This window comes from Rhodococcus sp. ACPA4 (assembly GCF_002300185.1).
GTDB classification, from domain to species: domain Bacteria; phylum Actinomycetota; class Actinomycetes; order Mycobacteriales; family Mycobacteriaceae; genus Rhodococcus_F; species Rhodococcus_F globerula.
In genome coordinates this window covers 1,973,697-2,435,069 of sequence record NZ_NSDY01000001.1, presented here as the reverse complement: position 1 = coordinate 2,435,069, position 461,373 = coordinate 1,973,697, and the positions used below count along the sequence as shown (strand labels likewise).

Sequence of the window (461,373 nt, the reverse complement as noted above, 5' to 3'; positions counted from 1 at the left end):
ACAGTCAGGACGCCGTCAAGGAATTCCGCCCGTACTTCGACAATGCGCCGGTGTACGGTCACGGACCGTCGCTCGAAGAGTTCACCGAGCAGACGCCGCTGACAGTCGGTTCGCCGGAGCAGGTCATCGAGAAGACCCTCGCGTTCGCGGATTTCTTCGGCGACTACCAGCGCCAGCTGTTCCTCATGGATCACGCGGGTCTTCCGCTGAAGACGGTGCTCGAGCAGCTCGATCTTCTCGGCGAGGAAGTTGTACCGGTTCTGCGTCGTGAATTCGCGGCCCGTCGTCCGGCGCATGTCCCGGACAACCCGCCCACCCACGCGTCGATGAAGGCCGCGCGTGACACAAGTGCGGTCTCGGCATAGTTCTGGGCACCCTGACGCAACCCGAGGCAGGATGAAGAGATGAGCAACCTCGACATGCATCCCGTAGAGCAGGAATGTGAAGGCAAACCTGACAACAGCGAGATTCAGATCCTCACCCCGCGGGATGTTCCGCTCGGTGGCCCACGGGCAATGCGGGTGCGGCGCACATTGCCGCAGCGTGATCGTTCGCTGATCGGGGCGTGGTGCTTCGCCGATCACTACGGGCCGGACGACGTCGGCTCGGGGCCCGGCATGCATGTGCCGCCGCATCCACACACCGGTTTGCAGACGGTCAGTTGGCTGTTCACCGGAGAGATCGAGCATCGCGACAGCATCGGTTCCCATGCGATGGTGCGGCCAGGTGAACTTAACTTGATGACGGCCGGTAGCGGGATCGCGCATTCGGAGGTCTCGACGCCGAACACGAAGGTTCTGCACGGCATGCAGCTGTGGGTGGCGCTCCCGGACGCGGCTCGCGATACCGCCCCCGCGTTTGTTCACTACCGACCGGAACCGGTGACCATTGGGGGCGCCAGGCTCAGCGTGTTCCTCGGCTCGTTGGCCGGCGAGAAATCGCCGGTATCCACCTTCACCGAATTGCTCGGTGCCGAGATAGTTCTCGATCCGGGCGCTGACATTGCGCTCGACGTCGATCGTTCGCACGAACACGGTGTGATCGTCGACAAAGGATCGGTAGTGCTGCGTGGCACCACCGTCGGCTGGGCCGAGTTGGGTTATCAAGCACCGGGTTTCGGGAAGCTGACATTACGCAACCCGGGTTCCGAACCAGCTCGGGTCCTGCTGCTCGGCGGCAAGCCGTTGGGCGAGCAGGTCATCATGTGGTGGAACTTCATGGGCCGCACGCACGAAGAGATCGTCGAGTATCGACGCAAGTGGCAGGCCGAACTGGCCTCTGGATTCGACGGCAGCGTCCCTGATCAACGTTTCGGCGTAGTGCCGGGATACGACGGTCCGGCGCTCCCGGCACCCGAGTTGCCGAACAGTACGTTGCGGCCCCGAGGTTAGCCGCGGCTCTTGCTGCTACCGGCCGCAAGCGTCGTGTCGATCAGGCCTGTTCGATGTCCTGATGGGCCTTGGCGAGCATGATGTAACCGGCGCCGTTGGCGCTGATCCCGGCCTTTTCGCCTTCGGAGAGTTCACGTTTGACCTTGGCCGGTACGCCGGCGACCAGTGATCCGGGCGGGATCTGCATCCCCTGCGAGACGACGGCGCCGGCCGCGATCAGCGATCCCGAACCGATGTGTGCGCCGTTGAGCACCACTGCGCCCATGCCGACCAACACGTCGTCTTCGACGGTGCACCCGTGCAACACCGCGTTGTGGCCGACCGAGATTCGCTCGCCCAGAACCGCGGGGAACGTCGGGTCTGCATGCACCGTGCAGTTGTCCTGGATGTTGGTGTCCGCGCCGATGAAGATCGATTCCGCGTCGCCGCGAATGACCGCGCCGTACCAGATGCTGGCGCCGGCAGCGATGGTCACTGCGCCGACAACGGTGGCATTGGGTGCGATGAACGCGCTCTCGTCGATCTGCGGGGTGCGTCCGAGAACAGTGGCGATGATCGGGTTGGTCATGGTTCTCCTGTGCGTTGGAATGAACGTGCTCTGACGGTACCTGGACTATTTCGGGGTGGGCTTTCGATTCATGACAACGGTGCCGATGCCCGCCACGACCACAAGTCCGATGGCAACCAGGGTCATGGAGTCGAGTGTCTGTCCGATGATGACTACGCCGGCCAACGCTGCTGCTGCCGGTTCGAGCGCAATGAGGACGGCAAAGACCTTCTTGACCAAGGATCGCAGCGCCCACATTTCCAGGCTGTACGGAATGACGGACGAGAGGATGGCTACCGCCGCGCCGGCGGCAAGCATCTTCGGATCGAGCAGTTCTGAACCTCCGGAGACCACACCGAACGGCAGGGTGAGGACGGCCGCCACAATCGTGGCACCGGCCAGACCGTCGGCACTCGGAAGTGTTGCGGCGAGGTGTGAACCGGCGATGATGTATCCCGCCCAGGCTGCGGCCGCAACGAGTGCGTAGATCACGCCGACGACGTCGAGTCCCGATTCCCCGTGATCACCCAATCCGAGGAGAAGTACTCCGCCGAAGGCAAGCAGCACCCAGGCACCGTCGGCCCAGCGCTTCGACAGCACCGCGGCAAGTGTGAGTGGCCCGAGAAATTCGATGGTGACGGCCGTTCCGATGGGCACCGTGTCGAGGGCCATGTAGAAGGCCCCGTTCATGACGGCCAGAGAAACGCCGAGCGCAAATATGCCCTTGCGCTGCCGGTTCGACCACCTGCTCCATCGTGGGCGGACGATGACTCCGAGGATGATCGCGGCGATCGTCAGCCGAAGCGTCGTGGCACCGGCCGGCCCGATCTGCGAGAACAGGGTCGTCGCGAATGCCGCTCCGAACTGGAGCGACAGTATCGAGGTGAGGACTGCGCCGACCGGCAGTAGCTGACTGCCGGCCTTCATTCTCCGGTGAACTCAGGACTTCGACGCTCGAGCATCGCGGCGACGGCTTCGTGGTGATCGCGAGTGTGATGGGCGATCGACTGCATGGCGGCCGAGAGTTCGAGCAAACTCTCGAGGCTTTGGTGCTGGCCCTCGCGGAGCAGTTTCTTGGTCATGCGGAGCACCTGCGGGGGATTGGCGGCTACTCGCGCTGCCAAAGCGTGCGCTGCGGAAAGCAATTCTTCGGGCTCGGTGACCTGCGAGACCAGACCCCAGTCGAGTGCCTTGGTCGCGTCGATCGGTTCGCCGGTGAACGCCATCTCGGCGGCGCGGGCGTTGCCGATCGCGCGGGGGAGCAGCCACGCTCCGCCGTCGCCCGGGATGAGTCCCACCTTGACGAAGCTCTCGGCGAAGACCGCCGCCGTCGACCCGATGCGGAGGTCACACATGAGTGAGAGGTCGCAGCCCGCTCCGATGGCAGGGCCGTTGACGGCTGCGACGGTCGGCACCTCACACGTGTACAGCGCGAGCGGGATGCGTTGGATGCCGTGCCGGTAGCCCTGGCGGATCTCGCCGGGAGCACCACCGAACATGCCCTCTTTGTCCCGCATGTGTTTGACGTTGCCGCCGGAGGAGAAGGCCGACCCTGCTCCGGTGAGGATGACCGCGCGCACGCTCTGATCTCGGTTGACCGCGGTGACCGCGTCTTCGAGGGCTTCGATCACGTCTATCTCGGAGATGGCGTTGCGGGTGTCCGGGCGATTGAGGGTCCACGTGACCACATCGCCGGTTCGCGAGATCAGTACGGCGTCGCTCATGGGTGCTCCTGGTAGTCGATGGCAGTTGAGCTCAGTCTCTCACCACGAGATTTCTGAATAACAATCATTCGTGCTTGATTTTTATGACTACGAGTGTGATGCTGATCGCATGGCCGAACTTCAGACGTTCATCGATGACTTGCGGGCCGAAGGCGAGAGCCTTGACGCCCTGGTTGCGGATCTGCCCGAGGCGAAGTGGGCGACAATGACGCCCGCGGAAGGGTGGACCATCGCGCATCAGATCGGGCACCTGCACTGGACGGACAGTGCTGCGATCCTGGCTGTCACCGACCCGGACGGGTTCGCGGAGCAGTTGAAGGCGGCGTTCGTGAATCCGGCCGGGTTTGTCGACGACGGTGCTGCCGAGCAGGCTGCCCGCCCGCCCGGGGAGTTGCTCGCCGATTGGCGGGCGGGGCGCATTGCTCTCGTCGAGGCGCTCACCGCTGCCCCGGCCGGCACCAAGTTCCCCTGGTACGGCCCGCCCATGGGCGGTGTCTCCATGGCAACCGCGCGATTGATGGAGACGTGGGCGCACGGGCAGGACGTCGCCGACACACTCGGCGTCGAACGCGCTCCGACGGCGCGCATCAAGAACATCGCTCATCTGGGTGTGCGGACGCGGAACTTTGCGTACTCGGTCAACGAGAAGACGCCGCCCGCCGACGATTTCCGGGTGGAGTTGACGGCGCCGGACGGTTCGCTCTGGACCTGGGGGCCGGAAGATGCGCCGCAGAAGGTGACCGGGCCCGCGTTGGACTTCTGTTTGCTGGTCACTCAGCGCGCCAATCGCGCCGATCTCGATCTGGTCGCCGTGGGTGCCGACGCGGACGAGTGGCTCGGGTTTGCGCAGGCATTTGCCGGTCCCAGCGGCGAGGGACGAGCCGCCATCGGATCCAGCGGCGAAGGACGAGAAGTGAAGGTGGGCAAATGAGTTCGGTACGGATCGGTAACTGCTCCGGGTTCTACGGCGACCGTGTCTCGGCGATGCGTGAGATGCTCGAGGGCGGCGAACTCGACTACCTGACCGGCGACTATCTGGCCGAACTGACGATGCTGATCCTCGGCCGGGACCGGATGAAGGACCCGTCGCTCGGCTACGCGAAGACGTTCCTGCGTCAGGTCGAGGACACCCTCGGCCTCGCGCTCGACAAGGGCGTGAAGATCGTTGCGAATGCCGGCGGCCTCAACCCGGCCGGACTGGCGGACGCGCTGCGCGAGGTCAACACCAAGCTGGGGTTGAACGCGAGGATCGCCCACGTCGAGGGTGACGATCTGGTCTCTCGGGCACACGAACTCGGACTCGGCTCCCCGCTGACGGCCAATGCGTACCTCGGCGCCTGGGGCATAGTCGAAGCCTTGTCGGCCGACGCCGATGTCGTGGTCACCGGTCGTGTCACCGATGCGTCGGTGATCGTCGGTCCCGCCGCTCATCACTTCGCTTGGAAGCGAGATGATTTCGATCAATTGGCCGGTGCTGTCGCGGCGGGCCACGTCATCGAGTGCGGAACCCAGGCCACCGGCGGCAACTATGCGTTCTTCACCGAGATTCCCAATCTGGGCCGTCCTGGCTTCCCGATCGCCGAGATCAACGCGGACGGATCCTCGGTCATCACCAAGCATTCCGGAACGGACGGCGAGGTGAGCGTCGGCACGGTGACGGCGCAGCTGTTGTACGAGATCACGGGCGGACGCTACGCAGGCCCGGACGTGACCACCCGCATCGACAACGCGGTGCTCACCCAGGAAGGCCCGGATCGGGTGCTGATCAGCGGCGTCACGGGCGAGGCTCCGCCGCAGCAGTACAAGGTCTCACTCAACACGCTGGCCGGGTTCCGCAACGAGGCCACCTTCATCCTCACGGGTCTCGACATCGAGGCCAAGGCCGATCTGGCGAGGACTCAACTCGAATCCTGGCTGACGAAGAAGCCCGCCGAACTGGTCTGGACTCTCGCTCGCACGGATCACCCGGATTCCGACACCGAGGAAACCGCGAGTGCGTTGCTGCGCTGCGTGGTTCGCGATTCCGACCCCAAGGTCATCGGTCGCCCCTTCTCCGCGGTTGCGGTGGAAATGGCACTCGCCAGTTACCCCGGCTTCTCGCTGACCGCGCCGCCGAGCAACGGACAACCGTACGGAGTGTTCACCCCCGGCTACGTCGACGCGGGATCGGTGCCTCACGTGGCCGTACTGCCTGACGGCACGCGGGTGGACATCGCTCCGTCGACGCTGACGCAGGACCTCGAACCTGTCGACGAACCTGAGCGTCCGGAGCCGTTGCCGCCACAGTCTTCGCTCTCGGTGCCGCTCGGCACGATCGCCGGTGCCCGTAGTGGCGACAAGGGTGGAAACGCCAACGTCGGCGTCTGGGTTCGCACGGACGATCAGTGGAAGTGGTTGGTGCACACTCTGTCCGTCGAGAAACTCAAGGAACTACTGCCCGAGGCGGCGGAGCTTACCGTCACTCGCTACCAGCTTCCGCACCTTCGTGCCGTCAACTTCGTGATCGAGGGAATCCTCGGTCAGGGTGTTGCCTCGCAGGCGCGGTTCGATCCGCAGGCCAAGGGAATTGGTGAATGGCTGCGCTCGCGCCACATCGACATCCCGATTTCGCTACTCCCCACAACTGACGAGAAAGAGGATTCACGGTGACCGTGTGGACCACACCGGAAAGGCTTGCGCTTCGCGAGACCGTACGCGGATTCGTGAACCAGGAGATTCTGCCGCACCTGACGCAGTGGGAGCGTGACGGCGAGATTCCCCGCGAATTGCACCGCAAGGCAGGCGCTCTCGGGCTCCTTGGGGCCAGTGCGCCCGAATCGGCCGGTGGTGAGGGCGGCGACGCCGTCGACTCCATCGTGATCTGTGAGGAGATGCATCAGGCAGGTGCGTCGGGCGGGCTGTTCGCTTCGCTGTTCACCTGCGGCATCGCGGTGCCGCACCTGATTGCGGCCGGCGACGAGGCGCAGATCGAGAAGTGGGTCAAGCCGACCCTGCACGGCGACAAGATCGGCTCGCTCGCCATCACCGAGCCCGGCGGAGGCAGCGACGTCGGGCACCTGACAACCACAGCCAAGCGCGACGGCGATCATTACGTCGTGAACGGCGCCAAGACGTTCATCACCTCCGGCGTTCGAGCGGACTTCGTCGTCACCGCAGTGCGCACCGGTGGCCCCGGCGCGGGTGGTGTCTCACTGCTCGTGATCGAGAAGGGCACACCGGGATTCACCGTCTCGCGCAAACTCGAGAAGATGGGCTGGCGCGCGTCGGATACAGCGGAACTGTCCTTTGTCGACGCCCGGGTTCCGGTGGAGAATCTGGTCGGCGCAGAGAACAGCGGCTTCGCGCAGATCGCGCAGGCATTTGTCTCCGAGCGGGTCGCGCTCGCCGCGCAGGCGTATGCCAGTGCAGAGCGTTGCCTGGAGCTGACCCTCGAATGGTGCCGCGCCCGCGAGACTTTCGGTCGCCCCCTGATCAGCCGGCAGGCCGTGCAGAACACCGTCACCGAGATGGCCCGCAAGATCGACGTCGCCAAGGTGTACACGCACTCGGTGATCGAACGGCACATGGCCGGTGACGGCGATCTGATCGCCGAGGTGTGCTTCGCCAAGAACACGGCAGTCGAGACGGGCGAATGGGTTGCGAACCAAGCCGTTCAGCTGTTCGGCGGCCTCGGATACATGCAGGAAAGTGAAGTGGAGAGGCAGTACCGGGACATGCGAATTCTGGGAATCGGTGGCGGAACCACCGAAATCCTCACCGGCCTCGCGGCCAAGCGATTGGGGTATCAGTCATGAGTGTCATCCGGTCAACACTGGACACCAATTCCGAGGTGTACCAGACCGCAACATCGACCATGAACACCAAGCTCGCCGAGATCGAGGTCGAGCACGCCAAGGCGCTGGCCGGTGGCGGCGAGAAGTACACCGAGCGGCACCACAAGCGGGGAAAGCTTCTGGCGCGCGAGCGGATCGAACTCCTGCTCGATCAGGATTCGCCGTTCCTCGAGCTGTGTCCCCTCGCTGCGTGGGGGAGTGACTTCCCGGTCGGCGCCAGCACCGTGGTCGGTATCGGCGTCGTCGAAGGCGTCGAATGCCTGATCGTTGCCAACGATCCCACCGTGCGCGGCGGCACCAGCAATCCGTGGACGCTGCGTAAGGGATTCCGCGCCAACGACATCGCCATGCAGAACCGCCTCCCGGTGATCTCCCTCGTCGAGTCCGGTGGCGCAGACTTGCCGACGCAGAAGGAGGTGTTCATCCCGGGCGGGCGTATGTTCCGTGACCTTACACAGCTCTCCGCCGCCGGTATCCCCACCATTGCACTGGTCTTCGGTAACTCGACTGCCGGCGGCGCGTACATCCCGGGCATGTCCGACCACGTCGTGATGATCAAGGAACGCTCCAAGGTGTTCCTCGCAGGCCCGCCGTTGGTCAAGATGGCCACCGGTGAGGAATCCGACGACGAGGCACTCGGCGGCGCCGAAATGCACGCCCGCAAGTCGGGACTGGCCGACTACTTCGCAGCCGACGAGCAGGACGCGATCCGCATCGGGCGCTCGATCGTCAAGCGACTCAACTGGACCAAGAAGGGGCCGGCGCCCCGAGCAGAGATCATCGAACCGCTCGAGGATCCGGAAGAGTTGCTCGGCATCGTTCCGGCCGACCTGAAGATCCCCTTCGATCCGCGCGAGGTCATCGCCCGTATCGTCGACGGTTCCGACTTCGACGAGTTCAAGCCGCTCTACGGTTCCTCCCTCGTGACCGGCTGGGCCGAGCTCAACGGTTACCCGATCGGCATCCTGGCCAACGCCCGTGGAGTTCTCTTCAGCGAAGAGTCCCAGAAGGCCACGCAGTTCATCCAGCTTGCCAACCGCTCCAACACGCCGTTGCTGTTCCTGCACAACACCACCGGCTACATGGTGGGTAAGGAATACGAGGAGGGCGGAATGATCAAGCACGGATCGATGATGATCAATGCAGTAGCCAACTCCAAGGTTCCGCACATCTCCATCCTGCTCGGAGCGTCGTACGGCGCCGGTCACTACGGCATGTGCGGACGGGCATTCGATCCGAGATTCCTCTTTGCCTGGCCCAGTTCCAAGTCCGCCGTCATGGGCGGTGCGCAGCTTGCCGGCGTCATCTCCATCGTGGGACGCGCTGCTGCCGAGGCACGCGGCCAGGTCTTCGACGAGCAGGCCGATGCCGGCATGCGAGCGATGATCGAGAACCAGATCGAGGCCGAGTCACTTCCGATGTTCTTGTCCGGGCGTCTCTATGACGACGGCGTCATCGATCCCCGAGACACCCGCACCGTGGTGGGAATGTGCCTGTCGGCCATTGCCACCGCCCCGATCGAAGGCACCGAGAACTTCGGCGTCTTCCGTATGTGAGGCACGCCGTGACAATCACTTCAGTACTGGTCGCCAATCGTGGCGAAATCGCCCGCCGTGTCTTCGCAACCTGTCGGAAGAACGGAATCGGGACGGTCGCGGTCTTTTCCGACGCGGATGCCGACAGCCCGCACGTCGCCGAAGCCGACGCCTCGGTTCGCCTGCCGGGTAACACGCCTGCCGAGACATACCTGCGGGGCGAGCTCATCATCGCCGCCGCCAAGGCTTCGGGCGCCGACGCGATTCACCCCGGCTACGGATTCCTCTCCGAGAACGCGGAGTTCGCGCGCAGTGTCATCGATGCCGGACTGACGTGGATCGGTCCGCCCGTCGAATCCATCGAGCTCATGGGATCGAAGGTCGAGTCCAAGAAGATCATGGACGCGGCCGGAGTTCCGGTGCTGTCCGAACTCGATCCCGCTGCGGTGACCGACGCTCATTTGCCAGTGCTGATCAAGGCGTCGGCGGGCGGCGGCGGACGCGGAATGCGTGTCGTTCGTGAATTGTCGGCGCTGGAAGGCGAACTGGAAGCGGCGCGGCGTGAGGCGCAGTCCGCCTTCGGTGACCCGACTGTCTTCTGCGAGCGCTACCTCGAGACCGGTCGGCACATCGAGGTTCAGGTCATGGCCGACCGCCACGGTGGGGTGTGGGCGGTGGGGGAGCGCGAGTGCTCGATCCAGCGTCGGCATCAGAAGGTGGTCGAAGAGGCACCGTCGCCGCTCGTGCAACGCATCCCCGCCATGCGCGACAAGCTGTTCGACGCTTCACGGCTCGCAGCCAACGCCATCGGTTACGAAGGCGCAGGAACCGTTGAATTCCTGGCTGACGAAAAGGGCGACTTCTTCTTCCTGGAAATGAACACGCGTTTGCAGGTGGAGCATCCCGTCACCGAGTGCACCACCGGACTCGATCTGGTGGAACTGCAATTGCAGGTCGCTTCAGGTGAAGTACTTCCGGACGAGCAGCCGGAGATCCGTGGGCATTCGATCGAGGTGCGCCTGTACGCCGAGGACCCCGCCAAGAACTGGCAGCCGCAGAGTGGAACCGTTCACCACATCGAGTTGCCCGGTGACCCGCAAGAATTCAGTGTTCTGCGTGAGCAGGGCGTTCGCCTCGACTCCGGCGTCGTCGACGGCAGTGTTGTCGGCGTCCACTACGACCCGATGTTGGCCAAGGTCATCTCGTACGCGCCGACGCGGAACGCAGCTGCCCGGCTGCTCGCGTCGACGCTGGCGCGCACCAGGATTCACGGTCTGCGGACCAACCGCGATCTGCTCGTCAATGTCCTGGCTCACCCGGCCTTCATTGCCGGGGATACCGATACGGCGTTCTTCGAGACCCATGACCTCGAGAAGTTGTCAACGCCTCTGGCCGACACCGACGCCGAAAGGCTTTCGGCGCTGGCGGCGGCACTTGCCGATGCCGCGCACAACCGGGCGTCGGCGCGCGTCATCGGCCGCTTGCCCAGCGGGTGGCGCAACCTCCCGTCACAGCCGCAGAGCAAGAGTTACTCCACTGCGTCGGGCGACTACGACGTCCGCTACTCCCTGAGCCGAAGCGGCGTGCTGAGTGCAGAAGGGTTCGACGGCGTGAGCCTGGTATCGGCAACTGCGACCCGGGTAGTGCTCGAGCAGAGCGGAGTTCGGCGTTCGTTCGACGTGGCGGCCTACGGGAGTGAGATTTTTGTCGACTCCTCGCTCGGACCCGTCGCGTTGACGGCAGCACCGCGCTTCGTCGATCCGTCGGCGGAAGTCGCCGCCGGTTCGTTGCTCGCTCCGATGCCGGGATCAGTTATTCGCCTCGGCGCAGCACTCGGTGACACAGTCACTGCCGGCCAGCCGATTCTGTGGCTAGAGGCCATGAAGATGGAACACACCGTCACCGCGCCGACAGCCGGTGTCCTGGTAGAACTTCCGGTCGCCGTCGGCCAGCAGGTCGAGGTCGGATCGGTACTCGCACGTGTGGAAGAACCCGCTACAGAAGAGGACGCATGATGAGTTTCATCGAAACCGAAGAGCAGAAGGAACTGCGGGCATCCGTTTCCAAACTGGGTGAGCGCTTCAACTATGTCGACTACGTGCTGCCCAAGGCGCGCAAGGGTGAGCCGCTCACCGAATTGTGGAACGAGGCGGGCAAACTCGGGTTCCTGGGCGTCAACCTGCCCGAGGAATACGGCGGCGGCGGTGCCGGCATCTACGAACTCGCGCTGGTGCAGGAGGAATTGGCGGCGCAGGGTGCCGGTCTGCTCCTGGTTGTCGTCTCGCCGGCCATCTGCGGCACCATCATCGGCAAGTACGGCACTGCGGAGCAGAAGCAGCAGTGGCTGCCCAGCCTCGCCGACGGCTCCAAGATCATGGCGTTCGGAATCACCGAGGCCGACGCGGGTTCGAACTCACACCAGATCACGACGACGGCACGCAGGGATGGCGAAGACTGGATCCTGAGCGGCAACAAGATCTACATCTCGGGCGTCGATCAAGCTGACGCAGTGCTCATCGTCGCGCGCACCGAGGACTCCAAGACCGGCAAGCTCAAGCCCGCTCTGTTCATCGTCCCCACGGATTCTCCCGGATTCGTGAAGACACAGATGGAGATGGATATCATCGAGCCGGACCACCAGTTCATCTTGTTCCTCGACGATGTACGGCTGCCGGCCGACGCTCTGGTCGGCGAAGCCGATGCCGCCCTGATGCAGTTGTTCGCCGGTCTCAACCCCGAGCGCATCCTGGGTGCGTCGATGGCCATCGGAATGGGCCGTTACGCCCTGAACGCCGCGGTGAAGTTCGCCAACGAGCGCACGGTGTGGAAGACGCCGATCGGTGCCCACCAAGGTATTTCGCATCCCCTCGCGCAGGTGAAGATCGAACTCGAGCTCGCCAAGCTGATGATGCAGAAGGCCGCGGTCCTCTACGACAGTGGTGACGATTTCGGTGCTGCCGAAGCCGCGAACATGGCGAAGTACGCGGCTGCCGAGGCCAGCATCAAGGCACTCGATCAGGCGATCCAGACGCACGGCGGGGCGGGTCTGACGAAGGAATACGGACTGGCCGCCATGCTCGGCGCGGCTCGTATCGCCCGTGTCGCGCCGGTGAGCCGCGAGATGATCCTCAACTTCGTCTCGCAGCATTCTCTCGGTCTGCCTCGGTCTTACTAGACGGTCTCACTGGAAAGGGCGAAGCATGACGGACGAGGACAAGCCATACGTACGGTACGAAGTATCCGGTGGTGCGGCCACGATCACTCTCGACTCACCACACAACCGCAACGCGATTTCGACGCGGTTGGTCACGGAGTTGCAGGCTGGACTGACGTCGGCGGCCGCTGATCCGGCAGTTCGAGCAGTGGTGCTCACCCACACCGGTGGAACATTCTGTGCGGGAGCCGATCTCAGTGAAGCATCCGGGTCGTCCGTATCTCCGGAGGAGGCAGTCAAAGAGCGTGGGCGGGGGATGCTGACGCTCTTGCGCAGCATTCTCGAGCTGCCCAAGCCCGTGATCGGGCGCATCGACGGTCACGTCCGGGCCGGGGGTATGGGTCTTGTCGGGGCGTGCGACATCGTCGTCGCCGGACCGGCGAGCACCTTCGCGGTGACGGAATCACGATTGGGGTTGGCCGCGTCCATCATCTCGCTCACTGTTCTGCCGAGGCTCGATCAGCGATCTGCGAGCCGGTACCTGCTCACCGGAGAGAAGTTCGGACCGAACGAGGCCCACGCTATCGGGCTGGTGACGGAAGCGTCGCAGGGAACCGCCGAGTCGATCACTGAACTCTTGGTCACATTGCGTCAGTGCTCGCCACAGGGGCTGGCCGAATCGAAATGGCTCACGACCAGGCAGGTCCTGGCCGGATTCGACCGAGACGGCGAGGAGATGATCGCGCAGTCGGCGCGGCTGTTTTCCTCTGACGAGGCTCGTGAGGGCATGATGTCTTTCTTGCAGAAGCGTCCAGCAGCCTGGGCACAACAGAACGCACAGTAGAAGGGATGGCGGCGCGATGACTCGAGAACCCAAGCAGGACCGAAGTCGAGTCACGCGCTCCCACCTGCTCGAAGTGACGGTGGAGTGTCTCGCCGAACTCGGATGGGGTGCAACGACGATGAGTGTCGTCGCGCAGCGGGCCGGGGTATCCCGTGGTGCCATGCAGCACCACTTCCCGACGCGTGAGGACCTGATCACCGCGGCACTCGAGGTGATGTTCGACGCCCGAATGGATCAGGCACGCAAAGAGTCCACCGACCTTCCCGCGGGTGCCGGTCGAACCGAGGCGATCATCTCCCGATTGGTCGAGTACTACACCGGCACTCTGTTCAAGGCAGCACTTCAGGTGTGGACAGCGGCAGCTTCCGACCCGGACTTGCGAGCGCGAGTGTTGCCACTCGAGGAACGGTTCGGGCGCATCGCGCACCGCATGGCCGTCGAGAGTCTTGGCGCCGACGACGCAGATCCGACGACGCACCGTCTGGTGCAGGCGACGCTCGACCTTGCCCGAGGGCTGGGGTTGGCAGATGTCTTGACCGACGACTCGCGTCGACGGTCCGAGGTGGTCAGAACGTGGGCGGCGCAACTCGACTCGACTCTCGTGCGTGTGTCAGCGCCGGTGTCGTGATCGCGCAGCTCTGATCCCGGAAGTACAGTCACCTGCATGCCGCGCCGCAGAGCCCTGTCCTTCAGTACCCCGTTGGTGGTCGCTGCTGCGGTGCTGGTGTCGGTTACCGGCTGTGGGGCCGACGACGGCACAGCGGAACAGTCCACAGGTTCAGCGCCCACCGCCCAGTCAGCAACCGATCCCGGTCCGATGTTCGCAGAATGCGGATCGGTGACGGATGAGGAGGTGGTCGCGGCTTTCGGGCTCGCGTTCACCGATGTCACCAGAAACGGTGTCGGCTGTGAATGGACGGTTGCCGGTTCGTTGGGACCAAGCGTCGCGTTCTCCTGGTACCGCGGCAGCCCGATCGGCCGCGAGCGCGCCGGTTCCGACCTTCTCGGTCGACCTGCCGCCGACATCACGATCGAGGGCCACTCCGGTTTCATCGCGTCGCGAGAAGGCGTTCTGTGCGAGTTGGGTATTTCGTTCGGGGGCGATTTTGTCCATTGGTCGGTGAACTACGGCTCCGCGAACTCCGGGCTTGTCGCCCCGCCTGCCGATCCGTGTGTTGTCGGGAAGAGCCTGATGGAACTCACTGTCTCGAGGGCACAGTGAGTCGCGCACGGGCGGCGGCGCTTGGCGCGTCGTTGATCCTGCTGACGGGGTGCGGTTCGACAGTGACGGGAACGCCGCTGGCCGAGGGCGGCTATCAGGGCAGTGGCAGCGAGAAGTTCGCCAACATCCTGCAGGAATGTGAAGCGGTGTCCGACCCGCAGATCGCGGCGGCAATCGGCGCCGACGTCGCCCGTGGTTTCTACGGGGCAATCTGTCGGTGGGACGGGGTTGGCGGCGCAGGTCCGGTCCATGTCACGTTCAACTGGTTCGAGACCGGCACCACCGATCACGAGGTCGCCGCATTCGAGCATCTCGGATATGTGGTCGAGAAGATCACCGTCAAGGGCAGTGACGCCTACCTCGTGCGGCAACCGGCGGATCCACAAAGCTGTGGCATCACCGCCGGCGCTCCGGCCGGGGGAGTGTTCGGTTGGTGGGTGCGCCAGCCGGCCGGCGGCATGGATGCGTGCGCGGGAGTCACTAAACTTGGAGAACTGACGCTCAACGTCAGTATTTGAACCTGCTGTCGAACCTGGTCGTTGCTGTGAGTTCCGTATCACTTCAGGCTCATTTTGACCACATAGCACGCTGGCAGGTATCGTTATGGGTCGTGTCCGGCATGCCCGGGCCGATCTGTGTGCCTAGCTAGGTATTGCCGTGCGCACGTTCGAGCAGTTACTGCTTCAGAACGAGCATCCGGCTGCCTGTGTGGGGGTATGCGACACGCCCGACCTCGGGTGCAGAGCGAGGCGCATTTGCGCAGCGCAGCAGTATCAGAGGTGGGTGAGGAGCAGCAGCTATCTTGCTCCAACTGCTAGATCCCTAATTTCAGAACAGCCAAGGTTGCTTCGAGCAGTCTGTTCCGACGTAGAAAGCCGGTAAATGCCAACCATCAACCAGCTGGTCCGCAAGGGTCGCCGCGACAAGACCGCCAAGGTCAAGACGGCAGCCCTCAAGGGCAGCCCGCAGCGTCGTGGCGTGTGCACTCGCGTGTACACCACCACCCCCAAGAAGCCGAACTCCGCTCTCCGTAAGGTCGCTCGCGTTCGCCTGACGACTTCGGTCGAGGTCACTGCGTACATCCCCGGTGAAGGCCACAACCTTCAGGAGCACTCCATGGTGCTCGTCCGTGGCGGTCGTGTGAAGGACCTCCCGGGTGTCCGTTACAAGATCATCCGCGGCTCCCTCGACACCCAGGGTGTCAAGGGTCGCAAGCAGGCACGCAGCCGCTACGGCGCCAAGAAGGAGAAGAGCTAATGCCACGTAAGGGCCCCGCTCCGAAGCGCCCGCTCATCAACGACCCGGTTTACGGTTCCCCGTTGGTGACGCAGCTCGTCAACAAGATCCTGCTGGACGGCAAGAAGTCCACCGCAGAGCGAATCGTGTACCAGGCTCTCGAGCAGGCACGCGAGAAGACCGGCACCGATCCGGTCGTCACGCTCAAGCGCGCCCTGGACAACGTCAAGCCTGCACTCGAGGTTCGTAGCCGCCGCGTTGGTGGCGCTACCTACCAGGTGCCGGTCGAGGTTCGTCCCGGTCGTTCCACCACGCTGGCACTGCGCTGGCTGGTCACCTTCTCGCGTGCACGTCGTGAGAAGACCATGGTCGAGCGTCTCGCCAACGAGCTCCTCGATGCCAGCAATGGCCTCGGTGCAGCTGTGAAGCGTCGCGAAGACACTCACAAGATGGCCGAAGCCAACAAGGCATTCGCCCACTACCGCTGGTGATGTAAGCGTCGGAGCAACTGCCATCGGGTGGGTGCTCCGACGCTGTCGCCGTTGGCGACCTGATCACATCGGCCGGTTAATTCCGGACAGAGGTGGTCGGGTTGCCGCGGCAGAGACATAATTGAAAGACCATGGCCTTGACGGTGGAACACACCGGATACGGCCGACACCCGAAAAACCAAGCAACGAGCGGGGAAGAAACCTGTGGCACAGGAAGTGCTGACTGACCTGAACAAGGTCCGCAACATCGGCATCATGGCGCACATCGATGCCGGCAAAACCACCACCACCGAGCGCATCCTGTTCTACACCGGTGTCAATTACAAGATCGGTGAGACGCACGACGGTGCGTCGACGACGGACTGGATGGAGCAGGAGAAGGAACGCGGCATCACGATCACGTCTGCCGCCGTGACTTGCTTCTGGAACAACAACCAGATCAACATCATCGATACCCCCGGCCACGTCGACTTCACGGTCGAGGTGGAGCGGTCGCTGCGCGTGCTCGACGGCGCAGTTGCTGTGTTCGACGGTAAAGAGGGTGTCGAGCCGCAGTCCGAGCAGGTGTGGCGTCAGGCTGCCAAGTACGACGTTCCGCGTATCTGCTTCGTCAACAAGATGGACAAGATGGGCGCGGATTTCTACTTCACCGTGCAGACCATCATCGACCGTCTCGGCGCGAAGCCGCTCGTTCTCCAGCTGCCCATCGGCGCTGAGGACGACTTCGACGGCGTCGTCGACCTGGTCGAGATGCGTGCCATCACGTGGCGCGGCGTAGTTCCGACCGGTGCACTGCCGACCATCGAAGAGATCCCCGCGGATCTCGTCGAGAAGGCTGCAGAGTACCGCGAGAAGCTGCTCGAAACCGTTGCCGAGTCCGACGAAGCTCTCATGGAGAAGTACTTCGGCGGCGAAGAGCTCACGGTCGAGGAAATCAAGGGCGCCATCCGCAAGATGACGGTCGCTTCCGAGCTGTACCCGGTTATCTGTGGCTCCGCGTTCAAGAACAAGGGCGTTCAGCCCATGCTCGACGCAGTCATCGACTACCTGCCCAACCCGCTGGATATCGGCGAGGTTGTCGGCCACAAGCTCAATGACGAAGAAGTAGAGATCACTCGCAAGCCGAGCAAGGAAGAGCCGTTCTCGGCTCTCGCCTTCAAGATCGCTGCTCACCCGTTCTTCGGCAAGCTGACCTTCGTCCGCGTGTACTCGGGTCGTATCGATCCGGGCGCACAGGTGCTCAACGCAACCAAGGGCAAGAAGGAGCGCATCGGAAAGCTCTTCCAGATGCACGCCAACAAGGAGAACCCGGTAGAAGAGGCCGTAGCCGGCCACATCTACGCGATGATCGGCCTCAAGGACACCACCACCGGTGACACCTTGTGCGATCAGGCGAACCCCATCGTCCTCGAGTCGATGTCGTTCCCCGCACCGGTCATCCAGGTCTCCATCGAGCCCAAGACCAAGTCCGACCAGGAAAAGCTGGGCGTCGCGATCCAGAAGCTCGCCGAAGAGGATCCGACCTTCTCGGTCGAACTCGACGACGAGACCGGTCAGACCGTCATCGGCGGCATGGGCGAGCTCCACCTCGACATCCTCGTCGACCGCATGCGTCGCGAGTTCAAGGTCGAGGCCAACGTCGGCAAGCCGCAGGTTGCGTACCGCGAGACCATCACCAAGACGGTCGAGAAGCACGACTACACCCACAAGAAGCAGACGGGTGGCTCGGGCCAGTTCGCAAAGGTCATCATCGCTCTGGAGCCTTTCGTGGGCGAAGACGGTGCTACCTACGCATTCGAGAACAAGGTCTCCGGCGGACGTATCCCGCGCGAGTACATCCCCTCCGTGGATGCAGGCGCACAGGACGCGATGCAGTACGGTGTTCTCGCCGGCTACCCGCTCGTGAACCTGAAGCTGTCGCTGCTCGATGGTGCTTACCACGACGTCGACTCCTCGGAAATGGCGTTCAAGGTTGCCGGTTCGCAGGCGCTGAAGGAAGCCGCCCGCAAGGCCGGCCCCGTCATTCTCGAACCCCTTATGGCTGTCGAGGTCACAACGCCCGAGGAGTACATGGGCGACGTGATCGGCGATATCAACTCCCGCCGTGGCCAGATTCAGGCCATGGAGGAACGCAGTGGTGCCCGTGTCGTGAAGGCGCTGGTTCCGCTCTCGGAGATGTTCGGTTACATCGGTGACCTGCGGTCCAGGACCCAGGGCCGGGCGAACTTCTCCATGGTGTTCGATTCCTACGCAGAGGTTCCCGCGAACGTCTCGAAGGAAATCATCGCCAAGGCGACGGGCGAGTAAGTAGTAAGTACTGCGAGCTCCCCAGCCCGCGCCGGTAAGTAACCTCGGTTGCTTTCGGCACGAAGCACGACCAAGTAATAACCAACCGCACTGCTGCATACGGCAAGCAATTATCAGTCCAGGAGGACAAAAGTGGCGAAGGCGAAGTTCGAGCGGACGAAGCCGCACGTGAACATCGGCACCATCGGTCACGTCGACCACGGCAAGACCACGACGACGGCGGCCATCACCAAGGTGCTTGCGGATGCTTTCCCCGACCTGAACGAGGCTTCGGCCTTCGATCAGATCGACAAGGCTCCCGAGGAAAAGGCTCGTGGCATCACGATCAACATCTCGCATGTTGAGTACCAGACGGACAAGCGCCACTACGCGCACGTCGATGCACCGGGTCACGCCGACTACATCAAGAACATGATCACCGGCGCGGCTCAGATGGACGGCGCTATCCTCGTCGTTGCAGCCACCGATGGCCCGATGCCCCAGACGCGCGAGCATGTCCTGCTCGCTCGCCAGGTTGGCGTTCCGTACATCCTCGTCGCCCTGAACAAGGCCGACATGGTTGACGACGAAGAGATCCTCGAGCTCGTCGAGATGGAGGTCCGCGAACTGCTGGCCGCTCAGGAATTCGACGAGGACGCCCCGGTCATCCCGATCTCGGCACTCAAGGCACTTGAGGGCGACGAGAAGTGGACCCAGTCCATCCTCGACCTCATGGCTGCAGTCGACGAGTCCATCCCGACTCCGGTTCGTGAGACCGAGAAGCCCTTCCTCATGCCTGTCGAGGATGTCTTCACGATCACCGGCCGTGGCACCGTTGTCACCGGTCGTATCGAGCGTGGCGTTGTCAACGTGAACGAGGAGGTGGAGATCGTCGGCATCAAGGAGACCTCCACCAAGACCACCGTCACGGGCATCGAAATGTTCCGCAAGCTGCTCGACTCGGGCCAGGCCGGCGACAACGTCGGACTGCTCGTTCGTGGCATCAAGCGCGAAGATGTCGAGCGTGGACAGGTTGTCGTCAAGCCGGGCACCACGACTCCCCACACGGAGTTCGAGGGCCAGGCATACATCCTGTCGAAGGACGAGGGCGGCCGCCACACCCCGTTCTTCAACAACTACCGCCCGCAGTTCTACTTCCGTACCACGGACGTTACGGGCGTCGTGACGCTGCCTGAGGGCACCGAGATGGTCATGCCCGGTGACAACACCGAGATGTCCGTCAAGCTCATCCAGCCTGTCGCCATGGACGAGGGCCTGCGCTTCGCAATTCGCGAAGGCGGCCGTACGGTCGGCGCCGGCAAGGTTTCCAAGATCATCAAGTGAGACTCTTGTCTTGCTAGTTGATTCATAGCTCCGCACAGAAAGGCGCTCATTCCCTTCGGGGAGTGAGCGCCTTTCTTGTTGTTGTACTTGATTTCCGATGGTGCGGTTCCGGTCGGGAAACCCGAGCCAGACCTACTGCGCGGCGTCCACTCGATCTAGGTGCAGTAGTACCTGCACCGCAACATCAGAACCGTCGAGGTTGCGGCGCGTTGTCGACGCGATGTCCTCGGCGCGGGTGGTGAAGTCGACGACGTTGATTCCGGGATCGGCGTTGACCACTACGGAGAGTGTCGGGAGCCCACGGTCTACGGTGGCTCGTCCCTTAGCGGCACGGACACCGGGCAAATGTGCGAGTTCAGCTGCAACACCATCGGCGATCGGACCGAGATCAACACTGATTTCGGTGCCGGACTGTGCATGTCGGAGTGTTATTGCTCGGGCGCGGCGCAGCCGAAGATTGAGGAATAGCAAGCCGAATCCGGCAACAACGCAGAAGACAAAAGTTCCGGTAAGAACCCAGTGCCACCACGGTTGCTCGGGAATTCCGAGGAGCGTCGGTCGATCCAGCCGTGACACCCACGTCCGGATCAGACGGACGCCGGCATCCCAGGCGATGACGTACGCACCGGCGACGACGAGAGCAATGCCGATGATCAGCACAACGATTCGATCGAGCGCGGCTATGTAGCGGTTCACGATTCGACCTTCTGCTTTGCTGCGATTTCTCGGGCGAGAACGGTCAGACGGACGGGGCGCTGTAGGACGTCGAGGTGCGGTTGAACTGCTGTTTCGACGGCCGTGATCAGTGCGTCGCGATCCCCGCCGACGGTATCGATATGGACCTTGGCGTGTTTGCGGTCGACGGTGGTGTGGGCGCGTTCGACGCCGGGCACCGTTGCGGCTTGTCCGCTGCACATGCGGGCAATGTCGGTCGGGCGCATCCAGACGGTACCGGCATTCGGGTTCCCTAGTGGCACATGGGTTTTAGCACGTCGCTTCATCGCCGTCATGATCAGGACGACCCCGGCGACGACTGCTGCGATTGCCGTCGGTAGTAGCCACGTCTGCCAGTGCAATCGTGATGCCCATTCAACGGAGTTCGCGATCCACGGCGCAGATTCGAAGGTGCCGCGATTGATGAACCATTCACGCGAGACCACAAAAGCAAGCGCGAGTAGTCCGAACGCGATCACTACTGCCGATACCGCTGCGGCGGGTGCAGCGGCAGGCGTTCGAGGGGGAGTCCACTGCGAAACCGGTTGCTCGGCAGTGTCTTCGGGAATGCTGATGCCCGGTACGGCCCCGTCATCGGGGACCGTGGTTGCCGCGATCAGAACGTTCATTTCGTGCAGCGGGTAGCCGGTGAGGGATTCGACACTCGTGGCGACCTCGTTGTGCACGCGACCTGTCAGTTCGACAACAGAGCACGGCCAGTTGACCGCAAGAAAGAGATTGACGGATACGGCGTCGGACCCCATCGCGATGTCTGCCCGCGGCAGTTCCCGTCCGGTCAACTTGCTGAGTCCGCCGGTTTGCCGGACAACTCCGGGGACCGTGATCGCGGCGGCTGTGGCGATTTTCGACATCGCGCGGTCCTTGATGACCAGTACGCCGCGAAGGCCGGGGTCAACGGGGTCCGGTGTTGATGTGCCCGCCGTGGGGGTGGGTGTGGTGGACTCAGCCACGGCCACGGCTTCGGAGGATGGCGCCGAGGTCGAGGTGACCGTCGCGATGCGCGCCGATCGCCATACCGGCTGCTCCGAGTAGGACGGCAAAAAGGAATCCGCTGAACCCGCCCAGAATTCCGGCGAGGGCGAGGAGCAGACCGACCAGCAGGCCGACTGTCGTGCTGTTCACATCAGTTCCTTTCTTCGATGAGGGGTGCGAGCTGATCGTCAGGGTGGCTGACGTCGCCGACGGTGACGGTGATCGGTACGTCGACGACCTGCCCGACCGCGTCGCGGACGTGTTGAGCGACAGTCACGACGTTTGCCGGGTAAGCGACGGATATGTGTACGTTGCAACCGTTTTCGTCGATGACCACGCCGGTGACGCGCTTGCCCGGGAGGTAGGTTCCGACTTCGCCGAACTCGCCGCCGTGCAGTGCGGCGACACCGTGAACCGCCAGCGCGGCGTCGGCGACGGTTTCGGCTGCCAAACCGAGATCGATCCGTTCGGGACCGCTCACTGAACTCTCGGCTTCGCTTCCGCTTCGGTGCCCGGGTTCTCGGATTCGCCGAAGAGCATGACGTCGAAGACGGTGATGTTGACTTCGGTGACTTCGAGGCCGGTCATTCTTTCGACGGCCGCGATGACGTTGCGCCTGATTCCGAGCGCCAATTCGTGGAGGGCGACGCCGTATTCGGCGACGATTCCGATGTCGATCGCGGCCTGCTTCTCGCCGACCTCGACGGCCACGCCCTGCGCGTGATTGACGCGTGCACCAGGGATGCGGTCGCGGAGTGCGCCGACGGCGCGTGCGGTACCGCCGCCGACGTCGTACACGCCGTTGATCTCGCGGGTGGCTATGCCGGCGATCTTGGCGACCACGGCGTCCGCAATGATCGTTTTGCCCTGCGTGCTGTGGAGCGCGGCGCCGCCGTCCGCGCCGAACTGGACGCTGCTGCTTCCACTGGAATCGCTGGTCATGCGGTGCTCCCTGCTCGAGTTTCAGTGTGTGCGTCTCACCTGTCATTAACTCTAGTGACAACCGCTGCTTCCCAGCGGGTGCACCACACCTACGTCCGAATTTGGTATGACAGAGTCTGACGTGAATACGTGACGGCTCTCATAGTGGGCGCCGATAGTGACGCAAGATCAGACGGGTGGGTGTGTGGTGGCACGGATAGTGATCGTGGGCGCAGGTTTGTCGGGGCTACGAGCCGCGGAGGAGCTGCGGCGCGCCGGTTTCGAGGGCGAGATAGTCCTAGCGGGCGGTGAGGCGCATCTGCCGTACGACCGTCCGCCGCTGTCGAAGGAAGTCATCCGCGGAGACAAGGACGAGACGACTCTGCGTCCGGCGGAGTTCTTCACCGAGAACGCGATCGACCTGAAGCTCGGTTCACCAGCACTCTCGGTGGATACCGCATCCAAGACCGTCGCGTTTGCCGACGGTTCGGAGCTGACGTACGACGATCTGATCATCGCCACGGGACTGACCCCAAGGCGCATCGGCGGTCTGCCTGAGCTTTCAGGCGTGCACGTCCTGCGTTCCATCGAGGAAGCACTCGCTCTGCGCGCGGACCTTGCGCCGGGCAAGCGAGCGCTGATCGTCGGTGCCGGCTTCATCGGCTGTGAATTGGCGTCGAGCATGAAGTCGCACGGAGTTGACGTCGTTCTGCTCGAACCGCAACCGACACCGCTTGCATCGGTACTCGGCACGACGGTCGGTGCTCTGGTGGAGCGACTGCACCGAGACGCGGGCATCGACGTCCGGGTTGGCGTCGGGCTCGAGACTCTGTCCGGCGACGGCGTCGTCGACACCGCTGTTCTCGGTGACGGTTCCGAAATTGCCGTCGACGTGGTCGCCATCGGCGTCGGATCATTGCCGGTGACGGATTGGCTTGCAGATTCCGGGATCGAACTCGGCAACGGAGTGCTGTGCGACGCGGTGGGCCGGACAAGTGTCGAGAACGTGTGGGCGATCGGTGACGTGGCCGCATGGACGATCGGGGAAGCGCGCAAGCGCGTCGAACACTGGAGCAACGCCGGGGATCAGGCAAAGATTCTTGCCGGGGCGTTGACCGGTACCGGTGACGCGAATGCGCCCGCGCAGGTTCCGTATTTCTGGAGCGATCAATACGACGTGAAGATTCAGGCGCTGGGAACGGTGTCGTCCACTGATCAGGTGCATATCGTCAAGGACGACGGCCGCAAGTTTGTCGCCTACTACGAGCGTGACGGAGTGTTGGCAGCAGTAGTTGGCTGTGGCAGTCCTGCGGCTGTGATGAAGATGCGCGCGAAGATCGCTGCGGGTACTCCGATCGCCGAAGTGCTGGAAGCCGCAGCAGTGTGAGTTGCCCCAGCAGTGTGAGTTGATGGACAGGCGGGCGAGCTGATGCGGCTCGGTCGGGTTCGGGACGCTAGATTTGTTCGGTGATCGTTGCGCTCATCGACTCGGGTCTAGGTTTGCTCCCGACTTCCGCTTGGCTTCGCCGCCTGCGTCCCGAATTGGATCTGGTGTTGTCCCTGGATCCTGACGGCGCACCATGGGGGCCGAAGCCTGCGCCGTGGGTGATCGACCGGGTGCTCGGTGCTGCGGCGCGAAGTCTCGACCGGGGCGCGGAGGTCATCGTGCTGCCATGCAATACGGCGAGTGTGACGGCGCTCGAGCATGTCCGCGAGCTGGTCGGGCCTGGTATTCCCGTAATCGGGACGGTACCGGCAATCAAACCAGCGGCTGCCGTGTGTGAGTCGGTGGCGATCTGGGCTACGGCGGCAACCACGGCCAGCCGCTATCAAGCAGATCTGATCGCGGAATTCGCGGATGGAACCGAGGTAGTCGGCGTCGCGTGCCACGGCCTCGCCGACGCCATCGACCGAGGCGACCGAGCGGGCGCCTTGGCCGCGATCAGCGACGCCGCGGCCCGGACACCAGACGGTGTGCAAGGTGTTGTTCTAGGCTGCACCCATTACCCGTTGTTGCGGGACGAGATTGTTGCCGCGCTGCCCGAAGGAGTCTTGCTCTTCGACAGCGCCGAGGCCGTCGCAAGGCAGACACTGCGCCGTATCGACGCAGCTGAGATTGACACTTCAGTTGGTTCCGGGACGGTCGAGGTGTTCGTGAGCGGACGCCCAGGCAGCCTTCCGTCCAGCGCCGAAGCATTCGACGCCGGACGGTTGTTGGGAGCAATCAGGGCCTGAGCCCGTCAGTGCGCGGCCACTCCGTGGTCACTGCTCTAATGGGCGGCCACTCCGTGGTCGCCGTGATGCATTCTGGCGGCCATCATCGGCATCGCACTCACTGCCACCACTACGGTGAGGACTCCGACAACCCAGGCTGTCCAGGCTGCGCCTTCGAGGGCGTGGAAGTTCATGACCCAGGGGGAGATGAACATCAGAACGCCGAAGACACCCATCGCGTAGTCGGCGACGGCCATGTCCGGTCGTGCCATGTGAGCCAGGCCGGCGAGTGCAACGAGCACACCCAGGACGATCAGTGACCACATAGCCCGGTCGTTGGTGGTCAACCAGATCGGCGACAGTGCGGCAAAGACACCGAGAACCACGGCTACGGCATCCTGCATTCGATTCCACGACTTCATGGCGAAACCTCCTCGAGCGAAAAGATTCTTTCACTCTCGAGTAGACGCCTTCCTGAGGTCGAGTTCAACTCTCCGACAATTGCATTCGGGTTGCAGTTACCCGCAGGCATGGCCGGTTTGTATCAAGATTTGTGATCAGAGGTGCGGGCCGCGACCAGGCCGCGCGGGGCGGTGGCTGCGATGTGGCCGGAGAGCGCCATCAGCGTGAGTGTGGTGAAGGCCAGTGCGGTTGTGAGCATGGTTTCAGTGTTGCCGACCAGGCTGTGCCTATCTGGGGCGTTCGATGTGAGGACGCTGTGAGTTGTGAGATCGTGTCGGCATGGGTGATCTGAGTGCTCGTGTGGTGTGCGAGGCGTTGGCCGACCTGTCCGATCCGAAGGATGCTGTTCACCTTCAGCGGTTCTTCAAGACCGGGCCGGGGGAGTACGGCGAAGGCGACGTCTTCATCGGCGTTCGGGTGCCCAAGACACGGACTGTGGTCAAGCGGTTCGGCGGTCTCGAGTTGAGCGAAGTGCGTGTGCTGCTCGACAGCGAAGTTCACGAGTATCGTCTCGCCGGCCTGTTGATTCTGGTGGCGCAGTTCGAAAAGGCAAGCAGGCAGAGGTCTTTCGACGCCGAAGCTCGACGCACGATCGCCGAGTTCTACCTCGACGCGGTGGAGCGTGGGCGGGTGAACAACTGGGACCTGGTCGATTCGTCGGCCGGTCAGATTCTCGGCGGATGGTTGTTCGATCGGAACCGAAGCTTGGTGTTCGAGCTCTCGGATTCGGGCGACCTGTGGCGTCGGCGAGTGGCGCTGTTGACCACGTACGGCTTCATCACGCGGGGCGACGCGTCGACAACTCTCGAGCTCGCGGCGTCCGTCCTCGACGATCGTCGTGATCTGACGCAGAAAGCGATGGGCTGGATGCTGCGTGAGGTGGGCAAACGCGTCGACCGGGGTTTGTTGACCGGGTTCCTGGAGTTGCATGCGCACGACATGGGTCGTACCGCATTGAGCTATGCGTGTGAGCACCTCAGTGCGGAGGAGCGGACGCATTTTCGGTCGCTCCGTGCGCCGGTGTGAGACTTTGCCGTAACGGTCTGTGACACGATCGAGAGGTGCAGGCCTCCTCAGCTCGACTAGTTACAGCGACAACGATCGCGTCGATGCTCGCGGCAGCATGCGTGGTGCTGGCATATCTGGTGTACGTCGTGCGAGCCGTCGAACCTGTCGATTTCCTCGTCTATCGCTACGCTGTCGAGAAGTTTGCGAGTGGCGGTGACATCTATTCCGGGAACTTGTTCGGTCCGATGATCGAGTCCGAGGGAATGCCGTTCACCTACACGCCGTTTGCAGTGTTGTTGTTGTGGCCGACAGCGTTTTTCGACTGGTGGACTGCGTACCTTCTGTGGTCGCTTCTGTGCATTCTGCTGGTGGCGTGGATGGTTGTGCGCTTCACTCCGAGGTGGGTTCGCTTGCGGCCGTTGGTGATGGCGGCACTTCTGATCGGGGTGTCGGTAACACCGACGGTCAGCGCGCACATCTCGTTCGGTCAGGTAAATCTACTGTTGATGGCACTGGTGCTGTTCGACATCACCCGAGATGACAATTCGATTCTCGGCCGGTACTTCCCGCGTGGACTGTTGATCGGCGTTGCGACCGCGATCAAGCTGACTCCGGGGTTGTTCATCGTCTACTTCGTGGTGACACGGCAATGGCGACTGGCGATCTGGAGTTCGGTGGGTGCGGCAGCTGCCACTGTTGCTGCCGCACTGGTCGATCCGGCGCTGAGCAGAACCTTCTGGACCGAAGTCGTGTGGAGTTTGAGTGGCCGCGTGGATCTTACGGGCGAGGCGATTGCCAGTTCGGGTAACGGCTCGCTGCAGGGCACTCTGGCTGCGCTGGGTTCTTGGACGGATGCGGTGGTGATGCCGTTGATCGTGCTGGTCGGCGCAGTGGCACTGTGGATCGCGAGGCGGATATACCTCGACGGCCGTAGCGTCGACGCGGCACTGGTGATCGGGTTGAGCGCGCCGATTCTGTCGCCGATCAGCTGGATTCATCACTGGGTGTACCTGATCCCGGCGGCGGTCACGATCCTGTTCCGGCTGCGTTCGCGTCGTGGTGTCGCGGGTTTTGTTGCAGCTCTGGTGGTGGTCTATTGCGGACCGAGTATGGGGCAGCAGTTGATGGACGCGTCGGTGCTGCTCGTGCCGGTCGGTGCGATCTTGCGGGAGGGTTTCATCTTGGTCAGCGCCGCGGCAATTGTTGCTTTGTGGCAGATGCGGCCACGCCCGGACACTGTGTTCGGGGAGAATTCGGTGTTCGGGGAAAACGGTTCGGCCCCCGAATCCGAAGGGACTCAGGGGCCGAACAGTATCGAAGAATCCGGTGTCAGAACTCGATCTTGAGGCTGTCGGAGACAGGCTTTGCCTGGCATCCGAGAATATACCCGTTTGCGATGTCCTCGGCGTCGAGGATCTCGGAGTTGTCCATCTGCACTTCGCCTTCGGTGACGGTGCAGGCGCAGGAGCCGCATTCACCTTCCTGGCAGGAGTACGGCACGTCGAGGCCCTTGGCGAGCATGATGTCGACGAGGGTCTGCTTGCGGGGCCAGACGAGGGTATGGGTTTCGCCGTCCAGTTCGACCTCGACTGTGGCGGCGTCGGCTGCTTCCTCGTCGGTGACCTCGGCGAGCTCCACGTCCTTGAACGGGTCGCCGGCGAGTGAATTGAAGACCTCGGCGTGGACCTGTGTGCGGGGCATGCCGGCTTCGGCGAGTGCGTTGTGCACGGCGTCCATGAAGGGGCCGGGGCCACACATGAAGGCTTCGTAGGCGACAAACGGCTTGGCCAGCGTTGCCAGCTGCGATACGACCGGGAGTCCCTGGACCGATTCGATCCAGTGGATGACGGTCAGGCGACCGGCGTACTTCGTTGCGAGTTCGCGAAGCTCTGCACCGAAGATGACGGACTTCTCGTCACGGTTGGCGTACACGAGGACAACGTTGCCGCTGCCCTGGGTGAGAGCGGACTTGAGGATCGAGATCACCGGAGTGATGCCGCTGCCCGCGCCGAAGAGCAGGAAATCGTGATCGAGCGACTTGGGGGTGAACACACCGGACGGCGGCAGCACTTCGATGGTGTCGCCGACCTGAACCTTGTCGCACAGCCAATTGGAACCATAGCCGTCGATGGTTCGCTTGACGGTCACCTTGGGGGCGTCGTCGGTGAACGGTGAACTGGCCAGGGAGTAGCACCGCGCAACGGAACCGGTTTGGTCGCTGGGGATGCGCAGAGTGAGGAACTGCCCGGGCTTGTAGTCGAACTTGCCCTTCAGGTCCTCGGGGATCTCGAATACCAGCGACCGGGCGTCCGAAGTCTCTTCCACGACTCCGGACACGGTGAGTACCGCCGATCGCGAGCTGTGCGGTACCTCGACTGTCGTCATCGCGAAGCAAGTCCTCTCGTGAAGCTGGGTAATGCGCAGGTCAGTGAAATGCTGCAGGTAGAACATGTTCTAGTTCAATGCTAGCAGTGATGAAAAGCTACTGGGGATCCTAGTCGCGCGGCAAAACGTTCCCGATCAGCGGGAATCAGACCGATCGTGATGGGGGCGCCTGGCGGGCCGGGGCGGTCACAACCTGCCCGAATGGGCGGTTCGGGGGCGGCGTCCGGGCGGTAATCGCAGCGAACTGTGGGTTCGGGCTGTCGGCCGGTCCACAGTGGAGTGCAGATGAGATGCCGATCACAAACAAGCGGCTTTCACTCACTCCCACCGTCACAGTCACGCATTCGCGAGGAGCAAAGAAGATGGCAATCGAGCTCAATCAGATCTGGGACTTCCCGATCAAGGAATTTCATCCGTTCCCCCGCGCACTCATGGGTGTGGGTGCTCACGACATCATCGGCGTCGAAGCCAAGAACCTCGGGTTCAAGCGCACCTTGTTGATGACGACGGGTCTGCGCGGCTCGGGAATCATCGAAGAACTGATCGGCAAGATCGAGTACCAGGGCGTCGAGGTGGTTCTCTACGACAAGGTGGAGTCCAACCCCAAGGACTACAACGTCATGGAGGCCGCGGCGCTCTACCAGAAGGAGAAGTGCGACTCGATCATCTCGATCGGTGGTGGATCGAGCCACGACGCCGCCAAGGGTGCCCGCGTCGTGATCGCGCACGACGGTCGCAACATCAACGAGTTCGAGGGATTTGCCAAGTCCACGAACAAGGAGAACCCTCCGCACATCGCTGTATCCACCACAGCCGGTACGGGTTCCGAGACGTCATGGGCGTACGTCATCACCGACACGTCTGACATGAACAACCCGCACAAGTGGGTGGGCTTCGACGAGGCGACCATCGTGACCCTCGCGGTCGACGACCCGCTGCTCTACTACACCTGCCCTCAGCACTTCACCGCGTACTGCGGCTTCGACGTACTGGCCCACGGCAGTGAGCCTTTCGTGTCTCGCCTGGATTTTGCGCCGTCGCTCGGCAACGCGATCTACTCGGTCGAGTTGGTCGCGAAGAACCTGCGCGAGGCTGTCTTCGAGCCGCGGAACCTCAAGGCCCGCGAGGGAATGATGAACGCGCAGTACATTGCCGGCCAGGCCTTCAACTCCGGCGGACTCGGAATCGTCCACTCGATCTCCCACGCGGTGAGCGCTTTCTTCGACAGCCACCACGGTCTGAACAACGCCATCGCGCTGCCTCGGGTGTGGGAGTACAACCTGCCCTCGCGCTACGAGCGTTACGCCCAGTTGGCCGGCGCTCTCGGTGTCGACACCCGCAACCTCACGACGGTGCAGGCCGCCGACGCTGCCGTCGAGGCAGCGATCCGTCTGGCCAAGGATGTCGGTATCCCTGACAACTTCGGTCAGGTGCGCACCGATTCGTACGCGAAGAACCAGATGAACACCAAGAAGTACGAAGGTCGTGGTGATGTCATCAAGGGTGACGAGAAGACTGTGCGCGCCATCTCCGAGCACATTCAGGACGACTGGTGCACCCCGGGCAACCCCCGCGAGGTCACCGTGGAGTCGATGATCCCGGTTGTCGATCACGCGATCAACAAGTCCTACTTCTAACGGGCCTTCGGCCCCGTGCGCCTTTCTGGTAGCCCGCGCTACCGGAAAGGCGCACGAGGGGCTTGCCCCCCATTGAAAGGTGTTCCATGTCCAATCGCACTTTCTCCACCGGCGTCGAAGTGAAAGATGCGCTGCGCGAGCAGGACTACATCGCGGACGACGAGTTTGCGGTGGTAGTTCACCTTGCGACGGCGTTGGGGCGTCCACTCCTGCTCGAAGGACCGGCCGGGGTCGGCAAGACGGAACTCGCGAAATCGCTGGCCGCGATCGGTGGACGAAAGCTCGTGCGATTGCAGTGCTACGAGGGTTTGGATGACAATCGGGCGCTCTACGAATGGGACTACGCAAAGCAACTCCTGCACGTGCAGATGCTCCGTGACCGGATCAGCGATCAGGTGGCCGAGTTCGACAGCGTCGCTGACGCGTCGAAGTTTCTGGCAGATCAGGATTTCGGTTTGTATTCCGAGAATTTTCTGTCGGTCCGGCCATTGCTCGAGGCGATATTGTCACCGGAACCGGTCGTGCTTCTGGTCGATGAAGTGGACCGCACCGAGGAGTCAATGGAGGCGCTTCTCCTGGAAATTCTGGCCGAGCAGCAGATCACGATTCCCGAGGTCGGTACATTCGTGGCCCGGTCGCAGCCCTGGGTCATCTTGACGTCCAACGATACTCGTGAACTCTCGCCGGCGCTCAAGCGTCGGTGCCTGCACTACCATCTCGGCTACCCGACGTCCGAGCGCGAGCGTGAAATCGTCACCGCCCGTGCGCCGGAGGTTGATCAAGCCACCGCCTCCGAAGTAGTCGAACTGGCTCGAATCCTGCGTGACCTTCCGCTGCGCAAGAGCCCGTCGATCTCCGAGGTGATCGATGCGGCAAGGGCGGCAACGGTTCTCGCAGCCAGCGGCCTGGGGGCGTCGTCGGACGCCACGGTGCGCGACATCTTGCTGGCAGCGCTACTCAAGTACTCGTCGGATGTGACGCTCGCGAAGGAACGATTCGACGGGACAGCGCTGGAGTCGCCGTCGCGCAATGGCGGGGAGTCAGTCGAACGTGCCACTGTCGCAAGCAAGCCCGCGAACACGACGACAGCGGTGTTCCGGGGGACCGGCGGGCGGGATTCGCATCAACAAGGGGTCCGCGGTGGCAGCGGACTCCGCTCGTCGCGATGACAATACTCAGCGCTGCCGAAAAGCCGTCGTTTGTCCTCGACGTGGTGTCGGCGAGCTTCGGCCGATTGCTGAGGGCGGCCGGAGTATCGGCGTCGCCCGCTGAGGTCATCGAGGTCCGGCGGGTGTTGGCGATGGTCGGGGCATCGGATCGTGATGTCTTGCGTGCCTGCCTGCGGTCGGTGTGCGCCAAGTACTCTCATGAGCAACCGGGCTTCGATCGGGCATTCGACGCGTTGTTCCGTCCGATTCGAGACGGCAAGACGGCAGATCGCATTGCGTCCAGAGCGGAAGTGGCCGACGGTCTGCCGACCGCACTCGGTATCGACGAGGATCAGGAAGTCGGCCGCTACGCGGAGTACAACGAGCGTGCCGCCGAGGTGGGTGACTACTTCGATACTCCGGAGGCGGAGAAGGGATTCAACCCGCACAAGGACGACGACGATGTGTCGATGACGTCAAGTGATGCTGAACTGTCGGTGGATACCGGTTCCGAAACGGGGCGACGGGGGGTCAGCTACACCGTGGACGTGGACAGAGCGTCGTCGGCCGTAGTCGGTGATCTCAGTACGAGTGTTGCTGCCGCTGTGGTGGGTTCGTTGTCTTGGGACGATCCGACGTCCATTCTCGCGTGGCTCGACACGTACGATCCCAGCAAGGCCTATGCGGACGTCTCCGATGACGGACCGCTGACGCAGGCGCAGCTGAACCGCCTGGTCGAAGCTGTCGAAGCGTTTGTCCAGGCGCTCTCCGCCGCGGCTCTCGCGGAGTCCGCTCCCGATGCCCCTGACAGTGAGGCGGCCGCAGGCCCCTCACATAACGACGTCGAACTTGCGTGCCACGAAGTGTTGCGCCGGATGCGAGGCCCCTCGAGACCGCGACCGCGCGAACGCTCCCGTGGGCGTTTGGACATGCGGCGGACGGTACGGTCGAGTTTGCGGACTGACGGCATTCCCTTCCATCTGGTGGTGAAAGCTCCTCGCCCCGATCGGGTTCGGTTGTTGCTGATCGCCGACGTCTCGCTGTCGGTCCGGCCCGTCACCGCATTCACCTTGAGGCTGGCCCAGGCGATGCACCGGCGCGCCGACCGCTGTGAGGTGCTGGCCTTTGTCGATCGACCCGTCGACGTCACGGACACCCTGCTCGCCAGCAGTGGTGACGGCGCTCTGGCAGCGGTCCTGGCGCATCCAGGTCTGGACCTGGAAGCCAGCAGTGATTACGGGCGAGTGCTCACCGAATTGCTGGACGAGCACGGCAACGCCTTGAACTCACGAACGTCCGTCATCATCGTCGGTGACGGGCGGTGCAACGGATTACCTCCGCAGGTGGAGAAGCTCGAGGAACTACGACGCAAGGTTCATCGATTGGCCTGGATCACGCCGGAACCACAGCGATATTGGAACCAGGCGTCGTGTGCGATGCCGGAGTACTCGAAGATCTGTGACGAGGTGGTGGTGGCTCGCGATGCCGCGCAGATGATGGCCAAAGCGGCGGAACTGGGTCACGCACTTCGCTGAGGTGTGAAAAGCAATCCGAGAGTAGTGATGTACTGATATCCATGACGGTGACGAAGGCCGAGAAGTCGGCGCTGCGCTGGAAACCGATACTGCTGCTGACGGTAGTCGGTGCGGTCTGCGGCCTTGTTGCTCTGGGAGTCTTCCAGTGGTGGTGGCAATCGTTGGCATCGCCGCACATCCTCACTGGCGGCGCATACTTCGATCCCGAGCCTGGTTTCACCGGAGCCAGCTTTATGGACCTGTTCCCCGCAGAGCCTGCGCCGTGGTTGTATTCCGGATTGGTCCTCGGACCGACCGTGGTCGGCTTGCTCGCCGGCATCGTGTTCGTGCTGTTCGGCGGGCGGGATCGTCGTCGTCAGGAGTAAGGGCCTCCGTGGACGCGCGGCCGAGGCATAAAGACAGTACCTACCCGATCGGGTAGGTATTCACCTCTCCTTGGGCGGGTGTGTGTCCGTCGATGCCCGCGTAGTCTCGGAACCGGCGCTTGTTAAGTGGATCACAGACTCGGCGCCGGGCGAGAGGAGAGTGGGAGCCGTGTCGGTGGATGTTCCGGATGCCGTTGACGCAGGTGAACGCCGCCGTGACGCAGGTGAACACCGCCATGACGCAGGTGAACGCCGCCGTGGCACCGCTGCCAGATTGGTGAAGTTCCATGCTCCGGAAATTGTGTTCGGCATCGGTTCCCTGGTCGAGGCCGCTCACGCAACTCTCCGATTCGGCGGTTTTCGCCCCTTTCTCGTCACCGACCCCGGCCTGGTCGAATCGGGATGGGTCAGTGAACTCGAGGCGCACTTGGCGGAGCAGGGGCTGCTGCCGACGGTCTGGGCTGGACTGACTCCCAACCCCAAGGACTACGAGATTGCGGCCGGCTTCGAGGTGTACCAGGAGGGCGAGTGCGACGTCATCATCGCGCTCGGCGGTGGGTCTGTCATCGATGCGGCAAAGGGCGTCGCGGTTCTGGCCGCAAACGGCGGAAACATTCTCGACTACGAGGGGGTCGATCAGGCGACCAAGCCGATTCCGCCCCTGGTGATGGTCCCGACCACGTCGGGTACCGGAGCAGATGTTTCCCAGTTCTGCATAGTCACGGACACCGCTCGGGGTACGAAGATCACGATCATCGGACGAGCGTTGGTTCCCGATGTCACCGTCATCGATCCACGGTTGCTCACAACGATGCCCGAGTGGCTCAATGCGGCAACCGGATTGGATGCGTTGACGCACGGTATCGAGGCTTTCGTATCGCTTGCCCACAATCCGCTCACTGATCATCACGCACTCCGAGCGGTCGGCTTGGTCACCGAGAACCTGGTGCGCACAATTCATGAGCCGATGGAAATGGAAGCGCGATCCGTCATGGCTCAGGCGAGTCTCGAAGCCGGTCTTGCCTTCACCAACGCGATTCTTGGCGCGGCTCATGCGATGAGTCATCAAGTCGGAGGCATGCTGGATCTCCCACATGGCGTCATCAACGGGATATTGCTTCCGCACGTCATTCGTTTCAATTCCACGACCGACGCGGCGCCGTTCGTGGCAATTGCTGCGGCGCTGAACCTTCCGGAGCAACGTGGCAGTGCACAAGAAGCCGCGTTGGCGGTGGCGGATCGCGTCGAGCGGCTTGCCCGAGAGGTCGGTGTCCCGAAGGGTTTGGCGGAGTTGGGTGTTCGGGAGCAGGACTTGAGCCGCCTGGCAAGTTTTGCACTGCGTGATGCGTGCATGTCCACCAATCCGCGTGAAGCCACTCAGGAACAGATGGTGGCCTTGTTCCGGAGCGCGCTGTGAATCGGGCGAGATCATGACCGCAGACCTGTCGAGGCTCACCGGATTACGTTCGGGGAAGAGCACTTTCTATCCGCAGTACCGCGGCGCGGCTGAACGACTCGAGCGCGTCGTGCATGCATTGGAGTTGATTTCGCGGGCGCTGGTGAGAACAGTCGACGGCCCGGAGACGTTGGTCTGTGCTGTTGCCGAGGCCGCGCGTGCACATTTGAGTGCGCAGTGGGTGGTCTTTGCGCTCGCCGACGGCACCTTGCCTGACGCGGGGCCGCGACGGTTGGTTCTCGGACCGGACGCGACTCCATTCCTGGTCGACAACGTCGAGGGTCCACCGCTGCCGGACGACGTCGTGGATTGTCTCAACGACATTCGGTGCGGCAGTATCGAATCGAATTCCGTGGTCGATCCGCACTACGCATTTGTGCCGATCGTGCTCGGGGGTGGTGTGGTCGGCGCCTTTGCGGCCTGGACTCCCCAGAATCGCACGCTCGATTCCACCGACGGCGCAGTTCTCAGCATCTTGGCCAGTCAAACGGCTGTTGCGCTGCAGAATTCGGCTCTGTATCAGCGCGGACAACTCTTGTTGTCGCGTGCCGAAGAGGCATTTGCCGAGGCCAATCGAACTGCCGCCGATCTGGCGGTGCGAAACAGTGAGCTGGAATCGACGCAACGTCAACTCGGGGTGGCGCACCGGCACCAGGTCGTCGACGACGAACGCCATCGCATCGCCCGCGAACTCCACGACAGCGTGACCCAGGCGGTGCTGTCAGCGGGTATGCAGATCGAAGTGTGCCGCAGTGACATTCCCGACGCCGAGCGAAGTGAAAGACTGGATCTGGCAAAGGATCTGACGAGGCGGGCCGTGGAGCAACTGCGCTCGGCGATCTACGCGCTCAACCACTCGTCGGATGAAGGCCGGACCTCGCTACCGGAGATGCTCGAGCAACTCAGCGTGGTCCACATGCCCGACGAGTTGGCCGTAAGTCTTCGTGTCGGCGGCACACCGGCCGAGCTTCCCGGTGAAACCGAACATGCATTGCTGCGGATCGCGGGTGAAGCACTCTTCAATGCGGCTGTTCATGCTCACGCCACTCGGGCGGTTCTCCGGTTGACGTATCGCACGGATACCGTCGTCTTGTCCATCTCGGACGACGGTGACGGAGACCCCGCGCGGATGCGATTGATCCTCAAACTTGCGGCGAGCAACGATCTCGACGGGCGGCACAGGGGCTTGGCCAACATGCAGTCCCGGGCACGCGAATTGGGTGGCACGCTCGATGTTCGTCGCGCGAGGATCGGGGGAGTCCAAGTGTTGGTTCGGGTGCCGCTCGCCGACAAGCCTGACAGTGATACTGAGACCGGCGCCGAAGATACCTGTCCCGCAACCGAGATCGAGGAATGATGACCACAGCACGCCCCGTCTCCGCCGGCCCCGTCGGGCACAGAGATCCTGTCCGGCCCACCGAGAGTCGCGAGGTTGGTATCGTGCTCGTCGACGACCACGCGATACTGCGGCAAGGACTGCGGTCGGTGCTCGAGAGGGAAAACGATCTGCGCATTGTCGGCGAGGCATCGTCATTGCCGGAGGCATTGTCGGTTGTCGATCGGGTGAGCCCCGACATCGTCCTCATGGACCTCAAACTCTCGGCGAGTTCGGACTACGAGGGATTGACGCTGTGCTCGCAGTTGTCCGTGGCGCATCCGAAACTCGGATTACTGGTTCTCACCACATTTCTCGACGACCAACTGGTGGTTCGCGCTGTGCACGCCGGGGCGCGTGGATACGTTGTCAAAGACGTCGACACCACCGAACTGGTCCGGGCAATCCGGGCGGTATCTCGCGGCGAGAGTGCATTCGACTCGCGTAGTGCTTCCGCTGTGGTGCGCTCGTTGAACGGCCAGTCCACAACCAAGGACCGGTTGACGGATCGCGAACTCGAGGTCCTGCGGCTGCTCGCAAATGGATTGTCCAACATCAGGATCGGTGAGAGATTATTCATCTCGCCGACGACGGTGAAGTTTCATGTCAGCAATATCATGCGCAAACTCGAGGTGAGTCGGCGTGCCGAGGCAGTCTACGCGGCCAGCAAACAGGGATTGATCTAGACGCGTGTTGCTCGCCAGTCGGCCAGCATCCGCGGCATCTCCGCGGCCATGAAGTCGAAGAAATCGCGAAGGTCGGCCATCCGGTCGCCGCCACGTGTGCCTTCGCCAAGGACGCGAATGCCCTCTGCTGCTACCTCCGATACCTGGTACAGCGCAGACTGTTTGGTGACAAACGCGTCGGCCCACAGGTCTACACTGACGCGGTAGTGCTGACGCCTTGATCCCGGAACGGCGTCGCGTTCGATCAGGCTGACCTGTAGCAGGTATCGCACCGCGCCGGAAATGGCTGCCGCGCTCACGCCGAGCGCCTCACCGAGATCGCCGGGAGTCGACGACGGCTGATTGCTGGTCATCAAAGCCGCCCAGACGCGTGCCGGCATGGGCGGGAAGCCCATGTCGATCAGCACCAGCGAGAGGCGCTCGACCAACTGCCGGCTCTTGTCGGGATGGTCGGGCGGTTCATGTCGGGCGGTCATGTCGGTCATCGAGGAGTGTCCGATCTTTACGTTTTTCTATCTTCACACATTTGTGAAATCAGCGTACGGTCGAATTCATGGGTGCCGCAGTTTCGGTGAAAGACCTGGTCAAGACGTTCGGACCAACCCGAGCGTTGGACGGTTTGGATCTCGAGGTTTCCGAAGGCGAGATTCACGGATTTCTCGGGCCGAACGGTTCAGGCAAGTCGACCACCATTCGGGTACTGCTCGGCCTGCTGCGTTCGGATTCCGGCGAAGCAACGGTCCTCGGCGGCGATCCGTGGCGTGATTCCGTCGCCCTGCATCGGCGTCTGGCATACGTGCCGGGCGAGGTGAATCTGTGGCCGAATTTGACCGGAGGTGAGGCCATCGACCTACTCGCCGGCCTGCGAGGCGGGATCGATGTGTCTACGCGCGCAGAGTTACTCGATCGTTTCGAACTCGATCCCAGAAAGAAGGCGAGAACATACTCGAAAGGCAATCGGCAGAAAGTGGCACTCGTTGCCGCGTTCGCTTCGGACGTCGAACTTTATGTTCTCGACGAACCGACGTCCGGTCTCGACCCGTTGATGGAGGCGGTTTTCCAGGACTGCGTTCACGAGTTGGCCCATGCCGGGAAGACGGTTTTGCTGTCGAGTCACATTCTGGCAGAGGTGGAAGCGCTGTGCGATCGTGTCAGCATCATCCGTGACGGGCAAACGGTGGAGTCCGGAACGCTATCGGAACTGCGGCATCTGACCCGTACATCGGTATCGGTCACGACGCGCACACCGGTCGCCGGACTCGACGCCTTCGAGGGCACGTACGACGTGCTCGTCGATGGTGATCACGCGAAGTGTGAGGTCGACAGTGTTCGGCTCGGCGCACTGATGGAACACCTTGTCGGCTTCGGGATCGTGGCGCTGACGTCCACACCGCCAACTCTCGAAGAACTGTTCCTTCGTCATTACGGGGACGAACGAGCGAAGGAGAGTTCGGAGCATCTGCGAGCGGAATCGGGGGCGTGGCCGTGACTGCCACGACCAGCCCGGTCGACGTTCACCAAGGTATCCAGTTCACCGGTACATCACGGTTGGTTCGGCTTGCCTTGCGACGCGATCGAATTCAGCTCCCGGTGTGGCTGATTTCGCTGACCGTGTTTCTGATATTTGTCGCTGCCAGCGTGGGTGGACTGTACAGCACTCCGGAGGAATTGCGTTCCGTTGCAGTCGGATCCGCAGTCTCACCAGTGGCGTTGGCCACCAACGGCATCGTGTCGGGATACTCCGAGGGCGCGATTGTTGCCAGCCAGGGCGTTCTGGTGTTTGCGTTGGCAGCGGCATTGATGAGCACGCTGGCGGTGGTGCGCCACACTCGGCAGAACGAGGAGACCGGGCGCGCCGAGATGATCGGTGCGGCGGTTGTCGGTAGGCGTGCGCTACTGACGTCGGCACTTGTTGTCACGATCGGTGCGAATATCGTTCTGGCTCTTGCCAGTGCAATCGGTCTGGTGGCCATCGGGCTTCCGGCGGACGGCTCGCTGGCGCTGGGAGCGGCGATCGGCGGCACCGGTATCGCGTTTGCCGGCGTTGCAGCGGTGGCGGCTCAAATCACCGACGGCGCGCGCACCGCCAACGGTATCGCGGGCGCGGCCATCGGAATTGCGTTCATGCTACGGGCGATCGGCGACGTCGACAGCACCGTTGTCGACGACGGCACCCGCGTGGTCAGTGGGTGGATGTCGTGGCTCTCGCCGATCGGGTGGGCGCAGCAGATACGACCGTACGACGACGACGCCTGGTGGATACTGCTGCTGCTCTTCGGTTTTGCCGTAGTTCACATCGGGATTGCCTTTGTGCTCATCGGTCATCGTGACCAGGGAGCGGGACTGGTCCAGCCGAGGCCGGGGCCACCGGTTGCGGCGCGCTGGTTGCCGTCGGCGTGGGGTCTGGCCTGGCGCATGCAGAGAGTGACGATGTTCTGGTGGCTATTCTCCGTAGTCATTCTCGGATTCTCGTACGGGGCCGTCGGAAACGAGATCGACCAGTTGGTGGGTTCGTCGCAGCAGACTGCTGACCTTTTCGAGCAGCTCGGTGGGGGATCAGCCGCATTGGTCGATTCCTACCTGGCGACCGCGTTGGGTTTCCTGTCGATAGTCATTGCGGCATATGCGGTTCAGAGCATTCTCCGCATGCATGGCGAAGAATCCTCGGGAAGGTTGGAACCGCTGTTGTCCACGGCACTTCCGCGCTGGAAGTGGATGCTTTCGCACGTAAGCACCGTTGTCGGCGGGGTGGTGCTCGCGCACATTCTTGCGGGAGTGTTCACCGGGTTCGCGTTCGGTCTGGTTACCGACGATATCGCGGGCAACACTGTGCGGATGGCAGGCGCGGCGCTGGCCTATCTGCCGGCAGTGCTGGTCGTTCTTGCAGTCGTGGCTTTGGTTTTCGGACTGTTTCCGGCGATTGCGTCGTCGCTGTCCTGGGGTATTTTTGCGGCCTGCATCGTTCTCGGGCAATTCGGCGTGCTGTTCAAGCTTCCCCAAGTAGTCCTGGACCTTTCACCGTTCACTCACGTTCCCACCGCACCCGCCGAAGCCGTGACCGCTTTGCCGCTGGTTGTGTTGACCGCTCTGGCACTAGCTCTCGGTGCGTCGGCGATTGCTGCGTTTGCACGCCGAGACATCCGAATGTAGCGGCTCGGTCACGATGTCGGTCGACAGTGGAGATACGCGTCTGTGACAACCTGGAACATGCGATTACCCTGCGCATCAACCAATTCGGCGGTTGTAGTCACCAGTCCACGCGAGCGCTTGTCGAGTACTACGTCGTCAACGGTGAGCGTGCCGCTCAAGGTGTCGCCGGGACGGAGTGGGCGCAGGAACTGTACGTCGCGCATGGACTTGCCGGCAATGACGTTCCATCGGTCGTAAATGCTTGCGACCACAAGTTTCTGACAAATTGCCAAAGTGTGTACTCCGCTGCCGATCAAGCCGCCGAACACGCCGGATTCGGCGGCCTCTTTGTCGGTGTGGAACCACTGAGGGTCCCATTGCGTCGCAAAGTCGACAATTTCCTGCTCCGAGACCGTGTATGAACTCAACTCCATGATCTGGCCGATCCGAAGATCTTCGGCGTAGACCGAGCGATGGTGAAGGGCGGCAGAATCGTTCATGTTCTTCTGGATCTCCTGCGGGTAGGCCTGTACTCGGAACATACGCCACCTACCGAGCCACTAGAATCGGCAGATGGTCAACGACAAGCACCTCGATCCAAACGCACTGGTAGGGGAGTGGAACTTCGAACGAAGGATCGTCGACCGCCGTGCAGAAGTCACAAAACGCGTCACAGGAACAACCACCATCGAAGATGCCGGTGACGGCCGACTGCGCTGGTACGAAAGCGGGACATTGTTCGACGGCGACCTGGAGTTGCCGGTTTTCCGCACTCTGTTCATCGAGCAGCATGACGGCGAGTGGGCAGTCACCTTCGAGGACGGTCGAGAGTTTCACGACTGGGCACCGGGAGACGACGTCGAGCATCTGTGCGGCGCAGATACATACCGGGGCCGCATCGACATCGATGTCGAGGAAGCCACAACTGATTCGCAGGCTGCGTGGTCGGTCGAGTGGACGGTGACCGGGCCGAGCAAGGACTACACGATGACGACGCACCTCGCGAGATCGTCGTAAATGACGCGCGACGCACGCATGGCGGCTGTAGATTCCGGGTCATGACTGAACCGGTGAAAGGCCCAGCGTCGTATTTTCCGTCGATCGAGAAGAAATACGGACGACCGATCAGCGAGTGGCAGGAGCTGATTCGCAGTTCCGACCTGACAAAGCACATGGAACTGGTCACCTGGCTGAAGTCCGAGCACGGGCTGGGGCACGGACATGCCAATGCTCTAGTGGCGCATACCCTGAAGGAAGATGCCGGCTAGCACTTACCGCGCATCGAGTATCAGCCATCCACCGTGATGTTCGAACACCTCGAACGCCGCGCCGGTTTTCTCGCCAACGGCGCGCAGTGATTCGAGGTCGAAGGTCCGGATGTGCCCGTGGCATGCAGTTGCCTCGTCCTCGAACGGGACGGCGATGACAACACGCTCTCGGGCGATCCGCAGGGCCTGCGCGATCACCTTCTCTCCCACGGCATTGTCGACATGTTCGAGCAGATGAATTGCCGTGACGGTATCCGCACTCTTGTCGGGTGTTGGTACCTCACCGGCGTCGCAGATCAGTGTGTTGATCGTGATACCCAGTTCTGGGGCAACCGCGTCGAGCAGGATCATGGTTCCGGGCAGGATATCCGTCGCAGTGACGTCCATTCCGGCGCCGGCGAGGCGCAACGGCAGGAATCCGAAACACGACCCGAGGTCGAGGACGGAGCCGCGCACGAGTTCGTGTGCTTTCTCGTGGATGGGCGCAAAATCGGCGCTGCCGTCCAGGAGTTCGCGCAGTGAGTTCCGGTAGTAGGTGGTCCATGATTCGAGGGCTCCGTCGACGGTGGAGCGAACCAGTCCCACCATCGTGAGTTCGAATTCGTCCTGCCCGAAGTCGGCGTCCTGGATCGAGGCGGTCACGCCAGCGACGAGCCGTTCGCTGAGGTCGTCCGCAGTCAGGGAATGCCGCACCAGCAGCGTGCCGTCACTGCGATCGAGAGTGAGGGGACCTGACGCCACCCGCTCGACCGTGACGTGGCCGAACGACCATCGCCCGGGTGTCGAGGGCGCAAGTGAATCCATGACCGGTGCGGCGGGTGCTGACATGGTGGGCCTTCCTAGATGCTGATACCGGTGCGCAAGGACTGTGTTCCGGTTCGCAGAAGTTCGGGTAGTTCAAGTGCGTCGTTGGTGAGCCACTGTTCGTAGGCGGCCATCGCGACACCGAGCAGAAGGTAGCCCACAGTCCGCGGACCGTGATCGGTCGGTTCGAGGTTCATTCGCTTGGCAGCGTACTCGGCGACAACCTGGCGCCAGCCTTCGTACATCACCACCGAGTATGCCTGAAGCGTGGGCACGGTGAGGATGAGTTCCATCCGGTTACGGTGCACAGCAGTCTCTTCCGGGGGAAACGTGTTGAACGTCAGTAGTGCGGATTCGAGGGCGTCGACAAGCGGCATGTCCTCGGGCAGCGAATTGAAGTGTTCACGCATCTGAGCCAGATGACCGTCGAAGTCGCCCCATGGCACAGCGTTCTTGGACGGAAAGTAGCGGAAGAACGTCCGGCGAGCGATTCCGGCGGCGTCGGCGATCTGATCGACACTGACCTCGTTGAAGCCGAGCGTGGAAAAGAGTTCGATGCCGACCGTGCTGATTCCCTCCCTGGTAGTGGAGGGGCGACGACCTATCCGAGCGGACGGGTTTTTGCGGCTTCGCATACTTTTTCTGCTCCCAGTCTGTCATTCTGCACTCGATGCCATTACAGTGGTGAACCGAGTCACAGTGAAGTCCCACTCGTGACCACAGATTCAGGAGGAATCCATGTCCGATCGTGACAATAAGGCACTCGACAACGACCTCATCGAAGAATCGCTGGTCGAAGAGGTTTCGATCGACGGCATGTGCGGCGTGTACTGACCGTGCCTGCTTTGAATCTCGATGCGGGGTGGAAACTCCACCCGCAGGTAGCGCTTCGCCCCGAACCTTTCGGGGCGTTGCTCTACCACTTCGGAACGCGCAAGCTCTCGTTCCTGAAGAACACGACCATCGTTGCGGTGGTCAAGGCGTTGCCAGACCATCCTGATGTCCGGTCCGCACTACGTGCGCAAGGCATCGAAGATGACGCGGCTCCCCAATATGCCCGCGCGCTGAGCACTCTCGCCGACTCGCACATGATTGTGCCTGTCTGAGTCGCTCGCTCGCTCCCACGTGCGGAACAGCCCTCTGCACGTTCGCCCGCTTCATTTCTTTGCGAGGACACAGCCATGACCTCAGTTCTTGAACATCCCTCCACACCGGCACCGGTGGGTCGCCTCGTCGATCAGTTCGAACTCGGACTCGACGCCCCCATCTGCCTGACGTGGGAACTTACCTACGCCTGCAACCTGTCCTGCGTGCACTGCCTGTCGTCGTCGGGTCGCCGCGACCCCAACGAGCTGAGCACCGAGCAGTGCAAGGCCATCATCGACGAGCTGCAGCGTATGCAGGTTTTCTACGTCAACATCGGTGGCGGTGAGCCGACCGTGCGTTCCGATTTCTGGGAGCTCGTCGACTACGCGACGGACCACCAGGTCGGCGTGAAGTTCTCCACCAACGGCGTGAAGATCGACAAGAAGGTTGCTGCGCGCCTTGCGGCCAGTGACTACGTCGACGTGCAGATTTCCATCGACGGCGCCACCGCTGAGGTCAATGATGCTGTGCGCGGGCCTGGTTCGTTCGCGATGGCCGAGCGTGCGCTTGCCAACCTGAAGGAAGCCGGCTTCAAGGACGCCAAGATCTCCGTAGTCGTCACGCGGCACAACGTCAGCCAGCTCGACGAGTTCAAGGCTCTCGCGGACAAGTACGACGCGACCCTGCGCATCACTCGCCTGCGTCCTTCGGGCCGCGGCGCCGACGTGTGGGATGATCTGCATCCGCGTCCCGAACAGCAGCGTGAGCTCTACAACTGGCTGGTCGCCAACGGTGAGGGCGTCCTGACGGGCGACTCCTTCTTCCATCTCTCTGCGTTCGGCGATGCACTGCCCGGTTTGAACCTGTGCGGCGCGGGCCGAGTTGTGTGCCTGATCGACCCGGTCGGCGACGTCTACGCATGCCCGTTCGCGATTCACGATCAGTTCCTCGCCGGCAACATCGTGAAAGACGGTGGCTTCCAGCATGTCTGGCAGCACTCGGACCTGTTCCAGGAACTGCGTTCGCCGCAGACCGGTGGCGCGTGCAGCAAGTGCAACCACTACGACTCCTGCCGCGGCGGCTGCATGGCAGCCAAGTTCTTCACCGGCCTGCCGATGGACGGACCCGATCCCGAATGCGTCATCGGAAACGGTGAAATGGCGTTGGCCGGCGCGGGAGAGATCCCCAAGTCCAGCGTCGACCACTCACGATCCGGTCAACGTAAGACCCCGCGCGCATCGGTGCCCTTGACACTGATGATGCGTCCCCCCGCCAAGATTTGTGACGAAAACCCGCTAGCGGGAATGTAAGTAGCTTTCCGGGCTACTTGCGATACGAGAGGTTTGATTGATGGCAAAGAACGCATTCTTCGAGACCGTCGCTGAAGCACAGCGACGTGCGCAGAAGAGGCTGCCCAAGTCCGTGTATGCGGCGCTGGTGGCCGGATCCGAAAAGGGTCTGACCGTCGACGACAATGTCGCGGCATACAGCGAACTGGGTTTCGCTCCGCATGCGGCCGGATTGCCGAACGAGCGGAACATGGCCACCACCATTATGGGGCAGGACATTTCGCTTCCGGTGATGATCTCGCCGACCGGTGTGCAGGCAGTGCACCCCGACGGTGAGGTGGCGGTTGCACGGGCCGCTGCGGCGCGGGGAACGGCCATCGGCCTGAGTTCTTTTGCCAGCAAGTCCATCGAAGAGGTCGCTGCGGCCAACCCGCAGGTGTTCTTCCAGATGTACTGGGTCGGTAGCCGCGACGTGCTCCTACAGCGTATGGAGCGCGCTCGCGCTGCCGGCGCCAAGGGCCTGATCATCACCACCGACTGGTCCTTCTCGTACGGCCGTGACTGGGGCAGCCCGTCCATCCCCGAAAAGATGGACCTCAAAGCCATGTTCCAGTTCGCGCCCGAAGGCATCATGCGCCCGAAGTGGTTGTTGGAGTTCGCCAAGACCGGCAAGATCCCGGATCTGACAACACCCAACCTCGCGGCTCCCGGCCAGCCGGCACCGACGTTCTTCGGCGCGTACGGCGAGTGGATGCAGACTCCGCTTCCGACGTGGGAAGACATCGCCTGGCTGCGTGAGCAGTGGGGTGGCCCGTTCATGCTCAAGGGCATCATGCGTATCGACGACGCCAAGCGTGCAGTCGACGCCGGTGTCTCCGCGATCTCCGTCTCCAACCACGGTGGCAACAACCTCGACGGCACCCCGGCGCCGATCCGTGTGCTCCCGGGTATCGCCGAAGCTGTTGGCGATCAGGTGGAAGTTGTTCTCGACGGCGGCATCCGACGCGGCGGCGATGTCGTCAAGGCTCTTGCGCTCGGCGCCAAGGCAGTCATGCTCGGCCGCGCGTACCTGTGGGGCCTCTCGGCAAACGGCCAGGCCGGTGTCGAGAACGTACTCGACCTCATGCGTATGGGCATCGACTCGGGCCTCATGGGTCTCGGCCATTCGTCCATCACCGAGCTCAGCAAGGATGACCTGGTCATTCCGGAAGGCTTCACCCGCACGCTGGGCGCGAGCTGAACCTCTGGCTCTGATCGAGCTGTGAGTTGAGCCTTCACGAACACACAACCCTGGCCGGACACCATGTCCGGTCCAGGGTTGTTTTCGGTCCGCACGAGACCAATCTTGCTGTGGGAAGAGTTTTCTCGGATCGGCACCGCGCGTACTACCAGCGCCGCGCCGAGGGCGGAGCCGGGATCGTAGTCACCGAAACGGCGTCGGTTCTGGAGAACGACTGGCCATACGAGCGTGCGCCGCTGGCATCTCGGTGTGGGCCGGGTTGGCGAGCGATCTCATCGGCATGCGCGCCGCACGGCACCCTGGTCCTCGCGAGCCTGGGGCACACCGGGATGCAGGGATCGAGCGCCTACTCGCAGTCGGTTCTGTGGGGGCCGTCGAGGGTCGCTGATCCGGTGACACGCGAGTTGCCGATGATGATGGAACAGAACGACATCGATGCTGTGGTCGAGGGTTTCCGTACATCGGCAGCGCTTGCGGTGAACTCCGGGATGGACGGCATCGAGATAGATGCCGGCCCGCGAAGCATTCTGCGGCAGTTCCTTTCGGGGTTGACCAATACGCGCGCAGACAGGTACGGACGTGATCGGCTGACGCTGCTGCGGGAAGTCCTGCACGCAGTTCGCGGCTCTGTCAGTGCGAACCGTGTGGTTTCCCTGCGGTTGTCGTGCGACGAGCAGGCGCCGTGGGCGGGTGTCACACCAGAGCTCGCGGTCGGGTATGCCAGTGAACTCGAGCGGTATCTCGATCTGCTGGTTGTGGTGCGCGGCGGTCTCTACTCGACCGCGGGGTATCGTCCGGACTTTCACGCAGAACCGAACTTCAATCGTGAACTGTGCCGAACCGTCAAGGCCGCAGTTTCGATTCCGGTTGTGTTGCAGGGGAGCGTCGTCGACATCGCGGACGCCCATGACGCGCTCGAGCATGTGGATTTTGTGGAAATGACCCGAGCGCAGATCGCCGACCCGGACCTGGTGGTGAAGTCAGCCCGCGGAGATCAGCCGCGTCCGTGCGTTCTGTGCAATCAAACGTGCCTCGTGCGCGATCCGCGTAATCCTGTGGTGACGTGCGTCGGAAATCCGAGTGCCGGATTCGAGACCATAGATCCTGATGAGCGCGAGCAGGATTCGATTACCGGCCCGGTGCTGGTAGTCGGGGGCGGACCTGCGGGATTGGAAGCTGCACGAATCCTGGCCGGGCGCGGCGCGGCCGTCACCGTTGCAGAACAATCGTCACGGTTCGGCGGGATGATTCGAACCTTTGCGCAGGGGAAGGGGCGCAGTCGATTTTCCTTGCTTGCGCAGTGGCTCGAAGACGAATGCCGTCGCAGCGGCGTCACCATGCTGACCGAGTACACAGTCAGCTCGCCGGAGATCGACGACGCACGAGGCCGTGGTGGCGTGGTGATCGCGTCGGGCAGTATTCCCAGGCCGCCGACGTACTCCGTGGACACATCCGTGCTCTGGATGGACGCGGCGCAGGCGCAGAGGCTTGGCGGCGATTCGATCAAAGGCCCTGTTGTTCTTGTGGATCCGTTGGGTGGGCCGATAGGTGTTGCAGTTGCAGAGGAATTGGCACTGTGCGGACTCGAGGTCTCGATCGTCACACCTGACACAATCGTCGGTTCCCGGTTGGGAATGAGCGGCGACCTTGTCGGCGCGAACACCAGACTTCAGCAGGCTGGCGTGAACCGTATCTGCTCCTCGCGGGTACGTACGGTTGTCGACGGCTGTGTGCACGTCGAGAACGTCTACACGGATGTTGCTGCAGGAATCCGGTGCGCGACCGTGATCGACTGCTCGCCTCGATTGCCTGACAGCTCCCTGCGCTATTTGGCAGGTACCGGTGTCGGCGACACGATTGCTCCGAGAACTGTTCTCGAATCCATCCACGAAGGGCGCCGCGCAGGGTTTACTACTGGAACAGGTTTCAATTCCGTGGAGAGGATCGATTCATGACCCAGGTACGTTCACTCGAAGGCCGTGTTGCATTCATTACCGGCGCGGCGCGTGGTCAGGGCCGCTCACACGCAATTCGCTTGGCCAGGGAGGGCGCGTCGATCATTGCGATCGACGTCTGCAGTGCTGTTGCCGAGCACAACACCTACGACGCAGCGACCCCGGAAGACTTCACTGAGACCGTCCGCCTGGTCGAGGCCGAGGGTGGCAAGATCCTCGCGCGTGAGGCTGACGTTCGAGACAGTGCCGCGCTCGCTGCTGTGGTGAAGGACGGTGTCGAGCAGTTCGGTCGACTCGACATCGTGGTGGCCAATGCGGGCGTCTGCAACTGGAATCGATTCTGGGAGATGTCGGACGAGCAGTGGGAAACCCTCATCGACATCAACCTCACCGGTGTGTGGAAAACGCTCAAAGCGGCCGTGCCGTCCATCATCGAGGGTGGGCGTGGTGGTTCGATCGTCGTGATCAGTTCGGTCGCCGGACTGAAGGCGATGCCCGGTCAGGCGCACTACGGAAGCGCAAAGTTCGGTTTGGTCGGTCTCACTCAGGCGGCGGCAAAGGAACTGGGGGAGTACAGGATTCGCGTCAACTCCATCCATCCGTACGGGGTCAATACCCCGATGGGTGTTGATCAGGGCGCTCTCGCCGTGTTCCAGAACTACCCGCAATACCTCCCGAACTTCACCCCCATTCTCACGGAGACGGCTTTTGCCGAGCCCGACGAGATCTCCGATACCGTCGTGTGGTTGGCCGGTGACGGTTCACGCACCGTGACGGCAAGCCACATCGCTCTTGATCAAGGTAACTCCAAGGTCTGATGACGCCATATCCTCGCCTCTTCGAGCCAATGCGCCTGCGCGATTTCACCCTGCGTAACCGGGTGGTGTTCTCTGCGCACCTGACCAACTATGCAGAGAACGGGTTGCCGACGGCGCAGCATGCCGCGTATTACGAGGCGAGGGCGCGAGGTGGCGCCGGCTTGATCATCAGTGAGGAACATTCGACTCATCCGTCGGATCGACCGTACGAGAAGATGATCGCCGGATACAGGCCCGAGGTGGTCGAGGGCTATCGCCGGATCACCGATGCCGTGCATGCGCACGGGTCGGTGATCCTCGCTCAGATCAATCACAATGGAGGACAGGGCGCCGGAACGTATTCGAGGCTCCCGCTCTGGGCGCCCAGTGCTATAGCCGATCCACTGTTCCGGGAAGTCCCCAAAGCTGTTGACGACGGCGATATCGCGGAGATCCTCGACGGTTTTTCGCTGGTCGCGCGCAACTGTATCTCCGGCGGGTTCGACGGCGTGGAATTGCAGGCGTCGCAGTCGTCGATTGTCCGAGCATTTCTGGCGCGGTCGACAAACCAGCGAACGGATCGGTACGGCGGTGCTACTGAGAACCGTGCCCAGTTCCTCCTGGAAGTGTTGCGAGTTCTTCGCCGCGCCATCGGCCCTGATCGAATTCTCGGAGTTCGTCTGAGCGGTTACGAAGGAACCAGCGGTGGTATCGAGTTGCCTGACGCGGTCCTGACTGCGCAGCTGGTGGAAGCCGACGGTCAGGTCGACTACATCAACACCGCTATCGGCATGGCCACAGAGACTTTGCATTTGATCGAGGCATCGATGGCGGTGCCGAAAGGTTACGCGAACTTCATTCCATCGGCGATCAAGGAAGTGGTGTCACTTCCCGTGATCGGTGTCGGCCGATTCAAGTCACCGGAACAGGCTGAGCAGGCGTTGGACGAAGGTCTGTGCGATCTAGTGGGGGTAGTGCGTGGTCAGATCGCAGACCCGGATTTTGTGAACAAGGCACGCGCGGGCAAGCCCTCGCAGGTGCGAACCTGCCTGTCCTGCAACCAGGAATGCGTCGGACGGATGGGGCTCAACCGTTGGTTGGGTTGCACGGAGAACCCGCGGGCCGGACGAGAGTCCGTTGCTTTGCCCCGGCCGCGGTTGCAGGGCCGCAGCGTAGTTGTTGTCGGCGGCGGGCCGGCTGGTCTGCAGGCAGCGGCTACCGCCGCGCAGCGTGGGCATCGGGTGACGCTGTTCGAGCGCGACGCCGTTCTTGGTGGGCAGATCCGTACTGCCTGCGTGATGCCTGCTCGCCGGGAACTGGGTGATCTGATCCGAAACCTCGAATCCGAATGCCGCAGAGACGGAGTCGCCATCGAACTCGATACTGAAGTGACAGCGGAGAGGCTGATCGAGTTGGCCCCGGATGTGGTGGTGGTGGCGACGGGAGCAAAGCCGGTGCGCCCGGTGTGGGCGGGCGACCTGCGCAGAGTTGTGGGTGTTCGCGACGTGCTCGACGGGAAGGTGCTGCCGAGCGGTTCCGTATTGGTGTTTGACGAACTGGGATTCCACCAGGGCGCGTCGGTGGCGGAGTTCCTCGCAGATCGCGGGTGCGCCGTCACGATCGCCACCAACGGGATGGTTGTGGCCCAAGATTTGAGTATCACTTTGGATTTCGAAGGCTGGAACCGTCGGGCGCATGAGAAGTCGATAGTTCAGCGTACGGATCTGATGGTGACCGCGGTGCACGGCGAAGGTCCAGTGAGTGTCGAACTGGTGCACCATCCGACAGGAGTGTCCGAGTCTATTGCTGCGGACTGGGTGGTGTTTGCGACGCAGCAGGAGCCGGTGGATGAACTGTGGAATGCGCTGCATGGCAGTTCCTTCGAGGTCTACCGAATTGGTGATGCTCTGTCGCCGAGGCGTTCGCACAGTGCCGTCATTGAAGGTCACAGGGTTGCAGTGAGCCTCTAATCGCACGCAGGCGTGTGCACCGGGGCGTGTTTGATCCCCGGTGCACATGGTGGTTGCTCAGGCTGCTGTTGGTGGTGTGTTCCCGGGAACGGGAACTTGGTACGGATCCACGGACATCGGTGGATAGAACCGGGTTTTTCGGTCGTCTCCGATGTCGACTCGCCACTCGGTGTGATGCATCATCCGATGGTGGTGACCGCATAACAAGATCAAATTATCGAGATCCGTGGGGCCGTCATCGAGCCAGTGGATCAGATGGTGGGCGTCGCACCAGCCCGGTGGAGTGCCGCAACCGGGGAAGGCGCATCCGCCGTCTCGCACCGTCAGGGCCCGCCGCTGCGGGACGCTGGCAAGGCGTGCCTTCATGCCGTGATTGAGCGGAACACCGTTGCTATCGAGAAGGATTCGGGTGACCTCGCAGTCGCAGGCCAGCATGCGGGCGGTGTCGAGGCTGATGGGGCCGGCCCAGTTGGTGATCGCGTACCCGAGTTCCTCGGTGGAAGGCAACATGTCTTTGAGGGCCTGAAGATCGGTCATGTCTTTTGCGGTGGCGGTGATCGTCAGGTGGGGTTTCACGCCGCCTTCGACGGGACCGAGACCCGCGGCTTCGTAGCGGCGCAGCATTTCACAGAACCCATCGGCGCGTCGAAGTGCCGGGGTGCGTTCGTCTTTCACACCGTTCTTCTCCGGCGTGGGCGCCGAGAGGGCAGACAGTAATGCGATGAGACGGGCACCGTTGACGGCGTCGAGGTCACCTTTCACGCAAACTCGCCCGTACAGTCCGCGGGAGGCGTAGAACTCGTTGAGCTCGGAGTCTTCACCGGCCGGCACTCCGTCGGTGCGGTTGCCGTACTGCTTCTGGATCCGCCGGATCGCGGCGCGGACGGAATCGCAGTCGGTGACCTTTTTCGAGGCGAGGGTGAGGAGGATGTCGCGGGCTTTCTCGACGTCGGCGAGGTTCATGTTCTTGGGCGGGTGCTGGCAGAAGTGGGCGACCTGACGCGCTTTCAACGCGTCGATATCACCGTCGTGAAAGGATTGTCCGACAACAGGTTCGAGCATGAACAACCGCGCCAGGCCCACCAACTGGCTGCATTCACCGATCTCGAGGTTGGTGGACAGGTGCAGCCACTGTGCGATAGCGCGGAATCCTTTGCCGCCGAGGGTGTCGCGGGTGAACATTTCCGTGATCATCACAACCATGCGGGACTGCATCTCGTGTCGGGCGCGAGCGAGGTCGAGTACCTCGGTCTTGAGGCCCTCGCCGTCGTATTGCCACGCTTCCCGACTGTCCATGGGCCAATTCTAATCGAACAGGATTTCGATTCCTAGGGACATATCGGACATTCCCGTCAATATTCTCTCGAGACATGTTGACTTGCAATAATATTCGATACATTGATACAAATCGGCCATGTGCGCTGCCCACGCTCGAACGGCCGACGAATATGATCTCATCATGACCGAAACCCGTGAACTGTCCGCTATCCCGAGCCCAGGGCTCGAGGGGTCTGCGCACACCGTCGTGGTTCCGGTCGGTTCTTTCGAGCAGCATGGCCCGCACTTGCCGCTGGACACCGATACCCGAATTGCGAGAGCGGTGTCGAACGAGCTTCCCGGCGCCGTGGTTGCCCCGGCCCTCGAGTACGGAGCGAGCGGGGAGCACGAGGGTTTTGCCGGGACGATTTCCATCGGCGCCGAGGTCATGGAAATGGTGGTTGTCGAGTACGGACGGTCGGCATTCCGGTGGGCGAAGCGGGTGCTGTTCGTCAACGGTCATGGTGGAAACGGTCCGGCGTTGGCAAAGGCTGTGGCGCTGTTGCGATACGAAGGCCGGGATGCAGCTTGGGTGCCTTGTGCGGTTCCGGGGGCGGACGCCCATGCGGGCAAGACAGAAACCAGCCTCTTACTGCACCTTTCGCCGGAATGTGTGGATATGAACCTGGCGGAGGTAGGAAATATTTCTCCTATCTCAGACCTGATGCCAGGATTGCGTTCGGGCGGTATGGTCGCTGTGTCGGATAACGGTGTTCTGGGTGATCCAGTTCAGGCAAGTGCCGTGGACGGCGCGCACATTTTCGACGAGTTGGTGCAACGTGTGACGGATGGACTGGCCCGGTGGAGTCCGGGCCCGGATGGGAGGCTTCGGTGATGGTTGTTACCGATGGGGGGCGGGCGATCTACCCGAACCGATTCGCGGTGTTTTCCCTGACGATCGCCTGATGCGACCCGCACGACTCCCCGACGGCTTCGGCATTCGGTTGGATCCCAAAGTTCGCACGTACTCGGGTGGCCGCGTGCTCATCGGCGGTTCGCCGACGCGCATGCTCAAACTGGCTCCGACAGCAGCGGCGATGATCGGCGACGGCTTCCTCGAGGTTGTCGACCACCAGAGCGCCGCGGTGGCGCGCCATTTGCTCGATTCGGGCGTCGCGAATCCTCGGCCCATGTCGACGCCGTCGGCGGCTGACGTCACTGTCGTGATTCCGGTCAAGGACAACGTTGCCGGCATCGAGCGGTTGTTGCCGGTGCTCAAGGATCTGGCGGTGATCGTTGTCGACGACGGGTCCGACGTTCCTCTCGATCCGCGGCGGGACTACCCGGGTACGGGAACTGTCACTGTTGTCCGGCACGAGTACGCGCGTGGTCCCTCGTCGGCCCGTAATACGGGATTGCGTTCGGCACAAACATGTTTCGTGGCGTTCCTCGACTCCGACGTCATTCCGCGAGCAGGCTGGCTCGAGCTGATGCTAGGGCACTTCAGTGATCCTGGTGTGGCGCTGGTAGCGCCGCGAATTGTGGCCCTCGATCCTTACGGGACGTCACTGGCTCGGTATGAAAGTATGCGTTCCTCCCTGGATCTCGGGCGGAAGGAAGCCGCCGTCAAGTCCGGCAGTCCGGTGTCGTACGTACCCAGTGCGGCCATGATCGTGCGGCGCGACGTGGCTCTGGACTGCGAGGGATTCGACGAAAACCTCGAGGTGGCCGAGGACGTCGATTTCTGTTGGCGCCTGCAGTCAGCCGGTTGGCGACTGCGCTACGAACCGGTTGCCAATGTCGCCCATGACCATCGGGTTCAGTTCGGCAAATGGTTCAGCAGACGAGCTTTCTACGGAACCGGCGCTGCGCCGTTGGCTGCACGCCATCCGGGTTCGGTGCCGCCCATGGCGATGTCGGTCTCGACGCTGTTCGCGTGTGTTGCGGCAGCAACGCTCACCAAGTCGGGGTTGGCCGGAGCGCTCGGCGCTTTGCTGTTCACCGTGTTCCGGTTGCGGAAGATGTTCACTGGTCTGACGCAGCCGACGCGCATCGCGGCGATTCTCACTGCCCAAGGATTTGTGGGCGGGTTCTGGCAATTGGCGTCGGCGATGTGCCGTCACTATTGGCCGGTGACGCTGTTGGCGGTGATCAGCTCACGCAAGATCCGGCGATTGGCGATTGCCGCGGCCGTCAGTGAAGGGCTGGTGGACTGGTATCGGCACCGCGAGTCAGGTGGTTTGGGTCCGGTTCGGTACGTGTTGTTCAAACGGGCCGACGACGTCGCGTACGGATTCGGCCTGTGGCGTGGTGCGATCGAGGCGCGCGACCTGGCGGCATTGAAGCCCCGAATCACCAAGTGAGCGTTCCGGATCGCGCAGACTTCGTGGTGGTCGGTGGCGGCACCACGGGCTGTGTGGTCGCGGCGAGACTCAGCGAGGACCCGGCCGCGCAGGTGCTTCTTCTCGAGGCAGGAAGTGGATATCGTTCGACGGTTGATCTTCCGGGTGTCCTCGATGATCCGTATTTGCTCCCGGTGGGACCGGCTAGTGAACACACCTGGACGTATCCGGTCGAATTGACGCCAAGTCGACGTGCCACCGTCTCGCGTGGGCGAACTCTCGGTGGGAGCGGCGCGGTAAATGGTGCGTACTTCGCGAGGGCCACGCGCACAGATTTTGACCTCTGGCCCGATTCCTGGAGTTACGAGAAGGTGCTGCCGTACTTCCGGAAGTCGGAGACCGATCACGATTTCGGCGGGCCGTATCACGGTGACAATGGTCCAATTCCGGTGCGTCGGCGCCAAGTCGACGACATGCATCCATTCAGCAGTCGGTTCCATGACGCGGCACTTGCAGCGGGTTTCCCCGAGGACGCCGACAAGAATGCGCCGGATTCGAACGGCGTCGGCCCGGTCCCGTTGAATATCTCGGACCACCGTCGTATCAGTAGTGCGGTCGGCTACCTGTTGCCGGCGATGGGGCGTCGTAATCTCACCGTCGATGTCGGTGTCACCGTGCTGCGGATCGTGTTCTCCGGGACGCGGGCGGTGGGCGTCGATGTCCTCGACGGCACAGCGTTGCGGCGCATCCGCGGGCGCCACATCGTGGTGTGCTCCGGCGCGGTTGCCACGCCGCTCCTGCTCCTCAATTCCGGCGTCGGATCGGCTGATCAGCTTGTGGCTCATGATGTTCCGGTGGTGGTCGACCTTCCGGGCGTGGGGCAGGGTTTTGTCGATCACCCGGAAGTGCTGCTGCCTTACCGGTATTCGGTTCCGGAGGCATTGCGGCCGCAGACCCCGGTGCTGGAAATGGCTCTGAACGACGCGGACCTCGAAATACGTCCGTACACAGCGTCGTTCACAGATTTGGTACCCGGAATTCCACAGATGGATCATGGGATCGGAGTGGTGCTGATGGCTCCGCGCAGCCGCGGAACCGTCGAGCTCGATCCGAAGGCGCCCGGTGGATCGCCGCGGATTCGATACAACTACGTCGACTCAGCGCACGATCGTCGAGTCCTCCGGCGGGGAATGCAGATCGCGGAGGACCTGCTCGAAACCATTGCGAAGACCGGGATGATCCGGCGGCCCGAGATCGAATATTCGGACGAGTGGATCGAATCGCGGTTGGGCACGTCGCTGCACATGTCGGGAAGTTGCGTCATGGGTTCGGAGTTCGATCCGGATGCGGTTGTCAACGATCGATGCAGTGTCCTCGGCGTCGAGGCACTCAGTATTGTCGACACATCGATCATGCCGGTGATTCCCACTCGCGGTCCCCATGCAACTGCGGTGATGCTGGCTGAACGAGCAAGTGAACTGGTGCGTGACGCTGCGCGGGCGTGAAGAGCAACCGACCATCTTCACCATTGTGATGTGATCGGCACTACAGTGGCAGGGGAGCGGAGGAACGCAGAATATGGCACGTGAACAGGCTGTGTACGGCAACCCGTGGGTAGCAGTGCGGCCCGGAGATGACGTAGCGGTGCTGGCACGTCGACTGTCGAGTGCCCATCAATCCTTTATCGACGCCCACGACGGGGCTGCAATAGCGGACGATTCGCGCGTGCGGTCCGTTGTGCTCGAATCCTGGATGCGTAGTCGAAACAAGGGCGTCGATCCTGACGTCGTCGGTGCTCCGGAGATGCTCGAGGGGCTGGATCTCGAGAGTTATCGCTCGTCCCATCCCATGTCTCTCATCCGGCCGGTGGTTCGAAAACTGCTGGTAGAGGATGCAGCGGATACAGGCCTGCTGATCGCGATCAGCGACGCACACGGTCGGTTGCTCTGGGTGGAGGGCGACAGTGCCGCCAAGGACCGGGCACTGTCGATGAATTTTGTCGAAGGCGCCGACTGGAGTGAAGACCGCGTCGGCACCAATGCTCCGGGGACGGCACTCGCGCTCGATCATTCGGTGCAGATTTTCGGTTCGGAGCATTTCAACCGCACCGTGCACGACTGGAGTTGTTCGGCCGCGCCTGTCCACGATCCCACCACCGGACAGATTCTCGGCGCCATCGACATCACCGGTGGACCTCGGGTTGCCGTCCCGGAAGTGTTGTCGTTGATTCGTGCAACGGTGGCCGCCGCCGAATCGGAACTGCGGTTCCACCTGCTCAACTCGCCGATTCCGCTCACTGCCTCAGCTCCGAGGCTGGAGACGTTCGGCGGCGGACGGCCGACTCTCGTACGTGGCGGTGAGCGAATTCCGGTCTCACAACGTCACGCCGAGATCCTGCTTCTGCTCGCGGAACATCCGGAAGGGCTCAGCGCCGATCACCTTGCGGTTCTCCTCGACGAAGGTGAATTGGACGGTGTCACTGTTCGCGCCGAGATGTCTCGCCTTCGTAAGGTTTTCGGCGCCGATCGGTTGGCGTCGAGGCCCTATCGCATCATTACCGAGTTCGCCACCGACGTCGACGACGTCCGCAAGGCTCTGGATCGCGGTGACGCAGCGACGGCCTTGCGCTTGTATTCCGGCCCGGTCCTGAGTGGATCCACCGCTCCGGGCATCGACGCAATCCGGGACGAACTGCGCACTCGGGTTCAGGCCGCGCTTCTTCGCGGCGGCGACGCCAACCTTCTCGCCAAGTGGACCACGTCGGTCCATGGCCGGGAGGATTCGGTCGTCTGGGAGGCGTATCTGTCGACACTCGACCCGAAATCTGCACTGTATTCGCAGGTCAAGGCAAAAATTGATCTTCTGGACCGGCAACTCGGCCTCTGAGGAACGGGCGCGTTGCACCGACGCAACGTAGTTGCAACGTTGCAACTCCTAGTGTTGTGAATCACACCCCACCGGGGGTGGGACTGCAGTCACCGATCTCGGGACTGTGCCCAGGAAGATCACGTTTACATAGGAGCTTGCAATGACCGTGTACGCCCGCCCAGGTACCGCCGACGCGATCATGTCCTTCCAGTCTCGATACGACAACTGGATCGGCAACGAATGGGTTGCTCCGGTCAAGGGTCAGTACTTCGAGAATCCGACGCCGGTGACCGGACAGAACTTCTGCGACGTGGCACGTTCCACCGCGGAAGACATCGAGCTCGCTCTCGACGCAGCACACGCGGCGGCACCGGCCTGGGGCAAGACCTCTGTTGCCGAGCGCGCAATCATCTTGAACAAGATCGCCGATCGTATGGAGGAGAACCTCGAATCCATCGCGCTTGCCGAGTCCTGGGACAACGGCAAGCCGATTCGTGAAACCCTCAACGCGGACATCCCGCTTGCCATCGACCACTTCCGCTACTTCGCGGGAGCGATTCGCGCACAGGAAGGTTCGCTCTCGGAGATCAACTCCGACACCGTGGCGTACCACTTCCACGAGCCGCTCGGTGTAGTCGGTCAGATCATTCCGTGGAACTTCCCGATCCTCATGGCCGTGTGGAAGCTGGCTCCCGCACTTGCGGCCGGAAATGCCATCGTCCTCAAGCCTGCCGAGCAGACGCCCGTCTCGATCCTGCACCTCATCGGCATCATCGGTGACCTGCTGCCTGCCGGTGTTCTCAACATCGTCAACGGATTCGGCGTCGAGGCCGGCAAGCCGCTCGCATCGAGCCCGCGCATCAAGAAGATCGCGTTTACCGGTGAAACCACCACCGGACGCCTGATCATGCAGTACGCGTCGCAGAACCTGATCCCGGTCACCCTCGAACTCGGTGGCAAGAGCCCCAACATCTTCTTCTCCGACGTGCTCGCCGCTAACGACGACTACCAGGACAAGGCGCTCGAAGGCTTCACGATGTTCGCGCTCAACCAGGGCGAGGTCTGCACGTGCCCGTCGCGTTCGTTGATCCAGGAAGATATTTTCGACGACTTCCTCGCAATGGCTGCAATCCGCACCAAGGCTGTGCGCCAAGGTGATCCGCTCGATACCGACACCATGATCGGCGCGCAGGCCAGCAACGATCAGCTCGAGAAGATCCTGTCCTACATCGAGATCGGCAAGGCCGAAGGCGCCAAGGTCATCACCGGCGGCGAGCGGGCTCAACTGGGCGGCGACCTCTCCGGCGGCTACTACGTGCAGCCGACGGTCTTCACCGGCAACAACAAGATGCGCATCTTCCAGGAAGAGATCTTCGGCCCGGTCGTATCCGTCACGTCCTTCAAGGATTACGACGAGGCCATCGAACTTGCCAACGACACTCTCTACGGTCTCGGCGCCGGCGTCTGGTCGCGTGATGGTGGAGTTGCCTACCGTGCGGGCCGTGACATCCAGGCCGGCCGAGTGTGGACCAACACGTACCACCAGTACCCGGCACATGCCGCCTTCGGTGGATACAAGCAGTCCGGTATCGGTCGCGAGAACCACCTGATGATGCTCTCGCACTACCAGCAGACCAAGAACCTCCTGGTCAGCTACGCGCAGAAGGCTCAGGGATTCTTCTGATCCTCGCTTCGCGCACCAGGTAAAGACAACACGAGAATACGAACACACGGAGGCTGGAATGGACGCTACTGATGTCACCGCAACTGATGACACGGCAGGCGTCGTTCCACCCCGTCTCGTGACTACCGCTGGGGCGGCTGATCTTCTGCGCCGCCTCAGCGGAAACCACGGCGAACTGATGATGCACCAATCCGGTGGATGCTGCGACGGCAGCGCACCGATGTGTTATCCCGCAGGCGAGTTCATCGTCGGTGACCGTGACGTACTGCTCGGCGTCATCGATCTGCGGCTTGGGGTCGGTGAGGTTCCGGTCGACCTGCCCGCGGGTACGGATGCCGTTCAGGTCTGGATTTCCGGATCCCAATTCGAAGCGTGGAAGCATACCCAGCTGGTTCTGGACGTTGTGCCCGGTCGTGGCAGCGGTTTCAGTCTGGAGTCTCCTGAAGGGTTCCGATTCCTCAGTCGAGCACGGGCTTTCACGCAGCAAGAGAACGATGCGCTCAACTCGTCCGCGATCTTGGTCGGCGCGCAGTGGGAGGCCGGGGTGCGTCCCCTTCCGCCAACAGTTCCTCAGGTTGTCGCCGAAGCGGTGGACGCTTGCCCAGTTCCGGGCATGGCCGGCCGAGCCTGAGCGTTTTACAGTCCCGTCATCGCCGCGGCGATTGCCAGTTACTTCTCACCCATACTGTTGAGCCACGCGGCGCCGGGCACTGGCGTCGTTGAATTCTTGACCGATTCAGAGGATGGACATGTCTCTTTCCGAGCACGTGCCGGACAAGTCGACGGGCGCGCACCACGACGGCGCCGATTTTCATGCAGAAGACAATTCGTATCTCGAAAAACGAACACTCCGCAAAGGCACGGCAGGATGGGTGCTGCTGGCCGGATTGGGAGTCAGCTATGTGATTTCCGGCGACTATGCCGGATGGAACAACGGACTGGCCGAGGGCGGATTCGGTGGTCTGTTGATTGCTGCCGTCGTCATCGCCGGAATGTACTTGGCGATGGTGCTGGGCATGGCCGAGATGTCGTCGGCTCTCCCGGCTGCTGGTGGCGGGTACACGTTCGCCCGTCGTGCGTTGGGCCCGTGGGGTGGATTTGCCACCGGCACTGCAATTCTCATCGAGTATTCCATCGCACCGGCCGCCATTGCGACGTTCATCGGAGCGTACGTCGAATCGCTCAATCTGTTCGGAATCACCGACGGTTGGTGGGTCTACCTCGCGGTGTACGCGATCTTCATCGGCATTCACCTCACCGGTGCCGGTGAGGCGCTCAAGGCGATGTTCGTGATTACCGCCATTGCTCTCGTCGGCCTTGTCGTCTTTGCGGTTTCCGCTGTGGGACTGTTCGATTCGTCGAATCTCACCGACATCGCCGTCGATACTTCCGCGGCCGGGTCGTCGTCGTTCCTGCCCTTCGGTTTGATCGGAATCTGGGCAGCAGTTCCCTTCGCGATCTGGTTCTTCCTTGCGGTGGAAGGTGTTCCGCTCGCAGCGGAGGAAGCGCGCGAGCCGGAGAAGAACGTCCCGCGCGGCATCATCATCAGCATGCTGATCCTGATCGTCACGGGCGCAGCCGTTCTCTTCCTGGCGACGGGCGCATTGGGTGCCGACGCGTTGTCCACGTCCGGAAACCCGCTGGTCGAAGCGCTCGGTGACAGTGGCGCCGCCAAGGTTGTCAACTACATCGGGCTCGCCGGCCTGGTCGCGAGTTTCTTCTCGATCATGTACGCGTACTCCCGTCAGACCTTTGCGCTCTCGCGTGCCGGATACCTGCCCAAGAACCTGTCGGTGACAAACAAACGCAAGGCCCCGACACTTGCGCTCGTAGTCCCCGGAGTCATCGGGTTTGCCCTGTCGCTCACCGGAGAAGGCGCGATGCTGCTGAACATGGCGGTGTTCGGCGCGGCTGTCAGCTACGTGCTGATGATGGTGAGCCACATCGTGCTTCGCAAGCGGGAGCCGAACATGCCCCGTCCGTATCGGACTCCCGGCGGAATTGCCACCACTTCATTTGCTCTTGTCGTCGCAGCGATATCCGTGGTCGCCACGTTCCTGGTCGATCCGATCGCAGCACTTCTCACGCTCGTCGCGTTCGGTGTTCTCATGGCCTATTTTGGTCTCTACAGTCGACATCATCTTGTTGCCAACTCGCCGGACGAGGAGTTTGCTGTACTTGCACAGGCGGAAGAAGAACTGGAATGAGCATGTACCACCAACAGGTTTCGGGCACGACTTACTCGTTCGAGAGTCTCGTCGACCTCATGGCCAAGGCGACACCACTTCGATCAGGTGACGAACTGGCCGGTTGCGCGGCGCACTCCGACGCGGAACGCGCTGCTGCCCAGTGGGTTCTGGCAGATCTTCCGTTGAAAGTATTTCTGGAAGATCTCCTGGTTCCGTACGAGGACGACGAGGTCACTCGGCTCATCATCGACAGTCACAACCGTCTGGCGTTCCAACCGATCGCGCACCTGACCGTCGGCGGCTTGCGGGACTGGCTCCTCGAGACTGCGTCGGCGCCAGGTGCCGCGGCACAACTTGCGGCGGTGAGTCCTGGCTTGACCCCGGAGATGGTAGCGGCGGTCAGCAAGATCATGCGTAATCAGGATCTGATTGCGGTCGCGAAGGCGATCAACGTCACCGCAGGCTTCCGGACCACCATCGGTCTTGCTGGTCGGCTGAGCACCCGGCTACAACCCAACCATCCCACCGACGACCCGCGGGGAATCGCCGCGGCCACGCTCGACGGTCTCCTCCTGGGTTGCGGCGACGCCGTCATCGGGATCAACCCGGCAACGGACTCTCCGCAGGCCACATCGGATCTGTTGCACCTCCTCGACGACATCCGGCAGCGATTCGAGATTCCGACACAATCCTGCGTGCTCTCCCACGTGACCACGACGATCGGACTGATCGAATCCGGTGTACCGGTCGATCTCGTCTTCCAGTCGATTGCCGGCACCGAAGGCGCCAATTCCGGCTTCGGAGTGAATATTCCGCTGCTCCGAGAAGGTAACGAAGCCGGTCGGTCCTTGAACCGGGGGACTGTCGGGAACAACGTCATGTATCTCGAGACCGGGCAGGGTTCGGCGCTCAGTTCCGGCGCTCACCTCGGAACCGGCGGCGCTCCCGTCGATCAACAAACTCTCGAAACGCGCGCGTACGCGGTGGCACGCGACCTCGAACCACTCCTGGTCAACACCGTCGTCGGATTCATCGGGCCCGAGTACCTGTACGACGGTAAACAGATCATCCGAGCGGGCCTCGAAGATCATTTCTGCGGCAAGTTGCTCGGACTGCCGATGGGCGTGGACGTGTGTTACACCAACCACGCCGAGGCCGACCAGGATGACATGGACAACCTGTTGACCCTGCTCGGCGTGGCGGGTGCGGCATTTGTGATCGCGGTTCCCGGGGCGGACGACGTGATGCTCGGGTATCAGAGTCTGGCATTCCACGACGCGTTGTACGTGCGCCGGGTGTTGGGGCTGCAACCCGCCCCGGAGTTCGAGGCATGGCTGCACGGATTGGGGATGACGGACGGAGATGGACGATTACTGCCCGTAGACGCCTCCCTCTCGCCGCTGCGAGCCCTGACGGTGAACCGATGAGCGACGACGCGGCACCGGTTGTCGATTTCTGGAGTCCGCTCCGTTCGACAACACAGTCTCGAATCGGGTTGGGCCGCACCGGAGATTCGTTGCCCACCACGCGAGTGCTCGAGTTCAAAGCCGCTCACGCTGCCGCGCGGGATGCCGTTCACGTACCGCTCGATTCGGAGATTCTCGCTCGGAGGGTCGAAGCCGTCGGAATCGGAGCGCCCGTGGTGGTGACCAGCGGCGCGTCCACCCGGAGCGAGTACTTACGCCGACCCGATTTGGGACGCCGGCCGGCTGATCTGCGTGCGATCGAAACGTCGGACCAGGACATTGGATTCATTCTCGCGGACGGACTTTCACCGCGCGCCCTCATGGATCACGGTGAGCAGTTGCTCGCGGCGCTTGTTGCCGTGCTGGGAACGACGTATTCGATTGCGCCGCCCGTCATCGCGACCAATGCGAGGGTTGCGTTGGGTGATCACATCGCGGCGGCGATGGGTGTGCAGACTGCGGTGGTCCTGATCGGCGAACGGCCCGGACTCTCGGTTGCCGACAGCGTCGGGATCTATCTGACCCATCTTCCTCGAATCGGACGCACTGACGCGGACAGAAACTGCATCTCCAATATCCATCCACCGGAAGGTCTGGGCTACGAGCAGGCAGCCCGCGTTGTCGCGGGTTTGGTGGCCGGTGCCCGGAAGCTGGGGCGTTCCGGTGTAGACCTCAAAGACACGTCGCGGGCAGACCAGTTGGCATCGGGTGAGGTGCTGACCCTCGAGTAGTGCCCAGAACAGTGCTCAGATGAAGAGCACTCGATATCTGATGCTTCCCTGAACCTTCCCCACCAGATTGCCGGCGTGGACGAACCACCTACCGCGAGGCATCGGGCAGATCCGTTGGGGTACAAGTGGGTTGAAGAGAAACAGTGCAAGCAGGGTCGCGGCGACGATACGAGGAGCAGTCCGGCGCTGACCGTGTTGGCGGAACCGTGAGTACAACTGCGCCGTGGCGATTCCGTAGGCGCGGGTTTGATTCCACGTTCCGCTATACGTGTCACGAAGACGGTAGGCAACCACGGCATCGGGTGCGTGTGCCAGCGTCATGCCGGCCAACTGCAGGCGCCAGCAAAGGTCGATATCCTCACCGGAATTGACGTATCGGAGATCAAATCCGTCGACCTTGTCGAATGCTGTGCGCCAGATGCCGAAGGTGCAGGTAATGCCGTAGGGGAGGAAATCCTCACTGCCGAACTGCGTTCCGGTGAAAGTGCGCCACGTGGCAACCTCGCTCGAGTTGATCGACGCGGTTTCCACCACTCCGCCAACGGCATCCGAGTTTTCGGCGGCGCGGACGATCGCACTGAGCCACGACGGGTGGACGCGATCGTCTGCGTCACAGAATGCGATGAAATCGCCACTGGATGCGGCAACCCCGACGTTGCGTGCGTAGCCGCCGCCCCGTCCGGCCGACGCATCCACCAGGCGGAGGGAAAGGGCATCGGTAGACGGATGGGTCGCGATGTACGCGGCGAGTCCGTCGGTGGAACCGTTGTCGGCAACGACGACTTCGAGTGCTCCCTCGTAATCCTGCGAGGAAAGCGCGGTCAGCTGTTCGCCGATGTGGTCCATGGCGTTATACGCAGGGATTACCACGGACACAAGGTGCGGTTTCACGCGCCAAAGATACCGTATGCCTGGTAAAGCCGCTGCGTCGGATTTGCCGCTGGTCGCAGGTAGCAGCGCTGGTGTGGCCGCTCCTGTGATGTGATTGCTGTCGAGCCCGTCAGGGCTTGCGATTCTGTTTCGGTATGTCGCACCAGTGTGAGAGCCGCCAAGGCGGCACGTGATGAGGAGAGAACGATGGCCTTTGCCGGCAACGTGGACGAATTGGCGCTGCTTCAGTCGGTGCGGCTCAAGGAACGCGTCGGATCGGGTGTTCTTGCCGAGCACCTGGGAGTGAGTGCGGCATCCGGACAGGCCGCGTACGACGCCCTGGTCGAACAGGGTAAGGCTGTGGAGAGCGACAATGAGATCAGTCTGACGGACAAGGGTCTCGCCGAGCTGAACGATCAGCTCGATGCCGAGCGCGTGTCCATCGACGAGGATTCGATTCTCGAGGTCCTCGAAGCCTTCTTGCCGTTGGACGAGGAATTCTCAGCTCTCCTCGCCAGTGCTGACGCCGCGTCGCTGGCAGAGCTGGATCGCCGCGCGTCCAACGTGTTCGACGATCTGTCCGCGTTTGTTCCGCGCCTGTCGCGGTATCAGGACTTGTTCTCCGACGCGCTTGCGAAAGTTCAAGCGGGGGAGTCGAAGTGGATTGCGGAACAGGGAATCGACTCGTATGCCACGGTGTGGGTGGAGATCCGCCAGGAGTTGTGCGAGGCGGCTGGCAAGTCGGAAAACTGAGCGTAGTTTCTCGCAGTTGGCCGTCCGTCTCCCCCGGGAGTCGGACGGCCTTCGTCGTGTCACAGCGAAGTGAAACTCGTTACTTCAGGAAATGAAGCGTGATGCGCATCACCCCCCACCCCCTTTCGGGGGTAGTGCGGGGGTGAGCCGGATCACTACCTTTCCTCTTATCGACGGTGATGCCCACAGGGCAACACCACCGGACCACGGAGGAATCGAGTGACCACAGTCTCTCCAGCAGGGGGATCGAGTGCCGCAGGCACTGCGGCAGCCCCCGCGAAGACAACGAGTGTGCGGCGAGTTGCCATCGCCAGTTGTATCGGCACGACCATTGAGTTCTACGACTTCTTCATCTACGGAACCGCTGCGGCGCTTGTCTTTCCGACGGTCTTCTTTCCGGCGCTCGGGGCCACTGCCGGCACAGTGGCGTCGTTCGCGACCTTTGCCGTTGCCTTCATCGCACGGCCGGTCGGCGCAATGTTGTTCGGGCACTTCGGAGATCGCATCGGTCGCAAGAAGACACTGATCTCTACTCTGTTGCTGATGGGTATTTCGACGCTGCTCATCGGTTTGCTGCCAGGCGCCGACACAATCGGTGTCGCAGCTCCGATCATCTTGGTGCTCCTGCGATTCGGTCAAGGATTTGCAGTCGGTGGTGAATGGGCGGGCGCAACCCTGCTTACCGCGGAATATGCCCCGCCCGGCAAACGCGGCCTCTACGCCATGTTCCCGCAACTCGGCCCGGCCATCGCTTTTGTTCTCTCGAGTAGCACGTTCCTCATCACCGGCGCAGTTCTCGGCGACACCAACCAGGCATTCCTCGATTACGGCTGGCGAATCCCGTTCCTGTTCTCCATCGTGCTCGTCGGTATCGGCCTCTACATGCGCCTCGCTATCGAAGAAACTCCGGTCTTCAAGGCGGAGCAAGCTGATCGCGTTGCCGCGGAGAAGAACGAAGCACCTCGCACCCTCCCGTTCCTGGACGCCTGGCGTTTCCAGACCAAGGAAATTCTGCTCTCGGCCGGCGCGCTGGCCTGCCTGTTTGCCTTCTTCTACATGGGTACGGCATTCCTCACGAGCTACGGCACCAAGACGCTCGGATTCTCCCGCCCGTTCGTCCTGTCCGTCGGTATTGCGTCCGCCTTTGTCTTCGGCGCCGCGATCATCGTCTCCGCGCTGTACTCGGACCGGATCGGCCGTCGCAAGGTCATCATGATCTCGTGTGGTCTGGCTGTGGTGTGGGCACTTATTCTGTTCCCGCTCCTCGACACCGGAACGCCGATCGCGTTCATCCTCGGAATGTTCGGCACTCTGATGATCTTCGGAATCGCCTACGGCCCGTGTGGCGCACTGCTTCCGGAAATGTTCCAGACCCGTTACCGCTACACCGGTGCCGGCCTCGGCTACAACCTCGCCGGAGTGCTCGGTGGCGCAGTGCCGCCGCTGATCGCCGCCCCGCTGGCCTCGGCCTACGGGAGCATGGCCATCGGAATCATGCTCGCAATCCTCGGTGTGGTGAGTCTCGTCTGCACCTGGGCGCTCGTCGAGACCAAGGACCACGCACTGTAAGGACAGTTGTCGGGCGGGGTGTCCGGACTTCAGACAGTTACGGACACCCCGCACCGGGAAGTATGTCGTGCATCACACCGAATCGAGTAAATTCGTAGATGAGAGGGTCCGCTGCGGCGGCCCCTCTCATAGGTGCCTGAACAGGTAACCGGAGAGGACAGAACACATGAGTACGCCGCTGCCCAGCTATACGTCCGGAGTATGGGACGGTCCGATGCTGGGCGACACCATCGGAGACAATCTCGATCGCACGGTTGCCGCGCACGGCGACCGTGATGCGTTGATCGACCATGCCAGCGGTCGACGATGGACGTACCGGGAGTTCGCCGAGCAGGTGAACGGGCTCGCTGCCGGACTTCTTTCCCGTGGTGTGGGGAAGGGCGATCGGGTGGGGATGTGGGCTCCCAACTGTCCGGAATGGACGTTCACGCAGTATGCGACTGCAAAGATCGGCGCGATCCTGGTCAACATCAATCCGGCCTACCGCTCGCACGAGTTGCAGTACGTGCTCGAGCAGGCCGGAATCTCGACACTGGTGTCTGCGGCCAGTTTCAAAACGTCGGACTACGCGTCGATGATCGAGACGGTGCGGCCGCAGTGCCCTGATCTGACGTCGGTGATCCTGCTCGGTTCACCCGAGTGGGACGGCGTGCTGGCGGACGGGTTGGCGGCGCAGGCAAGCGATCCGGCTCCTCTCGCCGCTGCGCAGGCTGCGTTGTCTGCGGACGATGCGATCAACATCCAATACACCTCGGGCACTACCGGTTTCCCGAAGGGTGCGACGCTCAGTCATCACAACATTCTCAACAACGGCTACTTCGTCGGCGAGTTGTGCCACTACACCGAAATCGACCGCGTGTGCATTCCGGTGCCGTTCTATCACTGCTTCGGCATGGTGATGGGCAACCTTGCGTGCACCAGTCACGGTGCCGCGATGGTTATTCCGGGTCCGGCCTTCGATCCGCGTGCGGCACTCGAGGCTGTGCAAGCGGAGAACTGCACGTCCCTCTACGGTGTGCCGACGATGTTCATCGCAGAGTTGGCGTTGCCGGAGTTCGATACATTCGACCTGTCGAGCCTGCGAACCGGAATCATGGCCGGCTCACCCTGCCCGGTCGAGGTGATGAAGCAGGTCATCGATCGCATGGGGATGGCCGAGGTATCCATCTGCTACGGCATGACAGAGACGTCTCCCGTGTCACTCCAGACCCGCTCGGACGATTCGATCGCGCAGCGCACCGAAACGGTCGGACGCGTCGGGCCGCACCTCGAGATCAAGATCGTGGACCCGGCAACAGGATTGACGGTGCCGCGCGGAGAACCTGGCGAGCTGTGCACGCGTGGATACTCGGTCATGCTCGGCTACTGGGAGAACGCGGAGAAGACCGCGGAGGCGATCGACGCTGCCCGGTGGATGCATACCGGCGACATCGGTGTCATGGACGAGGCCGGGTACGTCGCGATCACCGGACGGATCAAGGACATGGTCATCCGCGGCGGCGAAAACGTCTACCCCCGCGAGATCGAGGAGTTCCTCTACACCCACCCCGACATCCTCGACGCGCAGGTGATCGGCGTGCCCGACGCCAAGTACGGCGAGGAGTTGATGGTGTGGATTCAGATGCGCGAGGGCGCACGCGAACTGGACGCCGACGCCGTACGTGCCTACTGCACAGGTAAATTGGCGCACTACAAGATTCCGCGGTACGTGCATGTCGTCGACGAATTCCCCATGACCGTCACCGGAAAGGTGCGCAAGATCGCGATGCGCGAACAGGCGATGGAACTGATCGGGCAGGGCTGAGTCGTGTTCGATTCTTCAGGAACTCGCGATCCGGTTCGGCCCGAGATCGCGCTTTCCTGGAAACGCTCGCGGCTCAGCGGAGTCGACCCGTCCGCGGCAATCGCAGTGGATACCGCCGACCAGGACGCCGAGAGCCGGTTGCTGCGCGCGGCTACTCCGGTGCTCGACGAAGTTGCCCAGCAGCTCGCGGGCACCGGATTCTGTGTCCTGCTGGCAGATCGGGAGTGCCGCGTTGTCGCGTCGGTGTACTCGGACCGTCTGGTCGAGCGGACAATCGAGCGTTTGGGTGTAGTCAACGGTTCACGATTCGGTGAAGAACATGCCGGCACCAACGCCCTCGGGACGCCGCTCGAGGTGGGGAGAGCCGTGGTGATCCACGGCGAGGAGCATTTCCTCGACAGCCTCAAAGGTCTCAGTTGCTACGGACAGCCGATTCTGCACCCGGTGACTCGCCGGGTCGAAGGCATTCTCGACATGACCGGTATTGTCTCGCAAGCTAACCCGCTGTTCGCGCCGTTCCTTGCGCGGGCAGCGGCGGACATCGAGAAGCGACTACTCGAGGGATCGAAAGCGTCGGAGCAGCGGTTGGTCGACGCATTCCAGAGAGTGTCGCATCAGCGCAACATTGCCGTCGCGGCCATCGGCGACGACATTTTGCTGAGCAACCGAACGGCGTTGGATCTGCTGGACACCGCAGACCACGTATCGCTCCGGTCTTTGATCGCCGACCTCAACCCGGACCAATCGAGATTGGTAACAGTCGAATTGGCGTCCGGTGCACTCGCGCGAGTTCAAGCCGACAGAATTTCCGGCGCCGACGGTGGAGCGCTTTTCCTGGTCGAACCACTCCAGCGTGAGCGGGCGCCAATTCGTCGAACGCACGAGCGGACTCCGTCTCCGGGGGAACGACTGCGCCGCGATCTGATGCGGGCGCGGGCGTCGTCGTCCGCAGTTGCCATCTCGGGTGAAGCAGGTTCCGGTCGAACTTCGGCAGCATCGGACGTGGTCGGGAGCGTCGACGCCAGTTGGCACGATGCCACGCGAATCGCCTTCGACGGCCGTGAGCAATGGGTCACCGATCTCGTGCGAGCTGCCCGAAGGCGCTCGGGTGTTGTCGTGATCGAACAGGTGCAGCTGCTTCCCGATTCGGTGTTGCCCATGATCGCGGACTTGATCGACGCCAGCGCTGAGGGGCCGAGGATCGTTATGACCAGTGGAGCAGTAGCAGACCTACCGCCGACCATCGCGGCGTTGCTCTCGCGTTGCGCTTCCAGAGTTGTCATCGCCCCACTGCGCGAGCGGCAAGCCGAGATTGCCGAGTTGGCGCAGGCGATGCTGGAAGGGATCTCGCCCGAGCTGAGGTTGACCGCCAGTGCTGCCGAGGCGCTCACAGCGGCCAGTTGGCCGGGCAATCTCGCCGAATTGAGAGTTGTGCTGCATCGCGCCGCGGGCGATCGCGTGAGCAATCGCATCGACGTCACCGACCTGCCTGAGGACTATCGCACGACCACCAAGGTGTCGCGGTTGGCAGGACGGGAGAAAGCGGAGCGTCAGGCGATCATCGGAGCGTTGAAAGACTGCGGCGGCAACAAGGTTCACGCGTCGGCGCAGCTCGGTATCAGCCGAAGCACCCTGTACACGCGGATGCGGGCACTCGACATCACTGTCTAAGTTGCTGTCCGAACTCAGTTGTACAAAGTTCGGACAGTTAGCACCCGCGGAAGCGCGGAAGTATGGCGTGCATCACATTCGCACCTCACTACTTCAGGGAGTTTCCGATGACGGCAGTAGCCGAGCACACCATCAGTTCCGCGGTACAGGGATTCCTGAACGGACCGAAAAAGCTATACATAGGCGGCGAATTCGTCGACGCGGCCTCCGGCAAGACCTTCTCGACGTACAACCCGGCTGACGGGCAGAAGCTCACCGACGTGGCGCACGGCCAGGCCGAAGACATCGACCGCGCAGTACGCGCTGCCCGCACAGCTTTCGAAGACGGACCGTGGTCGCGCATGAAGGCAAACGAGCGCGAGCGGATGATCTGGCGCGTCGGCGACATCCTCAGTGCCCGCGCCGAAGAGTTCGGTCAGCTCGAAGCTCTCGACAACGGCAAGTCCGTCGCCATCGCCACAGCAGTCGACGTGGCCTGGGCCGCAGACGTTTTCCGCTACTACGCGGGATGGGCCACAAAGATCGAAGGCAGCACGGTCAACGTGTCCATGCCCTTCTCTCCCGGCGGCGAGTTCCACGCATACACACTGCGTGAGGCGATCGGCGTCTGTGGTCTGATCGTGCCGTGGAACTTCCCGCTGCTCATGTCGTCGTGGAAGCTCGCCCCAGCACTTGCCGCCGGCAACACCGTGATCCTCAAGCCCGCTGAGCAGACCCCGCTCACCGCACTGCTTCTCGCGGAGGTCTTCGAAGAAGCCGGCTTCCCGCCCGGTGTCGTCAACATCGTTCCAGGCTTCGGCGATGCAGGTGCTGCACTGTCCGGCCACGACGACGTGGACAAGGTCGCGTTCACCGGTTCCACCGAGGTGGGTAAGAAGATCGTCGACGCCGCCAAGGGCAACCTGAAGAAGGTCACGCTCGAGCTCGGTGGCAAGAGCCCCAATATCGTGTTCGCCGACGCGGATTTCGATGCAGCGGTCGAGGGTTCGCTCAACGCCTGGTTGTTCAACCACGGTCAGTGCTGCGTCGCCGGAACCCGGCTGTACGTCGAGGACTCCATCTTCGAGAAGTTCACCGAAGCCGTCGCGCACGCTGCGAGCCAGGTCAAGATCGGTCCGGGCCTCGATCCCACCACCCAGCTCGGACCGCTGGTGTCGCAGGAGCAGTTCGACAAGGTCACCGGATACCTTCGCGAAGGAATCGCCGACGGCGCACGCGCACTCACCGGCGGCAACCGCTGGGGCGATCAGGGCTACTTCGTCGAGCCGACTGTCTTCGTCGACGTCAAGCCCGAATTCTCCATCGTTCAGGAGGAGATCTTCGGACCCGTCGTGGCAGCGCTGCCGTTCAACGCGGACGACGGACCGATCACTGCCGCAAACGATTCCATCTACGGCCTGGCCGCCGGCATCTGGACCCGGGACATTTCCAAGGCCCATCGCACAGCCAAGCGTCTCAAGGCCGGCTCGGTGTGGATCAACCAGTACAACGGCTTCGACACCGCGATGCCTTTCGGCGGATACAAGCAGTCCGGCTGGGGCCGCGAACTCGGCGCATCCGCCATCGACCTCTACACCCAGACCAAGGCCGTCAACATCGCCCTCTGACCGACCCCATCGCACATTCTCTCGTCCGACAATCAAGGAGATCACCAGTGAAGACCAAAGCTGCTGTACTGCTCGAGCCCGGAAAGCCTTTCGAGATCATGGAACTCGACCTCGACGGCCCGGGCGTGGGTGAGGTACTGATCAAGTACACCGCTGCCGGACTGTGCCATTCGGATCTGCACCTGACCGATGGTGATCTCCCGCCGCGTTACCCGATTGTCGGTGGGCACGAAGGCTCGGGCATCATCGAAGAGGTCGGACCCGGCGTCACGAAGGTCAAGCCGGGCGATCACGTCGTGTGTAGCTTCATCCCGAACTGCGGTACGTGCCGCTACTGCTCGACCGGTCGTCAGAACCTGTGTGACATGGGCGCCACCATCCTCGAAGGTTCCATGCCGGACGGGTCCTTCCGGTTCCATGGCAACGGCCTGGACTTCGGCGGAATGTGCATGCTCGGAACATTTTCCGAGCGGGCCACCATCTCGCAGCACTCGGTCGTCAAGATCGACGACTGGCTTCCCTTGGAGACCGCAGTGGTCGTCGGTTGCGGTGTGCCGTCTGGCTGGGGAACCGCCGTCAACGCCGGTAACCTCCGCGCCGGTGACACCGCGGTGATCTACGGCATCGGTGGCCTCGGTATCAACGCGGTCCAGGGCGCCGTTTCGGCCGGCTGCAAGTACGTCGTTGTGGTCGATCCGGTTGCGCTCAAGCGGGAGACCGCACTGAAATTCGGTGCAACCCATGCCTTTGCGGACGCCGAGAGCGCTGCCGTCAAGGTCAACGAATTGACGTGGGGCCAGGGCGCAGACGCCGCACTGATCCTGGTCGGCACCGTCGACGAGGACGTCGTCAGTGCAGCGACGGCCGTAATCGGCAAGGGCGGCACCGTGGTGATCACGGGACTCGCCGATCCTGCCAAGCTGACCGTTCACGTGTCGGGTACCGACCTGACGCTGAACCAGAAGACGATCAAGGGCACGCTGTTCGGATCCATGAATCCGCAGTACGACATCGTGCGCCTGCTGCGTCTCTACGATGCGGGTCAGCTCAAGCTCGACGAACTGATCACCAACACGTACAGCCTCGAAGACGTCAACCAGGGCTACCAGGATCTGCGTGACGGTAAGAACATCCGTGGCGTGATCATTCACGACAAGTAGGACATCTGCTGTGCGCCTTTGTTAACCGCGCGCGGTTAATAAAGGCGCACAGCGGTTTTTGCTTTTTTCAGGATCTGCATCAGCTTCAACAATGCCGAGAATTTCGCGAACACCGTCCGCCCGACTACCGAGCCGAACGCTGCGGAGTCCGTTGCGTCGAGGGCATCGAGTAGATCGCGGAAGCTCTGGACCTGTTGCGCCATAACGTCGATGTCCACGTGTGTGGCTGTGTCCGGTTCGCGTAACGCCAGCAGGTATTGCGGCGCGGTCACCAACGCGACAGCCGGAATCTTGCGCTCGAACAGCGGTTCACCCTCACCGAAATGAATGACGGGGCCGGGGGCGACGATTCGACGGTCGCCGCTACCGATGTCGCGCCACAGCGGTGCGACGATATCGTGGACTTCCCGGCTCGTCGCGTAGAGAAGTTCCGGTTCCGGGGTCGCGTCCAACGTATAGGTGCCGAGTGTGGTGTCCTCGGTGTCGCCGAGAGCGCCCAGATGCTCGATTGCTATCCCGGCCACCGCACGCGCCTGGCCCGCTTCGCCTTTCCACATGTCGGGGTGGGCCTCCAGCCACGTCGACGTTGCCTGTCCGTGTTCGGACACCGCGGGAATACGCAGGTGACCGGTGGTCAGAACAAACACGTACGACCGTCGATGCGGTTGCGCAACAGCATGGCGAGCCAACTCCATCATGCCGAGGTGGCCGTTCTCCTCGACCCCGTTCGTCCCGTCGCTGTGTGTGATGACCAGAATCGTTTCCGATGGTGAAGTGCCGGGGGAGACGGCCCAGACGGTGTCGGTTGTTGTTCCGGGATGCAAGGTTGCGTCCAATACGAGAGTCGCCTGCTGACCGGAATGGGCGGCAGCAATTACCTGTGCGCCCTCGTCACCCGCCACCCACACTGCCGGAATATCGTGATACGGCTGGGTGAACGGAAGATACTGTCCCAGAGCGTTGTCCGGCGCAATGCCACGCCACACCGCGATCACGCCGAGGACACCGGATTTGCGGGCCTTCTCGAGTTTCGGCCCCAACAGCGTCGCGGAGAGCACCGGATTGCGCAGGGTCTCGTCCGTCACCATCGGTCCCCACTCACTCACCAGCAGCGAGCGCGGGAGGTCGACGTGGGGAACCTCGATCACAGCGATAGCACCTTTGGCCTTCGACCACGAGGGGCGCTTGGCATTCAGGTAGACCAGACGTGCGGTGATCCCAGCCGGTCCGGTGAGTCCGGAGTAGGGGAATGCGGACGAGACTCGCACCGGTCCGGTCGGCAGTTCGATGCGCAGTCCGTCGGCACGCTGAGGTAGATCCCAACGCTCGAAGGTGTGCGAATCACGGTATACCTCGAGCCCGAGATCCACGAATTCGCGGGCGACTTCCTCGACCACCGCATGATGCGCGTCAGTGCCGGTCAATCGAGGTCCCAGGGCGTCGAGGCGTTGTTGCCCGGACTGAAGTAGGTCGCGGTCGACGCTCTGGCCGTGGGTCATGCGGATGCCTTTCGTGGGGGCTTCTTGGCAAATATCTAGTGCCATAACGCGAATCGGACCGTACCGTATGACGTGGCACCGAGAGTCCACGGCGAGAGAGGCTTACGTTGGCTACCTATTTGTACAGGCTTGGGAAGTTTGCATTCCGTCACAAGTACCTTGTGTTGGCAACGTGGGTGATCGTCATCGCGATTGTCGGCGGCGCGATCGGCGCTACCAGCCCGACGTTCTCGAAAGAATTCAATCTTCCCGGCACGGATTCCCAGCGTGCCACCGAGCTGATGAACGAGAATTTTGCGGCTGCGGCGGAGCAACAAAGTAAGGCATCCACCAGCATTCTTGTCGCGGCCGACGACGGACTTGCTGCGCACAGTGATCAGATCGACCAATTGATCGCGCAGGCAAAGACTCTCCCGGACATCGTTGATCCCGAAACGATCGTCAATCCGGTCGCCCTCGCGGCGGCTGAACCGGCGCTTGCCAGTGCCGTACTGGGCGACGACGGCAAGGTGGGGTTGATCCAGCTCAACCAGTCGATCCGCATCGAGGATCAGACGCAGGCCAACAAGACGGCTTTCCTCGATCTGATGGCCAAGTTCCGTACCGGCGGTTTGCAAGTCGAGGGCACCGGTTCGTTGATGCAGGTCCAGACTGCTGGCGGATTGTCGGAGATGCTTGGCTTCGCGGTGGCGTTCATCGTCATGATCGTGGCCTTCGGTGCACTGATCGCGGCGTTCATTCCGCTGTTCACCGCGATACTCGGCATCGCACTCGCAACGCTGACCGTGACGCTCGGGGCGGGATTCTTCGACATCAACGAGGGTGTCACGGGCATCGTGACGATGATCGGCATTGCCGTCTCGATCGACTACGCGCTGTTCATCGTCTCGCGGTACCGCAGTGAACTCAATCTGGGTGGTAGTAGGGAGGCAGCAGTCGGTCGTGCGGTGGGCACAGCCGGCTCGTCCGTCGTTTTTGCCGGCCTGACCGTTGTGGTTGCCTTGGCAGCGCTGGCCGTGGTGGGTGTACCGATGATCACCCAGATGGGAATCTCGGCTGCGATCGCCGTGATTATCGCGGTGTTGGGCGCGATCACGTTGATCCCGGCTGTTCTCGGGGTGTTCGGCCGCTTTGCCTTCTCGCCGCGCATCCCCGGCCTGCGTCACGGTGACGAGCCCGAATCGATGGAATCGAACGGGCACCGGTGGGCGAAGGTGGTCACCAAGTACCCGTGGCCTATCGCCGGCATTGCGTTGGTTCTGCTGGTGATCGCCGCGATTCCGATGACAAAACTCGAGCTCGGGCTTTCCTTCACTCAGGACGAGGAGCAACCGGCACTCGCGCTGATGCAGCGAGGTTTCGGTGAGGGTGTCAACGGCAAGTTGTTCGTTGTGCTCGACTCTCCCGAGGGGACAGACATCACGCCCGTCGCAGCCAAGACGATTGCGTACATCAAGGGTCTGGACAACGTCGCCACGCCGGATCTCCTGATGTGGACCGGCAACGGCCCGGACGCGGCCAACCCAACCGTTGGGGCAAACTCCGCCCTGATCGCCGTAACTCCGCAGCTATCGCCGAGCGGTCCCGAAACACACGAGTTGATGGATCAGATCCGCGAATACGGGTCGACGGTGAAAGCCGAGGGCGCTGAACTTGGCGTCGCGGGTCAGACGGCGATTGTTGCCGACATGTCGTCGAAACTCAGTTCCGCCCTCATTCCGTATCTGATTGTGGTCGTCGGGCTGGCGTTCATCATCATGATGGTCGTCTTCCGTTCGATCCTGGTTCCGCTGACTGCAACTCTCGGATTCCTGTTCTCCATCTGCGCCACGTTCGGTGCCACGGTGGCGATCTTCCAAGAGGGCGCATTCGGGTTGATCCAGCACACCCAACCGATCATCTCCTTCCTGCCGATCTTCATGATCGGTGTGGTCTTCGGTCTGGCAATGGATTACCAGGTATTCCTCGTGACTCGAATGCGCGAGGAATACGTGCACGGGTTGTCGGCAAAGGACGCCATCATCTCGGGGTACACCCACGGTGCGCGAGTGGTCGCGTCAGCGGCGATCATCATGATCTCGGTGTTCGGCGCGTTCATGTTGTCGTCGGAAACCACCAGCAAGATGATGGGCTTCGGACTTGCTGCTGCAGTCTTCTTCGACGCCTTCATCATTCGCATGATCGTGATTCCCGCGGTCATGTCGATTCTCGGAGACTCGGCGTGGAAGCTGCCGGCCTGGCTCGACAAGATCCTGCCCAACGTCGATATCGAGGGCGAAGCGATCCGGCTCATCCCGATCGAACAGGATCCAGACGCAGATCCGGTGCCTGTCGGGGTGTAATGACTTCTCCAATGGAAACCATCCGGTTGGTAACAAAAGTCGGTGCCGCCGCGACAGGTCCGGGGAGAGGCAACGCCTGCCTGGCGTGCCCTGAGGAAACTGCGAGGGCTGGTGGCCGACAAGAATTCCGGTTCCGATCGGACCGAAAAGTGGACGGTCGCGCTCACGGTGGTCTCGTTGATGGCCGGCGGCATCGTCTTTGCCGGAGTAGTCGATCGATGGAGCGGTTCGGACTCCGGTGAACTGACTGCGTCGTCCGTCGGAACGACGCAGTCGACCGAGGAGACGCAGGCCGAGGAGAATTCGGAGTACACCTACGTAACACCAACGGTGGTGTACCCGACGAGTATCCCGGGATGCACCAGCGTCGAGTCGCCTGGCGACGGCTTGTCATCGATCTCGTACTGGTCGACCGGGGCACAAACCTACGACGATCCACGGTTCCCGTGGTTCTCCGCGCCCAAGGCAACGGTGATGTCCGAAGCCGTCCAGCGGTCGCTGCCGGCTGTCGCCGAGATCGAGTTCGCAAGCCCGGAACGATCGTTGAACTTCGGGCCCCTCCACGTTCCGTCGGAGTCGTCCGAACTGCCAGAGGGGTTCTCACTCGAGGAGATGGCGGATACGACGGCATCCGCGACGCTGGTACGGGACGGAAAGGCCGGAGCACTCGACATCCGGGTGACGTCCCATACGGGCCCGGTTCCCCCGTGTATTGCCGGCTCGCTCGTCGAGCGCCGCACCCTCGCTGACGGTTCTGTCGTGGACGCGCAGGACACGTGGAGCGAAACCAACGGCGTTCGCACCCTGTCGCGTTCAGCGCTTCTGTACGGCGCGGATAAAACATTCATCCAGGCGAGCGCGACCGACGCGGTCTATGCCGGTAGCCCCGGGGTCGAGATCAGTGGAGTCGTTCCGTTGACCGTCGAAGAACTGATCGCTTTGGTCAGCCTTCCGCAACTGCGCATTACGGCGCCGGTTCCACCCGGTACGGCACCTATCCAGCCCGGTTGCCAAGGATCGACACTCGACCCGTCCGGGCGGAAGCTGGATCGTGGCACCGTCGACGAGCTGGGAAGAGCTCTCCAATCAGGTTGGCGTGCGGCACCTCCCGGAATGCCAGTTCTCGAACCTGCGCTCGGGAGATTGGTTCTGGCCGAGAGCGACACCACGACCGCCTGTCAGGATCTTGTAGCGCGATCGGGCGGCAACGAGTCGGATCTGACTATTTCGATCACCAGCGGGCAGCCACTTCCCAAGGCGCCGAACAAGTACGACCCTTCGTACGACGGGCATCCGAAATCGGTGGTGACCGCCGAGGACGGCGCTGTGATCGTGCGCGACGAGCGTCATTACTCGGTCATGCCGATGGGGAATGGTGAAGGCACTCGCGAGGCAACGAGTGAACAGAGTCGGTCGGTAACGCTGACACAGCCCAATGGAACGCGGGTGTCGGTTCGTTCGTCGGCGGCGTCGCCGAACATGCCGATGACATACGAGCAATTGGAATTTCTCGCAACGATCGACGGGCTGGAGATTCGATGACCGAGCGGTTCTCTCCACGGGCACGTCTGGGCATCGCGGCACTTGCCGCGATAGTCACCGTTACCGCAGCAGTGGTCACCGTGATCGATGCCGGGAATCGTGCCCATTCCGTTGACGTCGGGGCGCCGCTGTGGGCCGTCGACGCCGCCGAGGTTCTCGGACGGGAGTTCGCGGTCTTTCGCAGCCCGCTCGGCGGAACCGAATTCAACATGGAGATGGGCGGATTCATCGACGCGGGCTCGATAGTGGTGACAATGGCAGGTATGCCGGACCGGCAGTCCTACTCCCTCGACGACGCGGAACTCGTTGCGCTCGATGCCGAAGACGGCTCGGTGCGCTGGCGCGCGTCGGCCGTCGATATCGGCGGGTGTTCTCCGGCATTGCTGGACGGTTCGCTGCTGTGCTACTCCGGGCCGTATGTCACTGCCTCCGCGTACTCGGTTTTCGACATCGAGAGCGGCGAGCGTCGAGACGTTGTCACGCCGTGGTCACCGATCATCGCGGTTGTCTCGGGCGATGCCGTCCTGGCCCTCGAGGGTGATATCGAGAGCAACGACGTTCGTGTCCACAGTGGAAGCGTCGACGATCCGGAAGCCAACTGGTCCAAGGCATTCGACGTCGGCGGATCGTGGGAATCCGGTTACGTCGAGCCGGTGATGTCGGTGCGCGGCGATCTGGGCCTGATTTCCCTCGACGAGACTCTGGGTTTCGATCCGGAGACCGGCGATCAACGGTGGTTGTACGGCTACACCACGTGCTCGACCACGCACACATCCTCTGACGGTGTCACTTTGGTTTTAGAACGTGATTGCCAGAACGATGGGCAAGCGACAAGAGCGTACGCAATTGATCAGTACGGGCACGAATTTGCCAGGGCGGATTTCGTGTCTTCCGGATCGGGATCGTATTTCAGTTTGCGTTACAGCCGTGACCAACCTGCCGGGGATTCGACTCCGATCATTCTGGGGGACAGCGGCTTCGACAGAAAGACCGGAGAGAAGCTGTGGACCAACCAGGAGGTGCTCGGTTCTGCGCAATCCTTGGCGGTGATCGGAGATGTGGTTGCTGTGACGAGCGCCGACGGTACGATCCGGTTCGTTGATCTGTCCAACGGGGAGGTCCTGTGGGATACCCGTACCGAACGTACCGGCGAGATTCTGTGGGACGGTGATCTCGTCGTAGACGAAGGAATTGTGTACGGAGTGAATCCTCGAACAGGTCAGCGCACCTGGGAGGTTCGCGTGGAACCGGATGGAGACGATGGTGTTGGCACCTGGGTGCAACCGCGCGAGTTGTGGGGAGGAGAGCGGGTGCTGTTGCGCTCGAGTGAGGACCGCATCACTGCGTTGAAGCGCTCGTAAGTGCACCGGCCTGCGGCGCCGGGATGCTCTTTCCGGTGAAGGGATCAATCTCCTCGAGCGGTGGAATTCCTGGCGGCGCTCACACCGGTGACGGTTGATTGCGACAAGATAACTACAAGGTGTCCGGCGGGGTGGAAATCGAACTTCTTCAGTGCTCCATGGCATCGTCAATGTGGATTGCTGATGAGTCGCCACGTGTAGTGTGCTGTGTGTCGGTCGCATCTGGCGGCCGTGTATTTCAGGTTGCATCTCGGACAATAATTTGGACAACAGGCGACTGTTACCTGTAACTGTGGTTATTGTTCGACTGGGCGGAGATTTTTCGGCCGCACGCATGCACGACATGTGAGAGGGGCTGTCATGGGACAGATCATCGGAACCATTATTTTCGGTGCAGTAATCGGAATCCTTGCGCGCCTGGTGCTGCCAGGTAAGCAGCAGTACGGGATGATCATCACCATCGTCCTCGGTGTCGCCGGTGCATTGATCGGATACTGGGTGTGGGGCGCCATCTCGGACAAGGGTGATACCGGCGGAATCGACTGGATTCGCTGGATCATCAGCATCGCGGCAGCTGCAGTTCTGTCCCTCGGCTACAGCGCCGTGACGGGCAAGAAATAGGCATATCGCTTGGTCTGAAAAGTGCGCCCTCCCCATAGAGGAGGGCGCACTTTTGCCTGGGCAGAAATCTGTCTAGGCAGTGATCAGAGCCCGCGTTGTAGACGCAGGGCATTGAGAAACTGAGTCGGCAGTTCGAGTTCGACGCTCTCGTCGTCGGGATGAGGGAGAGCTTTGATCTTGGCGAACTCGTCGTTGAGTCGCTCCATCTTGACGTCCAGACGGTGTGCGGCGGCTGCGGCTTCGGTGAGCTCGTCGAGCAGTTCGGCCGGCACGTCCCGGTTGTACTTGTAGTAGATCTTGTGCTCGAGACTGGCCCAGAAATCCATTGCGATGGTACGGATCTGGAGTTCGATCGGCACGTAAGAGACGCGGTCGCTCATGAAGACGGGCACTTCGACTATGAGGTGCAGACTCTTGTAGCCGTTGGGCTTGGGGTTCGCGATGTAGTCCTCGCGCTCGATCACCCGCAGATCCGACTGGCTGGTGAGCATTTCGGCGATCCGATAGGTGTCGGAAATGAAGCTGCAGGTAATGCGCACGCCGGCGATGTCGAAGATGTTCTTCGAGATGTCCTCGATGGTGATCGGAATGCCGAGTCGCTCGGCCTTGCGCATGATGCTCTCCGGTGTCTTCACCCGAGATGCGACGTGTTCGATCGGACTGTACTGATTGATGTGGGTGAACTCGTCCTTGAGGATATTCACCTTGGTCATCAGTTCGGCGATACCGAATTGGTACAGCATCATGAATCGGGAGAACTCGGTTCGCAGTTCGGCGAAATCTGTTCGACTGATTCCACTACTGTCTTCCACGTTCGGCACGGCACCCTCATCTGTTAGCTGGTGCAACCAGTCTGCCACTGATTTTGCGGTGTCCGGTTCAGGGTGTGCGTAGTGCGGCGAGCGTCATAGCGCGCAGGACGCGGCGCGTTCGGGCAGGCGACGCCGGGTTGGCGCTGTGCGGAGTTGAGTTGATCAGGCCGAATGTGGCGTGGGCCTTGATTCGCGCGTCCGCTTCGTCGAGCGTCGGATCGAGCTGTTCGAGGACTCCTACCCACAGTTCCACGTATTTGCGCTGCGTCTGGCGGACTTGCCGTCGCGCGTCGGCCGGCAGGCTTTCGAGGTCGCGATCCTGGATGCGGATCAGGTCCGGTTCACCGAGTGCGAAGTCGAGATGGAACTCGACGAGGGCGTCGAGCGCTGACGTCGGGGAGTCGGCTGTCTCGGTTGCGGCCGAGCCGCCCTCGTACAGCCGGGTGCTGATCCCGACGAGCAGTTCGACCAGGACGGCATCCTTGTTGGGGAAGTGTCGGTAGACGGCAGGTCCGCTGATTCCGGCGGCGGCGCCGAGATCTTCGAGTCGAACGCTCACGAATCCACGTTCGGCGATCAGGCGTGCGGCGGCGCCGAGGAGTTGACGTCTGCGATCCGCCTTCATCTGATCGCGCCGGGTCGGAGCCGTTACCTGCTCAGAGGGCATTCTTTTGATCTTTCTTCGCGTGTGACCTGGACAACTCAGTTAATCATAGTTAATCTAGTTTCAGTTATCGAGCATTAACTCATGGCGAAGGCGGCGGGATGACTCCCAGTGGAATCACGCAAGGGTCGGGATACCGATCCGATCACACCGTTCTGGTGGATGAACTGAAGAAGAAACTGGCTCAAGCCGCCCTCGGCGGCAACCAGAAATCGAGGGATCGGCACGTCAGTCGAGGGAAACTGCTTCCCAGAGATCGGGTGGATTCACTGCTCGACCCGGGCAGTCCCTTCCTGGAGCTGTCCCCGCTGGCCGCAAACGGCCTGTACGACGACGAGTGCCCCGGTGCCGGCGTGATCACGGGAATCGGCCGGGTGTCGGGGCGCGAATGTGTCATCGTGGCCAACGACGCAACGGTCAAGGGTGGCACGTACTACCCGATGACGGTGAAGAAGCATCTGCGCGCGCAGGAAGTGGCGTTGCAGAACAACCTTCCTTGCATCTACCTGGTCGACTCCGGCGGCGCCTTCCTGCCGCGTCAGGACGAAGTCTTTCCGGACCGTGAACACTTCGGCCGGATCTTCTACAACCAGGCGACTATGAGCGCCAAGGGGATTCCCCAGATCGCTGCAGTTCTCGGTTCGTGCACCGCCGGCGGCGCCTACGTACCGGCAATGAGCGACGAGGCAGTCATCGTTCGTAATCAGGGCACCATCTTCCTCGGCGGACCGCCGCTGGTGAAGGCTGCGACCGGCGAGATCGTGACAGCCGAGGAGCTTGGCGGCGGCGACCTGCACTCCAAGGTTTCGGGCGTCACCGACCATCTTGCCGAGGACGACCGCGACGCACTTCGGATCGTGCGCAACATCATTGCCACACTTGGCCCCCGCTCCGAGCGCCCCTGGGACGTGATCTCGACAGTTCCGCCCGTCGCCGACCAGAGCGAACTCTACGACGTCGTCCCGACTGATCCCCGTACGCCGTACGACGTTCACGAGGTGATCACCAAGCTCGTTGACGGTGGCGCGTTCCAGGAGTTCAAGGCTGAATACGGCAAGACGCTGGTTACCGGGTTCGCCCACATCGAGGGCCACCCGGTTGGAATCATCGCCAACAACGGCGTGCTCTTCGGTGAATCAGCCATGAAGGGCGCACATTTCATCGAACTGTGCGACAAGCGCAGTGTTCCGCTGTTGTTCCTGCAGAACATCGCCGGCTTCATGGTGGGACGCGATTACGAGGCCGGCGGCATCGCCAAGCACGGCGCCAAGATGGTCACGGCCGTCGCGTGTGCGCGGGTTCCGAAGCTGACGGTGGTCATCGGTGGTTCGTACGGCGCGGGCAACTACTCCATGTGTGGACGCGCGTATTCGCCTCGGTTCCTGTGGATGTGGCCCAACGCGCGCATCTCGGTCATGGGCGGCGAGCAGGCCGCGTCGGTGCTCTCGACGGTTCGCAGCGAACAGCTCGACAGTGCGGGTAACCCGTGGTCGGCTGACGACGAAGAAGCGTTCAAGGCGCCGATCCGTGAGCAGTACGAGGCGCAGGGTAATCCGTACTACTCCACTGCTCGACTCTGGGACGACGGCGTGATCGACCCGGCAGATACCAGAACTGTTCTCGGCCTGGCTCTCTCGGTGTGTGCAAACGCGCCGATCGAGCCGGTCTCCTACGGCGTCTTCAGGATGTGAGAGAGATGACTGAGCTTCGCACCATAGATACCGTCCTCGTTGCCAACCGTGGTGAGATCGCTGTTCGTGTGATTCGCACGTTGCGCGAGTTGGGAATTCGCAGCGTTGCCGTCTACAGCGACGCCGACGCCAATGCGCGCCACGTCCGAGAAGCCGATACTGCCGTCAACATCGGGCCTGCTCCGGCGCGCGAGAGCTACCTCGTCATCGACAAGGTGATCGACGCCGCCAAGGCCACCGGTGCCCAGGGTATTCACCCGGGTTACGGCTTCCTGTCGGAGAATTCGGCTTTCTCGGCAGCCTGCGCCGCGGCCGGGATCGCGTTCCTCGGGCCAAACGAGCGTGCCATCGAGGTGATGGGCGACAAGATCACCGCAAAGAACGCGGTGGCGGCATTCGACGTCCCGGTGGTTCCGGGTATCGCTCGCCCGAATCTGACCGACGAAGAACTGATCGCGGCAGCTGAGGACATCGGTTACCCGGTACTCGTCAAGCCTTCGGCAGGCGGCGGCGGTAAGGGTATGCGGTTGGTCGAAGATCCGGCCAATCTGGCGGAAGCGCTGCGCAGCGCTCGCCGCGAGGCCGCGTCGTCGTTCGGTGACGACACGCTGTTCCTCGAACGATTTGTCCTGCGGCCCCGGCACATCGAGGTCCAGGTTCTCGCCGATCAGCACGGCAACGTCGTTCACCTCGGTGAGCGTGAGTGCAGCCTGCAACGGCGTCACCAGAAGGTCATCGAAGAGGCGCCGTCACCCCTGCTGGATCAGGTGACGCGCGACCGCATCGGCGCAGCAGCCTGCAATACCGCTCGCAGCGTCGACTACACCGGTGCCGGCACCGTCGAGTTCATCGTTTCGGCCGACAAGCCGGACGAGTTCTTCTTCATGGAGATGAACACCCGACTGCAGGTCGAGCACCCGGTCACCGAAATGGTCACCGGACTCGACCTGGTCGAGTGGCAGGTACGCGTCGCGGCCGGGGAGAAGCTGGCTTTCGAGCAGAGCGACATCACATTGACCGGGCACGCCATCGAAGCCCGCGTGTACGCCGAAGATCCGGGTCGCGGATTCCTGCCGACCGGTGGCAGCGTCGTCGGTCTCGTCGAGCCGTCGGGATCGGGCGTACGCGTCGATTCGGGCCTGCTCGAGGGAACCGTCGTCGGCAGCGACTACGACCCGATGCTCAGCAAGGTCATCGCACACGCTTCCGACCGCGCCGGTGCTTTGCGCAAGCTCGATCGTGCGCTCGGCGACACCGCGGTTCTCGGCGTGGTCACCAACATCGAATTTGCACGCTTCCTCCTTGCCGATCCGGATGTGATCGCGGGCAACCTCGACACCGGCCTGCTCGATCGTCGGGTTGAAGACTTTGTCGCGGCAGACGCCACGGACGAGGTCCTCATTGCCGCTGCGGCCTATCGCTGGCTGGCACGGTGGACGACTGCAGCATCGGTAGACCCTTGGGACGTTCCCAGCGGATGGCGCGTGGGGACTCCGGCTCCGACCAGCATCCGCCTGTCGGCCGGAACCCGGATTGCGCATGTGTCGATAGTCGGGACTCCCACAGACGCAAAGGTCGAGGTCGAAGGTTCGCAGCCGCAGGCTTTCAGTGCCGGCTTGACGGGATCGGAACTGGCTGTGGTGATCGACGGGCGTCGGCGCACGTTTGTCGTGGCCGAGACCGAGGGTGGGCTGTGGCTGGCCGGCGGCGGAACCTGGCATGTCCGCGAAGTTGCCGAGGTCAGCGTTCGAGGCGACGACGCGCACGCCGGTGATGCCGAAATCGCAAGTCCGATGCCGGGTGCGGTGATCGCGGTCAACGTCGAGAACGGCGCAGCCGTGTCGGCGGGGCAGTCACTGGTGGTCGTCGAGGCCATGAAGATGGAGCACTCGCTGACCTCGCCGATCGACGGAACCGTGGAAGTGCTTGTCCGTCAGGGCGATCAGGTGATGGTGGATCAGATTCTGGCCCGCGTCGTACCCACCGCCGAAGCAGACACTGCAGAAGAAGACACCGAGAACACGACTCAGAAGGAAGAAGCCTGATGTCCGATTACCTTGCCACCGGAGCGCTTCCGGACGAGTACCAGCAGTTGGCCAAGACCGTTGCGGACTTCGCCAAGACAGTTGTGGCGCCGGTTGCCGCCGAGCACGACGCCAATCACACCTTCCCGTACGAGGTTGTTGCCGGGATGGCGGAGATGGGCCTGTTCGGTCTGCCGTTCCCCGAGGAGTACGGCGGAATGGGCGGCGACTACTTTGCCCTGTGCCTCGCGCTCGAGGAATTGGGCAAGGTGGATCAGAGTGTCGCGATCACTCTCGAAGCCGGAGTGTCCCTCGGCGCCATGCCGATCTACCGATTTGGCAACGACGCGCAGAAGGAAGAGTGGCTGCCGCAGCTCACCAGCGGAAAGTCGCTTGCCGCCTTCGGATTGACCGAGCCTGGCGCCGGTAGCGACGCCGGTGGAACCAAGACCACCGCCAAGTTCGACAGCGGCGAGTGGATCATCAACGGCAACAAGCAGTTCATCACCAACTCGGGCACCGACATCACGAAGCTCGTGACGGTCACCGCGGTTACGGGTGTCAAGGACGGCGGCAAGAAGGAAATCTCGACGATTCTCGTGCCGACCACGACGCCGGGATTCACGGCTGAGCCTGCTTACAACAAGGTCGGCTGGAATGCCTCCGACACCCACCCGCTCACGTTCGCGGATGTCCGTGTCCCCGAAGAGAACCTGCTCGGTGAGCGTGGCCGCGGCTACGCGAACTTCCTGCGCATTCTCGACGAAGGTCGCATCGCCATTTCGGCGTTGAGCGTCGGTGCCGCCCAGGGTTGCGTCGACGAGTCGATCAAGTACGCGAAGGAACGCGAGGCATTCGGACGCCCCATCGGTCAGAACCAGGCCATCGCGTTCAAGATCGCGCGCATGGAAGCTCGCGCCCACGTGGCCCGCACCGCGTACTACGACGCGGCCGCACTGATGCTGTCCGGCAAGCCGTTCAAGAAGCAGGCATCCATCGCCAAGCTCATCTCCTCCGAAGCTGCCATGGACAACGCCCGCGACGCCACCCAGATCCACGGCGGATACGGATTCATGAACGAATACGCAGTCGCGCGGCACTACCGTGACAGTAAGATTCTGGAGATCGGCGAAGGCACTACCGAGGTGCAGTTGATGCTCATCGCACGTGAGGCGGGGTTGTGACGAACTCTCAGATGAACAACGCAGAGACCAAGAAGATCACTCAGCGCGGACTCTGGTTCGAGGAGTTCGAACTTGGCGCAATCTACGAACACCGCCCAGGCCGCACGGTCACCGAGGCCGACAACGTACTGTTCACGACGTTGACAATGAACACGCAGGCACTGCATCTCGACGCCGCGTACAGCGAGGACACACAGTTCGGTGTGCGCCTGGTCAATTCGATGTTCACGCTGTCGACGATCGTGGGACTTTCGGTTGCACAATTGACGCAGGGAACCATCGTGGCAAATCTCGGGTTCTCGGACATCAGTTTCCCGAAGCCGCTCTTCCACGGCGATACCCTGTATGCGGAGACGTTGATCGCCGACAAGCGTGAATCGAAGAGCCGCCCGGGTGAAGGCATCGTGACGTTGGTCCACACCGGTCGTAATCAGCACGGCGACGTCGTGGCCGTGGCAACTCGTAAAACGTTGGTGCAGTTGAGGCCGCAAGGAGAATCGTCGTGACGTGGATTCCGCCGGGGCCGGCGTGGTTGTTCTGCCCGGCAGATCGCCCGGAGCGCTATGCAAAAGCTGCGGCGGCAGCCGACGTTGTCATTCTCGACCTCGAGGACGGCGTTGCCGCTGACGACAAGGAGGCAGCGCGCACCGCGCTGATCGACACACCGCTCGACCCGGAACGCACGGTGGTGCGCGTCAATCCCGTCGGCACTCGCGAGCACGAACTCGACCTGCTTGCCCTCGACGGCACGCATTACACGCGTTTGATGCTCTCCAAGTGCGAATCGGCCGACGACGTTCTCTCGCTGGCCCCCGCCGAGGTCGTTGCGTTGGTCGAGTCGCCGCTCGGCGCACTGGCCGTGCAGGAAATCGCTCTGGCGGCCAACACCATCGGCGTGATGTGGGGCGCTGAGGACCTGATCGCCGGTCTCGGAGGCAATGCCAGTCGTCATCAGGACGGTTCGTACCGCGACGTTGCGAGGCACGTTCGCTCGAATACCTTGCTGGCAGCGAAGAGCTACGGCCGACTGGCTGTCGATTCCGTGTACCTCGACATCAAGGACCTGGTCGGACTTGGCGTCGAATCCGCCGACGCCGTTGCCGTCGGGTTCGACGTCAAGGTTGCGATTCACCCCAGCCAGGTTGATGTCATCCGCGCAGCGTTCGCGCCGTCGGAGTCGGAAATCGACTGGGCACAAAGGGTTCTTGCGGCAGTGGCCCATGAACGTGGTGTGTTTGCCTTCGAAGGCAAGATGGTGGACGCGCCCGTTCTGCGTCACGCCGAGAAACTGCTGCATCGCGCCGGTATCCTCCCCGAGTAAGGAGAACAACGCATGAGCAAAGTTGTGAGTTCGGCACTCGACGCGGTTGCCGACATCGCCAGCGGGTCCACTCTGGCCGTCGGTGGGTTCGGACTGTGCGGAATTCCCGACGCCTTGATCGCGGCTATCGCCGAGGGTACCGCCACCGATCTGGAAGTGTTCTCCAACAACTGTGGTGTCGACGATTACGGTCTCGGAATTCTCCTGAGTGCTCATCGCATTGCCCGGGTGACGGCGTCGTACGTGGGGGAGAACAAAGAGTTTGCACGCCAGTACCTTTCGGGTGAGCTCGAAGTGGAGCTGACGCCGCAGGGGACTCTGGCAGAGCGTCTGCGTGCGGGCGGCGCCGGCATCCCGGCGTTCTACACGCCGGCCGGCGTGGGCACGCCCATCGAAGAGGGCGGGTTGCCCTGGCGTTACAACTCCGACGGATCCATTGCCGTCGCTTCTCCGCCCAAGGCGACCGCCGTTTTCGGGGATCGCCGCTATGTGTTGGAAGAATCGATTACCGCGGATTTTGCATTGGTGCATGCCGACTACGGCGATACCGAAGGCAACCTCGTCTTCAACAAGACCGCGATGAACTTCAATCCTCTTGCCGCAATGGCTGGTCGGATCACCATCGCACAGGTGGAACATCTGGTCGAGCCCGGCGAAATCGACCCGGCACACGTTCACCTTCCCGGTGTGTTCGTCCAGCGGGTCGTACATACGGGTGTGCAAGACAAGAGGATCGAGAAGCGAACCGTCTCAGGAGGCACCAAGTGACCAGTTCGGAGGAAACTCGTGTCGGTTGGACTCGCCACGAGATGGCCGCACGTGCGGCTGCGGAGATGCGGCCGGGCGAATACGTCAATTTGGGAATCGGACTGCCGACACTGATCCCGAGCTATCTTCCTGAGGGCGTGAGGGTCGTACTGCACAGCGAGAACGGCATCCTTGGCACCGGGCCGTACCCGACCGAGGATCAGGTCGACGCCGACCTCATCAACGCGGGCAAGGAAACCGTCACCGTCAATCCAGGCGCCGCGTTCTTCGACTCTGCACTGTCCTTCGGCATGATTCGTGGCGGCCACATCGATACTGCCGTTCTCGGTGGCATGCAGGTGTCGAGTACCGGTGATCTCGCCAACTGGATGGTGCCCGGCAAGATGGTCAAGGGCATGGGCGGCGCGATGGATCTTGTCCACGGCGCTCGCCGCGTGATCGTGGTGATGGAGCATACCGACCGGGAGGGAAACCCGAAGATCCTCGAGCGGTGCACTTTGCCGTTGACGGGCCAAGGTGTGGTACATCGCATCATCACCGATCTGGCCGTGCTGGATGTCACACCGGAGGGCATTGCGCTGGTGGAGCTGGCACCGGGCGTCAGCGCTGAGTATCTGCAGAATGTGACGGGCGTTACGCTCGTGTGAATGAGTTGTGAGGTACGGAGAAACGCGTCGGCGCATAGTCGGCGCGTTTCTTCGTGAGTAGGACCCGACCGAAGTCCGAACCGGCTGACGGCGGTCGATTTGTCTGGATAAAAAGGCCCGTGAACAGCGCGATTCCTCGCGAATTGCCGAGCCTGTACATTTATCGGGCGGTTACGCGGGGATTCGCGCGCGCGATAGGCCCGTGCGCGGAACTGCTTCGATCGTGCCCGTCGGAACGGTAGTGAGGGAGGGGGTTGTCCGCTGCGATTGTCGGATCCTGAGACGAGCCTTCGCGGTGGGCGAATTGTGGCTTGTTGCTGTAACGAACCTTCACTTCAAACTCGATATGTCTGGGTGTGGCTTTGTCATGCCTGCGGCCCATCGGAGATGATGGATCGTTCTGGCTCATTGAGGGTAGATGAGATCGGTACAAGTTGTGGCGGCGAGATGTGCGTCACAGCGTGTGCGTAATGGTGTGGAAGAGAGGCTGTGGGCGTGAAGTCGCTGGGAAACGGAAAACTGGAGAGCGGTAAGTCGGAGGTCGGCAGCTCGCCGGAAGAAGTTCAGCGATCTGGCGCATTCCCACTCTCGGCCGCACAGCTCGGTATGTGGTTCGCGCAGCACCTCGATCCCAGCGTCCCCGTCAACATCGCGCAGTACGTCGAACTTCGTGGCGCGTTGCAGCTGAACGTGCTCCGGGCGGCGTGCGCCGACGCCGGCCGCGAAATCGGTTCGGCCTTCGTTCGGATCATCGAAGTCGATGCACAGCCTTTCCAGATCATCGACGACACCCTTGACGACTCGGTCGGCTATGTCGACGTCCGCAGTGAGGCCGACCCCCACGACGCGGCAATGCGGTGGATGCGCGCAGACCGAAGCCGTCCCGTGGACATGCTCGAAGACCGGTTGATCTCGGCAACCATCCTGCGCCTCGAACAGGACCGCTACTACTGGTACACCCGGGTCCATCACACGATCCTCGACGGTTTCGGCGCGTCCACATTTGTCACTCGAGTCGCCGAGTTGTACTCGGCCCGCGTCGAAGGCCGTGAGCCCACGCCCAACGAGGCATCCGACCTGCGCGACGTGTACGAGGTCGACAACACCTACCGCAATTCCCATCGGTTCGACACCGACCGCACTTTCTGGGCCGAGAAGATCGCCGACCTCGACGAGATTTCGAGCCTGGCCGGTCGCAGCGCCCCGCCGACGCCGGTCAGCCGCATCAACAGTGCGGCGCTGTCCAACCATGTGGAAGCGTTGCTCGCGCGATTCCTCGAACGCGTCGAGAAGACGACGGTCGCCGGCACTGTGGTCGCAGCGTTTGCCGCGTACCTGGCCCAGATGACCGGAAGCGAGGACGTGTCGCTGTCGCTGCCCGTCTCGGGCCGCACCACGGCAGTGCTCCGCCGATCCGGCGGAATGGTGTCCAACGTGGTGCCATTGCGCTTGAGGATCACCTCGACGACAACCGTCCAGGAACTTCTCGACGCTGTTGGCAGTGAGATGTCGGGCGCCCTGCGCCATCAGCGATACCGGCACGAAGACATGGTCCGCGACGGTGACGGACCAGGTCAGGGCGGATTCTTCGGCCCGTGGATCAACATCATGATGTTCTCCACCGAACTTGCCTTCGGGCCACTGGTCGGTGAATTACACATCCTGTCAACGGGTTTGATCGAAGACCTCGGTGTCAACCTGTACCAGAGCGTCGGCGACACCCGGACGCACATCGACTTCGAGTCGAATCCCAACCTCTATTCGGCGTCGGTCGCCGAGCGTAACCACTCGCGCTTTGTCGAGTTCCTCGAAAAGTTCATCTCCGCCGAAACATCTCGCCGAGTGTGGGACCTGCCCATTGCGTCCGAAGAGGAGCGCAAGAAAGTCGCGCTCTGGAATCGCACCGGGTACCACGTACTTTCGCAGTCCATCACCGAGCCGTTCGAGCGTCAGGTCGATCGAACCCCGGACGCCACCGCGCTGATCTTCGAGGGGAGCTCACTCACCTACGCGGAGTTCGACGCGAAGGTCAACGGCCTCGCTCGCAAGCTCATCGACATGGGTGTTGGTCCGGAATCCCTTGTGGGATTGGCTATTCGGCGTTCCCTCGACCTCATGGTCGGACTGTATGCGATTGCAAAGGCCGGCGGCGCTTGGGTGCCGGTCGATCCAGACCATCCGGCAGATCGAACGGCGTACATCCTCGATTCCGCACGGCCGGTGTGTGTTCTGACCACCGCTCGGGATCAGGTGGACCTGCCGCTCGGAACCCGAGTTCTCGAAATCGACCAACTCGACGACGCGGAACTCGACACCAGTCCAGTCACGGATTCGGATCGGGTGTCGCCCCTGCGGTATTCGAATACGGCCTATGTCATCTACACGTCGGGTTCGACCGGTCGCCCGAAGGGCGTTGCGGTCACACATGCGGCGATCAACAACCAGCTCCAGTGGATGAACTCCGAGTACCACCTCGGCGCATCGGACGTATACCTGCAGAAGACAGCTACTACGTTCGACGTGTCTCTGTGGGGATTCTTCATGCCATTGCGGGTCGGTGCGACCCTCGTGGTCGCGACCCCCGACGGCCATCGTGACCCGATGTACGTGGCTGCCAAGATTGCCGAGCATCGTGTCACCGTCACGGACTTCGTCCCGTCGATGCTCACCTTGTTCACCGCGAATGCCCCTGCCGGGTCATGTGATTCACTGCGCCACGTCTTTGTCATCGGTGAGGCATTGCCGCCCGAGACGGCTACGGCCTTCCGTGAACTGTGCAGCGCGGATCTGCACAACCTGTACGGCCCCACCGAAGCTGCGGTCTCGGTAACCTACTACGAGGCGCGCAGGTCCGACACTACGTCGGTCCCGATCGGCTTGCCGCAGTGGAATACTCAGGCCTACGTGCTCGATTCGCACCTCCGCGCAACGCCGATCGGCCAGCCGGGCGAGCTGTACCTCGCCGGAGTGCAGTTGGCCCGCGGATACGTCGGTCGACCTGACCTCAGCTCCGATCGTTTTGTGGCAAACCCCTACGGTCCCGCCGGGGAACGGATGTACCGAACCGGCGACCTCGTGCGTCGACGTGACGACGGAAACCTCGACTACATCGGACGCACCGACTTCCAGGTGAAGTTCCGCGGCCAGCGCATCGAGCTCGGCGAGATCGAGACCGTGCTGCTCGCGCATCCCGACGTCTCGCAGGCCGTCGTGTTGGTGGTGCAGACACCGACCGGCGACCAGTTGGTCGGCTACATCGTGCCGGGTCCTGGCCGTTCCGTTGATTCGGCTGCTTTGAGCGAATTTGCGGGTCGAAGCCTGCCTTCGTACATGGTTCCGGCTGCACTGATGGTCTTGGAAGCGTTGCCGCTCAACACCAGTGGCAAGCTTGATCGCGCAGCGCTCCCGGAACCTGTCTTCGCCAGCGCCAAGCAGTACCGGGAACCGCGCACCGATACCGAGCGAGTTGTCGCCGACGTCTTTGCCGACGTCCTCGGTGTGGAGCAAGTCGGTCTCGACGACGATTTCTTCGAGCTCGGTGGAAACTCCTTGGTGGCAACACAAGTGGTCACCAGAGTGGGCTCCGCGATGGGTGTCCAACTCGGTGTGCGCGAGCTCTTCGAATCGACCACAGTGGCGACGCTTGCCGCGCGGGCCGAATTGCTGGCGGGAAATGTTCGGCCGCTGGCGCCACTCGTCGCAAAGCCGCGTCCCGACGTCATTCCGGTGTCCTTGGCGCAGCAGCGAATGTGGTTCCTCAACAAGCTCGACCCGTCGACGCCGGTTTACAACCTTCCGTTCACGGTGCGATTGACCGGCGCTGTCGATCCCGCGGCCTTGCACGCCTCGGTGATGGATCTTCTCGAGCGGCACGAGTCGCTCCGCACGCTCTATCCCGACACCGACGGCACCGCGCAGCAGGTGATTCTGCCGATCGACCAGGTGTCCATCGATCTCACTCCGCGGCGAATCTCCAAGCGTGAGGTGCAGGCCGCCGCTGTCGAGATCGCCGGACGCGGATTCGACGTGGCAACCGAGATCCAGTTGCGCGTCACGTTGTTCGAGGTCACAGCCACCGATTTTGTCCTTGTCATGGTGTTGCACCACATCGCAGCAGACGGCTTGTCGTTCCGTCCGCTGGCCCGTGATCTCCTGGTCGCGTACTCCGCACGTAGCGAGCACACCGCACCGGCCTGGACGCCGCTGCCCGTGCAGTACGCGGATTATGCGCTCTGGCAACGCGCCGCCCTGGGATCCGAAGATGATCCTTCGTCGGAGTCTGCACGTCAGATCGCCTTCTGGCGTGAGTCACTCGCTGGGCTTCCCGACCAGCTGGATCTGCCGACCGACCGCCCCCGCCCGGCCGTTGCCTCCAATCGCGGTGCCAAGCACCACTTCCACATCAGTGAGCGCACGACGCGCAAATTGAACGCGTTGGCACGTTCGAAGAACGCGTCGCTCTTCATGGTCCTGCAAACGGCGTATGCGGCGCTGCTCAGCCGACTCAGCGGTACCTCGGATATTGCCGTCGGCGCTCCCGTCGGCGGTCGAAGCGACGAAGCGCTGAGCGATGTCATCGGTATGTTCGTGAATACCTTGGTGTTGCGGACCGAGGTAGACGCAGGCGAAACGTTCGAAGACTTGCTTGCCCGGGTGCGCGAGTCGGGACTGAGCGCCTACGGACACGCGGACGTGCCGTTCGAGCGTCTTGTCGAGGTCCTGAATCCGGCGCGGTCCCAGTCGCGTCATCCGTTGTTCCAGGTCGCGTTGACCGCCGAGATCAGTGGACGTCGCCAGTTGCAGTTCTCGGGGATCACTGCGGTCGCCACCGAACTGGAAGTTCCGGTCGCCAAGTTCGATCTCGAGCTGATGGTGTCGGAAAATCCTGAAGGAAGCGATGATTCAGATGTCCTGGACGCTACCTTCACCTATGCCACGGATCTGTTCGATGCATCGACCGTAGCTACGTTCGCCACTCGCTTCGTCCGGATTCTCGACGCGGTCACGGCTCGGCCGGCGACCACGGTCGGAGATCTCGAACTGCTCTCGCCGACTGAATTCGTCGACCTCACTTATGTCGCGTCCGACGACGCGATGCCGCGAGCGAGCCTGGCCGACATCCTCACTGCAGGTACGGCTGATCCGGAATCGGTCGCAGTGCGATTCGAGGGACGTTCGGTTACCTACCGTGAGCTCGACGAGCAGTCGTCACGGTTGGCCCGGGCGCTCATTGCACGTGATATCGGTCCGGAAACCACTGTTGCGCTGGCATTTCCACGGTCTTATGACATGGTTCGCGCGGTGTGGGCAGTGGCAAAGACCGGCGCCGCCTACGTTCCGGTAGATCCGAACTACCCGGACGACCGTGTTCGCCACATGCTGTCGGATTCCGCGGCACGAATCGGTTTGACGTCATCGGAGTTCCTGGGACAGCTGCCTGCCGCCACCGAATGGTGGGCACTGGACGATCCGTCCACCGTGAACCTCGTCGACGCCCAATCGGGTGCCACGGTCGTCGATTCCGAACGAACCACGCCGCTGCGCGACGAACATGTTGCGTACCTGATCTACACCTCCGGTTCTACCGGAAAGCCCAAGGGTGTCAGCGTTACCCACGGCGGGCTCCGTGGTGTTCGTGATGCCGCGCAGCGTCGGTACGGGGTCGACGAGGAGTCCCGGTTCCTGCACATCTGTTCACCGAGTTTCGATCCGTCGGTTCTCGAATGGATGGTGGCATTCTCCGCCGGCGCCACCCTTGTCATCGTTCCACCGGCGATCATCGGTGGCCCCGAACTGACCACACTGTTGCGCGACGAGCATGTCACCCACGCGATCATCACGCCCGCAGTGCTCGGCACGATGGACGCAGCCGAGCTGCCGGAGTTGGCCGTAGTCTCTGTCGGCGGCGACGTGACCACACCGGAACTGCTGGCAACGTGGGCACCGGGACGCGAGTACTTCAACGGTTACGGTCCTACCGAAACCACCATCATTTCGTCGTACGGGCACCTCACGGCAGGTCTGCCAATCGACATCGGCCGCCCCGTCGAGGGAATGTCGGCGCTTGTCCTCGATGAGCGACTTCACCCCGTCCCGGTCGGCACCAGGGGTGAACTCTATTTTGCGGGTGCGGCATTGGCCCGTGGGTACCACGATCGCTACGCGCTGACATCGGAGCGGTTTGTCGCCAACCCGTACTCGTCGGACGGCTCCCGGATGTACCGCACCGGCGACGTCGTGCGGTGGACCGGCACTTCTCGCGAGGGTGAGCAGGGCGTCCTGGAGTACATGGGCCGCAGCGACTTCCAGGTCAAGGTGCGTGGTTTCCGCATCGAACTCGGCGAGATCGACGCCGCGCTGACAGCACACGAGGACGTTCGTTTCGCCGTGACTCTGGGCCGTGAAGGCATCGCGGGAGTCATGGCCCTGGTCTCTTATGTCCAACTCGAAGGCGATGCGAGTTTCGACGCCGAACGCCTCGCGGGTTTTGTCGGTGAATCCCTGCCGAGTTACATGGTTCCGTCGGTCATCATGGCCTTGGACGAGGTTCCGCTGACTCCGGTCGGAAAGCTCGACCGGGACGCGCTGCCGGAGCCGGTGTTCGAGGTGCGTGAATTCCGCGCGCCCACAACGCCGGTCGAGGAAATCGTCGCACAGATCATTGCCGATGTTCTCGGGGTGGAACGAGTCGGACTCGATGACGACTTCTTTGCTCTCGGTGGCAACTCGCTCGTCGCCACGCAGGTCACCTCGCGCTTGGGCGCTGCACTCGACACCACGGTGCCGGTCCGCACATTGTTCGACGTGTCGAGCGTCGAGGCACTCGCCGCACGGGTGGAGACACACGCGGGCAGCGGTGGGCGCACCGCACTCGTCGCGCAGCCGCGTCCGAGCAGCATTCCGTTGTCGCTCGCCCAGCAGCGCATGTGGTTCCTCAACCGCTACGACACGGCGTCTGCGGCGTACAACATCACCTTCGCGCTTCACTTGAGTGGAAATCTCGACGTCGCCGCGATGGAAGCAGCGTTCGAGGACGTGCTGGCTCGGCACGAGGTTCTTCGCACGGTGTACCCGGATGCCGAATCCGGTCCGGTGCAGTCGATTCTCGACGTCGACAATGTGTTCCAGGGTCTCGATGTGGTGTCCGTCGACACCGGTGAACTCGACGACGCCATTGCCGCAGTCGGTTCGACAGCACTCGACATCACCGTTGACGTGCCGATCCGCGTGCGTCTGTTGACGTTGAGTGACACCGAGCACGTGCTGGCGATCATGGTTCACCACATTGCCGCAGACGGGTGGTCGATGGCGCCGCTGGGCCGCGACCTGATGATTGCGTACTCGGCTCGCAAGGACGGGATTGTTCCTCAGTGGCAACCGCTTTCGGTGCAGTACGCCGACTACGCGCTGTGGCAGCGTGCGGTCCTGGGTTCCGAAGACGACGCATCGTCACTGATGTCCCAGCAGATCTCGTTCTGGAGCGAGACGCTCGCGGGTCTGCCTGACCGGATCGAACTGCCCGCCGACCGGGCTCGACCCGATGTGGCGTCGATGCGCGGCGAACGATTCGCCTTCGACATCGCGCCCGAGTTGCATGTTCGCCTCGATTCACTTGCACGGGAGCACAATGCAACGCTGTTCATGGCGCTGCATGCCGCACTTGCGCTGCTGCTCGCCCGCCTGAGTGGGACATCGGACATCTCGGTGGGTACTCCGGTCGCCGGCCGCGGCGAGGCAGCGCTCGACGATCTGGTCGGCATGTTCGTCAACACTCTGGTCCTGCGCACCGAGGTCGACACGTCGGCTCCGTTCACGGAACTGCTTGCGGCGTCGAGCGATGCCGCGCTCAGCGCATTTGCCCATGCGGACGTCCCGTTCGAGCGGTTGGTCGACGTCCTGGCTCCCGCCAGGTCCCAGGCCAGGCATCCGCTCTTCCAGGTTGTTCTCTCGTTGCAGAATCTGGCGCAGACCGAGCTGGAACTTCCCGGCCTGGCAGTCAAGGCTGCCGAGATCGACACGACAACAGCGAAGTTCGATCTCGAACTGTCGGTATCCGAGTCCATCGGAGTGCACGGCGAACTTCAGGGAATAGCCGCGGAGTTCACCTACGCTGCTGATTTGTTCGACAGCGGCACCGTCGAGGGCTTTGCTCGCCGACTGGTGCGCATTCTGGAATCCGTGGTCGCTGCCCCCGCAGTCGCTGTGGGCGACATCAATATTCTCGAGTCTTCTGAGCGGCTCGAGCTGACCGATGTGCGCGGCGCACAGGGTATTTCGGGAACACTGGCCGGAATTCTCACCGATGCCGCAGCCGTGAACCCGGACGCGCAAGCTATCAGTTACGCCGGTGAAACGATCACCTACCGTGAGCTCGACGAGCGCTCGTCCCAGGTGGCTCGTGTCTTGATCGGCCGCGGTGTCGGCGCCGAAGATCGAGTGGCCATTGCCATTCCGCGATCGGCAGATTCCGTGCTCGCGCTGTGGGCGGTAGCCAAGACCGGCGCCGCCTTTGTGCCGGTAGACCCCACCTACCCGGTTGATCGCATCACGCACATGGTCTCGGATTCCGGTGCCACAGTCGGTCTCACGACGGAAGAGTTCGTGTCAGCGCTTCCCGCCGGATCCAACTGGATCACGCTCGAAGACGCTGTCATGGCCGCGGAGTCCGGCGCACCGATTCGCGCCGAGGAGCTGCGGGGCGTCGTCCGCGCGGAAAACGCGGCATACGTCATCTACACCTCCGGTACCACCGGGCTGCCCAAGGGCGTTGTCGTCGACAACGCCGGAGTGGCGAATTTCTGTGCCGTACAGGTCGAACGTTACGAGTTGACCGCAGACGCACGGACCTTGCACTTCGCGTCTCCGAGCTTCGACGCGTCGGTGTTGGAACTGCTCATGGCATTTGGCGCCGCATCGACCATGGTGATCGCGCCGACCACCGTCTACGGCGGCGCCGAACTGGCAGAAATCCTGAACTCCGAGGCTGTGACGCACGCCTTCATCACGCCCGCCGCTTTGGCGTCGGTGGACCCGGCCGGCCTCGACGCCCTTCGCGTTGTTGTCGTCGGTGGCGAGGCAAGCCCGCGCGCTCTGGTCGCCAAGTGGGCCGTACCGCTGCCGGACGGCTCCGTACGCGGCTTCTTCAACGCATACGGTCCCACCGAATCCACAGTTGCCAGCAATATCAGTGACACGCTGACCGCATTCGACCGGATGAACATCGGTGGACCGGTTCGCGGAATGTCCGCTCGCATCCTCGACGACCGGATGCAGCCGGTCCCGGTCGGTGTTGCAGGAGAGCTCTACGTGTCGGGCATCCAGGTCGCCAGGGGATACCTGGGTCAGCCCGCTCTGACGGCAAGTCGATTTGTTGCCGACCCGTTCGGCGACGCCGGTGATCGGCTGTACCGCACCGGCGACGTCGTCCGCTGGATCGACGGCCGCACAGTGGAGTACGTGGGCCGCAGCGACTTCCAGGTGAAGATTCGTGGATTCCGCATCGAGCTGGGCGAGATCGAAGCAGCACTGTCTCGTTGCGAGGGAGTTGCACAGGCTGTTGCAGTAGTCCACACCGACGAAGAATTCGGTGATCGACTTGTCGGTTACGTGGTTCCCGATGCCGGGGCTGCCATTGAACCTGCCGCAGTGATCGATTCCGTCTCGAAATTCCTCACCGGGTACATGGTTCCCGACACAGTCCTGGTGCTCGATTCCATTCCGTTGACCACGGCAGGCAAGACCGACACCAAGGCGCTCCCGGCGCCGGCCTTCGCGGCCAAGGCGTATGTCGCGCCGGTCACCGCAGCTGAATCGATCGTGGCCCAGGTGTTCTCCGAGGTATTGGGTGTTTCGCCGGTCGGCCGTGACGACGACTTCTTCAACCTCGGCGGCAACTCTCTGATTGCAACTCGGGTTGCCGCAAGGCTGGGCGAGGCCCTCGACACCACGGTACCGGTGCGGGCGCTGTTCGAGGCGTCGACCGTACAAGCCCTTTCTGCTCGGCTCGAAGTCCATGCAGGCTCCGGCGCGGTTGCGCCGCTCGTTCCGCAGACCCGGCCGGAGCGGATCCCGTTGTCGCTTGCGCAGCAACGCATGTGGTTCCTGAACCGTCTCGAACCGGAATCCGCGGTCAACAACATTCCCGTCGCGATTCGTATCGACGGCGATCTGGACGTGGTGGCGCTGAGCGCCGCTCTGCTCGATGTGATCGATCGGCACGAGGTACTGCGGACCGTCTACCCGGACATCGACGGCGTCGGATATCAGGAGATCCTGCCGATTGCCGACGTTGCACTCGACTTGGTACCCCAGCCGTTGACGGCTGCCGAATTGCCTACTGCCGTGACGACGTCCGCGATGGCGGGTTTCGATGTGACAGCAGATATTCCGTTGCGGGCAGCGCTGTATCGCGTCGACGAGGCTGATTACGTACTTCTGTTCGTCGTCCACCACATCTCCACCGACGGCTTCTCCATGGGACCTCTCACCCGTGACGTCATGGTCGCTTACGAGGCACGCACTCGCGGCGGCGCTCCCTCGTGGACACCGCTGCCGGTCCAGTACGCGGACTACACGCTGTGGCAGCGCGACGTACTCGGTTCCGAAGACGATCCGCAGTCCACGATGGCACGCCAGATCGAATTCTGGACCGCTACGCTCGCCGATGCTCCGGTACAGCTCGAACTACCCACGGATCGTCCACGACCGGCGCAGGCCTCGGGTCGAGGACATGCGTATACCTTCGACATCGACGCGGCGACTCATCGCGGAATGTCCGAGCTGGGCCGTGCAAACGGCGCATCGTTGTTCATGGTCGTGCACGCGGTATTCGCGTCGCTCTTCGCTCGATTGGCGGCTACGGACGACGTCACGATCGGTACTCCGGTCGCCGGTCGCGGAGACGCCGCGCTCGACGATGTTGTCGGTATGTTCGTCAACACCCTCGTGCTTCGCACCGAGGTCGGTTCCGGCGTTGCATTCGAGGACTTCCTGGCTCAGGTGCGCGGTACCGATCTGGCCGCATTCGCGCACGCGGATGTGCCCTTCGAGCGGTTGGTCGAGGTGCTCGATCCCGAGCGGTCGAGGTCACGTAATCCGTTGTTTCAGGTGATGTTGGCTTTCCAGAACCTGGATCGTGTCGACTTCACGCTGGGCGGGCTCGAGGTCACGACCTTCGAACCGGAGTCGGAGAGCGCAAAATTCGACTTGTCGATTACGGTCACCGAACCGGTCGGCGCGACGATTGGCGATGCCGGGCTGCACGTGCAGATGGTCTACGCGACTGACCTGTTCGATGAAGCCACGATTGCCGCGACAGCGACACAGTTCGTCACATTGGCACAGGCGCTTGTTGCCGATCCGAGTCTGGTGCCGAGCGATGTCGACATTGTCGACGACGTGGAACGCAGCGTGCTGTCAGATGTGTCGGCCGGGTTGACGGTGCCGACGGACAACAAGACCTTGGTCGATGTACTCGATCGGGGAGTGGCGGGTTCATCGACTGACCTTGCAGTAGTCAGCGGCGATCTCACTCTCACCTACGCCGAATTCGATGCGCGCGTAAACCGTTTGGCGCGTCAACTGATTGATGTCGGCGTCGGCCCCGATTCGCGAGTCGCGCTCGTGATGCGCCGCTCGATCCATCAGGTGATCGGCGTGTACGCGGTACTCCGTGCCGGTGCGGCCTATGTTCCCGTTGATCCCGAGCAGCCGGCCGAACGCAATCAGTACATCGTGGAGTCGGCAGCGCCGGTCTGCGTGCTGACCACGGATTCCGAACGCGGTGACGTCCCCGCAGGGTGGCCGGTACTTGGTATCGACACCCTTGACCTGCAGAGTTACTCGCCGGCGCAGATCCGTGACGACGAGCGCCGTGCCCCGCTGCGCCCGGACAACATGGCATACGTGCTGTTCACGTCCGGATCGACGGGACGTCCGAAGGGCGTCGGAGTCACACACGCGGCCGTTGTCAACCAGTTGTCGTGGATGCAGGCCACTTACGGCCTTACTCCTTCAGACGTGGTGCTGTACAAGACACCCGCAACCTTCGACGCTTCGGTGTGGGAGCTGTTCTGGCCCTTGATGGTCGGTGCTCGAATGGTGATTGCGGAGGCCGGCGGTCACCGTGATCCCGCATACCTGAGCAGTATCATTGCAGGTGAATCAGTGACGGTGGCTCAGTTCGTGCCATCGGTGCTTGCAGCAATGGCCGACGAGTTCGAGACTGCGGCGCCCACTTCCTTGCGTGCGACGTTTGCGGGCGGCGAGCAGTTGAACAGCGCTCTCGCGGCCCGCTTCCGCGCGCTGACCGGTAGTGATGTCCACAACCTGTACGGACCGACCGAAACGACGATCCAGGTCACGAGCCATCGCAGTTCGGATCTCGACGGCGATGTTGTGCCCCTCGGTGGCCCGGCGTGGAACACCGGATTGTGGGTGCTCGACTCCAGAATGCTTCAAGTACCACTCGGTGTTACCGGTGAGTTGTACGTATCCGGCTCTCAGTTGGCCCGGGGATACTTCGGTGACGTCGTTCGCACTGCGGAGCGCTTTGTTGCGCATCCGTTCTCGGAAGCCGGCGAGCGCCTGTACCGGACCGGTGACCTCGTCCGCTGGACGCGCTCGGGTTCACTCGAATTTGTCGGACGTTCCGACTTCCAGGTGAAATTGCGTGGCCAGAGAATCGAACTCGGTGAGATCGAAACACTGCTCGCGGCACAAGACGTTGTGTCCCTGGCTGCGGTCGCGGTCATCGAGGACACGCTGGTCGCGTATGTGGAGCCGGCCAGCGGTGCCGTGATCGATGAGACGGAACTGCGCCGGCGCCTCGCCGACTCTTTGCCCGGCTACATGGTTCCGGCAGTCTTCATGGTGCTGGGCGCCCTGCCGCTCAACGCCAACGGCAAGGTGGATCGGCGAGCATTGCCGGTGCCCGCGTTCGAGGCAGCAGTGTTCCGGGCTCCGGTCAGTTCTGTGGAACAGGCTGTGGCGCAGGTATTCTCCGATGTTCTAGGAATCGAACAGGTCGGCCTGGATGACGATTTCTTTGCGCTCGGCGGTAACTCGCTGATCGCGACACGGGTGATGTCTCGTCTGGGGCAGGCGCTCGAAACCAAGATTCCGGTCCGGGTGCTGTTCGACGCGTCGACAGTGGAAGAACTTGCCGCGCGCATCGAAACACACGTCGGTGGCGACGGCACACGAGCATTGACCGCGCAGGTGCGTCCGGCGCAGGTGCCGTTGTCGCTGGCGCAGCAGCGTATGTGGTTCCTCAACCGCTTCGATACCGCGTCGGCCGTCAACAACATTCCTGTTGCAGTGCGTCTCACCGGCAACCTGGATTCAGGTGCGCTTCACTCGGCGATTACCGATGTCATTGCGCGTCATGAGGTTCTGCGTACGCTGTATCCGGAAACCGACGGTGTCGGCTACCAGGAGATCCTCTCGCCGGAGGATGCCTCGATCGAATTCGAGACCGTACGCATTGCCGAGGGCGACCTTCAAGCGGAGCTCTATGCATTCTTCGTCGAGGGATTCGACGTCACTGTCGAGGTTCCGTTGCGGGCCAGGCTCTTCCAGCTCGCCGACAACGAATTCGTGTTGTCCTTCGTGGTGCATCACATCTCCACCGACGGTTTCTCGATGGGCCCGTTGACCCGCGATGTGATGACCGCGTACTACGCGCGCTCACAGGGACAGACCCCGACGTGGGCTCCGCTGCCGGTGCAGTACGCCGACTACGCGTTGTGGCAGCGCGAGGTCCTCGGCTCCGAGGACGAGCCGACGTCCGTCATCGCGCAGCAGATCAACTATTGGTCCGACGCCCTGGCTGATCTGCCCGAGCAATTGGACCTGCCGAGTGATCGCACCCGCCCCGAGATCGCAACGGGACAAGGAGCGAACCACGCCTTTGTAATCGACCCGCAGTTGTGGGCCGATGTGGAAGCAACAGGTCAGGCGGCGGGCGCAACTCCGTTCATGGTCGTCCACTCGGCACTGGCCGTGCTACTGGCACGGTTGTCCGCGACAACCGACATCGCAATCGGCGCTCCTGTCGCAGGTCGCGGTGAAGCGCAGCTCGACGATCTGATCGGCATGTTCGTCAACACTTTGGTGCTGCGCACCGAGGTTGATCCGTCGATGTCGTTCGCGGATCTGTTGGCTTCTGCGCGTGAGGTTGATCTGCAGGCGTTTGCGCATGCCGATGTTCCGTTCGAGCGGATCGTCGAAGCGCTCGATCCGGTGCGCTCGCAGGCACACCACCCGCTGTTCCAGGTGGCATTGACCTTCCAGAACCTTGGCGAGAGTGCTCTCGAACTGCCCGGACTCACCGCCGCTGCTGTGGAATTCGACGCAGCACTGGCCAAGTTCGATCTGCAGTTCACTCTTGAAGACGCTGCTGACGCCGGTATGTCCGGCACCCTGACTTACGCGACGGACCTGTTCGACGCGTCGACAGCGGCCGAGTTCGCTGATCGATTCGTGTCCGTCCTCCGTGGCGTTGTCGCGGACCCGACTGCCGCCGTGGGCGACGTGGATGTTCTGACTTCAGGTGAGTTGGATCGTGTTCTGGCGTGGAGTGACAATGGTATCGACAGCGGTGTGGAGTCGACGTTGCCGGCGTGGTTCGATCGTGCTGCTGCGGAGTTCGGTGATCGGATCGCGGTGCGGTTCGGTGATGAGTCGTTGACGTATGCGGAGCTGTCGGTTCGGTCGAATCGGTTGGCGCGCAGGTTGATTGCGTTGGGCTGTGGTCCGGAGACGTTGGTGGCGGTGGCGTTGCCGCGGTCGGCTGATCTTGTGGTGGCGTTGTTGGCGGTAGTGCAGTCCGGTGCGGGGTATCTGCCGGTGGATCCGTCGTATCCGAGTGACCGTATCGAGTTCATGCTCGCCGATGCTGCTCCGGTGTGCGCGATTTCGTGGTCCGGGCGTGAGTTGGTGTTGCCTGCTGGTCTGCCGGTGGTCGATATCGACGCGGTGGATCTGACCGAGTTCGATGGTTCGGTGGTGGCGGATGCTGATCGTGTGTCGCCGTTGCGTATCTCGAATGTTGCGTATGTGATTTACACGTCGGGTTCGACGGGTCGCCCGAAGGGTGTGCAGGTTCCGCACATCACGGTGGCGAAGTTGTTTGCGAATACCGAGAGTGTGTACGGGTTCGACGAGTCGGATGTGTGGACGATGTTCCACAGTTATGCGTTCGACTTCTCGGTGTGGGAGTTGTGGGGTCCGTTGCTCTACGGCGGCACGTTGGTGGTTGTGGATTATGTGACGTCGCGGTCGCCGGAGCAGTTCCTGGAGTTGCTTGCTGCTGAGCGGGTGACGGTGCTCAATCAGACGCCGTCGGCGTTCTATCAGTTAGCCGAGGCTGACCGGTTGGCGTCGGAATCCGGACAGGCCGCCGAGTTGTCGTTGCGGTGGGTTGTTTTCGGTGGCGAGGCGCTCGAGCTTCGACGCTTGTCGGACTGGTACGGCCGCCGCGGTGACAGCGCGCCGACGTTGGTGAACATGTACGGCATCACGGAGACGACGGTGCATGTGAGCCATCGCGTGCTGGACGCTGCGATGGCGGCGGATGCGTCGGCGAGTGTGGTGGGTCAGGCTATTTCGGGTCTGCAGGTGTTTGTGCTGGATACGCGTTTGGCTCCGGTGCCCGTCGGTGTTGCGGGTGAGATGTATGTCTCGGGTGTGCAGTTGGCTCGCGGTTATCTGGGTCAGCAGGGGTTGACGTCGACTCGGTTTGTGGCGAGTCCTTTTGCTGCTGGTGAGGTGTTGTACCGCACGGGTGACGTGGCTTCGTGGAACAGCGCTGGTGATCTGGAGTATCTGGGTCGCGCTGATGATCAGGTGAAGATCCGTGGTTTCCGGATCGAGATCGGTGAGATCGAGTCTGCGGTGTTGGCGGCTGTGTCGGTGGCGCAGACGGCGGTGGTTGTTCGTGAGGATTCTCCGGGTGATCAGCGGTTGGTGGCGTATGTGGTTCCGGCTGCGGGTGTGAGCGTTTCGGTCGACGATCTTCGGGTGTCGGTGGGTTCGTTGTTGCCGGAGTACATGGTGCCGTCGGCGTTTGTGGTGTTGGATGCGATTCCGTTGACGGTGAACGGGAAGTTGGATCGTCGGGCGTTGCCGGCTCCGTCGTTGCAGGTTGCGGTGTTCCGGGCTCCGACGTCGGTGGTGGAAGAGGTTGTGGCGCAGACGTTTGCGGACGTTCTGGGCATTGCGCGTGTCGGTTTGGATGACGATTTCTTTGCGCTCGGCGGTAATTCGCTGATCGCGACGCAGGTGACGTCGCGGTTGGGTCAGGCGCTGGATGCTGCGGTGTCGGTGCGGGAGTTGTTCGAGGCGTCGACGGTGGAGGGTTTGGCCGCTCGCCTCGGTTCTCATGTCGGTGGTGGTTCGCGTGCGGCGCTGACTGCGCAGGATCGTCCGGCGCAGGTACCGCTGTCGTTTGCGCAGCAGCGCATGTGGTTCTTGAATCAATTGGACCGCGAGTCGGCAGCCAACAACATTCCGATGGCGATCACGCTTACCGGCGAGTTGGATGAGGCGGCGTTGTACGACGCTGTCATGGACGTAGTGAAGCGTCACGAGGTCCTGCGCACGGTCTACCCCGAGGTCGACGGAATCGGCTACCAACGGATCCTGCCCGCGGCGGCAGTTCCGGTGAATCTGGCTCCCGTTCAACTCGAAGCATCCGACATCGTCGCGGCGGTGACGGAGTTCGTCTCATCAGGTTTTGACGTCACGGCTGAGGTTCCATTGCGGGCCAAGCTCTTCCAGCTTGCCGAGGACTCGTTTGTACTGGCGATAGTGATTCACCACATCTCCACCGACGGTTTCTCGATGGGCCCGTTGATCCGCGACGTGATGACCGCGTACTACGCCCGCTCACAGGGTCAGACCCCGACGTGGGCGCCGTTGCCGGTGCAGTATGCCGACTACGCGTTGTGGCAGCGTGGTGTTCTCGGTTCCGAGAGTGACGCGGAATCCGTACTCGCAGAGCAGATCGGCTACTGGGCTAAGGCTCTCGACGGAGTTCCAGACCAGATCACCTTGCCCAGTGACCGCGCGCGTCCAGCCGTGTTCACCGGCCGGGGAGCCACCTACAGCTTCCCGATTTCCGCGGATGTTCACCGCGGACTGGCCGCTGTGGGTCGCGAGCACCAGGCATCGCTGTTCATGGTGATGCACTCGGCGTTGGCAACACTTCTTGCCCGGTTGTCCGGCACCACCGACATCGCAGTCGGTACCCCGGTGGCCGGTCGCGGCGAAGCCGAACTCGACGAACTGATCGGCATGTTCGTCAACACGCTCGTGCTGCGCACCGAGGTCGATCCGGGGATGCGTTTCCTCGATCTGCTTACGTCGGCGCGTGAGAGTGATCTCGCGGCTTTCGCTCACGCAGACGTGCCGTTCGAGCGACTGGTCGAGGTTCTCGATCCGGTGCGTTCGCAAGCGCACAACCCGTTGTTCCAGGTTGCCTTGGCATTCCAGAACCTGGGGCAGAATCACCTGACGCTGCCAGGACTCGATATCACCGAATTCGATATCGCGGAAACCGTAGCGAAGTTCGACCTTCAGTTGACCCTGGTGGAAGCTGCCGATGGTCACGGAATGACTGCGACCTTCACGTATGCGACGGATCTCTTCGACGAGGGGACAGTTGTCTCCTTCGCCGAGCGGTTGACTCGGATTGTCGAAGCCGTCGCCGTGGATGCGACGCAGGCTGTCGGCGACATCAACATCCTCGAAGCGCCTGAGCGCATCGAATTGACCAGTCGCCGAGCGTCCTCGGGCATCGAGCCGAAGCCGTTGGCCGACATCCTGGCCGAGACCGCGTTGCAGTATCCCTCCAACGAAGCTCTCCGCTACCAGGATCGGTCGATGACCTACGCCGAGGTCGACGAGTGGTCGTCGCGCCTCGCCCGTGTCCTGATCGCTCGCGGTCTGGGCGCCGAAGATCTGGTCGCAGTGTCGATTCCGCGTTCCATCGAATCGGTCCTGCTGGTGTGGGCGGTATCCAAGACTGGCGCCGCGGTTGTTCCCATCGATCCGCACTACCCGGCTGACCGCATCGCGCATATGGTCTCCGACTCGGGCGTCTCGGTCGGTCTGACTCTCGAAGCTGAACTCGCAGCACTTACCGACACCGTGGAGTGGCTCGCGATCGACAGTGATGCTTGCGCGGAACTGATGGCAGCGCAGGATAAGTCACCGATTCGTGAAGATGAACGTGTGCGCCCCGTCCTTCCGGCGCATCCCGCCTGGGTAATCTACACATCAGGCACAACGGGCTTGCCCAAGGGTGTTGTTGCTACCGGTGCGGGCCTCGCGAGCTTCAGTGCAACGCAGGCACAGCACTACCTGGTGACGCCGAACTCCCGCACGCTGCACTTCGCGTCGCCGAGTTTCGACGCGTCGATGCTCGAACTGTTCCTGGCTGTCGCGACAGGCGCTGCCATGGTGATCGTCCCGACGTCGATCTTCGGCGGCGACGAGTTGACTGCGCTGTTCAAGTCCGAACGCGTCACACACGCCTTCATCACGCCCGCGGCGTTGGCTTCCATGGATCCGTCGGGCCTGAACGATCTCGAGGTGGTTGGTGTCGGCGGCGAGGCGTACTCGCCGGAGCTGATGGCCAAGTGGGCGGATCAGCCGAACCGTCGACGTACGTTCCTCAATGTCTACGGTCCCACCGAGACCACTATCGTCACCAACGTCAGTGTGCCGCTGATGCCGGGCGACCGGATGACCATCGGCGGAACCATCGGCGACATGGCCGCGTTTGTTCTCGACACGCGTCTGCAGCCCGTTCCGGTCGGCGTTGCCGGTGAGCTGTACCTGTCGGGTCCCCAGGTCACCCGCGGATACCATCGCCGCCCGGGATTGAGCGCGGATCGCTTTGTTGCCAACCCGCACGGCCTGCCCGGTGAGCGCATGTACCGCACCGGTGACGTTGTGCGTTGGACTGACCAATATCAGGTTGAGTATGTGGGCCGCAACGACTTCCAGGTGAAGATCCGTGGCTTCCGTATCGAGCTCGGTGAGATCGACGCGGCACTGACGGCACATTCGGACGTCGAGTTCGCTGCGACGATGGGCACCACGCTGGCGTCCGGTGCTCCGGCACTGGTGTCGTACGTGTTTGTCGGCAAGGATTCTGCTGTCAGCTCGGCGGATCTGAGTGAGTTCGTCTCACGCACTCTGCCGGCGCACATGGTGCCTGCGTCGATCATGGTTCTGACCGACATGCCGCTGACCCCGGCCGGCAAGCTGGACCGAAAGGCTCTGCCGGAGCCGGTATTCGAGGTCAAGGAGTTCCGCGCTCCCACCACCGAGATGGAACGCATCCTCAGCGAGGTCTTTGCCGACGTTCTCGGCCTCGATCAGATCGGTACCGACGATTCGTTCTTCGCTCAGGGCGGAGACTCGATCATGTCGATCCAGTTGGTGTCCCGCGCCAAGGCCCGAGGTGTTCTCTTCACGCCCAAGGACGTGTTCGAGAACAAGACTGTGGCAGAGTTGGCCGAGGTCGCCGTCTTCGGCTCCGATGCCGACGCGATCACTGTTCTCGCCGAGATCGAAGGCGGCGGCATCGGTTGGATGCCGCTCACTCCGATCAAGCGCTTCATGTTCGAACGGCCCGGCAGCTACCAGCGGTTCAACCAGCTGTTGACGTTGGAATTGCCGCTGGGAATCGACAGGACCGGTGTTGTCGAAACGTTGACTGCGGTCATCGATCACCACGACATGTTCCGTTCGCGTCTGGTCGATGATCAGCGTGGTCCGGGCATGGCTGTGTCCGCGCCCGGAACCGTCGACGTGGATGGTTTGGTGCGCCGGGTGCAGGTGGACCCCGCGATTGCGGATACAGAGCTGACGGCCATCGCGTCGGGCGCTCTCGACGACGCTCTCGGCCGGTTGGATCCGGCCGCTGGTGTCATGGCTCAGTTCGTGTGGATCGACTTCGGTGACACGCGTACCGGCCGATTGATCGTGGCTGCGCATCACCTGATCGTCGACGGCGTCTCCTGGCGAATTATCGTGCCGGACTTGATTTCCGCGTGGGCCCAGCGCAGTGGCGGAAGTGTGCCCGTGCTCGAACCGACGGGCACGTCCATGCGTACCTGGGCGCACTCGCTGGCTGCGGAATCACGATCCGACAAGCGACTGGCAGAACTGCCACGTTGGCGTAAGACGCTGTCGACTCCGGACCCCATTCTCGGTTCGCGTGCGTTCGACCCCTCCGTCGACGTTGCGGCAACAGTCGAGCGTGTGCGCGTCGAGGTGCCCACAGACGTCACCGAGACGCTGCTGACCACCCTGCCCGAGATGTTCCGCGGCGGAGCCAACGACGGTTTGCTGGCCGGACTAGCTTTGGCACTGGTGCGCTGGCGGCGTGACCGGGGCATCGACACCGAAGCGGCACTGCTCCAGCTCGAGGGCCACGGCCGCGAAGAGGGCGTCGTCCCGGGTGCCGATCTTTCGCGCACCGTCGGCTGGTTCACGGCGGCCTTCCCCGTCGCCCTCGACCTTGCCGGTATCGACATCGACGACGCCTTCGGCGCCGGAGTTGCTGCGGGAGCGGCGATCAAGGCAGTCAAGGAGCAGTTGCTCGCCGCTCCCGACAAGGGTGTCGGCTATGGACTGCTGCGGTACGTCAACGACGACACCCGCACCGAGCTGTCGGAGCTGAGCAGCGGGCAGGTCAGCTTCAACTACCTGGGCCGCATTGTGGCGGAGGATATTCCGGCTGCAGCGCAAGGCCTCGGATGGATTCCGGCACGCGACTTCTCCGATGTCGCTGCGCCGGAAGACCCGGACATGCCGGCCAACAAGGTTGTCGACATCAATGCCATCGTCAACGACGGCCCTGACGGCGCGGTGCTCGAAGCATCGTTTGCCTTCCCGAACGGATTGCTGAGCGCCACCGAGGTGCAAGCCCTGGCCGACCTGTGGGTCGGAGCACTCACAGCGCTGGCGCAGCACGCACAGGCCGTCGGCGCAGGCGGACTCACGCCGTCGGACGTGCCGCTGGTAACGCTGACCCAGCAGGATCTCGACGGGTTCGAGCAGCGTTTCCCGGCGGTGCAGGACGTCTGGCCGCTGGCTCCGCTGCAGTCGGGTCTGCTGTTCCACGCTGTCATGGCCGAGTCGACCGTCGACCTGTACTCCGTGCAGATGGTTCTCTCGCTGTCCGGCCGCGTCGACGCGGATCGCCTCCACGCCGCAGCACAGGCCATCATCGATCGTCACCCGAACCTGCGCACCGCATTTGTGGTCGACGGAACGGGTACGCCGGTCCAGGTAGTTCTCGGTGACATCGACGTGCCGTGGCGCGAACTGGATCTCACCACAATCGCTGACAGCGAAGAACGACGCCGCGAGTTGGATCGGATTCTTGCCGAGGACCAGGCCACGCACTTCGACATGTCGAACCCGCCGTTGATCAAGTTCACGCTGATCAAGATCGCGGCGAGCGAATACCGCCTTGTTGTGGCAAACCACCACATCATCCTCGACGGCTGGTCCATGCCGCTGCTGCTCCAGACGCTCCTCGGCCACTACGCCATGCGTGGGAACATTCCCGCTCAGACGCGGTCACTGAGCTACCGGAACTACCTCGCGTGGCTGGTCCAGCAGGATCGCAGTGTGTCCATGGATGCCTGGGCGAAAGCGCTGGGCGGCGTCGAAGAGCCGACGTTGCTGGCTCCCACCGTCGTTGGTCAGGAATTCAGTGCGCTGTCGCAGAAGTTGCAGATCTCGCTCAGCGAATCGGTGACCGCGACATTGACCGGTTTGGCATCGAGGACCGGCGTTACCGCCAACACGATCGTCCAGGCTGCCTGGGCAATTCTGCTGGGACGCATGACCGGTCGCCAGGACATCGTCTTCGGTGCCACGGTCTCCGGCCGTCCGCCACAACTCGACAGCGTCGAGAAGATGGTGGGCCTGTTCATCAACACGCTGCCCGTGCGTGTCCAACTGGATCTGGCCGAGTCCGTCGAGGCATTGCTCTCCCGGGTTCAGATCGAACAGGCGGGATTGCTCGATCACCATTACCTCGGCCTGACCGACGTGCAGAGCGCCGCGGGCGTCGGCGGACTCTTCGACACTCTGGTGATCTTCGAGTCCTACCCGGTCGACCGTGACGGTCTTGCAGCGCAAGCAGAGTTCTTGGACGGCATGGTGATCGACGACGTCGCCTCCGACGATTCCACGAACTACCCGCTCACCCTGCTGATCGGTCTCGACGACCAACTGCACTTGACGCTTCGTTACCTACCCGACTTCTTCGACGAGTCGTACGCGCAGGCCCTGCTGGGTCGCCTCGAGAGTCTGCTGACAGAAATCGGTGAAACTCCGTCTACTGCAGTCGGTGACATCGAGATCATGACCGCGCCTGAGCGTGCTTTGGTGCTCGAAACCTGGAACGACACGTCTCGTCCGGTTGTGGGTGGGTTGTTGTTGGATGGTTTTGATTCTGTGGTGGCGGTTTCTTCGGGTTCGCGGGCGGTGGTGTTCGGGGATGAGGTGCTCTCGTATGGGGAGTTCGATGAGAGGGTCAATAGGCTTGCGCGTTATTTGATTGGTTTGGGTGTTGGGCCGGAGTCGTTGGTGGGGTTGGCTGTTCGGCGGTCGGTTGATTTGTTGGTTGGGTTGTATGCGATTGTGCGTGCGGGTGGGGCGTGGGTGCCGTTGGATCCTGATGCTCCGTCCTCGCGTAATGAGTATGTGTTGGATTCGGCTGATCCGGTGTGTGTGGTGTCGACGGAGCGTGATGGTTTCACGGCGTCGGGTCGTCGGGTTGTGTGTGTGGATGTTGTTGATGTGTCTGGTTTTTCGGGTGCGCGGGTTTCTGATGTGGATCGTCTTTCGCCGTTGCGGGCGTCGAATACGGCGTATGTGATTTTCACGTCGGGGTCGACGGGTCGGCCGAAGGGTGTGGCGGTCTCGCATGCGGCGATTGTGAATCAGCTCGAGTTCATGCAGGGTGAGTATGTTTTGTCGGCTGCTGATGTGTATTTGCAGAAGACGGCGACGACGTTCGATGTGTCGTTGTGGGGTTTTTTCATGCCGTTGCGGGTGGGTGCGGTGTTGGTGTTGGCGTCGGCTGATGGTCATCGGGATCCGGGGTATTTGGCGTCGGTGATTGACGAGCAGGGTGTGTCGGTGACGGATTTTGTTCCGACGATGTTGTCGACGTTTTCGTCGTTGGTGGATCCGGGGTTGTTGGGTTCGTTGCGTGATGTGTTGGTGATCGGTGAGGCGTTGCCGGTGGAGGCGGTGCGTGAGTTCGGGTTGGTGTCGTCGGCGCGGTTGCATAATTTGTATGGTCCGACTGAGGCTGCGGTGTCGTTTACGTTTGCGGATGTGACGGCTGCTGGGTCGGGGTCGGTGGTGTCGATTGGTGTGCCGGAGTGGAATTGCCGGGTGTTTGTGTTGGATTCGCGCCTTCGGCCGGTTGCGGTGGGTGTTGCGGGTGAGTTGTATTTGTCGGGTGTGCAGTTGGCTCGGGGGTATGTGGGTCGTCCGGATTTGAGTGCGGATCGGTTTGTGGCGTCGCCGTTCGGTGTGGGTGGGGAGCGGATGTATCGGACGGGTGACCTTGTGAGGTGGTCGTCTGAGGGGGATCTGGAGTACATCGGTCGTACTGATTTTCAGGTGAAGTTTCGTGGTCAGCGGATCGAGTTGGGGGAGATCGAGGCGGCGTTGGTGTCGCATGGGTCGGTGTTGTCGGCTGCGGTGGTGGTGCGTGGGTCGGTGATGGGTGATCAGTTGGTGGGGTATGTGGTGCCGGCGGTGGGGTCGGTTGTGGATGTGTCGGTGTTGCGGGGGTTTGTGGGGGAGCGGGTTCCGGGTTATATGGTTCCGGCTGCTGTGGTGGTGTTGGATGCGTTCCCACTTAATTCGTCGGGGAAGTTGGATCGGGCGTTGTTGCCGGAGCCGGTGTTCGAGGCTCGGGTGTTTCGGGCTCCGGTGTCGTCGGTGGAGTTGGTGGTGGCGTCGGCGTTTGTGGGTGTGTTGGGTGTTGATCGGGTGGGGTTGGATGATGATTTCTTCGAGTTGGGTGGCAACTCCCTCATCGCGACTCGGGTTGTCATGCGCATCGCCGAAGAACTCGAGACGGCCGTACCGGTTCGCCTTCTGTTCGAAGCGTCCACCGTTCAGGAACTCGCCGCACGTCTCGAATCGCACGTCGGCGAAGGAAGCCGCCTTGCGCTGACAGCTCAGGATCGTCCGGAAGAGATTCCGCTTTCTCTTGCGCAGCAACGTATGTGGTTCCTCAACCGGTTCGACGGCTCCGCCGGTGCCTACAACATGCCGTTTGCTCTGCGACTGAGCGGCGAACTCGATCTGAGGGCGATGCGTGCGGCTATCGGCGACGTCGTTGCCCGTCACGAAACCCTGCGCACTGTGTATCCGGAAACCGATTCGGGACCGGTCCAGGTCATCGAACCGGTAGGACATACGCCGGTGCAATTGGACGTCGAAAGCGTCACGGAAGCCGAGATTGTCGGCAAGCTGGTCGAATTGGCGTCGACGAGGTTCGACGTGACGGCCGAAATCCCGCTGCGGATTCGGTTGTTCCAGGTAGCCGAGAACGAGTACGTTCTCGCCGTCGTGGTGCACCACATCGCCGCGGACGGCTCCTCGACTACTCCGTTCGCCCGCGACCTCGTCATGGCCTACGCGGCACGGGCGCAGGGAACGGCGCCGGGTTGGGCTCCGCTGGACGTGCAGTACGCCGATTACAGCCTGTGGCAGCGCGAGGTGCTGGGCAGCGAGGACGACCCGGAATCCGTGTCGTCCGAACAGATCGCCTACTGGAGCCAGGCTTTGGCCGGGCTGCCGGACCAGCTGGACCTGCCGACGGACCGTCTGCGTCCCGCCGCGCAGTCGTACCGCGGTGGCTACCTTCAGTTCGAGATCGACGCAGCAGTGCATCAGGGTCTGTCGGCGCTGGCCCGTGAGCACGGCACCACCTTGTTCATGGTCACGCACGCGGCGTTTGCGGTCCTGCTGGCGCGCTTGTCCGGTACCGACGACATCGCGGTGGGCACCCCGATCGCCGGTCGTGGTGAGCGTGCGCTCGACGATCTGATCGGCATGTTCGTCAATACCCTGGTATTCCGGACACACGTCGACGGCGCAGACAGCTTCACGGAACTGCTTGCCCGCGTGCGAGAGAACGATCTGCAGGCATTCGCGCATGCCGACGTTCCGTTCGAGCGACTGGTCGAGGTTCTCAACCCCGCGCGTTCGACTGCTCGTCACCCGCTCTACCAGGTGGGATTCCTCTTCCAGAACATGGAACAGGCAAGCCTGGAACTGCCTGGTCTCGCAGTGAAGGGCCTGGAGATCGACAACGGTGTTGCCCAGTTCGATCTGCAGTTGATCGTCGGTGACAACTACGACGAGCGTGGTGTTGCCTCGGGCATCTCGGCCGTATTCAGCTACGCGCACGACCTTTTCGACGAGTCGACAGTCCAGTCCTTTGCTGATCGGTTCAACACCGTTCTGGCTGCGGTTGTTGCCGATCCGTCGGTCGTGGTCGGCGACATCGACGTGCTCGATCCGCATGAGTCGAATCAGGTTCTGCAGGAATGGAATGCAACGGAGCATGTACTCGACTCCGACGCGACACTGGTCGACCTGTTCGATCAGCAGGTTGCCGCGCACGGTGATTCCGTCGCGTTGGTCCATGGACTCGAATCGCTGACGTATGCCGAGTTCGACAACAAGGTCAACCGACTCGCCCGTCACCTGATCGGAATGGGAGTCGGTCCGGAGTCGTTGGTGGCGTTGGGAATGCGACGCTCCATCGACCTGGTGATCGGCATGTACGCCGTTGCCAAGGCAGGCGGCGGTTACGTCCCGATCGATCCGGATCATCCGGCCGATCGCACCGGGTACGTCCTCGAGATGGCCGCGCCGGTGTGCGTGCTCAGCACCGAGAACGACGCGCCGTCGCTCGTGGGGATCGACAACGTTCTGGTCATCGACACCCTCGATCTGTCGGGCGTCTCCGGAGCGCCTGTACACGGCGACGAGCGGATCGCACCGCTTCGTTCGGCGAATACCGCGTACGTGATCTTCACGTCGGGATCGACCGGCAAGCCGAAGGGTGTGGCGCTGTCCCACGCCGCGATCGTCAATCAGCTTCTGTGGAAGCGTGATCGCTACGGTCTCGACCAGACCGACGCAATGTTGCTCAAGACCGCAGCAACATTCGACCTCTCGGTCTGGGAGTTCTGGTCCGCCTTGACATCCGGGTCCCGCCTGGTCATCGCCGACCCGGACGGCCACAAGGACGCCGAGTACATGCTGGCGCTCATCGCCCAGGAGAAGGTGACGACGCTGCACGCGGTGCCGTCCATGCTCTCGATGCTGACGGCCGCGGCAGACGGCACTCTTCCGCAGTCGCTCGAGCGTGTCCTTGCCATCGGTGAGGCCTTGCCCGCGGCAACGGCGGCAGAGTTCCGCAAGGTGTCCGATGCGGCACTGGTCAATCTGTACGGTCCGACTGAGGCTGCGGTGTCAGTGACGGCGCACGATGTGGACGAGAGCGACACCTCGTCGGTCTCGATCGGTGCCCCGGAATGGAATACGCAGGTCTACGTGCTCGACGAGCGACTGCATCCGGTCCCGGTCGGAGTCACCGGTGAGCTGTACCTGGCCGGAACCCAGTTGGCTCGCGGTTATCACGGCCGCGCCGACCTGACGTCGGAACGCTTTGTCGCCAACACCTTCGGAGAACCGGGCTCACGTCTGTACCGCACCGGCGACCTCGTTGTCTGGCGCAGTGGCGGTGAACTCGAGTACGTCGATCGTGCCGACTTCCAGGTGAAGATCCGTGGCTACCGCATCGAACTCGGTGAGATCGAAGCTGTTATCAGAGCTGCTGAGTCCGTGGACGCCGCGGTTGTCGTCGCGAAAACCGATCCGCGACTGGGGGATCGACTGGTCGGTTACCTCGTTCCGCAGGCCGGGGCCACCGTCGACGTCGACAGTGTGAAGGCGGAACTCGTCCGCGAGTTGCCGAGTTACATGGTGCCGTCGGCGTTGATGGTGCTGAGCGAATTGCCGCTCAACATCAACGGCAAGATCGATCGAAAGGCGCTGCCGGAACCCGAATTCGAGGCAACGGAATTCCGTGCCCCGAGCAACCCGGTCGAGGAGATCGTGGCGTCGGTGTTTGCCGAAGTCCTTGGCGTTCCACGAGTCGGGTTGGACGACGACTTCTTCGATCTCGGTGGAAACTCGCTGATCGCCACGCAGGTTGTCGCACGGTTGGGTCAGGCGCTTGATGCCCAGATCCCGGTGCGGATCATCTTCGAAGCGTCGACTGTCGGACTGCTGGCGTCGCGGGTGCTCGAACATGCCGGTTCCGGTTCGCGGGCACAGTTGGTGGCGCAGGAACGGCCGTCGCAGATTCCGTTGTCGCTCGCTCAGCAGCGGATGTGGGTTCTCAACCAGATCGACCGCAGGTCTGCCGCGTACAACATCCCGGTCGCGATCCGGATGTCCGGCGATCTCGACGTCGCAGCATTGCAGTCGGCCGTCTCCGACCTTGTTGCTCGCCACGAGATCCTGCGGACGTTCTATCCCGATCTCGGGGACGGCCCGACGCAGTCGATTCAGTCCAAGTCGGCAGCCGTTGTCGACATGGCCGTGCTGTATGTCGGCGAAGACACGATTGGGGCCGAGGTCGCGAAGGTCGTCGGTCAGGGCTTCGACGTCACTGCCGGTGTTCCGCTGCGCGTTCGCCTGTTCCAGATCACGCCCACCGAGCATGTCCTGATCGTTGTGGTCCACCACATCAGCGGCGACGCATTCTCGATGGCTCCGATGATCAGGGACACGATGATCGCGTACACGGCGCGTACCGGGGGAGCGGCACCCGAATGGGCTCCGCTCGAAGTCCAGTACGCGGACTACACGTTGTGGCAGCGCGACGTTCTGGGTTCCGAGGACGATCCGGATAGCGAGCTGTCGACGCAGCTTGCCTACTGGACGCAGGAACTCGCCGGCGTTCCCGAACTTCTGGAACTGCCGACGGACCGTCCTCGTCCGCCGACGCAGTCGATGAAGGGTGCGGACTTCCTGTTCACGCTCGGCGCGGACTCCACGCGTCGAATCGCGGAAATCGCGCGCGAGCAGAACTCGACCGTGTTCATGGTCGTGCACGCCGCGTTCTCGGTGCTGCTGTCCAAGCTCAGTGGCTCGAACGACATCGCGATCGGTACCCCGGTGGCGGGCCGCGGCGAGCGAGTCCTGGACGATCTGGTCGGTATGTTCGTCAACACGCTGGTGTTGCGCACGCAGGTGAAACCGGCAACCACGTTTGTCGACCTACTGCAGCAGGTGAAGGAGAAGGACCTCGCGGCGTTCGGAAATGCAGACGTGCCGTTCGAGCGTCTGGTCGAGCAGGTCGGGCGTGAGCGCTCACAGGCGTACTCACCGCTGTTCCAGGTGATGCTCACGTTCCAGAACATGGCACTTGGCACGTTTGCGCTGCCAGGGCTCGAACTGTCGGCGGTGGATGACGGATTCGACTCGGCGATGTTCGACCTGCAGCTCACCGGTATCGAGGAGTTCGACGAGCGCGGTGCGCTGTCCGATATCCGGATGCGGTTCACCTACGCAACCGATCTGTACGACGCCGCGACCATGGAACTGTTCGCAGCCAGGTTGCGGGCCGTGGTCGACGCCGTTGCCGCAGATCCGACGGTGGTTCTGCGGACCATCGACATCGTGACGGACTTCGAACGCGCGCTGATCGAGGCAGCCGAGCCGAAGACTGTCGCCGATCTTCCGGACCTCGCAGCAGCGGCCGCCGCAGCAGATCCGACGGCGGTTGCCTTCACACACGGCGACACCGTGGTGACCTTCACACAGCTGGCCGAGAAGTTGGCGCTGATGAGAGCGACGATGGGTGCCGCGCTGGGTGCGGATGCCTTGATCTCCGTGTCTCTGACCGGCCTGGTTCCGGGAATTCTCCCGGCGCTCGGTGCTGACGGAATTGCCTCGTTGGTGAGCTCGTTGATTGCGGATGCGCAGGCGAGCGCGGAAAAGGGTGACCGTATCGACGGGTAATATGCAGTATTTGCCCAGTGGGCGGCATCGGGACGGCACACACTGTGCCTTACCGGTGCCGCCGTGTGTTGTCAGTTCGTGCTGTTGTCGGCTCGTGCGCAGTCAGTTGGAGGAAGCCTAGATGTCCGTCGGAATACCTGGACCACAGTCGCTGACGATCGAGGATCTCCCGAGACTGATCGCAGCGGTTGCCGAGGTGGAACCGGGCCGGCGCGCACTTGCCCACGGCGATACGGATATCAGCTACGAACGTCTACACAGCGAGCTCACAACCCTCGACGCAGCGATGGGCGGCGCGTTGGGGGCCGACGCGCTCGTCCCTGTTGTCATCTCCACCGTGTTACCTGAGCTGATCGCATCCCAGGACGGCGGACTCGGCGGCGTCGTGGACGCGTTGATCGCCGACGCCACGTCTGTGGTTGCCGTCGACGAGCCGACCGTTGTCGAGACAACCCTGGTGAGTCTGTTCGACGAGCAGGTGTCGCGAACCCCCGATGCGATTGCACTCAGGTTCGGCGACACGTCGCTGACGTATGCCGAATTCGACGGCCGCGCCAATCAGCTCGCCCGCGAACTGGTCCGACGTGGGGTCGGGCCGGACACACTGGTCGGTCTCGGTATCCGGCGGTCCGTGGAACTGCTTGTGGCGATGTACGCGATCGTGAAGGCGGGCGGCGCGTACGTACCGCTCGATCCCGATCATCCAGCCGAACGCGTGGCCTACGTCCTCGATGTCGCGGCGCCGGTCCTGGTGCTGACGGTGTCCACTGACGAGCTGACCCTCCCGGATGGTGTTTCCGTCCTCGAGATGGACACGACCGATGTGTCGGTTCATTCCGCCGAGCCGCTCGCCGATACCGACCGGCGCTCACCGCTGCGCGCTGACAACCTCGCGTACGTCATCTTCACCTCCGGCTCGACCGGGCGTCCCAAGGGCGTCGGGGTTGCCCACGGTGCGATCGTCGCCAACCTCGTGTGGCGCCAGGACGAGTACGCCTTCACCGCCGCGGATGTAATCTTTCAGAAGACACCCTTCACGTTCGACGTGTCGGTGTGGGAGTTCTTCTGGCCGTTGCAGATCGGTGCATCGCTTGTCATCGCGGAGCCGGACGGACATCGTGATCCCGCGTATGTCGCCCGCACCATGATCGAGTACGGCGTCACGGTCGTTCACTTCGTGCCGTCGATGCTGGCCGTTTTTGTCGCCGAACCCACGGTTTCCGAGATCACCACTCTCCGTTACGTTTTTGCATCCGGTGAAGCGCTTCCGGCGCAGACGGCGGCGCGTCTGCGCGACGTCAGTTCGGCTGCGCTGCACAATCTTTACGGTCCGACCGAAGCTGCCGTCGACGTCACCTACTACGCCACCGGTGAACAGGACGAGGTGTCCGTTCCGATCGGCCGCGCGGTAGCCGGCACCGAACTGCTGGTGCTCGACGACGCTTTGCGAGCCGTTCCTCCCGGAGTTCCCGGTGAGTTGTACCTTGCCGGCGTCCAATTGGCGCGCGGCTACGTCGCCCGTCCTGATCTCTCGGCCGATCGGTTTGTTGCGCATCCCACCGAGGCCGGTGCTCGTATGTACCGGACCGGCGACCTCGTTCGTTGGCGCGGGCTTGGTGCTCAGCGACTCCTCGAGTACATCGGCCGCACCGACTTTCAGGTGAAACTGCGCGGGCTGCGCATCGAACTCGGCGAGATCGAATCCGCACTTCTCGACAACGCTGCAATCGCGCAGGCGGCTGTTCTCGTCCATTCCGACGCGACTCTTGGTGACAACCTCGTGGCGTACGTGGTTCCTGCGCTAGGTGTTTTACTCGACACCGACGCTCTTGCAGATGAATTGGGCGGGCGCCTACCGGACTACATGGTGCCGTCGCTGTTTGTCGAACTCGACGCATTTCCACTCAACGCCAGCGGCAAGCTGGACCGCAAGGCTCTGCCTGCGCCCGAGTTCACAGCGCAGGTTGTCGAATACCGCGCACCGAGCACCCCGGTCGAGAAGACGTTGGTCGCGATCTTTGCCGACTTGCTCGGCCGCGACGATCTCGGCATCGACGACGGATTCTTCGACCTCGGTGGTAACTCGCTCCTCGCAACCCGGGTCGTGGCACGCGCCAACGCCGAACTCGGCGTGGAACTCGACATGCGAGCTTTCTTCGATGCTCCGACCGTATCCGAATTAGCCTCTCTGGTAGTAGATTCGGCCGGAAGTGGTACCAGGGATCCGCTGGTTGCTCGAGAGCGTCCGGCACAGATACCGCTGTCGTTGGCGCAGCAGCGCATGTGGTTCCTCAACCGGTTCGATTCCGCGTCGGCCGTCGATCACATTCCAGTGGCACTCCGGCTGACCGGCGCCCTCGACGTCGAGGCACTACGCGCCGCGATCACCGATCTGGTCGAGCGCCATGAGAGCCTGCGCACCGTCTATCCCGAAATCGACGGCGTCGGATACCAGCAGGTTCTCGCCGCGTCGGACGTCGTGCTGGACCTGACCCCGGTTGTGGTCACGGAATCCGACCTGATCGACCGTGTCACTGCTGTTGTCACCGAGGGCTTCGACGTCACGACGCAGGTTCCGTTGCGGGCCCGCCTGTTCCACGTCGCAGACTCGGAATACGTCCTCGTCTTTGTGGTTCACCACATCAGCGGCGACGGTTTCTCGATGGGGCCGATGGTCCGCGACGTTGTGAGTGCCTACGCAGCTCGATCGCAGGGTTCAGCGCCCGATTTTGCTCCTTTGGGGGTCCAGTACGCGGACTTCACGCTGTGGCAGCGGTCCGTTCTCGGTGACGAGAGCGACCCGGAATCGTTGATTTCGCGGCAGATCGACTACTGGACGCATCAGTTGGCAGGGATGCCGGAACTGCTCGAACTTCCGACAGATCGCCCGCGCCCTGCTGTGGCAACCAACCGTGGTGCGTCGCACCAGTTCTCGATCGAGAAGAACTTGCTCGTCCGGCTCGAATCGTTGGCGCAGCAACACAAGGCTTCGGTCTTCATGGTGCTGCACAGTGCCATTGCCGTCCTGCTTGCCCGGTTGTCCGCTACATCGGATATCGCGATCGGTACGCCGGTCGCAGGTCGTGGCGATCGCGCTCTCGACGATGTGATCGGAATGTTCGTCAACACTCTGGTCCTGCGCACCGAGATCGACTCCGCGAGTTCGTTCGTGGACGTGCTGAAAGCCGCTCGCGCGACCGATCTTGATGCCTTCGGCCATACGGACGTTCCGTTCGAGCGCCTTGTCGAGGTCCTTGATCCCGCCCGCTCACAGGCGCACAACCCGCTCTTCCAGGTCATGCTGGCGTTTCAGAACCTCGGCCAGAGTGAACACGGCGCTACCGATATCGGCGGGTTGACGGTCACGGGCGTCGAACTCGAATCCGCGGTGGCCAAGTTCGACCTCCAGTTCACCGTCTGGGAAGACCCCGAGCACGGCGGGCTGTCGATCATGATCGATTACGCCACAGATCTTTTCGATCCGTCGGCCATCGATTCTGTTGCCTCACGTTTGGCGGCGCTCCTCGGCGTCGTCGCGGAAGATCCGGCCATCGTGGTCGGTGACATCGACCTGCTCACCGTCGACGAGCGCGAATTGGTGATCGGCACCTGGAATGCGACCGGCCACGAGGTGCCGGAGAAGACACTGGTCGACATGTTTGTCGAACAAGCGCATCGGACTCCGGACGCCACGGCACTCGTCTACGAGGACGAGCTGCTGACCTATCGCGATTTCTCGGCGCGTGTGCATCGACTCGCCCGGATGCTGGTGACGATGGGCGTCGGACCTGACACCTTGGTGGGCTTGGCAATCAGGCGGTCCATCGACTTGGTTGTCGCGATGTACGCGGTGATCGAAGCAGGCGGGGCCTATCTGCCGGTCGATCCCGATCAGCCCGCCGATCGCAACGAGTACGTTCTGGGGACGGCCGGACCGGTGTGCGTGCTGACCACCGATCGTGACGGTTTCACAGCGGGCACCACGGTTGTCTCGTTGGATTCGCTGGATACTTCCCAGTTCTCGGACGCAGCGCTTGTCGATACCGATCGGCTGGCGCCGCTGCGGCCGGACAACACGGCGTACGTGATCTTTACGTCCGGTTCGACCGGTAAGCCGAAGGGTGTTGCGGTATCGCATCGGGCGATCGTGAATCGCCTGGTGTGGATGCAGGCCGAGTACGGACTGGCCGGTGATGACGTGGTGTTGCAGAAGACGCCGTTCACGTTCGACGTGTCGGTGTGGGAGTTCTTCTGGCCGTTGCAGGTTGGTGCCCGGTTGGCTGTTGCCGAGCCGGACGGACACCGCGACCCCGCCTACCTCGCGTCCGCCATTTCGGAGTACGGCGTCACCACCGCTCACTTTGTTCCGTCGATGCTCGACGTGTTTGTCGGCGAACCCTCAGTGGCGGCGTGTACTTCTTTGACCCGGGTGTTCGCCTCCGGTGAGGCGTTGACACCACAGGTGGCGTCAACGCTGCGGACGGTTCTTCCCGCTGCGCGCTTGCATAACCTGTACGGTCCGACCGAGGCCGCGGTCGACGTGACGTACCACGAGGTCACCGAATCCGACGTCGCAAGTGTGCCGATCGGTGTGCCGGTGTGGAACACCCGGGCGCTGGTGCTCGACTCGCGGTTGCATCCGGTGCCGGTCGGAGTTGCGGGGGAGTTGTACCTCGCCGGTGTCCAGCTTGCACGCGGCTACCTGGCGCGGCCCGATCTGAGCGCCGATCGGTTTGTTGCGGATCCGTTCTCCGGTAACGGGCAGCGGCTTTATCGCACGGGTGACCTGGTGCGGTGGAACAGTTTTGGTGAGATTGAGTACATCGGTCGAACGGATTTCCAGGTCAAGCTGCGCGGACTGCGCATCGAACTCGGTGAAATCGAATCGGCTCTACGCGATCACCCCGCGGTATCCGCGGCGGTAGTACTGGTTCGCAGCGACCAGTTGGTGGCGTATCTGACGCCGGCAGCGGGCGTCAGCCTCGACTGGGACGATATCGCCGATGCGTTGTCGCAGCGGTTGCCCGCATACATGATTCCGGCCTCTCATGTGGTGCTCGACAGCTTCCCACTGGGCTCCTCGGGCAAGCTCGATCGTGCGCAGTTGCCGGATCCAGTGGCTCGTAGTGCCGAGTTCCAGGCGCCGGTCACGGGTGCCGAAATTGCTGTGGCTCAGGTCTTCTCGGACCTTCTGGCAGTCGAGAAGGTGGGATTGGGTGACAATTTCTTTGCCTTGGGGGGTAACTCCCTCATGGCAACTCAGGTTGTTGCGCGGCTGGGACAGAGGCTCGACACCACTGTCGGTGTGCGGACCCTGTTCGACGCACCGACCGTCGGGGCACTTGCTGCCCGTATCGATTCGGGAACCACCACGGCAGCGCGGCCTCCGCTCACCGCGCAGGTCCGGTCGGAGCGTGTGCCGCTCTCGCTCGCGCAGCAACGCATGTGGTTCCTGAACCGCTTCGAACCGGGATCGAATGTCGACAACATCCCAGCCGCACTTCGGCTGACCGGGACACTCGATGTCGACGCGCTCCAGGACGCTCTCGACGATCTGGTGCGTCGTCACGAGAGCTTGCGAACTATTTACCCCGAGATCGACGGCGTCGGTTACCAGCAGGTTCTCGAACCCGCTCGTCTGATCAATCTTGCGCCGATCGACGTGGATGCCGATGATGTGGTGGCTCAGGTCGCCGCTGTGGTGGCGCCCGGGTTCGACGTGACCACCGAAGTGCCCATTCGAGTTTCGCTCTTGCGGATCACCGATTCCGAGTTCGTTCTCGTATTTGTCGTCCATCACATCAGTGGTGACGGATTCTCGATGCTTCCGTTGGTTCGGGACGTCGTCGCGGCATACGGTGCGCGATCGGCCGGAGCGGCGCCGCAGTGGGAACCACTTCCGGTGCAGTTTGCCGATTTTGCTTTGTGGCAACGCGAAGTCCTGGGCAGCGAGAGCGATCCGGACTCGGTGATTTCCGGGCAGTTCGACTATTGGCGAACACAATTGGCCGGTGTTCCGGATCAACTCGAGTTGCCGACGGATCGGCCGCGGCCCCGAATTGCAACTAATCAGGGCGCCTACCACGACTTCTCGATTGATGCGGATCTGCTCGAGCGCTTGAACGCGGTCGCCCGGGCATCGAACGCCTCGCTGTTCATGGTTGTGCATTCTGCGCTTGCGTTGCTGCTCGCAAAGCTGTCGAGTTCCACCGACATCGTGATCGGCACTCCCGTTGCCGGACGCGGTGAGCAAGTGCTCGACAACGTCATCGGAATGTTCGTCAACACGTTGGTACTGCGAACCGATATCGATCCGGCGTCGACGGTCGCCGACCTGATCCACCGCGCCCGTGAAACCGATCTCGGCGCATTCGATCACGCGGACGTCCCGTTCGAGAGCCTTGTCGAGATCATCAACCCCGAACGGTCACAGGCCCGGAACCCGCTGTTCCAGGTCATGCTGACGATGCAGAACATTGGCGGCTCGAGTCCGGAGTCGGCAGCGATGAACGGTGTTGCGGTGTCCGCCGTGGACATCGAATCGCCCGTCGCAAAGTTCGATCTCCAGCTGACGGTGAGTGAATCGCCACAGGGCGGCCTTCTTGCGCAGTTCAACTATGCAACAGGCCTTTTCGACGCAGCAACCGTGGAACTGTTTGCGCAGCGTTACGTCACGATTCTGCGTGCCCTGGCGGATGATACTTCTGCTGTCATCGGCGACATCGACGTATCGAGTGCCGACGAGCGTCGGCGAGTGCTCGTCGAATGGAACTCGACCGAGCGTCGTGTTCCCGACTCCACCCTGGTAGATCTCTTCGACGCCCAGGTGTCGGCAACACCGGATGCGCCGGCACTCACCTTCGACGCTACGACGCTGACATACGCGGAATTCGACGCCCGGATCAATCGTCTTGCACGCCATTTGATCTCGATCGGTGTCGGTCCCGATGCCATGGTGGGATTGTCGATGCGACGATCGCTCGACCTGCTTGTCGCGATGTACGCGATAGTGAAGGCAGGCGGCGCGTACGTTCCGATCGATCCGGATCAGCCGACCGAACGTAACGAGTACGTTCTTTCGACCGCGGCTCCGATCTGTGTCCTCACGACCTCGCTGGACCAATTCGAGACGTCAGTCTGCCCGGTTGTTCAGGTCGACACGATCGACCTGTCCGCTCACTCGGACGCTGCGATCTCCGATGCCGATCGCCTGGCACCGCTGCGGCCGGACAACACGGCGTACGTGATCTTTACTTCCGGTTCGACCGGTAAGCCGAAGGGTGTTGCGGTTTCGCATCGGGCGATCGTGAATCGTCTGGTGTGGATGCAGGCCGAGTACGGGCTGACCGGCGATGATGTGGTGTTGCAGAAGACGCCTTTCACGTTCGACGTGTCGGTGTGGGAGTTCTTCTGGCCGTTGCAGGTTGGCGCTCGGTTGATCGTTGCTGCAGTGGACGGACACCGGGAACCGGCATACCTCGCAGCTGCTATCGCGGAACACGGCGTCACCACTGTCCACTTCGTGCCCTCGATGCTCGAACTGTTTGTCGCAGAACCCGCAGTTCGCGGAGCGGATGCTCTGCGTCGGGTATTCGCCTCGGGCGAAGCACTGCCGCCGCAGGTTGCGCAGGAACTGTGCACACTCCTTCCGCAGGCTCGACTGCACAATCTGTACGGGCCTACCGAAGCGGCAGTCGATGTCACGTTCCACGAGGTCACGCCATCGGATTCCGAGATCGTCCCGATCGGATCGCCGGTCTGGAACACCCGTGTCCTGGTGTTGGATTCGCGTCTGCGCCCGGTGCCGGTGGGTGTCTCGGGTGAGCTGTACCTGGCGGGTGTCCAGTTGGCGCGCGGTTACGTCGGTCGGCCGGACCTCACGGCAGATCGTTTTGTCGCAGATCCGTACGGGCCTTCCGGCAGCCGCCTGTATCGCACGGGGGATTTGGTGCGGTGGAAACGGTCGAGCGGAGCGAGGGGGGATGATTCCAGCGTTGGTGGTCTCGAATACATCGGGCGGACCGACTTCCAGGTCAAACTTCGCGGATTGCGGATCGAACTGGGCGAGATCGAGGCAGCATTGCGCGATCAGCCGTCCGTTGCGTCGGCTGCGGTGGCAGTGCGCAACGAACAATTGGTTGCCTACGTTGTGGGATACGCCGGCGCGGTAGTGGACTGGGCATCGGTCGAGGCAGCACTGGCCGCACGACTGCCCGGCTACATGGTCCCGACGGCGCACGTTGTGCTCGAGGCATTCCCGCTGGGCACGTCCGGCAAGCTGGATCGAAAGCAGTTGCCCGATCCTGTTGCTCAGATCGCTGCCTTCCGTGAGCCACGGAGCGTGGCGGAGCTTGCGGTCGCGCGGATTTTCTCCGACCTGCTCGGCATCGAGCAGGTTGGCCTCGACGATGATTTCTTCTCGCTCGGCGGCAACTCGCTCATCGCGACTCAGGTCGTTGCGCGACTCGGCGAGGCGCTCGACACGACGGTTCCTGTTCGCCTGCTGTTCGACGCGTCCAGTGTGGAATCCTTTGCCTCGCTTATCGACTCGCAATCCGGTAAGGGCGCCCGCCCGCCGCTGGTGGCGCAGGAACGACCGGATCGTGTTCCGTTGTCGATTGCGCAGCAACGCATGTGGTTCCTCAACCGGTTCGACGCGTCCTCGGGTGTGGACAACATCCCGGTGGCCATCAGGCTGACCGGAGAGCTGGACATTGCGGCGATGCAGGCTGCGCTGGTGGACGTGTTCGAACGTCATGAGATTCTGCGAACGGTGTATCCCGAGATCGACGGCGTCGGTTATCAGCAACTGGTGGATGTGGACCGGATGGTTCCGGATCTGACGCCGGTTCGCATTCACGAATCCGTGGTTATCGATCGAGTTGCAGGCGTGATCCTTCCCGGATTCGACGTCACTCACGAGGCGTCGGTTCGAGCGCGATTGTTCGATTTGAGCCAGTCCGAGTACGTCCTCGTTTTTGTGATCCATCACATCAGCGGTGACGGCTTCTCGATGGGCCCGCTGATCCGCGACTTCGTCTCCGCGTATGTTGCACGGTCGCAAGGGCAGTCGCCGCAGTGGCAACCATTGCCGGTGCAGTACGCCGACTTTGCGTTGTGGCAGCGGCAGATCCTCGGCAGCGAGGACGATCCCGAATCGGTTATCTCCGAGCAGGTCACGTACTGGCAGGAACGCTTGGCCGGCATTCCGGACCAGTTGGATCTGCCGACGGATCGTCCGCGGCCGCGCATCGAATCGCACCGCGGAGCCGGATACGATTTCTCGATCGATGCCGAGCTCCGGGCGGGTCTCGATCGAGTGGCCCGTGAGGTCAATGCATCGCTCTTCATGGTGGTGCACAGCGCCCTGGCGGTCGTGCTCGCGAGGTTGTCCGGGACATCGGACATCGTGATCGGTACCCCGGCCGCCGGCCGTGGTGAACGTGCTCTCGACGATCTGATCGGTATGTTCGTCAATACCCTGGTGCTTCGCGCCGAGGTCGACCCCGAATCGTCGTTCGCAGACTTGGTCAGACATGTCCGGGAATCGGATCTCGGCGCGTTCTCGCACGCGGACGTCCCCTTCGAACGGCTCGTCGAGATTCTCAACCCCGAGCGATCTCAGGCCAGGCATGCGTTGTTCCAGGTCGGTCTGGCGTTCCAGAACCTGCAGCGATCGGTTCTGCAGTTGCAGGATCTGGACGTTGCCGACTTCGCGTTGCCGGACCTGCTGGCAAAGGTCGACCTGCAACTGACCTTGATCGAGTCCGAGTCGTCAGGCAACGGAGGACTGACTGCCCAGTTCACATACGCGACCGACCTGTTCGACGAGTCGACAATCGCATCCCTCGCGAACCGATTCCTCCGCGTTCTTAATGCTGCAGTAGTCGACTCGGCGCAGGTGGTCGGCGACATCGATATCATCGAAACATCCGAACACGCACAGATTCTCGACTGGTCACGGGGCAGTGACGAGGACCGGCTCGACGCGTCACCGATGACGTTGTTCGCGCAGTACGTCGACACCGATCCGTCGGCGTGCGCAGTGGTCGCCGGTGACGTCGAATTGTCCTACGGGGACCTCGATGCACTGTCCTCGGTCGCGGCCGCTCAACTCGTCGTCGCCGGCGTCCGTCCGGACGACGTTGTCGGCTTGATCCTGCCGAGGTCCTGGCAGTGGGTCGTAGCGATGGTGGCTGTGTGGAAAGCCGGTGCCGGCTATCTTCCGATCGACCCTGCTCTTCCGGAAGAACGGGTGAGCGCACTGCTCACCGATATCGCGGCACGGTGTGTGGTGGCGATCGAGACGCCCGACCTCGATCTCCCAGTGGTGCTGATCGGTGACGAGCACGTGGTCGCTGCCGACGCACCGGGTTGGGTCGATCGTTGGCGTGAGGACGGCGCGGATGCCCGAGTCGGCTACGTCATTTCGACGTCCGGTTCGACCGGGCGACCGAAGCCGACCGTCGTTCCGATGGCAGGTATAGCGAATACCGTTGCGTGGTATAACTCTTCGCTGCCAGCACGCGCCGGGGTTGCAGTGGCGTCGTCACCGAGTTTCGACCTCACGCAGAAGAACGTGTGGGGACCACTGACGAGTGGTGGAAGTGTGCACCTCGCACCCGCCGGCTTCGACCCGAGTGAGATCCTTCGTGTCATCGCAGACGAGCGAGTCACGACGGCAAACATGTCACCCAGTGCTTTCGACGCTCTGATCGATTCCGACGAAGACGACGTGCTGGCAACCCTCGAGGTGGTGTTCCTCGGCGGAGAGCCGATACAGATCAGCCGTCTGGGGCACCTGCTTTCGCGCGGAGTTCGAATCGTGAACAGCTACGGTCCCACCGAAGCGTCGGATGTGGTGTCGTTCCAACAGGCGACGGCAGCGGACACGCTTGGTGTTCCGATCGGCTCATCGGTGCCGAACATCGATCTCTATGTGCTGGATTCACGGTTGGGTCTCGTTCCGTCCGGAGTTGTCGGCGAGCTGTACGTCGGTGGTATCGGAGTCGGCCGTGGTTACGGCAACCGGTACGACCTGACGGCAGAACGGTTTGTTGCCAACCCCTTCGGGGCGGCCGGCGAGCGCATGTATCGAACCGGCGACCTCGTGCGCCGCAACACGGCCGGTGAGCTCGAGTACATCGGGCGCACGGACTTCCAGGTCAAGATCCGCGGTTTACGCATCGAGCTCGGTGAGATCGAATCTGCCTTGAACGCTGTGGATTCCGTCGGGACCGCCGTCGTCACAGTCCACGCTGATTCGGCGGTGGGCGACCGGTTGGTTGCCTATGTCGTTGGCGTCCCAGGCGCTGTGATCGTTCCGGAAATCCTGCGGGACGCTGTAGCGCAGCGTCTACCGGAGTACATGGTTCCGTCGGCGTTCATCGTCCTGGACTCGGTGCCGCTCAACGCGAACGGAAAGATCGACCGTCGGAGCCTGCCCGACCCGGTGTTCGACACGGCGCAGTACCGCGAACCGCTCACCGTTGTCGAGAAGGCAGTTGCAGTTGTTTTTGCCGATCTTCTCGGCGTAGACCGAGTCGGACTCGACGACGATTTCTTTGCACTCGGCGGAAACTCGCTAATCGCGACGCGGCTCGCGGCCCGTCTCGGTCAGGCGCTCGATACCACCGTTCCGGTTCGGATGCTGTTCGACGCCACGACAGTTGAAGCACTGGCCCTGGCCATTGCGGCATCGGTAGGGTCGGGTCGACGAAAGTCGCTCGAAGCCGCCGAACGCCCGGACCGGTTGCCACTGTCACTGGCGCAGCAGCGGATGTGGCTTGTCAACCAGATGGACACGGCCGCAGGGACGTACAACATTCCGATGGCGCTGCGGTTGACCGGCGACCTCGACGTCGACGCATTGCGGGCAGCTCTGCGCGATGTCACCGATCGGCACGAGTCGCTCCGGACGTTCTATCCGGCAGACGACAACGGACCAACACAACGGATTCTCGACGTCGACGAGGCGCCGCAGTGCGCCGTCGTTGCCGTTGCGGACGCATCCGAGTTGTACTCGCGCGTCGCCGCTGTGATGTCGACGGGCTTCGACGTCTCCACAGAAGTACCTGTGCGGATGGAACTTCTGCACTGCGGGACCGGCGAGTACGTCTTTGCGCTTGTTGCACACCACATTGCCGCCGACGGTGAGTCGATGGCGCCGTTGGCGCGCGACATGATGATCGCGTACGAAGCCCGGACCAGAGGCAGCATTCCCGGATGGAGTCCGTTGACCGTGCAGTACGCGGACTTCGCGCTGTGGCAGCGTGACGTCGTGGGCACGGCCGACGAGGTCGGTAGTGTCGCTGCCGCTCAACTCGAGTACTGGCGGGGCAAGCTTGCTTCGCTTCCCGCGATGGCCGGACTTCCGACGGATCGCCCACGTCCGAGTGCGGTGTCACCGGCAGCGGGTGCCGTCGAGTTCACCGTGAGTGAGCAGATCCACGCCCGGTTGGTAGAGATCGCCCGCGAACGGAATGCGACTGCCTTCATGGCAGTGCACGCCGCACTGGCCGTATTGGTTGCTCGCGTCGGGGCAACCAATGACTTTGCGATCGGTACCGCCGTAGGTGGGCGAGGGGAGCGTGCGCTCGACGATCTGGTCGGAATGTTCGTGAACACGCTCGCCTTGCGGACTCAGGTAGATACTGCAGCAAGTTTCGACGATCTGGTAGTTGCCGTGCGCGACGTGGATCTGGAGGCCTTCGGGAAGTCCGACCTCCCGTTCGAAGAAGTGGCCGAAGCGCTGGGTGCCTCGGCCGACGGACTCTTCCAGATCATCTTGTCGCTGGAACCCGCTGGCGGAGCCGAGTTCTCGCTGCCGGACTTGACGATCAGCGGAGTCGATTCACCTGTGGCGACCACGAAGTTCGACATGCAACTGACGCTCAGTAGCGCCGCGGACGGATACGGACTCTCCGGCGTCTGGATCTACTCGACTGATCTGTTCGACCAGGGAACCGTCGAATCGTTCGTGGAGCGGTTTGTTCGCGTACTCGAACAGGTCACCGACAACCCATCGAGGCCGGTCGGCGACATCGAATTGCTCACCGCAGCAGAGAAAGACGAGGCTCTCGGCGCTGCAGTTCAGTCCAGCGCTCCGAGTGGATCGAGCGCGGCCCTCCTGCCCCAACTGCTGGCGTCGACAGTCGAGGCTGACCCCGAAGCTCCCGCCGTTGTGGTCGGCGACGAGGAAATCGACTATGCCGCAGTCGATTCACGTTCCTCGCAGCTTGCGCGTCTGCTCATCGACGGTGGCGTCGGTCCAGGAGACTTCGTGAGCCTCTCCGGCGTATCGGGAGCAGGCGAAGTAGTGGCGTGCTGGGCAATTGTCAAGACCGGGGCAGCGATTGCAGTCGGGCAGGCCGGAGAGATTCCGGACTCTGTCGTGACGATCACGCCGGAAACACTCGACGCTGCGGTCGCACAACCCGCGCGTGCGATCAATTACACCGACCGCATTCGCCCGCTCACCGCGGACGACGCCGCATTCCAGGTGTTCGGAGACGGAGCCTGGGAGCAGACGTACGGGGAACTCACCGCAACCCTGTCGACCTGGAGCGAGAAGTACGCGGTTGATGTCGAGTCGCGAGTGCTGCAGACCGGCTCGATCGACGCGAGCGGACGGGTGCCCGCGATTCTGCTCGCTGCATCGGCGGGTGCTGCGTGGGTGGTGGCAGGTAGTGACATCGAATCGCTCGACGACCTGCTGGCCGACGAGTGGGTGACACACGCGGTGCTGTCGGTGGATGACGCTGCAAGCATCGATCGCAGCGAACTGCCGGATCTCGAACACGTCCTCGAGGAGCACAGCCCGCGCTCGTGGTGACCTCACGTACCGCGAGTGGTGGAACTCATATCCACTCGCGGTACGCGGCGCTCGGCAACTCCGCGGCTGTAACAATGGCACTCGGTTGCCGATGCATTGTGGGGAGCCGCAACGGGCGAGATGACCGTGAAAACAAGTATTACGCGAAGGTGAGTTGTCTGATGGCGCAAGGGGCCGACGTACATGCTGATCGATCATCGGACGTGATCGCATGAGCGCGGACGATCTGACCCCCGCAAAGACACGCGGAAGCCGCAAACCCCGTCCCACCCGTACTCGCCGCGTTCGAGTGCCCTTGCTGCCGCAGCTACTGGCGGCTGCCGTCGATATCGACCCAGGCGCCGTCGCCATCCGCTTCGACGGTCGTTCCGTCACCTACGCCGAGCTGGATGCCGCGTCGTCGCAGCTGGCGCGTCTCCTCATTGCTCACGGAGTGGGACCGGAAGATCGGGTAGCGATCTCCATCCCACGCTCCGTCGAGTCGGTGTGCGCACTGTGGGCCGTCGCGAAGACCGGGGCCGCATTTGTACCGGTTGATCCCAACTACCCGGCCGACCGCGCCTTGCACATGCTTGTCGATTCCGGCGTCTCGATCGGCTTGACGGTAGGCGCTGTCGCCGACGGACTGCCGGCGAGTCTTCAGTGGTGGGAACTCGACAACGCCGAGTTCCTGGCAAAGGCGGCCGAACTTCCTGCCGAACCGGTGTCGTACACCGAACGTGTCGGAACTTTGCGTGCGGAGCATCCCGCCTACGTGATCTACACCTCGGGTTCGACCGGTCGACCCAAGGGCGTTGTCGTCACGCATGGAGGCATTGCGAACCTGTGTGCCGAGCAGATCGAGCGCTACGGTCTCACTTCTGCATCCCGAACCCTGCACTTTGCATCGCCCAGCTTCGATGCCTCCGTTCTGGAATTGCTCCTCGCATTCGGCACCGGTTCCACGATGGTGATCGCACGCCCCGATGTGTACGGCGGCGACGAGCTCGCCGAACTGCTCACCGAAGAAAAGATCACCCACGCGTTCATGACTCCTGCTGCACTGGGATCGCTCTCTGCGGAGGGTGATTTCGACACGCTCGACGTTGTTGTCGTGGGCGGCGAAGCATGTTCGCCCGCACTGGTGACTCAGTGGGCGCCCGGACGAAAATTCTTCAACGCGTACGGCCCCACCGAAACCACCGTCGTCGCATCGATTGCCGAACTGACGGTCGACAGTCCGGTCACGATCGGCGGCCCGGTGCGCGGCGTCGGACTCTACGTTCTCGACTCCCGCCTGCAGCCGGTGGCGACCGGCACTGCCGGCGAATTGTATGTTTCCGGAACACATCTCGCCCGTGGGTACAACCAGCTTCCCGCGACAACCGCAGCAAGTTTTGTGGCAAACCCGTTCGCGGACACGGGCGAACGTCTGTACCGCACCGGCGACACCGTTCGCTGGATCAAGGCCGGCGACGACCAACGCAGTCTCGAATACCTCGGCCGCGGTGACTCTCAGGTCAAGATTCGCGGATTCCGCATCGAACTCGGTGAGATCGACGCAGTTCTCGCCGCGGTGCCCGGCGTCGAATTTGTGGCGACACTTCCTCGGAGTGGGCCGACGGGTGAACCAGCATTGGTGTCGTATGTAAAGGCCGGAAACACGCTCGACGCTGAGGCATTGACAGTCCACGCACGCGGCGCACTGCCTCGGCACATGGTCCCGGCCGCAATGGTGATGCTCGAAGATATTCCGCTGACCCCGGTCGGCAAGCTCGACGTCGACGCATTGCCGGCGCCCACATTCGAATCGCGCTCGTACCAAGCGCCATCCACGCCTGCCCAGAAGCTTGTGGCCGACGCGATTGCCGATCTGCTCGGCCTCGAACAGGTCGGCGCTTCGGATGATTTCTTCGAATTGGGTGGCAACTCCCTGATCGCCGCCAAGCTGGCCGGTCGTCTGGGCGCAGCGTTCGATACCCGCGTTCAGGTGAAGACTCTGTTCGAAGCGTCTACCGTCGAAGCGCTCGCCGCTCGCATCGAAGCCGAGACGGAAACGATCGGGCATGTGGCCTTGGCGCCGATGGTTCGTCCTGATCGTGTGCCATTGTCTCTTGCACAACAGCGCATGTGGTTCCTGAGTCGGTTCGACGCGGAATCTGCAGTGAACAATATTCCGATCGTTTTGCGACTGTCTGGTGAACTGGACGTGAGTGCGCTTGCGCGCGCTGTTGAGGATGTTGTCGCTCGGCACGAGGTGCTGCGGACTGTGTATCCGGAGTTCGGTGGTATCGGCTATCAGGACGTTCTCGAAGTGTCCACGGCAGATATCGATCTGGATCCTCGGGATCTCGACGAGTCGGAGTTGCTTGCAGCTTTGGCGCCGCTGGTGACCGTTGGGTTCGACGTTTCCGTTGCCGTCCCACTTCGGGTTCGCCTGTTCCGTACCAGCCCAAGTGAATTCGTTCTCGCAATGGTGGTTCACCATATCTCTGCCGACGGTGTTTCGGTGGGTCCTCTGGTGCGTGATGTTGCATTGGCCTATCTTGCCCGGGCGCAGGGCGGCGCGCCGGCGTGGTCGCCGCTTGCGGTGCAATACGCAGATTTTGCGTTGTGGCAGCATGAGGTTTTGGGGGTCGATTCTGATCCGGCGTCGTTGATGTCGGAGCAATTGCGTTATTGGAGTGAGAATCTCGCGGGGTTGCCGGAGAAGATCGATCTGCCGTTCGATCGGAAGCGCCCGGCGGTTGCGTCGACGCGTGGCGCGGTGCATCGTTTCGATATCGACGGTGAGTTGCACAGGGCTCTGGAGCAATTGGCGTTGGATCGTGGTGTTTCGCTGTTCATGGTTGTGCATGCGGCCCTTGCGGTGCTGCTTGCGCGGATGGCGTCGACTGACGACGTGGTTATCGGTTCGCCGATTTCCGGTCGGGGGGAACCTGCGCTCGATGATCTGATCGGGATGTTTGTCAATACGCTGGTGTTGCGCACGCCGGTGACGTCGAACGTATCGTTTGCCGATCTTCTCGATCAGGTTCGTGAAACCGATTTGGGTGCATTTGCCAATGCGGACTTGCCTTTCGAGCGTTTGGTGGAGGTTCTCGATCCGGCCCGTTCGCAGGCGCATCATCCGTTGTTCCAGGTTGCGTTGTTCTTCCAGAACATGGCAGGTGACGCTCTGGAGTTGCCTGACCTGCGAGTCTCGGAGTTCGATGCGGGAATCGATATCGCAAAATTCGACCTTCAGCTGACGGCATCGCCGGTTGAAGACGAGGCCGGCGTCGGTACCGGCATGGTGATGTCGTGGCTCTACGCCACAGATCTTTTCGACGCCGCTACTGTTGGCGGGCTAGCCGAGCGCCTGACCGTCATTCTCCGTGCGATGGTCACGAATCCGGGAACTGCTGTCGGTGACGTGGAACTGTTGTCCACCAAGGAAATACAGAACACCATCGAATACTTCAACGACACGTCTCGTCCGGTTGTGGGTGGGTTGTTGTTGGATGGTTTTGATTCTGTGGTGGGGGTTTCTTCGGGTTCGCGTGCGGTGGTGTGTGGGGATGAGGTGCTTTCGTATGGGGAGTTCGATGAGAGGGTTAATAGGTTTGCGCGTTATTTGATCGGTTTGGGTGTTGGGCCGGAGTCGTTGGTGGGGTTGGCTGTTCGGCGGTCGGTTGATTTGTTGGTTGGTTTGTATGCGATTGTGCGTGCGGGTGGGGCGTGGGTGCCGTTGGATCCTGATGCTCCGTCCTCGCGTAATGAGTATGTGTTGGATTCGGCTGATCCGGTGTGTGTGGTGTCGACGGAGCGTGATGGTTTCACGGCGTCGGGTCGTCGGGTTGTGTGTGTCGATGTTGTTGATGTGTCTGGTTTTTCGGGTGCGCGGGTTTCTGATGTGGATCGGTTGTCGCCGTTGCGGGCGTCGAATACGGCGTATGTGATTTTCACGTCGGGGTCGACGGGTCGGCCGAAGGGTGTGGCGGTCTCGCATGCGGCGATTGTGAATCAGCTCGAGTTCATGCAGGGCGAGTATGTTTTGTCGGCTGCGGATGTGTATTTGCAGAAGACGGCGACGACGTTCGATGTGTCGTTGTGGGGTTTTTTCATGCCGTTGCGGGTGGGTGCGGTGTTGGTGTTGGCGTCGGCTGATGGTCATCGGGATCCGGGGTATTTGGCGTCGGTGATTGACGAGCAGGGTGTGTCGGTGACGGATTTTGTTCCGACGATGTTGTCGACGTTTTCGTCGTTGGTGGATCCGGGGTTGTTGGGTTCGTTGCGTGATGTGTTGGTGATCGGTGAGGCGTTGCCGGTGGAGGCGGTGCGTGAGTTCGGGTTGGTGTCGTCGGCGCGGTTGCATAATTTGTATGGTCCGACTGAGGCTGCGGTGTCGTTTACGTTTGCGGATGTGACGGCTGCTGGGTCGGGGTCGGTGGTGTCGATTGGTGTGCCGGAGTGGAATTGCCGGGTGTTTGTGTTGGATTCGCGCCTTCGGCCGGTTGCGGTGGGTGTTGCGGGTGAGTTGTATTTGTCGGGTGTGCAGTTGGCTCGGGGGTATGTGGGTCGTCCGGATTTGAGTGCGGATCGGTTTGTGGCGTCGCCGTTCGGTGTGGGTGGGGAGCGGATGTATCGGACGGGTGACCTTGTGAGGTGGTCGTCTGAGGGGGATCTGGAGTACATCGGTCGTACTGATTTTCAGGTGAAGTTTCGTGGTCAGCGGATCGAGTTGGGGGAGATCGAGGCGGCGTTGGTGTCGCATGGGTCGGTGTTGTCGGCTGCGGTGGTGGTGCGTGGGTCGGTGATGGGTGATCAGTTGGTGGGGTATGTGGTGCCGGCGGTGGGGTCGGTTGTGGATGTGTCGGTGTTGCGGGGGTTTGTGGGGGAGCGGGTTCCGGGTTATATGGTTCCGGCTGCTGTGGTGGTGTTGGATGCGTTTCCACTTAATTCGTCGGGGAAGTTGGATCGGGCGTTGTTGCCGGAGCCGGTGTTCGAGGCTCGGGTGTTTCGGGCTCCGGTGTCGTCGGTGGAGTTGGTGGTGGCGTCGGCGTTTGTGGGTGTGTTGGGTGTTGATCGGGTGGGGTTGGATGATGATTTCTTCGAGTTGGGTGGCAACTCCCTCATCGCGATGAAGTTGGCGTCCGAACTGAGTGCATCTGTTGGTGCCGACGTCCCCGTGCGCATGCTGTTCGGTGCATCGACAGTTGAATCCCTCTCTGCCCGAATCGAAGACACACTTCGTGGCAGCGCGCCGTCGTCGAGTCAGGCGCTCGATGTTCTATTGCCGATCCGGGAAGCTGGATCGTCGGTACCGGTATTCTTCATCCACCCGATGAGCGGGCTGGCATGGAAAGCCTCCGGCCTGGTTCCTCACCTCGACGCACGGACGCCGCTCTACGGTCTGCAGGCACCGGTGATGACGGAATCGTGGCCTCTGCCCACGTCGGTCGACGCATTAGCCGAGCGGTACGTTCGCGAGATGCTGAGTGTGAATCCGAGCGGCCCGTTCCACATCGTCGGCTACTCGCTCGGCGGGTTCATCGGACACGCGTGTGCAGTTCTATTGCGCTCGAAGGGGTTCGACGTGAAGCTGGCAATGATCGATCCTCGCGGCACTACCGAAGTCGGGGAAAACCAGGCCCGGGACAACGTCTCCGAACTGGCCGCGGGATGGGGGGTCGACGTCGGGGACACCCTGGATCTCAGTGCGTTGGGTCGGGAAGAGATCCTCGCTCTCGGTCGGTCACTCGATTCCCTGTCGTTCCTCTCCGACGATCAACTCGGGTCTCTGTACGATTTTGCGATCTCAGCGGCCTCGATGATCGACGGATACGAGCCGAGCGTCTTCGACGGTGACGCTGTACTTCTCAGCGCCACCGTGGGAGTCGGTTCGACAATCGAACTTGCCGAGGCCTGGAAGCCCTATGTCAACGGAACTTTGACTGAGACAACAGTCGAGAGTTCGCATCACTCGATGATGGAAACCGATCAGCTCGAGCTGATCGGTCCACGATTGGCGGCGTTCTTCAGGAGCTGATCGGAGCGTTAAGAGGACGTCGGCACAAATCTGAACGAGAAGCCGACGTTCTGCGTGTTTGTCGGGTCAGGTCCCGGGCCAGGTTGGGCAATAACCGACGTCGGTATCTGCCTGGCATTTTGGGTCAGAGGTGGCGCTTCCTGCCAAAAAGGCTGGGCAGCTTGGAGTTCCAGCGCAATCTGAATGAGACCGGCTTCGTCCCACATGCGACCACCGAGTTGGACTCCGAACGGAAGTCCGGTCTCCTTCGACCTTCCGGCCGGCGTAGTGACAACCGGAGCGCCTGTGTAGTTGGCCCAGGCGACGTCGGCGGTGACTCCGTCGAACAGTGCGATGCCTGCGACCTCAGAACGCTTACTGCCGTCCACACTGGCGCCTGGTACGAGAATGGCGTCGAGATTCTGCTCGGAGAGCATGCGGTTGTAGTCGTGTTGGTAGCGAAGCCTGTTGTGCGCCAACGTCATGTAGTCGGCGACTGGAACCGCCATCGATGCAAGGGCCTGCCCGACGAAGAGTGCTCGCTCCGGTTTGTACAGTCCGATCCGGTCGGAGAACTGCTGGTGATAATGGCCGGCCTCGGCCATATCTCCGGTCAGTAGTCCTGTCGGATAGGTCGGCATCGTCACGTCGACTAGGGTGCCCCCGAGTGCGACGACGGTGTCGGTGAACGCGGCGAACAGTGTGCCCAACGACGCCGGCAATTTGTCGACACCTTTACGGGGGATGCCGAATCGGCGGCCGGCGAGCGGTGACTGTCCACCCTGAGCTGCCAAGGGGTACCCGTCAGCCGGAACCGGGGGACCGGCAGACGTAGTTGGATCGTTGACGTCGACGCCGGCCATGTAACTGAGCAGCAAGGACGCATCGGCCGCACTTCGGGCCATAGGGCCGGTATGGTCACGCGTCCAGTTGAGGGGGATCGTTCCGTACGTGCTGCAACGTCCGAAAGTCGGCTTGACAGAGGTGATTCCCGTTGCGCTTGCCGGCAAGCGGAGCGATCCGCCAGTGTCGGTTCCAGTTGCCAGCGGACTGAAGCGGGCGGCCAGGACTGCAGCACTGCCGCCCGACGACCCACCCGGTGAGAACTCGGCATTCCAGGGGTTGCCCACTTGTGCCGTCGCCACACCGATGGCGAACTCGTCGCAGTGCGCGTGACCCATCAACACCATGCCCGCGTCACTCAGGCGGCGCCATACGGTCGAGTCACCCGCGGCGATGTTCCCTTCGAGGACGCGACTCGAGGCTGTGACCGGTAATCCCGATACCGCAAACATATCTTTCAGAGCGATCGGCAACCCACAGACCAGTGGTGGCGCTTCACCATCGCTCGTCCGCCCTGCGGTCGAGAGTCGTTGCGCTGCCTTCTCGGCGGCAGCGTACGCGACCTCCGGATAGATCCGGATCCATGAACCGATTCCACCGTCGTACTCGTGACTGCGTGTCAAGCACGCGTCGAGTAGCTCGCGTGGATGAAGGATGCCTTCCTGGAGCAGACTCGCGGCTTCGGTAGCGCTGAGCAGTGCAGGGTCGGTCGCGTCAATTGTGCTCGGGGCCGGCAATTGACTGTGTCGAGACGCCGAACGAATCGGCGTGGCTGCTGCAGGTTGTACGGCAGCGCCAACTGCAGTGGCACCGGCTACTCCGAGTGCAGTTGCGGCGCCGAGGAAACCACGTCGGGAAATGCCTGTGTTCACAAGAGATGCCTTCGAAAGTGTTGCTGGGGATGATCAGGAGATTTTGTCAGGTCAGGTAAGCGGAACCGCACCTGACGACAAAGGCCACCTGCTCGGACACTCCACAACGGGAGTGTCGCGAGCAGGTGGCCTTCGAGGTGAATCAGGGGCAAATCAGATTCCGAGCGAACCGGCGATGAACGGCCACGACTTGTGGAGATCGTCCTGCCAGTAACCCCACGAGTGGGTGCCCGTCGGGCGGAAGTCGACCACGGCGGGAATGTTCAGCTCGTACAGGCGCTTGGCCATGTTGGAGGTGCACAGGTTGGTAGCAGCTTCGATGACGCCGCCGACGATGATCTGGTTCTCCAGGTTTGCGCGTCCGTCATTCATGCGAGGGTTGAGGCTCGTGTCGTTCGGGAAGCCGGGAAGACCGTTGCCGGTGCTCATGTAGATCGGAGTTCCGCGGAGTTTTTCGGCGTTGACCAGCGGATCGTGATCGCGCCAGCCCTGACCGTCGAGCGGACCCCACATGTTGGTGACGTCGTCGACTCCACCGATCCATTCGGTGGTGATCCTGACGAACTGCTGGCCGAGCGGGTCACTGGTCTGAGCGCAGCCACTGTACGCGGCAACCGAGTTGTACAGTCCGGGATGCTCGATAGCGAGGTTCAGAACAGACGTACCGGACATCGAGATGGCGGACAATGCCTGCTCCCCGTTGCTGCCCAGTTCCTTGTTCAGGAGTGGCGGCAGTTCCTCGCCGAGGAAGGTCGACCACTTGTTGCGCCCGGCCTTCGGGTCGTCCTGCTCCCAATCGGTGTAGTAGGAGAGGCGTCCGCCCACCGGCGTCGCGACATTGACGTTCTTGTCGCTGAAGAAGTCGACGACGTCGGTCTGACGCTGCCAGGTCGCGGAGTCTTCGCCACCGCCTGCGCCGTTCAAGAGGTAGAGAATAGGACGTGGTTCGGAATTATCGGCCGGGGTGATGACCTGAATGGGCACCATCTTGTCCATCGACGCAGCGTAGACATTGACGACGAGTTGCCGATCATTGATCTTCTGCACGGACTTGACGTACGAACCGTTCGCGGCCACGTCGGATGCGGAATTGCCCGAGTTGTCGGGAGCGGCTTGTGCAATACCGGCGGTGAACAATGAGCAGGCGATTGCCAGAACTCCGACATGTGTGGCGCGACGCCAGGCTGGTTTCGTGTTTCGCGTCAAGACTTCTTACCTCTCGGTTGAAACGGTTCTCGGAAAAGCGGCGGTCTTTGCTTCCCGATTGGATATGTCGACCCGACGGTCGGATACGTTACGGGACGCCCCCGACTCGGTAGATCGATTTTCATTCAGGCGTTAGTCCGATGCAGCCCGACGGTATCCCTGAATTGCCGGATATATGAATATTGCGATCATTCCGAAGGACCAGGCAAATGTTTTGAGCACAGGTTCGAGAACTGGCCCACCAAGCGACATTCCTCGCATCGCTTCCACTGCTACCGACATCGGTTGTGCTGCGATCACCGGTTGCAACCAGACGGGATACGCCATTGTGGGGACAAAACCACTGTTGAAGAACATCAGCAGTGTGCAAACGATGGAGACGATCTCGACGAGTGGAAGATTGTCCGACACTGTAGCGAGAGCCGTCACCATCACGGCAAATCCGATACCGAAGACAATCGGCAGAAGGAGCATTCCGATCGCGGCAACTGGGCCTTGGTTGAATCGGAAACCGGCGATGAAACCGACTCCGATGATCACGATCGTCGTCACGAGGACACGGATGGCCTCGGCGATCATTCGCCCGACCAACCCCGACGCACGGTGGGCCGGCAGCGTCCAGAAGCGGCTGAGTAGTCCGCTGGTCTTCTCGGTCCGTAGCCCGACAGCACTGGCAATGGAACCGAACATCGCGCCGACCAGAATGATCAGCGGAACAGTTCCGTAGATACTCGGCTGACCGGTGGCCGCGCTGATCGAGTTTCCGAGGACAACTCGGAACATGATGAGCGTCAAGGCCGGGTACAACAACGCTTGGATAGCGGTGGATGGATCCCGCGCCCAACTGACGAGCAGCCGCCGAGCTTGAATCAGGCTGTGAGTCCACAGAGCCTTCGCGGAGTTTTCCGGCAACGCGGCGTTGGGTTCCGGAAAGTTCAGCGTGCGACCGCGTCGTGGCTCGCTCTGGTCGAGTTTGCTCCTGTCGGTACTTGTCATCATGCCCGCCTTGTACTTGCCCAGTAGGCAAGGGGAGCGCAGACGACCAGCAGTCCCAACGACCACATCACAACCGGGAACATCGTGTGCGACGTGACGCCGCCGTGCGCGAGATCGCGCATCGCGAAGGAGAATTGTGAGACTGGCTGATTGCGCACGAAGGGGCGGATCCACTCGGGAAAGCCCGTCTCAGGAGCGAACCCACACGAGAGCATGCCCAGGATCAGCTGGGGAAGGGTAAGGGCCTGGCTGGTTGCCTGCGGACTCTTCGAGAGTGAGCCGATAGCGTCGGCGCCCAGTGACAAGCAGGTGCTGAACACCAAAGCCAAGCCGCAGAAGAGCGCTGCCTGGCCAAACCCTTCGGTGAATCGAAAACCGATCGCATGTCCGTAGACGAGTGCGGCCGTCAACGACACCACGGAACGGACGAATCCGCTGCTCATCCGGGACAGCAAGGGGACCGGTCCGTACACCGGCATGGTCTGCATGCGCGAGCTGAATCCGGTGATCTTCTCTTTTGCCGACATCTGCGCGGCCGAAATCGACGTGAAGGCCATCGCCTGCAACACGATGATCGGCATCAGGAACTGCGCGTAGTCGATGCCTTGGAGCTGCATCACGAACTTCAACGGCAGGTAGAAACCCACAGTGAAGATCAGTGGAGCGATGACGGCGATAACCAACTCGTAGCGTCGAACCATCGCCCGCAACGTGCGACCCGTGAGAACCCACCACTGCATGAGCGCCGACGGATTCGGGCGACGGTGACGTCCCACTCGCGTGGCAGCCGGAACCGAGATCTCACGGCGACCGGTCTTCTGCAGCGTCAGGTTCGGGGTTTGGTACTTGGTCGTAGTGGTCATGCAGGCTCACCGGCCTTGCCGGGTTCGGCAGCCTGAGGGCGTCCGGTCAACGAGAGGAAAACATCGTCGAGTGACGGGCGCCGCAGCGCGATGTCGGCAAGAGGAATTCTTGCGTGATCGAGGCGGCGCAATGCTTCGGCAAGCGTCGCGGAACCGCGCGGTGCCGGGATTGCGATCTTTCCGTTGTCCTTGGCGATATCGAAACGGAAGTCCGGCGGAAGTAGGTTGCCCAGAGCGTTGGCCGCGGGGCCGAGCAACTCGGCGGACAGTGGAACGATCTCGCAGAAGCTCGCTCCCGTACGGGCCTTGAGCTGATCTGCGGTTCCCTCGGCGATAACCGAGCCCTTGTCGATCACGATGATGTTGTCGCTGAGAAGGTCGGCTTCCTCGAGGTACTGCGTAGTCAGCAGAACCGTGATGCCTTGTTCCTTCAGCGTTTGAACGAGATTCCACACGCTCTGACGGCTGCGTGGATCCAATCCGGTGGTCGGTTCGTCGAGGAATACGACCTCGGGACGAACGACGAGCCCGCAGGCGATGTCGATGCGACGACGCATACCGCCCGAGTAGTTGGCCACCGTGCGAGCGCCGGCCTCGACCAGGTCGAACTCCTCCAGGAGGTCAGCGGCCCGCTGCTTCGCCGACGCACGATCCAGGCCCATCAACTGTGCAAACAGTTCGATGTTCTCGCGGCCGGTCAGTGCATTGTCGAGTGCCGCGAACTGCCCCGTCATCATGATCGAACGACGAACTTCCGGGGCATTTCGTACCGCGTCGTATCCGGCGATCATCGCGCGTCCGCTGTCGGGACGGATCAGGGTCGACAGCACCTTGACCGTGGTGGTCTTGCCTGCACCGTTGGGTCCGAGAATGCCGAGAACCGATCCTTTGGGGGCCTGGAAGTTGATACCGCGCAGAGCGTGGACATCTTTGAAGGACTTGTGAACGTCCTCCACGACTACAGCCGCGTCCGTGGGAAAGGGCATCAATTCTCCGCTGTCTACATGGATGTGGTGGGGCTACCTTGGGTGGCCTGGTTGTGCCGATCCGGCTTGTGGTGAGGCCGGAGGGCGCAGCCGCGGATGACCCACACGGATTGCGGGAACCTTGGTTGTCTATCTCCGAACGCACTGAGCATGTTACCGGAGGTGACACGTGCAACTTTGGCCTCAGACGGGGTGATTCGGTCGCTTTGCCTGGATAAGGCAAGCAAGCACGCAGTTGGGCCAGGACTAATTTGTGTGCCATCGCACACTCGGTTGCTCCGTGTCGGATACCTGACCGCATCGGTCGAATATCGTGCGTGGTGATAGCGTGCCGTCCATGGGCGTCCAGTTGTCGGTTGTTGTTCCGGTGTACAACGAAAAAGAATATCTTTCGGAATGCCTGGAATCCTTGTTGGAACAAGGCGACGATATTTCCGAGATAGTGGTTGTGGACAACAACTCGACCGACGGAACAGCTGAGATAATCAAAGAATTCGAACGGCGCTCGCCGAAGATTCGCTATTTAGTGGAAACTCGGCAAGGTGTTGTTTTTGCCCGAAATCTGGGATTCAATTCAGTGCAGGGAGAATTGATCGGCAGAGTGGATGCCGATACCCGGGTACTACCTGGCTGGGCTCGCGAAATACATGATCTGTTCACGGATCGGGAATTCGATGCCGTCACCGGATTCTCGTTGTTCTACGAATCGCCGTTCGCAACCGCGCAGCGCAACGCAGTTGCAAAGCAGGACAATCTCGGAAATCTCGGTGGCCTCAAAGATGCGCCTTCCCTGACCGGGTCGAATATGGCGATCAGAAAATCTGCTTGGCTGTCCGTGCAGGGATCGGTCAGTGATCGCAAGGATTTCCACGAAGACGTCGATCTGTCGTACTGCCTTCTCGGAAATGGCATGAAAATAGTCCAGAACCTTGCCATGCGAGCAGAAGTGTCCGGGCGCCGCGGGGAAACCGGTCCGATCGAGTTTCTGTCCTACAACAAAGCGTCGATCGCAACACTGAAACACCACGGCGCAATGAACCGTCGACTTCGCTTCATGATTTTCCGTAGTTCGATACTTCACACAGTTCTGTGGCCCGCATATCGCATGTACGACAAGAACACCGACGCAATGTCCGTGAAGCGACTGTTCTTCAGACCCGCCGCCCGTCAGATGCCGGTCGAGGCCTGAAGGAAGCTGATCCCTACGGTAGAGGGCGGTCGACACCGAGCGCGTCGTACAACTTTTTGATCCCACTGAAGTCCTGCACGAGTAAGCCGGATTCGGGAGAGTGCTCGACGTCGTCGATCATCCGGTGACCGCCGGCGATGCCCTCGGTATCCATGATCGCCCGCCACGCGCCGAAATCATTGCCGGCAAATGCTGCCATCGCGTCAGCCGCGCCGTCGACGAACCGTCGACGCTCATCCGAGTCGAGAGTGTCGAACACCGACACGGCCAGAGCGTCGGCGATCGACGCATGACAAAGTTCGTCGCGATTGTGAAGTCGGACCGTCGCACGATTGACCGGCTGAATGTCCTCACCGTCGATGATCACGTCCAGGTACGAGCTGATCGAGATCTCGGCGACGGTCATATATGCCAGTGCGACCACTGCGTGGGAACGCTCATCGGAGCATTCCGACAGTGCTTGCGCGCGAGCACGCACAGTCAGAACGTCCGGGAGAGACTTCGTCGGCAGCGGCCATCCCCGTCCGCGACGGGTCGAGGAACTCGCGTTCAGATGCATCAGCGTGTGGTATTGCTCGTCGACCATGGCCTGATTGACAGCGACCGCGACGGAATCGGCGAACCCGACATCGAACGCGTCCACCGCGAGTAGCTCGAACCCGGGATTCACCACGCACCGCTCGATATCCATGACGTTCTTGTTGAAGGCAATCCAGGCCCACGCGCGGAGCCGTTCTTGCTGCTGCGGCGCGAGTGCCATGTACACAGGGTGCTGGGCAAACGGCAGCAACGAGTCCGGATAGTCAAGTTTTGTGTGGTCGAAGAGATCGTCCAGATCAGGTTCGGGCTTCTTGACGGCGGCGCGACGAGGCCAGTTCTCGGCAAGTCGGCGCACGATTGCGCTCTCGACGGGATCCTCGGCTTCGAAGCCGGGAAGCGCAGGTGGTGCCACTCGATTGTGCATTGGTCCCTCCTACTCTCGGTTGCGCTCGGCTTCGTGGGAGCCGAGGTCCTCGAAGAGCGTCGTGGCGACCTCGTTCAGTTCCTCCGACTGATTACCCAGCGCACCGGCCGCCGACGCTACGAGATCCGAAAAGTCGTCGAAATTTCCTGTTGCCGCCTCCAACCGGGCAGCCGCAGCAGTCAACGCTTTGCGCGCAGTCGCGGCATAGGGATTGCCCGATTGAACATCCCAGTACACCTCGGGCTCGCCCGTGACGATTCGGGCAAGCAATGCGGAGAGTGTTCGATGGGGCGGCGGTCCGACATCGAGGGCGAGCTCCGGTGCCACGTCGAGTTCCGTCAACGCCAGACCGAAAGCCAACACCGAAGCATGGGTCAGGGCCTGGGTGGCAGCGGCCAGCCGATCATGGCGGTCCGGATCCATGACAGGCGTCGACGCACCCCATGATCTGACCTCGTCGAGGAATTCGCGACACCGGGGGCCGTCGACGTAGGGAACCGCGATGACAGCACGGCCACGCGGGCCGAGGGAAGGCCGGAACATCGGGTTGAGTCCGAGGAATTCACCGGCGCGACCGGATTCCTCGACGGCAACGGCAATGCGGGATTTGACCGACAAGGTGTCGACGATCAGCGTGTCGGCGCGTGCGGCACGCGTCAGTGTCGGCAATGCTGCGAGTGCGGTTTGCTCGGCTACGGCCAGGACAATCAGTTCCGCCTGCGCGAGTGCGCCCCGTACCGGTCCGTCGGGGCAGGAGATGTCGCCGACGAGATCGCTGCCGCGCGTCCGGTCCAGAACCGTCACGGATCTGCCGTCGTCGCGCAGGAGATCGACGAACATGGATCCCACCGCGCCGGCGCCACCCACTACGATCACATCACCCTGCGCCGGCATCGTGGGCTACCTTCCTATGCCCTTCTGGTGGCTCGGAGCTACATCGAGTGCGCGGAGCATCGTCGACGCCTTGACGGTTGTCTCGTCGAATTCCTCCTCCGCGTCCGACAGCGCGGTGATAGCGCCGCCGATACCGAAGCTCACTCCGGAAGACGTCGAAACCAGGGAGCGGATAACGATCGACAGATCGGCAGCGCCGCCGAGCGCAAAGTACCCGATCGAGCCGGAATACACTCCGCGAGGACCTGATTCGAGTCGGTCGATGATTTCCATCGTGCGCACTTTGGGTGCGCCCGTCATCGATCCGCCGGGAAACGCCGCTCGAACGCAGTCGACCGCTGACGAGTCGCCGCGCAACATTCCGCGCACCGTCGAGACCATCTGGTGAACGGATGAATACGATTCGATCCCGAATAAACGTGGCACGTGGACGCTTCCCGGGACGCAGACTTTCGCCAGGTCGTTTCGGGTGAGATCAACGATCATCAGATTCTCTGCTCGGTCCTTCTCACTGTCGAGGAGGTCTTGCCGCAGTGCCGCGTCCCGCGCCCGAGTGACGCCACGGGGGCGAGTGCCTTTGATCGGTTTGCTCTCCACCTTGCCGTTGGAATCGACTCGTAGGAATCGTTCCGGTGACGCTGAGATGACCGCAATTCCGGTGAAATCGAGCAGTGCGCTGTAGGGAGTGGGGTTGATTGCGCGCAGATACTCGAATGTGCGCAGGGAATCGATTGCCCCGTCGACAGCGGCCATATTGGTCAGGCACACCTCGTACGATTCACCGACGCGGATCTGTTCGAGCGCGTCCTCGATCAACGACAGGTACCGAGCCCGGTCGTGACGCAAACGTGCTTGTGCCCAAACGGTTTCGCTGATCAGGGGCACCGGAATTCGCTCCTCGTCAGCGGCGCCGACTGCGGCAAGGACGTTGACGGCATGCGCGAGCCAATCGTCACGATCGTCTGCCTGCTGTGTTTCACGTACCGGGGTTTCACGTAGTCGCAATACATGGGTTCGGCCGGCGGTGTGATCGATGACAATCGCACGATCCGCGAAAACCATTGCCGCGTCGGGCGCCTCGGACGAGTGAGCACGGTGACCACCGGTCTGCGCCTTCAATTCGTATCCGAGGTAGCCGACATATCCGAGGTTGAAGTCCAGTTCCGGATCTGCGGGAATGTAGCGCGTCGCGAGTTGTCCGTCGAGATAGTCGAAAAACGGGACGTGAATGTGCTCGTCAGGCAGCCCCTTTCGCGTCACGGTGAGAACTCCGGCGTCTACGTCATAGGTGATGAACTCCGCCAACGGACCGGAAGAGTCGCCCATGATCGTGAACCGCGCATCGGGTTCCGACGTGGCTGCTCGATCGAGCCAGTACGGGTTTGGTCCGTCGGCAAAGAGAGCGGCGTATGCGGCGGACGGATCCACGGCAAAATCGAGCCGCACCTTGTCGACCTGGTACGACGACGCCGGCCGCAAACTTGGTGCCCGGGGAGTCGGATCCGGGCGCATCACGGACTCGAGAGTTCGGCCGACCGACAGATCGCGGAAGTTCGTGAGCAGTTCCACTCCGAATTCGGTGCTGATCGACTCGGGATGGAACTGAACTCCCCACATCGGCTTCGTCCGATGCCGCACTCCCATGATCACGCCATCCGGCGTCCATGCCGTCCGAACGAACTCGTCGGGAAGTTTCTCGACGGCCAGTGAGTGGTAGCGGACTGCACGGAACGGAGAGGGCAGGCCGGCAAATACTCCGGACCCGTCGTGGTCGACAAGAGAAATCCGCCCGTGCATGGGTGCCGGCGCGAGTACGACATCTGCGCCGAACAGCTGACACAGTCCTTGATGTCCGAGGCACACACCGAGTAGGGGGAGCGGACCTTCGTCGATGAACCTGCGGCTGATCCCGAAATCCCGTTCCCGATCCGGTCGACCCGGCCCGGGGGAGATCACCACGTTGTCGAACTCGGCGAGATCGAGGGATTCCCACTCGGCGTCGTTGGTCACCACAGTGGGCACGACGCCGTTGACCTTGGTCAAGAGGGTGAAAAGGTTGTACGTGAACGAGTCGTAATTGTCCACGAGGAGCGTGCGGGAACTCATCTCGTTAATCCTGATCTCGGGCCGACTGATTCCCTCACATTTTCCACGTTGGCTTCCGGCCCGTCGATCACCAGGTCCTCGAGGCGGCATGTTTCCGCGATCAGGAGCTCGTAAAGGGAGCTGAAGAACTCAGGTGACAGGTTGTGCTGGCGGGCGAATTGACGCGCGCGTTCCTGCACGACATGTACGCGAGACGGCTGCATCATCGGAACGTGACTGGTCCGCTTCCACTCGCCGATCTGCAGGCATAACAGGAGTCGTTCACGCACGGTCTCGAGCAGGGTGGCGTCGATGGCGTCGAGTTGGCGCCGGAATTTCTCCAGGTCGTCGCCGGGATTACGGTCGTGGGTCTGCGCGATCTCCCCGTGCGCGTCGGTGCCGGTCGAGTGCTGGAAGTCTGCCACGGTGCCTCCTGCTGCTGCGCTGTCGGAGGCGACGCCTACCCGTGACCGACGCGTTCAGCTGGCGCCGGCCACCGGTACCCCGACCGATCATCGCCGTTCGGGAAGGTGTTCCACCAATCCGGCGACTCGAAACCCTGGACATTCGTTCCTGCGAAGGCCACTTCTCGGTGTCGTGGACGACGTCGATGATCGTGAATCGTCCTGTTGCCCAAATATATTCGTACTAGTTGTTACTTCTTTGTCACCCAGGTGGTGATTTCGGCGCGGACGACTTCCTGGCCGGCGCGATCGACGATCGTGATCGGCACGACCAACTCGGTGCCGGCGGCGATGGCGCTGAAATCCGGCATGGGTGAAAGTTGTGCCACGGCGCGCAGGCTGGTTTCGGCCTTGGCCAGGTACTCGACGTTCATCGATTTCGGAATCCACCGGTGGGTGCCGGGAACGGTAGCTTCGCACAACATCCCCATTGCGACCTCGGCGAGGTTGCAGGCCGCTATCGCGTGGAAAGTGCCGAGATGGTTGTGTACGCCCCACCACTTCGGGGCGCGCACCTCGCACAGGCCTGGTTCCAAGGTTGTGACGCGGGGGAGAATGGACGCGAAGTAGGGAACGCGCACCGACATGGCAAGTGAGAAGACTGCCTGACCGAAGGTGTTGTCCGGAAGCTTCTGCCAGGCGCGATAGGTGGGAGTCGCGGTACTCGTACTCGAAGTCATGACACGATCTTACTTGGGAGTAAGATCGTTGTCGCCCACATCACGATCAGAACGTGAGCACCCGGAGTTGAGTAATTCGGACGCCTACGGCATACTAGTCGGGTTGCCTTGTCTGGGACTGGGTCGCTTGCGGCCAAGAGCAGTCAAGGGTGAAGACGTCACGAACAGCGTGTTGGGGTAACCCGCCGATGATCGTGGCCAAGTAAGACGAGATGTAAAGCAAGACGGAAGCAGTACCTACTTTGTGTTCGACTTCGAACACGTCCGGTACACATCACGCGCCAGATGGTCGAAAGATCATCGGCGCAGGATGAGTGAGAGAGCGACACGCCCGACCGCGTGTACCGGAGAACAATGACAAACGAACAGCGGCAGCGGATCTGGATGCGTCCCGATCGCTTAAGTGTTCGTCGTGTCATCGTCCAGGCAAGGACTGTGCAGACGAGGTAGCTCGAGCCTGACCAGGTGGGCTACGAAACGCGGCAAGAAAAGGACACTAAGCGTGGCGGGACAAAAGATCCGCATCAGGCTCAAGGCCTACGACCACGAGGCGATCGACGCGTCAGCGCGCAAGATCGTCGAGACGGTAACCCGTACGGGTGCCCGCGTCGTTGGACCTGTGCCGTTGCCGACCGAGAAGAACGTATATTGCGTCATCCGCTCGCCGCACAAGTACAAGGACTCGCGCGAGCACTTCGAGATGCGTACTCACAAGCGGCTGATCGACATTCTCGACCCGACGCCGAAGACGGTTGACGCGCTCATGCGCATCGACCTTCCGGCCAGTGTCGACGTGAACATTCAGTGACGGCGGAGACAAAAACAATGACTGATACCAAGATCAAGGGAATCCTGGGCACCAAGCTCGGCATGACCCAGGTCTTCGACGAGAACAACCGGGTTGTCCCGGTCACCGTCGTCAAGGCTGGGCCGAACGTCGTAACCCAGATTCGTACCGAAGAGCGTGACGGCTACACGGCTGTTCAGCTCGCGTTCGGCGCAATCGACCCGCGCAAGGTGAACAAGCCGGTTTCCGGTCAGTTCGCCAAGGCTGGTGTGACCCCGCGTCGCCACGTCGTCGAGTTCCGCGTTGCGGATGCCTCCGACTACGAGGTCGGCCAGGAACTCACCGCTGAGGTCTTCGAGGACGGCGCATTCGTCGACGTCACCGGAACCAGCAAGGGTAAGGGATTCGCCGGAACCATGAAGCGTCACGGCTTCAAGGGACAGGGTGCATCGCACGGTACCCAGGCCGTTCACCGTCGCCCCGGCTCCATCGGCGGCTGTGCAACTCCCGGCCGCGTGTTCAAGGGCATGCGCATGTCCGGACGCATGGGTAGCGACCGCATCACGACGCAGAACCTCTCGGTCCACAAGGTGGATGCCGAGAACGGCCTGCTGCTGATCAAGGGTGCGATCCCCGGCCGCAAGGGCGGCCTCGTGATCGTCAAGAGTGCAGTGAAGGGTGGTGCACGAGCATGACCAGCACCGAGACCAAGTTGACCCTGGACGTCAAGGTCGCCGGCGGCAAGACCAACGGCACCGTCGATCTCCCCGCTGAGATCTTCGACGCTCCGGCCAACATCGCGCTTCTGCATCAGGTTGTCGTCGCGCAGCTCGCCGCTGCTCGTCAGGGAACCCACTCCACCAAGACCCGCGGTGAAGTCCGCGGCGGTGGCAAGAAGCCGTACCGCCAGAAGGGCACCGGCCGCGCACGCCAGGGCTCGACTCGCGCACCTCAGTTCGTCGGTGGCGGAACCGTTCACGGCCCGCAGCCGCGTGACTACAGCCAGCGCACCCCCAAGAAGATGAAGGCAGCCGCTCTCCGCGGAGCCCTCTCTGACCGCGCACGCAACGAGCGCATCCACGTCATCACCGAACTGGTTGCAGGGCAGACGCCTTCGACCAAGAACGCAATCGCGTTCCTCGGCGAGATCTCGGATCGCAAGAAGCTGCTGCTCGTCGTGGGTCGCCAGGATGTAGCCGCTTGGAAGAGCGTGCAGAACCTGGAAGGCGTGCATCCCATTGCACCCGACCAGCTCAACACCTACGACGTGCTCAATGCGGATGACGTCGTGTTCAGCGTCGAGGCGCTCAACGCGTTCATCCACGGGCCCGCCGAGACCGCCCAGGAAGAGAACAAGGAGGAGGCCAAGTGACGACCATCGCTGACCCCCGCGACATCCTGCTGGCACCGGTCATCTCCGAGAAGTCCTACGGACTTATCGAGGAAGGCACCTACACCTTCCTGGTGCACCCGGACTCGAACAAGACGCAGATCAAGATTGCCGTCGAGAAGGTCTTCGGTGTCACTGTGACCAGCGTCAACACCGCCAACCGTCAGGGCAAGCGTAAGCGGACGAAGTTCGGTTACGGAAAGCGCAAGAACACCAAGCGCGCTCTCGTGACTCTCGCCGCCGACAGCAAGCCCATCGAGATCTTCGGAGGACCGGTCGCGTAAGCGCCGGGACTTGACGAGACATAGAGGACGAGAAGACTCATGGCAATCCGTAAGTACAAGCCGACAACACCGGGCCGTCGTGGCTCGAGCGTCTCGGACTTCGCCGAGATCACTCGGTCGACCCCCGAGAAGTCGCTGGTTCGCCCGCTGCACGGCCGTGGTGGCCGTAACGCACACGGTCGTATCACCACCCGTCACAAGGGCGGCGGGCACAAGCGCGCCTACCGACTGATCGATTTCCGTCGCAACGACAAGGACGGAATCCCGGCCAAGGTCGCTCACATCGAGTACGACCCCAACCGCACAGCAAACATCGCACTCCTGCATTACGCAGACGGTGAGAAGCGCTACATCATCGCCCCCAAGGGCCTGGTGCAGGGTTCACCGATCGAGTCCGGTGCAGGCGCCGACATCAAGCCGGGCAACAACCTGCCGCTGCGCAACATCCCGACAGGTACCACCATCCACGGTGTGGAACTGCGTCCCGGCGGCGGAGCCAAGATGGCCCGTTCCGCAGGTGCCAGCATCCAGCTCCTCGGTAAGGAAGGCTCCTACGCCACGCTGCGTATGCCGTCCGGTGAAATCCGTCGCGTCGACGTGCGCTGCCGCGCATCCGTCGGCGAGGTCGGCAACGCCGAGCAGTCGAACATCAACTGGGGCAAGGCCGGCCGTATGCGTTGGAAGGGCAAGCGCCCGACCGTTCGTGGTGTCGTGATGAACCCGGTCGACCACCCGCATGGTGGCGGCGAGGGCAAGACCTCCGGTGGTCGCCACCCGGTCAGCCCGTGGGGTAAGCCGGAAGGCCGTACCCGCAAGAACAAGGCAAGCGACAAGATGATTGTTCGTCGCCGCCGTACCGGCAAGAACAAGCGCTAGGAGGGAGTGAAGGATGCCACGCAGCCTTAAGAAGGGCCCGTTCGTCGATGACCACCTCCTCGCGAAGGTGGATGTACAGAACGAAAAGGGAACCAAGCAGGTCATCAAGACCTGGTCCCGTCGTTCGACCATCATCCCGGACTTCATCGGCCACACGTTTGCGGTTCACGACGGCCGTAAGCATGTCCCCGTGTTCGTTTCCGACTCCATGGTCGGACACAAGCTCGGAGAGTTTGCACCGACCCGTACGTTCAAGGGTCACATCAAGGATGATCGGAAGGCGAAGAGGCGATGAGCAACACCGAAACCGCCAACCCGACTGCCAAGGCAGTAGCGCGCCACGTGCGCGTTACACCGATGAAGGCACGTCGTGTTGTGGACCTGGTCCGCGGGCGCTCGGTTGAAGACGCCCTGAACATTCTGAAGTTCGCGCCGCAGGCAGCGAGCGAGCCGGTCGCCAAGGTGATCGCCTCCGCAGCAGCCAACGCCGAGAACAACCTCGACCTCGACCCGAGCACGCTTGTCGTTGCGACGGCGTTCGTGGACGAGGGCGCGACCCTCAAGCGGTTCCAGCCGCGTGCACAGGGACGTGCGTTCCGTATTCGCAAGCGCACCAGTCACATCACCGTGATCGTGGAGAGCCTGCCGAAGTCCGGAACATCGACCCGTAATCGCCGGAAGGGAAGTGCTCAGTAGTGGGCCAGAAAATCAACCCGCACGGCTTCCGTCTCGGCATCACCACCGACTGGAAGTCTCGCTGGTACGCAGACAAGCAGTACGCGGAGTACGTCAAGGAAGACGTCGCGATCCGTAAGCTCCTCGCCACCGGCATGGAGCGCGCGGGAATCGCGAAGGTCGAGATCGAGCGCACCCGTGACCGTGTTCGCGTGGACATCCACACGGCACGTCCGGGCATCGTCATCGGCCGCCGCGGCGCCGAAGCCGATCGCATCCGTTCCGAGCTCGAGAAGCTGACCGGCAAGCAGGTTCAGCTGAACATCCTCGAGGTCAAGAACGCAGAAGCTGAAGCGCAGCTCGTCGCACAGGGTGTGGCCGAGCAGCTCTCGAACCGCGTTGCTTTCCGTCGTGCAATGCGCAAGGCCATTCAGTCGGCCATGCGTCAGCCGAACGTCAAGGGAATTCGCGTTCAGTGCTCCGGTCGTCTCGGCGGCGCCGAGATGTCCCGGTCGGAGTTCTACCGCGAAGGCCGTGTGCCGCTGCACACGCTTCGTGCGGACATCGACTACGGCCTCTACGAGGCCAAGACCACCTTCGGTCGCATCGGCGTCAAGGTCTGGATCTACAAGGGCGACATCGTTGGCGGCAAGCGTGAGCTCGCAGCCACCGCCGCCGCTCCGGCCGGGGATCGCCCGCGCCGCGAGCGTCCGAGCCGTCCCCGTCGTTCCGGCGCAACCGGCACCACCGCGACTAGCACCGAGGCCGGCCGCGCAGCGACCGCAACCGCCGATGCTCCCGCAACTGATCAGAATCAGGAGGGCTGACGCATGTTGATCCCTAGGCGGGTCAAGCACCGCAAGCAGCACCACCCGAGCCGTTCGGGTGCCGCCAAGGGCGGTACCCAGGTGACATTCGGTGACTACGGCATCCAGGCTCTCGAGCCTGCCTACATCACCAACCGGCAGATCGAGTCCGCTCGTATCGCCATGACTCGGCACATCAAGCGTGGCGGCAAGATCTGGATCAACATCTTCCCGGATCGCCCCCTCACGAAGAAGCCGGCCGAAACCCGAATGGGTTCCGGTAAGGGTTCGCCCGAGTGGTGGATTGCCAACGTCAAGCCCGGACGCGTTCTGTTCGAGATGACATACCCCAACGAGGAGATCGCTCGTGAGGCCCTGCGCCGCGCGATGCACAAGCTCCCGTGCAAGTGCCGGATCGTGACCAGAGAGGAGCAGTTCTGATGGCTACTGGAACCCCAGCAGCAGAGCTCCGCGAGCTCAGTGAAGACGAGCTGGTCACCCGGCTCCGCGAAGCGAAGGAAGAACTTTTCAACCTTCGTTTCCAGATGGCCACAGGCCAGATGGACAACAACCGACGACTGCGCACCGTTCGTCACGAGATCGCGCGCATCTACACCGTCCTGCGTGAGCGTGAGCTCGGACTCGCTGTGGGTCCGGATGCAGGTGACGCGGCATGAGTGAGGAAAAAGCAGTGAGCACAGAAGAGCGCGCGAGCCGTAAGGTCCGTGTCGGATACGTAGTTTCCGACAAGATGGAAAAGACGATCGTGGTCGAGCTCGAAGACCGCGTCAAGCACAAGCTCTACGGCAAGATCATCCGCCGTACGACCAAGGTGAAGGCGCATGACGAGAACGGCGTTGCCGGCGTCGGCGACCGCGTTCAGCTGATGGAAACCCGTCCGCTGTCCGCGACGAAGCACTGGCGTCTGGTCGAGGTCCTCGAAAAGGCCAAGTAAGCCTGATCGTGATCTCGAGCTGATCGAGCACAACCGAATGGCCCGCTTCCCGTTGGGGGAGTGGGCCATTCGGCTTTCGGTCAGGAATGCAGATGGTGGGCAAGGTGCGCTGATTTGGTAATCGGTGAACCCTTCCCTACAATAGAACGGTTGCCTGTGGCAGAGGTGTGTCTTCACGTGCGCAGCTCGACCGGTGCTTGCAGTGATCGCCTTCATCGATGAACTTCGGTGGGGCAGCAGCTCAGACACGACGCAGGTGGCAACAATGACCGCGCGCACCGGGTCGGTAATCCGTTGCGCACGAAATTCCAGGTCTAGGGAGATCAAGTGATTCAGCAGGAGTCGCGAGTTCGCGTCGCTGATAACACGGGTGCCAAGGAAATCCTTTGCATCCGCGTTCTCGGCGGTTCGTCACGTCGCTACGCCGGGATCGGTGACGTCATCGTCGCCACCGTCAAGGACGCAATCCCCGGTGGAAACATCAAGAAGGGTGAGGTCGTCAAGGCCGTCATCGTTCGCACGACCAAGGAGCGCCGTCGTCCGGACGGTTCCTACATCAAGTTCGACGAGAACGCAGCAGTGCTCATCAAGGCTGACAGCGATCCCCGTGGAACCCGCATCTTCGGACCCGTCGGCCGTGAGCTGCGCGAGAAGAAGTTCATGAAGATCGTTTCGCTCGCCCCGGAGGTGCTGTGATGAAGGTGCACAAGGGTGACACCGTTCTGGTCATCGCCGGTAAGGACAAGGGCGCGAAGGGCAAGGTCATTCAGGCTTTCCCCGCGACCGACAAGGTCCTCGTCGAAGGCGTGAACCGAATCAAGAAGCACACCGCGGTTTCCGCGAACGAGCGCGGAGCATCCTCCGGCGGCATCGTCACGCAGGAAGCTCCGATCCACGTATCCAACGTTGCAGTCGTCGACTCGGACGGAAACCCCACTCGCGTGGGCTACCGCACCGATGAAGAGACCGGCAAGCGCGTTCGGGTTTCCCGGAAGAACGGGAAGGACATCTGACATGACCTCCACCGAAAACAAGGTCCAGCCGCGCCTCAAGGCACGCTACCGCGCTGAGATCAAGGACGCGCTCAACAGCGAGTTCGACTACGCCAACGTCATGCAGATCCCCGGTGTTGTCAAGGTTGTCGTCAACATGGGCGTCGGCGACGCTGCCCGTGACGCCAAGCTGATCAACGGCGCTGTCCACGACTTGTCTCTCATCACGGGCCAGAAGCCCGAGATCCGTAAGGCACGTAAGTCCATCGCGCAGTTCAAGCTTCGCGAAGGCATGCCCATCGGCGCACGCGTCACCCTCCGTGGCGACCGTATGTGGGAGTTCCTGGACCGCCTCGTGTCTGTCGCGCTGCCCCGTATCCGCGACTTCCGCGGTCTCTCGGGCAACCAGTTCGACGGCAACGGCAACTACACGTTCGGCCTCAACGAGCAGTCGATGTTCCATGAGATCGACGTGGACAAGATCGATCGCCCCCGCGGTATGGACATCACCGTCGTGACCACCGCAACCAACAACGAAGAAGGCCGTGCACTGCTCAAGCACCTCGGCTTCCCGTTCAAGGAGAACTGAGCGCATGGCTAAGAAGGCATTGGTCAACAAGGCCAACAAGAAGCCCAAGTTCGCGGTTCGCGCCTACACCCGCTGCCAGCGCTGCGGTCGCCCGCACGCTGTGTTCCGCAAGTTCGGCCTGTGCCGAATCTGCTTGCGCGAGATGGCACACGCCGGCGAGCTTCCCGGAGTTCGCAAGAGCTCCTGGTGATCTGAGACCTTTTCGGTCTTGTCACTTCACGCTTGTGAATGGGCGTGGGTTCCTTCGGGAATCCACGCCCATTCGGCATTTATCGGGTATTTCCCAGATATGGGGACGCGCTGTTTGGACAGGACGGCCAAAGTTCCCTACACTAGAGCGGTTGCCGTGGCTGACGCATGCGTTCAGCTCGGTGCGGTAACTTACGCCGTCTGACATAAGTCGGACGGCCCAGCCGAATTGCTGGAGGCCCACGACCGGACTCGTCCGGTGTTGCATGGGAACCACAGCGAGAAAGGTGTCGAGGTCGACCTATGACCATGACTGACCCCATCGCAGACTTCTTGACGCGTCTGCGCAACGCCAACACGGCGTACCACGATGAGGTGAAGCTTCCCCACTCGAAGATCAAGGCGAACATTGCCGAGATCCTCAAGCGCGAGGGCTACATCTCCGACTTCCGTACCGAAGACGCCGAGGTCGGCAAGACCCTCGTCGTCGATCTGAAGTACGGCCCCAGCCGCGAGCGTAGCCTCGCCGGCGTGCGTCGCGTTTCCAAGCCCGGTCTCCGGGTTTACGCGAAGTCCACCAACCTGCCCAAGGTCCTCGGAGGCCTCGGCGTGGCGATCATCTCCACGTCGTCCGGTCTGCTCACCGATCGCCAGGCGGCCAATCAAGGAGTAGGCGGGGAAGTCCTCGCCTACGTCTGGTAGAGGGAGGCCACCACAATGTCGCGTATTGGAAAGATTCCGGTCAACGTCCCCGCGGGCGTCGACGTTACGATCGCCGGCCAGGACGTCACGGTCAAGGGGCCCAAGGGCACCCTGGCACTGACGATCGCCGAGCCCATCGAGATCGCCAAGGCTGAGGACGGCTCCCTGAGCGTCACTCGCCCCGACGACGAGCGTCGCAGCCGTGCGCTGCACGGTCTGTCGCGGACCTTGGTTGCGAACATCATCACCGGTGTCACCGAGGGTTACACCAAGAAGATGGAAATCCACGGTGTCGGTTACCGCGTGGCGCTGAAGGGCAAGGACCTCGAGTTCGCGCTCGGCTTCAGCCACCCGGTCCCGATCGAGGCTCCCGAAGGCATCACCTTCGTCGTCGAGTCGCCCACCCGGTTCTCGGTGTCAGGCATCGACAAGCAGAAGGTCGGGCAGATCTCGGCCAACATCCGTCGTCTCCGTCGTCCGGACCCGTACAAGGGTAAGGGCGTGCGTTACGAGGGTGAGCAGATCCGCCGCAAGGTCGGAAAGACGGGTAAGTGATATGAGCCAGACTGCAAACCAGAAAGCCAAGCGGATTCCGCTCGGCAAGGATGCGTCCACGAAGCGTCGTCTCTCGAAGACACGTCGTCACTTCCGTCTCCGCAAGAAGGTCTCCGGCACGCCCGAGCGTCCCCGCTTGGTCGTCAACCGGTCCTCACGCCACATCCACGTCCAGCTCGTGGACGACCTGGCCGGCCACACTCTGGCTGCTGCGTCGACCATCGAAGCCGACGTGCGCGTGGCCGAAGGCGACAAGAAGGCTGCGAGCGCGAAGGTCGGTCAGCTGATCGCCGAGCGCGCAAAGGCTGCCGGCGTGGAAGCAGTGGTCTTCGACCACGGCGGACACGGCTACCACGGTCGCATCGCGGCCTTGGCAGACGCAGCTCGCGAAGGCGGGTTGAAGTTCTGATGACCAACATTTTCAACGGAAGGACAGCCTGATGCCGGGACGTCAAAGGCGTGACGGCGGAAGCGGACCCGCCGGACAGAATGGCCCCAACAGCGGCGACAACAGCAACGCTCGTGGGGACAACCGTGGTGGCGGCCGTGACCGTCGCGACGGTGGCCGTGGCGGAAACGCTGCGGAGAAGTCACAGTTCATCGAGCGCGTTGTCACGATCAACCGCGTCTCCAAGGTCGTCAAGGGTGGTCGTCGCTTCAGCTTCACCGCTCTCGTGATCGTCGGAGACGGCAACGGACTGGTCGGCGTCGGCTACGGCAAGGCCAAGGAAGTTCCCGCGGCCATCCAGAAGGGTGTCGAGGAGGCTCGCAAGAGCTTCTTCCGCGTCCCGATGATCGGCAACACCATCACTCACCCCGTTCAGGGTGAGGCTGCTGCCGGCATCGTCATGCTTCGCCCGGCAAGCCCCGGTACCGGTGTTATCGCCGGTGGCGCGGTGCGTGCCGTGCTGGAGTGCGCTGGTATCGCGGACATCCTGTCGAAGTCGCTCGGTAGCGACAACGCCATCAACGTCGTGCACGCGACCGTTGCCGCGCTCAAGGGTCTGCAGCGTCCCGAGGAAGTTGCGGCTCGCCGCGGCCTCACCCTCGAAGAGGTTGCACCCGCCGGCATGCTGCGCGCACGCGCACAGGCTGCTGGGAGTGTGAAGTAATGGCAGATCTCAAGGTCACTCAGATCAAGAGCATCATCGGGACCAAGCAGAACCAGAAGGATTCTCTGCGCACGCTCGGTCTCAAGGGCATCCGTCAGACCGTTGTTCGTGAGGACAACGCACAGAACCGCGGTCTGATCAACGTGGTGCGCCACCTCGTAACAGTTGAGGAGGTCTAACCATGACCATCAAACTGCACCACCTGCGCCCCGCTCCCGGATCCAAGTCCAACAAGATTCGTGTTGGACGCGGCGAGGGCGGCAAGCGTGGTAAGACCGCAGGTCGCGGTACCAAGGGCACCAAGGCACGTAACACCGTGCGCGTGGGCTTCGAGGGTGGACAGATGCCGCTTCACATGCGTCTGCCCAAGCTCAAGGGCTTCAAGAACCCCTTCCGCACCGAGTACCAGGTCGTCAATGTCGGCGACATCGCCCGTCTGTTCCCCGAAGGTGGAGCAATCTCGGTCGAGGATCTCGTTGCCAAGGGCGCAGTCCGCAAGAACCAGCTCGTCAAGGTTCTGGGCGACGGCGAACTGACTGTTGCCGTTCAGGTGACCGTCGACAAGTTCACCGGTTCCGCCAAGGAAAAGATTGCTGCTGCCGGTGGTTCCGCCACCGAGCTGTGAGTAATCACGCGTAGCTAGTCCGATGGCCGCAGCGCAGCATTTGCTGTGCTGCGGCCATCGGCGTCTGTGCTGTTCGTCCCGAAAGTGTGGCCCCGTCGACCGGGTCAGGCACACTGGTTGTATCTTCGGCTTACCCGAGTTTCGTGGTCGGCTCGTTTAGTTCCCATAAATTGACTGTTAGAGTTCTGAAGTTCGGCAGGTCAAAAGATCTGCCCCCAACCGTCGTGCCAGGAGGATCTTTGCTTTCCGCCTTCGTTTCGGCCCTCAGGACACCCGACCTGAGGCGGAAGATCCTATTCACCCTCGGCCTGGTAGCCCTCTACCGGGTCGGCGCAGTGCTTCCGTCACCTGGTGTCGACTACGCCAGAGTGCGTGAGTGCATCGACATAGCTAACTCTGGTGACTCGGCGGGCATCTACTCGCTGATCAACTTGTTCTCCGGTGGTGCGCTACTCCAGTTGTCGGTGTTTGCGATCGGCATCATGCCGTACATCACCGCCAGCATTATCGTTCAGCTGCTGACCGTGGTCATCCCGAAGTTCGAGGAGCTTCGCAAGGAGGGCCAGTCGGGTCAGGCCAAGATGACGCAGTACACGCGCTATCTCTCCATCGCTTTGGCTGTGCTTCAGTCGACGGGCATCGTTGCGCTCGCAGCTAGGGGACAGCTACTGCAAGGCTGTGACGACATCATCGCCGACAAGTCGATCTTCGGCTTGATCATTCTTGTCCTGGTCATGACGGCCGGCGCCGCACTCGTCATGTGGTTCGGTGAGCTCATCACCGAACGGGGCGTCGGTAACGGCATGTCGCTCCTCATCTTCGCCGGTATCGCCTCGCGTATCCCCTCCGAAGGCAAGGCCATTCTGGACAGCCGTGGTGGCCTCGTCTTTGCACTCGTCTGCTTTGCAGCTCTCTTGATCATTGCCGGCGTCGTCTTCGTCGAGCAGGGCCAGCGTCGAATTCCCGTCCAGTACGCCAAGCGCATGGTGGGACGCAAGATGTACGGCGGCTCGTCGACGTACCTGCCGCTCAAGGTCAACCAGGCCGGTGTCATCCCGGTGATCTTCGCGTCGTCGCTGCTGTACCTGCCCAACCTGATTGCGCAGCTCACGTCGGCCAGCACTGCGGTCGACCCCAGTTGGTGGCAGCGAATCATCAACACCTACTTGGTCAATCCCGCCAACCCGGTGTACATCCTGATCTACTTCGGTCTTATCGTGTTCTTCACGTACTTCTACGTCGCGATCACCTTCAATCCAGAAGAGCGCGCCGACGAGATGAAGAAGTTCGGTGGATTCATTCCAGGTATTCGTCCCGGTCAGCCGACCGCGGACTATCTCAACTACGTGCTGAGTCGCATCACCCTTCCGGGTGCGATCTACCTTGGCACCATTGCTGTTCTGCCCAATCTGTTCCTCGACATCGGGAATGGCGGCGGCGCGCAGAACCTGCCGTTCGGTGGCACCGCGGTGCTGATCATGGTCAGCGTCGGTCTGGACACCGTGAAGCAGATCGAGAGTCAGCTAATGCAGCGCAACTATGAAGGGTTCCTCAAGTGAGACTTGTCCTCCTTGGTCCTCCCGGTGCCGGCAAGGGCACCCAGGCCGCGATCCTGTCCGAGAAGTTCGGTGTTCCCCATATCTCGACGGGTGACCTCTTCCGAGCCAACATCGGTCAGTCCACCCCGCTCGGCGTGGAAGCGAAGAAGTTCATCGACGCCGGTGAGCTTGTTCCCAGCTCGATCACCAATGACATGGTGAAGGCACGCGTTGCCGAGCCGGACGCCGCCAACGGATTCCTGCTCGACGGATTCCCGCGCTCGGTCGATCAGGCGGAAGCCCTCGAAGGCATCCTGAAGGATCTCGATACGAAGCTCGACGGTGTGCTTTCCTTCGTCGTCGACGAGGACATCGTGGTGGAGCGAATGCTCGCCCGTGGCCGAGCAGACGACACCGAGGACGTGATTCGCAACCGCCTCCGGGTCTACCGCGACGAGACGTCGCCGCTGTTCGACTACTACAAGGGCAGCATCGTCTCCGTCGACGCGATCGGCGAGGTCGAAGAAGTCAACGCTCGCGCACTGGCAGCGCTGGGTAAGTAATGGTTTTCGGGCGTAAACGCAAGGTTGTTCCGTTCCGCTCCGCGGGCGAACTCGACGCAATGGCTGCGGCCGGCGCAATCGTGGGTTCGGCGTTGGTGGCGGTACGCGCTGCGGCAAAGCCCGGTGTCAGCACCCTGGAATTGGATGCGGTCGCCGAATCTGTCATCCGCGATGCGGGTGCGGTGCCGTCCTTCCTCGGCTACAACGGTTTCACCGGTTCGATCTGTTCTTCGGTCAACGACCGGGTTGTTCACGGAATCCCGTCGGCGCAGGACGTCCTCGCCGAGGGTGACCTGGTGTCCATCGACTGCGGCGCGATCCTCGAGGGTTGGCACGGAGACTCCGCGTGGACGTTCGGTGTCGGTGAGATAAGTGCAGCCGATCAGGATCTGAGCGAAGCAACTCGATTGTCCATGGAAGCCGGCATTGCGGCGATGATCGCAGGCAACCGTCTGACAGACGTTTCGCACGCCATCGAGCTCGGCACCCAGGCCGCCGAGAAGCTACACGGCCGTTCATACGGAATCGTCGACGGCTACGGCGGTCACGGTATCGGCCGTGAGATGCACATGGATCCGTTCCTGGCCAACGAAGGTGCCCCGGGCAAGGGGCCCGAGTTGGTGATCGGATCTTGCCTGGCAATCGAGCCGATGTTGACGCTCGGGACCACGGATACCGTGATTCTCGATGACGACTGGACTGTGGTGACCACCGACGGTTCGCGTGCTGCTCACTGGGAGCACACTGTTGCTGTCACGGCGGACGGCCCGCGAATTCTGACGCTGCGACCGGAGTAGTTTTCGGCTCCAACGCTCGACAAGTGTTGACAGCAAGAGTGATTCGCTCTTCGAGAAGTCCCGGTCCCGCAAGGGGTCGGGACTTTTTCGGTTGCTGGTTCGGTGGCCGCGGAGGCATGGATTGCCGCCCAGATGCGCTGCCGTAGGGGAGGCGCATTTGGCCTGGTCGTTCTCTTCGCGTAACATAGCTAGGCGGTGCGCCATGCGTGTCGACAGCTTGTGTGTGTAGGACTGCCGCTACGGGGAACAACGCACCGAGTCGATGTAAAAATCATGTCGATGAAGAAACCATTGCGTGCCAATGTAACGGAAGCCGATGCACGAAGCATGCCAAACCAAACGGATCGCGGAGGATATGGCTAAGAAAGACGGGGCCATCGAGGTCGAAGGACGAGTAGTCGAGCCGCTGCCCAATGCGATGTTCCGCATTGAGCTCGAGAATGGCCACAAGGTCCTCGCCCACATCAGCGGAAAGATGCGTCAGCACTACATTCGCATCCTCCCGGAAGATCGCGTTGTCGTAGAGCTCTCGCCCTACGATTTGTCGCGCGGACGCATCGTTTACCGCTACAAGTAACGAACTTCCCGGATCTGACCTGGGTCAGGGAGAAGTACGTCTGCCGGGGTTCGCTTTGGCAGGCTGCGACAAAACAGGAGATCAGAAGACGTGAAGGTTCAGCCGAGCGTCAAGAAGATCTGCGAAAAGTGCAAAGTGATCCGCCGTAACGGTCGGGTCATGGTGATCTGCGAGAACCTGCGTCACAAGCAGCGTCAGGGCTAGATCTAGCTTTTCGAAGATCTGCTTGGCAACAAGCAAAGAAGACCTTCCAGTACCAGCCATTGTTGACGAGACCCCACGCGATCGTTTACCGATCGACAGGGTCGGACAATGGTTCACCCCCGGCACGGAGGCCGGGGCCCCACTGAGTTAGTTGATGAGACCAGCCACGTTCTCGGACGTGGTTACTCGGCAAGAGGCACAGGGGATGGGCTGGGAGCAGACCTCCGCACACCGATAGGAAATGCCAACATGGCACGTCTCTCTGGTGTTGATCTTCCTCGCGAAAAGCGCATGGAGATCGCACTGACATACATCTACGGCATCGGCCGTACCCGCTCCAAGGAAATCCTTGACGCCACCGGCGTCAACCCGGATCTCCGGAGCAAGGACCTCTCGGACGAGGACCTGGCAAAGCTCCGCGAGTACATCGAGGAGTCGCTCAAGGTTGAGGGTGACCTTCGCCGCGAGGTTCAGGCCGACATCCGTCGCAAGATCGAGATCGGCTGCTACCAGGGCCTGCGCCACCGTCGTGGTCTGCCCGTGCGTGGTCAGCGCACCAAGACCAACGCCCGTACCCGTAAGGGTCCGAAGCGCACCATTGCCGGCAAGAAGAAGGCGAAGTAATGCCCCCGAAGTCACGTAGCACCGGTCCGAAGAAGACCCAGAAGACGCGTCGCAGGGATAAGAAGAACATCCCGCACGGCGCCGCTCACATCAAGAGCACCTTCAACAACACCATCGTGTCCATCACGGACCCCGCTGGAAATGTCATTTCCTGGGCGTCCTCGGGACACGTCGGCTTCAAGGGTTCGCGTAAGTCGACGCCCTTCGCCGCTCAGCTTGCTGCTGAGAGCGCTGCCCGCAAGGCGCAGGAGCATGGTGTCAAGAAGGTTGACGTCTTCGTCAAGGGACCGGGTTCGGGTCGCGAGACCGCGATTCGTTCGCTCCAGGCCGCAGGCCTCGAGGTCGGCACCATTTCCGATGTAACTCCCCAGCCGCACAACGGCTGCCGTCCGCCCAAGCGGCGTCGGGTATAAGCGGGAAGGAATAGGTAGAAAATCATGGCACGTTATACCGGACCCATCACCCGCAAGTCGCGTCGTCTGCGCGTCGACCTCGTTGGAGGCGACCAGGCATTCGAGCGTCGCCCGTACCCGCCCGGACAGCACGGCCGCGCGCGTATCAAGGAGAGCGAGTACCTGCTCCAGCTGCAGGAGAAGCAGAAGGCTCGCTTCACCTACGGCGTCATGGAGAAGCAGTTCCGTCTGTACTACAAGGAGGCGAACAACCGCCCCGGTAAGACCGGCGAGAACCTGCTCACCATCCTGGAGTCGCGTCTCGACAACGTCGTGTACCGCGCAGGCCTCGCTCGCACGCGCCGTCAGGCACGTCAGCTGGTCACGCACGGTCACCTTCTCGTGAACAACAAGAAGGTCGACATCCCGAGCTACCGCGTCTCGCAGTACGACATCATCGATGTCAAGGAGAAGTCGCTCGCAACGCTTCCGTTCCAGGTTGCCCGTGAGACCGTTGGCGATCGCCCGGTTCCCGCGTGGCTGCAGGTTGTCGGCTCGCGTCTGCGGATCCTGGTTCACCAGCTTCCCGAGCGTGCGCAGATCGACATTGCTCTGCAGGAACAGCTCATCGTCGAGTACTACTCGAAGTAAGGTGCTCCGCGCCCTGTGCGCCTTTCCGGTAGTTCCGACTACCGGAAAGGCGCACGGGGTCGCAGGCCCTTTCCCATCGTGGGCGTCAAATAGTGGACGTCCGTACAGGAGGAAATACCATGCTCATTTCTCAGCGACCCACGTTGACCGAAGAGGTCATCGCTGATAACCGCTCGAAGTTCGTCATCGAGCCCCTGGAGCCAGGTTTCGGGTACACGCTCGGCAATTCGCTGCGCCGCACGCTGCTCTCGTCGATCCCCGGCGCTGCTGTCACCAGCATCCGCATCGACGGCGTTCTCCACGAGTTCACCACGGTCCCCGGAGTGAAGGAAGACGTCACTGACATCATCCTGAACCTCAAGGGCCTCGTCGTGAGCTCCGAAGAGGACGAGCCGGTCACCATGTACGTCCGCAAGCAGGGCCCCGGCGCTGTTACCGCAGGCGACATCGTGCCCCCGGCCGGCGTCATCGTGAACAACCCTGATCTGCACATCGCCACCCTGAACGACAAGGGCAAGCTGGAGATCGAGCTCGTAGTCGAGCGCGGTCGTGGCTATGTCCCCGCCGTCCAGAACAAGGCGTCCGGCGCAGAGATCGGCCGCATTCCGGTCGACTCGATCTACTCGCCGGTGCTCAAGGTCACCTACAAGGTGGAGGCCACTCGCGTCGAACAGCGCACCGACTTCGATCGGCTCGTTCTCGACGTGGAAACGAAGAACTCCATCACCGCACGGGACGCGCTCGCTTCTGCGGGCAAGACCCTGGTTGAGCTCTTCGGCCTGGCCCGTGAGCTGAACGTCGAAGCAGAAGGCATCGAGATCGGACCCTCGCCCGCCGAGGCCGATCACATCGCTTCCTTCGGACTCCCCATCGAGGATCTGGACCTCACGGTCCGTTCCTACAACTGCCTCAAGCGCGAAGGTGTTCACACCGTCGGTGAGCTTGTCGGCCGTACCGAGTCCGATCTGCTCGACATCCGCAACTTCGGACAGAAGTCCATCGACGAGGTCAAGGTCAAGCTGCATTCGCTCGGCCTGTCCCTCAAGGACAGCCCCGCATCCTTCGATCCCACGACCGTTGCAGGCTACGACGCCGCCACCGGAACGTGGAGTGACACCGATGCCGGTTCCTTCGGCGATGCCGACGGTACCGAGGACTACGCCGAGACCGAACAGCTGTAGCAGCTCAGGTCCTTTACTAGGAGATCATCATGCCCAAGCCCAAGAAGGGTGCCCGCTTCGGCGGGTCGGCTTCCCACCAGAAGGCGATTTTCGCCAATCTGGCTACCGCGCTCTTCGAGCACGGTCGTATCACCACCACCGAGTCCAAGGCCAAGGCACTGCGCCCGTACGCCGAGAAGCTCGTCACGCACGCGAAGGCCGGCACGCTGGCTCACCGTCGTGAGGTGCTGAAGGTCATCCGTAACAAGGATGTCGTTCACACCCTGTTCGCCGAGATCGGCCCGTTCTACGCGGACCGTAACGGTGGATACACCCGCATCATCAAGACGATCCCCCGCAAGGGCGACAACGCGCCGATGGCAATCATCGAGCTCGTCAAGGAAAAGACCGTCACCTCCGAGGCTGACCGCGCACGTCGCGTCAAGGCTTCGCAGGATGCTCCCGCCGCAGAGAACGTCGTCGAGGCCGTAGAGGCTGACGCGACCGAGGCTGAGGTCGAGAACGCTGATGCAGTTGTCGAAGCTATCGAGGACGAGACCGCAACTGCGGCCGACGCCCCCGAGGCCAAGAAGGACTAGTTCCCTTGGTTTCAGCACACGCTGAATCGAACGAGCCCGCCGCCCCCCTCGGGGACGGCGGGCTCGTTCGATTGCGGCTCGATATCTCTTATGACGGCACCGACTTCTCTGGTTGGGCCAGGCAGACCGATCTACGCACGGTGTGCGGTGAGATCGAAGACAAACTGGGAACTGTTCTACGGCAACCCGTTCAGTTGACCGTCGCCGGTCGGACGGATGCCGGCGTCCATGCGAGTGGTCAGGTCGCGCACGTCGACGTGCCGGGTGATCTCCTGCCGGACGATCCGTCGCGATTGGTTCGGCGGCTCGCTCGGTTCCTGCCGAAAGATGTTCGAGTCAAGAGTATTTCCGTCGTCCCGGCCGATTTCGACGCGCGTTTCTCCGCGATGCGACGCTATTACGAGTACCGGGTGTCCAACGCGATGTTCGGTGTCGAACCGCTTCGTGTGCGTGACATGGTTTCCTACCCGAAGGCTCTTGATCTGGCCGCGATGCAGGAAGCGTCGCAGCGACTCTTGGGACTTCATGACTTTGCCGCGTTTTGCAAGCGCCGCGAAGGAGCGACGACCGTACGCGAACTTCAGCGGTTCGACTGGACACAAGAGGGCACGGTGTTCACGGCCTACGTGAATGCCGACGCGTTTTGTTGGTCGATGGTGCGGAGTCTTGTCGGCGCCGTGCTGTCCGTCGGTGAGGGGCGTCGTACGTCGGATTGGCTTGCCGGGTTGCTCGACGAATCCTCACGGTCGAGTTCCATCCTGGTGGCACCGGCCCATGGTTTGTCGTTGGTGCGAGTCGATTACCCGGATTATTCGGAGTTGGCGGCCCGCAACGCGATTACCCGTGAGACCCGCGAATTGCCGTCGGCCGGCGGTTGCTGCGGCGACTGAAGGCGCTCATCGACATTGCCCTCCCACCATTGCCCTCCCACCATTGTGGGAGGGCAATGGTCGTATCCGGCTATCCCGCCAATTGGCGCGCGATGACCAGACGCTGAATCTGGTTGGTGCCCTCGAAGATCTGAGTGATTTTGGCTTCACGCATGTACCGCTCGACCGGGAAGTCCTGGGTGTACCCGTAGCCGCCGAATACCTGCACGGCGTCGGTCGTGACCTTCATCGCGGCGTCTGTGGCAATGAGCTTGGCGACGCTGGCGTTGCGGGAGTACGGCACTCCGGCGTCGCGGCGACGGGCCGCATCGAGGTACGTGGCACGAGCGGAGTCGACGGCTGCGGCCATGTCGGCGAGCACAAAGCCGAGGCCCTGATGGTCGATGATCCGCTTGCCGAAAGCCTTGCGTTCCTTGGCGTAGGCAACCGCGTCGTCGAGTGCGCCCTGGGCGATGCCGACGGCAACGGCCGCAATTCCCAACCGACCGGAGTCGAGGGCGCTGAATGCGATGGGAAGTCCCTGACCGCGCTGGCCGATGAGGCGCTCGTCCGGGATGAAGGCGTCGTCGTAGTTCGCAGAGGCGGTGGGAACAGCGCGCAGTCCCATCTTTTCCTCGGGCTTACCGAAGCTAAGGCCCTCGGTGTCCTTGTCCACCAGGAGGCAGGAGATGCCGCGTGAGCCGTCGTCGCTGGTGCGGGCGAAGAGGTTGTAGAAGTCTGCCTTGCCGCCGTTCGTGATCCAGGCTTTGCTGCCGTTGATGCGGTATCCACCGTCGACGGGTGCAGCCTTGCAGGACAACGCTGCTGCGTCGGATCCCGCCTGGGATTCGGAGAGGCTGTAGGCGCCGATGGTGTTGCCGCCCAGCATGTCCGGCAGCCACTTGTTCTTCTGTTCGTCGGTGCCGAAGGTGAAGAGTGGGAAGCAGGAGAGGCTGTGAACGCTCACTGCGACGGCAACTGCAGCCCACCGTGAGGCGATCTCTTCGAGAACTTGCAAGTAGACCTCGTACGGCTGATCGCCGCCGCCGAACTCCTCGGGGTACGGCAAGCTCAGGAGCCCGGCTTGTCCGAGAGCGGGGAAGACTCCATCCGGGTACTTCTCGGCCTTTTCGTACTCGTTGACCTTGGGGGCGAGGACCTTGTCTGCCACGTCTCGGGTCAGTTCGATGAGATCGCGAGCTTCTTGGCTGGGCATCAGACGTTCGACCGGCACTGTCGACTCCTGTTTCTGTAGTAGTACTGACAACGATACTGCAGTACTGTTTTCAGTATGGCAAGAGTGACGGCACGCAGAGTGCAGCTATTCGATCAGTTGGTTGCGCTTTTTCTCGACGAAGGATTCGCGCATCTCACTCTCGACGAGATCGCCGCGCGCCTGCATTGCTCCAAGAGCACCCTGTACACCGTCGCAGCCGGCAAGGACGATCTCGTGCGCGCCGTCACGGTCCATTTCTTTCGTACCGCGACCGATGCCGTCGAAGACGCGGTTGCAGCTCACGCGGATCCGTTGCAGCAAGTGAGCGCGTACCTCGAGGCCGTCGGCGATCAGCTTTCCGCCGCATCGCACCAGTTCATGGAGGACCTCGCGGCGTCCACGTCGGCGCGTCAGGTGTACGAGAAGAACACGTCGATCGCTGCGAGTCGGGTACGCGAGATGATTGTTCGAGGCGTGGACGCCGGCGCGTTTCGCGAAGTACACGCGTCGTTTGTCGCTGACGCAGCCTCGAACACGATGGTGCGCATACAGCAACGTGACGTCTACAAGGCGACCGGACTGGACGACGCGCAGGCGTACCGCGAACTTGCCGCCCTCATCACCACCGGGATTGCTGCGACGGGCGCGCCGTTACCATCAACGACATGACCGATCTGTTCGTCGAGGTAATTGTCGGTTCCGTGCGCGAGGGACGAATCGGCTTGGCTGTCGCCGATTGGTTTGTTGCGCGCGCCGTGAAACAACCGAATTGGTCTGTCTCGGTCATCGACCTCGCCGAATTGATGCTTCCAACCGATTTCTCGCCGTCGGAGGCCGCCGAGGAATTGCGTCGACGCATCGAGCGCGCCGACGCCGTTGTTGCGGTCACACCCGAATACAACCATGGATATTCTGCTGCTCTGAAGACGGCACTCGATTCGGTGAAACACGAATGGCGCGCGAAACCGATCGGTTTCGTGTCATACGGAGGAGTGTCGGGAGGATTGCGTGCGACGGAACAATTGCGGCAGGTTGTTGCCGAACTGCACATGGTCTCCGTGCGTCAAAGCGTGAGTATTCACCAGGCCCGCAAGCAATTCCGGTCGCCGAATCCTACTGTGGACGCTATCGCAACCGATGCCGCCGACCGGATGATCGGTCAATTGGACTGGTGGGGAAGAGGACTGCGCGAGCATCGCGGCCGGAAGGCGTATCCCGGGTGACTCCGCTACGGTGACACCGGGAACTCGGCCCCTGCGCGCGGTCGTCCGATGAAGGATGTTTCGGCGGCGATGGTCACCAGCGTGAGTTCGACGCTTGTCTTGTCGGTCGCGACGACAATCCGATCGCCGAGGGCATTCGGCTGGACGATCGTGAGATCGGGTTCGATCTCAGGCCACTGCGCCGGATCGCCGTACACGTAGACCGCGGTGACACCGGCGCGCGGGGGAAGAGCTCGAACACCGTCGAAGACAACGGCATTGAAGGTTCCTTCCGGTCCTTGCCCGTGGCCGGAAACTCGGAGGCGATCGGGGACACCCATCGAGTCGATCAAGGGTGTCCAGGTCTCGGGTCGATCCGTGTGGATCAGAACCCGGGTTCCGGTGGCGACGGCACGGAAGATCAATTGTTGGGCGAGATAGAGTTCCCCGGCCACGAAGACGATATTCACGCCGGTCCCCGCAACGAGGGCAGCAACGCCTTGGCCTCGATCGTCGGATCCGAGGAGTTGTCCGCATCCCGCCAGTGGGAGCTCGAGCGCGGTCAGGTCCGCAGCATCCATCGTTCGGGTAGGCGAGATGGCGTCGAGCGAGGTGAGCGCGGTCGGCACGTTGGTCAGCAGGGCATCGCGTTGACGGCCACGCATGGATACCAGCCCGGCGACCGGGGCAGCTTTCGGGAGATGCCGAGTCGTGAATCGACAGGTGGCGCTCACTGCCGTCAGTCCGGTTTCGGGACGTGGCCGGAGCCGAACGGTGACCGAGGTGCCCAGTGTCGCGGCCGCCCACACCTGCGCGAGACTGCCTTTGGTAATTGCCTTCGGCTCGATTCCGTAACCGAGATTCGATACACCGGGAAGTGGTGTGGAACGCCATGTTTCGGCCACGTCTGCGACTTCCACACCGCGACTGACCTGTGCGATCGACGAGGAGATCTCGGGTGCTGTCAAGATGCGTGCCCGTGCGCCGGCAGCTTCGAGAACCCGCACCACTCGGCTTGTTGCGACGGCGATGCTGCGCGCCGCTCCGTCGCCGCCACCACCGCGGCGGTCGACGGCATCGGAGCCTTCGATTCGGTCGAATCGTAGTGCAAGCCAGACGATTCTGGTGGCCGTAGCGGGTAGCGGGCCGATCAGACGGTCGTACACCTCGGTTGCCGGTGTTCCGGACGCCACCCGAAAACCGTGGCTGACGATGTCGATCCCGGTGAGCGAAATATCGTGTTGGTGAAGGCAATCTGCGAGTTCCGCAGTGGGTAGGGCATGCGACGCGTCGAATGACGTTCGGCCGATTCGAGTCAGATAGTCGTGCGGCGCCATGATCTCGACGACGCTCACCAGCGTCGAACCGTCGACGCGTAGGCCGATGGATTGCTCGCTGGGCGTCTGGAAGCTCACGATGGTACCGCTGGAGGTCTGGCACCGTCGCATGTATCGAACGGCGGTCCGAATCCACGTCGTGATCGATCGACCGCCGATATGCAGCAGCAGGATCACCGCGACGGCGGCTGCGATCGCGATTGCCCACCGCAATTCGAGTCCGGCAAACAGGGCGAGACACGCTGCGCTGATACCCACGGCCTGTGCACTGACGACCTCGCGCGCCGAGATCCTGTGCGACGACGGCCAGTACTTCAAACGTGATCTGTCCACGGTTCCACCCCCGGGGGAACTGTACTGTGTCATCTCAGGGGATGACAGGTACGGGGGGAAATATGGCTGCTACACCTACAACTCGGTGGCAGGTCAACGGATACCGCTTCCTGGTTCGGCGCATGGAACATGCACTGGTCAGGCGGGATGTGCGGATGCTGCACGACCCGATGCGATCGCAATCGCGGGCCTTGATCGTCGGTATCGTGCTGGCGTCGTTGGGTCTTGCGGGGTGTGGTGTGCTTGCGCTTTTTCGGCCTCAGGACAAGATTGCCGATGCAGCCATCGTGGTCGGAAAAGACTCGGGTGCAATGTTTGTCGCAATGGAGGGCACATTTCACCCGGTTCTGAACCTTGCATCTGCGAGGTTGATCATCGGTTCGCCTGACAAGCCTTCGATCGTGAAGGAATCCGAAATCGATGGCAAGCCTAGGGGAGCGCTGGTGGGGATACCAGGTGGGCCGTCGGCACTACCGGAGGCGGCAGATCCGACAAATGCGCCTTGGGCGGTGTGTGACACCGTAGGTGCCGACGGCAATCGGTCCGTGGCCTCTACGGTGCTGGTCGGCGAGCCGAAGTTGCGGGAAGTCGCGTCGTACTTGCCTTCTGATCACGCGCTTCTCGTGCGTTCGGGTGCTGATCATTTTCTCGTCTACGACGGGAAACGGGCTGCTGTCGACATCGGTGATCCGGCGATCACGCGGGCATTGGGACTTGAAGGAATCGAGCCGCGGCCGATCAGCGTCGGCATGCTCAATGCGATCCCGGAGGTTCCGCGGCTACAGGCTCCGGCCATTCGTGGTCTGGGCACAATGCCGCAGTATCCGTTGGCGGACAAAACAGTCGGATCCGTTGTTCAAGTCTCCACGGGCTCCGAGATGATGTATTACGTCGTTCTCGAGGACGGTATACAGAAGGTCAGTTCAGCTGTGGCGCAACTGATCTACTTCTCCGACTCTCAAGGTGACTCGGGAATGGCCACTGTGACGCCGGATGCGATCAATCGCATTCCCTCGGTGAACGAACTTGCCACGGCCGCACTCCCGGCGCTGGCTCCGACCGTGGTGAACGAAGACGTAGCTCCGGTCAGTTGTCTTGTCTGGAAACCGGATCCGGTCTCGGTTGCAGCGCAGCGTAGCTCCGCGAGCGTGAGTGTGCTCGTGGGTAGCGACCTGCCGATCGCCGCTGACGCCAGGGTGGTTGCGCTGGCGCAGGCCGACGGGTCGGGGGATCGGTTGGATTTTGCCTACGTCGCGCCGGGTATGGGGGGATTTGTTCAGGCGACCGGGATCGAGACCGAGAGCACTCGGCGCGACAGCGTGTTCTATGTTGCCGATACCGGCGTGAAATACGGAGTGCCGAATGAAGATTCGGCGAAGGCGCTCGGACTCTCGAGACCTCCGGATCGCGCGCCTTGGCAAATGTTGGAGTTGTTGGCTTCGGGACCGTCACTCGACAAATCGAATGCCCTTGTTGCACATGACGGAATGACGCCAGACCCGTTTCCGGCGGCGCCGGTCAATTAGCGCTCGTGCGTGCGCTGAGAAAGTCCCCGACGCTGGTGACGGGGGCCGAAAGTATGCCAACGGCCGCGTCGATGATGAAGTAGGCCAAGCCCGTCCAGTCGGGGTCGATCGAGTCTTGCTGAACCAGTGACTCGTACCGGGCGCAGACGTCCGTGACCATGCGACCCATGATCCAGGCCCTGCCGGCCAGTACGGGTGGTGGCACGTCCGCGAGGAAGGCCCTCGTTTGCTGGATGAGGTCGTCTTCCAGCGGGTCCGACATCATGGAGATGAGTTCCATTCCGGATGGCACTGACCTCAATTGTTGGAGCAGGCGTGCCCGCCAGCTTGGCCGCGGCATCGATGCGAGCTGATCGGTCCACGGAAGGATGAGGCAGCTCAACAAGTCTCGGAGATCGGGGTTCTCGCCCAAGACGGCGACGAGTTGTGTGCGGCGCAGCTTGGTCTCGGTCGCGTGACGCTCCAACAAAGCGCGGATGAGTTCGTCGCGTCCGCCGAAGTGATAGGCCACGGCGGAGTGATTGGCGTTGCCTGCGTGTTCGGCGATGTGACGGTTCGACACCGCGTCGATGCCGTGGGTGGCAAAGAGTTCCTCTGCCGAGTCCAGCAATGACTGCCGCACCCGATCTCCGTGTTGTCCCATGCTTCCTCCGTTTGCTGGTTCCCTGACTGGTCTTCCGGCGCGACGCCGCGGAAGTGGGATCAACGTCACGACTCTACCGATTGCCATTTTAAGTCATGCGGCGTAATTTTTTTAAGACGCGCAGCGTAATTTTTGATATTTAGGAGTTCGACTATGACCACCACCGCATCGCCGGAAACCGAGCATCCGCCAGGCGAGCCCACGGAAGTCGAGGCTGCTGCTGCTCGAGCCCGAAAAGAGCAGATCGGCCGATATGTCGCGATGATTCTGCTGCCCTTCTTGATGGTCGGCATGATGATCACGGGGTATCTGGCCGCGATGCACGCGCCTTCCCCGAACAACATGCCGATTGCGGTGGCCGGGCCGATCCAGCAGGCCGATCAGTTTGCTGCTGCGCTCGAGGCGTCCGATCCGTCGGCCGTCGATGTGCGAGTAGTCAGTAGCGAGGACGAGGCACGTCAACTCCTTCTGGGCCGTGAGGTATCCGGCGTCGTGTCGTTGCCCGCTACGGGCGGCGACACAGCAACGGTCTACACCGCGAGTGCGGCCGGTGCTGCTCAAGTCTCGACAGTGACCGGACTTGTCGCCCCACAGGTGCTGGAGCAGGGGTTCAACGTGACGGTCGAGGATCTGGCTCCACTGCCTGCCCACGACACCGCTGGTCTGGCGGCGATGTTCATGGCCACAGCGCTCATGCTTGCGGGCTACATGCCGCTGAGTATCACGCTGTCCAACTCGCCGGAGCTGCTGCGATTCCGCCGAGTCGTACCACTTCTTGCCGGATGGTCTGCGCTGATCGCAGCGCTCGTGTGGTTGGTCACCGGCCCGATTCTCGGTGCAGTCGAGGGCCATACGGCGGCAGTTCTCGGAATCTCCTGGCTCGCTGTCTTTTCCGTCGGTTCCGTGCAGTTGTTCCTTACCCGGATATTCGGGCCGATGGCGGTTCTGGTCGGCATGCTGTTCATCATGGTGCTCGGCGTCCCGGCATCGAACATGGGAATGTCGGTCTACACCCTGCCGTCGATCTATGCGACGCTGCACGGGTTCCTGCCCACTGCGGCAACGGGTGAGGCGCTTCGATCAGTGCTGTACTTCGGCGGCGACGGTCTGGGCTCGCACCTGATCGTTTTGGCGCTCGGAGCAGCGCTTGCGCTTCTCGCGACCTTGGGCGTCGACGCGCTCAAGCGTCGTCGCAGTCCTGACGGTGGTGCGCCTGAGGTGTCCATGGCGTCGCTGACTGCTGGGCCACGTCCGACCAGCAACAAGGTTCGGTACGCGACTCTCGCGTTCTTCCCGTTTGCCATGGTTGTGCTGATGCTTTCGGTCATGCTCGGAGCGATGTATCAGCCGGCGCCCCGTGACATGCCGGTGGCTGTGGTTGCCGCCTCGAGCGAGCAAGCTGAGCAGGCCGTTGTGGGACTGGAACAGAACTTGGGCGGATTGTTCGATCTGCGTGCAGTCGATTCGGTGGACGAAGCCCGCCAGCTCGTTCAGGACCGCACGGTTGTCTCAGCATACGTACTGCCCTCCGCCGATTCGCCGACCGCGACCCTGATCACCAGCCAAGCTGCCGGCATGAGCCAGCAGCAAGCAGTGGCAGCTGTTTTCACGCAGGTTGCCCAGGGCCAGCAGGTGCCGCTGACCACGCAGGATCTTGCGCCGCTTGCCGATTCCGATTCCAGCGGCACGGTCAGTATGTACATTGCGATGGGCTGGATCATGTCCGGCTTCATGATCATCGTCGTCGCGAGCAGTGCTGCGCCCACGGTGATGAAGTTGCGGACTCTGCTCCCGGTGCTAGCCGGGTGGTCGGTCTTCATGTCCGCCGTGATCTGGACAATTGCCGGACCTGTAGTCGGAGCGATCGACGGCCACTTCTGGCAGCTCTTCGGAACCGGAATCGTCGCGATCTTCTGTACCGCGCTGTTCACGACGGTGTTCGCACGGCTACTCGGGCTCCTCGCAGTCATCCCGGCGGTCGCAATCTTGATGTTCCTCGGGGTTCCGGCGTCTGGTGGTGCGATGTCGGTCTACATGGAACCAGAGATATTCCGAGTGCTCCACGGCATCCTGCCGATGCCTGCTGCCGTGGAATCGGTACGGTCGATTCTGTACTTCGGCGCGGACACAGTCGGGTCGCATCTGATCACGTTTGTGATCTGGGGCGTTGTCTCCTTGCTGTGCGTCATGGTCATCGACAAGGTTCGTTCCGCTCGGGCCGAAGATCTGCCCCCGGAGCACGCGGATCTGCCCCAGGCTCAGCTGTCTGCTGTTTAGCGACGACGTGAACGGTGTCCTCGCTCTGCAAACACACGACGTATCGGAAACGATGACAGCAGGGCGAGGACACCGAGCGAACCTACGGCCGCGACGCCCAGGAGAGCCGCGTCGCGCGCGCGGTTGTCCGGCGGCGGCGGTACGGGCAGCGCAGCCAGAGTCGAGGTGTGGTGACCGAGCGGATAGGTTTCGACATCGCTCGGCAGCGCGGTGACGGCTGCCAACGGATCGACCACCCCATGCCCGACGTAGGGGTTCCAGCCCTCGGCCGGGGCGTGCGCCGTCGACTCGATGCGCTGAACTACCTGTGCAGCAGTGAGATCCGGGTATCGGGATCGAACCAGCGCCGCGGTTGCCGCGACGTACGGCGCCGCAAAACTTGTCCCGTTGATTGCTTGAACGGAGCCGTCCGGGCCGTACGTTCCGTTGGTCAACCCAGGTTCGGTGGGATGGAGTGACACTACTGCGGTACCGGGAGCGGCCACATCGACCCAGGGACCACCGAGGCTGAACGAGCTTGCCGCCCCGTTGGGATCGACGGATCCGACGGTCAGTACGAAGTCGTCGTACCAGGCGGGGCTGGCGAGCGTGTTGACCGAATTCCACAGGTCAGCATCGGGTGTCAGCGGGCTAGGAGTGGGATTCTGGGTCTTGCAGCCGCCGGATCCGACATTTCCTGCCGCGGCCACGACAACGATGTCCTTGACGAGCGCGGCGTATTGGATTGCGGCACCGAGGCGTTGATCGTTGATACCCTCGGCTGCCGACTTGCACGCAACTTCGGAGATGTTGATGACGGTGGCTCCTATGTCGGAGGCGTGACGGACAGCCATGGCCATCGTGTCGACATTTCCGTACCCCGACGAGTTCTCGGCGATGTTCGGGTCGTCTTGGCTGCCGGCAAGGGAGTACGCCGAACTGGACTGTCGGATCGTAATGATTGTCGCGCCGGGTGCGGCGCCGGAGAAGCCTGACCCAGTCACAGGTTGAGCGCCGATCAACCCAGCGACGACGGTACCGTGGGCGTCGCAATCCTCCGTTCCGTCGGCAGCTCCCACGTAGTCGCCACCGGGTTCCAGATTGGGAAGTCGGGGATGACGGCTGACTCCGGTATCGATCACCGCGACACGCTGCCCTGCGCCGGTCGTGATCGGCCAGACCGCATCGAATGCCAAGGCCAGCTGGGCAGGAGGGACATTGGCACCGTCGCCGCCCGACACTGCCGGGACGCACAGAGTGCGTTGTTGCGTGGCTTGCGGTGGCGCCGCGGGGCCGTCTTCGGGAAGCATCAACGGATCGACGGGTGGCGGCATCGCGCCGACAGCTACGCCTTGCCCCGCACATAGTGCGAGTGCGGCGATGGCGAGAAGTGTCGCAGTCCAGGATATTCCACGGTTCATGCGTGTATGTCCGACGCTCAGAGTCCGCGCATGACCGAAAATAGATCGGTCACCCAACAGATCAGAGGCACGATCAGCGCGATTGCAGCCAAGTCGACCAACTCTGCAACCCGTCGCATCACCGGGCTGAACACCCGGTTCGGTGCGAGGATGCCGAGCACGAGTGCCAGGATGAGAACGGCCATGGCGAGGGCAAATATGACGACGGCGTCGTCCTTGTGTGACCAGATCTGGGCGCCCAGAACAACTAGCACGGTGGCAGCCCCACACGCGATGAGGGGAACCGCCTGGGCGGTACCGGCAAATGTGCGTCCGCGGAGCATCAGAACGCCTGCGGTGACTCCGGCAAGGGCAAGGCCGGACCAGACGATTCCGTCGTCGGTATGGACCGCGGCCACGCTCAGCGCACCGGTCGTCGCCGTCACGGATGTCGCGACCACCAAACCGGTCAGGTAACTGCGGGCGCGTCCGGTTCGCTCGATCAGTTCGTCGAAATTCGGCATGTCGGGTTCGGCGGCAAAATCACGAGCTTCGTCCAAGGGATTTGCCGGTACCGGCACTGGTGGCAACGGAAGCTTGGCAAGAATCATCGATAGCCGGGCCGAGTAGGCGAGGGTGATCAGCGCGAGTGCGATGGCGACTGCGCTTATAGTTTCCAGCGAAACGCGCGGCAGCAGCGTTGCTGCCGCAGTAGCTGCGGTTGCGGCCAACGAGATGCCGAAAAGTGCTGTGAATGTGGCTAACCCGACGCCGCAGAGGCGCAGGCATAGTAAAGCGACCGATGCGACGAGCACGGAACCCATGAGAAGGTGTGGCGCCTCTAGGTCGTCGGGCACGGCAAGGAGACCAGCCGTGAATGCAAGTGGAACGCCGGCGCAACCGAGGACCAGTGCGCTTCCACTGTCGTGGTAGACGCGGGCCGTCACGATCGACGCAATGGTCAGTAGAAGGGACGTGATGAAAGCGCAAGTGGCGCCCGATATTCCGGTTGCGCCGACAATCAGCGCGGCGGAGCCGAGTAACGATGCGAGGACAGCGATCACAGAGCCGGTGATCCGTGCGGCCAGTGGTGTCCACCGCCGGTAGGTCTGCGCGTCGGTGGCGGCGACGGTGTACATGATGTCGTCGAACAACGGCGGTGGAGCGGCAGCGTCCGCGGCTTCGAGAACGAGTAGTTCTCCGTCACGGATTCCATGCTCGTGAAGGGAGAGCGTGCCCGACAGCGGTGCGCGGCCAACCTTGGCCAGTGTCCAGTCCGTCGGTTCGAATTGTTCGGATACGGTGTCGAAATCATTGGAGCCGCTGTGGCTTCGAATAGTGTCGACTATGCCGGGAATGACCAGTACGAGCGGAATGCGCAGCGGCACTGCGAGATCGACCTGCGAATGTGCCGAGAGAACTGTCAGTCGACACAGCTCTGCCGACGGTGCGCTACGACGATCACCTGGCGCCGCCGGCGCCGTGTCGGTTGTCGACATGCTCATGAATCAACCCCACTGTTCACTGTCGAACCCCACCCTTCGACGCGATTCCCCGTTCGCGTCCCCCTTCTTTATCGGAACCATACGACACCGGACTGGGAATTGCTGCCGCCACTGCTCCAGTGGAACGGTTGCGCTCGAAGGTCTTGTCGGCCCGATGGGTTAGTGTCTTCTCGTTGCGTGGACTTTGTGCCGTGGGGGCGGTCCGGTTGATGTCGGACACATCGCAGCGCTGTAGGGGGCGAAGTGAGTACAGTCAGATTTTTGCGTCGGGCTCGGCGTGAGGCGCCGCGGGCGCCAGGCGGCGAGGTGACGTTGCAGGCGCCGCCCGAGATCCCTCGTGCGACTCCTGGCAATCTGCTGACCAAATTGTTGCCGGTGGTGATGGTGGTGGCAATGATCGGCATGGTCGCGTTGATGTTCACGTCGGGAATGGCGCGAAATCCCATGTCCCAGTTGTTTCCGATCATGATGATGGTCTCGATGCTCGGGATGCTGGCCGGTGGGGGTCGTAGTGGTGGCGCGCGGACCGCCGAGGTCAACGAGGACCGTAAGGACTATCTTCGTTATCTCGATCAGTTGCGTCGTGATGTCGACGAGACCGGGCAGGCGCAACGTCGGGCACTCGAATGGAGTAGTCCGCAGCCGTCGTTGCTGTGGACCCTGGCAGGCACGTCACGCATGTGGGAGCGTCAGATTACGGACCCCGATTATTGTCACGTGCGTGTCGGTCTCGGCAGTCAGAGACTGGCGACTCGTCTGATCTCGCCGGAGACCGGACCGGTTGAAGACCTCGAACCGGTTGCATCCGTGTCGCTTCGACGATTTGTCCGTTCCCATTCGGTGGTCGAGGATCTTCCGACTGCGGTATCGCTGCGGGGGTTCGCCTCGATAGCGCTCGAAGGTCAGCGGGACGCGGCGCGGTCGTTGGTCAGGGCGATGTTGATGCAGTTGTGTACTTTTCACGGTCCTGACATATTGCAGATCGCTGTGGTGCGTGGCCCCGATACTCAGGTCGAATGGGAATGGGTCAAGTGGTTGCCGCACACGCAGCACCCGGAGGCATATGACGGGGCGGGCGCGGCGCGGATGGTGTACGGCTCCTATCTCGAGTTGGAAGGTGCTCTGGGTGAGCAACTTTCGATGCGAGGCCGCTTCTCGCGAAACGCGCCCGCATCGTCAGGTGTGCCGCATGTCGTCGTTGTCGTCGACGGCGGATTGCTGGAAGGCGATTCGGGTCTGTTGACGGGAGCGGGTCTGGATTCGGTGACGATCCTGGACCTGTGTGGTTTCTCGTCGTCGTTGTCGGCCAGTCGTGGTTTGCGTCTGGTGGTCGCTCCCGATCAAGTGGGCGCGGTCAGTAGTGCCGGCGTCGAGAAGTTTGCGCGCCCTGATTCCGTCTCCACGACTACCGCCCAGACCTTCGGCCGACGGATGGCACCGTACCGTGCTGCTTCACAGAACGCTGTCGATTCGGGGGACGACGACACGGCGTCGCGCTCGTGGAGTCAGATGCTGGGCATCGGAAACGCTGCGCGGTTCAACCCGGAGCATGCGTGGTTGCCTCGCCAGGGACGTGATCGACTGCGGGTGCCGATCGGTGTCGGTGCCGACGGTCAACCTGTCGAACTCGACCTCAAGGAATCCGCTGAGAACGGAATGGGGCCGCACGGTTTGTGTATCGGGGCAACAGGTTCGGGAAAATCGGAGTTTCTTCGGACGCTTGTGCTCGGTTTGATCGCGACACACTCGCCGAACGCCCTCAATCTTGTCCTCGTGGACTTCAAGGGTGGGGCAACCTTCCTCGGTCTTGAAGAGGCACCGCACGTTGCGGCCGTCATCACCAACCTTGCCGAAGAACTGGCCATGGTGGACCGAATGCGCGACGCACTTGCCGGTGAAATGAACCGTCGTCAAGAACTCCTCCGGGCCGCGGGAAACTTCGCAAATGTGTCGGACTACGAAAAAGCCCGGTTGGCGGGTGCCGCACTCGACCCGCTGCCTGCCCTGTTCGTCGTAGTGGACGAGTTCTCCGAATTGCTCAGTCAACAACCGGAATTCGCTGACCTCTTCGTGGCGATTGGCCGGCTCGGCAGATCGCTGCACATCCACCTGCTGCTTGCCAGCCAACGTCTGGACGAAGGGAAATTGCGCGGGCTCGACAGTCATCTTTCGTACCGAATCGGCTTGAAGACATTCTCCGCCAACGAGTCTCGGACCGTGTTGGGGGTCCCCGACGCATACTATCTACCCGGAAATCCAGGCGCCGGATATGTGAAAGCGGATTCTGCCGAGATCGTGCGCTTTCAAGGCGCGTACGTCTCCGGACCCTACGAGGGCGCGAGGATTGCGCCGACGCGACTTGCGACGGAACAATCCGTCGGTCTCGCTCCGGTGTTGTTCACCGCTGCGACGGTGATCAGTGATCACATCCCGGAGGATGTGGTGGAGCCGGACTTCGTAGATATGGGGGAGGCAGGTGACGAATCACGAACGCTCATGGGAGTTCTCGTCGACAGGATCAAGGAGTACGGTCCGCGCGCGCACGAAGTGTGGCTTCCTCCCCTCTCCGAGTCTCCGACGCTCGATCAGCTTCTTCCGCGCGCCGTGTCGCGTGATCCGAATCTGCCCCGCGGGAATTTGAGTGCAGCGTTCGGAATTGTCGACAGGCCGTTCGACCAGCGGCGCGACCCACTTGTTGTCGACCTCAATGGGTCGACCGGAAATGTAGCGATTGTCGGCGGCCCGCAGTCGGGGAAATCGACGGCACTGCGGACCCTGATCATGGCGTTTGCTCTGACGCATACCGCGGAGCAGGTGCAGTTCTATTGCCTCGATTTCGGCGGCGGAACCTTGCTGGGACTGCGGGACCTTCCGCACGTCGGTTCGGTGGCAAATCGTCTCGACCAGGACAGGGTCCGGCGAACAGTGGCGGAGGTTTCGACGGTAGTGCAGCAACGGGAGCGGCTCTTCCGTGAACTCGGTATCGACTCGATGGTCGAATTCCGGCGACTGCGCACTGCCGATCCCCGCGGAGTTGGTGTCGCCGCCGGCCTCGAACGCGACAGGTTCGGCGATGTCTTCCTGGTGATCGACGGGTGGCCAAGCGTTCGTTCCGACTTCGAATCTCTGGAAGGGCCGATCAGTATCCTTGCGGCGCAGGGATTGTCATTCGGGGTTCACGTCATGGTCACCGCGCCGAGGTGGGCAGATATTCGGCCGGCATTGAAGGATCAGCTCGGCACGCGGATTGAACTTCGCCTGGGTGACCCAGGAGACTCCGACGCGGGGCGCCAGAAAGCGAATCTGGTTCCGGAACGTCATGCGGGACGCGGTATCACTCGTGAAGGCCTGCACTTGTTGACCGGGCTTCCGCGTATGGATGGTATCTCCAGCAGCGTAGAACTGAGCGCCGCGGTATCTGATTCGGTGATGCGCATCGCTGCTATGTCGACGTCCCGACCCGCTCCAGCAGTTCGGATGCTCCCTGAATCATATACGCGTGCAGAGCTTCTCGCGTCCGTCGGAGACAGGTGGCCGCAGGCAAGCGCGGGTGACGGTCGGTGTCTGCGGGTACCTGTCGGGCTGGGTGAAACCGACCTCGAACCTGTCTACATGGACTTCGCGGAGCATCCGCACCTCCTGATATTCGGCGATACCGCCTGCGGGAAAACGTCGCTGCTCCGCGGCATAGCCGAAGGGATCATGGCGTCGAACACACCGGCGCAGGCGAAATTGATCATCGGTGACTATCGCCATTCGATGTTGGGTGTGGTCGACGGCAATCACCTCGGTGGATACTCGGCCTCAGCGGCGACATTCGGTGAACTGATGGCGGACCTTGCTCGGATCGTCGGCGGAAGAATGCCGAATTCGGATACGACGCAACAACAACTGCGAGAACGCTCGTGGTGGTCGGGACCGGAAATCTACGTGATCATCGACGACTACGACCTGGTGGCAACATCCACCGGCAACCCGGTGGCGGCATTGCTCGAGTTCATTCCCCACTCGAAGGACGTGGGGCTGCATCTGGTGATCGCCCGACGATCCGGCGGGGCAGGGCGCGCACTGTTCGAACCGGTGATTGCCCGGATCCGCGACATGGCACCTGCCGGCGTCGTGATGAGTGGCAGCCGCGACGAGGGGAATCTGGTTGGCGCCGTGCGTGGTTCCGAGATGCCGCAGGGGCGGGGTACGTACGTGTCTCGGTCGCAGACCCAGCTGGTGCAGCTACCGTGGATGCCACCGCTGTGACATCGGGTCACACGTTGTCGGTTTCTGTTCATATAGGTTCGTCCAACGCGTGGTCGGCAACCGGGCAACGCGAATTCTGTTGCAGAGTCGACACCGAGCAGCATTCGTCGCCGGCCGCCGCGTTGCCTGCAGTCAATCCGCTCGATTTCATCGACGACAACTACATGGAGATCGGTGGACGAATCGCGCCTACCGATCTCGAACTGGTGCACTTGATTTTGCACACCGTGCAAGGTTGCGGTCTGGCAGATGCGGATGTGCTGTACCTGAGCTATCCGACCGAGTGGGGAAATACCCGAAAGGGACGGTTGCTCGACGCTGCGCGCCAGGTCGGGTACGACGTTGTCCTGGTCCCGACCGCGATTGCGATTGCGCGCGCCACCCGGGGGAGCTGGCGAGCGAGGTGCATCGTGGTGGAGATCCGCGGTGGTGATGTTGTCGTTTCGTGTGTGCGCGATTTCGACGGAGACGTCACGCTCATGAACACCCAGCGCAGAGCACTGTCGGAATTGCCGCAACTATTCGGTGAATTCGAGGAACTGACAGTTCGGGACTCTGTAGTAGTTGTCGGGCGACATTCGCATTCGATTGCGTCGTCCTTGGAGCGTGGGTCGCGAAGCATTCACGGCTACGCGAGCGTGCGTGTTCTCGACGAGAGTCGGATCGTGCGAGCGATCGTTGATCCGCGGGTGCGTCTGGAGTCGGTCACAGCAGAAAATTCGGCGGGTCGGGCTGTGGACAACTCGGCATTCGGAGATCGGTGGGTGCCGCCGTCAAGGCTGGTCACGCCAGCCGATTCGGGTGTCCGCCAGCGCCGCTGGTTGCCGATGCTGGCGGTGTCAGTCGTTGTTGTCGGACTGCTCGGGGTGGGCGTGGCGGTCGCGACCGGGCGAGGCGGCGTCGAAGGCACTGCGGTCGAAGGTACTGCGGTCGAAGCCCGAACTACTGACGGTGAGTCTGCCGATGTGGTGCCGCCGACCGCACAACCGACCACACTGGGGAGTGCCCAGCCGAGCACGCTGGTGCCTTCCACTACGTCGGCCGTGGCAACGACAACAATCCCGCTCGCCGGTGGCAACGTGAGCGTTGTCGTGCCGGCGGGGTGGGCGCCCGATCGCGGCGGATCGGCCCCAGGACGGATGGACTTGATTCCGGAGTCTGGGAATGATCGCAAAATCGTCATCGTCGAGAAGGAGCTCCGTGCAGGCGTCGAGTTCGACGCGGTCGAGATCGATCTGCGTGAGCAGCTTTCGGCGATAGAGGATCCACTCCGCTTCGGAAACCTCGAGTCCACTGTTGCCGTGGACGGACGAAAGGTTCTGTTGTACAGGGAATTTCCGGATGGATATTCCGAAGTTCGGTGGCAGGTATTTGTCGAACGTGGCAGGCAGGTGAGTATCGGATGCCAGTACCTCGTCGGTGAATGGGACGCGTTCGAGCCGGAGTGCGCTCAGATCGTCGAATCACTGTCGTCCGTGAATTGACCGCGCGAAATTTCTTTTCGAACCGCCGGAACCGTCGGCGAGTGCGCGGCGTCCAAGTATGTGTAGCGCACATCAGGTACTTGTTGCCGGCGAAGGTCCGCCGGATGTGAGCCACCGCCGACACCGCGCATGCACATCACAACCAGGGGGAAACATGGGCTTTACCGCAACTACCGCTGAATTGATCAGTTCGGCGAATGTCATCAACGGCCATTTGGGCGACATCAGAGGTCTGGTGAATGCTGTTCGATCCGAGGCGGAGGCGTCGAGCGGTTCGTGGAAGGGCAGTGCGCACACCGAATATGCCGACATCATGGTGCGCTACAACAACGCTGCCATGAAGCTCGATACGGCGCTGGGCGATATCTGTGAGCAGATCAAGCAGTCGGCCGGAACGTTCGACAGCGCAGAATCCGACAACGTGAGTTCGTTGCGCGGCGCGACCGTCAACATGTCCTGAGTGCTCTGAATCAGGCTCCGCGCAAGAACATTCGGTGAGTCGACTGAGATCGTCCCGGATGCGACAGACATACAGAGATCAGATTCGATACGGACATAAAGTGGAACGGGAGTGGTTATGAGCGAGAACATGATCAGGTACGACTTCGGCGGACTTGCCATGTTGTCTGACGAAATGAAGCGTCAGGCGCAGGCGATCAACGACAAGCAGGGCGAGATCAAGGTTGTTGTCGACAACCTGCAGGCGGGATGGGAAGGTGCGGGTTCTGAAGCCTGGAACGACGCTCAGCGTCGGTGGGGGCAGGCGTCGGAAGAGCTGAACATCGTGCTGGCTCAGATCGCCAACGCAACCGCGAGTGGTTCCGATTCGATGCGCGACGCCGATCGCGCCGCCGCGAACGGCTTCGGGCGCTGACTTCACGTCGCATGTGGCTTTCCGTTTTCTACCCCGACGAGCATCGGTCGTCGGGGTAGAAAGCTCTTGTATGAATGCTGCCAACGGTAGTCCGGACTCTCTTTGACCGGAGACGGTTGATACCGGTATCGTCTATCGGTGGCGTGCCGTAGGCCTCCGCATGTTGATGTCCGGATGTTTGATCGTGTGTTCGACTGCACGTTCGATTCCCGGAACTCGATGCGCAGGGTCCAGCGGTTCTCGGGTCTCAACTGGCCGCCGAGAATTGTCTATGCGATACGCACATGGTCAGCAGTGGAATGAATTAAGACGAGGAAGTTCTGTGTCTACGTACACCCCGAAGGCCGGAGATGTGACCCACACGTGGCACGTCATCGACGCCACCGACGTGGTGCTGGGCCGTCTTGCCGTTCAGGCAGCGACCCTGCTGCGCGGTAAGCACAAGCCCACCTACGCTCCGCACATCGATGGTGGCGACTTCGTCGTCGTCATCAACGCCGAGAAGGTTGCCATCAGCGGCAACAAGCTCGTTGGCAAGAAGGTCTACCACCACTCCGGATTCCCGGGTGGCCTGAAGTCCCGCACCGTCGGAGAGGTCCTCGACCGGACCCCCGATCGCCTCGTGGAGAAGGCCATCGTCGGCATGCTCCCGAAGACCAAGCTTGGTCGCGCGATGAGCAGCAAGCTCAAGGTCTACGCGGGCCCGAATCACCCCCACACCGCGCAGCAGCCGGTGCCGTTCGAGATCAAGCAGGTCGCACAGTGACATCGCCGGAAGAGCAGAACGTGACCGAAGAAAACATCGAGGCAGTGGAAGAATTCGCCGCCGAAGCAGTCGAGGTCGTCGAAGAGGTTGCAGCGGCTACGCTGGCACCGATCGTCATCGATCGCCCGATCCAGACCGTTGGTCGTCGTAAGGAAGCGGTCGTCCGCGTCCGCATGATCCCCGGCACCGGCCAGTTCAAGCTCAACGGCCGCACCATCGAGGATTACTTCCCGAACAAGGTGCACCAGCAGCTGATCAAGGCTCCGCTGGTTACGGTTGAGCGTCCCGAGTCTTTCGACATCGTTGCACTGCTGCACGGTGGCGGACCGTCCGGTCAGGCAGGCGCGTTGCGTCTGGCTATCGCTCGTGCGCTCATCGAGGTCACCCCCGATGATCGTCCGGCACTCAAGAAGGCCGGCTTCCTGACCCGTGACGCTCGCGCAGTCGAGCGTAAGAAGTACGGACTGAAGAAGGCTCGTAAGGCATCGCAGTACTCGAAGCGTTGATGCTTCGCCGAGGTTGACCGGCTGGTCTGCTTCGGCACCTGTTCGACTCGAGAGCAGGCGTCCATCGTTACCGGACGCCTGCTCTTGTGTTTTTCGGGAAAGATATTTCACAGAACTCGCACAAGATATTCAGGGAGTTGTTCGATGGGGCGGTTGTTCGGAACTGACGGTGTGCGCGGCTTGGCCAATGGTGATCTGACGGCGGATCTTGCGCTGCGATTGTCGATAGCGGCTGCGCATGTTCTGGCAGCTGAATCAACCGGTGGTGGCACCCGCCGCCCGACCGCGGTCGTCGGACGCGATCCTCGTGCGAGCGGTGAAATGCTCCAGGCAGCTGTCACGGCGGGGCTGACTTCGGCCGGCATCGACGTCTTGGATGTCGGCGTTCTGCCGACACCAGCGGTTGCCTATCTGACTGGTTTGTTCGATGCGAGTCTCGGCGTGATGATCTCCGCCTCTCACAATCCGATGCCGGACAACGGCATCAAGATCTTTGCCGCGGGTGGACACAAACTCGACGACGATGTCGAGGCCGCAATCGAGGCCGCCATCGACGGTGGTGTGGCGCCGAAGTTGCCGACCGGCGCGGGTATCGGGCGAGTACGCCCGGTCGGTGATGCCGCTGCGCTCTACTTGCAGCATCTCGGCACCGCTCTGACTCAGCCGCTCGACGGCCTGACCGTTGTTGTGGACTGCGCAAATGGGGCAGCCTCCGAGGTCGGCCCGGCGGCCTATCGGGCTGCGGGTGCGACGGTGATCGCGATCAGCGCCGAACCGGACGGCCTCAACATCAACGACGGTTGTGGATCCACTCACCTGGAGAATCTGCAGAAAGCAGTGGTCGAGCACGGCGCCGATCTTGGTCTTGCCCACGACGGTGACGCCGACCGTTGCCTCGCCGTCGACGAGACCGGGGCAGTGATCGACGGCGACGTGATCATGGCGGTGCTGGCGGTGGCGATGCACGAATCCGGAGAATTGGTCGACAACACACTCGTGGCGACCGTCATGAGCAACCTGGGTTTGCACCTTGCGATGCGGGCAGCGGGTATCGACGTGGTCACAGCGGCGGTCGGTGACCGCTATGTGTTGGAAGAACTTCGTACCGGCGGATACAGCTTGGGCGGCGAACAGTCCGGACACGTGGTGTTCCCCGGATTCGGAACAACCGGAGACGGCGTGCTCACCGGACTTCGATTGCTGGCCAGGATGGCGCAGACGGGTAAGTCGTCCTCGCAGCTCGCCGCAACGATGACGTCGCTTCCGCAGGTCTTGGTGAATGTGAGGGTGGAAGACAAAGCAGCAGTTGCCGCAGCGACCTCGGTAATGGCAGCGGTCGCCGATGCCGAGCGTGTGCTCGGTGACGCCGGCCGTGTTCTGCTTCGACCTTCCGGTACCGAACAATTGGTGCGAGTCATGGTCGAAGCTGCGGATCTTGGTGTGGCACGCAAGCTTGCCGACGAGCTGGCAGAAACCGTCGCAGCGGTGTAACCGCATGTAGCGTGATCGTCCGGTGGGGAACTGAATTCTCGTGGGAACGACCCACGGGGTTCGTGCGTCCAAGTAGTCATGGACCGCCGGATCTTTCGTGCGGCCGGGCGAAACGGAGTTCCGCATGGATATCGACCACACTGCTACCGATGAGCTCGAGCGTCGGACAGCGGCGCTTGCGCAACAGATGGGTGTGACTGCCCGAACGTTGGAATTTCCCGAGTTCTCGGGCGCGTGTGCAGGCCGGGATTACGTCGAGTGTGGCAACACGCTAGCTGCTGCGCTGGGTGGGCTCCGGATACGGATGGTGGAACGTGCCCAGTTCGTCGAGGCTCTCGGCGCGCGTATCGGTACTTCCGCCCAAGCGATTGCGGATGTCGATCTGGGATTGGCAGACCAATTGCGAATGCACGGCCGCGAGTATACGAAATCAGGTTTCTGATGCCGATTCGCAATGCGGCCACGTCGACAGCTTCGGCAGATGCTGCGGAATCTATTATTGCGCAACGTAATTCGTTGTCGGTTCCGGACGAAATTCTCGACTCCGGTAGCGTCGGATTGGATTTCTTCGAGCGTTTTCACGACGCGGCCACTCGTCTCGGTATCGAAATGCGACCGCTGGGTAGCTACGACGAGATGTATCGTGCCGAATCGGGAATCGATCTGCAGGCTCTGCACGCTGACGTGTCGACGATGTCCCTTGCGGCGGAAGCGTCGTCGCGCGATTCGCAGGACTTCGCGGTCCTGTCCGAGTCGCTCGCGGAAATCTGGAATGTCGAGGCTGTGGACGACGTTGCCGGACGAGTGCGCGACGAGCAGCGAAGAGCGGAAGTCGATGTCGAAGCCATGCCGTTGCTGATTTCCGTCGCCGACGAACTGGCAGGAATCGTTCGAACTGCCGTGGTGGACAAGGCTTTCAAGGTTGCGTCGCTGAATCGAGAAACGATCGGCGGTATCGATGCGCAGCGCATCGATCAGCTGGTGGACGTGAGCACGCAGCAAGGGGGCGTGGACGCAGTTGCCAAGGCTGCCACGTGGTTTGCGCCGTTGTCGGATGAGCAATTCAGAGCGGTGCGATATGCCGCGCCGGTCGATCAGATCGAAACTTGTAGAGCAGCAGCAGATCTCGTCAGACCTTGGATCGATCAGATCTTCAGGCCTGTGTACGTGGATACCCGCGACGAGTTCGACCGCGCCTGCGAGCAGGCCCGGGTGGCTCTGACTGACGCTTTCGGGGTTGCCGCTGGTATCGTGTCCGAACTGTTTCCGGTCGAGAGTGAATCTACCGAAACGCGGCATTCTTCAGTTCCGGCCGACGCGGCGCAGACATCCGTGCCGCAAGCAGTCGAACCGTCGGGAGACAGGGTTGCACCTGCACTCGAGTTGGCGGTCGGTGCAAATACCTGGGGGTTCTCGCTCGCGCCGGACGGACGTGGGGTCAGCCTTGAAGTTCGTGACCTGTCAGGGGAGTCCGTCACTGTCACTGTGGAATTGGACGAGCACGGCTGGCCGAGAATCGCGGTGGAGACGGATGCCGCTCCCGTAATGTCCGAGGCGCCGGAGCCCGCTCCGCAGCCGTACCAACCCCCGAATCCAACTCCAGTAGACACTGCGCCGTCAGAAGACCCTGCACCGCCAGAACACCGTGAGTCGCTGAACGAACCGATCGTGACCGGAGCCGAATTAGCCGGGGCGGGGCCGATATGAGTTTGTCGCAGTTCGACGCCATCAATGCGGCCATGGATTCGCAACTCGCCGAATTTCGCATGCGACGATCTGCTGCCGAACGTGACCACCAACAGCGGTGTGCACAATTCGGCGAATTGTCTACCGGTGTGAAGGAGTTCGGGCGTTTGCCCTTCGAACAGGGCGCGTTTCTGCGATCAGCGTCCGCGTCGATGCCTGGCGACACTGCGATGCCTGGCGACGCTGCGAAGTCCGGCCAGCCGGTACAAGATTCGAGTGCTGATTACCGGGAAACTGCCTGGCTCCGGCGAGCGTCGGACTGAGAGTGGGTGTCGGACTGAGTATCCGCGTCGAACATGGGCGAGGTGTGCGGGAATTCGGTGTCCTGATCGGCAAATGCTTCGTAGCGCTTGTCGCCGGTCAGGTGGAATAGAAGGAATCCCGTCAGTAGGCAACGCGTCGTGGCCTGTGTTTTGCGCTCGGAGCCGCCGAGGCCCAATGCTCCCAGAAGGCGACGCCCTTCGATGAGACCAGCATCCTGGGCGTCGTCGACGGTTCGTCCGATTACGGGTCCGCCCCATTCGCGGGTGAGCGGGCGGGCGTTGCTGGTGAGTGAGTCGACGTCGTCCTCGCCGGCGAGGATCAGCCCGGGGGCTGTGATCTTGGACGCGTAGTTCTCGGCTTTGGGGGCGGTGGGTGCGGGGAAGAGCGCGGCGACGGCGGCGACGTTTCCACGTTGTGCGGCTGCGAGGACCGCGGCACCGGCACCCATCCCGTGTCCGGCAAATGCGACGTGGTCAGGATGAACGCTGATCTGCCCGGGACCGAGTCGGACGCCGACGCAGATGTCGAGGGTCGAGCGCAGGTCTGCGGCCAATCCGAGGTGCGAGGGGACGGGGCCACGCTCACTTTCGGGTGCTGCGGCGACAATTCCCCAGGAAGCGAGATGCTGAAGTGTTTGTTCGTATTTGTGCGCACCGACCATCCAGCCGTGCCCGAAGCCGACGGCGGGGAGATTGAAGCCGGTTTCCGGGGTGTAGACGACTCCTGGTTGACCGGCCAGAGCGAGGTTGCCGCGCAGAACGCGGTGCGGTCCGCGCTTGGACAGCTCACGGGTCAGTGCCTTCAGTTTCGGTGCCACGGATCAAGACGTTATCCGATGTGGCCGTCGGCGTGCCCTGGCAACCGCAGAATGCGCGTGCCACGGGTGTCCAAGTACCCTGATTCACCATGTGCGGAATCGTGGGATACGTCGGCCACCGCCCAGCTCTGGGTGTCGTGGTGGAGGCTTTGCGGCGAATGGAGTATCGCGGCTACGACTCCTCGGGAATCGCGATTCTCGACGGAGTGGGTGGCGTTGAGATCGAGCGTAAGGCCGGGAAGCTGGCCAACCTCGAAGCTGAGTTGGAAGAGATCGGTGCGGACAGCTTTGTCGGCTCAACGGGCATGGGTCATACCCGGTGGGCTACACATGGTCGACCGACCGATCGGAATGCCCACCCGCATCGCGACGCGAGTGGGAAGCTTGCGGTGGTCCACAACGGCATCATCGAGAACTTCGCTCCGCTGCGTGCTGAGCTCGAGGCTGCCGGCATCGAACTGCTCAGTGACACCGATACCGAGGTAACGGTCCATCTGGTGGCGCGTGCGTACGCGGAGGGCCCGACTGCGGGTGATTTCGTCGAGAGCGCGTTGTCGGTTGTCCGTCGTCTCGAAGGCGCGTTCACGTTGCTGTTCACGCACGCCGATCATGCGGACACGATTGTCGCTGCGCGTCGTTCGACGCCGTTGGTGGTGGGTGTCGGTGAGGGCGAGATGTTCCTCGGTTCCGATGTGGCGGCGTTCATCGAGCACACACGCGACGCGGTGGAACTCGGTCAGGATCAGGCGGTGGTGATCACCGCGAACAGCTACCGGATCTCCGATTTCTCCGGCAACGAAGCGCAGGGGCGCCCGTTCCAAATCGACTGGGATCTTGCGGCTGCCGAAAAGGGCGGTCACGACTACTTCATGCTCAAGGAGATCGAGGAGCAGCCGACCGCAGTTGCGGATACGCTTCTCGGGCACTTCGAGAACGGCAAGATCGTTCTCGACGAGCAGCGGTTGTCCGACCAGGAACTGCGCGACGTCGACAAGGTTTTTGTCGTGGCCTGTGGCAGCGCGTATCACTCCGGTTTGTTGGCGAAGTATGCGATCGAACATTGGACTCGGCTTCCGGTCGAGGTGGAGCTGGCGAGCGAATTCCGTTACCGGGACCCGGTTCTGGACCGTTCGACGCTGGTTGTTGCCATCTCGCAGTCCGGCGAGACCGCCGATACGCTCGAAGCCGTCAAGCATGCCAAGGATCAGAAGGCTCGGGTTCTCGCGATCTGCAACACCAACGGCGCGCAGATCCCCCGTGAGGCGGACGCTGTTCTCTACACGCGGGCGGGACCGGAAATCGCCGTCGCGTCCACCAAGGCATTCCTGGCGCAGGTGACGGCAAATTACCTTGTCGGGTTGGCCCTGGCGCAGGCGCGCGGCACCAAGTACCCGGACGAAGTTGCCCGTGAGTACGCGGACCTCGAGGCGATGCCGGCTCTGGTGAGCAAGGTCATCGAGAACGCGGAACCGATCCGTGAGCTGGCTCGCACGTTTGCGCATGCGTCGACGGTTCTGTTCCTGGGGCGTCACGTTGGGTACCCGGTTGCGCTCGAGGGTGCGCTCAAGCTCAAGGAGCTTGCGTACATGCATGCCGAGGGCTTTGCGGCGGGCGAGCTCAAGCACGGGCCGATCGCGTTGATCGAGGAGGGCCTGCCGGTCATCATCGTCATGCCGTCGCCGAAGGGCCGTGCGGTGTTGCACTCGAAGTTGGTGTCCAACATTCAGGAGATCAAGGCGCGTGGTGCAACGACGATCGTGATCGCCGAGGAAGGTGACGACGCAGTACGTGCGCACGCGGATCACCTGATCGAGATCCCGGCGTCGCCGACCCTATTGCAGCCGTTGCTGTCCACGGTACCGCTGCAGATCTTTGCCGCGGAGGTGGCTGCGGCACGTGGCTACGACGTCGACAAGCCGCGTAACCTGGCGAAATCGGTTACCGTCGAATAGCTTTCGGTGAAATCAGTGAGGCCCGCAACCTTCCGGTTGCGGGCCTCACTGCTGCCGACAGCTATTGAACGATCACAGTGCCTCGCATGTCGGGGTGCGGTGTGCAGGTGTAGTCGTAGGTTCCGGGTTCGTCGAAGGTGGCCGTGTAGGTGCCCGACTTCTTGAGCGGGCTTCGGAGCAGGCTTCGGGCACTGCCGATGCCTTTGACGTCGTGGGCCATGCCTCCGTCGTCGAACACCCAGGTGACCGTGTCACCCACGTTCACGGTGATGGATGCGGGGGAGTAGGCCATCCCGGTGACGGTGACGACGGGGCCACTCAGCGTGGTTTCGGGCGCACTCGGGGTGGAATCCGTGCTGGAACTGCACCCGACGAGGCCGGCGGTGAGAACGAGGCCCGCGAACATCGGGACGAGACGTGCTTTCATGGTTCCGAGGGTAGCGACTGGCAAACGAAGGGTTCCGGCATGCGCGGGTACTACACGGCAGATCAGGTTCGCGAAGCGGAGGCGCCGCTGCTGGCGTCGTTGCCCGACGGAGTGTTGATGCGCCGGGCCGCGTATGGACTCGCTCGGGTTGTTGCCGACGAATTGCGTTTGTACACAGGATTACTCGCTTCGAGGTCGGTGACTCTGCTGGTCGGCAGTGGCGACAACGGCGGTGACGCGCTCTGGGCCGGAGCGTTCCTGCGTAAGCGCGGAGTTGCTGTGCGTGCGGTCCTGCTCGACCCGGAGCGCGCGCACCGGCGGGGCCTCGAGGCTTTCCGCCGAGCGGGTGGGCGTATCGAGTCCGACCTCGGTACACCGGATCTGGTGGTCGACGGGATTGTCGGGATTTCGGGTCGTGGTTCGTTACGCCCTGCGGCGGCCGCGCTGGTGGAGCAAGTCCGCTGCCCGATCGTGGCGGTAGATCTTCCCAGTGGTGTGGACCCGAACACCGGGGGCGTCGACGGGCCTGCGGTCACAGCTGCGGTGACGGTGACGTTCGGCGCGCTCAAACCTGTGCATGTGTTGGCACCGCAGCGGTGCGGTCGGGTGGAGCTGATCGACATCGGTCTGGATCTCGGTGAGTCGGATTTCCGCTCCCTCGATCCGGCGGAAGTGGGTGCGCGCTGGCCGGTTCCGGGCCCGAGTGACGACAAGTATTCGCAGGGCGTTGTTGGGGTGATCGCGGGGAGTGCGCAGTATCCGGGGGCTGGTGTGTTGTGTACGGGGGCAGCGGTCACGGCGACGTCGGGTCTGGTGCGTTACGCGGGTCACGGCGCGGCCGAGGTGCTCTCACGTTTCCCCGAGGTGATCGCAAGCGCGGCCTTCGAAGACGCGGGGCGCGTTCAGGCGTGGGTGGTCGGTCCGGGTATGGGGACCGATGCCGACGCGGCGGCGCTGCTTGCATCTGTTCTCGCGACGGATGTCCCGGTCCTGGTCGATGCGGACGGGTTGAGCTTGCTGGCCGAGAATCTTGATCTGGCACGTCGACGCACCGCACCGACGCTTCTGACTCCGCACGCGGGTGAGTTCGCACGATTGGCTGGCACCGAGGTGGGGTCTGATCGGGTCGGTGCTGCACGCGCCTTGGCGTCGGATCTCGGTGCGACGGTGCTCCTCAAGGGGCACACGACGGTGATCGCTGATCGAGGCGGACAGGTGTTGGTCAATGATGCGGGTGGCTCGTGGGCGTCGACCGCAGGATCGGGTGACGTTTTGTCCGGTGTGATCGGGGCGCTGCTCGCTGCCGGGCTTGCACCGCTCGACGCTGCGGCCGTGGGAGCCAGAACACACTCTCTTGCCGCGAACTTGGCGGCCGCAGGCGGCCACGCCGACGTTGCCGGTGCACCGATCTCTGCATCGCCGCTGCTCGGGAGTGTGCGTGACGCAGTAAGAGTGTTGCGCAGCGTCGCGCGGAATTGAGTGATGTCAAACCCGAATTGATGTCGGAATTCGCGAGAGTGGCAGGATTGACGCCATGAAGCTTGCCGAAGGAAGAGCCCCGAAAGACCCAGAAGAAGGGGAGTCGGCAAGCGTCGCGGCAACAGGAGGTCCGCAGACCGAGGCGGTCGTGGACCTCGATGCCATCGCCCACAACGTGCGGGTTCTTCGTGAGTTCGCCGGTGACGCGGCACTGATGGCAGTCATCAAAGCTGACGGGTACAACCACGGTGCCGTTGCTGTTGCGCGCACTGCACTCTCCGCCGGTGCCCGCGAACTCGGTGTCACCACGATCGGCGAGGCCTTGGTCCTGCGGGCAGCGGGGATCACCGCTCCGGTACTGGCGTGGCTGCATGGCGTCGACGCCGATTTTGCCGCCGCCATTTCCGCCGACGTGGAAATCGGGGTTTCGTCTCCGCGGCACCTGGCCGCGGTGGTGACCGCCGCGCGGGATCTCGGACGAACTGCCACGGTGACGCTGAAGGTCGACACCGGACTCAATCGCAACGGCGTCTCGCAGACCGACTGGCCGCAGATGCTGGCAGACCTCGTCGCGGCGCGAAACGAGGGCACGATCCGGTTGCGCGGAGTGTTTTCGCACCTGGCGCATTCGGACGAACCGCACCACGACGTCATCGACCACCAGAAGCAACGTCTGATCGATGCAGTTGCCGACGTCCGGGCTCACGGATTCGAACCCGAGGTTGTGCACCTTTCCAACTCGGCGGCGACGGTAACCCGTCCTGACCTGCGATTTGACATGGTTCGGCCGGGAATTGCGATATACGGGTTGTCGCCCGTACCAGAGATGGGCGATTTCGGTCTCCGACCGGCAATGACGTTGCGAGCGAAGGTGATTCTGGTGAAGAAGGTGGCTGCCGGTGAGGGGGTTTCCTACGGACACCTCTGGACCGCGCCGCGCGACACCACCCTGGCATTGCTCCCCGTCGGCTATGCCGACGGGCTTCCGCGCTCGTTGAGCGGGCGTTTCGAGGTCCAACTCGGCGGTAAGCGTCGTCAAGCCGTCGGACGGATCTGCATGGACCAGGTGATGGTCGATCTCGGACCAGATGGTGACGGTGTGCGCGAGGGCGACACCGCCATCTTCTTCGGCAACGGAGATCAGGGCGAACCCAACGCGCAAGCCTGGGCGGAAGTGCTGGACACCATTCACTACGAGATCGTGACCGGCCTGCGCGGGCGAACCGAACGTACGTACATCGGCGGGGAGGGTATCTCGTGAAGACTGCAGGACGAATGAGCATCCTCGGTGGGCTCCTCAGTGCGATTGCACTCGGTTCCATGGCCGGCGTCAACGCGTTGAAGACGGCCACTCGGCCAGGTCGAGAGATCTACGCAGACGAAGACTTCGACCTGATGACGCGGGACCGCGCGAGCGTTGTACGCACCGACGACGGGGTTGATCTGGCAGTCCGCGAAGTCGGGCCGGACGACGCTCCACTGACGGTTGTCTTTGTGCACGGATATTGTCTGAGCGCGTTTTCCTGGCATTTTCAGCGTCGTCAGCTTGCCGAGCGGTGGGGTGACGACGTTCGGATGGTGTTCTACGACCAGCGCGGGCACGGTGATTCGGGCATGCCCCGCGCGAAGAGTTGTACGGTCTCGCAACTCGGCCGTGATCTGGCGTCGGTCATCGAAGCCAAGGTGCCGATCGGTCCGGTTGTGCTTGTCGGTCATTCGATGGGCGGCATGACAGTGCTCGCGCTTGCCGGTCAGCGACCGGAATGGTTCGCCGGTGGCCGAGTTGTCGGTGTCGGGTTGGTATCGACCACCGCAGCGGGTCTCGCCGAAACCGGACTCACTCGCAATCTGCAGAATCCGATCATCGACGGTTTCCGTCTGGCTGTGCGGACGTCCCCGGGCGTCGTACAGCATGCCCGTGGCGCTGCGCGTGTGCTCATCACACCGATCCTGCGGGCAGCGTCGTACGGCACGGACGTGAGCCCTCGACTGCACGAGCTGTCGGACGGGATGCTCGATCGCACGTCGGTTGTCACCATCGTCAATTTTCTGCGGACCCTCGAATTGCATGACGAGAGTGGGTCTCTGCCCGTCCTCGCGCACACTCCGGCTGTGGTGATCTGCGGCGATCAGGACATGATGATTCCGTTTGCCAGCTCGCAACTGCTGGCGGATGCGTTGCCGGAGTCCGACCTGGTGCGAATTCGCGGCGGCGGTCACCTGATCCAGCTGGAGTTCCCGGCTATCGTCACGGATGCGATCGAGAGTCTTGTCTCACGTACACATAGTCAAGTGAGGTCCGATGTCGGCTGAAACCCTCCCTGAATCAGGAACCGTCACTCTGGAGACGACGGAAGACACGGAGGCATTCGGTCGCAGGCTGGCGGCCGGACTTGTCGCCGGTGACCTCGTGGTTCTCGACGGTCCCCTCGGCGCCGGAAAAACGGCACTGACCCGCGGTATCGGTGCGGGCCTCGGCGTGCAGGGACGCGTGACGTCACCGACATTTGTCATCGCGCGCGAGCATCGCCCCGGCATTCGCGCCGACGGCGGAACACCCGTCGGGATGATTCACGTCGACGCGTATCGCCTCGGCGACAGCGGGCCGCACGCTCTTGACGAGCTCGACGCCCTGGACCTCGATACCGACCTCACCGATGCGGTGGTCGTGGTGGAGTGGGGCGGCGACGTCGTGGAACGCCTTGTCGAGCGTCACTTGCGGGTGCAGCTTCACCGTGAACCCGAGTCGGATGTCCGGACGGCCAGTTGGGCATGGACGTCGTGACACTGCTCCCACCGTTGAAAGTAGTTCTTCACGTGCGAGTACCCTGAGTTATCGTGCTTGTTCTCGCGATTGATACCTCCACGCCGGCCGTCACTGCCGGAGTTGTCTCACTCTCGCCTCTCGGTGAGGTTTCGACGCTCGCCGTTCGGGTGACAGTGAACCCCCGCGCACATGCCGAGGTGCTCACCCCGCATGTTCTCGAATGCCTCGCCGAGGCGTCGATCACGCCGGCAGACCTGGGCGCCGTGGTGGTGGGCGTGGGACCCGGTCCGTACACCGGCCTGCGGGTGGGGATGGCGACCGGCGCCGCGTTCGGTGACGCGCTCAGTGTCCCGGTCTACGGTGTGTGCAGCCTCGACGCCATTGCCGCGGCAGTGCAGACGCCAGGCAACCTGCTTGTCGTGACCGATGCACGTCGACGTGAAATCTATTGGGCTCGTTACGATGAGGGCGTTCGAGTGGAAGGCCCCGCAGTGAATTCGCCGGGCGACGTTGACGCGTCGCCGTCGACGATTGTTGCCGGATCTGCTTCGCACGTAGACCTTTTCGATCTCCGGGTCGAGCCTGCGGAGACGCCGTCTCCGGCCGGTTTGGTCACTGTTGCAGCGCAAGACATTCTGGCCGGTTCGATTCCGGAACCGCTCGAGCCGCTGTATCTACGCCGCCCGGACGCCAAGACCTTGGCGGAACGCGGCAAATGAGTTACACCATCACGTCGATGACGGTCGACGACGCCGAGCGGTGTGCCGAGTTGGAACGTGCCCTCTTTGCGGGGGACGGGCCGTGGACCGCTCAGGCTTTTGTCTCCGAGTTGGCCGGCTCGCACAATCACTACTTCGTGGCTCGTGAGCCCGACGGTCGTGTTCTGGGGTACGCCGGAGTTGCATTGTTGGGCGCGCCGCCCAACATCGAAGCCGAAGTGCACACCATCGGAACGGATCCGGGTGCGCAGCGCCGCGGTATCGGCGGGGCTTTGCTCGATGCGCTCTTGGCTCTCGCGGACGACCGGGGAGCAGACGTGTTCCTGGAAGTGCGCACCGACAACGAACCGGCAATCGCTCTGTATCGGCGTGAGGGATTCGAGATCGTCGGAACCCGAAAGAAGTACTACCAGCCCAGCGGGGCAGATGCGTTCACGATGCGGCGGCCCGCCGTGGGTGTTCGCAAGAATGAGGAGCAGCAAGCATGATCGTCATGGGTGTCGAAAGCTCGTGCGACGAAACAGGAGTCGGCATCGTACGTTGGAACGGTGACGGAACCTGCGATTTGTTGGCGGACGAAGTGGCGTCGAGTGTGGATCAGCACGCCCGGTACGGCGGAGTGGTGCCTGAGGTTGCGTCGCGCGCTCATCTCGAGGCAATCGTCCCGACCATGCGGCGTGCTCTCGCGGCGGCCGGTATCGAGAAGCCCGACGCTCTGGCCGTCACGATCGGACCCGGCCTGGCGGGCGCCCTGTTGGTGGGTGTGGCGGCAGCCAAAGCCTATGCGGCAGCGTGGAACATCCCGTTCTATGCGGTCAATCACCTCGGCGGCCACGTATCGGTCGACACCCTCGAGCACGGACCGTTGCCGTCGTGCGTGGCCCTTCTGGTCTCCGGTGGGCACACGCATTTGCTGCACGTCGAGGATCTCGGAAAGCCGATCGTCGAACTCGGAACTACCGTCGACGACGCTGCCGGTGAAGCATTCGACAAGGTTGCGAGGCTTCTCGGTCTCGGGTTCCCCGGTGGACCGGCCTTGGATGCGGCTGCGCAGGAAGGTGATCCGAACGCGATCCCGTTCCCGCGTGGCATGACGGGCCCGCGCGACTCGCGTCACGACTTCTCCTTCTCCGGACTCAAGACGTCCGTTGCTCGCTATGTGGAGTCGAAACAGCGTGCAGAAGAAGCTTTTTCGATTCCGGATATCGCAGCGTCGTTCCAAGAGGCGGTGGCCGACGTCCTGACGATGAAGGCGGTTCGTGCCGCCAAGGATGTCGGCGTCGACACCGTGGTGCTCGGCGGAGGAGCAACCGCGAACTCTCGCATTCGTAGCCTCGCCGAGCAGCGGTGCGCCGAATCCGGTCTCACGCTGCGTATTCCGAAGCCGAGGTTGTGTACCGACAACGGAGTGATGATCGCTTCGCTGGCCGCGCACCTGATCGGTGCCGGAGCCGGGCCGTCGGAATTGAGTGTTGCAACCGATCCGGGATTGTCCGTCTCGATCAGCCAAGTTCTGCGCTAGGTCAGCCGACCGGTACAGGCAGGTGAGCGGTGGGGGTCGGCGCCGCGTTCTCCGTCGTCGGCTCGGGTGATGCGGACTCTGTGGGAGTCTCGGCGGTGGTTTCGGTGGAACCGGAACCACCGTTTCCGCCTTCGCCCGGAGCCAGTTCCGAAGGCCCACTCGGAATCTGTGGCAGGTTCTCCGGCCACCACGACGGTGTATCCGGCAGCGTGATGCCGGGAAGTGTCGGCCGGGCCGGGATGGTGGTCGTGGTTGTCGGCGGAAGAGTTGTCGGCGGAACGGTTGTCGTCGGTGTGGACGTGTCCGACGGCGGCGCAGGCGACAACGTGAACTGATGTGTCTCGTACGGCTGTGTTCCGTACGGCTGTGCCCGGTACGGGACTGTTGTGTGGACAACCGTGGGCACCGGGTCATGTGACGGGATGACTGTGGAACCGGTGCTCGGAACGACGTCGGTTGTGGTGTGCGTTGTGGTCGATCCGGTGCCGGCCGGCGAAATCGGCGTGTTGTCGGTCGGGACGACTTCCTTGGCGGCATAACCCAATACGAGTCCACCGACGACTAGCGCGCCGATCAGCGCGCCCGACGCTTTGGCGGCCGGACGGATGCGCTCGGAAGTTTCCGAGCCTGCCAACGGGTAACGCAACGACGTCGCGGAATCTGCAAGTAGTGCAGCACCTTTGGCTGCGGCTGCTTCGGGCTCGTCGAATTCGACTGTCGGGACTCGTGCGGCGTCTGCGATTGCCGTACGCACAGTGGGGATATGGGCGCCGCCGCCGATGAGGACAATGGCCTCGACGGTGTGTGGTGCCGCGCTCAGGACGCTGCGGATCAGCGTGAGCGCGCGCTCGACATCCGCGGCGATAATGTCCTCGAACTCGACCCGGGTGATCGTGATGGGCCCACGTGGCAGGTCGATCGTGACGCTGCGAGTGGTGGAGAGTTGTTCCTTCGCGACGTGGCAGCGCGACATCAGTAGTTCGGTGTCGGTGTGTCGGCCGAGTGGATGAGGGTACTTGTCGGTGACAAACGCGACGAGGGCTGCGTCGATGCCGGCGCCGGCAAGAGCGTCGGTGCGTTCGGAGATGAGGATCTCGCCGCTGTGATCGACCACGGACACGCTCAGGCCGCTATCGCCGAGGTCTATCTGCGCGGTGGCGCCGTAGCGTGCAGTCTTGCCTGTTTCTGCGAGATAGGCGTGCACCGCGGCCGGTTCGGGAATGAGCCGAACGCGGTTCGGCGACTTCGCGAGCGAGGATCGGATGCTCGCGAGCTGTTGGTCGGTCGAGTATGTGACCCCGATGGACCGAGGGGCAGCGGCGCGATCGGACACCTGCGTGGTCATCAGCTTGATCGACGCGCGCACCAAGTCTCCGACGTTGGTGTTGACCTGATCGGCGGAGACGAATCGTGTTTCGGCAGGCAAACTACCGGGTGTGGCTTCTGCGGAATCGGTATCGACGAGCGCGGAGTAGACGCCCGACGAACCCGTCGACATTCCCAGTGATGAACCCATCTTGCACCCCCTCGCAGGTGTTTCTGTGACCGCATATCGGTCGCCGTTACATGAACGTTACAGAACGATCGGCACGATTGCTCGGCAGTTTTCTGTGAGGAGGAGAACTTTTCGTACCGAAACGGTGGTTTTACCAGCGGGATTGCCGAATATTGAATTATGCGGAAAAAAGTCGAATCCCGGCAGATGGATACGCGTCAACGCCGTCGATTGATCGCGGGGGCGATACTGCGGCCGGTGCTGACCGTCGTCGCGTTGGGTTGTGCGTATTTCCTGTTGCCGTGGACCGACGCACACACCGTCAGCGCCTTTGCTCTGTTGGTCGCAGGCGGTGTCGCGGTACTGGGTGTCGCTGCCTGGCAGATCAAGCGAATCCTGAATTCGGATGTGCCGGCGTTGCAGGCCGTCGAGGCGGCATCTGTCGTGGTGCCGACGTATCTTCTGATCGTCTCGATGACATATTTTGCTGTCGCAGGGGCCGACCCGACAAGTTTCACCGAACCGTTGTCGAGGATGGGTGCGCTCTATTTCTCGCTGTCCGTGTTCTCGACCGTCGGGTTCGGGGACATCGCCGCAAAAACTGATCTGGCCAGGGCATTGGTGTCGCTTCAGATCGTCTGCAACCTGGTGCTGATCGGCTTTGGCGTCCGCTTTGTTATTGCTGCCGTGTCCTGGTCCAAGGAACACAGGACACGGCAGACGAAGCCAGGTGACGCTAGCGAATGACGGGAACCAGCAGCTCGACGTTCTGATCGACACCGGCGCCGGTCAGCTTGGGATCGCGGTGAATGTCGTTGAAGGACAGTTCGCGGTACAGCGATGCCAGGCCCTCTGGCGATTTGTCACTGTGATCGACCGAGTACGGACTCTCGGCTTCGAAGAGCGTCGCGAGCAGCGAGACGGTGCCGTCGCCGTTGTCCGCGATTTCGATGATCCGGCCGAGCTGCGGGAAGTCGATGTGCGAAGCGGTGTTGATCTCCCAGAACCCCTGTTCCGGCGTGACACCGGGCCACGGGGTGATCTTGTTCTCGTGTGTGTGGCCGTTGACCCAGGCAAGAACGTTGGGGAAGCGGTGCAACAGCTCGAGAAGCTGCGAACCGCGGAAGCGCGGCTCGAGGATGTTCTCGGGGTCGGGGATGAGATTGTCCATCGTGTCGCTCGTGTGGTGGCTGAACAGCACGAAGTAGGTGTCGTCGCGGGACTGCGTGATCTTGGACCCGGCAGCGTCGAAGAACGTGCTGCTGCCGGCCCGAAGGGTGTCTTCGATCCAGCGGAACTGCGCTGCGCCCAGGGAGCCGTCGACAAAGCCGGCACGGTTGGTGGAGTCCATGCTGATTCCGACGACGCCGGGAGCGATCTCGAAGGAGTAGTAACCGATGCCGGTGTGATCGGCGTCCGGCGCAAATCCGTGACCAACCGGACCCGGACCGGTATGCGCCGGATCGAGGTGCGCGGCGATGAACTGCTTCGGCGTGAAGGGAGCACGGGCCGGGTCGGGGGTGACCTGGCGCGGGGGCGTCGTGAAGGCGGACAGAATTCCCGGAATGGCGCTCGGATCGAACTTGGTGGCGATGTCGATCTGCTTGGCCTGTTCCGGTGAGCCGGGAACCTCGAACTTGAGCGATCCGGTGTACATGGCCTCTAGCGGCGGGATGCCGCTGGGAACGGTGCCGGACACCGAATCGTCGTGGTTGCCGAACACGCAGTACCAGGGAGTGTTCAGGCCAGGGCTCGAGACAGGGGTGAATGCGGCTCCGAAGAAATTGGGAATCTCGGGGAAGCCCGCCTTCTTGTACATGTCGAGCATCGGCGATTCCGGGTTCCAGTACAGATCTGCTCCGGAGTTCTGGACACCTTCGTAGCGGTCCTTCGCGCCGGTGTTCGCAACGATCGTGCCGCCGTTGAGTGCGGTCAGGAACCAGTCGAGTTCGGCATGTTCCTTGTTGTCCGTGTTGTCGCCGGTGGTGACAACTGCGTCGAACGGTCGTGCCGTGTGCGGACCGCATCCGATGGAATTGACGCTTCGGACAAGCGAAATCAGGCCATGCGCAGTCAGCGTTTCCTGCGGACGGAAAGCGGAACCGGTGATCTGGTGGACGTATTCGAAGCGCATCGGCGACTGCGCGTCGAGGATGTGGACGTCGGTCAACTGCACGATCGATGCCAATGCGGTGCGTCGGTCTTCGCGGCCGGACTTGGGTTCGGCGAGTTCGCCGCGCACGATGTTTGCCCAGCCAGGACCGGCTCCGAGTTTGCGGTAGCCGCTGCTGCCGATCGGCGTCGCGACTGCGTCGAGTGTGGTGCCCGCGCCCGACGTGGGCAGGGGAGCGGCGCCGGCATATTGCAGTCCCCACGGCTTGGCGCTCAGACCTACGGCGCCCACGGCGCCGAGTCCGGCAAAGGTCAGGAAACTACGGCGGTTGATGTTCGTCACGAATGAACAATAGGTGAACAAATTGGACGTGGGTCTGATTTCGCTGAGGACGAAGAGAAAAAACCCGCCCAGTCCTTGAGGGTTGGCACTCTCACGTATAGAGTGCCAATTGGCGCTGATCGAGTTCCGGCACCCGCGACGACGGGACTGCAGTGACGCGCCGTAAACGTCAAACCCAATCGCGTCTCGAGCAACCCTCGGGCGCACATACCCATGGAGGGCTCATCGTGGCGAGCGTCAACATCAAGCCGCTCGAGGACAAGATCCTCGTCCAGGCCAACGAGGCTGAAACGACGACGGCTTCCGGCCTGGTCATTCCTGACACAGCCAAGGAAAAGCCCCAGGAGGGCACCGTCGTTGCAGTCGGCGAAGGCCGCGTCAACGAGCAGGGCAACCGCATCCCGGTCGACGTCAAGGAGGGTGACACGGTCATCTACTCCAAGTACGGCGGAACCGAGATCAAGTACGCCGGCCAGGAGTACCTGATTCTGTCGGCACGCGACGTGCTGGCTGTCGTCTCCAAGTAAGACACACGTGATCCGCCCCGGAGTCCACACAGGATCCCGGGGCGGAATGCGTTCACGCCCCGAAGATTCAGGAGCTGACAGAACAGATGTCCAAGCAAATTGCGTTCAACGAGACCGCGCGGCGTGCTCTCGAAGCAGGCGTCGACAAGCTCGCCGACGCCGTCAAGGTGACCTTGGGCCCGCGTGGACGCCACGTCGTGCTCGCCAAGGCATTCGGCGGCCCCACCGTCACTAACGACGGTGTGAGCATCGCCCGTGAGATCGATCTCGAAGATCCCTTCGAGAACCTCGGCGCACAGCTCGTCAAGAGTGTCGCCACCAAGACCAACGATGTTGCCGGCGACGGCACCACCACCGCTACGGTTCTCGCTCAGGCGATCGTGCGCGGCGGACTCAAGAACATTGCCGCGGGCGCAAACCCGATGGCACTCGGCGTCGGAATCAACGCTGCCGCAGACAAGGTCGTCGAGGCGCTCATCGCCGCAGCAACTCCGGTCGAGGGCAAGAAGTCCATCGCTCAGGTTGCCACCGTCTCCTCGCGTGACGAGGAAATCGGCGAAATGGTCGGCGAAGCACTCACCCGCGTCGGCACCGACGGCGTTGTCACGGTCGAGGAATCCTCCACCGTTGCAACCGAACTCGTTGTCACCGAAGGTGTTCAGTTCGACAAGGGCTACCTCTCGCCCTACTTCGTCACCGACATCGATTCGCAGAAGGCCGTCTACGAAGACGCGCTGATCCTGCTCTTCCGCGAGAAGATCAGCTCACTGCCCGACTTCCTGCCGCTGCTCGAGAAGGTTGCCGAATCCGGCAAGCCGCTCTTGATCATCGCCGAGGACGTCGAGGGTGAAGTTCTCTCCACTCTGGTGGTCAACTCGATCCGCAAGACGATCAAGGCTGTCGCCGTGAAGGCACCGTTCTTCGGTGACCGTCGCAAGGCGTTCCTCGACGATCTTGCCGTTGTCACCGCAGGCACCGTCATCAACACCGACGTCGGACTCTCCCTCAAGGAAGCCGGACTCGACCTGCTCGGCAGCGCACGCCGCGTTGTCGTCACCAAGGACGAGACCGTCATCGTCGACGGTGCAGGCACCGCTGACGACATCGCGACCCGCGTCGCGCAGCTGCGTCGCGAGATCGAGAACACCGATTCCGACTGGGATCGCGAGAAGCTCGAAGAGCGTCTGGCGAAGCTGTCCGGCGGAGTTGCGGTCATCAAGGTCGGCGCAGCCACCGAGACCGATCTCAAGGAACGTAAGTTCCGCGTCGAAGATGCCGTCAACGCAGCCAAGGCTGCTGTTGCCGAGGGTATCGTCCCCGGCGGTGGATCGGCACTCGTTCAGGCCGGCGTCGAACTCGCCGACAACCTCGGCTTCACCGGTGACGAAGCTACCGGCGTCGCAGTGGTTCGCGCAGCACTCAACGCTCCGCTGTTCTGGATCGCATCCAATGCCGGCATCGACGGTTCCGTCGTTGTCAGCAAGGTTGCGGATCTCCCCAAGGGCCATGGCTTCAATGCCGCGACCCTGACGTACGGCGACCTGCTCGCCGACGGCGTCATCGACCCCGTCAAGGTCACCCGCTCGGCAGTGGTCAACGCCGCTTCCGTTGCTCGGATGATCCTGACCACCGAGAGCGCCGTTGTCGAGAAGCCGACCGAAGAAGTAGCTGACACCGGACACGGTCACAGCCACTAGGTTTCACGCGCGAAAAGCGATCCCCCGCCGAAAGTTGGTGGGGGATCGCTTTTTTCGGTTTCTGCTCAGACCAGCGGAATGATGGCGAACGGATCGCCTGTCGGCTGAGTCGATCCACCGGGAGGCTCGATCGTGAAGGCCAGTTTGGTGTTGGGACCGATATTGTCGAGTACAACCTGAGTGGTCGGCTTGACATCGGCAGGTGCCATGGTGCCCTTCGGAGTCATGGTGCTACCGTCCGGCGAGACCAGCCACATCTGATAAACCTGGTCCTGACTCGGGGGAGTCACACCGTTCATCGTCAACACCGCGGCATCCTCGGACGGCGAAAACGCCGTTGTCGCGGTGCCGCCGCCGGGTACGTCCAGCGTGGTCGAGTGCATGTCGGGCGCGGCCATGATCTCGGAAACGGTGGTCGGCGACGGAGTGTTGTCGGTGATCTGGACGCCGATTCCGATACCCCCGGCCACGATGACCACGGCCGCTGCAGCGGCTAGTGCGACGGTCCATGGGCGTCGACGCTTGCGATGACCGGCAAGGGAGACCGGCGGAGCCAATTCCGGGGATTGTGGTGTCTCGGCAATAGTGTCGAGTAGGCGAGCGCGGAGCCCTGGCGGAGGTTCGACTGCGTCGACGATGCTCAGAGCAGCCATCGTCTCGGCGGCGAGCCGGACCTGAGATTCGAATTCCGCTCGGGTGGCCGCGTCAGTGCCTTCCAGGAGAACGTCGACAGCCCGACGCTCATCGGGGTCGAGGGCATCGATCGCGTAGGGGTGTGCCCAGCCGATCAGCTCTTCGTCCATCTCAGTTCACCCCCAGACATCTGCGTAGCCGGAGTAGTCCGTCGCGGATTCGTGACTTTATCGTGGGTATCGCCACGCCGAGGTCTTCGGCTACTTCTCGGTACGTTCGCCCGCCGTAGTACGCCAATGTCAAAGCTTCTCGCTGGGTCGCCGTCACCGATTCCAAACAGTCGGTGACGGCGCGATGTTCGTCTTTGCGAGTGACTTCTTCGCTGACGACGTCGAATTCGGGAGTCGAATTCGTGGTGTCGTACAGGGCCTGTCGATCAGTACTCGACTGTTCCGAACGCACCCGGTCGACGGCTCGTCGGTGAGCAAGAGTGAGTAGCCACGATAAGGCCGACCCGCGAACCGGATCGAAGGTGTCCACCGTTTTCCAGGCCTGGAGATACACCTCTTGGACAGTTTCTTCGGAGAAACCCGGATCGCGAAGGACCCGGAGAACCATCCCGTGCACGCGTGAACTGGTCCGGTCGTAGAACTCGGCGAATGCCGATTGATCGCCCCGAGCGACATTCTCGAGGATCAGCGCGAGTTCGCGGGATTCCGTGATCCGGGCGGTGCGCGCTGCAGAATTGTCGGTCGGACAAGCGTCGGTGTGCTCTGGGGCCTCGTTCGGTTCACTCACGTCGCGTGGCTCACCCGAGCTGAGTAATCCCGCCCCGAAGGTTCGTGTTGTTTCATCGACTACAACCGTAGCGTGCATGTCCGGTTCTTTTCTGTTGGCCCGCCGCTACTGCTGTGCGCCTTTGGTAACCGACGCGGTTGGCAAAGGCGCACAGCAAGGGGGATTACTGCGGCATCAACACCGAATCGATGAGGTAGACGGTGGCATTTGCGGTCTTGACGCCACCACAGAGGACGGTTGCGTCATTGACCTTGATGTCGTCGCCCGATCCGGTGACGGTGACCGTTCCACCTTCGGCGGTGGTGTGGGTGCCGTCGATATCGGCGGGAGCGATCTGACCGGGAACCACGTGATAGGTGAGGATCTTCGTCAGTGTTGCGCTGTCGGTCTTGAGGCTGTCGATTGTGGCCGGGTCGATTTTCGCGAAGGCGGCGTCGACGGGAGCGAAGACGGTGAACTCACCACCGTTGAGGGTGTCGACCAGATTGACGTCCGGATTGAGCTGACCGGATACGGCCGCGGTCAGTGTGGTGAGGAGCGGATTGTTCGACGCGGCTGTCACGACCGGGTCCTGCGCCATTCCGCTGACCGAGCCGGCGCCGGTCGGCACTGCCGCTGCGTAGTCCGCGCAACCTGCCCCGACGAGATCCGATGCGGGGTCTGCCATTGCACTGGTCGTCGACATCGACATGCTCGACGTTGTCGTCGCAGCGCTGGACGTGGCATCTGACGAATCATCGCTGTCGGATGAACAACCGACAATGCCGACAAGTGCGAATGACGCTGCTGCCGTGACTGCCAGAACTCGAGTGGAGGTGTTCATGGGTCTGCCTTCCGTAGATGAAGTGCCGGTGTGCACGTTCCGTACAAGGCATTCGGAGTCAGCAGTGAGGTGGATGGGTCGAGACACGAAAAGACCTCGAGACACGAAAAGACCTCGTGACACGAGAAAGCCCCCGAGTTCGTCGGGGGCTCTCTGGTCTCGGTCTGCGGGGTAAGCAGGTTGTGCAGTGCAGTGCAGTGCAGTGCAAGCGAAGGGGAGAAGGAGGCTTGGTTTTACCTACGAGGTTCTACGACGCCAGGCGGCCGTTCCGGCGGTGGCGTGCATACAGCTCGCGTTCGGTTTCCGACATCCCGCCCCAGATGCCGTACGGCTCGGAGACGGTCAGTGCGTGAGAGCGGCACTGAATGAGAACCGGGCACTGGTGGCACATTTCCTTGGCTCGCGTTTCGCGTTGCGCTCGGGCTCGTCCGCGTTCGCCGTCCGGGTGAAAGAACATCGAGGAGTCGACTCCGCGGCACAGTCCGTGCATCTGCCAGTCCCAGATGTCTGCGTTCGGCCCGGGAAGATGATTAGGTGCAGGCATGTTGACTCCTTACTGCAAGCTCGTCGTGATCAACGAGCGGACCAAGTAGCCCGAAGATTATCCGGGCTTTCTATCGTTCACGCTTGCTAACCGTAAGGGTGCTGAGTAAATCGCGTCAATAGCCTCGATGAGTGGTGAGCGGCATATCTCGCAAAGCAAGATTTAACGAGAGAAATATTTACATTTCGACCACCTCGTGTGTAAGTGATCCGTTGCCGAATAGTTGACAGTGTGGAGTGATGTGTAAAGTTCTGCAGATATTCTTCGTCTGAAGTGGCAGATCAGGGGGAGTATTCGTATTATGGACAAAGCGGAATCGCTCGCAGCCGTCTGTGATTGTCGGCGTTCTAGCGCGACCTTCGAATGACTGAATTGGGACTAAGTTCCCAAATCACACTTTGGACGTTTGTCCATTAGGTAACCCGCAGTTAACCTAATGGATATGCATTCGTTAATAATTCAAGAAAATGAAAGTTTCAATTTCAGTTGAACATTTGGTGAATGGCTGCGGAATCACGGGTGTTGCATCTTGCGGTCCCCTCGCGGCGATCTGTGGTCGAGGGCACTGCAATGATTTGACCGTGTCGATAACTCTTCAGTCCGTGGCATTCGGGACAGAGCCCGGACTTGCGCCGCTTTCCGCTCCGGCAACCATCGAGGAGTGGTGGTTGAGCGCCGTCGCACTCAGTGGTCAGGGGCGGTATGCGCAGGCGCGTGCCGCCTTGAACGTGGTGGATCGGCGCACCGCCGGCCTGGCCGCAGATGGCGACTGTGTGTATGCCTCGTTGTCCGCAAGCACGCGGGCGTCATTCCTGCGGCAAACGGGCTGGCACGCGAAGGCGTCGTACGACGACGGACGTGCGCTTGCCATTGTCGCCGGACGAGGTGACTCTCCCGAGTTGGTCGCTGCCGCCTGTGATGCGTTGACCGGCCTTGCAGCCGACGCTCTCGGTCAGGGCCGCCTGGCGCTGGGATGGCGCCTGCTCGAGCGCTGCGCGGAGCAGATCGACCGTCTGGAAGGCGAGTCGGCGCGGTTGTGGCGTCAGGTGATCAGGCTCGAGTGGGTCTCGGCTGAACTTGCGCTCGCTTCCGGTGATTTCACGCGGGCGCTTCGACACGCTGAACGCGCTGTCGAACTCGCCGCCGGTGGTGATTCGCTCAGGCACAAGGTCAAGTCGGACCTTTTGCGATGCGCTGCGCTCACAGGTTTCGATCCGGGCCAGGCGGCAATGCTTGCAGGTGAAGTGTTCGATGAGTGTCGTTCGTCTGGATTACTACCGTTGGCGTGGGCGTCGTCGATGCTGATCGAGGGTGTGAGCGGGAGCCCCACGACACCGAATTCGGCCGCACTCGGCGCTGCGGTTGCGGCACGCGGGGGAGTGTTCCGTGAACTGTCCCTGTGAGGTGCGCCACCGATATGCCTCTGTGAGGTGTGCCACGTGGTAGCCGACGAGTTGTACACGTCGAAACATTGCCGCGGCGGGCCAGGCCTGCGCGGACCAGTCGGTCTGGATGGTTACTCTTAGAGGGTTCCGCTGTTAGTGGAAGCACACCCGCTCGGGAAGTGCCACTGTAACGCCAGGATTTTCGCTGACGATGACAAATACGAGCGATGAGTTGGACTCCGCGGTCGCCGCTGCAGCGCAGGGCGACCGTACAGCTCTAGCTTTGGTTTTGGAAAACATTCGACCCATGGTGGTGCGCTATTGCCGTGGTCGGGTGGGTGCGGCGGAGAGAGGCCACTTGTCGGCCGACGACGTCGCGCAGGAGGTGTGTCTCGCCGTGATGACCGCGTTGCCGCGTTATCAAGATCAGGGACGCCCCTTCATGGCTTTTGTGTACGGCATTGCTGCACACAAGGTTGCTGACGCCCATCGAAGCTCCGCCCGTAACAAGTCGGAGCCCGTAGCCGAAGTACCGGATGTAATTGCACTTGACGATGGACCCGAGCAGCGAGCACTCGATTCGGAATCCAGCCGGCACATGCAGGAACTGCTCGGCACCTTGCCGGAGAAGCATCGAGAGATCTTGATTCTCCGGTTGGTTGTCGGACTGTCGGCTGAAGAAACGGCCGCCGCCGTCGGGAGTACCGCCGGAGCTGTACGAGTCGCCCAGCACAGGGCGATCGCGAAACTGAAAAAAGTAGTAACGAAAGCGGGTGAGAGCTATGGCTAGAGACGAGAATCGTGATTCTTCCGATCTCGATGACCTCACAGCCGGTCTCGCCGACGACGGTGCACCGGTGGATCTGGCTGCGGTTCGGCGCGACGACGCGCTGATCGAGGCAATTTCCCATGGTGGGCCGGTAGCAACCGATAGCACTGAGCAGTACGAACTGGCGTTGATTCTGTCGAAGTGGCGCGATGACGTCGTGTCGACCCCGATGCCGGAGGGCCCACTTCTCGACGATGTGATCGCAGCGATCGAATCGGCGCCCCCCAGCATTGCCGATCGCGAACGTTCTCGTTCACGTCTTCGTCTACTGCGCCCCGTTGCCGCTGCGGCAGCTGTCGCAGCGGTGGTGATCGGTGGCGGCTCGATGCTCACGTACGGGGCTGAACCGGGCGACGCACTGTGGGGTGTGAAGCAGGTTGTCTTCACGGAAGAAGCTAATTCGACAGTCGCGAAGATCGACACCACGTCCGAGCTCGAGAAGGCTGAGCGGTTGTTGGCCGCCGGGGATATTCCCGAAGCGAAGAAGGTTCTGGACAACGCTGCCCAGCGTGCCGGTGCTGTGAAGGATTCGCAGGCGAAGACGGATCTCGTAGAACGCTGGGGCAAGTTGATGACCCAGGTTCAGGAAACAACTACTCAGGCTGCGCCGCCGCCGTTGACCACAACTGACGGGCTGACAACGCTCGAGCCCCCGCCGGTGACGTCGATTCCCGTTTTGCCTGGCCCGACCTCGGATCTGGAGTTGCCGGGTACCAATCCGACGACATCGACGCCCAACCCAGCGATAGTTGCGCCGTCGTCAACAGTCCCGAGTCCGTCGGCGAACCCGACGACAACAACAACGACAACGTTGCCGACGACAACTACCCCGTCCTCGTCGAGGACGACAACAACGTCGCCGAATGTGAACACGCCGTCCTGAGCGTCGCGAGACCTGTTAGGCAGCAACGTAAATCAGTAGCAACGTAGTTCAGTAGCAACGGAATCAAAAACAGTGGGCCGGCAAGCGTAATGCTTGCCGGCCCACTGTTGTCAGTGTGTCAGGCGTCGAATCCGTCGCCGTGCATCGCTTCGTTCATGGATGCGTCGGCGTATCCACGGCAGTAGTCCCACGTGACATATGCCTCAGGCATGGGATCGTAGGCGGGTTCGTGAGGCCGAACCGTGCCGTCGACGAGGAGTTGAAGCAGGTTTGCCCGCAACATGTCCCAGTCGTGGTAGTGGTCCTGTTGGCAGTCCTCGCAGCACACCACGAGGCCGCGGATGCCACGATGAGCGAGGAGAGCCTCGTATACGGCGAGGTCAGCGAGATCTTCCTCGACTGCCTGCCGTTCTTGGGGGTCGAGTGGTTGACCCGGCTCGATGGCATCGAGTGCCGCGGAAGGGTCAGCGGGGTCGCCGGCAAAGGGATCTGGCGGCAGACCGGGAGGCAGTTGATCACGCACAGCACCACGGTACGCAGGTCAGGGGGGTCAGCGCCACTCGTTACGCGTACTTGCAGCGTGGGTGGGATGGTTCGGACCAATGTGCGGCCCGATACCATGGTGTTCAACGCCGGGAAAAGGTGCCAGGAATATCTTTCTGTGCAGGTGCCTTCTATCCGATATCCAGCTTTCGTAATCCGCTTCGAGGCAGCTGTTACAGCGGCTACCGAAAAGGCGAATCTAGGTCCATGGAGGGTCCTGACCGCATGACTAGTTCTGCAGGGCATGTACACACCGGAGGAGACGACCCCAACAAGGTCGCGATGCTCGGGCTGACATACGACGACGTACTGCTGTTGCCTGCAGCGTCCGATGTCATTCCGAGCCAGGTCGATACGTCGAGTCAGCTGACCCGCGATATCCGTCTGCGAATCCCGTTGGTCAGTTCGGCGATGGACACGGTCACCGAGTCGCGGATGGCCATTGCCATGGCCCGCGCGGGCGGAATGGGCGTTCTGCACCGCAATTCGTCCGTGGAGGTCCAGGCCGGCCAGGTCGAGACCGTCAAGCGTTCGGAGGCCGGCATGGTCACCGATCCGGTCACGTGTAAGCCGTCGGACACGATGGGTGAGGTCGACGCGAAGTGCGCTCGCTTCCGTATCTCGGGTCTGCCGGTCACCGACGACGCCGGACAGTTGGTCGGCATCGTCACGAACCGTGACATGCGTTTCGAGGTCGACCAGAATCGTCCGGTCGCCGAGATCATGACCAAGATGCCGTTGATCACAGCGCAAGAGGGCGTCACCGCTGACGTCGCGCTTGGTCTGCTTCGCCGTCACAAGATCGAGAAGCTTCCGATCGTGGACGGGAACGGCAAGCTTACGGGCCTGATCACGGTCAAGGACTTCGTCAAGACCGAGCAGCATCCGTTTGCCACCAAGGACCGTGACGGTCGTCTGCTCGTCGGTGCTGCGGTCGGTGCGGGCGACGATGCCTTCCAGCGTGCGATGGCGCTTACCGACGCCGGTGTGGACGTACTGGTGGTGGACAGTGCACACGGGCATTCGTCCAATGTTCTCGACATGATCGTCAAGCTCAAGCACGAATTGGGCGAGCGGGTTCAGATCATCGGTGGCAACGTCGCTACGCGCTCGGGTGCATTGGCACTCGTCAACGCAGGCGTCGATGCCGTCAAGGTCGGCGTTGGTCCCGGTTCCATCTGCACGACCCGTGTCATTGCCGGCGTCGGTGCTCCCCAGGTCACGGCCATCCTCGAAGCAGTCGCGGCATGCAAGCCTCTCGGCATTCCCGTGATCGCCGACGGTGGTCTGCAGTTCTCCGGCGACATCGCCAAGGCGCTTGCCGCCGGTGCGTCGACGGCCATGCTCGGCTCGCTCCTTGCCGGTACGGCCGAATCGCCGGGTGAACTGATCCTGGTGGGCGGCAAGCAGTTCAAGAGCTATCGCGGTATGGGCTCACTGGGCGCGATGCAGTCGCGCGGTGAGGCCAAGTCGTACTCCAAGGATCGCTACTTCCAGGACGACGTTCTCTCCGAGGACAAGTTGGTTCCGGAAGGCATCGAGGGTCGCGTTCCGTTCCGCGGACCACTCTCGCAGGTGACGCATCAGCTCACCGGTGGTTTGCGTGCGGCAATGGGTTACACGGGCTCTGCCACGATCGAGCATCTCCAGAACGCTCAGTTCGTCCAGATCACGGCTGCGGGACTCAAGGAAAGCCACCCGCACGACATCACCATGACGGTCGAAGCGCCCAATTACGCTGCCCGCTAAGTTCAGTTCGCTAGTTCACCAGTCACGAGAAAGGGGCGCGCGTGCGCGACCTCGTTGAAATCGGAATGGGTCGTACGGCCCGTCGTACCTACGAACTGGACGATGTGAACATCGTTCCCTCCCGGCGGACTCGTTCGTCGAAGGAGGTGTCGACGACGTGGCAGATCGACGCGTACAGGTTCGACATTCCCATCCTCGCGCACCCGACGGACGCGTTGGTCTCGCCGACGTTCGCAATCGAATTGGGCAAGCGCGGCGGGCTCGGCGTCATCAACGGCGAGGGCCTGTGGGGCCGTCATGCCGATGTCGAGGCCAAGCTGGCTCGTCTTGTCGAGATCGCCGAAACCGACGGTGGCGTCGACGCCGCGATCCGCTACCTGCAGGAACTGCATGCGGCGCCGTTGCAGGCGGAATTGCTGGCAGCAGCGGTCGCACAGGTTCGTGACGCGGGGGTCACGACGGCGGTTCGCGTCAGCCCGCAGAATGCGCGGGCCCTGACGCCGGCACTGGTCAAGGCCGGAATCGACCTGCTGGTCGTTCACGGCACGATCATCTCCGCCGAGCATGTCGTGCGCACGGAGGAAGAGCCGCTCAACCTCAAGACGTTCATCTCCGAGCTCGACGTTCCGGTTATCGCCGGTGGTGTGAGTGACCACCGCACGGCGCTGCACTTGATGCGGACCGGTGCGGCGGGCGTCATCGTCGGCTACGGCTCTTCCGAGGGTGCAACCACGACGGGTGAGGTTCTGGGTATCGGGGTGCCGATGGCTACCGCTATCGCCGATGCCGCTGCGGCTCGCCGCGACTACCTCGACGAGACGGGTGGGCGTTACGTCCACGTCATCGCCGACGGTGACATCGCTACGTCTGGTGACCTGGCAAAGGCGATCGCGTGCGGCGCGGATGCTGCTGTTCTCGGCACGCCGTTGGCTGTGTCGTCTGAAGCTGCAGGCGGCGGTTGGTACTGGCCGTCCGCTGCTGCGCACCCTTCGGTTCCGCGTGGCGCGCTCCTTCCGGTTTCCTACGGCGAGCGGCCTTCGCTGGACAAGGTTCTGGCCGGGCCGTCCGACGATCCGTACGGTTCGCTGAACTTCGTCGGCGGTTTGCGTCGTTCCATGGCAAAGGCCGGATACTCCACTCTCAAGGAGTTCCAGAAGGTCGGACTGACAGTCCGCGCCTAGATTTGTCTGCATCTGTGGCCCTGGCTTCCTGTGGGAAGTCAGGGCCACAGGTCTATGTTCAGGACTTTCGCGCGTTGGTGATACTTATGGTTACGCTTAGGGCACCCTTGTGGTGGCAGTCACAGCATTCGGGTGCATACTGACGGGTAACTACGTTTTCACGGTGGAGGTGTCCTGATGGGCAAGCAACGCGCGACGGATTACGACGTCCTGATTGTCGGATCCGGATTCGGCGGAAGCGTGAGTGCGCTTCGTCTTGTGGAGAAGGGCTACAAGGTAGGTGTCATCGAAGCGGGCCGTCGGTACGCCGATGCAGAGTTCGCGAAGACGAGCTGGGATCTGAAGAAGTTCTTGTGGGCGCCCAAGCTGGGTTGCTTCGGTATTCAGCGGGTTCACCTGCTGCGCGACTGCTTGATTCTGGCCGGCGCGGGAGTGGGCGGTGGTTCGCTGAACTACGCGAACACGCTCTACCAGCCGCCGGAGCCGTTCTTCCAGGACAAGCAGTGGGCGCACATCACCGATTGGCGCAGCGAGCTCACTCCCTACTACGAGCAGGCGCAGAAGATGCTCGGTGTTGTGCGGAACCCACACATGACGCCGGCCGACGAGATCATGAAATCCGTTGCGGACGACATGGGCGTCGGCGACACCTTCATTCAGACGCCGGTCGGGGTGTACTTCGGTGAGCCGGGCAAGAAAGCCGCCGACCCGTACTTCGGTGGTGTCGGTCCCGAGCGCACCGGGTGCATCGAGTGTGGCGAGTGCATGACCGGCTGCCGCCACGGCGCCAAGAACACGCTCCTCAAGAACTACCTCGGCTTGGCCGAGACCGCGGGCGCCGACATCATTCCCATGACCACCGTCTCGGGACTTCGCGAGCACCATGACGGCACGTGGGATGTGTTCACCGAGCGCACCGGTGCATACGCGCGCAAGAACCGTCGGACGTACACCGCCGCTCATGTGATTCTCGCGGCCGGAACCTGGGGAACGCAGCACCTGTTGTTCGACATGAAGGACACCGGAGCGCTACCAAAGCTGTCCGGCACACTGGGCGAACTCACGCGCACCAACTCCGAATCCATTGTCGGCGCAGGCAAATACAAGGTCGATCCCAATCTCGATCTCACACACGGAGTTGCGATCACGTCGTCGTTCCACCCCAGCGAGGACACGCATATCGAGCCGGTTCGCTACGGCAAGGGTTCCAATGCGATGGGCCTGCTGCAGACGCTGATGACCGACGGCGGTGGAGACAAGCCACGGTGGGTCAAGTTCCTCGGTGTGGTCGCGAAGAATCCGTATCAGATGCTGCGCATGCTCACGGTCAAGGACTGGAGCGAGCGAACCATCATCGCCCTGGTCATGCAGAACCTCGACAACTCCATCACCACGTACACGAAGAAGGGCCTGTTCGGCCGTCGCAAGGTCACCAGTAAGCAGGGCCACGGTCAGCCGAATCCGACGTGGATCCCCGAAGGCAACGACGCGACGCGTCGGGTTGCCGAGAAGATCGACGGCGTTGCCGGTGGCACGTGGGGCGAGATCTTCAACGTCCCGCTGACAGCGCACTTCCTCGGCGGTTGCGCTATCGCCGAGGACGCCGATCGCGGCGTGATCGATCCGTATCACCGCGTCTTCGGCTACCCGACGCTCAGCGTCGTCGACGGTGCCGCGGTGTCCGCGAACCTCGGTGTGAACCCGTCGCTGACCATCGCGGCGCAGGCCGAGCGTGCGGCGTCGCTGTGGCCGAACAAGGGGGAGGCAGACCTTCGTCCAGCTCAGGGCAGTGGCTACGAGCGGTTGACTCCGATCGCCCCCAAGTCGCCGGTGGTACCGGCGTCGGCACCGGCGGCACTGGTTCTTCCGATTGTGAAGATCACGGGCGGCAAGAAGGCTGCAGCGCCCGGAGTGGCATAACACTGTGGCGTAGCGAGGTGATCTTCGTCGCCCCCGGACTCTCGTATGCTGCGCAGAGTCCGGGGGTGCGCAGGTTCGCTAGCTGGGGCGATTAGACTGCACGTGTGGCAGATATCGAGCAGCAGAGACCAGTTCTTGTCGTCGACTTCGGTGCGCAGTACGCGCAGCTGATCGCGCGGCGAGTCCGTGAGGCCAAGGTCTACTCGGAGGTGATTCCGCACACCATGACCGTCGAGGAGATCGTGGCCAAGAAGCCCTTGGCTGTTGTGCTCTCCGGCGGGCCGTCCAGCGTGTATGCCGACGGCGCTCCGAAGCTCGATCCGGCACTGTTCGACCACGACATTCCGGTGTTCGGCATCTGCTACGGATTCCAGGCGATGGCCGGAGCTCTCGGCGGCACCGTGGCCGAGACCGGCACCCGTGAATACGGTCGCACCGACATCTCGGTGTCCGGTGGCCTGCTCCACGACGGACTTCCCGCGACACAGCCGGTGTGGATGAGCCACGGCGACGCCGTCACCGAAGCGCCTTCGGGATTCGAGGTCACCGCGACCAGTGACGGCGCTCCCGTCGCAGCGTTCGAGGATCGCGCCCGCAAGCTCGCCGGCGTTCAGTACCACCCCGAGGTTCTGCATTCCCCGCACGGACAGCAGGTTTTGAGCCGCTTCCTGCACGAGATCGCCGGTATTCCGGCAGCGTGGACGGCGTCCAACATCGCCGACGCGCTCATCGAGCAGGTGCGTGAGCAGGTCGGCGACGGCCATGCCATCTGTGGTCTGTCCGGTGGAGTCGACTCCGCTGTTGCGGCTGCATTGGTTCAGCGCGCTATCGGCGACCGGTTGACCTGTGTGTTCGTCGACCACGGTCTGATGCGTGCCGGCGAGCGCACCCAGGTGGAGAAGGACTTTGTTGCCGCGACGGGCGCTCGCCTGATCACGGTCGACGCCGCCGACACCTTCATCGGTGAACTGGCCGGCGTCACCGATCCCGAAACCAAGCGCAAGATCATCGGCCGCGAATTCATCCGCAGCTTCGAAGGCGCTGTCAGCGATGTCCTGGGCGAGAACGCTTCTCAGGGCGCAACCGTCGATTTCCTCGTTCAGGGCACCCTGTACCCGGACGTCGTGGAGTCCGGTGGCGGCACCGGCACCGCAAACATCAAGAGCCACCACAACGTCGGCGGCCTGCCGGAAGATCTGCAGTTCAAGCTGGTCGAACCGCTGCGCCTGTTGTTCAAGGACGAGGTCCGCGCAGTCGGCCGCGAACTCGGCTTGCCGGAAGAGATCGTCGGACGCCAGCCGTTCCCCGGACCGGGCCTTGGTATCCGCATCATCGGCGAGGTCACCCGTGACCGCCTCGAAATCCTCCGCCAGGCGGATTCCATTGCGCGTGAAGAACTCACGTCCGCAGGCCTCGACGGAACGATCTGGCAGTGCCCGGTTGTCCTCCTCGCCGACGTGCGCAGCGTGGGCGTGCAGGGCGACGGCCGGACCTACGGCCACCCGATCGTCTTGCGTCCGGTCTCGAGTGAAGACGCGATGACCGCAGACTGGACGCGCTTGCCGTACGAGACCCTCGAGCGCATTTCCACGCGCATCACCAATGAGGTTCCGGACGTCAACCGTGTTGTTCTCGACGTGACGAGCAAGCCGCCGGGAACGATCGAGTGGGAGTGAGCTGATTACTGTGCGCCTTCGTCAACCGACCGCGGTTGATGAAGGCGCACAGTGTTATTTGTGGTTCGAGCTATTTGCGGTTCGGCAGAATCACCAGCAGTAGGCCGGCGATGACTGCTGCTCCCACGAACAGCCACCGGAATTGAATGTCTGCTGCCGGGGCAAGGGAGAAGGGTCCGAGTAGTGCCCATCCGCTGACCAGGAATGCCGCGATTCCCGCGATGAGCAGAAGTGCGGACGGACGCTTGGATTTCGAGGTTTCCTCGTGTTCTTCGGTGCTGTTGCCGATGTCGTCGTAGTCGCTCATTACTGGTGTACCTCCAAGGCTCCGAATGTGGCTTTGGCGTTGATCGTCACGGTGGGGGCATCAGGTCCGGCCGCTGCGCCGGCGTGGACTCCACCGTCGAGGCAACGGGATCCGTCACCCATCACGACTGTGCAGTCGTTCTGTGCCTTGACCGTCGGCGGCAGCAATACCTTGAACTCGCCGAATGCCGCCGAGACGTCGATGGTCTTGTCCTCGGTGAACGTGAGCTCGCTCAGATCCAGTGTGAAGCTGCCGAAGCCGCCGGAGTATGAGGACTGAATCTCGGACACGCTGGCCGGTGTCCACTTCTGCTCACCTGACGCGTCGAACTCGAGCGGGTAAACCAGCGACGCGAGGATCACGAAGCCGACGAGCGGTCCGGTGACGATCAGCAGTCCGTATCCCTTGCGGAAGAACGCCCCGAAGATCAATCCGAGTGCGATCACGGCAAGTCCGACTGCCCCGACACGGCCGGGGGTGAACCAGTCGTTGCCGGTTGCTGCGCCTGCGGCACCGACTGCGGTGGCGGCGATGATCGCCAGGCCCAGGACGGTCAGGGTCCAGCGGGAGCGTCGACGGCGAGGCGGAAGCGGTAGCAGGGGAGGGTTCTTGGTCACGGGGTCGGGGAGATCCCAGGCGAAGGGAGCAACGCCGAGCGGGTCCCACGCGGGCGGCGTGATGGCGGGCTCGCTCTTCGAAAGATCAACTGCTGGTGCCGATTCCGATGACGAAGTTGCTGCGGCTGGATCCGTGGGAACGTAGCTGTCAGGAAGCTTGGTGTACGGCGTGTACGTCGGCGGCTGGTTCGGGGCGAAATATCCCGGGGTGAATGGTCCCGGGGTGAATCCTGTTCCGGGATAGACCGTTCCGGCGCCGATGTGCTGCGTGGACGAAGGTGGCAGCACCGGTGGGACAGGTTGGCGTTGGTAGAGCAGCCACAGGCCGCCGAGCATCAGCATGACGCCGATCAGTCCGGAACCGCCCTGGCCGGCGCCGAGCGGACCGATCGTAGTCGCGGCGATAGCAAGGGCTACCACCAGGACGATGGTTTTGGTGTGCTTGTCCGAGCGGTGGCGACGACCCGGCGCCGCTGCGGTTTGGCCGATGTCGGCGCGCGGGAAAGTCAGCCAGGCCACGACGTACAGCAAGATTCCCGAGCCGCCGAAGATGGTGGAGATGACAAAGGCAACGCGCACGAGGATCGGGTCGACACCGTATCGGTATCCGATTCCTGCGCATACGCCGGCAACGTGACCCTGGTCCGGTAGACGCACGGGGCGGGTCCGCCACAGATCGTTGATCTGTTCCTGGAAGGTCGGATTACTCATGGCTCCATCGTGGTGTGTTCGGGGGTGTTGCCGCATCAGGGGTGAACCCTGATCTTTGGCGCGCTCCTGGCCTGACTTCAGGGTTGGACCCTGATGTGCTCGAGCAGGGTTCGTGCCAGTATCGACTATGTGCAATCTGTGTCTGATCCCGCGCTCGTGAGTGCGCCGCTGCCGATACGAAAGTTGGAGCGGCGCTCCGGCGGTCGAATTGTGGGTGGTGTTGCCGGCGGTATCGCGGATCACCTTGGTATCGACGCGCTGAAGGTCCGTGTTGCGTTTGCGATTCTGGCTGCGATGGCCGGTGCGGGCATCGTCGCGTACGGAATTCTCTGGGTTTTCGTGTCGGCGGGTACCGACACCGAGAAGCCGAGCGCGGCAGAGCGTCAGCGTGCTTACGGTCTGGCCGTTCTCGGTCTGGGCGGTGCGGCGGCGTTGTCGTGGTTGTTCAGCGGCACGGCGGGTTCTGTACTGGCGCCGTTTTTTGTTGTTGCGGTCGGTGCGGCACTGGTGTGGCGGGAGTTCGATTCCGAAGGCCCTCGTACCGTCATCGGGTTGCCGGCACGGCCGACCGTCCTGACGTGGACGCGCGTGGTCGGCGGCGCATCGATGATCGTGCTGGGGCTGGCGGTCGTGGTGTTGGCGCAAGTCGACATCGACGCGTTGCGGTCGTCGTTGTTGGCCGTCGTCGTGACGTTGATCGGCGCCGGTTTGCTGACGGTTCCGTTGTGGTTGCGGATGTGGCGGGCGCTCGGGGCTGAGCGGGCCGCTCGAATTCGCAACGACGAGCGTGAAGAGATCGCGTCACACCTGCATGATTCGGTGTTGCAGACGTTGGCGTTGATCCAGAAGCAGTCCGACAATCCGGTGGAAGTGGCGCGGCTTGCCCGTGGGCAGGAGCGCGAGCTTCGGAAGTGGTTGTTCAGTGGCGGCGAGATCGACCACACGAGCCTGACCGAAGGGCTCAAGATCATCGCGGGTGAGGTGGAGGATCAGCACGGTGTGACGGTGCGTCCGGTGACGGTGGGTGACGTGCAGTTGGACGGCGAGGACGGTCTGCCGAAGGAAGCGTTCACCGCACTTCTCGGCGCTACGCGTGAGGCTCTGGTCAACGCCGCGAAGCACTCCGGCGAGAAGGAGATCAACCTGTTTGCCGAGGTGGAAGGTGATCAGGTGAGCATCTTCGTTCGAGATCGCGGCGTCGGATTCGACGTCGACGCGGTACCAGAGGACCGTCAAGGTCTGGCCAAGTCGATTCGCGGCCGGATCGAGCGTCGTGGTGGCCGCGTCGTGGTTCGCTCCACCATCGGCAAGGGGACGGAAATCCGGGTACACATGCCGCTCGGGGGCAAGACGAGCACCGACTCTGACTTACAGTGGGACGAGCCCGCCGACCTTGTCGACAACCCGGAGGAAGCGCCCCAGTGACAGTTTTGCCCACACCCCCGTATCGCGTATTCCTTGTCGACGATCACGGGGTGTTCCGCTCCGGGGTACGGGCCGAATTGTCCCGTGAAGACGACATGGAGATTGTTGGTGAGGCCGGCGGGGTGGCCGAAGCGATCGCCGGGATCAACTCCACGAAACCCCACGTGGTCCTGCTCGACGTACACATGCCGGACGGCGGCGGAGTGGCTGTGCTGCGCGGGATAGATTCCGGTCCGGTGTGCTTGGCACTCAGCGTTTCCGATGCGGCTGAGGACGTCATCGCGGTAATCCGGGCGGGTGCTCGGGGCTACGTCACCAAGACGATTTCGGGTGCCGAACTGGCCGACGGTGTCCGCCGGGTCGCAGGCGGCGACGCCGTCTTCGGGCCCAGGCTGGCGGGTTTTGTGCTCGACTCCTTCACCGGTCGATCCGCGGCACCGGAACCACAACTCGATCCGGAACTCGATTCACTGACTCCCCGTGAACTCGAAGTCCTGCGGTTGCTCGCGCGGGGGTACACCTACCGCGAGATTGCGGAGGAGCTGGTGATCTCCGTGAAAACCGTCGAGACGCATGCGTCCAATGTCCTGCGAAAGACTCAGCAGTCCAACCGCAATGCGCTGACACGCTGGGCTCATCGCCGCCAGATCGACTGAACTCTTCCGCGAGCGTCCACGAACGCGCACCATGGACCACATGACAGAACCACTGGCGCTGGCGTCGAGTCGTGGGCGTTGGGTTGTTGCCGCCACGGTTCTCGGTTCGAGCATGGCTCTTCTCGACGGCACGGTGGTCAACATTGCGCTACCGCACATCGGCGAGGAGTTGGGTTCCGGGGTAGCGGGCCTGCAGTGGACGCTCAGCGGGTACACGTTGGCTCTGGCGTCGTTGATTCTGCTCGGCGGCGCTCTGGGGGACCGGTGGGGTAGGCGCCGGGTGTTCGTGTGGGGCACGGTGTGGTTCGCGGTGGCGTCGCTGCTGTGCGGCATTGCTCCCGACATCACATTTTTGGTGGTGGCGCGAATCCTGCAAGGCGTGGGTGCGGCACTGCTGACGCCGGGCAGTCTGGCCATCATCTCGGCGTCGTTGCGTGAGGAGGATCGGGGCGCTGCCATCGGTTTGTGGTCTGGACTCGGGGGAGTTGCGGGAGCGATAGGTCCGCTGTTCGGTGGCTGGCTCGTGGAGGTCGCCGGGTGGCGGTCGGTGTTCTTCCTGAACTTGCCGTTGGCTGCTCTTGTCGTGTGGGCGAGTGTGCGGCACGTTCCGGAGAGTCGCGACCCGCATCCTCCGGAACGTCTGGATGTACTCGGATCTGCCTGTGCGGTAGTCGGTCTCGGTGCGTTGACCTACGGGTTGATCGAGATGAACCTGGTCGCGGGAGTGGTCGGCGCTCTCGTGTTGTGCCTGTTTGTCGTTGTGGAGCGACGGTCGCCGAGTGCGGTGGTGCCGCCGTCGCTGTTCCGGTCGAGAATGTTTGTCGCCGCCAATCTGGTGACTCTGGCGGTATACGCGGCGCTGGGCGGTGTGTTCTTCCTGCTGGTGCTGCAGTTGCAGCTGGTCGCGGGCTATTCGCCGGTGGCAGCGGGGGTCGCCACGGTGCCGATCACGGTGGCGCTATTGCTCTTTTCCTCGCGCGCCGGTAGGTACGCGCAGATTCACGGACCCCGGTTGCCGATGACCGCCGGGCCGGCAGTGGCTGCAGTGGGATTGGTGTTGATGACGAGGATCGGGGTCGACGCGTCGTACCTCACCGACGTGCTACCCGGAGTTCTCGTGTTCGGACTGGGTTTGTCGGTGATGGTCGCGCCGCTGACCGCGGCCGTGTTGGGGTCGGTTCCGGTGGAGCAGTCGGGAATTGCGTCGGGTGTGAACAACGCCGTTGCCCGAACCAGTCAGCTCCTGGCTGTTGCCGCGTTGCCGGGAATCGCGGGGATCAACACCGAAGCTCTGGCGGATCCGGCGCTGTTCTCCGACGGATTCACGATCGCGATGTACATCTGTGTGGGACTGCTGTTGCTCGGTGCGGCTATCGCGGCCGTACTGATCCGCGCTCCGGCGGCGCCGCCGATGCCGGAAACGGATTCGGTTGCCTGCAAACCACATTGTGATCTGACGGGGCCTGCGGTACAACCGAGTCGGGCCCAGGATTAGGCGCTGGACTAGACGCTGATATCTCGATCGTGGCTCGGTACCAACGGGATTGCCGCGGCGGGGAAGGCGGCGACTATCGCAAACGCGATGGGATACCCGACCACACCGATGAGTGCGCCGACCACCGGCCCCACGGCGGACGCGGCAATGAATTGTCCGGTGTTCTGAGCGCCCAACGCTTTTCCCTGCCAGGTAGGCCCGGCCGCTTCGGCGACGGACGTGAACGCCAAGCCGTTGTCCGCGACACTGACAGTGGTGGCGATCAGCAGCACCAACGCCGGGATTCCCCACGGGGCGGCGTCGGCGGCAGCCATGGCCAGCATGACAACGGCGGCAGACATCGACACCAGGCGAAGCGGGCCGACGCGACTGCCCGCACGGTCACTCCACACCCCGACGACGATGCGTCCCAGCGCCCCGACGAACTGCGACGCTCCGATGAGCAGGCCGGCCGGGGCGGCCTCCCAGTGTTGTTCGTTGATCAGCCAGACCAGTCCGAATGTCGACAGTGTGAACTGCGGAAACACCAGGAGAGCTGACGCCAGGTGGATACGCCACAGGAAGGAGTTCGAACGGTAAGGGTTGGCGGCCGCGACCGGTGCATGTGCGGTGGTGACGGGCCGCGGGGGATTGACCAGGACAAGTGCGCAGACCACTGCGAGTGCGCCGTTCAGAACCACGGACAGAGCAACCGCCGAACCGATTCCCGAGTGCGCAGCCAGCGTCGGAACGGTGACCGAAGCGATGGTGACGCCCAAGGGTTGGGACATCTGCCGGATGCCCATCGCCAATCCGCGGCGGTCCTTCGGAAACCAGCCGACAACCACGCGTCCGCTGGCGGCATTGGTGCTGGCGGCCGACATGCCGCCGAACAGGAACGCGATACCGAGCAACGCGTAATTGTCGGTGGTGGTGGCAGCCAGGGCCGCAACGGCGGTCAAGGCAAGTCCGATCGAGATGACCCACTTCTCTCCGAATCTGTCGGCCAACGCTCCCCAGGCCACGAGCGTGAGGACCATACCGAAAGTGGGCGCTGCAGCCAGAGTTCCGGCCTGCGCCAGTGAGAGACCGTGCTCGGAATGCAGAAGTGGGATCAGGAAGGCGGGAGTGCTGACGAAGACGGTTCCGGCGGCTTGGGCGGCAACACCGAGGGCAAGCATCGTCCATGCCCGCGGTGTGACTACCGATTTTTCCAACCGTGACGCCTCAGTCATGGTGAGCCTCCCAATTCTTCTTTAGCTGAGGGCTCTGACGGTACTCCGACTGTTTCACATGCTGAAACTAGAATCCCATAATGTGGTCATGCCTCGTGGTCGGCGATGGGGAGGTGAACAGTGAAGACCGTGGATCCGTCCACCTGGTCGACACCGATGGTGCCGCCGTGCAAGTGGATGTTCTCGACTGCGAGGGAGAGTCCCAACCCGCTGCCCTCGCTGCGTCCTCGTGCGGTGTCTACCTTGTAGAACCGGCGAAAGATTGCCTGCCGGTCCTGGGGCAAGATGCCCGGTCCGTGATCGACGACGGCGATGACGGCGTAATCGGGTTCGGCGCTGAGTTCGACGCGTACCGGGGGTGAACCGTGCCGCAGTGCGTTGCCGACGAGGTTGGCGACGACTATGTCGATCCGACGCGAATCCACTCTGCTGCTGATGCTTTCGGGCGCGTCGAGCTCGACGGTTTCGGTCCAGCCGCGGCTCTCCAGCGTGCGCTCGGTCAGTTCGACGAGATCGACGTCGTCGAGGACGAGGCGTGCCTGCTGTGAGTCGTGGCGAGACATTTCGATCAGATCCTCGACGAGTCGAGTGAGTTTGCCGATCTCACTGCTCACGATGCGTGCGGCGGCACCGGCGTCGGGCGGAAGGTTGGGGATCTCTTCGCGAAGTATTTCACTGACCGGCACCAGTGCGGCCAGTGGCGTTCGCAGCTCGTGAGAGACGTCGGCGACAAACCGTCTTGCCTGCTCTTCGGATTCTTCGAGACCTTTGATCACCGCTTCGTTGCGCGCGACCATGTTGTTGAATGTTGTTGTCACCTGGGCAAGTTCGGCTACTCCGTTTTCCGGAAGGCGGACGCTGAGATCGCCGTCGGCGGCACGGGCGGCGGCCGCGTCGAGACGCTTGAGCGGACGTACCAGCGTCGACGCGATCCAGAAGCCGAGCAGACCGCTGACCAGCACGCCGGCAGCGAGGGTGAGACCGACGACTCGGAGCAGGTCGTCGAACTTGTCCTGTACCCCCACCAGTGGCCGGACGGTGACAGCTTTCACCAGTGTCTGGTTGTCGTAGCCGTCCTCCGCGGTCGTGTCCGTGACGTTGACGGACATCCCCAGCAGGATGCGCTCGGAGTCGAGTCTCTCGAAGCGGATCAGTTTTGCACTGTCCAAACCGCTGTCGAAGCTCGGCGGGATCTTCGCGGGATCGACGGATCCTTGGCGAACTACTTCACCGTCTGTGATCAGCGTCAGGTCGGATGGGAAGACCTGTGAGAGGTTGGCGGGTGTCAACCCGTCCACCGGCATGCCGTCGAGGGACTGTAGCTCGTCGCGAAATTGTGCCGTTGCCACGTCCTGAGCATTGGAATAGATCCACGACCGCGCCATGAGCGATACCGCGCCGGCTGTTCCTCCGGCGATGATGAGGACGATTGCGATGAACACCAGCACGAGCCGGGTCCGCAGGCCGTCGACGCGCAGCCAGGCCGGTCTCATCGACCTGAGCCGGTGTTGAAGCGATATCCGAAGCCGCGCACGGTTTCGATGACTGTCGGTACGGCCGGGTCGTCCTCGATCTTTCCACGCAGTCGCTGCACCGCTGCGTCGACGATTCGGGAATCGCCCAGGTACTCCTGGTCCCAGGCTGCGGACAACAACTGTCGACGACTGAGAACCTGTCCGGGATTCTCGGTCAGTGCCAGGATCAGCCGGAGCTCGGTCGGGGTCAGGGTCAGCAGCGTTCCGCCCTTGCGGACCTGCAATGACGATCGATCCAGTTCCAAGTCGCCGAATGTCTCTGCCGCCGGTACTGCATCTGTTCGCGTCGTTGCGGGCGCTGACCGACGCACGACGGCTTTGATGCGAGCGTCGAGGACACGCGGACTGGCCGGTTTGACGACGTAGTCGTCGGCGCCGGCCTCGAGGCCGGCAACGGTGTCGATGTCGTCGGATCGAGCGGTGAGAATGATGATCGGGATCGAACTGCGCGTGCGGATGCGTCGACAGATCTCGTAACCGTCGGCACCCGGGAGTCCGAGGTCGAGCAGGACGAGGTCGGTGGCGGTGAGTACGTCGTCGAAATCACTGTTGCCGTCGGGGCGATGGCTGACGTTGTGCCCGAGTCGGTTCAGTCCCAACGTGATTGCCTCGGCCACGGCTGGATCGTCCTCGATGAAAAGGATATTCACCATGATTAGGGGCCTTCCGGGGTCGGAGCAATCTCGGTCAGCCCACGGTACAGGTGTCACACTTTCGAGAGCCGTTCGTTGCCGGAGTTTGCCAGTACCGCGTGCCGTGCGGTGGTGGTGTTCAACGGAAATGCCGACACGGCGAGGGTGTAGCAACCGACGAGGAGTAGTGCACCCAGCACGTCACTCGGCCGGTGCCATTGCAGCACGACTACCGAGATCGCGGTCCCGATGGTGATCAGTGCGCCGTTGACGGCGACGACGCCCCGCCACCTGGCGGGTGTGACGAGCACTGTCGCGCAGACCAGAGCAGCGATGGCGGTGAGAGTCCCGCTGGGGAAGGAATTATGCATGACAAGACCGTTCAGGTCTGGTCGATCCAGCGACTGTTTGAGAACCCAGGCCGTCGTGATGGGGCCGAGGGTCACGACGGCGACGCGCAGTGCCAGCGCAATCGGGTTGTTGCGCAACGTGATCATGAGTACCACGAGCACTCCTCCCACTATCAGGATCGGGGTGAGCAGGCCGATGAACTCAGTGGAGAACACTCCGAGGACTTCAGACGTGGCCGCGCCCACCATGAGTTGTTGATCGACGATCTGGCCACCGGCAGTGTTGACCGCCAATTCGAATTCGATTAGTCCGAGGATCAAGAGTGCCAGTGCGGCAAACAGTCTCGCTGGTTTGACTCGTGTCATGGTCAGCCTTCCGCTCTTTCGTCCGAGGGGTTGTTGCGTTGGGGTGGGCATTCGCCACCTGGAGTGGTCGCCAGTTCGAAATGCCACATCTCGTTTGCATAGGTCTGACAGAGGCCGTAGTCGCTGCCGTGCTGGATAAGCCAGTCGTCGGCATCCGTCGGTCCGATGTCTACTGCCTGTCCGCTGACATGCTTGGACAGACTCGGGGGGTGCACCCACTTGGACGCTTCGTCCACGCTGCCGTACTTGGCTACGGCTTCGTCGAACAGTCGCTGTTGGTATGCGGCTGATCGCCAACCCGACGTGACATGCACGTCCACCCCGGATAACCGCGCATCCGCTGCGGCCATCTGCAGCGCCGCGAGAAGTGCGGAATCGAGGCGGGCCAGCGCGGGCATATGGGTGTCCGCCACATTCAGGCCGTCCTCGATCTCGCCGCCTGAGGGTCCTGAATCAGGTTGAGTGGCAAGGTAGTGATCGCTCTTGGGTGTGGCCGCCTCGGTGTACGAACACGCGCTGAGCATGAGCGCCCCGAGTGCGACTGCCCCGAGTGCGACTGCTCGGTGTGCGACGGGGCAGATGATTCCGCGGTGGCTGGGCATAGTGCAGAGACTGCTCGGTCAGTGTCACCAGGAGGTCGTCACCGTTCGTCGACGGTGTCACGGTCTGCAACAGCTCTGTAACAGGACGGAACGAGCCTGGTGGGGCGTGCGCTAAGCGGGTCGGGGAACGGATGCAAATGTGGACAGTTCGAACCACGAAGGCAAACTGCGACGCAGGGCTTCCGGCCCGGAAATAGTGATCTCACCTGATCGAATGGCGTCTGACCACGTCAGGTCGCCGCGCCAGATCTCGGTCAACGGCCTGAGCCCGGCCGATACGGACACGGTGACCTCGAAACCCGGGTCGAGGTCACAGACGTCGACCTCGTCGGAGTTGATGACCAGCCACCAGTTTCGTGACTGCCGATCGATTTCGGAAAAGACGAAGTGCACCACTGTTTTTCCGTCGGGCACAGCGGAGTGATCCACCCGTCGATGCATGTCCCACAGCAGGAGTTTGGGATCGAGATCCTGGTCGCCGAGTTCGCCGATCCAGCGGGTGCCCCAGATCCCCAGGGCCTCGACGACGGGGCGGAGTTCGCGTCCGGCGTCGGTGAGGCGGTATGTGACGACACCGTCGGTGTTGTCTCGGTAGGTGATTCCGGCGGCAGTGAGTTGGTGCAGACGTTTGGACAGCAACGTCGGAGACATGCGGGGAAGGCCGCGTCGCAGGTCGTTGAAATGGGTACTTCCCATCATGAGTTCGCGCAGGACCAGGAGCGTCCAGCGCTCGTCGAGTAGCTCCATCGCCTTGGCGACGGGGCAGAACTGGCGGTACGACGACCCCACTTGTCAATCGTAGGCCGATGCGTGGGGCTGGTACAGATCCAGTACTGGATCGGTGACACTCGATGGTCGTAACGTCGAGGTCAGAGTGGAAATCGGTACTGCGAAAATTGATGGAGGAGAACGATAATGACTGAAGCAGTGGATGTGGACCGAGCCCTTAAATCCAAGCACCGGGTGATGTGGGGGTTGGGCAATTATCCTGCGGTGGCAACGGAGGTCATCCCGGAACTCGGGCCTGTTGTGGCGGCGGCAGGCGGCGTGCGCGCCGGTGATCGGGTTCTCGACATCGCGGCAGGTTCCGGCAATGTGGCTATTCCTGCGGCGGCACTCGGCGCGCAGGTGGTGGCAACGGACTTGACTCCCGAATTATTCGATGCGGGAAGGAAGATGGCAGCCGACGCGGATGTCGAACTCGAGTGGCGGGAGGCTGATGCCGAGGATCTACCGTTTGAAGACGGTGAGTTCGACGTGGTGCTCTCGTGCGTCGGTGTGATGTTTGCGCCGCATCATCAGCGGGCAGCGGACGAGCTTGTTCGAGTGTGCAAGGAAGGCGGCAGGATCGCTGTACTGAGTTGGACACCAACAGGTTTCATCGGCGAGATGTTCAAAGCCATGAAACCGTACGCACCTGCACCACCTCCTGGTTCGCAGCCACCGCCGTTGTGGGGTGAGGAGAGTCATGTTCGTGAGCTGTTCGGTGACCGAGTTCGCGACCTGACTGCGCGTCGAGAAGTGCTGCAGGTGAGCAGGTTCCGCGATCCGGAAGAATTCCGCGACTTCTTCAAGGAGAATTACGGACCGACCATCGCCGTCTACCGCAATATTGCCGGCGACGACGCCAAGGTGGAGGCCCTCGACCGGGATCTCGTCGACTTGGCTCGCAAGTACAGCGCCGGAGGAGATTCCAGCGCCGGAGGGGATTCTCCGGGCATGGACTGGGAGTATCTACTCGTCACCGGTGTCAGGAGTACGTCATGACAAGCATTGATATTGCGCCGTTGAGATCGTCCGTCACCGGCCCGGTTTTCGGCCCGGAAGATTCGGGTTACGACGACGCGCGGGCCATCTGGAACGGCTCGATCGATCACCGCCCGGCTGGGATCGCCAGGTGCCTTTCGCCGTCGGATGTGGCTGCGGCACTGGGTTATGCCAGAGAACATGACTTGGAGGTGTCCGTCAGAGGTGGTGGACATTCGTATCGTGGGGCCTCGGTGTGTGAGGGCGGTCTGATGATCGATCTCAGTGCACTGAACAACGTCACTGTTGATCCGTCGGCGCGTAGGGCGCGCGTAGGCGGCGGGGCGACGTTGGCGAACCTGGACGCCGCGACGCAGGAACACGGCCTGGCTGTGACAGGTGGGGTGATCAGCGATACAGGTGTGGGCGGTCTGACACTCGGCGGCGGCATGGGGTGGCTGACGCGAACGCTCGGATTGTCGATCGACAATCTGGCGTCGGCGGAGGTTGTGCTTGCAGACGGTGAGGTCGTGCGCGCGTCGGAAGAGAACCATCCCGATTTGTTCTGGGCGTTGCGAGGCGGGGGAGGCAATTTCGGTGTGGTGACCGAGTTCGAGTACCGGCTGAGCGCGATCGGGCCGGAAGTGCATCTCGGGTTCTTCTTCTGGGGGATGGACGACGGACCGGATGCGCTGCGTCTGTGCCGCGACGTGGTGCCGGCTCTGCCCCGCAACACCGGTGCGTTGATTGCCTCGAGCCTGTCCGCGCCGCCCGCGGCGTTTGTGCCGGAGCAGTTCCACTTTCATCCCGGATATGCCTTGCTGGTGGCAGGTTTCGGTTCCGCCGAGGAGCATGCGCAGGTGATTGCGCCCATCAGGGAAGGGTTGCCGCCGCTGTTCGAGTTCGTCACGCCGCTCCCGTACACGGGGCTGCAGTCGATGCTCGACGATGCCGAACCGTGGGGTGCGTACGCGTACGAGAAAGCTCTGGACCTAGGGGATCTCTCCGATGACGTGATCGGTGTTCTGACCGAACATGCGGTGAAGAAGTCGTCACCGATGTCGTTCATCCCGATCTTTCCGCTGCAGGGTGCGTTCACCGCAGTCGGCGACGACGATACGGCGTTCGGTGGTTCCCGTGCCCCGCACTACGTGTGCAACATGACGGCCACGGCAACGGATGCCGGGACTCTGGATCTGGATCGAACGTGGGTGCGCAATATCTGGGAAGCGTTGCGTCCCTTGTCGACCAATCCCGGTGGCTACGTCAATTTCATGACCGACGTCGACGAAGAGCGGGTTCGCAGTTCGTACGGATCCGGCAAGTATGCACGCCTGTCCAGGATCAAGGCACAGTACGATCCGCACAACCTGTTTCATCTCAACGCCAACATCAGGCCGGCTGCGTCGGCGCTGAAGTAGCAAATATTTAAACCGTGAACACCAGTACAAGCACGATCAGTATGGCCGCGATGATGATCGCCACCATCGCGGTCATGGCCAGTGGCGCCCAGGCGACCACTTTGTCCCGGGTGCTCGCGTCGGCGGGGCCGGTGGGTATCCGAGGGGGCCACGAGAACAGGTCGAGCGGGCTGGGGACAGAGCCGAGTGGCGTATTCTGTTGCACTGCAGGCAATCCGGTGACCGTGGGGCCCACCAGGCGATTGCGTCGGTGCGGGTCGGGGAGTTGGGTGGTGCGGTGCGCCCACGCCGGAACCGCTCCGTCGGACGAGAACACGGGGATGTCGATCAACTGATCGACGGAACCGCCCCCGGTTGCTACCGCGGCGAGTGCGTCGCGGGCCTGGGCCATGGTGGGCCGACGCGTCGGGTCCGGTTCGAGAAGTTGGAGCAGCACGTCCGTGAGCGGTCCGGATTTGGTGGGACGGTAGATCTCGGCTTTGGCGACTCGGTGCAGCAATGCAATTGCGTCGGAGTCGATTCCGAAGGGTGGTTGGCCTTCGATCACGGTGAAGAGGGTCGAGCCGAGGGAGAAGACGTCGCTCGCTTCGGTGGGATCGTCGCCGCGGGCCACTTCGGGGGCGAAGTATGCGGGGGTGCCGGTGATGACTTCGTCTTGACGGTCCGATCCGTCGCCCTTGGCGCGCGCGATTCCGAAGTCGCTGATCTTGACGATGCCCAGGGAGTCGCCGCGATCGGCAATAAGAATGTTGCCCGGTTTGATGTCTCGATGCACAATTCCGGCAGCGTGCGACTCTGCGAGTGCTGCGGCGATCTGAGCGCCGATCTGAGCAACTTCGAGGGGTGGCAGAGTGTCGGCGAGGTTCATGGCCTGCGCGAGGCTGCGGGATGGGAAGTACTCCATGACCAGCCACGGTTCGCCGGCTTCGAGAGCGACGTCGTACATGCCGATGGAATGCGGGTGCGAGAGTTTGGCGGCGTTGCGGCCTTCACGAAGTGTCCGAGCGCGGATCTCCTCGGCGCTCTCGTTGTCGAGTCCGGCGGTGGTTGTGACCTGTTTCACCGCGACATCACGGCTGAGAAGGGTATCGCGGGCCAGCCAGACGGCGCCCATGCCGCCGCCGCCGATTTTGGATCGGAGTCGGTACCGCCCTGCCAGCAGGTATTCAGGGCCGATGCCCCTCCCTGTCTGCTCTCGAGATGTCACCACTCCAGGTTAGAGGATTGATACGGGTGTGACCCTCGAGGTTTGTGTGAACTTCGGACTTTTGTCGCTGCTTGACGGGTCCTCAGGGGCAGGCTTTACTGGAAACGAATCGAAACTATGTTCGATTGTGTTGTCTGTTCGATGCGTGTCAGACCCCGACTTCCCCGTGGTTTGCCGGCTTCCGAATATCACGGAAATGTCGCGGAACGGGGATGTGCAAGAGGTGACCGAAGTAGTGGAGACCTCATTCGGCGGGTCAGCTATGTCCCGTCAGGATCGGTTGGCGGAACTCCGCAGCCGGATGGCCTCCATCCCGGCTCGCGGTGACGGGCAGGTTGTGTCGTCGATTCCCGTCGAGGCTGCAGTAGGAGTGACCGGGGATCGGGCGGACAAGGCGGGAATCCTGCCCGTGCCGGCCGGCATCGCAGAGTTGCTGCCGCAGGGCGGGTTGGTGCGGGGAACCGTGGTGTCCGTATCCGGGGCCGCGTCGTTGCTGGTGGGGCTGGTGGCCTCGGTGACCGCGTCCGGTGGACATGTTGCTGTTGTCGGCAAGCCGCAGTTGGGAGTGTTGGCCGCGTACGAGATGGGTGCGCAGTTGGAGCGTCTTGCGTTTGTCCCGGATCCGGGGCCCGATCCGGTCGAAGTTGCCGCAGTGCTGCTCGACGGTATGGATCTGGTGATTCTGGGATTGGCGGGTGCGTCCGTGCCCCCGTCGCGGGCGCGGGCAGTGGTGGCCCGCGCCCGCAGTAAAGGTTCCACTCTTGTTGTGACGGATGGTCATTGGGATGGTGTGGAGGTGCGGCTGGAGGCGCAGGTCAACGGTTACGGCGGTTTCGGGTGCGGACGCGCGCTGGGGCGGGGACGGCTCGAATCGCTCAGCCTTGCCGTGCGTGCCCGAGGGCGCTCGTTCCAGCCGCGCACCACCCGTCTGGATATCTGCAGCGCAGCGGGACGGGTGGAATGGAAGCCTGCACTCGAGGTGGGCGCAGCGCAAGTGGTGGCCGCAGCTCAGGTGGTGGCACTGTGAGCAGGGTTCTGGCGCTCTGGTGTCCGGACTGGCCGGCAGTGGCGGCTGCTGCTGTAGCCGACCTTCCGGCTACTCACCCGGTTGCGGTGACGTCAGGCAACAGGGTGATCGCGTGCAGTGCGACGGCCAGATCGGAAGGAGTGCGCCGTGGGCTGCGCCGACGCGAGTCGCAGGCGCGGTGCCCGGAACTGTATGTGGCGGCGGCAGATCCGGAGCGGGATGCCCGATTGTTCGAGCCGGTTGCAGCGGCTGTCGATGCGGCTGCAACCGGTGTGGAGGTGCTTCGTCCTGGCCTGCTGGTGTTGAGTTCACGCGGTGCCAGTCGCTATTTCGGCAGCGAGGAGGCCGCGGCAGAACGGTTGGTGGATCAGGTTGCTGCCGTGGGAGTCGAATGCCAGATCGGGGTGGCCGATCAGTTGTCGACCGCGGTGATAGCTGCACGACGAGCCGCGCTGGTACCGCTCGGCGAGGGCGCTCGGTTTCTTGCTCCGCTGCCGATGTCGGAGTTGGCGGCCGAGCCGAGTTTGTCCGCACCTCATCGCGGTGAGCTGGTGGATCTGCTGCGCCGGCTCGGGATCAGAACCATCGGCGCCTTTGCGGACTTGCCGGCCGTCGACGTGGCGTCGCGGTTCGGTACCGATGCGGTGTTGGCGCACCGGGCGGCGCGCGGTGAACCGGAACGACCACCGTCGGCCAGGGCGTTGCCACCGGATCTCGACGTGGAGCAGCATTACGATCCGCCTATCGAACGAGTGGACGCCGCGGCCTTCGCCGGGCGCGCCCTGGCGATTTTGCTGCATGGCACGTTGTCCGGCGCCGGCGTCGCCTGCACGCGATTGCTGATATCGGCGAGCACCGAAAACGGCGAGAACCTCTCTCGCACGTGGCGCTGCGCCGAGCCGCTGACGCCGGAAGGAACGGCTGATCGAGTGCGGTGGCAACTCGACGGGTGGCTTACCGGCCGCAGTGAGGACAAGCCAACCGCAGGAATTACCGTGCTACGCCTCGAACCGGTGGAGGTGGTCAACGCAGGCGCCCTGCAATTGGGACTCTGGGGCGGAGTGGGTGATGAGGACGAACGGGCCAAGCGAGCGTTGGTGCGAGTGCAGGGGCTCTTGGGCGGCGAGTCGGTCCAGGTGGGTGTCCTCAGTGGCGGGAGGGGGCCGTCGGAGCGAATTACATTGGTGCCCTTGGGTGATGAGCGGGTAGCAGCGCATGATCCGGGGGCTCCGTGGCCGGGGCTGCTACCGCAACCGTCACCGGGATCGGTGTACGTCGACAATCCACGGGTGTGGCTGACAGACGCGTCAGGCAAAGCTGTGTACGTCACGGAACGCGGAGTGTTCAGCGCGCATCCGGCGAGGCTGAAGTGGGGGAGTAAGGAATGGGCGGTGCAAGGATGGGCAGGTCCGTGGCCGGTCGACGAGCGATGGTGGGATTCGGCCGCGGTGCGAACGGCGGCGCGGGCGCAGGTGCTGTTGGAACAATCACGCGCGTTGTTGATGATCTGTGAGGGTGGCGAGTGGTCGGTGGAAGGTGTGTACGAGTGAGTACGGCTAATCTGGAACATCGTGAGTATCGCTAACGTGCGCAGTGCCGGTGGAATCGAGATCAGCTACCGCGATTCGGGGGCCGGTTCCGGGACTGCCGAACTGCCTCCTGTCATCCTCGTGCACGGCATGGGCGGCGACAGCGGCACATGGGATCGGTTCGCCAGAGCATTGCGGTCCCGCGATCGACGGGTTGTCTCGGTGGACCTTCGTGGGCATGGGCGCAGTGCCCGGGCCTCGTCGTACCTGTTCGAGGAATTTGCCGCGGACATCATGGACGTCTGTGATCACTTGGAACTCGATCACGTCGACCTGGTGGGGCACTCGCTCGGCGGGCACGCCGCGTCGTTGATCGCGCAGCGGCGAACGACCGGCGTTCGCAAGCTGGTCATCGAGGAAGCGCCGCTCCCACTGCGTCCCGGCGATCCGGAGCAGGTATTTTCCCGCAAGCTGCCGAGCATGTCCGAACTGTGGCACGCAACAACAAGTTTGGTGCGCCATCCGCGGGCGGCTCTGGCCTTCGACAAGTCGATGACGGGGTCGGCGCTGACGCAGTTCCGTCAACCCGATCAACTGTGGTGGGAATCGTTGCCGCTGATCGAGGCGGACACCTTGTTCCTGCGCGGTGGCCTCGGCGGCATGGTGGATTCCGACCGGCTTCGCGAGGTCAGCGCCACGGTCAAGCGTTGTGAGGTCAGGTCATTTCGCACCGGTCACAGCGTTCATCGGGACGGCTACCGTGAATTCGAGGCCGCGGTGGTGCCTTTTATTTCGTAAACCGGGCGTCCAGATGTGTAGAGAGCGCGCCGACGGTCAACTCTGTGCAGACGCACTGCTCTAGCAGACACATGCTCTAGCAGACACACTGTGAGAGGACGTCATCACGTGAGCCCAGAACCCGCGAACGTCCCCCAGTGCAGTCACGGATTGCCGCGTCGGATGTTCTTGGGCGGGATGGGCGCTTTGGCTCTTGCCGGTATGACGGATATCGGGTCGGCGGGCGCCGCGGTCACACCGTCGCGGGCAGCGCCCAGCGATTCGTTTCCCGCTCAGCCCAACATCGTGGTCATCATCACCGATCAGGAACGACGGCCGATGTACTGGCCGCAAGGGTGGGCGGAGCGGAATCTTCCTCATCGCCAACGCATTGCGCGTCACGGACTGACTTTCGATCAAGCGGTCTGCAACACGGCGATGTGTTCGCCCAGTCGGAGCACGTTCTTTACCGGGCTGTATCCCGCGCAACACGGTGTGACCAGAACCCTGACCGAGGGCGGCACCGTATCTCCCACCGAACCGCAGTTGCAGACGTCGGAGCAGAACATGGCGAAGATGCTGGCATCCGCCGGGTACAACGTCCAGTACCGGGGGAAATGGCATCTGAGCAAGGGAGCATCCGGTGGTGATCCGTCCAGTGACGACGTTGCCGCATTCGGTTTCGGCGGGTGGACACCACCTGATGCCGGACAGGACACAAACCCAGACCATTTCGGCGGCGGATGCGCCGATCACGACCGCCTCGCTGCCGAGGAAGCCGTCGAATTTCTCACCGGACCGGATGCCAAAGGGGACAAGCCTTTTGCGCTGATCGTATCGTTCGTCAATCCGCACGACGTCCTTGCATATCCCCAGTCGTGGGATGCGATGAGTGGTACGTGCGACAACTACGGGTCGGATGCGCCGGGAGCTTTCGAGCAGGGCATCGAACTCCCACCGACCTACGACGAAATCCTTGCCTTCAACTACAAACCGAGCGCTCAGGTGCAGTCGGAATTGTTGCTCGCCGCCGGACTCGGTCCATTGCTCGGACCCGATCAGGCCAGGCGATACATCAACTTCTACGCCTACATGCACAAGGTCGTGGATGAGCGCATCGGCAGTGTTCTCGACGCTCTGGAAGCCACTCCGGGGCTGCTCGACGACACCGTCATCGTGCGTATGTCCGATCACGGTGAGATGGGAATGTCGCACGGAGGCTTGCGGCAGAAGGTGTTCAACGCGTACGAGGAAACTCTGCGCGTCCCACTCGTGATCAGCAATCCGTTGTTGTTCCCGAAGCCCGTTCAGACGGACGCGTTGGCGTCGTTGATCGACGTGATGCCCACTCTGGCCAACCTCGCGCAAGTGCCGGATCGTGCGTCGTGGAACTTTCTCGGCACCGATCTCACCCCCGTGCTCGTCGATGCGGCGGCGTATCCGGACGCACCCAGCGTGCACGTTCAGGACACGATTCTCTTCACGTACGACGATCAGAACTGTGCGACGCCCGACGGTCAGAACATCGTCACGCAGCCGAACCATATTCGTTGCATTCGCGATCGTCAGTGGAAATACACGATGTACTTCGACCCGGCGGGAACTGCTGCGCCCCAATACGAACTGTACGACCTGATTGCCGATCCCCTGGAGACGAACAACCTGGCCAACCCGTTCAATTTTGCGTCCTACCAGCCCGCCAAAGCCGCCGAGATGAACGCACAACTCTTTGCCGCGATGCAGGCAAAGGGCGTTTCGCTGGCAGAGTCGAGCAATATTCCGCAAAACTGATTCACGACGGAGTTCTGCGGGCATTCCCCTCGGACATATGTCTTCGTTTCGGGAAGAAGGAATGTCATGACCGTCACCTCGCCGGGGCGAGAAGGATTCAGTTCCCTCCGATCAGGAGGGTTGAACTGGGATTGTTTTCCACTCCGATTGTTCACCAAGGGAAATGCCAAATTTTGGAACCCGGCAGACCTCGATTTTTCGAAAGATGCTCGAGACTGGCAAGAGTTGACCAGCGAGCAACAGCGCAGCGCAACGTATCTGTGCGCGCAGTTCATCGCCGGTGAAGAAGCAGTGACCGAGGACATCCAACCGTTCATGCAGGCGATGTCCGCTGAAGGCAGGTTCAGCGACGAGATGTACCTGACCCAATTCTGTTTCGAGGAAGCCAAGCACACACAGGTTTTCCGGCTCTGGATGGATGAGGTCGGACTCACCGACGACCTGCATTCCTACGTCGCCGATAATCCGGACTACCGACAACTGTTCTACGAGGAGTTGCCGGCGTCGCTGCGGATTCTCCAGACCGACCCCAGTCCGGTCAACCAAGTGCGGGCGAGCGTCACCTATAACCATGTCATCGAAGGCAGCCTTGCGCTGACGGGTTACTACGCCTGGCAGAAGGTATGTGCCACAAGGGGAATTCTGCCCGGGATGCAGCAGTTGATCAAAAAGATCGGCGACGACGAGCGGCGCCACATGGCGTGGGGAACCTTCACGTGCCGCCGACACGTGGCTGCGGACGACGCCCTGTGGGATGTAGTGCAGGCGCGCATGGGCGAGTTGATGCCGATGGCTCTCGGTCTCATCAACTGGGTCAACGATCAGTTCGAAGTCCAGCCTTTCGGTCTCGACAACCAGGAGTTTCTCGAGTACGCGGCTGATCGTGCTCAGCGACGGCTCTCGGCAATCGAGTCTGCGCGTGGGCGTGACGTGGCCGAGATCGACCTCGACTACTCACCCGAGACGCTCGAGGAGAAGTTCGGTGCCGAAGACGCCGCAGTGATGATTGAGGCCGGTAGCTAGGTCAAAAGCTAAGCCGCCCTGAAGTTTCCAGTCAATATTCAGACTTTTCCGACTGGTTTCAAGGAGCCCTCGCAATCGAACAGGATTTCGATTAGGGTGGGGGAATGTTCGATTCGGGGGTGGGAAGTTTCGGTATCTCGGCGCAGCTGAGTGGTACCGAAACCGATTGCGCCCTGGTTGATTTGATGGCCGAGTTGCATTCGTGTGAAGCGATGTTGGTCGAGCGGAAGCTGGCGGTGGTGGCGGAGTTCTTCACCCGCCGCAGTGCCGAGCATGTCGAGGGTGGTACGTGGACGTCGTCGGCGCACGAGTTGGCGGAATCCGAGGTCGGCGCGGTCTTGACGATGGGCCGTGCTGCGGCGGGGAAGCTCATCGGTTTGGGTTTTGCGTTGAAGACGCGGTTGCATCGCACGCGGGCGGCGATGGCCCGCGGTGAACTCGATTTCTATCGTGTCGGTTTGATCGAGTCCGCGACCGCGAATGTCGGTGACGAGTTGATCGACGAGGTCGAACGCTTGCTGCTCGAGCAGGTGTTGGCTCCACCGGTGGACGGTGGTATCGGTTTGACGGGTCGCCGGTTGACGGCGGCGATCGACCGGATTGTCGCCCGCGTCGATCCGGAAGGGATGCGGGAACGACGACGCCGCGCCCTCGCCGACAGGTTTGTCGGGGTCAGCGCCGCCGAGGACGGCATGGCCCGCATCCTGGGCAGTATCCCGGCGGAGCAGGCTCGGGCGTTCGACGGCCGGTTGCGGGAGTTGGCGATGTCGGTATGTCGCCACGATTCCCGCACGTATGAGCAGCGAAGAGCGGACGCGTTGGGCGCTTTGGTGAGTGGTTCGACGGTGTTGGTGTGCGACTGCGACCGCGGTGATTGCCCGCAGGACCGCAGTGGTTTGGTGATCATGCGCCGGCCGTTGGTACATGTCGTAGTACACGATTCCGCACTGCACGCAGGGTCGGATGAACCCGCTCATCTCGACGGGTACGGCGTGATCAGCGCCGAACATGCCCGCGACATCGCAAAAGACGCCACGATAAAAGAAGTGCGCGTACCCGCAGATCCCGAACCGACACCTGAGCCTGCCTCGGCATCTGTGTACCGCCCCGGAGCGGCACTCGATGCGTGGCTGCGGGTCATCGCGGGAAGCTGCCAATGGCCGCACTGCGATGTCCCGGCCTGGAATTGCGACCTCGACCACAACGATCCGTTCAACCACGCGGACGCTGCACAGGGTGGCAAGACGGTTGCGTCGAATCTGAGTGCGTTCTGCCGCAACCATCACCGCCTCAAGCACTCCGGCAAGCGGCTGCTCGCCCCGAATCCGGATCGCAGCCTCACCTTGACCTCGCAGACCGGTCATTGCTACCGCACCAGGGCTGCCGGACTACTCACGGGGATGCAGGAACCACCGCCACCGGAAGGCGGCAAACCGCGACGAACTCGACTGGAGAACAAAGCTGCCCGCATCCGAAGCGAACGCAATCACCGGCACATCAAGATTCAGCACCGGACGGCACAACTCTCCACACCCCGAAAGCACGTGCCCAGCAAGCCCGTCGACTACGGCAACGACCCACCACCGTTCTGAGTGCCTGCTGTGTTGCGGCTCAACCATGCCAAGCTGTAGTCCGCAATTTCACGCCAACCGTGATCGATGGTGAGTGAGTGACCACGGTCGTCGAATACCTTGTACTCGTTGACCGTTGGCGCTTTGTGATACATCTTGAACGAACTGTCGGTGCTGGCTTTCGGGACCGTTCGATCTTGTCCGCCGCCGATCATCAGCAGCGGACCGCGTTCGGCGTTGAAGTCGACGTGGGCGGGGCTGTGGGGATTGAAGTTGGCGAGCGCAGCCTCGAAGAGTGGTTGCCCGGGTGCCGGAATTACGTATCGCTCGTAGAGCGCGTCTGATTCACTCTTGGTGATTGCACTGGCAAAGGATTTGTGAAAGGAATCTCTGGTGTGCGAGTAGGTCTTCCGATAGTTGGCGGGATTCGACAAGACCGGGAGAACGGTACGGAGCTGAACGAGGGGAAGTTTCAGGACACCTTTTGGTTGTGCGGGGTCGATTGCTATTGCAGCGGAAGCTAATTTCCGACCCAGAAGTTTCTGTGCGATAAGCCCGCCGAAGGAATGTCCGACCACGATCGGTGGAGCATCCAAGTCGGCGATCACCTTGGCATAGTGTTCGGTGATCTCGTCGATTCCGTGTCCCGCAATGTTTTCGGGGTGTTCTCGGGATTCCCCGACGGTGGCGCCGTCGCCAGGCCAACCGGGCGACATGGTGCCGTATCCGCGTTCGGCGAAGGCCTGGGCCCAGGGGTCCCACGCGCTGGGATGCATCCACAATCCGTGGATGAAAAGTACCGTCGGTTTGGCGGCAGTGGGCATGAGGACTCCTGTGATCGATCAGTTCTGATCGTCAGGGAATGCCCATTTTTGTCCAAGTCATTCACCCGGACGCCGCCACTGACGTGAAGCCGCACACAACTGGCAAGATTGCTGACATGTTCAGAACTTCGAATCAGCGATCCATGGCTGTGTGGTCCGCGGTATTTGTTCTCTCCCAGGCGAATATCGTCAGACTTCTGGGGCCGGTGGGTCCGCGGGTTCTGGAGGTGCAGACGGCATTCTCCGCACGTCGGTACCGCGAGGTTCTGGCGAAGATGGACGGCGCGGAGACGGCGCGGTTCCGCAGTCACTACTACCCGGACTTTGTTCATCCGGCGATCTACGCGATTGCATTGCGCGCCGCCGGCCGACGGTTGGGGGAGCGCACCCCGCTCTCGCCGACGGTTCGCAAGGCGCTTGCCGCGGCGCCGGTGTTGTCCGCTGCCGGTGACTACGTCGAGAACATCGCCGGGCTGTATCTGCTCGATCATCGTGACAACATCACCGACAGGACGGTTCGGATCACCACAGCGGTGAGCATCAGCAAATGGGTGCTTGCACTGGGAACTCTCGGATATCTGTCGCAGGGATTTGTCAGAGTATGGGTAGCTCAGTGGCCGGGTGGCCGTAGGAATCGGGTAGAGGAGTACTGATGGCGCCGGAACTGGATATCGAATACTTTGCGGACGGCGCGGAATTCCGTCGGTGGTTATCCGAGAATTACGACGTGAGTCCAGGGGTGTGGCTGAAGATGGCCAAGAAGTCATCACCCCATTCGTCGATCGACTACGACCAGGCGCTCGATGTCGCTCTGTGTTTCGGGTGGATCGACAGTCTGCCGAGGAAGGTCGACGACAACTTTTTCTTGCGGAAGTTCTCGCCGCGCACGACGCGTAGCCCGTGGTCGAAACGCAACGTGGAGATTGTCGCGAGGCTCGAGAGCGAAGGATTGCTCGAACCCGCGGGCATTGCTGCAATCGAGAAAGCCAAAGCCGACGGCAGGTGGGAGCGCGCGTACGAAGGATCCGCGAAAGCCGAGGTGCCGCAGGATTTCCTCGACGCATTGGCCTTGAATCCCCAAGCGCAGGCCTTCTACGAGACGTTGAATTCGACTAATCGGTTCGCGATCTTCTATCGCCTGTTGGAAGCGAAGCGCCCGGAGACCAGGACCCGCCGGATACAGAAGTTCATCAGCCAACTCGAGGAGGGTAAGAAGTTTCACTGACGAGGGCTGACACAATGGCACTTGTGACCGAAGCCAAGACCTGCTCAGCGTTGTCTGCCGTCGACGAACCGTTGGAAGGCACGGCGGCCGTTGTGCGTGGTTGGGTGTGCCTCGAGTTTGTCGGTGCCTGGGGTCGGGATGTTCTCGACGGCACGGCTCTCGGGGAGGAACTTGCCACCGAATTGAGTCGACGCGCGGACGCTGCGGACGTGCGTGTGATGTTCATCAGACATCCCGGTCGACACGAGACGCTGTCTGCCGGTCGCGCACTGTCTGCCGGTCACACGGTGCTTCTTGCTCGTTCCGATCCCGATGATTCGTGGTGTGAACGACTGCAGATCGATTCGCCGTTCGATCTTCTCGACATCGACTTCGCTCTGCTCAGTGGGCCGGCCCCAGGACTGGGTGTCAGGGTCGAGGAACCTGTGGTGCTGGTGTGCGCGCACGGAAAACGTGATCAGTGTTGCGCAGTTCTGGGCAGGCCGATTGCGGCGGAGTTGGTTCCGGCGTTCGGTGAGAATGTATGGGAATGCTCGCATACGGGTGGTCATCGGTTTGCGCCGTCGATGATCCTGTTGCCCAGTGGCTATACCTACGGCCGACTGTCCGGGGCGGAAAGCCTTGCGGCGGTGGAGTCAGCGGTTCGCGGTCAAGTTCATCTTCCCGGGTTGCGGGGCCGGAGTCCGTGGAACTCGGTGGGACAGGTCGCGGAAATTGCTGTCCGGCAGTACATTCCCTGCGGCATCGACGATCTGACTGTGGACGATCTGGGTGGTCAGTTGTGCATCGTCGAGCACGTCGACGGTCGGAGTTGGGAAGTGGAAACGCAGACGTCGGAGTTGGCTCCGCGTCCACCCAGCTGTGGGGCGGATCCCAAACCTGTTCGGCCCGTTGTTGCCACGTCGGTTCGCGAACTGGGTTCGGGTCTGATTCTTAATTAGTCGCAGTCGTGATCAGTCGCAGTCGTGCATCAGTTCACCAGGATTCCGTCGTCGGCGTCGAAGTCCAGTCCCGCCGTGACGATGCCTGAGAACAGGAATGCCCCGCCGACGGCGATGGCGGGGACGGTGAGAATCCACTCGAAAATTGTCATGCTTCAAGTCTGACGACCCTGGCGCCGAAGAACATCGCCCCAGAGATCCATATACGCGATCGGGTAGTCATCCTCGAGGATGACTACCCGATCAGGGAAAACCAGGAGCGGGTCAGTGCCCGATGCCGACCTTCGCGTGGATTTTCTTCATCCACTCCGGCGCCCACCAGTTTGCTTCGCCCATGAGCTTCACCAGGGACGGAACGAGGAGCATGCGGATGATGGTCGCGTCGACAATCAGCGCCACGATCATGCCGACTCCGAGGAACTTCATCACTCCAAGACCTGACATGGCAAAAGCGCCCGTCACGACGATGAGGAGCAGTGCTGCGGCCGTCACGATGCGGCCCGTTCTCTCGGTGCCGAACTTGACGGCCTCTTCCGTTGTCGCGCCGTCGTTCTTCGCCTCGACCATGCGCGACATGAGGAACACTTCGTAGTCGGTGGACAGTCCGAAGACAACGGCCAGGATCAGGACAACAAATGTTGCTTCGAGCGGTGTTTGGCTGACACCGAGAAGTTCGACGCCGTGGCCCTCCTGGAAGACGAAGGTGAGGACGCCGAAGGTGGTTGCCAAACTCAAGGCAGCCATCAGCACAGCCTTGATGGGCAACACAATTGATCCGAAGGCGAGGAACAGCAGAATCAGGGTCGAACCGACCATGATCAGAATCATGACCGGCAACCAGTGCAGGACAGCGTTGTTGCCGTCGTCGACGGTGGCTTGCCCGCCGCCGACCAACAATTCGGCACCGTCGGGCGCAGGTATCTCGCGTAGATCGGTGACAGCGTCACTTTGGGACTGCGGCGTGGATCCTTCGCTGTAGAACGCTTGGATTGCGATCAGCGAGTTGGTGCTCGCGACGACGGTAGCCTGCGCGATGCCCTCGACTTGGCTTGCGGCTTCGGCTATTGCCGTGCCTTCGGCAGGGTTGAGTACGGTATCGCCCTCCGCCTGCAGGATCAGTGTTGCGCCGTTCCCGGTCTGGGGAAATTCGTTGACCAGCGTGTCCATTGCAGTACGAGCGGGGTCGTCGGTGGGCAATGCGGTGTACGAGAGTTCGCCAAGTCGCGCGCCCAGCAGCGGCGACGCCAGTACGAGAAGCAGGGTGACAATCGTGATCGATACGGCAACAGGTCGTTTCATCACCCACGTGACGACGCGACCCCAGAACCTGCGTGAACGTTCTTCTCCGCGTTGGGCTGCGCCCTTGCGCCACGTCAACGAGTTGATGCGGTGGCCCAGAATGGCAAGCAAGGCGGGTACCGCGGTCAGCGACAGTACTGCCGCGCTCAGTACGGCGGCGATGGCGCCGAACCCGAGTGAACGAATCACAGCTTGGGGGAACACGAGCATGCCGCTGAACGCGCAGATCAGCAGCAGCCCCGAGAACATCACGGTACGACCGGCCGTCAGGACCGTGCGGGTGGCTGCGGCACCCGGTTCGGAACCGGAGTTCAGTTCCTCGCGGTATCGCCCGACGACAAACAATCCGTAGTCGATGGCAAGGCCGAGCCCCAGCAGTGAGGCCACGTTGATCGAGAACGAACTGACCTCGGTGACCGACGTCAGAACTCGCAGTACGGCCAAGGCGCTCAGCACGCTCAAAACTCCGACAAAAACCGGTACGGCTGCAGCGACAAGACCGCCGAAGATGAAGACCAACAACACGAGGGTGATCGGGATGGCTATGGCCTCCGCGACAACAAGATCCTTCTCCAGCGTGGTGTTGAAGGCGACACCGACTACCGTGTTTCCAGCGAATTGTGCTTGCGCGCCTTCCACTTCGAGCGTGGGGAGCAGATCGGAAAATGTGGCGGAGGTGACTCCGGAATCCGGTGCCAAGGTGATGGCAACCGCGCCCATCGTTCCGTCGTTGGAGACCAGATTTGCCTTGGTCGCGGCGTCGGCGGTCCAATACGACTTCACCGAGGCCGTCGGGACGTTGGCCGTGAATTCGTCGACGGTGGCTGTCACCGCCGGGCCGATGTCGTCGAGACTTCGGCCGTCGGTCGGTGTGTAGATCGCAATGATGTCCGCGGTTTGCGGTCCGAGGTTTTCCTCGACGATTGCTGCGACCTTCGCGGAGTCGCTACCCGGGTCGACAAACCCTCCTTGGCTGAGCTTTCCGAATACTCCGAGACCCCACACGCCACTGATCAGCACGATGAGAACTGCGAGCGAGAGCACCCACCATTTTCGGGAAACGACGGTTTGGGCCCAGCGTGTCATTGATCAACTCCGGTGAAATTTTCGGACATGGCCGTACCGACTGTATCGGGGGGAGGGATTCTGTATCCGGGGAGGGATTCTGGGCATGACACACCGTTGCCGCTGAACGTAAGTCACGTTCAGCGGCAACATCGGCTAATACCTGGTGCGTGGAGTCAGCGATTGTCCTTCTTGGCCTGACGCCGTGCACCGGCGGCGATACTGGACGCTTCGAACTTCTTCTTGCCCGGAGAACTACGAGTTTCGTCGACGCGAGCCTTGCCCGCGGACGCGACCTTTCCGTTACCCGTGTCGATGTCGCTGAAGGACGGTGCGTCCTTGCGAGCGCGGCCCAGCCGCTCGTCCTTGAGCTCTCGGGCGCTCTGGCGCGAGACCGCTGCCAGCCGGCGGCTCACTCTGCTGAGCGCGTCTTCGAAAACTTCTGCTTTGCCGGCGTTGCGCGCATTTGCCGACTTACCGGATCCGCGTCCCTTCTTCTCGGCCACTTTTGCCGAACCCGCACGTCGGTACAACTTTGTGTACTTGTTGCGGGCTCGACGAATGCGCGTGTGCAGGGCGATCAGTTCGTCTTCGTCGAGTTCGGCAATCTGATCCTTTTTGGTCTCGAGGATCAACACGTATTCGTCCTCGGAAAGGGAATTCAGAATCTTTTTCACGTCTATTCCGATCTGTCCAGAGTTTCCGAATTTCGGTGGTACCGCATGCTAATCCTTTTTCGAGGTCCGTGGCGGAATACCGTGCTCTGGAGAGAGTCCGGAATGTACGTGGCGAGGCCGCCTGCGATTCGGTTCGGATGTGTCAGGCATACTGCTGGAAGCACTTGCAAGCCATGCGTGTGGGGGAAGCCGGTCCAATTCCGGCGCTGACCCGCAACGGTAGGTTCGTTCTCGAATCATCGAGAATGAATGAGCCCGAATGCCCGCCGCGTGGTGTGCGACATCCATTCGTCGTGGTCTACGAACCGGAAGTCCAGCGAGAGCACTGCCCGCGGATTCCCTATACGTGGTGGGTGTTCTCCCAGGATTCTCATTCGTGGCTCTGAGCCCTTTTGCGAGGTCCCGTGTCACTCAAGATTTCCCCCACCCGCGCCGTTGTCGTGTTGATCGCGACTGCGTTGATGGCCGCCGGTTGTTCGAAAGGTGAGGCAACCGAAAACTCCGCGTCGACGGAGTCGTTCGCTCAGCCGGTCAGCATCACCAATTGCGACCGTGAACTGGTCTTCGATTCACCGCCGCAGAGAATTGTGTCCTTGAACGGCCATGTCACCGAAGCACTTATCGAGATCGGCGCGGGTGACCGCATTGTCGGACGGGCATACAGCGACAACCCGCCCACCGCGGAGACAGCCGAACAGTTCAACAAGATCCCCAGTCTGTCCGACACGTTCCCGAGTGCCGAGCAGATTCTGGACGTGGATCCCGACTTCGTTGTCGGCGGTATGACCAGCGCATTCAACGAGAAGCAGGGAAGATCACGCGACGCGTTTGCCGAGAAAGGGATCAATACCTTCCTCTTCTCGGAATACTGCGGCACCGGTTTCCCCGATATCGGGCTGCTCGAGAACGACTACGCCCAACTCGGCCGGGTCTTGGGTGTCGAGGATTCCGCTCGCGCCGTAGCCGAACAGATCAGCTCTGGCCTTGACGCAGTCCGCGCGTCGATCGGCGATGCCGCGCCGGTATCCGCGTTCTTCTACGACAGCGGTGAGGATGTTCCGACCACGATCGGTGGCGTCGGCGTCGGGCAACTGGTTGCCGAGTACTCCGGCGTGACAAACATCTTCTCCGAGGGTGCCAAGCCCTACATCGATGCAAGCTGGGAGGCTGTTGCCGAGCGCGCGCCCCAGGCGATCGTCGTCATCGACTACGGAGACAAGACAGCGGATCAGAAGATCGACTTCCTGCGGTCCCAGCCGTTGATGGCAACCACTCCGGCTGTCGCGCAGAACCGATTTGTTGTGGTGCCTCTTGCCGATCTCTTCGAGAGTTCCCGTTTGGTGCGCTCGGCACAGACCATTGCGAGCGCTTTCCATCCGGGTGCTGCTACTGCAGGCACTGACCCGGCGAAGTGACACTTTCACGTTCCGGTTACGGCGCTCTGCTGGCCGGACTGCTGGTAGCCCTGGCAGCCATGCTGGGGTTGGCGGTGTCGTTCGGGTCGGTGCGCATTCCCGTCGGTGACGTGTGGGCGATAGTCGGAGCACGCTTGGCGCCAGGGACTTTCGAGACCTGGTGGACGGCGGCGCGGGAGTCGATAGTGATCGACTCCCGCCTGCCGCGCGCCCTCACCGCTGCCGTGGTGGGTGCGTCGTTGGCGCTCTCAGGTGCGGTGGCACAGGCGGTCACCCGCAATCCGTTGGCCGATCCGTACCTTCTCGGTGTGTCGTCCGGCGCGGGTTTCATGGTGGTGCTGGTTTCCGTGCTGGGTATCGGTGTCGGTGTCCTGGGCGTTTTCACGATTCCCGTCGCGGCCTTTGTCGGCGCGATGATCCCGCTGTTCCTCGCCCTGGTGATCGGTGGCAGATACCCTCAGCCCACGGCGATCATCCTGGTGGGAGTTGCTCTGGCCCAGATCTTCTCGGCGCTCATCACGTTCTGCATTCTGGTTCTGGCCGACGATCGGCACGTGACGTCCGTGATGCACTGGATAGCAGGCGGATTCGGCGATTCGAGATGGTCGACGCTGATCTTCCCGACCGTCGCGCTTGTTGTCGTCGGAGTTGCGTTGCTGCTCAGCGCGCGTTGGATGGACGTCCTGCAGACCGGCGACGACGGCGCCGCAGCCTTGGGTATGAACGTGCGACGCTTCCGCGTGTTGTCACTGCTTGCGGTGTCCGTCCTGGCCGGCGCTGCGGTGAGCGTCGCAGGCGGCATCGGTTTCATCGGATTGCTGATTCCGCACCTTGCGGGATTTGTGGTGGGTACCAGAGCAATCCGTCTGCTTCCCGCCGCCGCATTGCTGGGCGCAGTGGCGATGGTGGCTGCTGACACGGTGGCACGCTCGGTGTCGGAATCGACAGAGCTCCCGGTGGGTGTGATCACTGCCTTGGTGGGAGCGCCGATATTCGTCTGGATGCTCTACCGGCAGTACAGGAGGTTGGAGCAGTGATTCTCGAACTCGTCGACACGCGGGCCCGGCTCGGAAATCGTGAGGTGTTGCACGGCATAGGTTTCCAGGCTTCCGCAGGTGAGATTCTCGGCTTGGTCGGCCCGAATGGCAGTGGCAAGACGACTGCGCTGCGTTGCTGTTACAACGCGCTGACTCCCAGCGGTGGTGCGGTGCTGATCGATCGGGTGGACGCGACGGCATTGTCGCGCAGGGAGATTGCCCGAACCGTCTCGGCCAGTGTTCAGGAACCGGCGGTGTCCGGTGGGCTTTCGGTGCGTGAATCCGTTGCTCTCGGACGCACGCCGCACCGAAATTGGCTGGATCGCACGACGGAGCGAGACGGCAACATCGTGGATCGGTGCATTGAACAGGTCGGTCTCGAGGCACTGGCCGGTAGGGACGTCGCGACGCTCTCCGGTGGTGAGCGTCAGCGCGTATCCATTGCCCGGGCGCTGGCGCAGCAACCGAAGATCCTGTTGTTGGACGAGCCGACCAATCATCTGGACCTGCGGCATCAGCTGATCGTGATGGAGCTGCTCACGGAGTTGGCGTCGCAGGGGTTGGCCGTCGTGGTCACGATGCATGATCTTCGCCTGGCCGTCGAATATTGCGATCGACTGGCGGTGCTCGAGGCGGGAAACTTGCGGGCGTGTGGGCCCACCGCTGCGGTGCTGGAAGAATCGTTGCTGGCCGAGGTATTCGGGATCAAGGCCCGCGTGGAGCACGGGGTGCGTCCGCGGATGGAGATTGTGGGGCTGGCGTGAATAACGAGATAGGCGCGATCTACGCGCGGATGGCGGCGGCGGTTCCGTTTTTCGAAAGCCTCGACGCTTATCCGGCGACCATCCCGGCCGAGGTGATGGCGGACCCGGACTGGATGGCAGCGCGCGTCGCGGATACGGCAAAGCGGTGGGGAAGTGACGAGAGCCGGGTCAACGGCACTTTGTGGTGGTATTCGGCCAGTTCCACGTTGACCGGCATCCCGCTCGGAACGGGGTTGGTCACCGGTTTTGCCGCCGATCCGTCGCTGTCCGGGGCCCGGATTTTCCTGCGTGACGACGGCTATCTCGGGGGATTTGTTGCTGCTTCTCTCATCCCGATCACTGTCGGTGTTGACGAGTTGGCTCGGGCGATGCACGAGGCATTGACGCCTGTCATCGAGGTGCTGGCCGAGGTGTCCGGAGTGCGCGCGAAGGCGTTGTGGGCGATCACCACCGATTCCATTGCCAACCGCGCGCTCGATGCGGCAGGCGTACGCCGTGAGCGCGGAAGTGCCTGCGCTGCTGGATTGATCGATGCCCTCCGTAGTGCGGGCGCGCCCATTCCGCGGCCTCGTTTTGTGGATGTGAACGCGGGGGCGAACGCCGCGCGAGTGGAGAATCCGTTGACATCGGTGCCGGCGGGTCGACGACGGTTCACCCAGCGTGCGTCGTGTTGCCTGATCTACGAGGTGCCAGGCGAAGCCAAGTGCACCAGTTGCCCCAAGCGTGCGCCCGAGGATCGTGTGGGGTTGCTTGCCGCTCTTGTTTGACGGATGGCGGGTGAGCTGCCAAACTTGGAGGCATCGAACATAAGTTCGATGCACGATGCGTCTTCCCTCCCAGCATCGCGACTGTTCGCAAAGGCACTGTTCGCAATCGGTGAGGCAAGTATGGGCTGGGGTAATGGACCGCCGACGTGGTCCGAGATGGAACGAGTTCTGTCGGGACGCGCCGGCCGAGTCGAGCACGAAGATCTGTTTCCCGGGGACGGAAACGACAGCCCGGCATGGTCACGCAAGCGTGGGGAGTACACCGCCGGTGAACTCGCTCGCGGCAACAGCACCGTGCCGTACGCCGAACTTCACGCCCATTCTGCGTTCAGTTTTCTCGACGGCGCCTCACCTCCGGAAGAGTTGGTGGAGGAAGCCGTCCGACTGGGCCTGGAAGCTATTGCCGTCACCGATCACGACGGTTTCTACGGAGTGGTGCGGTTTGCCGAGGCTGCTCGAGAATGGGGAATGCGGACGGTGTTCGGGGCGGAGTTGTCCTTGGACTCCACACCGCGAGTGGGGGCGGCCGATCCCGGTGGGACGCACCTGTTGGTTCTCGCGCGCGGGCAGGAAGGCTATCGCCGGCTCTCCCGTGAGATCGCGGCAGCTCACCTGGCCGGTGGTGAGAAAGGGAAGTTGCAGTACAACTTCGACACCTTGACCGAAGCTGCGGGTGGGCACTGGCAGATCCTGACCGGGTGCCGGAAAGGTCATGTGCGGCAAGCTCTCACCGCCGGCGGGAAAAGCAGCGCCGCTGCGGCTTTGCGGGATCTGGTCGAACGTTTCGGCGCCGACCGGGTGGCGGTGGAGCTCACCCATCACGGGTTGCCGGAGGACGACGAGCGCAATGCTGTTCTGGCACAGCTTGCCGCCGAACAGGGATTGCGAACCGTGGCGACCACGGCGGCGCATTTTGCGGCGCCCCCGCGTCGCCGGTTGGCCATGGCGATGGCTGCGGTTCGCTCCCGGCAGAGTCTGGACGACGCCGCCGGATGGTTGGCTCCGACGGGTGGGGCGCACTTGCGTTCGGGTGAGGAAATGGCGTCGTTGTTCTCGCTCTACCCGGAGGCGGTCAGCGGAGCTGCCGAACTGGCCCGTGAGTGCGCTTTCGATCTGAGGCTCATCGCCCCCAAACTGCCGCCGTTCGACGTACCGCCTGGCCGCACCGAGGCGTCGTGGTTGCGTGAGCTCACGATGGCGGGGGCGTTGGATCGTTACGGGCCGCCCGAGGGTGCGGAGAAGGCGTATCGACAGCTGGAACATGAGCTGGCCGTCATCACGTCCTTGGACTTCCCCGGGTATTTCCTCGTTGTCCACGACATAGTTTCGTTCTGCAAGAACAACGACATCCTGTGCCAGGGACGAGGTTCCGCGGCAAACTCGGCGGTGTGCTACGCCATCGGCATCACCAACGTCGACCCGGTTCGTAACGAGCTCTTGTTCGAGAGATTCCTCGCACCCGAGCGCGACGGTCCGCCGGACATCGACGTGGACATCGAATCCGACCGCCGCGAAGAGGCAATCCAGCACGTGTACACCAAGTACGGCCGCGAGTATGCCGCACAGGTGGCCAACGTCATCACCTATCGAGGGAAATCGTCGGTGCGGGATATGGCTCGGGCACTGGGCTTTTCGCAAGGACAGCAAGACGCGTGGAGTAAGCAGGTCGGACGGTGGGGCGGCATCGACAAGAACGCCGAGACGGATATACCGCGCCCGGTGCTGGAACTGGCCGCACAGATCGAGGGGTTTCCCCGGCACCTCGGTATCCACTCCGGCGGCATGGTCATCTGCGACCGCCCGATTGCCGACGTCTGCCCGGTGGAGTGGGCGCGCATGGCCAATCGCAGTGTCCTGCAGTGGGACAAAGACGACTGCGCTGCCGCAGGTCTGGTCAAATTCGACCTCCTGGGCCTGGGAATGCTCTCGGCCCTGCACTACATGATGGATCTGGTAGCCGAGCACAAAGGCGTCACCGTTGATCTGGCGCAGTTGGATCTGCAGGAAACTGCGGTGTACGAGATGCTCCAGCGGGCAGATTCCGTGGGAGTGTTCCAGGTGGAATCGCGTGCGCAGATGGCGACGCTGCCGCGTCTCAAACCGCGGAACTTCTACGATCTGGTCGTCGAGGTTGCCCTTATCCGGCCCGGTCCGATCCAAGGTGGGTCGGTGCACCCCTACATTCGTCGGCGCAACAAACTCGAACCTGTCACCTATGATCATCCCTCGCTCGAAAAGTCCCTGAAGCGCACACTCGGTGTTCCGTTGTTTCAGGAACAGTTGATGCAGATGGCCGTCGACGTCGCGGGATTCACGCCGTCCGAGGCAGACCAACTGCGTCGAGCCATGGGGTCGAAGCGTTCCACCGAGAAGATGGAACAACTGCGCGCGCGGTTGTATCAGGGAATGCGCGACCTTCACGGAATCGATGACGCAGTTGCCGACCGTATCTACGAGAAGTTGTACGCCTTTGCCAATTTCGGTTTCCCGGAGAGTCATTCGCAGAGTTTTGCCGCACTCGTCTTCTACTCGTCGTGGTTCAAACTGCATCATCCGGCAGCGTTCTGCGCCGGACTGCTCCGGGCTCAACCGATGGGGTTCTATTCACCGCAATCGCTTGTCGCCGACGCCCGCAGGCACGGGGTGCGAGTGCACGGTGCGGACGCCAACGTCAGTCTGGCGCATGCCACCGTCGAAGCGGCGGGGCTCGAAGTGCGATTGGGGCTGGGCGACGTGCGCAGTATCGGTGACGCACTGGCCGAGAAGATCGTAGAACAGCGCACTCTCGGCGGGCGGTTCACGTCATTTCTCGATCTGACCGGAAGAGTGGAACTCACGACGGCACAAGCGGAATCGCTGGCGACGGCCGGTGCGCTCGGTAGTTTCGGAATTTCGCGAAGAGAAGCGTTATGGGCTGCGGGCGCTGCAGCGGGGGAGCGCCCTGATCGACTACCCGGGATGGGGGCATCGGTCACTGCCCCCACCTTGCCCGGTATGAGCGACGTCGAACTGGCGGCGGCCGACGTGTGGGCTACCGGAGTATCTCCCGACACTTATCCGACGCAGTTCCTCCGCCCGCAACTCGACGCGCTTGGCGTGGTCCCGGCGTCCGGGCTGCTCGACGTTGCGGACGGTGATCGAGTGTTGGTCGGGGGAGCGGTCACACACCGTCAACGCCCGGCAACCGCGGGGGGTGTTACGTTCATCAACCTCGAAGACGAAACCGGGATGGTCAACGTGGTGTGTTCGGTGGGGTTGTGGGCCAAGTACCGAAAGCTGGCCAATACGGCGCCGGCGCTCCTCATCCGGGGGAGAGTGCAAAACGCAGAAGGCGCTGTGACCGTCGTGGCAGACCGGATGCAGCGCATGGACCTCCGTGTCACGGCGAAGTCTCGGGATTACTGCTGACAGCGCAAACGATTAGCGTATCCAGCGCATGTTTGGCAATTTAGTTGATGAAATTCACCCCCGATATCACCCTTTTGGTGATTGGCGTCGACGTGGTGTCATTCACCCCCGGTTTCATCCTTTCTTTCTCATTCTTTGCCTTGTTGTTCGAGTATCTTTTCGGTGTCCATGGACTCGTCGAGGCAACTGTGGGCGTCCGTCGGGAAATTTTCGTCGCAGCGCGCGCATGGTGAGGTTTCGGGCTTCCCGCTAGGGACCTTCGGCGATGCTCGACCGTTCGCGGTGGTGTGGTGCATCGTGGTGTGCGGGTAAGTGGTCTTCGACCGAAATGCGGTTTAGCTGGTCTTTTGAGCGAAAATGCAGGACAACCCGGCGGCGAATATCAGTCCGATGGGCAGGCCGGAGTTGATACAGAAGTGAGTGTCGCCCAAAAAATGGGACGAAAGTCACATTGACGGCAAATGGTCCTAAATCGGGCATGGGAGGAGACGTTTCCTCTGGCAGTTGTCTGCGAGTTACCCGTGAATCTGCTGGCAGTGGGTATTTCTTGATAGCGCGTCGATTTGTGCGGAAAAGAAATACGGAACTTTTGGATTCCAAACCTCTGGAATCGAGCAATTTTCGCGCTGGTTTTTTTAATAGGAACGACGTAGCGTCCATCCGTGCAATCAATCAGCTAGTTGAGTAGTGAAGTACAGGCAAGTGAAGTACAGGGCCGGGTTCCGGACTGGGGAAGCCGGAACACGGTGCGAAGGGGCGGGATTCATCCCGCGGAGGGAAATCATGTCGGAACACAAGGGCCTGTGGGCTGACGCCTGGTCCGGGTTGGGGACCACGCACGGCGCTCGGCCTACGGTTCGGCCTACACGGCCTCGCCGCCTGAATCACGTATTCGAAGCAAGTGCGGACTCCGTTCCGGACGCAATCGCGCTCGAGTGCGATGGATTTGCGATCACCTACCGCCAACTCGAAGATCGATCGAATCAGTTGGCGCACATGTTGATCGGTGAGGGTATCGGGGTCGGCTCACGTGTAGCGATCTTCCTGAACCGCTCGGTAGATACCTATGTAAGCCTATTGGGCGTGCTCAAAACCGGCGGCACCTTCGTGCCGATCGATCCAGGTGCACCGTCCGATCGTGTTGCGTACGTGGTCGAAGATGCCGGAGTTCAGCTTGTGCTGACCTCGACAGAGTTGGAGCCGAACGCCGAGGAATGCAACGTCGCGCGGCTTACCCTCGACACGAACGTGGCGGTGTTGAACTTCCAGCCACAGCATCGGCCGACCCTGGATCCGCAATCGGACCCGGACCCCGCCTGCTACATCCTGTACACGTCTGGTTCGAGTGGTCGACCCAAAGGCGTCGAAGTTGCCCAGTCGAGTATCTGCAACTTTCTCGACGTGGTTCCCGACGTCTACGATGTTCGGCCGAATGATCGTGTCTACCAGGGTATGACGATTTCCTTCGACTTCTCGATCGAGGAAATCTGGCCCACCTGGGCCCGCGGCGCAACCATCGTCGCCGGACCGACGGACAGTCGGCGACTTGGCGGCGAGTTGGCGGATTTCCTCGAAGAACGCGCCATTACGACGCTGTATTGCGTACCGACTCTGCTCGCCACGATCCCGCGCGATCTGCCCAAGATTCGTAATCTGCTGGTCGGCGGTGAAGCGTGCCCGCGTGAGCTGGTGGAACGGTGGGCGCGTCCGGGGCGCAAGATCCTCAACACGTACGGGCCCACCGAGGCAACTGTTACCGCAACGTGGGGTGAACTCCTGCCAGGTCGGACGGTGACGATCGGTCGCCCACTCCCGACGTACTCCGTCGTCATTCTCGACGAAGCTCGCGGGCTGGTACCCCACGGTGAGGTGGGCGAAATCTGCATCGGCGGACGCGGTGTTGCGCGTGGTTATGTCGGACGCCCCGACCTGACCGCCGACAAATTCATCGATCACTTTTCCGTGCCGGCGGGCCAGAAGCTCTACCGGACCGGCGATCTCGGACGCTGGACGTCCGACGGTGAGATCGAATATCTGGGCCGCGCCGATGCCGAGGTCAAGATTCGTGGTCACCGAGTTGATCTCGGTGAGATCGAAAGTGTTCTCCTGGAACACCCGTCGGTGTCGGAAGCCGTGGTGGCGCTGGTCGCCGCATCGGAAAACGAGACGCCGTCGGAACTGTGCGCGTACATGGTGCTGGTCGACCCGATCGAGGACGAGTACCTGGTCGGGGAACTCGCCAAGGCGGTGTCGCAACGACTTCCGGCGTACATGGCGCCCGCATTTGTCGACTTCATCCCCGCATTGCCCGTGATGCCCAGCGGCAAAGTAGATCGATCGAAGCTCCCGGAACCGACCCGGCGACGTTTCTCGGCTCCGACAGGCCCGGTAGTCGAACCCCGGAACGAGCAGGAAGTAGCGGTTCGCGATATTTGGGCGCGGGCGTTCGGCATACCCGCAGACGAGATGTCGGTCGAAGCAAACTTCTTCGAAGATCTTGGTGGCCATTCGCTGCTGGCAGCAACGGTTATCTCTGCCCTGCGTGAAAGTGGCATCGGCGCAACTCCCTCGATCCGAGATCTGTACAGCCATCCCACTGTTCGCTCGATCACGCACGCGCTGGCAGCAGTGGGCTCCCAGCATCCGATTGCCCCGAATGTTGCTGTCAAACACACGGATACGGAAGTGGCTCGCGCCGGAGGCATCCAGTTGGCAGTGATCTATGTGTTCCTGCTGATCACGACGCTTCCCGTCTCGTACGTCTACACGAAGAACGACGGTTTTGTGTCGGTGCCGGTTCTGTTCGAGATGTTGGCAGCCATCATGCTCACGTATCTCTGCGTGCGCTGGTTTCTTCCGGTCATCAGTGCGCGCCCACTTGCCGCAGGAATCAAGCCTGGGCGATACAAACTCTGGGGTCCGACGTATCTGCGGCTGTGGACACTCGACCTGCTCCTCGCGGTCGGTGCTTTGCCCGTGGTCAGCGGATCGCCGTTGATGTCGATCTATCTCCGCATTCTCGGTGCGCGCGTCGGGCATCGCACTACCATCGCGACGTCCTCGATATCGTTGCCGACACTGGTCGAGATCGGAGACGGCGCATCGATCGGTTACGGTGCGACCATCCGGCCGTGGCGCGTCGAATCCGGTTCGGTGACGGTGGGGAAGATCGTCATCGAATCGGGTGCATTTGTCGGTGCAAACGTGGTGCTCGAACCTGGATCGACCGTCGGGGTACGCGCCGCACTCGGTGATCAGTCGCTGCTTCCGTCCGGGCACATCGTGCCGCAGGAGGCCAGGTGGGCAGGATCGCCGGCAGTACCGACCGAGTTCTTGGATCCGGCTGTGGAAACCATGATGCGAGCCGAAAGTGTCCGTGCCCGTTGGAAAGTGCGTCACATCCTCGCAGCAATCGCCGGTCTGACGGCGCTCGAAGTGGGTGCCATCGCCCTGATGGTTCCCGGTATCGCACTGGTCTGGGGCGCCCTCCTGGCATGGGGTGTTTTGGCGGGACTGGTGGCGACGTTGTTTACCGGACCGATTTTCGTGATCACTGTCTGTGTTTTTGTTGCCGTGAACAAACGACTCGTTCTTCGCAACGCGCCTGCCGGAATGCATCCTGTTCGCTCGGGTCTTGGTATCCGCAAGTGGATGGTCGACAAGTTGCTCGAGTTCAGTTTGCTGTTCACGAACTCGCTGTACGCAACGCTGTATACCGCGCCGTGGTTGCGGTTGCTCGGGGCGGACATCGGTCGCGGAGCAGAAGTCTCCACCGTGTCGCATATCGACCCGGACATGCTCACCGTCGGCAAGGACAGCTTCATCGCCGACATGGCCAGCGTGGGAAGTGCGAGCTTCGCAAACGGCCGGATCATGTTCCAGCCCACTCGAATCGGCGAACGCACCTTCATCGGTAATGCCGCGGTTATCCCGTCGGGTATGGAGATCGGCGACAATGCGTTGATCGGTGTCGCGACGGTGCCGCCTGTGAACGGTGTTCCGGAAGGCACGTCGTGGCTCGGTTCGCCCGCTATCTACCTGCCGAACCGTCAGGACAGCGGAGATTACGACGACGCCCTCATCTATACGCCGCCGCAGGATGTAGTGCGTGATCGCTACGTGATCGAGTTCTTTCGCGCCACCTTGCCACCCACAGTTCTCGGCGTGAGCTTCTACCTTTATCTGTTGGTCTTGTCCTCCTTGGCATTCGGGCGAGCACTTCCCGTTCCGGCCCTCGTTGCGCCGCTGGTCGCGATGGCGTCGAGCCTTGCGGTGATCGGATTCTGCGCGGCGGTGAAGCGAAATACTGTGGGACGCTACGAACCTCGGGTTGAGCCGCTCTGGAGTAAGTTCGTCCGCAGGTCCGAATTTGCGACCGGGCTCTACGAAAGCGCGGCTGTGCCGATCGGCGTCGGGATGCTGGTGGGTACCCCGTTCCTGCCGATGGTGCTGCGCTGGTTCGGCACGACAATCGGCAAGCGGGTGTGGTTCGGAACCACCTATCTCACCGAATTCGATCTCGTCCACGTCGGCGACGACGCCACTATCGGAACCGAGTCGTCGCTGCAGACACACCTTTTCGAGGACCGTGTCATGAAGATGTCCACGATCACCATCGGCGATGGCGCCAGCATCGGGACACGATCGATCATCCTCTACGACACGGTTGTCGGCGAGGAAGCCTCACTCAGTCCGCTGTCGTTGCTCATGAAGGGCGAAGAGCTTCCGGCGCGGACGAGTTGGCGCGGAATTCCCGCTGAGGGGATTCGCGCCGACGACAGCTCGACTGTTCTCCTCGAGAAAGCTGTCCTCGAGAAAGCTGTCACCGACCAAGCTGTCACCGACATCGTCGTCGCGCAAGGAGTGTCCGCATGAAATGGGTATCGCTGTCTCAGAACAAGACCCGTCGAAGCACGACCTACAGCACGCGGCCGCACCCGCGGGCACTCGTGTACCGCGGCCCCGCGTCGTTACCGGGGTGCCCGGAAGCCGTCGCAGATCTGTTGTCGTCGAGCGCCTGGAACTTCGACGTGCGCTTTGTCGGACCGGACGAGGAGTTGCAGATCGACGATTCCACGCTCCATTCGGCGGCGCTGTACGCACAACCCGGCGGCGGTGACCTGGACAGGGCGTTCACGCACCTGCGCCGCCATGTTCCGGCGATTCAGCAATTCGTCCGATCCGGTGGACGGTACTTGGGATTCTGCCTCGGTGGTTACCTCGCGGGCCGCAGCCCCGGGTTCGAACTGTTTCCCGGTGATGCAGACCAGTACGTCGCGTTGCAGAACGCCGAAGTGCACGACACAAAAGGTGCTGTACTCGAGGTGGATTGGAGCGGCCAGATCGAGGAAATGTACTTCCAGGACGGACCGTACTTCTCACTCGACCGGCATTACCGGGATTACTACGATTCCGAGGCAGCGATTCTCGCGCGGTATCAGAACGGAAGTATCGCGGCTTTGAAGATCGACTACGGCAAAGGTCGGGTCGGGGTAGTCGGGCCGCATCCTGAAGCCGACGAATCCTGGTATCAGGGTGACGGTTTGCGGGCACCCGAGCACCTCGCCACCGACCTGGGGTACCGCTTGATCAACGCGGTGATGACCCGATGACAGCCAGTCCGCTCGCGCCGACGGAGCAGATCCCGGTAGTGGAAAAACAGCGACTTCTCGGGATCGACGCCGCCCGCGGTATTGCCCTGCTTGGCATGATGGCCGTCCACTCACTGATCGCCGTGAGCGACGACGGATCCCCGACACTGTCCTACGGCATTTCGGCAGGGCGATCGTCTGCGTTGTTCGCAGTCCTGGCCGGTGTGGGAATTGCCTTCACGACCGGTCGCGCGCGGGTGGAACGTGGTGATCGTGGTGCCACCGCAGCGTCACTGGCAGCGCGTGCCGCGGTGGTCGGGGCCATCGGATTGATCATGGGATACACCCACGCGGAACTAGCCGTGGTGATCCTGCCGTACTACGCGATCCTTTTCGTGATCGCTATCCCGCTTGTCTTCTTGCCTACACGTGCAGTTGCAGCACTCGGCCTGCTGATCGCTCTTGTCGTGCCGGCCGTCATCGAATTTTTCGGGACATCGCTCCCCGCACCGAGCTTGGACAACCCGACGTTGGTCGGCATTATCGAGAATCCACTCGGATGGACCGTCGAACTGCTGTTGAACGGGGAGTTCCCGGCTCTTCCGTGGACTGCGTACATGTGTGCCGGTATCGTCATCGGCCGGTTGAAGCTGACATCTGCGAACGTGGCCGGTTGCTTGTTGGTGTTCGGCGCTGCACTTGCAGTCGGCACGCGAATTCTGTCCGAGGTCTTGATCTTTCATCTCGGCGGACTGGAACACCTCATGGCGGGCAGCGAATTGTCGCGCGAGGAAATTCTCGACATCATCGCCTACGGCGCCGACGGTTCGGTGTTCGGTTCGACGTGGTGGTGGCTTGCCGTCGACGGCCCGCACAGCAGTACGCCGTTGGACCTGTTGGGGACGATAGGGTCGTCAATGGCCGTGATCGGGGCGATGCTGTTTCTCGGCCACCTGGCGGGGACAAAACTGGATACGTTGGTCAAGGTCGTGATGGTGCCCTTGGCTGCCGCCGGATCGATGACCTTGACGCTGTACGTGCTTCACATCTGGTTCATCAATTCGAACTACGACACGTACGGCGCGTGGACGGGGTACATCCTGCAGGTTCTGGCCGCTTTTGCCATCGGACTTTTTGTGAAGTTGACTACCGGGCGTGGACCGTTGGAAGCGTTTGTGACGATGGTGGCAAACCGAAGCAAGAGGGCTGTTACCGAGAGGGCGTCCACAACTGCTCCGGCGCACCACGCCTGACCGTATCGATCAGATCGTGGCCCAGGTCGAATCGGATTCCGTCCGGATTGGTGAGACCGCGTGTGTACCAGGACCGCTCGGCTTCCGGGTGTGGTCCGACAACGCCGACGCGTCCGAGGCCTAAGTCGCTGACCACGGCTGCGATCTTCCCGTTGCGGTAGCGCGCCAAGACCTCCACCGGGGCGTCCTCGCGCAGTACGAAGATAGGGCCGTCCTGGAAGAACATCGTGCGTTCCTCCTCGCGCCAGGTGACGTTCACGATTGTGTTGCCTGTTGTGTCGATCTCGGACTTGCGGGACGAGATATATCGAGCGGTGTCTCCCGGCAGCAGTCCGAAACCCGGTGTGGCCCCGGCCAAGTAGCCGCCAAGGCAGAAGCCGAGATAGTGTCCGCCGGTTCGGACCCACTCGCGGATCGACTCCGCATGTTGTTCCATGTGGACCCATGCCGCCGACAGTTCCCCGCCACCAGGTTGTGCATAGAGCGATGCACTCGCCAATGCTGCTGCCGTCAACGGAACATCTTCGTCCGGACCGCAGAACGTCACGTCGTACGGATCGGACGAGGATTCGAGTAACCGACCAACCGCCTCGGGGCAACCGGGTGATGATGCCGGCCCGCGGTAGACCAAGGCGCGCCGGGGACGGATTCGGGTGGAATCGGCTGACGCGACAACAGTTCCGCCGATGGCGACCAGCGCAGCGGCCGAGACGAGGAAGGTGCGGCGATTCATCGCGTGATCAGTTCAGCTTCGCCCGGCAATCATGGGTTCACTTTATCGAACTCGTGGTTAGGCCAGGTCGTCGCGTCCGCTGCCGGAGGCACCCGCGTACCGTTACGGCAGAGCTAGGTTACCGAGGAAAGCCGGCAACCGCCGATACGAGAGTAGGACTGCGCACAATGTTGGAAGTCGATATCACTGCACTGGAAGCGGCACTGGCGGCAGGTGAGCCGTTGATCGATGTGCGGGAGGCAGACGAGTTCGCCCAGGTGCGTGTCCCCGGTGCCGTACTGATCCCGATGAGCGAGTTCGTCTCGCGGATGGGGGAGATCCCCGATGCCGAGACGGTGTACGTGATCTGCGCAGTCGGTGGCCGCAGTCTCCAGGTTGCCGAGTACCTCCAGGGTCGCGGCATCAACGCTGTTTCCGTACGTGGCGGAACGATGGAGTGGCACCAGTCCGGGCGCGAGGTCGAAACCGGCGCCGTCTAAGCGGGCGCGGGCAACGCTCCGCTACGGATGGAGTTCACGGTGCGCGCTGCCACTGTGGCCCAGATCGGGATGAGTGCAAGCAGCAGCGCAGCGGCAACCGCGAGGATCAGTTGTGAATCGGTGGCAATACCAAAAGCGTTGGCGCCGACGGCACAGGCTCCGATCGGGAAGGTGAAACTCCACCAGCCGAGAGAGAACGACAACCCGCCTCGCAGGGCTCGGATCGTGACTGTCGTGACGGCGATGAACGCCACCACGCCGAGTGCGCCGACTACGGTGCCGTACACAAGCCCGAAGGTGTGCAGGGCGTCGGCGGTGTCTGCGGCGACGGCGTGGCGCGCTGCGTCGGCCAGGAGATTGGCGGCGCCGATCGACTGGCCGATCACGCCGAGCGGGATCCACAGTGACGGAATGGCATTGAACGGAATCGCGTCGACGCCGCGAGCACGGTTGTCGGCGAACTGCCGAGCGACGGCTGTGGCGATGATCAGTGCGGCCGAGAGCGCCAGCGCGAACATCACGTAACAGAACACGAGAACCGACGTGCGGAGGGCACCTTCAGTCAGGTGTGTTGTCACCGCCGCTCCTGTCGTCGCGGAAACCATCGGCGGTACGACGGGCATGAGCCAGAACGGCATGGCCGTCGCCATGCCGGCGTCGCGGACCAGACGGACCATCATGACGACATAAGTGCACAAGCCCAGGGTTGTGCCCAGCACCCAGAGAGTTATCGAGATTGTCACCGCCGCGCTGTGGCCGAGATAGTTCGCGCCGGTGACACCGGTCGCGGACCCGACTGTCACCAGGGCCATTGCCACCGCGCCGTAGAACGGGAACATTGCGGGGCTACGGAGGTAGGCGAGTGCAAGATCGCGGTGGGTGATCCAATGCGCGGCAAACGCGCCGATCAAAGCGATCAGGATGGCCGCGGCGAGGAACCAGAAGAGATCCGCCACCACGTGTAGTGCCGCGACCTCGTGTTGGAGAGACGCGGCTGCCACCGACACGATTCCCGTTCCCATCGCTGCCGCAAACCAGTTCGGGGTGATGTGGGCGAATGCGGACGGGGTAGCGGTGCTCATGCATTCCAGTGTGTCGGTGTCGGGTTTGCCGACGGTAGATGGCCTGTTGTTGAATGCCCACAAATGGCGCTTGTGGGTCTAATCTGAACGCATGTCGCTGTCCCCGCGAGTCCCGGAACTCAGCGCCCTCGACGTCCTTCTGTCTGTGGGCCGCCTGGGAAGCATGGGCGCTGCCGGTCGGGAGCACGGACTGAGTCAACAGGCGGTCAGTGCCCGGGTTCGATCGGTTGAACGCCAACTCGGGATCAAAGTCTTCGATCGTGCCGCAACCGGTGTTCGCCCGACGGCTGAAGGTGGGCTGATTCTCGAATGGGCCAGTCACATACTCGTTACCGCAGAAGAGATGGCGTCCGGTGTTGCTGCGCTGCGCGGCGAACGTGACGCGGCTGTCACGGTTGCGGCAAGTATGACCATCGCCGAGTACCTCGTACCGGGGTGGACGGTAGCCATGCGCCACAAGTTCCCCAGCGTCGTAGCTTCGGTCAGTCTCCACAACTCTTCCGACGTCTCCGCGCAGGTTCAGGCCGGTCGAGCCGACATCGGTTTTGTCGAAGGCCCGGACGTGCCGAGCTCACTCGCGTCCTGTGAAGTGGCGCGTGACCATCTGGTTGTTGTTGTGCCGCCAAACCACGAATGGGCTAACGGCGCTCCCGTTCCGGTGGAGGAGTTGGCCCGCACACCGCTCATTCAACGGGAATCGGGATCCGGGACTCGAATGACACTCGAAAACGCGGTACCTGATTGTGCGCCACCACTTCTCGAGCTGACGTCGTGCACTGCCGTCAAGGCCGCTGTCGTTGCGGGTAACGCGCCGGCCGTGTTGTCATCCTTGGCTGTTGCCGCTGATCTCACCGACGGCCGGTTGGTTGCCGTGACCGTCGAAGGTCTGCGGATGCCCCGCAGATTGCAGGCAGTCTGGGATCCGGTGCGAGGATTGCGCGGCGCGGCGCGGGATTTCCTCGACATCGCACTCGGTTCCAACACTGCTGTTCACTCGCGCTGAGGCTCAGACAGCACCCTTGAATCCGTGTTGACGCCACGCTTCATAGGTGACCAACGCCGCTGCGTTGGAGAGATTGAGTGAGCGTCGGCCGGGGAGCATCGGGATACGCAGACGCTCGGTGATGTGCTCGTCAGCCAGGACTTCCTCGGACAAACCCGTCGGTTCGGGACCGAAGAGCAGAACGTCGCCGGGTTCGTACGCGATATCGGTATACGGGACGGTTGCATGTGCGGTGAAGGCAAACACCCGTGCCGGGGTTACGGCCTCCCACGCTGCAGTTAGGTTCTCGTGGACAGTCACGGTCGCCAAGTCGTGGTAGTCCAACCCCGCTCGCTTGAGCTTCGGTTCGGACAGGTCGAACCCGAGTGGGCCCACCAGGTGTAGTTCACAACCGGTTCCCGCGACCATGCGGATCGCGTTACCGGTATTGGGTGGAATGCGGGGCTCGTGGAACATGACTCGGAACACCACAAAACCCTACCGCGCATGCCATTGGCGGCCGCGATGTCGGGGTTTTTCCCATTCAGTTACCAAACTGCAAAGTTTGTGGGAATCTGATTGCCGCATTCTTCTCAGAACGGACAAAATGAACACTCCTGCCGGTTGGAATCCCGACCCCTTCGATCCGACGATCGACCGCTACTGGGACGGCCAGCAGTGGACGGCTCAAACCCGTCCCAAAATTGTCGACGCCCCGACGCAGGTGTTCGGAGCACCAGGCTCGCCGCGGCAGGACCCCACCGCACCGGACGATCAGAAACGCCGCAAGTGGCCGTGGATCGCGGGCGTTGCCGCAGCCGGGGTTGCGGTAATCGGAATTGCGGCAGGGACGGGAGGCTCCGAAGAGTCGAAGACCCCGGCGGCGACTTCCTCGACGACAGTGGCAGCGACAACTACGCAGGCAACGACAACGACCACAGTCAAGCCCACAACCACGACCGTCGCGCCTGCGACCACCACGACGGTGGCTCCGACTACGACGACAACACTCGCCATAGTCCCGTTAGTTCCGCAAGTAACCACAACGACCCAGTACGTTCCACCGCCTCCCGCCTACGTGCCGCCGAAGACGACTGAGCCCGCGTACATTCCGCCGCCGGTCAAGGTGCCTGATGCCGGGGTGTATTACGCGAACTGCTCAGCGGTAAAGGCTGCTGGTGCAGCGCCGATCTACCGCGGTGACCCGGGCTATTCCTCGAAGCTCGACCGTGACAACGACGGCGTGGCCTGCGAGTAGTAGGCGGTCGAGTTGCTGTCGGTAGTGCGGGGCAGTATGTAGGTCATGCCCCTCGAAGAATCCGACAACGTAGTCGGCGAAGACTATTCCGATGCTCGATTGCCGGGAAAGGTGTGGCGCCAGCGCACGTTCACCAATTGTGTGTTCCGTGACGCAGACCTCACGGGCATGACGACGGAATCGGTGGTCTTCGACAACTGTGATTTCACCGGCGCAGATCTGGGGGAGTCGGAGCACATCGGTAGTGCGTTCCGTTCATGCAACTTCGCGCGGACCAGCCTGTGGCACAGCACCTTCCGAAACTGCACTTTGATGGGATCGACGTTCGACGGATGTCGCATCCGGCCGTTGACGCTCGACGAGGTGGACTTCTCGCTCACCTCGTTGGGCGGCGCGGATCTGCGGAGGATCGACTTCACGTCGTGCCGCTTCCGCGAAGCGAATCTCGTGCGCACGGATATGCGTGATGCGATTCTGGTGTCGGCGGATCTGTCGGGCGCTCGTACCGGTGGACTCAAACTCGACGGCGCGGACCTGCGCGGCGCGCGCGTCGATCCGGGTCTGTGGACGTCTGCAGTCGTGGCAAACGCCAAGATCGAATTGATGCAGGCGGTGGCGTATGCGTCGGCGCACGGTTTGGTTGTCGACCTGTAGATGCAACCGGTCAACAGCGGGAGTTACCGCTCCAGGCGTTCCTCCAGCCGAATCGTCACGAGGTCACCGACGTCTTTGCCGATGGCTGTGCGGATGTCGGCCTTGACCGGGAGCTTGTGAGTGCCGTCGCCCAAGGCCATGAACGAACTCTGAAACGGATGTCCGTCGATTGTTCCGCGCACCTTGACCAGTCCGCGGGTACGGAAGTATTCGGCGGACTCCGGCCAGATCACGTATGTCCAGCCACCTTTCGCGTCACTTTTGCGCAGTGTGGCGGTGAATACCTTGTCCAACAACATGGTGGCATGCCCTTTCGGTTGGTCAGCGAATGAATTCTCGGGCCAGCAGATCCATGAGCAGTCCGTCCTTCCACTCGCCGTGACGATCGCGTGAGTACTCGCGCATCACCCCGACGTCCCTGAACCCGACCGATCGATAACACGCGATTGCCGCCGTGTTCTCCACTTCCGGATCGATGATCAATCGGTGGAACTTCAGATCGTCGATCAGGTGCGCACACAGAACGCGTATCGCCTCACGACCGAATCCGCGGCCGTGGACAGCCGGATCGAGAAAGAGATCGAGACCGGCGTGGCGGAAGTCCGGGTTGTCGTCGTCGGCGTACCACTGAATGAATCCGATCAGGTTCCCGTCGTGGAAAATGCTGTAGCGAATGGTGCCGGGCTCCGGAGCGGCAGGCCAGTCGTCGGCTGGATTCTGCCACCATTCGGCCACATCGGGATGCAGATGGATGGCCCGCAGACGGGCATGATGATCGGCGGCGACGGGTGCAAGAACCACCCTCGGACCGCGTAGTTCCGGAGCCGTTGTCACGCATCGACCCTAACCTGGAACAATGGTCGCCGTGACTGCAACGATCCTGGACGGTAAAGCTACCCGCGACGAAATTTTCGAAGACCTGAAGGTGCGGGTGAACGCGCTGAAGGCAGCGGGTATCACGCCCGGACTTGGCACCATTCTCGTTGGTGACGACCCGGGATCCGCAGCGTACGTGCGCGGCAAGCACAACGACTGCGCCAAGGTCGGCATCAACTCCCTGCGCCGTGACCTGCCTGCCGACATCACACAGGAGCAGCTCAACGCCACCATTGACGAACTCAACGCCAATCCCGAGTGCACCGGATACATCGTGCAGTTGCCGCTGCCCAAGCACCTCGACGAGAACGCAGCGCTCGAGCGCATCGATCCCGACAAGGATGCCGACGGCTTGCACCCGGTGAACCTCGGCCGTCTGGTTCTCGGCAAGGAAGCTCCGCTGCCGTGTACGCCGCGCGGAATCCTGCACCTGCTCCGCCGCTACGAGGTGCCGATCGCCGGCGCTCACGTCGTTGTTGTCGGCCGCGGTGTCACCGTCGGCCGCCCTATCGGACTGTTGCTGACGCGTCGTAGCGAAAACGCCACCGTCACGCTGTGCCATACCGGTACCCGTGATCTGGCTGCCGAGGTTCGTCGTGCAGACATCGTCGTTGCTGCCGCCGGCGTTCCCGGACTCATCACCGCCGACATGGTCAAGCCGGGCGCTGCTGTGCTCGACGTCGGAGTCAGCCGCACCGACGACGGTTTGCGTGGTGACGTTGCTGCCGACGTCAACGACGTTGCGGGCTTCGTCTCGCCCAATCCCGGTGGAGTGGGCCCGCTGACCAGGGCGTTCCTGATCACCAACGTGGTGGAGCGCTCCGAGCGAGTTCTGGCCGGAGCCTGACGACATGACCTCACCGGTTGGCCTCGTGAAGAAGAATTTGCCGATGATCACGGTTCTCGCCGTGATCGCAGCCGCGGTTGTTCTTGTCCTGGCCGACCGGTGGCGTCGCGGTTCGCTGGTCTTGGGGGTGGCGGTCATTATCGGTGCAGCTGCCCGCTGGTGTTTCCCACAGAATCGCGTGGGACTGCTCGCGGTGCGCGGCAAGAAGTTCGACACGGCGGCCATGGGCGTCATGGGTGCGTTGATCGTCTCGCTTGCTCTGACCATCGATCCGCTCGGTACGGACTGAGTCAGTCCACTCGGCACGGACTGAGTCAGTTGTAGAACGACCCGACGTTTATCTCGCGCAACGGAATCCACTCACCCTGTAGTTTCTTGGCGGCGGAGTTCCGCCTTTTCGCCTGCTTGGTTCGAAGCGTGACGGCAAGTGCAGGTTCTTCGTCGATCCGGCCCGCCAGGGCGTAGATCGCCGCAAGATGGTGAACGCAGGGCGTGCGCCGACTCGAACAGTCACACGTGGCCGTGCATTCGGAAAGATTCACGGCCACAGTGATATCGCGCGCCTGTAGATCCGCGACGACGCTGTCCGGTAGCTCTCCGGTCGATACGGACCGGTTCGTGGTGCCTAGCGCCCGAATCATGCGGGCCGCGGTGTCGGATTGTGTCTTGTCCCAGAGCGGTACGGTGACAACAACAGTCGAGGTCTTACCCTTGGCGGTGACCTGGGCGGAAACCGTACCGGCAGAAATGTCCGTGAAGGTGACACCACCGTTGCGGGCCAGTGTGCGTGCGGTGGGCAAGGTGGGGTTTCGTCCGGATGTCGACGTTTGCTCAACCGTCCGCAACCACACACGGCCCCATGCGGTCACTCCGAATTCGGTGGCCATCAGATGATCACCGCGCCGTCGAGTTCGAGCAGTTCACGTAGTTCGCTGTCGGGAAGATTTGCGAGGGCTCCTTCGGAGTTTCCGGAAATCGACTCGGCTACAGCTCTTTTGGATTCGTGCATGGCGGCGATGTGATCTTCGACGGTTCCTCCGGTGACCAGGGTATGGACGTTGACGGTGCGCTGCTGGCCGATTCGATGGGCGCGGTCGGTGGCCTGATCTTCGACGGCAGGGTTCCACCACCTGTCGTAGTGAACGACGTGACTGGCGCGGGTGAGATTGAGTCCGAACCCGGCCGCGCGCAGGCTCAGAATGAGAATGGGCGAGGACGTGTCGTCGGTTTGGAAGGCGTCGACCATGGCGTCGCGACTGGCAACGTTGAGACCGCCGTGGAGAAAGGGAACATCTGCGATGCCCAGTTCGGCCGCGAGGTGTTTCGACAGTAGTTCGCCCATCGTGCGGTACTGCGTGAACACCAGGGCCCGATCACCGTCGTCGACGATCTCTGCAAGCATTTCGGTTGCGCGATCGAACTTTCCGGAACGGCCACGGAGATCCTCGCTGTCGCCGGTGACCTGAGCGGGGTGGTTGCATACCTGCTTGAGAGTGGTGAGCAGTGCAAGGACGTTGCCGCGTCGGGCAATTCCGGTGCCCAGTCCGGTATCGAACGCGTCCGCGACCGCCGCCCGGTAGATTCGCGCCTGTTCCGACGTGAGGGTGCACGCGACGGTCGAGAACTGCTTCGGCGGAAGATCCTTGGCAACAGCATCTTTGGTTCGGCGCAGCACGTATGGCTCGATGATCGTCGCCAACCTTGTTGCGGCGGACGCCGAGCGGCCGGATTCGATCGGGACGGCAAAACGCTGCCGAAAGCGTGCACGAGTTCCCAGTACAGCCGGATTGGCGACGTGGAACAAACTCCACAACTCTTCGAGACGGTTCTCGACCGGCGTGCCGGTCATCGCAACTTTGACGGTGGCATTCAGTTGCATTGCAGCTTTGGCGGCCAGCGACGACGGATTCTTGATCTGCTGCGCTTCGTCGAAGATGGCCGACGCCCACCGCGGCGTCTCCAGTTCGGCTGTGTCCGAACGTAAGACGCTGTAGCTGGTGAGTACCACGGTGCCTTTACCTAGTTCCGCAGGCAGTGTGCGGCCGGACCCGTGATGAATGTGAAGGCTCAGGTGCGGCGCAAACCGCTCGATCTCGCGTCGCCAGTTTCCGATCACCGACGTCGGGCAGACAACAAGATGCGGGCCGTCTGCGGCTCTGATCGCGATCATCGAAATGGCTTGCAGCGTTTTACCCAGGCCCATTTCGTCGGCGAGTATGCCGCCACCCGTCTCGGTCAGCGACGTCAACCACTCCACTCCAAGAACCTGGTACGGGCGCAAAGTCGCTTGAACCCGTGCATGATCGAGTGCGTCCACCACAGTTTGTGCGTGAATGAAGCGCTGTATCGCCGAGGCAGCACTTCTGATGACAGTGTCGCCGCGGTAGAGAGCGGCGTGCCCGGCTGGTGGCATGGTGCCGTGTTCGCCGCCCCCGATCACCCGCTTCCAGGCGCGCACCGACTCTCCGATACCAGGTTGATCCACGTTCGCAACCTGCAATGCCGTTACCACGTCGGCGAATTCGACAGTCCGAATATCGACGTCGACGGGCGTGATGACGTTGTCGACGGGTACAGCCATTCGGGCAACGGCGGCACTGCCGGTAGGGAGCCCCAACTCCGCCAGATGCCCGGCTGTATCCGGGACGCCCCAGAACCCGAACGCCATGTTCTCGGGAAGGTAGGTCGCCTGCAGCTGATCCGGGCACGGTTGAGTCACGAGCGCCGATGGTAGCCGTGATCGATGACCGCGGGCCACCGGATACGTCCCCGAAAACCGCAGATCAGTTGTGGTTCTCCCGACATTGACGGGAGGCGACGAGTCCGCTCTGACGGAGAACCGGACATTTCCTTCCTCGGACGTGATAGTCATTGTCCGTAGATCCGCAGTACCTGACACTTGCGAATAAGGAACCAATGAAGCTACGAAAAAATCTCTCAGGTAGGCACTTTCGACTGCTCGTCGCTGCTGTCGGTGTGGGAGTGCTGGCACTTGCCACCGCAACGGGTGCCGCCGCCGCGCCGGTAGGTGTTCCCGTTACGAGTCCTGGCGGCGTCACCATGTGGGGCGGGGCCGACGACAATCAGCGCGACGGCGTCCCGACTCGGGGCAGTGTCGCCGCGATTGCTGCCGGCGATCATCATTCGGTGGCGTTGACCACCGACGGCCACATCGCCGCGTGGGGACACAGCGCGTGGGGAGAGCGTGACGGAGTTCCGACCGGTGGTCGTTTCACCGCGATCGCGGCGGGTGAGGACCACGCGGTAGCCCTTACTGCCGACGGACACATTGCTGCGTGGGGAAGTTCCGAATTCGGGCAACAGGACGATCTCCCGGCACGTGGTGGGTTCACCAGGATTGCTGCCGGTACTTACCACGGGTTGGCGTTGACTCCTGAAGGAACAATCGTGGACTGGGGCAGCGAGGAGTACGGGCAGCGGGCCGATGTCCCGACCGATGGCGGTTTCACCGCGATCGCCGCCGGTAACTTCCATTCGCTGGCGCTCACGACCGACGGCCACATCACCATGTGGGGCGGCAGTGCCGAAGGGCAGCGCGACGGGCTACCGACCGAGGGTGGGTTCACCGCGATCGCTGCGGGCGAGGACCATTCCCTCGCGTTGACCGCCGACGGTCACATCGTGATCTGGGGCAGCAACGAGTACGGGCAGCGCACCGGTACTCCGACCGGCGGCGGGTTCACCGCGATCGCCGGCGGCTTCCGCCATTCGGTGGCGCTGTCGGCCGACGGCACGATCACTGCCTGGGGCAACAACGAGAACGGGCAACTGGGCGGTGTCCCGACCGGAGACGGATATACCGCCGTCGCGGCCGGGGCCTATCACTCGATAGCCCTCGGCGCGCAGACGGCGTCGACCGGTTCGCTCGGAAGTCTGACCGGAAGCTGAATGCTCAGCGTGTCGTGCGCGCCAATTCCATTGTGCGGCGCAACAGTTTTGCTACAGCGTCGGCTTCGGTGAGGAACCCGTCGTGCCCGTCCTTGGAATTCAGGATTTCGAGGCCGGTGCATGTCGGGATTCCGGCGGCGATCTCTTCCTGCAGGCGCAGCGGGTAGAGACGATCGGAATCGACTCCACCGACAACGACCGGCACGGTGATGGACGCCAAAGCCGCTGCGACACCACCGCGTCCGCGGCCGATGTCGTGACGGTTCATAGCCTCGGTCAACAGCACGTAGGTGCTGGGATCAAAACGCGACACGAGCTTGTCTGCCTGATGTTCCAGGTAGCTTTGAACCGCGTATCGTCCACCGTTCCAGGGGTTTTCATTTCCCTGGGCGGTGTTCTCGAAACGTGTGTCGAGTTCCGATTCGGCGCGGTAGGTGAGGTGCGCAATGCGCCTCGCGATACCGAGGCCGGCCCGGGGTGTGCGCCCGGTTCCGTGGTAATTGCCGCCCTGCCAATCGGGGTCGGACATGATGGCGGCGATTTGTGTTGTCTGTGTACCGATTTGATCGGCTGTCGCGCGTGAACCCGTAGCCAGTACCAATGCGGAGTTCAGATTCTCGGGGTACGACACAGCCCATTCGAGGGTGCGCATACCGCCCATGGAGCCGCCGACTACCGAAGCCAGTCGATCGATGCCGAGCAGGTCGATCAGCTTCTTCTCGGCTGCGACCTGATCGCGAATGGAGATGCCCGGAAACCGGCTACCCCACGGTTTGCCGTCCTCGGCAAGGGAACTCGGGCCGGTGGTGCCACGACAACCGCCCAGAACATTGGTCGCAATGACACACCATTCGCCCGTGTCGACAGGTTCGCCCGGGCCGACCATTCCGTTCCACCAACCGGGTGACGGCTGATTTTCGGACGCCGGACCGGTGACGTGTGAGTCCCCGGTCAGGGCATGTTCCACGAGCACGACGTTGTCGCGGTTCGGGGACAGCTCGCCCCACCGTTGAACCGCAAGCGATACCGACGGCAGCACGGCGCCGTTCTCGAGTTGCAGCGAGCCGATGTCGACGGTTCCGACTCGGCCGTCCGGCGGCGGCAGGATATCCGCGACCGCTGTCTGAGCTTCGTTGACGGTCAAGACGTTGCCGCCGCGGTGAGGCCGGTTTCGAGGTCGGCGAGGATGTCGGCGATGCCTTCGATTCCGACGGCGAGGCGAACGAGACCGGGGGTGACGCCGGCTGCGAGTTGTTCCTCGGGGGTGAGCTGGGCGTGAGTAGTGGAGGCGGGGTGGATGACGAGAGAGCGGACGTCACCGATGTTGGCGACGTGGCTGTGCAGAGTCAGGGCGTTGACAAACTTCTTGCCGGCATCGATGCCGCCGGGCAGTTCGAAGGTGACGATGGCGCCGGTTCCCTTGGGGGTCAGCTGCTTTCCGCGTTCGTACCACGGTGAGGAGGGGAGTCCGGCGTAGGAGACGGACGCGACGGCGGTGTGGCCTTCGAGGAATTCGGCCACCTGCTGGGCGTTGGAGACGTGGCGCTCGATGCGCAGGCTCAAGGTTTCGATGCCCTGGGCGATGAGGAACGCGTTGAACGGTGCGACGGCGGAGCCGAGGTCGCGCAGGAGTTGTACACGCGCCTTGAGAGCGTAGGCGGGTGCGCCGAGGTCGGCGAACGTGACGCCGTGGTAGCTCGGATCGGGGGTAGTGAAGTTGGTGTGTCTGCCTTGCGTCCAGTCGAAAGTGCCGCCGTCGACGATGACGCCGGCGATGGCCGTGCCGTGTCCGCCGAGATATTTGGTGGCGGAGTGCAGCACGATGTCGGCGCCGTGTTCGAGGGGGCGAAGCAGGTACGGCGTCGCGACGGTGTTGTCGACGATCAGGGGGAGGCCGTTCTCATGAGCCACCGCTGAGATCCCGGGGATGTCGAGGATGTGGTTCTTGGGATTGGCGATGGTTTCGCCGAAGAAGGCCTTGGTGTTGGGGCGGATGGCTTCGCGCCAGTGGTCGAGGTTGTCGGGATCCTCGACGAACGTGACTTCGATGCCGAGCTTGCGAAGCGTGTAGTGCAGGAGGTTGTAGGTGCCGCCGTACAGGTAGGGGCTGGCGACGATGTGGTCTCCGGCCTCCGCGATGTTGAGGATCGCGAGGGTTTCGGCGGCCTGACCCGAGGACAGGAGGAGTGCCGCGACACCGCCTTCGAGTGCAGCAATGCGCTGCTCGACGGCGTCCTGCGTTGGATTCATGATGCGCGTGTAGATGTTGCCCGGCTCAGCAAGGCCGAACAGCGCGGCGGCGTGGTCGGTGCTGTCGAAGACGTAGCTGGTGGTCTGGTAGATCGGCAGTGCGCGCGCGTTGGTGGCGGTGTCTGCGGTTTGTCCGGCGTGGACCTGCTTGGTCTCGAAGGACCAGTTAGCTGAGATGTCGGTCATGATTTGTGTACTCCAGTGGTCTGACGGATAGCTGTCGGACGGGGGCGAATGATCGCCGCCCCGTGCTGGGGTCTATCTACAAGTGCGACACATACTGAAAAACCTCCGTGGGGCTCGGCCCGGTCTGGGGTCCGTCCCTGTCGGACCCGCGCTTGTCGCCTGGAAATCCGGTGAAGCTGCAATTGCGCAGTTTCGCCTCGAGGCGACCTGGTCATCACCCGGGGCACCCCACCGCGGTTGGAGGGTTGCCGTCCAGCGAGCCGGGGCTTGACGCTGGTACTCATGACCGAGCTGAATTCTACCGGGAGTGAAGCCGAAGGATGACGCGGGTCGAAGTGTGCGGCGTCACCAGTCGCCATTCGACGCGACGGTGCCCACTAGCAGGCAAAAGTTACCGGTGAGTAGTGACTCGGAGGAGGGGCTGCCGGTTGCGGCCCCCAGCGTTAGCAGTACGCTTGTCTTGTTTGGGACTCATCTCCCGGGATCAGTCCACACAGTCTAGGTTTGATAATCGAACCGTTCGCGGACTCACTCACAAAGTGTGACCGCAACCGTGTAACCAGGGGAAACTTCCTAGGAGGACGCGAAGCACCCATGTCCAAAATAAAGGTTGAGGGCACCGTCGTCGAACTCGACGGCGACGAGATGACACGCATTATCTGGCAGTTCATCAAAGACAAGTTGATCCACCCGTACCTCGATGTGAACCTCGAGTACTACGACCTCGGTATCGAGTACCGCGACGAGACGGATGACCAGGTCACCATCGACGCCGCACACGCGATCCAGAAGCACGGCGTGGGCGTCAAGTGCGCCACCATCACGCCGGACGAGGCTCGTGTCGAGGAATTCGGTCTCAAGAAGATGTGGCGTTCCCCGAACGGAACGATCCGCAACATTCTCGGCGGCACGATCTTCCGCGCACCGATCATCATCTCGAACGTTCCGCGACTCGTCCCGGGCTGGACCAAGCCGATCATCATCGGCCGTCACGCATTCGGTGACCAGTACCGCGCCACAGACTTCAAGGTCCCCGGCCCCGGCAAGGTGATGATCACCTACACGCCTGAGGACGGAAGCGCACCGATCGAGCACGAACTGGTCAACTTCCCCGAAGAGGGCGGCGTCGTCCAGGGGCAGTACAACTTCACCACGTCCATCCGTGACTTCGCTCGCGCGTCGCTCACCTACGGACTGCAGCAGAACTACCCGGTGTACCTGTCCACCAAGAACACCATTCTCAAGGCGTACGACGGTGCCTTCAAGGACATCTTCCAGCACGTCTACGAGACCGAGTTCAAGGCTGAGTTCGATGCCGCAGGTCTGACCTACGAGCACCGCCTCATCGACGACATGGTCGCTTCCGCACTCAAGTGGGAGGGCGGCTACGTCTGGGCATGCAAGAACTACGACGGCGACGTCCAGTCCGACACCGTGGCTCAGGGCTTCGGCTCGCTCGGCCTCATGACGTCGGTTCTCCTGACACCGGACGGAAAGACCTGTGAGGCAGAGGCTGCTCACGGCACCGTCACGCGTCACTACCGTCAGCACCAGCAGGGCAAGCCCACCTCGACCAACCCGATCGCGTCCATCTTCGCGTGGACCCGTGGGCTCGAGCACCGTGGCAAGCTCGACAACACCCCTGAGGTCATCGGCTTCGCGCAGCAGCTCGAAGACGTTGTCATCAAGACCGTCGAAAGCGGCCAGATGACCAAGGACCTCTCGATGCTGGTCGGCGGTGACCAGGGTTACCTGACCACCGAAGAATTCCTCGGTGCGCTCGACGTGAACCTGCAGAAGTCGATGGCAGCCAAGTAGTAAAAGTTCCACAGCTTCACTTTCAGATGGGACGCCCGGGCACTCCGGGCGTCCCATTTGTGTCTGCTCTGTGCCTGCGGTCTCACGTGAGCGAACTCACCTGCTCTCACTTGGAAGTTCAACCAAGGGTGCGACCACAATTGACCAGTGACTTCGTCTACCCTTTCCCGCCCTGACGCCCCGACATCCGGGGTTCGCTCTGCCAGAGGCCCGGCGATGCTCGCGTTGGCGCTCGGCGGATTCGGAATCGGCACCACCGAGTTCGTGGCGATGGGTCTCCTGCCGGAGATGGCAACCGGGCTGGGCGTATCCGAGCCCACCGCCGGTCATGTCATCTCCGCCTATGCGCTCGGCGTTGTGGTCGGTGCGCCGCTCATCGCGGCCCTGACTGCTCGGATCCCGCGGCGCACATTGTTGATCGCGCTCATGATCGCGTTCACGGTGGGCAATGCCGCGTCGGTGTTCGCGCCGTCGTACACCACGCTGATGCTCGCCCGGTTTGTCGCCGGGTTGCCGCACGGTGCCTACTTCGGTGTTGCCGCCCTCGTTGCGGCGCATCTGGCTGAACCGGGTAAACGTGCCAAAGCCGTTGCCATGGTGATGATGGGTCTTTCCGTTGCCAACGTCGTCGGTGTGCCGGCTGCCGCGTGGCTCGGGCAGACCGTGGGATGGCGGAGTGCATTCGCACTGGTCGCAGTCATCGGTGCCGTCACCGTGGCGTCGCTGCTCGTCTGGATCCCGCGCCTCGACGCTATGCCGATCACCAACCCGATCACCGAACTCAAGGCGCTGGGCCGCATCCAGGTGTGGATGACTCTGATCGTCGGCATGGTCGGATTCGGCGGCATGTTTGCCGTGTACACGTACATCAGCACGACGTTGACCGACGTGTCCGGTCTGGGTGCGTCGTTTGTTCCGCTGGCGCTCATGCTCTACGGGCTGGGCATGGTGGCCGGCAACTTCGTCGGTGGCTACCTCGCTGACCGGGCGCTCATGAAGGGCCTGTTCGTATCGATGGCGTCGCTGGCGATCATTCTCGCGATCTTTGTTCTCGCCGTTCGCAACCCGTATACGGCGTTGCTCTTCGTCTTCCTCATCGGGCTGGCCGGTGCGTCCATGGTTCCGGGGCTGCAGACCCGCTTGATGGACGTTGCCGAGGACGCCCAGACCTTGGCCGCATCGCTCAACCACGCCGCCCTCAACATCGCGAACGCGTTCGGAGCCTGGATCGGTGGGGTAGTGATCGCCGCCGGTTTCGGTTACACAGCGCCCGCCGCCGTCGGTTCGCTCCTCGCCGTCGCGGGGCTCGGTGTCCTGGTGGTTGCGGTGATCCTGCAGCGTAGAGCCGCGAACTGAGAACACGTCGGCATCATCGGCTACGGTGCTTGCCGTGCCACAAACAGCTGACTCTCATATTCTCGCGCCTCACACGATCACGTCGGTGAACGTCAACGGCATTCGTGCCGCAGCCCGCAAGGGTATGACCGAATGGCTCGAGAAGACCGACGCGGATTTCATCTGTCTGCAGGAAACCCGAGCATCCGACAAGCAGTTGCACGAGACTCTCGAACCCGCTCTGTCGAACGGCTGGTTCCTCGTTTCGGCCGAGCCGTCGGCGAAAGGCCGCAACGGCGTCGCAGTCCTGTCCAGGGTCGAAGCCGATGCCGTCCGTATCGGTTTCGGTGACGACGAATTTCAGGACGCCGGACGCTACATCGAAGCGGATTTTGCCGACCTCACGGTGGCAAGTCTCTACCTGCCGACCGGGGAGGCTCTGACCCCGAAGCAAGAGGCGAAAGAACGGTTCATGAGTTCGTTCGCGGCTCACCTCGCGGTCACCGCTGCCGCAGCCGAGACGGCCGGGCGACACGTTGTGGTCAGTGGTGACTGGAACATCGCGCACAACGAAGCCGACCTGAAGAACTGGAAGGGAAACAAGAAGTCCTCCGGCTTCCTGCCCAGCGAGCGTGAGTGGATGGACGTCCTGTTTGCGGACGAGTCCCCCTGGGTCGACGTGTTCCGGGCATTGCATCCGGGCGTCGAAGGACCGTACTCGTGGTGGTCGTACCGCGGTAAGGCATTCGACAACGACTCCGGGTGGCGCATCGACTACCAGGTGGCGACCCGAGCGTTTGCCGAGCGCGCCAAGGCAGGGTTGATCGAACGCGCGGAATCCTACGATCTGCGTTGGTCAGATCACGCTCCCGTCACCGTCTCCTACCGGTAAGGCAATCGCATGCCCGAAGGCTCGAAGATGCCGAGCGCGAAGACACTCAAGGCCGTAGGCACCGTCGTCGTTGCAGTGGTCGCGGTTGTGCTGGCGATGGTGCTGTCGTCGCAAGACTCCGACAGTTCGGCAACGGCCGGCTCGGCGACCTCGACCACGTCGAGTTCGGCGATGACATCAACTCAGGTCAAGCCCGGGGCGACCACCAAGGCGGCGCAGTCGACGTCGGCCCAGGCGCAGTCGACGTCGGCCCAGAAGCCGGTGAGCAGCGATGCGCCTGCGCGGGTACTCGCCACGTTGGTCGAGATCGACGCCGGACGGTGGCCGGACTCCGCGAATGCGGTGGGAACCAAGGGCGGCGTTACCTTCCGTAACAGCGAGGGCAGGTTGCCGGCAGTCGGCGCCGGCGGTGGCCGCGTTGTCTATCAGGAGTGGGACGTCAATCCGAAGAAGAGTGGTCAGGGCCGTGATGCCGAGCGGATCGTCACCGGAAACGACGGTTCCGCGTGGTACACCCTCGATCACTACGAGACCTTCACAAGGATTCGCTGATGCCTGATCGCGAAACTGTCGGTGTCGATCGGTGGCTCGACCCGGAATCCGGCGTCTCGTCGGTGGCGGTGTCGGGTGAACCGGCACTTCTGGACGAGTTGGCGCGTGATCTCCGGATGCGTGATCTTGTTGTCCGCACGGTTCGCGGATCGCACATGCAGACCACGGCGCAGGTCTTCGACGAGTTTGCGGCAGCATTTCAGTTTCCGTCACACTTCGGTCGCAACAAGGACGCCTTCGACGACGTCATGCGTGACCTCGACGACGTACTCGGCCTCGGCGCCGGGTTTGTCGTTCTGGTTCGAGAGGCTGAGCTGTTGCTGCGCGGCGAACCTGATCAGCTGCCCTGGTTCCGGGAGTCGATGGATTTCTACGCCGACGAATGGGCGCCCGCCACGTTCGGTACCGCGTACCAGTTCGGCTCGGGTTCCGAAGAAACCTTTGCGTCGGAACTCACGGTGCTCCGCTACCCGGAGACCACACACACTCCCTGAATCGCCCGCGTGGAAAGATCGGAAGCATGTCGACCCCTGCAGAACAGAAGCCCACGGCAAAGCCTCGCGTGCTTTCCGGTATCCAGCCGACGTCGGATTCCTTCCACCTCGGTAACTATCTGGGCGCATTGCAGCAGTGGGTGGGGCTGCAGGACGAGTTCGACGCCTTCTACTTCGTCCCGGACTTGCATGCCATCACCGTGACGCAGGACCCCAAGGAACTGCGTCGACGCACCAAGGTTGCCGTGGCGCAGCTACTTGCAATCGGGATCGACCCCGACCGCGCAACGATCTTCGTCCAGAGCCAGGTTCCCGAGCATGCTCAGCTTGCATGGGTCCTGAATTGCATCACCGGTTTCGGCGAGGCCAGCCGCATGACGCAGTTCAAGGACAAGTCGTCCAAGCAAGGCAGTGACAACGCCAGTGTCGGGCTGTTCACCTACCCGGTTCTGATGGCTGCCGACATCCTGCTGTACCGCCCGCAGCGCGTTCCGGTCGGTGAGGACCAGCGTCAGCACCTCGAGCTTGCCCGTGACCTCGCGAACCGTTTCAACTCGCGCTACGGCAAGTCGTTCGTCGTTCCTGAACCCCAGATCATCAAGGGCACCGCCAAGATCTACGACCTGCAGGACCCGACGTCGAAGATGAGCAAGTCGGCAGCGAGCGACGCCGGTCTGATCAATTTGCTCGACGATCCCAAGGTGTCGGCCAAGAAGATCAAGTCGGCAGTCACCGACAACGAGCGTGAGATCCGCTTCGACCCGCAGGCCAAGCCTGGTGTCAGCAACCTGCTCACCATTCAGTCGGCCCTGTCCGGTGTACCGATCGAGACCTTGGTCGCGGGCTACGAAGGCAAGGGGTACGGCGATCTCAAGACTGATACTGCGGACGTGTTGGCGCAGTTCGTGACTCCGCTCAAGGCCAAGGTCGACGGCTATCTTGCCGACGAGGCCGAACTGGATCGCATCATTGCCGCCGGCGCGCACCGGGCCCGTGAGGTCTCGTCCCGCACGCTTGCGACCGTGTACGAGAAGGTCGGGTTCCTGCCGCCCAAGGGCTGAGCACGGCGCAAGTGAAGGGCTGACACGAAACAGGTCGATACAGAAATAGGGGGACATCTGTGGCTGAATCAGTTGTCGTAGAGGAGCCGAGTTTTCTCGACAAGCAGCGGGCAGCGCGGCCGTGGCTCGATCACCTTGTTCGAGCGGGTATGCGATTCCAGAACCAGAAGGGCGACTACTACGCCGCCGGGATCACGTACTTCAGCGTCCTCGCTCTGATTCCGATCATGATGGTTGCGTTCGCGGTGGCCGGTTTCGTGTTGGCCGGCCACCCCGAATACCTGACTTCGATTCAGGAAGAGATCACCAAATCCATCCCCGGCAGCCTCGGTGACACCATCAACAGCTTGATCGACTCGGCAATCGACTCTCGCGCCAGTGTTGGTGCGGTCGGCCTTCTTGTCGCGTCGTACGCGGGTCTCGGCTGGATGGCCAATGTCCGCGACGCGCTCACCGCGATGTGGGAGAGCAAGCGTGACTCCAAAGGGTTTGTCAGAACCAAAGTCGGCGATATCGGGGCACTGCTCGGTCTGGGCGCAGCCTTGGTTATTTCACTCGGCATGTCGGCGCTCAGCAGTGGGCCGGTAGCGCGTCAGGTTGTCGTGTGGCTCAACCTCGAGAACATCACCGGCGTCGGCGTCGGACTGCGAGTCTTGTCGACGGTGCTGTCGATCCTGGCAACCTGGGCGGTGTTCCTGTGGGTGATCGCACGATTGCCCCGTGAACCGGTGAATCTACGCAGCGCCGCCAGTGCGGCACTGATGGCGGCTCTGGTATTCGAAGTGTTCAAACAGGTTGGTGCGATCTATCTTTCGGCGGTCAGTAGTGGCCCGGCCGGCGTCGCATTCGGGCCGATTATCGGTTTGCTCGTATTCGTGTTCACCGCTTCGCGCATGCTGCTGTTCTGCACCGCCTGGGCTGCGACGACCAAGAAAAGCATGGCACTGGCTTACATCCCGCCGCCCGATCCGGCAATCATCGCGCCGCGGGTTGTCGTCAGCGAAGGGATGTCACCGTCACGCGCAGCGGCATTGATCGGAACGGGCGCTTTGGCGGCTCTCGGACTGTCGGGGCTCGTGCGCAGAAAGAATCGCTAGGCATGCTTCTGGCGTAGCAGTGTTCGGGGGAGATGTGGGTGCATCGGTGGATAGATCAGGCTGAGTGTGGATGCCAGAGTGAAGTAGCTGCGTAGTAGTCGGAAACAGAGGTACGCCGGAATGTACTTCACCGAACTCGGCCGCCAGATCAAACAGACGACGACGGTCATGATCATCGACATCCCCAACAAGGTGGCCACGATGGGCTGCCATTGCAGGGTCGTGAACGTCGATTGGAACGCCAATCCGGCGATTGTGGCGAAGAGGAGCAGTGGCGCGAGCATCGCGCGTCGGGCAGCGTTGACCAAGTTGAACGGAAGCACGAAGGTGCCGATCATCGTTTGTCGGTCGAACAGAATCGCGCGATTGCGTGCGGTGAGGTGGTAGATACTGCGGAACCATCGTGTTCGCTGTTCACGTAAATGGGCGTAAGAGGCGGGGGTTTCGCTGTAGTACACGGCGCTCGGATCGGCCACGCTGTGATAGCCGGCGGCGGCCAGTCGCATGCAGATGTCGGTGTCTTCCCCGTTCATTCCTTGCACGATGCCGCCGACTTCGAGCAGTTGACTCCGGCGGTAGATGGCGAACATACCGGGAATGCCCATGACGCCTTGGTAGCCGTCGAGGGACACCTGGAAGAAGCCGTGGCGCATGTACACCTCGACCAATCGGCATTTGTCGATCCAGGTTCTTTCCTCGCGGGGCATCGGTATCCCGCCGACGCAGCCGACGTGCGGGTTGGCGAAGTGGCGCATCGCGGTCTCGAGACAGCGCGGCCCGATTACCGTGTCGGCGTCGATGCGTACGACGAACTCTTCCGTGATGTGCTCGATTCCCAGGTTCAGTGCAATGGCTTTCCCCGGGGTCGGGCAGTCGAGCACGGTGCCGGTGATGTTGGTGCACTCGCGGATGATCCGTTCGGCGACATCGTGTGTGGAGTCGGTGGAGGCATTGTCGACGACGTAGAGATGGATTTGTCCGGGATAGGTCTGGGCGGCCTCGTCGACGGCGACGATGGTGTCCTCGATGTCGTGGGCCTCGTTGTGGGCGGGAACGAGAATTGCTGCGGGCGGCGAGAACTCATGGCGGCGTGACTTTTTCAGTGCCCGTACGCCCAGCGCTGCAGTCGAGACTGCCAGGAGCTGTTGCATCAGGAACACACCCGCGCCGATACCGCCGAGTATCGCCCAGCTTTTCAGGACTTCGACGAGGTCGTAGAGAACGTTGAGTGCGATCGCTGCACCCGCGATCGCGAATACCAGGCAACCCGCCAGCTTGAGGAAGGCGCTCAGGGGTATTCGCGGGTCGAGGGGCAGTGGGCCTTGGGGTGGTAGTTGAGCTTGCCGCAGGATGGTGTGCGGGAAGATGCCCAGTGCGATCAGCCCCGAGATCATCTGGGCTCCGAATACGGAGATCGAGATGATCCCGGCCTCGTGGAGTAGCCACGCGAGAGTATCGATGACGATGCAGAACAGTGCGTACTTGCCCAGCAGGGACACTCCGATGAAGACTCTGCGCCAGATATTCGAGTAGGCATGGATGGCGTAGGTCAGGAAGAACATCACGAGAAACAGTCTCAGCGGGAAGACAACGGTTCCTCGCCCGTCTGACAGGATGACCAGGTCTCGTGGCAGGTGGACGAGACCGGAATGAATCAGAAGTGTTCGGATGCACATGGCGATGATCGACAGTCCTGCGAACGTGACCAGGAATCCGTTGGTTCCGCTCGGCGGACGATCGACGGCATAGTCCGCCGGCGCACTGTCGACCGACCGGAAGTGGTCGATGACCGCTCCGGCCTCGTGTGGATCGTGCTTGACGTCGGTCATCGGGGTGCGATCACCCGTGCGGGGGAGTTGGGAGCGGTGGTGCCGTCGGTATTGACCACAAAACTGCCCTGCGACGTGACGACTCGAGCGTATTCGCTGCCGAAGTCCGGCACGGGTATGGTCCCGGGCTTCCCGACGTACTCGATGACCAAGCCGCCGGCACCTGTTGTGCTGGTGGCCGTTTCGACGATCATTCCGTCATCGAACGCGGTGATGTCCAGTGCGGGGTCGGCGGCTCCCGAGCGAATGCGGCCGTCCTCGATCCGTACCGGCGGGTTCACTTCCGGGCTTTGTCCGATCAGCACGAACGGTCTGCCCGGCGCCGGAGCGGAATTCCAGAAGAACTCCGGATCGTAGTGAGCCGGAATGAATTTCGTCAGAGTTGGAATGGTGGCATTGAGTTCGTCGACTGCACTTGTTTTCGCGGAGTCCGGCCAGTAGACGGCAAACCCAGGGGCCAGCGCCTGCGGCAGCGCCGTGAATCCCGTCCCGAGATCGTCACCGAGAAGGAGTGCCGAGGTGGGCTGGAGTTGTATGGGATAGGTGGTCACGCGCACGTCGCAGCCGCCGAGGTCGCGGTCGCGTTGGACGGTCAGAGTCAGGGTGTTCTCCAGCAGTTGCGCCGCCGCGGGCAAGGAGACGATGGCCTGCGTCGACTGCCCGTCGAGCCTGCGACTGTCGACCAGTTGCCCGTTGAGTTGGACGTTGAGAATCCAGGTGAGATCGTCGGGCGAGGCAGGGAGCGCCATCGCTACCCGAATCGATTGCGGCAGAAGGCCGCCGGGCAAGTCGGCAAGCGAGTAGCCGATCCGCCATCGGTGGGTGTCGGCAATGTTCGTGGCGGAGGTGTCTGCGCCAAGCGTATTCACGCCGACCTCGGTGCCAACAGTCGGTGAAGTGTCGAGCGCCCGTGGATCGCTCCGATCCGAATCGGCGGTGGCTACTTCGGGGAGGGTGAGGAATCTCGAGATCAGGGCTCCGCTTGGCGCGAGCACTCCGATGACAGCAGAGTCGTCGACTGTACCGAGCGCGATACCGTCGCTTGCGTCAGTCTCACCGGACGTGGACCAACCGAGGTCGGCTAGCCTCTCGGCGGGGCCGATGAGCAACGCATTCTGCGCATCAGAACTCGGAACGGCATCCGAATAGGTCACCTCGTACCCGGCTCGGGTCAACGCGATTCCCATCTGCGCCGCCGTCGTGCGCCACTCGTCGTTCTGATCGGCAAGCACGATGGTGAGGCGACGATCCCACGACACGACCGCATCCCGTACGGTGTGTACACGCTCGGTGAGGGCTGCCTCCACCACGCTCGCAGGATCGAGGTGGACCTGCATTCCGGCCGAATGGTCGGGGGTACAGGTCCGGTTGTCCAAGGTTCCCTCGATCTGGACCTGAACACGGACCTGACCGTCGCTCGACAGTCCTTCCGGGACATCGACAATCACGTCGAGTCCGTTGTTCCCTCGTGCCACCTCACTCTTGTAGACCTGCTGCCCATCCATTCTCACGATCAAGAAGACAACGCTGTCCTCCGCCACCTGCGTCGTTCCGGTCAAACGGAGACGAGTCTCGCGGCGCGCCGAGTCGGCGGGGAAGGTGACGGCAAAACTCGTCGACGGGGAATCGTCGGTGAGCCAGACGCCGTCCTCGTAGCCGGCGCCCGACAACGATTTTGTGTAGTGACGATCCGCCGGAACGTCCAGGCTCGTATCGTCCACGTCGCGGGTGAACCACAGCGGCCGTACCAGCACGAAGACCAGCAGAAGTGCCAATGCCACACCCAGGATCCACCACGCGGAACGTGGAACGGTCCGGCCGCGCTCACCCCGGAAGTACCCGGATTCCGGAGCAGCAGGTTGCGCTTGCCGCTCGTCGTCGGGCTCGCCTCCGCCGCTCACTCGACCTGCTCCGTAGCCACCGATCGCCGGTTCCTGTTCCAGTAGGAGGTGCACGGAATTCGGCTCACGTCGACGCGATCGGTGTATTTCTGGGCGATCTCGACCGACTCCTTCAGAAGGCCGGTGGCCAATCTGGTCGGTTCGAGACCCAGCCCGATCAATGTGTCGTTGCGGGCGCTGAGCTGGTTTTCGTCGGCTTCGGCCCGCGGATTGGGCACCTCACTGATGTCCGCGCCGACCGTCTGGGCAACCAGGTGGGCCAGATCTGCCACTCTATGGGTTTCGGTCACCTGGTTCATCACGCGTACCCGGCCGTCGACGGAGGCCGCGGTTTCGGCGGCCAATCGTATGCAGCGCACTGTGTCCCGGATATTGATGAAGGCTCGCGTTTGCCCTCCCGTCCCGTGCACGGTGAGCGGATGGCCGACTGCTGCCTGCACCAGAAAGCGGTTGAGCACCGTCCCGAAGTCGCCGTCGTAGTCGAAGCGGTTGATCAGTCGTGGATCGAGATTCGTCTCGTCGGTTTGAGTACCCCACACGATCCCCTGATGCAGATCGGTGATGCGCACGCCGTCGTTGCGCGCGTAGAACTGGAACACCAACTGGTCCAACGACTTGGTCAGGTGATACACGCTTCCGGGGGCAGTGGGGTAGAGGATTTCGCGGGTATGCGCGTTCCCGTTCCGGTCGGGGTAGGTCACGGTGAGATACCCCTCGGGTAGATCCACCGGTACCGACTCGTACCCGTACACACCCATCGTTCCGAGATGGACTACATGAGCGTCGATGCCCGTGTGCACGAGCGCGGCCAGCAGGTTGTGAGTCGCATTGAGATTGTTGTCGACCGTGTAACGCTTGAGGTCCGGTGATTTCATCGAATACGGTGCCGCCCGCTGCTCGGCGAAGTGCACGATCACCTCCGGACGGAATGTATTCAGCAACTCCGTCAACGCCTCGTAATCGCGGGCGAGATCGAATTCGACGACGTCGATGCGGTGCCCCGTCACGTCGGCCCATGCTCGAACTCGCTCTGACAGAGGGGAAATGGGAGTGAGTGACTGCACTCCGAGTTCGTCGTCGATTCGTCGCCGAACGAGACTGTCGGCGATCGTCACCTGATGTCCGTGCGCCGAAAGATGAAGCGCGCTCGGCCAACCGCAGAATCCGTCACCGCCGAGGATCAGTATTCGCATTGTTCACCTTTCATGCGCGAGAGCGGGATTCGGCCGTCATGTCCGTGCGGATGCTGCGACACCGGTGAGTAACGACACAATCGCGATCCCGATCGTGAAATATATTGCTGCACTGCCGATTTTCGAGGCTGTTGTCGCCGCGACGGTGAACGGCCACAGTGTGGCGGCGATCGTCGCGAGCATGCCGATCCACCCGAAGAAGTTCGACGCGCGTGGCGTCGAGACGATGAGAACATGCAGAAGCGCGGTGGCGACGAGAGCTGCGACGGCGGCACCGACGGCGAGGGAACCTGTTTGGGAGTTCCCCAGGGTTGTCGCGGGTGTGATCACCGGAGTGTCGAGAAGTCCTCGCACGATCAGCAAACCGACAACTGCGGTCAATGCCGCAACCAGTGCCGTTGCAGCTCCACCTGCCCAGAGTCGCGTGGCATTGACCGTTGGGGCCGTTGGTCTTCCAGCTGGAATCTGGCTCATCGGGCGGCTCCTTCGCCGATACGGACGTAGGTGATCTGTCCACACTGTATGCCGCACGGACGCGCCCACTTTCATCCTCAACGGGTGAATTGCATGTGGATCCCTGGGTGAATCACCCCTCCTGGGTGAGGCCGCTCCACCGCCGCAGATGAGACGCTGCTCGGTAAGTCCGATCCGAACATGGCACGATGGAAGGGATTTTCATGAGCATTCAGGCAGATGCGAGTGCGAGTGTGCAGTCTGCGCACAAGGAAGCATTGCGGACCCTTCCGTTCGGGGACGGTCAGGATCTTGCTGATGTGGAGCGGGGCTTCATCGCGTCGTTGACCCCCGGGGTTGTGACGGATGCGGACGGGGAAGCGGTGTGGGACAGTGACGCATTCGGGTTCCTCGAGCAGGACTGCCCACCCACGGTCCACCCCAGCCTGTGGCGTCAGTCGAAGTTGTGCGCACGTCAGGGCCTATTCGAAGTCACCGACGGCATCTACCAGATCCGTGGCCTCGACCTGTCGAACATGACTCTGATCGAAGGCGATACCGGAGTGATCGTCATCGATCCGTTGATCTCCGCCGAAACCGCCGCCGCCGGGTTGACGTTGTACCGCGAGCACCGTGGCGATCGGCCGGTGACCGGAGTAATTTACTCCCACTGCCATATCGATCATTTCGGCGGCGTCAAAGGTGTCACCACCGAAGAGGACGTTGCCGCGGGCCGTTGCCCCATCCTGGCACCGAAGGGGTTTGTCGAGCATGCCGTCGCCGAGAACGTGTACGCGGGAGCTGCCATGGCCCGCCGGTCCGCATACATGTACGGCGCAGCACTGCCTCGGGGGGATCGGGGCGCGGTAGGGGCCGGGCTCGGTCCCACCACCTCGACCGGAACTCCGACCCTCATCACGCCGACGGTCGATATCGACCACACCGGTCAGACCGCCACGGTGGACGGGGTTCGGATCGAGTTTCAGCTCACTCCAGGTACCGAGGCGCCCTCGGAGATGAACTTCTTCTTTCCCGATCGCCGAGCGTTGTGCATGGCCGAAAATGCCACTCATACCTTGCACAACCTGCTTACCCTGCGAGGTGCGCTCGTCCGGGACCCACACATCTGGGCGAAGTACCTGACGGAATCGATCAATCGGTACGCCGAGGGCACCGATGTGCTGTTCGCCTCGCATCATTGGCCGACGTGGGGAACCGAGCGGCTCACCGAGTTCCTGTCCATCCAGCGCGACCTGTACGGGTATCTGCACGATCAGACCCTGCGGGCGATCAACAAGGGTTCCAACGGGATCGAGATTGCCGAGGAGATCGAACTCCCGCCGGCAGTGGCCAAGGCCTGGCATACCCACGGCTACTACGGTTCGGTCAGTCACAACGTCAAGGCGATCTACCAGCGCTACATGGGTTGGTTCGACGGAAACCCGGCCAAGCTGTGGGAGCACCCTCCCGTCGAATCAGCGAAACGGCATGTCGAATTCATGGGCGGCGCCGACGAAACGCTGCGCAAGGCCCGCGATTCCTACGCCGGCGGTGATTTCCGTTGGGTTGCACAGGTATTGAACTACCTGATCTTCGCCGAGCCTGACAATGCCGAGGCCAAGGCGCTGCAGGCTGACACCCTCGAACAGCTCGGGTACGGATCCGAAAACGGCACCTGGCGCAACTTCTTCCTCATGGGTGCGTACGAGCTCCGCAACGGGTCGGTCGGGACACCGATCGTCACCGCATCGCCGGATATTTCGGCTGCGCTCACCGTCGAGCAGGCTTTCGATGCGATCGCTCTCCGTGTGGATGGACCCAGTGCGTGGTCTGCGAACATCACGATCGACTGGCACATCAGCGACGAGGGTGTCGTGCACCGCAGTCAGCTGCGCAACGGTGTCCTGGTGCATTTCGACGTCGACGGGCCTGTGCCCGACCCCGACGCCGTCTTCACTCTGACACGACCCGATCTACTCACCGCGCTACTGGGAGGCAAAGGTCTGGACGAGATGATCGCCGACGGCACCGTCGAATCAGGCGGAAATGCGCAGAGCGTGACCGAACTGATCAGCTACCTCGACAGCCCTGACCCCGATTTTGCGATCGTCACGCCATAGCTACGGCACCAGTCCCGGCACCGATCACTAATGGCGTCGACGACTCATCACGATCGCCCCGAGAATCAGGCCGATGACGACAACGGTCCCGCCGACGGCGACGGCGGTGCGTGCCGTCGAGCTGAATCCGGCGTCCGGGGAGGTGCCGGCCGCGGACACTGCGGCGGGTGCCCCCGGCGTCGTGGCGGCGGTGACCTTCGGTTGGCTGCGGTCGGTCGAGGTATCGGTCAGCGTTCCGACGGTCATGGTGGAGGACATACCGAATCCGTAGTCGAGAAGGCGGGCTGCCTGCTCCCACGGACGGATAGGTTGTGCTTCGCCGCCCATCAACGTGACCAGTAGGGTTCGGCCGTTCCGCTCAGCCGCACCGACGTAGGTATGACGGGCGTCGTCGGTGAAGCCGGTCTTGCCGCCCAGCGCTCCGTCGTAGTTGTAGAGCAGTTGGTTGTCGTTCGCGAGGGTGAAGCCTGGCCGGTCCTGATCGTCGGGGATCGTGGGGTCCTTCGGGAAGCCCGGAAATTGAACCGTCTCGGTGTGGATCAACTCGGCGAACGTCGGATTCTGCAGTGCCGCATGGAATATCACCGCAAGGTCGTAGGGGGAGCTGCTCATTCCCGGGCCGTCCAGACCGGAGGGTGTCGCGGTGCGGGTGTCGAGTGCACCGAGTTCCAGGGCCAGGGCGTTCATCTTCTTCACGGCGGCGTCGTCACCCCCGAGCTGACGGGCCAGGGCGTGGGCGGCGTCGTTGCCCGACGCCATCACCAGCCCCTGCATGAGCTGCCGGTTGTTGTAGGTGCCGTCTTTGCCGAGTCCGACGGCGCTGCCTTCGGCATTTGCGTCCTCCGCGGTGGCGGTGACGACGGTATCGAGATTCAACGTGTCGAGCGCGACGAGCGCCAGAAGCATCTTGATGGTGCTTGCGGGACGGTACCGGCCGTGCGGATCTTTAGCGGCGAGCACTTCACCGGTTGCCGCGTCGGCGACCACCCAACCGGAGGCGGCGATGTCTGCGGGCAGTGGCGGCGCGCCGGCCGGCAGGACGACCCCGCAACCGCCGAGTCGATCCCCGCCAACCGGTTCGTCCGGTACCGGCACGGGGGCGGGCACGGTTGTTCCGGGCGCGGGAACCTCCGAGAGGTCTACAGCGGGAGCCGGCAGGCTCGTGAACGGGCAACTATCGGTATTGGGCGTGGTGAACGGTGCCGACGTTGTCGGTGGTGGTACCGGTTGGGCGAGTGCAGTACCTGCAATTCCAGACATTCCTCCGATTCCGGAGATCACTGTTCCGGCAACAACCACTGCACACGCTCGACGCCACATCATCGTTATCCGAGGGTAGGCGCATTGCGCGTAACCGCCGAATCGCCGTGCCGTCTGCCACAGTGGAAGGGTCAGTTTTCGATCGATGCACACGTGGCAGGGGATCGGTATGGGCAAGATTGTGGTGACGGAATTCGTGTCTCTGGACATGGTCATGGAGGCGCCAGGCGGTGAACCGGGCTATGCGCACACAGGATGGGTCTTTCCATATCAGGAGGGCGACCAGATGAAGTTCAAACTCGACGAAACCCTCGCCGCGGACGTTCTCCTGCTCGGTCGACGGACCTACGAGAGTTTTGCCGGCGCGTGGCCTGAGCGTGAAGACGACCAAGGCTTCGCCGACAAGATGAACGAGATGCCCAAGTACGTTGTCACAAGCAGCTCGGAGCCACTCGAATGGAACAACTCGACGGCGCTCGAGGGCCCCATCGAGGAGTCTGTGCCGAAGCTCAAGGAACAGATCGACGGCGAAATCCTGGTAGCGGGAAGCCGGACTCTCGTTCACGCATTGCTGTTGGCCGGCCTGGTCGACGAGCTGCGCCTGATGGTTTTCCCGGTCATCCTCGGGTCCGGCGGGAAGGTGTTCCCCGAATCGGAGGACAAGATCGTGCTCGAGTTGGTGGAGGACCGTCGCTACGAATCCGGCGTGCAAGTTCTGACCTATCACCCGAAGGTCGCTTAACCGGCAACAAAAAATGCCCCTCCCGAAGACGGGAGGGGCATTTCTCTGTTCGAAAGATCTAGCGAGCGAACAGCAGCGCGCGCTTCACTTCCTGAATCGCCTTTGTCACCTGGATGCCACGGGGGCATGCGTCGGTGCAGTTGAACGTCGTGCGGCAGCGCCACACGCCGTCCTTGTCGTTCAGGATGTCGAGACGCTCGGAAGCGGCCTCGTCACGGCTGTCGAAGATGAACCGGTGTGCGTTCACGATGGCAGCGGGACCGAAGTAGCTGCCGTCGCTCCAGTACACGGGGCACGACGTGGTGCAGCATGCGCAGAGGATGCACTTGGTGGTGTCGTCGAAACGAGCACGGTCGTGCTGGCTCTGGATGCGCTCACGAGTGGGCTCGTTGCCACTGGTGATGAGGAACGGCTTCACGGCGCGGAACGCGTCGAAGAAGGGTTCCATGTCGACAACGAGGTCCTTCTCCACCGGCAAGCCGCGAATGGGCTCGATGGTGATGGTGACCGGCTTGCCGTCCTTGGGGAGCATGTCCTTCATCAGGATCTTGCACGCCAGGCGGTTGACGCCGTTGATGCGCATGGCGTCGGAGCCGCAGACACCGTGCGCGCAGCTACGACGGAACGTGAGGGTGCCGTCGAGGTAGCCCTTCACGTACAGCAGCAGGTTGAGCATGCGGTCGGTGGGCAGAGCTGGGACCTGGAAGCTGTCCCAGTGCTGGCCGTCGCCCGATTCCGGGTTCATCCGCGCGATCTTGAGGGTCACCATGACGGCGCCTTCGGGGACCGGGGGGAGGGCTGGTGCTTCTACAGCAGGCGCAGACATCAGTACTTACGCTCCATCGGCTCGTAGCGGGTCTGTACCACCGGCTTGTAGTCCAGACGGATGTCGGAGAGCAGGCCGTCGCCCTCCTTGTATGCCATCGTGTGCTTCATGTACTCGGCATCGTTGCGATCCGGGAAGTCTTCACGAGCGTGGCCGCCGCGTGATTCCTTGCGGTTGAGCGCACCGACGACGGTGACCTCCGCCATTTCGAGCAGGAAGCCCAGTTCGATGGCTTCGAGCAGGTCGCTGTTGTAGCGCTTGCCCTTGTCCTGAACCGTGATGTGGTTGTAGCGCTCCTTGAGAGCACGCACGTCCTTGAGTGCCTGGGTGAGGCGCTCTTCGGTACGGAACACGGATGCGTTGTTGTCCATCGACTGCTGGAGTTCGGAGCGGATGTCCGCAACGCGCTCATGGCCGTGATCGGACAGGATGACGCCGACCCAGTCCTCGACCATGGTGGCCGGGGCTTCGGGCATGTCGACGAACTCGGTGGAGTTCGCGTACTCGGCGGCAGCGATGCCGGCGCGACGGCCGAACACGTTGATGTCGAGGAGCGAGTTGGTGCCGAGACGGTTTGCGCCGTGCACGGAGACGCAGGCGCATTCGCCGGCAGCGTACAGGCCCTTGACGACCTCGTCGTTGTTTCGCAGAACCTCACCGTTGATCTTGGTGGGGATACCGCCCATGACGTAGTGGCACGTCGGGTAGACGGGCACGGGCTCTTTGACGGGGTCCACGCCGAGGTAGGTGCGCGAGAACTCCATGATGTCGGGGAGCTTCTCGTCGAGAACTTCCTCGGGGATGTGCGTCACGTCGATGTAGACGTAGTCCTTGTTGGGGCCGGCGCCGCGGCCTTCGAGGACTTCGAGAACCATCGAGCGGGCGACGATGTCACGCGGCGCGAGGTCCTTGATTGTGGGGGCGTAGCGCTCCATGAAGCGCTCACCGTCGGCATTACGGAGAATGCCGCCTTCACCACGAACAGCTTCCGAGATCAGGATGCCGAGTCCGGCGAGTCCTGTCGGGTGGAACTGGTGGAACTCCATGTCCTCGAGGGGTAGTCCCTTGCGGAAGATGATGCCCATGCCGTCACCGGTGAGGGTGTGTGCGTTGGACGTCGTCTTGTACATGCGTCCCGAGCCGCCGGTCGCGAAGATGATCGACTTGGCGTGGAAGATGTGCAGTTCGCCGGTCGAGAGTTCGTAGGCGATGACGCCGGTGGCAACCGGGCCGTCCTCGGTCTCGGTGATGGCGATGTCGAGTGCGTAGAACTCGTTGTAGAACTCGACGTCGTGCTTGACGCAGTTCTGGTAGAGCGTCTGCAGGATCATGTGACCGGTGCGGTCGGCGGCGTAGCACGCGCGGCGAACCGGGGCCTTGCCGTGATCGCGGGTGTGGCCACCGAAGCGACGCTGGTCGATCTTGCCTTCGGGCGTGCGGTTGAACGGCAGGCCCATCTTCTCGAGGTCGAGCACCGCATCGATGGCTTCTTTTGCCATGATCTCGACGGCGTCCTGGTCGGCGAGGTAGTCGCCACCCTTGACGGTGTCGAAGGTGTGCCACTCCCAGTTGTCTTCCTCCACGTTCGCCAGTGCGGCGCACATGCCACCCTGGGCCGCGCCGGTGTGGCTGCGGGTGGGGTAGAGCTTGGTCAGTACGGCCGTGCGGGCGCGGGGGCCAGCCTCGATTGCCGCACGCATGCCGGCGCCGCCGGCACCGACGATGACCACGTCATAACGATGTTCCTGCATGAAGTCTGTGCTCCCCTAGCTCGCCGAGATATTGGGGTCGAAGGTGAAGATGACGTACGTGCCCAGGGCCATGATCAGGATCATCGAGAGTACGAGGATCGTGGTCAGCCAGAAGCGCGTGGAGTCCTTGCGGGAGTAGTCCGCGATGACCGTGCGCAGACCGTTACCGCCGTGCAACTGTGCCAGCCAGAGCATCGTCAGATCCCAGATCTGCCAGAACGGGCTGGACCAGCGGCCTGCGACGAATGCGAAGTTCAGACGGTGAACACCACCGTCGAGCATCAGCATGATGAACATGTGGCCCAGGACCAGGACGATCAGGGCAACGCCGGAGAAACGCATGAACAGCCATGCGTACAGCTCGAAGTTGTTCCGCGCCTTGGCCCGCGGCGAACGCGGGTTGTCCAGGCTGGCAGGACGGTCGTATGAGGTACCGAGGCTCTTGGCTTCGGGTCCGTGAGTAGTCGCCATGTCAGTGCTCCGCAAACATGTTGATGAGGATGCGTCCGGCGCCCGGGATCATCACCAGGAACCAGATCGCCAGAATGGTCCAGAGCATGACGCGCTGGTACTTCGGGCCCTTCGACCAGAAATCCACGAGCATCACGCGCACGCCGTTGAGGGCGTGGTAAAGGACCACACCGACGAGGCCGATCTCCATGAGACCGACGACGGGGTTTTTGTACGTGTCGATGACAGCGTCATACGTGTCGGGGTTAACCCGCACGAGAGCCGTATCGAGAACGTGTACGAATAGGAAGAAGAAAGTTGCGACGCCTGTGATCCGGTGTAGAACCCAGGACCACATTCCGGGGTCGCCCCGGTAAAGCGACCTCGTGCGCTCCTTCTGAGGAGCGGCTTCAGTCGTAGTACTCATCGAGTGCTGTGCCTCCAACGTCATTGGTGGACGCGCCGAGCCTGCAGAGAGCTTCGAGGTACTCAGCCCGGGCTCGACGGGATCCTGAACCGACTTGACTCAGACTCTAAACCCTGGTGAATCCGGGAACTAATCAGATGCGGGATTCGTACACCTACCAAACTCTTTGTAAGGTTTGCCTTTCCAATCTTCATGCCGGCCGTATCGTGTCGTTTCTGCATGCATTCAGTTGGCGTGATTGGATTATGAACCATGGGTGAAATCGACTGGAAGTTGTTGCGCCACAACGCGCAAGTGGTGATGCGTCGGGCCTATGCCCCGTACTCCGGATATGCGGTAGGTGCCGCGGCCCTGGTGGACGATGGTCGAATCGTCTCAGGATGCAATGTGGAAAATGTCTCATACGGTTTGAGTCTGTGTGCCGAATGTGGACTGGTGAGTAACTTAGCGGCCACCGGCGGAGGACGCTTGATTGCCTTCTCGTGCGTCGACGCGGACGGCGCAATACTGATGCCGTGCGGACGGTGCCGACAGCTCCTACTCGAGCACGGTGGCGGAGAACTTCTGGTCGACACCTCACAAGGGCCGCGCCCACTCGCGGAATTACTCCCGGACGCTTTCGGGCCGGAACAAGCGGAAGGACTTCGCCATGTTTGACGCCGTGTCGATCATCAGAGCAAAACGTGACGGTCGGGAGCTCTCGGGCACCGAGATCGATTGGATCGTGCAGGCGTTCACCGCGGGAGTTGTGCCGGACGAGCAGATGGCGGCCCTCGCGATGGCGATCTACTTCCGCGGGATGACGCGCTCGGAGACCGGCCGCTGGACGCGGGCGATGATCGAATCCGGCGGCACCATGGACTTTTCGGACTTACCGATGGCGACGGTCGACAAGCATTCGACCGGTGGTGTGGGAGACAAGATCACTCTTCCGCTGGTACCTCTGGTCGCCGCGTGCGGTCTTGCTGTTCCGCAGCTGTCGGGGCGTGGACTCGGCCATGCCGGTGGAACTCTCGACAAGCTCGAGGCGATCGCAGGTTGGCGTGCGGACCTCACCGCGGCCGAGATGGTGGAGATCCTCGCGAACCCGAAGATCGGTGCGGTCATCTGTGCTGCGGGAGCGAATCTCGCGCCGGCGGACAAGAAGCTCTATGCCCTTCGTGACGTGACCGGATCGGTGGAATCCATTCCGCTGATCGCGAGTTCGATCATGAGCAAGAAGATCGCCGAAGGAACCGGTGCTCTCGTGCTGGACGTCAAGGTCGGTTCGGGTGCATATATGAAGGACCTCGGCGATGCACGGGAGTTGGCGCGCACCATGGTCGAACTGGGCAACGACGCCGGTATGCGCACAACGGCATTCATCACCGAGATGGGTACGCCACTCGGCTTGACCGCCGGTAATGCACTCGAGGTGCGCGAATCCGTCGAGGTGCTGGCGGGCGGCGGACCTGCCGACGTCGTCGAGCTCACCCTCCTCTTGGCTCGGGAAATGTTGTCGGCGGCCGGAATCGACGATGTCGATCCTGCGCAGAAGCTGGCCGACGGTAGTGCGATGGATCGGTGGCGCGCCATGATCGACGCGCAGGGCGGCGATCCGGATGCGGACTTGCCCGTGGCTCGACACACCGAAGTCGTCACTGCCGACCGCGACGGTGTCCTCACTCGACTGGATGCCATGGGCGTCGGTATCGCAGCGTGGAAACTCGGAGCGGGGCGCGAGCGCCAAGGCGACGCAGTACAAGCCGGTGCGGGTGTGCAGATGCATGCAAAGCCTGGTGACGTGGTCCGTGCCGGGCAGAAGCTACTGACACTGCACACGGACACACCCGAGCGATTCGATGCCGCACGCCGGAGTCTCGACGGCAGTTGGGCAATCGGGTCCGAATCCGACACAGTGTCGCGACCGCTGCTCATCGAGCGAATTGTGGGTGACTCGCGTTAGCTTATGTTGCATGAACGCACCGGTGTTGAACTCGATTCGTAGCGCGCCCAAAGTTCTACTGCACGACCACCTCGACGGTGGTCTGCGTCCGCAGACAATCCTGGAACTGGCAGAAAATTGCGGATACACGGATCTGCCGGCACATACTGCTGCCGAACTCGCCCAGTGGTTTCGAACCGCCGCTGACAGCGGTTCGCTCGAGCTGTACCTCGAGACGTTCGCGCACACCGTGGCCGTCATGCAGACTGCCGAGGGACTCTCGCGCGTGGCACAGGAATGTGCCGAGGATCTGGCCGACGACAACGTGGTTTACGCGGAGGTGCGGTTTGCACCCGAACAGCACCTCGAACAGGGCCTGACGCTCGACGAGGTAGTCGAGCACGTACTCGAAGGATTCCGGGCGGGGGAGTCCGCGGCCCAGGCCCAGGGGCGCAAGATTCAGATCGGCTGTTTGCTGACCGCCATGCGCCATGCCGCCAGGTCCCGCGAAATCGCCGAACTTGCCGTGCGATTCCGTGACCGCGGTGTCGTCGGATTCGACATCGCGGGTGCCGAGGCCGGGAATCCGCCGAGTCGCCACCTGGACGCCTTCGAGTACATGCGGGATGCTAACGCGCACTTCACCATCCATGCCGGTGAAGCGTTCGGGTTGCCGTCGATTCACGAAGCCATCGCATTTTGTGGAGCCGACAGGTTGGGGCACGGTGTGCGAATCGTGGACGACGTCACTGCCGTCGACGGTAGCCACGAGCTGGGCAGGCTCGCGAACTTCGTTCGAGACATGCGCATCCCGCTGGAGTTGTGCCCGAGTTCGAACGTCCAGACCGGCGCCGTGGCTGCCCTGGCCGATCATCCGTTCGGACTGTTGGCAGACCTACGGTTCCGGGTCACCGTCAACACCGACAATCGGCTCATGGGTGATACCAGCATGAGTCGCGAAATGGCGGCGCTCGTCGAAACATTCGGTTACGGCTGGACCGACCTCGAACGATTCACGATCAACGCCATGAAGTCTGCGTTCATCCCGTTCGACCAGCGTCTGGCGTACATCGACGACGTCATCAAGCCCGGGTACGCCGTGTTGGTCGGGTAGCAGTACTGATCGGCGGGCGCCGTTTACTCGGGACGCAGGCGTGTCTCGAACTCACGCTCGAGTTCGCGCCACCCCTCGGATTCCTTGGTGAACGGCGCACTGGGAGCCATCCGGGACGGATCGGGATTGAGCAGGTACGAGACGTACCACCCGAGCTCGTTCGACGCGGACAACGCTTCCTCGGTGGAGTCGTCGTCCGCGAAATCGGCTGCATCGGTGAACAATTCGACAGCTAGTTCGAGTTGTTCGACGTCGACCGCGTCCGGGCCCTGGGCAAGGTCGTCGGCGATGCCGGGGAGAACGTAGACATTTTCGTCGGTGACCTCGATGTCGAGTGAACCGTCGACTGCGGCATTCTGGATCACGCCGTACGTGCTGACCTGTGACAGATCGTGCTCGTGATTGTCGGCAAGGTAGCGAGCGAGCGCGCGCTCGGACCGGAAGACCGTGATCAACCCGTCCTTCCCGAGGAAGATTGCCTGGTCACCCATGTAGCAGCGCAAGGTGTAGTAGGTGTCGGCCGAGGTGATGATGCGGACCGGATCGACGCCGACCTCGCCCCAGAACGTCTCGATCTCGTCTTCGTCCTCGTCGTCTTCGTCCTCGTCGAATTCCTCGTCCTCGCCTTCCTCGGCGACGTCGTCCGCATCGACGGTGTTCTCGGCGGCTGCGAGGAGTTCGGCTTCGGCGACTGCGACGGCAGCGGCATCAACCTTGGGCGATGTCACGACGGTGTCGATCGCGTCGAGAACCTTGTCCCAGTCCTTGGCGATGGCTGCGCCGACCTGGTCCCAGATCTCGAGTCCTTCACGACCCTCGAACGTGTTCGAGCCCGTGGCGAGTGCACCCAGGATCGGGTGGCCGCTGAAGAACCGGATCACGGAATCGAGTTCGCAGACCTCGCCGATATTGCGGGCCATGTTCAGGGTGTCTTCGAGTTCGGAGACAACCAGCGATTCCGGGTCCCCGGCAGCAAGTTCCGGCACTCCGACGAAATCGAACGTGAAGTTCTCCTCCGGTTCGAGTTCCGCGGCGGAGAGACCGGCAACAACACTCCAGGCGGGGTGGTCGACCAAATCGTTGTCGGTATCGGTGCGGATGAAGGCGGCGAGTTCCGCGACCGAGGCAAAGCCGTACAGATCTTCCTCGTGACCGAGGAAGGCCTCCCATTCGTCGTCGCCCTCACGCCACCGGGGCGCCCACAACGTGACGAGGTCTCCACTTGTGAGACCGATTTCGATCGGGACGATATCTCCAGCCATGGGCGGAAGCCTATCGACCCGACCGCCCTGCGTATAGCGCGGGTTACTCACACCTCGCCGAGTGAGCGACCCAGTTGATTCATCAGACGTTCGCGTTCGACGTTGCTGCGGTGAACTGCCTGGTGGATGGTGGCGATAGTCAGTGCCGCGACGGCCTTCGGTTCCATAGTGGTTACGGCGTCGGTGATGGTCAGTTCGACCAGCGCGCCCATTCCGTCGACACAGGCGACAACCGTGCCGTCGGCGCTCGCGGCGGTCGCCCGGATGGCGTCGACGTCACCGACCGCATCCTGCATGAATCCGCACTGACTCTTGGCGCGCTCCATGATTCGGTCCATTTCGTTCATATCGATCGCATCCAGGTAGTGGGGGCTGTGTCGGTGTGCTCTTCGGCAGCTTGGGCGTCGGCCAATTGCTCACGTGTTGCGAGTCCCAGGGCATTCACGATGTCGGCCGGAACCCCATCGGCTTCCAATTCGAGGCGGTGGCGGACGCCGGCTTCCATGGCGGCCCGGGCAGAGAGGGCCATGATCTCGGTGGCCAGGCGAGCACCGCCATAGCGTAATTCGCTGTGATGGATACGGATGTCGATGGGAATGCCCTGTTCGGTGGCCCGTAAGGCGATGGTTCCGCGGCGATTTGCCGCCACTGCGGTGATGACGCTCGGTGGGCGCGGTGTGTCCTGCATATTCGTGCTCATTTCACTCTGTGGGTCGGTAGAAGCCGTGAAATCCCATGCCGATGTTGGATGTTCGGACGGGGCTGACGCTGACCGGGTCTCCGGCTTCGACCATCTGGCCGTTGCCGATCACCATGGCAACGTGGCCGTCCCAGACTGCGAGGTCGCCCGGCAGAAGTTCGGACTGATCGACGGGGCTGCCGATGCCTTGTTCCTGGGCAAGGCGCGGAATATCGACGCCCGCTTGTCCGTAGGCCCATTGCGTCAAACCACTGCAGTCGAGGCCAACTCCAGGTGAGGTGCCGCCCCACTCGTATGGCACTCCTTGCTGGGTGAGTGCGTTGCGCACCGCTGCAGCGGCTTCGGCGTTGGGGGCAGTCGCAACAGAACCGTCTGGCAGGTCGATCTGCAATCCTGCCGCACTGCCGGTACTACCAGCACTGCCGGTACTGGCAGCAGAACCGGTTCCCGATTCCGGGTTGGTGACCCCGGGCGCGGGATCCGGCAGCGGGACTGACGGCACCAGAGCGGACATCTTGTCGGTGGACCCGGAGAGATCGCCGCGCATTCTCTCGACGACGGATATTGCCTGCCCAAGATGCTCGAATGCCGCTGCAACGAGCATCAATTGGCCCGGCGGCGTCAGTAGGGCCGGACCGGCTTTGGCAGCGATCCCGAGAAACGACTGCAAGATGCCGTTCAGTTCGTTGATCCCGGCGGACACCGTCATGGTGGCCTCGTCGACAATTCCGGCGATGTCGGTGCCTTTACCGGTGAGTGTTCGAGTTGCCGCTTGGGTCTGTTCGGTCATTGTTGTCGCGGCGCGCATGCCCGCGGTGGATGTTCCGCCGCCGGACAGTTCCCCCAGTGCAGCGGTACCCAGTTGGTAGGCGATCTCCAGTACGTCCGACGCGATGCGGAGTCCGACTTCGGGTCCGTTCGAGTCGGTGACGCCAGAACCAAGGGTTGCCACCAGGTCGATGATCGGCCGGGCAAGGGCCTCGACGGGGATCATGTCCGCGCCGCTTCGACGATGGTGCTGCGAACCAACTCGTCTGTGCCCACGTACAGGTCGCGGGCACTGTGTGTGGCGGCTGCGGCACTGGACACAACGGTGGCAAGACGGCCGAGATCGTCGATGTGAGTCTGTTGGGCTTCGCCGGTGACTCGGACGAAGTCCTCCGCAATCAATCCCAGGACTGCGCCGAGCGCAGTGTGATCGTGACGGGCCGCGTCGGCCTGGGCGCGGGCCACGGTGTCGGCGACGACGGCCAAGCGTGAACCGAAGTCTGTGATGTCTTCTGTGTGAGCTAGAAAATTGTCCAACTTCTCTTCCCCCCGTTGCGCTTACTCCTTTCTTGGACGCCGCCCGGGGCCGCTCGGTTCCCGAGGAACTATCCTCATGGTCATGCAAACGCACGTAGTCGACCATCCGCTGGCAGCGGCACTCCTGACGACAATGCGTGATGCACGCAGCGACAATGCGACATTCCGGTCGGCTCTGCGTCGGCTCACGCACATGCTCGTGTACGAGGCAATGCGCGACGCCGAGATCGAAGAGTTCCCCGTCGACACGCCGGTGGCAGCGACAACGGGAATTCGTCTGGCCAAGCCGCCGTTGCTGGTCCCGGTGCTGCGCGCCGGTCTGGGCATGGTCGAGCAGGCCAGTGCGTTGATCCCGTCGGCTGGTGTCGGCTTTGTGGGAATGGCGCGCGACGAGAAGACCCACGCGCCCGTTCCGTACCTCGAATCGCTCCCGGCTGATCTCTCCGGAATCCCGGTATTCGTACTCGATCCGATGCTGGCAACCGGTGGATCGATGGTTCACACGATCGACCTGCTCGTTGCGCGCGGAGCAACCGACGTGACAGCGGTGTGTGTTGTCGCGGCACCGCGTGGTGTCGACGCGCTTGCGGAGTCCGGCCACCCGGTTCGCCTGGTTCTGGCGAGCATCGACGACGGCTTGGACGAGAACGCTTTCATCGTGCCGGGCCTCGGCGACGCGGGCGATCGGCAGTTCGGACCGCGCTAGCCTACAAATTTTCTGCGAAGGCCCGGAGTTGTCTTGTCCGGGTCTTCGCTGCTGCCTGGGCGCCGGCGAGTTCGCTGCGGTTCGCTACCGGAATCACGACCTCGAGATAACACTTGAGCTTGGGCTCGGTGCCGGACGGGCGGACGACGATGCGCGTCGTCGCGCCGGTGACGACCACCGCGTCGGTGCGCAGTGGTGAGTCTACTGTGGCTAGATCTTCGAAAATGACTGCCTCGCTGCAGATTTCGTGCGGTGGATTGCTCCGAATGCGGTCCATGATCGTGGCGATGTCGGCAACGTCGTCGACTCTGCGGGAAACTTGGTCCCCGTGGTGGTAGCCGAATTCGAGGGCGTAGTCGTCGAGCACATCCAGCACGGTTCGGCCGGTGTCGGCAAGAGTGGCAACCAGATCGGCGACCAGGACGGCGGCCGAGATTCCGTCCTTGTCTCGGACGGCGTCGGGGTCGACGCAGTGGCCGATCGCCTCTTCGTAGGCGTAGACAAGACCGTCGCCTGCTCGGGTCAGCCATTTGAACCCGGTGAGGGTGCACGCGAACCGGGCGCCGCGAGTGGGAGCCAGTTTCGAGAGCAGAGTAGACGACACGATGGTGGTCGCTACGAGGGAATTCGGCCGAGCCGCGGTGAGGACGTGGTCGGCGAGCAGCACGCCCGTCTCGTCTCCGCGAAGCATTCGCCACCTGTCGCCGTCGCGCACCCCGACGGCGCAGCGGTCGGCGTCCGGATCGAGAGCGATCGCGAGATCGGCGTTCACCGTGTCGGCCAGCTCGAGAAGTGCATCGGTGGCACCGGGTTCTTCCGGATTGGGAAATGCGACGGTCGGGAAATCGGGATCGGGATCGAATTGCCCGGCGACTACGTGGACGTCGGTGAAACCGGCGGCGTGCAATGCGGCCAGTGCGGTGTCCCCGCCCACGCCGTGCAGTGGTGTCAGTGCGATGCGAATGTTGCGGGCTTGACCGTGAGGAAGCGTTGCGACGCGTCGTACGTAGTTTTCGATCATGGAGTTGCCCACCGGAGTCACCGGAGTTCTGGCAATGCTCGACGCGCCGCCGACCTTGGCGATCGCGCTTTCGATTTCGCGATCCGCCGGTGAGACCAGTTGGGATCCACCGTCGAGGTACACCTTGTAGCCGTTGTCCGCGGCGGGGTTGTGCGACGCGGTGATCTGGATTCCGGCGCTGGCGCCGAGTGCCCGAACGGCAAATGCGAGCACCGGTGTCGGTAGCGGGCGGGGGAGAAGAGTGACCTCGAATCCGGCGGCGGCCAGAACCTCGGCGCCGGCAGTGGCAAATGCTTCGGAACCATGGCGGGCGTCGCGGCCGACAACGATGTGAGAGCCGCTGTGGCCGTGCGCGTTCAGCCACGCTGCGAGTCCGGCGGTGGTGCGGATGACAACAGCTACGTTCATCCCGTTGGGGCCGCCTCGCACCGGTCCGCGCAACCCCGCCGTGCCGAATGTCAGTGGAGCGGAAAAACGTTCGGCCAGTTCATGTTCGGAGAGCGATGCGAGTTCGCGCCTGGTGGCCGGGTCGGGATCGGAGTTGATCCACTCCTGCGCCGCCAGGATCACAGTTCGCGGACCAGTTGGCGCAGCAGCGTTCCCACTCGGGTCGCGGACGCCTTGCCTGCCGCGAGTACTTCCTGATGATCGAGTGGTGCGCCGGTGATGCCCGCGGCAAGATTGGTGACCATCGAGATGCCCAACACCCGTGCGCCCAGAGCGCGAGCCGCGATGGTCTCGTGGACCGTCGACATGCCTACGAGATCGGCGCCGAGGGTGCGCAGCATCCGGATTTCGGCAGGCGTTTCGTAATGGGGCCCGGGTAGCCCGGCGTATACGCCTTCGGTGAGTTCGGGGTCGATGGAGCGAGCGAGTGCTCGAAGTTCGGGGGAGTAGGCGTCGACGAGATCGACGAATTCCGCGCCCACCAACGGCGAGCGGGCCGTCAGGTTGAGGTGGTCACTGATCAGGACCGGCTGACCGACGGCGTAGTCCTCGCGGATACCGCCGGCGGCATTGGTGAGGATCACGGTGTCCGCGCCCGCTGCGATGGCGGTGCGAACGGGATGGACCACGGAGCTGAGTTCATGGCCTTCGTACGCGTGGGTGCGTCCGAGAAGCAACAGAACCTGGGTATCGCCGACGGTGACGGTTCGGATCCTTCCGGCGTGGCCGAGAGCCGACGGCGGAGCGAAGCCAGGTAGGTCGGCCATCGACACCTCGGCAGTGGGCTCACCGAACTGGTCGGCAGCGTCGGTCCACCCTGAACCGAGGACTACGGCGACGGAGGGCGGCGCGCTTCCGGTCATGGCGGACAGAGCGGCAGCGGCGGCTTCGGCGATCGTTCCCATGTGCGTTACCTTACTGACGAGTCGGGTCGGTTCGTCGGATGACCTACCGGCCATTACGCTGCCCTTCATGCCTTATCTCGAACGCGACGGCGACGTATTCATCCTGTACCTCGGAAACGAGGGTGAAACTGACAACGAGAACCGTTTCACCCCTGATTGGATCGACTCGGTGCACAGCGCACTCGACGAGGTCGAAGCGCACGAGGGGCCGGCTGCCCTGGTCACCACGGCGACGGGCAAGTTCTACACGAACGGCCTGGACACCACGTGGATCTTTGCCAACATCGACGGTCTTCCCGGGTACCTCGACAAGGTACACACGCTGTACACCCGCTTGCTGACATTCCCGATGGCGACGGTCGCGGCGATCGGTGGCCACGCCTTCGGAGCGGGCGCGATGCTCGCGACGTCGCACGACTTCCAGATCATGCGCGCCGACCGCGGTTTCTACTGCCTGCCAGAGGTGAGCCTGAACATGCCGTTCACCGTTGGCATGTCGGCCCTGCTGAACAGCAGACTCCCCAAGCAAGCGGCCGTGGAGGCAATGACCACCGGGCGCCGATTCGGTGGCGCCGACGCACTGTCTGCCGGAATTGTCCAGGAAACCGTCGAGGGTGATTCGGTGCTCGCGACCGCGGTGGCCAAGGCCGCTGCGCTCACCGCGACACACGGACCGAACCTGGCCGGAATCAAGGCCGGGATTCATCGAGACCTGTTGGTTGATCTTGGACGGGTGACTGACAAGAGCAACTTCTCGTTCGGGTGAGACAATGATTCGGTGAATCATGAAGTCGACGGCGTAGTCAGGTCTGTGGAGACCGATCTGATTGCGCTGTCGCATTCGATTCACGGTGATCCGGAGCTTGCATTCGAGGAATTCCGCAGCAGCGCCAAGGTGTCCGAACTGCTGGAGCAGCACGGCTTCGCGATCACTCGCGGTCTGGTCGATCTACCCACGGCGTTCGATGCGACGTACGGCAGCGGAGAGCTGGTCATCGCGATCTGCGCCGAGTACGACGCTCTTCCGGACATCGGCCACGCCTGTGGGCACAACATCATCGCTGCGGCGGCGGTAGGTGCCGGTATCGCCTTGGCGTCTGTGGCGGACCAACTCGGCATCACCGTTCGGGTGATCGGAACTCCGGCCGAGGAAACGGGTGGCGGCAAAGTGCTGATGCTCGAGCGCGGGGCGTTCGACGGCGTCGGCGCCGCGATGATGGTTCACCCTGGCCCGATCGACATCATCGGTGCGACGTCGCTGGCCTTGGCCGATATCGCCGTCAGCTACCACGGACGGGAGGCTCACGCGTCCGCCGCACCGGAGTTCGGACTCAATGCCGCCGACGCGGCAACCCTGGCTCAGGTGGCAGTGGGGTTGTTGCGCCAGCACCTGCTCCCCGGTCAGCAGATTCACGGCATCGTCAGTGACGGTGGAACCGCCCCCAACATCGTGCCGGCGCGTTCGGAGCTGTTGTATTACTTGCGGGCGGAGACCGCCGCGTCGTTGGCCAATCTGTCGGAGCGGTCGAATGCCTGTTTTGCAGCCGGCGCTCTTGGCACCGGTTGCACTCACGAGATCCGCACCGTATCGCCGACCTACACCGAATTGACGCCTGATCCGTGGCTCGCTGACGTGTACCGCGAACAGATCCTGGACCTGGGCCGGGTGCCGTTGGCACCTGAATGGGAGCGTTCTCGTCCGCTCGGAAGTACCGACATGGGTAATGTCACCAACGTGATTCCTGGAATTCATCCTGTGATCGGTTTGGATTCAGCTGGGGCAGTGACACATCAGCCGGAGTTCGCTGCTGCGTGTGTCACGGAATCTGCTGATCGCGCCGTTGTAGACGGCGCAATAGCCTTGGCTCGCACTGCTGTCCGGGTAGCGTCCGATCCTTCGGAACGCGCCCGTCTGTTGGAAGGAGTAGATCGCCGGTGAACGCGGCAATCGATACTTGGATTCACGCGCATACCGACGATCTGGTCGCGTGGCGACGGCACATTCACGCCAACCCCGAATTGGCGCGCCATGAGTACGCGACAACGGAATTTGTCGCGACGCGGCTCATCGAGGCTGGACTTTCACCGAAGGTGCTTCCCGGCGGCACGGGGTTGACGTGCGATATCGGTCCGGACGGACCCCGCATTGCCCTGCGCGCCGACATGGATGCACTGCCGATGCAGGAGGCGACGGGTGCCACGTACTCGTCCACGGTCCCTGGTGTTTCCCACGCTTGTGGGCACGACGCGCACACCACGATCCTGTTGGGCGTTGGTGTGGCCTTGGCGTCGTTGCCGGAACTTCCGGTCGGAGTTCGGTTGATCTTCCAGCCTGCCGAAGAAGTGATGCCGGGCGGTGCGCTCGACGTCATCGCGGCCGGTGCGCTCGACGGTGTTTCGAGAATCTTTGCTCTGCATTGTGATCCGCGCCTGGAAGCGGGTCAGGTCGGTGTGAGACTCGGTGCGATCACGTCCGCAGCCGATACCGTCGAAGTGGTTCTGGATTCGCCGGGAGGCCATACGTCGCGGCCTCACCTGACAACTGATCTCATCTACGCGCTCGGAACTGTTGTCACCGGATTGCCCGGAATGCTCAGCCGCCGTATCGATCCGCGCACCGGCACCGTCATGGTGTGGGGCGCGGTCAGCGCCGGTCAAGCACCTAACGCGATCCCGCAGACCGGCATGATGACGGGCACGGTCCGAACGGGCGATCACGAAACATGGGAACTGCTCGAACCTCTTGTGGAGGAGATCGTGCACGGACTGCTCGCACCGACAGGTGTCCGCTACCAACTGAACTACCGCCGCGGTGTCCCGCCGGTCGTCAATGACGAGATCTCGACGCGTATGTTCGAGGACGCCATCGCCAGCGTCGGGCAGGATGCCTTGGCAGACACACCACAATCCGGTGGTGGAGAAGACTTTTCGTGGTACCTCGAGACCGTCCCTGGCGCTATGGCCAGGTTGGGTGTGTGGTCCGGCGAAGGTGAACAACTCGATATCCATCAACCCACATTCGATCTCGACGAGCGCGCGCTCGGTGTGGGCGTGAAAGTTCTCACAAGCCTCGTTCTCGGTTAGTTCCGGTTCCCGTCGGGGGCACCGTTTTTCGTAAGGTTCGAGTGAAGGTACGGGCATGTCCATAGGTGTGGGAGTGCGAATCGGCACAGTGGTGTCGACGGCAGTGGTCGCGTCGAACGATCCAGGTTCGGCTGATCCGGTGGTAATCGTTCGCGATACGGTTCTCAATCAGCGCAAGGACGGCACCACCGTGCTCGGCGGCGAGTCGGAGTTGGGCGGCGGCCGCGAGTTCACGGAAAGCTGGACGGGTTTTGTCGCCCGCGTCGGCGATCCGAGCGGTGTTGCCGGAACAGCTGATACCCGTTATCGCGCTGAAGATTTGGTGGCAACGTCCATCCGCTGTCTGCTACAGGAATGCGAGCCGCTGCCCGATCGTGGGGGTAAGGACGGCGGAGCGCCCGACATCGTGGCGACGTACCCGTCACGCTGGGATTCCTCGACGGCGGCGATCCTGCGCGATTCACTGGTCTACGCGGGCCTCGAACGGGTCACCTTGGTATCGGACGCCGAAGCCGTGTCGGCGTGGTTCGAATCGGAAATCGCCGCGCTGGCCGGAACGCTCATCGGGATCTATCACGTCGACGACACCGGAGCCGCTGTCACCCTGGTGCGTTCGGGTGTTGCCGCGGGCCGCGCATTCGGATTCGCCGGCGACGGCAGCTCTCCGAGTTCACGAATTGCAACGGCGCTCGGCGCCTTCGGATGGATGCCGGAAAACCTCGACGCCGTTGTCGTGACCGGCGACGGTGACATGGCGGGCGACAAGGCGGCGATGACGGCCATTGCCGTTGGGGTCGCCGAAAAGCTCAATGTCCGTTGTGAACTCGGACCTGGTCCGGAACAGTCGGCAGCGCTCGGTGCAGCAATTCTTGCAGCCGGTTTCACGTCGACGTCGCACAAGATCGTGCCGATCGGACTGCCGCCGTCACATGACGTCACCGAAGTATTCGACAACGTCCCGAAGGTTGCCGTGTCGGCCGAAGGGGCACAGGTGGCTACTGCGGAGGCGGAACCTACGTCGGTGGCGGAGACCGAGACCGGCAAGTCCGGCTCCACGCGCATCGTGATCACAGTTGCCGCCGTAGCGGCGATCATCGCGCTTGCGGTGCTGGCCTATTTCCTGCTGCTCTAGTCGGTCAATCTGGATTAGTCGGTCAAACCGTTTCCGGGACCCACGTTCCGGCTGTTTCGCGTCCGCAGTTCCCGGACGTAGTCGGCCGGAGCGCCCGCGATCTCGGCTGCGTCGGCCATCACACCGATGTAGCGAGCGGACGGAAGACCACCTTCGTAGGCGTCCATGACATAGAGCCAGGCCAGAACAGCGCCGTCCGTGGTGTCGACACGTACCCGGATCTTGCGGTGCAGTCCGAGTTCGGCGCCTTCCCAGCGGTCGAGGCTCACCTCGTCCTCTTCCGGTACGTCGTAGAGGACTACGAAAACGCTGGAATCCGGGTCCTCCACCACAGTGGCGAGAGCGCCTTCCCAGCCGAGGTCTTCGCCGCTGAAGGTCAGGCGCCAGCCACGCAACCATCCAGTTCCCGACATGGGGGAGTGTGGGCAGCGCAACAGCATCTGCTCTGGGTGCATGTTGGAACCGTACGCAGCATAAATCGACACGGGCGCAAGCCTAAACGGTGGTGCGAGGGTGACGCGAAGCGGACCACCGGACGCTAGTAATCTGGTACAAGCACTGCGCGACCTCGATCGCTGCAATAGCGTGACCAACGCGTGCTGTACATGAGGTATATGGACTGGCGGGAGACCCCTGCCGGTCGCCTGACGACTTGGAGGACATATGACCCGGATCGTGATCATCGGCGGCGGACCTGCCGGATATGAGGCAGCGCTGGTTGCTGCCCAGCACGGCGCAACCGTCACCCTGGTCGATTCGGACGGCGTCGGCGGCGCGTGTGTCCTGTTCGACTGTGTGCCGTCGAAGACGTTCATCGCCTCGACCGGAATCCGCACCGACATGCGTCGCGCATCCGATTTGGGAATCACGCTCGATCCCGAGCAGGCGTCGGTGTCGCTCCCCAATATTCACGCCCGTGTGAAGGCGCTTGCGCTGTCCCAGTCCTCGGACATTCGCGCTCGACTGCAGACGGTTGGTGTCGAGGTCCTCTCCGGCACCGCAGAACTGACGGACCAGGAACTCGGATTGGCGACACACCAGGTGCGGGCGACCCTCGCCGACGGTGAGGAGCGCACCATCGCTGCCGACGTAGTCCTTATTGCGACCGGCGCCAGCCCCCGCATCATCCCGGGCGCGGAGCCGGACGGTGAGCGCATCATGACGTGGCGTCAGCTCTACGACTTGGAAGAGCTGCCCTCGCACCTCGTTGTTGTCGGTTCCGGTGTGACCGGTGCCGAGTTCGTGTCCGCGTACACCGAGATGGGCGTCAAGGTGACGCTGGTGTCCAGCCGTGACCGAGTGCTCCCGGGCGAGGATGCCGACGCGGCACTCGTGCTCGAAGACGCGTTGGCCGAGCGCGGCGTGATCCTGGTCAAGCACGCGCGCGCCGATACCGTCGAGCGCACCGAGGACGGGATCATCGTCAAGCTTTCCGACGGCCGCACGGTCGAGGGCAGCCATGCCCTCATGACAGTCGGCTCGGTTCCCAACACCGACGGACTCGGTCTCGACAAGGTCGGCATCGAGCTCGACAAGGGCGGCTACCTGCGCGTCGACCGCGTCTCCCGCACCGCGGTGTCGGGTATCTACGCTGCCGGTGACTGCACTGGCCTGCTCCCGCTCGCATCCGTGGCCGCCATGCAGGGCCGCATCGCGATGTACCACGCACTCGGTGAAGGCGTGAGCCCCATCAAGTTGAAGACGGTGGCGTCGGCGGTGTTCACGCGTCCCGAGATCGCAACGGTGGGTGTGACGCAGGCTGCAATCGACAACGGTGAAGTTCCGGCTCGTACCGTCATGCTGCCGCTCAACACCAACCCGCGCGCCAAGATGTCCGGACTGCGTCGTGGCTTCGTGAAGATCTTCTGCCGTCCCGCAACGGGTGTCGTGATCGGCGGAGTTGTGGTCGCGCCCAATGGATCCGAGTTGATCCTGCCGCTCGCGATGGCCGTGCAGAACAACCTGAGCGTCAACGACCTGGCCCAGACGTTCTCGGTGTACCCGTCGCTGACCGGTTCGATCACCGAGGCGGCGCGTCAGCTCATGCGTCACGACGACCTCGACTGATTTTCCGTAATGTGGTTTCCCGAAATCTGAGAATTGGATTTCACATATTGGCGTGATGGTGGGATAGTCGTGGTACCGGTCGAATCATGGATCGGTACCACGGCGCTCTCCCCGCCCCGTAGACCCCTCGGCGGCTCAGGGTGTTTTTCCTCTGATCTTTCTTTTTGCGTGCCTGGGAGTTTCTATGAAACACGCCGCGCTGTCTGCTCGTATGGGTGGGCTCCGTAGTTCTGCAATCCGTGACCTGCTCACCCTGACTGCTCGCCCTGACGTGATCAGTTTGGCCGGCGGCTTGCCGGATCCGAATTTTATTCCGCGAGAGCGCATTTCGCAGGCAGCTGCCGACGCTCTCGGTGATGCGTCGTCCGTTCAGTACGGTGAGACCTCGGGGTTGCGACACCTTCGTGAGGTCATTGCGGCCCGCGAATCCGTCAAGATCGGCCGCACACTCGAATCGTCCGACGTGGTGGTCACTCATGGTTCCCAACAGGGCCTGAGTTTGCTGGCTCAGGTATTGCTCGACGCCGGTGACACCGTTGTCGTGGAAGATCCGGCGTATACCGGCGCACTGCAGGTCTTTCGGACCGCGCAGGCAAGCCTGGCCGCCGTCCCGGTCGACGCGGACGGCATGGATACCGTAGTTCTCGAAGCGAAGCTTGCGGGTGGACTACGTCCGAAAGTTGTTCATACCGTGAGTAACTTTCACAATCCGCGCGGGTCCGTTCTTTCGCTCGAACGTCGCGCACACCTCGCGAAACTTGCCGATACGTACGGCTTCTGGATACTCGAGGACGACCCGTACGGGGAACTGTACTTCGACGGGCCGCCGCCGCTTCCGGTCGCAGCATTGTCGGACAGGGTGATTCGACTGTCCAGTGCGTCCAAGGTGCTGGCTCCTGCCCTGCGTGTCGGCTGGCTGCACGGTGACCGGCGCGTGTGCGAAGCGGTCGAATTGATCAAACAGGGTGCAGATCTGTGCGGGTCGTCGCTCACTCAACAGATTGCGGCCGACTTGTTCTCGGACACCGCGTGGTTCGACGCTCATCTGGACAAGTTGCGGGCGTCCTACGGCAACCGCGCGAAGACTCTTGTCAGTGCCTTGGAGGCCGGCTTCGGCGACAGCGCACGATTCTCGCCCGTGCGCGGCGGCATGTTCTGTTGGATGGAGAGCCTTGAACCCGTAGACACTGCGGCGGTTCTCGATGATGCCGTCGAGCATGGTGTTGCCTTTGTGCCCGGTGCCGCATTCGGCGTCGACGCAGACCTGAGCCTATCGGCCCGACTGTGTTTTGCGACGTATCCGGAAACAGTGCTGGAAGACGCCGCACGGAAACTGTGCGACGCCTTCCGTGATGCTTCCGCTCAGTCTCGGGGTTGAACTCCGCGCCACAGCAATTCGATTGCGGCACGGACCCGATCGTCGGCCCCGTCGGCCGTGGACGGTCCGCGGACGACAAACTGGTAGTAGGACATTCCCACGATCAGGTCGATCAGGACATCCGTGTCCACCGAGGAGTCCAAGGTGCCTGCGGCCTGCGCTTCGGACATTGCTTCCGTCAGGTGGACGCGGCGCCGTGAGACGTGTTGCTGCCAGCTGGCTTCGCGGACCTTGTCGTTCTGCAATCCGAGAACGATGCGTTTACGAACCAGGTCACCGGACGCGCCGGTCACGTCGACCATGCCGACCGCAAAGGAATTGGCAAGGTCGACGCGGAGATCGCCGGTGAAGGTTGTCTTCACCTCGGATCGGACGCTGTCGAGCGCTGCCGCCAGGAGTTCCTCGCGGCTCGACCATCGTCGATAGATTGCGGCGCGCGAAATTCCGGACCGAGTGGTGATGGCGGCGATCGTCACGTCGTCAGCGCTGGGGAATTCCGTCAACAATTCGATGGTGGCGGTAAGGACTGCTTCTTCGACGGCGGTATCGCGGGGGCGACCGGGTCCGCGCGGCGTTTCCGGTGTTGTCACGGTCTCGAGTATCACTGTGTTGCAAGCATTTTCGTGCGCAAGAGCTCGACCAGTTCCTGGCTGAGTCCGGCCGCACGCAACGGCGCCAGAACGTCCCCGTGGCGCCGCACGAGTGTGCGCTGCATGACGGTCATGGAGGTACGTTCGGCGCCCATCATGGCACCACTGGGCATGCTGTCCGCATCGAAGTCGAACGGTAGGAAGCCGCCCATGATCATCTGGACCCGCGCATGCAGTCGGGGTAGTTCAACTGCGGTGCGAGCGTAGTCGTCTGCGATCGCGGCGGCGTCCGCGCCGACTGCACTGAGCAGTGCCGCTGCAAACACCCCCGTGCGGTCCTTGCCTGCGGCGCAGTGGAATACGGTTCCGCCGGGGCTCAGGGCGAGGACGGTCAGACCTGTCGCGAGTTGAGGTGCCGCGGATTCCAGAAGGTCCGCATACCACTGGCCGACGTGATCGGGAGTGGTTACCTGTGGCAGCGCCTGATTCATGGCGGCGGGAGCGGCGACCTCGGCGACGAGTGGAATGTGGTGATAGGCGATAGCGTGAGCAGCGAGTGGGCCGCGCCCGGTGTATGCCGCTTCGCCAGGGGACCGTAGATCGATCACCGTGCGGATTCCCCTGTTCCACAGTGAATCGGCGTATTCCGTCGACAGGTGTGAGACGTCGTCGCTGCGGAAGGCGACAGATTCGCGAATGTATCCGCTTGCCACTGGCACCGCGGCAAGATCGCGCAGGTTCACCGGGTCGAGCAGTTCGGGGGACGAGAGTACGTTGGTCATGGTTTTTCTCAGCTCAGTCGGGCGCGGATCATCGCGCTGATTCGGTCGATGACGGTGACGAGCACGATGATGCTCAGAATGATGGTGCTCAGGTGCCCGTAGTCGTACATGCGCATGGCCGTGGTGAGTTCCAAACCGATACCACCGGCACCGACGAGACCGAGAATTGTTGCACCGCGGACATTTCCCTCGAAGAGGAGCAGGGTGTAGCTGACAAGCAGGGGTGCTGCTTGCGGCAGAACTCCGTAGGCGATGATCTGCCGTTTGTCGGCTCCCGCGGAACTCAAGGCATCGAGTGGACCTTGATCGACCGATTCCATCGCCTCGGCGTAGATCTTGCTGATCGAGCCGAGGGAGCCGACCACGATGGCAAGCACACCGGCAAACGGGCCGAGGCCCACAGCGGAGACGAACATCAGGGCGTAGATGAGTTCGGGGATCGAGCGCAAGACGTTCAGGATCGCCCGGGATATGCCGTAGAGCCACTTCGGGGCGATGTTCGATGCCGCACCGAAACTGAGGATCAGTGACAGAACCGCGCCTACCAGCGTTCCGACAATTGCCATCTGGAGCGTTTCGATCAGCAGGGTGACGATGACGTCGAACTTGTCGAAAGTCGGCGGGAACAGTCGCGAGACAAAATCAACCATGTTGGGTACACCGGAAACCAGGCGCGCGGGGTCGGCGTCTGCGCCGGCAAACGACCACGCGAGGACCACTGCAATGACGATCAGACCGACCCCGCTGCGAGGGGAGGGTAGACGCCACGGTTTGGCGAGGCGTTCGGCTTCCTTCGACATAGCCTGCGTCTGTTCGCGCTTACTGCTCGATGATGTCTGCATGTTCACCATAGATCGTGCTCACCGCCTCTTCGTTGAGTTCTTCTGCACCGCTGTTGAATACGATGCGTCCGTCCCGCAGGCCGATGACGCGATCGGTGTACTTTCTCGCGAGGCCGACGACGTGAAGGCTGACGATCACCGGAACCTGACGTTCGCGGGCAATCTCCCTCAGCAAGGTGAGGATGGTTCCGGCAAGTCGTGGATCGAGGGAGGCGACGGGTTCGTCGGCGAGGATCAGTGTCGGGTGTTGCATCAGAGTGCGCGCGATCGCTACCCGTTGCTGCTCACCGCCGCTGAGTGTTCGGCTCTGCTGAGATGCTTTGCCTTCCAATCCGACTCGGCGCAATAGTTCGAGAGCCTCGACGCGTTGGGTGCGTGCGAATCCGCCGATCAGGTTGACCGCACCGGCGTCGTACAGACCGCCGGTCAAGACGTTGGTCAGGGCGCTCAGTCGCGGCACCAGATTGAAGTGCTGAAAGACGTAGCCGACATCCGAACGCAGAGAACGTAAGTCGGAACCGTTCTGCTGCGCGACGTCTCGGCCGGCAACTGTCAATTCGTCGGCGGTGAAGTCGGTGAGGCGGGTCAGTGTCTTCATCAATGTCGATTTGCCGGATCCCGAGTGGCCGAGCAAACCGACTACTTCACCGGGGCGAACGGTGAGGTCGACGCCGTCGAGGGCGATGTTGTCGCCGAACGTGACTCGGATGTTGCGTCCGGTGACCACCGGCGGCGAAACTATGGACGAGCGCGGCGGGCGAATTACCGGCGCTGTCATCGGATGTTGTCCAGGTCGACTCCGGCAGCTTCCGCGATCGTGACCAACGGTTCGTACACCGAGAAGTCGGGATCGGCGGTGTACGTGCCGCCAACGCCCAGGATCTTCGATGCTTCGGGATTCGCCGAGAGCATTGCCGGGAGCTTGTCCTTGATCGCGTCACGAGTCTCGGAATCGAGGCCGCTGCGGGCGACAATGGAAACACCAACCGGGATGGGTGCGCTTTGGCCGACGATCCGGACGTCGTCGGCGGTGAACATGCCACCGGCTACGAACGACGTATAGAGCTGGCGCGCGGTGCAGGCAACGTCGACGTTCCCGTTCATCAATGCGAGAACTGCAGAGTCGTGTCCGCCGGCAAAGGTGCTCTTGTAGTCGGTTCCGTCGGTGAGGCCCGCCTCGGCCATCATTGCCTTCGGCATGAAGTAGCCAGTGGTCGATCCCGGATCGACAAAGGCGACCTGATGTCCCTTGATGTCGGTGACGGATTGAATTGTGCTGTCGGACTTGGCCAGACAGTACGACGCTGGATCGGGTGCCCCGTTCCAGGCGAGGATGGGCTCGACGCTTCCCGTCTTGAATGCGAGGGCGGCCGAGAAAGGGCTGAGGACGGCGACGTCGACAAATCCGTTCCGAACAGCCTCTACGACGCCGAGGTAGTCCGCCGGTGACTCGTGTTTGACGGTTTTGCCGGTCGCGGTTCCCACCATGTCGGCGACATCGGTCATGATGGCGAGCTCTTTGACGTCATCGGTGCCGGGAGGCGTGGCAAAAATGATCTGATTCGAATCCGCAGACGAGGCTTCGGATTCGGTGGAGCACGAGGACAGGGCGAGTGAAGCGACGGCAGTCAACGCGACGGCGATACCGACTCGAGCACGCATGATGGACCTTCCGAAAAGGCGGGGGAGTTTGACGCCTGTTACGAAACCATCGGTGTCTGTATCGGAATTACGAGAACGCTGTACTCGTAATTGCGCGCAGGTGAACAGTTGGAGCGGCCTTCGGTGGGGCGCGCGCCGCCCCACCGAACCCGACTAATCGGACCAGTTGTACGTGCGTTCGACGGCCTTGTTCCACTCCGCGTACAGGCGGGCGCGCTCGGACTCTTCCATGTCGGGCTCCCACGTCTTGCCGACGGCCCAATTGCGGCGGATGTCGTCGGTATCGGACCAGTAGCCGACGGCCAAACCGGCAGCGTAGGCAGCGCCCAACGCGGTCGTCTCGTTGACAACGGGACGGATGACCGGCACTCCGAGAATGTCGGACTGGAACTGCATCAGGGTCTCGTTGACAACCATGCCTCCGTCGACCTTGAGGGCGGAGAGTTCGACGCCGGAATCGGCGCGCATGGCGTCGATGACCTCACGGGTTTGATACGCGGTGGCTTCGAGTGCTGCCCGGGCCAGATGACCCTTGTTCACGAAGCGGGTCAGTCCGACGATGACGCCGCGAGCATCGGGACGCCAGCGCGGCGCGAAGAGACCGGAGAAGGCAGGGACGATGTAGGCGCCGCCGTTGTCGTCGACGGTGGCGGCGAGGGCCTCGATGTCCTTGGCATTCTGAATGATCCCGAGGTTGTCACGCAGCCACTGGACGAGTGATCCCGATACGGCAACAGAACCTTCCAGGGCATAGACAGCCGGGGCGTCGCCCAGTTTGTAGCAGAGAGTGGTCAGGAGGCCGTGCTTGCTGTGGACCGGAGTGGTACCGGTATTGAGGAGAAGGAAGTTGCCGGTGCCGTAGGTGTTTTTTGCTTCACCCACCGACAGGCAGGCCTGACCGAACGTGGCTGCTTGCTGGTCTCCGAGAATGCCCGCGACCGGAACGCCGGCCAGGTTGCCCCGAGGTCGACCCTTGCCGTAGATCTCGGAAGAACTGCGGATTTCCGGAAGCATCGACATCGGAATACCGAAATCCGCGCAGATGGACTCGTCCCACTGCAAAGTCTCCAGATCCATCAGCATTGTGCGTGACGCATTGGTGACATCTGTCACGTGCTGCCCCTCGGTGAGGTGCCACAAAATCCACGTGTCGATGGTGCCGAAGCACAATTCGCCGGCTTCTGCCTTCGCGCGCGCCCCGTCGACGTTGTCGAGAATCCACCGGATTTTCGGGCCCGAGAAATACGTCGACAACGGCAACCCGGTCTGGGCGCGGTACTTTTCCGGCCCGGCGTCGCCACCGAGTTCCTGGCACAGCTGATCGGTGCGCGTGTCCTGCCAGACAATGGCGTTGTAGACAGGTTTGCCGGTCTTTCGCTCCCAGACCACCGTTGTCTCACGTTGATTCGTGATTCCGACGGCCGCGATGTCCGCGCGGGTGAGGTCGGCTTTGGCAAGTGCACCTGCCACCACTTCGCGGGTGTTCATCCACAGCGCCACCGGATCGTGTTCGACCCAGCCGGCTTGCGGGAAGATCTGTTCGTGTTCCTTCTGGGCAACGCTGACAACAGCGCCGTCGTGGTCGAAGATCATGCATCGGCTCGACGTGGTGCCTTGGTCGATGGCGGCGATGTACTGGTTCACATGTCTCCTTGGTTCGTGCGCTGTCGCAGTATGAGCATGAAGCTACTAGCCTGGATGCGAATTCGTCGTCGACTTACAGGAGATACGGGTTGAGTAAGCAGCAGGGTGTGCAGTTTCTCGGCCCACAGCAGCGAGAAGCTGCCTGGGAGCAGCTTCAGAGTGAACAGTTCGACGTTATCGTCGTCGGTGGCGGCGTCGTGGGTGTCGGCACAGCGCTCGACGCCGCAACGCGTGGGCTCAAAGTCGCGTTGGTCGAGGCTCGTGACTACGCGTCTGGCACATCTTCCCGATCATCGAAGATGTTCCACGGCGGTCTGCGCTATCTGGAACAGCTGGAATTCGGGCTGGTCCGTGAGGCATTACGCGAGCGTGAGCTCTCTCTGACGACACTGGCGCCGCACCTGGTCAAGCCGCTCAAGTTTCTGTTCCCGCTGGCTCACCGCGTCTGGGAACGCCCGTACATGGCAGCCGGAATCTTCCTGTACGACCGGATGGGCGGGGCCAAATCGGTGCCCTCGCAGAAGCACCTGACGCGAGCCGGGGCACTGCGTATGTCGCCGAGCCTCAAGCGCAGTTCGCTGACCGGCGGAATCCAGTACTACGACACGGTGGTCGACGACGCCCGTCACACCATGACCGTCGCGCGGACGGCGGCGCACTACGGCGCTGTGGTCCGGACGTCGACGCAGGTTGTCGGCTTCCTACGCGAAGCAGATCGAGTGTCGGGTGTCCGTGTTCGGGACTGCGAAGACGGACGCACCGCCGAGGTCAAGGGACACGTCGTCATCAACGCGACGGGCGTGTGGACCGACGAGATCCAGGCACTGTCGCGTCAGCGTGGCCGGTTCCGGGTCCGGGCGTCGAAGGGCGTGCACATCGTCGTTCCTCGTGACCGCATCGTCAGTGAAGCGGCGATCATCCTGCGCACCGAAAAATCTGTGCTGTTCGTGATTCCGTGGGGCAACCACTGGATCATCGGAACTACGGACACGGACTGGAATCTCGACCTCGCGCACCCAGCCGCAACCAAGGCCGATATCGACTACATTCTCGGACACGTCAATTCGGTGCTCGTGACGCCTTTGACGCACGCCGACATCGACGGTGTGTACGCCGGCCTTCGTCCGCTGCTGGCCGGCGAGAGCGACGAGACGTCGAAACTGTCGCGTGAGCATGCCGTTGCCCGGGTTGCTCCGGGCCTCGTTGCCATTGCGGGCGGAAAGTACACCACGTACCGCGTCATGGCGGAGGATGCGGTTGACGTTGCGTCCGAGGACATTCCGGCGCGAGTTGCGTCGTCGATCACCGAGAAGGTGCCGCTCGTGGGCGCCGACGGATACTTTGCGTTGGTCAATCAGACCATGCAGTTGGGTGAGACGTACGGTCTGCATCCGTACCGCGTCAAGCATCTCCTCGACCGGTACGGTTCCTTGATCACCGAAGTGTTGGAATTAGGCCGCACGACTCCGGAGTTGTTGCAGCCCATCACCGATGCGCCCGATTACCTTCAGGTTGAGGCAGTGTATGCCGCGGCCGCAGAAGGGGCACTGCATCTGGACGACATCTTGGCGCGGCGCACGCGCATTGCGATCGAGTACCCGCACCGCGGCGTCAACTGCGCCCAGCAAGTCGCGGAACTTGTTGCCCCCGTGCTGGGTTGGGATGCCGAGGCCGTCGATCGCGAGGTTGACACCTACCGTGCGCGGGTGAAGGCCGAAGTGGAATCACAGGCTCAGCCCGACGATGAAGCAGCGGACGCACTGAGGGCAGCGGCACCGGAGTCACGGGTGGAAATCCTCGAGCCGGTAGTCGAGGTGGCGGACCGCGTGTAGTTGTTTTAACTGTGTGCGGTTCGTGGGCATTTTTCACTTATCGGACTTTTCCGACTGATTTCGAGGAGCTCTCGAATTCGAACAGGATTTCGATTACGGTGAGAGCATGTTCGATTCGGGGGTGGGGAGTTTCGGTATCTCAGCGCAGCTGAGTGGTACCGAAACCGATTGCGCCCTCGTCGATTTGATGGCCGAATTGCATTCGTGTGAAGCGATGTTGGTCGAGCGGAAACTGGCGGTGGTGGCGGAGTTTTTCACCCGTCGTAGTGCCGAGCATGTCGAGGGTGGCACGTGGACGTCGTCGGCGCACGAGTTGGCGGAATCCGAGGTCGGTGCGGTCCTGACGATGGGGCGCGCTGCTGCCGGGAAGCTCATCGGGTTGGGTTTTGCGTTGAAGACGCGGTTGCATCGCACACGGGCCGCGATGGCCCGCGGCGAACTCGACTTCTATCGGGTCTCTTTGATCGAGTCCGCGACCGCGAATGTCAGTGACGAGCTGATCGACGAAGTCGAACGCTTGCTGCTCGAGCAGGTGTTGGCTCCACCCGTGGACGGCGGTACCGGGTTGACGGGTCGCCGGTTGACGGCGGCGATCGACCGGATCGTCGCCCGCGTCGATCCGGAAGGGATGCGGGAACGCCGCCGCCGCGCCCTCGCCGACAGGTTTGTCGGAGTCAGCGCCGCCGAGGACGGGATGGCCCGCATCCTCGGCAGCATCCCGGCCGAACAAGCCCGCGCGTTCGACGGCCGATTGCGGGAATTGGCGATGTCGGTGTGCCGCCATGATTCCCGCACGTACGAGCAGCGCCGAGCCGATGCCTTGGGCGCTTTGGTGAGTGGTTCGACGGTGTTGGTGTGTGACTGCGAGCGCGGTGATTGCCCGCAGGACCGCAGTGGCATGATCATCATTCGCCGGCCACTCGTTCATGTCGTGATGCACGAATCCACCTTCGCCGGCAGCGATACTCCCGGCAGCGACGAACCCGCTCACCTCGACGGGTACGGAGTGATCAGCGCCGAGCATGCCCGTGACATCGCGAGAGACGCCCAGGTTCGGGAAGTACGGGTACCGGCAGATGCTGAACCTGAACCGACACCTGAGCCGGCATCGGCGTCTGTGTACTGCCCCGGCGCGGCACTCGATACGTGGCTGCGGGTCATCGCGGGAAGCTGTCAATGGCCGCACTGCGATGCCCCGGCCTGGAACTGCGACCTCGACCACAACGACCCGTTCAACCACACCGACCCCGCCCAGGGTGGCAAGACGGTTGCGTCGAATCTGAGTGCGTTCTGCCGCAACCATCACCGCCTCAAGCACTCCGGGAAGTGGCTGCTCGCCCCGAATCCGGATCGCAGCCTCACCTTGACCTCGCAGACCGGCCATTGCTACCGCACCAGAGCCGCCGGACTACTCGCCAGCCAACAGGAACCACCGCCACCGGAAGGCGGAACCAGACGACGAACACGACTCGAGAACAAAGCCGCCCACATCCGAAGTGAACGCAAACATCGCCGCGTCAAGGTTCAGCACCGAACAGCAAAACACGCCGATCGCAAACGCCGGCAAACGTTCCCGATCTCCACACCCCGAAAGCGCGTGCCCCACAAACCTGTCGACCATGGCGACGACCCACCGCCATTCTGAATTCGCCGCCTCATCTACTAAAAGAGCCGTATCTACTAAAAGAGGTAGACGATTGCGTTGTTACCGCCAGTGCAGGTAACAACTTTCTTTCCGGTGCAACTCATCGAATAGCGAGTATTGGTGACGGGGCTGACAGCGTTGATCGACACTGTCGCATTTCGTTTGCCTTGACTGACGTACTGATACCGAACTTCTTCGGCGAACTCGCATGACGTGGCTTTGCTGCCGGTCGCGGAGTTCGGCAATTCGTTGTTGGAAAACACGGGTCCGCAGCGCGTTGCGTTTGCTGGGACAGCTGTGCCGGACGACGGCGCGGAGGTAGTGGTTCGAGCAGCTGCCGACGTTGTGGTGGGAGAAGATTCTGTGGTGGGTGTAGTTGTTGTAGATGCCGTTGTGTTGAGCTGAGTCGAAGATCGTGCGGATTGATTCGTCTCTGCGTCGAAGAGCATCGGCCGCACCCAGACAAGCCCAACAACCACAACGATCGCAGCTACCCCGGCACCGAGAAGAACCCACACCCACGCCGGTGTTTGTGGTGGCGGTGGATCTTTCGGTGGCTGTGAATCCCGCTGTGGTTGGGAGTCCCACTGTGGTTGAGAATCCCACGGATCTGGCGGTTGTGGGGCGTTCATATCGGCAGGTTCTCCGGATCCGTCATGAAGAGTGAATTGTCTGCGTTATGTATATCGGATCGCGGGGGCGCAGTAGCTATTGTCGGATGGGTGCGATGACGTTCTCATAAAGCACGCGCGAAGTCAGTGAGTCAGCACGATTTTGATGGCGACGATCAACGTCGCTACCGCAGCGAGACCGAACGCCGCGACATGAGTTGCTGTGCCGACTTTTTCGCCGCGGAGATAGCTGATGACGTAACTCGTGGAACCGATACGGAGCACCAACACAAATTCCGCAATCAATTGCGCAGTCCGCGGCTCGAGAAGGTTGAACCAGGCGGTTGCCAGAATGACGATCGGAACCACGGCCGAGGTCAGGATGGGCACGGAATCACGAAGAGCTTCGATTCTCTCCGCAGTCGTGAGTTCTCGATCATTGCGAATACTCTCGCCGACGCCCTCGGCGAAAGTATGCGCGATATACGTCGACAGGGCCGTGCCGATGACGATGGCGACGCCGAGCGATTCCTGAGATTGGGTGACCGGAATCAGAGCGGCCAGAGCCAAGATATTGCCGTACACGTAGGCGGTGGTCCGGGCGGCAATGCGCTCCTGCCCGAGGTGGCGACCGCGGGCGGTAATCGGGCGATTGAGCAGGGTACGTAGGCTCCGCGGCATCGCTTGATTATGGCAGATCAGGCATTTGGGCTGTAGTGCATCGGACTGTCACGGCGCGTTGCGGGAGGCAGGTTGCGGGCCGGTGTGTGAACGAGTGGCGCATCGGGCGCCGTCCTGCCCGTGGCTCGGTCCCAGCCCGCGCGCGCGCTCCACGAGTATCCGAGAAGATCGCGAACCGGCTGGTCGTACATACCGACGGTCAGCCACACAAAGCCTCGTGCGACGGGAATGCGTGGCCTTGTTGTCCTCGAGAATGTTGCGGCACATGTGATCCCAATACTCTTGGAATGCCTCCCACGTTTCGGGGACGGGCCGCATGCTCATGCCGTAGAGGCGATACCACTGGATGTGCTCGGTGAAGAGTTGCCGTTTCTGTGCTTCGGTGAGGCCGCCGGAAAAGTTCTCCGCCGTCACGATTGTGCCCATGAAGAAGGTCGCGTGTGCCCAGTAGAAGGTGTCCGGGTCGAGGGCGTGGTAGCGCCGACCCAGCTTGTCGACGCCCTTGATCGTGGTGTGGTAGCCGCGTACCTGTTCAGCGGTTTCCTGGGCTCTGTCGCCGTCGAAGACAACTCCGGCGATGGGGTAGAGCGATCGGTAGAGGCGTTCCCAGCGCTCGTCGAAGAACTGCGAATGCTCCTCGACGCCGGCCCCGAGTCCTGGATGCATGTTCTGCATAGAACCTGCCCACACGCCCTGAAGCATGCCTCGCCAATCGCCGAAATACTTCCAGGTCAAGGAATCGGGCCCAAGCGGTGTTGGTGTGGGTACGTCATCACTTTGACTACGCATGTTGTCAGATTAGGATCGACAACATCAGTAGTCAAGGAATCGGAGCAGGGTAGTGGGTATCGAGGAACGGCGTGCAGCACGGAAGGCAGCGCTGTTCGATGTCGGCGTGACACTACTGGGCGCAGTGGACGGTCCTGCCGTCAATGTCCGGGCAGTATGTAAGGCTGCGGGACTGACGGAACGGTACTTCTACGAGAGCTTCACCGATCGCGATCAGTACGTGGTGTCGGTCCACTCATATGTTTCGGAGCGCGCCCAAACCGCACTCGCGGCAGCAGTAGCTACAGAGTCCGGATCCGAAGCGATTGCCACCGCAGCGGTTGACACGTTCGTGAAGTTGATGGTCGACGATCCCGCGATGGGTAGAGTGCTGTTGATCGCTCCGCTCTCCGAACCGGTGCTCGGAGGCCGCGGAATCGAATCGATGCCGGCTTTTGTGGACCTCGTCTATGCACAGCTCTCCGAAATCACTGATCCGGTGGAGAAGCAGCTGACCGCGGTGGGATTGGTGGGTGCACTGTTCACCCTGTTCATCGGATACCTCGACGGCACAATCGACGTAAGCCGCGATCGCTTTGTCGCGCACTGCGTCCGTTTGTTGACAAAAGCTAATCGCGCGTAAGCGGTTGGCAGGAAGGGCAGAAGAATATCTGTCGTTCGGTGAGCTGGTCGGGTCCGAGCAGTTCCTCGCGGATTCGCGTTCCGCAACGCCGACATGGCTTTCCGCGGCGGCCGTACACCCACGTCTGCCTGCCGGGACGAGTATCGCCTGTGGTCACCCGAACGGGACGTGATTTGTTGGCACCGATAATGCGGTGCGACAGATCGACGACGGCCGCGAGATCCGGAACCCGGTTTGTCGGTGTGCGTGGATGAAGCCCACGGAGAAAACAGATTTCATTGCGATACACATTGCCGAGTCCAGCCATGACCCGTTGGTCGAGAAGCGCAACGCCGATCGGTTCGGAGCCCGCGCCGCGCAGATTTTCCTCCACAACCGCACTGTCCCAATCCGGGCCGAGGAGATCCGGTCCAAGATGTCCGACGACGGAGTCTTCCTGGCCGCGATCGAGGATTTCGGTGATGCCGAGCGAAAACCCCACGGCAACAGCATCTTCGGTCGCCAGGATAATGCGCGCCTGATGGGCGGGGCGATGCCACCGCGCACCTGGTGCGTAGATCTGCCACGCGCCTTCCATCTTCAGGTGGGTGTGGACGGAGGCGTCGCCGACTCGGATCAACAGGTGCTTTCCTCGGCTGACTACGGAGTCGACTCGTGTGCCGGTCAGATTGACGGTGGCATATCGCGGGACACGCACGTCGCACGTGGTGAGTACCTTGCCGTTCAGTGCCGTGCGAAGTGCATTGGCCGTCCGCCAGACGGTATCGCCTTCGGGCATCAGTGAGCACCCTTCACGATCTCAGCCTGAAGCCGCGTGGGGTGGCGGCAAAACCGGCTTCGACCAAGACCGGCGCAAAGTTGTTGCCGTGGATGGTTTCGCCGTTCACCTTCTCGACGACGATCTTCTCGACTGATCGGTTCTTCACTATCTGGGCCAGAGACGTTGCTGCCGTTCGGAGTACGCCGGGGTCGTCGGTGAACGTCAGGATGGTTCGACCACCACGTTCGACATAGAGCACCAGTTCTCCCTCGACGAGAACGACCAGCGCGCCGGCCTTCCGCCCGGGTCGGTGTCCGGGTGATTCTTCGGCGTTCGATGCCGGCCACGGGAGCGCCGCTCCATACGGATTGGCGGGGTCGCACGCAGCAAGGGTGACGGTGGCAGAAGGGGTATGGCGACCCTCGATGGATTCCCCGAACGTGCGCAGACGATCCACGACCGCAGGCGTGGAGAACTGCGCGCCGCCCAACGTATCGACGAAGTAGCCGCGCCTTGCCCGGCCGTTGTCCTCGAAAGTACTGAGCACCTTGTAGATCAACGCAAATCCGCCGGGGACGTTCTCACTCACCACGCTGCCGCGGGTGACAACTCCGTAGCGTTCGAGCAGGAGGTCCGCAGTCGCGTGTGCCCGCACCGTTGGATCGGGTTCGGCAGCCGGTAGCAGAAACCAGCGTCCGGCGGCGGTGGCCGGTCCGGTGCGCGCGGGCACCGGCGGACGCATCATTCCTCGATACGGACGGGCCCGCGGAACACGCCTCGGAGCGCGGTGGCTGGTTGTGGTTCGAGTGGTGTCGGATAGCAGAGCACGAAGTGGAGCAAGGGTGTCGTTGCCGATGTGTCCGAGCCACACCAATTCCCACAGTGCGGTCGTGAGCGCGCCGTCTTCCGGATTGTCGAGTGCTTCGGCCAATTGACGGAAGAAGTAGGCGCCACCAGCGGTCAGGACGTCGAGGGCTTGCTGCTGCAAGTCCGAGACATCGGTGTCCGCAGGTGGATTGAGAGTCGCCGGGGCAAGATCCGCCGGATGCAGGACAACCCAACCGTCCTTGGCCGAGATGGCTCCGGACCCAGACCACAGGACTTCGCCGGTCGAAGTCAGTTCGTCGAGCATGGCCGGTGAATAGTCAGGGATTCGACTCGGCAGGATCAGCGATTCGAGCGCCGACGCCGGAATCGGAACTCCGGCAAGCTGATCGACGACGGCGGCAACGCCGTCGATACCGCGGAGAGTGCCGCCGACATGCTGCCAGCTGGGGAGGAAGCGGCCCAGAGTGGCGGTGCTGACGGGTTCCACATCCGCCCGGGCAGCAGCGAGTGAGCGTCGACGCAATCGCCGGAGAACCTCGGCGTCGCACCATTCGCTCCCAGCCGATCCGGGGCGGAATTCACCCTCGAGTACCCGCTTCTCCAAGGCAAGACGGCCGAGAACATCGCGAGCCACCGATACGCCGATGCCGAATCTGGCGGCCGCGTCGGCGAGCGTGAAAGGTCCGTGCGTGCGCGCATAGCGGCTCAACAAGTCCTCGAGCGGCTGATCCACCGGTTCGATGAATGCGGCGGGCACGCCGATGGGTAGGGGTACGCCGAGGCCGTCGCGCAAGCGGGCGGAGTCTTCGATTGCAGTCCACCATTGTTGCCCGGCAAACGAAACATGTAGGGCGCGTTTGTCCGTCACCAGGGTGTCGAGCCACGATCGCGGATCTTCGAGGGAACGCGCGGTCACCTCCGCCGTCGTGAGTGGGCCGAGCATGCGCAGCAGATCAGCAACACCCTCGAGGTCTTTTGCCTTGCGCTCCGGCACCAGTCGTTGCAGCTCGCGCTCGGCTTGCTCGATGACACCGCCGTCGAGCAGTTCCCGCAATTCGACGCGGCCCAACAGTTCGGCGAGCAGTGTGGAGTCGAGAGACAGTGCTGCCGCCCGTCTTTCAGCGAGCGGGCTGTCACCCTCGTACATGAAGGCGCCGACGTAGCTGAACAGCAGCGCACTGGCAAACGGGGATGGTGATGCCGTCTCGACATCAACGATGCGGATCTGGCGTTTGGCGATCTTGCCGAGTAATTCCATGAGCGCCGGCAGGTCGTAGACGTCCTGGAGACATTCGCGCACGGTCTCGAGCAGGATGGGGAACGTGGGGAACTTGCGTGCCACGTCCAGGAGCTGGGCGCTGCGTTGACGCTGCTGCCACAGCGGCGCACGCTTGCCGGGATTTCGGCGGGGAAGAAGCAGTGCGCGAGCGGCACATTCACGAAACCGTGAGGCAAACAGTGCAGACCCGCCAACCTCCTGGGTGACCAGATCTTCGATGTCCTCGACATCGAACGCAAAGAGTTCGGCGCCGGGAGGGTCGTTCTCGGTATCAGGTAGACGGATGATGATGCCGTCGTCGGAGGCAGTGGGGCTGGAATCCACGCCGTACCGTTCCTGCAGCCGGGCGCCGATGGCAAGTGCCCACGGAGCGTGCACTCGCTGGCCGTACGGGGAGTGCAGGACCAGACGCCAATCGCCGAGTTCGTCGCGGAAGCGTTCGACCACCAACGTTCGATCCGACGGTACCTGCCCGGTCGCGTTCTTCTGTTCGCCCACCAGCTGGATCAGGTTGGTGGTGGCGTTGTGGTCCAGGCCGCCGATGCGGCAGCGCTCGATCACGTCGGCCTCGTTGCCGAGCGCTGTTTCACGGACGAACTGACCGAGAGCCTGGCCGAGTTCCGCTGGGCGCCCAAGACCGTCGCCGTGCCAGAACGGGAGGCGCCCCGGTTGTCCGTAGGCGGGGCTGACCAGAACGCGGTCGAACGTGATTTCCTCGATCCGCCAGCTGGTCGCGCCCAGGGCGAACACGTCGCCGACTCGGGATTCGTAGACCATTTCCTCGTCGAGTTCGCCGACTCGGGAGGCTTTTTCGCCGACCATGTAGACAGTGAAAAGGCCGCGGTCGGGGATTGCGCCGCCCGAAGTGACAGCCAGACGCTGAGCCCCCGGGCGTCCGGTGAGTGTGTTGGCCTCGCGATCCCACACCAGGCGTGGACGCAGTTCGGCAAACTCGTCCGAGGGGTACCGACCTGCCAGCAGATCGAGGGTGGACTCGTACGCGGAGCGGGGAAGTGTTGCAAACGAACCACTTCGGCGGACAGTGTCGAACCAGTCGTCGACGTCGATCGGCGCGAGTGCCGTTGCGGCCACCGTCTGCTGGGCCAGAATGTCGAGCGGATTGGCAGGAACGGCCATCGCTTCGATCTTGCCTTCGACCATGCGCTCGACGGTGACGGCGCAGTGAATGAGATCGGTTCGATGTTTCGGAAACACCACGCCTCGGGAGATTTCGCCGACCTGGTGTCCGGCCCGGCCGACGCGTTGGAGTCCGCTCGCAACCGATGGCGGCGCCTCGACTTGGATAACCAGATCAACTGCGCCCATGTCGATTCCGAGTTCGAGGCTGCTTGTCGCGACGACGCACCGCAGTCGCCCGGATTTCAGGTCGTCTTCGATGATGGCGCGCTGATCCTTGCTGACCGAGCCGTGGTGGGCGCGCGCGAGCAGTGGTTCGGCACCGAAATTGACTTCGGTGGGTGTGCCGATTTGTGACGGCGGCTTCGGCATTTTTTCGACCACAACACCGGTGCGTTCGGCGTGGATTTCGTTGAGCCGAGCCGTCAACCGCTCGGCGAGACGCCTGGAGTTGGCGAACACTATGGACGAGCGGTGTTCGAGAACAAGATCGACTATCTGCTCTTCGACGTGCGGCCAGATGGAGCCCGCTTGGGGCGTCGGAGATTCTGATCCGTCTGCCGGTGTTGCGATGCCCAGTTCGGTCATGTCCTCCACGGGAACGCGGACGGTGAGGTCGAAGGTCTTGGCGGCCGGCGGCGCGACGATCCTGATGGGCGCGGACCCGGAAAGGAACCGCCCGACTTCTTCGTGGGGGCGGACGGTAGCGGACAAACCGATGCGCTGCGCGGGCGACTCGAGAAGTGCGTCGAGACGCTCCAGCGAGAGTGCGAGATGCGAGCCGCGTTTGGTCCCGGCCACGGCGTGGACCTCGTCGACGATGACGGTGTCGACCCCGGCCAACGTCTCGCGGGCGGCGGAGGTGAGCATCAGGAACAGAGATTCCGGGGTAGTGATCAGGATGTCCGGCGGCCTTTTGATCAACGAGCGTCGATCGGCGGGGGAGGTGTCACCGGAGCGGACGCCGACCGTGATCTCGGGCGGAGTGAGACCGAGGCGTTTGGCGGTTTGAGTGATGCCGACGAGCGGAGCGCGGAGGTTGCGTTCGACATCCACGCCGAGTGCCTTGAGCGGTGAGATGTACAGGACCTTGGTGGTGCGGTGACTCTCGTCCCGCGAAGCCAACTGATCGAGTGCCCACAGAAAAGCGGACAGCGTCTTGCCGGAACCGGTAGGCGCAACGACGAGGGTGTGCGCGCCGCTTGCTATGGATTCCCACGCGCCGAGTTGAGCCGGTGTTGGGGCGCTGAAGGCACCGTCGAACCATTCTCGTGTCGCGGGCGAGAACTTTTCGAGGACGTCGGTCACGTATCCATAGTGCACCTGCCCACCGACAGCGTGTTCAAACCTGCTGAAGACGTCGGCGGCATTATATTTTTCTCTAATCAGGACGGTTTGGCTGTTTTTCGAGAAGGCGAGTGCCAGATGGAAGCTGTAATTATTGCTCTCGAGCTCGTAGTGGTGCTCGGGGCAATCGTCATGGGCACTCGATCGAGTGGTGTTGCACTCGGTCTGTGGGGCGGTGCCGGCGTCGCCGTCCTTGTGTTCGTGTTCGGCGAGGACGTAGGAGCGCCGCCGGTCGATGCCCTCCTGATCGTGCTGTCCGTCGTGCTGGCGTCGTCGATGATGCAGGCAGCCGGTGGCATCGACTGGATGGTCACCATCGCGGCAAAACTGATCGAATCCAGGCCCAAACAGATCACGTTGATTGCGCCGTTGGTGTCGTTCCTCTTCTCGGTCGGCGCCGGAACGTCCAACATTCTGTATCCGCTGCTGCCCGTGATTTACGACGTGTCGTACAAGAACGGGGTGCGTCCGTCACGGCCGCTGTCGCTGTCCGTCGTCTCGACCGGTGTTGCGCTGGCGTGTAGCCCGGTATCGGCGGCCATGGCGGCGATGGTGACGTTGACCGATGTGTCGCCGTACGATTTCGAGCTCATCGACATCATCAAGATCACCTTCCCGGCAGCGGTGATCGGCATCATCATCTCGTCGTTCGCTGTGAATCGCCTCGGCAAGGAACTGGCCGACGATCCCGACGTGCAGGCAAAGCTGAAGTCCGGAGAGCTAGCCGGCCCCGGCGCTGCGGCCACCACCGAACTGGTCTCGACGAAGACCGGTCGCAACGCAGCGCTGATCTTCCTCGCAGGTGTTCTGGCGATCGTGATCTTCGGACTCTTCAAGGGAATTCGACCCGAGGCAGCCGACGGCTCGCCGCTGGGAATGACCCCGATCATCGAGATGCTGATGTTCCTGGTCGGCACTCTCATCCTGCTCGTGTGCAAGCCCAATGTGGCCGACGTTCCGACCTCGACGGTGTTCCGCGCCGGTATGGTCTCGGCGATTGCGCTGTTCGGTCTCGCGTGGCTCACCGATACGTTTATCAGCGCTCACTTGGAGCTGATCACCAGCACCGTCGGCGACTTGGTCAGTGCCGCGCCGTGGATCTTTGCGCTCGGTGTCTTCCTGGTGTGTGTGCTCACCACCAGCCAGTCGACCGCCACCAGAACCATCGTGCCGATCGGGCTTGCGGCCGGTATCGCCCCCGGACTGCTGACCGGTATGTGGGCCGGAGCGTTTGCCGGTATCTACCTGTTGCCGACAAACGGTTCGCAGATCGCGGCCGCGAACTTCGACCTCTCCGGCAGCACGAAGCTCGGTACCAAGCTCGTGGACCACTCGTTCTTCCTGCCGACGATAATCCTGGCGGTGACCACGATTACCGCCGGCGCGATATTCGGAGTGCTACTCGGCTAGCTGTCTCGGTAGTGGTCCCAGCTCGCCTTGCATGCGCGGGCGAGCTGGTCCACCCGCTCCGGATCAGAGCTCGGCCAGTCGACGCCGGGTTCCATGATGTGCGCGGCGAGGGCATCGCCGAGAAGGAACTCGCGTTTGAACTCCGCCTGCACGGCGCTGAGTGTGATGCCGGCAGCATCCGCGCGTGCTGACTGCTCGGCGAATCGCGCACCCGCTGTGATGATTTCGAAGCTGCCGAGATACGGCTGGTTAAGGGCGACAGCGTCCGGATCGTCGACCTGAAATCCCTTGCGATGTGCTGCCGCGAGAGTTCGAATGAGTTCGGGGTCCATCGTCACGGGATTGTCGCCACGTCGATTGCCGTCGTGATCACCGCGATTGGACAGTGCCACGACGTCAGGCAGCCGATCCTCCTCGGGGCGAAGTACATTGACCGCACCGTCGCGTCGCGTCGTGTGGTTCATCGTGTCGTGGAACGAGAGTGTCGTGAACGATCGCCGCACCTCGAAACTCTTCTCCACCATTTTCTCGACCAGAGAATCACGCGTGCGCTCGTACACGCCGAGTCCGCGATCTGCTGTCTCGGTGAACGTGTCGGCCAGGCGCTTCCACCCGGCGTCGTCGGTTGGTTCCAGCAGCAACGGGTAGAAGGAGAACGTGACCGGGCGGACGGCGTCTACGCCCGTGAGGTCCACCTTGTTGCCCGCCCCGGCCTGGTGAACACGTGCAAATGCTTCGCGCAGTGAAGCTTCCAGGTTTTCGGGCTTGGCGCGGTTTGGATCGCGGATCATGCGCGGATGAGGATTTTCGACGTACACGATGCGCGGATCGATCTCGGCCCACCGACGCACGATCGCGCTGGTCGACATGTCGGTGAAATCGAACTGTAGGCGCCTCGTGAACTCGGGTGCCAGAAACTCGGCAAGCTCTTCCGGGATGGCTGAACCCGAATGAGGGCAGCTCACAAGAAGATCGGCGCCCGCGATCGCGTCGTCGAGTGTGCGTGATTCACGATCGGCATAGAACGTCAGATCGTCGGAAATGAAGCTGGTTCCGGCCGGAATGAGTACAGGTGCACCGTTGTTCGTGACACTGTTCATAACACTGTTCATGGCACCGAGCGTAATCCAGGGCAGCGGGGTGCACTCGGCTAATCGCGCAGTCGCTCGACCAGAGCAGTCTTGATTCCAGGGCGGGTGGCGGCTACCAGTGTGAACGTGGCTTCACGCATCAGACGCTCGGCCGTGTTGCTGCCCACCAGCGAGCGCGAGCCGGTAGCCGTGACGAAAGCCGCCGCAACCCGGACTGCGAGTTCGGAGGCCACGGCGCGGGCGGCAGACATGTCGGCGTTGCCCGCCACAGCGCTGTCGAGGTGTTCACGCGCCAGTTCGGCTTGGCTTTGGAACGGTTCCGTATCGACTCCGAGATCCGCCAACTCTGCCATTGCGCGCCGCGCGACCCCCATCGCCATGGCTCCGTTGAACCACAGGCCGGGCAGTTGAGTGTTCTGGAATTGCTGATCGTCGACAACTGCAGTGACATGGGCATCGGGGATGGAAAAACCGTCGAAAGCTATTCGGACGGTGTTGCTTCCGCGAGCAGCGATAAGGGGGAGTTCCTCGACGGACAGGCCAGGCGCGTCGGTAGCCTTGACCACCGAGTGGACGATGGAATTGTCGAATTCGTCCCGCGCCGACACGAGAAGAACGTCGACGATTCCCCAGCCGGTGACAAAGGGGGCTATCCCGTCGAGGACGTATCCGTGATCGACCCGGCGTGCCCACAGCAGGGGAGGGCGCGGGATGGCGCCGGCGTAGGCGACACCGCCCTGCAGTTCTCCGCTGACGAGGCCGTCCCAGTACTGCTCAGTCAGTGCAGTGTTGGTGGTCGATGCCAAGGCGCCGACGACGCCGTGATGCTGCATCCAGGTGAATGCAGTCGCGAGGCAACCGCCGCACAGTGTTTCGACAACCTCGACAAGTTCGGCCGCCGAAGGTCCTTCCTCGCCGAGCGCGGCCAGGCCGTAGAACCCGTCGGCGGCGAGGGCGTCGAAATGACTGCTCGGAATTTCACCGTCCGCGTCAACGCTGTCGGCAACGGGGAACAGAACGGTATCGGCGATCTCGCGCGCAAGTTCCGGCCACATGGTCACCGCTTCAGGGTATGCGGTGTGTCAGAAGGACGGGGGAGAACTCACGATCAGGAACCGGGCAATTCGATCGGTTCGGTTGAACCATCGGTGGGGAATGGTCGCCGCGTACAACAATGTGTCCCCGACATTCAGCCGATGCCGTTCGTCCAGGCCCACTTCGACATCGACAGTTCCCTCGAGAACGTGAATGAATTCCTCGCCGGCGTGTTCAGTGTGTTCACCGGCTTCGCTGTGCGGCCCGGCCGTGATTTCGTTCGGTTCCATGGTGTGTGACCCGGTGGAACAGAACCGGATCGAGGAATCGTGGGCGAGTTCGAACTTCCGGCCCTCGTGTGCCCGCACCAGACTCGACGGCGTGCGCTCACCTTGGGCGAGTAGCGCATGAGCGGTAGTACCAAGCGATTGTGCGAGTCGGTGCAGATTCATCACACTCGGCACTGCGCGACCGTTTTCGGTCTGACTCAGAAACGGCTGTGAGAGACCGGATTTCAGTGCAACCTCACGCATGGTCAATCCGGCTTCCTTGCGCGCGTTGCGCACTGCGATGCCGATTGCCGTTGCGATCGCCACTTGGTCGTCGTCCATGTGCTGAACATAGCAGTGCGGAGGCGGCGCATCCGAGCGGAGAATTTCATTACATGCGCGAAACAAAATTGACCACAGCAAGAAATTATCGACGTGCTCAATAGGGAAGTACACAAAACACTCCCAGCTACGGACGGAGATCGGCGCATGGCCATCCATCCAGTCGACGAGCGGTTGCCCTTTGCCCGCCAGTCAGCTTTTGCTCTTCAGCACGTCCTGATCATGTACACAGGCTGCATCACGGTACCGCTGGTGTTCGGTGCGGCCGTGGGCCTGGACCGTAGCACCGTTGCACTGCTGATCAGCGCCGATCTGCTTGTTGCCGGCATCATCACCATCATTCAGAGCCTGGGCGTGGGGAAGGTTGCGGGCGTACGACTTCCGATCGTCTGCGGCGCCACATTCGCCGGCCTGACACCGATGATTCTCATCGCCCAGGAATACGGATTGCAGGCGGTCTACGGCTCCATGCTGGTCGGCGGTGTGGTCGGAATCGCGCTGGCAGTGCCGTTTGCCAAGATCGTCCGCTACTTCCCGCCGCTCGTCACCGGAGTGGTCCTGACCGTGATCGGTATCTCGCTGATCGGCGTCGCCGGTGGCCTGATCGTCGGAAACGACCCCACCGCACCGTCGTTCGCAGATCCCAAGAACCTCGCGCTGGCCGCCGCGGTTGTTACGATCGCGGTCGGTTTCATCTGCCTCGGGCGCGGAATGTGGACTCAGCTGGGAGTCCTGATCGCGCTGGTCATCGGTACCGCGATCGCCATTCCGATGGGCTTGATCGACCTCGGTGGTGTATCCGGTTCCGCGTGGGTCGGCATTCCCATGCCCTTCCATTTCGGAGCACCTGAGTTCCCGGTCACCGCAGTGGTGGCCATGAGCATCGTGATGGCAGTCGTGTTCGCAGAATCGACCGCCAGCATGTTGGCAGTCAGTGAGATCACCGGAAAGCCCTTGAAGAAGGCTGATTTGGCGCGTGGCCTGGTGGCCGACGGTCTGTCCGGAGTGCTCGGCGGTATCTTCAACGCCTTTGTCGACACCGTGTTCTCGCAGAATGTCGGCGCCGTCGCGACTACCCGCGTGTACAGCCGATACGTCACCGCTACCAGTGGCGCCATCCTCATCGTTCTCGGACTGATCCCCCGAATGGGTGAAGTTGTTGCAGCACTGCCTGATCCGGTGGTGGGCGGCGTCGGCATCATCCTGTTCTCCACGGTTGCCGTCGTCGGCATCAACACACTCCGCAAGGTCGATCTCAGCGATCCGATCAATACGACCATTGCCGCGGTATCCGTCGGAATCGGTCTCCTTCCGGAGTTCGCGGAAGGAATGTTCGAGCGGTTCCCGTCGTCTGCGCAGATCCTGCTGGGTAGTGGAATCACCCTGGCCGCGGCGTCCGCCTTCACGCTCAACTTGCTGTTCAACCACACCCGACTCGGCGAACTCGCCCGCAGTTCGCGCGAGAGCCTTCCCGAATCACCTGCAGTCGCACAATCCCCAGTCACACCGACAGGAGACGCCCATGTCACAGTTACCGCCTGAGTCCTTCGAAGTCCCCGTCATCGACATCTCCCCGTACGTTCTCGGCGGTTCGCCGCAGGAGCAGGCCAGAGTTGCCGCCGAGATCGACGATGCCTGCAGCAGAGTGGGATTCATCCAGATCCGGGGTCATGGAATTCCTGCGGAAGTGGCGGGAGGTCTCGCCGGCGCGATGGACGATTTCTTTGCACTGCCGATGGAGGCGAAGAACGAGTACCGCGTTGCCGGAGCCAACCGCGGGTACAGCCCACCCAAGAGTGAATCGCTGAGCCTGAGTCTCGGCGTGGAATCCGCGACCCGGATGAACGATTTTTTCGAGGCGTTCAACATCGGCATCGAAGCTCGGTCGTTCACCGATCTTGATCTCTCCGAAGCGGATTACGGTATCAACGTGTGGCCGGACGTCGAGAAATTCCGGGCCAGGATCGAGTCGTACTACACACACGCAGCACGGGTAGCTCGCACGCTGACCACTATCTTCGACGATGCGCTGGGGCTGACGCCGGGGTTCTTCGACTCGATCACCGATCACTCGATCGACGTGCTGAGAATGAACAACTACGCGTTGCCCGAGGGAACCGTGACGCTGGACGGCGAGCTCAAGGGGATGGGCGAACACACCGACTTCGGGCTGGTCACCGTCCTGTGGGCCGATCAGGTCGAGGGGCTCCAGGTACTCGGAAGTGACCAACGGTGGCACGACGTGTGGCCTGAAGACGATGCGCTACTGGTCAATCTCGGCGATCTGACGGCCCAGTTGACCAACGACCGCTGGATGTCGACGCTGCACCGCGTGGCACCTCCCGTGGTGAACGGCACCATCAAGCGGCGTCGTTCCGCCGCATTTTTCCACGACGGAAACGTCGATGCCGTGATCGAAACGCTGCCGAGTTTCTTCGACGAGTCCGGACTGGCGTACGAACCTGTCTCCGTCCGGGATCACATCAAAGCCAAGCTGGCCGGATCGCGGCAGGGCAAGTCCAACACCGCGGCCGGGCGCGAAGCCGAGCGGGTTCGCGTCGCAGCGCAGCTGGAGGCAACGTCGTGACTGCCAGGAATCTTGTTCTGGTCCACGGTGCCTGGGCCGGAGGCTGGGTCTGGGATTCGATGCTGGAACCACTGCGAGCGGCGGGGTTCAACCCGGTAGTCGTTGACCTTCCCGGGGCCGGCGTCCTCGATCGGGACACTGTCGTAGACCTAAGTGCCGTGACCGATCACGTTGTAGCGGTGCTCGATTCGCTGGACGGTCCGGCTGTGCTGGTAGGCCACTCGGGTGGTGGCATCGTGGTGTCGCAGGTTGCCGAGCGAGTTCCCGCTGCGGTCGCGGGAATCGTGTATGTCGCCGGGATGATGCTGCCGTCGGGTATGGACTTCGGAATGCTGTGCAACGAAGTGGAATTACCGGCGCCCGTCGGGATCTCGCGATGGGTGGTCAGCTCGGATGACGGGTTTTCGAGTGTGGTCCCACCCGAAGCCGGTGCAGCGGTGTTCTTCCACGAGGCCCCGGTAGCCGACGCGATCGCTGCGGCACGCCAACTTGTGCCACAACAGGAAACTGCACGACTGATGGCACCGACAATCACCCCCGAGCGATTCGGTACGGTTCCGCGCCTATACGTCGAATGCACCTTGGACCGTACAGTTCCGATCGAGACGCAGCGAGGAATGCAGCAGCGAGTGCCTGGGGCCAACGTGGTGAGTCTCGAGACCGATCACGCTCCGCAATTGTCCGCGCGCACCGAATTGGTCACCGCGATCGCCGAATTTGCCGCAGATGCCCTCAGCCGAACTCGACGCCTTGAGCCAGCGGTAGTTGGTCCGAGTAGTTGATCGTGTTGGTTGCGCGGCGCATGTACGCCTTCCACGCATCGGAACCCGATTCGCGCCCGCCGCCGGTGTCCTTCTCGCCGCCGAACGCGCCGCCGATCTCTGCGCCCGACGTGCCGATGTTGACGTTGGCAATACCGCAGTCGGAACCGTCGGCTGCGAGAAACCGTTCGGCTTCCCGCTGATCGAGTGTGAAGATCGAGGATGAAAGACCCTGCGGCACAGCATTGTGGAGTGCGATGGCATCGTCGAACTCGTTGTAGGTGACAACGTAGAGGATGGGTGCAAAGGTCTCGGTGTGCATGATCTCGCTTTGTTTCGGCATCCGGACCAGCGCCGGGCGCACGTAGCAACCGGTGTCGCCGACCCGCTCACCGCCGCAGACGACGGTGCCGCCGCTCGACTGCGCGGCGGTGAGCGCGGACTGCATCGCCTCGAGTGCGGCGTCGTTGATCAGCGGACCGACCAGGACGCCGTCGTCGAACGGGTTGCCTACCTGTAGTTGTGCGTAGGCGGCAGAGATTCTTGCGACCAGCTCGTCGGCTATCGATTCGTGAACGATCAACCGGCGCAGCGATGTACACCGCTGCCCCGCAGTTCCGGCCGCTGAGAAGACAATTCCGCGGACTGCCAGATCAAGATCCGCGGACGGGGTGACAACGGCGCCGTTGTTTCCGCCCAGTTCGAGGAGGCTTCGTCCGAACCTCGCCGCCACTCGCGGCGCAACCTCGCGTCCCATGCGAACCGACCCGGTGGCACTCACCAGCGCGACCTGCGGATTGTCCACCAGTGCCGCACCCACGTCGCGTCCACCGATCACCAGTTGATGAACGCCTCGAGGGGCGTCGCAATCGGCGAGGGCGCGGCGAAGGAGGGTATGGCAGGCCAGCGCGGTCAGAGGTGTGGTCTCGGACGGCTTCCAGACCACCGTGTCTCCGCACACCAGAGCGATCGCGGTGTTCCACGACCACACCGCGACCGGGAAGTTGAAGGCCGAGATGACACCGACAACACCGATCGGATGCCACGTCTCCATCAGTCTGTGTCCTGGCCGTTCCGAAGGCATGGTCCGCCCGTAGAGTTGGCGCGAGAGACCAACCGCGAATTCGCAGATGTCGATCATTTCCTGGACCTCGCCGAGTGCTTCCGACGAGATCTTGCCGGCCTCGAGCGTGACCAGTTCCGCGAGATCCGTTTTGTGCTCGCTCAGGAGTCGGCCGAGTTGCCGCACGACGGCGCCGCGGATCGGCGCAGGAACCGTGCGCCAGTCACCGAACGCGTCGTGTGCTGCGGCAACCGCGCCGTTGACATCGTCAGCGGAATGTTGTTCCAGAGTGCGAATTTCGGTTCCGGTAATCGGTGTGCGAGCCGTCAGGTTGCCGGTGGGCCACTCGGCTCCGCAGCGAGCAAGCGCGGAGTGGGCGCGCTCGGCGAGAGCGGAAGGATCGGGAAGGTTCACGGGTGAGTCCTTTCGCGGGAGGCGTCCTGCTGCGTGCGGTACAACTCGAAAGGGTCGAGGATGGGGTGTCCGATGGCACCCTCGAGTCGATCCTGCCCGTAATCGGCGCTGTCCGCATCGGAAACGAATCCACCGGGCGAATCGACGTTCGACGCAAAGATCCCAGCGGCGGACGCCGGCAGGAAGTCTTCGTAGACGATGGGCTCGCGAATTATCCTCGAACCGTCACGTCGGTAGGTGAAATACGCCAGGTCGGCGTCGGCAAGGCCGTCCTCCGTGGATGGAAACGCTTCTTCCCATACCGCCGTGTCCGGGGAGGAGATCAGAGCGTCGTAGATCTCGCGGCCCTTGCGGGTCAGCGCTATGCCGCGGGCCTCGACTTCACCGAAGCGCACGCGGACGGGGACATCGTGCACCGAACCATCCGGCTCGCGGAACGGGCGGTTCTCGGCCAACGCCCGAAACGAGGTCTGCCGCAGCAGGAGTGGTGGACCACCCCATCGCGGTGGACCCTGAATCCGGTCGATCATGGTGATGCCGCGTTCGGTCATGCGGCGGTACAGATCGTCGATGTCGAGTACCCGCGGGGTGAGATGGTTGAGGTGGGTCGACCTTTGGCCTGCGATGTCCGCGGCCACCGGGGAGATGTGCGCAAGTTCTCGATACCAGGGCGCGTCGATCGGCTCGGTTCCGAGGTGAAAAGCGCGGGTGGCGGCGTCGACGAAGTGTGTCGCCTGCGGCTCCGGCAACCCGTTGTCGCGGTGCGCCGCCGCGGCCAGGCGAAGCAGGTCGGGGGAGAAGAGAGATCGCGTACCCAGATATGCGGCGATTCTGCGCTGAAGATCGGCCGTGAAGAAGCGCTTGTCTCCGGTAGTGAGAACCGAAGTGAAGACGCGGAATGGGTTCAGCGCGAGTTCCCCCGGATCGGTAGGACGGAATGCGGTAGAGACCACGGGAACAGGGGGATCGGTGAGCCGCAGATCGTAGAACCCGACCGCCGACATCCCGAGGGCGCCGAAGATCGTCGCGACGTCGCGCAGTTCGCCGAGAGTGCCCAGCCGGATCGCACCGTGCCTTTCCGCACTGATCCGGCCCAGGGTTCCCCAGCGTTCCGAGCCCGGACGGGTGGCCGTGTAATCCCGATTGACCTGCAGTGTCACGTCAACCAGCGTGTTGTACGCTGGAACCTCGTTCCCGTACATCCGCGACAGTTCGGCGGCAAACCGAGAACGTAACTGCCACTTTTCAAGCATGTGTATGTCCGGTTACGTTAACCTTCGCGGGTGGGTGACGAACAGAATGACGGCGGAATTCCTCCGGTCGACGACACGGACAAGTTGTTGATTCGAGAGCTCGTTGTGGACGGGCGTGCCACTTTGGCGAGTCTTGCCGACAAGGCGGGGTTATCGATCTCGGCGGTGCAGTCGCGGGTGCGTCGGCTTGAATCGCGCAACGTGATCCGGGGGTACGCGGCAAAGATCGATCCGGAAGCTGTGGGTCAGAATCTGTCGGCATTTGTCGCGATCTCCCCTCTGGATCCTTCTCAACCCGACGATGCGCCGGCCAGGCTCCGGCACTTGCCCCAAGTGGTGTCCTGTCACTCGGTAGCCGGGGCCGAAAGCTACGTACTTCTTGTTCGAGTCGCCTCGCCCCGGGCATTGGAGGCGTTGCTGCAGGAGATCCGAACGGCGGCCAATGTGAGCACCCGTAGCACGGTCATTCTTCAAACATTTTACGACGAATGACCGATCTGCAGTAATTTTTCCATCTAATCATCGACATGGCAATAATTTTGACTTAATCTTTGCGTATGAGTACCGCGACGCAAGGCTTCGACGGCAGTGCGGATTTCCCGGTGTTCGAGGTCCTGTCTGCCAGTATCCTCACGGACGGATTCGATCTGGTTCTCGATCTCGAACGCTCGCACGGTGTGTATCTACAAGATCTCCGCACCCGTGTCGACTATCTGGACATGTTCGGGTTCTTCGGGTCGTCGGCGCTCGGAATGAACCATCCGGACATTGCCGACGACGAGGCATTCTCGCGCGAATTGGCAATGGTTGCAGCAAACAAGCCGAGTAATTCCGACATCTACAGTGTGCCGATGGCACGATTTGTCGACGCCTTCGTTCGGGTGCTTGGCGATCCGGCGTTACCGCATCTGTTTTTTGTGGACGGCGGCGCCCTTGCTGTGGAGAATGCGCTGAAGGTGGCGTTCGACTGGAAGAGCCGACGGAACGAAAGTGAGGGGCGCTCACCGGATCTCGGGACCAAGGTCTTGCACCTGACCGAGGCTTTCCACGGGCGCAGTGGCTATACGATGTCGCTCACCAACACCGATCCGGGAAAGGTTGCCCGGTTTCCCAAGTTCGACTGGCCTCGGATCACCTCGCCCTATGTCGCGGACGGCCGCGACATCGAGGCTGTCGAGCAGGAAACCTTGGCACAGGCCCGGCAGGCATTTCACGAGAATCCGCACGACATCGCCTGTTTCATCGCCGAACCGATCCAGGGTGAGGGTGGTGACCACCATTTCCGGCCTCGGTTTCTCCAGGCGATGCAGGAATTGTGCCGCGAGAACGACGCATTGTTCGTTCTCGACGAAGTGCAGACCGGGTGCGGATCAACCGGAACGCCCTGGGCCTACCAACAATTGGGGTTGGCACCGGATGTCGTGGCCTTCGGGAAGAAGACTCAGGTCTGCGGCATCATGGCAGGCGGCCGTGTCGGCGAGGTGCACGACAACGTTTTTCACATCAGCTCGCGGATCAACTCGACGTGGGGCGGCAATCTCACCGACATGGTGCGTGCCCGGCGCATTCTCGAGGTCATCGAACGCGACCGGTTGATCGACCGGGTTCGATTCACCGGCGCGCACCTACTTCAGCGACTGACCGCGACAAGCGAAAGGTTCGACGAGGTCACCGAACCCCGCGGACGTGGCCTCATGTGCGCGATCACCCTGAGCGCCACCGAGTTACGCGACCGGGTGGTGACCGCGCTTCGCGAGGACGAGCATGTCCTCATTCTGCCGAGCGGGCAGCGCGGAATTCGGTTCCGTCCACCGCTGACCGTGACAACCGGTGAGTTGGACGCAGCGGTGGACGCCGTCGAGCGGGTACTGCACACACTTACCGCGTGAGCTCGGCCCAGATCCGATCCGGCGTCATCGGAGTGGCGAGGCACCGAACACCCACCGCGTCGAAGATAGCGTTGGCCAGTGCCGGGGCAACGGGATTGAACGGCGCTTCGCTCATGGACTTGGCGCCGAATGGTCCCAACTTGTCGTAGGTATCGGCAAAAAGAACCTCGGTGATCGGGAGATCCGCCAACTGCGGAACGTGATAGTTGCGCAATTGCGGATTCACCACATGCCCGTCCTCGATGACGATCTCCTCGAACATCGCTGCGCCGAGTGCCTGTCCCACACCACCTTCCACCTGCCCACGCAATTGTGCGGGGTTCAGTACCGTGCCGGCGTCGGCAGCCTGGACCGACTGCAGAATGACGACCCGGCCCGTTGCTGTATCCACCGCGACCCGAAAGCCGTGGACGTTGAACGCCACCGACCGCGGCGAGCCGTCATGGTGGCCGTTGGCCGAGAGCGGTCCGCCGTCGAGGAGTGCAGGGAAACCGACAGAGCCGGTTGTGGTGGTTACACCGTCCGTCGCGAGTTCGACCGGACCGACGCACAGTGATTGTGCTCGTGCGAGTATCCGATCACGGAGGCGTTCGCACGCGATCTGGAGAGCCTTGCCCGCCACAACGGTGCCGGCCGAACCGAAGGCGCCGGTGTCGTGTCCACCGATGTCGGTGTCGGATTGAGCGATCACGATGCGATCGACGGTGGTTCGCAATTCGGTGGCGGCAATCTGATGATGAACTGTTGTTGTCCCGTTACCGAATTCGGCGGTACCGATCCGGACCACATAGCGCCCGTCGGCCTCGAGGGTGACCGTGGTGTCGGCGAAGTGTCCGCGCGGCGGGATCGTGGCGATCATCGCAACGGCCATGCCCTGCCCCGTTTTCCACCGGGGTCCGTCTGGCGGCGTCTGCCCGCGTCCGCTCGACAGCGCGCGCTCGACCAGGTCCAGACACTGATCGAGACCGTAACTGCCGAACTCGAGGTCGCCGTCCTCGACGTGCCAGTCCACGAAGTCGTCTCCCGGAACCACCACGTTGCGTCGACGGAACTCGAACGGGTCGACGCCGAGTTTCCGAGCAAGTTGATCCATCGCGGATTCGACGGCAAAGATGATCTGCCCCAGGCCGTAGCCGCGGAACGCACCAGACGGCACATTGTTCGTGTACACGGCCTCGGCGTCGACGCGTTTGGTCGGGCAACGGTAGACGGCAATAGATTCCGCGCAGCCGTGGAACATCACTCCGACGGAATGGTTGCCGTATGCGCCGGCGTCGGAGAGGACGTCGATCGCCAGCGCATTCAGGTGGCCATGCTCGTCAGCGCCCAACCGGACCGACACCCGCATCGGATGCCGCGACGGGGCCATCGTGAACTGATCGCTGCGACTGAACTCGTACTGCACCGGTCGGCCGGTCTTCCGGACGGCAAGGGCAACAAGATCCTCGGTCAGCATTTCCTGCTTGCCGCCGAAACCGCCACCCACTCGCGCGGTGAACACGCGGACTTCCTCGCGGGTGAGACCGAAGATGTGTGCCAACTCGTCCCGAACCAGGAACGGCACCTGCGTGCTGCTGCGAATGACAAGCCGGCCACCGGAGTCCAGCCATCCCACCGCGGCGTGCGTCTCCATGGCAACGTGCTGAACCCGAGCGGTCTGCCACGTGCCTTCGACAACGGCAGCGGATGCACTCAGGGCTTTCTCGACGTCGCCCACTCCGTCGTGGAGTGCGGCGACGATATTGCGCGTGGGCTCGGCGATACGAGCGGACATATCCTTGTCCGCGTGCAGAAGCGGCGCGCCGGGCGCGCGAGCGGGCTCCGGATCGAAGACAGCTGCGCGAACCTCGAAGTCGACCTCGATCAGCGCGAGCGCGCGCTGTGCGTCCCGCGGTGTCTCTGCAATGACAGCGGCAACTCGCTGACCGACGAAACGTACGGTGCGGTCGAAGATGCGGGTGTCGTCCGGATCGTCGGTGCGGTTCTGATGGCGCGCTGTGGAGAAGAGAACATCCGGGCTGTCGAGATAGGTCAGAACGGCAACGACACCGGGCGCGGACTGTGCTGCGGCAGTGTTGATCTCCTTGACATACGCGTGGGGGTGCGGGCTGCCGAGAACCGCCGCGTGCGCCAAGCCCGAAGGGACGTCGCCCTCGGCCAGATCCAGTGTGAAGGGTTCTGTTCCGGTGACGATTCGACTCGAAGCCGGGGCCGCAATGGAACGGCCCTGAGCTACAGAGCGATCCGCGTCCTCGACGTTCTTCGCGCCCGCCAGAGCGTCGCGGATCGAGCGATACCCCGTGCAGCGGCACAGGTTTCCCTTCATCGACGCCGGCAGGTTCTCCTTCTGAGCGGGTGTCAGCGCCGACGCCGTCACCACCATGCCTGCGGTGCAGAATCCGCATTGAAATCCGCCGGCGTCGACAAACGCCTGCTGCACCGGGTGCAGATCGTCTTCAGTGCCGAGACCGGTTGCGGTCACAATCTCGTGCCCGTCGATGCGGTGCGCCGGGAAGATGCACGAATGCGTGGGCGTGCCGTCCAGCAGTACCGAACACGCGCCACAATCCCCGGCGTCGCACCCCTTCTTGACGGACATTACGCCGTGCTCGCGCAGGAACGTCCGCAAGCACTGTCCCGGACGTGGTTCGTCGTCGCGGGCAACCCCGTCGACGGAGTACTTCATGTGAGTTCCTCCCTGACCTCTTCGGCCAGTAGTGCTGTCATCGACTCACGCCAGGGTGCGCTGCCGTGGACGTCCGTGAAATAACAGTCGGCTGGGATCACGCGAAGGGCGTCGGCCAACTCGGACGCGCTCGGGTGGGCGTCGAATCGCAGCACGTGGGGCCGCCGCGTTGCCGCCGTGACGCTGAGTGTGAAACCGGCGACGTCTTTTCGGCCCGCTACGACAACGGCAGACCGTCCGAGTGAGGTCTGAGCGAGTTTGCGTAATGCGGTGCGGGCGAGCAGCGACCGAGTGGGGAGAGTGATGCACCGAATGATGTCGCCGACGCCCAGCGCGTTGGTGCCGTTTCCGGTCACAAAATCTTTCACGGCCACACGGTATTCGCCGCTGCCCGGACGCCACACGGTCAATTCGCCGTCGAGAGTGACGGCCATCGTGGTCATGGCGCCGGCGGGAAACGACAGAGCGATGTTTCCGCCGACGGTGGCGTGGCGCAACACTTTCCACGACGCAAGCAGCGCGTCCGCGCAGTCTCGAAACAACTGCTGAGCCCGGAACTGTGCCACAAGTTCGGAGCGGCACAGTTCCTCGATGGTGCAGGTCGCGGCAATCTCGAGGCCATGTTCGGTGACTGTGAGCGGCTCCCAGCCGAAGCCGGCCAGATCGACAAGCGTGCTCAGATGAGGTTGAGGTTCGGAATACAGCCAAGTGCCGCCTCCGATGAATCCGACACCGGTCGAGGGACCGGGCAGATCGGTCCGAGTGGCCGGCACCAGAACCTGATCGACCGTGTGCAGATCCACTGTCGGCTCACCCGGCCTTTCGCACCAGGTCGAGGTGAGCGCGAGCAACGTCCGATGCGACGACGTCCTCGTCGATCGTGGTTACCCGATCGTCGGCGACCACAACCGCACCGTTCACCATCAGAAGTTTCAACGGTGGTGTCGAGCCGAGCACCAACGCCGCGACCGGGTCGGTGATGCCGGTGTGCGCGAGCGTATTCAGATCCCACACCGCGAGGTCGGCCAGTTTTCCCACTTCGAGGGAGCCGATCTCGTGCTCACGGCCGAGAACCCTCGCGCCCCCGATGGTCCCGAGTTCCAGGGCGGTGCGAACCGTCAAAGCCTGGGGGCCGCCGCGAGCGCGAGCGAACAGGAGGGCGTGGCGCGACTCCTCGACCAAACTGCACGCCTCGTTGCTGGCCGCGCCGTCGACTCCGAGCCCGATGGTGACACCGGCGTCGAGCAAATCGCGGGTGCGCGCGATCCCGGCGCCGAGTCGCGCATTGGACGTAGGGCAGTGTGCCGCAGCGGTTCCCGTGCGCGCCATCGTCTCGATCGCGGAATCGTCGAGGTGGACGGCGTGCGCGAACCATACGTCCGGGCCAACCCAGCCGACTCGCTCCATGTACTCCATCGGCGTGCAGCCGAACAGTTCTGCGCAGAAGTCCTGCTCGTCCAGCGTCTCCGCCAAATGGGTGTGCATTCGGACGCCGGAATCCCGGGCCAGAACCGCGGACTCACGGAGCAACGCCTCGGTGACCGAGAACGGGGAGCAGGGTGCCACCGCGATCCGCAGCATCGAATCGGGGCTGGGGTCGTGCCACCGGTCGATGACCGACGCGGTGCCGGTGAGGATGTCGTCCAGTTTCTCCACGACGTGATCAGGCGGCAGTCCGCCGGAACTCTGCCCGAGGTCCATCGACCCCCGCGTCGGATGGAATCGCAGGCCGACCTGGGCTGCCGCCGTGATTTCCGCTTCGAACACGTCACCGGCATCGCGTGGGACCACGTAGTGATGATCGGTGGTGGTGGTGCATCCCGTCTTCGCCAGCGCGGCGAGGCCACCGGTTGCGGCCGTATGCACTGCGTCGGCGTCGATCCCCGCCCAGATCGGGTACAGCGTGGTCAGCCACTGGAACAGCGTCGAATCGGCAGCCAGGCCGCGAGTGATCCACTGGTACAGGTGATGGTGCGTGTTCACCAGGCCCGGCGTCACGAGGCAACCGGGGGCGTCGACAGTACGTGCCCCGGGAAACTCCGGAGCCGGCCCTTGGCCGACGGCCGTGATCGTATTCCCGGTAACTGCTACGTACCCGTCGGTGAATTCGGTACGGGCGCCGTCCATGGTGACGACGTGGGCACCCGTGATGACGAAGTCGGTCACGGAGTTTGCACTGTTGATGACGAAGTCGGTCACGAAAGCCATCCGGCGTACGTTGTCCACGATGGGCCGGCGTCCGGTGCGTCCGAGCGGCTGACGGCGGCCTGGATCAGGCCGTACGGGCGATCCGCGGCATGGAACACCTCGTTGTCGTTCTCGATACCGAAACGGCCGAGCGCGTAGTCGAAATGGTGCTTGTTGGGTGCGGACAGCCGCACCTCGGCGATGATCGGGAAGTCCTCGAGGATTGCCTTGCCGATCTGGAACAAGGTCTGCTGCAACGCAAGTGAGTGCACCGTCGCGAATTGCTTCACAATCTGCGCCTTGATGCCCACATATACCGATTCCCAGTCGACGTCGGTGGTGGTGAATCGCCACTGCGCCACCAGTGTGGTGGCCATGACGCGGTCCTGCGTCGGTTCGAGGACGGTGTACGGATCCTGGAGGAACCCGGAGAACTCACTGCCGGTGGACTTGAGCAGAACCAGGTCCTTCAGGCCGCCGATCACCCAGGTTCCGGTGTCGTCGTGCGTGATCGACGCGGTTCGCACTTCCTGACCCTTGCGAATCCAGGTGTGATCGTGCTCGGCGCCGTCGACCACCGCGCGCTCCCAGGCGTACTCCTCGATCTCGATCCGTGCGCCCGTCACCGGTTCGATGTCGTCGACAAAATGCGATGCGAGTTCGAGGCCGTACGACTCGATCGAGATCAGGCCCTTTTCCTTGGCGTAGGCATACGCGGTCTGCTTCTGAGTATCGGTGGGAAGAACCTTCGACTGATCGCCGGTGAGGTAGGCATCGGCGAAATCGCCTCGCAGACAAGTGGAGACGTTGATGTCGTGAATCTCGTGGCGCGGCGTGTCGCGGTAGATCCGGACAACACGATTCTCGGCCTTGCCGTACTGGTGCCCGGTGAGTTCGATGGTTCCGGAGAGCGGTGCGGTGGTGGTGTTGATGGTGTTCACAGTGGTTCTCAGCTCCCGCGATAGGTGGAATAGGCAAAGGGGGACAGCAACAGCGGGACGTGATAGCCACGGCTCGTGTCGTCTATCCGGAAGGTCACTGTCACTTCCGGGTAGAAGGTTTCCTGCTGGATCGACTCGAAATATGTTCCGGTGTCGAAGATCAGGCGGTAGGTTCCGGAAGTCAGGCCGTCTGGGGCAAGTTCGGCGACCCGGCCGTCGGAATCGGTGTGGGCCTGAGAAATCTGCGAACCGTCCGGCTCGCAGAGCTGGACGTGGACACCTTCGGCGGGGTTGCCGGTTGTCGCATCGAGGACGTGTGTACTCAGTACCTTGCTCATGCATCATCTCCGGACAACGAGTCGATCAGACGGGTGAGTCTGATGCGATTGATAGCGGCCAACTCGATTCGTAGCACGCGGCGTTCGGACTCCGGATCGTTTTCCAGTCGCTTCTGGAGTATGTCGAGGAGCTCGGTGGCCGACCGACCGCTTGCACAGACGAGGTAGACGTGCGAGAACTTGTCCTCGTACTCGGCGTTCTTGATGCGCAACTGCTCGAGGACGTCGGCGCCGGCCGTGGATACCGCGGCCTGTTCGCGACTCGACGACGCGTTCTCGGTGCGCTCACCGATACGCGGGTGCCCCGCGAGGGCTTTGTCGATCTCGGATTCGGGTAGGTCGCGCAGCACGGAATCCGCGCTGTCCAGCAGAGCGTCGAGGCTCGCGAAGGGCCGTGCCGCCGCGAGCGAGTTCGCCCAGGCGTCGGAGTGGCAACAGTCGAGCAGAGCCTTGCGCACCGATTGGTCTGCGAGTGCGTTGAACGCATCGAGACCGCTGGAATTCGTTGTAGGCATGTCCACAGCATTATCCGAACATGTTTCGGAAATGTAGCGCAGCAATTACGGGCGATCGTACGTCGCAATTGTCGCGAGTGTCATAAGTCGTGAGGGTGTCATCGCCTATGTTCGTAGGTATGACTGACAATCCGAAGCTGTCTTCCGTTGTTCCTTCGCTGGCGAACCTGCGTGATATCGGGGGACCGGAGTCCCGATTCGGCGGTTCGGTGCGAACCGGCGCGGTGTACCGCTCCACCGATCTAGCGTCGCTCAGCAAAGAAGGCGAGCAGACGCTGGCCGACTTGGCCGTCACCACGATCTACGACCTGCGAACCGCCTCCGAGCGCGAAACAGCACCGGACCGGACCCCGGCCGGAATCCGGGAACTCGGACTGGACGTATTGGCGGACAAGCAGTATCGAGCTATCCCGGCCCAGATGCAACAAATGATCGCCGATCCCCGGGCCGCGTCAGAGTTGCTGGGAAGCGGGCAGGCGCTCGAGTACTTCCAAGGCAGCTACCGCGATTTTGTGACCCTGCCCAGCGCGGTGGCGTCGTACCGCCAGTTGTTCCTCGACCTGGCAGAGCCATCCAGCGCGCCGGCACTCATTCACTGCACGACGGGTAAAGACCGGACGGGATGGGCCGCGGCGGCGCTGTTGCTCTTCCTCGGTGCGTCGAAGGACGCGGTGTTCGAGGACTACCTGCTGACGAACACGGTCCTGCTACCGCTGTTCGCGCCGCTCTTCGAGAAATTTGCCGCCACGGGAGGGGATCCGACGCTGCTCGAAGGCGTTCTGGGGGTACGGCCCGAGTACCTGGAGGCATCGCTTGCCGAACTGGAATCGGTGCACGGTTCCATCGAGGCGTATTTCACCGACGGGCTCAAGATCGACCAGGACACTCAGACTCGGTTGCGCGGCAACCTGATCGGCTGAACGCGGGTTAGACGGCGCGGGCCCGTCGCCGGTATCCGGCGGCGGCGACGATCCCGATGCCGATCGCGATACCGACCAGATCGGCGGCCGCGTCCCACACCGAACCGGAACGGGAAATCGGCAGGACTCCCTGCAGGACTTCGGACACCGCGGCAAAGGCGATCAGCCACAGCGCCGTGAGCCACCAGGGGATTCTGGCGTGCAACGACGTCATCGCCAGAACCACGAACATCAATGTGTGGGTGACCTTGTCGCTGTTCTCCGGCCCGGACGGAACGGTGGATCCGGGGGAGAACAGCATGATCAGTGCGATCACCACAGCGATGGCGAGTGGCCAGTACCGGTTGTACGTCATCCGCGCGTCACCGTGAGTTCGAGGGCGCCCTCGGCAAAACGCGAAACCGCGTCTGTTGCGGTAGCAAGAGCATCGTCGTGGCCGGATCTTGCCCAACCGGTGAGTTCGGCAGTGGCGCCGCGGGGCGTCAGCAGAACCTCCGCCAGAAGTTCACCGGTATTCGGTTGGCACACAGCCCACGAGTAGACGGTGTTCTCGGCCCACTGAGATGTCCGGAGATCTACGTAACCGGGGTCGCTGATCCCTCCGTCGGCAAGCGCCGGTCGGTCGTCGACGCGTTCGTCCGCGCGCAACGCACGCAGGTACCACGCGCCCGCATTGATCTCTATCGGGTCCATGAATTCAGGAATTCCTGTCGTCGCGACGTTTCTTCTTGCGTTCTTTGTCCGTCCCGAACAGCAGCGCGCCGGCCAGTGGAATGGCAAGAAACCACAGCCACGTACCGGTGACGAAGAAGAGGATGAGGGCAAGAATCGGGATGACCGCCATGATGCGACCGGACCAGTCGGGGTCGAACTTCCGCGCTGGAACCGAAGCTGATGTGGTGGCGGGAGATGGAACGGGATCGGGAAGATCCTTGAAAACCGGAGCGAGTTCACTGCGAGTTGTTGCAGCCGTGACGATTCCACTGCGCTCGTCGAACTCCGAGACAGTGAGGCGACCGGCTGCAAAATGCTCGGTCAGCGCCGTCAATGCCTGCTCACGTTCAGCAGTGCCGATACGAATGTCGGGAACATCAGCCATGAGTGACAGCCTACTCAAACGACTGTGCGCCTTTCCGGTAGTGGGAACTACCGGAAAGGCGCACACGGGCCGGAGGCCCCTTACTTAAGTTCTGCCAGAACCGTGCCCTGAGTGATGGCTGCGCCTGCCTCGACGGACAGTCCGGTGACGATGCCGGCCTTGTGCGCGTTGACAGGGTTTTCCATCTTCATGGCCTCGAGGACAGCGATGAGGTCGCCTTCGGCAACTTCCTGGCCCTCGGTGACGGCAACCTTGACGACGGTGCCCTGCATCGGAGCGGTGACGGCGTCACCGGATGCTGCGCCGCCGCCCGCGCCGCCGCGCTTGCGTGCCTTCGGCTTCTTGCGGATGGCACCGGATGCTGCGCCGCCGCCGTTGCCGAGCGAGAACTGACCCGGGAGGGAAACCTCGACACGACGTCCACCGACCTCGACGACAACGTTCTGACGCGGCAGAGCCTCGTCCTCGTCGTCGACCGGTGCACCGGAACCGGCGTACGGCTCGATGGTGTTTTCCCAGTCGGTTTCGATCCACTTGGTGTAAATGTCGAACTTCTCGCCGTTGCCGACGAATGCCGGGTTCTCGACGATGTGGCGGTGGAACGGGAGGACGGTCGCGAGGCCGTCGATCTCGAACTCGGCCAGAGCGCGAGAAGCACGCTGGAGGGCTTCTTCGCGGTTGGCGCCGGTGACGATGAGCTTGGCGAGCATGGAGTCGAACTGGCCGCCGATGACGTCGCCGGCAACAACACCGGAATCGACGCGGACGCCGGGGCCCGAGGGCTCACGGTAGACGGAAACGGGGCCGGGGGCGGGCATGAAGCCGCGGCCGGCGTCTTCGCCGTTGATGCGGAACTCGAAGGAGTGTCCACGCGGGGTGGGATCTTCCTTGATGGAGAGCTCTTCACCGTTGGCGATGAGGAACTGCTGACGCACCAGGTCGATGCCTGCGGTCTCTTCCGTGACAGGATGCTCGACCTGCAGGCGGGTGTTGACCTCGAGGAAGGAGATGGTGTCGCCCTGAACGAGGTACTCGACCGTTCCGGCGCCGTAGTAGCCGGCTTCCTTGCAGATCGCCTTGGCGGACGCGTGGATGCGTGCGCGCTGGTCGTCCGTCAGGAAGGGGGCCGGAGCCTCTTCGACGAGCTTCTGGAAACGACGCTGCAGCGAGCAGTCGCGGGTACCGGCAACAACAACGTTGCCGTGCTGGTCGGCGATGACCTGAGCTTCGACGTGGCGCGCCTTGTCGAGGTACTGCTCGACGAAGCACTCGCCGCGACCGAAGGCGGCGATGGCCTCACGGGTAGCGGATTCGAACAGCTCGGGGATTTCCTCGATGGTCTGGGCGACCTTCATGCCGCGTCCACCGCCGCCGAATGCTGCCTTGATGGCAACCGGTACACCGAATTCCTTGGCGAACGCGACGACCTCGTCGGCACCCTTGACGGGGTCCTTGGTGCCGGCTGCCATCGGAGCCTTGGCGCGCTCGGCGATGTGACGAGCGGTGACCTTGTCGCCGAGGTCGCGGATGGACTGCGGTGATGGACCGATCCAGATCAGGTTCGCGTCGATGACGGCCTGGGCGAAGTCGGCGTTCTCGGAGAGGAAGCCGTAGCCCGGGTGAATGGCGTCGGCGCCGGACTTACGGGCTGCGTCGAGAATCTTGTCGAATACGAGGTAGGACTCGGCGGAGGTCTGTCCACCGAGGGCAAACGCCTCGTCTGCGAGCTTCACGAACTGTGCGTCGGCATCGGGTTCGGCGTAGACAGCGACGCTGCCGTAGCCGGCGTCCTTGGCTGCCCGAATGACCCGCACCGCGATCTCACCGCGGTTTGCGACAAGCACCTTCGTAATGTGCGCGCTGGCATGACTGGGCACTGAGCCTCCTGTAGTTCGCATTATCTGTCTCCTCGGTGCACTGACGGAGCAGTCACCGTCGGAGTTTTACTGGCATCGCTTCGGAGTGTATTCATCGCTTCGATGCAGGTTGTAACCGGATCGGTCTACCTGGGCCGTGCTCACGAAACGGTTTGCAAAGCTACCGACGAGTAGCCGGGAGCGTCGTTTGTCGGGTTCTTCTCTTCGTTGCCGACGACCGTTTCTTCGATCGCTCGACGGAACGCCGCCACATACTTGTGCACCGACGAGTTTGCGGTGTCGTTGTTGGGATAGCGCACAGCCAGATTGAGACCCTGTGGTGTTCGATTGATCCAGAGGTAGACGTCATGGGTGTATGCCTTGCTGCGCAGCGCGCGTGCCTTCCATTCCGGCCACTGTGCTGCTTCCGGGACAAATCGAACATCCATGTAGGACACCACAAATCGAGGCCGGATCGGAGTTCCGAGTTTCTCTCCGATGCGATCGAACGGTATCGCTGCCGCCGGTTTGCGCATGGACATCGATGTGGCAGCCCGCTCGGCGAGAGTGTCGAAGGAGCGGTCGGAATCAATCGGGATGTCCAGTGGACACAAACCGACGAACCACCCGAGCGCGCCGGCCCATTCCTGAGCGGTGCGAGTGTGGATCGGCGTCACGACCCGGAAATGATCGACCCCGGCGACGTCATGTCCGACGGCGGCAAGGCGGCCGAGCAGTCCCGCGAAGTAGCCGACCCCGCTCGCGGCGCACTTGGCGCTGAACGCCTTCGACTGATCGGTGTCGAGAAGCCACGTCGACAGCCCGTTCTGGGACTCCGGACCCCGATCGCCGATAGGCAGTGGAAACTGGGGGAGTCCGCCGTCTTCCATGGCCTCTCGCCAGACGTCGAGAGCGGCGTCCTCGGCGTCTTGATCGGCCATCTGCTGGCGTTCCTGTGCCCCGAAATCGACGTAGCTGCCGACCGGGAACAAGTTGGCAGGCTGGCCCGTCAGATTCTCGCGATACAGCGACGCGATCTCGTGTGCGATCAGGACGATGGAAAAACCGTCGATGATCGAGTGATCGGCCGCGAAGAACACTGTGAAGGGGCCGTCGTCGGTTCGAGGTGTGAGGGTCGCGAACACGTACGACGGCCAACTGTGCGGTGACGCAAACTCGTCGAACAGGCGGTGCAGGTGCTCGAAATTGACCTGGCTCGGCGAGTTGTATCCGTGATCGACAACGCCGATGTCGATTCCGTTCACGGGAACCGTGTGCCGAATGATCTCACCCGACTCGGTATCGAGTGACGTGTGCGAGCGAAGAACTTCGTGCCGATCGATCCACTGCTGCAAGGTAATTCGGAAAGCCTCGAGATCGAGTGGTCCGGGGATCTCGAACGCCGTTCCGAGCCAGGACTGCCCGCCCGCGCCCGCGGACGAGCGCTGCAGGTGCGCCTCGTGGATGTACGACGCCGGGCGCGGATCAGGCGTCCATTGACCGGTTGCGCACGGAAGCCATTCGACGAGCGATCCACTGGGAATCGCGTAGTCGGCAAGTTCGGTGAATTCCATGTTCTTGTACTCAGCCCCGCAAACGACGCTTGATACGGGCGAGCATCGCGGACATGCCGCGCAGACGAAGGGGACTGACCGCTTCCGCGAGACCGAGCGCCGAGTAGAAATCGTCGGGAACCGCAAGAATCGCGTCCGCGCTCTGACCGTCGAGGCCCTGCGCCAGGATGGAGGCAAAGCCACGAGTGGTCGGGGCTTCTGCGGGCGCGCTGAAATACAGCCGGACCTTGTCACGATCGGCATCGTCCACCGAAAGGAACAGCGGCGACTGACATTCCGGAACTGGTTCCATGGCGTCTTGTTCGAGCTCGGCGGGTAGCGGCGGCAACTCGCGACTGAACTCGAGAAGGAGAGTGAGCTTGTCGGAGGTGCCGATGGCTGCGAAATCGTCGACTATCTCCGCCAGTGGCTCAGGTAATTCGCTCATGCCGATGCTCCGGCGGGAACGTCTCCGGGTTCTTCGCCGACAGCGATCGGAACGCGCACGGCATTGCCCCACTCGGTCCACGAACCGTCGTAGTTGCGGACGTCGGGGTACCCGAGGAGGTGTGTGAGGACAAACCACGTGTGGCTCGAGCGCTCACCGATACGGCAGTACGCAACGATCTTGTCTTCGCGCGACAGGTCACCGTAGATCTCGTCGAGTTCTGCGCGCGTGCGGAAACGGCTGTCAGGGGCGGCGGCCTTGGCCCACGGAATGCTCCGGGCGCTGGGGATGTGACCTCCGCGCAGCGCGCCTTCCTCTGGGTAATCGGGCATGTGGGTGCGCTCGCCGGTGTACTCCTGCGGTGACCGCACGTCGATCAGCGGTCCGCCGCCGAGATGCGCCAGGACGTCGTCCTTGAAGGCGCGGATGGGAGCGTCGTTACGCGCGATCACCGGGTAACCGGTGGACGTGGCAAACGGGACGTCGAACGAGGTGTCGCGGTTCTCCGCAATCCACGCGTCGCGGCCGCCGTCGAGCAGACGGACGTCCTCGTGTCCGAACAGGGTGAACACCCACAGAGCGTATGCCGCCCACCAGTTGCTCTTGTCGCCGTAGATGACAACGGTGTCGTCGCGGCTGATGCCCTTGCGGTTCATCAGGTCGGCAAAGGCCTCGCCGTCGATGTAATCGCGGGTGACCCGATCGTTGAGGTCGAGGTGCCAGTCGATCTTGACGGCACCGGGGATGTGCCCGATGTCGTACAGCAGAACGTCCTCGTCGGATTCGACCACCTTCAGTCCCGGCGCACCGATATTCGCCGACAGCCATTCAGTAGAGACCAACCGGTCGGGATTACTGAACTCGGCAAACGCGGGTAAAGGATCGGGGGCAACGGGCACGGGTGGCTCCTGTAAGGCGAATCGATCGGGTCGATAGACGGACTCCAACGATTCTAGGCGCTCCCCGCGTGGGAGTCGCTCGAATGCGTGCGAGGGCTCCCGCTCCCGCTGCCCCGAACCAGGTCGGGCTAGATCAGCGGTGTTCCTGCTCCGATCGCCGAATCCCTCAATTGTTCGGTCAGACTTCCGATCGGCGTCACGCCGCGCTTGCAGATGTCATGGAGTTTCCGGTCCAGTTCGGTGAGGAAGTTCACCATCGTGACGTTCGCTACGTCGGTGTCCGGGAACCTCGATCGCAGTGACAAGCCGCGGTTTGTCCGTGAAATCCAGAACTGTGCGTCGTCGGCCACGGTGACGTTGCTGATGTGGTGAGCGTTGAGTTCGTCGTGATCGTCGGTGCCTGGAAGCCTGCGGTAGTCGATGTACGAGACCATGAAGACATCAGTGCGAGTGCGACGGATCTTCTCGCCCAACGCATCACGAACTTGTGCCATCGTGAGACCTTCGAGTGTCAGTGCCACCCGGAACGACGCGTGCGTATGTGCCAGCGACGCCCCGAAATCACCGTCCGGGGTGACCCGCACGGTGATCGGCGCGCTCGTGGTGAGCCACCCGATTGCGTCCGCCCAGCGGGGGTCCTTACGGATGTGCAACGGAAACTGCAGTGGCAGTGTGGATTTCCCGGTAGTTGATTCCGTGGTCATTCCCATCGCCGTGAGAACTCCGGTGAAGACACTGCCACCTGCCGCGGTGCAGATCGAGTCGAATTCCGCTGTCCGTTCGGCATCGAGGAGAACCCGCACGTCCGCTCCTTGCGGCGCCGGATGTCCGGCCTCCACACCGAGATCGAGGGGGAAACTCGGCGACGTGCCGCCACAGATTTCGTAGAACCGCTCCCACTCTCGCAAGCGGGGATCGTTCTCGATGGGAACGAGCCCGTCGGCTTCCAGTTCGCAGTAGCGCACGAAGCTGCCCGGATCACCCAGGTGGCTCATCACGTCGGCAACAGCACTCGCGTCGTCGAGCGCGGGGAGCGCGTTCAAGCCCTCGTAGATCTGACGGAGCTCACCGAGTGCGATGACCAGTGAATAGCCGTCCACCAATGTGTGGTCGAATGCGCTCAGGACTGTGTAGTGCTCGGCGCGCTCCACCGTCGCGAAGGTGTACGCGGGGAACGTCAAGGGATCGCAGACCTCGGTGAACCGCTTCTTGAGATGGCTGCGCAGTTCCGCAGTGGTGGCCGTGGTCATCGGTTCCGACGTGACGATAGTTGCGGTCGCATGGTCCAGATCCATCCGAACCGCACCGAACTCGCCGACCTCGAAGCCGGTGTGCAACGTGTCGTGGCGACTGATGAACAGTCGCAGAGCCAGATCCAGTGCCGGACGGTTCAATTGGCCGGGGAGATCGAAAGCTGCTGCCATCCAGACACTTCGGCCGACGCCATGGGTGCGCGCCGTCTCGAGGTGGAAATGCTGATTGTAGGACGGCGGAATCGCGGATTCGGTGACAGCGTCGTCAGCCGGCTGCAGCGACCATTCGGTGACGACGCCGGGTTCGAGGCCGTAACGGTCGATCGATGTCACATGCATCAGGCGACACCCGACGCGCGTGAAATCGAGTAATCACCCTGGGTGGCAACAGTTGTGATGACATTCGCCAGGTGCTTCGCGAAACGAGTGACCGACTCGTGCGCGGTCGGTGTGTCGGGATGGGAAATCGCCATCCAGGTACCGGTCTGCACCCGATTGATCCACATGGAGGCGATCTGCGTTTCCTTACCGCCGACAATGCCGGTGGCATTGGTCTCGACGTAGGTTTCCGATCCAGGCGTGCGGCGGCCGTCGATGTAGGAGACGATGGGGGGCGGCGTCAATGTCTTCGTAATTCCGGTCGACGCTCCCGCTTCACCCATGGCGGCGAGCACGACGTCGATCACTTGTTGCACCGATACGTGCAGGAGTGACTTGCCCCGGTGATACGCCTGCTGGCCGATCTCGGCCAATTGCGTGAACGTCTGTTGCTCCCCGATGTCGATTCCGACCGGAATGAGATTGACGTACCAACCTTGGGAGAACGTGTCGGCTTCTGATCGAGTGCTGACCGGCGAGAGAGCGATGAACTTGTCGCGGCCGGCCAATTCGAATTCGGTAATAGCGAGCGCAGTGAAAATTCCACCGATGAAATTCGATCCGTTCTCCTTGCAGACGGCCCCGAATTTCTCGCATTCGATATCGTCGGCCAATTCGAACCGCGATCCGATCGCAGGTTTCGGGGTGTCCTCGGCACCGAGCGGCAAGGCAAATCCCGGGAACGACCCACCGCTGCGCATGAGGTAGCCGAGCCACTCGTGAACCTCGGGAGATTCCATGGTCAAGGTCGCGGAGAGTTCCTGCTCGGCTCGACCCAGCTGGGCGTAACTACCCGCAGCTGGAAGCTCGATGTCGGTTCCGGTCGTTTCGGCGGCGTAGCACGCGCGCAGCTCCGCGTACGTCAGCACCATTGAATACATGTCGGTGTGCGCATGATCGATCGCGTGGAAGAGCGTGAAGCCGGGTGATTGGGGCGAGAGGTGCTCCACCGCGCCGAAGACAAACGCGGGCCAACCCAATCCGCTGGTCTCGGTGGCAAACTTTCGCTCGACCAGAGCGCGGACGTCCTCCGGGTCACTCAGCTCCTGGCCTTCTCGGTATGTGAGATCGATGGTTTCCGGCGGCACCACATGGCGCCGCACCGGAAAGTTCGGGTCGCTCGGATCGGCCATCGCAGCGTCGAACGAGAACCAACTGTGCAGGGTGTCGTGCCGGCGGACGTACTTCGTCAGCGCACGCGTCATCGCCGCGCGGTCGAGCGGGCCGTCGAAATCGAAGGCGATGCCGATCCACGGCGATTGGGGATCACCGTTCTCAGCAGCGATCCGCGCACGTCGGAAGTGACGGTCCTGCATCGTTGTAGGAGGTAGATCCCGATTGATCTCTGCTCCGGCAGCGCTCGCGGCGCAGGCATCCGTGACCCCCCATTCGACCACCCTTCCGGGTTGTGGACGCCAATGGGTGATCAAATTCAGATCCATCGAGTAGGGCTCCTGCGCATGTCGTAAGAGAAGGTCCGTCCTGGAACTGGACAGACGATGAACTATCGCATTCGGGAGAACGGATTGTCTGTTCTTCCCTGTTCTAAACCGATAATGATTACAACCACACCTACCGGACATTGTGGTCATCTCCATAGTGACGTATCCAGAATGCCGTCATATGGACAGGGTGGCAACAACCTCGTCTAGTGTGGCCGGGTGCTTCCCACTACCCGTGATCGGTCGTCCACCCCGTCGTCACTGACGCCGTGGCTCGGCCTCGCGACCAGCCTCGCCGCGGCATTCATGCAGTTGCTCGATGCAACGATCGTGAACGTGGCATTGCCCAGCATCGCCGTCGATCTGGGCGCCGGTGTCTCCGCGCAGCTGCTGATGGTGAGTGTGTACGTCCTGGCATTTGCCTGTTCCCTCATCACGGCAGCGCGTCTGGGCGACCTGTGGGGGCGTCGTGCGGTGTTCCTGACCGCATTGTCGGTGTTCGTGGTCGCGTCACTGCTCTGTGGACTGGCGCAGAGTGCCACGATGCTCATTGTCTGTCGTGGTTTGCAGGGTCTTGCGGCAGGCTCGATGTCCGCGCAGACGTTTGCGATCATCTCGGGATTGTTTCCGAAATCCCGTCATCCACGGGTGTTCGGGATCTACGGAGCAACTATCGGTCTGGCGACGGTCAGTGGCCCGCTGATCGGCGGCCTGCTGATCGAATGGAATCTCTTCGACTGGGGTTGGCGGCTGATTTTCTTCGTCAATATCCCGATCGGCATCGCCGCACTGATCGTGGGCTACTTCCATCTTGCCGACGCCAAGGCGGATTCAGTTCGTTCGCTCGATCTGGTGGGCGCGCTGCTGTCGTCCGTCGCGCTCTTCTTGCTCATCTTCCCCCTGGCCGAGGGTCGCGCCCGCGGGTGGCCCACCCCGCTCGTCGTGATGATCGCGGCGTCGGTTCCGATCGCAGTGGCGTTTGTCCTCTACGAATATCGATTGGGAAAACACGGCGGCGATCCCGTTCTGCGCCTCGAACTCTTTCGAGACCGAGCATTTGCCGTCGGCGCAGCCCTGGCCTTCGTGTTCTTCGGCACTTTGACGTCATTGATCTTCACGATCAGCCTGACGCTGCAGTTCGGGTTCGGGTTCTCCCCACTTCGTGCCGGCGTCATGACGTTGCCATGGGCAGTGGGAATGGGGGTGGCGGCGGTGCTCTCGTCGGCGGTCTACCGGCTGCTCGGCAACCGCGTACTCATTGTGGGAATGGTGGTTTTTGCCGGATCACTGCTGACGCTCTCGACGATTCTCGAAAAGGTGGGGACCGATCCGTCCTGGCTTTCCCTGGCCGGGCCGCTGCTGATCGGCGGCGCCGGACTCGGTCTGTTCGTCGCGCCGTTGCAGACGGCCATTCTTGCTTCGGTGCGGCCACAACACGCAGGTTCGGTGTCTGGCCTGCTGCCCACCGTGCAACAGGTGGGGAGCTCGATCGGGCTGGCGCTGATCGGAGTCGTGTTCTTTTCGCTCGTCGCCGGCAATGCGCCCGCCGCGGTGCAAGGGGAGCGCGAGAACTACGTCGCGACGCTCGAGGCTGCCGGCCTGAACGAAGGTATCCGCGACATTGCCGAGAAGACCTTTGTCGATTGTGCGACAAGCCAACTCGAATCCGGCTCGCCGATGACGGTGGCGCCGGAATGCAGTTCGAAAGGTTCCGCAGTCGCAGCGAGTGGCCCCGCTCAGGTGGCCGTCACGGCAGCGTATGCGTCCACCAGATCAGCGGCGGGAGAAGCCTTCCTGCAGGCCCAGCGCAGCGTGCTGACGATCATTTCCGTCATCGCGCTGGCAATTGCACTTGCATCGCTGGGGCTGCCGAAGGTCAATATTCTGGTGATGGAAGATCAGAAGACGCTCTGAGTGCGCCACAGATCGGAGACGGAGACACCGACGCGTTCCAAAAGGGTTCGCACCAAAGGTAATCCGATACCGATCACACTCGACGGGTCGCCCTCGATCTTCTCGACGAACCATCCACCAAGGCTGTCCAGCGTGAAAGCGCCTGCAACCTGGAGGGGTTCGCCCGTGGCGAGATAGGCCTCGAGATCATCGGTGGACGGATTCGCGAAATGCACCACCGTGGCGCTGTGATCGGACGCGACGCGCACTATGTGGCCTTCGATCACCCGCATCACACAATGACCGGTGAGCAGAGTGGCACTACGGCCCGCCATCGCGGCCCACCGACGCCGCGCAACTTCGACACTGCCCGGCTTTCCGTGCAGTTCACCATCGATCAGAAGCATCGAATCACAGCCGACGACAACAACATCGGTCAAACCGTCTGCCGCCAGGCCGGGAACGATCTCCGCGGCCTTTGCCTCGGCCAGCACCGTGACCACCTTCTGCGGGGCCGCACCCGGTCCGAGTTCACCCGCGATCTTGTCTTCGTCGACACCGGAAACACGTACAACAGGCAAAACCCCGGCCGCCCGCAAAACTGCGAGGCGTGCCGGGGATGCCGAAGCCAGAACTAGTTGAGTCACACAAGCAGGCTAGATCAGGTGCGCTACCCGAACGGGTTCAGGTACGTCGTCCGAACGGGTTCAGGTACGAGTACGGCGAGAACGGCGCACGCGTGCGATGGAACTGCGTCGGATCTCCCCACGTTTCGCTCGGGAGCGACTCGGCCGGAGCCGAACCACCCGATGCAGCGGCAAGGACGCTGACCAGCGCGGCAATCTCGACGTCGGTGGGCGAACCCTTGACGATCTTGATGACCGACGCATCCGAAACCGGGGTTTCGGCCTTTTCGGTCACCGCGGAGTCAGCGACGGCGCCGTCGACATCGGCACCGTTGACGGACGAAGTCGCCACAACTGTGACCTCTTCCGTCGTGATGTCCTCGGTAACTGTGCTCATAGGGGAATGTTCCCATGCTTCTTGGGCGGAAGGGAAACGGACTTGCGCTCGAGCAGACGCAGAGCGGCAACGATCTGACCGCGGGTGTGCGACGGCGGGATCACAGCGTCGACGTATCCACGCTCGGCCGCTACGTACGGGTTGACGAGGGTGTCCTCGTACTCGTTCTGCAGCTTCAAGCGCAATGCGTCGACGTCGTCACCGTTCTTCGCGGCTTCGAGAAGCTGCTTGCGGTAGACGAATCCGACGGCTCCCGATGCGCCCATGACGGCGATCTGTGCAGTCGGCCAGGCCAGGTTGAGGTCGGCGCCCATGTGCTTGGAGCCCATGACGTCGTACGCTCCGCCGTATGCCTTGCGGGTGATGACGGTGATCTTGCCCACAGTGGCCTCGCCGTACGCGTACAGCAACTTCGCGCCGCGGCGGATGATGCCGTTGTACTCCTGCTCGGTACCCGGGAGGAAGCCGGGAACGTCGACGAGGGTGATGATCGGGACGTTGAACGCGTCGCAGGTGCGGACGAAGCGCGCAGCCTTCTCGGACGCGTCGATGTCGAGGCAACCCGCGAACTGCATCGGCTGGTTGGCGACGATGCCGACGCTGCGGCCGTCGACGCGACCGAAGCCGACGATGATGTTCATCGCGCGCTCGGCCTGGACCTCGAGGAACTCGTCGTCGTCGAGGATGCGGCGGATGACCTCGTGCATGTCGTACGGCTGGTTCGCCGAATCCGGGATGAGGGTGTCGAGTTCGATGTCCTCGGCGGTGAGGCTCTCCTCGATGGATCCGACGATCGGATCGGTGATCTCGCCGCGCGGTGCTGCTGCCTGGTTGTTGGACGGCAGGTAGCTCAGCAGGTCCTTGACGTAGTCGAGGGCATCCTGCTCGCCGGACGCGACGTAGTGCGCGACACCGGACTTGACCATGTGGGTGCGTGCGCCGCCCAGGTCTTCCATGGTGACGTCTTCGCCGGTGACGGTCTTGATGACGTCGGGGCCGGTGACGAACATCTGCGAGGTCTCGTCGACCATCACGACGAAGTCCGTCAGCGCGGGGGAGTACACGTGGCCACCGGCGGCGGGGCCCATGATCAGGGAGATCTGTGGGATGACACCGGACGCCTGAACGTTGCGGTGGAAGATCTCGCCGTACAGGCCGAGCGAGACGACGCCTTCCTGGATGCGGGCTCCTGCACCTTCGTTGATGCCGACCAGCGGGCGGCCGGTGCGGATCGCGAGGTCCATGACCTTGACGATCTTCTCACCGTAGATTTCGCCGAGCGATCCACCGAAGACGGTGGCGTCCTGGCTGAAGACGCAGACGTCGCGGCCGTCGATGGTGCCGTAACCGGTGACGACGCCGTCGCCGACGGGACGGTTCTCGGCCAAGCCGAAGTTCACCGAGCGGTGACGGGCCAAGGCGTCGAGTTCGACGAAGGAACCCTCGTCGAGAAGGGCGGTGATGCGCTCACGGGCGGTCAGCTTGCCTTTGGCGTGCACTTTGTCGATGGCGGCTTCGCCACTCGGTGCTTGCGCCTGCGCTTGCCGGATCCGCAGATCCGCGAGCTTTCCCGCGGTCGTATGGATATCGGGTGCGGTCGCCGCCTCCGGCGCGTTGGGCTCTTGGACAGTGGTCATGAGTCGTGAGCTTAACGAGGCTCCTCGGGTCGGTTCGAAGGCAGGTCCGATTGTTGCGGTTTCGCCCGCCTAAGCTACTGACCAGTACATTTTGCTCGTCGCTTTAGGCTGGGACTATGTGGACTGATCTGAACCGACCACCCCTCGATCAAGCGTCGCTGCGACGCGCACTCGTGCGCAGCGACGGCGGTAGCGATGCACGTGCGTTCTGGAACCGGCTCGACGTCGTCGAGAGCACCGGGTCGACCAACGCGGACCTCTTGGCACGCGCGTCGGATCCGGGCGCCGATCGTCATGTGCTGATCGCCGAATATCAGGAAAGCGCGCGCGGGCGACACGCGCGCACGTGGGTCAGCCCCGCGCAGGCACAGATATCGATGTCGGTTCTGCTGGGGATGCCTGGACTGAACCTCGCCGACATGGGTTGGCTGCCGCTGCTCACCGGTATCGCCGTCGTCGACGCATTGCGCACGGTGGCCGAGGTGCCCGCAGAACTGAAGTGGCCCAACGACGTTCTGATCGGTGACAAGAAAGTGGCCGGCATTCTCGCCGAGGTCGCGCGGACCACCCCGGAACCCGCGGTGGTCGTGGGAATCGGATTGAACGTGAGTCTGGGCGCCGAGGAACTGCCGGTGCCGACGGCCACCTCGCTCCTTCTCGAAAACGCGGAAACCGTTGACCGGGACACGTTGGTGCGGGCACTGGCACGGGAACTGGCGAGGCAGTTCCGCGGCTGGGAGAACTCCGGGTGGGATACCGGGGCGCTGGCAGCCGAATATCGCGAGCGCTGCGGAACTCTCGGCAAACGGGTACGTGCTGTCCTGCCGGGGGACAAGGAAGTTTTCGGCACGGCGACGGACATCGACACCTCCGGTCGCGTGGTCATCGAGATCGAGGGAAGTGGTGGCGAGACGTTTGCCGTTGCCGCCGGTGACATCACGCATTTGCGGGCGGCGCCGATCACGGACTAGAAAAACAGCGAGTCGTGTCCGTTTTTGACCGCTCGGGTGCTATTTTTCGGTCATGACCACACCGATCGTGCTTCCGACCGAATCAGAAATGGCAGAAAGCGCCCGGCGCGTTCTGACCGGCATGACTGTGCTCCTCGGCCTCCTGACGCTCGGCCTCGGTATTGCGGTTCTCGTATGGCCGGACGCCACACTGTTTGTCGTCGCGGTAGTGATCGCCATCCAGCTGTTCGCGTTCGGCATCGTGCAGATCATCCGTTCCTTCGCCGACGTCACCGCGAGCGGTGGCACTCGCACGCTCGTCGCGATCTCGGGCGCGCTTGCAGTGCTCCTCGGATTCCTCGTCCTGCGCAGCCCGCTGCAGACCGTGGTGCTGATCGCCCTGGTGATCGGTGCCTGGTGGGTGTTCCGCGGTGTACTCGACATCATCGCCGCGGCGTCCGGTGGCACTGCGGATCGTGGCCTGTCGATCGTGCTCGGTGTCATCAGCATCGTGGCCGGCGCGGTTGTGCTGCTGCAGCCCGAGTTGTCCCTCGAGGTCTTCCGGATCGTCGTCGGTGTCTGGATGGTGCTGTACGGCATCGTCATCGTCATCACGCCGTTCGTATTGCGCAAGCTCGCCCAGAACTGATTAGGGCTGCGCAAGCTCGCCCAGAACTGATCTGTCCGAGGTAGATGGCACACTTCCCGTCATGGGATATCCGGAAGATGCGCTCGCCCAGGACGAGGAACTGATCCTGCATCGGCATCCACATTGGAAGATGCTGGTGGTTCCAGCGCTCACGTTTGTCCTGGCGACGGCCGTGGCAGGGTTTTTGCTCGGCGTGACACAGAAGCAGGTCGACGGGACAGCGCGTACCGTGCTGTCGATCGTGATCGGCGTCGTGTGGCTCGGCGTTGTCGCCTGGCGATCGGTGGCGCCGTTCACCGTCTGGAAGTTCACGCATTTCATCGTCACCGATCGACGGGTCCTGATTCGGCAAGGTGTGTTGACCCACACCGGAATTGACATCCCGATGGGCCGGATCAGCAACGTCCAGTTCCGGCACGGCCCGGTCGACCGGCTTCTCAAGACCGGCACGCTCGTGATCGCGTCGGCCAGTGACGATCCGCTCGAATTCGACGACATCCCGGACGTGGAGCACGTGCATTCGCTGCTCTATCACCAGGTTTTCGATTCCACGCAGCAACAGCACGAGCGAAACCGCCCCGAGGATCAGGGCGAAGATGACGGAAACGCTTGGTAATCACCGCGCAAAGGCTCGCTGTCCGTACGCTGTCCCTGTGACTGCCGTATTGCTAGCCGAAGACGACGAGGCCATTGCCGCACCACTTGCCCGAGCATTGGGGCGGGAGGGGTACACGGTCACAGTGGAACAGACCGGTCCCGCCGCACTGCAGCAGGCGCTCGAAGGTGACTTCGATCTGCTGATCCTCGATTTGGGGCTGCCCGGTATGGACGGGCTAGAGGTGTGCCGACAGATTCGCGCTCATCGGACGACTCTGGCCGTGCTGATGCTGACCGCCCGTACCGACGAGGTCGATTTTGTCGTCGGTCTCGACGCCGGCGCCGACGATTACGTGGGCAAGCCCTTCCGGTTGGCCGAACTGATGGCCCGGGTGCGCGCGCTCCTGCGTCGACACGGCAGTCGTGAGGACAGCATCGTCGAGGTCGGTGGTATCCGCCTGGAACCGGCCGCCCGCCGCGTCCTGGTCAACGGATCCGAGATCGCCTTGGCGAACAAGGAATACGAACTTCTGCGGGTGCTCCTCGAACACGCCGGTGAGGTCGTTTCCCGCGACGCGATCCTGCGTGAGGTCTGGGGGGACGTCGAGTTGCGCGGCTCGAAGACGTTGGACATGCACATGTCCTGGCTACGCCGGAAGATCGGCGACGAGGGCCCTGCGGTCGAGCGTCGAATCGCCACTGTGCGCGGCGTCGGCTTCCGCATCAACACGGACTAGTTCGCTCGATGCGTCGGCGCATTCTCCAGTCGATTCTCGGGGTCGTCATCCTCACCGCGTTGTTGCTGGGTGTTCCGCTCATCTACACGGCTTGGTTGTGGGTCGAAGACGTGAGCCGCAACGATTTGCGGGTGCGACTCGATCGCATGGCCACCGAGGTGATCGCCCAGGAAGGTTCTCTCGGCGTTGTCGACGGAGCCCTCAATACCGACGCACTCCGATTGCTCACCCCGAACGACGCTCGACTTGTTGTCGTGTACCCGACCCCGTCGGACGGGGCCGCTCGCGTCGACATCGGCGAAGCGGTAGTGAAAAATCCGCTGGTCGAGTCGTTGGCGATGGGATCGTCCGGGTCACTGCGCCTCGAAGTGCCGTCGGAGAGATTGCGGACGCAGCAGAAGCAGGCAGTTGGGGCGGTCGGAGTATTGGTCCTTGTCGCGATCACTACCGGAGCCGTCGTCGCGGTGGTCACGGCACGTCGACTGGCCGGGCCACTGCAGGACGTCGCCGAACGGGCGGCGAGGTTGGCAGAAGGTGATTTCCGGCCGGACCCACGACGCCACGACATTCCCGAACTCGACCGAGTGTCCGATGTTCTGGATGCGGCGACTGTCGAGATTGCCGGCCGACTGCAGCGTGAGCGAGCACTGGTCGCGGACGTCTCGCACCAACTGCGTAGCCGACTCACCGCGGTGCGGCTGCGTCTGGACGAGTTGTCGGTGCACAGCGACCCTGATGTCGTTCACGAAGCTGAAGAAGCCATGGCCCAGGTGGATCGGCTGACGGAGGGAATCGACGAGTTGGTGCGGTCCTCGCGCAGCAGCGGTTCCGCAGCCACAACAGTCTCCGTGGTCAGCGAACTCGAAGGCGTCTGCGGGGATTGGCGGCCGCAGTTCGAGGATGCCGGACGAGCGCTCCGCTTGACCGGCGACCGCGGCGTGACAGCGTCGACAACAGGCTCTCGCCTGCGCGAAGCCGTGTCCGTTCTGGTGGACAATGCTTTTGCCCACGGCGACGGAACCTGCACGGTATCCGTTCGATTGATCGACGGAGCTCCCAAGCGCGAAGCGATGGTCTGTATCGAGGTGACCGACGAAGGCGGCGGGGTCGACAACAACCTCGCTCCGCACATCTTCGATCGAGGCTTCTCCGGGGCCGGGTCGACCGGCGTCGGGTTGGCGCTCGCGCGGGCATTGATCGAAGCGGACGGCGGTCGGCTCGAGCTACAGCGTCGAACGCCGGCACTGTTTGCGGTGTTCCTGCCGGTGGCGTCCGAAAAGCCGGTCGACGTCGGCACGCTGCGTGAACCGCGGTGACGTGAAGCGCGAATATCGCTGCGTCAGGCCTGGTCGAGTTCTTCTTCGGTGCGGTCATCGCTGACGATCTCGGCATTCTCTTCCGGGAACACGAATTTACGGAAGGACCAGAATCGGAACACCATCTGCAGGAGATTGCCGATGATATAGGCGCTGATGAAGTCGGCGATATTCTCCGTCGTCAAGCTGACTTCGGGAACGCGCAGGTTGAAGACGTAACTCGAGATGTACAGCGGAATGAAGCTGATCACCACGCCGATCGCGCTGATGAAGAAGAACAGCGCTGCCTCGTGGGCAGGTTCGCGTCCGCCACGATTCTTGAACGACCACTCACGATTGAGGATGTACGACGCGATCACCGCGATAACGCCGGCGATGATCTTGGCGGTGATCGGCTTGGATTCGAGGATCGAGAGCTTGAGTGTGTAGAAGATGCCCGAGTCGATCAGGAAGGTGGTTCCGCCGACGATCGCGAACTTGATCAGCTCGCTGTGGCGCAGGGCAATGTCTCGGAACGGCTGGGGTATGCGGGCGATTACCCCGTCGACAAATGACACAACAGATGAGTTTACGAAAGAAAACCGCGCCGTCATGGTTTTGTTCGGAAATCATCAGCAGAATCACAGACAGGGTCGGCGCTACGAAGCGCCCGCCCCGGCGCATGTCTACATCCGGCGCATGACAACATAGATAGCCGTGACCGGCAATAACGACGCAGTTCAGTCCTCCCCCCGCCCGACCACCGCGCGACCGGCGAACAAGGCCATGCCTGTCGTCACCATGATCGGTGGTGGACAGCTCGCGCGCATGACTCACCAGGCAGCCGTTGCCCTCGGCCAGACGCTCCGGGTGCTGTCCGGAACGGCCGGTGAGCCGGCCGCACAGGTCAGCCCCGATGTTGTTCTCGGCAGCCACGACGACTTGGACGCGCTGCGCCGCGCCGCCGTCGGATCCACTGCGCTCACATTCGATCACGAGCAGGTTCCGACCGAACATCTCGAGGTGCTGGTGGCCGAGGGTGTCAACGTGCAGCCGCCGCCGCAGGCACTGATCTTCGCTCAGGACAAACTGCTGATGCGTCGTAAATTGGCAGAACTGGGCGCACCGGTGCCCGCGTACGCCGAGGTGACGTGGGCCGAGGACGTCGTACGTTTCGGCGCCGAGCACGGCTGGCCGGTTGTCATCAAGGCAACGCGCGGTGGATACGACGGCCGCGGTGTGTGGATCACCGACGACTCCGACGAAGCCGAGGCGATCGTCACCGAGCAGTTGGACAAGGGTGTTCCGCTGATCGTCGAGGAAATGGTGTCGATGCGCCGGGAACTGTCGGCGATGGTGGCGCGGTCCCCGTTCGGTCAGGGTGCGTCGTGGCCTGTCGTGGAGACCGTGCAGCGACACGGCCAGTGTGCCGTTGTCATCGCGCCGGCTCCTGATCTGCCCGGTGCCGTTGCAGCAGAAGCGGAACAGCTTGCGTTGCGGATCGCGTCGGAGCTCGGGGTTGTCGGTGCGATGGCCATGGAACTGTTCGAGACGACCGACGGCCGTCTTGTAGTCAACGAATTGGCGATGCGCCCGCACAACTCGGGTCACTGGACCATGGACGGTGCCCGGACGTCGCAGTTCGAGCAGCACTTGCGCGCCGTTCTCGACTACCCGCTCGGCGATACGTCGCCGATTGCTCCGGTCACGGTGATGGCCAATGTTCTCGGTGCTCCCGAAGCTCCCGAGATGAGCATGGACGAGCGTGTCCACCACCTCTTCGCCCGGATGCCCGACGCCAAGATTCACCTGTACGGCAAGGGTGAGCGCAAGGACCGCAAGATCGGCCACGTGAACATCGTGGGCGGGGCAGGCTCGATCGACGACCCGAATTACGTTGCCGCAGTTCGGGAACGGGCTGAGCGGGCAGCGCACTGGCTTTCGTATGCAGTATGGACCGACGGATGGGATGTACACGGTGAGTGAGAGTATGGGCGCGCAGGTCGGCCTGATCATGGGCAGCGACTCCGATTGGCCGACGATGGAAGCCGCAGCCGAAGCGCTCGCAGAGTTCGGAATTCGCTTCGAGGTCGGTGTGGTCTCGGCACACCGCACACCGCAGCGGATGCTCGACTACGCGAAGGACGCTGCCGGCCGCGGCATCAAGGTCATCATCGCCGGCGCAGGCGGAGCGGCGCACCTGCCCGGGATGGTCGCCTCGGCAACGCCGTTGCCGGTCATCGGTGTACCGGTTCCGCTGAAGTATCTCGACGGTATGGACTCGCTGCTGTCCATCGTCCAGATGCCTGCCGGTGTTCCGGTCGCGACGGTGTCGATCGGTGGAGCCCGCAACGCCGGTCTGCTCGCCGCCCGCATCCTCGGTGCCTCGGATCCCGCGCTGCAGGCAGCCATGGTGGTATTCCAGGAAAGCCTCGAGACCATGGTGCTCGAGAAGGACAAGGCGCTGCGCGAAAAGCTGCTGGGCTGAGAAGCTGCGTAGCTGAGATTTTTCATGCGTGAACGACGCGGCCTGCCGCTGACCCTGATTCGAGCTAGTCGGGGCAGCGCGCAGGCCGCATTCGTGACGCAGGTGGCGTTGCTCTATGCCCGAGTGCTGGGCGCGCGCATCACCTTCGACGACGAGTTCGGAATTTTTGTCGCCTCCGGGATGCGGCGCGGATTTGCCCGCGGCGGAACAACTCTCGGTGGTGTGTATCTGACCCGCCGGAACATTACTCGGGCAGTGCTGCGTCACGAGGCGATTCATGCCGACCAATGGGCCAGGCACGGACTGGCATTCGGGCCGAAGTACCTGCGCGAGGAACTGCGCCACCCGGGCGTGCGAAACAAGTTCGAGATCGAAGCCGGGCTGGCAGACGGCGGATACCGCGTCTGAGTAGCGCTACTGTGGGCGGCATGGCCCGTTTTCCGACTAGTGAACGATTTGTGCGCTGGACTACGGAACACGCGCGCGGCATCGACATCACCCTGGCTTGCGCGGTCGCCTTGCTGAGCCTGGTCACCGCCGCCACAGCCGGAGTCTGGGCTGTGATCGTCTCGCTCGGCATGAGCGTCCCGTTGGCGTGGCGACGGTCCCGCCCCGAGCTGTCCGGCATGCTGATTGCCGGCTTCGCGGTACTGCACGTTCTTGTCATCGGAAACACTCTGCTCGGCTGCGCGATAGCCGTTCCGATCTCGCTGTACGCCCTCGCCGCATACGGCGCGCGGTGGAGTAGTTTCACCGGACTGGGGATCGCCTTACTCGGGTCGATCGCGGCGGAGTTCCGATACTTCGGCTACGACGGCATTTCGTTCTCCGCGCAAGTGTTTCAAGCGGTGGGCCTGATGATCTTCATGCTTGCGGTCTGGGCATTCGGAGACTTGCGGCGCGTGCGAACCAAACAACTCGAAGGTCTGACCGAACGCGCGCGACTGCTCGAACTCGAGCGAGCGCAGGAAGCCGAGATCGCCACTATCAGTGAGCGTTCGCGGATCGCCCGTGAGATGCACGACATCGTTGCCCACTCGCTCACCGTGGTGATTGCCCAGGCGGACGGCGGTCGATACAGCGCGGCCAAGGATCCGCAGGCAGCGGTTCAGGCGTTGGAAACCATCGCGTCGACCGGGCGGGCGGCATTGACAGACATGCGTGCGCTTCTCTCGGTGCTCCGTGAAGATCGCCCGCGAGATTTTGCGGTGATTCCCGGTGCCGGCGATATCGACGCTCTGCTGGGGGACCTGCGCCGCAGTGGACTTGATGTCACCGCGTCCGTGGCCGGAGAACCACGCGATCTGTCGGCCGGTGCCGGTCTGACCGCGTATCGCATCGTGCAGGAATCGCTGACCAACGTACTCAAGCACGCCGGACCCGGTGCCCACGCGGGCGTCGAGATCACCTGGACCGATACCGAACTCGTACTTCGCATCGCCGACGACGGACGCGGTGGTAGTGCTGCGCTTGTCGAATCCTCACCCGGTGGACAAGGCTTGATCGGGATGTCGGAACGCGCGCGGCTGCACGGCGGGACGATTACCGCCGGCCCCCAGGTAGGCGGCGGATACGCCGTGCATGCGGTGTTGCCGTACGAGAGGACCTAGGGTGACATCCATGGACAACCCGGTGACTCCGATTGCAGTGGCTCTGGTCGATGATCAGCAATTGGTTCGAGCGGGTTTCCGCATGGTGATCGACTCACAACCCGACCTCGAAGTGGTAGTCGAGGCGTCCGACGGGCAGCAAGGCCTGAACCAGCTGGCAACTCGTCGGGTGGATGTCGTGCTCATGGACGTCCAGATGCCGAACATGGACGGGATCGAAGCGACGCGGCGGCTGCTGACTACGGCGGATGCCCCAAAGGTTGTGGTGCTCACCACATTCGACAACGACGAGTACGTGATGTCGGCCATCAGGGCAGGTGCCAGCGGATTCCTGCTCAAGGACGTGCCGCCGGAGCAATTGCTCGACGCCATTCGCACGGTGCACCGCGGCGACGCCGTCATCGAGGCGCGGGCAACGCGGCGTCTGCTCCAGCATGTCGGGCCACTCCTCGAAGGCTCAGCCCCCGAGGCGGCGTTACCCGGCGATCTCACACCCCGGGAGATCGAAGTTCTCGAGGCCATGGCGTACGGGCTGTCGAACTCGGAAATTGCCGCCAAGTTCCACGTTTCCGAAACGACCGTGAAAACTCATGTGGGACGGGTTCTTTCGAAAACCAAATCCCGCGATCGGGTGCAGGCAGTTGTCTTCGCGTTCCAGATCGGACTGGTGCGCCGTGCTGACCTGTTGAGTGCTGATACGTAAACTTGGTACTGCAGGGCTTCGTACTGCTGAAGACTGATCCGGTGTCCTCCTGTGGGAGGATACCGGCGAGCCCGAAATCGGTCCGCGCTCCGACGCGCCAGCCCCCGGTGCTCCCATAGCGTCGTAGACATGAATCAGCATAGGAACAGCGCGCCTGCAATCACGGCGCGCGGTGTCACCAAGGTCTACGGCACCGGCGACACCGCTGTCCACGCATTGGGCGGCATCGACGTGGATTTCGGCCGCGGAATGTTCACGGCGATCATGGGTCCGTCCGGCTCCGGAAAATCGACGCTCATGCATTGCCTGGCCGGTCTCGACACGGTGACAGGTGGGCAGGTCTACCTCGGAGACACGGAGATCACCAAGCTCGGCGACACCGAGCTCACCGAATTGCGCCGCGAGCGAATCGGTTTCGTATTTCAGGCCTTCAACTTGCTGCCGGTGCTGACGGCCCGCGCAAATATGGTGCTTCCGATGAAGTTGGCCGGCAGTGAACCCGAACCGGCGTGGATGGACCAAGTGGTCAAAACCCTCGGACTGTCCCAGCGACTCGACCACCTTCCGCACGAGCTGTCCGGCGGGCAGCAGCAGCGCGTTGCGGTGGCACGCGCATTGTTGCCACAACCGGACGTAATTTTTGCCGACGAGCCCACCGGTAATCTGGATTCACGTTCCGGTACAGAGGTTCTCGGTTTGCTCCGCACCGCTGTCCGGGAGAGTGGTCAGACCGTGGTCATGGTCACTCATGATCCGGTTGCGGCGTCGTACGCCGACCGAGTGGTGCTGATTGCGGACGGTCGTACGGCCGGCGAGATCTCCGGCCCCACCGTTGATTCGGTGATGGCCGCGATGCGCGGACTCGGGGCAGACGATCTGGGTAACGCCGGCTCGAGCAACGCCCCGCAACCGATCGGTGTCTACCGATGAGGGCACTGGCTTTTGCTCAGGCCCGGGCACATGCGGGCCGGTACGTCGCGTCGATCCTTGCCGTGGTGATCGCCGTCGGGTACATCGTCGCGACGTTGACGTTGAGTTCGACGGTGACCGCCAGTGTGCGGACATCGCTTGCTGCGCAATATAATACGACGGATGCGGTTGCGTCGGGTCCGGATGTGGACCTCGGGGCCTTGCGCAGCGTGCCGGGTGTGTCGGCAGTGGCCGAGGACGTCGCGGGATACGTCCGGGTCGATTCCGCGGAGCAAGGTGTGTCGTACGGCGATGTGCTGTCGGTTTCCGACAGCCCGCAGCTGCGTTGGCAGAGTCTCGCCCAAGGAGAGTGGCCGACCTCGCCGGGACAGGTTCTCGTAAGCGCTGATTCAGGGATTCCCCTCGGGGCCGAGATCATTGTAACTGCGGCGAATTCGGGGGAGAGCGCAGCAGATCCGAGTGCTCGGGTTGTCGGGTTTGTCGATCTGAGTGGGTCGGCGCAACGACTCGGCGGCACCAAAGTGTTTGCCACACCGGAGCAGGCGGCGACGTGGGCGGGGGACTCCGCCACCCGTGAGTTCCGCATCGTCGGTGACGGTTCGGTGACGCCTGACCAACTTGTGGAGCGGGTGGCGCACGCGCTGCCGGCAGGCTCGACCGTTGTCAGTGCGGAATCCGCCACCGACGCCGCGGCAGCCGAGTACCTCGGCGGCACGGACATTCTCAGCACTGTGCTGCTGGCCTTTGGCGCGGTTGCGGTGGTGGTTGCGGCACTGGTCATCGCCAACACGTTTGCGGTCCTGCTGGCGGCCCGAACGCAGGAACTCGCGTTGCTGCGGTGTGTTGGTGCGACCGCCACGCAGGTTCGTCGCAGCATTCGGACCGAGGCTGCCGCAGTTGGTGTGATCGCATCGATCCTCGGAGTGGGACTGGGCATCGGATTGGCGGCCACGATCGGTGCGGTGGCCACTGCCGCGGAAGTACCGGTGCCGCTGTCGACTCTGACCGTCACACCGGTGACCCTGTTGGTCGGACTGGTGGTCGGCATCGTGATGACGATGGTTGCGGCGTCGGCACCCGGTCGTGCGGCAACCCGGTTGTCGCCCTTGGCGGCCCTGGTACCGATGGAGTCGAAGCCCGAACACGTGGCGGCTTCGGTGATTCGGGTTGCCTTCGGCATCGTTGCACTACTCGGCGGTATCGCGGCGACAGTAATGGGTGTGATCGGGCAGCAGGTGATGGTGGCAACAGTCGGCGGCTTGCTCTCGTTTGTCGGCATCGCGGCTCTGGCAGGTCGGATCGTGCCTGCGTTGATCACAGCGGCCGGCGGCGTCCTCGGGCGGATGATCGGCTCGGTGGGCGAACTCGCAGCGGGCAACGCCGGCCGGAATCCGCGTCGGACCTCTGCGACAGCACTGGCTTTGCTGATCGGAGTGGCGTTGACGAGCACCATGGCGGTGGGTATCGCCACGGTGAAAGACGCTGCGCCGGTGGCGATGGACAACCAGTTTCCGGTCGATGTCATGGTGAGCAGTTCCGGATCCGCGTCACTGCCGGAGGCTCTGGGCACCGACATCGGCGCGATAGCGGGAGTCCGTGCCGTCAGCGGCCTGGTGAATGCAGATCTGATGCTCGACGGGCACGGGTCTCTGCAGGGGTACGGGGTGGACGCGGCGCAGGTGAAAGACGTTCTGCGTACCGATATTTCAGTTCCGGATCCCGGCCAACTCGTGCTATCGCCAGCCGACCTGACCGACTACGGACTTGGTGCCGGTGATACCGTCACCCTGCGCGGAGATCGTGGACCATTCACCGTGAGTGTGATCGAGGGTGTGAAAGGGCAACCCGCACTGGTGGATCGAGCAGACCTAGCGGCGGCGTCCACCCCGACCATCGACGGTTACTGGGTCAGACTGGGCACCTCCACCGACGAAGAGGCGCTCGCCGTCACCGACCGCATCACCGAACTCGCGCGGCAGATCGCGCCGGGTAGCGACGTTCAAGGTATGACAGAGATGCGTTCGGCGATCGATTCGATCCTCGACACCATGCTGATGGTCGTTGCGGGCCTGCTGTCGGTTGCCATCCTGATCGCGCTGATCGGCGTCGGGAACACCCTGGCGCTCTCCGTTCTCGAGCGGCGCCGCGAATCCGGACTGCTGCGCGCACTCGGACTGACCAGGAAGGGAATTCGAGCGATGCTGATCTGGGAAGCGCTGTTGGTCGCTGGAGTCGCGTCGGTGATCGGTGTTGTCTTCGGTCTGGTGTTCGGAGTCGCGGGAACGGCGTCTGTTTTCGGGCTTGGCGACGTGTCGCTCGGCGCCGTGCCCTGGGCGCAGTTGGTGGCCATCACCTTGATCGGCGGCGTGGCCGGAGTGATCGCCTCACTCCTGCCTGCCCGCAGAGCCGGGATGGTCTCACCCGTCAGCGCACTGTCGAGTTGAGTGCGGTCAGAACTGCTTCGTGACCTTCTCGGTGCCCACTCGGCGCGCGGTAACATCCGCGTCCGGGTGGGCTACCTGCACGAGCGACGCGCCGGCGGCCAGCACCGACAGCAGTCCGCCGATCAGTTCTTCAGCCGAATCCCACGACGCGCTGGACATCACACGATCCGACGACGTGAGTTCGCGGGCGGCGGCGGATTCCGTTGCCGCGCGCACGGTTTCCGTAACCGATCGGCCTTCCAGTGCCGCTCCGGCGCCCGCGGCGCGGAACTGATCGCCATGCACTCGGATGGACGTCGCGTAGTCGGCAACCCCGATCGGCAGGTCGCTCAGGCCCTTGCCGAATGCGTCGAGGGACAGCGCCGCGACCTCAGGGACGTCGGCGACGTCATCGAGTCGATCCGCCGTCACGAAAGCAAGTTCGGCGTCGGACTCGGGGGAGAGGATAACCTCGCACCCGGCCCACCACACACCGAGTAGGACGGCAACGCTCTGCCAGTGGGCCGGCAGCAGCACCGCAACTTTTGCTCCCGGCTCGAGAGCAAACTCGTCGCGCACCATGTTTGCGGTCTTGGCAGCCCAATTCATCAGGGTGCTTGCCGACAACTCGATGCGCTCGCCGCTCGCATCGTCGTAGTACGTGACCCGTGGTCCGGCAGGGTCGGCCGCGAGGATCGGTCCGAGGAGTGCGTCGGTCAGATTGTCGGCAGATGAAGGCATCCGCTCAGTTTACGCAGAGTATTAATTCACACAGCGGGGTCCGCTGGATGCGGCGTCGATCGGCGGTCCGGCGGGAGCGGGAGTCGGACTGGTCTCGGTTGTGCTCGCCGAGTCCGGTGTCCCGGAAGCTGAAGTCGAGCCGGAATCCGTTGGTGACACGGAATCGGCGGACGTGGGACCGGAGTAGTCCGAGGCGAGAACAACTCGAACGGTGTTCGAGGGCAACGACGAATCCGCTTTTACGGTCAAGCCGCCCAATACCTCGGCGACGGCAAGGGCTGCGTCGTCGTCCTTGGACTTCGCAAAGACCGTTGACTCGGATACGTCTGCACCGGTGTTGTTTCCGACTTCGCCTTCCCGGTAGCCGAGTGCGCTCAGTGCTTCGGAGACTCCGCTCGCGAGTCCGCCGATATCGCTGGCGTTAGCTACGTCGACGGTGAATTTCGAGGCATCGACGGTAGGCGCCGCCGAGGTGGTTTCTTCTTCCTCGACCTCTGCGCCGACGAGGTTCGCGATGTACTTCTTCACCTCTTTCGGATCGACCTTGACGATCGACTCGCCGTAGTCGGTCATACCGTTGATGTCGAGCACCGGGATGGTTTCGAACTGAACCTTGCCGCCCGCCAAATTTTGCAGTTGCTTCGCGAATTCGATGATGTCCCAGTCGTCGTCGATCACCACCGAGCGTGACACGGCGTTGGTCAACGAAGTGAGCTTGCCGGGATCGCTGAGTGTTTTTGCGCTGAGGACCTGGCTGACAAGGGAAGCCATGAACACTTGCTGACGCACGATGCGGTCGAGGTCGCCGCGGGGAAGATCGTGACGTTGCCGGACGAAGCTGAGGGCGTTCGATCCGTCGAGAGTCTGTTGGCCGGCCGGAAAATTGGCGCCGGAGAGAGGCTCGTTCACGGCCGCGTTGAGGCATACGTCGACGCCGCCCACAGCATTGGTGAGCAGAACGAATCCGAGCAGGCCGACCTCGGCGTAGTGGTCGACGGTGATTCCGGTCAGGTTCGCGACGGATTCGATGAGTGCTTCGCGGCCCGCTTCAGTGGATTTGCGGTCCGACTCCGATTCGCTTGCTCCGTTGTTGACCAGCCGCAGACGCTCGGTCTCCTTGGTTGCTCCGAAGGCTCCGTTGATCTTCGACATGCCGATGCCGGGAACATTGACGTACGCGTCGCGGGGAATGGAGATCGCGGTGGCGGAACTGCCGTCGTTGGGAACGCGGATCAAGATGATCGTGTCGGTGTTGGACGCAACTTCCTCACCGGCCCGTAGCGAATCCAGCTCGCTTTGGCTCAGGGGATTTCCGTGCGCATCCGTTCGGCTGTCGGTTCCCACCATGAGGATGTCGATGGCGCCGTCCTTGCCGCCGCCCAAGCCGAGTCCGCTGGCGGTGGCCAGGGAATTGCGCAGTGAGTCCACTCCGCGCCAGGCAAAGCCGGTAACCAGTAACACCAGGACCGACACGACGGCGACGGCGATCCGGCCTGGGCTGGTCTTTGCTCGACTAGGCGCAGGCTGCGGACGCACGCGGCGTTGTGGTTGCTGGTGTGACACCCATCCAGGTTACTGGTCTACTCACGTCAGGTCGGGTACCTGGCGACGGCGTGCCAAACTGACGGGTATGACTAATATCCTGCTCACAGGGGCGCGCGGCCAGCTTGGAAGTCGTATCGAATCGCTTGCGCTCTCGGCGGGTCGAAGCGTTGTCGCTCTGGGTTCAGCGCAGTTGGACATCACCGATCGTGGTGCGGTCGACAAAGCGCTGACGTCCGATGTTCTCTCACCCGAGACGGTGGTGATCAACTGCGCCGCGTACACGGCAGTGGATGCTGCCGAGTCGGATGAGGCGGCGGCCACGGCAGTGAACGAGACCGGGCCGAGCAACCTGGCATCGGCCTGCGCGCGGGCGGGTGCCCGATTGATCCACGTCTCCACCGACTACGTCTTTCCCGGTGACGCTCACAGCCCGTACGAGGTCGATTCGCCGACAGGGCCGTCGACGGTCTACGGCCGCACGAAGCTTGCGGGCGAGGAAGCCGTGCGCAAGTCCGGCGCTGATTCCGTGATCGTTCGCACCGCCTGGGTCTACTCGGGTGAGGCCGGTGATTTTGTCGGCACGATGCGCCGCCTCGAAGGTGAACGGGACTTTATCGACGTCGTCGACGATCAGATCGGTTCGCCCACGTACAGCGTCGATCTGGCGGCCGGTCTGTTGGAACTGGCGTCACGTCCGTTCACGGGCACTTCGACACTGCACGCGACCAATGACGGGCAGGCCAGTTGGTTCAATCTGGCGCGCGCGGTCTTCGAAGAGGTAGGTGCCGATCCGAATCGGGTTCGCCCGTGCACCAGCGCGGCATTTGTGCGTCCGGCGCCGCGCCCCGCGTACTCGGTGTTGTCCGGTGACGCGTGGGCGGCAGCGGGCCTGAGCCCGTTGCGCCCGTGGCGTGAGGCGCTTCACGACGCAATCGCGTGAGCAAAGTTCAGATGGAGCGCTCCGGGCGGCTAGGCTGACCGGCGTGAGTCCCAAGCTGGCCGTGGTAACGGTGACGTACTCGCCCGGCGAGCATCTCGAGAACTTTTTGAGCACACTCGCCGAGGCGACGACAGAAAAACCCCAGGTCATCATGGCCGACAATGGGTCGACCGACGGAACTCCCGAGGCCGCCGACAGCAAGTACGAACACGTTCGTCTGCTCCGTACCGGTGGAAATATCGGGTACGGAGGCGCGATAAATCGGGCTGTCGCGGAGATCGATCCGGCTATCGAATTCATCGTGATTTCCAATCCGGACGTCCAATGGAGCCCCGGTTCACTCGACAAATTGGTGGCAGCGGCAAATCGGTGGCCAAGGGCCGGTGCGCTGGGGCCCAAGGTCCTCGAACCCGACGGCAGCGTGTATCCGTCGGCGCGATCCGTTCCCGACATCACTTCCGGTGCGGGACACGCAATTCTGGGCACGGTGTGGCCGAAGAATCCGTGGACGACTCGCTATCGCCAGGAGAACGAGGCGCTCACCGAGCGCGCGGTCGGCTGGTTGTCAGGTTCGTGCCTGCTCGTTCGCCGCGCCGCCTTCGACGCCATCTCCGGGTTCGACTCCCGTTACTTCATGTACATGGAGGACGTCGATTTCGGTGATCGCCTCGGAAAAGCGGGTTGGCTCAACGTGTTTGTGCCCTCTGTGGAGGTAACTCACGCGAAAGGGCATGCGGCAGGGCGTCATCCGGAGTTGATGCTGCCGGCACACCACCGCAGTGCATACCGTTTCCAAGCCGATCGCCATCCACATTGGTGGCAGGCCCCGCTGCGTCTGGCGCTTCGCGGCGGCCTGGCGCTTCGTTCCAAGATTGCCGTCGCATCCGCAGTGCGCGCTCGCACAGATCACCAGACCGATGACACTTCAGTTTCGAATCCCAGGGGACAACAACGATGACCGAACCTACTCCGACCGACGCGGTAATCCTGGTAGGCGGCAAGGGCACTCGCCTGCGTCCGCTGACCTTGTCGGCTCCCAAGCCGATGTTGCCGACGGCCGGTCTGCCGTTCCTGACGCACTTGCTCGCGCGGATCGAAGCTGCGGGCATCAAGCACGTCGTGCTCGGTACGTCGTTCAAGGCAGAGGTGTTCGAGGACTATTTCGGTGACGGGTCGAAGATGGGCCTCGAGATCGACTACGTGTTCGAGAACGAACCGCTCGGCACCGGCGGTGGTATCCGCAACGTTCTTCCGAAACTTCGCGGCGACAACATCATGGTGTTCAACGGCGACGTACTCGGCGGCACCGATCTGAATGCGATCCTCGACACACATACGAAAACGGATGCGGACGTCACGCTGCATCTCGTCCGAGTCGGTGATCCGCGTGCCTTCGGTTGCGTGCCCACCGACGAAGACGGTCGGGTGTCCGCGTTCCTGGAGAAGACCCAGGATCCGCCGACCGATCAGATCAACGCCGGCTGCTACGTCTTCAAGCGCGCGATCATCGAGCAGATCCCCGAGGGTCGCCCGGTGTCGGTCGAGCGCGAGGTGTTCCCGAACCTGCTGGCCGAGGGCAAGCGCGTCTTCGGTCACGTCGACACGTCGTACTGGCGTGACATGGGCACTCCGGAGGACTTCGTGCGCGGTTCAGCCGACCTGGTTCGCGGTATCGCGCCGTCACCCGCACTCGAGGGCCCGCGCGGCGAGTCCCTGGTGCATCCCGGTGCCGGTGTGGCTCCCGGAGCTGTGTTGATCGGCGGCACGGTTGTCGGACGCGGCGCAGAAGTGGGCGCAGGCGCCCGCCTCGACGGCGCAATCCTGTTCGACGGCGCCGTGGTGGAAGCCGGGGCAGTTGTCGAGCGATCGATCCTCGGATTCGGTGTTCGGGTGGGACCCCGCGCGCTCGTCCGTGACGCGGTGATCGGTGACGGTGCCGATATCGGCGCTCGCTGCGAATTGCTCCGCGGCGCTCGGGTGTGGCCCGGTGTGACGCTGCCCGACGGCGGCGTGCGTTTCAGCACAGATGTGTGATTGTTGAGCTTCGCAACTGGAATAATGGCCGGATGACTTCATTTCCGAGCCGCTACGTCGCCCTCGGTGATTCGTTCACCGAGGGCGTCGGCGACACAGACGACAGATTCCCCAACGGACTACGAGGTTGGTCCGAACGCGTCGCGGAGCAGTTGGCAATCGGCAACCCGGATTTCCGATACGCCAATCTGGCGATTCGTGGTCGACTGCTCGGTCCGATCGTCGACGAGCAGCTGGGGCCCGCGCTGGCGCTGAAGCCGGACCTCGTGACGATCTACGCCGGCGGCAACGACATGATGCGCCCGAAGCTGGACCTCGACGCCGTGGTCGCTCGCTACGACACCGCGATTGCGGCGCTCACCGAATCCGGTGCTCGTGTAGTGATGTTCACCGCCTACGACACCGGATGGTCGGCGTTCTTCGGCAAACTCCGTGGCCGGATGGCCATCTACAACGAATTGGTGCGCGAAGTCGCCGATCGACACGGCGCGACCATCGTCGACTTCTGGCGGTTCGCCGAATATCAGGACCTGCGGATGTGGGACTTCGACCGTCTGCACATGTCACCTGCCGGGCATCAGAACATGGCCGCTCACGTGCTCGACGCCATCGGTGTGGGCCACACCCTCAACGCGCCGGATCTCGGTCCCGTGCCGGCGCAGTCGAAGATCGAGGCCAGGCGCGAAGACCGTCAATGGACCCGAGAGTTCCTGGTGCCGTGGCTGGCTCGGCGCGTCAAGGGCGTCTCCTCGGGTGACGGAGTCAGCGCCAAGCGGCCCGAGTTGGCGCCCGCTTTTCAAGCCTGAAGGTTCAGGCCTGAAGGCGCAGTCTCGCCAGCGAGACCATGTGGTTGACGCTCTCGTGTTCGGCATTGGCTGGGAGGGAATCGACGGGCCACCACTGCAGGTCCGTCGACTCCTCGCTGCGCACGATCGGTGAGTTGTCCGGTGCCACAACAAGAAACCTCAGGTCGAGGTGCCGGGTCGGGACGCCGAGTGAACACGTGATGGGGTGCGTGTGTGCGGAAAGAAGTGCGGGGTCGATGCGCAGATCGTGAATTCCCGATTCCTCGCGAGCTTCGCGCAAGGCGGAATCGATCACAGTGTCATCAGTCGGTTCGCAGTGTCCGCCGAGCTGAATCCACTTCCCGACACGCGGATGCAGAGTGAGCAGGACGTGATTCAGGCTTTCGTCGACAACGAGCGACGACGCGGTGATGTGCCCCGGCGCATGACGGCGAAGGCATCCGTCTGGTGCGGAGTCGAGAAAAGCCAACATGGTGTGACGGAGGGACTCGTCGTGCGCTGACGGCGTAGACCATTGTTCCAGAACATCTTTGGCGGACCTGTGCAGAGTCTCTGCGCTCACCTACATCTCCACCAATGCGTCGCCGGCTGCGGGAGCCGTACGGGGAGTGAGCGGTTCGAGGGGGTGACCGACAGCGATGGCGCCGAGCGGTTGCCAATCGGCGGGCACGCCCAGATGTTCGCGCACCGTGTCGGCGGCAAAGATCGTCGAACCGATCCAGCAGCTCCCGATCTCACGGGTCGCGAGCGCAACCAGCAAGCCCTGCACCGCCGCTCCCGCCGCCACGGTGAACATCGTGGACTCCGCAGCGCTGCGGCGCTCGTCCGGGTAGCTGTGCGCGCCGTCGGGGACGCAGAACGGGATGACAACTTCAGGGGCGTCGAACAGGATGTTGCCACGCGCGACGCGGGCCTGCGCGGATTCCTCGGTGCGTCCGTCGGCACGGAGATCGGTGAGCCACTTCTCGCGTAGTGCTTCCAGCAGTTGCTTGCGAATAGTGTTGGTGCGCAACCAGACAAAGCGAACGGGTCGGGTGTGGTGCGGCGCCGGCGCGGTCAACGCCTCGGCGATGGACAACCGAATCGCGTCGGCGTCAACAGGTTCCTCGCTGAACGCGCGAATCGAACGGCGCAGAAGCAACGACTGGCCGCGGCCCATCGCCGTGGCTTCGGCCGTGCCGAGCCAGAACAGATCGTCGGCACCGCGACGGATGAGATCCTGCGCTGTGGAACCGTTGTCCTGGAATCGCAAGCCGCGTACGACGGCAACCGGTACTCCGCCGAGCTTGCCCTTGACCAGATCGCCGGCAGCCGCGATTTCGTCGGCAACGGCGATCTCGGTCACGATCAGATCGTTTCCCTGGCTGTCCTGCGCTCCGAGGTAACCGTGCAACACCGGGATTCCGGCGGCGCCGATCGCGGCGTCGGTCTGCCCGTTGCGCCACGCGCGGCCCATGGTGTCCGTCACCACGACGGCGACGGACTTACCGGCGGCATCGAGGAACCGAGCGCGCAGCGCGGCGGCACTCGCGTCGGGATCGACGGGAAGCAAAGCCAACTCGCCGCCGTCGACGTTGGAGCCGTCGATGCCGGATGCGGCCTGAACGATTCCGAGCTTGTTCTCCGTGATGAGGGTTCGGCCCTTACGCGCTACGACGCGTACGGCTTCCTGATCGACGAGTACACGCCGCGCGGCATCGCGCTCGTCGGGGTCGGTCGGGGACGAGACGATGCGGCCTTCGACCTTCGAGAACACTTTGCTCGTCACGACAAGGACGTCGCCGTCGCGGATCCACGGTGTTGCCTCGATGAGGGCAGCAGCCAAATCGTCCCCCGGACGGAACTCCGGAAGACCGTGAACGGGAATCACTTCGATGGCTGCGCCGGGCGAGTGATCGCCGGGAGCCTGATCGGTCGTGTTTGTTGTCACAGCGACACTCCGGCGATATCGAATGCGGTGGCCACCATCTCGGCGGTGGCCGCGGGCGAGGACATGATCAGTGGGACGGCGCGCACATCCACACCGTCGACGTCGGCGGTGTCACCTTCGTCGATCAGCCAGCCGTCGAGGATGCCGTTGATCGACCGGGCGCCGTAATGGCGACCGATTGCTTCGGATGTCGTCTCGACGCCGATGACGTCGAGGCACTCGTCGGCCATTCCGCGCAACGGTTTTCCGCCGATCACGGGGGAGAGTCCGATCACTTTGGCTGCGGTGGTGCGCAGTGCGCCACGAATGCCTGGCACCGCCAGAATCGCGCCGACACTGACAACCGGGTTGGACGGAGCGATCAGGACGACGTCCGCGTTCTCGATCGCCTCGAGCACTCCCGGGGCCGGCTTCGCCTGTTCGGCACCGACGTGAGCAAAGCTGTGGGTCGGGACGTGTGCGCGGTGACGTACCCACCACTCCTGGAAATGGATCGCTTTCTGCTCGCCGTCCTCCGGGTCGGTGATCACGACGTGCGTTTCGCTGCGGTCGTCACTGACGGGGATGAGGTCAACGCCGGGATTCCAACGATTGCACAACGCTTCGGTAACTGCGGAGAGCGGATAGCCCGTTCTGAGCATCTGGCTGCGGATCAGATGGGTGGCGATATCGCGGTCGCCGAGCCCGAACCAGTCCGGCTTGGCGCCGTACGCGGCGAGCTCTTCTTTTGCGTTCCAACTCTCGCCCTTGTGGCCCCATCCGCGCTCGGTGTCGATGCCGCCGCCGAGGGTGTACATGCAGGTATCGAGGTCGGGGCAGATACGCAGCCCGTGCATCCAGACGTCGTCGCCGACGTTGACCACGGCTGTGATCCGGTGTGGGCCTTGATATTTCTCGAGCGTTTCACCACCGGAGATGCCGAGTGCGTGTTGCACTCCTTGGAGGAAACGAGCTCCGCCGACGCCGCCAACCAATACAGTCACGTTCACTTGACAAAGACTAGGCGGTGCTCGGCTTGCCGTGTCCGCTGGGCGGTGTGTCAGATGCAAAACTCGGGCCGGAATACTAATGGATTCCTGTTCATTAGCTTGACCGCGACACGCTGGACGTGTGTAATCTCAAATGTGTCATTCCACCGATGTCGGCGAGTTTGCCTGCAGCGGGACCACATTCGAACGTAGTTTCGAGTGGTCAACGGGGTGGGGTTGAAATGGGTTGAAATACGGAGTGAAATTCTGCGCTATTACAGGTGAGGAGGCGGAACGATGCCCAATGAAAATGTCGAGATCAGTGCTCTGGCAATGACAGTGAGCTACGAACCGCAGACCGATTCCCAAGCAGGCGCAGCAGAAGGTGCCTGCAGTGAAATCGAGGCGGTGACTGCTCGGCCTGTGCTGAGTCTGGTGACCGGCTTCGAGGAACTGTTCGACACCATCGAGGATCAATGGCAGGAACGCGCACTCTGTGCGCAGACCGATCCTGAGGCGTTCTTCCCTGAAAAGGGTGGATCTACTCGGGAAGCCAAGCGAATTTGCCTCGGCTGTGAGGTTCGTGACGAGTGCCTCGATTATGCACTCGCCAACGACGAACGGTTCGGAATCTGGGGAGGGTTGTCGGAGCGCGAGCGTCGACGTCTCAAGCGGGGGATCATCTGATCTGCTGCTGAATCGGTTCGGTCAGCGTCGGGGCTGACGGGACGGTCTGCGAAAAGTCTTGACCTGCAACGGGGAATTGCAGGTCGTGCACAGACTTTCAGAGATATTTGCCTAAGGGACATGGGCTTTCGGCCCTAGCCTGCAGAGTACTTAGTCCTCTTCGGGTGCCTAGTCTTCTTCAGGGAACGTCGGATCGATCACTGATGGATCGACGCCGAGGAACGTACTGACTTGATGCACCAGCACGTCGTGAACCAGATCCGTGAGTTCGTCCGGATTCTTGGCACGCTGCTCCAGCGGTCGACGGAACAATACAATTCGCGCACGTGTCGTCTTGCCGTGGCGATCGATGCCGGCGGGGATCAAACGTGAGAGTGGGACAGGTCCGTCCGCGACAACTTCCGGTGGCCAGTTCACCGAATCCGGATCACGGGCAAAAATCTTCGGAACCTCGTCGACGGCGATGTCGAGTTTCTTCAGCCGGTCGTGCCATGCCAGGTCCACCGGAGCAAACGCCTCCATCACGAGGAGATCGAATTTCTCCGCTCGTGTCCGCCGTGCCGGAACTTCCGGCGGCAACAAAGGTCCGCGCAGGCCGCGGCCGTGCCGTTCGATCGAACGGGTGGTGATCGACCGTCTGCGGGGGGAGCGTGACATGGCGTCGAGATTACGACAGTGACGCTCCGTCGGTGTGTCCGAGTAGGTTCCCGCCGCGGGGAGGGCTAGGCTCCGTACCTGTGAGATCTCTGCGTCGCTGCTGCCGCCCCGGGTGCAAGAACCCCGCCGTCGCGACGTTGACGTATGTCTACTCGGACTCCACTGCGGTAGTCGGTCCTCTCGCGACCGTCGCTGAACCGCACTCGTGGGATCTGTGTGACAACCATGCGTCGCGTATCACGGTCCCGAAGGGCTGGGAAATGGTCCGGTACGAGGGTGGATTCTCGACCAGCACTCCGGACGAAGACGATTTGACCGCTCTTGCCGAAGCTGTCCGTGAGGCAGGTTTCGGTGACCGCGCCAAGGGACGTGAGGACACCGGCGTGTCCGCAGGCGACGACGCCCGTTCCGTCGCGCCTCCCGCGGTTCGCACCGGTCGTCGCGGTCACCTGCGTGTTCTGCCGGATCCGTCGGCCTGAACTTCCGGCCGCTTTTGCCTGACATCCCGTAGTCACGCGTGAAGCATTAGGCTTGCTCAGAACTTCCAGCGTCTTGCGAACTTCCAGTGTCCCGGTCGAAAGATCCGACGGGATGCGCACACAAGGAGAATGAATTCAGTGGGGCGAACAGCCGAGTCGGTTGCTGCAATCATCAAGGCGTACGACGTCCGTGGCGTGGTGGGTGAGCAGATCGACGAAGATTTTGTCCGCGATGTCGGCGCGTCGTTTGCCCGCTTGGTTCGGGACGAGGAGGGCGCTGCATCGACTGTGGTGATCGGGCATGACATGCGTGAGTCCTCACCCGCGCTGTCGGCCGCGTTCGCCGAGGGTGTCGTCGCGCAGGGACTCGACGTAGTACACATCGGACTGGCGTCCACCGACGAGCTCTATTTTGCTTCCGGGTTGTTGAACTGCCCCGGTGCGATGTTCACGGCAAGCCACAACCCCGCGAAGTACAACGGCATCAAGTTGTGCCGGGCGGGTGCGAAGCCAGTCGGTCAGGACACCGGTCTTGCTGTCATCTCCGGTGAGGTCGTCTCCGGAGTTCCCGAGTTCGACGGTCCGGCCGGCGCGGTCAGCAGCCGCGATGTGCTCGACGAGTACGCAAGCTACTTGCGTGGGCTGGTCGACCTGTCCGAGATGCGTCCGATGAAGGTTGCCGTCGACGCGGGTAACGGGATGGGCGGACACACAGCGCCCGCCGTCTTCGGCCCGATGCCGCTCGACGTGTTGCCGCTGTACTTCGAATTGGACGGCTCGTTCCCCAATCACGAAGCGAACCCGCTCGATCCGGCCAACCTGGTCGATCTGCAGGCGTACGTCCGTGAGACGGGCGCAGATGTCGGTCTTGCCTTCGACGGTGACGCGGACCGTTGCTTCGTGGTCGACGAAAAGGGTGACCCGGTGTCCCCGTCCGCCGTGACGGCACTGGTTGCCCAGCGCGAGTTGGCAAAAGAGCCCGGCGCGTCGATCATCTACAACCTCATCACCTCGCATGCCGTGCCGGAACTGGTCACCGAATTGGGTGGCGTTCCGATCCGCACCCGTGTCGGCCATTCGTTCATCAAGCAGCAGATGGCCGAAACGGGCGCAGTCTTCGGCGGCGAGCATTCCGCTCACTACTACTTCCGCGATTTCTGGGGTGCCGATTCCGGCATGCTGGCTGCTCTGCACGTGCTGGCCGCACTCGGCGAGCAGGACCGGCCGCTGTCTGAACTGATGGCCGAGTACACCCGGTACAGCGCTTCCGGCGAGATCAACTCGACCGTTGCCGATGCGGCCGATCGAACGGCTGCGGTCCTCGCCGCCTTCGCGGACCGCACAGAATCCGTCGACCGCCTCGACGGTGTCACGGTCAACTTGTCCGGTAATGCGTGGTTCAACCTGCGGGCATCCAACACCGAACCGTTGCTCCGACTCAACGTCGAAGCTCCGACGCAGGCCGACGTCGACGCGTTGGTCGGCGAGATTCTGGCGATCGTTCGAGGCTGAGTTCATTTTTCTGCCCGATTGGTTTGTCGGCGCGTCGGCCGCCTGGGATAGTTGGGGGACTATCCGCGCACGCGGTGCTGCGGTCGATGTTGGTTGCGAGAGAAGTTGTTACGGAGAAGGGGGTGCGGTGAGATGACAGCGCCGACACCGCTCCTCGACCTCGACGACAGTGACGCATTGTCAGCTGCCGATTCCGAGGGGTTACTGCGTTCGGTAGCCATGGGGGGCGCACAGATTCGTTCGACGGCTTCGGCGGTCGCGGAAGGCTCGCTCGATCGGTTGGCCGGGTTGCGCCCACGAAGCATCGTGTTGATCGCGGGATCGGCCGGTGCCAGACACGCCGCCCGGATCGCGGTTGCCCTCCTCGGCAATGCTGTGCCGTGCCCGCTGGTGCTGCTCGACCGGACGCCGTCGTGGGTCGGCCCCCTCGACGTCGTGGTGGTTGCGGGAGACGACGCGGGGGATCCGCGCCTGGTGGAGTCCGTCGACGGGGCGGTGCGCCGCGGCGCAGAAGTTGTTGTCGCGGTTCCCGAAGAGGGACCGATGAGGGCAGCGGCTGCCGGGCGCACGATGACCCTGCCGCCGCGTGTGTTCACTGCTCCGCGCCACACGATGATTCGCTTTCTCGCGGTCTTCGTTGCCGTGGTTGCCGCGATCGAGAACCGCGACAAGGGTGAAGCCGGACCGTCGTCCCTCGATCGGATCGCGGACGCCGTCGACGCCGAAGCCATCAGCGACGGGTTGTCCAACGAGGTGTTTCACAATCCCGCCAAATCCTTGGCTACCAGAATGCGCGATCGCCGACTGGTCGTGTGCGGCAGCGGGGCGGTCGCCACTGCGCTTGCCGACTATGCAAGCGCGTCGCTTCTGGCATCGGGACGCTCCGCGGCCTCCGGTGAACTGTCGGATGTGATCGCAGCGGCACGGGCCCTCTTCGCTCCGCCGTCAGGGGCCCCCGATTCGGTTTTTCACGATCCCTTCTTCCACGATCCGGAGCTCGACGGCCCGTTGCCGATCGACCCGGTTCGGGCATTCGTTTTTGCCATGGAAGCGGGACGCGGCGAGGTTGTGCGACGCATGGATGCGCTGGCCGATGCGGATCTGGTGATCGCAGCAGACGAGGACAGCGCCAATACGGGGGTATCGGAAGTGGAACAGGTGTTTGTCTTGGCATCGAGAGTGGACATGGCGTCCGCATACGTGCAGTTGACGGGTGGGCCGCGCTAGTGCACGAACTCGAGGGCGCTCTGCGGTCCTACGCCTGGGGGTCACGTACGGCTATTGCCGAACTTCGTGGGCTTCCCGTGCCGTCCGCACATCCCGAGGCGGAATTGTGGCTGGGCGCGCATCCGGGCGATCCTGCGCGCGTCGTCACCGACGATGGCAGTGAGTCGTTACTCGACGTGCTCGGCCGGGACCCGGCACGGCAACTGGGTGAGCAGAACATCGAGGCCTTCGGTGAACGCTTGCCGTTCCTGCTCAAGCTGTTGGCAGCAGAGGAACCGCTGTCATTGCAAGCGCATCCGAGCGCCCGCCAGGCAGAAGAGGGCTTCCGCCGGGAAAACGCCCTCGGTGTTCCGATGGATGCACCCGTCCGCAATTACAAGGACGGCAGCCACAAGCCGGAACTGGTCGTCGCCCTGAGCACGTTCGAAGCGCTCGCGGGATTCCGCGAACCGACGAGGACTGTCAAGATGCTGCGCGCACTGGCGGTGCCCGAACTGGAGCCGTACATCGGTCTCCTTGAAGGACAACCGGATTCGGACGGCCTGCGGGCGTTGTTCACAACGTGGATAACCTTGCCGTCCACCGCGCTCGGAACATTGTTGCCGGCCGTCCTCGCGGGATGCATCGGCTACGCGTCGTCGCGAGACGCCGAATTTGCCGCGGAGATCCGCACCGCGCTCGAACTCGGCGAATCGTATCCGGGTGACGCCGGAGTGCTGGCTGCGTTGCTGTTGAACCGGGTCACCCTCGAACCCGGTCAGGGAATCTTCCTGGCCGCCGGAAACCTGCATGCCTATCTGCACGGACTGGCTGTCGAGATCATGGCGAACTCCGACAATGTTCTACGCGGCGGGCTTACCCCCAAATACGTCGATGTGCCCGAGTTGCTTCGGGTCCTCGACTTCAACGGATCCGACATCACGATTCTCGACCCGTCGCCGCACGCGGGCAGCGCGGACATCGTCTATCCGACGCCCGCTCCGGAATTTCGGCTCACGCGTATCGAATTGGGTGCAGACCTGACGGACAGCGTCGTTCCGGCCGGGGATCCGCGCATCCTGATCTGCACCGAGGGTTCGATCACGGTGCGCTGTGGGACTGGCGAACTGGAACTCGATCGTGGCCGCGCAGCCTGGATTTCCGCTGACGAACCCATCGCGACAATCTCTCCCCGAAGTACAAAGGCACAGGTTTTCAGCGCCACGGTTGGCCGATAACCGTGTCGGCAGAAGGTGGAAAGAAAGCAATCCTGGCCGCATTGGGGGCTAATGCCGGAATTGCCGTAGCCAAATTCGCGGGATTCCTGATCACCGGGTCGTCGTCGATGCTTGCCGAGTCGGTGCACTCCGTTGCCGACACGTCCAATCAGGGACTGCTGCTGCTCGGGCAGAAGAAGGCCGAGAAGGAAGCCGACCAACTGCACCCGTTCGGATACGGGCGCAATCGGTACTTCTACTCGTTCGTGGTTGCGCTGGTGCTCTTCACTTTGGGTTCACTGTTCGCGATCTACGAGGGCATTCACAAGATCCAGCACCCGGAGGAACTCAACTCGGCGTTTGTAGCCGTTGTCATCCTGGTCATCGCCATGTGCCTGGAAGGGTTCAGTTTTTACACCGCGATGAAGGAATCTCGTCCGCTGAAGGGAAACGCGTCGTGGTGGTCGTTCATCCGTACGTCGCGCAGTCCTGAACTGCCGGTTGTCCTCCTCGAGGACACCGGCGCACTGATCGGACTGGTGCTGGCACTGGGCGGCGTCGGCCTGACGATGGTGACCGGCAATCCGGTTTTCGACGGCATCGGCACCCTGTGCATCGGCGTGCTGCTCGGCATAATCGCGATTGTCCTGATCGTCGAAATGCAATCCCTGTTGATCGGGGAAGGCGCGACCAGCGTCGAAACCGATCTCATCCTGGCCGCGTTGGTCGACGGAACCCGCATCGAACGAGTCATCCACTGCAAGACCCAGTATCTCGGTCCCGAGGAGATTCTTGTTGCGGCGAAGGTTGCCGTTCCGCTCGGTTCGACCATCTCGGATGTGGCGACCGCAATCGACGAGGCCGAAGCGCGCGTGCGTGCTGCTGTTCCGGCGGCACGCGTGATCTACATCGAACCGGATCTGGACAAACTGGTCACTCGCAAACCCTGAACAAAGCCTCTCGCACAGGCTTAGGCTGATGCCATCTCTAAGGAGGCGGCAGTGGCGATCAAGGACGAGGCCGGATCCGGTCGTTCCAAATTGTTCCGAACCAAGTCGATAGAGCAGTCCATCAAGGACACCGACGAACCCGAGACCAAACTCCGAAAAGATCTGAACTCCTGGGATCTCACCGTATTCGGTGTTGCGGTGGTCATCGGTGCAGGAATCTTCACACTCACGGCTCGGACGGCAGGCAATGTCGCCGGGCCGTCGGTGTCTCTGGCGTTTGTCATCGCCGCTGTTGCCTGCGGCCTGGCGGCACTCTGTTACGCCGAATTCGCGTCGACGGTTCCCGTCGCCGGTAGCGCATACACCTTCTCGTACGCGACGTTCGGCGAGTTTGTCGCCTGGATCATCGGCTGGGACCTCATCCTCGAATTTGCGTTGGCGTCGTCCGTCGTCGCAAAGGGATGGTCCCTGTACCTCGGTGAGGTGATGGGTTCACGAAGTCCGATCGTCGAGTTGGGTCCGGTCTCGTTCGACTGGGGCGCGGTGCTGATCATCGCGGTCATCACGGTGTTGCTGGTGACCGGAACCAAACTGTCGTCGCGAGTGTCGCTGGTGATCACGTCGATCAAGGTCGCCGTGGTGCTGCTCGTGATCATCGTCGGCATGTTCTACATCGACACCGACAACTACACGCCGTACATTCCGCCCTCGCAGCCCGGCAGCACCGGGGAGGGCATACATCAGTCGTTGTTCTCCTACGTCACGGGCGCAGGCGGCAGCACGTTCGGATGGTACGGACTCCTTGCAGCGGCGAGCCTGGTGTTCTTTGCGTTCATCGGATTCGACGTCGTTGCCACCACCGCGGAGGAAACGAAGGAACCGCAGAAGGCGCTGCCTCGGGGAATTCTCGGCTCACTCCTCATCGTCACCGTGCTGTACGTGGCGGTGACGCTGGTGCTCACGGGAATGGTGAACTACACAGTGCTCGAGGGTGACACATCCAATCTGGCAACGGCATTCGCGTTCCACGACATCACGTGGGCAAAGAATGTGATCTCGTTCGGTGCCCTCGCCGGACTCACAACCGTGGTGATGGTGTTGATGCTGGGGCAGACTCGTGTGCTTTTTGCGATGGCGCGCGACGGTTTGATGCCGCGGCGGTTGGCGCCGACGGGTAAGCACGGAACTCCGGTTCGGATCACCGTGCTCGTCGGGGTGGTGGTTGCCGTATTGGCCGGATTCTTCCCGATCGGCACGCTCGAGGAAATGGTGAACATCGGAACGTTGTTCGCTTTTGTTCTCGTCTCGATCGGAGTGGTGGTGTTGCGCCGCACGCGTCCGGATCTGCCTCGCGGATTCCGGGTTCCTCTCGTGCCTTGGGTGCCCATTCTGGCGGTGTTGGCCTGCGTGTGGCTCATGTTCAATCTGTCGGTGGAGACCTGGATCAGGTTCGTCGTCTGGATGGCGCTCGGCGTGGTCATTTACTTTGCGTACAGCCGTCGGCATTCGTTGATCGGAAAGCGCGAGCGCGGCGAAATCGATTGAGTGTACAAATTTAAGAATTTGTATAGTTTTTTTACAATGTTGGCAGTATTGTCTACCTCATAGTGAAGTGACTCACAGCCGTGGGTCGTTCCGGATGGAGGAGGGCACGCAGTGTCGACACACGTGAGCGCAGAATCCGATCAGATATCGGGGGAGTGGCGAGACAAGAAGCGGCATCTCTGGCTACTCGGCTTGGTTCCTCCGGTCGCGATTTTCATCGCGGTGGGAATGGTGGCCCTGTTCAACAACATTGGCCTGGGCGTCGTGTCCCCGATCTGGTGGTGGATCGGGCCGCTGCTCGTGTACCTGGTGTTGCCGATCCTCGATATCTTCTTCGGGCCGGACGGTGAGAACCCGCCCGACGAGGTCATGGAGAGGCTCGAGAACGACAAGTACTACCGCTACTGCACGTACGTCTACATTCCGTTCCAGCTGGTCAGCCTCGTCATGGCCTGCTACTTGTGGTCGGCTACCGACCTCTCGTGGCTCGGTATCGACGGCGGGCTCGGATTGGTGTCGAAGATCGGTGTGGCGATCACCGTCGGGTGTGTTGCGGGCATCGGAATCAACACGGCACACGAACTCGGCCACAAGAAGGACGATCTCGAGCGGTGGTTGTCCAAGATCACTCTGGCGCAGTCCTTCTACGGTCACTTCTATATCGAGCACAACCGTGGTCATCACGTCCGGGTGGCAACTCCGGAAGATCCCGCGTCGTCGCGATTCGGTGAGAGCTTCTGGGCTTTCCTGCCGCGCAGTGTGTGGGGATCCCTGCGATCGTCGTGGGAACTCGAAAAGACGCGGCTGGATCGATTGGGTAAGAAGCCGTGGACAATTCGCAACGATGTCCTGCATTCGTGGTTGATGTCGGTAGTGCTGTTCGCTGTACTCGCCGCCGTGTTCGGGCTGTCGATTCTGCCGTTCCTCGCATTGCAGGCCGTCTTCGGATTCTGCCTGCTCGAGACGGTCAACTACCTCGAGCACTACGGACTGAAGCGGACGAAGTTGGCCAGCGGCCGGTACGAGCGCGCCGCTCCGGAGCACAGCTGGAACAGTGACCACATCTGCACCAACATTTTCCTGTACCACCTGCAGCGTCACAGTGATCATCACGCCAACCCCACCCGTCGCTATCAAACGCTCCGGAGCATGGACGGCGCACCCAATCTTCCGAGTGGTTACGCCAGCATGATCATGCTGGCCTACGTGCCGCCGCTGTGGCGAAAAGTGATGGACCCCAAGGTCGTTGCTCATTATGGCGGCGATATTACCCGGGTCAATATCCAGCCGGGCAAGCGGGAGAAGATCCTCGCGCGGTACGGAGCGAGCGCATGAGTGCCTACAAATGCCCCGTGTGTGACTACGTCTACGACGAAGTGAACGGCGCACCGCGAGAAGGGTTTCCGGCAGGCACGCCATGGGACGTAGTCCACGACGACTGGTGCTGCCCAGACTGTGGTGTCCGGGAAAAGGTGGACTTCGAAACTGTTTCGGCAAAGGCAGGGGAGTGAATCATGAACGACTACAAGCTGTATCAGTGCGCGCAGTGCGGATTCGAGTACGACGAGGCGCAAGGCTGGCCAGACGACGGTATCGAACCAGGTACTCGCTGGGATGACATTCCGGACGACTGGAGTTGCCCGGACTGCGGCGCAGCGAAGAGCGATTTCTTCATGGTGGAGATCGAGCGGGCCTGAATGGGTCGGCGGGAGCGGCGGTAATGTCGTCATCATGATGTCGACGCCCACCCGCTTGCCTCAGAAAGAGGCGTCCCGTCTGCTGCTGCGCGGTGCGGTGCTCGATTCGATGCGGGAGTTGCTGACCGAGCGGGACTGGTCCGAGGTGAGTCTGACCGTTCTGGCCAAGCATGCGGGTGTCAGCCGGCAGACGCTCTACAACGAGTTCGGTTCGCGGCAGGGTCTGGCGCAGGCGTACGCGCTGCGGCTCGCGGACGGGTTTGTCGACGCTGTGGACGACGCCGTTGCAGCAAACGAGGGTCGGAGCGTCGACGCCCTGATGTCCGGGTTCGGGGAGTTCTTTGCCTCCAGTGCGATGGACCCGTTGGTGCGTTCGCTCCTGACGGGGGAGGCGAAGCCCGATTTGTTGCGTTTGATCACGACGGACAGCGCCGTGATCATCGATCGGGCATCAACTCGGTTGTCGGAGAGTTTTCAGCGTGGGTGGATTCAGGCGTCGGCCGCTGATGCGGGCATCCTGGCCAGGGCAATTGCGAGGCTTGGCCTGAGTTATATATCGATGCCGCCCGAGTCCGGGGCGTCGGTGGCGGAGGATCTGGGTGCCTTGCTCGGACCGTTCATCGATGTTGCCCGAGGTGCGCGCGGCACGGTGTGAGGTTCGCCGCAATCACGGTGATGTCCTACTGCGTGGGTCGAGCGGATAGCCTTGAGTGGAGTATGCACGTCAACCAGGAGAGGGACGATGACGACCTCAGTTTCAACAACGCCCGTGGCCGACAACCGTAACGGTGTCGACTTCAAAGTTGCAGATCTTTCGCTCGCCGAATTCGGTCGCAAGGAAATCCGACTGGCCGAGCACGAGATGCCGGGCCTCATGGCGCTGCGCCGTGAATACGCAGAGGTCTTGCCGCTCAAGGGCGCTCGCGTTTCCGGTTCGCTCCACATGACCATTCAGACTGCAGTTCTGATCGAGACGCTGACCGCGCTCGGCGCCGAGGTTCGTTGGGCTTCGTGCAACATCTTCTCCACCCAGGATCATGCAGCCGCCGCTATCGTCGTCGGTCCCCACGGCACCCCGGAAGAGCCCAAGGGCGTTCCGGTGTTCGCGTGGAAGGGCGAAACCCTCGAGGAGTACTGGTGGGCAGCCGAGCAGATGCTGACGTGGCCGGGTGAGCCTGCCAACATGATTCTCGACGATGGTGGCGACGCCACCATGCTCGTCCTCAAGGGCGCGCAGTTCGAGAAGGCCGGCGTTGTTCCGCCGACGGACGACGATCAGGATTCCGACGAGTACAAGGTCTTCCTGGCTCTCCTGCGTCAGTCCCTCGAAGCCGACAAGGGCAAGTGGTCGGCAATCGCCGAGTCCGTCCAGGGCGTCACCGAAGAGACCACAACGGGCGTTCTGCGCCTGTACCAGGTCGCCGCTGCCGGTGAACTCACGTTCCCCGCGATCAACGTCAACGACTCGGTCACCAAGAGCAAGTTCGACAACAAGTACGGCACACGCCACTCGCTGCTCGACGGCATCAACCGCGGCACCGACGTCCTGATCGGCGGCAAGGCTGCACTCGTCTGCGGTTACGGCGACGTCGGCAAGGGCTGCGCCGAGGCGCTTCGTGGCCAGGGCGCTCGCGTCGCGGTCACCGAGGTCGACCCGATCAACGCACTCCAGGCATTGATGGACGGCTTCGAGGTCAAGACCGTCGAGCAGGCCATCGGCTGGGCCGACATCGTGATCACGTCCACCGGCAACAAGGACATCATCACGTTCGAGCACATGAAGGCCATGAAGCACCAGGCCATCCTGGGCAACATCGGTCACTTCGACAACGAGATCGACATGGCCGGACTCGAGAAGTCCGGTGATGTCACGCGGATCAACATCAAGCCGCAGGTCGACGAGTTCACCTTCGCCGACGGTCACTCGATCATCGTGCTGTCCGAAGGTCGTCTGCTCAACCTCGGCAACGCGACGGGCCACCCGTCGTTCGTGATGAGCAACAGCTTCTCCAACCAGGTCATCGCGCAGATCGAACTGTGGACCAAGCCGGAGGAGTACGACAACGAGGTTTACCGTCTCCCGAAGCATCTCGACGAGAAGGTCGCCAAGATTCACGTCGAGGCCCTCGGTGGCACGCTGACCAAGCTCACCAAGGAGCAGGCAGAGTACATCGGCGTCGACGTCGAGGGCCCGTACAAGCCCGAGCACTACCGCTACTGATGTAGCAGTGCCGGTCTGAAGTAACAGTGCCGGCCTGAAGTAGCAGTGCCGGCCTGAAGTAGCAGTGCCGGCCTGAAGTAACAACGCCGTCCCCCGGTCTGACTCGACGGACCGGGGGATCGGCTTGTCAGGCTGCGGGATAGGCTTGTCAGCCGTGGGAATACTCGTGGCGTTGGAAGGGCTCGACGGAGCCGGCAAACGGACGTTGATCGGCAAAGTGGTGGACGAGCTTCGGCGCTCGGGGACCACCGTCGCCACGCTCGATTTCCCCCGCTACGGACAATCGATCCATGCCGATCTTGCTGCCGAAGCCCTCAAGGGAGCGCACGGAGACCTGGCGCAGTCCGTGAACGCGATGGCGGTGCTGTTTGCGCTCGACCGCGCGGGAGCGGCAGAGAAGGTCGCAGAGTTGTTGAGTACCAACGACATTGTTCTGCTCGATCGGTACGTCGCGTCCAATGCTGCGTACAACGCGGCGCGGATGCATCAGGGCGTCGACGGCGAGATGGTGGCGTGGGTTGGTGATCTGGAACTGGGTCGCCTCGGCCTCCCGGCGCCTGATTTGCAGATGTACCTCGACGTGCCGATCGCACTGGCAAACGAGCGTGCGCGCAGTCGTGAGGTGGAAGATTCGACGCGCGAGCGTGACGCCTACGAGCGCGACGGAGACCTCCAGGTCCGAACTGGCGAGCTGTACTCACAGCTCGCGGCAGCCGAGTGGGTTTCACCGTGGTGGGTCATTGGTCCCGATACGGACCCGTCGGACCTTGCCCGCAAACTGGTCGATTTCGGGTGATGCGTCACGATAGCCACCCGATTCGGAAGTTTCCGGCACAGTAGAGGGAACACGCGGCACGCCGCACAGTCACGTAACGGTCTTAATTACGACTCGAAGATGCAACGATAGGGATATGAAACCAAGGATTCTGGTTGTCGACGACGACACGGCACTCGCCGAGATGCTCACGATCGTGCTGCGGGGTGAGGGTTTTGATCCCTACGTGGTAGGCGACGGAACTCTTGCACTTGCTGCGGTGCGCGAGACTCGGCCCGACCTTGTCTTGCTCGATCTGATGCTGCCCGGCATGAACGGCATCGACGTATGTCGGGTCCTGCGTGCGGATTCCGGCGTTCCCATCGTGATGTTGACCGCGAAGACCGACACCGTGGACGTTGTCCTCGGCCTCGAGTCCGGCGCGGACGACTACATCATGAAGCCGTTCAAGCCCAAGGAACTCGTCGCCCGGGTTCGCGCTCGCCTGCGTCGGACCGAGGAAGAACCGGCGGAACTGCTGAGTATTGCCGACATCGTGATCGACGTGCCGGCGCACAAGGTCAGCCGCGGCGGCGAGCAGATTTCGCTCACACCCCTGGAATTCGATCTCCTCGTCGCTCTTGCGCGCAAGCCCAGGCAGGTGTTCACCCGTGAGGTGCTCCTCGAACAGGTGTGGGGTTACCGTCACGCCGCTGACACCCGCCTGGTCAACGTCCACGTCCAGCGTCTGCGCGCCAAGGTCGAAACCGATCCCGAGAATCCCGAAGTGGTTTTGACGGTGAGGGGTGTCGGCTACAAGGCCGGACCGCCGTGACCGGTGGCGTTTCCCGTTGGCGTCGCCGCCTCAATCGGTGGCTGACGCCTTTTCTCCGGTGGTGCCACTCACTGAGTAACACCCTCGCCCACACGTGGCGACGATCGCTGCAATTGCGGGTTGTCGTCTCCACGTTGTCGTTGTCGTTGATTGTGATCGTGATTCTCGGTGTTGTGCTCACGAGCCAGATCACCGACCGACTGCTCGAAGCGAAGATCACCGCCGCCACGGAGGAGATGGATCGCGCCCGAGGCGTCGTCGAAGATCAGTTGGCCGGCGTCGACGGCAGTGCAGCCCTCAAAGACCAACTCGAGAGTGCGGCGTCAAGTTTGACGAGCCGCAATCAGGCGGGCGGTCAAGCATCGGGTTCTGCGGGCACCTTCGATCCCGCGCTGATCGTCGAGCAGGACGGGCCCCGAGATCCGGTGTTTGCCGGGCCGGCTGATCAGATCCCCGACAACTTGCGTGAGTTCGTTCACAACGGACAGATCGCCTACCAGTTCGCAACGGTCTCGGATCCCGAAGGGTATTCCGGCCCGGCCTTGATCATCGGCAGTCCCACGGCGTCGTCGATCTCCGGCCTCGAGTTGTATCTCGTGTTCCCACTTGCCAGTGAGGATCGCAGCCTGTCGCTGGTCCGCAGCACCCTGTTGATCGGTGGCGCTGTCCTACTGGTCCTGTTGGCAGCGATTTCTCTGCTCGTCGCGCGGCAGGTAGTGCTGCCGATCCGATCGGCGTCGAGGATCGCGGTGCGCTTCGCCGACGGCCGACTCAAGGAACGTATGCCGGTTCGCGGTGAGGACGACATGGCTCGTCTCGCAATGTCTTTCAACGAAATGGCGGAGAGCCTGTCGAAGCAGATCACCCAGCTCGAGGAGTTCGGCAATCTGCAGAAACGCTTCACATCGGATGTCAGCCACGAACTGCGCACCCCGCTCACCACAGTGCGGATGGCCGCGGACCTCATCCACGACGGCAGCGAGAGCCTCGATCCGATACTCCGCCGCTCGTCGGAACTGCTTGTTGCCGAACTCGACCGGTTCGAAGGTCTGCTGGCCGATCTGCTCGAGATTTCCCGGCACGACGCCGGCGTTGCGGAACTTGCGTCCGAGCAACTCGACGTCCGGATGTGTGCGCGGGCAGCGGTGTCCACCGTCCGCCACCTCGCCCGTGAATCCGGCACCGAATTGATAGTCGACATGCCAGACGACCCGGTGATCGCCGACGTCGATCCGCGGCGAGTCGAACGGGTCCTGCGGAACCTACTGGCCAACGCCATCGATCACGGAGAAGGAAAACCCATCCTGCTGCGCTTGCGAGCCGACGACGACGCTCTGGCCTTCATCGTTCGCGACAGTGGTGTCGGGCTGCGTCCTGGCGAGGAGAAACTTGTGTTCAACCGCTTCTGGCGATCCGATCCGTCGAGGGTCCGTCGTAGCGGCGGCACAGGTCTCGGCTTGGCGATCAGCGTCGAGGACGCCAATCTGCACGACGGCAAACTCGAAGCCTGGGGTGAGCCCGGTGTCGGCGCGTGCTTCCGTCTGACGTTGCCGCGAGTGCGCGGCAAGAAGCTGGTGTCCAGCCCGCTACCGCTGAAGCCGACGACGGCCAAGTTCGTGCGCACACCCTCCAATGCGGACATCGTCGCCGAAGAGGTCGGTGAGGTCACGTCGTCGATTCCGACGCCGCACGAGACCGAATCACGAACCGGCTCGCAAGGGGGTGAGCGTTCGTGATGCAGCGATACCGCCGTGGTCTCTTGGCGCTGAGCTTGAGCGCGCTGCTGTTGACCGGTGCGTGCGCGAGCTTGCCTGCCTCGTCGTCGCCGCAGGCGATCGGGACGCTTGCCACTGTGGCGCCGGGGACTCCCGTTGCTCCGCCGGCCTCGGGGCGTGAGCCCGATTTGTTGGTGCGGGACTTCGTGAAAGCGAGCACCGAACCCGCGAACCGGCACCTCGCGGCACGGCAGTACCTGACTCCCGAGATGTCCGCAAAATGGGACGACGCAGCAAGCGCCATCATCGTCGACAAGGTCGACACGCTCTCGGAGTCGCGGACCGATCAGGAAGCGATCTACACGATTCGAGTCAACAAGGTCGGGCGTCTCGAAGCCGGGGGAATCTACGTTCCCGAGGACGGCAGTTACGAAGCCAAGATGACGCTGACTCTGGTCGACGGCGAGTGGCGGATCAGCGATCTTCCTTCGGGTGTGATCATGGAGCGCGCGGCGTTCCTCGGTGCGTACCAACGGAAGTCGTTGTTCTTCCCGGATCCCAGCGGACAGACCATGGTTCCGGATCTACGCTGGATATCGGGTTCCCAGGACCAGATGACATCGCAGTTGGTCGGCCTGCTGATCGAGGGGCCCAAGCAGGCGCTCGCGTCGGCGGTCCGCAACGAACTGGGCGCAGGCGTCTCGGTGATCGGGCCCATCACGAAGGCCGACGGTCGAGCCGGTCAGGTGGGAGTCGGTCTCGGGGGCATCCGCATCGATTTCCGGATCGGTCAGTCGATGGACCCCGAAACTCGCGCTTTGTTTGCCGCCCAGATCATCTGGACATTGGCCGGCGCCGACATCGCCGGACCCTACGTTTTGCTGGTGGACGGGGCGCCTTTGGACGCAGCGCATCCGGAAGGCTGGACAACGGCCGACGTCGCCTCCACGAATCCGCTGGCGACGACCGGTGCGACTGTCGGGTTGCACGCCCTACGCGACGGTTCACTGGTCAGTGTCGGTGAACAAGCGGTCACACCCGTGCCCGGATTTGCCGGAACTGCAGGCAATCTTGCGTCTGTTGCGCTCTCTCGCGACGGCAAGACCGTCGCCGCAGTGGCGGATACCGCGAATCCTGATCCTGCAAAACGATTTTCGCTGACACTCGGTCCATACACCGAAGGTGCAGCCCCGGTCCTCGACGCCCCGGTGATCACCAGGCCGACGTGGGAAATCGACAACAACACGATCTGGGCGGCGGTGAACGGCAACACCGTGGTGCGCGTGGTTCGCGAGCCCACTACCGGTCGGACGTCGGTCATGAACGTGGACGTGGGCGCTTTGATCCCACTGGGATCGAACATTACCGAGCTGCGCCTGTCCCGCGACGGAGTTCGAGCGGCGATGATCATCGACGGCAAGGTGTACCTGGCGACCGTGGTCCGCCTGCCCAGCGGCGTTTTCGCGTTGACCAGTCCGCGGGCTGTGGCTCCGGGATTGGGCAGCACAGCGCTCTCACTCGACTGGAGCAACAGCGACACCATTGTGATCGCACGCAACAACTCCGATGTACCCGTTGTGCAGGTCGCGATCGACGGTTCTCGAATGGACTCGTTGCCCCGGGGCAATCTCACGGCGCCGGTGGTGTCCGTCGACGCGTCGCCCACCACCGAGTACGTTGCCGATGCCCGAGCAGTTTTCCAGTTGAACAACAACGATCCCGCGGGCGACAGGTTGTGGCGTGAGGTGCCTGGATTGACGGGGCAGAGGGCGATTCCGGTACTGCCCGGCTGAGTTTCCCGGTGGTGCACGGGGGTTGCTGTCGGTGGGCGGATGCACACTGACAGGCATGGGGGTCGGCGGTTTTCGGACATGGAGCAGTATCGGTGGGGCAGCGCTCGATCTGGTGTTGCCGCGTGAGTGTGGGGGATGCGGACGGATCGGTGTGCAATGGTGCGAGGACTGCGTCGCCATGCTTCGCGATCATCCGATCCGGCTCACACCTCGAGTCGATCCCGGCGCGCCGGCGTGGGCGCTCGGTCCATACAGTGGCGCGAGACGGCGCAGTGTGATCGAGATCAAGGAGCGCGGCCGACGCGACCTCGCGGCGCCTTTGGGAGTCGCTGTGGCCGAAGCGTTGACGCATCTGGCGCGGTGGGGTGAGCTCCACCATCCGACGCGTCGGACTTTGGTCCTGATCCCGGCCCCGTCCCGTTCGCGCGCCGCTCGTTCGCGCGGCGGGGATCCGGTCCGCCGCATTGCTCATGCGGCCTGTGAGGTCTTGCCGCCGCGCCGTGCCGAAGTTCATTCGGCATTGGCCATGACGCGTGGCGTCCGCGATTCCGTCGGGTTGTCTGCCGCTGCTCGGGCCACCAACGTTGCCGAGAAAATCGTCGTGACACGCGCGGGGGCCGGATTGGTGGATCGAGACGTCGACGTAGTGCTCCTCGATGACGTGCTGACGACGGGAGCGACTGCGGCAGAATCGATTCGGGTGCTCGCGAGGATCGGAATCCGGACAACTCTCGTGCTCGTTGTTGCCGGTGTGTAAATGAATTTCGGGCTAACAGTGGCACTCGCGCGGATTACGTACTAGCGTCGGCGGCACACCCGAAAACAGGTGGGAGGTGGTACTTCAATCCTGATGCCGGGCGGATCCCCTCTCGGTACTTGAAGAACTTGCCGCCGCTCAAACACTGAGCGGGGCCGTAATTGGGAGGTACGAGTGACGACCCCTTCGCAAGCCTCGTTTTTCATCGAGGACGCCACGACCGAGCGTTCCACGCAAACCACCGTTCCGAAGTCCGACATCGTCGTCAAGGGACGCAATGTCGAGATACCCGATCACTTCCGAGTTTATGTTTCGGACAAGCTGGCGCGACTGGAACACTTCGACCCCTCCATATTCCACTTCGACGTGGAACTTCAGCACGAACGTAATCGACGTCAGTCCAAGAACTGCCAGCGAGTCGAGATCACGGCCCGCGGCAAAGGACCGGTAGCGCGAGCAGAAGCCGCCGCAGACAGCTTCTATGCCGCATTCGAATCGGTGATCGACAAACTCGAGAGCCGCCTCCGTCGAACCAAGGACCGCAAGAAGGTCCATTACGGTGACAAGCGACCGCTGTCCGTCGCCGAGGCAACCGCCTCGCTAGTCGACGCAGACTCACTCGGTGCCACGCCCGATATTTCGCTGAACGGTCAAGAACCGGACGAATACGACGGCCCGGGCCGCGTGGTCCGCACCAAGGATCACCCAGCCGAGCCGATGAACATCGACGACGCTCTCTACGAGATGGAACTGGTCGGTCACGACTTCTTCCTCTTCCATGACAAGGAGTCCGACAAGCCGTCCGTCGTCTACCGTCGGCACGCATTCGACTACGGCCTGATCCGCCTGACGTGACCGATCTGTAGGTGGGTTGCCTCGCAACCTCGAGTTAGCGCCTACCATGGAATCCGGCCGGAGTTTTCGGACCCCGGCCGGATTTTTACTGTGTCACCCATTTGTTGCCGAAGATTGAGGACGAACAAGACTGTGCCGTCGCTGTCGCTATCGAAGCTGCTCCGTGTTGGTGAAGGTCGCATGGTCAAGCGCCTCAAGCACATTGCTGAGCATGTCGAATCACTGTCGCCCGAGGTAGAAGGCCTGACAGACGATCAACTCAAGGCCAAGACCGACGAGTTCCGCGAGCGTTACGCCGCTGGTGAGACGCTGGACGAGTTGCTGCCCGAGGCCTTTTCCGTCGCGCGTGAAGCGTCGTGGCGAGTCATCGACCAGAAGCACTTCCACGTGCAGATCATGGGTGGCGCGGCACTCCACTTCGGCAATGTCGCGGAGATGAAGACCGGTGAGGGCAAGACCCTGACCTGTGTGTTGCCGGCCTATCTCAATGCCATCGCGGGTGACGGTGTTCACGTCGTCACGGTCAACGACTACCTCGCCAAGCGCGACTCCGAGTGGATGGGCCGTGTTCACCGCTCGCTCGGACTCGAAACCAGCGTGATCCTCTCGGGTATGACGCCGGCCGAGCGTCGAGTCGCGTATGCAGCCGACATCACGTACGGCACCAACAACGAGTTCGGGTTCGACTACCTGCGTGACAACATGACGCACTCGCTGGACGATCTGGTCCAGCGTGGACATGCGTTTGCCATCGTGGACGAGGTCGACTCCATCCTGATCGACGAGGCCCGCACGCCGCTGATCATCTCGGGTCCGGCCGACGGCTCCAGCAAGTGGTACAGCGAGTTCGCACGTATCGCGCCGCTCCTGAAGAAGGACGTCCACTACGAGGTGGACATCCGCAAGCGCACCATCGGTGTCCACGAGGCCGGCGTCGAACTCGTCGAGGATCAGCTCGGCATCGACAACCTGTACGAGGCAGCGAACTCGCCGCTGGTGAGCTACTTGAACAACGCCATCAAGGCCAAAGAGCTCTACACCAAGGACAAGGACTACATCGTCCGCGACGGTGAAGTCATCATCGTCGACGAGTTCACCGGCCGCGTGCTGGTCGGCCGTCGATACAACGAGGGCATGCACCAGGCAATCGAGGCCAAGGAAAAGGTCGAGATCAAGGCTGAGAACCAGACCCTCGCCACGATCACCCTGCAGAACTACTTCCGTCTGTACGAAAAATTGTCCGGCATGACGGGTACCGCCGAGACCGAGGCCGCGGAGCTGCACCAGACGTACACCCTCGGTGTTATTCCGATCCCGACCAACCGCCCTATGATCCGTGTCGACAACGGCGACCTCATCTACAAGACCGAGGAAGCCAAGTTCGACGCAGTGGTCGACGACGTCGTCGAGCGTCACGAGAACGGTCAGCCGGTTCTGATCGGTACCACCAGCGTCGAACGCTCGGAGTACCTGTCCAAGCAGTTCACCAAGCGCGGAGTGGCGCACAACGTCCTCAACGCCAAGTTCCACGAAAAGGAAGCGACGATCATCGCCGAGGCCGGTCGTTCCGGTGCGGTGACTGTTGCCACCAACATGGCTGGTCGTGGTACCGACGTGGTGCTGGGCGGTAACCCGGACATCATCGCCGACATCGCACTGCGCAAGAACGGCCTCGACCCGGTCACCACGCCGGAAGAGTACGAAGCCGCGTGGGACGACGTCCTGAACCGCGTCAAGGAAGATGTCAAGGCCGACGCCGAGAAGGTTCGCGATGCCGGTGGCCTGTACGTGCTTGGCACCGAACGCCATGAATCGCGTCGTATCGACAACCAGCTTCGCGGCCGTTCCGGACGCCAGGGCGACCCGGGAGAATCCAGGTTCTACCTCTCGCTCGGTGACGAGCTCATGCGCCGATTCAACGGTTCCGCACTCGAGTCGATCATGACGCGCCTCAATCTTCCGGACGACGTTCCGATCGAAGCCAAGATGGTCTCCAAGGCCATCAAGAGCGCGCAGACTCAGGTCGAGCAGCAGAACTTCGAGATTCGCAAGAACGTCCTCAAGTACGACGAGGTCATGAATCAGCAGCGCACCGTGATCTACAAGGAACGCCGCCAGATCCTCGAAGGTGAGGATATGGAGGGCCAGGTCGAGCAGATGATCACCGACGTGGTCACCGCGTACGTCGACGGCGCGACTGCTGAAGGATATGTCGAGGACTGGGATCTCGAGCAGCTGTGGACGGCACTCAAGACCCTCTACCCGGTGGGTATCGACTACAAGGCTCTCGTGGGCGAGGACGGTGGGATCACCAGCGACCTCACCCGTGAGGAACTGCGCACCGCCCTGCTCGACGACGCACATGCCGCGTACAAGAAGCGTGAAGCCGAAATCGACGCGATTGCCGGCGAGAACGGAATGCGCGAACTCGAGCGCCGGGTATTCCTGTCCGTGCTCGACCGCAAGTGGCGTGAACACCTCTACGAGATGGACTACCTCAAGGAAGGTATCGGCCTGCGCGCGATGGCGCAGCGTGACCCGTTGGTCGAGTACCAGCGCGAGGGCTACGACATGTTCATCGGCATGCTCGACGGCTTGAAGGAGGAGTCCGTCGGATTCCTCTTCAACCTTCAGGTCGAAGCCACTCCTGCGCAACCTTCTTCGGGTATCTCGGTCACGGCCGGTTCCGCTGCCGCGGCGTCCGCGACCGCACCGAAGCCGCTGCCGACGCAGCAAGCGGCGGCAGGTTCCACGGGTACGGCAGCTCCATCGGCCTTGCGCGCCAAGGGACTTGACGACGACGGCCCGTCCAGGCTGACGTACACCGGCCCGGACGAGGACGGGAAGGCAAAGGCCACACGCGATCCGGCTGTCGACGCGGGGGACACTGCGTCGCGTCGTGAGCGTCGTGAAGCCGCTCGCACGCAGGCAAAGGGCAACCGCGCACCCAAGTCCAAGCGCAAGCGCTGATTCTCTGGCGCTGACCTTTCCGCCCGACAAAGGCTGGATGCTCACACCACGTGTAGTGCGGTGACCATCCAGCCTTTGTTGTCGGTGTTCTCGATCCTGGCGGCAATCGCAAAGGTTCGTGGGCCGCGTCGAAAGGTCGCGCACACTTCGGCGGCGTGGGGCGAGGCGGTGTTCACGTGTGTCCGGTGGGTTCGAGCGGCGCCGAGTCCGCGCGTCGGATCATGCGAAATGGAAAGGCGCTGAACAAGTTCCATCACCGTTGGAGACAGTACTGATTTGAGGTGTGCGGGACTTCGTCGTTGGTCGAGGACTTCGAGGACAAGGCGCAGCGACGTGTTCCAGAAGACATCGGCACCGGGTGCGACGGGCTCGGCAGTGAGGCTGGATTGCCCCGATGTTCCACTGTGCCCTGATGTTCCACTGTGCCCGGATGTTCCACTGTGTGGTGTTCTGCGTGCGGTGCCCAGCACTCGTTCGGTTCGGGCAGACGGTCGCCTGATCATCAGGGAATCGGCAGGCGGTTCGCACTGCGGCGCGGGTTGGAGAAAGCGTTGTGGTGTGTGGAGTTGGTCGATGGTCATGATGTATCCCCCGGATATTTTTTGCATCGCTCCCCCGAACGATGGTGAGAAGTATGACACGAACCCCTGCAGATGTCGCAGAGATCACGGCCGCACCCTAATGTAATTCTGGTGCGGGGACTTCTGTTGGATGTGGGTGGCGTGCTGTTCGGTCCGGGGTCCGACCTGGACGGTCTCAGCGCGGTGGTTCGGCGGGCTCGTAGCGCGGGCATCGCGACGGGAATCGTGAGCAACGACCCGGGCGGAGCGGACGCCCAGTGGCTCCGTGACCTCGGCGACGGGGTGTTGGTGGACGACGTCGTGCTCTCCGGTGACGTCGGCATGGCAAAGCCGGATGCCGATATCTACCTTCTGGCCGCAACACGGTTGGGTCTGCGTCCGGCGGACTGCGTGTTTGTCGACGACCTCGAGGTGAATGTTCGAGGCGCCGTCGATGTCGGAATGGTGGGTGTCCATCACTACGACGCGGCCGACACGATCGAGGAGTTGTCGATCCTGCTCGATGTGGACGGTGCGGCGAGTTCGGATGGTGTTGCTTTGAAAGACACGCCGGCGGGTGATCAATCATGGTGAACAGATTGACGACTCAGGACGCAGCCTTCTACTTTCTCGAAGCCGGCAGCACTCCGATGCACGTCGGTTCGTTGGGGATCTTCCGGCAGCCGGGCACCGGGATCGATCACAACGAATTGCTGCGGCTCGTAGAGGAGCGACTCAGTCTGGTGCCGCGGTACCGGCAGAAGGTCCGGGAAGTTGTTCTGGGTCTGGCACGTCCGGTGTGGGTCGACGATCGAGATTTCGACATCACGTATCACGTGCGTAGGTCGGCGCTACCGAAACCGGGATCGGCCGAACAGTTGAACGATCTGATCGCGCGCCTCATTTCCCGGCCGCTGGACAACACTCGGCCGCTGTGGGAGATGTACCTCGTCGAGGGGCTGGCGGACGACAGGTTTGCCATCTTCACAAAATCGCATTCGGCTTTGGTCGACGGTGAAACCGCGCTCGAGATCAGTCAGGTCTTGTTCGATCCGCAGGAGAAGCGTCAGCCCGGCGCAGAAGAGTTGTGGATGCCTGCCCCACCACCCAGTGATCTGAATCTGCTCATCGGTGCGCTCGCTGATCTGGTGACGAGTCCGGGTGAAGGGGTGGCTCGCGCGAGGGCGGCGTTGGGCGACGTGACGACGTCGATGACGGAGGCGGTCAGTGCTGTCGGCAAGATTGCCGCAGTGGTGCGTACGGCCGCGCAGGTCGCCCCTAACAATCCACTCAACGCGCCGATCACGCGGAGTCGACGATTGTCCGTCGCCAAGACTCCGCTGGACGACTACCGACAGATTCGGGCGAAGTACGGGTGCGAGATCAACGACGTGATCCTCACGGTGGTCGCCGGGGCATTGCGGAACTGGCTGTTGTCGCGGGGGGAGCCGGTGACCGAGGCGAGCGTTGTCCGCGCGCTGGTGCCGATGTCCGTGTACATCGACGGGCCGGACAACCCGGACGTCGAAGACCCGCAGGCGCCCGGCCATGTGTCGTCGTTCCTGATCGACCTGCCGGTGGGGGAGCCCAATGCTGTCGTCCGGTTGTCGCACGTCGCGCATGCAACGGAAGCTTTCGCGCGTCAGGGCCGTCGGGTGACCGCTCAGACCATGGTGAAGATGTCCGGGTTCGCGCCCGCCACACTCCATGCGATGAGTGCGCGCGCGGCGAGCAGTCTCTCGCAGCGCATGTTCAACCTCATGATCACCAACGCGCCGGGTCCGCAGTTTCCGCTGTACATCGGTGGCGCGCGGATGGAGGAGATGTATCCGGTCTCGCCATTGCTGAAGAATCAGACACTCAGTATTGCCTTGACGTCGTATGACGGGAATGTCTACTACGGTTTGAATGCCGACCGTGACGCGATGTCGGACGTCGACGTGGTGCGTTCGTTGCTCTTCGAGTCTCTCGAGGAGTTGACCGACGCCAGTCGGTAGGTGTTTCTCGCGCGTCGTGACAGTCCAACGAAGGTGGTCTCATGAGGGTGTACGTACCGGCAACTGTGGAAATTCTGCAGCGTTTGGTTGCCGATCAGGAGTTCGACGCGATGAGTCGGACTGCGTTTGCCGTCACTCCGGCACTGCGTGAGGCCTATGCGGCCGGGGACGACGACGAGTTGGCGGAAGTCGCGATGAGTGAGGCGGCGCGGGCGTCGTTGCGCTTGATTGCCGGCGCTGACGGACCGGTGACGTTCCGGCGTGCGGTGGTTGCCGCGGATGTCGACGACGCGAAGTTGCGTCCGGATCTCGATGACGCGGTGGTCCGCTTGGCCGGCCCGGTCACGATGGCGCAGGTCGCGTCCGTTCATGTTGATCTTGCGCAAGCCGAACCCGATATCGAGCGGGCGGCGGCGATTGTCGATGCTGCCGATCTCGGCGACACGGATGCCGAGTTCACCCTCGGTGACGCGGAGGATCACGAGTTGGCGTGGTACGCGGCGCAAGAGTTGCCGTTCCTGCTCGACCTGCTCTGAAATCGGACACCCGCTGTCCTTACTATGAAGTAACCTACGGTACCGTAACCTGATAACCTACGATAGCGTAGGCATAGGTATTGCGGGTGAGCATTGCAGGTGAGAGGTGGAGGTCTGATGGGTCTGAAGGACTGGATCGAGGCACCGGCAGCGTCGGTAGTTCCGGCAGCGCGGTCGAAGCTCAATTTGCTGCGCGGTGCCGCAGCGCGATTGACCACACCTCTCTTGCCTGACGACTACCTTCATCTGGCAAATCCGTTGTGGTCGGCGCGCGAACTGCGTGGCCGGATCGTCGAGGTTCGACCGGAAACTCAGGATTCCGCGACGATCGTGATCAAGCCGGGTTGGGGTTTCGACTTCAATTACCAGCCGGGGCAGTACATCGGTATCGGCTTGCACATCGACGGGCGATGGCATTGGCGGTCGTACTCGTTGACGTCGCCGCCCAACTGGGAGAACAAGAAGATCTCCATCGCGGTGAAGGCGATGCCCGAGGGTTTCCTTTCGAGCCACCTGGTCAGCGGAGCTGTTCCGTCCGGCACGATCGTCCGTCTGGCCACGCCGGCCGGTAACTTCGCGTTGCCGGACCCACCGCCGGAGAAGGTCCTGTTCATCACCGCCGGCAGCGGAATCACGCCTGTCATGGGCATGCTGCGCACGATGAATCGTCGAGGGCAGTTGCCCGACGTCATGCACGTGCACTCCGCTCCCACGGAATCCGATGTCATGTTCGCGGACGAGCTGACGGCACTACATGCCGAGCACGAGGATTTTGTCAGCCACATTCAGCTGACGCGCCGCGACGGAAAGTTCAAGCTCAGTTCACTCGATCAGGTGTGCCCGGATTGGCGTGAGCGTCACACCTGGGCCTGTGGACCCCTGCCGTTGCTCGACGAGATCGACGACGTGTGGAAGGCCGAGGGGATCGAAGACCGCCTGCACATGGAGCGGTTTGCGGTGTCGAGGATCGATGCGTCCGCAGACGGCGGCACCGTCACGTTCGAGAAGTCGGGAAAGACCGTCACGGTGGACGGTGCGACAACACTTCTCGAAGCCGGGGAACAGTCCGGCGCTCTGATGCCTTTCGGTTGCCGAATGGGCATTTGCCAGACTTGTGTTGTACCTCTCGTTTCCGGTCATGCAATCGACCTACGCTCGGGAAAGCAGCATGTCGAGGGTGAACGCATCCAGACATGCATTTCCGCCGCGGCGGGCGACTGTACGCTGGACGCATAGCTTCTAGGCACACGGAGGACAACGGTGGCAATCACCGACATCAAAGAGTTTTCGCACCTCACCGCAGCTGATGTCGAAGCGCTCGGGCGTGAACTGGACCAGATTCGACTCGATGTCGAAGACTCTCGTGGAATCCGGGATGCTCGCTATATTCGTCGGGTCATTCGCGTCCAGCGCGCCTTGGAACTCGGCGGTCGTATCGCCCTGTTCGGTAGCAAGTACCGTCCCGCCTGGTTGGCGGGCACGGCGCTGCTGAGTATCTCGAAGATCATCGAGAACATGGAACTCGGGCACAACGTGATGCACGGGCAGTGGGACTGGATGAACGATCCGGAGATTCATTCCTGTTCGTGGGAATGGGATCAGACGGGCCCGTCCGAGCACTGGAAACGTGCCCACAACTACCAGCATCACACGTACACCAATGTTGTCGGGATGGACGAGGATCTTGGCTTCGGGATCCTGCGGATGACGCGGGACGAGGCGTGGAAGCCGATCAATCTTCTGCAGCCGATTGCCAATGTCATTCTTGCGGCGACGTTCGAGTGGGGCATCGCCCTGCATGACCTGACTGCGGCTTCCGAGTTGGAAGGTGCTGCGAAGGGGCAGCTGAACTCCCAGGCCAACAAGGATTTTGCACGCAAGATCGTCCGGCAGGTGGGCAAGGATTTTGTGGTGTTCCCCTTGCTGACCGGGCCCGCGTGGAAATCGACGCTGACGGCTAATGCGACGGCAAATCTCGTTCGTAACCTCTGGGCGTACGTGGTCATCTTCTGCGGCCATTTTCCCGATGGTGCGGAAAAGTTCACCGTCGCAGAGTTCGAGCAGGAAACACGTCACGAGTGGTACCTGCGTCAGATGCTCGGTAGCGCCAACTTCAATTCCGGAAAGCTCATGGGGTTCATGAGCGGCAACCTGAGTTACCAGATCGAGCATCACGTCTTCCCTGATCTGCCGAGTAATCGCTATCCGGAGATTGCTGTGAAGATGCGTGCGCTGTGCGAGAAGTTCGATCTTCCGTACACGACAGGTTCGTTGTTCAAGCAGTATCTGCTTGCGCTTCGCACCATTCACAAGCTGGCCCTGCCGGACAAGTGGTTGATCGCGACCTCGGACAATGCGCCGGAGACTTCCTCGGAGCTGCGGTTCCGGGAGCCGGGACTCAAGGGTGCTGCGATGGCGATGGTCGACGATCTGCGTACCGATTCGGTGACCGGCAAGCGCTTGGGTCTGTTGACGGCTTTGAAGTCGCAGGCGCGTTCTCGCCTGCCGAAGCGCAAGAAGTGATATAGATTACATCGAGCAAAAGCTAACCTACGGTGCCGTAACTTACGCTAGAGTAGGTCGTGTTGAATCCGTTCGGCATGAACTTTTCGACAAGAACTCACCGTAGGAGGCCCGCATGGCGATTGCAGACGTCAAGGAATATGCGCATCTCACCGAAGCCGACGTTGAAGCGCTCGGTCGTGAACTCGATGCGATCCGTCGCGACATAGAGGATTCGCGTGGCGAGAAAGACGCACGCTACGTCCGTAACGTCATTCGTCTTCAGCGGACCCTCGAGGTCAGTGGTCGCGCTATCCTGTTCGCCAGCCGCAAGCGCCCGGCGTGGCTGCTCGGCACCGGCGTTCTCGGTGTCGCGAAGATCATCGAGAACATGGAACTCGGCCACAACGTCATGCACGGGCAGTGGGACTGGATGAACGATCCGGAAATCCACTCGAGCTCGTGGGAGTGGGACGTCACCGGCCCGTCGGCGCACTGGAAGCAGACCCACAACTTCCTGCACCACAAGTACACCAACGTCCTCGGCATGGACGACGACGTCGGATACGGACTGCTGCGCGTCACCCGTGACCAGCGATGGAAGCCGTTCAATGCCGGCAACCTCGTGTACAACACCCTGCTTGCGCTCTTCTTCGAGTGGGGCATCGCCGCGCAGCATCTCGAGCTCGGCAAGGTGGCCAAGGGCCGCGCGGACATGGACGACACGCGTCGTAAGCTGCGTGAGGTCGGCGAGAAGGTCGGCAAGCAACTGGTCAAGGACTACGTCGTCTACCCGGCACTCACGGGACCGGCATGGAAGAGCACTCTCAGTGCGAATTTCACCGCGAACATCATCCGCAATCTGTGGACCAACGCCATCATCTTCTGTGGGCATTTCCCGGACGGCGCCGAGAAGTTCACCAAGGCAGATATCGACGGCGAATCGCAGGCGCAGTGGTACCTGCGTCAGATGCTCGGTAGCGCCAACATCGAGGGCAGCAAGCTGATGGACTTCATGTCCGGCAACCTCAGCTACCAGATCGAGCATCACCTGTTCCCCGACCTGCCGAGCAACCGGTACCCGGCCATCGCGGTCAAGGTTCGTGAGCTCACCGACAAGTACGACTTGCCTTACACGACCGGGCCTTTCCTGGTGCAGTACGCCAAGTCGTGGCGCACCATCGCCAAGTTGTCGCTGCCAAACAAGTACCTCAAGGACACCGTCGACAATGCGCCGGAAACGGCATCCGAGTTGATGTTCGACGGCAACGCCGCCTCGAGCGTCGATCCGGTCACCGGCCGTCGTCGTGGACTCAAGAGCGCCATTGCGCAAAAGCGTAAGAGCGGAAAGCTGCGGAGCCTGCTCGGCTTGCGCTGATCAACTACTGAAAAAGCCCAGACACCGAAATCGGTGTCTGGGCTTTTCTCGTTTGTCAGTACTGGTCGTTGGATTTGATGGCCTCGAGGAGTTGCCGCACGGCAATCACACGACGGGCCGATTTTCCTTCGAGAAGATCCAGCTTGCACTCCGGGTCCGCGGGCGGGCCGAGGTGCGTGCATCCGCGAGGGCAATCCTCGATCTGTGCCGCGAGGTCGGAGAAAGCGGCGACAACATTCTCCGGTGAAATGTGGGCCAAGCCGAACGATCGGATGCCCGGCGTGTCGATCACCCAACCTCCCTCGGCGAGGGGGAGGGCCACAGACTGCGTCGACGTGTGCCGTCCCTTGCCGACGCCCGAGACGATGCCGACGGCTCGATTGGCGTCGGGGACAAGGCGATTCACCAACGTCGACTTGCCGACGCCCGAGTGCCCGATCAGGGCCGTCAACTTGTCGTGCAGGATGGCAGTGAGTTCGTCCAGCGGATCGTCACGACCGGCCACGACCACTTGGATGTCGAGGTCGGCGAAGGTGCTGGCGAACTCCTCCGGCGGTTCGAGGTCGCTCTTGGTGAGGCACACGATCGGCGTGAGACCGCCCACATATGCCGCGACCAGGGCGCGCTCGACAAATCCGGTGCGCGGCGGCGGATCAGCCAAGGCAACCACGATCAGTAACTGCTGCGCGTTGGCGACCACGATGCGCTCGAACGGATCCGTATCGTCAGCGGTGCGTCGTAGCACGGTCGAACGCTCGGAGACCCGGACGATGCGAGCGAGGGTGTCGGTCTTGCCAGACAGATCGCCGACGATGTCCACCTGATCACCGACGACGATGGGCGTGCGGCCCAGTTCACGGGCGCGCATCGTCACGATCAGCCGGTCGGGATCGCCGCCGAGGACGCAACCCCACCGGCCACGATCCTTCGAGACCACCATCCCCGACTCGGCAGAGAGATGCTCAGGGCGGGTCTTGGTGCGTGGGCGTGATCCGCGACCGGGGCGGACCCGGACGTCGGACTCGTCGTACTGCCGCGGACTCAGAAGCTTGCCTTTCGCGCGGAGGGTGCCAGCATGTCTGTCCACATGTTCTCGAAGCCCGGCAGCGTCTTGGCCGTGGTTGCGACGTCGTCGACCTCCACGCCGTCGACGACCAGGCCGATGATCGCGCCGGCCGTGGCCATGCGATGGTCTGCGTACGAGAGCCATTGCCCACCATGCAGTTTCGCGGGGACAATGGTCAGGCCGTCATCGGTTTCGGTGACGGACCCGCCCAGCTTGTTGATCTCGTCCGCCAGTGCCGCCAGTCGATCCGTCTCGTGGCCCCGCAGGTGTGCGATACCGCGGAGATGAGACGTTCCCTCTGCCAGCGCGGCGAGCGCCGCAACCGTCGGGGTGAGTTCACCGACGTCGTGCAGGTCGATGTCGATGCCGCGCAACGTTTCGGGACCTCGCACAGTAAGGATGCCGTCGGCGAGGGTGACCTCGGCTCCCATCGAGGCGAGAATATCGCGGATCGCGTCGCCGGGCTGCGTTGTCGACGACGGCCACAACGGCACGCTGACGGTACCGCCGGTGACAGCCGCTGCTGCCAGGAACGGTGTGGCATTCGACAGATCGGGTTCGATGACCCAGTCGATAGCGCGCACCGGTCCGGGGTCGACCCGCCAGGTGTCGGCGTCGCCGCCCGTGGCCGGAGTCGTGACGGACACTCCGGCTTCGCGCAGCATCTCGACGGTCATGTCGATGTGTGGCATCGACGGAACAGGCTTGCCGGTGTGATGCACGGTGACGCCCTGCTCGAACGCTGCGGCCGAGAGCAGCAGGCCTGAGACGAACTGTGACGAACCGGATGCGTCGATGGTGACGGTTCCGCCGCGCAGCGACCCGGTTCCGGTCACGGTGAACGGCAGAGCGTCGCCGTCGATCTGCGCGCCCAGGCCTCGCAGAGCCTCGAGGATAGTGCCGAGTGGCCGCGTCCGGGCCTGCTCGTCGCCGTCGAAACGGACGACGCCGTCAGCCGTTGCAGCCAGGGGCGGGAGGAATCGCATGACGGTACCGGCGAGCCCGCAGTCGACGTCGGCGCCGCGCAGCGGTCCGGGTGTGACGGCGAGCGTGCTGGGATCGCCCGCTTCCTCGATACCGATCCCGAGGTCACGCAATGCCGCGATCATGAGGTCTGCGTCACGGCTGCGGAGGGCGCCGGTGAGGGTGGACGGACCGTCCGCCAACGCTGCCAGGATCAGGGCTCGGTTGGTGATGGACTTCGATCCGGGCAGTGTCACCACTGCGTCGACCGGTGTTTGGGCTACAGGGGCACTCCACAGACTCAGACTCACGAGGTCCATCTTCTCTCATCAGTGGGAGATTGGTCGAAACCGTGCCACCCTGGGTGTCATGTGCGGAAGGTATGCGACCACAGCGGACCCGGCGAGCCTGGCAGTCGAACTCGATGCGATCGACGAGACCGATCACTCGTCAGCCGTCGCCGAGGATTTCAACGTGGCACCGACGACGCCGGTGCTGACGGTTGTCGAGCGCCACGATCGCGAGAACCCCGACAGCGATCCGGCCAAGCGGATTCGGCAGATGCGATGGGGGTTGGTGCCCTCGTGGACGAAAGAATTGGGCAAGGGCCCGGTTCTGTTCAACGCGCGCGCCGATTCCCTGGCGGAGAAACCGGCATTCCGAACGTCATTCAAATACAAGCGCTGTCTCGTCCCGATGGATGGTTGGTACGAGTGGCAGACCGAACCGCAGGGCGGCAAGAAAGCGTCGAAGATCCCGTACTACATGCACCGCGGCGACGGATCGAGGCTGTTCATGGCCGGAGTGTGGTCGGCGTGGCGTGATCCACGGATCGAGAACGCCGATCCTGTTCTGAGCTGTTCGATCGTCACCGTGGACTCGCTCGGCCACCTCGAACAGGTACACGACCGGATGCCACTCGCCCTGCCCCGTGATCGTTGGGACGCCTGGCTCGACCCCGATCACGGCGCGAACCCGTCACTGCTCGAACCGGCGCCCGAACTGTTCTCGGGGATCGAGATCGACCGAGTGAGGCCCCTCGTCAACAGCGTCAAGAACAACGGGCGCGAATTGATCGAGCCGGACGTCGACCGCGCAGGGGAGCAGATCAGTCTGCTCTAGTCGAGCGCCACGTCATTCCAAGGCCCACGTCACGGTGACCTCGAAGGACACCTGCTGGGTTCCCGGTGCAATGGCCATGTCGAGCATCGCGCCACCGGGTGCCCTCATCGTCTGGTCGCCGGTGGTGCCTGGTGCTTCGGTGATCGTGATGACGTTCGACAGCGAGGTTCCGGAAAGATCGGCGTATTGCTCCGCGCGGTTCTGTGCGTCCTCGAAGGCCCGAGTCCGAGCGTCGGCGAGTAGCGCCGAATCGTCGTCGATGTCGAAGGCGACGGTATTCAGGCGTGCCGCATCACCGCCGGCGGCGATCCCCGCGTCGAGCACGGCCGACGCTTTACTCAGATCCCGGACGACGATCCGCACCGAGTTGGTCGCGCGGTAACCCGTCACTGTTGCGCCGCCGAAAGGCCCACCGGATCCGTCGTACTGCGGCTGGACGGACAGATCACTGGTCTGAATGTCTTCGGCAGCTGCACCCGCGGCGACCATCGCGTCGATCATCGCCCGGGCCTTCTCGTTCGCTTGGGATACCGCTCCCGACACATCCGGCGCAACAACCTCGACGCCGATGCCCGCACTGAGAATGTCAGGGGCCCCGCGAACCTCACCTGTTCCGACGACGGTGACCTCTTTGGTCGTGTTGTCGGTACTTGCGCAGGCGGTGAGCGAGATCGCGAGCGCGGCGGCCACTGCAAGCGTTGTCAGGTGTGGTCGGACAGACGTGAGGTTCATGGCCCAGAGGCTAGCGACTCCCACTACGCCGCGTGGTCGAATCCCTCATCGAGCCAGGGCGCCGGTGATCTCGGCGTAGGCAACAAAGTTCTTCGACGACAGCGTTGTTCCGTTCTCCAGGTAGCACGTCACGAGGACGAGCCGTCCAGGCTGTCGAAGGCGTAGTTCCGGCGACTCCTGCGCTTCGCCGAACTTCTCGTACAGCGCAGTCGAACGCACCGCGTACTCGAGTGTGCCGGAATCCGTTTCGATCAGCACCCGGCTGCCGGCCACGATGTCTGGCAGGGTGTCGAACACTGCCGCAGTCCCGGCGCCGGCGTGGCCGATCACGAAAACCGTTCCGTCACTGTCTGTTCCAGGCTCGCTGCGACAGCCGACCCAATACGCGTCCGCCAGGGTCGGTGGATCGAGCACGGGGCAGGCGCCTGCAGGCATCGGGAGCACTGTCGTGTCGATCCCCAGATCGGCGATGGATAACCGTGTCGGCTGGGCCATCGGGACCGACTGCGATTGCAGAGAATCGGCAGGAATCGTGTCGGCCGATGTGTGCGCGGCCTCGAGGCGAGCCTGTCCGGAGACCGCGCACCCTGGCAGTAGCAGAAAGAGCATTGCCAGGATCAGGACACGACACCGATCAGTGCTGGTTCGGCGCATTCTTACGGCGCAAAACAAATGCACCCGCGGCGGAGACCAGCAATGCCGCGCCGCCGATTCCGGCGATCAGCACACCGGACGGTCCGGTGGACTCACTTGCCCCGGTCTGGAACACCAGAGCGTCGTCGTAGGCCAGGGGTACAAATGTGCCCTGCGGATCGTCGTAACCGTGGACCTTGTACCCCTCGGGGGTAGTGACCACGTACACCGGTTCCTTCGACGGTCCCGTAGTGGGCGCCGGGGTCCCACCGTCGATCTTCGGGATTCCCACGAGAATCGGGGGAAGAACGATCACCCGAGTGGTGGTTGTGGGAATCGACGTTGCCGACGGTGTCGACACTGCGGAGGACGTGGTGACTCGCGCAGACGTCGTGGTAGTCGGTTCCGTCGTCGTTACTTCGGTGGTGGTCGGTTCGGTGGTGACCGTGGTGGTGGTCGGTTCTGTGGTCGTTACTTCGGTGGTGGTCGTGACGGGTGTTGTTGTGACGGGGGTTGTCGTCACCGTTGTGGTGGTCACGGGTGTTGTTGTGCTGGTTGTTGTTTCGGGTGTCTTGGGATCGGAGGGCATCGGCGGTTCACCGTGCTCGCCGTAGTGGTAGTTCTGGCCGTCGACCTGCACCCAGGTGATATCGAAGTTCTCCCACCCCGGGAAGTTCGGGTGTGAGGAAATATCGAGCACCCAGGGGGATTGGCCGATGAACTTTTCGGTCCACTGCCCGTTGCCGTCGATGTGTGTTCCCAGTTGCATGGTCTCGCCGGTGTCGGGGTTCGTGATCGTCAGGTTGATGTGCTGGCCCATCGCAGCGCTCTGGCCGTCGGGGTAGTAGACCGTCACGGTTCCGGGAGAGACGGAATATTCGCGCCCACCTGCGGCGATGCCGTCTGTCGGTGTGGTCCATGTCGGGGTCGACTGTGCGGCAACCGACGGCGTTGTTGTGCTTGCCGAGGGGGTTGTGGTCGCTGCCGTTGTGGTCTCCGAAGTTGCCGACGACGTTGCTGGAGTTGTTGCTGGCGTGGACTCGGAAGGCGTTGCCGACTCGGTGGTGGAGGGTGACTCGGCGGTTGTCTGCGCCGTTGTCGCCTCGCCGTTGTCGCCATCTGTTGCCGCTGCCGGAGCCGCAGCCGCGAATGCGGTGAAACTGGCGACGGCTACTGCTGCTGCGTAGATCTTGGTACGTCCGCGCTGATTGTTCACGACAGTATGGCCTTTCGGTCCCGAAAGCGGCGGCGCACAGGCTCGGATGGACGCACGGCACAGCAAGGCCGGGCAGGTCGAATCGAAGAGTGTGCCGATGGCGGTGGGTAGTTGATCAATCCTTCAATTACTAGGTAACTCGATGGTCGCTATGTCCGTCAAGTCCGATTTGCTGATCGTGCGCCATTTCACAGAAATGCGCTAATCCATTGCGTCGGAACATATTTCGGATGCGTTGCAAAGGGTGATTTCGGGGGTGAATCTCTCCGGGAAACGTCCCGCCGACTGGCTATCGACGGGACCTTAGGTGTAGGCGGGTTCGGGACTTTAGGCCCACGGCTTTGTTCGAGTAATTGTCAGCCGGCAGTAATCGACGCTGTCGTCGCGCCGCACAGATCGACAAGGTCGCCAGGTGCCAGTTCGATTTCGAGTCCGCGCCGGCCGGCGCTGCACAAGACGCGATCCCACTCGAGTGCTGACGCATCGATCACCGTCGGCAGTTTCTTGCGCTGCCCCAGCGGGGAGATGCCACCGAAGACGTAGCCGCTCGAGCGCTCTGCGTCGGCGCGGTCGGCCATGACGGCTTTGCTTGCGCCGAGCGCGGCGGCAGCGGCTTTCAGCGAGAGTTTCTTCGGGACGGGGAGCACGGCAACGGCCAGTTTCCCCGTGTCGAGTTTGACGACCAGAGTCTTGAATATCTGACCTGCGGTGACACCGACAGCCCCGGCGAGGGCGGTGACCGCCTCGTCGCCGAAGGATTCCGCGCGCGGGTCGTGGTCGTAGCTGTGAACCTGATGGGCGGTCTTCGACTTCTCGAGGAGTTTGGTCGCAGGGGTCGCAGTTCCGGCCATTGCGACACTCTATGTCCAGAAGGGTCGAGCGAAGCGAGGGGGAATGTTGTCCGAGGTCGAGCGAAGCGAGGGGGAATGTTGTCCGAGGTCGAGCGAAGCGAGGGGGAATGTTGTCCGAGGTCGAGCGAAGCGAGGGGGAATGATGTCCGAGGTCGAGCGAAGCGAGGGGGAATGTTGTCCGAGGTCGAGCGAAGCGGGGGGAATGATGTCCGGGGTAGTGGTGTTGGTACTGGTTGATCCATCCGGAAAAAGTGAAGGAGCGACCGTGCTGGCTGTGTGCGAGCCACGACCGGCCCATAGGTCGGAACTGACGATGGCGGTAACCTTGATCCCCACGGCTAGTGAAGGGATCAGAGTGCTGGAACACGACCGGCCCAAGGACGAACAGTCGGAGGTCACCGAACCTGCCGATGCCGTTGCGTCCGAAACGCCCGAAACTGCGGATGAGTTGATTGCCCGTTTCGAGCGGGACGCGCTGCCTTTGCTCGACCAGCTCTACGGTGCCGCGCTGCGTATGACGCGTAATCCCTCGGATGCCGAGGACCTGGTTCAAGAGACGTACATCAAGGCGTACACGGCTTTCCGATCGTTCCGTGACGGAACCAATCTCAAGGCGTGGCTGTACCGGATTCTCACCAACACGTACATCAACTCGTATCGGAAGAAGCAGCGTCAGCCGGCGCAGTATCCGACCGACGAGATCACCGACTGGCAGTTGGCTGCTACGGCGGAGCACACGTCGACCGGGCTGCGTTCCGCTGAGGTCGAGGCGCTCGACGCGCTTCCCGACGACGACATCAAGGCCGCTCTGCAGGAGCTGCCGGAAGAGTTCCGCATGGCGGTGTACTACGCGGACGTCGAGGGTTTCCCGTACAAGGAAATCGCGGAGATCATGGGCACGCCCATCGGAACGGTGATGTCACGGCTGCATCGCGGACGTAAGCAGTTGCGCGGATTGTTGGGCGACGTCGCGAAGGACCGCGGGTTCAACCGGGGCGAGAAGGACGTAGCTGCCGAAGCGGAAGGTGTTACCCGATGAGCACGCAGGACGAATTCGAAAGGCTCGACTGCTCAGCGGTCATTGCCGACGTGTGGTTGATGCTCGACGGTGAATGCGACGATGCCAGTCGTGCGCGTCTGCAGCGACACATCGACGATTGTGGTTCCTGCCTCGCAGCGTACGGAATCGAGGAGAAGGTCAAGAGTTTGATCAGCCGCAAGTGCGGTGGCGAGCATGCGCCCGAGAGCCTCCGTCAGAGGCTCACCATCGAGTTGCGACGCACGATCATCGTGACGAGTACCGAAACCGACAAATAGTCCGGCTGGGGGCGTCTGAGACGTCAACAACAACAAGGGGCGGGGAAGCAATGATTGCTTCCCCGCCCCTTGTTGTCGGTGCACTACATGTCAGGCGTTTGGACGCTTGCCATGGTTAGCTGCACTGCCCTTACGGCTACGCTTCTTACGACCGCGCTTACCCATGATTGGTCTCCCTTCTGTTTCTTTCGCGTCATTCTTTCACGCCCACCTCGGTGTGGTTCCATTGGCAGGTCGATCGGGTCTCCCGGCGGCGGAAGTCCTACCGGTTCTCGGCAGAAGTGAGGTTCACGATGGCAGAAGACGTGCGCGCGGAAATGGTTTCCACGGTGTTCCAGGTTGTCGTGAGTGAGGGCGATGTTGTCGCGGACGGCGACACGCTGGTCATCCTGGAGTCCATGAAGATGGAGATTCCGGTGCTGGCGGAGGTTGCGGGCACCGTCACCACCGTGGGAGTCAAGGTCGGCGATGTCATTCAGCAAGGCGACTTGATCGCCGTGATCTCCTAAGCGTTCGCGAATGTCCACTCTCAGCGACCTCCTGGCAGAACACACCGACCTACCCGGCACCGCCGTCGATCACCTGCAACGGGTGGTGGGCGAGTGGCAGCTCCTCGCCGACCTCTCCTTCGCTGACGTCCTGCTGTGGGTGGCCGCCGAATCGGATCAGTCCGCGCCGTCCGGAAGCGTGATCTGCGTCGCGCATTGCCGTCCGACCACCGCGTCGACGGCATTCCCGGAAGACGCTGTCGGGACCCTTGTGTCGGAGTCCGAGCATCCGCAGGTTCTGCGTGCGTTGGTCGAGGGACAGGTGGTGCGGACGGAGGACGCTGACTGGCGCGAAGGTATGCCGCCGCGCCGGGAGGCATTGCCGGTGCGATTGGACGGCCGTGTCATTGCCGCCCTCAGTCGCGATACCAACCTCTCGCATCAGCGGGCGCAGAGTCCGTTGGAAGTGGCGTATCTGGATTGCGCTGCCGACCTGTGTCAGATGATCAGCGACGGCACGTTCCCGGTTCGGGAATCGCGTTCGGATACCAACTCGAGTCCGCGTGCGGGCGACGGTTTCATCCGGCTCGATACCGAGGGACGGGTGGTGTACGCGAGCCCGAATGCGTTGTCCGCCTATCACCGCATGGGGTTGAGTGCGGATCTCGTTGGCCAGGATCTCGCCGCGGTGACGCGGATGTTGGTGACCGACCCGTTCGAATCGCAAGAGGCCGCCGGCTACATCCGAGACACTTTGGCGGACAAGCCCGGTCGACGGATGGAGATCGAAGCGCGCGGTGCCACGGTGTTGCTGCGTGCGTTGGTCCTCAAGCCGGGTGGACAACATGTGGGGGCTGCTGTTGTCGTCCGCGACGTCACCGAGGTGAAGCGGCGAGATCGTGCCCTGCTCAGCAAGGACGCGACCATCCGCGAAATTCACCATCGTGTGAAGAACAACTTGCAGACCGTCGCGGCGCTGTTGCGCTTGCAGGCTCGGCGAACCGGCAATGACGAAGCACGCCAGGCCTTGACCGAATCGGTACGACGCGTTACGTCGATCGCGTTGGTGCACGACACGTTGTCGATGTCGGTGGACGAGGAGGTCGACCTCGACGAGGTGATCGACCGGTTGGTTCCGATGCTCTCCGATGTCGCGGGAGTCGGTGCGCCCGTGACGATCCGGCGTGAGGGTAGTTTCGGTGTGTTCTCCGCCGAGCGAGCGACGCCGCTGGTGATGGTGCTGACGGAGTTGGTACAGAACGCGATAGAGCACGCGTTCGATCCTGGCGTCGCGGGCACCGTGACTCTCAGCGCGGAGCGTTCGGCGCGGTGGCTGGACGTGATCATCCACGACAACGGGCGTGGTTTGCCTGCGGGTTTCAGTCTCGAGAAATCCGACCGTCTGGGCTTGCAGATCGTGCGGACACTGCTCGGTGCAGAGCTCGGAGGTTCACTCGGATTGCACCCGGGAAGTGGTGGCGGAACCGATGCGGTTCTCCGTGTGCCGCTCGGCAGGCGAAGTGCGCGTTACTGATTCGCCTCGATCGCGATATTTCGAGCAGACAAAAAGCCCGGCACCATGGTGTGCCGGGCTGTCGTCTTCGACGGCAAAACGGGAGGAGCTGTACTCGCGTTCGCGTCGGACGTCTGAAGTACTCGAGTACTTGCCTAGACGGAAGTGCGTGCGCGAGTGCGTGCGTTGCGACGCTTGAGTGCGCGACGCTCGTCTTCGCTCATTCCGCCCCACACGCCTGCATCCTGACCGGACTCGAGAGCCCAGGACAAGCATTCGGCGGTGACGGGGCAGCGGTTGCAGACAACCTTGGCATCGGCAATCTGTGCGAGGGCCGGTCCGCTGTTTCCCACGGGGAAGAACAGTTCGGGATCCTCGTCGCGACAGATTGCGTTGTGGCGCCAGTCCATCTTTTTCGCTCCTTAAGCTGGGTGTGAATACACCGTTTGGTACCAATGAGTTTGTGTGTGCGTAATCAATGTTTCCGCACTGTTACTTGTGAATGCTTTCACGAACTCGCGGTATGTCAATAGATTTGGACAGGTTCGTGGGCCAACTCACTAAAATCGGACGTACCGATTGGCAACCTTGTAGTCATCGGCATTTTACCCGAGAGCAATGACGGTTTTCCACTGTTTTTGCAGGTCAAGACAGTTGTGTGGATCACGCAGGCAGTGGAGCGAAGACCTCGAGTGCGTCCGGTACAGCGGTAAATTCGACCGATTTGCGAAGTCCGATGAAATCTCCGTCCATTTGAAAACCGATCGGCCGTGACGACTCGATGGTGATGGCCGCGACGTCGTCGGTCCGTACGAGGACTTTCGATTTCGGCTCCGCGCCCTTCGCCAACAGTTGCCGGACAACCTTCAGGGAGGGAAGGACTTTGGTGCTCGTCATCGCGAAGAGTCCGAGCCCGGAGTCGAAAGTCGTTCCGGGATTGGTGTGTACGGGGCGCGCTTCGAGATAGGTCCACGGGCTGGAATTGGACACGAATGCATAGTGGACGCCCGAAATGGGATCCTGACCCGGAAGCTGGACCGTCAGTGCAGGTTCGGCTCGCTTGGCCCGGAAGAACGCGGCGATCGCGGTGCGCACGTATCGGCTCGGCGTCGCGGGATCACCGTTCTTACGACTGGCGTCGACGGCCTCGCACACGTCGGCGTCGAGGCCCATCCCGGCGTTGAACGTGAACCATCGGTTGTCTGCGTGGGCAAGTCCGATGCGTCGACGAGTCCGCTCGCTCAAGAGATCGATCAGTTGATTGGTGGCATCGACAGGATCGGGTGCAATGCCCAGTGAACGGGCAAACACGTTGGCGGATCCACCGGGAACAACCGCGACGGTCGGAATGGGTCCTACAGGCACGGCTTTCATCGATGTCGGATGCGGCGATCCGAGGAGGCCGTTGACCACTTCGTTGACGGTGCCGTCGCCGCCGTGGACGATCACCACACCGAAACCGTCTTCGTGCGCTTGCCGGGCGAGTTCGGCGGCGTGACCACGATGGGTTGTGTGCGTCACGGTCAGTCGCACCCGACTCTCGAGAGCGTGAGCCAACAGATCACGACCGGCCGCGGTGGTCGAGGTGGCATTGGGATTGACGATCAGCAGTGCGCGCACGGGGCATGAGCCTATCCGGTGTCGTGTTCTAGGCTGGTCTCGTGCCGAATACTGCCAGCCCGAATACCCTTCCCAACACAGTCAGGTGGGCGGGTGCCCTCGTGACGCTGCAAGGTCTGGTTGCGGCCGGCTTTGCCGTAGTCGCCGTAATTCGGGGTCTGACCGGGCACGACCAGAGCGTGACCAACGGTTACGGGTTTGCCGCGTGGGTGGCAATTCTCGGTGGTGCCGTGTTGGCTGCCGGTATCGCGCTGCTGACGGGTCGGCGGTGGGGACGCGCGATTGCCGTCGTTGCGCAGTTGCTGCTTCTGCCGGTTGCCTGGTCGCTTTTGACCGACTCGCACCAGGTATTTCTCGGTGTTGTCCTCGGAGCGGTTGTTCTCGTGACGCTGGTTTTCCTGTTCTCCGCGCCCACGTCCAAATGGATGGCACTGGAGTACGGATCATTCTCCGACGAGATCGCGACCGAGGAGACCGAATCGACCGAGGGTCGGGACAAGACCGACAGCTGACGCTCTAGCGAGCCTGCGCGGCCAACGAACCCAGGTGGTCGCCGGTCAGTCGGTAGGTGGTCCACTCGGTTTTCGCCTCGGCGCCGAGTGATTCGTAGAACCCGATGGACGATGTGTTCCAGTTGAGCACCGACCACGACAGGCGTGAGTAGTTGTTGTCCGTGCATTCCTTCGCGAGAGCAGCCAACAAGGCTTTGCCGTGGCCTGATCCGCGCTCGGAGGGCTTCACGTACAAGTCTTCGAGGTAGATGCCGTAGACGCCTTCCCAGGTCGAGAAATTGCGGAACCACAGCGCCATACCGACAACATCTCCGCTCTCGGAGACCGCGACATGGGCAAAAGCGGACGCCGCATCACCAAAAAGTGCTTCGCCGATCTGAGCGGGTTTGACGGTGCACTCGTCGAGCGCCTTCTGATAATCGGCCAGTTCGTAGATCATGTCGGTGATCGGCTGGATGTCTGCGGGAGTGGCGCGTCGGATCATGGCGCTCAGCCTTCCACGAGCGGTGGCACGTTGTGGTGCAGGAGATGCGTCGATCCGTGTTCGTACCCGAGCACCGAGTAGGCGCCGGGGGAGAGGGCAAATCGTCGGCCCTCGGAGACGGGCAGTTCGAGCCACCGCGCGATGAGAGCGCGGGAGAAATGACCGTGCCCGATCAGGATGACGTCCCGTTCGGCCAGCTGAGAGGTCACCAGGCTGAGCACCATGTCCGTGCGGGCGCCGATCTCGTCGGCATGCTCGCCGCCCGGGCAGGGATGACTCCACACCGTCCAATCGGGGACGCTTGTGCGAATTTCAGGCGTGGTGAGTCCCTCGTAGTCGCCGTAATCCCACTCGGACAATGCATCCCATGTCTGCTCGTCCGGCAGCCCTGCGAGCTCGCCCGTGCGCTGGGCGCGCAGCCGTGGGCTGGTCAGGATCATGGGATTGCGGAGGCCGAGTGCTCGAATGCGATTACCGGTGGCGGTGGCCTGGATCTCGCCGAGCGCGGTGAGCGGGACTTCGGTGCGACTGGTGTGCTTACCGCTGCGGGCCCATTCGGTTTCGCCGTGACGCAAGAGAATGACGCGGGGATTGGACGTGACGGTGCTGCGAACCGAGGAGGCCATGTGCCCATCATTGCAGGACAACTCGTGACACGACATCCGCGTGTAGCGTTCGCCTCTTCGCTCGAAATGCGCAAGGATCTATCTGTGACGACGGTTCTCGCAGTGGCAAATCAAAAGGGCGGCGTGGCCAAGACCACGACCGTCGCCTCCCTCGGTGCGGCTCTGTCCGCTCTCGGTCAACGTGTACTGGTGGTGGATCTTGATCCTCAGGGGTGCCTGACGTTCTCGCTCGGGCACAACCCCGATCGGCTCGAACGTTCGGTCAACGAAGTCCTGGCCGGTGATCTCGACGCTGCCGATGCGATCCTGTCTACCGGTGACGGCATGGATCTTCTGCCGGCAACCATCGATCTGGCGGGAGCGGAAGCGCTCCTGCTGATGCGTCCGGGCCGAGAGTTCGCGCTCAAGCGTGCGCTGTCGCCGCTGCTCGGGAACTACGACGTCGTCATCATCGACTGCCCGCCTTCGTTGGGTGTGTTGACGCTCAACGGATTGACTGCCGCGCAGTCGGTTCTTGTTCCACTGCAATGCGAAACGCTGGCGCATCGCGGTGTGGGGCAGCTTCTGCGTACGGTGCGCGAAGTGCAGGCGATCACCAACCCCGACCTGGTTCTGCTCGGTGCATTGCCGACGCTGTACGACGCTCGGACTACACACAGCCGCGACGTTCTCGCAGATGTGAGTGACCGCTACTCGCTGCCCGTGCTCGCTCCGCCGATCCCGCGGACCGTCAAGTTCGCCGAAGCGTCGGCGTCCGGTGCGACGGTATTGGCCGGCCGGAAGAACAAGGGGGCCGACGCCTATCGCGATCTGGCGGCGAACCTTGTAAAGCATTGGGCGGGAAGCGAAATCGTCACCTTTGTGCCGGACCCGACGGTCTGAGGCAAGTCAGCGCAGCGCAACCAGGGTGCCGTCGCGCTGTTCGAGAATGGTGTCGCCGGCGCTCGCGATGACGATCGGTGAGGTGATGGCGCCGCGGTCGACGCCGATCATGCGGGTGACGGCGCCGTCGGTGGGGTTGATCACGGCAATTCCGTTGGGTACGGGAACAAGAAGCTGATCGGAGACCAGCGTGCCCGGGCCGGATGTTCCCTCGACGATCCAGGTGGGGGTCAAGTCGTTCGATCGAAGATTGATCGTCTGGGTGCCGGTCCACCACGTGATGCTGTTCTTGTCGGTGCGGAGGGTTGCGCGCTGAGAGTCGACGCCGTTCACGGGGTAGTCGACCAGTGCGGTGCCGGCGCCGTCGAAAATGCTGAGGCGAGAGACGGTTCCGTTTGCGCCGGGTAGGTAGACGGCGGTCTTCTCACCGGACACGGCGACGACGCGGGCACCCTCGGAATCCGGAAGCACGACCGTGCCGTATTCCTGCGGTTCCTGAGCATCCTTCGGGGCGGGATTCATGATCGTCAGACGGTTCGACGCGTCGCCCTCGCATTTCTGGAGGACGGACACGCGGCTGGAACTTGAAGCGGCGCTGAGTAATTCGCAACCTGCGTGCGGTTGCTTGTTGGGATTGACCGGGGCGTCGACGCGGCCGTACTCGAGCGTGCGCACAAGGTCCGAGCGCCACAGTTCCATTCGGGTGTCACCGAGGGAGATGACATAGGTGCCGTCGGCCGACAAGGTGACCGACGGATCGGCGTCGCTGTTGCGCTGGTCTTTACGTGCTCCGGTGTCGGCTACCAGCGAGGTGACTTGTGAGCACCCACGGTCGTCCTGGTACACCGCCACGACTCGATCCCAGGAACCGATAGCTCCGCACAGTGGATAGTTGCGCGAGTAACGCCACACTTCGTCCCCGGTGGCGGGGTCACGGCCGACGACGTCGGAGCCGTCCGCTGTGACTGCGGCGTTGCCCACGGCGATCGGAGCTGTGGAGTCCGCGCTCGGGAACGCCCACACCTCGCGCAGAATGTCCGGAAGAACCGCGGACGTCGTCAGCGGAGGGAGAGCCGTGTCAGCGGTGACCGAGGTGGTTCCGCGCGCATCACTGCGCAACCACACCACGGTCACCGCCACGATCACGGCCAGCGCGATACCGAGAGCCGCGATTACATCAGAGCGAGTACGCCGTTCAGGTGCCAGCACATGGGGAGCTTACTCTGCTGCGGCTGCCGCAACGGCCTGCGCCGGGCGACGACGACGGCGACGGCGCGGCTTGGATGCGGCGTCGGAATCGGCTGAAGTGGCAGCATCGTCGGCGGGTGCAGCAGCATCCGCCGTGGGTGCAGTTGTCTGAGTTGCGTCAGCTGATTCGCTGCCGGCCCGGGTACGGCGACGGGTCCGGTTGCGACGAGGAGCGGCCTTCTCTTCGCTTCCGTCGGTGTCGGCAGCAGCCTTCGTGTCCGCGTTCGCCTTTTCGGGCGCAGCTTGCGCCTTCGCAGGCGCAGTCTTGCGGACGGTGCCCTTCGCGTCGGCCGGGATGGACAGCTCTTCGTACAGGTGCGGCGAGCTCGAGTACGTCTCGACCGGGTCGGGAATTCCGAGGCTCAGTGCCTTGTCGATGAGCTGCCAGCGAGGGATGTCGTCCCAGTCGACCAGCGTGACGGCGATACCGGTGCGTCCTGCTCGGCCGGTACGGCCGATGCGGTGGACGTACGTCTTCTCGTCCTCGGGACACTGGTAGTTGATGACGTGGGTGACGTCGTCGATGTCGATACCGCGAGCAGCGACGTCGGTGGCGACAAGAACGTCGACCTTGCCGTTACGGAAGCCCTTCAGGGCCTTTTCACGGGCGATCTGTCCGAGGTCACCGTGGACGGCACCGACGGAGAAGCCGCGCTCGGCGAGATCGTCGGCGACTTTCTGGGCGGTGCGCTTGGTGCGGGTGAAGATCATGGTTGCGCCGCGACCTTCGGCCTGCAGCACGCGGGCGACCATCTCGGCCTTGTCGAGTGCGTGTGCACGGTAGATGTGCTGGCTCGTGCGATCGTGCACGGCGGACGATTCGGCTTCCTCGGCACGGATGTGCGTCGGCTGCGTCAGGAAGGTGCGCGCCAGGGTGATGATCGGGCCCGGCATCGTTGCGGAGAACAGCATCGTCTGACGCTTGTCGGGGACCATGCCCATGAGGCGTTCGATGTCGGGCAGGAAGCCGAGGTCGAGCATTTCGTCGGCTTCGTCGAGTACGAGAACGCCGACCTTGCCGAGAATCAGGTGCGACTGGTTCGCGAGGTCGAGCAGGCGGCCCGGGGTGCCGACAACAACGTCGACGCCCTTCTGGAGTGCCGCGATCTGAGCTTCGTAGGGACGGCCGCCGTAGATGGGCAGAACCTGGAGACCGCGATCGCCGACGCGGAGGTACTTGCTGGCGTTCTCGAGGTCGCGAGCAACCTGGATGCACAGTTCGCGGGTCGGGACGATGATCAAGGCGCGGGGCGTGCCGTCGAGGGCAGCGGTGCCATTGGAGGCAGTGGCGATGCGGTGCAGCAGCGGGACGCCGAAACCGAAGGTCTTGCCCATTCCGGTGCGGGCCTGACCGATGAGGTCGTCGCCGGCGAGAGCCAACGGAAGTGTGAGTTCCTGGATGGCAAAAGTGCGTTCGATGCCGATTTCGTTCAGCGCGCGGACGATTTCGTCGCGGACACCGAGTTCGGCAAACGTCGGGGGTACATGGGTGTCGTCGAGCTGGACGGACACGGTGTTTTCTGTTGCTTCGTCTTCGTGGTCGATCGTGATCTTGCTCAGGGGACTAGCCTTTCCTCGTTGCGGTACGCACGCACAAGGTAAGGGGCCTGGCCGTAAATCGGCCGAAGTCGATGCCCTCTTGTTCGTCGGCTCTGCCTACGCCTCAGCACTGGGGTTTCGCGGACCGATGTTCTGATGCCGTCCGTGAAATCTCGGCGAAGCGGGCAACAACCTTCGATGCAGGTGCGCGCACATTATCTGTGGGGTCCGTGAGTACTAGATCATCCCCGCTGAATGAACGGGCGGGGGAAACTAAGCGGACTCCCGAAACCATTGTAACGGTAACCGGGCAATTCCCAGCAAAGCATGGCCTAGATCACCCCTGTCGACATGGGGTGATCGAGGGGACCGAGCGGGGATGTGGCACTAGAGTTCGTAGGCATGGGCGCACACGATCTTGATGCTTCGACTGACACTGGAACCGCCGGCCGGGTGCCTTCCGACCATCCCGGCGTGATCGATTTGTTCGCGGTACTCGCGTACGGCGAGATATCAGCGTTCTATCGCTTGTCCGAGGACGCGCAGATGGCTCCTGACCTGCATGGAAAGGTTGCTTTTGCCAGCATGGCGGCGGCGGAGATGGCGCACTTCGAGACGTTGAGCGCGGCTCTGACGGAACGTGGGCACGAGATCTTTGCGGTCATGGATCCTTTCGTTCGCGCGCTGGACAACTACCACGCGTCGACGACTCCGTCGACGTGGATGGAATCCCTCGTGAAGGCCTATGTCGGCGACGGAATTGCCGCCGACTTCTATCGGGAAATCGGTCATTCGTTACCGGAAGACGTGGCCGAGATCGTCGAGGACGTTCTCTCCCAGACCGGGCATTCCGAATTCGTGGTCCTCGAAGTGAAGGCCGCCGTGGAGTCGAGCAGCCGGGTCAAGGACCGCCTCATGCTGTGGGGACGCCGGCTGCTCGGTGAGGCGATTACGCAGGCACAGTTTGTTCTCGCGCAGCGCGACGATCTCACGGACCTGGTGATTTCCGCCTCCGGTGATCTCAACGGTGTGGTCGCATTGTTCGACGGTATGCAGGAAAAGCATGCCGAGCGCATGGCCACGCTCGGACTGGTCTGAGCCTGTTCGCTATCGGCACAGCGCGGCAGCGAGCATGTGGGAGTGATGCTGCATTAGCCTGGCCAGGACAGCTGATGTATTTCACGAACAGTTCGGAGGTTGACCGTGGAGGTCAAGATCGGTGTAATCGACAGCCCGCGTGAGCTCATCGTCAACAGCGAACAGACCCCGGACGAGGTTGAGGCATTGGTCTCAGGCGTCCTCGGTGGCGGCGAGCCGGTTCTTTCGCTCGTCGACGACAAGGGCCGCAAGTTCCTGGTGCAGGCGAGCCGCGTCGCATATGTGGAAATCGGGCCGTCCGATATTCGCAAGGTTGGGTTTGCGCCTACCGTCTGATGCGTTAGGTAAGAAAAGGGCGGGCAGTCTCAGCTGAGACTGCCCGCCCTTTTCTGTAAGAAACAGGACTGCCGTAAAGATCAGGACTGCTGTGTCTTCAGGACTGCAAGGGCACTCTCGAGAGACCGCCCCAGGCCAGGGTCACCGTGATTTCGATGGCTTCTTCCTTGGGGATCGGGCGAGCTGCTTCCAGCCAGTAGCGAGCCGTGAACTGGCTGGCGCCGACCAGGCCGACGGCAAGGATGCGCGCCCGGTAGGGGTCGAGGCCGGAATCGTGGCTGACCAGGTCGAAGACTGCGTCGACGCACGCTTCGGTGGCTTGCTCGACCCGCGTCTGCACCTGCGGCTCACCCATGATGTCGGACTCGAAGACGAGGCGGAAGCCCTGTGAATCGTTGTCGACAAAATCGAAGAATGCCTGAACAGCGGCACGCACACGCTGTTTGTTGTCGGTGGTCGAGCGCAGGGCTTGGCGGACACCGGAGATAAGGCTGTCGACGTAACTCTGCAGAACCGCTACATACAGTTCGAGTTTGCCTGGGAAATGCTGGTACAAGACCGGCTTGCTCACGCCTGCGCATTCGGCGATCTCGTCCATACCCGCAGAGTGGTAGCCGTTGGCTACGAACACCTCGCTGGCAGCGGCGAGGAGCTGGAGCCGGCGTGCATCTCGCGGAAGGCGGGTGCTGCGACGGGTTCCAGCCGGCTTACCGGCCGATGTACCGCGATCGGATTCTGTCCGATCCGCGAGTTCTGTCATGTCGCTGTCCAATCTGAGCAAAAGTAAAATTCGGCCGCGGCACGAATATGTCGAGTCGCGAATGCGTACTCGCCAGTATCCTCCGTCACATCAGCCGTAGCTGCATGAACGATACCGTGTGTCGCGCGCTCGCGTTTTTTCGTCTCGGCAAGCGGAACCTCGCGCGGCGTGATGTGGTGGATGGCACATCTGACACGCCCTTGCCTGCGGGTTTCGTGCGGTCGGAGCCTGCCGCTTGCGGGATGTGAGATTCTGGAGCCGTGACTGACCCAGGGGGACCGCGCATGCGTGGACGAACTACGCAGAACCCTGACCGTGACGAGCTTCGAATGCGCAGCGGAGTGAGCGAGCCGTGGGGCAACCAAGACGGTGAGAGCCGTGCGCACGAGGACCGGATGTACGGAGAGCGCGACTACCGAGGAATTGCGTCGCACCAGCCGTTGCGAGCGCAGTGGGATCCCACGAAAAGGCAGGTGGGCAAGACCCCACGCACCCCACGGCCGGATCGCAGTGCCCGTAAGCAGAGTCGGCTCGGCAAGTTCGTTGCGACGTACGGGTGGCGTGCGTACGCGATTCCCGTGCTCGCAATTCTGACGATTTTTGTCATCTTCGACGCTCTGCGTGCGGACCCCGTCACGGATTCCTCGTCGTCTACGACGGCTACTGCCGACCTCGCGCACAGCACCGACGGGACCGATGTCATCGGGGCTCCGCCGGCTGCGGACGGCGAGTTCGCGGCATCGATACCGTCCGGAGCACTTCCGGATGGGGGACCGTTTGCGGTCACCGGTGGTGGCACGTGGCACATAGTCCCCGGAACTACGGGCAAGGTCGGGCAGGGCACCGAGCGTGAGTTCACGTACACCGTCGAAATCGAGGACGGCGTCGACACCACCGGATTCGGCGGCGACGAGTCGTACGGCCGGATGATCGATCAGACGCTGGCCAATCCCAAGAGTTGGACCAACGATCCGAAGGTCGCATTCCGGCGTATCGATTCCGGTTCGCCCGATTTTCGCATCTCGTTGACTTCTCAGATGACCATTCGCGACGGCTGTGGATACGAGATCGAACTCGAAGGCTCGTGCTACAACCCGGGTATGGATCGAGTCCTGCTCAACGAGCCGCGATGGGTTCGCGGAGCAATCTCGTTCCAGGGTGACATCGGTTCGTACCGGCAGTATCAGATCAACCACGAAGTCGGCCATGCCATTGGATACGCCCAACATCAGCCGTGCGAAACCGAAGGTGGTTTGGCGCCGATCATGATGCAGCAGACGTTCGGAACCGCCAATAACGACATCGCGGTCCTCGATCCCGATGGCGTCGTACCGATGAACGGACTGACCTGCCGTTTCAATCCGTGGCCGTATCCGAGAGCGTAAGTAGATAATTCAGGAGTTCGTTCGTGTCCGCATCACCCGTCGTCCTGCCACCTCTGGTGGAGCCTGCCGCTGAGTTGAGCCGGGAAGAAGTCGCGAGGTACAGCCGGCATCTGATCATTCCGAACGTCGGGATGTCGGGTCAGAAGCGGCTCAAGAACGCGAAGGTCCTGTTCATCGGTGCCGGCGGACTCGGCTCGCCGGCATTGCTCTACCTCGCTGCGGCGGGAGTGGGAACGATCGGCATCGTCGATTTCGACGAAGTCGACATGTCGAACTTGCAACGGCAGGTCATTCACGGCCGCTCGGACGTCGGCCGCTCCAAGGCGGTCAGTGCGCGCGAGTCGATCCTCGAGATCAACGACCACGTCGACGTGCGCTTGCACGAGTTCCGCCTGGACAACTCCAACGCGGTCGAACTGTTCTCCGAGTACGACCTGATCCTCGACGGCACCGACAACTTCGCGACGCGGTACCTCGTCAACGATGCCGCCGTCATCGCCGGTAAGCCGTACGTGTGGGGTTCGATTTATCGCTTCGAAGGCCAGGTCTCCGTGTTTTGGGAAGACGCGCCGGGCGGTGTGGGCCTGAACTATCGGGACCTGTACCCCGAAGCTCCGCCGCCAGGCATGGTGCCGTCGTGTGCGGAGGGTGGTGTGCTCGGTGTCCTGCCGGCGACTGTGGGTTCGATCATGGCCACGGAGGCCGTGAAACTGATCACGGGAATCGGCGAACCGTTGCTCGGTCGCCTGATGATGTACGACGCGTTGTCGATGACATTCCGCACAATTCGGTTGCAACGTGACCCGTCGCGGGCGCCGGTGACGGAACTGATCGATTACGACGAGTTCTGCGGTGTGGTGTCCGAGGAGGCGAGCGCGGCAGTGGCGCAGTCGACGATCACGGCGCCGGAACTCGCGCAGCTGATCGAGAGCGGTCGCGAGTTGCAGCTCGTTGACGTGCGAGAACCCGTCGAGTGGGACATCATGCACCTGCCGGGGGCGGTTCTGATTCCGAAGGGCCGGATTGTCTCGGGTGAAGCGTTGGCGTCGTTGCCGCAGAACAAGCAGATAGTTCTGTACTGCAAAACCGGTATCCGGTCGGCTGAGGCGCTTGCCGTCCTCAAGAGCGCCGGGTTCGCGGATGCCGTTCATGTGCAGGGCGGCGCGGTCGCGTGGGCGAAACAGGTGGATACTTCTCTGCCCCTCTACTAGGCGTGCCTTGCACCCCGTAGCGGGTTCGCACCGGTAGCGTTGGGGTGGTGAGCACAGGCCAACCTCCCCAACACGTGTGCTCCACCTTCGGCCTCCGCGAAGTCGAGCCCATCCCACTCGGTGCGGATTGGGACGGCGGTTGGTTGTGTGGAGACGTCGTCCTCTCTGCCGTCGCGGATCATGCGCGCGCGGCCTGGTCGGCAAAAGTGCGCGAGAATCTCGAAGTCGACGGGGTGCGTTTGGCCCGTCCGGTCCGATCCACCGACGGCAGGTATGTCGTATCCGGTTGGCGCGCCGACACTTTCATCGTCGGAACGCCTGAACCGCGGCACGACGAGGTTGTTTCCATGTCGTGCAGGCTCCACGCTGCTACGGCGTCGCTGGAGCGTCCGCGATTCCTGGCGCAGCCCCCGGTCCCACCGTGGGCGGAGGTCGACGTGTTTGTTGCCGCTGACCGCGCGGCCTGGGAAACGGTTCCGCTGAGAATTGCGAAGGGCGTCGAGCAGCTCGAGTCGCCGACTCCCGACGGGCGAAAGAGCCTCGAACTGATCGCGGGTCTGGCCACTCTCCGTAAACCGGTTCAGAGTCCTGATCAATTGGTGCACGGTGATCTGTTCGGCACCGTTCTGTTCTCGGGCAGCATGGCTCCCGGGATCACCGACATCACGCCGTACTGGCGACCGGCGGCCTGGGCCGCAGCTGTCGCGGTTGTCGACGCCATCTCGTGGGGCGGCGCCGACGAGGCTCTGGTCGGCCGGTGGGAGGATCTGCCGGAGTGGCCGCAGATGCTGCTTCGAGCCGTGATGTTCCGATTGGCTGTTCATGTTCTGCATCCCCGGTCGACGGCGGACGCGTTTCCCGGTCTGGCCCGAACCTCCGATATCGTCCGGTTGCTTCTCTAGCTCGCGTGGTCAGCCGAAGTCGGCGACCAGGCCTTCGAACAGATCACGCGCTGCATCCGATGCGGCCCGTGTATCGCCCGCGATGACCGCCGTCACGAGGTTCTGATGCCGGCTGTGGAATCCTTCTCCGGTGGCGTCGATGTGCTGATGGATCGTTGATTCGATGACGGGCAGCAGGGAGTCGTAGAACTCCAGGTACACCGCATTGTGGCTGGCCGCGACAATCGCGCGGTGCAGTGCCGCGTCGGCCACGGCGGCTGCTGTGGTGTCGTGACCCTCCCAGGTTGCTGCCCGTACCGCGAGTAGGCGTGTCAGTTCGGCGACGTCGTCATCGGTGCGCCGGGCGGCGGCGAGTGTCGCAGCGGTGATGTCGAGTGCTCGACGCAGTTCGAGTACGTCGCGCTCGTGCGCTCCGGCGAAGTAGTTGCCGAGGGTGCCACCGAGATCGGTGAGTGCCACAACGTAGGTTCCCGAGCCCTGTCGGCGCTCGAGCATGCCCGCGTGCACGAGTGCCTGCACAGCCTCGCGCACGGTGTTCCGCCCGGTGCCGGTCAGTTCGGTCAGTTCGGGTTCGGTGGGAATCCTTGTTCCGACGGGCCACGTTCCGCTCCGTATTTCGTCGCGGAGTTGTTCGGTGACCTGTGAGATGAGGCTGGCGCGTCGAACTGGTTGCACGTGGTGTTCCTCGGTTTCCGGTAACTGATCGGTGGTGACGCTAGATTATCTCCCTTGTGTCATTTCGTCCGGTCATCCTATGATTTCTCGGTGACTGCTCAACTGGAGAGAACAGAACGCCGCCCGCTCGTCAAAGGCCGTGTGCTCGTATTCGCTGCCATCGCGATGTCTGCGCTCGTACTACGACTTGCGGTGACGTCGTTCTCTCCGCTTGCGTCGCAGATCCAAGACGAGTTCGGTTTCTCCGGTTCGGTGGTCGGTGTCTTCGGGATGGTGCCGACGGCGATGTTCGCCGTCTTCGGTCTGCTCACGCCTGCCCTGGCCAAGCGCCTCGGCCTCGAACGCACCGCGTTGCTGGCCATGATCATGGCTGCCGTCGGAATGCTGTTGCGCGCCATGATGTCTCAGACGTGGTCGTTGCTGGCCCTTTCGGCTCTCGCGTTGGCGGGCATGGGTATCGGCAATGTCGTGATCCCGCCGTTGGTCAAGAGATACTTCTCCGATCGTCTTGCCACCATGAGTTCGGTCTACATCGTCGCCGTGCAGGTCGGCACCATCGTTCCGGCATTTGTCGCGGTTCCCGTGGCCGATGCCTTCGGATGGCGGTTCTCCATCGGATGGTGGGCTGCATTCGGCTTTGCCGCGGCCGTACCGTGGCTGATCACCCTGGCACGCTCGCGGAAAGCCGAAGCCGAGACAGTTGTTGCACCGGCAGTCGACGCGAGTCGCCGCGGTCAGGTGTGGCGTTCACCCGTTGCGTGGGGGATGGCCGGCATGTTCGGTATGACCTCGCTGATCACGTACTCGATGTTCACCTGGATTCCGTCGATCCTCGCCGACGCCGGTGCCAGTGATGCCTTCGGTGGAACCATGGTCGGAGTCTTCTCGGTGATGGGTCTGGTCGCGGCTTTCGGTGCGCCGACGCTCTGCGCTCGTATCGCTAATCCGTTCCCCGTGGTGATCGTCTGTGCTGCTTGCTATCTGATCGGCTTTGCCGGCCTGTACTTCGCGCCGATGGCCGCACCGATCGTCTGGGTGGTCGTCCTGGGTCTTGGTCCGAGTACGTTCCCGATGGCGCTGACGCTGATCAACCTCCGCACACGTTCGCACGTCGGATCATCGGCGTTGTCCGGCTTCACTCAGGGCATCGGTTACACAGTGGCGTGCCTCGGACCGTTGCTGTTCGGCGTGTTTCACGATGCGACGGATGGATATGCGGCACCCTTCGGACTGCTCGTCGTTGCCGTCGTCGTAGTGCTGGTCGGTGCATATCAGGCCTGCAAGCCGCGGATGCTCGAGGACTCCTGGCACGCCCGATAGTCCTCACATCAAGTCCTGTCACCGGGTGAGGATCAATTGACTTCTCGGTCACCGCGCGCAGCACCGGCGCAATAACCGTTTTCTACCTTTAGGTCTCCCACACATTCAGGAGGCCCTGGTGAGTCATTACATCGAGCATTGGGATGCAGAGGACGTCGACGCCTGGGAATCCGGCGGCAAGGACATCGCGAAGCGAAACCTGATCTGGTCAGTGGTAGCCGAACACGTCGGCTTCTCCATCTGGTCGATCTGGTCCGTCATGGTGTTGTTCATGCCCACTGATATCTACGGCATCGACGCGGCCGGAAAGTTCTTCCTCGTCGCGGTTCCCACCTTGGTGGGTTCCATCCTCCGCATTCCGTACACGGTCGCCACCGCGCGTTTCGGCGGTCGCAACTGGACCGTCATGAGTGCGCTGTTCCTTTTCATACCAACACTTCTCACGCTGTACCTGATGATGAACCCGGGTGCGTCGTACACCACGTTCATGTTGGTGGCGGCTACCGCAGGCATCGGCGGCGGTAACTTCGCGTCGTCGATGACCAACATCAACGCGTTCTACCCGCAGCGGCTCAAGGGATGGGCGCTCGGTCTCAACGCGGGCGGCGGCAACATCGGTGTTCCGATGATCCAGCTGATCGGCCTGTTGGTGATCGCCACCGTCGGTAACCGTGCGCCGTGGATCGTGTGCGCCATCTACCTCGTGTTCATCGCGGCTGCTGCCGTCGGTGCTGCACTGTTCATGGACAACCTGGGTAACCAGAAGTCTGACCTGCGCTCGATGGCCACGGCGCTGAAGTTCTCCGAGTCCTGGGTGATCAGCTTCCTGTACATCGGCACGTTCGGTTCGTTCATCGGATTCAGCTTCGCCTTCGGTCAGGTTCTGCAGATCAACTTCCTCGCCGGCGGTGCCACTCCGGCCGCGGCGGCGCTGCATGCAGCCCAGATCGCCTTCATCGGTCCTCTCCTCGGTTCGATCGCTCGCCCCCTCGGCGGCAAACTCGCCGACCGGATCGGCGGCGGAAAGATCACGATGTGGACGTTTGTCGGCATGGCCTTCGCGGCATCGGTCCTCGTGACGGCCGGGACGATGGACGACAACACCGCAGGCGTTGCAAGTGCCGGGATCATGGTGACGTTCGTTCTCGGATTCATCGCACTGTTCCTGCTCTCGGGCATCGGCAACGGATCGGTCTACAAGATGATCCCCGCGATCTTCGAGGCGAAGGCGCAGAGCTTCGACCACCTGGATCGGGCGGAGAAGGCAACGTGGTCGCGCAGTATTTCCGGTGCTCTCATCGGATTTGCCGGTGCGGTAGGCGGTTTGGGCGGTGTCGGCATCAACCTGGTGCTGCGCGCGTCGTACACCAGCCCCGCGAAGTCGGCGACGATGGCGTTCTGGGTGTTCCTCGCCTTCTACATCGCCTGCATCGCAGTGACCTGGTTCGTCTTCCTGCGCAAGCCGTCCACGCTCACCACAGACGTCGACGACGCGAAGGTTGCGGTCACGGCATAACGCCCGGCTCGCAGAATCTCCAGAACTCTCTCGTTACATCAGGAAGTAGGCGCGTCATGAGTAAGTCGGTTGTTGTCATCGGACACGGAATGGTCGGACACCGCTTCGTCGAGGCGCTCCGTTCGCGCGACGAGGCAAACACCTGGTCGGTGACCGTACTCTGCGACGAGCAGTACGCAGCGTACGACCGAGTCGGGCTGTCCTCGTACGTCGGAGCCTGGGACCCCAAGGAATTGGCACTGGCCGGCAACGATTACGCCGGTGACAGCCTGGTCGATCTCCGGGTAGGTGAGGGCGGACTCTCGATCGACAAGGACGCACGAACGGTCACGACAACGACCGGCGACACGCTCTCCTACGACGCACTGGTGATGGCGACGGGTTCGTACCCCTTTGTTCCGCCGGTACCCGGTCACGACACCGACGGATGCTTTGTCTACCGCACACTCGACGACCTGGACGGTATCCGCGCTGCAGCCGAGAAAGCCGGCAAGGGCGCCGTCGGCGTAGTGGTCGGCGGTGGTCTTCTCGGGCTCGAGGCTGCAAATGCTCTCTCGCTCATGGGAATGACGGCACACGTCGTCGAGCACAATGCGCGTCTGATGCCGATGCAGGTCGACGAGGGCGGAGGCGCTCTGCTCGCTAGACTCGTCACCGAGTTGGGGCTCACCGTCCACACGGGTGTCGGAACGGCGGGAATCTCGCAGGCCGACAACGGAATTGTGGTCGAACTGTCCGACGGCTCCACCATCGACGCGTCGTTGCTGGTCTTCTCGGCCGGTGTCCGTCCGCGTGATCAGCTGGCTCGCGACGCCGGCATCGCAGTGGGTGAGCGCGGCGGAATCCTGACCGACCTCGGCTGTGTCACCTCGGATGAGAACATTTACGCAGTCGGTGAATGTGCTGCGGTGGAAGGCCGTTGCTACGGACTGGTCGCTCCCGGCTACACGACAGCCGAGATCGTGGCCGACCGTCTGCTCGGCGGCGCCGCAGATTTTCCGGGTGCCGACATGTCCACCAAGCTCAAGCTCATGGGTGTCGACGTCGCCAGCTTCGGTGACGCAATGGCCACCTCGCCCGGTGCTCTCGAAGTGGTCCTCAGCGATGCAGCCAAGGGAACGTACGCCAAGCTTGTCGTCTCGGACGACGCGAAGATCCTGCTCGGCGGAATTCTTGTGGGGGACGCGTCGGCGTACGCGTCACTGCGACCGCTGGTCGGTCGCGAACTGCCCGGTGACCCAGCGGCATTGATCTCACCTGCGGGGGAGAAGCCGGGTGCGGGATCGCTGCCTGACGATGCCGAGGTGTGCTCGTGCAACGGCGTGACGAAGGGCGCCATCTGCGGCGCGATCGCGGCGGGTGCGTGCGACATCGCTTCGGTGAAGGCGTGCACCAGCGCGGGAACCACCTGCGGCGGGTGCCTTCCGACTGTCAAGCAGTTGCTCGCCGATTCGGGCGTCGTGATGTCGAAGGCGCTCTGCGAGCACTTCGCGCAGTCACGCGCAGAGTTGTTCCAGATCGTCCAGTCGACGCAAACTCGAACCTTCTCGGCTCTGATTGCCAAGTACGGCAAGGGTTCCGGTTGCGATATCTGCAAGCCCGTCGTCGCGTCGATCCTGGCGTCCACGGATTCCGATCACATCCTGCACCGTCAGCAGGCTTCGCTGCAGGACACCAACGACCACTTCCTGGCCAACATTCAGAAGAACGGTACGTACTCGGTCGTACCGCGCATGCCCGGCGGCGAGGTCACGGGAGAACAGCTCATCGTGATCGGTGAGGTAGCGCGTGATTTCGGTCTATACACCAAGGTGACCGGCGGCCAGCGCATCGACTTGTTCGGCGCTCGAGTCGAGCAGTTGCCGGCAATCTGGAAGCGCCTGGTCGACGCGGGAATGGAGTCGGGACAGGCGTACGGCAAGTCCCTGCGAACGGTCAAGAGTTGCGTCGGATCGAGCTGGTGCCGCTACGGCGTCCAGGACTCGGTAGGAATGGCCGTCGACCTCGAGAACCGCTACCGCGGCCTGCGCTCGCCGCACAAGATCAAGTTCGGCGTCTCGGGATGTGCCCGCGAATGCGCCGAAGCCCGTGGCAAGGACGTCGGCGTCATCGCTACGGAGAACGGTTGGAATCTGTATGTGGGCGGCAACGGCGGACAGTCACCCAAGCATGCTCAGTTGCTCGCTGGTGGCCTCGACGACGTCACCCTGGTCAAGTACATCGACCGCTATCTCATGTTCTACATCCGAACGGCTGATCGACTTCAGCGCACCGCACCGTGGGTGGACTCGCTGGACGGCGGACTCGACCACCTCAAGTCGGTGATTTGCGAGGACAGCCTGGGTATCGGCGAGGAACTCGAGGCGCTGATGGCCAAGCATGTCGAGGGCTACCAGGACGAATGGGCCGGTGTGCTCGGTGATCCGGAGAAGTTGTCGCGGTTCGTGTCGTTTGTCAATGCGCCGGAAGAAGCCGACCCGACGGTCGTGTTCGACGAGACCGGAGTGCGCAAGGTTCCCGTATTGATGGGAATGCCGAGCATCCCTACGCGCCGGTAATCGCTGCGTAACCCGTGGGTAACACGGGGTCCGTACAAACTAATACAAGAACCCGTGCGGCGTTGTCGCCGGATCGACAGGAGGACTTCGATGAGTGTCATCGATGCGCAGATCGCCAAGCTGGATTCCGAACGACTGGAATGGACTTCGGCGTGCCCACTGAGTCACCTCATCCCTGGACGCGGGGTAGCAGTGCTGCTCCGCGGCGGTGAGCAGGTGGCGCTGTTCCTCCTCGAGGACGGCACTTTGCGTGCCGTCGGCAACTTCGATCCGTACGGACGCGCCTCGGTGATGTCACGCGGACTGGTCGGAGACCGGGACGGTGAGCCGATCGTGGTGTCGCCGTTGCTCAAGCAGGCGTTCTCGCTGGTCGACGGCCGGGCCCTCGACGACGAATCGGTGTCGCTTCCGGTGTACGAGATCAGGGTCTGGGCCGGCGTGGTGCAGGTGCACAGCACTATTCGGGCTGTCGAATCCGTCTCGTGAATGACAACATGCCACTAGCGGGGTTCACGGTCGGGATCACGGCATCGCGCCGTGCCGATGAATTTGCGATGCTGCTGACGCGTCGGGGAGCAGAAGTGGTGCACGCTCCGGCTATTCGCATCATCCCACTCGCCGACGACCGTGAATTGGAGCGGGTGACGCAGCAGATCATCGCGAGTCCGCCCGAGGTGGTTGTTGCCACGACCGGTATCGGATTTCGTGGTTGGCTCGAAGCTGCGGACGGGTGGGGTGAGGCTGAGAATCTCTCCGCGGCACTGACTTCGGCACGTCTATTAGCCCGCGGGCCCAAGGCCAAAGGTGCGATTCGCGCTGCGGACCTGCGCGAAGAATGGTCTCCGGCCTCCGAATCGTCGGCTGAAGTACTCGAACACCTGCTTGCGGAGGGTGTTGCGGGAAAGGTCATTGCCGTCCAGTTGCACGGCGCCACTACGGAATGGGAACCGATCCCCGATTTCTGTCAGGTGCTGCGGGACGCGGGTGCCGAGGTCATCGCGGTGCCGGTCTACCGCTGGGAACCTCCGGAAGATCCGACTCTGCTCGACCGGATGATCGAGGCCATCGCGTCATCTGCAATTGATGCTGTCAGCTTCACCAGTGCACCGGCGGTGGCGTCGATCCTGATGCGGGCCGATACGACGGGGCGGCTCGACAGCATTCTCGATGCCATGCGCGGACCGGTGACGGCAGTGTGCGTCGGGCCGGTAACCTCCGCGCCGCTGGAGGCATTGCAGGTCCCGACCACAGCACCGGCCAGGGCTCGCCTTGGCGCCTTGGCGCGACACATTGTCGACGAACTTCCGCAGCGTGCCAACCGTATTCAGGCCGGTGACCACGAAATCAGTATCCGCGGTGGTTGCGTTGTCGTAGACGGGGAAGTCCGAGCAGTGTCGCCGGCCGGTATGTCTCTCATGCGATCTCTCGGAGCGCGGCCGGGGCACGTCGTCTCTCGTGCCGAACTGTTGGCCGCCCTTCCGGGCAGCGGCGACGACACACACGCCGTCGAAACCGCCGTCGCACGCCTGCGCGCGTGCCTCGGCGCTCCCAAAGCCGTTCAAACCGTTGTGAAACGAGGTTATCGTCTTGCACTCGATCCCACCGAATACGCAGAACTCTAGCGACGTCCTGGTTCTCGTAGCGCACGGCACACGAAGTGCGCGGGGCGTGGAAATGATTGCCGCACTGGCCGAAGCGGTCAGTACCAGGGTAGGTACAACTCGGGTGGCCTTTGTCGACGTCCTGGGTCCGTCGCCGTCGGAGGTTCTCCGCGACATCCCCGGCCGGGCAGTTCTCGTGCCCGCGTTCCTGGCGTCGGGATATCACGTTCACACCGATGTGCGACGCGAAGTGGAAGGCAGTGGGCACCAGGGCGTCACCGTCACGCCTGCGCTCGGTCCTGATCCCGCGTTGGCCAGTGTCCTGATGCGCCGATTGCGCGACGCCGGTTGGCGCAGCGGCGACGCGATAGTCCTTGCCGCAGCAGGATCTTCCGATTCGCGCGCCCTGCGCGATGTAGAGCGCGCCGCCCTGATGTTGGCGGAGCAGGCCGACACGCGAGTCGATATCGGGTATATCGCAACCGGAACACCCAAGGTGGCGGATGTTGTTGCAGCAGCCCGAGTTCGCGGCGCGCGCCGCGTGTTCATCGCGTCATATCTTCTTGCGCACGGATTGTTTCACGAACGTCTTGGTGCGGCAGGCGCTGACGGCGTCACCGAACCTCTCGGAGTAGATCCCGGTGTCGTGGACCTTGTGGTCGACCGGTATTCGGCGGCTCGCCGCGGCGTGGCGGTGATCTGAGACTGCTCGGGACCAGTGCGCCGTCGACGTCGTACCAGGAATGGTGAGCCTTATCCCAGCAGAACGAGTTCGGCCACGACGTTGTCGGGTGCTGATGCGGGCACAAGCGCAAACGCTGCCTTGCCTATCAAGCCCGCCAGATGTGAGGTGCGAACCGAAGGGTCTGCGTGCCAGCGGCCGTCATCGGTCTGCGTGACCGGAAGTAGTCGCACGGCATCGGAACTGACCTCGGCGGCATTCGCGACAATTCCGAGCAACGGAGGCAACGGAGTTCGCCCGGTGAGCGCACTGACAATGGTGGGCAGCATTGTCAACAGTGTGGTCACTGCTGCATAAGGATTTCCGGGAAGGCCGAGCACCACCTTTCCGGTGGGCAGGACTGCCGTGATCTGTGAACCGCCCGGACGCGACGCGACCCTGCCGACAACGGTGTGGGCGCCGAGACGGTCCAGGGCAGAGCGCATTTCGTCGGCAGCGCCGCCGCCCGTCGCACCGACGATCACGATGAGATCGGCGCCGTCGTCAGCACCGAGAGTGGTCTCGAAACCGTCTGCGGTATCGCGTAAATGGGTGTCGGAGATGCATGCCGCGCCGCATCGCCCGAGAAGAAGCGGGAGGATGCCGCCGATGGAATCGCGTGTCTGGCCTTCGCGCAGTGGCCCGTCTCGTCGGATTTCGTCGCCCGTTGTCACGACCCGCGCACGCACCGGGCCGCGAACCAGGCCTTCGACAACTTCACCGCTGGTGGCCGCGGAGACGAGTACCGGTGTCACCGGTGTACCTGCCGGTGCGATGGTGAAACCGACGGTCCAGTCTTCGCCCTGCGGCCGAGCGTCGTTGCGCTGCGGTGTGTTCGGCAGCAGCGTCAGTAACGTGGGAGTGCCGTCGGCGACCACGTGTTCGTCCCGGATTACTGCGCTTGCGCCGGTGGGGAGGTGTGCGCCCGTCGCGATGCGGATTGCTTCACCGTCTGCCAACTCGAGAGTGGCGTCGGAGCCGGCGACGCGTACTTCCTGGCGAATCCGCCAGGGACCGTCACCCGCAACGGCATAGCCGTCCATCGCGGAGACAGGAGATGGCGGTAGATCACCCTGTGCAACAAGAGGTTCGGCGAGCGTCGCGCCGAAGCTTTCGGCCAGCACTGCTCGGCGGGGGCGCACTGGTGTGAGCGACTCCAGAACCGCGGCGCGGGCCCCCGCGATTGTCAGTCGAGGTAGCTCCCGTGCCCGTTCGAGATCCTCGGGAGTGTCGCAATCGGCTGTGCCACTCACCTGGAGTGCCGAGAATCCTTGGGTCAGTAGCTTCTTCATCGGCTGATTGTCGAGACCGGCACTCTCCCGAAGTGTCGCGATGCGCTCACGTAGTTCATGGAATACCCAGGCGGACAACAGAAATTGCGTTCGGTTGTTCTCGTCGACCGCGCACGTCACTGGGCCCAGGTGTGACGTTGAGTCGATCAGGGAGTCGACGACCCCGCGACTGACGTGTGGCAGATCGGCTGCCAGGACGACCACTACTGCGTCGTCGGGTAGTTCAACGGCGTTCAATCCTGCCCAGAGTGCCGACACCGGCCCACCGCCGATCGGCGACTCCTGGGTTTGCACGACCCCGGTGTCGAGGTCGTCGCGATGCGGTCCGACCACCACCGTCGTGCCTAAATGTGCTGTTGCAGCGAGTGCAATGTCGAGCAGACGGTGACCGTGCACCACAAGTCCGGGTTTGTCGACACCACCCATCCGGGTGCCGCGTCCGCCGGCAAGTATCAGCGCACAGGTAGGCGGATGGGCGTTCATGCGTCCATGCTGCCTTACGGGAAGGTGTGCCGTGCGCGCGCCATGTCGATCCGGCCGTCCTTGATCGGCACGCCCTCCAATTCCAGCTTCGCAATCTGTCGATGCGCCAGGTGCGCTGCGGGTTTCCCGGATGCACCCAGAACCCGATGCCAGGGGAGATCCGAGGAGTCGGTACGCATGATCCACCCGACCGTGCGTGGGCTGGAAAGCCCTACAGCATCGGCAATATCGCCGTAGGTGGCGACACATCCGGAGGGTATGGACGCGACGAGTCGGCGGACCTCTTCGATCTGTTCGTCTGTGGTGGCGGCCATTGTCCGAGTCTCAGAGTAGTTTGCGGATCAGGGCCGCAACCTCGTCGGCGCGCACGTGCGGCACCATGTGGTCGCAGTCGAACTCGACGCTGGTCAGGTTCGGGCCGAGGTGCTCGGTGATTGCCGTGCGGAACTCGTCGGTGACGTACGGCGGTTGCACCTTCATAGCTTGGACGATCACCGTCGGCATGGAACTCGGTGGCAGTACCGGTGGCCGAGCGAGTTCTCCCCACGCCGTGACGACGGCGGGAGTGGAGAGTCGCCAGTTGACGCGTCCGTTGTCGAGGTGGATCAGATGCTCTTCGAATTCCTCGTCCAGTACCGCCGTGGGAACTTCTCCCCATGAGCCGTGAACCTTTTCCGAACGCGCCTCGGCTGCATCCGTGTAATCCGGTGAACCGATGGTGAGTTCGGCCACTCGGCCCATGAACTCCGGATCGAGTCCGATAGCAGGATCGAGCAATACCAATCCGCGGACGCGGTCCGGCGCAGTCGCCGCGAGATGCAGCGCCAGAGCGCCGCCGAACGAGTGGGCAACGATCAGGACCGGGCCGGACGCATGCTCGTCCAGGGTATCGATCAGGCTGGCAACATGCGCCTCGATATTCCACGGGGGAGACCAGGTCGAGCGGCCGTGACCACGCAGATCGGGAGCGATCCAGCGAGCGTCGGGGAGCTGATTCTCGGCCATCGACTGCCACCGTCGGCCGTGGCCGGTCAGACCGTGCAACGAGAGTATCTCCGGCGCACCGGCCGGGCCGTACAGATAGGTGTGGAGTGCGGGCACAGGCCAATCTTGCCCGACGCGGGCGATGTGTGCCGTGTCGGTGCCCTCTGATGGAATGCCTGGGTGAGTGAGACGATTGTGGCGCCACCGCCGGCGCGCACCAAGAACACCATCCCGCGGGCGCGGTTGGTGCACCGGGCCGCGCCCTCACTCGTTCCGCGGAAGTGGGACGCCGCCGCTGCGCAATTGTTCGCGGAGCCCGCCGACGATCCGTTCATGCTGGCCTTCGGCGGTGAGCAGTGGAATCCCTGGCAGGTGCTCGGCGGTCCGGGAACCGGCAAGTCGTCACTACTGGTCGATCTGGCGGTTGCCAAGATTTCCGGCGGCGAAGACCCGGAATCCGTTCTGGTCCTCACACAGTCGCGTCGGGCGGCAACAGCGGTGCGCGAACAGATCACCGCGGGCCTGTTCGGGTTCGAACGCGAGCGTGGCCCGCAGGCAACTCGGGAACCGCTGGTCCGCACCGTGCACTCCTACGCGTTTGCGGTGCTGCGGTTGCAGGCAGCAGCGCACGGCAACGCTCCGCCGCGTTTGATCACCGGGGCCGAACAGGACGCGGTGTTGCGTGAGATGTTGCGCGGCGACATCGAGGACGGCGCGCGGTACTGGCCGGAGCGACTGAGGCCGGCACTGGGCATGAACGGGTTTGCCGTCGAACTGCGCGATCTGATGTTGCGCGCCAACGAACGCGGCCTCGGACCGGAAGATCTGATCAAGCTCGGCAAGCGTAAAGGCCGTCCGGAATGGGTGGCTGCCGGACGATTCGCCGAGGTGTACGAGCAGGGAGTTCTGTTGCGCGCGTCCGTGGGAGTCGAAGCCCCGGAGGCGACGGCGCCGGCACTTGATGCCGCCGAGTTGATCGGTGCTGCGCTCACCGCGTTTGCCACGGACCCCGAGTTGTTGCGATCCGAGCGCGCCCGCATCCGTCACCTCCTTGTCGATGATGCTCAACACTTGGATCCGCAAGCCGCGCAATTGGTTCGGCTGATCGGAACCGGAACGGCAACGACGGTGATCGCCGGCGACCCGGATCAGTCCGTGTTCGGATTCCGCGGGGCTGATTCCCGTTTCCTGCTCGACCTGGCGGACAAGGGCGACGAGCGGGCAGTCATCCTGCCCACTACGTACCGCAACAACGCCGACGTCGCGGCCATTGCGGCGAAGGTCGCCGCACGATTGCCCGGCAACCTCGCTCACCGGATTGCGGTACCCGCCGACCTGTCGGGTGACAATCCCGCTCACGCGTCGGTGCGAGTCTTGGGCACCACAGCCAAGGAAGCGGCAGTGGTCGCGGACACCTTGCGGCGCGCGCACCTCCTCGACGGCATTGCGTGGTCCGACATGGCCGTCATCGTGCGTTCGGTTCCGCGAACCTTGGCTCCGCTTCGACGTGCCTTGCTGGCGGCAGGCGTCCCAGTCACCACCGCAGCCACCGAACTCCCACTTGCCCGTCAACACGGAGTGTCCGGGCTTCTCCTGCTACTTCGGGCGCTCGGGCGAGACGGGTTCACCGGCGACGACGCCTTGGCGCTCATGTCCGGCCCCGTCGGCGGCGCCGAACCGGTGACACTGCGGCGGTTGCGGCGCGGTCTGCGCCGCATCGAACTTGCTTCGGGGAAGGATCGCGATTCCGCAGAACTGTTGCGGCTCATCCTGATCGACGAGGACCGAGCGCAATCCAAGCGATTGACCGCAAAGCTGACCGACGTCGAATCTGCCGCGCTGAATCGAGTGCTGTCGGTATTGCGCAAAGCCCGCGTGCCGCTCGATCGTGGACTCGGCGTCGAGGAAGTCCTGTGGGCGGCGTGGCAGGCCACCGGGCTCGAACGCCGCTGGGCGGCCGCGTCGGCGCGCGGCGGTCCGATCGGCTCGCAGGCAGATCGCGACCTCGACGCAGTAGTTGCGCTGTTCGATGCCGCAGCCACTTACGTGGACCGCTTGCCGCGTTCGCAGCTCGCGGGTTTTGTCGACTACCTCACCAGTCAGGAGATCCCCACCGATTCGCGCTCGCGCTCGGTGATCGCGCCGGATGCGGTCACTGTTGTCAGTGCGCACGCAGCGGCCGGACGTGAGTGGGCTGTTGTCGCGGTGGCCGGTGTTCAGGAAGGGCTGTGGCCCAGCTTGCGGGCACGCGGTTCGCTCCTTCGGACGGAGGCGCTGATCGATTTGATCAACGGTGTGTCGGACGGCAGCGATTCCGCCGAAGAGCGGTTGTCGAGAACTGCGCCGCTGCTGGCCGAGGAGCGTCGACTCTTCCTGGTGGCATGTTCTCGCGCACGCCGCCGGTTGTTGGTGACAGCCGTCGAATCCGCCTCGGGGGATACCGATCTGGTGCCGTCACGATTCGTCGACGAGCTTCTGCGCGGCGATCAGTTCGATGACGACGGCGCAGGTGAACCGGCGGTGCCCGCTCCCGAACCCGGTGACACCCGGGTGTTGTCCTTGCCGGCGTTGGTCGCCCAATTGCGCAGTGTGGTCTGCGATCCGGACCTCGCCGCGGGCGATCCCGAGAAGCATGCGCGTGCAGCTCGTCAATTGGCGCGTCTGGCCGCAGCGGGAGTGCGCGGCGCGCACCCCGATCAGTGGTACGGCACCAGCTCGCCCAGCACTGTCGAACCGTTGTGGCAGCCGGAGGACGGCCCGGTGGCGCTCTCGCCGTCCACCATCGAGTTGCTCGAAACATGTCCGCTGCGTTGGGTGTTCGAACGTCATGGCGGTTCCGATGGCGACAATACCCATGCCATCGCGGGCACGCTCGTCCACACTCTCGTTCAGGCACTCGCCGGGCGTATACCACCGGATCAGGTCGAGAAGGCACTCGAAAATGCCTGGGAATCAATCGACTTGGGTTCGCAGTGGTACTCGCGCCGGGAACTCAATCGCACCCGCGAGATGCTGGCCACGTTCACGGCCTGGATGAGTTCCACCCGCGGCGAACTCACCGAAGTCGGTGTGGAGGTCGCGGTCGAGGGCATTCTCGAACCACGGGAGGAGGGGGAACCGGCCGTCAAGCTCCGCGGCCGCATCGATCGACTCGAGCGCGACACCGAGGGGCGTCCCGTCGTTATCGACGTCAAGACTGCGCGAAACCCGGTCAGCAACGACGCGGCGCAGTCCCATGCGCAATTGGCGGCCTATCAGGTGGCGGCAGCGGAAGGGGCGATAGCGGGCGAGCCGGCGACGCAACCCGGTGGGGCCAGGCTGGTATTCGTGGCGAAGTCCAACAAGAAAGACGGTGCGACGCAGCGTGTTCAGCCGCCGCTGACCGCCGAGGCCGTCGAGATGTGGCGTGATGTCATCCACAATGCCGCTGCCGCAACGCAGGGGCCGCAGTATCTGGCCCGGGTCAACGACGGATGCCGCCACTGCCCGGTGCGGTCCAGTTGCCCCGCCCACGACGAAGGACGGCAGGTGAGTTCCTAGATGGCATCCAAGGCGCGGCGACCCAAGATCAGCCCGGTCGATCTTGCGCTCGCTCTCGGCCAGCACCCACCGACGCCGGAACAGGCAGCGGTCATCGCCGCACCACTGGGCCCGACGCTGGTTGTCGCGGGCGCCGGCGCCGGCAAGACCGAAACAATGGCTGCCCGCGTCGTCTGGTTGGTGGCCAACGGATTTGTCGACCCCGAGGCCGTGCTGGGTCTGACGTTTACCCGAAAAGCCGCGCAGCAGCTCACCACTCGCATTCGCAAGCGACTGGCCCGGCTTGCCGGTTCCGATGTTCTGCGCGCCCTCGACCCCACCGGGGGAGTGCGTGCGCGAATCTTGGCCGGCGAACCCGAGGTCAGCACGTATCACGCGTATGCGGGCCGGTTGTTGTCCGAACATGGTCTGCTTCTGCCTATCGAACCGTCGGCGACTCTGCTCTCGGAGACGGAACTGTGGCAGGTCGCGCACCGAGTTGTCAGCGGCTGGGACGGTGATCTCGATACCGACAAGAATCCGGGGTCGATCACCGAAACCGTTCTGGCACTTGCCGGTCAACTGTCCGAGCACCTTGTGGACCCAGATCAACTGCGCGGTGCGCACGCGGAACTCGACGCGTTGATCCACACGTTGCCTGCCGGGCCGAAGCAGCGCGGCGGACCGAGCAAGGAACTGCTCGGATACCTCGAGGTCCAGCACAAGCGTGTCGAACTCCTGCCGCTCGTTGCGAGATTGTCCGAGACGTTGCGGTGGGAAGGAGCCCTCGACTTCGGTAGTCAGATGTCTCTCTCGGCGCGCGTTGCTTCGGGGCACCCCGAAGTGGGAGAAGCAGAACGGAGTCGCTTCCGGGTGGTGCTCCTCGACGAGTATCAGGACACCGGTCACGCTCAGCGTGTGTTGCTGTCCTCGTTGTTCGGCGGCGGCACCGACGCCCGCCTGGCTTTGACAGCCGTCGGCGACCCGATGCAGTCCATCTACGGGTGGCGCGGCGCATCGGCAGCCAACCTCCCACGCTTTGCGACGGATTTCCCACTCGCGAACGGAAACCCGGCTCCGACCCTCGAATTGTTGACAAGCTGGCGCAATCCGCCGGAGGCACTCGAACTTGCCAATCTCTCGTCTGCGCCGCTTCGTCGACGCGGCGTTGCCGTCAGCACCTTGCGAGCCCGGCCTGGGGCAGTTGCCGGCGATGTCCGGCTCGCATTGTTGCCTGACGTCGAGCAGGAACGAGAGTGGGTGGCGCAGAAAATTGCCGAGCAGTACGACGCTGCGCGCGCCGATGATCGACCGCCGCCTACCGCAGCGGTGCTGATCCGTCGCAATGCCGACGCCGCCCCGCTGGCCGAAGCACTGCGAGCAGCCGGCTTGCCGGTCGAGGTGGTCGGCCTCGGTGGACTCCTGCACACACCCGAAGTTGCCGACGTCATTGCGATGCTGCGGGTAGTAGCCGATCCGTTGGCGGGCAGCGCCGCGGTGCGCCTGCTGACGGGGGCGCGCTGGCAGATCGGTGCCAAGGACGTTGCCGCACTGTCGAAGCGATCTCGGGAGCTTGCGATTTCTGCGGGTTACGGTACGGCGGGTGCCGTCACCGATTCGGCTGCGTTGGCCGAGGCCGTGCAGGATTCGCTGCCCGGTGAGCAGGCCGAGCAGGCGGGGCTGGTCGATGCGATCTCGGATCCTGGTCCGGCCGAGAACTATTCGGCGCTCGGCTATGCGCGAATCGGCGCCGTGGCCGGTGAGCTGGCCTCGTTGCGTGAACGCATCGGACAACCGCTCACAGAATTGGTGGCAGAGGTCGAAAGGGTGCTCGGCATCGGAATCGAGGCCGGTGCACGGACGCGACTCGGTGTGCTTGGTACCGCAGGTCGTGAGCACCTCGACGCCTTTGCCGATGTTGTTGCCAACTACGCGACGCGTCCCACCGCCAATCTCACCGGTATGTTGTCGTTCTTCGCAGCCGCCGAACAGATCGAAAAAGGGCTGACGCCCGGCGAAGTGGAGGTGGCGCCGGATCGGGTCCAGATTCTGACGGTGCACTCCGCGAAGGGACTGGAATGGGAAGTTGTTGCCGTTCCGCACGTCAGCGACGGTGTGTTCCCGTCCTCGACGGCGTCCGGTTCGTGGCTGGGTGCGCTTGCAGAATTGCCGCCTTCGCTGCGCGGTGACCGTGCCGTCGACGCAGATTCGGCCGACGGTGTTCCCGTGCTCGACCTCGAGAATGTCTACAACCGCAAGGATCTGCAGAACGCGATCGACGCGCACAAGCAGGCTCTCGGAGATCGCCGACTTGACGAGGACAGGCGCCTGTTCTACGTTGCCCTCACGCGAACCGAACGGGCACTGTTTATTTCGGCGCACCACTGGGCCGAGTCGGGAGCCGATCCCAAAGGACCGTCGGAGTTCCTGGCCGAACTGCACCAGACGGTTACCGAAACCGGGGACATCGGCGTTGTCGAGACCTGGGCGCCCGACCCCGAACCCGACACCGAGAATCCGTTGGCATCCACACCGAGAACTGCTCAGTGGCCACCGGATCCGCTCGGTTCACGGCGCGGCGCGGTGGAGGCCGGCGCAGCCGCTGTACTGGCAGAGCTGGCGAAGCCCACTGAAACCAACCCTGACGACGCTGAAGTCGACCCTGAAGACGACCCGGAGAATTGGGCGTCGGATGTGACGGTGCTCCTGGCAGAACGAGAGGCCCGCGCCAATGCTCGTGCCGAAGTGATTCTCCCGGCACAACTTTCGGTGACACAGTTGGTCGACCTCAAAGCTGATCCCGACGAACTCGCGGCTCGATTGCGTCGGCCTCTTCCGTATCCGCCCAACCCGCTGGCCAGGCGAGGTACGGCATTCCATGCGTGGATCGAGCGACGCTTCGGCGCAACACGGTTGCTGGATCTCGACGAATTGCCGGGCGCCGCCGATACCGGAGCCGGCCCGGAAACCGATCTGATCAAACTGCAGGATGCGTTCCTGCGTTCTCCGTGGGCTAACCGCAGTCCCGTCGAGGTGGAGGTCCCGTTCGAAACCTCCATCGCCGGAACGGTTTTGCGCGGCCGAATCGACGCGGTGTTCGCGGACTCGGACGGCGGCTGGACGGTCATCGACTGGAAGACCGGAGCTGAACCGTCCGCCGCCAACGAAGATGCTGTGGTCATGCAGTTGGCCGCCTACCGCGTGGCGTGGGGCGAATTGATGTCCGCGCGCGCCCGCGCGTCGGGACGGAAGGAAGAGTTTCCACTGCACAAGGTTCGCGCGGCATTCCACTACGTGCGGACCGGCCGCACCATCTCGCCCGAGAACCTGCCGGACGGTGAAGCGCTGGCGCACCTCATCCGCACGGCAGGAGCCCGCGAGGACAGCTCGAGCTAGCCGGCGTTACGACGCGCCTTGAGAGCTTCGGTCACCAAGGGGATTTGCACTGGAAGGCGCGCGATCGAACCGACCTTCTGCGCAGTGGACGTCTTGTTGCTGCGGCACCAGTCCACTGCCATCTGAATGTTGGCGGGGAACACCGCAACAAACAGCGCTGCTGCCAGACCGGCTCCCAATCGGCGAGTTTTCGGAATGGCCAGAGCGGCCCCGATTGCCAATTCTGCGACACCGGATACCTGGGTGTATGTACGGGCTTCGCCGGGGAGTTGGCGGGGGACGGTGCTGTCGAAGAACGATGGCGCAACAAAGTGCATGGTTCCCGCGCCGAGCAGTAGAGCGGAAAGTCGAAGTGCGGCGGCCTGGCTGGATGTCGAACTTTTCGAAGACATTGACCTACCCTGCCTTACAGAGCCTGTGCGTGCCACTACTGTGGTGCGTCTGCGTAGTTACTAGTGAGAGAGTTGCAAGTATGGCCGGAAAGCTCCGGGCGCGTTTTTCCAGGTCGGAATCATTGGCCGACCAGCCTGACTTTGCCCTTGTCGGGGTGCTGCGGATTCCGCAGCTGCAGACCAGTCCTGCCCGCGCTATCTACAAGCGCGTTCTGGTTGCGCTCGGCGCGCTCGCAGCCGCAGTGCTCATCGTGTACATCGATCGTGCGGGGTATCGGGACGCGCAGGACAACGAGCTCTCGCTTCTCGACTGCATCTACTACGCCACAGTGTCGCTCTCGACCACCGGCTACGGCGACATCACGCCGTTCACCCCGTCGGCTCGTCTGGTCAACGTTTTGTTGATCACGCCACTTCGTATCTTCTTCTTGATCGTGTTGGTCGGAACCACACTGTCAGCTCTGACCGAGAGTTCGCGTCAGGCGTTCAAAATTCAGCGTTGGAGGCAGCAAGTGCGTAATCACACCGTCGTCGTCGGATACGGCACCAAGGGGCGCACAGCAATTGAAGCCATGATCGGTGACGGTGTTTCCGCATCCGAGATCGTGGTCGTGGACACGGACCGGGCTGTGCTGGACGCCGCTGAGGCCAAGGGCCTGGTGACCGTATTCGGTTCGGCAACCAAGTCCGACGTGCTTCGCCTCGCCGGGGCGCAACGGGCAAATTCGATCATCGTCGCGACCAACCGCGACGACACAGCGGTGCTCGTGACGCTCACCGCCCGCGAGATTGCGCCGAAGGCAAGAATCGCCGCGGCCATCCGGGAGGCGGACAACGCGCATCTCCTGCGTCAGTCGGGTGCGGACTCCGTGGTCCTCTCGTCGGAAACCGCAGGCCGACTCCTCGGCATCGCCACCACCACGCCAACCGTGGTCGAGATGATCGAAGATCTCCTGACACCCGAGGCTGGATTCGCGATCGCCGAGCGTGCTGTCGAACGTGACGAGGTCGGCGGATCACCGCGTCACCTGTCCGACATCGTGCTGGGCGTTGTTCGCGACGGGCGACTGGTCCGGGTCGGTTCACCGGAGGTCGACGCTGTCGAGGCAGACGATCGCCTGCTGTACATCCGTCGCGTTGTCAGCTGATAGCTGGAACCCGGTATTTCGGCGCCCAGTAATGTCGTCAGCGTGAACGACTTCCAGCTGACCGAAACGCCTCTGCTTTCCCGCTCGAGTGTCGGCCGCGCCGAGGAACTACGGTCCGACGCAGCCGCACTGACCGCGGGGTGGAGTGACGCGTCGCTCTTGCGAGTCAACTCGCGCGGTCAGGTGAAGGTGTCCGGCGGGCAGTTGGTGTTCGGCGAGGCCACCGACCTGGGTGCGGAACCTGTCCGCGGCGCAGTGTTTCTCGGAATTCGTGACAACAAGCATGTATGGGCTGTGCGCGTGTCACTCCTTGCCGGAGAACTGTCGGATCTGCGGATGTTGGGCGGAACGCTCGACGACGCGGACGCAGGTCTTCTGACGGGCGCGATCGCCATTCTCAACTGGCACGACAGTGCCGGATTCAGCTCGATCGACGGGGCTCCGAGTGAGCCGACGATGTCCGGGTGGTCACGCATTTCGACGACCACCGGCCACGAAGAGTTCCCGCGCACCGACCCGGCAGTGATCTGCCTGGTGCACGACGGCGCAGATCGAGTACTGCTGGCTCGCCAGCCGACGTGGCCGCCGCGACGATTCTCGATCCTGGCCGGCTTCGTCGAAGCGGGGGAGTCACTCGAGACGTGTGTGGTGCGCGAGATCAAGGAAGAAGTGGGCGTCGACGTCCACAGCGTCCGGTATCTGGGCAGTCAGCCGTGGCCGTTCCCGCGTTCGGTGATGCTGGGATTCACGGCGATCGGCGACCCCGCCGATCCGCTGGTGTTCGCGGACGGCGAGATCGCCGAGGGAGCGTGGTTCACCAAGGAAGAGGTGCGATCTGCTCTCGAACTGGGGGACTGGGCGTCCGACGCCGACGCGCCGTTGCTCCTACCCGGTTCCATCTCGATTGCGCGAGGAATGCTCGAGAGCTGGGTCAAATAGAGCCCTACAGTCCGAGGGCTTGCTTCACCTGATTGAGCGACGGGTTGGTCGCGACACTTCCGTCGGCGTACTTCACCGTCGGGACGATGTGATTGCCGTCGTTGACGCTGCCGACAAATTCGGCTGCCGACGGATCGTTCTCGATGTCGATTTCGGTGTACTCGATGCCCGACGCGTTGAGCTGGGTCTTGAGGCGGCGGCAGTAGCCGCACCACGTGGTCGAGTAGATGGTGAGGGCAGGAGCTTTTTCGGAAGTAGTCACGGCGCATATAACACCACGAGTTCGGTTGTTGTTCCGTAACCGGCCGTGTTCGCTTGCCCACATACGCTCGGGCACGCGGCGGCGCTGTCGGTACGTCCTGCCATGATGGTGCTCATGCCTGCGGACACCGGACTGGACCCGGAACAATCAGCCGCCGTGCTCGCTCCACGCGGCCCGGTATGTGTACTCGCGGGTGCCGGAACAGGCAAGACACGCACGATTACCCGGCGAATCGCCCACCTGGTTGCCGACGGTCATGTGCAGGCCGGGCAGGTCCTGGCGGTCACGTTCACCGCGCGCGCAGCCGGTGAAATGCGCGGCCGACTGCGGGAGTTGGGTGTTGGTGGCAGCGGCCCCCAGGTACAGGCGCGCACGTTCCACGCTGCTGCGCTGCGGCAACTCAAGTACTTCTGGCCGCAGGTGATCGGCGATACCGAATGGCGTCTGCTGGATCGAAAATTCGCTGTTGTCAGCAGTGCCGCAGCCCGGGTGGGTTTGCCGACCAGCACCGAAAGCGTGCGCGACCTCGCGAGTGAGATCGAGTGGTCCAAGGCGTCGCTGATCGCGCCGGAGGATTACCCGCGCACCATTGCCAAGTTCCGCCGGGAGGCACCGGCCGATCCGGCAAAGGTGGCGCAGGTTTACGCGGCGTACGAGGAATTGAAGGCGCGCGGCCAGGACGGCATGCTGCTCGATTTCGACGATCTTCTCCTGCACACCGCTGCGGCACTCGAGGAGCACTCGTCCGTGGCCGACGAGTTCCGTGAGCGCTACCGCTGTTTTGTCGTGGACGAATATCAGGACGTCACGCCGCTGCAGCAGCGGGTTCTCGACGCGTGGCTCGGCGACCGCGACGATCTCACGGTTGTCGGCGACGCCAACCAGACCATCTACTCGTTCACCGGAGCTACACCGAATTACCTGCTCGACTTCTCGCGGAAGTTTCCCGAGGCAACAGTGGTCCGGCTCGAACGTGACTATCGCTCCACACCCGAGGTCGTCTCGCTGGCCAACCGGGTCATCGGCGCTGCCACCGGGCGAATCGCCGGTACCCGATTGCAACTCATCGGACAGCGCGCGCCGGGTCCCGAGCCCGAGTTCGCGGAGTTCAACGACGAACCGTCCGAGGCACTCGCGATAGCCCGGTCGGTGAAACGTCTGATCGCCGCAGGCACACCGGCGGCGGAGATCGCGATCCTGTACCGGATCAACGCGCAGTCCGAAGTGCACGAGCAGGCACTCACCAAGCTCGGCATCCCGTTCCAGGTGCGCGGCGGCGAGGGATTCTTCACTCGTACCGAGGTTCGTCAGGCGGTGACGGCGCTGCGGCAGGCCGGCGGTCGTGACGACCTTCCTGAGGGGGCAGACAGCGGCTCAGGACTTCTCTCGCTGGTCCGGGCGGTACTGGCACCACTCGGACTGACCAACGAGGAACCAGCCGGTACGCAGGCGCGCGAGCGCTGGGCGTCACTGACCGCGCTCGTTGCGCTCACCGAGGAGCAGTTGGTGCACGATCCCGAACTGACGCTTCCCGGTCTCTTGCAGGAGTTGACGGCGCGGGCCGAAGCGCGGCACCCACCGACGGTCCAGGGCGTCACGTTGGCGTCGTTGCATGCCGCCAAGGGCCTCGAATGGGACGCCGTTTTCCTCGTGGGTCTCAACGACGGCACCCTCCCCATCCAGCACGTGCTCGGCGATTCCAACTCCGCCCCCGATGAGGCAGCGGTCGAAGAAGAGCGTCGACTCCTCTATGTCGGTGTCACGCGCGCCCGTGAGCATTTGCACTTGTCCTGGGCATTGGCGCGCAACGAGGGCGGCCGGAAATCCCGACGCCGCTCACGGTTCCTGAACGGGTTGATCCCCGAGGACTCGCCGGCCTCACGAATTGCCGCGCCCGCGCAGTCTGGCAAGAAGCGTCAGCGTTGCCGTGTCTGCGGAAAACCGCTCATGGGAACGTCGGCCACGATGCTCGGTCGATGCGAGAATTGTCCGTCCAACATCGACGTCGAATTGCTCGAGAACCTGCGTGCGTGGCGTCTCGACAAGTCACGCGAGAAAAAGGTGCCTGCCTACGTCGTGTTCAGCGACAACACGCTGACTGCGATTGCCGAGCAACGACCACAGGACGCTCGGGGCCTGGTTGCCATTAACGGAATCGGACCGAAGAAACTCGAAGACTACGGCGAAGACGTCCTCATTATTTGCAAAACTGCAGGTCAAAAATAGGTTGTGCAGTTTCCGAGAATTCTCTAGTCTGGTTTCCAGTGCTACGGGGAGACTCGTGCGCTGAAAATTATCCGGACCGATCAGAAATGGAGGTGGCAAAAATGACGAACATGATTTCGTACCCCGTGCGTGAACAGTTCGCTGTTGCCGCCGCCCAGCTGCACCCAGCAGCAATCAGGTCCGTGTCTCTAAGCCATCGAGAAAATCCTCGATAGGACACATCCGTTCACTCACGGCCACGGACCCCGCATTACGCGGACCGTGGCCTTTGTGTTGGATCCCGTGCTTTCCGGTTTCCCGCTCGGTTGTGGTTCGCACCCATCGAACCCATTTTTTGCGACACGCCTGTCGCATCCAAGCTAGGAGAGACGAGTTGTCTACCCAGACATGTCGAGCCGTCACATTCATCGAGATCGCTTCCACCCGCCACGACCTGCCGTGCCGCGTATCCGATCCCGATCTGTGGTTCGCGGAGTCCCCGGCAGAACTCGAAAAAGCCAAGGCGCTCTGCGCGCAGTGCCCCATCCGCTCCCTCTGCCTGGGTGCAGCTCTCGACCGCGAAGAGCCGTGGGGAGTGTGGGGCGGAGAAATCCTCGACCACGGTGCCGTCATAGCAACCAAGAGGCCGAGGGGCAGACCACGTAAGCAACTCGTGTGCGCCTGAGGAGCTGGTTACACCTGTTACACCTGTGGCTCCGCAAATCCCGGCAGCCACCGGGTCAGGATCTCCATGTACGGGGCGTACGCGTCCAACTGGGCACAGATGCCCACCGAGCCGAGGAGGACTCGGAAGATCATCAGGTACTCGGGCGGCAAGTTGAGTGCCCGGGCCGTCCGGAACTGCGCGCTGTTGAAATCGGTCGCAGTTCCGGCGGCTCGTTGAAGCCAGGTTCGAGTGAAGTGAAACGACTCGGTCTGAATCGGATCGGTGAACGGACGTAGGTAGTCGGCGATTTCCTGTTCGGTGACGGTGCGGCCCGGAATGACAAAACCGTTGGCGCGCAACAGTTCTGTCAGTTCGTCGAATCGTTCGTCGACCGCCAGTCTGACCATTGTTCCCAAGACGGTGGGTAGCCCGCCCGGGAACGGGGCCGCCGCACCGAAATCGATGACACCCAACCGGCCGTCGTCGAGCAACATGAAATTCCCGGGGTGCGGATCGCAATGCAGCAGGCCGACGCGCGCCGGTGACGCGAAGTGGAACTCGGCGAGCAGCGCACCGGCTGCATTGCGCTGGTTCGGCGTTCCGCTCTCGATGATCCTGGTCAGCGGTGTTGCCGTCATCCATTCGGTGACAACAACTTTCGGTGCGCTGGCAACGACGCGCGGGATGAGGAACTGTGCATCGCCGTCGAATTCCGCGGCGAATGCTCGCTGATTGTCAGCTTCGATCCGGTAGTCGAGTTCTTCCTCGGTGCGCGCGGTGAACTCCTCGATGACCGGACGCACGTCGACGCCGGGCATCACCGATCCGAACAGGCCGGCAAATCGGGCGAGGGTCTTGAGATCGGCGCGCAGGGCTTCGTCGGCGCCGGGGTACTGCACCTTGACGGCTACGTCGCGTCCGTCGGACCACACGGCCCGATGGACCTGCCCGAGGCTGGCCGACGCGGTGGGGGTGTCGTCGAAGGACTGGAATCGATCGCGCCACTTGGTTCCCAGCTGCTGATCCAGCATCTTGTGGACCTGCTTGACGGGCAACGGCGGCGCGGCGGCCTGGAGCTTGTTCAGGGACTCGCGATACGGCTCCGCGAATTCCTCCGGAATGGCCGCTTCCATGACGCTGAGCGCCTGGCCCAGCTTCATGGCGCCGCCCTTGAGTTCACCCAAAACCGAGAACAACTGCTCCGCGGCCCTGGCGCTGAGCTGGGCGTCGATCTGGTCCTTGTCACCACCGGCGAGCTTGCGTCCGAAGCCCATTGCGGCCCGCCCGGCCATCCCAATCGGAATGCTTGCGAGTTTGGCAGTACGGGCAGAGCTTTTGCGCGGGATGTCGGACACCCCACCATCATGTCTGACGGATGCCACCGGCGCCCGTCACGGGTGCGAGGTAATGGCAACTGCACGACGTTTGTCGAGGCCAGCGACGTGTCGTGATGCGATATGGGACAAGATCGATCTCGAGGGTAGAGAACAAGCTGACCGGCGCCGTCGCTTCGGACGCACTGATCGCGGACTCGATCTCGGACAGAGCAAGCGCGGTGGTCGCATGAATCATCGCGGGATCGGCGTAACCGGCGCTACCGAGCAACTGCGCCGCCAGGTGCAGCCAGTCCGGATCATGGGCCGCCCGGGTGATGTCGGCGCATCGTAGACAACTCGAGTGCCCGGGCAGCACCAATGGCCCGACAACGCCGCAGCCGTCGCGCAGGTGAACGGCAAGGTGGGGTATGCCGTACCGGACGAGGTCGGCACATAGACGAGGATCGGTGACCACGTCATCGGTCAGGACAACAAGTGCATTCCGCCACCCGGCAACGACGTGGCTGCTTCGGTAGCCGTGTGAGCGATGGACGGAAGAGCTGCCGTGACGCAGAGCCTGGGCTATGGAGTCGGACAGCGGTCCTTGCCCGTGGACGCGAATCGATCCTGTGTCGGCGCGCTCGCCCCGACTTGCCCGGAGGTATCCGCCTGCGGTGAGTTCGGCGAGCAGTTCGGTCATCACTGCGGCGCTGATACCGCGCCCCGTCGCAGTCCACATGATGGTCGCGATACTCGTGTGTCCGTCCATCAAGCGGAGTAGGGCTTGCAGGTCCCTGCCGTCGATTCCGTCAGGGGGAGTCAGGATCACAGCTTTCCCCGGGCGCCATCCGAGTTGAAGCCGGCCGTCCGGGCGCAGAAGAACAACGATCCGTGGATCCCATTCGGGACCCACGGATCGTGTGGTGTTCGGTGTGCTCATTCACCGATAGTGACAGTGAGCTGAGCTCTCCGGATTGCGAAAATCGTAGTTATCCACAGGCTTTCGAAGCGCTGACCTTGCACTTCAGCGTGGATCGCAACTTTTCGGTTTACTTGTCGTCCTGGCCGTCGTCAGCCGGCTTGTCCGATTTCGGCTTGTCCGTTTTTGTCTT

General features: G+C 62.6%; 402 protein-coding genes, 2 pseudogenes and 2 riboswitches (2 of these 406 running past the window's edge). Of the genes and pseudogenes, 258 read left to right on the top strand and 146 right to left on the bottom strand.

The genetic code is table 11. The annotated features are described in order from the left end of the window. Positions 1-365: the 3' end of an LLM class flavin-dependent oxidoreductase gene (locus CJ178_RS11005; RefSeq protein ID WP_033236433.1), read on the top strand. It extends 730 nt beyond the left edge of the window; only the last 365 of its 1,095 coding nucleotides appear in the window; the start codon falls outside the window, past its left edge; the stop codon is at positions 363-365. Positions 366-404: 39 nt separating this feature from the next. Continuing rightward, positions 405-1,391, top strand: coding sequence for a pirin family protein (locus CJ178_RS11000; protein WP_095886695.1), 987 nt, complete (start codon positions 405-407; stop codon positions 1,389-1,391). 40 nt (positions 1,392-1,431) lie between these two features. Here CJ178_RS11000 and CJ178_RS10995 read toward each other — a convergent pair whose 3' ends face one another. The 3 genes from CJ178_RS10995 to CJ178_RS10985 are packed head-to-tail and all read right to left on the bottom strand — an operon-like array spanning position 1,432 to position 3,662. Beyond that, entirely contained in the window at positions 1,432-1,959 is a 528-nt protein-coding gene (locus CJ178_RS10995) for a gamma carbonic anhydrase family protein (RefSeq protein ID WP_095886694.1), read from the bottom strand. Between the two features lie 45 nt (positions 1,960-2,004). After that, positions 2,005-2,865: an EamA family transporter gene (locus tag CJ178_RS10990; RefSeq protein WP_095886693.1), complete on the bottom strand. Its 861-nt coding sequence runs from the start codon at positions 2,863-2,865 to the stop codon at positions 2,005-2,007. Further along, the gene (locus tag CJ178_RS10985; protein ID WP_095886692.1) at positions 2,862-3,662 is read right to left on the bottom strand and encodes a crotonase/enoyl-CoA hydratase family protein; all 801 of its coding nucleotides are present in this window, start codon (positions 3,660-3,662) and stop codon (positions 2,862-2,864) included. Before CJ178_RS10985 ends, CJ178_RS10990 begins: the two co-directional genes overlap by 4 nt. 109 nt (positions 3,663-3,771) lie before the next feature. Here CJ178_RS10985 and CJ178_RS10980 point away from each other — a divergent pair, with 109 nt between their 5' ends. The 14 genes from CJ178_RS10980 (at position 3,772) to tuf (ending at position 19,607) form a co-directional block, all read left to right on the top strand. After that, complete coding sequence (locus tag CJ178_RS10980; RefSeq protein ID WP_095886691.1) at positions 3,772-4,593, top strand: TIGR03084 family metal-binding protein; 822 nt, start codon at positions 3,772-3,774, stop codon at positions 4,591-4,593. Continuing rightward, entirely contained in the window at positions 4,590-6,311 is a 1,722-nt protein-coding gene (locus tag CJ178_RS10975; protein ID WP_095886690.1) for an acyclic terpene utilization AtuA family protein, read from the top strand. Before CJ178_RS10980 ends, CJ178_RS10975 begins: the two co-directional genes overlap by 4 nt. Beyond that, entirely contained in the window at positions 6,308-7,456 is a 1,149-nt protein-coding gene (locus tag CJ178_RS10970; protein ID WP_095886689.1) for an acyl-CoA dehydrogenase family protein, read from the top strand. The genes CJ178_RS10975 and CJ178_RS10970 overlap by 4 nt, the downstream gene beginning before the upstream one ends. Then, positions 7,453-9,051, top strand: a complete 1,599-nt coding sequence (locus CJ178_RS10965) for an acyl-CoA carboxylase subunit beta (RefSeq protein ID WP_019744291.1) — start codon at positions 7,453-7,455, stop codon at positions 9,049-9,051. The genes CJ178_RS10970 and CJ178_RS10965 overlap by 4 nt, the downstream gene beginning before the upstream one ends. A gap of 8 nt (positions 9,052-9,059) precedes the next feature. Continuing rightward, positions 9,060-11,045, top strand: a complete 1,986-nt coding sequence (locus CJ178_RS10960; protein WP_095887937.1) for an acetyl/propionyl/methylcrotonyl-CoA carboxylase subunit alpha — start codon at positions 9,060-9,062, stop codon at positions 11,043-11,045. Beyond that, a complete protein-coding gene (locus CJ178_RS10955; protein ID WP_033236424.1) occupies positions 11,045-12,205 on the top strand; it encodes an acyl-CoA dehydrogenase family protein in 1,161 nt (386 codons plus the stop codon). Before CJ178_RS10960 ends, CJ178_RS10955 begins: the two co-directional genes overlap by 1 nt. Before the next feature lie 25 nt (positions 12,206-12,230). After that, positions 12,231-13,028 carry an enoyl-CoA hydratase family protein gene (locus CJ178_RS10950; RefSeq protein WP_045070925.1) on the top strand — a complete coding sequence of 266 codons (798 nt, stop codon included), beginning with the start codon at positions 12,231-12,233 and terminating at the stop codon, positions 13,026-13,028. A 16-nt stretch (positions 13,029-13,044) separates the two neighbouring features. Beyond that, positions 13,045-13,656 carry a TetR/AcrR family transcriptional regulator gene (locus CJ178_RS10945; protein WP_033236422.1) on the top strand — a complete coding sequence of 204 codons (612 nt, stop codon included), beginning with the start codon at positions 13,045-13,047 and terminating at the stop codon, positions 13,654-13,656. Positions 13,657-13,692: 36 nt separating this feature from the next. Next, the gene (locus CJ178_RS10940) at positions 13,693-14,250 is read left to right on the top strand and encodes a DUF3558 domain-containing protein (protein WP_095886688.1); all 558 of its coding nucleotides are present in this window, start codon (positions 13,693-13,695) and stop codon (positions 14,248-14,250) included. Next, positions 14,247-14,768: a DUF3558 domain-containing protein gene (locus tag CJ178_RS10935; RefSeq protein ID WP_095886687.1), complete on the top strand. Its 522-nt coding sequence runs from the start codon at positions 14,247-14,249 to the stop codon at positions 14,766-14,768. Before CJ178_RS10940 ends, CJ178_RS10935 begins: the two co-directional genes overlap by 4 nt. A 364-nt stretch (positions 14,769-15,132) precedes the next feature. Further along, entirely contained in the window at positions 15,133-15,507 is a 375-nt protein-coding gene (rpsL, locus tag CJ178_RS10930; protein WP_003941908.1) for a 30S ribosomal protein S12, read from the top strand. Further along, the gene (rpsG, locus tag CJ178_RS10925) at positions 15,507-15,977 is read left to right on the top strand and encodes a 30S ribosomal protein S7 (protein WP_003941856.1); all 471 of its coding nucleotides are present in this window, start codon (positions 15,507-15,509) and stop codon (positions 15,975-15,977) included. Before rpsL ends, rpsG begins: the two co-directional genes overlap by 1 nt. A 204-nt stretch (positions 15,978-16,181) precedes the next feature. After that, a complete protein-coding gene (gene fusA / locus CJ178_RS10920; protein ID WP_033236420.1) occupies positions 16,182-18,284 on the top strand; it encodes an elongation factor G in 2,103 nt (700 codons plus the stop codon). Between the two features lie 132 nt (positions 18,285-18,416). Beyond that, positions 18,417-19,607, top strand: coding sequence for an elongation factor Tu (gene tuf, locus CJ178_RS10915; protein WP_033236419.1), 1,191 nt, complete (start codon positions 18,417-18,419; stop codon positions 19,605-19,607). Between the two features lie 132 nt (positions 19,608-19,739). Here the strand turns inward: tuf and CJ178_RS10910 are convergent, their stop codons facing one another. The 5 genes from CJ178_RS10910 to CJ178_RS10890 are packed head-to-tail and all read right to left on the bottom strand — an operon-like array spanning position 19,740 to position 22,256. Next, positions 19,740-20,303 (bottom strand): hypothetical protein, encoded by a 564-nt coding sequence (locus CJ178_RS10910; RefSeq protein WP_045070916.1) that lies wholly within the window; start codon positions 20,301-20,303, stop codon positions 19,740-19,742. After that, complete coding sequence (locus CJ178_RS10905; RefSeq protein WP_045070914.1) at positions 20,300-21,298, bottom strand: DUF6286 domain-containing Asp23/Gls24 family envelope stress response protein; 999 nt, start codon at positions 21,296-21,298, stop codon at positions 20,300-20,302. The genes CJ178_RS10910 and CJ178_RS10905 overlap by 4 nt, the downstream gene beginning before the upstream one ends. Next, positions 21,285-21,464 carry a hypothetical protein gene (locus CJ178_RS10900; protein ID WP_033236416.1) on the bottom strand — a complete coding sequence of 60 codons (180 nt, stop codon included), beginning with the start codon at positions 21,462-21,464 and terminating at the stop codon, positions 21,285-21,287. Before CJ178_RS10900 ends, CJ178_RS10905 begins: the two co-directional genes overlap by 14 nt. 1 nt (position 21,465) lies before the next feature. After that, on the bottom strand, positions 21,466-21,795 hold the full coding sequence (locus tag CJ178_RS10895) for an Asp23/Gls24 family envelope stress response protein (protein ID WP_239654810.1): 330 nt from the start codon (positions 21,793-21,795) through the stop codon (positions 21,466-21,468). After that, positions 21,792-22,256 carry an Asp23/Gls24 family envelope stress response protein gene (locus tag CJ178_RS10890; RefSeq protein WP_045070913.1) on the bottom strand — a complete coding sequence of 155 codons (465 nt, stop codon included), beginning with the start codon at positions 22,254-22,256 and terminating at the stop codon, positions 21,792-21,794. The genes CJ178_RS10895 and CJ178_RS10890 overlap by 4 nt, the downstream gene beginning before the upstream one ends. 199 nt (positions 22,257-22,455) lie before the next feature. On the opposite strand from CJ178_RS10890, the gene CJ178_RS10885 reads away from it, so the two are divergent. Both CJ178_RS10885 and CJ178_RS10880 read left to right on the top strand, forming a co-directional pair. Then, positions 22,456-23,622 carry an NAD(P)/FAD-dependent oxidoreductase gene (locus CJ178_RS10885; RefSeq protein ID WP_095887935.1) on the top strand — a complete coding sequence of 389 codons (1,167 nt, stop codon included), beginning with the start codon at positions 22,456-22,458 and terminating at the stop codon, positions 23,620-23,622. 80 nt (positions 23,623-23,702) lie between these two features. Beyond that, positions 23,703-24,470, top strand: coding sequence for a glutamate racemase (locus CJ178_RS10880; protein ID WP_095886686.1), 768 nt, complete (start codon positions 23,703-23,705; stop codon positions 24,468-24,470). Between the two features lie 35 nt (positions 24,471-24,505). On the opposite strand, the gene CJ178_RS10875 is transcribed toward CJ178_RS10880, so the two are convergent. Beyond that, positions 24,506-24,871: an SPW repeat domain-containing protein gene (locus CJ178_RS10875; RefSeq protein WP_033236413.1), complete on the bottom strand. Its 366-nt coding sequence runs from the start codon at positions 24,869-24,871 to the stop codon at positions 24,506-24,508. A gap of 319 nt (positions 24,872-25,190) precedes the next feature. Between CJ178_RS10875 and CJ178_RS10870 the strand changes: the two genes are divergently transcribed. Together CJ178_RS10870 and CJ178_RS10865 are read left to right on the top strand one after the other, a co-directional pair. Continuing rightward, the gene (locus tag CJ178_RS10870) at positions 25,191-25,937 is read left to right on the top strand and encodes a DNA alkylation repair protein (protein ID WP_033236412.1); all 747 of its coding nucleotides are present in this window, start codon (positions 25,191-25,193) and stop codon (positions 25,935-25,937) included. Positions 25,938-26,020: 83 nt separating this feature from the next. Further along, positions 26,021-27,265 carry a glycosyltransferase family 87 protein gene (locus CJ178_RS10865; RefSeq protein ID WP_095886685.1) on the top strand — a complete coding sequence of 415 codons (1,245 nt, stop codon included), beginning with the start codon at positions 26,021-26,023 and terminating at the stop codon, positions 27,263-27,265. Here CJ178_RS10865 and CJ178_RS10860 read toward each other — a convergent pair. After that, positions 27,249-28,304 (bottom strand): ferredoxin--NADP reductase, encoded by a 1,056-nt coding sequence (locus tag CJ178_RS10860; protein WP_095887934.1) that lies wholly within the window; start codon positions 28,302-28,304, stop codon positions 27,249-27,251. The two genes, CJ178_RS10865 and CJ178_RS10860, sit on opposite strands and share 17 nt — an antisense overlap. A 362-nt stretch (positions 28,305-28,666) precedes the next feature. On the opposite strand from CJ178_RS10860, the gene mdo reads away from it, so the two are divergent. The 7 genes from mdo (at position 28,667) to CJ178_RS10820 (ending at position 36,506) form a co-directional block, all read left to right on the top strand. Continuing rightward, entirely contained in the window at positions 28,667-29,941 is a 1,275-nt protein-coding gene (gene mdo, locus CJ178_RS10850; RefSeq protein ID WP_033236488.1) for an NDMA-dependent methanol dehydrogenase, read from the top strand. A gap of 86 nt (positions 29,942-30,027) precedes the next feature. Further along, the gene (locus CJ178_RS10845) at positions 30,028-31,110 is read left to right on the top strand and encodes a MadB family AAA-type ATPase (RefSeq protein ID WP_095886683.1); all 1,083 of its coding nucleotides are present in this window, start codon (positions 30,028-30,030) and stop codon (positions 31,108-31,110) included. Then, the gene (gene madC, locus CJ178_RS10840; protein ID WP_095886682.1) at positions 31,107-32,624 is read left to right on the top strand and encodes a MadC family VWA domain-containing protein; all 1,518 of its coding nucleotides are present in this window, start codon (positions 31,107-31,109) and stop codon (positions 32,622-32,624) included. Before CJ178_RS10845 ends, madC begins: the two co-directional genes overlap by 4 nt. Positions 32,625-32,665: 41 nt before the next feature. Then, complete coding sequence (locus CJ178_RS10835) at positions 32,666-32,989, top strand: hypothetical protein (protein WP_095886681.1); 324 nt, start codon at positions 32,666-32,668, stop codon at positions 32,987-32,989. Positions 32,990-33,263: 274 nt separating this feature from the next. After that, positions 33,264-34,406 (top strand): iron-containing alcohol dehydrogenase, encoded by a 1,143-nt coding sequence (locus CJ178_RS10830; RefSeq protein WP_202026135.1) that lies wholly within the window; start codon positions 33,264-33,266, stop codon positions 34,404-34,406. Positions 34,407-34,416: 10 nt separating this feature from the next. Then, on the top strand, positions 34,417-35,802 hold the full coding sequence (locus tag CJ178_RS10825) for a MadS family sensor histidine kinase (RefSeq protein ID WP_257013360.1): 1,386 nt from the start codon (positions 34,417-34,419) through the stop codon (positions 35,800-35,802). Then, complete coding sequence (locus CJ178_RS10820; protein WP_257013103.1) at positions 35,802-36,506, top strand: MadR family response regulator transcription factor; 705 nt, start codon at positions 35,802-35,804, stop codon at positions 36,504-36,506. Before CJ178_RS10825 ends, CJ178_RS10820 begins: the two co-directional genes overlap by 1 nt. Here the strand turns inward: CJ178_RS10820 and CJ178_RS10815 are convergent. Then, positions 36,503-36,991 carry a GbsR/MarR family transcriptional regulator gene (locus CJ178_RS10815; protein WP_257013102.1) on the bottom strand — a complete coding sequence of 163 codons (489 nt, stop codon included), beginning with the start codon at positions 36,989-36,991 and terminating at the stop codon, positions 36,503-36,505. The genes CJ178_RS10820 and CJ178_RS10815 overlap by 4 nt on opposite strands. Before the next feature lie 68 nt (positions 36,992-37,059). On the opposite strand from CJ178_RS10815, the gene CJ178_RS10810 reads away from it, so the two are divergent. Both CJ178_RS10810 and CJ178_RS10805 read left to right on the top strand, forming a co-directional pair. Continuing rightward, the gene (locus tag CJ178_RS10810; RefSeq protein WP_095886679.1) at positions 37,060-37,995 is read left to right on the top strand and encodes an ABC transporter ATP-binding protein; all 936 of its coding nucleotides are present in this window, start codon (positions 37,060-37,062) and stop codon (positions 37,993-37,995) included. Continuing rightward, positions 37,992-39,656: an ABC transporter permease gene (locus CJ178_RS10805; protein WP_095887930.1), complete on the top strand. Its 1,665-nt coding sequence runs from the start codon at positions 37,992-37,994 to the stop codon at positions 39,654-39,656. Before CJ178_RS10810 ends, CJ178_RS10805 begins: the two co-directional genes overlap by 4 nt. Before the next feature lie 8 nt (positions 39,657-39,664). Here CJ178_RS10805 and CJ178_RS10800 read toward each other — a convergent pair whose 3' ends face one another. After that, complete coding sequence (locus CJ178_RS10800; RefSeq protein ID WP_033236484.1) at positions 39,665-40,135, bottom strand: MaoC/PaaZ C-terminal domain-containing protein; 471 nt, start codon at positions 40,133-40,135, stop codon at positions 39,665-39,667. A 73-nt stretch (positions 40,136-40,208) separates the two neighbouring features. Between CJ178_RS10800 and CJ178_RS10795 the strand changes: the two genes are divergently transcribed. Beyond that, on the top strand, positions 40,209-40,652 hold the full coding sequence (locus CJ178_RS10795) for a DUF6314 family protein (protein WP_033236404.1): 444 nt from the start codon (positions 40,209-40,211) through the stop codon (positions 40,650-40,652). 41 nt (positions 40,653-40,693) lie between these two features. Next, on the top strand, positions 40,694-40,903 hold the full coding sequence (locus CJ178_RS10790; protein ID WP_033236403.1) for a DUF4287 domain-containing protein: 210 nt from the start codon (positions 40,694-40,696) through the stop codon (positions 40,901-40,903). Positions 40,904-40,906: 3 nt separating this feature from the next. Here CJ178_RS10790 and mftM read toward each other — a convergent pair whose 3' ends face one another. Together mftM and mftR are read right to left on the bottom strand one after the other, a co-directional pair. After that, positions 40,907-41,731 (bottom strand): mycofactocin oligosaccharide methyltransferase MftM, encoded by an 825-nt coding sequence (gene mftM, locus CJ178_RS10785; RefSeq protein WP_045070894.1) that lies wholly within the window; start codon positions 41,729-41,731, stop codon positions 40,907-40,909. A gap of 11 nt (positions 41,732-41,742) precedes the next feature. Further along, positions 41,743-42,342 carry a mycofactocin system transcriptional regulator gene (gene mftR, locus CJ178_RS10780; protein WP_095886678.1) on the bottom strand — a complete coding sequence of 200 codons (600 nt, stop codon included), beginning with the start codon at positions 42,340-42,342 and terminating at the stop codon, positions 41,743-41,745. A 103-nt stretch (positions 42,343-42,445) separates the two neighbouring features. Between mftR and mftA the strand changes: the two genes are divergently transcribed. The 7 genes from mftA to CJ178_RS10745 all read left to right on the top strand — a co-directional run bounded on the left by mftA (position 42,446) and on the right by CJ178_RS10745 (position 50,044). Next, the gene (gene mftA / locus CJ178_RS10775; protein ID WP_072782308.1) at positions 42,446-42,541 is read left to right on the top strand and encodes a mycofactocin precursor MftA; all 96 of its coding nucleotides are present in this window, start codon (positions 42,446-42,448) and stop codon (positions 42,539-42,541) included. Next, the gene (mftB, locus tag CJ178_RS10770; protein WP_033236400.1) at positions 42,526-42,813 is read left to right on the top strand and encodes a mycofactocin biosynthesis chaperone MftB; all 288 of its coding nucleotides are present in this window, start codon (positions 42,526-42,528) and stop codon (positions 42,811-42,813) included. The genes mftA and mftB overlap by 16 nt, the downstream gene beginning before the upstream one ends. Before the next feature lie 75 nt (positions 42,814-42,888). Continuing rightward, the gene (gene mftC, locus CJ178_RS10765; RefSeq protein WP_033236399.1) at positions 42,889-44,103 is read left to right on the top strand and encodes a mycofactocin radical SAM maturase; all 1,215 of its coding nucleotides are present in this window, start codon (positions 42,889-42,891) and stop codon (positions 44,101-44,103) included. 40 nt (positions 44,104-44,143) lie between these two features. After that, on the top strand, positions 44,144-45,322 hold the full coding sequence (mftD, locus tag CJ178_RS10760; RefSeq protein WP_045070891.1) for a pre-mycofactocin synthase MftD: 1,179 nt from the start codon (positions 44,144-44,146) through the stop codon (positions 45,320-45,322). Between the two features lie 26 nt (positions 45,323-45,348). Beyond that, on the top strand, positions 45,349-47,277 hold the full coding sequence (locus CJ178_RS10755; RefSeq protein ID WP_095886677.1) for a mycofactocin system FadH/OYE family oxidoreductase 1: 1,929 nt from the start codon (positions 45,349-45,351) through the stop codon (positions 47,275-47,277). Continuing rightward, positions 47,274-48,095: a mycofactocin-coupled SDR family oxidoreductase gene (locus CJ178_RS10750; RefSeq protein ID WP_045070887.1), complete on the top strand. Its 822-nt coding sequence runs from the start codon at positions 47,274-47,276 to the stop codon at positions 48,093-48,095. Before CJ178_RS10755 ends, CJ178_RS10750 begins: the two co-directional genes overlap by 4 nt. Continuing rightward, a complete protein-coding gene (locus tag CJ178_RS10745) occupies positions 48,095-50,044 on the top strand; it encodes a mycofactocin system FadH/OYE family oxidoreductase 2 (RefSeq protein ID WP_095886676.1) in 1,950 nt (649 codons plus the stop codon). The genes CJ178_RS10750 and CJ178_RS10745 overlap by 1 nt, the downstream gene beginning before the upstream one ends. A 57-nt stretch (positions 50,045-50,101) precedes the next feature. Here CJ178_RS10745 and CJ178_RS10740 read toward each other — a convergent pair whose 3' ends face one another. Further along, on the bottom strand, positions 50,102-51,340 hold the full coding sequence (locus CJ178_RS10740) for an HNH endonuclease signature motif containing protein (RefSeq protein ID WP_095886675.1): 1,239 nt from the start codon (positions 51,338-51,340) through the stop codon (positions 50,102-50,104). Positions 51,341-51,503: 163 nt separating this feature from the next. On the opposite strand from CJ178_RS10740, the gene mftE reads away from it, so the two are divergent. The 9 genes from mftE to eutC all read left to right on the top strand — a co-directional run bounded on the left by mftE (position 51,504) and on the right by eutC (position 62,581). Beyond that, positions 51,504-52,196: a mycofactocin biosynthesis peptidyl-dipeptidase MftE gene (gene mftE, locus CJ178_RS10735; protein WP_095887929.1), complete on the top strand. Its 693-nt coding sequence runs from the start codon at positions 51,504-51,506 to the stop codon at positions 52,194-52,196. 70 nt (positions 52,197-52,266) lie between these two features. Beyond that, the gene (gene mftF, locus CJ178_RS10730) at positions 52,267-53,664 is read left to right on the top strand and encodes a mycofactocin biosynthesis glycosyltransferase MftF (RefSeq protein WP_095887928.1); all 1,398 of its coding nucleotides are present in this window, start codon (positions 52,267-52,269) and stop codon (positions 53,662-53,664) included. After that, positions 53,661-55,148 carry a mycofactocin dehydrogenase MftG gene (mftG, locus tag CJ178_RS10725; RefSeq protein WP_095886674.1) on the top strand — a complete coding sequence of 496 codons (1,488 nt, stop codon included), beginning with the start codon at positions 53,661-53,663 and terminating at the stop codon, positions 55,146-55,148. The genes mftF and mftG overlap by 4 nt, the downstream gene beginning before the upstream one ends. 73 nt (positions 55,149-55,221) lie before the next feature. Further along, positions 55,222-56,529: a helix-turn-helix domain-containing protein gene (locus CJ178_RS10720; protein ID WP_033236962.1), complete on the top strand. Its 1,308-nt coding sequence runs from the start codon at positions 55,222-55,224 to the stop codon at positions 56,527-56,529. Between the two features lie 142 nt (positions 56,530-56,671). Then, complete coding sequence (gene adh / locus CJ178_RS10715; protein ID WP_033236961.1) at positions 56,672-58,195, top strand: aldehyde dehydrogenase; 1,524 nt, start codon at positions 56,672-56,674, stop codon at positions 58,193-58,195. 58 nt (positions 58,196-58,253) lie between these two features. Next, positions 58,254-58,826 carry a DUF779 domain-containing protein gene (locus tag CJ178_RS10710; protein WP_033236960.1) on the top strand — a complete coding sequence of 191 codons (573 nt, stop codon included), beginning with the start codon at positions 58,254-58,256 and terminating at the stop codon, positions 58,824-58,826. A 112-nt stretch (positions 58,827-58,938) separates the two neighbouring features. Next, a complete protein-coding gene (gene eat, locus CJ178_RS10705) occupies positions 58,939-60,402 on the top strand; it encodes an ethanolamine permease (RefSeq protein WP_092801744.1) in 1,464 nt (487 codons plus the stop codon). After that, on the top strand, positions 60,399-61,811 hold the full coding sequence (locus CJ178_RS10700; RefSeq protein WP_095886673.1) for an ethanolamine ammonia-lyase subunit EutB: 1,413 nt from the start codon (positions 60,399-60,401) through the stop codon (positions 61,809-61,811). The genes eat and CJ178_RS10700 overlap by 4 nt, the downstream gene beginning before the upstream one ends. After that, complete coding sequence (gene eutC, locus CJ178_RS10695) at positions 61,808-62,581, top strand: ethanolamine ammonia-lyase subunit EutC (protein ID WP_095886672.1); 774 nt, start codon at positions 61,808-61,810, stop codon at positions 62,579-62,581. The genes CJ178_RS10700 and eutC overlap by 4 nt, the downstream gene beginning before the upstream one ends. Positions 62,582-62,596: 15 nt before the next feature. Here the strand turns inward: eutC and CJ178_RS10690 are convergent, their stop codons facing one another. Then, positions 62,597-63,472 (bottom strand): glycosyltransferase, encoded by an 876-nt coding sequence (locus CJ178_RS10690; RefSeq protein ID WP_095886671.1) that lies wholly within the window; start codon positions 63,470-63,472, stop codon positions 62,597-62,599. A gap of 186 nt (positions 63,473-63,658) precedes the next feature. Between CJ178_RS10690 and CJ178_RS10685 the strand changes: the two genes are divergently transcribed. From CJ178_RS10685 to CJ178_RS10660, 6 genes are all read left to right on the top strand, one after another. After that, the gene (locus tag CJ178_RS10685) at positions 63,659-64,204 is read left to right on the top strand and encodes a hypothetical protein (protein WP_033236954.1); all 546 of its coding nucleotides are present in this window, start codon (positions 63,659-63,661) and stop codon (positions 64,202-64,204) included. A gap of 219 nt (positions 64,205-64,423) precedes the next feature. Beyond that, positions 64,424-65,773 carry an MFS transporter gene (locus CJ178_RS10680; protein WP_179300738.1) on the top strand — a complete coding sequence of 450 codons (1,350 nt, stop codon included), beginning with the start codon at positions 64,424-64,426 and terminating at the stop codon, positions 65,771-65,773. Positions 65,774-65,939: 166 nt separating this feature from the next. Then, complete coding sequence (locus tag CJ178_RS10675) at positions 65,940-67,577, top strand: AMP-binding protein (RefSeq protein ID WP_095886669.1); 1,638 nt, start codon at positions 65,940-65,942, stop codon at positions 67,575-67,577. 3 nt (positions 67,578-67,580) lie between these two features. Further along, positions 67,581-69,248 (top strand): sigma-54-dependent Fis family transcriptional regulator, encoded by a 1,668-nt coding sequence (locus CJ178_RS10670; protein WP_033236952.1) that lies wholly within the window; start codon positions 67,581-67,583, stop codon positions 69,246-69,248. Positions 69,249-69,355: 107 nt separating this feature from the next. Then, entirely contained in the window at positions 69,356-70,855 is a 1,500-nt protein-coding gene (locus tag CJ178_RS10665) for an aldehyde dehydrogenase family protein (protein WP_095887927.1), read from the top strand. Between the two features lie 47 nt (positions 70,856-70,902). Beyond that, complete coding sequence (locus CJ178_RS10660; RefSeq protein WP_033236951.1) at positions 70,903-72,015, top strand: NDMA-dependent alcohol dehydrogenase; 1,113 nt, start codon at positions 70,903-70,905, stop codon at positions 72,013-72,015. 35 nt (positions 72,016-72,050) lie between these two features. Here the strand turns inward: CJ178_RS10660 and CJ178_RS10655 are convergent, their stop codons facing one another. After that, positions 72,051-73,514, bottom strand: coding sequence for a hypothetical protein (locus CJ178_RS10655; protein ID WP_095886668.1), 1,464 nt, complete (start codon positions 73,512-73,514; stop codon positions 72,051-72,053). A 107-nt stretch (positions 73,515-73,621) separates the two neighbouring features. On the opposite strand from CJ178_RS10655, the gene CJ178_RS10650 reads away from it, so the two are divergent. The 4 genes from CJ178_RS10650 (at position 73,622) to CJ178_RS10635 (ending at position 79,380) form a co-directional block, all read left to right on the top strand. Further along, on the top strand, positions 73,622-75,856 hold the full coding sequence (locus CJ178_RS10650; RefSeq protein WP_045070865.1) for an MMPL family transporter: 2,235 nt from the start codon (positions 73,622-73,624) through the stop codon (positions 75,854-75,856). A 111-nt stretch (positions 75,857-75,967) separates the two neighbouring features. Next, positions 75,968-77,398 (top strand): hypothetical protein, encoded by a 1,431-nt coding sequence (locus tag CJ178_RS10645; RefSeq protein ID WP_095886667.1) that lies wholly within the window; start codon positions 75,968-75,970, stop codon positions 77,396-77,398. Further along, positions 77,395-78,759 (top strand): outer membrane protein assembly factor BamB family protein, encoded by a 1,365-nt coding sequence (locus CJ178_RS10640; RefSeq protein ID WP_095886666.1) that lies wholly within the window; start codon positions 77,395-77,397, stop codon positions 78,757-78,759. The genes CJ178_RS10645 and CJ178_RS10640 overlap by 4 nt, the downstream gene beginning before the upstream one ends. Before the next feature lie 360 nt (positions 78,760-79,119). Next, positions 79,120-79,380: a GlsB/YeaQ/YmgE family stress response membrane protein gene (locus CJ178_RS10635; RefSeq protein ID WP_033236946.1), complete on the top strand. Its 261-nt coding sequence runs from the start codon at positions 79,120-79,122 to the stop codon at positions 79,378-79,380. An 83-nt stretch (positions 79,381-79,463) separates the two neighbouring features. Here the strand turns inward: CJ178_RS10635 and CJ178_RS10630 are convergent, their stop codons facing one another. Further along, a complete protein-coding gene (locus CJ178_RS10630) occupies positions 79,464-80,192 on the bottom strand; it encodes a GTP pyrophosphokinase (RefSeq protein ID WP_045071233.1) in 729 nt (242 codons plus the stop codon). 67 nt (positions 80,193-80,259) lie between these two features. Continuing rightward, positions 80,260-80,859, bottom strand: a complete 600-nt coding sequence (locus CJ178_RS10625; RefSeq protein ID WP_033236945.1) for an SACE_7040 family transcriptional regulator — start codon at positions 80,857-80,859, stop codon at positions 80,260-80,262. Positions 80,860-80,957: 98 nt separating this feature from the next. Between CJ178_RS10625 and CJ178_RS10620 the strand changes: the two genes are divergently transcribed. The 10 genes and pseudogenes from CJ178_RS10620 to CJ178_RS10575 form a co-directional block, all read left to right on the top strand. After that, the gene (locus CJ178_RS10620; protein WP_045070858.1) at positions 80,958-82,547 is read left to right on the top strand and encodes a carboxyl transferase domain-containing protein; all 1,590 of its coding nucleotides are present in this window, start codon (positions 80,958-80,960) and stop codon (positions 82,545-82,547) included. A 5-nt stretch (positions 82,548-82,552) separates the two neighbouring features. Further along, positions 82,553-84,592: an acetyl-CoA carboxylase biotin carboxylase subunit gene (locus tag CJ178_RS10615; RefSeq protein WP_095887926.1), complete on the top strand. Its 2,040-nt coding sequence runs from the start codon at positions 82,553-82,555 to the stop codon at positions 84,590-84,592. Then, positions 84,592-85,755: an acyl-CoA dehydrogenase family protein gene (locus CJ178_RS10610; RefSeq protein WP_033236942.1), complete on the top strand. Its 1,164-nt coding sequence runs from the start codon at positions 84,592-84,594 to the stop codon at positions 85,753-85,755. The genes CJ178_RS10615 and CJ178_RS10610 overlap by 1 nt, the downstream gene beginning before the upstream one ends. 11 nt (positions 85,756-85,766) lie before the next feature. Then, a complete protein-coding gene (locus CJ178_RS10605; protein ID WP_033236966.1) occupies positions 85,767-86,261 on the top strand; it encodes a MaoC family dehydratase in 495 nt (164 codons plus the stop codon). Beyond that, on the top strand, positions 86,258-87,076 hold the full coding sequence (locus CJ178_RS10600) for an HpcH/HpaI aldolase/citrate lyase family protein (protein ID WP_033236941.1): 819 nt from the start codon (positions 86,258-86,260) through the stop codon (positions 87,074-87,076). Before CJ178_RS10605 ends, CJ178_RS10600 begins: the two co-directional genes overlap by 4 nt. A 12-nt stretch (positions 87,077-87,088) precedes the next feature. After that, positions 87,089-87,844 (top strand): CoA transferase subunit A, encoded by a 756-nt coding sequence (locus CJ178_RS10595; RefSeq protein ID WP_033236940.1) that lies wholly within the window; start codon positions 87,089-87,091, stop codon positions 87,842-87,844. Continuing rightward, positions 87,841-88,491, top strand: a complete 651-nt coding sequence (locus CJ178_RS10590; RefSeq protein WP_033236939.1) for a 3-oxoacid CoA-transferase subunit B — start codon at positions 87,841-87,843, stop codon at positions 88,489-88,491. The genes CJ178_RS10595 and CJ178_RS10590 overlap by 4 nt, the downstream gene beginning before the upstream one ends. A gap of 495 nt (positions 88,492-88,986) precedes the next feature. Then, entirely contained in the window at positions 88,987-117,591 is a 28,605-nt protein-coding gene (locus CJ178_RS10585) for a non-ribosomal peptide synthase/polyketide synthase (protein WP_143547505.1), read from the top strand. Positions 117,592-117,712: 121 nt separating this feature from the next. Further along, positions 117,713-131,425, top strand: coding sequence for a non-ribosomal peptide synthetase (locus tag CJ178_RS10580; protein ID WP_095886664.1), 13,713 nt, complete (start codon positions 117,713-117,715; stop codon positions 131,423-131,425). A 298-nt stretch (positions 131,426-131,723) separates the two neighbouring features. Then, positions 131,724-137,435 (top strand): annotated as a pseudogene (locus CJ178_RS10575) (amino acid adenylation domain-containing protein); the annotation flags it as partial. A gap of 8 nt (positions 137,436-137,443) precedes the next feature. On the opposite strand, the gene CJ178_RS10570 reads toward CJ178_RS10575, so the two are convergent. From CJ178_RS10570 to CJ178_RS10550, 5 genes are all read right to left on the bottom strand, one after another. After that, the gene (locus tag CJ178_RS10570) at positions 137,444-139,129 is read right to left on the bottom strand and encodes an amidase (RefSeq protein WP_095886662.1); all 1,686 of its coding nucleotides are present in this window, start codon (positions 139,127-139,129) and stop codon (positions 137,444-137,446) included. 153 nt (positions 139,130-139,282) lie between these two features. After that, positions 139,283-140,335, bottom strand: coding sequence for an alpha/beta hydrolase (locus tag CJ178_RS10565; protein WP_045070840.1), 1,053 nt, complete (start codon positions 140,333-140,335; stop codon positions 139,283-139,285). A gap of 132 nt (positions 140,336-140,467) precedes the next feature. Continuing rightward, complete coding sequence (locus CJ178_RS10560; RefSeq protein WP_033231548.1) at positions 140,468-141,331, bottom strand: ABC transporter permease; 864 nt, start codon at positions 141,329-141,331, stop codon at positions 140,468-140,470. After that, entirely contained in the window at positions 141,331-142,194 is an 864-nt protein-coding gene (locus CJ178_RS10555; RefSeq protein WP_033231388.1) for an ABC transporter permease, read from the bottom strand. The genes CJ178_RS10560 and CJ178_RS10555 overlap by 1 nt, the downstream gene beginning before the upstream one ends. Next, the gene (locus tag CJ178_RS10550) at positions 142,191-143,180 is read right to left on the bottom strand and encodes a daunorubicin resistance protein DrrA family ABC transporter ATP-binding protein (RefSeq protein ID WP_045070838.1); all 990 of its coding nucleotides are present in this window, start codon (positions 143,178-143,180) and stop codon (positions 142,191-142,193) included. Before CJ178_RS10550 ends, CJ178_RS10555 begins: the two co-directional genes overlap by 4 nt. Positions 143,181-143,517: 337 nt before the next feature. Between CJ178_RS10550 and CJ178_RS10545 the strand changes: the two genes are divergently transcribed. Then, complete coding sequence (locus CJ178_RS10545; RefSeq protein WP_033231386.1) at positions 143,518-144,369, top strand: glycosyltransferase family 2 protein; 852 nt, start codon at positions 143,518-143,520, stop codon at positions 144,367-144,369. 13 nt (positions 144,370-144,382) lie between these two features. Here CJ178_RS10545 and CJ178_RS10540 read toward each other — a convergent pair whose 3' ends face one another. From CJ178_RS10540 to CJ178_RS10515, 5 genes are all read right to left on the bottom strand, one after another. Further along, positions 144,383-145,333, bottom strand: coding sequence for a diiron oxygenase (locus CJ178_RS10540; RefSeq protein ID WP_095886661.1), 951 nt, complete (start codon positions 145,331-145,333; stop codon positions 144,383-144,385). Positions 145,334-145,342: 9 nt separating this feature from the next. Beyond that, the gene (locus CJ178_RS10535) at positions 145,343-146,227 is read right to left on the bottom strand and encodes a prephenate dehydrogenase dimerization domain-containing protein (RefSeq protein WP_033231384.1); all 885 of its coding nucleotides are present in this window, start codon (positions 146,225-146,227) and stop codon (positions 145,343-145,345) included. 6 nt (positions 146,228-146,233) lie between these two features. Then, positions 146,234-148,333, bottom strand: coding sequence for an aminodeoxychorismate synthase component I (gene pabB / locus CJ178_RS10530; protein ID WP_095886660.1), 2,100 nt, complete (start codon positions 148,331-148,333; stop codon positions 146,234-146,236). Then, entirely contained in the window at positions 148,330-148,737 is a 408-nt protein-coding gene (locus CJ178_RS10525; protein WP_084703048.1) for a chorismate mutase family protein, read from the bottom strand. Before CJ178_RS10525 ends, pabB begins: the two co-directional genes overlap by 4 nt. 230 nt (positions 148,738-148,967) lie before the next feature. After that, positions 148,968-149,456 carry a hotdog fold domain-containing protein gene (locus tag CJ178_RS10515; protein WP_095886658.1) on the bottom strand — a complete coding sequence of 163 codons (489 nt, stop codon included), beginning with the start codon at positions 149,454-149,456 and terminating at the stop codon, positions 148,968-148,970. Between the two features lie 502 nt (positions 149,457-149,958). Between CJ178_RS10515 and rpsJ the strand changes: the two genes are divergently transcribed. From rpsJ to truA, 32 genes are all read left to right on the top strand, one after another. Then, positions 149,959-150,264 carry a 30S ribosomal protein S10 gene (gene rpsJ, locus CJ178_RS10510; protein WP_003938093.1) on the top strand — a complete coding sequence of 102 codons (306 nt, stop codon included), beginning with the start codon at positions 149,959-149,961 and terminating at the stop codon, positions 150,262-150,264. A 17-nt stretch (positions 150,265-150,281) separates the two neighbouring features. After that, entirely contained in the window at positions 150,282-150,938 is a 657-nt protein-coding gene (gene rplC / locus CJ178_RS10505) for a 50S ribosomal protein L3 (RefSeq protein WP_033231381.1), read from the top strand. Continuing rightward, the gene (rplD, locus tag CJ178_RS10500) at positions 150,935-151,615 is read left to right on the top strand and encodes a 50S ribosomal protein L4 (protein WP_033231380.1); all 681 of its coding nucleotides are present in this window, start codon (positions 150,935-150,937) and stop codon (positions 151,613-151,615) included. Before rplC ends, rplD begins: the two co-directional genes overlap by 4 nt. Beyond that, complete coding sequence (gene rplW / locus CJ178_RS10495; RefSeq protein WP_033231379.1) at positions 151,612-151,917, top strand: 50S ribosomal protein L23; 306 nt, start codon at positions 151,612-151,614, stop codon at positions 151,915-151,917. Before rplD ends, rplW begins: the two co-directional genes overlap by 4 nt. Before the next feature lie 39 nt (positions 151,918-151,956). Next, positions 151,957-152,793 (top strand): 50S ribosomal protein L2, encoded by an 837-nt coding sequence (gene rplB, locus CJ178_RS10490; protein WP_033231378.1) that lies wholly within the window; start codon positions 151,957-151,959, stop codon positions 152,791-152,793. Between the two features lie 13 nt (positions 152,794-152,806). After that, positions 152,807-153,088 carry a 30S ribosomal protein S19 gene (rpsS, locus tag CJ178_RS10485; protein ID WP_003940820.1) on the top strand — a complete coding sequence of 94 codons (282 nt, stop codon included), beginning with the start codon at positions 152,807-152,809 and terminating at the stop codon, positions 153,086-153,088. After that, positions 153,085-153,489: a 50S ribosomal protein L22 gene (rplV, locus tag CJ178_RS10480; protein ID WP_033231377.1), complete on the top strand. Its 405-nt coding sequence runs from the start codon at positions 153,085-153,087 to the stop codon at positions 153,487-153,489. The genes rpsS and rplV overlap by 4 nt, the downstream gene beginning before the upstream one ends. After that, a complete protein-coding gene (gene rpsC, locus CJ178_RS10475; protein WP_033231376.1) occupies positions 153,489-154,295 on the top strand; it encodes a 30S ribosomal protein S3 in 807 nt (268 codons plus the stop codon). The genes rplV and rpsC overlap by 1 nt, the downstream gene beginning before the upstream one ends. A gap of 3 nt (positions 154,296-154,298) precedes the next feature. Then, positions 154,299-154,715, top strand: coding sequence for a 50S ribosomal protein L16 (gene rplP / locus CJ178_RS10470; RefSeq protein ID WP_003940899.1), 417 nt, complete (start codon positions 154,299-154,301; stop codon positions 154,713-154,715). After that, the gene (gene rpmC, locus CJ178_RS10465) at positions 154,715-154,951 is read left to right on the top strand and encodes a 50S ribosomal protein L29 (protein ID WP_033231375.1); all 237 of its coding nucleotides are present in this window, start codon (positions 154,715-154,717) and stop codon (positions 154,949-154,951) included. The genes rplP and rpmC overlap by 1 nt, the downstream gene beginning before the upstream one ends. Next, on the top strand, positions 154,948-155,229 hold the full coding sequence (gene rpsQ, locus CJ178_RS10460; protein WP_003941020.1) for a 30S ribosomal protein S17: 282 nt from the start codon (positions 154,948-154,950) through the stop codon (positions 155,227-155,229). Before rpmC ends, rpsQ begins: the two co-directional genes overlap by 4 nt. Before the next feature lie 327 nt (positions 155,230-155,556). Then, positions 155,557-155,925 (top strand): 50S ribosomal protein L14, encoded by a 369-nt coding sequence (gene rplN / locus CJ178_RS10455; RefSeq protein ID WP_003940951.1) that lies wholly within the window; start codon positions 155,557-155,559, stop codon positions 155,923-155,925. Further along, positions 155,925-156,242 (top strand): 50S ribosomal protein L24, encoded by a 318-nt coding sequence (gene rplX / locus CJ178_RS10450; RefSeq protein WP_033231374.1) that lies wholly within the window; start codon positions 155,925-155,927, stop codon positions 156,240-156,242. The genes rplN and rplX overlap by 1 nt, the downstream gene beginning before the upstream one ends. A gap of 1 nt (position 156,243) precedes the next feature. Then, positions 156,244-156,810 carry a 50S ribosomal protein L5 gene (gene rplE, locus CJ178_RS10445; protein ID WP_033231373.1) on the top strand — a complete coding sequence of 189 codons (567 nt, stop codon included), beginning with the start codon at positions 156,244-156,246 and terminating at the stop codon, positions 156,808-156,810. Between the two features lie 4 nt (positions 156,811-156,814). Beyond that, positions 156,815-157,000 carry a type Z 30S ribosomal protein S14 gene (locus CJ178_RS10440; protein WP_033231372.1) on the top strand — a complete coding sequence of 62 codons (186 nt, stop codon included), beginning with the start codon at positions 156,815-156,817 and terminating at the stop codon, positions 156,998-157,000. A gap of 302 nt (positions 157,001-157,302) precedes the next feature. Then, positions 157,303-157,701 carry a 30S ribosomal protein S8 gene (gene rpsH / locus CJ178_RS10435; protein ID WP_033231371.1) on the top strand — a complete coding sequence of 133 codons (399 nt, stop codon included), beginning with the start codon at positions 157,303-157,305 and terminating at the stop codon, positions 157,699-157,701. Positions 157,702-157,716: 15 nt separating this feature from the next. Continuing rightward, a complete protein-coding gene (rplF, locus tag CJ178_RS10430; RefSeq protein WP_033231370.1) occupies positions 157,717-158,256 on the top strand; it encodes a 50S ribosomal protein L6 in 540 nt (179 codons plus the stop codon). Between the two features lies 1 nt (position 158,257). Beyond that, positions 158,258-158,665: a 50S ribosomal protein L18 gene (gene rplR, locus CJ178_RS10425; RefSeq protein WP_033231369.1), complete on the top strand. Its 408-nt coding sequence runs from the start codon at positions 158,258-158,260 to the stop codon at positions 158,663-158,665. A 31-nt stretch (positions 158,666-158,696) separates the two neighbouring features. Beyond that, positions 158,697-159,368 carry a 30S ribosomal protein S5 gene (gene rpsE, locus CJ178_RS10420; RefSeq protein ID WP_033231368.1) on the top strand — a complete coding sequence of 224 codons (672 nt, stop codon included), beginning with the start codon at positions 158,697-158,699 and terminating at the stop codon, positions 159,366-159,368. Next, a complete protein-coding gene (gene rpmD, locus CJ178_RS10415) occupies positions 159,368-159,547 on the top strand; it encodes a 50S ribosomal protein L30 (RefSeq protein ID WP_003940751.1) in 180 nt (59 codons plus the stop codon). Before rpsE ends, rpmD begins: the two co-directional genes overlap by 1 nt. Before the next feature lie 2 nt (positions 159,548-159,549). Next, entirely contained in the window at positions 159,550-159,993 is a 444-nt protein-coding gene (gene rplO, locus CJ178_RS10410; protein ID WP_033231367.1) for a 50S ribosomal protein L15, read from the top strand. Positions 159,994-160,232: 239 nt separating this feature from the next. Further along, on the top strand, positions 160,233-161,552 hold the full coding sequence (gene secY, locus CJ178_RS10405; protein WP_033231366.1) for a preprotein translocase subunit SecY: 1,320 nt from the start codon (positions 160,233-160,235) through the stop codon (positions 161,550-161,552). Then, positions 161,549-162,094, top strand: coding sequence for an adenylate kinase (locus tag CJ178_RS10400; protein ID WP_045070823.1), 546 nt, complete (start codon positions 161,549-161,551; stop codon positions 162,092-162,094). Before secY ends, CJ178_RS10400 begins: the two co-directional genes overlap by 4 nt. Beyond that, on the top strand, positions 162,094-162,891 hold the full coding sequence (map, locus tag CJ178_RS10395; protein ID WP_033231364.1) for a type I methionyl aminopeptidase: 798 nt from the start codon (positions 162,094-162,096) through the stop codon (positions 162,889-162,891). Before CJ178_RS10400 ends, map begins: the two co-directional genes overlap by 1 nt. Positions 162,892-163,246: 355 nt before the next feature. Next, on the top strand, positions 163,247-163,468 hold the full coding sequence (gene infA, locus CJ178_RS10390; protein ID WP_003418601.1) for a translation initiation factor IF-1: 222 nt from the start codon (positions 163,247-163,249) through the stop codon (positions 163,466-163,468). 90 nt (positions 163,469-163,558) lie between these two features. Beyond that, complete coding sequence (gene rpmJ / locus CJ178_RS10385) at positions 163,559-163,672, top strand: 50S ribosomal protein L36 (protein ID WP_003938068.1); 114 nt, start codon at positions 163,559-163,561, stop codon at positions 163,670-163,672. 249 nt (positions 163,673-163,921) lie between these two features. After that, positions 163,922-164,296 (top strand): 30S ribosomal protein S13, encoded by a 375-nt coding sequence (gene rpsM / locus CJ178_RS10380; protein WP_033231363.1) that lies wholly within the window; start codon positions 163,922-163,924, stop codon positions 164,294-164,296. Beyond that, positions 164,296-164,709, top strand: a complete 414-nt coding sequence (gene rpsK, locus CJ178_RS10375) for a 30S ribosomal protein S11 (protein ID WP_003940683.1) — start codon at positions 164,296-164,298, stop codon at positions 164,707-164,709. Before rpsM ends, rpsK begins: the two co-directional genes overlap by 1 nt. A 24-nt stretch (positions 164,710-164,733) precedes the next feature. Continuing rightward, positions 164,734-165,339, top strand: a complete 606-nt coding sequence (rpsD, locus tag CJ178_RS10370; RefSeq protein WP_033231362.1) for a 30S ribosomal protein S4 — start codon at positions 164,734-164,736, stop codon at positions 165,337-165,339. 119 nt (positions 165,340-165,458) lie between these two features. Continuing rightward, entirely contained in the window at positions 165,459-166,520 is a 1,062-nt protein-coding gene (locus CJ178_RS10365; RefSeq protein ID WP_033231361.1) for a DNA-directed RNA polymerase subunit alpha, read from the top strand. A 29-nt stretch (positions 166,521-166,549) separates the two neighbouring features. Next, entirely contained in the window at positions 166,550-167,098 is a 549-nt protein-coding gene (gene rplQ / locus CJ178_RS10360) for a 50S ribosomal protein L17 (RefSeq protein ID WP_033231360.1), read from the top strand. A gap of 5 nt (positions 167,099-167,103) precedes the next feature. Further along, positions 167,104-167,988, top strand: a complete 885-nt coding sequence (gene truA, locus CJ178_RS10355; protein ID WP_095886657.1) for a tRNA pseudouridine(38-40) synthase TruA — start codon at positions 167,104-167,106, stop codon at positions 167,986-167,988. A 70-nt stretch (positions 167,989-168,058) separates the two neighbouring features. Here the strand turns inward: truA and CJ178_RS10350 are convergent, their stop codons facing one another. Continuing rightward, entirely contained in the window at positions 168,059-169,201 is a 1,143-nt protein-coding gene (locus CJ178_RS10350; RefSeq protein WP_033231358.1) for an acyl-CoA dehydrogenase family protein, read from the bottom strand. Between the two features lie 57 nt (positions 169,202-169,258). Here CJ178_RS10350 and CJ178_RS10345 point away from each other — a divergent pair, with 57 nt between their 5' ends. Together CJ178_RS10345 and CJ178_RS10340 are read left to right on the top strand one after the other, a co-directional pair. Continuing rightward, positions 169,259-169,852, top strand: a complete 594-nt coding sequence (locus CJ178_RS10345; protein WP_033231357.1) for a TetR/AcrR family transcriptional regulator — start codon at positions 169,259-169,261, stop codon at positions 169,850-169,852. Further along, positions 169,849-170,406 (top strand): NADPH-dependent FMN reductase, encoded by a 558-nt coding sequence (locus tag CJ178_RS10340; RefSeq protein WP_095886656.1) that lies wholly within the window; start codon positions 169,849-169,851, stop codon positions 170,404-170,406. Before CJ178_RS10345 ends, CJ178_RS10340 begins: the two co-directional genes overlap by 4 nt. A 5-nt stretch (positions 170,407-170,411) precedes the next feature. Here the strand turns inward: CJ178_RS10340 and eccE are convergent, their stop codons facing one another. After that, positions 170,412-172,055, bottom strand: coding sequence for a type VII secretion protein EccE (gene eccE, locus CJ178_RS10335; RefSeq protein ID WP_095887925.1), 1,644 nt, complete (start codon positions 172,053-172,055; stop codon positions 170,412-170,414). Positions 172,056-172,117: 62 nt separating this feature from the next. On the opposite strand from eccE, the gene eccB reads away from it, so the two are divergent. After that, positions 172,118-173,581, top strand: a complete 1,464-nt coding sequence (gene eccB / locus CJ178_RS10330) for a type VII secretion protein EccB (protein WP_095886655.1) — start codon at positions 172,118-172,120, stop codon at positions 173,579-173,581. Here the strand turns inward: eccB and CJ178_RS10325 are convergent. After that, positions 173,574-174,224 (bottom strand): TetR/AcrR family transcriptional regulator, encoded by a 651-nt coding sequence (locus tag CJ178_RS10325; RefSeq protein ID WP_045070810.1) that lies wholly within the window; start codon positions 174,222-174,224, stop codon positions 173,574-173,576. The two genes, eccB and CJ178_RS10325, sit on opposite strands and share 8 nt — an antisense overlap. Before the next feature lie 153 nt (positions 174,225-174,377). Between CJ178_RS10325 and CJ178_RS10320 the strand changes: the two genes are divergently transcribed. Next, positions 174,378-176,501, top strand: coding sequence for an ABC transporter permease (locus CJ178_RS10320; protein WP_095886654.1), 2,124 nt, complete (start codon positions 174,378-174,380; stop codon positions 176,499-176,501). Here the strand turns inward: CJ178_RS10320 and mycP are convergent. Both mycP and eccD read right to left on the bottom strand, forming a co-directional pair. Beyond that, positions 176,498-177,901: a type VII secretion-associated serine protease mycosin gene (gene mycP, locus CJ178_RS10315; RefSeq protein WP_095886653.1), complete on the bottom strand. Its 1,404-nt coding sequence runs from the start codon at positions 177,899-177,901 to the stop codon at positions 176,498-176,500. The two genes, CJ178_RS10320 and mycP, sit on opposite strands and share 4 nt — an antisense overlap. Positions 177,902-177,918: 17 nt before the next feature. Then, positions 177,919-179,385, bottom strand: coding sequence for a type VII secretion integral membrane protein EccD (eccD, locus tag CJ178_RS10310; RefSeq protein ID WP_257013092.1), 1,467 nt, complete (start codon positions 179,383-179,385; stop codon positions 177,919-177,921). Between the two features lie 243 nt (positions 179,386-179,628). On the opposite strand from eccD, the gene eccCa reads away from it, so the two are divergent. The 10 genes from eccCa (at position 179,629) to CJ178_RS10260 (ending at position 190,769) form a co-directional block, all read left to right on the top strand. Then, positions 179,629-183,639, top strand: coding sequence for a type VII secretion protein EccCa (eccCa, locus tag CJ178_RS10305; RefSeq protein WP_095886652.1), 4,011 nt, complete (start codon positions 179,629-179,631; stop codon positions 183,637-183,639). Continuing rightward, a complete protein-coding gene (locus CJ178_RS10300) occupies positions 183,621-185,123 on the top strand; it encodes a type VII secretion-associated protein (RefSeq protein WP_095886651.1) in 1,503 nt (500 codons plus the stop codon). Before eccCa ends, CJ178_RS10300 begins: the two co-directional genes overlap by 19 nt. Positions 185,124-185,277: 154 nt before the next feature. Continuing rightward, positions 185,278-185,583 (top strand): WXG100 family type VII secretion target, encoded by a 306-nt coding sequence (locus CJ178_RS10295; protein WP_033231349.1) that lies wholly within the window; start codon positions 185,278-185,280, stop codon positions 185,581-185,583. 117 nt (positions 185,584-185,700) lie between these two features. Continuing rightward, a complete protein-coding gene (locus CJ178_RS10290; protein WP_033231348.1) occupies positions 185,701-185,997 on the top strand; it encodes a WXG100 family type VII secretion target in 297 nt (98 codons plus the stop codon). Between the two features lie 322 nt (positions 185,998-186,319). Beyond that, positions 186,320-186,763 carry a 50S ribosomal protein L13 gene (rplM, locus tag CJ178_RS10285; RefSeq protein ID WP_033231347.1) on the top strand — a complete coding sequence of 148 codons (444 nt, stop codon included), beginning with the start codon at positions 186,320-186,322 and terminating at the stop codon, positions 186,761-186,763. Then, positions 186,760-187,269, top strand: coding sequence for a 30S ribosomal protein S9 (gene rpsI, locus CJ178_RS10280; RefSeq protein ID WP_033231346.1), 510 nt, complete (start codon positions 186,760-186,762; stop codon positions 187,267-187,269). The genes rplM and rpsI overlap by 4 nt, the downstream gene beginning before the upstream one ends. 144 nt (positions 187,270-187,413) lie before the next feature. Further along, positions 187,414-188,760 carry a phosphoglucosamine mutase gene (glmM, locus tag CJ178_RS10275; RefSeq protein WP_033231345.1) on the top strand — a complete coding sequence of 449 codons (1,347 nt, stop codon included), beginning with the start codon at positions 187,414-187,416 and terminating at the stop codon, positions 188,758-188,760. Between the two features lie 124 nt (positions 188,761-188,884). Beyond that, positions 188,885-189,202: a hypothetical protein gene (locus CJ178_RS10270; RefSeq protein ID WP_095886650.1), complete on the top strand. Its 318-nt coding sequence runs from the start codon at positions 188,885-188,887 to the stop codon at positions 189,200-189,202. After that, complete coding sequence (locus CJ178_RS10265) at positions 189,202-190,467, top strand: hypothetical protein (protein ID WP_095886649.1); 1,266 nt, start codon at positions 189,202-189,204, stop codon at positions 190,465-190,467. Before CJ178_RS10270 ends, CJ178_RS10265 begins: the two co-directional genes overlap by 1 nt. Continuing rightward, entirely contained in the window at positions 190,464-190,769 is a 306-nt protein-coding gene (locus CJ178_RS10260; RefSeq protein WP_095886648.1) for a hypothetical protein, read from the top strand. The genes CJ178_RS10265 and CJ178_RS10260 overlap by 4 nt, the downstream gene beginning before the upstream one ends. Here CJ178_RS10260 and CJ178_RS10255 read toward each other — a convergent pair. Further along, the gene (locus tag CJ178_RS10255) at positions 190,730-191,587 is read right to left on the bottom strand and encodes a poly(ethylene terephthalate) hydrolase family protein (RefSeq protein ID WP_095886647.1); all 858 of its coding nucleotides are present in this window, start codon (positions 191,585-191,587) and stop codon (positions 190,730-190,732) included. The two genes, CJ178_RS10260 and CJ178_RS10255, sit on opposite strands and share 40 nt — an antisense overlap. 89 nt (positions 191,588-191,676) lie before the next feature. Here CJ178_RS10255 and glmS point away from each other — a divergent pair, with 89 nt between their 5' ends. Further along, a complete protein-coding gene (glmS, locus tag CJ178_RS10250; RefSeq protein WP_033231343.1) occupies positions 191,677-193,539 on the top strand; it encodes a glutamine--fructose-6-phosphate transaminase (isomerizing) in 1,863 nt (620 codons plus the stop codon). A 61-nt stretch (positions 193,540-193,600) separates the two neighbouring features. Here the strand turns inward: glmS and CJ178_RS10245 are convergent, their stop codons facing one another. Then, positions 193,601-193,966 (bottom strand): plastocyanin/azurin family copper-binding protein, encoded by a 366-nt coding sequence (locus tag CJ178_RS10245; RefSeq protein WP_095886646.1) that lies wholly within the window; start codon positions 193,964-193,966, stop codon positions 193,601-193,603. Positions 193,967-194,005: 39 nt separating this feature from the next. Here CJ178_RS10245 and CJ178_RS10240 point away from each other — a divergent pair, with 39 nt between their 5' ends. The 7 genes from CJ178_RS10240 to tsaD are packed head-to-tail and all read left to right on the top strand — an operon-like array spanning position 194,006 to position 200,453. Next, positions 194,006-195,445 carry an NAD(P)H-hydrate dehydratase gene (locus CJ178_RS10240; RefSeq protein ID WP_095886645.1) on the top strand — a complete coding sequence of 480 codons (1,440 nt, stop codon included), beginning with the start codon at positions 194,006-194,008 and terminating at the stop codon, positions 195,443-195,445. 55 nt (positions 195,446-195,500) lie between these two features. Continuing rightward, positions 195,501-196,706, top strand: coding sequence for an alanine racemase (gene alr, locus CJ178_RS10235; protein WP_045070789.1), 1,206 nt, complete (start codon positions 195,501-195,503; stop codon positions 196,704-196,706). Continuing rightward, positions 196,703-197,758, top strand: a complete 1,056-nt coding sequence (locus tag CJ178_RS10230) for an alpha/beta fold hydrolase (RefSeq protein WP_080711578.1) — start codon at positions 196,703-196,705, stop codon at positions 197,756-197,758. The genes alr and CJ178_RS10230 overlap by 4 nt, the downstream gene beginning before the upstream one ends. After that, positions 197,748-198,230 carry a tRNA (adenosine(37)-N6)-threonylcarbamoyltransferase complex ATPase subunit type 1 TsaE gene (gene tsaE, locus CJ178_RS10225; protein ID WP_033231339.1) on the top strand — a complete coding sequence of 161 codons (483 nt, stop codon included), beginning with the start codon at positions 197,748-197,750 and terminating at the stop codon, positions 198,228-198,230. Before CJ178_RS10230 ends, tsaE begins: the two co-directional genes overlap by 11 nt. Positions 198,231-198,283: 53 nt before the next feature. Beyond that, positions 198,284-198,931, top strand: a complete 648-nt coding sequence (gene tsaB / locus CJ178_RS10220) for a tRNA (adenosine(37)-N6)-threonylcarbamoyltransferase complex dimerization subunit type 1 TsaB (RefSeq protein WP_033231338.1) — start codon at positions 198,284-198,286, stop codon at positions 198,929-198,931. After that, on the top strand, positions 198,928-199,419 hold the full coding sequence (rimI, locus tag CJ178_RS10215; RefSeq protein WP_033231337.1) for a ribosomal protein S18-alanine N-acetyltransferase: 492 nt from the start codon (positions 198,928-198,930) through the stop codon (positions 199,417-199,419). Before tsaB ends, rimI begins: the two co-directional genes overlap by 4 nt. After that, entirely contained in the window at positions 199,416-200,453 is a 1,038-nt protein-coding gene (gene tsaD / locus CJ178_RS10210) for a tRNA (adenosine(37)-N6)-threonylcarbamoyltransferase complex transferase subunit TsaD (protein WP_033231336.1), read from the top strand. Before rimI ends, tsaD begins: the two co-directional genes overlap by 4 nt. A gap of 1 nt (position 200,454) precedes the next feature. Here tsaD and CJ178_RS10205 read toward each other — a convergent pair whose 3' ends face one another. Beyond that, positions 200,455-201,969: an Hsp70 family protein gene (locus tag CJ178_RS10205; RefSeq protein ID WP_095886644.1), complete on the bottom strand. Its 1,515-nt coding sequence runs from the start codon at positions 201,967-201,969 to the stop codon at positions 200,455-200,457. Positions 201,970-202,128: 159 nt separating this feature from the next. Between CJ178_RS10205 and CJ178_RS10200 the strand changes: the two genes are divergently transcribed. Then, on the top strand, positions 202,129-202,695 hold the full coding sequence (locus CJ178_RS10200) for a potassium channel family protein (RefSeq protein WP_033231335.1): 567 nt from the start codon (positions 202,129-202,131) through the stop codon (positions 202,693-202,695). Here CJ178_RS10200 and CJ178_RS10195 read toward each other — a convergent pair. Further along, positions 202,685-204,403 (bottom strand): TIGR03767 family metallophosphoesterase, encoded by a 1,719-nt coding sequence (locus CJ178_RS10195; RefSeq protein ID WP_033231538.1) that lies wholly within the window; start codon positions 204,401-204,403, stop codon positions 202,685-202,687. The genes CJ178_RS10200 and CJ178_RS10195 overlap by 11 nt on opposite strands. A gap of 227 nt (positions 204,404-204,630) precedes the next feature. Between CJ178_RS10195 and groES the strand changes: the two genes are divergently transcribed. Together groES and groL are read left to right on the top strand one after the other, a co-directional pair. Beyond that, positions 204,631-204,930: a co-chaperone GroES gene (groES, locus tag CJ178_RS10190; RefSeq protein WP_003940763.1), complete on the top strand. Its 300-nt coding sequence runs from the start codon at positions 204,631-204,633 to the stop codon at positions 204,928-204,930. Positions 204,931-205,016: 86 nt separating this feature from the next. Continuing rightward, entirely contained in the window at positions 205,017-206,627 is a 1,611-nt protein-coding gene (gene groL, locus CJ178_RS10185; protein ID WP_033231334.1) for a chaperonin GroEL, read from the top strand. A 65-nt stretch (positions 206,628-206,692) separates the two neighbouring features. Here groL and CJ178_RS10180 read toward each other — a convergent pair whose 3' ends face one another. The 4 genes from CJ178_RS10180 to CJ178_RS10165 form a co-directional block, all read right to left on the bottom strand. Continuing rightward, positions 206,693-207,430 carry an anti-sigma factor gene (locus CJ178_RS10180; RefSeq protein ID WP_095886643.1) on the bottom strand — a complete coding sequence of 246 codons (738 nt, stop codon included), beginning with the start codon at positions 207,428-207,430 and terminating at the stop codon, positions 206,693-206,695. A gap of 1 nt (position 207,431) precedes the next feature. Next, positions 207,432-208,136, bottom strand: coding sequence for a sigma-70 family RNA polymerase sigma factor (locus tag CJ178_RS10175; RefSeq protein WP_033231332.1), 705 nt, complete (start codon positions 208,134-208,136; stop codon positions 207,432-207,434). An 85-nt stretch (positions 208,137-208,221) separates the two neighbouring features. Next, a complete protein-coding gene (locus CJ178_RS10170; RefSeq protein WP_033231331.1) occupies positions 208,222-208,881 on the bottom strand; it encodes a fasciclin domain-containing protein in 660 nt (219 codons plus the stop codon). 247 nt (positions 208,882-209,128) lie between these two features. After that, positions 209,129-209,425, bottom strand: coding sequence for a WhiB family transcriptional regulator (locus CJ178_RS10165; protein ID WP_033231330.1), 297 nt, complete (start codon positions 209,423-209,425; stop codon positions 209,129-209,131). Between the two features lie 602 nt (positions 209,426-210,027). Between CJ178_RS10165 and CJ178_RS10160 the strand changes: the two genes are divergently transcribed. From CJ178_RS10160 to CJ178_RS10150, 3 genes are all read left to right on the top strand, one after another. Continuing rightward, a complete protein-coding gene (locus CJ178_RS10160; RefSeq protein WP_257013090.1) occupies positions 210,028-210,828 on the top strand; it encodes a hypothetical protein in 801 nt (266 codons plus the stop codon). A gap of 193 nt (positions 210,829-211,021) precedes the next feature. After that, entirely contained in the window at positions 211,022-211,600 is a 579-nt protein-coding gene (locus CJ178_RS10155) for a sigma-70 family RNA polymerase sigma factor (protein ID WP_033231328.1), read from the top strand. Further along, positions 211,593-212,522 carry an anti-sigma-D factor RsdA gene (locus tag CJ178_RS10150; RefSeq protein WP_033231327.1) on the top strand — a complete coding sequence of 310 codons (930 nt, stop codon included), beginning with the start codon at positions 211,593-211,595 and terminating at the stop codon, positions 212,520-212,522. The genes CJ178_RS10155 and CJ178_RS10150 overlap by 8 nt, the downstream gene beginning before the upstream one ends. 118 nt (positions 212,523-212,640) lie before the next feature. On the opposite strand, the gene CJ178_RS10145 is transcribed toward CJ178_RS10150, so the two are convergent. After that, the gene (locus tag CJ178_RS10145; protein WP_033231326.1) at positions 212,641-213,045 is read right to left on the bottom strand and encodes a DUF5319 domain-containing protein; all 405 of its coding nucleotides are present in this window, start codon (positions 213,043-213,045) and stop codon (positions 212,641-212,643) included. A gap of 245 nt (positions 213,046-213,290) precedes the next feature. On the opposite strand from CJ178_RS10145, the gene guaB reads away from it, so the two are divergent. The 4 genes from guaB to guaA all read left to right on the top strand — a co-directional run bounded on the left by guaB (position 213,291) and on the right by guaA (position 219,591). Then, positions 213,291-214,814, top strand: coding sequence for an IMP dehydrogenase (gene guaB / locus CJ178_RS10140; protein ID WP_033231537.1), 1,524 nt, complete (start codon positions 213,291-213,293; stop codon positions 214,812-214,814). Between the two features lie 41 nt (positions 214,815-214,855). After that, entirely contained in the window at positions 214,856-215,995 is a 1,140-nt protein-coding gene (locus CJ178_RS10135) for a GuaB3 family IMP dehydrogenase-related protein (RefSeq protein ID WP_095886642.1), read from the top strand. 177 nt (positions 215,996-216,172) lie between these two features. Further along, the gene (locus tag CJ178_RS10130) at positions 216,173-217,915 is read left to right on the top strand and encodes a GMC oxidoreductase (RefSeq protein ID WP_095886641.1); all 1,743 of its coding nucleotides are present in this window, start codon (positions 216,173-216,175) and stop codon (positions 217,913-217,915) included. Between the two features lie 104 nt (positions 217,916-218,019). Next, positions 218,020-219,591, top strand: coding sequence for a glutamine-hydrolyzing GMP synthase (gene guaA / locus CJ178_RS10125; RefSeq protein ID WP_033231323.1), 1,572 nt, complete (start codon positions 218,020-218,022; stop codon positions 219,589-219,591). 70 nt (positions 219,592-219,661) lie between these two features. Here guaA and CJ178_RS10120 read toward each other — a convergent pair whose 3' ends face one another. Further along, positions 219,662-219,898, bottom strand: a complete 237-nt coding sequence (locus CJ178_RS10120) for a hypothetical protein (protein WP_045070771.1) — start codon at positions 219,896-219,898, stop codon at positions 219,662-219,664. Then, a complete protein-coding gene (locus tag CJ178_RS10115; RefSeq protein WP_033231321.1) occupies positions 219,898-221,226 on the bottom strand; it encodes a PspC domain-containing protein in 1,329 nt (442 codons plus the stop codon). Before CJ178_RS10115 ends, CJ178_RS10120 begins: the two co-directional genes overlap by 1 nt. 93 nt (positions 221,227-221,319) lie before the next feature. On the opposite strand from CJ178_RS10115, the gene CJ178_RS10110 reads away from it, so the two are divergent. The 3 genes from CJ178_RS10110 to CJ178_RS10100 are packed head-to-tail and all read left to right on the top strand — an operon-like array spanning position 221,320 to position 224,802. Continuing rightward, entirely contained in the window at positions 221,320-222,651 is a 1,332-nt protein-coding gene (locus CJ178_RS10110; RefSeq protein ID WP_045070767.1) for an ATP-binding protein, read from the top strand. Continuing rightward, positions 222,648-223,307 (top strand): response regulator, encoded by a 660-nt coding sequence (locus CJ178_RS10105; protein WP_033231319.1) that lies wholly within the window; start codon positions 222,648-222,650, stop codon positions 223,305-223,307. The genes CJ178_RS10110 and CJ178_RS10105 overlap by 4 nt, the downstream gene beginning before the upstream one ends. Before the next feature lie 40 nt (positions 223,308-223,347). Beyond that, entirely contained in the window at positions 223,348-224,802 is a 1,455-nt protein-coding gene (locus CJ178_RS10100; RefSeq protein ID WP_033231536.1) for an MFS transporter, read from the top strand. A gap of 8 nt (positions 224,803-224,810) precedes the next feature. Here the strand turns inward: CJ178_RS10100 and CJ178_RS10095 are convergent, their stop codons facing one another. The 6 genes from CJ178_RS10095 to CJ178_RS10070 all read right to left on the bottom strand — a co-directional run bounded on the left by CJ178_RS10095 (position 224,811) and on the right by CJ178_RS10070 (position 230,290). After that, positions 224,811-226,016, bottom strand: a complete 1,206-nt coding sequence (locus CJ178_RS10095; protein ID WP_095886640.1) for an MFS transporter — start codon at positions 226,014-226,016, stop codon at positions 224,811-224,813. Positions 226,017-226,102: 86 nt separating this feature from the next. Beyond that, the gene (locus CJ178_RS10090) at positions 226,103-227,509 is read right to left on the bottom strand and encodes a sensor histidine kinase (RefSeq protein ID WP_095886639.1); all 1,407 of its coding nucleotides are present in this window, start codon (positions 227,507-227,509) and stop codon (positions 226,103-226,105) included. Next, positions 227,506-228,204 carry a response regulator transcription factor gene (locus CJ178_RS10085; RefSeq protein WP_095886638.1) on the bottom strand — a complete coding sequence of 233 codons (699 nt, stop codon included), beginning with the start codon at positions 228,202-228,204 and terminating at the stop codon, positions 227,506-227,508. The genes CJ178_RS10090 and CJ178_RS10085 overlap by 4 nt, the downstream gene beginning before the upstream one ends. A 53-nt stretch (positions 228,205-228,257) precedes the next feature. After that, the gene (locus CJ178_RS10080) at positions 228,258-228,899 is read right to left on the bottom strand and encodes a phosphatase PAP2 family protein (RefSeq protein WP_095886637.1); all 642 of its coding nucleotides are present in this window, start codon (positions 228,897-228,899) and stop codon (positions 228,258-228,260) included. A 2-nt stretch (positions 228,900-228,901) separates the two neighbouring features. Next, positions 228,902-229,501: a M15 family metallopeptidase gene (locus CJ178_RS10075; RefSeq protein WP_095886636.1), complete on the bottom strand. Its 600-nt coding sequence runs from the start codon at positions 229,499-229,501 to the stop codon at positions 228,902-228,904. 111 nt (positions 229,502-229,612) lie between these two features. After that, positions 229,613-230,290 carry a winged helix-turn-helix transcriptional regulator gene (locus tag CJ178_RS10070; protein ID WP_095886635.1) on the bottom strand — a complete coding sequence of 226 codons (678 nt, stop codon included), beginning with the start codon at positions 230,288-230,290 and terminating at the stop codon, positions 229,613-229,615. Between the two features lie 126 nt (positions 230,291-230,416). Here CJ178_RS10070 and CJ178_RS10065 point away from each other — a divergent pair, with 126 nt between their 5' ends. Further along, on the top strand, positions 230,417-231,268 hold the full coding sequence (locus CJ178_RS10065; RefSeq protein WP_095886634.1) for a class I SAM-dependent methyltransferase: 852 nt from the start codon (positions 230,417-230,419) through the stop codon (positions 231,266-231,268). Further along, positions 231,265-232,668, top strand: coding sequence for an FAD-binding oxidoreductase (locus tag CJ178_RS10060; protein WP_033231311.1), 1,404 nt, complete (start codon positions 231,265-231,267; stop codon positions 232,666-232,668). Before CJ178_RS10065 ends, CJ178_RS10060 begins: the two co-directional genes overlap by 4 nt. A gap of 7 nt (positions 232,669-232,675) precedes the next feature. Here CJ178_RS10060 and CJ178_RS10055 read toward each other — a convergent pair whose 3' ends face one another. Continuing rightward, positions 232,676-233,875 carry a serine/threonine-protein kinase gene (locus CJ178_RS10055; protein WP_092801654.1) on the bottom strand — a complete coding sequence of 400 codons (1,200 nt, stop codon included), beginning with the start codon at positions 233,873-233,875 and terminating at the stop codon, positions 232,676-232,678. A gap of 196 nt (positions 233,876-234,071) precedes the next feature. On the opposite strand from CJ178_RS10055, the gene CJ178_RS10050 reads away from it, so the two are divergent. From CJ178_RS10050 to CJ178_RS10025, 6 genes are all read left to right on the top strand, one after another. Continuing rightward, positions 234,072-234,902 carry a hypothetical protein gene (locus CJ178_RS10050; protein ID WP_257013087.1) on the top strand — a complete coding sequence of 277 codons (831 nt, stop codon included), beginning with the start codon at positions 234,072-234,074 and terminating at the stop codon, positions 234,900-234,902. Next, the gene (locus CJ178_RS10045; protein ID WP_179300737.1) at positions 234,899-236,452 is read left to right on the top strand and encodes a DNA polymerase Y family protein; all 1,554 of its coding nucleotides are present in this window, start codon (positions 234,899-234,901) and stop codon (positions 236,450-236,452) included. Before CJ178_RS10050 ends, CJ178_RS10045 begins: the two co-directional genes overlap by 4 nt. Positions 236,453-236,473: 21 nt before the next feature. After that, entirely contained in the window at positions 236,474-237,229 is a 756-nt protein-coding gene (locus tag CJ178_RS10040) for an alpha/beta fold hydrolase (RefSeq protein WP_095886632.1), read from the top strand. A 162-nt stretch (positions 237,230-237,391) separates the two neighbouring features. Then, positions 237,392-238,999, top strand: coding sequence for a sulfatase-like hydrolase/transferase (locus tag CJ178_RS10035; protein ID WP_373557478.1), 1,608 nt, complete (start codon positions 237,392-237,394; stop codon positions 238,997-238,999). Positions 239,000-239,065: 66 nt separating this feature from the next. Next, positions 239,066-240,022: a R2-like ligand-binding oxidase gene (locus CJ178_RS10030; RefSeq protein WP_045070744.1), complete on the top strand. Its 957-nt coding sequence runs from the start codon at positions 239,066-239,068 to the stop codon at positions 240,020-240,022. Positions 240,023-240,126: 104 nt separating this feature from the next. After that, positions 240,127-241,614, top strand: a complete 1,488-nt coding sequence (locus CJ178_RS10025) for an HNH endonuclease signature motif containing protein (protein WP_095886630.1) — start codon at positions 240,127-240,129, stop codon at positions 241,612-241,614. Here the strand turns inward: CJ178_RS10025 and CJ178_RS10020 are convergent. Then, positions 241,587-242,417 (bottom strand): alpha/beta hydrolase, encoded by an 831-nt coding sequence (locus CJ178_RS10020; RefSeq protein WP_095886629.1) that lies wholly within the window; start codon positions 242,415-242,417, stop codon positions 241,587-241,589. The genes CJ178_RS10025 and CJ178_RS10020 overlap by 28 nt on opposite strands. A 116-nt stretch (positions 242,418-242,533) precedes the next feature. On the opposite strand from CJ178_RS10020, the gene CJ178_RS10015 reads away from it, so the two are divergent. The 3 genes from CJ178_RS10015 to CJ178_RS10005 are packed head-to-tail and all read left to right on the top strand — an operon-like array spanning position 242,534 to position 244,583. Then, positions 242,534-243,070, top strand: a complete 537-nt coding sequence (locus CJ178_RS10015) for a hypothetical protein (RefSeq protein ID WP_095887921.1) — start codon at positions 242,534-242,536, stop codon at positions 243,068-243,070. After that, on the top strand, positions 243,070-243,642 hold the full coding sequence (locus tag CJ178_RS10010; RefSeq protein WP_033231305.1) for a YdeI/OmpD-associated family protein: 573 nt from the start codon (positions 243,070-243,072) through the stop codon (positions 243,640-243,642). Before CJ178_RS10015 ends, CJ178_RS10010 begins: the two co-directional genes overlap by 1 nt. 14 nt (positions 243,643-243,656) lie before the next feature. Further along, complete coding sequence (locus CJ178_RS10005; protein ID WP_095886628.1) at positions 243,657-244,583, top strand: sucrase ferredoxin; 927 nt, start codon at positions 243,657-243,659, stop codon at positions 244,581-244,583. A gap of 29 nt (positions 244,584-244,612) precedes the next feature. On the opposite strand, the gene CJ178_RS33195 is transcribed toward CJ178_RS10005, so the two are convergent. From CJ178_RS33195 to CJ178_RS09995, 3 genes are all read right to left on the bottom strand, one after another. Continuing rightward, positions 244,613-244,735, bottom strand: coding sequence for a hypothetical protein (locus CJ178_RS33195; protein ID WP_255285219.1), 123 nt, complete (start codon positions 244,733-244,735; stop codon positions 244,613-244,615). 112 nt (positions 244,736-244,847) lie between these two features. After that, a complete protein-coding gene (locus CJ178_RS10000; RefSeq protein ID WP_095886627.1) occupies positions 244,848-246,968 on the bottom strand; it encodes an MMPL family transporter in 2,121 nt (706 codons plus the stop codon). A 155-nt stretch (positions 246,969-247,123) separates the two neighbouring features. Continuing rightward, the gene (locus tag CJ178_RS09995; RefSeq protein WP_033231302.1) at positions 247,124-247,624 is read right to left on the bottom strand and encodes a hypothetical protein; all 501 of its coding nucleotides are present in this window, start codon (positions 247,622-247,624) and stop codon (positions 247,124-247,126) included. A gap of 158 nt (positions 247,625-247,782) precedes the next feature. After that, positions 247,783-247,910, top strand: a riboswitch (cobalamin riboswitch). Between the two features lie 175 nt (positions 247,911-248,085). Here CJ178_RS09995 and CJ178_RS09990 point away from each other — a divergent pair. From CJ178_RS09990 to CJ178_RS09950, 9 genes are all read left to right on the top strand, one after another. Beyond that, positions 248,086-249,039: an ABC transporter substrate-binding protein gene (locus CJ178_RS09990; protein ID WP_095887920.1), complete on the top strand. Its 954-nt coding sequence runs from the start codon at positions 248,086-248,088 to the stop codon at positions 249,037-249,039. Next, a complete protein-coding gene (locus CJ178_RS09985; RefSeq protein ID WP_033231300.1) occupies positions 249,036-250,076 on the top strand; it encodes a FecCD family ABC transporter permease in 1,041 nt (346 codons plus the stop codon). Before CJ178_RS09990 ends, CJ178_RS09985 begins: the two co-directional genes overlap by 4 nt. Next, positions 250,073-250,840: an ABC transporter ATP-binding protein gene (locus tag CJ178_RS09980; RefSeq protein WP_095886626.1), complete on the top strand. Its 768-nt coding sequence runs from the start codon at positions 250,073-250,075 to the stop codon at positions 250,838-250,840. Before CJ178_RS09985 ends, CJ178_RS09980 begins: the two co-directional genes overlap by 4 nt. Next, the gene (locus CJ178_RS09975; RefSeq protein ID WP_257013086.1) at positions 250,837-251,607 is read left to right on the top strand and encodes a (2Fe-2S)-binding protein; all 771 of its coding nucleotides are present in this window, start codon (positions 250,837-250,839) and stop codon (positions 251,605-251,607) included. The genes CJ178_RS09980 and CJ178_RS09975 overlap by 4 nt, the downstream gene beginning before the upstream one ends. A gap of 120 nt (positions 251,608-251,727) precedes the next feature. Further along, the gene (locus tag CJ178_RS09970) at positions 251,728-255,015 is read left to right on the top strand and encodes an error-prone DNA polymerase (protein ID WP_095887919.1); all 3,288 of its coding nucleotides are present in this window, start codon (positions 251,728-251,730) and stop codon (positions 255,013-255,015) included. A 47-nt stretch (positions 255,016-255,062) separates the two neighbouring features. Next, positions 255,063-255,248 (top strand): hypothetical protein, encoded by a 186-nt coding sequence (locus tag CJ178_RS09965; protein WP_033231297.1) that lies wholly within the window; start codon positions 255,063-255,065, stop codon positions 255,246-255,248. Between the two features lie 550 nt (positions 255,249-255,798). Continuing rightward, on the top strand, positions 255,799-259,890 hold the full coding sequence (locus CJ178_RS09960; RefSeq protein ID WP_095886624.1) for a Pls/PosA family non-ribosomal peptide synthetase: 4,092 nt from the start codon (positions 255,799-255,801) through the stop codon (positions 259,888-259,890). Next, positions 259,887-260,627: a BPL-N domain-containing protein gene (locus CJ178_RS09955; RefSeq protein ID WP_080711574.1), complete on the top strand. Its 741-nt coding sequence runs from the start codon at positions 259,887-259,889 to the stop codon at positions 260,625-260,627. The genes CJ178_RS09960 and CJ178_RS09955 overlap by 4 nt, the downstream gene beginning before the upstream one ends. Then, the gene (locus CJ178_RS09950; protein ID WP_095886623.1) at positions 260,624-261,859 is read left to right on the top strand and encodes a heparan-alpha-glucosaminide N-acetyltransferase domain-containing protein; all 1,236 of its coding nucleotides are present in this window, start codon (positions 260,624-260,626) and stop codon (positions 261,857-261,859) included. The genes CJ178_RS09955 and CJ178_RS09950 overlap by 4 nt, the downstream gene beginning before the upstream one ends. Here the strand turns inward: CJ178_RS09950 and CJ178_RS09945 are convergent. Continuing rightward, positions 261,816-262,592, bottom strand: a complete 777-nt coding sequence (locus tag CJ178_RS09945; RefSeq protein WP_095886622.1) for a BPL-N domain-containing protein — start codon at positions 262,590-262,592, stop codon at positions 261,816-261,818. The genes CJ178_RS09950 and CJ178_RS09945 overlap by 44 nt on opposite strands. 167 nt (positions 262,593-262,759) lie before the next feature. Between CJ178_RS09945 and CJ178_RS09940 the strand changes: the two genes are divergently transcribed. Further along, positions 262,760-263,071: a rhodanese-like domain-containing protein gene (locus CJ178_RS09940; RefSeq protein ID WP_045070729.1), complete on the top strand. Its 312-nt coding sequence runs from the start codon at positions 262,760-262,762 to the stop codon at positions 263,069-263,071. On the opposite strand, the gene CJ178_RS09935 is transcribed toward CJ178_RS09940, so the two are convergent. Next, on the bottom strand, positions 263,068-264,153 hold the full coding sequence (locus tag CJ178_RS09935; RefSeq protein ID WP_095886621.1) for a TDT family transporter: 1,086 nt from the start codon (positions 264,151-264,153) through the stop codon (positions 263,068-263,070). The two genes, CJ178_RS09940 and CJ178_RS09935, sit on opposite strands and share 4 nt — an antisense overlap. 91 nt (positions 264,154-264,244) lie before the next feature. Between CJ178_RS09935 and CJ178_RS09930 the strand changes: the two genes are divergently transcribed. Then, on the top strand, positions 264,245-265,156 hold the full coding sequence (locus tag CJ178_RS09930) for a LysR family transcriptional regulator (protein WP_033231295.1): 912 nt from the start codon (positions 264,245-264,247) through the stop codon (positions 265,154-265,156). Positions 265,157-265,159: 3 nt separating this feature from the next. Here the strand turns inward: CJ178_RS09930 and CJ178_RS09925 are convergent, their stop codons facing one another. Continuing rightward, positions 265,160-265,624 (bottom strand): tRNA (cytidine(34)-2'-O)-methyltransferase, encoded by a 465-nt coding sequence (locus tag CJ178_RS09925; RefSeq protein WP_033231525.1) that lies wholly within the window; start codon positions 265,622-265,624, stop codon positions 265,160-265,162. Between the two features lie 118 nt (positions 265,625-265,742). Between CJ178_RS09925 and CJ178_RS09920 the strand changes: the two genes are divergently transcribed. Together CJ178_RS09920 and CJ178_RS09915 are read left to right on the top strand one after the other, a co-directional pair. After that, entirely contained in the window at positions 265,743-266,393 is a 651-nt protein-coding gene (locus tag CJ178_RS09920; protein WP_033231294.1) for an excalibur calcium-binding domain-containing protein, read from the top strand. Positions 266,394-266,438: 45 nt separating this feature from the next. After that, the gene (locus CJ178_RS09915; RefSeq protein WP_033231293.1) at positions 266,439-267,047 is read left to right on the top strand and encodes a pentapeptide repeat-containing protein; all 609 of its coding nucleotides are present in this window, start codon (positions 266,439-266,441) and stop codon (positions 267,045-267,047) included. 23 nt (positions 267,048-267,070) lie between these two features. Here the strand turns inward: CJ178_RS09915 and CJ178_RS09910 are convergent, their stop codons facing one another. Both CJ178_RS09910 and CJ178_RS09905 read right to left on the bottom strand, forming a co-directional pair. Continuing rightward, a complete protein-coding gene (locus CJ178_RS09910) occupies positions 267,071-267,346 on the bottom strand; it encodes a DUF1905 domain-containing protein (protein ID WP_045070724.1) in 276 nt (91 codons plus the stop codon). Positions 267,347-267,368: 22 nt separating this feature from the next. After that, the gene (locus CJ178_RS09905) at positions 267,369-267,848 is read right to left on the bottom strand and encodes a GNAT family N-acetyltransferase (protein ID WP_045070721.1); all 480 of its coding nucleotides are present in this window, start codon (positions 267,846-267,848) and stop codon (positions 267,369-267,371) included. Positions 267,849-267,912: 64 nt separating this feature from the next. Between CJ178_RS09905 and CJ178_RS09900 the strand changes: the two genes are divergently transcribed. Both CJ178_RS09900 and CJ178_RS09895 read left to right on the top strand, forming a co-directional pair. Beyond that, positions 267,913-268,770 carry a bifunctional methylenetetrahydrofolate dehydrogenase/methenyltetrahydrofolate cyclohydrolase gene (locus CJ178_RS09900; RefSeq protein ID WP_172936014.1) on the top strand — a complete coding sequence of 286 codons (858 nt, stop codon included), beginning with the start codon at positions 267,913-267,915 and terminating at the stop codon, positions 268,768-268,770. 4 nt (positions 268,771-268,774) lie between these two features. After that, on the top strand, positions 268,775-269,059 hold the full coding sequence (locus CJ178_RS09895; protein ID WP_033231289.1) for a DUF3017 domain-containing protein: 285 nt from the start codon (positions 268,775-268,777) through the stop codon (positions 269,057-269,059). Between the two features lie 25 nt (positions 269,060-269,084). On the opposite strand, the gene CJ178_RS09890 is transcribed toward CJ178_RS09895, so the two are convergent. Both CJ178_RS09890 and CJ178_RS09885 read right to left on the bottom strand, forming a co-directional pair. After that, on the bottom strand, positions 269,085-269,657 hold the full coding sequence (locus CJ178_RS09890; RefSeq protein ID WP_045070720.1) for an SWIM zinc finger family protein: 573 nt from the start codon (positions 269,655-269,657) through the stop codon (positions 269,085-269,087). Next, complete coding sequence (locus tag CJ178_RS09885; protein WP_257013084.1) at positions 269,657-271,489, bottom strand: DEAD/DEAH box helicase; 1,833 nt, start codon at positions 271,487-271,489, stop codon at positions 269,657-269,659. The genes CJ178_RS09890 and CJ178_RS09885 overlap by 1 nt, the downstream gene beginning before the upstream one ends. 197 nt (positions 271,490-271,686) lie before the next feature. Here CJ178_RS09885 and CJ178_RS09880 point away from each other — a divergent pair, with 197 nt between their 5' ends. Continuing rightward, on the top strand, positions 271,687-272,679 hold the full coding sequence (locus CJ178_RS09880) for an RCC1 domain-containing protein (protein WP_095886620.1): 993 nt from the start codon (positions 271,687-271,689) through the stop codon (positions 272,677-272,679). A 4-nt stretch (positions 272,680-272,683) separates the two neighbouring features. Here CJ178_RS09880 and metX read toward each other — a convergent pair whose 3' ends face one another. Together metX and CJ178_RS09870 are read right to left on the bottom strand one after the other, a co-directional pair. Further along, on the bottom strand, positions 272,684-273,787 hold the full coding sequence (metX, locus tag CJ178_RS09875; protein WP_373557477.1) for a homoserine O-acetyltransferase MetX: 1,104 nt from the start codon (positions 273,785-273,787) through the stop codon (positions 272,684-272,686). A 32-nt stretch (positions 273,788-273,819) separates the two neighbouring features. Then, positions 273,820-275,115 (bottom strand): bifunctional o-acetylhomoserine/o-acetylserine sulfhydrylase, encoded by a 1,296-nt coding sequence (locus CJ178_RS09870; protein ID WP_095886618.1) that lies wholly within the window; start codon positions 275,113-275,115, stop codon positions 273,820-273,822. A 143-nt stretch (positions 275,116-275,258) separates the two neighbouring features. After that, positions 275,259-275,403, bottom strand: a riboswitch (SAM riboswitch). Positions 275,404-275,709: 306 nt separating this feature from the next. Between CJ178_RS09870 and CJ178_RS09865 the strand changes: the two genes are divergently transcribed. The 7 genes from CJ178_RS09865 to yhjD all read left to right on the top strand — a co-directional run bounded on the left by CJ178_RS09865 (position 275,710) and on the right by yhjD (position 282,364). After that, on the top strand, positions 275,710-276,933 hold the full coding sequence (locus CJ178_RS09865; protein ID WP_033231283.1) for an NADP-dependent isocitrate dehydrogenase: 1,224 nt from the start codon (positions 275,710-275,712) through the stop codon (positions 276,931-276,933). Between the two features lie 216 nt (positions 276,934-277,149). Continuing rightward, positions 277,150-278,289: an MFS transporter gene (locus CJ178_RS09860; RefSeq protein WP_045070713.1), complete on the top strand. Its 1,140-nt coding sequence runs from the start codon at positions 277,150-277,152 to the stop codon at positions 278,287-278,289. A gap of 25 nt (positions 278,290-278,314) precedes the next feature. Then, a complete protein-coding gene (locus CJ178_RS09855; protein ID WP_045070712.1) occupies positions 278,315-279,160 on the top strand; it encodes an exodeoxyribonuclease III in 846 nt (281 codons plus the stop codon). 9 nt (positions 279,161-279,169) lie between these two features. After that, positions 279,170-279,712, top strand: coding sequence for a ribonuclease domain-containing protein (locus CJ178_RS09850; RefSeq protein WP_257013083.1), 543 nt, complete (start codon positions 279,170-279,172; stop codon positions 279,710-279,712). Beyond that, on the top strand, positions 279,712-280,206 hold the full coding sequence (locus tag CJ178_RS09845; protein WP_095886616.1) for a barstar family protein: 495 nt from the start codon (positions 279,712-279,714) through the stop codon (positions 280,204-280,206). The genes CJ178_RS09850 and CJ178_RS09845 overlap by 1 nt, the downstream gene beginning before the upstream one ends. A 26-nt stretch (positions 280,207-280,232) precedes the next feature. Continuing rightward, complete coding sequence (gene trpS / locus CJ178_RS09840; protein ID WP_045070708.1) at positions 280,233-281,267, top strand: tryptophan--tRNA ligase; 1,035 nt, start codon at positions 280,233-280,235, stop codon at positions 281,265-281,267. Positions 281,268-281,326: 59 nt separating this feature from the next. Next, entirely contained in the window at positions 281,327-282,364 is a 1,038-nt protein-coding gene (gene yhjD / locus CJ178_RS09835; RefSeq protein ID WP_095886615.1) for an inner membrane protein YhjD, read from the top strand. Here yhjD and CJ178_RS09830 read toward each other — a convergent pair. From CJ178_RS09830 to CJ178_RS09815, 4 genes are read right to left on the bottom strand one after another with little or no spacing between them, the layout of a single operon-like run. Further along, on the bottom strand, positions 282,361-284,193 hold the full coding sequence (locus tag CJ178_RS09830; protein WP_095886614.1) for a glycosyltransferase: 1,833 nt from the start codon (positions 284,191-284,193) through the stop codon (positions 282,361-282,363). The two genes, yhjD and CJ178_RS09830, sit on opposite strands and share 4 nt — an antisense overlap. Next, positions 284,190-286,094: a hypothetical protein gene (locus tag CJ178_RS09825; RefSeq protein WP_095887917.1), complete on the bottom strand. Its 1,905-nt coding sequence runs from the start codon at positions 286,092-286,094 to the stop codon at positions 284,190-284,192. Before CJ178_RS09825 ends, CJ178_RS09830 begins: the two co-directional genes overlap by 4 nt. Beyond that, positions 286,091-287,287, bottom strand: a complete 1,197-nt coding sequence (locus CJ178_RS09820) for an NAD-dependent epimerase/dehydratase family protein (protein WP_095886613.1) — start codon at positions 287,285-287,287, stop codon at positions 286,091-286,093. The genes CJ178_RS09825 and CJ178_RS09820 overlap by 4 nt, the downstream gene beginning before the upstream one ends. A 36-nt stretch (positions 287,288-287,323) precedes the next feature. After that, on the bottom strand, positions 287,324-287,761 hold the full coding sequence (locus CJ178_RS09815) for a DUF6069 family protein (protein ID WP_045070702.1): 438 nt from the start codon (positions 287,759-287,761) through the stop codon (positions 287,324-287,326). Positions 287,762-287,964: 203 nt separating this feature from the next. Here CJ178_RS09815 and CJ178_RS09810 point away from each other — a divergent pair, with 203 nt between their 5' ends. After that, entirely contained in the window at positions 287,965-289,860 is a 1,896-nt protein-coding gene (locus CJ178_RS09810; protein WP_095887916.1) for an alkyl/aryl-sulfatase, read from the top strand. Between the two features lie 27 nt (positions 289,861-289,887). On the opposite strand, the gene CJ178_RS09805 is transcribed toward CJ178_RS09810, so the two are convergent. After that, positions 289,888-291,120 (bottom strand): D-alanyl-D-alanine carboxypeptidase family protein, encoded by a 1,233-nt coding sequence (locus CJ178_RS09805; RefSeq protein ID WP_257013082.1) that lies wholly within the window; start codon positions 291,118-291,120, stop codon positions 289,888-289,890. A gap of 145 nt (positions 291,121-291,265) precedes the next feature. On the opposite strand from CJ178_RS09805, the gene CJ178_RS09800 reads away from it, so the two are divergent. Beyond that, a complete protein-coding gene (locus tag CJ178_RS09800) occupies positions 291,266-291,862 on the top strand; it encodes a dihydrofolate reductase family protein (protein ID WP_257013081.1) in 597 nt (198 codons plus the stop codon). 58 nt (positions 291,863-291,920) lie between these two features. Here CJ178_RS09800 and CJ178_RS09795 read toward each other — a convergent pair whose 3' ends face one another. Genes CJ178_RS09795 through sdhC form a run of 4 tightly spaced genes read right to left on the bottom strand, consistent with a single transcriptional unit; the run spans position 291,921 to position 295,316 of the window. Then, complete coding sequence (locus tag CJ178_RS09795; RefSeq protein WP_033231276.1) at positions 291,921-292,688, bottom strand: succinate dehydrogenase iron-sulfur subunit; 768 nt, start codon at positions 292,686-292,688, stop codon at positions 291,921-291,923. Further along, a complete protein-coding gene (gene sdhA, locus CJ178_RS09790; RefSeq protein ID WP_033231275.1) occupies positions 292,688-294,439 on the bottom strand; it encodes a succinate dehydrogenase flavoprotein subunit in 1,752 nt (583 codons plus the stop codon). The genes CJ178_RS09795 and sdhA overlap by 1 nt, the downstream gene beginning before the upstream one ends. A gap of 15 nt (positions 294,440-294,454) precedes the next feature. Beyond that, positions 294,455-294,910, bottom strand: coding sequence for a succinate dehydrogenase hydrophobic membrane anchor subunit (locus CJ178_RS09785; RefSeq protein WP_033231274.1), 456 nt, complete (start codon positions 294,908-294,910; stop codon positions 294,455-294,457). Position 294,911: 1 nt separating this feature from the next. Then, complete coding sequence (gene sdhC / locus CJ178_RS09780; protein ID WP_072782401.1) at positions 294,912-295,316, bottom strand: succinate dehydrogenase, cytochrome b556 subunit; 405 nt, start codon at positions 295,314-295,316, stop codon at positions 294,912-294,914. A gap of 252 nt (positions 295,317-295,568) precedes the next feature. Between sdhC and CJ178_RS09775 the strand changes: the two genes are divergently transcribed. The 3 genes from CJ178_RS09775 to CJ178_RS09765 are packed head-to-tail and all read left to right on the top strand — an operon-like array spanning position 295,569 to position 298,354. Then, complete coding sequence (locus tag CJ178_RS09775; RefSeq protein ID WP_033231273.1) at positions 295,569-295,973, top strand: cytidine deaminase; 405 nt, start codon at positions 295,569-295,571, stop codon at positions 295,971-295,973. Continuing rightward, on the top strand, positions 295,966-297,261 hold the full coding sequence (locus CJ178_RS09770; RefSeq protein ID WP_095886612.1) for a thymidine phosphorylase: 1,296 nt from the start codon (positions 295,966-295,968) through the stop codon (positions 297,259-297,261). Before CJ178_RS09775 ends, CJ178_RS09770 begins: the two co-directional genes overlap by 8 nt. Positions 297,262-297,271: 10 nt before the next feature. After that, positions 297,272-298,354, top strand: a complete 1,083-nt coding sequence (locus CJ178_RS09765; protein WP_033231271.1) for an adenosine deaminase — start codon at positions 297,272-297,274, stop codon at positions 298,352-298,354. 23 nt (positions 298,355-298,377) lie between these two features. On the opposite strand, the gene CJ178_RS09760 is transcribed toward CJ178_RS09765, so the two are convergent. The 5 genes from CJ178_RS09760 to CJ178_RS09740 are packed head-to-tail and all read right to left on the bottom strand — an operon-like array spanning position 298,378 to position 301,621. Continuing rightward, positions 298,378-299,616, bottom strand: coding sequence for a primosomal protein (locus CJ178_RS09760; RefSeq protein WP_095886611.1), 1,239 nt, complete (start codon positions 299,614-299,616; stop codon positions 298,378-298,380). A gap of 47 nt (positions 299,617-299,663) precedes the next feature. After that, positions 299,664-299,963: a YbaB/EbfC family nucleoid-associated protein gene (locus CJ178_RS09755; RefSeq protein WP_033231269.1), complete on the bottom strand. Its 300-nt coding sequence runs from the start codon at positions 299,961-299,963 to the stop codon at positions 299,664-299,666. Next, positions 299,960-300,304: a hypothetical protein gene (locus tag CJ178_RS09750; RefSeq protein WP_033231268.1), complete on the bottom strand. Its 345-nt coding sequence runs from the start codon at positions 300,302-300,304 to the stop codon at positions 299,960-299,962. Before CJ178_RS09750 ends, CJ178_RS09755 begins: the two co-directional genes overlap by 4 nt. A 13-nt stretch (positions 300,305-300,317) precedes the next feature. Further along, a complete protein-coding gene (locus tag CJ178_RS09745; protein WP_095886610.1) occupies positions 300,318-301,310 on the bottom strand; it encodes a C40 family peptidase in 993 nt (330 codons plus the stop codon). After that, positions 301,307-301,621, bottom strand: a complete 315-nt coding sequence (locus CJ178_RS09740) for a hypothetical protein (protein ID WP_095886609.1) — start codon at positions 301,619-301,621, stop codon at positions 301,307-301,309. Before CJ178_RS09740 ends, CJ178_RS09745 begins: the two co-directional genes overlap by 4 nt. Before the next feature lie 82 nt (positions 301,622-301,703). Between CJ178_RS09740 and upp the strand changes: the two genes are divergently transcribed. Further along, entirely contained in the window at positions 301,704-302,327 is a 624-nt protein-coding gene (gene upp / locus CJ178_RS09735; protein ID WP_033231521.1) for a uracil phosphoribosyltransferase, read from the top strand. A 1-nt stretch (position 302,328) separates the two neighbouring features. On the opposite strand, the gene CJ178_RS09730 is transcribed toward upp, so the two are convergent. Together CJ178_RS09730 and CJ178_RS09725 are read right to left on the bottom strand one after the other, a co-directional pair. Continuing rightward, positions 302,329-303,756 (bottom strand): phospho-sugar mutase, encoded by a 1,428-nt coding sequence (locus CJ178_RS09730; protein WP_373557476.1) that lies wholly within the window; start codon positions 303,754-303,756, stop codon positions 302,329-302,331. A gap of 158 nt (positions 303,757-303,914) precedes the next feature. After that, positions 303,915-304,700 carry a purine-nucleoside phosphorylase gene (locus tag CJ178_RS09725; protein ID WP_033231520.1) on the bottom strand — a complete coding sequence of 262 codons (786 nt, stop codon included), beginning with the start codon at positions 304,698-304,700 and terminating at the stop codon, positions 303,915-303,917. A gap of 67 nt (positions 304,701-304,767) precedes the next feature. Between CJ178_RS09725 and CJ178_RS09720 the strand changes: the two genes are divergently transcribed. Genes CJ178_RS09720 through CJ178_RS09705 form a run of 4 tightly spaced genes read left to right on the top strand, consistent with a single transcriptional unit; the run spans position 304,768 to position 308,916 of the window. After that, entirely contained in the window at positions 304,768-305,466 is a 699-nt protein-coding gene (locus tag CJ178_RS09720; protein ID WP_033231264.1) for an enoyl-CoA hydratase-related protein, read from the top strand. Between the two features lie 12 nt (positions 305,467-305,478). Beyond that, complete coding sequence (locus CJ178_RS09715; RefSeq protein WP_051730213.1) at positions 305,479-306,639, top strand: M20 family metallopeptidase; 1,161 nt, start codon at positions 305,479-305,481, stop codon at positions 306,637-306,639. Continuing rightward, positions 306,636-307,784, top strand: a complete 1,149-nt coding sequence (locus CJ178_RS09710) for a M20 family metallopeptidase (protein WP_045070687.1) — start codon at positions 306,636-306,638, stop codon at positions 307,782-307,784. Before CJ178_RS09715 ends, CJ178_RS09710 begins: the two co-directional genes overlap by 4 nt. Positions 307,785-307,839: 55 nt before the next feature. Further along, positions 307,840-308,916 carry a hypothetical protein gene (locus CJ178_RS09705; protein ID WP_179300736.1) on the top strand — a complete coding sequence of 359 codons (1,077 nt, stop codon included), beginning with the start codon at positions 307,840-307,842 and terminating at the stop codon, positions 308,914-308,916. Between the two features lie 14 nt (positions 308,917-308,930). Here CJ178_RS09705 and CJ178_RS09700 read toward each other — a convergent pair whose 3' ends face one another. Beyond that, positions 308,931-309,401 (bottom strand): gamma-glutamylcyclotransferase, encoded by a 471-nt coding sequence (locus CJ178_RS09700; RefSeq protein ID WP_033231261.1) that lies wholly within the window; start codon positions 309,399-309,401, stop codon positions 308,931-308,933. Positions 309,402-309,579: 178 nt separating this feature from the next. Here CJ178_RS09700 and CJ178_RS09695 point away from each other — a divergent pair, with 178 nt between their 5' ends. Together CJ178_RS09695 and CJ178_RS09690 are read left to right on the top strand one after the other, a co-directional pair. Continuing rightward, entirely contained in the window at positions 309,580-310,983 is a 1,404-nt protein-coding gene (locus tag CJ178_RS09695; RefSeq protein WP_095886607.1) for an NAD(P)H-quinone dehydrogenase, read from the top strand. Between the two features lie 184 nt (positions 310,984-311,167). Then, positions 311,168-312,361: an aminotransferase-like domain-containing protein gene (locus CJ178_RS09690; RefSeq protein ID WP_095886606.1), complete on the top strand. Its 1,194-nt coding sequence runs from the start codon at positions 311,168-311,170 to the stop codon at positions 312,359-312,361. Here CJ178_RS09690 and CJ178_RS09685 read toward each other — a convergent pair. The 6 genes from CJ178_RS09685 to glpK all read right to left on the bottom strand — a co-directional run bounded on the left by CJ178_RS09685 (position 312,346) and on the right by glpK (position 317,881). Beyond that, entirely contained in the window at positions 312,346-312,951 is a 606-nt protein-coding gene (locus CJ178_RS09685) for a TetR/AcrR family transcriptional regulator (protein ID WP_172936030.1), read from the bottom strand. The two genes, CJ178_RS09690 and CJ178_RS09685, sit on opposite strands and share 16 nt — an antisense overlap. Before the next feature lie 11 nt (positions 312,952-312,962). Continuing rightward, the gene (locus CJ178_RS09680; protein ID WP_095886604.1) at positions 312,963-313,733 is read right to left on the bottom strand and encodes a tyrosine-protein phosphatase; all 771 of its coding nucleotides are present in this window, start codon (positions 313,731-313,733) and stop codon (positions 312,963-312,965) included. Between the two features lie 8 nt (positions 313,734-313,741). Beyond that, positions 313,742-314,575, bottom strand: coding sequence for a phosphonate ABC transporter, permease protein PhnE (gene phnE, locus CJ178_RS09675; protein WP_033231257.1), 834 nt, complete (start codon positions 314,573-314,575; stop codon positions 313,742-313,744). Further along, positions 314,553-315,353: a phosphonate ABC transporter ATP-binding protein gene (phnC, locus tag CJ178_RS09670; RefSeq protein WP_095886603.1), complete on the bottom strand. Its 801-nt coding sequence runs from the start codon at positions 315,351-315,353 to the stop codon at positions 314,553-314,555. The genes phnE and phnC overlap by 23 nt, the downstream gene beginning before the upstream one ends. Next, the gene (phnD, locus tag CJ178_RS09665) at positions 315,350-316,237 is read right to left on the bottom strand and encodes a phosphate/phosphite/phosphonate ABC transporter substrate-binding protein (protein WP_095886602.1); all 888 of its coding nucleotides are present in this window, start codon (positions 316,235-316,237) and stop codon (positions 315,350-315,352) included. The genes phnC and phnD overlap by 4 nt, the downstream gene beginning before the upstream one ends. Before the next feature lie 153 nt (positions 316,238-316,390). After that, positions 316,391-317,881: a glycerol kinase GlpK gene (gene glpK / locus CJ178_RS09660; protein WP_033231255.1), complete on the bottom strand. Its 1,491-nt coding sequence runs from the start codon at positions 317,879-317,881 to the stop codon at positions 316,391-316,393. 89 nt (positions 317,882-317,970) lie between these two features. Here glpK and CJ178_RS09655 point away from each other — a divergent pair, with 89 nt between their 5' ends. From CJ178_RS09655 to CJ178_RS32745, 3 genes are all read left to right on the top strand, one after another. After that, entirely contained in the window at positions 317,971-319,713 is a 1,743-nt protein-coding gene (locus tag CJ178_RS09655; protein ID WP_033231254.1) for a glycerol-3-phosphate dehydrogenase/oxidase, read from the top strand. A 106-nt stretch (positions 319,714-319,819) separates the two neighbouring features. Next, positions 319,820-321,358, top strand: a complete 1,539-nt coding sequence (locus CJ178_RS09650; protein ID WP_095886601.1) for an HNH endonuclease signature motif containing protein — start codon at positions 319,820-319,822, stop codon at positions 321,356-321,358. A 213-nt stretch (positions 321,359-321,571) separates the two neighbouring features. Beyond that, a complete protein-coding gene (locus tag CJ178_RS32745) occupies positions 321,572-321,763 on the top strand; it encodes a hypothetical protein (protein WP_155276672.1) in 192 nt (63 codons plus the stop codon). A 350-nt stretch (positions 321,764-322,113) separates the two neighbouring features. Here CJ178_RS32745 and CJ178_RS09640 read toward each other — a convergent pair whose 3' ends face one another. Both CJ178_RS09640 and CJ178_RS09635 read right to left on the bottom strand, forming a co-directional pair. Then, positions 322,114-322,650, bottom strand: a complete 537-nt coding sequence (locus CJ178_RS09640) for a hypothetical protein (protein ID WP_033231251.1) — start codon at positions 322,648-322,650, stop codon at positions 322,114-322,116. Between the two features lie 48 nt (positions 322,651-322,698). Continuing rightward, positions 322,699-323,409 (bottom strand): annotated as a pseudogene (locus tag CJ178_RS09635) (oxygenase MpaB family protein); the annotation flags it as partial. An 82-nt stretch (positions 323,410-323,491) separates the two neighbouring features. Between CJ178_RS09635 and CJ178_RS09630 the strand changes: the two are divergent. Continuing rightward, a complete protein-coding gene (locus tag CJ178_RS09630; protein WP_033231249.1) occupies positions 323,492-324,061 on the top strand; it encodes a TetR/AcrR family transcriptional regulator in 570 nt (189 codons plus the stop codon). Here the strand turns inward: CJ178_RS09630 and CJ178_RS09625 are convergent. Together CJ178_RS09625 and CJ178_RS09620 are read right to left on the bottom strand one after the other, a co-directional pair. Further along, complete coding sequence (locus tag CJ178_RS09625; RefSeq protein WP_095886599.1) at positions 324,048-324,839, bottom strand: DNA-formamidopyrimidine glycosylase family protein; 792 nt, start codon at positions 324,837-324,839, stop codon at positions 324,048-324,050. The two genes, CJ178_RS09630 and CJ178_RS09625, sit on opposite strands and share 14 nt — an antisense overlap. 13 nt (positions 324,840-324,852) lie before the next feature. Beyond that, the gene (locus tag CJ178_RS09620; RefSeq protein WP_179300735.1) at positions 324,853-329,373 is read right to left on the bottom strand and encodes an ATP-dependent helicase; all 4,521 of its coding nucleotides are present in this window, start codon (positions 329,371-329,373) and stop codon (positions 324,853-324,855) included. Positions 329,374-329,490: 117 nt separating this feature from the next. Here CJ178_RS09620 and CJ178_RS09615 point away from each other — a divergent pair, with 117 nt between their 5' ends. After that, the gene (locus CJ178_RS09615) at positions 329,491-330,822 is read left to right on the top strand and encodes an anaerobic C4-dicarboxylate transporter family protein (protein WP_095887913.1); all 1,332 of its coding nucleotides are present in this window, start codon (positions 329,491-329,493) and stop codon (positions 330,820-330,822) included. On the opposite strand, the gene CJ178_RS09610 is transcribed toward CJ178_RS09615, so the two are convergent. From CJ178_RS09610 to CJ178_RS09600, 3 genes are read right to left on the bottom strand one after another with little or no spacing between them, the layout of a single operon-like run. Next, positions 330,819-331,934 (bottom strand): N-formylglutamate amidohydrolase, encoded by a 1,116-nt coding sequence (locus CJ178_RS09610; protein ID WP_257013079.1) that lies wholly within the window; start codon positions 331,932-331,934, stop codon positions 330,819-330,821. The genes CJ178_RS09615 and CJ178_RS09610 overlap by 4 nt on opposite strands. 38 nt (positions 331,935-331,972) lie before the next feature. Beyond that, entirely contained in the window at positions 331,973-332,974 is a 1,002-nt protein-coding gene (locus CJ178_RS09605; protein ID WP_095886596.1) for an acyl-CoA dehydrogenase family protein, read from the bottom strand. Positions 332,975-332,995: 21 nt separating this feature from the next. Continuing rightward, positions 332,996-333,559 (bottom strand): helix-turn-helix domain-containing protein, encoded by a 564-nt coding sequence (locus CJ178_RS09600; protein ID WP_092801277.1) that lies wholly within the window; start codon positions 333,557-333,559, stop codon positions 332,996-332,998. A 147-nt stretch (positions 333,560-333,706) separates the two neighbouring features. On the opposite strand from CJ178_RS09600, the gene CJ178_RS09595 reads away from it, so the two are divergent. Genes CJ178_RS09595 through CJ178_RS09585 form a run of 3 tightly spaced genes read left to right on the top strand, consistent with a single transcriptional unit; the run spans position 333,707 to position 336,928 of the window. Then, the gene (locus tag CJ178_RS09595; RefSeq protein WP_095886595.1) at positions 333,707-335,101 is read left to right on the top strand and encodes a uracil-xanthine permease family protein; all 1,395 of its coding nucleotides are present in this window, start codon (positions 333,707-333,709) and stop codon (positions 335,099-335,101) included. Further along, positions 335,082-336,146: an isopenicillin N synthase family dioxygenase gene (locus CJ178_RS09590; protein WP_095886594.1), complete on the top strand. Its 1,065-nt coding sequence runs from the start codon at positions 335,082-335,084 to the stop codon at positions 336,144-336,146. The genes CJ178_RS09595 and CJ178_RS09590 overlap by 20 nt, the downstream gene beginning before the upstream one ends. Then, entirely contained in the window at positions 336,143-336,928 is a 786-nt protein-coding gene (locus tag CJ178_RS09585; protein ID WP_033231242.1) for an alpha/beta fold hydrolase, read from the top strand. The genes CJ178_RS09590 and CJ178_RS09585 overlap by 4 nt, the downstream gene beginning before the upstream one ends. Here CJ178_RS09585 and amaB read toward each other — a convergent pair. Both amaB and hglS read right to left on the bottom strand, forming a co-directional pair. Beyond that, positions 336,879-338,384, bottom strand: a complete 1,506-nt coding sequence (gene amaB / locus CJ178_RS09580; RefSeq protein ID WP_095886593.1) for an L-piperidine-6-carboxylate dehydrogenase — start codon at positions 338,382-338,384, stop codon at positions 336,879-336,881. The two genes, CJ178_RS09585 and amaB, sit on opposite strands and share 50 nt — an antisense overlap. Continuing rightward, on the bottom strand, positions 338,381-339,637 hold the full coding sequence (hglS, locus tag CJ178_RS09575) for a 2-oxoadipate dioxygenase/decarboxylase (protein ID WP_095886592.1): 1,257 nt from the start codon (positions 339,635-339,637) through the stop codon (positions 338,381-338,383). The genes amaB and hglS overlap by 4 nt, the downstream gene beginning before the upstream one ends. Positions 339,638-339,667: 30 nt before the next feature. Here hglS and CJ178_RS09570 point away from each other — a divergent pair, with 30 nt between their 5' ends. Then, positions 339,668-340,129: an Lrp/AsnC family transcriptional regulator gene (locus CJ178_RS09570; protein ID WP_045070647.1), complete on the top strand. Its 462-nt coding sequence runs from the start codon at positions 339,668-339,670 to the stop codon at positions 340,127-340,129. A 65-nt stretch (positions 340,130-340,194) separates the two neighbouring features. Continuing rightward, positions 340,195-341,526: an L-lysine 6-transaminase gene (gene lat / locus CJ178_RS09565; RefSeq protein ID WP_095886591.1), complete on the top strand. Its 1,332-nt coding sequence runs from the start codon at positions 340,195-340,197 to the stop codon at positions 341,524-341,526. On the opposite strand, the gene CJ178_RS09560 is transcribed toward lat, so the two are convergent. The 6 genes from CJ178_RS09560 to uraD are packed head-to-tail and all read right to left on the bottom strand — an operon-like array spanning position 341,516 to position 348,193. Then, positions 341,516-344,212 carry a molybdopterin-dependent oxidoreductase gene (locus CJ178_RS09560; protein WP_095886590.1) on the bottom strand — a complete coding sequence of 899 codons (2,697 nt, stop codon included), beginning with the start codon at positions 344,210-344,212 and terminating at the stop codon, positions 341,516-341,518. The genes lat and CJ178_RS09560 overlap by 11 nt on opposite strands. Beyond that, positions 344,209-345,015: an FAD binding domain-containing protein gene (locus CJ178_RS09555; protein WP_033231237.1), complete on the bottom strand. Its 807-nt coding sequence runs from the start codon at positions 345,013-345,015 to the stop codon at positions 344,209-344,211. Before CJ178_RS09555 ends, CJ178_RS09560 begins: the two co-directional genes overlap by 4 nt. Before the next feature lie 7 nt (positions 345,016-345,022). Continuing rightward, positions 345,023-346,420 (bottom strand): 8-oxoguanine deaminase, encoded by a 1,398-nt coding sequence (locus tag CJ178_RS09550; RefSeq protein ID WP_095886589.1) that lies wholly within the window; start codon positions 346,418-346,420, stop codon positions 345,023-345,025. Continuing rightward, positions 346,408-347,331 carry a factor-independent urate hydroxylase gene (gene pucL / locus CJ178_RS09545; RefSeq protein WP_095887912.1) on the bottom strand — a complete coding sequence of 308 codons (924 nt, stop codon included), beginning with the start codon at positions 347,329-347,331 and terminating at the stop codon, positions 346,408-346,410. Before pucL ends, CJ178_RS09550 begins: the two co-directional genes overlap by 13 nt. 17 nt (positions 347,332-347,348) lie before the next feature. After that, complete coding sequence (gene uraH / locus CJ178_RS09540) at positions 347,349-347,678, bottom strand: hydroxyisourate hydrolase (RefSeq protein WP_045070635.1); 330 nt, start codon at positions 347,676-347,678, stop codon at positions 347,349-347,351. After that, positions 347,675-348,193 carry a 2-oxo-4-hydroxy-4-carboxy-5-ureidoimidazoline decarboxylase gene (gene uraD, locus CJ178_RS09535; protein ID WP_045070631.1) on the bottom strand — a complete coding sequence of 173 codons (519 nt, stop codon included), beginning with the start codon at positions 348,191-348,193 and terminating at the stop codon, positions 347,675-347,677. Before uraD ends, uraH begins: the two co-directional genes overlap by 4 nt. Before the next feature lie 119 nt (positions 348,194-348,312). On the opposite strand from uraD, the gene CJ178_RS09530 reads away from it, so the two are divergent. Further along, positions 348,313-349,113, top strand: coding sequence for a tyrosine-protein phosphatase (locus tag CJ178_RS09530; RefSeq protein ID WP_033231234.1), 801 nt, complete (start codon positions 348,313-348,315; stop codon positions 349,111-349,113). A 7-nt stretch (positions 349,114-349,120) separates the two neighbouring features. Here the strand turns inward: CJ178_RS09530 and CJ178_RS09525 are convergent, their stop codons facing one another. From CJ178_RS09525 to CJ178_RS09485, 9 genes are all read right to left on the bottom strand, one after another. After that, positions 349,121-349,468, bottom strand: a complete 348-nt coding sequence (locus CJ178_RS09525; RefSeq protein WP_033231233.1) for a VanZ family protein — start codon at positions 349,466-349,468, stop codon at positions 349,121-349,123. Next, positions 349,465-349,806, bottom strand: a complete 342-nt coding sequence (locus CJ178_RS09520) for a hypothetical protein (protein WP_033231232.1) — start codon at positions 349,804-349,806, stop codon at positions 349,465-349,467. The genes CJ178_RS09525 and CJ178_RS09520 overlap by 4 nt, the downstream gene beginning before the upstream one ends. Positions 349,807-349,810: 4 nt before the next feature. Continuing rightward, entirely contained in the window at positions 349,811-350,212 is a 402-nt protein-coding gene (locus tag CJ178_RS09515; RefSeq protein ID WP_033231231.1) for a DUF1707 SHOCT-like domain-containing protein, read from the bottom strand. 80 nt (positions 350,213-350,292) lie between these two features. Further along, the gene (locus CJ178_RS09510) at positions 350,293-352,089 is read right to left on the bottom strand and encodes an acetyl/propionyl/methylcrotonyl-CoA carboxylase subunit alpha (protein WP_033231230.1); all 1,797 of its coding nucleotides are present in this window, start codon (positions 352,087-352,089) and stop codon (positions 350,293-350,295) included. Between the two features lie 140 nt (positions 352,090-352,229). Continuing rightward, positions 352,230-353,642: a condensation domain-containing protein gene (locus CJ178_RS09505; RefSeq protein ID WP_033231229.1), complete on the bottom strand. Its 1,413-nt coding sequence runs from the start codon at positions 353,640-353,642 to the stop codon at positions 352,230-352,232. A 10-nt stretch (positions 353,643-353,652) separates the two neighbouring features. Beyond that, positions 353,653-354,069: a SufE family protein gene (locus CJ178_RS09500; RefSeq protein WP_095886588.1), complete on the bottom strand. Its 417-nt coding sequence runs from the start codon at positions 354,067-354,069 to the stop codon at positions 353,653-353,655. Next, a complete protein-coding gene (locus tag CJ178_RS09495; RefSeq protein ID WP_033231227.1) occupies positions 354,066-354,968 on the bottom strand; it encodes a sulfurtransferase in 903 nt (300 codons plus the stop codon). The genes CJ178_RS09500 and CJ178_RS09495 overlap by 4 nt, the downstream gene beginning before the upstream one ends. Positions 354,969-355,096: 128 nt before the next feature. Continuing rightward, entirely contained in the window at positions 355,097-356,560 is a 1,464-nt protein-coding gene (locus tag CJ178_RS09490) for a condensation domain-containing protein (RefSeq protein ID WP_033231226.1), read from the bottom strand. Continuing rightward, entirely contained in the window at positions 356,560-358,041 is a 1,482-nt protein-coding gene (locus tag CJ178_RS09485) for a condensation domain-containing protein (RefSeq protein ID WP_033231225.1), read from the bottom strand. Before CJ178_RS09485 ends, CJ178_RS09490 begins: the two co-directional genes overlap by 1 nt. A gap of 219 nt (positions 358,042-358,260) precedes the next feature. Between CJ178_RS09485 and CJ178_RS09480 the strand changes: the two genes are divergently transcribed. After that, positions 358,261-359,955, top strand: a complete 1,695-nt coding sequence (locus CJ178_RS09480; protein ID WP_257013076.1) for a DHA2 family efflux MFS transporter permease subunit — start codon at positions 358,261-358,263, stop codon at positions 359,953-359,955. Here CJ178_RS09480 and CJ178_RS09475 read toward each other — a convergent pair. From CJ178_RS09475 to CJ178_RS09465, 3 genes are read right to left on the bottom strand one after another with little or no spacing between them, the layout of a single operon-like run. Then, positions 359,940-360,581 (bottom strand): Maf family protein, encoded by a 642-nt coding sequence (locus CJ178_RS09475; RefSeq protein WP_095886587.1) that lies wholly within the window; start codon positions 360,579-360,581, stop codon positions 359,940-359,942. The two genes, CJ178_RS09480 and CJ178_RS09475, sit on opposite strands and share 16 nt — an antisense overlap. Before the next feature lie 37 nt (positions 360,582-360,618). Next, positions 360,619-360,957: an acyl-CoA carboxylase epsilon subunit gene (locus CJ178_RS09470; RefSeq protein WP_033231223.1), complete on the bottom strand. Its 339-nt coding sequence runs from the start codon at positions 360,955-360,957 to the stop codon at positions 360,619-360,621. Continuing rightward, complete coding sequence (locus CJ178_RS09465) at positions 360,954-362,594, bottom strand: acyl-CoA carboxylase subunit beta (RefSeq protein ID WP_033231222.1); 1,641 nt, start codon at positions 362,592-362,594, stop codon at positions 360,954-360,956. Before CJ178_RS09465 ends, CJ178_RS09470 begins: the two co-directional genes overlap by 4 nt. Positions 362,595-362,710: 116 nt before the next feature. On the opposite strand from CJ178_RS09465, the gene CJ178_RS09460 reads away from it, so the two are divergent. The 5 genes from CJ178_RS09460 (at position 362,711) to CJ178_RS09440 (ending at position 366,843) form a co-directional block, all read left to right on the top strand. Then, entirely contained in the window at positions 362,711-363,565 is an 855-nt protein-coding gene (locus tag CJ178_RS09460) for a biotin--[acetyl-CoA-carboxylase] ligase (protein ID WP_095886586.1), read from the top strand. Positions 363,566-363,617: 52 nt separating this feature from the next. After that, positions 363,618-364,193, top strand: a complete 576-nt coding sequence (locus CJ178_RS09455) for an HdeD family acid-resistance protein (protein WP_095886585.1) — start codon at positions 363,618-363,620, stop codon at positions 364,191-364,193. Between the two features lie 61 nt (positions 364,194-364,254). Continuing rightward, positions 364,255-364,809, top strand: a complete 555-nt coding sequence (locus CJ178_RS09450) for a PH domain-containing protein (RefSeq protein WP_095886584.1) — start codon at positions 364,255-364,257, stop codon at positions 364,807-364,809. Between the two features lie 37 nt (positions 364,810-364,846). Further along, positions 364,847-365,527, top strand: a complete 681-nt coding sequence (locus tag CJ178_RS09445) for a response regulator transcription factor (RefSeq protein WP_033231510.1) — start codon at positions 364,847-364,849, stop codon at positions 365,525-365,527. 8 nt (positions 365,528-365,535) lie between these two features. Beyond that, positions 365,536-366,843 (top strand): sensor histidine kinase, encoded by a 1,308-nt coding sequence (locus tag CJ178_RS09440; RefSeq protein ID WP_033231218.1) that lies wholly within the window; start codon positions 365,536-365,538, stop codon positions 366,841-366,843. A gap of 23 nt (positions 366,844-366,866) precedes the next feature. Here CJ178_RS09440 and CJ178_RS09435 read toward each other — a convergent pair whose 3' ends face one another. Then, entirely contained in the window at positions 366,867-367,400 is a 534-nt protein-coding gene (locus tag CJ178_RS09435) for a GtrA family protein (RefSeq protein WP_092801217.1), read from the bottom strand. A 139-nt stretch (positions 367,401-367,539) separates the two neighbouring features. On the opposite strand from CJ178_RS09435, the gene CJ178_RS09430 reads away from it, so the two are divergent. The 7 genes from CJ178_RS09430 (at position 367,540) to CJ178_RS09400 (ending at position 374,997) form a co-directional block, all read left to right on the top strand. Then, entirely contained in the window at positions 367,540-368,808 is a 1,269-nt protein-coding gene (locus CJ178_RS09430) for a 5-(carboxyamino)imidazole ribonucleotide synthase (RefSeq protein ID WP_033231217.1), read from the top strand. Further along, a complete protein-coding gene (gene purE, locus CJ178_RS09425; protein ID WP_033231216.1) occupies positions 368,792-369,310 on the top strand; it encodes a 5-(carboxyamino)imidazole ribonucleotide mutase in 519 nt (172 codons plus the stop codon). Before CJ178_RS09430 ends, purE begins: the two co-directional genes overlap by 17 nt. Before the next feature lie 24 nt (positions 369,311-369,334). Continuing rightward, entirely contained in the window at positions 369,335-369,718 is a 384-nt protein-coding gene (locus CJ178_RS09420; RefSeq protein ID WP_033231215.1) for a hypothetical protein, read from the top strand. A gap of 20 nt (positions 369,719-369,738) precedes the next feature. Beyond that, positions 369,739-370,920, top strand: coding sequence for a sensor histidine kinase (locus tag CJ178_RS09415; RefSeq protein ID WP_095886583.1), 1,182 nt, complete (start codon positions 369,739-369,741; stop codon positions 370,918-370,920). 10 nt (positions 370,921-370,930) lie between these two features. After that, entirely contained in the window at positions 370,931-371,623 is a 693-nt protein-coding gene (locus CJ178_RS09410; RefSeq protein WP_033231507.1) for a response regulator, read from the top strand. 129 nt (positions 371,624-371,752) lie between these two features. Further along, the gene (locus CJ178_RS09405) at positions 371,753-372,553 is read left to right on the top strand and encodes an ABC transporter ATP-binding protein (RefSeq protein ID WP_045070610.1); all 801 of its coding nucleotides are present in this window, start codon (positions 371,753-371,755) and stop codon (positions 372,551-372,553) included. Then, the gene (locus CJ178_RS09400) at positions 372,550-374,997 is read left to right on the top strand and encodes an ABC transporter permease (RefSeq protein ID WP_095886582.1); all 2,448 of its coding nucleotides are present in this window, start codon (positions 372,550-372,552) and stop codon (positions 374,995-374,997) included. The genes CJ178_RS09405 and CJ178_RS09400 overlap by 4 nt, the downstream gene beginning before the upstream one ends. Before the next feature lie 6 nt (positions 374,998-375,003). Here the strand turns inward: CJ178_RS09400 and CJ178_RS09395 are convergent, their stop codons facing one another. Next, positions 375,004-375,717 (bottom strand): TIGR03089 family protein, encoded by a 714-nt coding sequence (locus CJ178_RS09395; protein WP_095886581.1) that lies wholly within the window; start codon positions 375,715-375,717, stop codon positions 375,004-375,006. A gap of 21 nt (positions 375,718-375,738) precedes the next feature. Next, positions 375,739-377,253 carry an LCP family protein gene (locus CJ178_RS09390; protein ID WP_051730210.1) on the bottom strand — a complete coding sequence of 505 codons (1,515 nt, stop codon included), beginning with the start codon at positions 377,251-377,253 and terminating at the stop codon, positions 375,739-375,741. Between the two features lie 94 nt (positions 377,254-377,347). Between CJ178_RS09390 and rfbD the strand changes: the two genes are divergently transcribed. The 4 genes from rfbD to CJ178_RS09370 are packed head-to-tail and all read left to right on the top strand — an operon-like array spanning position 377,348 to position 381,042. Next, positions 377,348-378,202 carry a dTDP-4-dehydrorhamnose reductase gene (gene rfbD / locus CJ178_RS09385; RefSeq protein ID WP_095886580.1) on the top strand — a complete coding sequence of 285 codons (855 nt, stop codon included), beginning with the start codon at positions 377,348-377,350 and terminating at the stop codon, positions 378,200-378,202. A 43-nt stretch (positions 378,203-378,245) separates the two neighbouring features. Then, entirely contained in the window at positions 378,246-379,160 is a 915-nt protein-coding gene (locus CJ178_RS09380) for a glycosyltransferase family 2 protein (RefSeq protein WP_095886579.1), read from the top strand. Then, positions 379,157-380,236, top strand: coding sequence for a sugar phosphate nucleotidyltransferase (locus CJ178_RS09375; RefSeq protein WP_095886578.1), 1,080 nt, complete (start codon positions 379,157-379,159; stop codon positions 380,234-380,236). The genes CJ178_RS09380 and CJ178_RS09375 overlap by 4 nt, the downstream gene beginning before the upstream one ends. A gap of 32 nt (positions 380,237-380,268) precedes the next feature. Then, positions 380,269-381,042 carry an SGNH/GDSL hydrolase family protein gene (locus tag CJ178_RS09370; protein ID WP_095886577.1) on the top strand — a complete coding sequence of 258 codons (774 nt, stop codon included), beginning with the start codon at positions 380,269-380,271 and terminating at the stop codon, positions 381,040-381,042. A 4-nt stretch (positions 381,043-381,046) separates the two neighbouring features. On the opposite strand, the gene CJ178_RS09365 is transcribed toward CJ178_RS09370, so the two are convergent. The 3 genes from CJ178_RS09365 to cofD are packed head-to-tail and all read right to left on the bottom strand — an operon-like array spanning position 381,047 to position 383,961. Next, positions 381,047-381,604: an NUDIX hydrolase gene (locus tag CJ178_RS09365; RefSeq protein WP_095886576.1), complete on the bottom strand. Its 558-nt coding sequence runs from the start codon at positions 381,602-381,604 to the stop codon at positions 381,047-381,049. Then, on the bottom strand, positions 381,605-382,972 hold the full coding sequence (locus CJ178_RS09360; RefSeq protein ID WP_095886575.1) for a coenzyme F420-0:L-glutamate ligase: 1,368 nt from the start codon (positions 382,970-382,972) through the stop codon (positions 381,605-381,607). Continuing rightward, positions 382,969-383,961 carry a 2-phospho-L-lactate transferase gene (gene cofD / locus CJ178_RS09355; RefSeq protein ID WP_033231206.1) on the bottom strand — a complete coding sequence of 331 codons (993 nt, stop codon included), beginning with the start codon at positions 383,959-383,961 and terminating at the stop codon, positions 382,969-382,971. Before cofD ends, CJ178_RS09360 begins: the two co-directional genes overlap by 4 nt. Positions 383,962-384,363: 402 nt before the next feature. Here cofD and CJ178_RS09350 point away from each other — a divergent pair, with 402 nt between their 5' ends. After that, positions 384,364-384,627 (top strand): WhiB family transcriptional regulator, encoded by a 264-nt coding sequence (locus CJ178_RS09350; protein ID WP_165826358.1) that lies wholly within the window; start codon positions 384,364-384,366, stop codon positions 384,625-384,627. 168 nt (positions 384,628-384,795) lie between these two features. Here the strand turns inward: CJ178_RS09350 and CJ178_RS09345 are convergent, their stop codons facing one another. After that, a complete protein-coding gene (locus CJ178_RS09345; RefSeq protein ID WP_033231205.1) occupies positions 384,796-385,284 on the bottom strand; it encodes a metallopeptidase family protein in 489 nt (162 codons plus the stop codon). A gap of 80 nt (positions 385,285-385,364) precedes the next feature. On the opposite strand from CJ178_RS09345, the gene CJ178_RS09340 reads away from it, so the two are divergent. The 18 genes from CJ178_RS09340 to secA all read left to right on the top strand — a co-directional run bounded on the left by CJ178_RS09340 (position 385,365) and on the right by secA (position 405,790). Next, positions 385,365-385,763 (top strand): DUF3499 domain-containing protein, encoded by a 399-nt coding sequence (locus tag CJ178_RS09340; protein WP_033231204.1) that lies wholly within the window; start codon positions 385,365-385,367, stop codon positions 385,761-385,763. A gap of 138 nt (positions 385,764-385,901) precedes the next feature. Beyond that, positions 385,902-387,275, top strand: coding sequence for a phosphomannomutase/phosphoglucomutase (locus CJ178_RS09335; protein ID WP_033231203.1), 1,374 nt, complete (start codon positions 385,902-385,904; stop codon positions 387,273-387,275). 132 nt (positions 387,276-387,407) lie between these two features. After that, on the top strand, positions 387,408-388,502 hold the full coding sequence (locus CJ178_RS09330) for a tobH protein (RefSeq protein ID WP_095886574.1): 1,095 nt from the start codon (positions 387,408-387,410) through the stop codon (positions 388,500-388,502). Next, positions 388,502-389,719, top strand: coding sequence for a mannose-6-phosphate isomerase, class I (manA, locus tag CJ178_RS09325; protein ID WP_095886573.1), 1,218 nt, complete (start codon positions 388,502-388,504; stop codon positions 389,717-389,719). Before CJ178_RS09330 ends, manA begins: the two co-directional genes overlap by 1 nt. A 2-nt stretch (positions 389,720-389,721) precedes the next feature. Then, on the top strand, positions 389,722-390,648 hold the full coding sequence (locus tag CJ178_RS09320; RefSeq protein ID WP_033231200.1) for a cation diffusion facilitator family transporter: 927 nt from the start codon (positions 389,722-389,724) through the stop codon (positions 390,646-390,648). 51 nt (positions 390,649-390,699) lie between these two features. After that, positions 390,700-392,193, top strand: a complete 1,494-nt coding sequence (locus tag CJ178_RS09315; RefSeq protein WP_045070584.1) for an amino acid permease — start codon at positions 390,700-390,702, stop codon at positions 392,191-392,193. 111 nt (positions 392,194-392,304) lie between these two features. Beyond that, positions 392,305-393,528: an alkane 1-monooxygenase gene (locus tag CJ178_RS09310; protein WP_095886572.1), complete on the top strand. Its 1,224-nt coding sequence runs from the start codon at positions 392,305-392,307 to the stop codon at positions 393,526-393,528. Beyond that, positions 393,525-393,704: a rubredoxin gene (locus tag CJ178_RS09305; RefSeq protein ID WP_095886571.1), complete on the top strand. Its 180-nt coding sequence runs from the start codon at positions 393,525-393,527 to the stop codon at positions 393,702-393,704. The genes CJ178_RS09310 and CJ178_RS09305 overlap by 4 nt, the downstream gene beginning before the upstream one ends. 3 nt (positions 393,705-393,707) lie before the next feature. Further along, positions 393,708-393,890, top strand: a complete 183-nt coding sequence (locus CJ178_RS09300) for a rubredoxin (protein ID WP_033231503.1) — start codon at positions 393,708-393,710, stop codon at positions 393,888-393,890. 34 nt (positions 393,891-393,924) lie between these two features. After that, entirely contained in the window at positions 393,925-394,545 is a 621-nt protein-coding gene (locus CJ178_RS09295) for a TetR/AcrR family transcriptional regulator (RefSeq protein ID WP_033231197.1), read from the top strand. A gap of 87 nt (positions 394,546-394,632) precedes the next feature. Continuing rightward, a complete protein-coding gene (ahcY, locus tag CJ178_RS09290) occupies positions 394,633-396,111 on the top strand; it encodes an adenosylhomocysteinase (RefSeq protein ID WP_033231196.1) in 1,479 nt (492 codons plus the stop codon). 154 nt (positions 396,112-396,265) lie between these two features. After that, positions 396,266-396,907 (top strand): dTMP kinase, encoded by a 642-nt coding sequence (locus CJ178_RS09285; protein WP_033231195.1) that lies wholly within the window; start codon positions 396,266-396,268, stop codon positions 396,905-396,907. Between the two features lie 115 nt (positions 396,908-397,022). Further along, complete coding sequence (gene mtrA, locus CJ178_RS09280; RefSeq protein WP_033231194.1) at positions 397,023-397,700, top strand: MtrAB system response regulator MtrA; 678 nt, start codon at positions 397,023-397,025, stop codon at positions 397,698-397,700. Next, a complete protein-coding gene (mtrB, locus tag CJ178_RS09275; protein ID WP_179300734.1) occupies positions 397,697-399,436 on the top strand; it encodes an MtrAB system histidine kinase MtrB in 1,740 nt (579 codons plus the stop codon). Before mtrA ends, mtrB begins: the two co-directional genes overlap by 4 nt. Continuing rightward, positions 399,436-401,208: an MtrAB system accessory lipoprotein LpqB gene (gene lpqB / locus CJ178_RS09270; RefSeq protein ID WP_095887910.1), complete on the top strand. Its 1,773-nt coding sequence runs from the start codon at positions 399,436-399,438 to the stop codon at positions 401,206-401,208. The genes mtrB and lpqB overlap by 1 nt, the downstream gene beginning before the upstream one ends. A 55-nt stretch (positions 401,209-401,263) precedes the next feature. Further along, positions 401,264-401,965, top strand: a complete 702-nt coding sequence (locus tag CJ178_RS09265; RefSeq protein WP_045070568.1) for a ComF family protein — start codon at positions 401,264-401,266, stop codon at positions 401,963-401,965. A gap of 174 nt (positions 401,966-402,139) precedes the next feature. Beyond that, positions 402,140-402,820, top strand: coding sequence for a ribosome hibernation-promoting factor, HPF/YfiA family (gene hpf, locus CJ178_RS09260; protein ID WP_033231192.1), 681 nt, complete (start codon positions 402,140-402,142; stop codon positions 402,818-402,820). 132 nt (positions 402,821-402,952) lie between these two features. Then, positions 402,953-405,790 (top strand): preprotein translocase subunit SecA, encoded by a 2,838-nt coding sequence (gene secA, locus CJ178_RS09255; RefSeq protein ID WP_045070563.1) that lies wholly within the window; start codon positions 402,953-402,955, stop codon positions 405,788-405,790. Between the two features lie 41 nt (positions 405,791-405,831). Here secA and CJ178_RS09250 read toward each other — a convergent pair whose 3' ends face one another. Continuing rightward, on the bottom strand, positions 405,832-406,371 hold the full coding sequence (locus CJ178_RS09250; protein ID WP_095886570.1) for an Rv3235 family protein: 540 nt from the start codon (positions 406,369-406,371) through the stop codon (positions 405,832-405,834). 111 nt (positions 406,372-406,482) lie between these two features. Between CJ178_RS09250 and CJ178_RS09245 the strand changes: the two genes are divergently transcribed. The 6 genes from CJ178_RS09245 (at position 406,483) to CJ178_RS09220 (ending at position 412,763) form a co-directional block, all read left to right on the top strand. Further along, on the top strand, positions 406,483-406,944 hold the full coding sequence (locus CJ178_RS09245) for an HAD-IA family hydrolase (RefSeq protein ID WP_033231189.1): 462 nt from the start codon (positions 406,483-406,485) through the stop codon (positions 406,942-406,944). After that, positions 406,938-408,347, top strand: coding sequence for a WS/DGAT/MGAT family O-acyltransferase (locus CJ178_RS09240; RefSeq protein WP_033231188.1), 1,410 nt, complete (start codon positions 406,938-406,940; stop codon positions 408,345-408,347). The genes CJ178_RS09245 and CJ178_RS09240 overlap by 7 nt, the downstream gene beginning before the upstream one ends. 41 nt (positions 408,348-408,388) lie before the next feature. Further along, positions 408,389-408,883 carry a DUF6912 family protein gene (locus CJ178_RS09235; RefSeq protein ID WP_033231187.1) on the top strand — a complete coding sequence of 165 codons (495 nt, stop codon included), beginning with the start codon at positions 408,389-408,391 and terminating at the stop codon, positions 408,881-408,883. A 117-nt stretch (positions 408,884-409,000) separates the two neighbouring features. Next, positions 409,001-410,119, top strand: a complete 1,119-nt coding sequence (locus tag CJ178_RS09230) for a ferredoxin reductase (protein ID WP_033231186.1) — start codon at positions 409,001-409,003, stop codon at positions 410,117-410,119. 24 nt (positions 410,120-410,143) lie between these two features. Next, positions 410,144-411,406: a fatty acid desaturase family protein gene (locus CJ178_RS09225; protein ID WP_033231185.1), complete on the top strand. Its 1,263-nt coding sequence runs from the start codon at positions 410,144-410,146 to the stop codon at positions 411,404-411,406. Between the two features lie 115 nt (positions 411,407-411,521). After that, the gene (locus CJ178_RS09220) at positions 411,522-412,763 is read left to right on the top strand and encodes a fatty acid desaturase family protein (protein WP_033231184.1); all 1,242 of its coding nucleotides are present in this window, start codon (positions 411,522-411,524) and stop codon (positions 412,761-412,763) included. 55 nt (positions 412,764-412,818) lie between these two features. On the opposite strand, the gene rsgA is transcribed toward CJ178_RS09220, so the two are convergent. Both rsgA and aroA read right to left on the bottom strand, forming a co-directional pair. Continuing rightward, positions 412,819-413,850: a ribosome small subunit-dependent GTPase A gene (gene rsgA / locus CJ178_RS09215; protein WP_045070554.1), complete on the bottom strand. Its 1,032-nt coding sequence runs from the start codon at positions 413,848-413,850 to the stop codon at positions 412,819-412,821. Further along, positions 413,805-415,112: a 3-phosphoshikimate 1-carboxyvinyltransferase gene (gene aroA / locus CJ178_RS09210; RefSeq protein ID WP_095886569.1), complete on the bottom strand. Its 1,308-nt coding sequence runs from the start codon at positions 415,110-415,112 to the stop codon at positions 413,805-413,807. Before aroA ends, rsgA begins: the two co-directional genes overlap by 46 nt. 49 nt (positions 415,113-415,161) lie before the next feature. On the opposite strand from aroA, the gene CJ178_RS09205 reads away from it, so the two are divergent. Then, the gene (locus tag CJ178_RS09205) at positions 415,162-415,914 is read left to right on the top strand and encodes an SOS response-associated peptidase (RefSeq protein WP_095886568.1); all 753 of its coding nucleotides are present in this window, start codon (positions 415,162-415,164) and stop codon (positions 415,912-415,914) included. Between the two features lie 12 nt (positions 415,915-415,926). Here CJ178_RS09205 and CJ178_RS09200 read toward each other — a convergent pair whose 3' ends face one another. The 4 genes from CJ178_RS09200 to ybaK form a co-directional block, all read right to left on the bottom strand. Beyond that, entirely contained in the window at positions 415,927-416,646 is a 720-nt protein-coding gene (locus CJ178_RS09200; RefSeq protein WP_095887908.1) for an SIMPL domain-containing protein, read from the bottom strand. A gap of 45 nt (positions 416,647-416,691) precedes the next feature. Further along, positions 416,692-417,255, bottom strand: a complete 564-nt coding sequence (locus CJ178_RS09195) for a class F sortase (RefSeq protein ID WP_179300733.1) — start codon at positions 417,253-417,255, stop codon at positions 416,692-416,694. Positions 417,256-417,280: 25 nt separating this feature from the next. Further along, positions 417,281-418,495: a hypothetical protein gene (locus CJ178_RS32740; RefSeq protein ID WP_179300732.1), complete on the bottom strand. Its 1,215-nt coding sequence runs from the start codon at positions 418,493-418,495 to the stop codon at positions 417,281-417,283. Between the two features lie 356 nt (positions 418,496-418,851). Next, entirely contained in the window at positions 418,852-419,346 is a 495-nt protein-coding gene (gene ybaK, locus CJ178_RS09180; RefSeq protein WP_045070546.1) for a Cys-tRNA(Pro) deacylase, read from the bottom strand. Between the two features lie 355 nt (positions 419,347-419,701). Between ybaK and CJ178_RS09175 the strand changes: the two genes are divergently transcribed. Together CJ178_RS09175 and rsrA are read left to right on the top strand one after the other, a co-directional pair. After that, complete coding sequence (locus CJ178_RS09175; protein ID WP_045070543.1) at positions 419,702-420,385, top strand: sigma-70 family RNA polymerase sigma factor; 684 nt, start codon at positions 419,702-419,704, stop codon at positions 420,383-420,385. Beyond that, the gene (rsrA, locus tag CJ178_RS09170) at positions 420,382-420,663 is read left to right on the top strand and encodes a mycothiol system anti-sigma-R factor (protein WP_033231177.1); all 282 of its coding nucleotides are present in this window, start codon (positions 420,382-420,384) and stop codon (positions 420,661-420,663) included. The genes CJ178_RS09175 and rsrA overlap by 4 nt, the downstream gene beginning before the upstream one ends. A gap of 90 nt (positions 420,664-420,753) precedes the next feature. Here the strand turns inward: rsrA and CJ178_RS33700 are convergent, their stop codons facing one another. Beyond that, on the bottom strand, positions 420,754-420,828 hold the full coding sequence (locus CJ178_RS33700; protein WP_095887907.1) for a 50S ribosomal protein bL37: 75 nt from the start codon (positions 420,826-420,828) through the stop codon (positions 420,754-420,756). Between the two features lie 128 nt (positions 420,829-420,956). On the opposite strand from CJ178_RS33700, the gene CJ178_RS09160 reads away from it, so the two are divergent. Together CJ178_RS09160 and CJ178_RS09155 are read left to right on the top strand one after the other, a co-directional pair. Next, complete coding sequence (locus tag CJ178_RS09160) at positions 420,957-421,172, top strand: biotin/lipoyl-binding carrier protein (protein ID WP_033231176.1); 216 nt, start codon at positions 420,957-420,959, stop codon at positions 421,170-421,172. 10 nt (positions 421,173-421,182) lie between these two features. Then, positions 421,183-422,685 carry a sensor histidine kinase gene (locus tag CJ178_RS09155; protein ID WP_092801142.1) on the top strand — a complete coding sequence of 501 codons (1,503 nt, stop codon included), beginning with the start codon at positions 421,183-421,185 and terminating at the stop codon, positions 422,683-422,685. A gap of 134 nt (positions 422,686-422,819) precedes the next feature. On the opposite strand, the gene CJ178_RS09150 is transcribed toward CJ178_RS09155, so the two are convergent. Beyond that, positions 422,820-423,074: a WhiB family transcriptional regulator gene (locus CJ178_RS09150; protein ID WP_003940950.1), complete on the bottom strand. Its 255-nt coding sequence runs from the start codon at positions 423,072-423,074 to the stop codon at positions 422,820-422,822. Between the two features lie 253 nt (positions 423,075-423,327). After that, positions 423,328-424,284: a diacylglycerol/lipid kinase family protein gene (locus CJ178_RS09145; RefSeq protein ID WP_092801139.1), complete on the bottom strand. Its 957-nt coding sequence runs from the start codon at positions 424,282-424,284 to the stop codon at positions 423,328-423,330. Between the two features lie 41 nt (positions 424,285-424,325). Here CJ178_RS09145 and CJ178_RS09140 point away from each other — a divergent pair, with 41 nt between their 5' ends. After that, positions 424,326-424,796, top strand: a complete 471-nt coding sequence (locus CJ178_RS09140; RefSeq protein WP_033231173.1) for a hypothetical protein — start codon at positions 424,326-424,328, stop codon at positions 424,794-424,796. 4 nt (positions 424,797-424,800) lie between these two features. Here CJ178_RS09140 and CJ178_RS09135 read toward each other — a convergent pair whose 3' ends face one another. Both CJ178_RS09135 and CJ178_RS09130 read right to left on the bottom strand, forming a co-directional pair. Further along, entirely contained in the window at positions 424,801-425,280 is a 480-nt protein-coding gene (locus tag CJ178_RS09135) for a GNAT family N-acetyltransferase (protein WP_092801137.1), read from the bottom strand. 5 nt (positions 425,281-425,285) lie between these two features. Next, positions 425,286-425,906 (bottom strand): acid phosphatase, encoded by a 621-nt coding sequence (locus CJ178_RS09130; RefSeq protein WP_051730206.1) that lies wholly within the window; start codon positions 425,904-425,906, stop codon positions 425,286-425,288. A gap of 84 nt (positions 425,907-425,990) precedes the next feature. On the opposite strand from CJ178_RS09130, the gene CJ178_RS09125 reads away from it, so the two are divergent. Beyond that, positions 425,991-426,788, top strand: a complete 798-nt coding sequence (locus tag CJ178_RS09125) for a ParA family protein (RefSeq protein WP_033231497.1) — start codon at positions 425,991-425,993, stop codon at positions 426,786-426,788. A 6-nt stretch (positions 426,789-426,794) separates the two neighbouring features. Here the strand turns inward: CJ178_RS09125 and CJ178_RS09120 are convergent, their stop codons facing one another. Further along, entirely contained in the window at positions 426,795-427,997 is a 1,203-nt protein-coding gene (locus CJ178_RS09120; protein WP_095886566.1) for an Rv3212 family protein, read from the bottom strand. A 9-nt stretch (positions 427,998-428,006) separates the two neighbouring features. After that, positions 428,007-429,548, bottom strand: coding sequence for a DEAD/DEAH box helicase (locus CJ178_RS09115; protein ID WP_257013071.1), 1,542 nt, complete (start codon positions 429,546-429,548; stop codon positions 428,007-428,009). Positions 429,549-429,977: 429 nt separating this feature from the next. Between CJ178_RS09115 and CJ178_RS09110 the strand changes: the two genes are divergently transcribed. Both CJ178_RS09110 and CJ178_RS09105 read left to right on the top strand, forming a co-directional pair. Next, positions 429,978-430,673 carry a ferritin-like fold-containing protein gene (locus CJ178_RS09110; RefSeq protein WP_033231169.1) on the top strand — a complete coding sequence of 232 codons (696 nt, stop codon included), beginning with the start codon at positions 429,978-429,980 and terminating at the stop codon, positions 430,671-430,673. Positions 430,674-430,778: 105 nt separating this feature from the next. Next, complete coding sequence (locus CJ178_RS09105) at positions 430,779-431,009, top strand: DUF3107 domain-containing protein (protein WP_033231168.1); 231 nt, start codon at positions 430,779-430,781, stop codon at positions 431,007-431,009. Positions 431,010-431,106: 97 nt separating this feature from the next. Here the strand turns inward: CJ178_RS09105 and CJ178_RS09100 are convergent, their stop codons facing one another. Continuing rightward, positions 431,107-431,769 carry a TetR/AcrR family transcriptional regulator gene (locus tag CJ178_RS09100; protein WP_033231167.1) on the bottom strand — a complete coding sequence of 221 codons (663 nt, stop codon included), beginning with the start codon at positions 431,767-431,769 and terminating at the stop codon, positions 431,107-431,109. Positions 431,770-432,164: 395 nt separating this feature from the next. Here CJ178_RS09100 and CJ178_RS09095 point away from each other — a divergent pair, with 395 nt between their 5' ends. The 3 genes from CJ178_RS09095 to CJ178_RS09085 are packed head-to-tail and all read left to right on the top strand — an operon-like array spanning position 432,165 to position 435,267. Then, complete coding sequence (locus CJ178_RS09095; protein ID WP_230589980.1) at positions 432,165-433,154, top strand: DUF3152 domain-containing protein; 990 nt, start codon at positions 432,165-432,167, stop codon at positions 433,152-433,154. Between the two features lie 23 nt (positions 433,155-433,177). Further along, complete coding sequence (moeZ, locus tag CJ178_RS09090; protein ID WP_045070524.1) at positions 433,178-434,365, top strand: adenylyltransferase/sulfurtransferase MoeZ; 1,188 nt, start codon at positions 433,178-433,180, stop codon at positions 434,363-434,365. A 47-nt stretch (positions 434,366-434,412) separates the two neighbouring features. Then, a complete protein-coding gene (locus CJ178_RS09085) occupies positions 434,413-435,267 on the top strand; it encodes a TIGR02569 family protein (protein WP_033231496.1) in 855 nt (284 codons plus the stop codon). Positions 435,268-435,276: 9 nt separating this feature from the next. Here CJ178_RS09085 and CJ178_RS09080 read toward each other — a convergent pair whose 3' ends face one another. Next, a complete protein-coding gene (locus tag CJ178_RS09080) occupies positions 435,277-435,942 on the bottom strand; it encodes a FadR/GntR family transcriptional regulator (protein ID WP_033231164.1) in 666 nt (221 codons plus the stop codon). 90 nt (positions 435,943-436,032) lie between these two features. Here CJ178_RS09080 and CJ178_RS09075 point away from each other — a divergent pair, with 90 nt between their 5' ends. The 6 genes from CJ178_RS09075 to CJ178_RS09050 all read left to right on the top strand — a co-directional run bounded on the left by CJ178_RS09075 (position 436,033) and on the right by CJ178_RS09050 (position 443,640). Beyond that, positions 436,033-437,262, top strand: a complete 1,230-nt coding sequence (locus CJ178_RS09075) for an MFS transporter (protein WP_095886564.1) — start codon at positions 436,033-436,035, stop codon at positions 437,260-437,262. 115 nt (positions 437,263-437,377) lie between these two features. Continuing rightward, the gene (locus tag CJ178_RS09070; protein WP_095886563.1) at positions 437,378-438,778 is read left to right on the top strand and encodes an MFS transporter; all 1,401 of its coding nucleotides are present in this window, start codon (positions 437,378-437,380) and stop codon (positions 438,776-438,778) included. 56 nt (positions 438,779-438,834) lie between these two features. Continuing rightward, a complete protein-coding gene (nirB, locus tag CJ178_RS09065) occupies positions 438,835-441,336 on the top strand; it encodes a nitrite reductase large subunit NirB (RefSeq protein WP_095886562.1) in 2,502 nt (833 codons plus the stop codon). 90 nt (positions 441,337-441,426) lie between these two features. Continuing rightward, on the top strand, positions 441,427-441,822 hold the full coding sequence (nirD, locus tag CJ178_RS09060; protein WP_033231161.1) for a nitrite reductase small subunit NirD: 396 nt from the start codon (positions 441,427-441,429) through the stop codon (positions 441,820-441,822). Next, entirely contained in the window at positions 441,819-442,958 is a 1,140-nt protein-coding gene (locus tag CJ178_RS09055) for a uroporphyrinogen-III synthase (RefSeq protein WP_033231160.1), read from the top strand. Before nirD ends, CJ178_RS09055 begins: the two co-directional genes overlap by 4 nt. After that, positions 442,933-443,640 (top strand): sirohydrochlorin chelatase, encoded by a 708-nt coding sequence (locus CJ178_RS09050; RefSeq protein WP_257013358.1) that lies wholly within the window; start codon positions 442,933-442,935, stop codon positions 443,638-443,640. Before CJ178_RS09055 ends, CJ178_RS09050 begins: the two co-directional genes overlap by 26 nt. Positions 443,641-443,690: 50 nt before the next feature. On the opposite strand, the gene CJ178_RS09045 is transcribed toward CJ178_RS09050, so the two are convergent. From CJ178_RS09045 to CJ178_RS09035, 3 genes are read right to left on the bottom strand one after another with little or no spacing between them, the layout of a single operon-like run. Next, positions 443,691-445,433 carry an NTP transferase domain-containing protein gene (locus tag CJ178_RS09045; RefSeq protein WP_095886560.1) on the bottom strand — a complete coding sequence of 581 codons (1,743 nt, stop codon included), beginning with the start codon at positions 445,431-445,433 and terminating at the stop codon, positions 443,691-443,693. 14 nt (positions 445,434-445,447) lie between these two features. After that, positions 445,448-445,747: an MGMT family protein gene (locus CJ178_RS09040; protein ID WP_095886559.1), complete on the bottom strand. Its 300-nt coding sequence runs from the start codon at positions 445,745-445,747 to the stop codon at positions 445,448-445,450. A gap of 10 nt (positions 445,748-445,757) precedes the next feature. Beyond that, positions 445,758-446,534 carry an alpha/beta fold hydrolase gene (locus tag CJ178_RS09035; RefSeq protein WP_095886558.1) on the bottom strand — a complete coding sequence of 259 codons (777 nt, stop codon included), beginning with the start codon at positions 446,532-446,534 and terminating at the stop codon, positions 445,758-445,760. A 63-nt stretch (positions 446,535-446,597) separates the two neighbouring features. Here CJ178_RS09035 and CJ178_RS09030 point away from each other — a divergent pair, with 63 nt between their 5' ends. After that, positions 446,598-449,957, top strand: a complete 3,360-nt coding sequence (locus CJ178_RS09030; protein ID WP_257013070.1) for an ATP-dependent helicase — start codon at positions 446,598-446,600, stop codon at positions 449,955-449,957. Next, on the top strand, positions 449,958-453,332 hold the full coding sequence (locus CJ178_RS09025) for an ATP-dependent helicase (RefSeq protein ID WP_033231156.1): 3,375 nt from the start codon (positions 449,958-449,960) through the stop codon (positions 453,330-453,332). It abuts the gene before it with no gap. On the opposite strand, the gene CJ178_RS09020 is transcribed toward CJ178_RS09025, so the two are convergent. Continuing rightward, entirely contained in the window at positions 453,329-453,724 is a 396-nt protein-coding gene (locus CJ178_RS09020; protein WP_033231155.1) for a DoxX family protein, read from the bottom strand. The two genes, CJ178_RS09025 and CJ178_RS09020, sit on opposite strands and share 4 nt — an antisense overlap. An 80-nt stretch (positions 453,725-453,804) precedes the next feature. Between CJ178_RS09020 and CJ178_RS09015 the strand changes: the two genes are divergently transcribed. Both CJ178_RS09015 and nudC read left to right on the top strand, forming a co-directional pair. After that, positions 453,805-454,872 carry a potassium channel family protein gene (locus CJ178_RS09015; protein WP_033231154.1) on the top strand — a complete coding sequence of 356 codons (1,068 nt, stop codon included), beginning with the start codon at positions 453,805-453,807 and terminating at the stop codon, positions 454,870-454,872. Between the two features lie 42 nt (positions 454,873-454,914). Next, positions 454,915-455,811: an NAD(+) diphosphatase gene (nudC, locus tag CJ178_RS09010; RefSeq protein ID WP_033231153.1), complete on the top strand. Its 897-nt coding sequence runs from the start codon at positions 454,915-454,917 to the stop codon at positions 455,809-455,811. Between the two features lie 4 nt (positions 455,812-455,815). On the opposite strand, the gene CJ178_RS09005 is transcribed toward nudC, so the two are convergent. After that, positions 455,816-456,073, bottom strand: a complete 258-nt coding sequence (locus CJ178_RS09005) for a mycoredoxin (RefSeq protein WP_033231152.1) — start codon at positions 456,071-456,073, stop codon at positions 455,816-455,818. A 102-nt stretch (positions 456,074-456,175) separates the two neighbouring features. Here CJ178_RS09005 and CJ178_RS09000 point away from each other — a divergent pair, with 102 nt between their 5' ends. Further along, on the top strand, positions 456,176-458,299 hold the full coding sequence (locus tag CJ178_RS09000; protein WP_033231151.1) for an ATP-dependent DNA helicase UvrD2: 2,124 nt from the start codon (positions 456,176-456,178) through the stop codon (positions 458,297-458,299). Positions 458,300-458,672: 373 nt separating this feature from the next. Then, positions 458,673-458,963 carry a WhiB family transcriptional regulator gene (locus CJ178_RS08995; RefSeq protein ID WP_045070502.1) on the top strand — a complete coding sequence of 97 codons (291 nt, stop codon included), beginning with the start codon at positions 458,673-458,675 and terminating at the stop codon, positions 458,961-458,963. 17 nt (positions 458,964-458,980) lie between these two features. On the opposite strand, the gene CJ178_RS08990 is transcribed toward CJ178_RS08995, so the two are convergent. The 3 genes from CJ178_RS08990 to CJ178_RS08980 form a co-directional block, all read right to left on the bottom strand. Beyond that, positions 458,981-460,300: an ABC1 kinase family protein gene (locus CJ178_RS08990; RefSeq protein ID WP_045070499.1), complete on the bottom strand. Its 1,320-nt coding sequence runs from the start codon at positions 460,298-460,300 to the stop codon at positions 458,981-458,983. Positions 460,301-460,307: 7 nt separating this feature from the next. Then, positions 460,308-461,201 (bottom strand): hypothetical protein, encoded by an 894-nt coding sequence (locus CJ178_RS08985; RefSeq protein ID WP_095886557.1) that lies wholly within the window; start codon positions 461,199-461,201, stop codon positions 460,308-460,310. 109 nt (positions 461,202-461,310) lie between these two features. Beyond that, positions 461,311-461,373 carry the end of a zinc-dependent metalloprotease gene (locus CJ178_RS08980; RefSeq protein WP_033231148.1) on the bottom strand. It continues 1,368 nt past the right edge of the window, so only the last 63 of its 1,431 coding nucleotides appear in the window; the start codon falls outside the window, past its right edge; its stop codon occupies positions 461,311-461,313.

What these genes read in the sequence shown, in the direction of transcription:
- rplF (WP_033231370.1), top strand. Translation starts at nt 157,717, where the DNA reads ATGTCGCGTATTGGAAAGATTCCGGTCAACGTCCCCGCGGGCGTCGAC.
- CJ178_RS10165 (WP_033231330.1), bottom strand. Translation starts at nt 209,425, where the DNA reads ATGCCTGCACCTAATCATCTTCCCGGGCCGAACGCAGACATCTGGGAC.
- tsaE (WP_033231339.1), top strand. Translation starts at nt 197,748, where the DNA reads ATGTCGGCTGAAACCCTCCCTGAATCAGGAACCGTCACTCTGGAGACG.
- CJ178_RS09205 (WP_095886568.1), top strand. Translation starts at nt 415,162, where the DNA reads ATGTGCGGAAGGTATGCGACCACAGCGGACCCGGCGAGCCTGGCAGTC.
- CJ178_RS09530 (WP_033231234.1), top strand. Translation starts at nt 348,313, where the DNA reads ATGACTGACAATCCGAAGCTGTCTTCCGTTGTTCCTTCGCTGGCGAAC.
- uraD (WP_045070631.1), bottom strand. Translation starts at nt 348,193, where the DNA reads ATGCCTACAACGAATTCCAGCGGTCTCGATGCGTTCAACGCACTCGCA.
- CJ178_RS09045 (WP_095886560.1), bottom strand. Translation starts at nt 445,433, where the DNA reads ATGAACGCCCATCCGCCTACCTGTGCGCTGATACTTGCCGGCGGACGC.
- CJ178_RS09720 (WP_033231264.1), top strand. Translation starts at nt 304,768, where the DNA reads ATGCCTTATCTCGAACGCGACGGCGACGTATTCATCCTGTACCTCGGA.
- CJ178_RS09750 (WP_033231268.1), bottom strand. Translation starts at nt 300,304, where the DNA reads ATGCAGGACACACCGCGCCCACCGAGCGTCATCACCGCAGTGGCGGCA.
- CJ178_RS10685 (WP_033236954.1), top strand. Translation starts at nt 63,659, where the DNA reads ATGGCCTTTGCCGGCAACGTGGACGAATTGGCGCTGCTTCAGTCGGTG.
- mftR (WP_095886678.1), bottom strand. Translation starts at nt 42,342, where the DNA reads ATGCGAAGCCGCAAAAACCCGTCCGCTCGGATAGGTCGTCGCCCCTCC.
- CJ178_RS09595 (WP_095886595.1), top strand. Translation starts at nt 333,707, where the DNA reads ATGGCCATCCATCCAGTCGACGAGCGGTTGCCCTTTGCCCGCCAGTCA.
- CJ178_RS09220 (WP_033231184.1), top strand. Translation starts at nt 411,522, where the DNA reads ATGGCGATTGCAGACGTCAAGGAATATGCGCATCTCACCGAAGCCGAC.
- adh (WP_033236961.1), top strand. Translation starts at nt 56,672, where the DNA reads ATGACCGTGTACGCCCGCCCAGGTACCGCCGACGCGATCATGTCCTTC.
- CJ178_RS09770 (WP_095886612.1), top strand. Translation starts at nt 295,966, where the DNA reads ATGTTTGACGCCGTGTCGATCATCAGAGCAAAACGTGACGGTCGGGAG.
- CJ178_RS10750 (WP_045070887.1), top strand. Translation starts at nt 47,274, where the DNA reads ATGACCCAGGTACGTTCACTCGAAGGCCGTGTTGCATTCATTACCGGC.
- CJ178_RS10155 (WP_033231328.1), top strand. Translation starts at nt 211,022, where the DNA reads ATGACAAATACGAGCGATGAGTTGGACTCCGCGGTCGCCGCTGCAGCG.
- CJ178_RS09240 (WP_033231188.1), top strand. Translation starts at nt 406,938, where the DNA reads ATGGTGAACAGATTGACGACTCAGGACGCAGCCTTCTACTTTCTCGAA.
- sdhA (WP_033231275.1), bottom strand. Translation starts at nt 294,439, where the DNA reads ATGCAGGAACATCGTTATGACGTGGTCATCGTCGGTGCCGGCGGCGCC.
- rplD (WP_033231380.1), top strand. Translation starts at nt 150,935, where the DNA reads ATGACCAGCACCGAGACCAAGTTGACCCTGGACGTCAAGGTCGCCGGC.
- CJ178_RS10580 (WP_095886664.1), top strand. Translation starts at nt 117,713, where the DNA reads ATGTCCGTCGGAATACCTGGACCACAGTCGCTGACGATCGAGGATCTC.
- eccB (WP_095886655.1), top strand. Translation starts at nt 172,118, where the DNA reads ATGGCTGCTACACCTACAACTCGGTGGCAGGTCAACGGATACCGCTTC.
- CJ178_RS09000 (WP_033231151.1), top strand. Translation starts at nt 456,176, where the DNA reads ATGATGGTGCTCATGCCTGCGGACACCGGACTGGACCCGGAACAATCA.
- CJ178_RS09870 (WP_095886618.1), bottom strand. Translation starts at nt 275,115, where the DNA reads ATGACCGACATCTCAGCTAACTGGTCCTTCGAGACCAAGCAGGTCCAC.
- CJ178_RS10605 (WP_033236966.1), top strand. Translation starts at nt 85,767, where the DNA reads ATGAACAACGCAGAGACCAAGAAGATCACTCAGCGCGGACTCTGGTTC.
- CJ178_RS09410 (WP_033231507.1), top strand. Translation starts at nt 370,931, where the DNA reads ATGGACAACCCGGTGACTCCGATTGCAGTGGCTCTGGTCGATGATCAG.
- CJ178_RS09965 (WP_033231297.1), top strand. Translation starts at nt 255,063, where the DNA reads ATGAAATTCACCCCCGATATCACCCTTTTGGTGATTGGCGTCGACGTG.
- CJ178_RS09520 (WP_033231232.1), bottom strand. Translation starts at nt 349,806, where the DNA reads ATGGACCCGATAGAGATCAATGCGGGCGCGTGGTACCTGCGTGCGTTG.
- ybaK (WP_045070546.1), bottom strand. Translation starts at nt 419,346, where the DNA reads ATGGCCGGAACTGCGACCCCTGCGACCAAACTCCTCGAGAAGTCGAAG.
- CJ178_RS09890 (WP_045070720.1), bottom strand. Translation starts at nt 269,657, where the DNA reads ATGGCCACCGAATTCGGAGTGACCGCATGGGGCCGTGTGTGGTTGCGG.
- CJ178_RS10550 (WP_045070838.1), bottom strand. Translation starts at nt 143,180, where the DNA reads ATGCCCTTTCCCACGGACGCGGCTGTAGTCGTGGAGGACGTTCACAAG.
- CJ178_RS09450 (WP_095886584.1), top strand. Translation starts at nt 364,255, where the DNA reads ATGGGATATCCGGAAGATGCGCTCGCCCAGGACGAGGAACTGATCCTG.
- CJ178_RS10795 (WP_033236404.1), top strand. Translation starts at nt 40,209, where the DNA reads ATGGTCAACGACAAGCACCTCGATCCAAACGCACTGGTAGGGGAGTGG.
- CJ178_RS09265 (WP_045070568.1), top strand. Translation starts at nt 401,264, where the DNA reads ATGGGGGTCGGCGGTTTTCGGACATGGAGCAGTATCGGTGGGGCAGCG.
- CJ178_RS10940 (WP_095886688.1), top strand. Translation starts at nt 13,693, where the DNA reads ATGCCGCGCCGCAGAGCCCTGTCCTTCAGTACCCCGTTGGTGGTCGCT.
- CJ178_RS10810 (WP_095886679.1), top strand. Translation starts at nt 37,060, where the DNA reads ATGGGTGCCGCAGTTTCGGTGAAAGACCTGGTCAAGACGTTCGGACCA.
- rpsS (WP_003940820.1), top strand. Translation starts at nt 152,807, where the DNA reads ATGCCACGCAGCCTTAAGAAGGGCCCGTTCGTCGATGACCACCTCCTC.
- CJ178_RS09040 (WP_095886559.1), bottom strand. Translation starts at nt 445,747, where the DNA reads ATGGCCGCCACCACAGACGAACAGATCGAAGAGGTCCGCCGACTCGTC.
- CJ178_RS10015 (WP_095887921.1), top strand. Translation starts at nt 242,534, where the DNA reads ATGTTCAGAACTTCGAATCAGCGATCCATGGCTGTGTGGTCCGCGGTA.
- CJ178_RS09690 (WP_095886606.1), top strand. Translation starts at nt 311,168, where the DNA reads ATGAAACACGCCGCGCTGTCTGCTCGTATGGGTGGGCTCCGTAGTTCT.
- rpsE (WP_033231368.1), top strand. Translation starts at nt 158,697, where the DNA reads ATGCCGGGACGTCAAAGGCGTGACGGCGGAAGCGGACCCGCCGGACAG.
- CJ178_RS09785 (WP_033231274.1), bottom strand. Translation starts at nt 294,910, where the DNA reads ATGGCGACTACTCACGGACCCGAAGCCAAGAGCCTCGGTACCTCATAC.
- CJ178_RS10320 (WP_095886654.1), top strand. Translation starts at nt 174,378, where the DNA reads ATGACCACCACCGCATCGCCGGAAACCGAGCATCCGCCAGGCGAGCCC.
- CJ178_RS10870 (WP_033236412.1), top strand. Translation starts at nt 25,191, where the DNA reads ATGGGTGATCTGAGTGCTCGTGTGGTGTGCGAGGCGTTGGCCGACCTG.
- CJ178_RS09775 (WP_033231273.1), top strand. Translation starts at nt 295,569, where the DNA reads ATGGGTGAAATCGACTGGAAGTTGTTGCGCCACAACGCGCAAGTGGTG.
- CJ178_RS10820 (WP_257013103.1), top strand. Translation starts at nt 35,802, where the DNA reads ATGACCACAGCACGCCCCGTCTCCGCCGGCCCCGTCGGGCACAGAGAT.
- CJ178_RS09800 (WP_257013081.1), top strand. Translation starts at nt 291,266, where the DNA reads ATGCACACGTGGCAGGGGATCGGTATGGGCAAGATTGTGGTGACGGAA.
- CJ178_RS10100 (WP_033231536.1), top strand. Translation starts at nt 223,348, where the DNA reads ATGACAGAACCACTGGCGCTGGCGTCGAGTCGTGGGCGTTGGGTTGTT.
- CJ178_RS10030 (WP_045070744.1), top strand. Translation starts at nt 239,066, where the DNA reads ATGACCGTCACCTCGCCGGGGCGAGAAGGATTCAGTTCCCTCCGATCA.
- CJ178_RS10365 (WP_033231361.1), top strand. Translation starts at nt 165,459, where the DNA reads ATGCTCATTTCTCAGCGACCCACGTTGACCGAAGAGGTCATCGCTGAT.
- CJ178_RS09485 (WP_033231225.1), bottom strand. Translation starts at nt 358,041, where the DNA reads ATGGATCTGAATTTGATCACCCATTGGCGTCCACAACCCGGAAGGGTG.
- CJ178_RS09950 (WP_095886623.1), top strand. Translation starts at nt 260,624, where the DNA reads ATGACAGCCAGTCCGCTCGCGCCGACGGAGCAGATCCCGGTAGTGGAA.
- infA (WP_003418601.1), top strand. Translation starts at nt 163,247, where the DNA reads ATGGCTAAGAAAGACGGGGCCATCGAGGTCGAAGGACGAGTAGTCGAG.
- rpmD (WP_003940751.1), top strand. Translation starts at nt 159,368, where the DNA reads ATGGCAGATCTCAAGGTCACTCAGATCAAGAGCATCATCGGGACCAAG.
- CJ178_RS10065 (WP_095886634.1), top strand. Translation starts at nt 230,417, where the DNA reads ATGACTGAAGCAGTGGATGTGGACCGAGCCCTTAAATCCAAGCACCGG.
- rplC (WP_033231381.1), top strand. Translation starts at nt 150,282, where the DNA reads ATGACTGATACCAAGATCAAGGGAATCCTGGGCACCAAGCTCGGCATG.
- CJ178_RS10620 (WP_045070858.1), top strand. Translation starts at nt 80,958, where the DNA reads ATGACTCCCAGTGGAATCACGCAAGGGTCGGGATACCGATCCGATCAC.
- CJ178_RS10990 (WP_095886693.1), bottom strand. Translation starts at nt 2,865, where the DNA reads ATGAAGGCCGGCAGTCAGCTACTGCCGGTCGGCGCAGTCCTCACCTCG.
- CJ178_RS10440 (WP_033231372.1), top strand. Translation starts at nt 156,815, where the DNA reads ATGGCTAAGAAGGCATTGGTCAACAAGGCCAACAAGAAGCCCAAGTTC.
- CJ178_RS10290 (WP_033231348.1), top strand. Translation starts at nt 185,701, where the DNA reads ATGAGCGAGAACATGATCAGGTACGACTTCGGCGGACTTGCCATGTTG.
- CJ178_RS10265 (WP_095886649.1), top strand. Translation starts at nt 189,202, where the DNA reads ATGCCGATTCGCAATGCGGCCACGTCGACAGCTTCGGCAGATGCTGCG.
- CJ178_RS33195 (WP_255285219.1), bottom strand. Translation starts at nt 244,735, where the DNA reads ATGACAATTTTCGAGTGGATTCTCACCGTCCCCGCCATCGCCGTCGGC.
- CJ178_RS11000 (WP_095886695.1), top strand. Translation starts at nt 405, where the DNA reads ATGAGCAACCTCGACATGCATCCCGTAGAGCAGGAATGTGAAGGCAAA.
- CJ178_RS09400 (WP_095886582.1), top strand. Translation starts at nt 372,550, where the DNA reads ATGAGGGCACTGGCTTTTGCTCAGGCCCGGGCACATGCGGGCCGGTAC.
- CJ178_RS10890 (WP_045070913.1), bottom strand. Translation starts at nt 22,256, where the DNA reads ATGACCAGCGATTCCAGTGGAAGCAGCAGCGTCCAGTTCGGCGCGGAC.
- CJ178_RS09150 (WP_003940950.1), bottom strand. Translation starts at nt 423,074, where the DNA reads ATGGACTGGCGCCACAACGCAATCTGTCGCGACGAGGATCCCGAACTG.
- CJ178_RS10325 (WP_045070810.1), bottom strand. Translation starts at nt 174,224, where the DNA reads ATGGGACAACACGGAGATCGGGTGCGGCAGTCATTGCTGGACTCGGCA.
- CJ178_RS09795 (WP_033231276.1), bottom strand. Translation starts at nt 292,688, where the DNA reads ATGTCTGCGCCTGCTGTAGAAGCACCAGCCCTCCCCCCGGTCCCCGAA.
- guaB (WP_033231537.1), top strand. Translation starts at nt 213,291, where the DNA reads ATGACTAGTTCTGCAGGGCATGTACACACCGGAGGAGACGACCCCAAC.
- mdo (WP_033236488.1), top strand. Translation starts at nt 28,667, where the DNA reads ATGGCAATCGAGCTCAATCAGATCTGGGACTTCCCGATCAAGGAATTT.
- CJ178_RS10615 (WP_095887926.1), top strand. Translation starts at nt 82,553, where the DNA reads ATGACTGAGCTTCGCACCATAGATACCGTCCTCGTTGCCAACCGTGGT.
- CJ178_RS09560 (WP_095886590.1), bottom strand. Translation starts at nt 344,212, where the DNA reads ATGAAGTACTCCGTCGACGGGGTTGCCCGCGACGACGAACCACGTCCG.
- rpsK (WP_003940683.1), top strand. Translation starts at nt 164,296, where the DNA reads ATGCCCCCGAAGTCACGTAGCACCGGTCCGAAGAAGACCCAGAAGACG.
- rplB (WP_033231378.1), top strand. Translation starts at nt 151,957, where the DNA reads ATGGCAATCCGTAAGTACAAGCCGACAACACCGGGCCGTCGTGGCTCG.
- CJ178_RS09095 (WP_230589980.1), top strand. Translation starts at nt 432,165, where the DNA reads ATGTACGGAGAGCGCGACTACCGAGGAATTGCGTCGCACCAGCCGTTG.
- CJ178_RS09865 (WP_033231283.1), top strand. Translation starts at nt 275,710, where the DNA reads ATGTCCAAAATAAAGGTTGAGGGCACCGTCGTCGAACTCGACGGCGAC.
- mtrA (WP_033231194.1), top strand. Translation starts at nt 397,023, where the DNA reads ATGAAACCAAGGATTCTGGTTGTCGACGACGACACGGCACTCGCCGAG.
- CJ178_RS10815 (WP_257013102.1), bottom strand. Translation starts at nt 36,991, where the DNA reads ATGACCGACATGACCGCCCGACATGAACCGCCCGACCATCCCGACAAG.
- CJ178_RS10955 (WP_033236424.1), top strand. Translation starts at nt 11,045, where the DNA reads ATGAGTTTCATCGAAACCGAAGAGCAGAAGGAACTGCGGGCATCCGTT.
- CJ178_RS09860 (WP_045070713.1), top strand. Translation starts at nt 277,150, where the DNA reads ATGCTCGCGTTGGCGCTCGGCGGATTCGGAATCGGCACCACCGAGTTC.
- CJ178_RS10965 (WP_019744291.1), top strand. Translation starts at nt 7,453, where the DNA reads ATGAGTGTCATCCGGTCAACACTGGACACCAATTCCGAGGTGTACCAG.
- nirD (WP_033231161.1), top strand. Translation starts at nt 441,427, where the DNA reads ATGAGTGTCATCGATGCGCAGATCGCCAAGCTGGATTCCGAACGACTG.
- rplR (WP_033231369.1), top strand. Translation starts at nt 158,258, where the DNA reads ATGAGCCAGACTGCAAACCAGAAAGCCAAGCGGATTCCGCTCGGCAAG.
- rfbD (WP_095886580.1), top strand. Translation starts at nt 377,348, where the DNA reads ATGACTAATATCCTGCTCACAGGGGCGCGCGGCCAGCTTGGAAGTCGT.
- CJ178_RS09910 (WP_045070724.1), bottom strand. Translation starts at nt 267,346, where the DNA reads ATGTTGTTGGACAAGGTATTCACCGCCACACTGCGCAAAAGTGACGCG.
- CJ178_RS09550 (WP_095886589.1), bottom strand. Translation starts at nt 346,420, where the DNA reads ATGGCTTTCGTGACCGACTTCGTCATCAACAGTGCAAACTCCGTGACC.
- eat (WP_092801744.1), top strand. Translation starts at nt 58,939, where the DNA reads ATGGACATGTCTCTTTCCGAGCACGTGCCGGACAAGTCGACGGGCGCG.
- phnE (WP_033231257.1), bottom strand. Translation starts at nt 314,575, where the DNA reads ATGCAGACATCATCGAGCAGTAAGCGCGAACAGACGCAGGCTATGTCG.
- CJ178_RS10175 (WP_033231332.1), bottom strand. Translation starts at nt 208,136, where the DNA reads ATGCACGCTACGGTTGTAGTCGATGAAACAACACGAACCTTCGGGGCG.
- CJ178_RS10655 (WP_095886668.1), bottom strand. Translation starts at nt 73,514, where the DNA reads ATGACCCACGGCCAGAGCGTCGACCGCGACCTACTTCAGTCCGGGCAA.
- CJ178_RS10945 (WP_033236422.1), top strand. Translation starts at nt 13,045, where the DNA reads ATGACTCGAGAACCCAAGCAGGACCGAAGTCGAGTCACGCGCTCCCAC.
- CJ178_RS09745 (WP_095886610.1), bottom strand. Translation starts at nt 301,310, where the DNA reads ATGATCCCCGTCGAGGCCCTTGCCCGGCCGATCATCGACCTGGTGGCA.
- lat (WP_095886591.1), top strand. Translation starts at nt 340,195, where the DNA reads ATGAGTACCGCGACGCAAGGCTTCGACGGCAGTGCGGATTTCCCGGTG.
- CJ178_RS10120 (WP_045070771.1), bottom strand. Translation starts at nt 219,898, where the DNA reads ATGAGCGACTACGACGACATCGGCAACAGCACCGAAGAACACGAGGAA.
- CJ178_RS09930 (WP_033231295.1), top strand. Translation starts at nt 264,245, where the DNA reads ATGTCGCTGTCCCCGCGAGTCCCGGAACTCAGCGCCCTCGACGTCCTT.
- CJ178_RS09490 (WP_033231226.1), bottom strand. Translation starts at nt 356,560, where the DNA reads ATGCATGTGACATCGATCGACCGTTACGGCCTCGAACCCGGCGTCGTC.
- CJ178_RS10985 (WP_095886692.1), bottom strand. Translation starts at nt 3,662, where the DNA reads ATGAGCGACGCCGTACTGATCTCGCGAACCGGCGATGTGGTCACGTGG.
- CJ178_RS10540 (WP_095886661.1), bottom strand. Translation starts at nt 145,333, where the DNA reads ATGCACAATCGAGTGGCACCACCTGCGCTTCCCGGCTTCGAAGCCGAG.
- CJ178_RS10720 (WP_033236962.1), top strand. Translation starts at nt 55,222, where the DNA reads ATGGCACGTGAACAGGCTGTGTACGGCAACCCGTGGGTAGCAGTGCGG.
- CJ178_RS09725 (WP_033231520.1), bottom strand. Translation starts at nt 304,700, where the DNA reads ATGGGAACGATCGCCGAAGCCGCCGCTGCCGCTCTGTCCGCCATGACC.
- CJ178_RS10035 (WP_373557478.1), top strand. Translation starts at nt 237,392, where the DNA reads ATGTTCTTGGGCGGGATGGGCGCTTTGGCTCTTGCCGGTATGACGGAT.
- eccD (WP_257013092.1), bottom strand. Translation starts at nt 179,385, where the DNA reads ATGAGCATGTCGACAACCGACACGGCGCCGGCGGCGCCAGGTGATCGT.
- CJ178_RS10080 (WP_095886637.1), bottom strand. Translation starts at nt 228,899, where the DNA reads ATGACACGAGTCAAACCAGCGAGACTGTTTGCCGCACTGGCACTCTTG.
- CJ178_RS09465 (WP_033231222.1), bottom strand. Translation starts at nt 362,594, where the DNA reads ATGACCACTGTCCAAGAGCCCAACGCGCCGGAGGCGGCGACCGCACCC.
- CJ178_RS09650 (WP_095886601.1), top strand. Translation starts at nt 319,820, where the DNA reads ATGTTCGATTCGGGGGTGGGGAGTTTCGGTATCTCAGCGCAGCTGAGT.
- CJ178_RS10150 (WP_033231327.1), top strand. Translation starts at nt 211,593, where the DNA reads ATGGCTAGAGACGAGAATCGTGATTCTTCCGATCTCGATGACCTCACA.
- CJ178_RS10560 (WP_033231548.1), bottom strand. Translation starts at nt 141,331, where the DNA reads ATGACAAGTACCGACAGGAGCAAACTCGACCAGAGCGAGCCACGACGC.
- rplP (WP_003940899.1), top strand. Translation starts at nt 154,299, where the DNA reads ATGTTGATCCCTAGGCGGGTCAAGCACCGCAAGCAGCACCACCCGAGC.
- CJ178_RS09300 (WP_033231503.1), top strand. Translation starts at nt 393,708, where the DNA reads ATGAACGACTACAAGCTGTATCAGTGCGCGCAGTGCGGATTCGAGTAC.
- CJ178_RS10555 (WP_033231388.1), bottom strand. Translation starts at nt 142,194, where the DNA reads ATGACCACTACGACCAAGTACCAAACCCCGAACCTGACGCTGCAGAAG.
- mftD (WP_045070891.1), top strand. Translation starts at nt 44,144, where the DNA reads ATGGCAAAGAACGCATTCTTCGAGACCGTCGCTGAAGCACAGCGACGT.
- mftC (WP_033236399.1), top strand. Translation starts at nt 42,889, where the DNA reads ATGACCTCAGTTCTTGAACATCCCTCCACACCGGCACCGGTGGGTCGC.
- tsaD (WP_033231336.1), top strand. Translation starts at nt 199,416, where the DNA reads ATGATCGTCATGGGTGTCGAAAGCTCGTGCGACGAAACAGGAGTCGGC.
- CJ178_RS10260 (WP_095886648.1), top strand. Translation starts at nt 190,464, where the DNA reads ATGAGTTTGTCGCAGTTCGACGCCATCAATGCGGCCATGGATTCGCAA.
- CJ178_RS10060 (WP_033231311.1), top strand. Translation starts at nt 231,265, where the DNA reads ATGACAAGCATTGATATTGCGCCGTTGAGATCGTCCGTCACCGGCCCG.
- CJ178_RS08985 (WP_095886557.1), bottom strand. Translation starts at nt 461,201, where the DNA reads ATGAGCACACCGAACACCACACGATCCGTGGGTCCCGAATGGGATCCA.
- map (WP_033231364.1), top strand. Translation starts at nt 162,094, where the DNA reads ATGGTTTTCGGGCGTAAACGCAAGGTTGTTCCGTTCCGCTCCGCGGGC.
- CJ178_RS09470 (WP_033231223.1), bottom strand. Translation starts at nt 360,957, where the DNA reads ATGAGCACAGTTACCGAGGACATCACGACGGAAGAGGTCACAGTTGTG.
- pabB (WP_095886660.1), bottom strand. Translation starts at nt 148,333, where the DNA reads ATGAGTTCCCGCACGCTCCTCGTGGACAATTACGACTCGTTCACGTAC.
- CJ178_RS09830 (WP_095886614.1), bottom strand. Translation starts at nt 284,193, where the DNA reads ATGACCGACGTCAAGCACGATCCACACGAGGCCGGAGCGGTCATCGAC.
- CJ178_RS09615 (WP_095887913.1), top strand. Translation starts at nt 329,491, where the DNA reads ATGGAAGCTGTAATTATTGCTCTCGAGCTCGTAGTGGTGCTCGGGGCA.
- nirB (WP_095886562.1), top strand. Translation starts at nt 438,835, where the DNA reads ATGAGTAAGTCGGTTGTTGTCATCGGACACGGAATGGTCGGACACCGC.
- CJ178_RS10130 (WP_095886641.1), top strand. Translation starts at nt 216,173, where the DNA reads ATGGGCAAGCAACGCGCGACGGATTACGACGTCCTGATTGTCGGATCC.
- CJ178_RS09600 (WP_092801277.1), bottom strand. Translation starts at nt 333,559, where the DNA reads ATGGACGACGACCAAGTGGCGATCGCAACGGCAATCGGCATCGCAGTG.
- CJ178_RS09695 (WP_095886607.1), top strand. Translation starts at nt 309,580, where the DNA reads ATGACCCGGATCGTGATCATCGGCGGCGGACCTGCCGGATATGAGGCA.
- rpsH (WP_033231371.1), top strand. Translation starts at nt 157,303, where the DNA reads ATGACCATGACTGACCCCATCGCAGACTTCTTGACGCGTCTGCGCAAC.
- glmM (WP_033231345.1), top strand. Translation starts at nt 187,414, where the DNA reads ATGGGGCGGTTGTTCGGAACTGACGGTGTGCGCGGCTTGGCCAATGGT.
- rsrA (WP_033231177.1), top strand. Translation starts at nt 420,382, where the DNA reads ATGAGCACGCAGGACGAATTCGAAAGGCTCGACTGCTCAGCGGTCATT.
- CJ178_RS10010 (WP_033231305.1), top strand. Translation starts at nt 243,070, where the DNA reads ATGGCGCCGGAACTGGATATCGAATACTTTGCGGACGGCGCGGAATTC.
- CJ178_RS09195 (WP_179300733.1), bottom strand. Translation starts at nt 417,255, where the DNA reads ATGCTCTTTCTGCTACTGCCAGGGTGCGCGGTCTCCGGACAGGCTCGC.
- CJ178_RS10005 (WP_095886628.1), top strand. Translation starts at nt 243,657, where the DNA reads ATGGCACTTGTGACCGAAGCCAAGACCTGCTCAGCGTTGTCTGCCGTC.
- CJ178_RS10980 (WP_095886691.1), top strand. Translation starts at nt 3,772, where the DNA reads ATGGCCGAACTTCAGACGTTCATCGATGACTTGCGGGCCGAAGGCGAG.
- CJ178_RS09945 (WP_095886622.1), bottom strand. Translation starts at nt 262,592, where the DNA reads ATGAATCGCCGCACCTTCCTCGTCTCGGCCGCTGCGCTGGTCGCCATC.
- CJ178_RS09515 (WP_033231231.1), bottom strand. Translation starts at nt 350,212, where the DNA reads ATGGCTGATGTTCCCGACATTCGTATCGGCACTGCTGAACGTGAGCAG.
- CJ178_RS09250 (WP_095886570.1), bottom strand. Translation starts at nt 406,371, where the DNA reads ATGACCATCGACCAACTCCACACACCACAACGCTTTCTCCAACCCGCG.
- mftE (WP_095887929.1), top strand. Translation starts at nt 51,504, where the DNA reads ATGACCGAAACCCGTGAACTGTCCGCTATCCCGAGCCCAGGGCTCGAG.
- CJ178_RS09440 (WP_033231218.1), top strand. Translation starts at nt 365,536, where the DNA reads ATGCGTCGGCGCATTCTCCAGTCGATTCTCGGGGTCGTCATCCTCACC.
- CJ178_RS09730 (WP_373557476.1), bottom strand. Translation starts at nt 303,756, where the DNA reads ATGAACGTAGCTGTTGTCATCCGCACCACCGCCGGACTCGCAGCGTGG.
- aroA (WP_095886569.1), bottom strand. Translation starts at nt 415,112, where the DNA reads ATGGACCTCGTGAGTCTGAGTCTGTGGAGTGCCCCTGTAGCCCAAACA.
- CJ178_RS09920 (WP_033231294.1), top strand. Translation starts at nt 265,743, where the DNA reads ATGAACACTCCTGCCGGTTGGAATCCCGACCCCTTCGATCCGACGATC.
- CJ178_RS09610 (WP_257013079.1), bottom strand. Translation starts at nt 331,934, where the DNA reads ATGAACAGTGTTATGAACAGTGTCACGAACAACGGTGCACCTGTACTC.
- rpsQ (WP_003941020.1), top strand. Translation starts at nt 154,948, where the DNA reads ATGAGTGAGGAAAAAGCAGTGAGCACAGAAGAGCGCGCGAGCCGTAAG.
- CJ178_RS10835 (WP_095886681.1), top strand. Translation starts at nt 32,666, where the DNA reads ATGACGGTGACGAAGGCCGAGAAGTCGGCGCTGCGCTGGAAACCGATA.
- CJ178_RS10975 (WP_095886690.1), top strand. Translation starts at nt 4,590, where the DNA reads ATGAGTTCGGTACGGATCGGTAACTGCTCCGGGTTCTACGGCGACCGT.
- CJ178_RS09990 (WP_095887920.1), top strand. Translation starts at nt 248,086, where the DNA reads ATGGCCGCCGGTTGTTCGAAAGGTGAGGCAACCGAAAACTCCGCGTCG.
- eutC (WP_095886672.1), top strand. Translation starts at nt 61,808, where the DNA reads ATGAGCGACGACGCGGCACCGGTTGTCGATTTCTGGAGTCCGCTCCGT.
- rplX (WP_033231374.1), top strand. Translation starts at nt 155,925, where the DNA reads ATGAAGGTGCACAAGGGTGACACCGTTCTGGTCATCGCCGGTAAGGAC.
- CJ178_RS09345 (WP_033231205.1), bottom strand. Translation starts at nt 385,284, where the DNA reads ATGTCACGCTCCCCCCGCAGACGGTCGATCACCACCCGTTCGATCGAA.
- CJ178_RS10610 (WP_033236942.1), top strand. Translation starts at nt 84,592, where the DNA reads ATGTCCGATTACCTTGCCACCGGAGCGCTTCCGGACGAGTACCAGCAG.
- mftM (WP_045070894.1), bottom strand. Translation starts at nt 41,731, where the DNA reads ATGTCAGCACCCGCCGCACCGGTCATGGATTCACTTGCGCCCTCGACA.
- mftA (WP_072782308.1), top strand. Translation starts at nt 42,446, where the DNA reads ATGTCCGATCGTGACAATAAGGCACTCGACAACGACCTCATCGAAGAA.
- CJ178_RS09500 (WP_095886588.1), bottom strand. Translation starts at nt 354,069, where the DNA reads ATGAGCGAATTACCTGAGCCACTGGCGGAGATAGTCGACGATTTCGCA.
- CJ178_RS09405 (WP_045070610.1), top strand. Translation starts at nt 371,753, where the DNA reads ATGAATCAGCATAGGAACAGCGCGCCTGCAATCACGGCGCGCGGTGTC.
- CJ178_RS09880 (WP_095886620.1), top strand. Translation starts at nt 271,687, where the DNA reads ATGAAGCTACGAAAAAATCTCTCAGGTAGGCACTTTCGACTGCTCGTC.
- CJ178_RS09370 (WP_095886577.1), top strand. Translation starts at nt 380,269, where the DNA reads ATGACTTCATTTCCGAGCCGCTACGTCGCCCTCGGTGATTCGTTCACC.
- CJ178_RS10740 (WP_095886675.1), bottom strand. Translation starts at nt 51,340, where the DNA reads ATGGACAGTCGGGAAGCGTGGCAATACGACGGCGAGGGCCTCAAGACC.
- sdhC (WP_072782401.1), bottom strand. Translation starts at nt 295,316, where the DNA reads ATGAGTACTACGACTGAAGCCGCTCCTCAGAAGGAGCGCACGAGGTCG.
- CJ178_RS09415 (WP_095886583.1), top strand. Translation starts at nt 369,739, where the DNA reads ATGGCCCGTTTTCCGACTAGTGAACGATTTGTGCGCTGGACTACGGAA.
- CJ178_RS10000 (WP_095886627.1), bottom strand. Translation starts at nt 246,968, where the DNA reads ATGACACGCTGGGCCCAAACCGTCGTTTCCCGAAAATGGTGGGTGCTC.
- CJ178_RS10515 (WP_095886658.1), bottom strand. Translation starts at nt 149,456, where the DNA reads ATGACTTCGAGTACGAGTACCGCGACTCCCACCTATCGCGCCTGGCAG.
- CJ178_RS10595 (WP_033236940.1), top strand. Translation starts at nt 87,089, where the DNA reads ATGAGCAAAGTTGTGAGTTCGGCACTCGACGCGGTTGCCGACATCGCC.
- CJ178_RS09375 (WP_095886578.1), top strand. Translation starts at nt 379,157, where the DNA reads ATGACCGAACCTACTCCGACCGACGCGGTAATCCTGGTAGGCGGCAAG.
- CJ178_RS10025 (WP_095886630.1), top strand. Translation starts at nt 240,127, where the DNA reads ATGTTCGATTCGGGGGTGGGAAGTTTCGGTATCTCGGCGCAGCTGAGT.
- CJ178_RS09760 (WP_095886611.1), bottom strand. Translation starts at nt 299,616, where the DNA reads ATGGCTGGAGATATCGTCCCGATCGAAATCGGTCTCACAAGTGGAGAC.
- CJ178_RS10110 (WP_045070767.1), top strand. Translation starts at nt 221,320, where the DNA reads ATGTGCTCGAGCAGGGTTCGTGCCAGTATCGACTATGTGCAATCTGTG.
- CJ178_RS09330 (WP_095886574.1), top strand. Translation starts at nt 387,408, where the DNA reads ATGACAGCGCCGACACCGCTCCTCGACCTCGACGACAGTGACGCATTG.
- CJ178_RS09025 (WP_033231156.1), top strand. Translation starts at nt 449,958, where the DNA reads ATGGCATCCAAGGCGCGGCGACCCAAGATCAGCCCGGTCGATCTTGCG.
- CJ178_RS10075 (WP_095886636.1), bottom strand. Translation starts at nt 229,501, where the DNA reads ATGCCCAGCCACCGCGGAATCATCTGCCCCGTCGCACACCGAGCAGTC.
- CJ178_RS10800 (WP_033236484.1), bottom strand. Translation starts at nt 40,135, where the DNA reads ATGAACGATTCTGCCGCCCTTCACCATCGCTCGGTCTACGCCGAAGAT.
- CJ178_RS09805 (WP_257013082.1), bottom strand. Translation starts at nt 291,120, where the DNA reads ATGTCTGGAATTGCAGGTACTGCACTCGCCCAACCGGTACCACCACCG.
- CJ178_RS09305 (WP_095886571.1), top strand. Translation starts at nt 393,525, where the DNA reads ATGAGTGCCTACAAATGCCCCGTGTGTGACTACGTCTACGACGAAGTG.
- CJ178_RS10295 (WP_033231349.1), top strand. Translation starts at nt 185,278, where the DNA reads ATGGGCTTTACCGCAACTACCGCTGAATTGATCAGTTCGGCGAATGTC.
- CJ178_RS09755 (WP_033231269.1), bottom strand. Translation starts at nt 299,963, where the DNA reads ATGAACGAAATGGACCGAATCATGGAGCGCGCCAAGAGTCAGTGCGGA.
- CJ178_RS09590 (WP_095886594.1), top strand. Translation starts at nt 335,082, where the DNA reads ATGTCACAGTTACCGCCTGAGTCCTTCGAAGTCCCCGTCATCGACATC.
- CJ178_RS10200 (WP_033231335.1), top strand. Translation starts at nt 202,129, where the DNA reads ATGCGGAAAAAAGTCGAATCCCGGCAGATGGATACGCGTCAACGCCGT.
- CJ178_RS09100 (WP_033231167.1), bottom strand. Translation starts at nt 431,769, where the DNA reads ATGACAGAACTCGCGGATCGGACAGAATCCGATCGCGGTACATCGGCC.
- CJ178_RS10170 (WP_033231331.1), bottom strand. Translation starts at nt 208,881, where the DNA reads ATGAACACCTCCACTCGAGTTCTGGCAGTCACGGCAGCAGCGTCATTC.
- groL (WP_033231334.1), top strand. Translation starts at nt 205,017, where the DNA reads ATGTCCAAGCAAATTGCGTTCAACGAGACCGCGCGGCGTGCTCTCGAA.
- CJ178_RS10860 (WP_095887934.1), bottom strand. Translation starts at nt 28,304, where the DNA reads ATGACGACAGTCGAGGTACCGCACAGCTCGCGATCGGCGGTACTCACC.
- CJ178_RS10700 (WP_095886673.1), top strand. Translation starts at nt 60,399, where the DNA reads ATGAGCATGTACCACCAACAGGTTTCGGGCACGACTTACTCGTTCGAG.
- rpsM (WP_033231363.1), top strand. Translation starts at nt 163,922, where the DNA reads ATGGCACGTCTCTCTGGTGTTGATCTTCCTCGCGAAAAGCGCATGGAG.
- CJ178_RS09765 (WP_033231271.1), top strand. Translation starts at nt 297,272, where the DNA reads ATGAACGCACCGGTGTTGAACTCGATTCGTAGCGCGCCCAAAGTTCTA.
- CJ178_RS10845 (WP_095886683.1), top strand. Translation starts at nt 30,028, where the DNA reads ATGTCCAATCGCACTTTCTCCACCGGCGTCGAAGTGAAAGATGCGCTG.
- CJ178_RS09940 (WP_045070729.1), top strand. Translation starts at nt 262,760, where the DNA reads ATGTTGGAAGTCGATATCACTGCACTGGAAGCGGCACTGGCGGCAGGT.
- CJ178_RS09820 (WP_095886613.1), bottom strand. Translation starts at nt 287,287, where the DNA reads ATGCGAATACTGATCCTCGGCGGTGACGGATTCTGCGGTTGGCCGAGC.
- CJ178_RS09625 (WP_095886599.1), bottom strand. Translation starts at nt 324,839, where the DNA reads ATGCCCGAAGGCGATACCGTCTGGCGGACGGCCAATGCACTTCGCACG.
- CJ178_RS09505 (WP_033231229.1), bottom strand. Translation starts at nt 353,642, where the DNA reads ATGGAATTCACCGAACTTGCCGACTACGCGATTCCCAGTGGATCGCTC.
- CJ178_RS09135 (WP_092801137.1), bottom strand. Translation starts at nt 425,280, where the DNA reads ATGATCCGACGCGCCACTCCCGCAGACATCCAGCCGATCACCGACATG.
- CJ178_RS09230 (WP_033231186.1), top strand. Translation starts at nt 409,001, where the DNA reads ATGGGTCTGAAGGACTGGATCGAGGCACCGGCAGCGTCGGTAGTTCCG.
- CJ178_RS09395 (WP_095886581.1), bottom strand. Translation starts at nt 375,717, where the DNA reads ATGCCTTCATCTGCCGACAATCTGACCGACGCACTCCTCGGACCGATC.
- CJ178_RS10875 (WP_033236413.1), bottom strand. Translation starts at nt 24,871, where the DNA reads ATGAAGTCGTGGAATCGAATGCAGGATGCCGTAGCCGTGGTTCTCGGT.
- CJ178_RS09845 (WP_095886616.1), top strand. Translation starts at nt 279,712, where the DNA reads ATGCCTGATCGCGAAACTGTCGGTGTCGATCGGTGGCTCGACCCGGAA.
- CJ178_RS10635 (WP_033236946.1), top strand. Translation starts at nt 79,120, where the DNA reads ATGGGACAGATCATCGGAACCATTATTTTCGGTGCAGTAATCGGAATC.
- CJ178_RS09705 (WP_179300736.1), top strand. Translation starts at nt 307,840, where the DNA reads ATGTCCATAGGTGTGGGAGTGCGAATCGGCACAGTGGTGTCGACGGCA.
- purE (WP_033231216.1), top strand. Translation starts at nt 368,792, where the DNA reads ATGTACACGGTGAGTGAGAGTATGGGCGCGCAGGTCGGCCTGATCATG.
- CJ178_RS10995 (WP_095886694.1), bottom strand. Translation starts at nt 1,959, where the DNA reads ATGACCAACCCGATCATCGCCACTGTTCTCGGACGCACCCCGCAGATC.
- uraH (WP_045070635.1), bottom strand. Translation starts at nt 347,678, where the DNA reads ATGAGCAAGGTACTGAGTACACACGTCCTCGATGCGACAACCGGCAAC.
- rpsD (WP_033231362.1), top strand. Translation starts at nt 164,734, where the DNA reads ATGGCACGTTATACCGGACCCATCACCCGCAAGTCGCGTCGTCTGCGC.
- rplO (WP_033231367.1), top strand. Translation starts at nt 159,550, where the DNA reads ATGACCATCAAACTGCACCACCTGCGCCCCGCTCCCGGATCCAAGTCC.
- CJ178_RS09915 (WP_033231293.1), top strand. Translation starts at nt 266,439, where the DNA reads ATGCCCCTCGAAGAATCCGACAACGTAGTCGGCGAAGACTATTCCGAT.
- CJ178_RS09810 (WP_095887916.1), top strand. Translation starts at nt 287,965, where the DNA reads ATGAGCATTCAGGCAGATGCGAGTGCGAGTGTGCAGTCTGCGCACAAG.
- CJ178_RS10865 (WP_095886685.1), top strand. Translation starts at nt 26,021, where the DNA reads ATGCTCGCGGCAGCATGCGTGGTGCTGGCATATCTGGTGTACGTCGTG.
- phnC (WP_095886603.1), bottom strand. Translation starts at nt 315,353, where the DNA reads ATGACAGCGCCGGTAATTCGCCCGCCGCGCTCGTCCATAGTTTCGCCG.
- CJ178_RS09420 (WP_033231215.1), top strand. Translation starts at nt 369,335, where the DNA reads ATGCGTGAACGACGCGGCCTGCCGCTGACCCTGATTCGAGCTAGTCGG.
- CJ178_RS10085 (WP_095886638.1), bottom strand. Translation starts at nt 228,204, where the DNA reads ATGGTGAATATCCTTTTCATCGAGGACGATCCAGCCGTGGCCGAGGCA.
- rplV (WP_033231377.1), top strand. Translation starts at nt 153,085, where the DNA reads ATGAGCAACACCGAAACCGCCAACCCGACTGCCAAGGCAGTAGCGCGC.
- CJ178_RS09960 (WP_095886624.1), top strand. Translation starts at nt 255,799, where the DNA reads ATGTCGGAACACAAGGGCCTGTGGGCTGACGCCTGGTCCGGGTTGGGG.
- CJ178_RS09200 (WP_095887908.1), bottom strand. Translation starts at nt 416,646, where the DNA reads ATGAACCTCACGTCTGTCCGACCACACCTGACAACGCTTGCAGTGGCC.
- upp (WP_033231521.1), top strand. Translation starts at nt 301,704, where the DNA reads ATGCAAACGCACGTAGTCGACCATCCGCTGGCAGCGGCACTCCTGACG.
- CJ178_RS10545 (WP_033231386.1), top strand. Translation starts at nt 143,518, where the DNA reads ATGGGCGTCCAGTTGTCGGTTGTTGTTCCGGTGTACAACGAAAAAGAA.
- trpS (WP_045070708.1), top strand. Translation starts at nt 280,233, where the DNA reads ATGTCGACCCCTGCAGAACAGAAGCCCACGGCAAAGCCTCGCGTGCTT.
- CJ178_RS10710 (WP_033236960.1), top strand. Translation starts at nt 58,254, where the DNA reads ATGGACGCTACTGATGTCACCGCAACTGATGACACGGCAGGCGTCGTT.
- madC (WP_095886682.1), top strand. Translation starts at nt 31,107, where the DNA reads ATGACAATACTCAGCGCTGCCGAAAAGCCGTCGTTTGTCCTCGACGTG.
- CJ178_RS10340 (WP_095886656.1), top strand. Translation starts at nt 169,849, where the DNA reads ATGACCGATCTGTTCGTCGAGGTAATTGTCGGTTCCGTGCGCGAGGGA.
- CJ178_RS09015 (WP_033231154.1), top strand. Translation starts at nt 453,805, where the DNA reads ATGGCCGGAAAGCTCCGGGCGCGTTTTTCCAGGTCGGAATCATTGGCC.
- CJ178_RS09970 (WP_095887919.1), top strand. Translation starts at nt 251,728, where the DNA reads ATGGGCTGGGGTAATGGACCGCCGACGTGGTCCGAGATGGAACGAGTT.
- CJ178_RS10115 (WP_033231321.1), bottom strand. Translation starts at nt 221,226, where the DNA reads ATGAGTAATCCGACCTTCCAGGAACAGATCAACGATCTGTGGCGGACC.
- CJ178_RS10050 (WP_257013087.1), top strand. Translation starts at nt 234,072, where the DNA reads ATGTCGCGGAACGGGGATGTGCAAGAGGTGACCGAAGTAGTGGAGACC.
- CJ178_RS09160 (WP_033231176.1), top strand. Translation starts at nt 420,957, where the DNA reads ATGGCAGAAGACGTGCGCGCGGAAATGGTTTCCACGGTGTTCCAGGTT.
- CJ178_RS10675 (WP_095886669.1), top strand. Translation starts at nt 65,940, where the DNA reads ATGAGTACGCCGCTGCCCAGCTATACGTCCGGAGTATGGGACGGTCCG.
- CJ178_RS10790 (WP_033236403.1), top strand. Translation starts at nt 40,694, where the DNA reads ATGACTGAACCGGTGAAAGGCCCAGCGTCGTATTTTCCGTCGATCGAG.
- CJ178_RS09850 (WP_257013083.1), top strand. Translation starts at nt 279,170, where the DNA reads ATGCCCGAAGGCTCGAAGATGCCGAGCGCGAAGACACTCAAGGCCGTA.
- CJ178_RS09895 (WP_033231289.1), top strand. Translation starts at nt 268,775, where the DNA reads ATGACCTCACCGGTTGGCCTCGTGAAGAAGAATTTGCCGATGATCACG.
- CJ178_RS10640 (WP_095886666.1), top strand. Translation starts at nt 77,395, where the DNA reads ATGACCGAGCGGTTCTCTCCACGGGCACGTCTGGGCATCGCGGCACTT.
- CJ178_RS09955 (WP_080711574.1), top strand. Translation starts at nt 259,887, where the DNA reads ATGAAATGGGTATCGCTGTCTCAGAACAAGACCCGTCGAAGCACGACC.
- CJ178_RS09935 (WP_095886621.1), bottom strand. Translation starts at nt 264,153, where the DNA reads ATGAGCACCGCTACCCCGTCCGCATTCGCCCACATCACCCCGAACTGG.
- rplE (WP_033231373.1), top strand. Translation starts at nt 156,244, where the DNA reads ATGACCTCCACCGAAAACAAGGTCCAGCCGCGCCTCAAGGCACGCTAC.
- rplQ (WP_033231360.1), top strand. Translation starts at nt 166,550, where the DNA reads ATGCCCAAGCCCAAGAAGGGTGCCCGCTTCGGCGGGTCGGCTTCCCAC.
- CJ178_RS09235 (WP_033231187.1), top strand. Translation starts at nt 408,389, where the DNA reads ATGAGGGTGTACGTACCGGCAACTGTGGAAATTCTGCAGCGTTTGGTT.
- CJ178_RS09020 (WP_033231155.1), bottom strand. Translation starts at nt 453,724, where the DNA reads ATGTCTTCGAAAAGTTCGACATCCAGCCAGGCCGCCGCACTTCGACTT.
- lpqB (WP_095887910.1), top strand. Translation starts at nt 399,436, where the DNA reads ATGCAGCGATACCGCCGTGGTCTCTTGGCGCTGAGCTTGAGCGCGCTG.
- CJ178_RS10535 (WP_033231384.1), bottom strand. Translation starts at nt 146,227, where the DNA reads ATGCCGGCGCAGGGTGATGTGATCGTAGTGGGTGGCGCCGGCGCGGTG.
- CJ178_RS10180 (WP_095886643.1), bottom strand. Translation starts at nt 207,430, where the DNA reads ATGGACGAAGAGCTGATCGGCTGGGCACACCCCTACGCGATCGATGCC.
- CJ178_RS09455 (WP_095886585.1), top strand. Translation starts at nt 363,618, where the DNA reads ATGACCACACCGATCGTGCTTCCGACCGAATCAGAAATGGCAGAAAGC.
- rpsG (WP_003941856.1), top strand. Translation starts at nt 15,507, where the DNA reads ATGCCACGTAAGGGCCCCGCTCCGAAGCGCCCGCTCATCAACGACCCG.
- rpmC (WP_033231375.1), top strand. Translation starts at nt 154,715, where the DNA reads ATGGCTACTGGAACCCCAGCAGCAGAGCTCCGCGAGCTCAGTGAAGAC.
- CJ178_RS10950 (WP_045070925.1), top strand. Translation starts at nt 12,231, where the DNA reads ATGACGGACGAGGACAAGCCATACGTACGGTACGAAGTATCCGGTGGT.
- mftF (WP_095887928.1), top strand. Translation starts at nt 52,267, where the DNA reads ATGCGACCCGCACGACTCCCCGACGGCTTCGGCATTCGGTTGGATCCC.
- CJ178_RS10345 (WP_033231357.1), top strand. Translation starts at nt 169,259, where the DNA reads ATGGCAAGAGTGACGGCACGCAGAGTGCAGCTATTCGATCAGTTGGTT.
- CJ178_RS10095 (WP_095886640.1), bottom strand. Translation starts at nt 226,016, where the DNA reads ATGACTGAGGCGTCACGGTTGGAAAAATCGGTAGTCACACCGCGGGCA.
- CJ178_RS10245 (WP_095886646.1), bottom strand. Translation starts at nt 193,966, where the DNA reads ATGAAAGCACGTCTCGTCCCGATGTTCGCGGGCCTCGTTCTCACCGCC.
- mycP (WP_095886653.1), bottom strand. Translation starts at nt 177,901, where the DNA reads ATGAACCGTGGAATATCCTGGACTGCGACACTTCTCGCCATCGCCGCA.
- hglS (WP_095886592.1), bottom strand. Translation starts at nt 339,637, where the DNA reads ATGCTTGAAAAGTGGCAGTTACGTTCTCGGTTTGCCGCCGAACTGTCG.
- CJ178_RS09680 (WP_095886604.1), bottom strand. Translation starts at nt 313,733, where the DNA reads ATGACCAACGTACTCTCGTCCCCCGAACTGCTCGACCCGGTGAACCTG.
- ahcY (WP_033231196.1), top strand. Translation starts at nt 394,633, where the DNA reads ATGACGACCTCAGTTTCAACAACGCCCGTGGCCGACAACCGTAACGGT.
- CJ178_RS10205 (WP_095886644.1), bottom strand. Translation starts at nt 201,969, where the DNA reads ATGGGTTCATCACTGGGAATGTCGACGGGTTCGTCGGGCGTCTACTCC.
- CJ178_RS10665 (WP_095887927.1), top strand. Translation starts at nt 69,356, where the DNA reads ATGACGGCAGTAGCCGAGCACACCATCAGTTCCGCGGTACAGGGATTC.
- CJ178_RS10745 (WP_095886676.1), top strand. Translation starts at nt 48,095, where the DNA reads ATGACGCCATATCCTCGCCTCTTCGAGCCAATGCGCCTGCGCGATTTC.
- CJ178_RS09525 (WP_033231233.1), bottom strand. Translation starts at nt 349,468, where the DNA reads ATGACGTACAACCGGTACTGGCCACTCGCCATCGCTGTGGTGATCGCA.
- CJ178_RS09295 (WP_033231197.1), top strand. Translation starts at nt 393,925, where the DNA reads ATGATGTCGACGCCCACCCGCTTGCCTCAGAAAGAGGCGTCCCGTCTG.
- CJ178_RS09640 (WP_033231251.1), bottom strand. Translation starts at nt 322,650, where the DNA reads ATGCCGCGGAGCCTACGTACCCTGCTCAATCGCCCGATTACCGCCCGC.
- CJ178_RS09460 (WP_095886586.1), top strand. Translation starts at nt 362,711, where the DNA reads ATGTGGACTGATCTGAACCGACCACCCCTCGATCAAGCGTCGCTGCGA.
- CJ178_RS10090 (WP_095886639.1), bottom strand. Translation starts at nt 227,509, where the DNA reads ATGAGACCGGCCTGGCTGCGCGTCGACGGCCTGCGGACCCGGCTCGTG.
- rpsL (WP_003941908.1), top strand. Translation starts at nt 15,133, where the DNA reads ATGCCAACCATCAACCAGCTGGTCCGCAAGGGTCGCCGCGACAAGACC.
- CJ178_RS10625 (WP_033236945.1), bottom strand. Translation starts at nt 80,859, where the DNA reads ATGCCCTCTGAGCAGGTAACGGCTCCGACCCGGCGCGATCAGATGAAG.
- CJ178_RS10240 (WP_095886645.1), top strand. Translation starts at nt 194,006, where the DNA reads ATGCGCGGGTACTACACGGCAGATCAGGTTCGCGAAGCGGAGGCGCCG.
- CJ178_RS10270 (WP_095886650.1), top strand. Translation starts at nt 188,885, where the DNA reads ATGGATATCGACCACACTGCTACCGATGAGCTCGAGCGTCGGACAGCG.
- CJ178_RS09155 (WP_092801142.1), top strand. Translation starts at nt 421,183, where the DNA reads ATGTCCACTCTCAGCGACCTCCTGGCAGAACACACCGACCTACCCGGC.
- alr (WP_045070789.1), top strand. Translation starts at nt 195,501, where the DNA reads ATGAAGCTTGCCGAAGGAAGAGCCCCGAAAGACCCAGAAGAAGGGGAG.
- glmS (WP_033231343.1), top strand. Translation starts at nt 191,677, where the DNA reads ATGTGCGGAATCGTGGGATACGTCGGCCACCGCCCAGCTCTGGGTGTC.
- CJ178_RS09815 (WP_045070702.1), bottom strand. Translation starts at nt 287,761, where the DNA reads ATGAGCCAGATTCCAGCTGGAAGACCAACGGCCCCAACGGTCAATGCC.
- CJ178_RS10020 (WP_095886629.1), bottom strand. Translation starts at nt 242,417, where the DNA reads ATGCCCACTGCCGCCAAACCGACGGTACTTTTCATCCACGGATTGTGG.
- phnD (WP_095886602.1), bottom strand. Translation starts at nt 316,237, where the DNA reads ATGCGTGCTCGAGTCGGTATCGCCGTCGCGTTGACTGCCGTCGCTTCA.
- CJ178_RS09110 (WP_033231169.1), top strand. Translation starts at nt 429,978, where the DNA reads ATGGGCGCACACGATCTTGATGCTTCGACTGACACTGGAACCGCCGGC.
- rimI (WP_033231337.1), top strand. Translation starts at nt 198,928, where the DNA reads ATGAGTTACACCATCACGTCGATGACGGTCGACGACGCCGAGCGGTGT.
- CJ178_RS09130 (WP_051730206.1), bottom strand. Translation starts at nt 425,906, where the DNA reads ATGGCCTCCTCGGTTCGCAGCACCGTCACGTCCAATCCCCGCGTCATT.